Here is a 461,373-nt window from a genome sequence, read left to right as displayed (position 1 = left end):
ATCCTTAGCCAGAAACTGCAAGTTCCGCTCAGGGTAATCCACCATGACACGAAGATTTCTAACGTACTTTTTGACCATGATGGCAAAGGCTTATGCGTAATAGACCTGGATACCGTGATGCCAGGCTATTACATTAGCGATATTGGCGATATGATGCGCACCTATCTTTCTCCATTATCAGAAGAATCGGTTGAATTTGACCAGATCGAAATCAGAAAGGTCTTCTTTATGGCAATTTACAAAGGCTATATGTCTGAAATGGCCGATATATTGAGCCCTACGGAGAAAGAACTGTTTATTTATGCCGGCCAATTCATTATCTACATGCAAGCCGTTCGCTTTTTAACCGATTACCTCAACAACGATGTTTATTATGGTGCACGTTATGAAACCCATAACCTCGATCGCGCCAAAAACCAGATCAAGTTGCTAGAAGAATATACGCAAAACAGTAAGGAACTTCATTCGATGATAGAACAGATCAGCGATTTGACCAATATCTCTTAAAATATCAAACGTTTGCGCCAAAAAACAGCCTAAAATCTGTCTTTAGACGATCTTTTAAAACACAAAAAAACTCTCCCAAAAATTTACCAAATGAAAAAAGGCACCGAATTCGGTGCCTTTTTCTTTTTCATAAGTAGAGGTAGGGTATTAAAAACCGCTGTCGTCGAGAGCGAAAGTATTTTTCCTGTCGGCCCATTTGCCTTTGGTAAAATCTGGGAACTTTTGAGGAGCGTTTCCTTCTTTCAATGATTTGGTAGATAATGGGGTGATTACGCTCATGGTTACCGAATCGTAAACATCAATAGGTGTTTGTTTCTTTAGTTTTACTGCTTGTACAAAGCCGTTAAACACAAACCAGTCCATTCCACCATGGCCGGCACCTACAGCTTCTTTTTCGTATTTTTTCCATAGCGGATGGTCGTATTTTTCTAACCATGGTTGTGCAGGCTCCCAAACATCGTTTTTCTTGGCCTGTTCTTCAATGTAGATCGATTTGTTTACATCCATCCAGATCCCTTCTGTACCCTGTACCCTAAAACCTAGGGAATAAGGTCTTGGCAAGTGGGTATCATGACTGAGCAATACGGTTTCGCCATTGGCGCAATTGATCAATGTAGTGGTAACATCACCATTTTTATAATTGATTTTCGAATTCGGGTGGCCCGGCGAAAGATCGTTTACATAAGAAGCCAAACCACGAGCTTTAGAGCTGAAAGAAACCAAGTTGGTAAAGCGGTTGCCCCTATTGATATTAGAGTATTGCATAATTGGACCTACGCCGTGGGTTGGATATAAATCGCCATCAACATCAATATTGAACTGGGTTCTCCACTGGGCTTCACTCAAGGCTTTTGGGCCAAATTCTACTCCATTGCCATAATAGCCTTTGCCATCGTTAAAAAGCACATTGCGCAAGTTGTGTTGGTAGCCACCTTCGTAATGTACAATTTCGCCAAACAGATTTTGTCTAACCATATTCAGTACGGCCATCACATCTCTTCTGTAGCAAACATTTTCTAAGGTCATGTAAGGCATACCGGTTTTCTCAGAGGTATTTACAATATCCCAATGGTCTTGAACGGTTAATCCGGCAATTACCTCGCAGCCTACATATTTACCGGCTTTCATGGCATCAACTGCTTGGTCTCTGTGAAACTGCCAAGGTGTGGCAATGATCACAGCGTCGATGTCTTTTCTTTCCAATAGCTTTTTGTAGGCATCTAAGCCACCGGTATACTCTACCGCAGCAGGTCTTCCTTTTTTGGCAATAAACGACCTGCAGCCTTTTAGAGAGCTTTCTTGAGTATCGCAAATAGCTACAATTTCTACGTCGTCGCGAAGACAGCCTTCTGAGATGTGGCTCATGCCTCTTGCTCCTACCCCGATATAGCCTAACCTTACCTTGCCATTATCGGCAGCGAACAATCGCCCTGTAGGTAAGATGCTAAAAGCGGCGGCTCCAGCCATTGCGCTATTCTTAATAAAATCTCTACGTTCCATTTGTTTTCTGTTTTTTGGGTTGATATTTATCTATTGTGTTTAGTTTGTTCAATTTATGTCGGCTCCACCGCCTTTTTTGGGTGCCTTGTTCTCTAAAAACTCCCATTCGATGAGGTGTGCCACCTGATGCTCCTTCTTTACGATCTCATCAAACCGCTTAGCCAGTTCAGGATGCTGTGCAAGCAGATCGGTCGTTTCGTTTCTATCGTCTTTCAGGTTAAAAATCATCCATGGATTTTTCAGGTTTTTGCGCAGGTTTAGCTTTACGCCTTTCCAATCGCCCATTCTAATCGCCAACTGACCGCCATTTTCAGGATATTCCCAATAAATGTATTCACGCTTGGCTTGTTCCTTGTTTTTGCCCAACAGGGTTGGCAACAGCGAAATTCCATCGGTAGCATTGGTTTTGGTTCCGGTTAGCTCTGCCAAGGTAGCCATGAGGTCAAATTGGGCCGAAACATAATCGCTGGTGCTATTTGCAGGAATTTTCCCTGGCCAGCGGGCGATAAAAGGCTCTCTGATCCCTCCTTCAAATACAAACATTTTTGTACCCCTCAAGCTATCCACACTGTTAAAAAAATCCTTATTTACCCCACCATTAAAAGTGGTTCCATTATCACTCGAAAACATGATGATGGTATTTTCATCCAGCCCCAGTTTTTTTACCTGGTCCATGATGATACCTATCTGGTCATCCAAATAGGTAATCATGGCCGCATAGGTAGAATATGGGTATTGGGTAGATGCATATCCTTGCTGACCGTAATAAGGTTGTTCCTTAAACTGGCCAATGTATCGCTTTACATATTCATCAGGTGCCTGCAAAGACACATGCGGAATGGTATAAGGCATATACAAGAAAAACGGCTTGGTTTTGTGTCCGTTAATAAACTCGACCGCTTTTTGGGTCATTAACGCCGGGGCATATTCCTTGCCTTTAAAATAATCGAAATCCTTAGCAGTTGCCTTTGTCGAATCCAAACGTTGGTGAACGTTCATATATGGATTATCTAAAGGCGCTTTCTGGTCGTTTTCCCACAAATGTGAAGGATAAAAATTATGGGCCTGCTTCTGGTCTAAGTAACCATAATAGTAATCAAAACCTTGTTTAAGCGGCGAACCTGTGGTATTGTTCATGCCCAAGCCCCATTTGCCAGTTAACGCGGTAGCATAACCTGCCTGTTTGAGCATTTTTGGAATGGTAAAAGTTCCTTCAGGCAATGGCATCTGCCCTGCTTCTAAACTATCAGGAAAACCGCCCATCTCATAATTACCCCTGATGTAGGAATGTCCGCCGTGTTTGCCGGTTAAGAGCATGCATCGTGCAGGAGCACAAACCGGTGTGCTGGTATAATGCTGCGTAAAACGCATCCCTTCTTTGGCCATTTGATCAAGATGAGGTGTTTTTATTTTTTGCTGGCCATAGGCCCCGATCTCAGCATAACCCAAATCATCTGCATAGATGTAAATGATGTTAGGCAGCCGACCTGATTTAACCTGTTTGCTTTGCTTTTGGGCAAACAAAGTTAGCGTGGGCACAAGAAGGATAGCAAGAAATAAAGTCTTTAGACTAATTGATCTCATCCAGTTTTAAATTCGGTTATTCGGTATTCCAATATTACTGATTTTCAATTGTTTAAAGGAACGCAACATTACACAAACGTTTGATTATGGCTTCTAAATCCTTATAGCCCTTTAAAAAGCGTTTTAGAAAAATAGAGTTTATAGTCTTTGATCCGCCCGTTTGGACCATCCTGCCTTGGCAAAAGCTTTAAGGTGCCAATGGTATACTCCTTGCCCAGGTCTATCACTATCTGATGTGGTGGTTTTGGCGATTTGTCCTGCCATTGGGTATGCCAAATGCTGGTAAACTGTAAATCGAAAACATTTACGGCACTGCCATCGTCGCCGCTTAACTCTTCGCTATCAGCAAATACCACCTTCCAATTGGTTCGTGGAATTTCTTGTCCCTTGGCATCGAGCAATACAATTTCGGCCACTGAAGTATAAGGCTGGCCTCTTTGCTCGGTTAGGGCTTCTAAACAAAAATAGCGGGCGCTAACAGGTTTAAAATTTACGTTCTGCCATTTCGCGTTGTTTTCAAAAGTACCAGTGGCAACAGCCTGTTGTGCTGCTGGTATCCATTGCTGATTGGCTTTTCGATGTACTTGCTGCTGGCTTTCGTTTACCTGGTCTAAAATCGGATGGTCTAAAAAGGAAAGTGATGGTTTTGCCAAGCCAACCAAATCAAAAATAACGACTTCGTTCTGTCCTTTCTTTAACCAGCTGGCTGGCACCAACATGGTTTGCGTTGGACCAATGTTCCAAAAGCGGCCTAGGCAATTTCCGTTTATCCAAACCAGCCCCTTGTTCCATTTGCTTACATCTAAATAAGTATCGAGTAGGTTATTTGCGGTAAAAATGCCCTTATAGAAAATAGCACCAGCTGGTTTTTGTGCCTTAAAAGGCTCGTACTTTAATGGGATGTTATTTTCTCCCAGCCTGATCGGATAGTTCTTCCACGATTTTAATACCGTTTTTTTATTGTTTTCTGTTAAAACAACCGCTCCGTGAATTCCCTTACGATCGTGCATGGCATAGCCATAATTTACCCTTCCAGTGGCTTCTACCAAAACCTTTAGCACAGACATTTTAGCACGTGCGGGAATTTCGATGCTAAATTTGTTTTTGCGCCTGTCTAAAGTTCCAATCAATTTATCATTGACATAGACCAAGGCATAATCATGGATATCCTTAAAGCTTAGCAACGCTTTTGCACCCGCTTTGAGATTAGTTTGATAAAGCACTGCTCCAAAATCTTGGTTCAGGTCTTCCATTAATAAAGTTGTATCGCTGTTTACTGCTTTGGGCAGGTTTTTATTTAAAGCCGCAATGGCCGTAAATTTTACAGGTGCCAGTTGCTGAAAGCGATGGGTTGCCGGTATGGCAGGCAGCGTCTCTCCTTCTTGGAGATATTTGCCGAACAGCTCTCTAATGGCATAGAATTTCTCTGTAGGATTACCTGCTTCATCTATCGGTGCATCATAATCGTAGCTGCTGGTTTGTGGCAGGTATGGTGGCGCATTGGCTCCGCTGTAAGTACCGAAAGTTGTACCGCCATGAGCCATATAAATACTAAATGAAGCTTTTTGATCGAGCATGTATTTGAGCTCATCTACAATTCTTTTGGTATCGCCTTTATGGTGTGGCCTGCCCCAGCTATCGAACCAGCCCGGGTAATATTCGCCACACATCAAAGGACCTGTTGGCTGAATGGCTCTTAAGGCTTTAAAATTGGCTGCCGGATCGCTTCCAAAGTTCACCACCGCGAAAAGTCCTTCGGGATGATCGTTTTTGAGTTGCGAAGGTCCATCGCAATGGAACAAAGGTACACTGAAGCCCGCTTCTTGCAGGTAAGATTTAATGGTATTCATATAAACCTTGTCGCTGCCATAGCTGCCGTATTCATTTTCTACCTGTACCATGATGATATTACCACCTTTGCTAATTTGCAGAGGTGCCAATTCTTTACCTACGGCTTTGATATATTTTTTTGCCCTCTCCAAAAAATAAGGGTGCTGGGTACGCAATTGAATGGTCTTGTCTTTGAGCAACCACCAAGGGAAACCGCCAAATTCCCATTCGGCACAAGAATAGGGTCCTGGTCTTAAAATAACGTATAAGCCTTCTTCTTTGGCCAATCTGCAAAACTCAGCAGCATCGCTTTGCCCCTGCCAGGTAAACTGATCGGGCTGTTTCTCATGGATATTCCAAAAAAGATAAGCACAAACCGTGTTTAGGCCCATGGCCTTTGCCATTTGTAGGCGGTTGCGCCATTCGGTTTTAGGAATACGGGCAAAATGCATTTCGCCACAGCGGATCACATACGGTTTGCCATTCAGTTCAAAGGCTTCGGTGCCAATGGCGAAAGTTTGGTTTTTAGCTTGTCCCACTGCATTCATTGCCATCACAACAAGCAATAAGGAGAATAAAAGTCTTTTGATGTTTAGCATCAGTTGATTTTGGTTTGGTTAGGTTTCTTTCTTCAATAATACCCATTTACGCTAAGTTTAGCCCGGCTTAACATTACACAAACGTTTGATTGATGCCCATTTTTTAATGATTTCTTAACCTCAAACAAAAAGAAACCACCTTACAAATCAATTGGAAGGTGGTTTCTTTAATTAAAACGATTTGATTAATCCTTCAGGAAGGAAATTTCTTTATGGGAAAACGATGCTTCCCAATCTTGCCAATTTAAATTGCTTTATTTTGTTTTGAACTTTACATATAAAGGTTTTAAAGGATAGCCCTTGGCCGATTTAAAGCCTCTTCCTGTAATTACGAAATCGTATTCGGTACCTGCCTTTAAATCAAGGTTGATGATAATACTGCTTCCATCGTCGGCAAATTTGCCCATACTTGTAATCGGATAATGATCATCGCCTAGCTTACCCCCATCTATGGAATAGCGTTTGGTACTCATCAATTCTGAAAAAACAACTGTCATTTGTTTTACATTGGGGTCTACATTCTGGTCGCCATTGGCAAAAGGCTCCAACCTCAATACATAAGGTTGCTTGGCTTCAAAAGCCTTCAATAGTTCCTCTACATTAAAACCTTCGGCATAGTATTTAGATTTTTCTAAGAAAGTGCTTAAAACCTTAGGGTCGCTGTAGTTAAGCGCTATGATTTCTTTAATGGCTTTTTTCTTGTCGCTAGCTTGGTTATAATAACTTTTACAGATGGAATAGCCCATAAAATAACCTAAATCGGCCACTTTTACGCCGGCACCATTGTACAGCCAATTCCCAACAGCAGTGGTAAACATCTCTTCTTTAAACTGTTTTTTCAACTCGCTTTCATTTGCGACACCATAAACCGCATAATTGGCACTTAAAGGCTTATTCGTTACCAATTCGGTGATAAAATCGCAGGCTCCTTCCCTAATGCTTTGTCCCAAAAGGCTTCCCGAATAACCAGTCTGTTGGGTATGCACATATTCATGAACATTTAATCGAACCAAATTTGCATCGGTATTTGCCTGAAACACCCCGCGCAACCAGTTGTCTGGAAATTCGGATGCATCTGTCTGAGGATTTCCAGTGGCTATTTCGGCTCCTACCAACACCATTCCATTGCTTACGGTACCACCCGAACGCAAACCACCTATAGTAAAATACATTTTGGCATCTTTAAGTTCTGGATAGAGCTTCTTGAATTGGTTAATGCTTTTTTCGATTTCCTTTTCTTTGTTTTTAATGGTGAGGGTATTTGGACGAATGGAATTCCAAAACTTGGGATATTTGCGAATGAGCGATACATATAATGGCGCATCGTAATCTCTCGCCTTCATAAAGGCTTTTAGCCCTTGGGAGGCTTTATCAACGTAGAGCGTTTGGATATAATCAAGCTGTTTAACACTGTCGGTAGTGGTTCTTGCGTTATCAAAGGCTTTCCAAAAATTGTCAATATCAGTGGTAAATACTTTTTGCTGGCTTTGAGCCTTTGCCAGCTGCCCCCAAATAAGGGCGATTAAGATCATTAAAATAGATTTGTAGATTTTCATTAAAGTCTGTCTTTTTCCAAAAGACACGCCTACCTACCCAATTGTTGCATCTGGTTTTGTCTAAAATAAAAAATTTTATCCTCCGTTTTTCTTCAGCCATTCCAGCCTGCGCTGATCTGGCAAATGCTTAACGGTAAAATTTTCAAATTTTGCTTCAAAGCCATTTCCATCAGGACTGGCGGCCATCAAACCCACCATTACCGGATGATTGTCTTTTAAAGGCGCATTGCGCAACATGGTATAGGTTTTATCGTCTAACGAATAATAAATTTCAACCGCATCAAGCCTTCTGATCGCCTTGATCCAAATAAATGGTGGCACTTTATCTAAGGTAGTTACACTCCAATCGCTGGTGGTATGCGTAACTACGGCACTTACGTTAAACTTGCCATCTACAAACTCGACACCCGTTTTAATGTAATTTTCGTGATCGGTACGGATCATCAGTCCCATTTGGTCAAACCTGGCTTTATAGGCACCGGTTAGTTTTACCTTGGTTTCGAATTCGCCCCCATAGTTGGCATAATAGAATGGCGCATCGTCAACAGTAAAGCCATAATGCGAAATACGCCAGTAATCACTTTGAGGCGTTACCTGCATGGTAAGCACATTATTTTTAACTTCCCACTTGCTGGGCTCGTTAAACCATTGCATCTTCTCCAAACTTTGGGCATTAACTTGTTGCAAAGCAACAATAGAAAGGGCTGTAATCAGTAGTTTTTTCATTTCCGTGTTTTAGGGTTTGGCCACTAAAATAATGAAATGCTGGCAATGTACGCAACCATAATCAGCCCTATTCGCCTATTTCTTTGGCTTTTGCTTTTGCGGATCTGTTGGCCTTGTGCGGTTGCCATGACCATCTGTTTGGGTAGAACTGCCATAAGCAGTTGGCCTGGCTCCTGTTGGATGTTCATTTTCGTGAGAACGGTTTAATGCATCGGGCACTTGTTCTTCTTGCTGTGGTAGTTTTTTCTTTTGCTTTTCCATCGCTGAGGCCAACATGCCTTTATGCATGCCAGCTTCTTAACAAGGAATTAAACGGGGAAAATGTTTTAGGTTTTTAAAACGAACTAACAAGAAACTGCCTGAGCCAATTCTTTGATCCGGTTTGCGTTAATGCTGGTAAAATCAGCCACTGTTAAATCGGTTAGTGGAGCCAACTCTGCGTCGGTATGTGTGGTAGTTACGCCAATTACACGCATCCCTGCACTTTTAGCCGACTGGATACCCGAAAAAGAATCTTCAAAAACGATACAGTTATTTACATCTACTCCTAAACGTTCGGCTGTTTTAAGGTAAACCTCTGGGTGTGGTTTTGAATTTTGTACTTGTGAAGCGTCGGTAATCAAGGTGAAATATGGCGTAACCGCTGCCATTTCCAACACTACCTTTACATTTTCCATTGGCGATGAAGTAGCAATGGCAATCTTAATTCCAGCCTTCAACAAATCTTCTACAAAGGTCTTAAAACCTGCTACAATGGCTCCCTCTGATCTGTATTTTTCTAAAACACCAGCACCTACTTTTTGCAGATAAGCGCCTAATTGTTCTTCATTTAAGCCCTGTTCAAATACCAATTGCAAAGTATCTCTTCCCAACCGGCCAAATACATAATGGTTCAGCTGTTCGTCGGTTAATGCAATTTGATGCGATTCGAAAAAAGTTCTCCAGGTAGCCGTAATCAGTGGGTTACTGTCTACAATAACGCCGTCCATATCAAAGATAACGGCAATTTGAGGATTGTTATTCATGTGTGTTTAATTTTAAGATTGCAATAATTTGCAATATTTACATACAAAAATAGCATAATACAGCAGAAATATTGCAATTTATTTGCAATTATTTTTACTAATATTGCATTACTATGCAAAGTTTAAGCAAAGAAGAGCGCCAACAGGTTATTTTAGAGCAGGTTTCTGATGCCCGTAAGGCAGACATGAAATCGTTGAGCCAAAGGCTTTCGGTATCTACCGATACCATTAGAAGGGATATTAAGGAATTGGCTGATCAAGGATTGTTAAAGGCTACGCGTGGAGGTGCCATTGCACACTCTCCTATCCCTGTCCATTTTCGCGATCGCGAAAAATATGATGTCAGTGGCAAGCAGCAGATTGCCTTAAAGGCGATTTCTCAGCTCAAAGACGGCCAGGTTGTGCTCTTTGATGGAGGTACCTCTACCTTGGCTATTGCCATGAACCTGCCCAAAGAGCTTCAAATTACCGTAATTACTAATAGTTTTCCGGTAGTGAATGTCCTGGAAGACCATCCGAATGTGGAGGTTATTTTTGCTGGTGGTCGTTTAATTAAACCTGGCTTTAATACTTCTGGACCTGAAACTATGCAGGCTTTTGAAAGCATCAGAGCCGACATCTGCTTCTTATCCATTTACAGTATCCATGCCGAAGTAGGAATTACCAGTCGCCAGTATGAAGATTCCTTGATGAAAAAAACAATGGTCAAAACCTCTAGAAAAGTGATTGGCTTGGCTACTCTAAATAAAATGAATACCGCAGAAGCATTTTTCATCTGCCCGGTTACCGATTTGGATATGCTCATTACCGATGCCACCGATCTGCAGGAAGAACTTACTTTAAGTTTCAAGAAAAAAGGGATTGAGTTGCTTTAGTTATTGGTTGTTAGTTGTTAGTTTTTAGTTGTTAGTTGCTGGTTGTCGGTTGTTAGTTTTTAGTTGTTGGTTGTTAGTTGAACAACTAATCTGCAATTGACTGAGCTATTTTATGTGACAAACCAGCTATTGATTGCCAATTCTTCGTTTTTCGTCTTCGCTACTTTCTTCAATTTTCTTGTTGCTAAATTTCTTACCTACACTAAAATTATAATTAAGCGTTAAACTGAACGTTCGCGTTGGTCTCTTTTGATAGAAATCGATCCGTGTGCCTGCATATTCGGTAACATTTTTTTCTCTGAACGTATTGAATACATCTGAAGCATAAAGACGGGCCTGCAGGTTTTTTTTCAAGAACCGCCTAGTTAGGCCAACATCAGTTATAAAGAGGTAGGCAAAATGGGTATTTGCCGCAACATAAGGCGATCGATAATCAAATGAAGCGTCTACATCAAATACATTTTTGAAAACAAATGTATGTTGCGACCGTGCAAACATGGCCGTTTGCCTGATTTTAAAGTCATTGAGCCGATAAGAAAGATCATAAACCGAAAAGCCATTATTTGTAGACCAAAATGAATTTATTTTGAGGGGTACATTTAGCGAAAAGCCATATTCATAGCTGTTGTTAAAATTTCGGGTTTGGTATTCGATGGTTTTATTTGCTACCGGATTGGCCAATTGGGCAATCTTATCTGTGGTGAGCGAATAATATACATCAGCAAAAATTCCTTTTACAAAAGTTGTTCCCAGCTCTACCTTGTGCGTGTATTCGGGCATAAGATCAGGGTTGCCCAGCTGTGTGAGGTAATCATCAAACTGAACCCGATAAGGATTAAGGTCGGCAAAAGAAGGGCGTTGCAGCCTGCGGGAGTAATTGAGAAAAATTGAAGTACCTTTTTCTTCGTTCAATTGCCTCATGATAAACAGGGAAGGAAAAAAACTGAGGTAATTCCTTTTAAACTCTTCATTGGCTGTGATCGAATTCCCATTCATTTGAGTTTGTTCGGCCCTTAAACCCAATTTGATACTGGTTTTGCCCATCTTGTGCACTATCGAAGCATAACCCATAGAAAGGTATTCCTTATAGATGAACCGATTGCTCAAGCCGGTGTTAACCACCCAATTTCCAGCAATGTAGTCTTCGTTGAGCACTTCATTATCTCTTTTGGTGGCTACAAATTTCAATCCGGTTTTAAACTCCCAATTCTTGGTAAACATTTTGGTGAAATCTGTTTGCACACTATACAAATTGGTCGTATTTGGGGTATTGTTTCGAAAAGTAGAGTTTTTCTCTGGAACCGTATAAACCGAAACAAAATCGTTAAGCTCGGTTTTGGTGCTATAAATATAATCGCCAATTACTTTTAGCGAAGAGCCTAAAGTATCGAGTTTTAAGGAATAATTGATGGTTGTATTGTTTTGTTGCGGCTTCCTGTACCATTCAGACCTGGCCGCCCCGGTTAAAGGCTGGTTGCTGTTACTTACATCGATATTGGTATCAAAATACTGGTTCAACTTGCTATTGCCTTGCATATTTTGTATGCTGATAAACTGGTCTTTTGATAGATCGTAACTTGCGCCTACACGATAAAAAAACCTGTTATTGTTATTGTATCTATTGGTAAAACTTTCATAACGACTCTGGTCTGCATAGCTGATTTTTGTGCTTGCTATATAATCGCTTTCATCCTTACCGGCAGAAACATTACCAAAAAGATATAGGCTTTTTACCTTATAGTTGAGTGTTGCGTTGCCACTGTAAGCGCCTCGCTCCACTTGCTGCCTGTATTGCGAAGAAACGGAACCTAATAATCCATCTTGCCTCGATCTCTTTAAAATTATATGGACAATACCTCCAGATCCCTCTGCTTCGAACTCTGATGGCGGGTTAGAAATGATCTCGATCTTGCTGATATCCTCAGAACGTAAGGTACGCAGGTAATCGGCCAAATCGCTTTGCGACATGCGCTGCACCACATCGTTGATCATTACCATAACAGACTGGTTGCCTCTTAATTTGATCGCGCCATCGGCGCTTACCCACAAACCCGGGGATTTCTGCAAAACCTCTAAAGCATTATTCCCTAAAGCAAGTACGCTCCCTTCTACATTTACCACAAAACGATCGGCTTTTCTTTCAATCAAAGGACGGTTTCCTGTTACGTTTACCGTAGCCAATGTTTTTGCTTCCTGCTTCATGGCAATGCGTTTCAGCGCCGATGTATCCGGATAAACAAAGCCGAGCACTAAATTCTCATAGCCCAAAGAAGAGGCTTTCAGTTCATACTGAACGTTATTTTCGAAAGCATAAGCCAATTGAAAATAGCCATTTTCATTGCTCGTGCTTCCAGCAACATAGGTTTTGTCTTTTAGCAGGCCAATTGACGCAAAAGTTACCGGTTTGTTGTGCTGATCCATCAACCTGCCAGAAATAGAGACCTCTGATTTTTGATCGGCTGATTTTAAGGTTTTGCTGCCAATAACGATCAGGTTTTCGGCGATTTGTTTGTAAAAGAGTTTTTTATCTATGAGGATTTCATCCAATATGGCAGCCACTGTTTTTTGGTTCGCATCGATGCTAACGAAAATAGAATCGGCCACTACATCATCACTGTACACGATATTATACCGACTGGCATCTTGTATCTGTTGCAGTACTTTTTTAATGGGCTGAGCCTGTGCCTTGATCGAAATGCGTTTGTTTTGAGCCACTGCCACAACCGATGCGAGCATTGCCATACAGGTAATGGCTATTATTTTGTAGTTCATCGGCTTATTTGATTACAACTTTCTGTTCGGTAATCTGATAATTAAAAGGGTATGAAAGCCTTAGGGCCTCCAAGGCATCTTTCAATGGTTCATCGGTGAATGAACCACTAAACCTTTTGTTTTTGAGCTGCTCGTTCTGGATTTCGATTTTCACCTTGTACCTGATTTCCATTTGCAATACCAAGTCTTTCAGTTTTTCTTTTTTGAAGACCAGCGAATCTTGTGTCCACTTGATGACGGCATTTTCCGTAACCGGATTCATGGCTAGCATTTTGGCATGGCCAACATCGGCTCCAGCCGTAAAAACCAGTTTGTGGTTGGGCCTCAGCAAAATGCTTTTTGATTGACCACTGTCGGTTACTTCTATCAGCCCCCTAATTAAGGCCACTTCTAATTTCTTTGCAGGTTCAACTGCTTTTACATTAAAAGCCGTTCCTTTCACCTTGATATTGATATGACCTACTTCTACCGTCAAGGGTACTGCAGCATTTTTAACTACATCAAAAAAGGCCTCCCCTTTTAGTATGATTTTTCGCTGTGTTTGGCCAAAATCAGAATTATAGCTGATGGATGATTGTTGGTTGAGCCAAACCTGGGTGCCATCGGCAAGGGTAACGAATAATTTCTGGTTGCCCGACTGCAGCGTAAGTAATTGCGCTCCGGGTGTTTTTTGGTAGAAACCTCTTATAGCGAAACCGGCAATGAACAAGAGCAATACCGCAGCTGCATATTTGAGCAGGTTACGGCCATTAAAATGATTAATCTTTAGTTTTTTTGTAAGCTGTGGCTCACGCTCCTGAACGGCTATGGTTGCCCATACCTTTTCGAGCTGATGAGCTACATCCATAGTTTGATGTGGCCTGGCTTTAAAATATTGTGTCAACTCCTCTTCCAGCTGCTTAAATTCCGGATTCGCATTTGTTGCTTCCTCCAATTGCTGTTCTTCGGCAGGCGAAATAGCGGCAGTAAGTTTACGGGTCAATAATTTTAAAAAGATTTCTCTTTCCATGATTCTATCGTTAATTACATAAAGGACAACGGCAAATGCTCAACTACCTATCCTGACTAAAATAAAATGGAAAATATAGGATTGGATAGCTTGTTTTTGGGAACAGCGGTCGGGTTATAGCCCAAATAGCTTGTCAACTCATCAGCTATAGCTCTAATTGCCTTGTATACCTGGCCTTCTACCGTTCGCACAGAAAGATTTAAGATTTCGGCCACTTCCCTGCATTTCAAGCCATCTTGTTTAACCATGGCAAAAATCAATTGGCGTTGTGCAGGAAGGTTGGCTATCGCCTGATCTAATTTGGCTTGCAACTGCTTGTTTTCGAGCATGGTTTCTGGCGAATGCTGTACTGGAGTTTCAAATTCATGAGATGGGCGTTCATCGAGGTTCACCAGTTCGGCCCTACCAGATTTCCGCAAAGCGTTTAGGCAGGCGTTTTTTACCGACACATACAAATAGACTTTAGGATTCGCAATTTGATCAAGGCTCGATCGCTTGAGCCAAAGCTTAACAAACAGTTCGGAAACAATTTCTTCGGCTACTTCCTCTTGTTTGACATAAGATGATGAAAACTTGCACAGCAGTTCGTAACTAGCCCTAAACAATTCATCAAAGGCCTTTTTATCGCCTAAAGCAATTGCCTCGAATAAACCTTTTAACTCTTTTGCTCCTTCAGCCATGGGCGAATATAATCCAGTATTTTGCAAGCACTTTCTGATAGGACACCAAAAAGCAGATGATTACTTACCCAAAGATAGAATTTAATTTAAAGGCAATCTGAAAGCCAAATCGGTCCGTTATTTTTGGGACAGCTTTTTATCGTATGCCTTCTGCAAATCAGCCAGTGTTTCATCATAGCCTTTGCGGTCTATGAAGGCTTTAGGATTGTAGGCATCTCCTGGTTTATGCTTTGTATGTAAGTCGAACTGGCTCGCATGTGAAGAAAGCCAGATATCAAAAGTCTGTTTTTTGAGCGAATTTAATGTATAGGCATAATCTTTGGCAATTGTAGGATAAGTATGCACTTCTGAGAACTTTTTATCGGTTACAATGCTCGGCATATTCGCAATAAGTACGCGATAGGTTTTGGTTTTGTCTTTAACATTGAACAAATAGCTGCATGAACCTTTGGTATGCCCAGGATGATGCAACAAAGTGAGTTCCATATTGCCTAATGTTATTTTATCGTTATTATGCAACAATTTATCGGCTTTAACAGGCGCAAAAGTAACTTCACCATTGCCGAGCGCATAATCAGATTTACCACCATCGATCAACACTGGAGCATCTTTTTCATCTACCATCAATTTGGCACCTGTAATTTTCTTAATTGTCGCCATGGCTCCCATGTGATCGTAATGCGCCTGGGTAGTAAGCAGGATCTTAATATCTGAAAATTTAAAGCCCAGCGCCTCCACATTTGCCTTGATTTGTTGGGCCGATGAAGCTAAACCCGTATTGATCAAAATATGTCCTTTTGGCGTTGTAACCAGGTAGCAGGCCAAGTCGTAAGTACCTACATAATAGAGATTGCCTACAATTTGAAAAGGTTTGTAGGGCTTAGCCCAATCGGGATCGGTGCCCGTAGGCTCTTTTACTTGTTGAGCAGTTACAGTAAGGCCGGCAAATAACAAGCCAATGGCCAATAGGGCGATTTTGAAAGGATTCTTTAACATATGTAGGAATAATAACGAAGATAAATATTTTTTAGTCCATGGCTGATAGTCAATAGCTCATAGTTTAGTTGCCTATTTACTTGCAATATGCTTTTCCGGTAATTCCTAATTGAAATCAATCGAAATTGGTACCGTATACATTACCCTTACCGGTTTTCCTTCCTGCATGCCAGGCTCCCATTTAGGCATAGATTTCAAAACCCTTACGCCTTCTGCATCCAATAATGGGTGCACTGATTCTTTAATTGTTGCCTCCACAATACTGCCGTCTTTTTCAACAACAAAACTTAGCACTATCTTTCCATTTATGCGTTGCTTTAATTCTCTCGGGTATTTAAAACGCTTCGAAATGTATGCGTACATCTTTTCTATTCCTCCCGGAAATACAGGTGGTTTTTCCAGGTATACATTTGTATCTATTTCTCCGTCTTCAGTCCAACGTTTTGTAGATTTAATCTGATTATTTTCGTAGATCGACTCCGTTTTTTTGTTTCCGTTTTCATGATACCACACAAAAACTCCGTTTTTAACTTCTGGTTTTAGAGAAGAAAATACACCACTCATCTGGATCCTACCCGAATTAAAATAGTCTTCAACAGTGTAGGCTTTACCTTCTTCAACTTTTTTGGCTATGCGATAGAAAGAGCTTTTATCTTTTGTGCTTGCTTTCCAATTCGAATCGAAAAAAGTGGTATCAATTTTTTGTCCATAAACAACTGTGCTAGCAAAGACAAATAGAACAAAAGAGAAAGTTAATTTAGAATTCATGGGCTAAATATAGAGAATTGCAACGTTTTTAACTAGCTGAGAAATAATTCCAAAGTAGATTAATCGAGTTGATACAGATTACTTGGTATGGTTTAAGATATACTGGATCGCAGCATCAGTGGTTCCCGATTTAACCAGGTGATCAGGCATTACCGGATGGCTCTTTTGCGAATTGCAATCAGCGCCTAAATCAAATGTAGTGGTAAGCTGTATTTGGATTTTGCTGTTGGGCAGATCGAACTTATAGGTTTCGCCAAAATCGTTGGTATTTTCACCTGTAGGCTCGCCAATAATGGTAGCCATGTGGTATTGCTTTACAGCATCAGCCAATTGCATGGCACTCGAAAATGTAGCCGGACCTGTAATCAGATAGATCTTTCCATCAAACAAAAGGTCGTTGCCAACAAACATAGGCTCTTGAGGCCCACACTTTCGCTGGTCAATAATAGTTCCATTCGGCTGCTTAAGGTACAGGTTTCCAGTATCGCCACGCTTAATCAAGTAATCTTTGTACCGTTGGCTTACTCGCCAATACCTGCCTCCAGAAAGCGAATAAGGCTTGGTATTGAAATAACTGATGAGCAGATGTGCGATGATGGCGTTACCTCCACTATTATTGCGCAGGTCGATAGCTACCGTTTTGATCTTGCTGGCTTTCATCGTTGTAAAGCAGGAATCGAAAAATTTAGCGTAACGCTGATAGTCATCGCCCATGGATATGAGGCTGATATAACCAATTTTATTATTGAGAATTTTAAAACCGTAATCGGTGCCTGCAATTTGCGGAAAAGCTTTGGCGAGGCTTTCTTTTAAAATTACACCTTCTTTCAAAATCGCGTTTTTTGTTTGGCCTTTTTCGGAATAAGTGATTTTAAACGGGGGCAATATGCCTGCATAATAGAGTGAATTGCTTAAAAGCCGTGCCGACATTTCTTTTTTAAATGCCGGAAGTCCGCCATAAAAGCCTTGGGCCTTGCGGTAAAATTGATCCATGCTTTTGCCATTTACAGAAAGAACGATTGCCCCTGCCGGAATGCCAAAATTATTTTCGCCTGCAAGCAATTGCCCTTTTTGATTTGCGGTTAGCGCCAAGGGGAAATAAATGGGTTTTCTAAAATCTGATTGAAATGGAGGCTGTACAACCGCAGGCATGGTATGGCCGTCGTTCAGTGCTGCCGTTAGCTCGGCAACCTTGAGCACAAATGCCTTTATGCTGATGCTGTCTTTAATGCTTTGCTTTAAACTGTCTACTTTATACGCATAAGATTTTTGCGAAATGTACAAATAGGGATTATAATGCACTTCCTGTAATACCTTATTGTATTCATCGATATCAGCTAGGGCTTGAGAATGGGTTAGCACTTGCGCATGGCTGAACAACACGCTCAAAATAGCGGCAACGCAAAGTAGGATTCTTTTCATAAATCAAAGACGGAAAAAAGGGAGAATTGGTTGCAATTTATCCATTATTTTATTCCCCCATCAAACAAAGCAAGCGTTAAATTTGTATGATGGTATCGGCTATTTATTTCTGGCTTATCCTAAATTAACGAATGAAGACATCCCTAATCTTTTTTACCTGGCTGCTTCTGGCTACAAGTGCTTCAGCCCAAAATACCGACAAAGTAATGAGTTATAAAAAATACACAGGCCGTTATGGTGGCAATTCGGGCATCTGCCTTTTTGATGATGGGAAGTTTTTAATGTATGGCTATGCGACTGCTGTATTTGGCCATTATGAATTAGAAAAAGAGCTCCTCCTTTTCTATCCTGATCAACCAGAACTATTTCAGGTATTTGCCCATCAAAACAATAGCATTGGCGATAGTACACGGATAAATTTCAAAGGATTTGAAAAGGAAGGCAAAGCTTTTGTACAGTTTGGCGAAGACAAAGTGCAAAGGGTTTTTAATGAGGATGCCAACTGTTTTTCTCAACCCTTTGTTGATGAGATGCCTGGCAAAGCGACAAGCTTCACCCTCTCGTTGTTGCTGGATGAATATCCTTTCATCCATAGCAAATTAGAAAACTCTTGGCGCTATAGAAATGGAAAGGGTTACAACGATTTTATCTTGGTTTGCAATGCGCCACAACGTGAGTATGAAGATTTTAAAGGAATAATTGCAAGCACTGCGGATGGCGAAGTATTAAAACTCTCCAACTATGGCGGAGACGAAGGGTATGCGAAGCACCCAACAACAGCAGCAGACAAGCAGTGGCAAGAAGTGCTGCAGTGGAAACAAGAATATGACCAATCAAAGGGAGAAGAGCAGAATGTGGCTTTTGCCAATAAACACTACAAGGTTTTTTCTGAATCTCATGCTGCAGCTTATCAATATGATGAAGCCTCAAATCTATATATCGATAAGGCCAATACCGATAACGACGAATACTACAAGCAAAACCAATACAACGACGACAGGCGTCTTCGAAAATATGTAAAGCTCCAGCCCGAAACAAAACAGCACGTTGCCGAGGTAAAGAGCACTAACAACAAAAGCATCTTTTTCACCGTTTGTGGTGAAGGTTCTGAGCGTTCTTACAAATACAATGGTTATACCAAATATGAGGAGCCAGAAATGTCTCCGCCAGTAAAAACAAAGCCAGTAAAGATCCCTCCCACTAAAAAAGGTAACGAATGAACCAATTCAACGACTTAAAAATTACAAAAAGGTTTTTCTTGAATGCAAACCCTATTCGCTAATCATGGTCAATACTTCTGGATTAACTTTTTTGGGATTTGGCAACAGATACAAGGCAATGCCCAGCAACACCAAAAAACCAATATCGATATACATGCCCACACGGTAGCTTTCTATTTTGTTGGCCAGGCTCGGAGACGAGTCGAAGAGGAAAAAGTAGATACCTCCAATCAGAGCAATACCAATTGCCGAAGCCACCTGCTGGGTAGTGGCATAAACACCAGATGCTGCACCTGCAAAATGGACAGGAACACTCCTTAAAGCAAAATTGAGCAGGGAAGGCAATACCAACCCCATGCCAAAACCCTGAATAATCAGCAAGGCATCTATTGGCATCGTTCCGATATTTTTCTGTAAAAGTATCGCCTGCACCGCCATCATTACGAGCATTACTACCACGCCTACCTGTAACGCCTTTTTACCAAAACGGATGACCAAACGGATAGAAAGCAGGGATGAAGTGGTAAAACCAAAGCCAAAAAAGATAAAGCACAAACCCGCCTCCATAGCCGAAAAACGAAGCGTTTCCTGAAAGTGTAGCGTAGTAATGAACAGGTAAGAGGTGTGAAAAATAAAGTAACAGGCTACAGCCATAATGCCAATGTTAAAGTCTTTGAGCGCAAACAAAGAAACATTAATGAGTGGCGCCTGGCGAAGTTTTGTCTTCTCTTTTTGATCCTTGATAAAAAGATAGAACAACACTACCGAAAAGCCCAACAGCAAGATGCACCAAATAGGCCAGCCCTTTTCCCTGCCCTGCACCAAGGGATAAATAAAAGCGATAAGTCCCAGGGTAAGTAAAAACGTTCCTTTTCCATCAAACTTTTCTTCTTTGTTCGATTCGGTTTCTGGGAGATATTTTTTGACCGCCCAAAGCGCTAGAATACAAATGGGAATATTGATGAGGAAAATCAATCGCCAGCCGGCAACGAAAAAATGGCCTGACGAAAAATACCCTCCTAAAAACTGTCCGAGCGTTGCGGCAATACCCAAGGTCATTCCAAAAAAGCCAATGGCCTTGGTCCGTTCGTGCTGGTCTTTAAAAAGCACCTGGATATAGGAAATGGTTTGTGGCACCATAAAGGAAGCACTGATGCCCTGTAGAAAACGAAAAATGTTCAGTTGGTCGGGCGTTTGCGAAAGCCCACATAAAAAGGAGGTAATTCCAAAAGCAAGCATGCTCCAAAAGAACACTTTCTTTTTGCCAAAATAATCGCCTGCCCTGCCCCCGGTAATCATAAAAGAGGCATAGCCCAGCAAATAGCCGGCAATGACCAATTGTACCTGCGAATCGCTTGCCTTAATGGAATGTTTAATGGTAGGAATGGCCACATTAACGATAAATACATCGATTACGGAAAGCAATGGAGCACTTAATACAATGGCCAATGAGAGCCATCTCTTGTTTGGTTTGTTCATTTGAGTTCGGTTAATACCTTATTTGTAGATTTAAAAATAGACCAATCGGTCTTTTATTAAGCAAAAAAAATTAGCTGAGGTAGGTTTCAAATTCATTTTTGATGGCTTCCATCACGATATCCATTTGCTCTTCGCTTTCCATAACCCGCCTGCACAAAATGGCTCCTTCGATCATTGCAAAAACCTTGATGCTAAACTGCTTGGGATCAAGATTAACTTGGATTTCACCACTTGTAATTCCATTGGTCAACACTTCAAAAATCCTTTGTTGCGAAGCCAGGATTGCTTTTTTAACCTGTGCCCTCATTTGGGGGTTCGTATCATCGGCTTCTACCCCAAAATTCAACATCGGACAACCGCCTTCAATCCTTTTTTTGCCTTTATAGGCATCCAGCAATTTATAGAATTTGTCTTTAGCCGTTTTACCTTGATTTACGGCTTCATCTAAAGGTTGGGCAAGCGTTTTACACAAGTAGGAAAAAGACTCGAAGCATATTTCGTCTTTGCTTTCAAAATTTCCATAAATGCCTCCTTTGGCCAGTTTAGTGGCACTCATGATATCATTGAGCGAAGTACCAGCCATCCCCTTTTTATTAAAGATGGGTGCCGATTGCTCTACAATAAACCTTCTTGTGCGCTCTGCCTTGCTCATGTTTCAAATTTGATGGGCAAAAATAAACCATTCGGTCTATTTTATCAAACAAACAGCATACATCTTTTGGCTTTGAAGTAATCTGAAGCCAAGATTAATATATAAATAACTATAAATCAACACATTAAACAAAATCATTTTTTAGTCAATTTCCTTCCATCAGCCAGTGCCTAGGCAATTCCGAGCAGCATTGGGGTCATTTCGACTACCTTAGACTGTGACAAAACCCGAAATTTATATGGAGTTCATTACCTGCCTTTTAGCCAATGTTTCTGATGTTCTTTTAGCAAGGCCCTGCTTTTGCGTTTTACTGCATCGGGCAAGCGCTTCCAATTGTCATCATAGGTTAGCCGGTAAACGTTTCCTGTATCTTCTACGGGATAGTAGGCTGTTGCCTTCGATTTGATAAAGCTCTTCCCTTTGGCTGGAACCAGTGGAGCGGTATAAACAAGCTGTTTAAATTCTTTGTCGTCGTTGCCATCGGCAATATCAAAATAGCTGAGGTAAAATTCGGGCCTGCCATCCTTGTCTTCATCGCTCACTGAACAAAGCGGATATTCAAACCTGGGATAAAAGACTTCGTTCCCAAAATCCTTAAATACGGCTTTCTCTACGGTACCTCCATGGTCTTGCAATAATACAAATGCATAGAGTTCGTAAGCAGTAAGTGTAACATAAGCCGTATCTACCGCAGCTTTCATATCGCTATGCTTGGGGGTTCCTGCTGCATACGCCCACTTCTTGCTTTTAGCATTATAGGTTTCCTGCACACTACGGCCGTCTTTGTAATGCGTAAAACGCGTTTGACTACCTATCTTTTTGGTAAATACAAATTCGTAATGGCCTCGATCGGTTTCACAATGAATAATGAGTTCTGTTGCACCATACTTGTCGTCTCCATAATTGTAATCGAGATCAGTCTGTTGTTCGTATTTTTTGGCCTGCGCCGGAAGATAACGGCTTATTTTAAGCGCTTGAGTTTGTGCCTGGCTCATCAATGAGCTCAATAAAAAGACCAACAACAACGTAAAAAACAATTTCTTCATCTTCGAGCTAAGCTAACCATACAAATCATGCAATATTAGCCGATAAAACTGTTAAAAAAATACCCGAAAACAAGGATATGCAAGATCGAATTTAATGCGATGAATAGCCTTTAAATCCATCCAAGCGATAGAAATTTAAAAGGCCTGGATCTATTTTCAAATCTGGTCGAAAAAGAATTATTCCCTTTATAAAATGAGCGATCAAGGAATCGCCATTAGTTACTACCAAATCGGTATTTATATCAATACTTCTAGTTTTTACTTTTTTTGATTCTTGATCAAGCAAGTATACGCACATGTATGAAGCCCCCTCGTCAGGCATAACCAGAAATACATCATACTTCTCATTTTCAGGCTTTGACAACATGTTGTATTTGACAGTTTGCATAATGTCTTGATTGCAATAATGGTGAATCCCTTCGCTATCAACAGTTACAAGATTTATTTTTCTCCTCTTTTTCTGCTTAAAATGATTAGTCCACACTACTATGAAAAGCCATGTAACCAAAATTGCCAATACAGAAATGAATATTTTATATTCTATTTTGATTCGGTCCGAATCAATTACCAATACTGCCATTAGTATGGTTGCAACTGGCGTGGCAATTGAGAAAAACATTCCAAAAGCTTTAATGGCTAAGGTTAAACCCTTAGTCGTTTTTGAATAAAGCGTTGGAAATTGATTGGTGTCTGATAACATTTAATCTAATACATTTTTAAGTTTTGTTGCTTGACAATAGTTGCAAAGGAACCTCTTTGTAAAATTACAATAAATAAGCAGCATGAACACTCCTATCCTTATCAACGAATTTAAAAAATACTTTAGCATTGGCAGTCAAAAAATGGTTGGTTTCAGGTATATGTATCAAAATAGTATCGAGCTATTTTTGTCAATATACTGAACAATGAGAAAACATCAGCCCCTTAAATGAGAGCTCAAACACGCATTACCGCCGAAGATGAAAAAGCCATCCGCTATTGGCTCAAAATTTATCAAAAAGAAACCGTTCTGTGTACCCTAGCTTTGGCCTTGGTATTGCCTTTAATCTTTATTCCCATTTCGGTAACGTTGCCCCTAGCTGCGCTGGCAATTATAGTACTCATTTTGGGCACAATACTAGCAGGATGTGCCTGGAAGTTGATAAAGGCATTAAAATACAACCGTAAGCTCAAAACTGTTTTGAATGAGGGTTTTATTGAGACTGTTGCTGGCCAGTTGCGAGACTTGCAGCTAAAGCAGCACAACGAGTTGCAATACCAAATTGACAACGAAATCATAGCAGTAACCGCACAGGAAAGTTTTACCTGGAAGTTGCGCATGCTGAGCGTCCAAAACCTGCAAAATATACCGGTAAGGCTCCATATCCTTCCCCTCTCAGCCACAAAAGATATCCTCTTGTATGCGGTTTATACAAACGCCCAACCTATAAACAGTAGCTTAGAACCCTTTACTGTAGAGGAAGAAGAAGAACATAAAAGGAACTCCAGAGTAATGTGGGGTGTATGGATAGGCATTGCTTTGCTGGCGCTTGTGATGGCATTTATCTCGCTTCCTTACGAAGAATGGGCTTCATTATTGATCATATGGGCTATACTCTTTTTGATCATGAGCTTTGCCATCTATTTTGTAAATAACATGAATTACAAAGGCACCCACAAAGCGATAACCACAGGTACGGTGAGCGAGATCATTGTCATCCATCATAAAGATAGGTTACTTGGTCCAACCTACACCCGCAGCTGGTACCGGTTAGGCAACGAAATGGTTCTGGGCAGGGATGTTTTGCCTGGAGGGAAAGCAAAAGATGAGATCTTACCTGGCGACAAGGTGAGTTTTGAGCATTGGGCTAATAAAAAGGGCGAACGTGGGGCATTCATCAGTATAAGCAAAATCGGCTTTAATCAAGAACTGGAAATAGAGAATTAATTGAGAAACAAAGAAACTCTTCATTTTAATCAGCTGTTGCAAAATGTACCGATTAGCCTGGCAGACGAACAGGTGATCTACTGGTGGAGAAGAAAATATACCAAATCGATGGCGCTTTGGATTGCTTTGTTGATCTTACTCATGGCCTGTTTGGCATGGCTATTTAGCGCTGTGGACAAAGAAGAAATATTGCTGGTTTACTTACTGGCAATAGTCTGTTTTATGCCTATTGCACTCATTCTTAGCTGGAAACTAGTTGCCACTCTGAAACAGTTGAGAAGGATCAACCGTGGGCTGTCTGTTGCTGCCAAACGAGTAATTACCGGTACACTAGAGGCTTTAACCTTGAACATACAAGAAGATATACTTTCATATACGGTAAATGGATATACAACAAAAATCAACGCACCTGAACCATTAAATAGAGCTAACCAGTGCCAGTACTTGTCTCAAGCACCGATACAATTAGAAGTATTTCCGCTTAGCCTACAAAGCAACATCCTGCTGGGCATAACTTACGCGGATACCCCCAAGGCTACCAAGATGACGGATCTGGTTAATAGCATGGAGAAACAGCCCTTTATAACGCCTACAAGCAGTATCAACCTGTTGCTTAAAATCTGGCTTTTTCCTTCGTTTGGTTTAATCGCAATTTGTTTGTTAGCAGTTGAAGGGAATAGACAAACCATATTGTTCATGCTCATTCCTGTTATAGCATTCGCTGTTTATTTTGTGGCGTCGTTCAGGCTATTTAACCGCAACATACAAAACGCCGAACAGAAAATCTCAATTACTGGCATCATTACCGAAGTGTTTATTTCGAGACTTGACGGAGGAGAAGGCCCGACTCATCAAATGTATTGGTATCGAGTGGGTACGCAAATCCTATCGGGAAATGTTGACGATGATCGTTTTGCGCCTGGAGATAAGGTTCGCCTGGTTTACCTGGTCGATAAAAAAGGCGAATTGGGCGAATTGCTCAGTGCAGAGAAAATAGGTTCTTAGGCGCTTACATATCACGGAAAGCAGGTATTTTTTGACTTTGTTTAGAGTGGTAGTTTTACATATGGAATATTATATGTTGGATTTGACTTCTCTAGTTTTTACAATTGATGAAATGTGACAGCCTATGTTGCAACATAAAGGGGCAAAAAAAGTTTTTTGCAGTGTTGTTTCTTGTTGTTGCACTCTTGTTATCAGTAACAGGTCGTCTAAAAGCCCAGTCTGTTGAGGACTCGTTGCGAAAGGCGCTGGCCACAAAAGACCTGCCCTTTGCTCAACGGATGGATGCCATGGACCGGCTTGGACAGGCCCTATTTTTTAACAAAAGCTGGAACGAAGGCATCCAGCAATACCGCAAGTCATTGGATATGTCGGCAAAGCTAAAAGACGGCCAATACCGGGCACATACGTTTGGGATGCTGGCCATGTCATATTACATTATGAGTGATAGCCTGGCTTCAAAAAAATGTTTAGACAGTGCTTTTTATTATGTAAAGCGGACCAAAAGCAACCGGATGAAAGGCTTCGTCTACTATTGTAAAGGTTGGCTCGAAGCGCGTACGCATCAGGAAACCGCCGCCATCAAGACCTTTCAACAGGTATTGGATATCTATGAAAAAGAGCCGGATAAATTGCTTCGCCAAGAGCCTATCTACTCGGAACTGGCCAGTGTCTACTTCAATTGGTACGATTTGGTTAACGTTGAAAAGTATACTCGGCTTTCACTTAACGCTTCCAACAAGCTTGGCAAGTTAGACAAGATTATTGCTGCAAATCAGGGCAGAGGTGCCTATTTCATTAATGTATATCGGAGCGAAAATGCTGATCAGAAGAATTTAGATTCAGCCCTTTATTACATGCGTCGCTCGATGAATATAGCTCAGGCCAATAGAACTAAATTGATCATACCCAGCGATATTCCATTTTCGGCTATTGGCATCTCCAATATATTCCTCGAATATTTTCCGCGAACAAAGCAATACCAAGATAGTATTGATTATTATAATAAAATAGCGCTGGAAGAAGGAAAGCTTACCAAACAGTTTGCTGTAGAATCTGGTGTTTATATGGCAATGGGCAATATGGCTTTTGAAAGCAAAGATTATGACAAGGCCATCAGCTACATTAATAAAGCGCTTGCTACCAGTGCGAAAGATCTGCTATACGACAAATTCAATACTTCAGAATCTTATTTAGGGCTGGCTGTTGCCTACGAAGGCAAAGGAGATATGGCTCTTGCCTTGAGCAATTACAAAGAACACCTCAAGCTGTACAAAGAATTATTCAATACAGAAAAAATGAATGCGGCCAAACGGCTGGAGATGCAATATGAAATAGCCAAAAAGGAAAAGACATTGCTCGAAATACAATACCTGGCAGAACTCAAGGATAAAGACCTCATCAGGGCCAGGTTGGAATCTGGACAAAAAAGCCAGGCTTTGTTGGCTGCTCAGTACGCGGCTATGCTAAAAGACAAGGCACTCACGTTTGCCAAATATGAAACTGGCTTAAAGGATGTGGCCTTAACCACCGCCCGCTACAAAACTGCCCAGCGAGAACAAGAGCTAAAAGCCCTAAATCAAAGCGCAACCTACAACAATAAGCTAAAAAAGATTTATGCCACGATGGCTTTTGTCTGTTTTCTGGCAGTCATTTTTCTTTTATATGCTTATCAGCAACGCTCTAAGACACTGGTACAAAAGCAGAAATTATATGCATTGGAGCTGGAAAAGGTAAAGCAGGGACATCGCATTTCTATGTTATCGGCAATGCTCGATGGACAAGAGCAAGAGCGTACCCGCCTTGCCCGCGACCTGCACGATGGACTGGGTGGCCTGTTATCGGGTGTAAAAATCGGCTTATCTGGGCTAAAGCCCTTAACCACAGCTTCGCCTCAGCAAACCATTGTAACGAATACCTTAAATCATTTGGATAGCGCAATAGACGAGTTAAGAAGAATAGCCAAAAGCATGATGCCTGAAGTGCTGTTGCTTTACGGATTGGGCGAGGCAATTAAAGAATATTGTAACAGCCTAAAAAAAACAGGCCTGCCCATCAGCTGTCAAGTTTACAATTACAAAAACGACATGAACCACAGTCGCCAGGTTACCTTGTATCGAATTATACAGGAATTGGTAAACAATGCCGCAAAGCATGCCAAAGCCCAACAGATCCTGGTACAGCTGCAACAAAGTGGCGATCGCTTGTTTCTTACGGTGGAAGATGATGGGCAGGGCTTTGACAAGGCGCTGATGAACGATTTGAGAGGTGCAGGACTTGCGAACATCCAAGCGCGTGTAGAAATGCTAAATGGCAAAATCGGACTGGAAACCGCAAACGGAACAGGCACCACTTTTACAATTGAATGTTTAATCAATTAAACGAATCTCATGATCAAAATAATTATTATAGACGATCATCCGATCATTTCTGACGGACTGAAAAACCTGCTTTCTACCCAAGATGACATGCAGGTGATTGCCCGCTACGATAACGGAGAGGCAGGCTTGGCAGGCATTAGCAAACTAAAGCCAGACGTGATATTATTGGATATTAACCTTCCTGATCTAAGTGGCATAGAGATATGCAGGTTGACCAGAAAAACAAATAGCAAAGTTCGTATTATTGCCTTGAGCATGTATAATGAACGTGCCGTAATCAGAAGTGTGATGCAAGGTGGTGCCAATGGCTATGTGCTTAAAAATTCTGTAGGCGAAGAGATTATTTTAGCCATTCAGGCCACGCTAAAAGGACATAAATACCTTTGTGCCAAGGCAAAAGAAATTATGTATAGCCACCAAAAAGGCGATCTTGTAGAAATACCACGTATTACACGGAGGGAAAAAGAAATATTAGAATTGATAGGCGACGGAATAACCACCACCCAAATCGCAAGCCAATTAGCCATAAGCCCTTATACGGTAGAAAGCCATCGTAAAAACCTGATTGAAAAATTTGAGGTAACCAGTATGGCCGCAGTAATCAGTTTGGCCACAAAATATGGATTGATCGTCTGAAAACAATAAATGCCTTCGTAAAAACAGAGCTTTAATTTAGGCTAAAAGGATAAAGAAGCCAAGAACGACCAATATCCCCTCTACAATCCAAATGGTTTGGAGACTTTTGATGGCAAACCTAAAAATTACATCCAATATCAATGTAACTACAAACAAAAGTCCTGTTAATAAGGGAACATAGCCCCCATACCTGCCCTTGGGTAGATTTGCTATATCTTGTAAATAATAAATTGTAGCTATTAGTGATATCAGGCTGATAATGGTAAAAAGAGTAATTCTAAATTTCATATTTCTATATTATTTTAGGCTGGCATTAAGCCGAAATAAAGAAGGAGAAAGGCAATAACAACGAATACTGTTTCTACAATCCAGATGGTTTGGAGGCTTTTGAAAGTAAACCTAAAAATGAGATCCAGGCAAAATGTAATCAAGCACACCAAGCCAGCGCCATATACCCAAAATCCTTCATAATTATTAATAGGGTAGTTAATTTTGAGTTTAAGCCAATAATAAGTTGCAATTGCAAAGCTGATGATCGAAATAATGGTAAAAAGTGTAACCCTAAATTTCATTTTTTTCATTTCAATAGGACCTTTGCTTATTGGTAAACCCTAACAGCTACCGGTTTTTTGCTTTTCTGCTTGCCTTTACGGGATTTTTTTGTCGGTTGCTGCTCAATAGGGACGCAGGCAAATGGCTTTTGATACAGCTCTGCCCTAGCCATTACAACGAGTTTGCCCTTATAGGCCACCGTTAAGTTGTCTGCTCCAAAATAGGCCACCTGAAACTGCTCATATTCTGGAATAAGAATTTGCGTTCCGTAACCCACCCATTTGTATTTCTTTCGCAGTTGGGTTTCATCATACACAAACACTGTTCCATTGGGGTCGATGCTTTTCCAATACGCTGCTTCTACACTATCCTTATCAAAACTTAAGGCCATAAACCTGTTTTCGCCAATATTTACAGCATAGCTTCTTCCAATTATTACACCTAAGGGCACAGGTTGTTTTTGACTTACAAATTTTATCCCCTTGTTTTTAGTACCAATTAAAGTATCTCCCTTTATTTGCAGTGTACTCCATTCCTGTTCAGCAATGGGCAACCCTTCTATCAAAATCGTGTTTTTGTGTCTTTGCCATTTAAAGTACTGCTGGTCAGAATACCTTAGCGTTGTAAAATATTGTTCGCCTTTATTTTCAGTTCCTATCGTATAAGTAGCTTCGCACACGCTATCTGCCTTAAAAAGAAGGACATGAACTGTCATTTCGTTAAAACCACCATCAATAGTTTTACCCGACAAACCTTCTGTCTCCATTCGATACAGATTGCCCAATTGAGCCTTTAATTTGATTGGCGACATTGCAAATAGGATAATGTAAAAAAGAACCCCGTGTTTCTTCGTGAATAAACCAGACCATTGCATCTCACAAAATTACCATGGAATGTGTTCAAAAAACTCCCTGCTTTCAGGGATAAATAATCGACCTCTGGCTTTTATTTTTGTTCGATAGCCTGCTGCATCCTTTAAGAAACAAATGAGAAACTGATCCTTTAGCGCAATGAACAATAATAAATTTTTGATTCCTTTTTTCTCGCTCCTGCTTATAGCCCAACTAATGTATGGCCAGACTTACAAAGGCCTTGTAGAAAATTTTTACAGTGCCTTGGGCAAACAGGATTTTGGCAGTGCCTATACCTTGTGCACCGGACCTAAATGGGGCACCTTAGCACAGTTTGCTAGTCCAGAAAGATATGGTGGCATTCATCAGGTCACCTTGTCATCGGTTGTTTATAAAAAGCCGTCCGATTCTAAAAACATGGAAGCGAAAGTAGATGTATTCGTAAAAGACTCGGTAAACGGCGATGGCAGGTATATACAACACTTTACCTTGGTACAGAAAGGAAACAAATGGCTGATCCAACGCATTAGCCTCTTACAAACCGACAGGGCAACAAATGGCTGGAACCTCAAACCGATAGACTTGCCTGGCCTCAACAAGACAACAATAAACCAATTTTTAAAGCCGATATACGATACCGTAAACACAGAACAGAATAAAAAGAAATACGGACATCCAACGCGCATTGTCAACAATCCCCGGTTTTTCCAAACGCCTAGTGGCATATATGCAGTTGTGCTGGTAGAGAACCCAAAGCCTTATGGAGAAGGCGCTATGAGTATCGGCTGGTGTGATGCCTTTGTTTTTGAACAAGAGAACCAGCAATGGCGTCTTAGCGATTTTAAGCTGCACGCTGGTGGCGGTGGCATGTATGGCAATGCTGGCGGGTTTAAAAGCCTGCTCCAGGCTGGCAAGGATGTGGTGGCCTTGGCCATTGCAGGCGGACAGATGCACATGGGCGATTTGATGGAATACGATGACCTTATTGCAATAGAAGCCGGTAAATTATACCCCCTCACCTCTATTGTTATGCTTCATCGCTATGGCGAGTTTGGGTCTGATTATGAAAAGGATGTTAAAATATGCAACCAGAGAGACTATAATTTCATCAAATCGGAAAAGAAGAATTACGACCTGCAAATTACCCTGAACAGCTGCCTCATTCCTGATCAAACAAAAGTAATCCGGAGAACCATTATTCCCTGGGTTAACCAAAAGTATGATCTGCCTGAAGCATTAACATACGAACCCGAAGGAAATTAACTAACTATAAACCTCTGAATAAAAAAGCAGCTCTTTTCAGAACTGCTCAAAAGCAAACGAGGTATTTCTATTATTGGGCAGCGTCCGCGTAAGTATTGGCTATTCTTATTTTTTTTACAAAATGTGTCACCTGCGAAGCATCTCCTCCGTAAACACCCCATTTAGGATCGCAGTAATCTACATCAAGGGTTCTGCAATAGAGTCTTTGGCTACCATTAGATAAAGTTTGTTTAACGCCATTATACCAGAACTCAATATAACCTACAGCAGGGTTTCGGGATACTTTCATGCGGATCACAAATTTAAGCCAGGTGTTCACCGACAGCGTGGTAGACCAAGGCACTGTGGCTACATGGTTATCGTCGAAATGTTGGAGCTCCAGGTTTCCGTTTTTGGTTCTGAGCATTAAGGGATGGTTTTGTAGCGATCCGGCAGTTGGGTAAGATTTCCATTGAAATATAGCCTCTGTTTTTAAGCTCGTTGGCATATAGATTTTACTGGTCCAGCCAATGTATATTTCATCTCCATCCTGGGCTTCGTAGTTTTCGGCGCCATGCCCCTCCGTTCGATGGCTGTTTGCAGGCTTCAAAAATTTCCAGGTGAGCGTGCCCGTTTCATCGTTTACTGTGGTTACCGTTCCTGTACCTTCAATGTTGATGTCTTTCCAAACATTGGCCGATCCATTGGAGGCATCGCCGTTGAAGAGTACTGACATGATCCCCACCCCTCCTGATGATGTGTTTTGAGTTTGTTGAATGGCTTTAAGCTCATTGGCCGAGATTTCGGCTGTGGTCTGTTTTTTGCAGCCATACTGCATTACAGTTGCGCAGGCAAGCGCTAACATTACTGGTTTAATTGTTTTCATGATGTGATATCTGGTTAGTAACACTAAATTTACACACCAAGCACAAATCGCTCTTCTGCCTTATAGGCCAAATCATCAACTAGATTAGCGCTAAATAAATTATCGCAATTCTGGCAGCTAACGGAAACGTTAACCGCCTAAAACAAAAAAGCAGCTTTTTTCAGAACTGCTTTAATAATGATTATCGATGCCTAAATGTGTGCGTCAGTTTCTATGGGTATAGCTTTCCACCCTTCATTAGAAGCAACTTTGCGTGCATATTCAGAAAAATCAGTAGCTTCTCTGCCTAATGCCTGTTTAACGCCGTCGGTCACGTTTGCATTTCTGCCATCCAGTACCTCTGTAAATAAATAGGTGATCAATAAGACCACTTCAGCCGGAACGCCATAATGGGTAAGCGCCTCCGCATAGTCGCGCATGGCTATTTGCTCAAAATGAATAGGTCTTCCGGCAGCAGCAGCTATTTCTGCAACAGCTTCTTTAAAGGTTAATAAGCGCGGACCGGCAACTTCATAAATTTTGCCTACATGCCCCTCTTGAGTAAGTGCGGCTACAGCCACATCGGCAATATCATCGGCATCAACAAAAGGTTCACCAATGTCGCCGGCAGGCAATGCTACATAGCCCGCCAATACTTGTTCTAAGAAATTGCCCTCGCTAAAATTTTGGTTAAACCAGCTGGCGCGGACGATGGTCCAATCGACACCAGCACTCATTACTGCCTCTTCGCATAATTGGGCTTCTACTTCTCCGCGACCAGATAACAAAACCAGTTTCTTAACGCCATTTTTAACTGCTAAGGACGCAAAATCCCTGATGGTTTCTACAGCACCGGGCACGGCCAGATCTGGCTGAAAAGCGATATAAACGGCATGAATATCTTGCACAGCTCCTGTCCATGTGGCAGGATCGTCCCAATCGAATTTTGGATTGGCCGTGCGTGAACCCGAACGGTACGGATGTTGCAATTTTTCAAGTCTGTCTATTACACGGCTACCAGTTTTGCCTGTTGCACCCAGTACCAGGATGGTGTTTTCGTTTTTTAAATTTTCCATGATGGTCATCTTTAATTTTTATCAAAATTATAAGTGACGGAAATCTAAAAATAGAACAAAACCGCCAAAAAGGTGTCTCCTGTTTTAAAGAGCATAATTGTTTTGGTGGCCAAATAATTGATGAAATTACTATACGGCTTTAGGTTTGATTTCTGGAAAGTTTTCGACCACTTCGTTCGACTGCTTTTTAAATTCGAGTGGCGAATAACCGGTAAATTCTTTAAACACACGAATGAAATGCGATTGATCAGCATAGTTATTTTGGTAGGCAATGTCTGCTAGTTTCTCGTAGTCGCTTTTGCGCAACTGGTCCATCGACTCCTGAAAACGCAAGATACGTGCATACAACTTAGGTGAGATACCTACGGATTCTTTGAATTTACGTTCCAGGCTTCTTTCAGACATCCGTACCTTTTGCTGAAGTTCTTTTATAGACAAAGCGCCTTTCGATGCCGTCAACTGTGAAATGGCATATTTGGTCAACTCGTCAGGGTGACGGTTATGACTTTGTTGCTGATCAAATAAATAGAACGACAAAATTTTGACCTGTTCATCAATGTCTGCAGCACTTAAAAGTTGCTCTGGCAAATCTGTCTTCTTGCCTACCAGTGTCAAGTCTACACAAGAATTAGTCAATTCATCGGCATCCATTCCGAATAAGGATTTCAATGCATGGGGCTGGAAACAAATGCCAATTGCGCCCAACTTGCCATTGGATGAAAAGCTGGCGGGCACCACACTTTGTCCATAAAGAAAGATGTTAGGCAATTTTTTCTCCTTGTTCATGCAAAATACGTCTTTTTCAGATCGTACCATGATTACGCCCGGACAGCCGTCAGGTATAGCATTAAAGGTATGCTCAGCATCGGCACTGCCCTTGCTTTCTAGCGCCCAAAAGTATTTAATAAATGGGGCAAGCTTTTCGGGTGGCGCAAATGTTTGAAAATCCATATCTGCCTAAATTTAGGCAATTAGTTAAAGTATACAAAAAACATGGGCTAAAACAAAAAAAGCAGTCCTTTCCAGAACTGCTTAAATATGAAGTTGCCTTCCTTTTGAAGCTAGCAATTGTTAGCCCTGATGCTCAGGCATACCGTTAGGGTTCATCCATACAAATTCCCAGTGGTGGCCATCCAAGTCATCAAAGCTGTGTTGATACATGAAGCCGTAATCGCTGGCTTCGTTAGGCACCGTAGCACCTGCTGCTACCGCTTTGTCTACCATTTCGTTAACAGCCTCTTTGCTGTCGGCAGATAAGGCAATAGAACACTCTATCGCTTTGTGGGCGTCTACGATTTCTTTTTTGGTAAAAGTTTGAAAGAAAGCTTTTGTCAGCAGCATCACGTAAATGGTATCGCTGATGACCATACAAGTTGCTTTTTCGTCGGTAAATTGTGGGTTAAAAGTATAACCAAGCTTGGTGAAAAATTCTACAGACTTGTTGAGGTCCTTAACCGATAGGTTTACAAAAATTTGAGTTGCCATATTGTTTTCTGATTTAGTTTATTCAAAGGTACGGCAACGCCATGCACCTGCAAACGCACAAGAACGACAAGTTAGGGGGCTAAATGCGACGGATTTTGCATAGCATAAAGTTCAATGCCTGCCCACGCATAATCTCATTGAAACGTATGCCTATATGGATCTATTTAGCCTGCTCGATTTCCTTCAAACTATTCATCTTTTTGTAGGCTAAGAATCCTTTGATGTCTTCGAAATGCTCACGAACGCGTTTATTACCAAATTCAAATACTTTTGTTACCAGTCCATCCAAGAAATCCCGGTCATGCGATACCAAAATCAAGGTACCGTCAAAATCTTTCAGGGCATCTTTAATAATGTCTTTGGTTTTCATGTCCAAATGGTTAGTTGGCTCATCCAAGATCAACACATTTACAGGTTCCAACAGCAATTTAATCATTGCCAAACGCGTTTTCTCACCACCAGAAAGCACCTTAACCTTTTTAGTAGTATCATCGCCACTGAACATAAATGCACCCAAAAGGTCCTTGATTTTTATCGTGCCATCGCTTAATGGAATCTGATCAATGGTTTCGAATACTGTTAAGTTCTCATCGAGCAATGCCGCCTGATTTTGGGCAAAATATCCGATTTTGGCATTGTGTCCTACTTTTAAGCTTCCCTCAAAATCTAGCTCACCCATGATGGCTTTGATCATCGTCGACTTGCCTTCACCGTTTTTACCTACAAAAGCTATTTTTTCTCCCCGTTCGATCACCATAGAAGCTTTTTCGAAAACTACATGGTCGCCATAGGTTTTGGTCAGCTCTTCTACCATTACCGGATATTGGCCGGAACGTGGCGATGGCGGAAATTTCAAACGCAATGCTGAGGTATCCACTTCATCGATCTCAATAACTTCAAGCTTTTCTAACATTTTTACCCGCGACTGCACCTGTAGGGTTTTAGAATAGGTTCCCCTAAATCGGTCTATAAACTCCTGGTTATCGGCAATAAAACGTTGTTGTTCCTCATAGGCTTTCAATTGGTGTACACGACGATCGGCCCGCAGCTGCAGATAATGGCTGTATTTGGCTTTGTAGTCGTATATCCTACCCATGGTCACTTCAATGGTACGATTGGTGATGTTATCTACAAAGGCACGGTCGTGCGAGATAACCATCACCGCTTTTGCCGAATTGATCAGGAAATCTTCCAGCCATTGAATGCTTTCGATATCCATATGGTTGGTAGGCTCATCCAATAAGATGAGGTCGGGTTTCTTTAATAAGATCTTAGCCAACTCGATGCGCATGCGCCATCCACCCGAAAATTCAGACGTTTGGCGGGTAAAGTCTTTGCGCTCGAACCCCAAGCCCTTTAACACTTTCTCTACCTCTGCATCATAATTGGTCTCTTCAATTGAATAAAACTTTTCGCTCAGTTCCGATACGCGTTCGATGAGCTTCATATAATCGTCACTCTCGTAATCGGTACGGATAGTAAGTTGCTCATTCAGCTCGTCGAGTTCCTTTTGCATTTGGTTTACCTCTTCAAATGCCTTCATCGTTTCTTCAAAAACGGTAACCTTATCTTTTGTAAGCAAATGTTGTGGCAAATAGGCAATTACGGCTTCTTTTGGACCAGTTACATTGCCAGAAGTAGGTTTGGCTACATCAGCAATAATTTTTAAAATGGTCGACTTGCCTGCACCATTTTTACCCATAAGGGCGATTTTATCGTTCTCGTTTATCGAAAAGGTGACGTCGCTAAAAAGGGTGGTTCCGCCAAATGAAACGGAGATGTTATTTACATTAATCACGAAGTGGGAATATTAAATTATCGGCAAAGATAAAGGAAAGCGACTGAATTATAGCGAGCGAAGTCACATCTTAATTCATTTTATTGCTAAAATTCCCAATAGCTAAAAAAACTTTCCCAAAATTAACTTAAGTGAATTTTCCTCATTTTATTTCTACAGAAATTCGTACAAAAACAATAAAATAAAAAACATGGGACTATCTAATTTGGGAATCTTCCACACCGCTATTGGCATCATTGCCATCATTGCTGCACTTGTATCTTTTGTACGTTATGGCAAAATCGATTTGACACAACAAACGGGAAAAATATATTTCTACGGCACAGTTATCACCTCGCTCACTGCATTAGGGCTTTCTAAACATGGCGGGTTTAATGCCGGACATATTTTTTCGGTATTCATCCTGGTTTTAACACTAATCGCGTTTTTTCTTTTTTATAGAAAAAAGGAGAGCAAAAGGGCCCGCTATTTTGAAAATTTCCTGCTGTCTTTCAGTTTCTTTCTTTCACTGATTCCTACCGTTAACGAGACATTTACGCGTGTTCCGCTGGGTCATCCCTTGGCCAAAGGCCCTACTGATCCACTGATCGCCAAAACACTGTTGCTACTTTTAGTACTGTTTGTAGCTGGTTCGGCCTATCAGTTCATCAAACAACGAAAAACCAATATTCATCTGTAAACAATTTTTGCAGCAGAAGTTTCGGGATTCAAATCACATTTTGCAAATTTATATGGGCTAGCATTGCGATTTGGAACATTAAAAATGAAAAAAGATACATCAGGATTTTTGCAACACATATTAACTCCTTTTGCAGGACTGACAGAAGAAGATATTTCTGTCAGTCTTCCTTTTTGGCGGAAGCGCGAAATACCCAAGGGAGGTTTTTACAACATGCAGAATATTGTATGCAAAGACCTGGGCATTGTAGTAAAAGGCATTTTCAGGGTGTATTATTATGATTCGGATACCGCTGAAGAAAAAAACATGTTTTTCTTTTCTGAAGAGCAGTTTATCGTTTCTTTTCGCAGTTTTCTTTACCAATATCCTTGTGTCTATTACATCGAGGCATTGGAAGATGCGGAAGTGATCTATCTTTCCTACCAAGACCTGCAGCACTTGTACCAGAACTATAAGCCCTGGGAGCGTTTTGGAAGAATTTTGGCCGAACACTTTTTTCATCAGTCGCAGGGGCGGACAGAATACATGTTGCTTTTCAACAACGAAAAACGTTACCTCCACCTGCTCGAAGAGCATCCGAAAATTGTAGAAAGAATAGCGGGCTTTCATATTGCTTCTTACCTGGGTGTAAAAAGTCAATCGCTAAGCAGGATCAAGAAGCGCATACAGGATCAACAATCAAGCAAAGATCTATAAGCTTTAAAATCAAACACGCTACCGTCCGCACATCGTCAATGCGCTTTTATTTGCTAAAAGGCTCAAATTTGAGCAGGCGAATAATCACTTTAGCCTAAAAAGATGGCTCCTCTCCCTACAAAGCCAGGTTATCCAATCTTTCATAGCCTTTTATCAAAAGCCTGACCTAAACAAACTCAACTGATATGCTTTTTTAGTTAAAATCTGCATCTGTTTTCGAGTTCGCCTATAGGATATTTTTGTGCTCTTAATCTTAGGGTTTAGGGTTTGCTGATTTTCTTCATGCAAAGCTCAATCCAATAAAGGTTACACAAAATAATGACTCAAAAATTTTCCGATATGCAAAAAAACAAATCTATCCTCATGCATTTTGAAAGTGAGCATGATTTACTTCACGGAATTGATGTATTGCAGCAACATAAAATTTCCATCAGCGAAGTTTATTCTTCAAAATTCATAGCTGGGCTCGACAAAAAATTAAGAATAAAAGAAATCAAGACAGGCATAGCCATATTAAAATTTGGCTGTTTGGGCGGAGCCACAGCCACCACCTTGTTATACTACCTATTTCAACATGACCTCACCCAGCATTTGAATAAAGAAAATATTATAGGGCTTATGTTAAACCTGATTATGATGGCCCTCACCTTTTTTGTGACCCTGCAATTGTTCCCAACTAAGCCTCCCAAGTTAGTCAGGCTTAAGCCTCGGGATCAGCGCTTTCTCGTGGTGATCAAATCAACCCATGTTACTCCAGACGAAACCATCAGCAATCTTTTAAAATATACAGCAGCAGTTGAGCTGAGCTCTTCCATAAAAGACATGATCGCCTCTTAGGGCTTTCAAAAAAACACTATCCAATATTCATCCAATACAATAATTCACAATGACAACACCCCCTAATTTTGACCAACAGTATATATTCAAAGGAAAAGCGAGAACCTTGAGCCTAGTGATGATTGCCGTTGGAATAATTGGTATACTTTATGGTTTTACAACAGGCAGTGGAGAACGCACCTTTGCAAACTTATTGCTTATGGCCTATTATTTTGCCGGCATATGCATTTTTGCAGTGTGTTTTTGTGCCATGCAATATGTTGCCCAGGCAGGCTGGTCGGCATCTATCCTAAAGATACCGCACGTTTTTGCCAAATTGCTCCCCATTGCAGCAATTATACTGCTTATTGTCATCAGTGCAGGCATTCTTCTTACCCATACAGGCCTGAACGAAGAAGGGAAAGAATCGGTTTTGCCTTACCTGTATAAAGTTTGGTCGGCCTATGGCGCCACAACCGTTGGTAGCGAACATTATGATGCTTTAATTGCCGGAAAGTCAACATTCTTGAACATCCCTTTCTTTTTTATAAGGCTGGTATCCTACCTGGCTGCCTATAGTTTTATGGGCTGGCTATTTGTAAAATATTCTACAAATGAGGATCAGGTTGGAGGGCTGGCAAACCATAGGAAAAGTTTTAAACTGGCCTGTATATTTTTGGTGGTTGTTGGGTTTACCATTCCTTTATTTGCTTTCGACACCGTAATGTCTTTAGAGGCACATTGGTTCTCCACCCTTTTTGGATGGTATAACTTTATCGGTTTTTTTGTGACCGGCATAGTTGCAATTACGCTCACTGTTATCCACCTCTACGAAACAGGTTACCTCAAGTGGGTAAACGAAAGCCACCTGCAGACTTTAGGCATTCAAATATTTGGTTTCTCTATATTCTGGGCTTATTTATGGTTCGAGCAGTTTCTCCTCATCTATTATTCCAACATCCCTGAAGAATCGGTTTATTTTTACAAAAGACTGGAACCACAGTTTAATAACTGGTTCTGGCTTAATATGACGCTCAACTTCATTGTGCCGCTATTTGTGCTCATGTCGCGGGATGCAAAAAGAAAAATCAAAACCTTAAAGATTACCTGTATCATCCTTGTTGTTGGCCATTGGTTGGATTATTGGATCATGATTATACCAGGAACAACCGGTGCACAGACCCAGCACTGGTATTCGGAAATCGGCCTTATTGAAATAAGTGCTTTCTTGGGATTTCTGGGGCTTTTTATTTACCTAACACGCTATACGCTGAGCAGGTTCAAGGCATTGGCACCCAAAAACCACCCAATGCTACAAGAGAGTCTGGAGCACCAGGCTGGTTAAAAAAACAGAAAAAACATTTTAAATCATATCAAATCAAAATGCCATGTTAGCACTTGCTTTTATTTTCACTTTATATTCTATCATCAGCTGTTTTCAGCTGGCAGCAGGAATACTTGCCACCTGCATTGGCAGGAGTTTTTGGAAATGGTTCTGGATCTCCCTTTTGTTGCCTATACTATCGCTTGTTATACTTTTATGGATGTGGGATGATGAAAAAGTAAAAGAAATAGGCACTTCCTGGTAACTTAAGGTTCAATCAGCCTCAAGCAAAGCGAACCATCCAAAAGCCTGATACCGACATCTTTTATCACCTAGTTTTTTGGCAGGAAATTATTACCGATATTAGGGAAATTGAGCTGAGCCATAAATTATTTTAATGGCAAATTTGTTCAGCAAATATGCCCGATAATTTAAGTGTACGATGAAACAGGAACAAGGTAGATTTAGGTATCAAGAAATTGCCAAAAAAATTGAAGCAATTGTGGTTAATTTAAATCTAAAAGCAGGTGATCGCCTACCTTCCGTACGCAAGATATGCAAGGAATTAAATGTAAGTGCCACCACTGTTTTTCATGCCTACACGATCTTGGAGAGTAAAGGCCTCATCGGTTCAAGAGCAAGGTCTGGTTTCTTTGTAAACAGTGTACCACATCAGCATTCAGTAGCCAGATCAGCAGAAAAATATATTCCCCTACCCAACCAGGTAAGTTTAAATAACCTGATAGGCAATATGCAACGGAACATAAGAGCCTCAGGATTGATAAACTTTTCCATTGTGGCTCCGGCAAATGAACAATTGCCCATTGCTGCGATGAGTAAATGTATACGCGAAGCACTCAAAGATATTAACGGGCAAAGTTTCCAATACCCATTAATTGAAGGACACCCGAAGCTGGCAGAGCAAATCGCAAGAAGGACCTTTGATTGGGATGTTCCTCTTTCTATGGATGATATTTTGGTAACGAATGGCTGTATTGAGGCGATAAACCTTTGTTTGGATACAGTTGCCCAACCTGGAGATATCATTATCGTTGAATCGCCTGCTCCATATGGCATTCTCCAAAGTTTGGAAAGCAGAAAATTACTTGCCCTCGAAGTACCTTCTACGCCGGATAACGGCATAGATCTGGAGCAGTTGGAAATGGCTGTTTCGGCACATAAAGTAGCTGCCTGTGTAATCACTACAGTTTGTGGCGTACCAATTGGAGGTTCGATGCCCAAAGAAAACATTATCAAACTATTGGCGATATTAGCCAAATCAGATATCCCCCTAATTGAGGATGATGCACTTGGCGATTTAACCTTTGCCCATCCAAGGCCATTACCAGCAAAAGCCTACGATAAAGAAAACCGGGTGCTGTACTGTGCATCCTTCTCAAAATCGCTTGGAGCTGGATTTAGGATTGGCTGGGTTTCAGGAGGGCTTTTTCACGAAGAAGTAAAACGTTTAAAATACACTGCCAATTTTTTTACGAACAGTATACTGCAAGATGCAATCGGCAGGTTTCTCGAAAGTGGTCAATACAATGGGCATTTGAAGAAAATGAAAATCGCCATCCAGAAAAACCTGTCCCGCTACTTGCATTCTATCTATAAATATTTTCCTGCCGGAATCAATATCTCCAATCCAAAAGGAGGGTTTAGTCTATGGATTGAACTTCCGGCAAACATGGATGGAATGGAGCTCACCAAGCGCGCTTTGAAGGAAGGAATTGGAATATTTCCGGGACAACTCTTCTCTACTTCCCAGCATTACGACAATTACATCAGAATAAACTATTGCCCTATTTGGAATACCAAGATCGATCTCTATTTAAACAAACTTGCATCGCTTATCAAAAATTACGGATAACGGATTGAATTCTCCATATTTTAAATCGGCTCTATAGTTGGCAACTGTTTTACTGGCTCATGGCTATGCTTACTGCATAACTATCCTCCAATAACCTGTAACGGGTTATCAATCCATCTGTAAATGTGAGCTGTATGCAAAAAATCGAATCAACAATTTTGCCGGTGGCGAGCATTTTGCTCGAAAATTCTCCAGTAATAATGGAAACATCCTCATCTGTTACCATATGATCAACCTTTGTAGAAATGGGTTCGACATTTTGCCATAGCAATTGAAAAAAACTTTTTATCTCCTCGCGATTGTTTCTTCGGCCCGTCCATGGAGCCACCATTTCATTTCCAGGAATGTACCAATCTATCTCTTCGGCAAAAAGTGCAGCCAATTTTGTTAAGTCCCTTTGGGTTAAGCAGCTAAAAAAATGTTGTACCAGTTGCTGTGTATCTGTTGTTGCCATTATATCAAGTATTTAATGAAGTAAAGATAGAATTGCTATTTTTGATAAAATTGACATTTTGCGACAAAAGAACATTCATCGGATCCACCTTAATACCTTTATCGATTACGCTTTGATGAGGGGACTTAGTACCGCAGATTTGCTATCAGTCCTAAAAAATCCGGAGAGCGATACAGTTACCGAGCATGAATTTTGGCAAGTTTTAAGCCTTATTCAAGCTAAACTGCCTGATGCCTTGTTAGGGATTTACGCCGGACGGGCAATGAGCGTTAAAGCTTTAGGGTTGATATACCAGCTCTCTATGCAATGCACTACCATAGGCGAGGCATTGTTTTACCTGCAAACCTATACCGAAGCCACTTTACCGGTAGTTGCGCTCGATATTAGGGAAAATTCTGGCCAAATTTATATCATTTTATCTTCGACAGAAGAAAGACCAACTGCTTACGGCTTGCTGTGTGAGGCCTTGCTAACGATCATGGAGAAAGAATTGAAATTGATGAATAAAGGGCCAGTTAAGGTAGCCTGTACCTCCCCTAACTATAAGATAAATTATCCAGCTAATTGGAGCCAGGGAAATAGCTATAGTTTAACGGCTAGCGACATTACATTGGCAGCATCGCTGCATCGGCAATTAAATTGGAACCTCGCCACGCTTGTGCCTAGCTATTTAAAATTGATCGAAAATATGCAGCAGGAGCACTATAATTTCGTTTCGCAAGTAAAAGCTATGGCCTTACACATGTCTACCCCTAAGTTGCCGACATTGTTGCAATTAGCTGCTAATTTTAATCTAACGCCCAGAAGCTTTCAACGGAAACTGGCAAGCTCGAAAAGCTCATACCGAAAAATCGTAGATGAATTGAATCGCGATCTATCTTTCTTCTTATCGCAACACAAAAGCTATAAAGTAAATGATATTGCAGCTATACTCGGGTACTCCGAATCGGCTGCGTACATCCGCGCAAAAAAGCGCTGGCAAAGCAATAGCTTGAGATGAGAGGCTTTTAAACCAAGATCTAATACTGGATAATATAAAATAAAAAGGTCCTAGTAAACTAAGACCTTTAAAACTTGTCAGTAAGCAAGTAATTCGAACCAATCAGTCGGTTATTTTTAAAGACTGGATCAGTCCATCAGCAAATTTGAACTGGAAGTTCAATCGTATCGGGCTGCCCTCAAATGCTCCAGAAATCCTGGCACTGAGCTTACCCATATCGTTAGAATCTGCATATTCAATGGGTTCCATAACGGCACGGTACTTTTCACTTGTTTCTTCTTTCCATGCTTTGATCTCGTTTCTTCCCTGATGGTTCTTGCCTTCATCGAAGACAACGGCATCTGGTGTAAAACAAGCTACATAGGCATCGCTATCATTGGCATTTTGTGCCTCTACAAAGTTTGCAATAAGGTCTGGTAAATTCATTGTTTTTGTTTTTATGTTATAAATTAAATAGTTGGAATGGTTCCCCCATCGATTACATATTCAGTTCCCGTTAAATAGCCGGCTCGTGGAGAAACCAAAAAGCCTACGAGTTCTGCCACCTCATCCGGTTCGGCTGGCCTGCCAAAAGGTATGCCACCTAAGGCATCCATCACGCTTTGGGTGGCCTGTTCAACTGTACCGTTTGAGCTTGCGGCAATCCTTTCCATCATCCGTATTGAAGCATTGGTCATGATCCATCCAGGCGAAACCGTTAGCACACGGACACCTTTGGGTGAAACCTCGTTGGAAAGGCTTTTGCTATAGTTGATCAATCCCGCTTTTGCCGCAGCATAAGGCAAGGTAGAGTCGTACAAAGGCAGTTTGCCCTGTATACTGGCGATGTGGATGATGACGCCATTTCCCCGGTCGATCATTTGTGGCAGAAAGCCCCTATCTAAACGGACAGGTGCAAGCAAGTTTGCATTGATGGTAGCTTCCCATTGCTCGTCTGTCAGCACTGCAAATCCACCACCAGGGGTTTCTGAGCTGCCCATATTGTTCACCAGAATGTCAAGTCTACCAAATTTCTGCAAAATCTCCTCAACCACTTTATTTGTTCCGCTTGGCGTACTAAGATCGGCTGCAATAAAATGTAGCTCATGGTCAGGCTCTTCTGGCCTATTCCTTGCACTGATGATCACTGTTGCTCCTGCCCTAAGCAATCGCTCTGCTATCGCTTTACCCGCACCTTTGGTGCCACCAGTCACCAGCGCTATTTTACCTAACAATTCGTTATCGAAATTAAATACTTTCATCATATCATTTATTTAGGGCAAATTTCAAGCATACAGACAAGCCCCGCAAGTACGGAGGAACGAATCAGATAGGGATAAATTTATCCCCTATTTGCCGTTTTGTTCCATAGCCTTACATTTGTACCATGTACGAAAGGAAAATACCAGTGAACCTGAATTGCGGACTAGATCTAATTGGCGAGGTATTGTACGGCAAATGGAAGATCCGCCTATTGTGGTTTATCAACAATGGACACCAGCGCCCAAGCGAGCTGCAGCGCAAGATTCCGGAAGCATCCAGAAGGATTCTGAATGTGCAACTAAATGAACTCGAAGCCCACGAACTGATTACTAAGGTGATTTATCCCGTATTGCCACCAAAAGTCGAGTACAGCCTGACCGAATTTGGCAAAACCTTGATTCCAATTATTGGTGCCTTGGGCAAGTGGGGCGATGAAAACGAACAACAGCTCAGAGAGGTGATCAACAAAAGAATTAAAGCAAGCTCTACTCAAGAAATTCAATAGATTAAAAAGTCTTAAGCACAGCGTTGCTTGTGTGGCAGTTAGATAAGGCTCCTATGAATAGGGATTTTGCAATGATTTAGAATGATAGGTTGCTATAAACGGTTCTGTTCTGCGGTCTTCTCCCTAGCTCCTTTTACCTTCATCCCCACATTGCCGAGATTATAGCGCAAGGTGAGGCGGATATGCTGGGTGTCGCCAAAGTAGGTAAAATAATTATTTTGATCGGCATAGACTGAACTTACCTTAAATTTTTCGCCCCTGTATAGGTCTGATAGTAGGACAGAAAATTCCATTCGTTCCCTGAAGATCTTTTTGCGTACACCGGCGCCCAGGCTACTCGTTCCGCTCAACTGGGCAGGCCCCTGCAATCCTCCTCCGTTCATGCTATAGCTAAGGGTTCCCATGAAACCCGATTTGCTATCGATGGTAAATTGGCTCGCCATGCTGCCGGTAAGGATAAAACGGCTTTGCTTCAAGATACGTCCATCACTTAGCCCAAAGCTGCTTTCCATGTAACCAGGCCCTGCCTGCAGCTCAATGCTCCACCAAGGGGCAGGCTGTAAACTAGAGCTTAAATCCAGTCCGTAGAAGCTGTTGCCTGGTACATTGGTTACTTTTTGGATAAGCATGTTACCCGTATTGTCCTGATAGGGCAACTGTATGGTCGGGTTTCTTTCGTCAATGTAATAAGCCTCTACCCTAAACGCGCTTTTGTAGCGATAAGAAAAGCTATACTGATTAGTTAGGGCAGGCTTCAATCTGGCATCACCAATCAAGTAAGAATTAGGGCTGAAATAAATACGTGATGGGTTAAGGTAACCATAAGGAGGTCTTGCAATCCTTTTGCCATAAGATAGACCCAAGGCATGGTTTTCCTTAATCCGGTATTCGGCAAACAAGGTTGGAAAAAGGTTAAGGTAGTCCTGCTGGTTTGCTTCCCTTGGGCTTTCAGACTGGCTGGTTATGGTGGTATATTCTCCCCTTAGCCCTGCCTTCAAGCTCCAGCGGCCAAGTTCCCTACTCAGGCTGAAGTAACCAGCGATAACAGCTTCCCCATAGTTAAAGGCATTGTCTATATCTAGGTTAATGGCCTCTAGCCGATGCGTTGCCCTCACATGGCCATAGCGAATTCCGGCCTCGGTATTGAACAAGGTACCTTGGTGAGCGTAATCCAATTGAGAAGCCACTAAACGGATATGCTGGTCGGTGTTGGTCTGAAAATCCTCGTTTCGTGGATTGATCATGTAATATGTCGTGGCAATATCTTGCTCGGCACGGTTACGGTAATTGGTATAATCGACAGACCACGTTATTTTTTGGCCTTGGTTAAGCTGTCGGTGCCAGTTTATGCTGTAATTGCTGTTATGGTTTGGTGTGAGGCGACTATTTTCGGTATTGAAATAGTGCAATAAGCTTCGGTTGCCATCATATACATAGGTTGGCACGCTGTAGAGCGCATGGTTATCCCTCGCCACGTAGCCGTCTGCGCTTATGCCAATTTGGTTCAGGCTATCGGCATAATCTAACCCAATGCGATAGGTATGTTCGGCATCGCGGTAATTCTTCCGCTTTAATATGTCTTCCCAGGTCTGTTGCTGCAGGGCATAGCGTGTAACTTCGTTGATTTCGTTAAAGTAAATTCCCCTGCCAAAAGTATAGCTGCCAGAGGCTGAAAACCTACCTGCATGATAGTACTGACTGGTACTCAGGTTGCCACGACCGTATTTTCCCTGTTGGTAACTGCCTGAAAGCAATCCTTTGTAGCCGGGCTGAGTATTTTTTCTTAACTTGATATTGATTACCGAACCGCCAGAAGCCTCGTACCTTGCCGGTGGATTGGTGATCACCTCCACCGAGGTAACCTCGTTGCCATTCAGGCCTTCCAGGTAAACCTTTAGTTCCTCTGCAGATAGGAGCAGTTTCTTATCGTTGATGGTCACCAAAATGCCCTTGCTCCCCCGTACAGAAAGCTGGTCGCCACCCGACTGTACGCCCGGGGCATGCTTCACGATCTCCCAGGCACTGGCAGAAGAGAGTGCAGTATTTTCAACATTGAACTCCACGCGGTCAAGCTTGCGCACGACAGCTGGTCTTTTTCCCTTAATGACAATGCCTTGTAAATTATTTACTTCTCCCTGCAGCTTAATTTCCGTCAGGGAAAGATCAGCATCGAGTACGATTGTCTGGCCATGGGAAAGGAAGCCCAATGCAGTAATTTTCAGGTGATAACTGCCCTTGGCAAGTCCGGAGAAGGCAAAAGAGCCGTCTTCGGCAGCAAGTCCTTGGAAAGACTGCAAGGTGTCGGCACGGTTTTGCAACAAGATATTGGCATAAGGAACATTTACCTTGCCCGAAAGCTTGAGTAATTGGCCATGGGATAAAAATGGCAGCAACAGAAAGAAGAAAATGGCTTTATACATCGGTTATTGTATTGGTTCACCGCAAAGATTGGCTCTGTTTCCCCAACTTTTTGTTAATGCTTGGTTAATGCAATGTTAATGGTCATCACAGATCGCATTATTGATCCAAATCGGCTTATCTTTATAGGGTGAAACGAAAGATAACATACCTGGTTTGGGGTTGCGCAATTGCCATAGTGGCACTTACCACCATACAGGGCTATTTCATCTACAATACTTATATACTCAAGAAACGCGATGCCCAGACCCTGGTAAGGGATGCGCTGATACGCATGGAAGAAGAGATGAACATCGATTCGCTCCGCACGGCCTGGTTTACCACTGTCGAGGGTATGATACAGGCTGGCCGGTACAAAGATGCGGAAAAGCTGGTCACCGAAGGATCACCTCTGCTCAGTTCACGGGTAAACAGCTATATCTCCAGCAATGCTGTCTTATCACGATTTGATGTAGCTTACCGGGTGGTGATCAGACAGGTAACCATTGAAGACGTCCATCTGAGGCCTAGACAGTTTACCAACTTCACTTGGTTTGGCACCCCGCAGGCGCCACAAATGCAACTGGTCATACACGACCTTAGCATGGACAGCGAATCGGCTAATGCCATGGTGAGGAACTTCAAGACCCGATCGCAGTTCAGCATCGGTAAAACGAGTGGTAGCATCCTATGGGAAATGGCTACATTGCTGATCTTCTCTGCCATTCTGCTGGGTACGGTCATACTTCTGTTCTATTTCTCCATCCGAAGCTTGGTAACGCAAAAAAAAATAGCCGATATGCAGAACGACTTCATCAACAATATAACTCATGAGTTCAACACCCCGCTGGCCGCCCTGGGCATTGGCATCCGCACACTGTCTGAGCAGAACCAACCTGGTGCAAACACGATTACGGATCATACCGTTGCAGTGATATCACGCCAGTACTATAGGCTCAAAAAACTTACCGAACAGGTGATGCAACATACAATTAGCTCCCAGCAACTGGTCTTAAGTAAGGAAGAAACGATCTTAGGTGTGCTATTGGCAAATATCATAGATGACTTTCAACTGGCCTTTCCAGATACCGAGATAACCCTATGCGCTGAGGCAGGAGACCTCACCTTGGCCGTAGACCGTTTTCAACTGACAACGGCAGTGATAAACTTGTTGGAAAATGCCGTAAAATATGGTGGCACGCAAATTACCTGCAGGCTGTTCCAGCAAACCGGCACCTATAAAATTGCCATAACCGACAATGGGCAGGGAATTGCGGACAGGGAGCTGCAACGCATCTTCGAAAAATTCTACCGCATCGAAAAGGGCGATATCCACAATGTAAAAGGATTGGGACTGGGCCTGTACTATAGCAACCGGGTAGCAGCCGCGCACAATGGCCGAATAGAGGTAGAAAGCACCGTTGGCAAAGGAAGCACCTTTACCCTTATCATTCCATTGCAATGAAACGTATACTTTTAGCAGAAGACGATCTAGATTTCGGGAGTATCCTTAGTCAGTACCTCCAACTTGCTGGCTTTGAGGTAATTTGGAAGAGCAATGGGGCGCTGGCCCTGGAACACTTGAGGCAACATACCACCGACATCTGTGTACTGGATGTCATGATGCCATTGATGGATGGCTTTTCCCTAGCCGAACAACTCATTCGCCTGTCGCCCGAAACACCCTTTATCTTCCTTACGGCAAGGAACCAAAAGCAAGACCGGCTAAAAGGCCTGGGCCTTGGGGCCGATGATTATGTGGTAAAGCCCTTTGAGGTGGAGGAATTGGTGCTCCGTATCAGGAACATCCTCAAAAGAAGCGAACAGGCTGAGGCCCTACCACCCCAGCGCATGGCCATTGGCACCTATAATTTTGAACCTGCCACCCTCCTGCTCTTTCACGCCTCCACCAGCGTTCGGCTAACTGAAAAGGAAACAGCACTCCTCTATTTTTTCCTTAAGAATAAGGGGCGACTGGTCAAACGCGAGGAAGTGCTCTTGCACATTTGGAAAAGCGACGATTATTTCTCGGGCAGGAGCCTTGACGTTTTTGTGAGCCGTTTGCGCAAGTACCTTTCAAAAGACTCCAGCATCATACTGGAAACGGTAAGGGGAACAGGGTTCGAATTCAATTTTTGAGCAATGGACCTAAATTGGCAGTACCTAATTCAAACTGTTTTTGATCGAAATTGGAACCTCAATGAATAGACGAATATCAATTACTTCGTCTTTTTAAATTTTTCGTTCCTGGAACCAAGATGATATTCGAATTCAACAACTTTACCCGTTTCATCTTTTATAAAGGTAATCCCAACAGGGAATTCTCTCGAAAAGAAATCGTTTTCGGCACCGGCGTACAATTCAAATCCGTCCCAACCAGGCTCCGAATAAAGAAACCGCCCATTCGTTAAGCTAATTTTGATATAAAATTTATCATCGGCCTTACGCTTATATTCACCTACATAGGTTTCTAAGATAGTTTGTGGAACAGTAATGATCTTAGGCCTTTGTAGTGGATTGTAAAAACCTTTCCATCCATAAACAGTTGCCACACTATTTATTATTTCTTCCGTAATAGCTCCATTATCGCTATTTACCATCACAACTACGCCATTGCCACCTTCCATACTGCCATAATATTGACTGACAAATCCTTCATCAGCCCCAGTATGTTGGAAAAAGGTTTGCTCGCCTCTTTTAACAATGAATACACCCAAGGCTGCAGATTTGTCAACATATGGAGTAAGCCTTAATTTGGTCATTTCTTGTGAAAGCACTTTGTTAGATTTCCCCTGCAAGGCCCACTGCGTTTCTATGATATAATGAGCCAAATCTGTTGGATTCGTCCACAATCCTGCAGCGGCTTGTTCCGGATAAATATGATATTTCCCTTTTACTTCTTTTCCATCATTGTAATATCCAGATGCCAAAAGTTTTTGTTTATCCCCTGGCGGAGGCTGGGTATAAGAACTATTTTTCATGCCCATGGGCTTCAATACATTTTTCCACATAAATTCATCATAAGGTTTTTTGGCGATGTCTTGTACGATCAGTTGAGCAATCGTAGTTCCTCCACCTGAGTATTGATATTTCAATCCAGGCTCAAATGCGGAACGGACAGCAGGTGTATTGGCTGGTTTTTCGCCATTCAGTATTTGTACCAGTGTAGGAATGGTGTCTCCTTTTTCATACCCAGGAAAACCATGCACGGTTAAACATGCCGTATGGCTAAGCAGGTTTGCAAGGGTTATTTTTTTGCCTTTAGCTAATGAATCGTAAGGAAACTTCCATGTTGTTAGGTAATCATTGACATCAGTATAGAGATTTAGTCTCTTATCCTGCACCATTTTTAAAATACCCACACCATTTAGGGATTTGCTGATTGAACCTGCCTGAAACAAGGTACCTGTGGTAACACGACGTTGCTCAACACTATCAGCCCAACCATAGCCTCTTGCCCATTCTATTTTATAGTCTTTAATGACAGCAATAGTGACACCATTGACATGATAAAAATTCATTCTTTCCTTCAGAGTTTGGTTAGGCTCACCTTCAATGCGGACTGGAAGACCGAGGTTATTTTCTACTGCTTTTATTTTCAATTCGATTTCTTGGGCATATTTCTTGTCTTGAGCGTAGAGCCTCATGAATAATCCTTGACAAAGGAAAATCAGGAACAAAATGTATAGGGATTTCATCATCAGTTTAATTTATTTAGATAAACATTTTAAAAAGTTTGCTATTGATCGGAAACAAACTTATGCTATATGCGGGTTGGTACAGTATAAAAAGCTGTAAATAAAAATGTAAACATTGTAAATAATTGATATTACGTTCGTTTATCCCGTAAACTGATGCGGCTTTCAGCATAACTAGCAGTGGCGACTTTGTTATTTGCCGCCTTGCAAATCCTTCCAAACATTCACTTGTAGCAACCTGAGAATTACTTATTGCTAGTATTAGAGTGATTTATCTTGTCTTGAAATAGATTCTTCGTTTCGCTCTGAATGACAAAAATAAAAAAAGGCCTTTAAGATATCTTAAAGGGCTTACGGGTCATCTATGGTACAAATTTCAAGTAAGTTCATATCAGATTTAAAGGCTTTTGCAGAGTTGGATATTAGGATAAAAGAGTTCAATTTGTTGACAGGAACAAAGAAAATGGTTCAAAAATCTAACCAGGAAATAGACAAAAAAGCACCTTGCAAAAAAGAAGAAAATCGTCCAGAAGACACAAAAAATGATAGAATCAACGGAAATGCTCGAACACTGTGTTTCCATTTCATAGAGGCATTTTTCAGAAAATATAATTTGTATAATTGGGATAACTGATACTCAACCTAGAACTCTGTATTTATATTCCATTTAGGCGGGTACCAATAATCAATTTTATCTGCTGTCTTTTTATAAATCTGTTTTATTCGTTTTCGATCAGACAAGCCCATAATTTCTGGATGAGCAACTCGAGAGTATTTATCCGTCTCACAAAATAAATTCTGGCAGTCAATTAATTGCAAAGATCGGCCGCCTAAATTTCTAAAATTCAAGTCAAGTCGTTCAAATTCCTTTTCTTGATTATCAGTAACCCAACGTATGATGTCAGCCTCTGAATAATCACCATAACTAATAAAACATTTTCTAATGCCATCTTTGGCGCCAGGGCCAGGCATCACAAAATCCATCTCGCTGAAATTAGTCAGTTCACTATAGTTAATATCTATTGCATATTGATAAGCTAAAAAATTACCTATAGTTGGTAAGTCTCTTAACAGAGAATATAAACTTTCTAACGTTTTACAATTCTGAATACTTTCTAAAAATCTAGGTTTTAATATGTATCGTTCTATTAATTTTAGATGGTTTTCGTGCTTAAAATCATAGCCGAAAATACTTTTACCAGAGGTCATAATATAAGCACCAGAATAAATAGCTTCTTTTGCTTTTCTTGCTTCGCTTAAAATAGCCCTATATCTGCTAAAATTAAATGTTTCAACTCGAATATCTCCTATCTCTTCTTCCAGTAATTGCCAAGTACTTATTTTATTGAATATTTTGAAGAGGATAATTCTAAAAAGAATGTCTTGTGGAGAGTAATCGCCTTTTCTATAGATAACATCTTTAATTAGATATTGACTAACTCTATCAGATGCTCTATAAGCATTCGTGAACTTGTGCCTTAGAAATATTGGATCATTAGTTAAAACTTCTTGTTTTGAAATCTTATTAAAAAAGATATTTTGACGTTCAGTTGTAAATTTCCAGTAAGTATCAAAAACTACACTTGGCTTCGGTTGCGATTTTTTCTTAAGTATCAACGGTATATAGAAATTTATTCAAATGTAGGAATTTAGTTTTTCCCCAAATACGTAAGTTTTCTATTTTTAATACTTACCAATACTCTGCCACCTCCATTTTTTCTTAACTCATCATAAACTTTATATGAGTTTATGATGGCAGTTTCCCATTGCTTTTGTGTGCAATTTTCTACCTCAATACCACTCACCAACTTTTGAACTGTTTTTAAAACTTCAGTATCGACACTATTGCTGTACTTAAATAATTGATGATCCATGCCGTAACTATAAATATAAAGACTAATTAACTCTTCAGTAATAGCTGCCCTTGCCCCATCTTCTATTTCGTCTGTATCACTATCACTTTTTCTTTTATTCTTCATTAGTTTTCTTACAACTGGAGACCAGCCTAAAAAAGCTACATATCCAAAATGAAAAATATCATGAAACCTATACCCATCATCTTGATGTGAATTATCGGAGATAATATCTCCGAGTTGCTCGCCCGTTGTATTATTGGTAATTTTAACCTTTTCTTTTTCTCCTTCATTGATCACATCGAATTGGATTTCGAATTCTCTAGGAAAACGCTCACTTTCTGGATATTGTTCATCATAGATAATGAAATTCTCAGATTGATCAATATCAAATCTATCCTTAATCTTTAAGAGATTTCCCGATGCTATTTCCTCAAGCTTCAAGCCATTTTCAGTAGCTATTGTAGCTATATACCATAACAAATCTCCAAGTTCTTCTTTAAGCTTTTTATTATAACTAGTATAAGCTTTTCCATCTCTTAAACTTTTTTTTAGCTCTGTAATAACAGAGCCTGCCTCACCTATTAGCCCTAAAAAAGGAACTAATTTATTAGCTTCCTTTCCCTGAATATATTCTTGGATGGTTTTTTTTGCTTCTTCTTGATATGATGAGAATTCCATAATTGTAATATTGTTAATTTTTAATAGCCTTTAGCCCCTTCATTAATAAAAAGACTATCTCATGAATATTTTTACTAGAAAATAAGATTTCATTTTCTTCAACACTAAGTTTATTGAGTTCTGAAAGTTTATTTAAATCATATTTTTGAAATTCTGCTTTCAAATTTTCAAAGTCAGAATACTCGCATTTATCTTTTACAAATTCTTGGAAGCTATTCAGAAAGTCGTTATTATATTGACTTTCATTTGTAAGCTCAGTAACATTTTCGCCTTTTATTAAATTAATTAAGTGTAACGTTGCTCCTCCAAATCCTCCTACCAAATAAATAGGTTTGTTTTCTCTAAGAGACCATAATGCTTCTTCCATAACTCCTGGTATGTAACCTAAATAATTTTTGATTTTACCACCAAGTAACACTCTAGCTGTACAATCTTTAGCCATTTTAATTCTCATTTCTTTAAAACATTCAGAATAAATTTGCCTATGTATAATATTAGTCGTAGGATCGTACTTAATATTATAATCTATTATTAAACTTTTGGGATCTTCTACTTCATTTATTTCAATATTTTTTGACAAAAAATGTATTCTAGCATCTCGTGTTAATTGTTTTGTATTTGGAAAAACAAAATAATTAACAAATCCTGAAGTATCATCATTCATTCTTTTGTATTGATTAGATAATTCTGAAAATAGATTTGTGAACCCATTATGTCTTAAATCTCCACCATATAATGCCTTTCCATCGTTAGCAATGACATACCTAGCGATTTCAATAGTAATATCATTCAAATGCTGAATAGTAAACCCTAGTTTTTCCAAATCTTCATTCTCGGACACAGAAATCGCAATAGATTTTCCATATAAAAATTTATTCTTATGTTGTTTTGATACAATCTCTTCTATTACGCCTGGTTGTACGCCTGAAACATTTATTTCTCCCATTTTAGTAACAGTTTAAATTTGTTGGTGTTGTAAAATCTATATTATCATCTAATTCATTTAAAATTTCTAATTCTTCAATTCCAAGAGGTGGATCTGGATAGAGAACTATTAATTTTTTAGTATTAATATGAAGGCTTTTTATATGTACATAGTTAAATAATTCTGGAGGAGATGATATACTGAAGATGATGTATTTATTATTGTCAACTAATTTCGAATATTGTTCAAGTAGTAATAACTGATACCTATTGTTCAATACTTGATATAATGTCAAATTAACTATTTTATAAAATGAGATAAGTTCATCTTCTAATAATACTGTCGTAGGCATATTTCCGAGGTATGGGAAAGCTCTTTTCTCTCCAGTTCTTATATTATGCACCACAACAATAGGTGATTTTGATTTCTTAGCAAGTAACACTTCACGTCGACACCATTCTCTATTTGAATACTCATCAGTTTGGAACACTACTAAAGCTGATTTAGGTATTTCTTGCTCAAATTGAGCATCGAATTCATAGCCATTAGCAATATCTACAGTATCAAAGAAGACATCAAGCTTTAAATTATTCTCAATAAACCTTTTAAATTTAACGGCCAAATCTTCACCATCTTTCTTTGCGTGGCTCAAGAATAATTTTACTGGTGAGCCGATTCTTTGACTATTATTATCTTCTTGTTTATCATGAAAATTCCAAATTAAGCGACTTAAATCATGTAGAAGTTCTGTTTTAATTTTATTTAAAGATTTCTCTTGATCTGAAGATTTATTAATGTTAAGGTTTTCTCCAAAATATTTAATAGCATCCGTAAATTGAAGTTTATCCAAACCACAATTGATAGAATATGCATATTCAAAAAGTTTAATTGGAAAAATCCTATTATTATCATCAGCTTTCTCAACAATTTGCCTAGTATATGATTTGAAATCATCATCTAGAAAATATTCTTCATCTATCAATAGAACAATCGCATTTTTTTCAGCCTCATTAAAATCAATATCCAATGGTTGTCCATCTTCGAGTTTAATAAATCTAAAATAAACAGGGATATTGAGTCCTCTAGACAACGGGTTACTATAATCTCTACAAAATGTTGAATATAAATTTTCAGCAATTGTTTTTCCAAATCCAAAATTTGGATGCCAAACTATATATATATTTAATGGATATTTAATTCTATTCATTTGTGTTTTTTGTCATTTGTGTTCTCGAGTTATCTCTATCTTCGTAATTAGTATTTCTTTTTTCAAAAGCAAGTTCTAAATATTGTTGCATTTTTGTTCTATCATCTGTCCAATCTCTTATTATGGCATAACCTGATTTAAGATTATCTGACAATCTATTGGGCAACAAATTGTAATGATAATTACCTGTTCCATAATCAGGATGATTTGGTAGTTTTAATCCTAAGATACCCGCACACTTATCCCCGACTTTAGGATTTAAAGCTCCAGATATTTCCCAATCAATATGCTTTCTATGTTTGGTATTTATGCCTATTAAAACAACTAAAACAGTTGTGTCTGATAGATAACCTTTCTGAATTAAATGCTTTATATATCCATCAGAATTATCTGAATCTATGTCACCATCTTCTACAGATTTGTGAATAATTAAATCACCGAATAAATTCTTAAATTTCTCCTTGTAATCTTGATCCTCGTAGTGGTAGTAGCTTATGAATGTCTTTCTTTGAGTAATATTTTTAGGCACTTTCTTCCAACTAAAGATGCTTCCATCATACGAAAACTCTCCAAGATTATTCCATCTACCTTTCTCATTACTCTCTATAGAACAAAATGTTTTACCTTTCGAGACCTGTTCTATCATCCAGCTTCTACCTCTTTCAAAGTTGTAACCTAAAGAATTTCCTAAATCTTCACAATAAATAATATTATCAATTAAGCCATTTTCATTTAAAGATAATTTACTAACACAATAATCTGCCCATTTCATAATCAGTAATTTTCAGCGATTAAACTATCCATAACATTTGATAGTGGGTTATTATAACTACTATGATCACTCAGCATCTTGGTTTCCAAAAGCATTTCCTTTTTCAACTCAGACACCCTCCCTATGAAGTTGTTTAGGTCATAGATATCACGAATAGTGGTAGCAGTTTTCGCATAATCGGGTAATGCTCCTTTGGAAATCCCCTTTAAGCACAATACAAAAAGTTCAGTCTTATCATATCCGTAACCAATCTCAAAAGGCACCCAAGTTGAATACATTGTATTTGGAGAAATCAGAACAAGCATATGAGAGCTATTATTTATACCTTCTTTAATAGAGTTTGTAACTGCTTTAGCATTGTTTGATTGACGATGAATTCTTAAATCACCATCATACTCATCAAAGTAAACATCAATTCCAGCATTTTTTAAATAGTCAGCTATTTTTTTAGCTTCATCTTTATCCTTTTGCTGATGGGAGATGAATACACATTTTATACCTAAAGCAACTAATTTAGCTCTAGATTCATATTTTGTAGAAGAATAATATCTATTTACTGCCATTTATTAAAACATTCTTTGTTGTCCATACTCTTTCCAATTAAGTGGCAAACCAGCTAGATGTAAATCAACTTTACCCATTATCTCTCGTATAAATTTTTCAGCTAAATCTTCATTACGGACAGTTATATAATCTCTATGCTTTTTACCTGGACATAGCTCTAAATACTCATCTGAAATTTTTATGTTATTATCTCCGAGGTAAATAAAGTCGTTTGATATTAAAACATATTCACCGCTCAAATCTTGTTTCAGGTTTCCTTCATTTAGTTGCCCATCATTTAAGCTATGGTGCGAATCCAATTGTGACCATACGCCGTTTACTTCATGGTAAATATTATCTCCATGGATTTGTTTTAGACTTCCATTTAAAATAGGCTTCTTATAGCTAAATCTCTCATCATCCCAATACTCTTGAAAAGTTATTTTTTCAGTCACTTTCATTAGAAAAATCAAATGATTTAGTAGCTTATTTTTTACTGCACCCGTTCCAATAATCCAATCTCCAACGACAGCCTTCTTTCGTATATGAGGTTTACAGCAGGCTAATGAACAGTATTCGCCAAATGGATTTGGGGCAAAGCCATAATCACGAATGATTTTATAGGCGTATACATTCATGATTGACACTCAATTCTTTTAACATTATTTACCGGCTTTCTTGGAGCACCACTTGAGTTGCACCATCCTACATCTTTACCTTCTATAGCGTCTATTATTTTATCCGAATTCCAACCAACTAAGCCATCACCAAATTTTTCTAAATTTTCAGGCACATCGGAATCCTTACCTCCATGCATAAAAACCCCAACTACTCTTTTTCCAAGTTTAGCTGCTTGTTCAATTTCCCAATTCACCCATTTTCTTGAATGAGTTTCTGATCCGATTAATACAAATACCGTTCCTGCCCAACGCATTTTCATTCTTAGAAGTCTTTTTAAAGTTTGTTCAGGTATTTGTTTTTTGTCTAATCGTTCTTGATTTTTAGGATTAACTCTTATGGAACTATTCCTAATACTATAATCTTTCCCAGCTAAAAGTTTAGTAAAATCTGTTACCGATTTATCATCTTTATGATGATGACTAATAAATACATTCTTCGTTTCGGACATAACACCCCTTCTTAATATTTGGTTAGTAATAGCCAATGCAAGCATCAGCGTTAATCAAAATCAACACTAGCAGACAGAATCATTTGGGAGGATTAAGAGACATTACTCGAAACATTTGAAAGAATCAAAAACATTTCTACCTTTGCGGCGTTTTAAAACCAAATGATAGCTATCCAGCTATTGTTACTATATTAGGTAGGTCCGCAGCGGTCGCCAAACTTTTTGCGGACTTTACCTTTGTCATTCCAATCAAAATCGTGCCATTACACCACATTCTTTTGCTGAATATCTTTTGGGGAAAACAGATTTTCATCGGGGTATGATTTTTGCTATGTATATTAAAAAGTAATTAACAATTAATTTTACAACTATTTAGAGTAAAAATTTCCCCATTTTTCTACGGTATTTTTATATACATTTAATCACACATTTAACTAAAAAGTTAATTTTTCAACTGACACTTAAAATTCACTCATAAACAAACACCTGCCAAAATGCCACTTTATGCAGTTAACTTGTTTACAAATGGCAGTTGATTGACACAAGATAATCTAATTAACAAGCAAATACTTACGGAAAACCGTAACTGCACATCAATTATCATATCATCATTTTTTAATATAATTCAAACAAATCAATAAGAAATGAACCTATAATTATGTGAGGGGTAAGTAAAGGTGAGCAAATTCGTCAAGTTCACTCATTTTCAAACAGGAAGAACGGCTTCTTCACCACTCCAAAATAAATAACATCCATATTGTAATTATGAAAAGATCAGTAACCCCAGAAATGGTTTTGCAAAATTTTGAAAAATATGGCCACGACATAGATTTAGAAACAGCTGAGAAGGTTTTAGAGCTTATGTATGACCTATCTGAACTTCCTGTAAAAACAGAAATTGAAATGGCAGCAAGGAATATTAGGTGTTCGAAAAGTACCACAAAGGAGGACAATGGAGCTCGAACACAAAAAAAAACATATAACATACTCAATTACAGAATCTTATATAAAAATCAGTTTTAATACAAAATATGGCACTAATTATCGAATACCATAAAAAGCTGGTTATAAGCATAAAAAAGGCCAAAATCGCTAAGATTTTGACCTTTTGAAAATTTCGGGGTGGAATATGGGGCTCGAACCCACGACCCTCGGTACCACAAACCGATGCTCTAACCAACTGAGCTAAAACCACCATGTTTTTTCAGAGCTACAAAAGTACAATTTTATTACTTCCTGTCAAATATTTTTGAAAAATACTGCAAATTTTGTTTTAAAAAGCTAATTGGCAATGTTTTAGTTTTTAGTTATCAGTTGCCGGTTATCAGTTACCAGTTGCTAGTTATCAGTTGCCAGTTATCAGTTGTTAGTTGCCGGTTATCAGTTCTCAGTTCGCGCCTAGAACTTTCCAACGTTACAACTTTCCAACCTTTCAACAATCACAATAGAACAATCGAATTTATGAAGTAGCGAGTATCAAGTATCATGACAGTTTGCGGATTCAATTGGCGCCTAGAACTTTCCAACATTGCAACCTTCCAACAATACAACAATTCAACAATCGAACTTACGCGCTAAAATAGGCCTTCATCTCCTCATTGATCTCCTTACGCATATCGGCAAGCCTGATTGCGTATTGATGCAGCTGTTTTTCTTCTTCGGTTTTGGGTACCCACTCTGGCACAGGCACCGTTTTGCCTTCATCATCGATAGCCGCAAATACAATGATGCAATGCGTAGCCTTAGTTTCGGCCTTGGTTTTAGGATTAATGGCGTTGATATCTACACTAATGTGCATGCTGGTTCTGCCCGTATAAATGATCTTGGCGTTCACCTCTACAATTTCGCCGATTAAAATAGGGTTTACAAAACGGATCCCGCCCACATAAACCGTTACGCAATATTTGCTGCTCCAATTCACGGCACAAGTATAGGCCGCCTGGTCAATCCACTTCATTACGGCTCCGCCATGTACCTTGCCTCCAAAATTTACATCGCCGGGTTCGGTTAAAAACCGAAATGTTACTGCATTTTTCTCCATAGCATGATTTAGTTCTTTTGTTTTACCAACATTTCAAGGGCAAGCCCAAACAATTCCTATATTTGAACACGAATTTATTGGCCAAAGCAACCTTGAATAGCACTAATTTAGCGCAATTAAATGGGTTTTAGGAAAATAGCTCCAAAATAAAAGCTTAACATATTTAATGATAGAAATTTACACAGACGGTGCAGCAAGCGGCAATCCAGGTCCCGGAGGTTATGGCGTAATCTTACGTTCGGGTGCCCATTACAAAGAACTGAGTGGCGGTTTTAGAATGACCACCAACAACCGAATGGAACTGCTGGCCGTTATTGTAGGTTTAAAAGCCCTTAAAAGCCCGGGGCAACAAGTCAGGATCTTTTCCGATTCTAAGTATGTAGTCGATTCGGTAGAAAAAGGCTGGGTATTTGGCTGGGTAAAAAAAGGCTTCCAGGGCAAAAAGAACAAAGACCTTTGGATACAGTACCTTGCCCTGCACAAACTTCATCAAGTTAAGTTTACCTGGATTAAAGGCCACAACGAACACCCCGAAAACGAACGTTGCGACCGTTTGGCCGTAGCCGCCTCGCAAAACAAAAGCGAATTGGCTATCGATGCCTTTTTTGAAGCCGAACGCAACAATACTTCGCTACTTTAAAATTATTGTTTAATTTCAATGCCAAATTAAGCACTCGCTATGTTTGGCTACTGGAGCAACTATTACTACACCCCCGTTATTTTACAAGTATTGGCAATTATCCATGCCCTTAAAACAGGTAGAAACAATTGGCTTTTTCTCTTGATATGTTTACCCGGGATCGGTACGGCCATTTATTTTTTTATGGAGATAATGCCCGAAATTACCAATGGTAACTTTTCTAAAGGCTTTAAAAAATACTTCTTTCCCAACCAAGAGGTTAACGAATGGCAAAGAAAAGTACAGATTGCCGACAGTATTACCAATAAATTAGGCCTTTCAAACGCCTATGCCAATCAAAAACAATATGACAAAGCCATTGCGCTTTCCTTAAGCTGCCTGCAGGGCCACTACAGCGATGATCCGGCTATTTTGTTGCAGTTGGCAAGGCAATACTTTTATAGTGGCCAATACAAGGAAAGCTTGGCGTATTTTGATCAGCTCCATGCCAAAAACAAGGCCAGAATTAGCATCGTAGAAGATGAACTCCTATATGTACGTGCCCAAGAAGGCATAGGCCAAACCGAACTGCCCGATGAAGGTTACCGTCGGGTGATCCGTATCCACCACTCTTTGGAAGCACGCTATTATTATGGGTTGTTCCTAAAAAAACAGGACCAGAAAGCAGCGGCCCGCGAACAGTTTCAAGCCGTGAGAAGCGAAATCAAGCTCCTGCCAAGATACCTGCGCAAAAGAAATGCAGGCTGGTTAAGGCGATCGATCAGGGAATTATTAGCCTTAAAATAAGCCACAAAAAAAGCCGTGTCCAAATAGAACACGGCTTTTTATATTTTAATAGACTTACTTGATAGCAACAGGAACCGAAATCTTATCCCAATCTAAAGAAAAGCCATTTTTAGTCACTTTATATTCCAATCTTTCTTGCGTAGCAGGCAAAGCTTTGGTTTTCACATTTACCCTTAACTGGTCTTGTGCTTCCTGATATTTAAAAGCACCCCATTGTTTGGCCTCTTTGTTAAAAATAGCTGTCCAGGTACCGCTTTCTTTAGGAATTAAAAAGAAACTGTATTTTCCGGCAGGCAAGGTTTTGCCTTCTACCTTAATGTCTTTGTCGGTTTCGAATGTGGTGGCATCATTTGCACCTGCACGCCAAACTTTGTCGTAAGCTTCTAATCCGCCCCAAATTTTACGGCCCTTAACCGATGGGCTGCTGTAATTGATGGTAATGGTAGCATCTTTGATTTTGCCTGTAGCCGTAGCCTTCGGACTAGCCACTGGTTTTGCATCTTGCGCCATAACGTTTGCCGAAATGAAAACTGCAAGAAGAACTGGAATTGATTTAAGTATTGATTTCATAATTACACAATGTTTTGATTACGAATTTAATGTTTTAAAATAGAATTGCTCCAAAGCAAACCTGCTAATTCACCTTTCTCAGTCAATGCCCCCTATTACCCCCAATTGCTCGAGTTTGGCACTAGCATTTTGACTTGCAAGCGGCTTTACCGGCGAATGTTCGGCCATAAGGGCTTCGGCCATTTGCACCATTTTGGCCGACCCGATAAAGATAGCCGTACGCTGGTGCAGTTCGGTAGGTTCGATATCGAGAATACGGTTTAGTCCGTCAGAAGCAATACCTCCCGCCTGTTCGATAATGAAAGCCATTGGATTGCACTCGTACAACAGCCTTAATTTGCCATTGGGCGATGCTGCCGTAGTTGGATAGATATAAATACCACCCTTGATCAGGTTACGGTGGATATCGGCTACCATCGAACCGATGTAACGCGAAGTATAGGGCCTGCGTGTAGCCAAATCTTCTACCTGTGCATACTTGAGGTATTTTTTAACTCCATCCGGAAAGTGTACATAGTTACCTTCGTTGATTGAATAGATCACGCCATCTTCTGGCATTTTCATGTTCGGGTGCGACAAACAGAACTCGCCAATGGAAGGATCCAAGGTAAACCCGTTTACGCCTTTGCCCGTGGTATAAACCATCATGGTGGAAGAGCCATAAATTACATAGCCGGCAGCCACCTGCTCGGTTCCCTTTTGCAATACATCGCTAATGGTGGCATCGCCTTCGGTTGATTTCCTGCGGTAAACCGAGAAGATCGTTCCAACGGCCACATTGCAATCAATATTAGAAGAACCATCCAACGGATCGATGCAGATAATGTATTTGGCATTTTTAGAGACCGGCGAATCGATGGGCACAAATTCATCTTCCTCTTCTGTAGCTACGATACAACATTCGCCCCCAGAGGTTAAAGCCGATATAAACTGCTCATTTGCATATACATCCAGCTTTTTTTGTCCCTCTCCCTGGATGTTCATCGTACCCGCATCACCTAGAATATCTACCAAACCCGCTTTGTTCACTTCGCGGTTCACGATTTTTGCGGCAATGCCGATGTCTCTCAACAATCTTGAAAGTTCACCCTTGGCGTATGGGAAGTCAGCCTGTTTTTCAATTATAAATTGACCTAATGTTTTTATACCGGACATATTTAGCTTAGTGTATTATTTACGTTATCTCACTCCTAATTCTATGGCCTCTAAGGTATGGATTTTTTCTGCTGAAATACAAAAACGAATCAAAGTTCTTACCTTATGCCAACCGTGTTTTCCGGCCGCACCTGGATTTATATGCAAACATTTGATTTTTTCGTCGTAAATAACTTTTAAAATATGAGAGTGCCCGCAAATGAAGAGCATTGGAGGCTTAGTGTAAATTTCTGGCTTTACAAATGAAGAATAACGATTAGGATAGCCCCCGATGTGGGTCATCCAAACATCCACCTCTTCGCACTTAAAGCGCAGGTGCTCTGGGTATTCGCTCCTGATGGCCGCATCGTCGATATTTCCGTAAACGCCACGCAGTGGCTTAAACGCAGCCAAAGGCTCGGCCACACCCGGACCAAAATCGCCGGCATGCCAAATCTCGTCGCAATCTGCAAAATACTTGAATATGGCATCGTCTAGGTAGCCGTGGGTATCGGAAAGCAGGCCTATTTTTTTCATCCTTCGAAGTTAAGGAAAGTTTTTCACCACCTTAGATATAGCTTACCACACAGCAAATATTCGTCATTGCGAGGAGCAACAACAAAGCAATTCAGCTCGAGAAAGATTGCTTCTTCACTACGCTCATCGCAATGACGATTTTCTCCTAATATCCTAAAAAGAAATCCCTTAACAATTCCTGATAAGCCTTGGTATACACCTTTTCCGATTCGTAAATATAGAAATGCTCGTCTTCCACCTCTTCTTTTGCCCTGCCTAGGCAAACAATACGCCTAAACGCTGTTTTTTGTGCATCAGAATGCAAATGGAACTGTTTATTGAGAAACAAACCATGTGCTTTGGCTTTTTCTACCAGTAGTTCCGCTTGCTTAATGGGCAGAATAAACCAAAAATTCCCGCTGCCGCTCAACAACGAAGCCACCTTGGCAATCAATTGATCAAAAAACACTTCATCGGTATGCCGGGCCAGGCCTTTCTTTTCGGCAGCATTTTTTAAATCGTTTACAAAATAAGGCGGATTGGATACGATTAAATCAAATTGTTCCGTATTGTTATATTGTTCAATTGCAATAGCGCTCACATGAAGGCGCTCTTTAAAAACCGAGTTTTCGAAATTACGTTGTGCGGTGGAGGCGGCTACTTCGTCAATTTCTACCGCATGTACTTGGGCTTGCCCAAATCGTTGTGCCAACATCATCGCAATTACACCTGTTCCCGTACCAATATCCAAAATACGTACCGGACGATTGCTTTCGGCCAATGCTGCCAGCAACACCCCGTCGGTATTGATCTTCATGGCACAACCGCTTTGGTCTACCTCAAATTGTTTGAATTTGAATATGCTCATCTAAAGTTCGTTTTATTTGTCATTCCGACGACAGGAGGAATCTATTAAAAGTAAATCTGTGCAAGACAGATTCTTCGCTATGCTCAGAATGACAATACATTGGAGAAAATCATCGCTCATAAATCTCCAAAGGCAAACCATCAGGATCAGTAAAAAAAGTAAACTTCTTGCCTGTAAATTCATCTATTCTAATCGCTTCGGTCACCACGCCTTTGGCATTCAAAATATCTGCTGCTTTTTGCACATCATCTACTTCAAAAGCCAAATGCCTCAAACCTGCAGCTTCTGGCCTCGAAGGTCGAGCTGGGGGATTTTCAAACGAAAACAATTCGATCTGGTAAAGTCCGTTCACGGCCAAATCCAGCTTATACGATTTTCTTTCTTCGCGATAAACTTCGGCCAATACTTCAAAGCCCAACTTATTGACATAAAAATCCTTTGAGCGTTCGTAAGCCGTACTAATGATGGCGATATGATGGATTCGATTAAACATAAAAGCAACTATTAAATTTTGAATATCTTTTGCAATGCCACAAAGATTGAAATAAATATAAACCACCTTGTTATTTATTAGCGTATTTAGTTTTATTTTTATGATACCTAAAAACATGCCTGCTATGAATACAGCCAAACAAACAATACTAGTGGCCGCAGCAATTTTAATTTTTGCGTTGCAAAGCTGCAAGACAAATGCAGACAAAGCCGATGCATTTTACAAAGATGACAATGTACCAGAGGCCATCAAACATTACGAGCTGGCTATTGCCGAGGGAGATACCACGGCGATTAATAAGCTGGCGCTACTGTACGCTAACGAGCATCAGCCCGAAAAAGCTAAAGTTTATTACATCAAGTCATTCAATAATGGCAACTCACTCGCCGCCCAATATCTTTCTAACATGAGTTTAAAAGACGAGAAATACGATGACGTGATAAAATACGCTAAACCTTTAGCAGACAAAGGAAGCAAAGAAATGGCTTATGCCTTGGGGTCTGCCTACCTTAAGTTAAAGCAATACGATAATGCCATAAAATACCTAGGCATGGATGCCGAAAGCGTCTACATTAAAGATCCGCTAGGTCAGGCTTACTACGAAAAGAAAGACTATGCAAATGCTGAAAAGTGTTGGAAATCAGCCGTAGATGACCATAAATCAGGCGCAATCAATTCCTATCATAAACTATTGAATCTATATAAAGAACAAGGCAGGCAAAAAGACTACGATACCTATGAGGGCAGATATTAGTTTAGGCACAAATTAAACTAAATACCATTACTTTTTTCGTATAAAAAGACCTAAATTTGCGGCATCAACAACAAAGCATGATTCATTTCTTTTTAAGTCAATCCGACACGATTTTTGTTTTACAAACAGCACAATCGCTCCCCTCAACTGATGTTCCGAAATTAGAATGGCTCTTTGGCGACGCCAAATTACAGCAAGACACCGTACTTAACGGCACTTTTGTTGGTCCACGCGCAGCCATGATTACGCCTTGGAGCACCAACGCAGTTGAGATTACCCAGAACATGGGCATAGAGGGCATCATCAGGATTGAAGAATTTAAAAAGGTAGTGGCTGATTTTAGCGATTACGATCCCATGCTTTCCCAAAAATACGATCAACTGGGCCAGGAGATCTACACCATTAACATCCAGCCTGAACCCATCTTAGAAATTACCGATATTGCCGCCTACAACAAGCAAGAAGGACTTTCTTTAAGCGATGAGGAAGTTGACTATTTAAATTCTCTTTCGCAAAAATTGGGCAGGGCCCTAACCGATTCTGAAGTATTCGGTTTCTCGCAGGTCAACTCGGAGCATTGCCGCCATAAAATATTTAACGGAAAGTTTGTTATTGATGGTGTTGAACAACCCACTTCATTATTTAAACTGATCCGTAAAACTTCTGAAGAAAATCCAAACGACATCGTTTCGGCCTATAAAGACAACGTTGCTTTTATCAAAGGTCCGGTGGTACAGCAGTTTGCACCTAAACGTGCCGACGAGCCTGATTACTACGCCACCAGCGATTTCGAATCTGTTATATCCCTAAAAGCCGAAACCCACAACTTCCCTACTACCGTTGAACCATTTAATGGCGCGGCGACAGGTTCTGGAGGTGAAATCAGGGACAGGCTGGCTGGCGGACAAGGTTCATTGCCTTTGGCAGGAACCGCGGTTTACATGACTGCCCTTTCTCGATTGGAAGAAAATCGCCCATGGGAAAAAGCGGTTGAAGAAAGACAATGGCTTTACCAAACTCCAATGGACATCCTGATCAAAGCTTCTAACGGAGCCAGCGATTTTGGAAACAAATTTGGCCAACCCCTAATCACTGGTTCTGTACTTACTTTCGAGCATGAAGAAGATGCCCGCAAGTTAGGTTTCGACAAAGTAATTATGCTGGCTGGTGGTATTGGCTATGGCAAGGCCAGTCAGGCACAAAAACAAAAACCATCTACTGGCGATAACATCGTTATTTTAGGCGGCGAGAATTATAGAATTGGAATGGGAGGTGCAGCCGTATCTTCGGCTGATACAGGCGCACATGGAAGCGGCATCGAATTGAATGCCATCCAACGTTCTAATCCGGAAATGCAAAAAAGAGCGGCCAATGCCGTTCGTGCAATGGTAGAAAGCGATGACAACCTGATCATTTCTATCCATGACCATGGCGCAGGCGGACACTTGAACTGCTTATCGGAACTGGTAGAAGAAACCGGCGGAAAAATAGACCTGGATAAATTGCCTGTTGGCGATCCTACCCTATCGGCCAAAGAGATCATCGGCAACGAATCTCAGGAAAGAATGGGTTTGGTGATCAGCGAAGAACATACCGAAACTTTACAAAAAATTGCAGATCGCGAACGTTCGCCTATGTACACCGTAGGGAAAGTAACCGGCGATCATCGTTTCACTTTCCAATCGGTCAGTACTGGCATCAAACCAATGGACTTGGAATTGGCAGACATGTTCGGCAGCTCGCCAAAAATGATCATGGACGATCAGAAAGTAGACAGAAAATATAGCGCTGTTGCTTATGAGGATTCACAAATCACCACTTATTTAGAACAGGTATTACAATTAGAAGCGGTAGCCTCAAAAGATTGGCTTACCAATAAAGTAGACAGGTGTGTGGGTGGTCGTGTAGCCAAACAACAATGCGCAGGCCCCTTGCAATTGCCTTTGAACAACTGTGGCGTAATGGCACTCGATTTTCAAGGCAAGGAAGGCATTGCCACTTCTGTAGGTCATGCACCACTTTCGGCCTTGATCAATGCGGGAGCAGGAAGCAGGAATGCCATCGGCGAATCGCTTTCGAATATCGTTTGGGCGCCACTTAAAGATGGCTTAAAAAGCGTTTCGCTTTCGGCTAACTGGATGTGGGCTTGCAAAAACGAAGGCGAAGATGCCCGTTTATACGAAGCCGTAAAAGCCTGTTCAGACTTTGCCATCGAATTGCAGATCAATATCCCAACAGGAAAAGATTCGCTTTCGATGAAACAGAAATACAAAGATGGCGATGTTATTGCACCTGGAACCGTAATTATTTCGGCAGCGGGCAATTGTAACGACATCACCAAAGTTGTTGAGCCTGTATTGCAAAAAGATGGCGGTTCGATTTATTACATCAACCTTTCTAACGATACTTATCATTTGGGAGGCTCGTCTTTTGCACAGATTTTGAATAAAATCGGCACCTCGACACCAGATGTTAAGGATGCGGCACAATTTACAAACGCATTTAATACCATCCAGCAATTAATCAAGGAAAACAAAATCCAAGCTGGACACGATATTGGCAGTGGCGGTTTAATTACTACCTTGCTAGAACTTTGTTTTGCTGATAGAGACTTGGGTGCAACCATTGATTTGACAGCCCTGGGCGAGCAAAACAGCGCCAAAGTACTTTTTGCAGAAAATATCGGCTTGGTATTTCAGGCAACGGCAGATGCAGAAGCAGTGTTAAATGCCAATGGCGTTACTTACCATAAAATTGGCGAAGTAAGCAACGAGGCTAAATTGAATCTCGTGAATCATGGTGCCAACTTCAGCTTCGATATTGATCATCTGCGCGATGTTTGGTTCAAAACCTCTTATCTTTTAGACCAAAAACAAAGCGGTTCGAAAAAAGCAAAAGAGCGTTTTGACAATTATAAAAACCAGCCTTTAAAATACACCTTCCCTACACAGTTCACAGGCAAAAAACCTGTAATTGATGCGAGCAAGCCACGCCCTAAAGCAGCCATTATTCGTGAGAAAGGAAGTAATTCTGAACGCGAACTGGCCAATGCGATGTATTTGGCGGGTTTTGACGTGAAAGATGTGCACATGACCGATCTGATTTCTGGAAGGGAAACTTTAGAAGACATCCAATTTATTGGTGCAGTTGGAGGCTTCTCCAATTCAGATGTGCTGGGTTCGGCAAAAGGATGGGCCGGCGCTTTCATGTACAACGAAAAAGCAAGGGTAGCCTTAACCAATTTCTTTAATAGAGAAGATACGCTTTCGGTGGGTGTGTGCAATGGTTGCCAGCTTTTCATCGAACTGGGCCTGATTAACAGCAACCACAGCGAAAAGCCAAAAATGCTGCACAACGAAAGCCATAAGCACGAAAGTGTTTTCACCTCTTTAACCGTACAAGAAAACAACTCGGTGATGCTTTCTTCACTGGCTGGCACTACTTTGGGTGTATGGGTATCGCATGGCGAAGGCCGTTTCCAATTGCCTTACGAAGAATCTAAATACCGTATTGTTTCTAAATATGGCTACGAAAGCTATCCGGCAAGTCCGAACGGCTCCGATTACAATACCGCTATGCTTTGCGACGAAACTGGCCGCCATTTGGTAATGATGCCTCACATTGAGCGCTCATTGTTCCAATGGCACTGGGCAAACTATCCAAAAGGACGCAACGATGAAGTATCGCCATGGATGGAAGCTTTTGTGAATGCCAGAACATGGATTGAACAACAAGGTAAGTAAGCCATTTAAATGGCTTACTCTTTTCTTACAGACTTTTTAGGTTATAAAAACTTAGCTTGTTTTGTTAGGAGGATTTTTTTACGATGTTGTACTCATTGTATGCCATTACAATATTAAAGCCCAAGAACAATAGGGCTTCGGAGCTTATATTTAGTTTTTCGACGTCAATTCCCATAACGGCCGATCCAAACAAAGTAATAATAACCAGTAGCGCAGCAACAAAAAGACCTGCAAAGCCAGAGTTGAATATTTTAGATACCCGCAACAAATTTTGCTTGCGCAACATTTCTGGATCTTTGATCAATTGATAGATGTTGACCATAATAAATACGCCAATCAGAAAGAAAGCACCGTTCATAAAAATATCACTCTTATTAAAGTTTGGGATATAGATGTACTTCTTTAAAATAAAATAGGCAATAACCCCAATACAGAGGAAACATTTTACAGTCTTCCAAAATATTGGCGTAGACAGGCACTTCTTTAATAACGGTTTTTTTTGACCATCTATTCGAGTTGCCAGGCCAAGCAGTTTTTCAGAAATCGGCAAAAAAGGATTAAGAACACTGATGATGATCAGCAATATCGAACTGGTAAACTGAAAAAACACATCGGCTATCAAAATACCCAAGCGTTCTTCGGTTAGCATATTATTTTTAGAAAAGGTAAAAGTAGAAAATATAATCAAAATGATAAGCGACAGGTAATAGATTACCGGAAAATAGTTTACGATCGCAACTGGCCTGTCTGGACTATCACTAGTTGTCATTACATTCTCTGCGTGTTCTTTTAAATTATCGGCCTTCGTTTTTACCATCAGCGCTATGGCCACCACAAAAATGCCGATAAACAATATTGCTCCAATTACACCCACCACCTCCATGCTCATAAAAGACAGTATAAAAACAAGCACAATACAAATCGTGGCTACGGGCTTATATTTCACATTTGGCTTAAACCGTTTCCATATGCCCGTTACGAAAAGTGCAAGAAAAGCACCAATCGGCAAAGCGGCAAGCAAACCTGGTATAATTATAGACAGCATTATCTATTGACAAAATTCGATTTACGATTCGATGACCAATATTATCAAAAAGCATCCATAAAATGTTTAAATTTCCGTCAAATAAAATCTCGATAAAACCATTTCCTCATTTTTAAACAGCTCCTCAAAATTATCTCCAAAAGAGGTAGCTTTTTTATTGGCCTATAAAATCATACAGCTCACATTCCCACCTGGAATATCAAAAATTGCGATATTACCTCAAAAAACGATATTATTTTAGCAAATATTTGTATGTTTGAGTAGGTTCAACATCAGTAAATGACAAGTAGCCTTGAACCAAACAACGCCAAGCCCTGCCAGGCTGCCGGCACTAATCAGATATAAATTTTAGCATTTTTTTTGCGCCAATTGTATATAGAACAAGTATGTGCGGGATAACAGGATTTATCGATCATACCGGAACCTTAACCGAGGATCATTTAAAAAAGGCATCTGCTTCCATCTCGCATCGCGGAGGAAACGGCAGCGGCTTTATAATTGATTCGAAGGCGCATTATACCTTGGCCATTGCCAACGAGCGTTTAGCGACCATAGACCTGAGTCCGAGGAGCCAACAGCCACTGACCTCTACCTGTGGCAATTACAGCATTACTTTTAACGGTACCATTTACAACTACCTGGAACTGAGAGAAGCCTTGATCAAATATGGCATTGCTTTTTCTACCCTCACCGATACCGAAGTTATCCTAGAAAGCTATAAACGATGGGGCTACAAGGCCTTCGAAAAACTGGATGGCTCCTTTGCCTTTGCCCTGCTCGACAGGAAACAAAACCAATTGTTGCTGGCCAAAGACGAGATAGGCGCCAAACCGCTGTATTATTTTAAGCAGAAAGGCTGTTATGCTTTTGCCTCTGAAATAAGGGCATTGCTTCATTATCCCTTAATTGAAAAAGCCATTAACCCTCACGCAGTGGCCACGTATTTTAGGTATGGCTATTTTATTGGCGAAGAAACGATTTACCAAAATATCTATAAATTTAAAAAAGGCATCCTCACTACAATTGACCTTCATAGTGGAAATAGTTACGATAGTCCTTTAACCATGCGTAAAGCGCCTCAGGCAACAAACGAAGAGCAAAACGAAGAAGAAATCCTGGCAAAGATTGAAGAATTGCTCACCGAATCGATCCTGAAAAGAAATGTCGCCGATGTACCTATAGGGATATTGCTCAGCGGTGGCTACGATAGTGCGACTACCGCAGCTATTTTGCAGAAAAACCAAACCAAGAGGATAAAAACCTATACACTTGGCTTTAAAGACGAAAAACTGGACGAGGTGCCCCAAGCCCGAAAAATTGCCGAGCACCTGAAAACCAATCACCATGAATTATACCTTGATAAAATCCAGGCAGGCGAAATTGTAAAACAGCTGCCCGAAGTTTTTGACGAACCCATCGGCGATAGCGGAGCCATTCCCTTGATCTTCATTGCCTCACAAATCAATAAGGAATACAGGGTTTTGCTGAGTGCTGAGGGTGGCGATGAGCTTTTTGGAGGGTATAGAACCTATTCGAGGGCCTTGCAATTTGAGGCACTTCAAAAGAGACGGGTTCCAAAACTGGCCAAACGCTTCATACTGGGGATGCTCAAAAAAACACGTCCGCAACTAAAAGAAGTAATAGAAGCCGAAAACCTCTTGGCCAAATACCTCGAAATTAACGCCTGCTTTACCCATCACCAGATCAACCTGTTGCTCAACACCACAAAAGAGCCCAGCAAAGGCATAGAAAGAAAAGCGCAAAACATCAAAGACCTGTTAATTTACGATCTGCACAACTACCTGCCCAACAATATCCTTTTTAAAAGCGATAGGTGTTTTGCGCATTACGGAATTGACAACCGCGACGCCCTGCTCAAAACAGATTTGGTAGAATACCTTTCTACCCTTGATTCTAAATGGTTCATTAAAGATGGGGAGCAAAAGTACCTGCTCAAAAAAATCACCAATAAACATATCCCGGCAACCTATATGAAAAAGCCTCAAAAGGGCTTTGGCATCCCCTTGGCGGGTTGGCTGAAGACTACTTTTAAGCCATTGCTAGAAAATTACCTATCGGCCGAAAAGCTAAATAGCCATGGCTTGTTCAATTTGAAGGAGGTACAGAAAATCAAAGCTAATTTCTACAACAACAGCTCTGCCTATAATGCCCAAAAGGTTTGGTTGCTTTTGCAGTTCCAGATGTGGCATGAAAGATGGATGGCTTAAAATAGTAGTGCCCTACGTACAATAGGATACATAAAATATTGACCTAATCAACGCCCCTTCTTCCATGGCTTGTGTCTCACAAGCCATTTCAAACATTACAATAAATTATGCTCTAAGTGACATATGCTAAGGATAAATATTTATATAATTTAACACCCCGGCCTGCGACCACCCCTCTAAAAGAGGGGAATTGAATACCACCCACCCACGGCTTGTGTCTCACGAGCCATTCCAAACATTGCCCCCTCCATGGACCGTGTCTCACGGACCATTACAAATACATTTAAAGCATTGCGATAAATCAGTGTACTATGTGCAATAGGCTACAGATAAAATATTCATCTAATTTAACACCCCGGTCTGCGACCACCCCTCTAAAAGAGGGGAATTGAACACCTTCTACCCATGGCTTGTGTCTCACGAGCCATTCCAAACATTGCCCCCTCCATGGACCATGTCTCACGGACCACTACAAATACATTTAAAGCATTGCAATAAACCAGTGTTACACCTGCAATGGATAAATATTCATCTAATCAACACCCTGGTCTGCGACCACCCCTCTAAAAGAGGGGAATTTAATATGTCCTACCCCATGGCTTGTGTCTCACAAGCCATTCCTACACACCATCGGCTACAGGTAAAAAATAGCCAAAAAAAGGCGATGAAACTTTCATCGCCTTTAGAGAGTATGGGAGCGTACCTTATTTATTGGATAGTATAATTGATCGGCATGTTATAGCGTACCCTAACCGCCTGGTTATTTTGTCTGCCAGCTTTCCATTTCGGAGATTTTTTAATCACCCGCATCGCTTCTTCATCGCAACCACCACCAATGCCTTTTACCAAGTTCACATTGCTAATGGAACCATCTGTTTCTATCACAAAACTCACATATACTTTTCCTTGGACATTGGCTTCTTGTGCCATATAAGGATACCTGAGATTTTTTTGAATGAATTTGGCCCAAGCAGTCATCCCTCCAGGGAATTCAGGATACTCCTGTATATCAATAATTTCATGTACTCTATTATCAACAGCCCCTTCTGTTGCTGTGCCACCGCCTCCACCAGTATTGGTGCTGGGTTCAACGGCATTTACCTTTCCTGGTTCTCCTTGTTGCGTAGTACTTGCGATTACAGCCTCTTGCACCTGCGCAGTTGTTGGTGGTTCTACAATAGGTTCTTCAACAAGACTAATGTTAGTGGTTAGCTTAACAGATTTAACAGGTGCCGGATCTTTGATCGGTTCGCTTTTAGCTGGCTCTTCTTTTTTAGGCTCCTCTTTCTTCATTTCGTGAATAGGTTTTTCCGCCAGAGCTACCGGAACCTCTCTTTCCACTATCACTGGATCCTTCTTACTCATTTTAGCATAAATCATAGGTCCTACAAATAATAGCGCAAACAAAGGTGCCACAATCATGAAAGCCTTAAACAAGATACTCGACGATTGCATCCTCAATGCATAAGCACCGTAATTTTTGTTTCTGTTGCTGAATACGAGAGCGAGCCACTCGCTTCCGTACAAATTTGATGAATTGTTGAACATAGCTTTTAGGTTTTTTAACTATGATGTTAGTTGATATTAAATTCCATAAAGCTTTTGAAAATATTTTTTTTTGAGCCTATCCTAGCGCTTGTGAAGTTGGGTAGACGAGACCTTCAAAGTTTCAAAACTTCGTAAGTCTATCCAATTCTCGAAAATACTTATCCACATCAAATCCCAGTATTTTTGAGAAATTTTGAAGAAAAAAATCAGATTTTTATAAAAATTAACATTTTTTTACATTCAAAAATTAAAATTCATTGAAAAAATAGATTAAAAAATATATTTTTGAACAAAATTTTAAACTAATCCATGAAAAGTCTAAGAACTATTGCTCTAAAAGAGGCGCAAAACAGAGTTTCGCCTGAAGTTAAGGCCCCTTCTACTAAAATTTCTGAATTTTTCGGTTCAAATGTTTTTGACAAGAAAAAAATGAAGGACTACTTGTCTAAAGAAGTTTTCGAAAAACTAATGGCAACCATTGGTCAGGGAGAACTAATTAACCAGGAAGATGCTAACCAGATTGCGTCGGCAATGAAAACTTGGGCCATGGGCAAAGGTGCTACGCACTATACACACTGGTTTCAGCCATTAACAGGCTCAACTGCCGAAAAACATGATTCGTTTTTTGAGCCAAGCAGCGATGGTGCAATCGAGAAATTTGCAGGCAGCGCCTTGGTACAACAAGAGCCAGATGCTTCAAGCTTCCCGAACGGCGGTATCCGCAATACTTTCGAGGCACGTGGCTATACCGCATGGGATCCTTCTTCTCCTGCATTCATTATGGAAAGCAAAGCAGGCAAAACCCTTTGTATTCCAACCGTATTCGTTTCTTATACTGGCGAGGCTTTAGATTACAAGGCACCGTTGTTAAAAGCATTGGCAGCTATGGATAAAGCAGCTGTTGATGTTTGCCAATATTTCGATAAAAGCATTACCAAAGTAAATGCCTCATTGGGTATTGAGCAAGAATATTTCTTGGTTGACTTGGCACTTTACAATGCACGTCCAGACCTAGTGTTAACCGGCCGTACTTTATTCGGACACATGTCTGCAAAAGGCCAACAATTAGAAGACCACTATTTCGGTTCTATTCCTGAGCGCGTTTATGCTTACATGGTAGATTTCGAAAACGAAGCCCTTAAATTAGGTATCCCTCTTAAAACCCGTCACAATGAGGTGGCTCCTTCACAATTTGAGTGTGCTCCTATCTACGAAGAAATCAACTTGGCTATCGACCATAACCAATTGTTAATGGATTTGATGGACAAAGTTGCCCTTAGACATAACTTTAAAGTGTTATTGCACGAAAAACCTTATGCAGGCATCAATGGTTCGGGCAAGCACAACAACTGGTCGCTCATTACCGATACCGGCAAAAACCTATTGGCTCCGGGCAAAACGCCTAAAAACAATTTGATGTTCTTGACTTTCTTCGTTAATACCATTAAAGCTGTTCATGAGCATGCAGATTTGTTGAGAGCAAGTATCACTTCGGTAAGCAACGATCACCGCTTAGGCGCAAACGAAGCTCCACCTGCAATCATTTCTATCTTCTTGGGTCAACAATTGGATGAGATTTTGGAAGAAATCGAGCACTCGCGCATCAGCAAAAAAACCAAAGAAGATAATGGCTTATGGTTAGGCATTCCTAAAATTCCTCAAATCTCTTTAGACAATACAGACCGTAACCGTACTTCTCCTTTTGCTTTCACCGGCAACAAGTTCGAGTTGAGAGCGGTAGGTTCATCGGCTAACTCTTCTGCCCCAATGACCGTGCTGAACGCAATCGTTGCAGATCAGCTGACCAAATTCAAGATCGACGTTGATAAATTAATCAAAAAAGGCGATAAAAAAGACGTTGCCTTGTTAACTGTGATCAAAAGATACATCAAAGAATCAAAAGATATCCGTTTCGAAGGCAATGGCTATAGCCAAGAGTGGGCTGATGAAGCTGCCAAACGCGGATTGTCAAACATCAAAACTACACCAAAAGCTTTAGATGCTTATGTAAGCGACAAATCAACAGATTTATTCGTAAAAACCAACATCTTCAGCAAACGCGAATTGCATGCCCGTCATGAGATTTTGCTAGAAAGCTTCTACAAAAAACTACAAATCGAGGCCAGAGTAATGGGCGAAGTAACCAACAGCCAGATTTTGCCTGCAGCTATCGCTTACCAAAATACGTTGATCGAAAATGCCAGAGGCCTAAAAGAGCTAGGCTTAAGCAAAGAAGCCATTGCTACGCCATTGGCTATCATCAACAAACTTTCTGAGCACATCGGCATTGTTAAAAACAGTATTGATACCATGCTAGAAGAGCGTAAGAAAACCAATACTATCGAAGATACACGCGATAAGGCTATCGGTTATGACGAGAAAGTTAAAGTTTACTTTGACACTATCCGTTACCATACCGACAAATTAGAGCAAATTGTTGACGACAGCGTTTGGCCATTGCCAAAATTCAGAGAATTACTCTTTTTAAAATAGAATTTTCTTCCATTAAGGTTAAAGCGTCCCGAATATCGGGACGCTTTTTTTATATCATCATCGTCATGCCCGGCATGATGCGATATCGATCTCGAGGTAGATCCTTCACTGCGTTCTGGATGACAAAATCTTGGATTGCCACTTTAAACTTTCAACCTTTAACTTTCACCCCCCACTTTGAGCTTTCAACCTTCCACTTTCAACTTTTAACTTTTTCACTTTCCACTTTGAACTTCACTAGACTCTCACCTCAAAATCCTATCTTTGCAGCAACATGAGTGACAATAGGTACAACCAACGTGGCGTTTCGGCCTCAAAAGAAGATGTGCACAATGCCATCAAAAATATCGACAAAGGAATTTTCCCCCAGGCTTTCTGTAAAATCATTCCAGATATTTTAGGAAACGACGACAGCTACTGCAATATCATGCATGCGGATGGTGCGGGAACCAAATCTTCCCTAGCTTATACCTATTGGAAAGAAACCGGCGACATTTCTGTTTGGAAAGGCATTGCACAGGATGCAATCATCATGAATTTGGATGATTTGATCTGCGTAGGCGCTACTGACAATATTCTTTTATCTTCAACTATTGGTCGCAACAAAAACCTCATTCCAGGCGAAGTAATTGCAGCGATTATCAACGGAACAGAAGAAATTTTGGCCGAATTGCGCGAATTGGGCATTTCGATCTACTCAACTGGTGGCGAAACTGCCGATGTAGGCGATTTGGTAAGGACAATTATTGTTGATTCGACGGTGACTTGCCGCTTAAAGCGCGAAGATGTGATCAGTAACCACAACATTCAAGCTGGCGATGTAATTATTGGTTTGGCTTCTTATGGCCAGGCTAGCTACGAAAGCGAATATAACGGCGGTATGGGCTCTAATGGATTGACTTCTGCTCGTCATGATGTTTTCGAGAAATCAATAGCCAGCAGCTACCCTGAAAGCTTTGACCCTGCCGTACCAATGGATTTGGTATTTTCTGGTGGCAAAAAATTAACTGATACAATCGAAATAGACGCTTCGGCAAACCTCAGCATCACAGTAGGAAAATTGGTACTCTCTCCTACCCGTACCTATGCACCAGTGCTTAAAAAGGTGTTAGATAAATATAGAAAAGACATCCACGGCTTGGTACATTGCAGCGGTGGTGCACAAACCAAGGTATTGCATTTCATCAATAACGACGTGCACGTAATCAAAGATAACTTGTTTCCAGTGCCACCTTTATTTAAATTGATCCAGGAACAATCGGGCACCGACTGGAAAGAAATGTATAAGGTATTCAACATGGGCCATCGCATGGAGATTTATGCGCCTGCTGCCATTGCCGAAGACCTGATTGCCATTTCAAAAAGCTTTAACATCGATGCGCAAATTATTGGTCGCGTAGAAAAAGGCGAGCAAAAACAGGTAACCCTAACCAGTGAAAAGGGGACTTTCGTATATAACTAAACATTAACTGCTATAACAAAAAGGCTTCGAAGATTCGAGGCCTTTTCTGTTTCTTTATAAAAAAGTTAATTTATATATGGTCGGTGAGGACACCGACCATTAGACGAGTGCTAAAGGTGGGTGTCTACACCCGCCTCTTTAGTCTATGGCTTACCCAATTTTTGCCTTGAACAAATCAACCGTTCTTTGCCAGGCTAATTTAGCCGCGGCCTCGTTGTATCTTGTTGGCGAAGTATCGTTATTAAAGGCATGATTTACGCCATCATAAATATAAAGCTTATAATCGATGTGATTAGCTTTTAACGCCTCTTCATAAGCCGGAATGCCTGCATTGATCCTTTCATCCAACCCACCATAATGCAACATGACGCTGGCCTTTATTTTAGGCACATCTTCCGCCTTAGCCTGTGCGCCATAGTAGGCAACCGCTGCCTGTAGCTTCGGATCGTTAACGGCCAGTTTATTGGCCATTCCTCCGCCCCAGCAAAAGCCTACACAAGCTGTTTTGCCATTGCCATCTTTATGTTTTCTTAGGTACTCCAGTCCTTTTAGGTAATTCTGCAAATTCTTTTCAGGATCAAGTTTACCAATCAGTTCCCTGCCTTTCTCTTCATCTGCAGGTGTGCCTCCAAAAGGCGAAAGCGCATCTACGCCCAAAGCCAGAAAGCCTTCGGCAGCCATGCGCTTGGTTACTTCTATAATATGTGGATTCAAGCCCCTATTCTCATGGATTACGACTACCGCGCCCAGCTTTTCTTTGCCTTTAGGCTTGGCCAGCACTGCTTTCACATCGCCATCGGCACCCGCGTAAGTTACATTTTCTACGCTGATGTCGTCGCTATGAAATGTAGCAGCGCTTGCATAGTTATTTTCAAGCAGAGGTAAGATACTAGCGGCCAAAGCTGTGCTTCCAGTTAAAATGGCCAGCTTTTTCATGAACTCTTTTCTGCTTAACTGGCTGTGGGTGTACGAATCGTACAGGTTGATTATTTTCTGATCCATGGATTAAGGTTTATCTTACTCTAAAATACTGATTATCGGATCAAATTTTACTTATGAGGCAAAAATCACAGCTCACAAGTACTGGAAGAATTTAGACAAGGTGTATGAATGCAAGTTCAAATTGCAATATGTACCAAACTGCATAGAGTTGTGCTTAAAACAAAAAAAGCCGGTTTCCTTTTTAGGAACCGGCTTTTCTTTTAATTTTAGCGAACGCTAAATGGTTCTCATTCCGTATTCTGATAGTGTAATTGTGTATTCTGCAAGTGTAGCATTTGATGCATCTTGTGCAACAACAATTATACTTGTGCCTCTTGTACTAGAAACTGCTCCATTACTTACAGCTAAAAGACCTGTACCTACCTTGTCTAAGGTAAAAGTATATTTTAAACCCCAAACAATATTACTTGCATTGCCATAGGCACCAATTGCGGTTACTACAGGAGCTCCAGCTACAGGAGTAGCTGTGGCAGTTAACGATACATTATTTGCAGTGTAAAGTACAGTTCTAACCGAACTACTCACTGATGTATTGCCTGTTTTAGTATTTGTTAGGTAATACACAGTTAATTTAGGAATTACTTTGCTAGGAAATAATTTTTCGCCAACAATGTAATTTAATGTAACAACGCTGCTTGCAGTTGTACCAGTAGCCGATAATCCGGCTGTTTTTGCAATTTCAATAGTCGTAGCTCCGGTACCAGAAACTTCTACTTCTTCTAGTGGTGATTTCTTACAAGAAGCAATCGACACAGCTAACATTGCTAAAAGTGCAAATTTTGTAATTAAATTTTTCATATAAATATTTTTTTAACCCTAAACAAGAAGAACTCATGTTTCTTGTTTAGGGTATGAGCTATTAGTTGAAATTGTAACGTAAACCAAACTGTGCATAGAATGTAGATGAGATGGTTTGAGAAGTACCAAAAGTACTTCTAACAATATCACCATTTGCACTGTTTAATTTAAATGTTGGTTTTGTAACAGCGTTAATCGAGCTTACGTTTTGAGGAACCAAAATTGCCGCATTGTTTACGAAGTTAACATTACCCCAATTTTTGTTCAATAGGTTACCTACGTTAAAGATATCAACTGAGAATTGGATCGAGTTTTTAGTTTTGCCAAAATCCCTGAAGATCTCTTGGGTTAATCTAAAATCTACTTGATTTCTCCAAGGCGAACTTGCACCATTACGAGTGGCATACTGACCTTTGTGCTCTCTTAAATATTTATCTTGCTCGATATAAGCAAAGAAAATATCGCTTTGCTCTTGCGCAGTATAAGGTCTTGCATAACCAGTAGTACCACCACCAGCAGGAATGTTAACAAAAGTAATTTCAGATGGATCTCTAGGAATGTAGATCAAGTCGTTGGTTTGTCCATCACGGTTAAAGTCGGCAGAATAGGTATAAGAAAATCTACCTTGTTGAGAACCTTCATAAAACAATGAAACCGAAGTTGCCAAGTTTTTGAAGTATTCTTTCCTGAAAGATACAGAAGCAATGATACGATCTGGGTTTAAGTTACTTGAATAACTCAAAGTAGGAACATTTGGATTGCTTGAAGTTTGAGGGATCGACCACAAGTTCAACAATTGGTCACCTGAACCATCACCGAAATTACGTTGATCAGAACGGGTGTAAGCAACCATTAACGATAGGCCTTTGCTAAATTGTTTGCTCAATTGTGCAGTAGCCATCCAGTTGTAGCCACCTTTGGCGTTACCCATTTTAACAACGTTTACAAATGATGTACCTGTTGCAGATGGAACACCTGCAGAAGTTGTATTTACCGCTTGTCTGTCGGTAACAGAGCTAGCAAAGAAAGGTCTGTTATCTGGGTAACCAGGAATATTTAAAGCAGTAGGATCTTTCAAGTTCACGTTCGTTGCAACCGCTGAATAAAGATCTTTACCATAGATAGCTTCGATGGTACCTACGATACCCCAAGGCAATTTGGCATCAACAGCTAAACTTGATTTCCAAGTTTGAGGAAAACGCAAATCTTTAGACATTGCGCTGATGGTACCTGGAATAGTAGTACCAGCTGCTCCTTTTGGAGAAGTTAAGTTTGGTGCAATGTTAGGGCTAAAGAATGGTACAGCATTGCCTGTGTAAGTTTGAGTATATTGCAATAAACCAGCATCACCAGATTGTGAAACGATCCATACAAAAGGAACACGGCCAGTGAAGATACCAGTACCACCTCTTACTTGTAATGAGCGATCACCATTTACATCCCAGTTAAAACCGAAACGTGGCGAGTAGGTGATTTTGTTATCCGGCAATTCGCCTGTGTTAACTTTTACGCCATTAGCAAAAGTTTGAGCCGCTACCAAAGGATGCGTTCTGATGGCATCTGTACTTGGGTATCTTGCTTGCTCAACTCTTAAACCTGCAGTTAATTTCAAACGATCGGTAACTGTAAACTCATCTTGCAAATAAGCAGAGTACTGAGCAAATTTAAAGCTAGGGAATGCCTGAGAACCATCAGGAGTTAATGGATAGGTAACTGAATATTGTAATGGTCTTGCGTTATTCACGAAATCATCCCAAGATTTGAAAGTATAGAAACCTGTACCAAAACGTTGGAAACCGTTTTTAGTGGTACTGAATTCTGCCTGCAGACCTAAAGTTAAATTGTGTTTACCTAAAGCAATACCTAAATCATCGCTATAAGTATAGGTCTTCACATCTCTCAAGTTGCCAAAAGTAAAGGCCTCGTAACCAAAAGTAGTTAACACGTTACCAGCACTTGTAGCTGTTTGGGTGTTATCTAAGATATCAACCAAAGGAAATGGTGTACTATCAGAAGTTCTAGGGTCATTTTGGTGCGAATAAGCTGCACGCAAAGTATTGGTAAATCTGCTTCCGAACTGAGAGTTCAACTCGGCAGTTGCCGAATAAAGGTTAGCCGCTTGGTAATAGTTTGAATTCGCAAAAGGCAAGCCTGCAGTTTGGGCGTTACCAGATCTCACGTTACCATAACCCAAGTTACCTGTAACCGCCGAACCAGAAACAGAAGTACTGGCAGGGCTAGGCGATTGGCTTTCTACTTGGTTGTAACGTACACTGAAGTGATGGCCTTTGGCAATGTTCCAATCTAAACGAGCAAAGAACTTGTTGTTATCGCTAATGTTCTCATAGTTCTGATAAGGTCCCGTTTTATAACCATACTTCGCATCTAAGAAAGCACTCACAGTCTCCATGAAATCAGCTGTAGTTCTGGTAATGGTCGAAATAGAACCATAAGGAAGTGATGGAGTAGCTGCAATTCTGGTTGATCCGGGAGCTTTTGTTTTTTTGATCTCGCCGTTTACAAAGAAGAATAATTTGTCTTTGATAATCGGACCACCAAAGCTTGCGCCATAGTTCTTCTCGTCTAAGTTCTGCAAATTAGCAATGTGATAATCACCAATGTTACGACCTTGCTGATCATCGCCACGCATGGTGTAGAAGATGTTACCAGAGAAGTTGTTCGTACCCGAACGAGTTACCGCATTTACAGCAGCACCAGTAAAACCTGTCTGACGAACATCATAAGGCGTTACGTTGATAGAGATCTGCTCTAACGCGTCGATAGAAATTGGTGAACCACCAGCAGGAATGTTTGCACCAATACCAAATTGGTTGTTGTAGTTGGCACCGTCAACCGTAAAGTTGTTTGAACGGTAGTTACCACCACCAATGCTTGTGCTATTTGCCTGTGGCGTTAAACGCGTAATATCGTTCACACTACGGGTAATAGTTGGCAAAGCTTGGATTTGCTGTCTGCTCACTACGGTATTTGCACCGCTTTTGTTCGAATTCAAAATAGGGTTGCTTCCAGTACCTACAATGTTTACTGTAGATAAAGTGTTGCTATTGTCTGAAAGTGTTACGTTCAGTACAAAAGGCTCACCTAATTTAATGGTTACATCTTCGAATTTTTCTGGCTTATAGCCTACAAAGCTTACTTCGATGGTGTAAGGACCACCTACACGCATGCCTCCAATGGTGTAACGGCCATCGGCATTGGTAATTACGCCATATACCGTACCGGTAGGCGTGTGTGTAGCTTTAATGCTAGCACCAGGCAAAGTTTCTTTAGAATCTCTGATGGTACCGGTCATTGAAGATGTGGTAATCTGCGCATTGGCAACAACGCTCAAACCCACAAAAGCAAAGACAATTACTACAAATTTTAATAGTAAAGATTTCTTCATACTCTTTTTATTTTTTCGTTTTGTTAATGATATGTTAAAATATCGCCACAAATGTAAATATTAATTTTTGAGCGATTCACAATTCCAATGTTAAATTATTATTAATTATCCCAAAACTTATCAACACTTAACATCGGGCTAATTATCTTTAACTTACAGTTTTTCAGCATTTTGGAGCCCAACAACTTTTGTGTTTGTTTTTAACGACGTACACCAAGCTTCTGCAAATTGTCAAAAGCTCGTGGCAACTGAGTTGCTAACCTTATTTTAACCAACATTTTTTTTAATTTTGACACATTATTTTAAGTTAATTCCTTTATTAAAAGATATGAACTACGATGTAATTGTTATCGGCAGCGGTCCAGGTGGATATGTAACTGCAATAAGAGCGTCGCAATTGGGTCTAAAAACTGCAATTGTAGAACGCGAATCATTAGGCGGTATTTGCCTTAACTGGGGCTGTATCCCCACCAAAGCCTTGATTAAAAGTGCGCAAGTATTCGAATATATCAACCATGCTGCCGATTACGGAATTGAAGCAGCCGAGCCGAAAGCTGATTTTGCAGCTATCGTTAAACGCAGCCGTGGCGTAGCCGATGGCATGAGCAAAGGCATCCAGTTCTTGATGAAAAAGAACAAGATAGATGTGATTATGGGCACCGGAAAAGTAAAGCCTGGCCAAAAAGTAGAAATAAAAGGCAACGACGGAACGCAACAAGAATTAACAGCAAAACATATCATCATTGCTACGGGCGGCCGTTCGAGAGAATTGCCAAACCTGAAGCAAGATGGCAAGAAAGTAATCGGTTACCGCCAGGCAATGGTTTTGCCAGAACAGCCAAAATCGATGGTAGTAGTAGGCTCTGGCGCTATTGGCGTTGAATTTGCCTATTTTTATGCCACGCTTGGAACCAAGGTAACCATTGTAGAGTTTATGGAAAACATCGTTCCTGTAGAGGACGAAGAAGTTTCGAAACAATTGTTGCGCAGCCTTAAAAAATCGGGCATCGAGATCATGACTTCTTCTAGCGTAGAATCTGTTGATACCAGCGGTGCAGGTTGCAAAGTACAGGTAAAAACAGCTACAGGCATGCAAACTTTAGAGTGCGATATCGTACTTTCTGCTGCAGGCGTGGTAGCTAACATCGAAAATATTGGTTTGGAAGAAACCGGCATCAAAACCGAAAAAGGCAAAGTGGTGGTAGACGAGTTCTACAATACCTCTGTTAAAGGCTATTATGCCATTGGCGATATCGTTGGCGGACAAGCATTGGCCCACGTGGCATCGGCCGAAGGCATTACCTGCGTGGAGAAAATTGCTGGATTGCATGTAGAACCAATCGACTATAACAACATTCCGGGCTGTACCTACTGCTCGCCAGAAATTGCTTCTGTTGGTTATACCGAAAAAGCAGCCAAAGCAGCAGGTTATGAATTGAAAATCGGCAAATTCCCATTCTCTGTATCGGGCAAGGCGAGCGCAGCCGGAGCAAAAGACGGTTTTGTTAAATTGATTTTCGATGCAAAATACGGTGAATTGCTAGGTGCCCACATGATTGGTGCCAATGTTACCGAAATGATTGCCGAGATCGTAGTTGCGCGCAAGCTGGAAACTACCGGTCACGAAATGATCAAATCAGTACACCCGCACCCAACCATGAGCGAAGCCATTATGGAAGCCGCAGCAGCTGCCTACGGAGAAGTGATCCACTTATAAGGCAAAAGCTAAAATACTGAAGGCCTAAGGCTTTGAAGCAAAAATATAAGCCTGTCGAATTTACTCGACAGGTTTTTTTTGTTTTTACTCCACAGTAGTTCAAACCTTCTACCTTCAACCATAAACCTTCCACCTTGTTTTTTGTTTATTTTAGGTCAGTTTATGGCTAAAAACCATTGCTTAATCTCTAAACCTTTTACCTTTATCGCATGAAACTCTATACCATCAATACCGGCTTTTTTAAATTAGACGGAGGCGCCATGTTTGGCGTGGTTCCGAAAACGATCTGGCAAAAGAGCAATCCCGCAGATGCCAACAACATGTGCGACTGGGCCATGCGCTGTTTGTTAATCGAAGATGGAAGCCGCTTGATTTTGGTAGACAATGGCATAGGAAACAAGCAAGACGAAAAGTTTTTTGGCCATTACTATTTGCATGGCGACGATACCATTGACAAGTCTTTGGCCCAGCATGGATTTCATAGAGACGATATTACCGATGTATTTTTGACGCACCTTCACTTCGATCACTGTGGCGGTTCTATTGAAAGGGTCGGCGATAAATTGGTACCCGCCTTTAAAAATGCTGTTTATTGGTCTAACCAGCAACATTGGGACTGGGCAGTACATCCAAACGCCAGGGAAAAGGCTTCTTTCCTGAAAGAAAACATCCTTCCTATACAAGAAAGCGGACAATTGAGGTTTATTCCTACCCAAGATGGCGTAGTTTTTCATGAAGACATCAAAATCCGATTTGCCTATGGCCATACCGATGCCATGATGCTGCCTCAGCTGAGCTATAAAGAAAAAACCATCGTGTACATGGCAGATTTGTTGCCTTCGGTTGGCCACCTGCCTTTGCCCTATGTAATGGCCTATGACATGTTTCCGATGCAGACCTTAAAAGAAAAAGCTGCGTTCTTAGAAGAGGCAGCCAATAATGAATACATTCTTTACTTGGAGCACGATCCTGTTAACGAATGTTGCACCGTTCAGCAAACTGAAAAAGGGATAAGGGTAAAAGACACCTTTAAACTCACGGCAATCTAATATTTTAACTGCGCTCGAACTTTTTCAAACATTTAGATGTTTAAACATTCATGAAAAAACTCCTCAGCTGCTTATGGGTAGCCTGTCTTTTTTTTGCCTGCAATTCAGACGAATATAGTCCCAATCAAGTATTTAATAGACGTACCGCTACCGAAACCAATGCCAAACAAATTGCATTGTTGCCTAAAAAACCTGCAGGCTCCCCTATCCGCATCGCTTTTTCTGGCGACACTCAGCGGAGCTACAAGGAAAGCGAGCTTTTCGTCAACCTGGTTAACCAGCGCAACGACATCGATTTTGTCATTTTAAATGGCGATATCTCAGATTTTGGTCTATTGCTCGAGTTTGATGGCATACACGATATCTACTCCAAGCTTAAAGTGCCTTTCATTAGCGTAATTGGCAATCACGATTTAGTGGCCAACGGTCGGGCGGTATACACCAGGATGTTCGGTCCGCTCAATTTCACCTTTAATTATGCAGGCGTCAAATTTGTTTGCCATGACACCAATGGCCGCGAGTACGATTTTGACGGCAGCACCCCAAACCTCATCTGGCTGAAGGACAACTTAAAATTAGACAACGGCATTACCCATACGGTAGCTGTTTCGCATGTACCTCCCATCGATGGAGATTTCGACCCCAAGCTGGCCCAGGCCTACATGAACCTATTCAATCAAACACCTGGCCTAATAGGATCATTGCACTCGCACCAGCACCATGAATTGCAAACCTATTATGACCACGGCACAGGCATACCTTTTATCATTACAGACGCTATCGTTAAACGCGCCTATACCATCATCGACATCAAGAATGGACAGATCACAGCACAACAGGTTAATTTCTAGCCTAATTATCATGCTCTTCCTGGCTTTGCCAGTAGCCAGCAAGGCACAAAACTCTTTTTGGAAAGGTTTGATACCCGATCAGGCCAACCTGCAATATGCCGGAAGCATTGGTTTTTTGAGCGCAGGCGTCGGCTACAATTTTTTCAAGGAGAAAACCGCATTGAGTTTTCATGTTGGCTATGTGCCCGAAAGCCTTGGAGGCGAGCTCACTATCTTGGCTATTAAGTTTGAATACAAGCCTTGGACCATCCCTATCAAAAATAGCAAGATCATTATCCACCCTTTTAATCCGGTTATTTTTCCTTCTTATACCTTAGGCCAAAATTTTGATTTCGAATTCGAGCGGCCGCAATACAGGAAAGGCTATTACTTTTGGTCGTCGGCCCTGCGTTTACACATTGGCGCCGGCACAGAGGTTAAACTGTTGACCAAACCCAATTCCAAAATCAAATATATAAGTGTTTACGCCGAAGCCAACACCAACGATTTATACCTGTTAAGCTGGTACCAAAACCGAACCAATGCGCCATTCTATAAAATATTTAAATTGGGCTACGGTATACGCGCCTATTTCTAAAACCAAATGATCAGACCAGCTACCAAGGCAGATGTACAAGCCATTGCCAAATTGACAGTGCTCGCCATGGAAGATTTGGCCAAGCAGTTTTGCGCAACCAGCGATGTCGATGAAGCCATAAGCTTATTTGAACAATTTGTGGCTATACCAAGCAATCAGTACAGCTACAGCAATGCTTTGGTTTACCTCATAGATAATCAAATTGCAGGTTCTATTTCAGGTTATGATGGTGGCCAGCTTGAAAACCTGCGCAAGCCCTTCTTTACTTATCTCCAAGAAAAATACCATCCAAACGGCTTTCAGATGGAACTGGAAAGCGAGGCCGGCGAATTTTATATAGATACACTAAGTGTGAATCCGAGCTATCAGGGCAAAGGAATTGGAAAAAGCCTCATTAAAGCCATCCTAACACAGGCAAAAACAATGGGGCATTCGAAAGTAGGCTTATTGGTCGATGTTGAAAATCCCAATGCGGAGAGACTATACAAAAAATTGGGCTTTGTAGCCGATGGCCAAAAATTGCTATTGGGCAAAATACACCGCCACTTGATTTATGTGCTTTAAACCTCTTCTTCCCTGAACTCCAGGATATCGCCAGGCTGGCAATTCAGCGATCTGCAGATTGATTCTAACGTTTCCAGCCTCACCGCCTTCGCCTTTCCCGTCTTTAAAATGGAAAGGTTAGACATGGTAATGCCCACCCTTTCGCTCAGTTCGGTTAGCGACATTTTGCGCTTGGCTAACATTACATCAAGATTTACAATAATCGGCATTTAAACTGTCGGTTGATTTCTGGCTGGACAAAGATGGCAATTCTAAGCACTCTGGCCAATAATTTAAAAGATTAAACATTAAAAACAGCCAACAATTAGATGGTTAGTTCTTGTTCTTTTTTTAATTGTACCGAATAGCCTAGCACGAGTAAAAATATCCATGCCATCACAATGGCAATGATCAGGTCGGCATGTGGCTGCAATTTCAGGCCTCCGTGAGTGAAGTAACCCAGTTGTTCAGCCAAATTTGCATCAGTTGCTTTTGGCATTACGAAGCGCCTAATTATTTCTATGAAAACCAATTTAGTGACCAAGAGTGCAAACAATGATGTAAAAATCTTACGCAATTGCTTAAGGCCCTCTTCAGAAACCAAATTGATAAAAGCTCCCTTTCTGGTGTAAATCAGCCTAAAAAGATGAAAAGCCACCAACGCATAAAGCAAAGTGACCACCAATTGTTTAAGTGCGTCATTAAATACCAGCGAACGCGCGGAATGATGGGCAAAAGCCGGGTAGAGCTTAATGATCGATTCGATAATGAATATAGCTACCGCTACGGTCCATACGCCTATCGCCATCTTTTGCATTTTTTTTGCCTGTGTATTCATATTTTAAATTTTAAATAGGACAATCAGATCCACTTTTAATTTTTAAAAACTTAGCTAAGTGTTGTCTTGTTGTCATCTTTGACAGTGTGCTTTAAACTTTCGAATATTTTTGAAATACTTAAATAAAAATATTGCATTACAAATAGAAATAATATTTATTAAAAATCAAAATGTTTTTATTGTAAATCAATAAATATTTGTTCTGTAAAGGCAAAAAGTCAAATTTACTGACATTTATAAATTGGAATGATTTTTGTAGTCAAGTAATTGTTAAAAAATGTGACGTAAAGCCTAACATTTTCAGCATTTTACCCTTTCGTTCTGTATAAATTTTTGTATTTTTGCAGCTTCGATACTATATTTTCAGAGGACTAAAACACATAAATGAGACAACTCAAAATAACCCAATCCATTACCAACCGCGAAAGTCAATCATTAGACAAATACTTGCACGAGATTGGAAAAGTAGATTTAATTACCGCAGAAGAAGAAGTAATATTAGCACGTAAGATTCGCGAAGGCGATCAGGCCGCTTTAGAGCGTTTGACCAAAACCAACTTGCGTTTTGTTGTATCGGTAGCTAAACAGTATCAAAACCAAGGCCTAACCCTAGGCGATTTAATTAACGAAGGCAACCTGGGCCTGATCAAAGCCGCCAAGCGTTTTGACGAGACCAAAGGTTTTAAATTCATTTCTTACGCCGTTTGGTGGATCCGTCAATCGATTTTGCAGGCAATTGCCGAGCAGAGCCGTATTGTACGTTTGCCATTAAATCAAGTAGGTTCATTAAGCAAAATCAGCAAAGCCTTCTCTAAGTTAGAGCAGGAATATGAGCGTGAGCCATCGCCTGAAGAATTGGCAGATATTCTAGAAACAACCGTTGATAAGATTTCTGACACTTTGAGCAACTCTGGCCGTCACGTATCAATGGATGCACCTTTTGTGCAGGGCGAAGAAAATACATTGCTTGATGTATTGGAAAACCATGAGCCAAATACAGACAGCAACTTGATCAACGAGTCGCTTTCCGAAGAGATCAAACGTTCATTGTCTACCCTAACCGAGCGTGAGCGCGAAATCATTGTACTTTTCTTTGGCTTAAGCACTAATCACCCGCTTTCATTGGAAGAAATTGGCGAAAAGTTCAATTTAACTCGCGAGCGTGTTCGTCAGATCAAAGACAAAGCCTTGCAACGCTTACGTCATACCTCAAGAAGCAAGATTTTAAAATCATACTTGGGATAAGCTAAATCCTGAAGGATAACGAATTAATAGAAAAAGATTGGGTACTCGCTCGATCTTTTTTACTTTTGTGCCTTTCTAACCAAATCAAATTTCTTGTATGTTAAACAAATATCAATCAGAGTTTCAAAACTGGATTGAAAAGGAGAAAAAAGCGCTCGAGCTGATCAGTGCGGTGGGACACCTATGGTTTGACCGGTCTATTGAACTTGTCCTTTTTCGTAAACCTTTATTCGATGTAGGAAGCAGCGAAATATTGGCTTATCACCAATACGCTAAAGAAGTAAGTGGAAAAGACATTTCTATTTACGAAACCCTAGAACTGGCCAGCACCATTTCCAAATGCAACATTGCGCCTTCAAGGATTGACGTGGGCCGTTTGGCCGCCGAATGGCTTGACGAAAGCAATGGACACTCTTCTATGCACGATTTCATCATCAGCAAACTGGGCAACCACATCGGCAAAGACAAAATCAGTCTAAAACCGAAAGACGTGGTATTATATGGCTTTGGCCGTATTGGCCGCATTGCAGCCCGCGAGTTGATTGTACAGGCTGGAAAAGGCGAACAATTGCGTTTAAGGGCTATTGTTACCCGTAGCTATAGCGACGAGGAACTGATTAAAAGAGCGGAATTGTTGCGTACCGATTCGATACACGGTCCTTTCAACGGTACCATCATCGAGGATTTTGAAAACAAGGCGCTGATTGTAAACGGACAAACCATTTACATCATTGCTGCCAAAACACCCGAAGAAATCGACTATACCGCCTATGGTATTGAAAATGCTTTATTGATCGACAATACCGGGGTTTTCCGCGATCGCGATGGCTTGGGCAGGCATTTGAATGCTAAAGGCATCACCAAGGTATTGCTAACCGCTCCGGCAAAAGGCGATATCCCGAATATTGTAACTGGCATTAACGATGCCGACTTCAATTACGAAACCGAAACTATTTTTTCTAATGCATCATGTACCACCAATGCCATTGTACCAGTTCTAAAAGTAATCGACAGTGCATTTGGGATTGAAAAAGGCCACATTGAAACGGTGCACTCTTACACCAACGACCAGAACCTTTTAGATAACTACCACAAGAAATACCGCCGTGGACGTTCTGCCGCGCTCAATTTGGTGATTACCGAAACTGGGGCCGATAAGGCCGTAGCCAAGGTTATTCCGCATTTGGGTGGCAAATTAACAGGCAATGCCGTGCGTGTACCTACGCCAAATGTTTCGCTGGCCATCTTAAATCTTTCTTTAGACAAAACAACCTCTAAAGAAGAAGTAGAAAGCGTATTGAAACAAGCTTCTCTTTTTGGCGACCTGTCTGAACAGTTGGAGTATTCCATTTCAAACGAATTGGTAAGCACCGACTTGATCGGCAACAGCCATGCTTCCATTGTTGATGGTCCGGCTACGATTATTGCCCGCGACAATAAATCAATCGTATTGTATGCCTGGTACGACAATGAATACGGCTATACACGTCAGGTGATCCGTTTGGCCAAAAAACTGGCTGGCGTAGTGAGGCTTACTTATTACTAATTAAAACAGGGAATAAAGAATAGGGAATAGAATGTGGGAAATAGAGAAAGTAGTTCTGTTTTTCATTGAAATTCCCTATTTTTCTTTTTTTACAAGAGCAGAGAATAAGGAATAATACCCGCTTAACATTATTCTATTTCCCCACACCTATTCCTTTTAAGAAAATGAAACTTCCTATATTTCAGGTCGATGCTTTTACCGACCATCTTTTTGGTGGCAATCCAGCCGCTGTAGTACCCTTAAAGGAGTGGCTTTCGCCACCAGAAATGCAAAAAATAGCTGCAGAAAACAACCTGGCCGAAACTGCATTCTTTGTTCCTCAAGGCGAAAATTTTGAGTTGCGCTGGTTTACACCCGAACTGGAGATAGATTTATGTGGACACGCCACCTTGGCTACCGCACACATTCTTTTTACCGAATTGGGCCATCGCCAATCGCACATTCATTTTCATACCTTAAAGGCAGGCACGTTAACTGTAACGAGAGAGGGCAATTTATACACTTTAGATTTCCCTTCAAGACCAGTAATCGATTGCGAAATACCTGATGGTTTATTGGCGGCCATGGGTGGCCAAACGCCGATCGAAGTTTGGAAGTCGAGGGATTATTTATTGGTTTATGAAAGCGAAGCGGTTGTCTTGGCGCTCAAACCTGATTTTGTGGCCCTTAGCAAGATTGACATGATGGGCGTAATAGCCACGGCAAAAGGCGATCACAGCGATTTTGTTTCCAGGTTCTTTATTCCGGCAGCAGGCGTTAACGAAGATCCCGTTACGGGTTCTGCACATTGCAACCTCATTCCCTATTGGGCAGCGAAACTGGGCAAAACAGCACTCCATGCCTATCAGGTATCGGCCAGAAGAGGCGAATTATGGTGCAGCCTAAAAGGCGATCGAGTGCACATGGCTGGCAAGGCGGTTACTTATCTTAAAGGCGAAATCTATATTTAATCGGCTCGTTGGCTGATTAGTTGATTAGTAGATTTCATTCGAGATAGATCCTTAGCTATGCTCTGGATGACAAAGGAATGGAGTTTGTCAACTCAGCACTTATCGATTTGGCTTTCTACACCAAGCCATAGACTATCGACTACAGACTATTGACTAAGGACTTCAGACTAAAAAATCCCTTCCCCTGTAACTAATTGCTCTTCAAATTGTCTATTAGGTATATAAATTCCTTAGGTTATGGATGCGATACTCACTTGGACAAAAGGGCTTTTCGAAAGCAACTACCAGATTTTTAGCAATGGGCAGATTAAAAACAGTTTGCTTTTTAACACCTGGAGAAACGAAGCACAGGGCATAGGTACCGACCAAAATTATTATTTCAGGACGTCGGGCTTTCTGCATCCCACTACCAGCATCCTCAACCAGCAAATGGAATTGATAGGCACCATTACCTACAGTTCGTTCCAAACAAAGGCCACTTTGCAAATGAAATCGGGTGAGCAATTCATGTGGAATTTTACCAATGGCTGGTATTCTAGGTGGACGATCAGCAATTTTCAGGACAAACAGATCTCATTTGACTCGAACAGCAGCAGCGGTGTAATCAGCACCAATACTGACGACGAAGTACTGTTACTTGCCGGTTTGTTTATCAGGGAATATCATTCGAGGCTGCTTATTTTTATCATCCTGCTTATTTTTATCCCTATCTTTCTGCATTAAAAATGGCTAACGCCCCCGCTTACCACTAATTTCATGGCATCGGCTGCGCTCATGTTTAAAGGCTTGATTTTTTCCTTGCTTACAATGTAAACCTGTCCGGCAAAAGAATACGAAAAAGGAAAATAGACAATTACATCCTCAGGCAAATCAAGCTTGCTTAAATCGTTTTGCGTTAAAAAGCCTATTCGTTTCATGCCACCTTCCGATTCTACCAGCACCGGGTGATTGAACTTTTTCTCATCGCCAACAAAAGCCTCCGTCAGGTCTTTGATAGAGCTAAAAATAAAATTGATCAAAGGCAAACGGTTCAGCATGCGCTGAAACCAATTGTACATAGGCTCGGTTACGAAATTGGTTACGAAAATACCAGCCACTAAAATGATGGCAATCACCAAGGCCAAGCCCAAGCCTGGAATATTTCGGTTGGCGCCCGTTGCCGGGTTAATGCCCAGAAAGTTATTCAGGTTTAACCAGCTATCTACGGTGGTTACGGCCCAAATTACAATAAAAATGCTGAGTGCAATGGGTACAACAACTAACAAACCTTTAATAAGGTAGTTCAATATGGCTTTTCCAATCCTGTTCATGACGCAAAGTTACTCATAAAAATAAACTCGCTTTACGCGTTGCGAGATATTGGTCAGGATTTCGTAGGGAATCGTGCCAATTTGGTTCGCCAGTTCTACAATACTATGCATTTCGTTAAATACAATTACTTCTTCGCCTGTTTTCACATCCAGTCCGGTAATATCCAACATACACATGTCCATGCAAATCGAGCCTATGGTAGGCACCAGTTTCCCTTGAATAAGCATTTGACCTACCCCATTGCCAAATTTGCGTGTATAGCCATCGGCATAGCCAATTTTAACGGTTGCAATCCTTCCTCCGTTAGGCATCACCCCTCTCCTGCTATAGCCTACGGTTTCTCCGGCTTGCAGCTCCTTTACCTGAGTAACGGTAGTTTTGAGTACAGCTACCGTTTGCAGGCCCCTATTGTCTTTTAAGGCACTATCGAAGCCATAGAGACCAATCCCTAGGCGAACCATATCAAAATGGGCAGCAGGCCAACGCGTAATTCCAGAAGTATTTAGTGCATGCCTGATGGGCCTATAGCTGATACCTGTTGCCAGTTCTTCATAAAGCGAATGGTAAGCTTCCAACTGCTTTTCGGTAAAACCATCGTGTTGCGCATCATCGGTGGCTACCAAATGGGTAAAGGCAGAAACGACATGAAGCTGTGCATTATCCTTTAACAACATGATCAACTCAGGCAAATCGGCATTTTCAAAACCCAAACGATGCATGCCCGTATCGAGTTTGATGTGAATGGGAAATGACGCCACAGCTGCCGGCAGAAAATGCATAAAGCTCTTTAAAACGCTCAGGTTATAAATTTCCGGTTCCAATTGATGCTTAAGCATGGCTTCGAATGCCGAAGGTTCTGGACTCATCACCATAATTGGCAAACTGATTCCCGCCTTGCGCAAAGCGATCCCCTCGTCTGCATAAGCTACTGCCAAATAATCCACTTTGTGATACTGCAAAAGATTGGCAATTTCGAAACTTCCGCTGCCATAAGAAAAAGCTTTTACCATCGCCATGGTTTTGATGCCTGGCTTAAGCTTTGAACGATAAAACTGCAGGTTGCCCAGCATAGCATTCAAGTTAATCTCGAGCACGGTATCATGTATTTTCTGTGTAAGCAGTTTACTGATGCGTTCAAAGCCGAACTTACGGGCGCCCTTAACCAAAATGGTTTCATTGGAAAAACTGAGGGTGGGAAATTGTGCTATAAAATCCTGTGTACTTTCAAAAAATGAGGCTTCCAGCTTAAATTGGTCGGCAAATGCCGAAATATTTGGACCAATCCCTATTAACCTATTCAGTCCTTTTTGTGCTAACAAAGCCGCTATTTCCGTATACAATACTTCATTGCTTTTGCCACTTTCATAAATATCCGACAGAATGAGTGTTTTTTTGGGATGTTGGTTCTGTTGGTTCAAAAAATCGAGTGCTATGGCCAATGATGAGCTGTCGGCACTATAAGAGTCATCTATCACCGAACAATTTTCTATACCATTGATCAGCGCCAGGCGCATACTTACCGATGTAAGTTTTTCCAAACGCAGATCGGCCTCTTGTGGGGTATAGCCCAAAGCCAGCAAAGTAGCCCAGCAAATGATGCCATTTTCTACCGAAGCCCTATCGCTAAAGGGAATAAGGCATTCAATTTCTTTGTTTTGGTAAACTGCCCTGATGTAATTCTTGCCTTCTATCGGTTCGATAAACGATACCTGCAGATCGGCAGTTTGCGATGTACTCCACGAAAACTTGGTTTTCCCAGGCAAATCCTGCTCCTTTATCCCGGCAGTATAGGCCGGCGAATACACCAATAGCTCTACATCTTTAAAAAGCAGCAACTTCTCCTTGAGCTTCTCTGTACTGTTTTCAAAGCCTTCAGCATGCGCTTCGCCAATATTGGTCAACACGCCTACCGTTGGTGCAATGATATTGGCCAACACTTCCATTTCGCCTTTTTTGGATATCCCTGCTTCAAATATGCCCAGATCATGGGTTTCATTGAGTTGCCAAACCGACAAGGGCACACCAATTTGAGAGTTGAAGCTTTTCGGGCTCCGAACAATGTTAAAATCAGGCGCCAGCAACTGATACAGCCATTCTTTAACAATGGTTTTTCCATTGCTTCCGGTTACGCCGATTACTTTGAGTTCGTTTGATTTCCTGTGCGCGATGACCAGCTGCTGCATGGCCTTAAGCACATCGGCTACCTGCAAAAAATTGGCATTGGGGTAAGCTGCATAATCAACAGGATCGGACACTACAAAATTACGCAGACCGTTTTGGTAGGCATTCGCTATAAATTGATGGCCATCTCGCTGGGCCTTTAGCGCAAAAAACAAAGAAGCTTCTGGATCAATCAGCGTACGGCTATCGGTTAGCAATTGGGTAATCAATGTATCCGGTGCCGAAAGATGTGCCTGGGCGCCTAAAATCTGGGCAATATATGCGATAGAATATTGTTCTTGACTCATTGTAGAAGAAAAATACAGGATTGCTGTTATTTTTTACGAATTTCAACATTTAATTATGAAAAGCCCTAAAGAAAAGCCATTGATTTTGGATAAAAAAACAGCATTGGCCAAAGCCGAAAGCTGGTGCGCCTATCAGGAGCGCTCGCAACAGGAAGTGCGCAACAAGCTTTACGATTGGGAGCTTAAGCCAAGCGAGGTAGAAGAAGTAATTGGGGAACTGATTGTAAATAATTTTTTAAACGAAGAAAGGTTTGCCCTAGCCTACGCTTCGGGCAAGGCGAATATCAAAAAATGGGGCAAACTCAAAATCAGGCAGGGACTGAAACTGAAAAAGGTTCCAGACAAACTGATCCAAAAAGCGTTGAATAGCATTGATGGCGACAAATATTTTGAAGATTTATGCCAAGCCGTGCTCAAAAAAGAAAAAACGCTGAACGAAAAAGATCCCTTCAAAAAGAAATATAAGCTGTTAAACTACCTTATGGGCAAAGGCTATGAAAAAGATTTAATTTTTCTTGCACTGAAAGCCAATAACTTAAGTGACTAAGCCGATTTTTTATTAAAAAAATGTTGACGGGAATATAAATCTGTTTATATTTGCAAACCCAAACGGAGAAACGCACTGTAAAAAAGGCCAACTTCGGGGAAATATCGGATGATATTTATACCATGCGAAAGTAGCTCAGTTGGTAGAGCACGACCTTGCCAAGGTCGGGGTCGCGAGTTCGAATCTCGTCTTTCGCTCTAAATGCCTTCCTAACCGGAGGCATTTAACATTAAATAGCTAACCCAGCTTGCTCAGATGGTGGAACTGGTAGACACGCAGGACTTAAAATCCTGTGCCCTCAACAGGCGTGCGGGTTCGATTCCCGCTCTGAGTACGGAAGATGTAACTATCTGATTATCAGACAGTTACAAAATAAATTAGGGGTATGAACCTAAAAACATAAAAGCCTGTAAGTCAGAAACTTACAGGCTTTTTCTTTAAAAAAACAGCTCATAAAACACAAATTTTCAAGCGTCTTTTCGGCCTATTTTTTCCAACTATCTGCTGGAATTTGTCCAGTTAATCAATTAAAGAAATTTATTGATTTCGAACATAAAGAGTTCGCTTTGTCTAGAGAGGTATGTCCTAAAATCTGCATTGCAGTCTAGATTTCCATTGTGTCCAGTTCCAAATTTTTAATCTGGTCGTCTTTTTCCAGTTTCTTTACAATGTTGACATTTAATCCAAACCTTATAAGGTCTATCAGTTTCAAATCATTAGTGCCATAAATATGATTAAAAAATAGTCATCCGGTAATAATTGGGAGGCATATAAATACACTATCAGCTTATTAAGCTTGTAGCTTATGAAATAGGAACACGCTTAATATTTGTTTCATCATTCTTTGGTCTGATCGTTAAAATTAGCTTCAGGTTTAATCTATTTGCAGTATGACATGGCGAATACTGATACCTTGCCGAGCATGCTTTCACTAATTCTATATTTGCGTTTCAGGTTGCCATAAAATTCATCGTCGAGCCTATTTATCATGGCCATATGTTCTTCGCCATAATCTGGATACCTGGCATCGGCCTTGTGGATATTGTCAAGTTCGTTTTTCTTTATCATATCAGAAAAGGTGCAGAGGTCCAGTCCTCTTTTGCCTAAATATCCTTTCAATTTCTCCAACTCGATTTCATCCTTAGTTTTTACCTTGTCCGCTATATTGTTTAATGCCTCAATCTTGAAATTATTGAAAGTGATTTCTGGTTGCGCATATCCAGGCCGCTTTATGAGCATTGCTATCCAATTGGATTTATCTTCAAAGGCATCTTTGGAAGTAAACAGATATACTCCCAATACCGTAGCAACATCATAGCTTTCAAAAATCTTTTTGCCACGGCTGAGATCAAATACATCCAGCAATACCTCTTTTAAGGCATTTCGTGTATAGATACTATCCTTATACGCAACGTATTCCAAAAGTTGCGCTTTGCCACTTGTTTCTGATTTCACCTCTTCTATTATTTCAAAGTTCTCCCGTTTTTGCTTGTTTATCAATATATCTCTTTTAGCTGTATTGGCCTTCTTTTGATTTGAATTTTGGCATCCAATGAGAAGAGAGATCAAAAGGGAAAACACGATAGTTTTTTTCATAAATAGGAGTTTGCCATTGATTTAATTGTTTATCTATTTTTTTGGATTTTACGAATATAAAGTGAGAAATGGGAAAATGGTTACGGCAAACCGTAATCACTGAGAGATCACCATGAAGTAAAGGGATCATGACTAATTTCATAACAAACTCTTCTTGAAAACGGTAGTTTGATCCCATTTCGGAACCCGATATTTATCCTGGTTAACTCGCTGGAAAGATGTTGGAAAAAAGCTTCGGGCTAAGGTTCTATTTAAAACAGTCCAAAAGCCCCAATAAAAGGCTCCGCTTCGTGTATCTAAGGATTACAGTTGATGGGAAGGCAAAGGAGCTGTCCATAAAAAGAAAATGGGACCCTGACAGGTGGAACCAGGAAAAGTGCCGGGCCTCCGGAGCGCAGGAAGATGCAGTTAGTCTGAATTCGTTCATTGAATCCGTGAGGGCCAAAATCTACCAGACAAAGAAAACATTTTTTGACAGCAACAGGGAACTGACTTCAGAAAGCCTGGTAAATGTGTTGTTGGGGATTGAGCCGGAAAGCCGGATGGTACTGGACATTTTCGGGAAGCACATCGAATCGATCCGGGCAATGATTGGCACGACCCATAAGGCAAGGACGGTCCAGAGGTACCAAACTACATACAAACATCTTTTAAGCTTTATCGAATCCAGATTCCCTGGCACCGACTTTGAGCTTAGGCTGGTAAGCCATGACTTTGTATTGGACTTTTACAATTGGCTGAGAAAGGAAAATTCCTGTTCCTACAATTCGGCTGTCAAATACCTGAGCCTCTTCAAGCGGATTATTCTTATCTGCAGGAAAAGGGGTTGGCTAAAAGCCGACCCTTTTGCCGACATAAAGACCTCCCCAAAGGAAATCCAGGTATCCCCATTAAAGGCGAACGAGCTCAGGCTGATAAGGGACAGCGAGCTGCTTTGCACACGCCTCTCTCCCGTGCGCGACATCTTTGTTTTCTGCTGCGACACTGGGCTTGCGTATACCGACGTCAAAAACCTTCGGCGCCAAGACATTTTCTTGGGTATTGATGGTAAAAAATGGATTTCCTTTAATCGGGAAAAGACCGGTTCGCCCTGCCAGATACCCCTGTTGAAAACGGCACTTCGGATCCTGAACAATTATGGGCACCATCCCAAGTGCATGGCGAGCGGGCTGGCATTGCCTGTCCTATCCAATCAGCGGATGAACAAATACCTAAAGGAGATTGCATTGCTCTGCGGAATCACGCGAAGGATCACCTTCCATACCGCCCGCCACACGTTCGCTACGACTGTCACGCTAAGCAATGGAGTACCTATAGAAACAGTATCCAAAATGTTGGGACACAAATCAATTAGGCAGACCCAACACTATGCAAAGGTTATCGAAACCAAAGTTTCGCAGGATATGGAGGATTTAAAGAACAGGTTGAGCGAAGCAATGCCGAATGGAAAAGCCTTTAATCCGTTTTAAACGAACCAATCTGCTGACATTATTATATGGCTCAATAACTGTTACTATGCATTTACTGATATCTTCTATAGTCCCCCATCGAAACTGCTGATCAATTCAATCTGCCGTTTCATAAGCTCCTAATAAAAGAGAATGCCTTAGTGCAGTTTTACTACAGCCAGATCTTTTTGTGGAGGGCCACAGATGACCCGGCCATGCAAATCGAACCGGCCGCCATGGCATGGACAGTCCCAGCTTCGCTCTGCCGGATTAAAACCGACTATGCAACCAGCATGCGTGCATATCGGGTTCAGGGCTTTGATTTTGCCTGTAGGTGTTTTGTAGATTGCCAGTTTCTCGCCTTCAAAATCAACTACTTTGCCTTCGCCCCGTTTTATTTCCTTCAATGTTCCTATGGCTTCAGAGGAAAGCCGATCCGCCAAAAAGTGGTAGGCGACGTCTGCGTTTTCCTTTACAAATTCGCTGAATCCGGCAATCGGCTTAATTCGGCCCGGACTGAACAGTTTGGCATATTCGTTTTCCTTTTCCAAGATCAAATCGGCAATGATCTTAGCCGAAAGCGTTCCAAAAACCATTCCGTTGCCGTTGAAGCCGGTAGCAATATAGGTTTGCCCATCGCCCATCGGCATTTTGCCGATGTAGGGAAGGCCGTCAACCGGCACATAGTATTGGGCTGACCAGCGATAGGGAATTGACCTGACCTTAAAATATTGACGTGCATATTTTTCCAGGTTTGCAAATGCCGCCTCAGGATCTCCATGCCCAGTTTTATGGTCTTCGCCACCCAGAACGAGTATTTTCTCTCCTTCTACGACATGCGTCCTGAAGTAATGGTAAGGCTCCTGCATATCATAGGAAAGGCAATCTGGATAAGCCTCTTCTGCGGCGAGCCTAATGCCCAAAACATAGCTCCGGTAAGGAGCGCACCTGAAACTGAGCAGGTTGATGCCAGGCGGAATATGTGTGGCATATACCAGGTTTTTGGCCTGCAGCCTGGAGTTGCCGGTGGCAATTTCATAGGTCCCATCCTCAAACCTGGCATCGTTTACAAAGGTATTTTCGGCGATAACGCCACCCAGCCTGACAAATTCCTGTGCCAATTTCAAGATGTATTTTACGGGATGGAACTGTGCCTGGTCTTTAAACACCAACGCATGCTGGAAATTGATGGGCAATCCGTTTTCTTCGGTTTCGGTTACATCAACGCCGGCATTTTTCGACGATTCGAGGATCTTGGCCAGTTGCTTTGTTTCTTCATCGGTTTGGGAAAACAGAAACCCGTTCCTGGTTTCAAGGTCGCAGTCTATCTTGTAGGTTTTTACGAAACCGCTGATCATCGCCATGGCTTCCCTGCCGGCCTTGGCAACCAGTTTCGAGGCTCCCATTCCAAAATCGCTTTCTATTTCCGGGTAGGTTGCATCAAAAAAAGTATTGAGATGGGCACTGGTTCCACTGGTCGTCCCAAAGCCGATCTGATGGCCTTCCGCCAGCAGGCATTGCCTGCCGGCCTTCTGCAGCAGAAGTGCCGTGGTTATTCCCGTAATGCCGCCACCAACGACAACTACGTCATAAACCATTTCCTTTGACGGCATTTGCCCAGCTGTTTCCCGCCGGACAAGCTGCCAAATACTGGTCGTCCTGCTGTCCCTTTTGATTTTCTGGCTGTATGATTTCTTTTTCATATCGAAAGGCTTGAACAATTGGAAAACATTGTCGCCTTTCAAATAGTTTGCACAACTGCCCGATATAGTATAGCTTATTTGAGTACCCCTATTTTGAGTTTTTTTTTGCTTGGGAGCCCTAACATCGGCAAACCATTAACGCACATCGGGTGTTAGTCTAAAATCTTACCAAATTTCAATGAAAAATGAAAACAACAAAACAAACACCGCAAATGCCCAACGGGCACCTGCACGAACTCTTTATAGACGAACTTAGAGATATCCTGGGTGCAGAAAAGCAATTGTTAAAAGGGCTAAAAAAAATGGCAGATGCCGCAGTTGGCGAAGAGCTTAAAAAAGCCTTTAAAACCCATTATGGTCAGACAGAAGGCCAAATCGAAAGGCTGAAGCAGGTTTTCGATTCGCTGGGACTGGCCGCCCGCGGAAAAAAATGCAAAGCCATGGAAGGCTTGCTTGAAGAAGCCGACGAGATTATCGAGAGCTTCGGAGGCGACCCGGCCCTTGACGCGGCATTGATAACAGCCGCGCAAAAGGTGGAGCACTATGAAATAGCCAGCTATGGCTGCCTGGTTACCTTTGCCAGGCTCATGGAGCACGACGATGCCGGGCAATTGTTGCAGAGTACCCTCGACGAGGAAAAACAAACCGATGTCCTGCTCACAGAAATCGCAATGGCGGGAGCAAACGAGGTGACAGCCTAAAGAAATGGTTATCAAAAAAAGCCGGGCAAAGCCCGGCTTTTTTTGCAGGAAAAATTATGCAGGTTTAACCAATGCTGACCAGGTATTTCTTTAACAGCAGCGCAACGCGGCCGACAGCCTTTATTATAATCTGCTCGGGCGAGCCGCTAAATACCTTCCGGTCTTCAAAGATCTTGTTTTCGCCAAGCATTGCGCATACAAACACCGTACCCACAGGCTTCTCTTCGGTTTCGCTGCCCCCCGGGCTTACCAGGCCGGTTACTCCAATATAAATATCGGCAGGTATGAGAAGCATCAGCCCGGAAGCAATTGCATAGGTTACCTCTGCCGACTCCGGTGTATATTGTTCAATAAGTTTTGCAGACACTTTCAAAATGCTTTCCTTTAACAGCGCATCGTAGCATACGAAAGCGCCCTTGAGAAACCTGCCGGAGTCCTTTGCAAGGCTGAATTCCATAGCCATCCTTCCGGCGGTTGCACTTTCTGCAAATGCCAAAGAAAGGCCCTTTTCGGCAAGCAATGTTCCGCATTCTTCAATTAATCTCCTGTTCATACAAATCAACGCTAGATGCCAACCTAACATTAAAGCCAGCTCTTTGTTTGCCCCATGGGAGTTTTTAGGCTGCAATGGATTTTCCAAACATTTTCACGTAAAAACTGGTTATCAATTCAAAGCCCGTTGCCATGGACGGGCAAACGTTACAAGACACCAAAAACAGATGGAATGGCTAGAATACATATGGGGAACCGGAAATACGCTGAGCGTCGTCCAGATGTCGGTCAGGGCACTGGCCGCCGTTCCGATTGCCTGGCTGCTGCTGCGCATTTCCGGCCGGCGATCCTTTGGCTTCCGGACGCCGCTGGATAACACCATCGCCATCCTGCTGGGCGCGATGCTGGCAAGGGGCGTTGTGGGAGCCTCGCCGTTCGTTCCGGTCACCGTAGCCAGTCTGTCCATCGTGCTGCTCCACCGCGGGGCGGCTATATTGGCCGTGCGAAGCGAAAGGTTTGGACAGATGGTCAACGGCAAAAAGATCGTTCTTTACAGGGAAGGCCATTTTCTGCGAGCGAATATGCGCCGTGCATTGGTCAGTGAAGAAGACATTCTCCAAGGCATCAGGCAACTGGCCCTTTTAGACAGCCTGGAACAGGTTGATACTGTCTATCTGGAACGCGATGGGCAGCTCAGCGTCATCAAAAAATACAAAATAAGCTAAAGCTATGGATATCATTGTAGAAACGCCGAGCGAAAGTACAGCCAAATATGATTTCAACCCGGGAAAGGGAAGATTTGAGCTGGGAAAAATGTTGCCCGTAGGCCTGGCCTTCCCCTACGACTTCGGCTACATTCCCGGAACAAAAGGCGAAGACGGAGATCCTTTGGATGCGCTGGTTATCAGCGAAATCCAGACTTTCCCTGGTTGTCTGCTGGAATGCAGGCTGATCGGCGGCATCAAAGCGGAACAGACCGGCAGAGACGGCAAAAAAGTACGCAACGACCGTTTTCTTGCCGTACCCGAAGCATCGGTCCAATATGCAAAAACCAAATCTATGGGCCAGCTGTCGACGAAGACCAAAAAACAGCTTTTGGAATTCTTTGAAAACTACAATCGGCAGGAGGGCCGAAACTTCAAGCTCCTGCAGTGGCTCACCGCAAAACAGGCGCAGTCCATCGTCGATACTGCGCTGGGCCATCCGTCCGATCCGTCCTTTCTGGTTCAGCTGTTCCTGCCGCTCGCCAATGGTGCAGGAAAGCCTTATCCAGAAAGCCATTTCAATAAGCTTAAAGAAACGCTGGCTAAAAAATTCGGAGGCGTAAGCACATATGGACAGTCTCCCGTTTCGGGAACATGGAAAAACGGTAAGGGGCGACAGGAAAAAGACTGCCTACAAGTGTTTGAGGTAATGGCCGGCGAAATAGACAAGCCATATTGGACAGGACTGCGAAAGTCCCTGGAAAAAAGCTTCGGGCAACAGTCCATCCTTATAAGGCGCTTGTCTATGGAGCTGCTCTGAGTGTGATAAGAAGATGAATTTTATTTTTCTTCTTTTGGCTTGGGTACTACCGAAGGCGTCCATTCCTTTTCCTTGCATCGGGAGCAGCTTCCAAAACGGCCATGCCTTCCGAATTCGTGTGTATAGCCGCAGCTGGTGCAGCTGTACCAGCCTTCATCGGCCACCCTTTCGTCCGCATTGCTGAACCTTGATTCGGGCAGGTGCTCTTCAGGCATTATACCTAGTCCTGGCCTGATATGCCCCTTGCTGTAGCACCAGACGGAGATCATCCCGGAAGTTTCAAAAAATGCATGTTTGACTTCGCCCAGATGCTCGATGTCTTTGCCTCTAAGAAAACGGAAGAGGTCTTCGTGGCTAAGGCTGTTACGGTCAAGCGACTCGGTAATGATCAGCCCTTCTTTAACCAGGCAATCCGGTCGCCCTTCCATAAATGCTTCCAGTTTTTTGTTCCGGTTGATGATCCATTCGGTCCCGATCTGCAGAAGGGCTACGGTTGTGATCACGACCATTCCATGAATGATTGGAATATCAATTCCCATCATCGGATCGCCTACCGCAGAACCGAAGCAGATGATAATGGCCAGTTCCAGCGTAGAGAGCTGGCCCATGCTCCTTTTTCCCAAAAATCGAAGAAGCAAAATAGTATAGGTATACATTGTCGCGGTTCTGAAGACAATCTCCAGCAAAAAAACATAGGGCAGGTCGCCAAAGAACATGTGGTGAAAGTCGAATATATTTTTGTCCATTTGCAAATGTTAGGGATATCTAGGTTTTGTCTTCCATATAAAGTTCTATTTCCGTGCCGATGCGGTCGGCCAATTGGTCGCTCCAGTCAATTTCCACCCGTTCTCCCGGCTGTCCGCGTTCGTACCGCGGAAAAAGTCCATGGGCTATTTCTTCATCGGGTACCCGTTCCCAATGGCCGCACTCCCTGCGTACCGCTCCGAATATGCTCCCATAATAAATAACCAAAAAATAGCCATCCTCTTCCACTATCGTCAATACGATATCCTCGCTGCCATATTTTGTCCTGATGTCAAATGTTTCCATAGCCGATTGTTGTTTCTTAATTACATCTTAAGCTTCCAGGCGATCGATATCTCTTCGTTTCCCGCAACGCGATATTCAATATGTCCGCCGGCGAGCCTTGTCCCCTTAATTTTGTGTTTTCCCCTACCTGTTACAACAAAGGCCGGCAGCGCCACCCTGGCCGATTTGACCATTGCCAAACGACACTCTAGCCTCCCGTCGCCCTTTAGTTTAAACCTGATCGACCCCCTACCTATTTTTACTCCATCAAACGGGTAGTCTACATACACCATAAAATCTGATTTGGGTATCCTGATGAAATGCCGCGGCAGAATTCCAAAGGCGTTGCCAGCACCATAAACCTCTTGTCCGACAGTTCCGGAAGAGCACCAGCCATCTTGTAGGTCTTCGAGCGCAATCCACAGTTTTGTATCTACTTCTCCGGTCTTGGGCTTTTTTTCCAGCATGTCCGCAGGAAGCATGGGTGGGTAATAGTATGCTGCCCGGTTTACCAGGTAGCGGATGTACTCTGAAACCAGCAGGCGCACCGAGGGCAGGATATCCAGGCCTTCAGCATTGAATAGGTAATCGTGCAGGGCACAAAACACCTCCTGTTCCTCATAAACAGCTGTATATGGTGCGTCGTTTAAGGGGTAGAGCGCAAAAAAGGAAGGAAAGTATTTGCCGTTGCCATAGTTGCAGTCCCACAGCTTTGCGTTTCGGAAAATGCCTGCCAGACAGGAATAGCTCAGGTCCAGATATCTTGCCTTGCCGGTTATCCTGTGGAGCCTGAGCAGGGCACCAGCGGCAAAGGCCGTATTGTTTGCCTGATAAAAAATACCGAATCCGAGCCCTTGAAGCTTTTTCGCTGCCTTTTCGGCTTCCCTAAGGTAGCCCGCCTTGCCGCTCAGTTCATAGGCCTGCAACAGGATGTGGATGTAAGTGCCCGGCACGTCTTTTTCTCCACCCTTCCCGGGGGCGGTTTCGGCTTTTATGGTTTCGAGCGTATCCATTTTATAGAACACCGGCCACTGATACTTGAAATGCCTTGCCACTTTAATGGCATATTTCAGCGACGAAAAAAACAGATTTTTTGCCTGTTGGTCGCCTTTCAGTGCCAGGCGCGAGAGATTGAGCAAAGGGTGGTGGAGGTACCAGGAATCCATGACGTTGGGCTTTTTTTGCTCCTCTTCTCCTTTTAGATGATTTTCTGCCGCCGGAAGCCATCGTACGATGGTGCCTAGCTTTTCATCATAGAACGAAGGCAGGCCCTCCCTAATCGTTGATATTGCACCGAGCGTATTGCCGCTCCACTCGGCATAATCGGTCAGCGGAAGCATAACTGCCAGCTGCACCATGATTTCGGGCGGGGTGGCGTAGTCGCTTACATAGGCGTTGAAATATTTATGCCCCCCCACCTGAGACCAGCATCCCGGACTTTCCAACAGGTCTTTCAGGCCCTTTCGCAAAATGGCAGGCCAGTCTTGGTAATGGGTCTCCGGCCTGGGCAGCAGCAAATAGACATGCGCCAATAGGTCTAGATAACCCGAAGCCACCTGTTCCACATCCTTCGCCGTTTCCGGATCGAAGGCTACAAAAGCGTCTGCGATGACCACCTTCTTGCCACCGATCAACGGTTCCGTTCCAGCCGGCAGGGCAAAGCCGAGTTCTGGCCAGCACCCGCCTACCGAACCCGAACTACTGGCCTTGCCTTGCTCGCAATACTCGCCCAAAGCCGTAAGGTTCTGCATATAAAGTACTTTCCCCTCAAAAGGCGCCTCAAAATAGAGAAAGCCGGACCTTCCTCCCTCCTGTTGCGCATAAATCTGTCTGGGGGCATCGGAGAGGCATCCGTCTGCTGCAATAGCCAGGATATCGCGTGGCCAAAAGGGCATAAAAAGATCTTTATCCGGGAAAAGCGTTGTTGTATAACGGATCATGGGCATGCTCCCAGCCACGATACTGAAGGATGCCATAATTTTACCTCCGGCAAAAGACATGGTAAATTCCGCACCGTTTGTATTTTCTTTGATTTGCAGCATCTCCAGTCTCCCCGCCGGCGCGAGCGCGAGCCTGAACCAAAGCTTATCTCCGTTTCCGCGCGCAGCCGAAGCCCAAAGCGAACCAGAAACAAGGCATATGGCAAACCTGTATCCGGCACATTCCGCACCGAACAGGGGGAAAAGTTCTTTTGCCAGTTCTGAACTGGCAGCAATTGCCCAGGGAGATGACGGCATGGTATTGAGGTTAGGGTTTTGCAGCTGATTCAGTTTTTGCTCATGCCATGTAACACGGGGCCCGAGGCATTTGTTTTTTGCAATGCCGCAAATTTCAGAGATAATGGTTTTAACGGCGCTACAAAAGCCGAGGCTGGAAAATGAATCCATAAAAGCGCCTTTTCTTGGCATGAGGGGCATTCCCATATAGATTGCTCTGCCTCCGGTACGCTTTAGCCATGGCAAATGCGATGAAAAATATTTCTTTAAATGATAATCTTCCCTATATTTATGGCCATGGCAACAGATGGCAAACGTGTCCTGGTTTTTGACGACGACGAGGACCTTTTGATTATTTTTCGTTTTTTTTTCGAAGAGCACGGCTGGGAAGTCCACACCTCGGAAACCAGCGACAATGCGGCAACAAAAGCAAAAGCTGCACGCCCGTCGGTTATACTGATGGACAATTGGATACCTTCTATCGGTGGGATCGAGGCAACCAGGTTACTTAAGGCAGATGAAGAGCTCAGGGCAATACCCGTAATCTATATTTCGGCCAACAATGACGTCGAGGCGCTCGCCGATAAAGCAGGCGCAGATGGCTATATGGCAAAGCCGTTCGACTTCGATGCGCTTGTCGAACTCGCCGATAACCTGGCAAAACAATAGATCGGCCAATTTGTTAATATGTTGTAGGCCGAAAACCAACAGATTTTACTCAAACCTACTTTTAGCATATCCAGATGGAAACCAATAGGAGCCATGGGAAGGAGTTCCCGTTTTTGCACGGAGGGGGAACAACATCCGAACACATCAGATCGCTGGACTGGACAGCTACTCCACTTGGTCCAGCCGATGCCTGGCCTTCCGCGCTTAGGCAATCGATCGCTACCTTATTATCCAGCCCCCTACCTTCTCTAATTTGCTGGGGCAAAGACCTTACCCTGCTTTGCAACGATGCTTTTGCACAAATCGTCACGAAGTCTCTTCTGGATTTCCTCGGACAGAAGGCGGAAAAGGCTTTTGCCCATAGCTGGGAAGCCATTAGCCCTGCACTTATCCGGTCCCTGTCTGGAAAAGCAGGATTGCTCCCCAGCCAAAACATGCCTTTTGGTACGGGAAACAGATATTTTGACATCAGTTGCAGCCCCGTTTGCGACGAATTGGCGAATGTGAGAGGTGTCTACGTAGTCTTTATAGAGGTAACCGAAAAAATCCGTCTTGCAGACAGCCTAAGGGATAGCAGGCAGAGTATCCGTAATTCCATAAGCAGCGCGCCAATAGGAATCTGTGTACTGAAAGGGGATTCCCTCACCATAGAGGAAGTAAACGACAGGTTCCTGAAGATCATGGGCAAAGCACGCGAAGAAATGGAACACCAACCTTTTTCTGATGCCATGGGTCCAACCAAGGGGAACTATGTTCAGGCAGCAGCAAATGTGCTAAAAACCGGCAAGGCCATGCATTCAAAGGAACAGCAGCTCTCGGTTCGCAAAAAAAACATCGAAGGCAGCATTTATGCCGACCTGTTCTTTGAGCCCGTAACCGATGCAAGCGGCACAACAGTTGCCGTCACCATGTTTGCGGCAGACGTAACAGATCGCGTACTCGCCGGCAGCTCTCTGCAGAGCATCAACGACGATATGGTTGCCGTGAACGAGGAGCTTATTTCCTCCAACGAAGAGCTACAGGCTGTCAACGAAGAATTCGCTGCGTCCCAGGCACAGCTTGAAGAATCTCTGGAAACCATTTCCGAACGCGAGCAGCAGATCTTGGCTATCGTTGAAAGCGCGCCCTTCCCGATCGCAGTCTATACCGGAAGAGAAATGCTGATCACCCATGCCAACCGGTCGATCACAGAGGTTTGGGGAAAGGGGCCCGACGTCATAGGAAAAAGCTATTTCCAACTCCTGCCAGAGCTGGAAGACCAGGACATCTATTCGCAGCTGGATGGCGTTTATCTTACGGGCAAGCCGTTCCATGCAAGGAACCGGCGCATCACATTGAACATGAACGGAGAGCTAAAGGACTTCTATTTCAACTATAGCTTCACTCCGCTTTTCGACAAATCGGGGAAGGTATACGGCGTGATGAATACCGCAGCGGACGTTTCCGATCTGGTAACGGCCAAACAAAGGGCAGAATACAGCGAGGAAAACTTTCGTAGCATGATTGCGCAGGCTCCGGTAGCAATGAGCCTTCTCAAAGGCCCGGATTTTATTGTAGAGATGGTTAACGGAGCAATGCTGGATATCTGGGGGAAGGCCAAAGATGGCGTGCTGGACAGGCCTGTTTTCGATGCGCTTCCAGATGCCAGGGAACAGGGCCTAGAACATGTAATGGCCGAGGTCTACAGAACGGGAGAGCCGTTCTTTGCCTACGAGCAACCCGTATCGCTGATCCGCCACGGCAAGTCCGACACCGTTTTTCAGAACTTTGTCTACCAGCCCTACCGCGACGGCAAGGGAAATATACAGGGAGTGCTTGCCATATCGCTGGATGTGACCGAGCAGGTAAAGGCAAGGCTGGAGGTCCAAAAGGCCTATGACCAGGTTGCCCTGTCTAAAAAGGCCGCCCAATTGGGAACCTTCGATATGGACCTGAGGAAGGGCACAATGATCTGGGACGACAGGTGCCGAGAGCTTTTTGGCATTTCCCATAGCCATGAGGTCAGCTACGAAAAGGACTTTGTTACAGGTCTTCACCCCGACGATCGAAGTAGGGTTACCGAAACGATCGATAGGCTGTTCGACAAAAGCCAAAGCGACGGCGAATACGATATCGAATATAGGACGGTTGGTGTAGAAGATGGCCAGGTACGCTGGGTCCGTGCAAAGGGAAAGGTCTATTTCGAGGGGGAAACACCGGTTCGCTTCATAGGATCAGTAATCGATGTCACCCGACAGAAGCTGGACGAAATACGTTTGGCCGAATATGCCGAAAAACAGGCCCGATTGGCCTCGATCGTGAGCTCTTCAGACGACATCATCGTCAGTAAGACACTTGAAGGCATTATTACCAGCTGGAACAGCGCTGCCGAGCGCACCTTTGGCTACAGCGAAGCAGAAGCCGTCGGGCGCCATATTACCCTGATCATTCCTCCCGACCGCATGCAGGAAGAGCAATATATCATGTCCAGCATCCGAAAGGGTGCAAAGGTGGACCACTTCGAAACCGTAAGGATAGGCAAGGATGGCCGCAACATACACCTGTCCATTACCGTATCTCCCATAATAGATGATAACGGCACCATCATCGGAGCCTCCAAGATAGCAAGGGATATCGGCACCAGGGTAGCCTCGCAGCAAGCCTCAAAAAGATATACCGAACGTCTGGAGATTATGAACATGGTCATCGGGGCCGTGTCCGAGGAACTGGACCTCAACAAGATCCTGCAGAAGGTAACGGACGCCACGACAGAGCTTACCGGAGCGAAATTCGGCGCCTTTTTCTATAACAGGACCGATAATCTCGGTGAATCCTATATGCTGTTTACGCTTTCAGGGGCCCCACGCGAGGCATTCGAAAAATTCGGGATGCCTCGAAATACGGCAGTCTTCCACCCTACGTTTTCAGGGGAAGGCATCGTACGTTCCGACGATATTACCAAGGATCCGAGGTACGGCCGCAACGATCCCCACTTCGGCATGCCGAAGGGCCATCTGCCCGTGGTAAGCTATTTGGCGGTACCCGTAACGTCAAGGTCGGGCGAGGTAATAGGCGGGCTGTTCTTTGGCCATCCCGATCCTTCAAGGTTCACGGCAGAGCACGAAACACTGGTTTCTTCTATTGCCGCCCAGGCGGCCATCAGCCTTGACAATGCAAAGCTTTTTGAAGAAGTAAAGGCCTTGAATGACAAGAAAGACGAATTTATAGGCCTTGCCAGCCACGAGCTGAAGACTCCTCTGTCAAGCATTAGCGGCTACCTGCAGATCATCAACCGGCTTTCTGTAGATATCCAGCTGAAAAAATACCTCGAAAAGGCATCCCAACAGGTTTCAAGGCTTACCTCTCTGGTCAACGACCTGCTTGACGTGTCTAAGATAGAAGCCGGAAAGCTTAGGCTTGCCGCGGAAAGGTTCGATCTTGTACCTGTCATAGAGGAGGCAGTAGAACTGATCAGGCAAGGTGCACCGAAATACCAAATTTCCTTCTCTTCCAATACCCAGCCATGCATGACCGATGGGGATGCCCAACGGATAGAACAAGTCGTCATCAACCTGCTTTCCAATGCCATCAAGTATTCCCCGGGCGCAGACCGTGTCGAAGTTGCTTTGCAGAGGCAACCTGACAAGGCAATAGTCAGCATCCGGGATTTTGGATTGGGCATACCCGAAGACAAGCTGGCGAACATCTTTACACGCTTTTACAGGATCGATGAGGCTGCTCCGAATATTTCCGGACTTGGGATAGGCCTTTATCTTTCCCACGAGATCATCACCAGGCATTCTGGCGAAATCTGGGCAGAAAGCAAGCTGGGACACGGAAGCACCTTTTTCTTCTCACTTCCCCTTCCTGCAGATACTCTCCGGAGCGAGACCTAAGCCAGTTCCGAACTGGGCAGAGCCAAGGCACAAATCATGATTAATTATATGCCAAAACTTGAAAAACCAAAGTCACTGACGCCGCCCTTTTAAAAACAATCTAATTGCTATGGTCTTATAATCAAACTATTCAAAATTGGCCGGATGAGGTCATTCAAATTGGCTTGTCCAATCTGTATTTGTTCATTCTTTTTGTGGAGCTGCATGCTCCCGATCGTAGATCCTGTCCTGTTTGACACAGGCAAATATCCTTGTGATCAGCTTGAACCTTACCGCATTGATGACGCTCATCTTGTGCTTGCCTTCCCCGATCTTTCTCAGATAGTACTCCCTTATATCGGGAGCATACCTGTAGGCCGACAAGGCACAGATATGTATAAGGCTCTTGAGTTTTTTGTTGGCTATGCTAGAGACCCTCGCCCTCATCTTTACCGAACTGCCAGATCTATGTGAAAATGGTGCAACGCCCACATAGCAGGCAAACTTTCTTGGATCGCTGATTTCCCGGAACTCGTTTGTTGATATCAGAATGAACAGTGCCGTTACAGGACCCACGCCAGTGACAGAGGTTACTAGTTCCATGAGGTGGCTGACTCTTTCATCGGATTTCCAGACACGTTCGATGTGGAGCTCCAGTTCCCTGATGTCGGTTTTCATCGCCTCTGTCGTCCTGGAGCATAACCTAATGTTTTCTTCCGAAGCCCTGCTTTCCAAAAAGCCTTTTTCTTCTTTTAGGGGTGCCCCGATTGCCGATTGAAGGCTCACCAGCCGGCCTCTCAGGGACAAAAGCCTTGCCAGCTTCCCAAGGACGGGCCGCTTGGGATTCCATAGCCTCAGTTCATCCCTGTGTTTTACCAGATAGCGCGCTATGCGGATTGAGTCGGCCTTGTCCGTTTTGCCCCTTAGGATTCCAAGCGTGCGCCTGATGTGCAGCGGGTTGTGGAGCAGGAATTGGGACTTCGTCCTTTGCAGGCAGGAAACCAGATGGTTGCAGTAGATGCCCGTCTGTTCCATTCCGTAGACTGAATTCGAACTGGTAAAACCATGTTCCTTCCTGCATTCCCGGATAAAGCCCAGTATGTCATCCGGACTGTTAACGATGGTGTGATGCGAAACCAACCTGCTCCTTTTCATTATGGCAATGTCGAGTTCATTTCGCGAGACGTCTATGCCGATAAAGAAATCAAACCTCCAGTCTTTTGATCTAGCCATTTTAAACGCGCTTAAGACCTCCCTTGCAGCCAGTGACTCGTACCCATCCTTAGGTCTTTAGCCTTGGCGGACTCCAGTTCTCACTGGCTGCATCCAATGCATCGAGAAAAGGCCGCAAGGCTCGCACCCAATATAGGGAATTCCCTTGGACCTCTCACTAGTTCCCCTGCCGCCTACTTGATAACAGCAGATTGAGAGGCTATTGTAAAACATATATCAAATTTAAAAATAACCAGATAGATTTCAATGCGCCTTTTGGCAACGAATATTTTTGACTGTACAGACACCACAGGCCATTTTATCCTGTCCCAAGCTAAAACAACATGGTCGCACTGTTTATTGAAGGGAATTGGCTCAACTGTAGAATGGAATAAAATAACCTTATACACCTGCCCTTTATCTTCATCCGGCTAAACAGTCACGCCCATAAAACCACTCCAGTGTTGCTGTTTTGAGATTCCGGACATGATCTATCTATTTCCGCGTCAATTTTTCCCTTAAGCGCGGGTTTCATCTCTTTCATTACACCTAATTCGCTTTCGAGAGACATCTCTCCAAATTTTTTATTACCGTCAGTTATTGTAAAGCTATCCTTCAGATAGGCTTCTATTATCTTGTCGCTCTTTGCCTGCCTCATGCAGCATAGCTGCCACCAACTTTGTTCAATGCTGTTGCCCCTGCCTCAAGTAGTCTTTGTTTATGAAGCCCTTATCATTCAAACGTACAAATTTCGCTTCATCCGAAGCAAGCCCTTTCTTAATCATATTTAATGCGCCTCCGTTGATAGGCTTGACTTTGTTTCCCTCAGGATCAAAAAATACTATCGGATTATTTAGACAGAAACCATAATGACTAGTGTTAGGATACTTTTCAGACATTTGTGGGGGTTATTCCAAAAGTGGCCACTTTTGGATCGAAACCAAAGTTTTGGGGGATATGGAGGATTTAAAGAACAGGTTGAGCGAAGCAATGCCGAATGGAAAAGCCTTTTATCCGTTTTAAACGAACCGTTTCAAATGCAGAACAGTCCTGTTCTTCTGTGGTTTCTTTGTGCTGTGTAACAAAAAATTAAATAACTTTGTATCGATAAAAGGATTGTAGTACTTCGAATCGATGGTTTTAAGTATTGCGGGTTTTAATTTAGAACGTAGTAATTGATCCTATTTTGTTTAGTTTTTTCAGTCGTGCGTCATTCGTGCGTCCTTGCGAAAAAATACAGGAAAAACAGTCATATCTGAGCGCAAACGCATAAAGTTAGACCACCGCTCTGAGTACGAAATTCGTAACTAACTAAAATCAAGTAGTTACAACAGTAAAAAGGATTAGAACCTTAAATGAACAAAAGCCTGTAAGCAATTAACTTACAGGCTTTTGTATTATAAATACAACCGCTTCTCTCCGATTCTCATTGTAAAATCTCGTTCAAATCACTTAAATTATTAATTGATTTTTAGAATTTAGACTTAGCTTGTGAAGCGTGTCCTAACAGCAGAATTAGTATAGTCTTTACGCCTAGACTCCTAAAAAATGAGCTATCAATTTGAACTTTAACGTGAAAAGGTTACTTTAGAAAGCCCAATGAATTCTGCAGCCGCTAAGGACTTAAACCAACTTTAATGAGTAATGAACGTTTCGAATGTGAGATTTTAAGAGCCAGCAGGACTAGGCTATTGCAATTGATGGAAACAATTGATAACGAGCTATTATTTAAAATTCCAGAGGGTTTTAACAATAATATAATTTGGCAAATTGGTCATTGTATTACTTCCCAACAGCGGCATATGTATATGCGTAGCGGATTACCAATGTATATATCTCAACAATTTATGGAGTCCTTCAAAATAGGATCGTCTCCAGGTTCTTGGAAAATTACTCCAGATGTTAATGAGGTGAAGCATTTGTTGATTGATACTGTTAACCGCCTTGAATTAGATCTGGAGTCCAGCTTATTTGTCAACTATGAGCCCTTTGAGTTACCCATGGGATTTCAAGTGAAAAATCATGTCCAGGCACTACAAGCCGCTAACTATCACGAAGCGGAGCATAGTGGAAAGATTTTCATGTATTTAAAGCTGTTAGTCAAAGAAGTGCATTTGGAGCAGTGAGTATCTAAAATCAATAAAAAGTATAAGTTAACTTTAGTGCGTTACGGTCTTCAAAATAATGAGCAGCCTTTGCTGTAGCGGATTTTCGTTGTATCGCTACCAGAAAGCCTTTTTTGTCATAGGTCATGATCAATTCGCTCACCTTTTGCCCACTCCATATATCTTCCATCAACATCAGGTTCTTGCTTTTGTTATAGCTGTACTTTTCGTTTCTTGGCTTAGCCGCAGTAGGTACATCGGCTTTTTCTACCAGTAGCCCTTCTTTGTATTGATACATTTCTGAAGGCGTTTTGGCTTCGGCACAGTCGCTATGGTAAAACAAAGCAACCGGAACTCCGTTTAAATAATAATAAGTAATTTTCTGCGCGCAGGTATCTGTTTCTCCATATTGCTTTTTAAAATCGTAGTATGCTGTCCGCTCTTCTGCCTCAAACTTGTCTTTTGTATAATAGCGGTAACGCCAGGAAGAAAAATTATTTTCGGCGATCATTTTGTTCAACAGGTTTTCGTCTAGCAAATCACCTTGTATTATCGTTTTATCAACGCCCGGCACAGGTACACCTTGCCAATCGTTGTTTTGTGGCCTGTTTGGCATTTGAGCATTTAGCGTAAAGGTTCTGATCCTATCAATCCTATTCTTTTCATCATATTGGTAACAGTCGATACGTACAATGCCATCATGATAATCAATCTTGGCTTTTTTATCTATCAAACCCTTTGCATTGTAGTAATTTCTTGTATAAAAGGCTGTATCTGCTTTTTCCTTATTGTGGCGTATGAAGGTAGTGCCAGTTACCAAGCCATCGGTATTAAAATCATAAAAATAGCTCATGGTTACCTCGGCATCATCTTTAAACACAATACTTTTCACCTTTTTTTCCTTTATAAAAGCCGGATTGAATGGAAAAACGGTTTTTGTAAAATATCCTTCTTCTGCAAATGGGCTAACCGTATAAAAAGGTGGCACCTGAGCTTTACCTGCAAGCATGCCATTACAAAGCAAAAGGCAAATGAGAAAAAGGATAAGTTTATATTTTGAATGCATCATCTCATGGGTTATTAAAGGGTAGATTTTATTTTTCTATCAATACACAAGCCAATTCTTTGCTTATGAATTAGTATATCTCTAACTTATTACTCCCTTTCACCCTATGCAATTCCAATCCATATTGTTTTCTTTTCCCTTCCTCATCCTTCGAGTATAAAGGCGTAACTCCATTTGATGTAATTAGGCCAACCAGTTTCCCATTGGGGTGGATAAACAATTTATAGTCGGTTAAAGGTTGCATATAGCCTTTAGAAGACGAGATGCGCTTTTCTAAGGATTCTAAATAATCCTTTCGTTTCTTCTCGTCCATATACACTGAAACCATTTCCCTTTCACGAGATTTTTTGTACAATTGGAGATAGGATTCATAATTTCCCTGATTAATTATGCTATGAACATTTTGATAATATTTAAGCACTTCAGACAACAGTTTAGCAGGATCTTCTTTAGTTAAGTTTAACGAATTTGTAAACCCTTCCAGCTCATAGGGTACATCGGCATCAAATGTCCATGTATAAACCAATGAGTCTACAGGTTTATCAATAGCTGGAAAGCTACATCTTTTCACATTTTTAACCGGCGCAGCTGAAGCATTTTCTGTATATACAATATCAATAAAATAGTCTTTTACGTCTTTAGGCAATATTTTTGAATTAGGATTCAAAGGCTTTACAATAAGCACTATATTTTGAACCCCAGATTTTGATATATATGGATTTAAATACTCGTTCCCGCTGATCACTCCATCCTTTCTATTGCTAACCATTCTTACGCCATTAAAAATTATATCGAAGCGACCGCTAAAATCATAAGTTGCGAAATAAGTTTTTTTTATTTTTTCCGTATAGTCATAACCCTTTTGTTCCTGCTTAGCTTCATTACGGCTACTTATAAAGAACGGTATAATCAATACGATATATAATATTTTTTTCATCAAAATCGGAGAATATTATGGGTAAATAAAATAGACATTTATAATTTTATCAAAATACAGTCAACTGTCAGGTCTTAAATTAACAATAACTGAAATCTGTACTTCTAGAATCACCAAAACGACCTTCATTCACCCTTTAATTCATTTTTATCATATTTCTTAGCATTTGTTTTTGGCTAGCCAAAATACTTTATAATTAATCAAATTCAGAAACAATGGTTTTAAAATATTACTCACCTTAGGAATTTATTCTATTTCAAACAATTCGATCCGCATCTGCCACTAAGCCAACGCGCAATAGCAGGCATGTGAAAGTTTTATTCCATCACACAACATGTTAGCCAGCATCAACCCGCTGGTTCAGCTTTTCCCATCAAATCGGCACTTGGAATAGCGATTACACATTCTTCAGTTACAATGTATTAATAATATCTTTTTCGACTCTCGTTCGACTCTTCTTCGGGAAAATTGCGTTTAAAGGGCAGTTATCCGAACAACTCTCGAAGAAGACTCGAAGAACTCAGCTAAAAGACAGACATTCCCGGACATTTTCGGAAATTTCCGGACATCCTCATTGAAAAGCATTTTTAGAAAAACATTCATACAAATATGTTTTATTGAATTAGTTATATTTGATTGCCTAGGCAATACTAATGGTTAGGCTTGCCATCAAAAAATCTAAAAACAATGAGATTTATCCCTATACTTATTTTAATGCTTCTGGCAGTCAGCAACATTAGAGGTACCTCGCAAATTGCATCGTCAAACCAAAGTACGTCCAATAAGAATGGAATTATTACAGGTGCCGACCAGACCGAAAAATATTTGTCTTACCTCAAAGGAAAAAGAATTGGCCTAGTGGCAAACCAAAGCTCTATTATCGGCAAGAAAAGCAGTGTAGACAGCTTATTGAGCCTTGGAATTAAAATTGTAAAAGTATTCGGACCAGAGCATGGTTTTAGAGGAAATGCCAGTAATGGAGCTGTAGTGGGCAATGAGAATGATGCCAAAACCGGTCTTCCAATCATCTCCCTATATGGCAAGAATGAGAAACCAACAAAAGAGCAACTGGCTGATGTTGACCTCATGGTTTTTGATATCCAGGATGTGGGCTGCCGCTACTATACCAATATCAATACGTTAGAATACGTGATGGAAGCCTGTGCAGCAAACAACAAGGAACTGCTCATTCTCGACCGGCCTAATCCTAACGCCTATGTAATAGATGGACCGGTAATGACCGATGATAAATTTAAATCGGCCATTGGGATACATTATACGCCTATGACCCATGGCATGACGATAGGAGAATTTGCACAATACCTTAATGGCGAAGGCTATCTTAAGGAGCGATGCAAAATAAAGATCATTAAAGTTGCCAATTACAGTCATGACCTGCCTTACGTACTACCGGTAAATCCCTCGCCGAACCTAAATACACAACAAGCTGTGCTGCTTTTCCCGAGCTTATGTATGTTTGAAGGAACAGCCATCAACGAAGGCCGGGGAACTTATATGCCATTTACGATTTTGGGAGCGCCCGCATTGAAGGGCAAGTATTCATTTTCCTACAAACCAGTAAGTATTCCTGGAATGAGCGAACGGCCAAATCAAAAAGACTCTGTTTGTTATGGGCTCGACCTCCGAAACTATGACATCGGCAACTTACGGAAGAGCCGTCAGCTTAATTTATCATGGGTAATTGAACTCTACAAAGCCTATCCAGACAAAGCCCATTTCTTTGGTCAAGAAAGAGCCAATACAGGTGTTTCTCCCTTTGATTTACGTATTGGTACAGATCAACTGAGGAAGCAACTCATAGCCGGAGTATCTGAGGCCGAGATCAGAAAAAGCTGGGAACCGGGCTTACAAAAGTTTAAGGCTATCCGCGCAAAATATCTTTTATATCCCGATTAATGAATTGGTAATTTGCTAAACAGAACTGCTCTCAACCGTTAATCTGCTTGGCCTTCCCCCATTTATAGGGTTTAGCAAGAGCGTTCTTGGTCTTTACATTTCAAAAGAAGACCGCACTATCATCAAGATCAGGTCTTTTCATGTTGTTCTACAATTAGTTTCACCAAAATATTTCTCAATTGTTCATTTTGCAGCTTTAGCTCAATCAGGTCCATCGCGATCTGTTTATATTGTGCCAGCCATGTTTCAAATACATCTCTTTCTATCTGCCGCTCCTCACAAATTTCATTTATCGACCTGCCTTTATAGTATTGTTCAATACTATAGACGATCACCTTTACCGAATTTTCTACAGTATCCATGCGCTTTGTCTTCTTTTAATTGCTAATATTATCGCCATGCCAATAGGATGTAAAAATTACTCCTAATGATACTGTTCCCAATGAACATGGCCAGTATCTTCTACCATTGTATCTTGTTTTGTTGTACTTATATCTATCTTGTTTAAAGCGCTACTGCTAACTTAGCCTTCTGTCGTTTTATTGTTGTTGAGCAGCCAGTTCTTCAGGCTAAAATCGACAATCATATTCCGCAGATTTGAATTTTCTAGCTTGAGTTCCATCAATTCAAAGGTAATCTGCTTATAATCCAACAGCCAAACATCAAACTCTTCCCTTTCAATGTTGTTTTCCTCAAGAATGAGTTCAATTTCTTTTCCGCTATAGTAGTCTTCTATAGCGCTAACAATACTTTTTACTGAATTTTCCTTCATGTCTATTGTTCTCCCATTTTTAAAATCATATCAGCCCAAAAGTTGAGCGCTATATTTCATAAATGGTCGTGCAAGAGGGCCAGACAAATCATCCCCTAAATGTTAGCCCTCTATAAGAAAGCACGACCAAGACCACATTATTAGTATTTCACTATTTTAAATTCTGTTCTTCTGTTGGCCTGGTGCTCGGCTACCGAGCAGACTACCCCATTGGCGCACCTGTTGGTCAGCTGGCTTTCGCCGTAACCCTTGGCTGTTATCCTGTTCTTGCCAATGCCCCTGTCAATAATGTACTGGACGGCCGAATTTGCCCTGCTCTGCGACAGCCACTGGTTGTACTGGTCGTTGCCCCTGCTGTCGGTATGCGATCCCAGCTCGATCCAGATCGTCGGATTCTCCTGCATGAGCTTCACCAGCTTGTCGAGCTCCCTAGTGGCATCTGGCCTGATGTTCGACTTGTCGAAGTCGTAGTAGATGTTCTCGATCCTGATGGCTTTGTTGATCACGATCGGCTCCAGCTGCAGGTCCTGCCTCAGTTCTGTAGAAACGGTCAGGTTCTGGGTACTAACGGTGGCACCATCGCTACGGAAGTCTGTTTTTTCTCCAGTTAGGCTGTAGTCAGCTGCTTTTTCAAGATTAAATTTATACCTGCCATCAGCCTCTGTCTGCACTTTTATTATTCCGCCACCAACTTTTGCCAAACTAATGATGGTATTGCCCAATGGCTCGCCTGTTTGTTTGTTATAAGCCACCCCAGTCAATTTAAATAGAATCGGTTCTTGACCTTTAAAACTGTAGATATCATCATCGCCCAGGCCTTCTACCCTATTTGAAGACAGGTAGCCAGTGGTAGCATCACTTAAATTGTAGGCAAAATCATCTTGTGGCGAATTGATCGGATAGCCCATGTTTACAGGCTTACCTAATTTATCCGATATACGTAGCGCTTTGAATACATCGAGTCCGCCCTATGGCAGCTGTCATCAGCATTGTCGGGATCATTAAGAATGCAGCTCTTCCCGCCAAACACATCCGCTTGCTCGAGGTTTTGGAAGCATCGAGCGTTAATTCATTGGAGATGATCACCGACCTGCTCAACATCAATGCCAACAAAGAAGGGCTTGTAAAAGAACCTATAGAATTACATGTTCTTTTACACGATTGTGTTGAGCTTTTAAAGTTCAGGGCAAAAGAAAAAGGACAAGCCATAGAGCTTAAAACGCAAGAGGTAATCGTATTGGCGAATAGGGAAAAAATATGGCGGGCTGTTAATAACCTGATCATCAATGCAATAAAGTTTAGCCATGTGGGAAGCAAAACTGTGGTTGGAATGGAAAAACGACAACATAGCGTTGTCATCAGTGTTCGAGATCATGGCATTGGCATCCCTCCAGAGCTAAAGGACAATATTTTCGAGCTGTTCTCTGAAGCCAAGAGATTGGGCACTTCGCAAGAACATTCATTTGGCATGGGTTTGGCCATATCAAAGCAGATTGTTGAAGCCCATGATGGAAAAATATGGTTTGAAAGCGAAATGGAAAAAGGGAGTACCTTTTTTATTGAATTGCCTTTAAGCTGAGCAAAATCAACAGTACTGAAGGAAAACAATCTTCCGTACTGTTGAATAATATTTTGATAATAAGGGCCTTAAATTACCTTATTTGTAGTTGGCAATTTGGCTTGCCGCAGTTTCGAGAGGATTTTCAAAGGGCTTAATTTGGCTTATTTTCGAATTTAAGACCCAATTCTCTTCCCAAGTTTTTACATCAAATGATTTACCGGTTTTCTTTGCTTCCAATAAATGCCTCATTCTTTCGCGGTAGAAATCGCGCACCAGCCCGCTCCATACTCTACATGAATAATCATTTACCGGAGGGCCCCAAACAGTGACAATCCTGCGTGCACTTTGCTCGTATAGCTGTTTTAGTTTTTGATCATTGGTATGTGCCGAAGCAAAGCCAACCCATCTTTCCAATCTGTTTAAGGGATGGGATTCCAGCAACCGATCTAATGTGGCGAGTATATCGAGTCCTTGCTTTCCGTATTTGTCGCCATTAAAGGCATCTTTCTTTTCAAAAGCTTTTGCCGCTTTATTAAAATAGCCTTCGGCCTTTAAGCCCAATACCAATGCAGCACGTTCAATCGCATCGGCCTGGTAGTTTTTAGATTGGCCCAATTCTTTGCGGCAGCTTAAAAACAGTTCGACAGATTTAAAAAAATCATCAGTTTTATTCATGTTGCCTATTTGAAATTTCCCCAACTGCCAGTTAAAGCTAGGGTGATCTATCAAATAACTATAGCTGCTCTTTCTCAACAAATCCCACGATTTTTTTATAGAATCGGGATATGCCCCATATCTGTTAATGGAAAAATCCTTAATCCAATCATCAAGATTGACAGAATCTTTTGACCATGCAACATCTGTTAATAGTTCATAAATCACACTGTTGTTTTCCAAGCCTTCGCCCGAAATAGAAAAACCAATGAGGTTATTCTTTTTGGCAGATGCCAGCGTTTTGGCGGCGCCTGTTGCATACAGATCCAATTTGCCGGTATAAGCTGTTTTCCCGCCCATGTTGGGTACAAATCCGTAAACCCATTGCTTGCCACTAAAAGCATTTAAAAATTCCCAACTGTTGGCATAATCATTTGCATAGTCTAAAATCAAGATCTTATCATCGGGCACCTTGCTAAATAAGGCTTTTACATTTTCAGGAGGCCATTGTTTCCGTTGGTAACCAAACATCCAGCCTTGGATAACCCATATTGCGTCTTTGTTGCTTTGCTCAATGGCATCGAAAGTGAACTTGCCGTAATCGGCCAATAATTCTGTTGGGGTTTGTTCAGATTTGGGGAGTTCCAGCTCATTAAAGCTATCTACTAAAAAATACTTGGCCGGACCAAACTCTTTTTGCCATTCTTCCATGTACAGCTTCGTAATTTTCTTAAACAATGGATCTTTAGGCATCAGCATTACGGGCCTTTTAGATGGTGCAAAACCTGAATTCCACAAGGTGTTATGCAGTTTTAAATCAGGATAGATCCGTTTAATCGCCTTTGGCACAAACCCTGCAAAAGACTGAACGATAGGCTCCATATCCAATTCCTTCATCCTCTTTAAAATCTGATGCTGCAAGGCGATTTGATCTTTGTGCCACGCTTGTGGCAAAGTACCCCCCACACCTTGGATATTGCCCATCCTTTGCCAAGGCAATAAGGCCGGGGCCACATAAAAACTATCAATTTCGGCTTGCGTAAGTCCCAGTCTTTTCCATACCCTGGCGGCAATAGCTTCGGTGGCAATTGGCGCCATCAGCATATTAAAACCATGCAACGCCTGCCAGTCTAGTTCCTGTTCCCAACGTTCCCAGCCCCAAAAGGGCGTAGTATAGCCTGATGTAACCACATTATAAGCCTGCCGAATCTTAAATGGCGAAATAACCTTTATAACTGGTGCATCAGGCAGTTGAGCAGGCACATTGAAATTGTTGCCTGCCCAATCTTCCATGCCCAAATGGTTATTTTTTAGGTAATCGTAAACGCCTCTGGTTAAGGCATTTGCCGAAGTGGCTTTAACAGCAAGCTGACCGTTTTTAGCTTGGTATTCATAATAGTCGTTTTGCCCGTCCTTATTTAATAATTCAAGCCTTATGTGTTGCGCTTTATTACCCAGTGCTCGTGTGAGTACCTGTTTCGCTGCATTTGTGCCCGAAGTTTGTGCATGGATTGGTCCCTGCACAATTAAAGCCAGGAGTAGTAAAATTATTCTTTTATGCATTTTAAATACCGACGAAAGGTAAGATTGCTTTTTCTTCATAAGGTGATTATAGATGTTTCTATTTTGTATAACTCGTAATCTCAATTGTCCAGGTACGTGTTTTACCATTGGCAGCCGTTACCACATATTGACGTGGAACAGTCATATCTGTAGGATCTCCCAATTTAGGAGCTCCGCCAGTTGGCGAAACCGTAGCCGCAGTAGAGATATCAAAATACATCCAAAGATTGGTTTGTACAACTTTATCACGCTCTGCACTGGTAAATGTTCCGTTGGCGGCCGGTACCACTACTGTCAGATTGATTTTGCTACTCGCTTCATCTACATTCTTGGTAACCGTAAGTCTTTGGTAACCAACTACCGGCTGGCCATTGTAAACGGCTGAGGTATTATAGCGATATTCCAGATAAACATTATCTATATTGGTACCATCAAATAGCGGATATTCGGGAAGGTCTTTTTTAAGACAGCCTGTCAACATGATTATCAATGTAAGTAGACAGGTACTGGCAAGAATTTGAATTTGTCTTTTCATGATTTAATTTATTAAGGATTACCAACCTGGATTTTGTGGGCCAAATTTTGGATTTTGATCTATATAACCTTGTGCAATGGGGAACAAGTACCTTCTGGTTTCGAACACCCTTACATTGTTGGAAGAGAAAAACGGACCCTGAACAATAGAGTAATATTTTCTGTCTTTACTGATATCCATTACCCTTGGCGCTTCCGCTAGTTCGGGAATTACAGCGCCCGATGGACGGCCATAATTGGCATCGCCACCGTAACGGCCCCAACGCAAAAGGCTCCAGTAATAGTCGTTCTCTAGCACCAGGTCTACCCTACGCTCTCTTTTGTAATCTTTCCAAGCCTCGGCTGATGAACCTGCCATAGATGCAGGTAACTTTCCGTGTATGGTTCTGGTTTTATTAAGGGTGGCCACAGCGTTGCCAATATCTCCCTTTAACAAATAGGCTTCGGCCAAGTTTAAATATACCCTGCCTAATCGTGTAATTACATAATGATAATCTGTTGCTACGTCAACGGTTAAATTTGGCGATACATTGGTATAAACTCCTTTGTTCCAATACATATTGCTAATACTTTCGTAATAGGCAATGCTGTTGAAATTAATTTTCATCCAACGGGTGGCATTGCCATTGATACAGGTAGTTAAGGTTTCTCCGTTCATTTTGGTAGAGTCGCTCACAATAGACGAATGCCACCTGGCATCGCGATTGGTGTTGTTCAGTGTCCAAATGGTTTCGGTACTGCCTGCTTTGATCATGCCGTGTTTGACAGAGGTTTCGCCACCAGCAACAGGAATTTTAGTTGTAGGTATGGCCGCTGTTTCATCTATGGCGGCTATATATTGCGAAGTCTGATTCCAAGGCAAGGCTTTCGTAGGATCGGCTTTGTCAATTACCAAATAATCGTCGGCAATATTTTGGGTTGGTCCGTGTTGTACCCAGCAAAATAATTTGTTCACGGCGGTACTTTGCAGCAAAGGGCTTCCGCCAGAAGCTGCAATCCTCCCATTATCCAGCAATGGCACATACAATTGCATAGGCGTATTCCCAACAACAGTATTTACAGCCTTTCTATATACTCCCATGATTGTTTCGGCAGACCTTGATTTTTCATTGGTAAACATTTGACCGTAATCAGGCTCTAAAGTATAGCCTGCATTAATTACCAATTGCGCATTATCAATTATTTTTTGCAGCAAAGGATTGCTTGCGCTCACATTGGCGGCATTGGGATAATTCTCATAAGCCAGGGCCTGTAAACACACTTCGGTTAAAAAAGCAGCCGCGGTATATTTGTTCGCTCTATCTATAATTTTAGTAGCGGGCAAGCCTGCAACCGCATCTTCCAGGTCTTTAATAATTAATTTATAAGATTCTGTGGGGTTGGGCGTACTCGAAAGCAACAGCTCATCTTCTGGTGTTAATACTTTATCTATCCAAACAATGCGGCCGGTACTTCTGGCAATATTAAAGTAAGATAGGGCCCTTAAAAATTTGCCCTCTGCTATCAGTGGCCCTTTATCTGCTGATGCAATACCTGCTGATGCCGCTACTTTTTCGATAATCTGGTTACATCTTCTTACAGCTGCCCAATTGTTAAATCCCAAATCTGTATTACGATCTACTCGTTCTGTAAATACCTGTTGGCTCCCATTGTAAATATCGTCAAAGCCTAAAGTATTAACGGTTCGTGGATCTGTTTGAGGACCATTCTGAAAACTGCCCATTATAGTAGCGTAGGTAGAAAATATAAAGGTTTCGGCGTTGGCCTTGTTTGCCCATACCACATCCTCGGTAACAAGATCGTATCGGGTTCCTTCTTCCAATGTTTTTTTGCAGGATACCAGCATCGTAAATGCCAGTGCTACTGTTACAACTATTTTATATTTTTTCATTTTATATCAATTTAAGAGAATTAAAACCCAACATTAAGACCAAAAGCAATTGTACGCTGAATAGGATAACCGCTGTAATTAGAATCAGATTCGGGATCGATAAAATAATCCTGGCTTTTTGAGCTGCTGAGCAGATTTGTACCCGATAAAAACAGACGGCACTGCTGTAACGGAAATTTTTTCAACAATGTTTTTTTAAAATCATAGCCAAGCTGAAGGTATTTTAAGCGAATAAAGCGGGATTTAATTACCCAAAAGTCGCTTACCCTGTCATTATTCTGTCCATTTACCCCACTGGCTGAAACCTGGCGAGGGAACAGTGCATCTGTATTGTCAGGGCGCCAATAGTCTCGTTGAATGTCATAAGCTAGAAATGCGTTAGGATTGAGTCCTTGAAGTAGGGCTCCCATATAGCGGTCTCTATTTCCTGATCCCATAACTACGCCGCTCAAGAAAAAACCTTTATAATCAAGATCGAAGGTGAAACCATAGTTGATCCTTGGCATAGAATTGTTGCCTATTGACCTATAATCGGAAGCATCTATTTTACCATCACCATTTACATCAGCATATTTCAAATCGCCAGCTACGGTATTGATGGAAGCAATACGACGAGCTCCAGTTAATAGATCAGCATTGTTCTGATAAAATCCTAAACTGTGATAACCCTGTGCTTGCAGTGGGTTTGATGTAGTCCCTGATACGCGGGTATATGGATTTTTTAGGGCTGTTTCGTTTTCACCTGGACTTCTTTCTGTTAGTGTATTGAAGTAGGTAAAGTTTACGCCCAATTTATAGTTGAACTCTCCAAACTTATCGTTCCAAACTGTTTTAAACTCCATGCCTTCTCTTCTCGTTGCCCCTTCTTTAAAATTAATCTGTGGCAAGCCAATGCCAAGTGTGCCAGCAAATCGCGGATCGGAAACTGTGTAGCCTGTTGTTCTTTTATAAAAGTAACCAACAGTAACGTTGAGACGCTGCCTTAGCGATGCAATATCCAAACCAAAATTCCTTTCATTGTCTGTAAACCAGGTATAATTGGTACTTGGTAAAATGCCAGGTTCTGATGTACCTTGCACAGGTATGTCATTGATAACATAAACATCAGTATTTACACCATAACCCGGTATATAAAATTTGGTTGAATTACCGGGCAAATTACCTACCTGCCCAACTGATGCCCTAATTTTTAAGTAATCGATAATGTGCTTGTCTTTTAATTTTTGCATGAATTTTTCTTCAGAAATGATATAGCCTGCAGAGGCAGAGTAAAAATTGCCCCATTGTTTCCCCCTTGGAAAAACATCATTACCATCACGCCTAATTGTGCCATCTACAAAATATTTAGCTAAATAATTATAAGATAAGCGCCCTACATAACCAGCACGGTTGGCGGTTCCCTCACCCCCATCTAAAAACTGATTTACTGTTGGCCCTGCTACAAATTGGTCAAACGAAATCTGATAATTGACTCTTCTTCCTATCAAATTAGATGAGATAGATTGAGCCTGCTCTGCTACGCCGGTGAAATCGATGGTATGGTTGCCAAAAACTCTGTTATAGGTAATAAAGCCCTGTATGTTCCAGGTTCTGTTTGTTGAAGTACCAACCTCTAGTGATGGGGTAGAGAAATACTTAGGTGTTGTACTTCCCAAGTCATAATAAGGACCAGGTTCTGCCCAAATCTTTTGGTTATAATTACCCATATTATAACTACCTGTTGTCTTAAAGCCAAGTCCCTTTAAAAAATGGGCTTTATAATCTAAGGTAAGAATGCCATTAAAAACACGCGTATTTCCCTTATTGTATCCGGCAGAAAAATCTGCCCTAGGATCGCCCATTACGGGCAAGCCAAATTCGTTGCCTGAAGGGAGTGAAGCGGGTGATCTTTGCACGTGATCAAAAATGGTTCCATAAGGAGTAGTGGGCGAATGGTTTGCCTCTACATAACCATCGATACCTGTTAACACCTTTAAATTTATTTTTTCGAAATTGCTCTCGGTGTTCAGTCGGTAAGTGACACGCTTGTTATCATATCCCCTGTCGCTTCTCAGCATGGCTCCCTGGTCATAATAGGAAGCGGATGCATAATAGGTTAATGCTTTTGTGCCTGAAGAAACAGACAGGTCATGGCGACTTTCAGGCGTAAAATCTCTTAGCGCTAGTTTAAACCAATCTGAATTACCATAGAGGTATGGCTGGCTTTGGTTTCTGTACAATTCCAATATGGCGTCGCTGGTAGGTGGCGTACGCCCTTCTGCGATGTAAACATCATTTTGGGCCTTCTTCGTATCATAAGAGCTCATCGCTTTCGGCAAGAGCGTAGGCTGTGAGTAAACGGTGTTAAACGAATAATTGATATTTGTTTTTCCCTGTGCGCCTTTTTTTGTGGTCACAAGAATAATTCCGTTGGCTCCTTGTTGCCCGTACAGCGCAGTGGCGCCTACATCCATTAGTACCGAATAAGAATCGATATCGTTGGGGTTCAGGTTTTCAAAATCTGACTGGCTCCTGATTTGATTATCAATTACAAATAATGGAGGTGCTCCGCCACGTATTGATATTTGGCTTTTGGCACCAGGTATACCCGAACTGCTGGTTACAATGGTACCTGCTATACGTCCGGCAACAGCATCATTGATCGATTGTACGGGCAAAGGCGCAACATTGGTCATATCCAAGGTATTAACCGTACTGTTCAGCTTTCTTTTGGTACTGGTACCATAGCCGATCACTACAACCTCGTCTAATTTGTTGCGTGTTGCTTTCAATACAACCGTCATCGTGCTTTCGGCTGTTTTTTCAATCGTTTCGTAGCCGACAATAGAAAAAATCAAGATTGAATTTTCCGGCACTTTTAGCGTAAACTTACCTTCGGCATCTGTTGACACGCCAATTCCTTTAACGCCTTTAACTGACACGGATGTGCCTGGTAATGCATTCCCTGTTGTATCGGTAACCGTACCTTTTACAACAATATCTGCATTTGCTATTTGGCTATTAGCGCCTCCTTTAACAGGCCATACTTTATGTGCTTTGATTACTGCTGCTTGTGCATCAACAGTAATGGCTATTAACATGGTTAATAGCACAAGTTTTGCAAGGCTTTTAACCCAAATCCTTGTTTTGGTTAAGTAATAATTCGTCATATTTCATAGGTAGTTAGGGTAAATGACTGAAGAAACCGTCGTCGTCTTCAGGGCTTTGATTAATTGGTTCAGACTATCGATATGCTGTTAATATGTTAACTAAGCTAATTAAGGGCGCTACTCCATCAAATGAAAAGGCGTTAAAGCGGCTTGTAAACTCCACGAAAGGCTCAAAAACTCGGATGAAAAAAAAACGAACATTTTGTTCTGTTAAAAAATGTCACATCTCATTTATACCATACTTTACTTTGGGCAACGAGAATTGTAAATGAAATTGAATTGTTTAGTTGTAGATGATGAAAATGTATTTCAATAATTTACAGTTCAAAATTCCCTATCTTTCGGCATGCATCATCAAGAATTTGAACCTCCTGAAGAGCTACGGGATAGCATTAAATGCTTTTGGTACAACAGCAAAGACTTTGGCGCAGTGCCATCGAGTTTTGAAGTAGTGCCGGATGGCTATGCCGAGATTATTTTTTATTTTGGAAGCCTCTTCCATGCCCAAAATGGAGACCTGCAACCCTTGCCATCACCATTCCTGATAGGCCTACTCAACCAGCCCCTTCGTTTTCATAGCAAAAATAGGTTGCAAATTATTGCGGTTAGGTGTTTCCCTTGGACTGTATTTGATTTGCTCGGACTACCAGCCGGCAAAGATAGCGTACAGGTATTCGAACATCCCATCGCCCAACTACAGCCTCCATTGGAGAAGTGTATCCACAACGGCCAAATAGAGGAAGCATTGGCACTGATCAGGCAATATTTCTTGAAGGCCCGATCGCAGATTGCAATAGACAGCATGTTATTCAAAGCGGGACTAGCCATGAGCAAAGCAAAAGGGAACATGCCCGTAAGCCAAGTCGCGGAAGCGGCGCATGCAACCATTCGTACGTTGGAAAGGAATTTCAAGCAATCTTCTGGCCATACAGTCAAAGATGTTTCCGGTCTGATGCGCTTTGAACAGGTCAGAAACCGACTGTGGCACGAACCGGCCTGCAACATTGCCAGCTTGGCTTATCAACTGGGCTATACCGATCAATCTCATTTAAGCAGGGAATTTAAACGCTACAGTGGCACTACGCCAGCGGCATTCGCCCGAAAAGCAAAGAAAAGACAAGAGGCGGCGAGCAATGATTTTGTCGCATTTGTACAAGCCTAAGCCCCTCGCCTTTCTGAATTTTGTGGTTCAATTATTACATATGAACACTACACAAAACCATCCTTTCTATGATGTGATCATTTCTGGCGCTGGACCTGTAGGCTTATTCCTTTCCTGCGAACTGGCCTTGGCCAAATGTTCGGTGCTCCTGCTCGAGAAGGCCGAAAATCCGCATTCAGCGTTGAAACAGCTTCCTTTCGGGATCCGTGGCCTCTCAGCTCCTACTATTGAAGCGCTTTACCGTCGGGGCTTGTTTCTCGAGCTTGAACTACATAAACGTCTTAAAAATCCACACATGACCACCATTCCTGAAAAAGGTAAACAAGCAGGTCATTTTGCCGGCATCCCATTTTACGAAAGCAATATCGACACCTCTCAGTGGAAATATCGATTGTCAAGTTCAACCGAAACCAGCTTAATATCTGAAATGGCAGAGTTGGAAACGATACTAACCCGTCGCGCAATTGCCTTGGGTGTAAACATCAAATACGGATCGGCCCTTGACAGCTTCCACCAAAGCGATAAGGGTGTTACTGTTCTAACCGGCGACCAGACCTTTGAAGGCAAATGGCTGGTGGGCTGTGACGGGAGCCGTAGTGCTGTCCGCAAGATTGGTGGTTTCGAATTTGCTGGTACGGAGCCCGAATTTACCGGTTATACGGTTCAGGTTGCTATTGCCGATCCCGAGAAGCTCAAACCAGGCCGAAACCTTACTCCAAAAGGCATGTATCTACAATCTCAACCAGGTTACCTAGCCATCCAAGACTTTGATGGCGGTGCATTTCACGACTCTAAAAAGCCAATTACGCTTGAGCACGTACAGGAAGTGTTACGTCGCGTTTCAGATACCGATGTAACGATCAATGCCTTGCAAGTTGCTACCACTTGGACCGACCGGGCACGGCAGGCCACAGCATATCGCAACGGAAAGATATTTTTAGCAGGAGATGCCGCACATATCCATTCGCCATTGGGAGGTCAGGGGCTCAATCTTGGCCTTGGCGATGCCATGAACCTGGGTTGGAAGCTCGCTGCAATTATCCAAGGCAAAGCACCAGCGTCTTTGCTGGATAGTTATCATACCGAACGCCATCCTCTTGGCGTGCAAGTGCTAGATTGGTCAAGGGCACAGGTAGCCATTATGAACCCTAGTGCAGAAGCCCGCGCATTGAATGCTGTTTTTAGAGACCTTATGGATACCCATGATGGAGCCACCTATATTGCCGGACGGATTTGGGGCATCCATACACATTATGATCTCGGTGGCAAGCATCCGCTAATGGGCTACAGCGTTCCCAATTTTGAGTTTGAAGACGGCACTAAAATTGGCGAATTGATGCACGATGGACAGGGACTCATCCTTGATTTTACCATGAATTCTTCGCTTCAAACTTTAGCCGGTAGCTATAGCGACAGCATCAAGTATGTTTCAGGCCAAGCGAAAGATCAGCTAGGCTTAAACGCCATATTGATACGTCCTGATGGCATCGTTTGCTGGGCTATGGATGGCGAGCCTGATTTTAACGAACTTCAAGAAGCGATAGATCTCTGGCTCGTCAAAGCTAAATAAGAACAAGTTTCCATTCATCAATTGACTTTGCCTGGCCGTTTTGCTTGTTTAACTGGCGGAGACGATGGTGCCAATACATAATAGAGGAACCGGCAAATTCCTATGCTATTCCTGAGATCTGATAAAGTTGTCGAGGTTTTCTTCCTTGTCCAAACCGAATTTTTGTTTGATCCTGTAACGTGCCATGCGAATACTCTTCGGTTCAATACCTAAACGAGCCGAAACCTCCTTGTTAGACAATCCCATGAGGATATAGGCGCAATATTTCAAGTCTAAACGGGTAAGTGTGTGGCTGGCTTTCTGTTGCAAACGCTCAAAAAAAGCCGGATTGGTTTCAAAAAAGTCTGTTTTGTGCTCTTCGAAATCCTTGTCCATCCTTTTCTGTTGGTTAACAATGCGTTTAATTTGCTGGTCAACAGAGAGGTGGCTTTCATTATTCACTTTGCCGGATAAGAGTGCTAACAGCTCGTTTTTCTCTTCAATTTGGAGTGTTCCCGCCAAGAGTTCTTTTTGCAAGCGTTCTTGTCGCTCCTTGAGCAAAACCTGCTCAGTTTGCAGTTGTATGGCCTCTACTTCTTTAAGTTGCGCCTTTAATTCAGCCTCTCGTTTTTCCTTGTCTACCAGCTCCTGTTTCCTTATCGATGCCTTTAGCTTGTAATTATAAGACCGAAGCAGAAAAAGCAATGCCACTATACCGGTTAGCGCCAATACGATGTAAAAAACATTTCTTTTCTTCACAAAGCTTGCTTCTTGTTGAAGGTAGGCAATTTCCTGTTCTTTCTTTTCTGACTGGTACTGGGCCTCTACCCTTTGGATACTATTGACCTTCTCTTCGTCAAAGGCCTCTTTGTTGAGTTGGATATACTGTTTCAGGTAATTCAATGCGGCTCCCTTATCGCCTCGTTTTTCGGCAATATTTGCCAGCCCCTGAAACATTCGGGCCCTGGTGAGGGGCATTTTGATGGCACTGCCTTCAACTGCAGCCAAGCCTGTGAGCAATAACTTCTCCGCTTCGTCATAATTTCCATCGCGCAAGGCATATTCGCTCCGCAAGCCATAGCAGTTCAAGAGCACTTCCATTAACTTGGTTCTTGATGAAATTTCGATGGCTATATTCACATACTTTTCGGCACTATCGCGATAAGCCACCGGGAAATACTGAAAATAGGCATAGGCAGTGTTGAGGGCAACAGCGGCTGTATTGCTTCGTACCAATAGACGTCCCGATTGTTTTTCGGAAAGCGGAAACGATTTTTTAAAAATATGTAAAGCCGAATCGAGCAGGCTTCGATTGGACGGAGCAAGTTTAAAACGGTCAAAATAAGCCTGACCAACCGTAAAATAGGCATTGTTCAACAAATCTATCTGCTTACTTTTTAGCGCAGTTGAATAGCAGGAATCAGCATATTTTTTCTGTTTAGCCGGGTCGTTTCCATAGCCATAAAAACTGGCGAGGTAATGGTATACCGTACTCTCGTAATCATAGGCCCGCTCTCCTTTAAAATAATCGAGTGCTTTGAGCAACTTGCCTATAGATTTATCATTTTCGTTATTTACCAGGTCTAGCCAGCCACTTCGCAACCATACAAAACCAATGGTTACCCGGTCTTTTGTTTGTCCCGCATAATAAATGGCGCTATCTCTGCTTTCGTAGGCGTGCTTCAGCTCCTTTTTCCATACATACAGATGAGCAAGCGTAGCAAAAGCCATTGCCTTTCCCCGTCCATCCTGCATACTTTTTCCAAGTTCCAAGGCCTCATTGGCCTGCTTGAATGCAAGTGGCAAATTCATTTCAAAGTTTGCCCTGGCCATTTTGCAGAGTGCGTTTACCTGTTCTGGTTTGTTGAGTTTGCCTTGTTTTAACAAATTGTCGAGCGAATCGAGATAAATATGTTGCGCTTCGGCACCTTTAAAAAAAACCAACAGGAAAAATGCGATAGACAATAGTGATTTCAGTGGTAGCTGCATGATTCAAAAATAGAAAAAAGAAATGCTTTCAAAAAACAGAAATTACCTTAAATAATTGAAATAAAAGCATTTAAGCATTTTTTGTAGATGCATTGTAGACGTCTCGACTACAGCCCGTAGTCGCAGCGTAGTTTCTGTTTTCTTGGTTGAGGAGCAATGTGGGGGTAATTTTGTGTTGTTCAATCGAATTAAACCATGATCAATATTTTGAGCGAACAGCAATCAAAGTTTCACCATAAAATACAAACTCATGAAAAACAAGACCATGGCTATTGTTGCCTACATCACCATTATCGGTTGGGTAATTTCTTACCTTGAATTTAAAAAATCTCCTGATAAAAGCAGGTTGGTTAACTATCATTTGGGACAAGCTTTAGGCATATTTATACTCAGCATTGTGCTCAGCATCATATGTGGCGTTGTTTTAGCCATCATCCCTGGATTGGCAATTATCTTCTCTCTGGCCATGCTGATTCCCTTGATCTTTTTGTTGTTGGGCATTATTGCGGCCAATAACGAAGTAGAAAAACCAGTGCCATTGGTAGGAAAGCTATTTGAAGGCAAATTCAATTTTGCTTCTTAAAAACTGTTTATCTAATTCATTTCTAAAACAAAAGAACCATGAAAACCAGGTATTTTTATCCATTGCTCTTTTTAGTACTGCTATTTGCACAATTTCATGCTGTGGCTCAAGAAGAAGAGACAAAGCGACAAATCGAGTTAAAGCTTACTGATCCGGCTACTCAAAAAAGTCAGACCTACTTGCTCAACAGCATCAATTATATGCTGAGCAATCCATATGATGTGCAAAGCGAGACTAAGGTGATGAGTGAGGGAAATTGTAGCCTCAGCTTCGATTTAACCAAAGACGTAGACCCATTCATATTAAAATGGATTTCGGGCGAGATAAAAGATGCAAAGGGCGAAATTAATATTATTCCAGTAAGCAGCACCAAAAAGCCGAGAAGCTTTGTCTTTACCGGAGGCGCCGTGGCAGGCTCTTCGGAGAGCTTTATGAGTTACGACATCAATTCTTCTACGCAGTTCAGCATCACCGTTAAAACACTTTCGGTAGATGGCATTACCATTTTCAAATCTACCGGAAACTAATGCAAAACCTATGATCATTTTTGTTAGAGAGATTAAACAGCCCATCTTTGAAGAAAAGCTGAACAATAGCGCAATTCTCGATGGTTTTCCAAGATCGCAACTCAGTTTTGTAGTTTATCAGTTGCACAGCAGTACGATTTTTGGCGATGCAACATACAACAAAGTAAGCAGTGCCTTTTTTGATGAAACTGATGGTCGGGAAATTTTACGCAGGCATTGGACGCCTGAGATGGTAGCACACGCCCGAATGCGTGAAAGTACGGTGTCACGTGAGCCCAAAAAAGTACGCTATAGCATTTTCGGGAAAGCCATTATGGTCTTGTTGCTCCTCTGCATTATAGCCACTGGTTATTTTATTGGTAAACGCATGGCTACGGTAAAAAAGGAAAATACAGCAAAAGCTTCATTTAATGCCACACCAACAACAGGCGATCAATACTATGGCTATTTAACGGAGTTCAGTTCCAATGGCCTTGCGGCAAGGATGGGATGGACATGGCTTAAAATCGTAAAAGAGGAAAGCGGATCTTACCTTGTTGCTGTAGATAAAGCCATTTCACAAAGCCTTTCTTCGGACACCAATCCAGGCACATTTGATGAAGAGCAAACCTACAAAGTAGTATTAAAACCGGGCGACAAACCAATTTTCTCCTCCCCAGATAAAAGCTTCAACTTTTCCGCCATGCGAAAACACTAAAACGAGCTATTAACTTTTAAAAAGAAAAATCATGAAAACAATAAAAATCTTCCTGCTATTTACGCTAGCCATACTTGCTTTTAGCAGTTGTAAAAAAGACAAAGCACCTGAAAAAACCACCCAGGAAAAGATATTAGGCAAGTGGACTTACATTTCACAAATCACCGAAACAACCAATCCTCCAAACCCACCCGAAACAGATACCGAAGCGGGCAAAGCTGGTGATTACTTGGATTTTCGGAACGACGGCAAATTTTACTATGTCATGAACGGATCTAAAGAAAGAGTTGAAGCATATAGCATTAAAAGCGATACAGAACTGTTGATTGATGGAGAGACGTTTACCATATTCGAACTCAATGACCGTAAATTCTCATTTGGCCAATCGGAGAAAGACGGTAATGAAACTTATAAGATAACCATCAACTTAAGTCGATAATCAAATTAATACAAAATGATAAAAACACTAAAATCCCTGATCTTATTTTCAGTGGCAATCTGCTTAATCGCAGGATGCAAAAAGGACAAGCCAAAAACGCCACAAGAAATGGTGCTGGGCAAATGGAACATCGTTTCATGGACAACCGAAACCACAAGACCTGCTAAACCCGTTGAAACAGAAAACATACCTGTAGCAAAAGGCGATTATTTTGATTTCCGTAACGATGGCAAATTTACCTATCAAATTGATGGGGAAATTGAAGAGGAAGCCTATTCCGTTGTCAACGAAACAACCATCAATATTAACGAAGATCCTTTTACCATTAAGGAACTTAACAAGAAAAAGTTTGTTTTTGAGCAGATTGAACAAAGCTCAACAAGAACCACAAAAATGACGATTACCTTGAGCAAGTAAGGATTGTTTCTTCAAAAGTATCAAAGCCATTCATTACGGATGGCTTTTTTTGTAAAACCTGAGCATATTTTAATTTATTTCAAAACTGTAGATGTTTTGTAGGATAGACAAGCTTGCATAAGAGCCACATGATGCAGAGTTTTGCCCTAGATAATCCCAGAAACCTATGAAACCTACCCCATTTACTTCCCCTTCAAAAACCATCAGATTTATTGTTTTGGCATTCGCTGGTATCAGTCTGATCGCCTGTCAGTTTTTTGGCAATACGCCTGAAGAATATTTTGATCGGGCCGCCTTAAATTCGAATGCCATATCACGCTTTGGCGGCGATTATTTCAATACTTATCTCAAGTACATTAAAGGAGGCAATGCTCAAGGCCTTTACAATACCTGTGAGAAATATATCAAAAACTATTCAATAACAACCGCAGAAAATTCCCTAAAAAAAGTAAAAGAGCTTTATCCCACCAAGGAAACCAAACCGATGATTGAGGCTTCGATAGACTTATACACTTTTGTGTTGCAACATTATAAGGACGAACACCTCAAAATAGCACGAATGATAGACCAAAAACAGCCTGAAGAAACCATCAGCAATGCCATTATTGCCTTCGACGAAAAATACTATGCTACTTTTTTAACCAAGTACAATAAGCTGTGGGATTTGGCCAAAGTATATGCAGCCGATAACAGCATTAAATTGACTACATCGCCTTTTTAACTGATGTACAAATTGGGCGGAAAATGGTTGATCTTGGGCTTTATGACCATTCTTGGTATTTTAATTGCACACAAAGCTTATTTGACGTGGAGCAGAACCAAAGCTTATATAAAATGCTAGTTTATTGTCTCTTTTCACAATTAATGATTTTATACTGATAATTGTTTGCGTTTGATTTTTATAACTTTGTTTCATGAGCCAGCATGAAACAATAAACGACTTCTACAAACGCATCCTCAAAAATTCTTGCCTAAACCTGGCTGATCTGAATACCCGAATTGGTCATGTAAACATTTTTTCGAGAGACAATTGCGCCACGATTTCTCCTTATAGCCGTCGTGATTACTATAAAGTATCATTGATCATTGGCACAGGCACTTTGCATTACGCAGATAAGTGGATCTACATCAATAAACCTGCCTTGTTGTTCTCCAACCCTATCGTCCCTTATTCTTGGGAAGCCGAATCGGTGCAGCAGGAAGGCTGGTTCTGCCTCTTTACCGATGCTTTTATTGAGCCTGGCGAACGTAAGGGAACCTTACAGGAATCGCCTTTGTTTAGCCTTGGTGCCAATCCTGTTTACTTTTTAGATGAGCCGGCCTTGAAAGAAGTGTCTGAAATATTCATCAAAATGCAGGCCGAGATCCAATCAAATTATCCGCATAAATACAGCGTAATCAAGAACTACCTGCATTTGCTCATCCACCAGGCCATGAAGCTTTCGCCAACCGAGGAGTTCAAAAAACAAATCAATGCTTCTACCCGAATCTGTGGCTTGTTTTTAGAATTACTCGAGCGCCAATTCCCAATTGACACACCCGAGACTTCCCTTCAGATTAAAACCGCGCAGGATTTTGCCAATAGCCTTTCGGTACACGTGAACCATTTAAACCGTTCGGTAAAAGAGATTTCGGGCAAAACCACTACCGAGCATATTGCCACGCGCATTACACAGGAGGCCAAAGCCTTATTGCAGCATACCGACTGGAACATCTCCGAAATTGGCTATAGCCTAGGCTTTCAGGAACCTGCCTACTTTACCAACTTCTTTAAAAAGAATACAGGCATTACCCCAAATACAGTTCGTCTACAAATGGCTTAACCAGCTGTTTGATTTTTATAAGTATTGGTTTGATAACTATAATTGAAGAGTTTTTTTCGCCTGTAGCTTTGTATAACAAAAATTTACTATGGCAATCTTATCTAAAAAACTACTACCCCAAAACAAAAAGATAGCAACCTTTATTTCTTTCTTGCTTATTCCGCTTTCTGGATTAATTACCGATATGTACCTCCCTTCTATGCCACACATGGCTGTAGAATTGCACCAATCAGAAAATGCCATACAATTAACCTTGGCCTTGTTTCTTGTGAGCTATGGCCTTGCCCAATTTATTACCGGCAGCCTGGTTGATAGTTATGGCCGTTATAAACCCACTTTAATTGCACTGGTTATATTTATTGCCAGCAATTTTGTGATCGTTTTAACCAAACAAATAGAGGTGATTTACGCCATGCGCATTGTACAAGGTATTACCACAGGTTTTATTGTGGTAGCCAAAAGAGCCTATTTTGTTGATGTTTACGAGGGCGAAGAAAGAAAAAAATACCTGAGTTCCTTGTCTATTGTTTGGTCATCTGCACCTGTTATTGCTCCTTTTATTGGTGGCTATCTGCAGCAATATTTCAATTGGCAGGCCAATTTTTATGTATTGGCCGTTTACGGAATCATCGTTTTAGTATTGGAAGCCATTTTTTCTGGCGAAACCGTACCTCAATACCGTCCTTTCCGTCTCCCATCCATGATTAAAGACTATAAAACCATGCTCAGTACGCCTCTTTTTCTATACGGCATCTTTGTAATTGGCCTTTGTTATGGCACAACCATGGTTTTTGGCTTATCAGGTTCTTTTATCATCGAACATCAGTTTAATTACTCACCCGTGGTAGCTGGCTACGCCGCCTTAATGATGGGCCTCGCCTGGATGGCTGGTGGTTTTATTGGCAAGGCGCTTATCGAAAAACCCTTCATTCCTAAGATACGCGTAGCTAACATTTTGCAGCTCATCTTTATCGGAGGCATGCTGATCAGTGCACAATGGCTGAATAACATTTATACTTTGATCTTTTTTGCCTTTTTGATCCATGTTTGCGTAGGCTTCATCTTCAATAATTACTTCGCCTACTGCTTGGGCAGGTTTCCACAAATGGCAGGCGTAGCCAGTGGATTGAGTGGTGGCGCCAACTTCATCATCACTTCGGTTTGCAGCTATACGGTGGTTGGCATTTTGCATCCGCAATCTCAGTTAGATTTAAGCTATGGCTACTTATTTATAGGCCTCATTGCTTTTTTCCTGCTCCAATTTTTGATCAAACCAGCAACAAGAACCAAAACAGCAATGGCTTAAAACATTTTCATTATACCCCAACTTATATTAATTAAAATTCACTTTGTTATGAAATATAGAAATCTTGGAAAAACAAATGAGCAACTATCGGCCATTGGCCTAGGTTGTATGGGCATGAGCTTTGCCTATGGTCCTGCCGACGATACCGAAAGCATAGCCACTTTGCACAAAGCCTTAGATTTAGGCATCAACTTTTGGGATACCGCCGATGTTTACGGCAACGGAATCAATGAAGAGCTCCTGTCGAAAGTGTTGGTGCCCAACCGCGACAAGGTTTTCATCGCTACCAAATTTGGCTTCAGGTTTAAAGAAGATGCAGGTACGGCTAATGCCGTAGGCACCTATTTTGATGGCTCGCCAAAATGGATGAAACAAGCAGTTGAAGCCAGTTTAAAAAGACTAAAAATCGACACCATAGACCTTTATTACGCACACCGGGTGGATGTTAACGTTCCTATTGAGGAAACTGTTGGCGCCATGGCCGAATTGGTAAAAGAAGGCAAAGTAAAATACCTGGGACTGAGCGAAGCTTCTCCGGCATCTATACGCAAGGCACATGCCGTACACCCTATTTCGGCATTGCAAAGCGAATATTCTTTGCTCACCAGAAATGTAGAAGGCGAAATTTTGGCCACTGTTAGGGAATTGGGCATTAGCTTGGTACCTTACTCGCCATTGGCAAGAGGATTGGTTTCTAACACCTTAGACTTAAATGCACTGCCAGAAGGCGATTTTAGGAAAACTCTACCCCGCAGCCAGGGAGAAGCCGCCGAAAACAATGCCAAGCTCGTGGCAGATTTTGCCCTGCTAGCTAAAGACAAAAATTGTACGCCTTCACAACTGGCTTTGGCTTGGGTATTGGCACAGGGTGATGATATTATCCCTATTCCGGGCACCAAAAGAAGAAAATACCTCGAAGAAAATGCAGGTGCCGTTGAGGTACAGCTATCAAGTGCAGATTTAAGCGCAATAGAAGCCGTATTGAACAAGTATCCAAATGTGGGTGCCCGTTATGCAGAAGGTGCCATGAAATTGGTAAATAATTAATCTTCTTTCAGTTTTATATCTTAAAGCAAGCAAAAGGTAAGATCTAATTGATCTTACCTTTTTAATTGTTTAACTAGCGAAGAACTTAAACGATCAGTTCTCCTTTACCGCAGACCTATTCTTTTCTTCGTCGGCTCCCTTGCTTTGTTGCGTACTTTTTTGGTACTCCAAAAGCTGTAGCTCAGGTTCAGTCTAACCGTGCGGGTTTCGTACTGGTTATGCGAGAATTGGATTTAGTTATGGCAAAAATCCCTACTCCCATTTCATGAACGTTTCAACAAAGTTAACTTGAACGTTTCAGCAAAGCCTTGGCTTAAAATCGTGCAGATCTTTGTGGTATCAAAAGAAAATAAGATGAAAACAATAGAAAACATTTATATCAACGGCGCCTTTGTAAAACCTCATGGCACCGATACCTTCGATTTGATCAACCCTTCAAATCGCGAATTGATTGGCCGTGTAGTTTTAGGCGACGAAGTGGACACCCAAAATGCCATTAACGCTGCTCAAGAGGCTTTTAAGACCTTCTCTAAAACCACTAAAGAAGAGCGTATCAGCTACTTGCAAAAAATGCACGATGCTGTAGCCAAAAGAAAAGAAGAACTGATCCAGGTAATGGTAAAAGAATATGGCGGTAGCTTACAGTTTTGCACCATGAGTACACAATTTGCCTTAGACGGCATATTGGCAAACATTGAAGTGCTTAAACAAATGGACTTTGTAAAAACCGTTGGCCAATCGAAAGTGCGTTTAGAATCTATTGGTGTTGTGGGCATCATTACACCTTGGAATGCCAGCAATGGCTTCATTTGCAGCAAACTTTCTACAGCCATTGCAGCTGGCTGTACCGCAGTAATCAAGCCCAGCGAAATGAGCGCCCTGCAAACGCAAATTATTACCGAATGTTTGCATGAAGCAGGTTTACCAGCAGGCGTGTTCAACATTGTAAATGGCCTTGGCCAGGTTGTAGGTGCAGAAATCACCCGTAATACCGGCATTGCCAAAATTTCATTTACCGGCTCTACTCTAGTGGGAAAAACCATTGCCAAAGGTGCGGTAGATACCATGAAAAGGGTTACATTAGAATTGGGTGGCAAATCGCCAAATCTAATCCTTGATGATGCTGATTTTGCCACAGCTATCCCGATGGCAATTAGTGCCTCGTACATGAACAGTGGTCAGGCCTGCGTAGCCGGAACCCGCTTATTGGTGCCCGAAAATCGTTTGGATGAAGTTAAAACCCTGGTCAAAGAAAGTATATCTAAAGTGAAAGTTGGCCAACCAAGCGAAGCTGATACCACTATTGGACCAATGGTAAGCCAAAAACAATATGACCGTGTGCAATCATATATCCAACTGGGCATTGATGAAGGTGCCGAGCTTTTGGTTGGTGGCTTAAATCAACCTGAAGGCTTGGAAGCCGGAAATTTTGTAAAACCAACCGTATTTGTCAATGTAAACAACAAAATGCGTATTGCCCAAGAAGAAATCTTCGGTCCTGTACTTTCTATTCTTACCTACAAAACCGAAGATGAGGCCATCGCCATTGCCAACGATACCAATTATGGACTGCAGGCTTACGTAAGTTCGAGCGATGAAGAAAGGGCCAATCGTGTTGCCGCACAAATCAATGCCGGCCGTGTACTGATCAACTGTCTTAAACATGATCCGATGGCACCTTTTGGTGGCTTTAAGCAGTCGGGCTTGGGTCGTGAGCTAGGTGTTTATGGTTTGGAAGCTTATTTAGAACCTAAAACCATCATCCAATAATCAAACGCAGTCTTGTTGTGACAAATCAATTACAGCAAGACTTGCTTTATTTCTTTAGAGTTTATTAGCTTTAATCACCCATGAGCCATACAACAGAACGTCTTCCCATTCAATACTCCTGCTATTTTCACCGTAGCCGATCTGGAGAACAGTTTATTCCAGAGCACATTTTGTGCTATTTGGTATCGGGAAGCGTAGAAATGATCGATATCGACCATAGTCAGCACTTTAAGGAAGGCGACTTGTATTTCTGTAGCCGCAACCATTTGGCCAAATATGCCAAACAGCCTCCAGAGAATGGCGAATACCGTTCCATTTCTATTTATTTCGATCAAGATAGCCTGCGTAATTTTAGCGTGGAATATAGCCAGAAAGCAAACAAGCCTGTACAAACGCCAGCATTTATTGGTTTGGGGCACTTGCCTATTTTGGCCAATTACATGGAAACGCTAAAAACCTATGAATCGTTGTTTAACGCAAACGAAAACAGGGCTTTGGTAGCGGTTAAGCAAAAAGAAGCGCTATTGCTCTTGTTGCAATTAAAGCCAGAGCTGAAAAATATCCTATTCGATTTTTCTGAACCCGGCAAAATAGACCTAGAGGCATTCATGATCAAGAATTTTCATTTCAATGTAGATTTGAACAGGTTTGCCTACCTTACGGGAAGAAGCTTATCGACCTTTAAACGGGATTTCGAAAAGATCTTTCACCTTACGCCAAGCAAGTGGCTCATCCAACGCCGTTTAAAAGAAGCCCATTATTTGATTAAGGAATTAGGCAAGGCTCCAACCGATATTTATGTTGATTTAGGTTTTGAAGACCTCTCCCACTTTTCCTTTGCCTTTAAAAAACAGTATGGGATTGCGCCTTCATTGGTATAGTTAGCTATCACAAATCATCACCTTTGACGCGGACATAAAGCATAGCCACAGGTTAACAGCTTATGCATAAGATTTGGTCAAGAACAGGTTTCCTGCATGCTTGCTAAAACTAAATCTGTTAATCTGTGGCTTTTGTTATTGTTTAAAATCAGAAATTCACTAGGCTTTGTCCATCGTAATTAGATGGTGGCGTAATTCCAAGAAACCTCAAAATAGTTGGGGCAACCGAATAAAGATAAGGCGCACCATGGTAATCTGTTGTTTGACGATAAAATAGAGGTGCTGTTAATGCGCTCCAGGTTACCGTTGTGCCGTTTTTAACAGCAATGCCGATGTTACCCGTTACTACGTTGCCATTGTAAACTGTTCCAGAACCGTCATTTCCTTTGGTATAAAGCAATAAATCGGCACTGTTGGGATGGCTGGCCGTAATTGATGTAAAACTATAACTGCTAATGGTTGCTGGTGCCAAAGCCGATTTAAAAATCCTAACTTCAGCTATATTGCCGGTAAAATAAGGATTGTAATTGCTGGTGCCGTCTTGACCAAGCTTAAAGGTTACACCACTTTGCATATCTCCAACTGCCGAAATATTCCCTTCTGCAACTTGAATTCCACCATCGTAAAGTATGGCCTTTTGCGTGCTTCGGTTAACCACTACAGCAACTTGATGCCAATTTTGGTCACTAAGGTCTACCCCATCAATATCCAATCGATGTGTTCCATCTCCAAAATTAGCCCTGATTTTTCCATTCCTATTGGAAATGATAATGCCCTTGTTATAGCCACTTGCCCAGTTTTTATTTCCAATAATCACAGGATCGCTTGTTTGCGAAGTTGCACGGGCCCTAAACTCGATCGTAAAGCTTCCACTTGCCGAAAGATCAAGATTACTTAGACTAGGCAACTGGGCATAAACATTTTGCTTAAAATCTACAGTTGTGATTGAATTAGGTTGAGTTTCTATAGTTGTACTAGGCAGGGTATTTATCAATTGAGGGCTGATAGCCGAGTTGTTGAGTATGATGAAAGCATTCTGTTCCAAATAGCTTGAACCGCCATGGCTTAAATCTCCCCCATGATCTGTAGCCACTACAATGAGCCAATCTTCATTGTTATAGGTAGGCCTTGATTTTACGGCAGCCAAAATCCTACCCACCCTTGCATCAACCGCTTTTACCGAATCCATATACATTTGGGTAGTTGTTCGGTAATTACTGGCGTGGCCGGCATGGTCCACATCGTCGAAATGGCAAAAAGAAACATCTGCATTGTTGGTCGTAAGCTCGGTAATGATCTTTTGTTCGGTTGCATTATCAGAAGCGTTATTTACCTTGAGACTAACATCCGGAGTAGCTACAATAAAATCGTTAATAGACGACCAAGTAACCACAGAGACTGTTCTCAGATTGGGAAGACTTGTTTTAATTGGTTTAAAAAAAGAAGGATAGTTTACAAAATCTGACCCCGAAAAACTGTTATCGGCAGCTTTATGCTTGGCTACGCCTACCCCAGTAAACAAAGCCGACCAGCCATTTGCCGACCATGTAGGGATTTGTGCGAGGGCATTTGTGCTTGTCCACGATTGATCCATCAGGGTTTTAAGGTTTGGGGCGTTAGTTGCGGTAATGGCCTTCCAAACACAGCCATCAATACCTATAAACAATACTTTTTTCGGCTTTGCCAAAAGGTTTTTTACCGTACCTAATTTGTCATTGGCCGAAACGGCAAGCTCTTTTTCTTCTCTTTTACAGGCCATTGCCAAAATAGCAGTAGCGATTAACAAAAGACGAGTGGTTCTCTTTAAGATTTTCATAGGTTTTTAGGTTTGAATAGAGATTAACTAAAATGCACTAACTCATAATTTACAAGTACTTTACTATGTTTATAAATACTAAACTAATAAATTATTATTTTTTGTTAAATAGATTTTAATATTTACTTAAAACTAAAAGGAATAAAGAGCCCCTATTAATCAAAAAAGCTCCTTATCGGAGCTTTTTCTTTTATTTTACAACTTGTATATTATCCGACTGATCATCGTCTAAAACATAGGCATAAGGATCTATCGCAACCGCTTTAGGCTTTTTATTAACGATGAGATTAATGTCTGTTTGGGGTTTAACAAAATGATATTTCTTCAAATAAAGAGGTTTAGTCTCATCGGTCCAATCTTCATTCAGCTGTTCAAAAACTGCCAAATCGAGCTCGATATTTGGATTAAGCGAATACTTGGCTCCCTTTTCTTTTGGCACTATAGTTACCCTTACTTTCAGGCTATATTTTCCATTTGGAAGCGCTTGGCTCTCTAATACATCGAGCTTCATTCTATAAACTACAATATCGTTGATGCTTTCAGCTATAAACTGTTGCTGTTCCGGTTTTGCGGTTTGATACAGTTCGCTGAACAAATCTTGTGCTCCAGCCCTCTTATTCGGATAGCTATGCTTGGCCAAGAACTGCTTCAAGGCACCATTCATTTTGTCTTCGCCCAACATTTCTTTCAAGGCATACATGATCAGCCCACCTTTTTGGTAATAGATATAAGGCTGGTCGTAAGATTTAGCCAAAGCCTTTTCTTCATCATCGGTACTGCTGTACACAAAATAAAGGTTATTATCGAATTTGAGGTATTTGCGGAGGTTCATCAATCCGTAGCGCCTGCCTACCAAAACCGCTTCGGTGTACTTGGCCAATGATTCGGTAAGCATAGCACTACCTGGTTGTGGTAAGGGATCAAGTTGGTTGGCCCACCACATGTGTGCTACTTCGTGCGCAGCAATGGCATAACTATGCTGGATCATGCTTTCCTTGTAATTGGTTACAAAGCTTAGTCTTTCGGCACTAAATACTACGCCCGGATAAGCAGTTGCCGCTCCTTTATACTGCGGTATTTCGGCCAAGTTCAGTTGTTTAAACTGGTAAGGACTAAAATTGTCGTTGCCGAAATCCAATGCGTCTTTCATACCCTGCATCATATCAGCCAAATTATATTCGTGTCCTTTGAGGTAATAGAGCTTCAATTCAACACCTTTCCACAATTCCTTTTTTACTTCGTATCTGGCCGAACTCAACGCGAACATAAAATCAATTGGTTTTGGGGTTTTATAGTGGAAGTAGTTACGTCCGTTTTTGGTCCAGCTTCGTTGCAATTCGCCAACCGTAACCACTTGCTGATCGCCAGCGGTAGAAACAATCGTTTCCAGGTTAATCAGGTGGTAGGCACTGTCTGTCGAATTGCCAACAATGCGAGGTACCAGCCCTGCTTTTTCCCTGGCGCGTTTATCCTCAATCTCCAATCCCGAATCATAGCCAAAATGAGGCACATATTTTTCGAGTTCAATATAAGATCCGTTTTCAACCACCGAATTCTCTTTGTTAAATGGGCTAAAGCCTGATGTAAACACGGTAAAAGAGAAATCGAGCTTAATGCTATCTCCTACTTTCAAAGGTTCGGCCAGCGTAATGAACCGTTGTTTAAACTCCTCATCAACTGTAGAATTGGCTTTAACATCCACTTTTGCCTCAAAAGCACTTACCTCTTGATCAATGTCTATCCAAATTTGGTTAATGGTTTTTTGACTTTCGTTTTTGAGCACGTAACTGCCCTGCACCTGGTATTTAGCCTCATCAGTCAGCAAATCGACATTTACTTTGATCGATTTCACGTTTGGTTGAGGCAAGGTATCCATTGCCTTGTATTTCTTTTCGTAGCTTACCCGCCAATCGAGCATAGCCTTTTTGTTTTTATAGCCTCCAATCACATTAGTTTGCTCGTAAATATAGCTTCCACTGGTTAGGAAGATTACGATGGCGCAACCGAACAACAATTTATGGCCCATGATGTAGCTGCCCACACGTTTAAAACGTTGCAAAAGGTTTAAATTAAGCTGGTTTTGCCACATAGCGATGGTCAGACCTGCCAATAAAAGGCTCAAACCAAACCAATAACCCATATACCAGTTGAAAGCTTTGGCATAATGGCCAAATCCGTTAAAATCTGAAAATTCCATGTCCGGAACGCCGGCAAAACGGAACAGGTAATGTTCTAAGCCAAATCGCTGTGCCATAACAAATACTGCGGTTACGATCAGGCCCAACACCATACCTACATATTTATTGGCGCTCAGGTTTTGTGCAAAAACAATGAGTACTACAAACAAGCAGAGTGGAACCGCATTATAATAATACAGCGATAGGTAAGTTAATGGCTCGAGGTTAAAATAGCCGTGGGTAAGTTGCAAGGCAATGCCGATTACAATATTAACCGTAGTCAATGCCCACACTAAAACCATCAGCGACAAAGTTTTGGCGCCCCATATCGAGACATTTTTCACAGGCGTACCATAAATTAACGCATGGATATTGCTAGTGCGCTCGCTGCCCAATAATTCGGCTGCAAAAAATATCACCAAAATCAAAGAAAAACGCATCGATCTCAACTGCTCTACAATAAGTCCGGTTGTAGGATATGCCGAAGTGCCGTACTGCCCGCTAAAGATGTTTTCTTTGAGCTCGATCGTGTAAATGAAAATCCATAACAAGAGCAGCACCATAAACGAAATATGCTTAAACAGAGAGGCCGTTTCCAGTTTAAATTGGGAGGTAAACACCTTCCAATTGTAGCCAAAACCCTGAGGGTTTGTTTTGAAATTTCTAAAAGGAATAAGAACAAACTTTCTCTTTGCTGTTTTTTGTTGCTTGGTTTTAACCGATGAGCCCAACCTGAAATTAAAAAGCTTATAGCTTAAGAAAAGCAATATGAAGGTAAAGCCGAGCCATAATAAGCGATTGAGGAGAAAAAGGCCTTCGATCGGAAACAGTTGCATATTCCGCTGCAGGTCTGTCCAGGTTTTCACCTCCGAAAAGAATGCAGCCAAGCCAAAAGGGTCAGTCAAAATGGGAACAGCCAACGAATCGGTCGTTTTATAGGCAGAGGTAGCCAACAAAGGCGAATTGCCTAAAATAGATGCTACCATGTATAAAATGTACAGCAACACACCCGATGCATAAATGGCCCTGGTGTTTTTGGTCAACATTGCCGTACAGAAAATAATCCCCGCAGCAAACAATATATTGGGCAAGCCGAAAACAAATAAGGGTTGCAAACAATAACTTAGCTTGAATGGGCCTAACTGATCGGGAGTTAATATATTGGCTCCTAGCAACATACCCAGCAAAGCTAAAACAAGTACAAAGAAAGTAGCGGTAACCAAACCAGCAAACCTCACCAAAAAATAAGGCATCTTTTTTACCGAAGTGGTAAATACAACGCTATCCATTTTGTGCACATTGTCTCTTAACACCACATTGGCACAAAACAAAGTACTGGCAAAAACAGTTAGCAACGACAAAAAGCTAATGGCCGAAGTAAGGGTATAAGGCGAGTTTTTGTACACGTCGCTGCTTCCAAAACTGCCTTTAATAATCACCATACCCAATACAAAAAACAGTACTGCGGTAATTTTAAAGGAAATTTGACTAAAATGGTATTTCAGTTCAAATTTGAAGAGCTTGCCGATCATAACGATGCCTCCTCCTGTACTTGTTTGGCATCGAACAAGGCCGAAAAATAAACTTCTTCCAAACCAGGATAGAAAGGCTCAAAGCCATCTCCGGGATTGTGATCGGCCAATATATGCAATTGGATTTTACCGGCCAGCCTGCGGGTAGAAATTACGTTTAATGCCGAATGATATTCGCTCAACGCTTCTTTAGAAACGGTTTTGCGCCAGATCTTGCCTTTCAGGCCTTCGGTTAAGACCGATGGTTTTCCTTTTAGGATCACCTTGCCGCCAGCCAAAACAGCCATCTCAGGACAAAGGTCGTGTACATCTTCCACGATGTGGGTAGAAAGCAAAATTACTTTTTGTTCGCCTATTTCGCTCAACAGGTCGTGAAAACGGTTGCGCTCCAAGGGATCCAGTCCTGCTGTAGGTTCATCTACAATAATCAACTGCGGATTGCCCAACAAGGCTTGTGCCACGCCAAAACGCTGACGCATACCACCTGAATAGCTGCTTACCGAACGTTTGCGCACATCGTAAAGATTGGTTTGCTGCAAGAGCGACATCACCTGTTCCTTTCTTTCGTTTTTGTTCAGCAATCCTTTTAAAATGGCCAAATGATCTAGCAGGTCTACTGCCGAAATTCGTGGATATACGCCAAAATCCTGAGGCAGATAGCCTAACTGGCTGCGCATTGTTTGCGAGTCTTTGAAGATGTCTTGTCCGTCGAAATAAACTTGTCCGCTATCTGGCAATTGCAAAGTGGCGAGCGTACGCATCAGCGACGATTTGCCAGCGCCATTCGGGCCAAGCAATCCAAACATGCCATTGGCAATACTGAGCGAAACATCGTCTAATGCCTTTACGCCGTTGCCATAGCTTTTACTAAGGTTTTGAATATGAAGTCTTTCCATGTTGTTTCTGAATTAAGATGCCACAAAGAAAGCATGCCCTTTTCGCATGGTTAAATTTTAATGACGAAGGCGAAGAAAATGATGACGAACGCTCGGAGATCGTCACCCTGAACCTCCATTCAGGGTTTCTTCATTGAAATGCCAGATCGGTGCCCGGCATGACGCATCATTTGTATCCTTTCATCACCAAAAACCTTACTTTCATCATTTAGATTTTAGGATCTATACAATTTGCCGTTCTTTAGCTACTTTTAAAGCAATGAATAAATTATCGGTTCGGTTAAATGCAGTTTTCAAACACCAGGAGTTCTTTATTTTTATAGGACTTTGGCTTTGGATAGCTATTTTCTTCCTACTGGATAAGGGCACACCTGTTTGGGGCAATTATTTCAACTATTTGTCGCTTACTTTTCCGATCATGCTGCCTTGTTTCATTTTCTCCTGGCTGAAGCCCAATCTGTCGATCAACAACAGCCGAAAAAAATACTTGCGCTATTGGCTGTTCTGCTTTTTGATCTGCGTTCCGGCAATCACGGCGCTATGTAGTTTGCTGTTTCCTACTACCTATATTGGCCTATTTACGCTTACAGCTGGCTTTTGTCTGGCTTTGGAGCTGTTGCTGAGCATCAATAACTATTACCAGAATAGGATCAGGCATATCAAATGGATCAAAAAAATAGGGTTGGAAAACGCCGTGTTTATCAGCATAGTGCTTTTTGCATTGACCATTTCTATCATGGCGGTATCAAGCATGGGCAACCCCAGGTATGAGCAGAAAAACAACTTATTGGTAGGTTTGGAGTTCGATTTTTTTAAGGTTATCCTTCATTTCAGAACCTTTCTAAGCTTTTTCGCGCAATTTTTAGTGATGTATTTGTCAGGCTACCTCTTTTTTTACATCAACAATCGCTTTCTGGTTGCCAAAATTTTAAAGCAAAAGGGATTGATCAGCTACATCTTAAGCCTGCTCGCTACCGTAGCGATTTTGTATCCTTTTATTGCGCAGCTTTTATTGTTCTTGCCTATTAACAAGATTTTTGGTCGCGATATTTTCTCTGCCAACCCATTCGACTTAGAAAATGCCTTTAGTGTGATCGGCATTATGGTGTTGAGCCTGCCAATTGTACTTTCCCTGCAGTGGGGCAAGCAGAATAACCAAATCATGTCATTGGAAAAAGAGAAATCGCAGGCCGAGCTCGATTTGCTCAAACAGCAGCTTAATCCCCATTTTTTCTTCAATACGCTTAATAACCTGTATGCATTGAGTTTGCAGAAATCTGAAAAAACATCTGAGAGCATTTTACAACTGGCCGAACTGATGCGCTACACCATTTACAAAGGACAGGAAAAACAGGTGAGTTTGGCTGAGGAGCTCAGGTACATGGAAGATTATATCCAATTGCAACAAATCAGGCTGAGAAAAACCTTGGATCTAGATTTTGAAGTGCAAATAAGCGATGATCAATTAACCATTGCCCCTTTGCTGCTCATTATTTTGATAGAAAACGCCTTTAAACACGGTATTGAGCCTGCTGAAGAAAGTGCATTTTTAAAACTGAAATTGGATTGCCAAGGTAAGGAGCTCTATTTCAGCTGCGAAAATTCTTTTGAACGCTACGAGCCTGGAAAACCCACCGGTATCGGACTCGAGAACCTCCAAAAACGCCTAGAATTGCTCTATCCTAAGGAACACCGTTTGATTATAAGTTCAGATAATTTTATTTTTAAAGCAGAGTTACACCTCCATTTGTCATGAGTTTGCGTTGCCTAATTATCGATGATGAGCCTTTGGCCCACGACATTATCCTCACCTATTTGGAAGATATTCCCTTTATTGAGGTCGCGGGCCAGTTTTACAGGGCTACAGAAGCTCTTGATTTTTTAAGCAACAACGAAATCGACCTTATTTTTTTGGATATCCGCATGCCTAAGCTCAACGGCTTGGATTTTATCAGAACCTTGAACCATAAGCCCATCATCATCATTACTTCTGCCTACGAAGAATATGCATTGGAAAGCTTTGATCTTGATGTTTGCGATTACCTGCGCAAGCCTTTTAGGTTCGATAGGTTGCTCAAGGCGGCCAATAGGGCCTTGGAAATCCATAACCTCAAAAAACAGGCTTCAAAAGCTATAACAACAGCTCCAATTGCCCCTGATTCCGAAAATACGCAACTTACCATTAAGGCCGACAAGAAAACCATCTTGTTGCAAATAGACGAAATACAGTACTTGGAAAGTTTGGGCAATTATGTAAAGGTTTGGCGTGAAAACGGCTTTCTGTTAACACCGAGAACCATGAGCAGCTTCGAAGAGCAGTTGCCTGCTTCTAGCTTTGTCCGTATCCACAAATCGTACATCTTGAATAAAAAATTTGTGCACTACATAGAAGGAAATACGATTTACCTTAAAAACAAGCAGGAATTGCCTATTGGCAAAAATTTTAGACCAATTATCAAGCAATTGCTTGACATGGAAGAATAATAGATTTTAGTGCAAGACTATAAACAAATAACAAAGCCCGAAGTTCACACTCCAGGCTTGGCCATATATTTCATGGGTAGGTAGGGTTTATAAAGAAGTCAATGTGCGCTGAGCGAACATTTTGTTGACCATTGTTTTAGCTGTTGCCACATTAATGTCGCCAGCAATAGTGATAAATAAATCGGCGTTTTTGATACGAGTTGCCTGTGGACTAAAGAAATTATCGGCAACATATTGTAGGGTCTGCTCAAAATCGGCAATATTGCTTCCTACATTGGCTTCAGTACTGGTTAATTCTACATGAGGCACAACATCCTTAGCTGTAGCTGCATTCTTATTAAATTCAATGCTTTTCTGATTGAGGAAGCTCTGGAAAAGCTGTACGTCTTTTTCAACAGGTGTATTTTGGCTTTCGATCGTTAAACGAGCATATACTTTGCCTAATCCCTCATTTTGCGCCACAATTAGGGTAGCTCCATTTTTAAGCTTGATGCGAACTGGCTCCTTCATTTTTTGTGCGAAGGCAACATGAGTTGCCAATGATAAAAGCAAAACGATAATGATGTTTCTGAATAATTTCATGTCTTATTTTTTAATGAATAATTTTAATAGATTAATTACAACGACACAAAATTACCTTGAAGCAATGGTCTTGGAAACAGACTCGGGGTAGAAAGGCACAAAAGCTCGACGAATAAGGACAAACTCCCTTTGAAACAAAAACATTACACAAAAAGCTGTTTCATACGATCCTATGAATAATTAGCCCTAAATAGCGCTTAAAGAAAAATAAGAATCATTGCCTTTACATACGCTTAGCAGAGTGGAATCAAAGCATATTTAGAAATTTCCTTTTAGTTAAAGCCTGACCTGATGAAAACAATTGGAGTTAAACTACGTTGATCAGCGATTAATCGCTCCTAGCAAATCCTTTTTATACAAAGGGCCTATCGGGATAAAAGATTGATTACTAAGGATCAGCTTATTATCCACAATACGTTGCACATGGTTTTTGTTAACAATATACGAACGATGGGCCTGTAAAAAATGATCAGGATTAAGCTGTTCCAATATGCCTTTTAGGGTTTGGTAAACCAGATAGGACTTATCTTGCGTAAAAAGCTTCACGTAATCTTTGCTCCCCTCTATGTAAATGATATCCTGTTGCTTAAGGTTAAGCAGGCTATGGCCATCTTTAATCAGCAGGTGATTGACAGGGGCCTCTTCCGTTGGTGCATTCAACAACCCAGTCTTGTTTACCGCTTTCATGAAACGCTCATACGAAAATGGTTTTAACAAATAATCAACAGCATCGAGTTCATAACTCTCAAAAGCATACTGTTTATAAGCTGTGGTAAAAATAGTCTTGGGTTTTACTCTTAAGGCTTTTAAAAAATGTAAGCCATTAACCAAGGGCATTTCGATATCTAAAAAAAGCAGATCCACTTGGTGCTTGCTCAGGTACTCGAAAGCCTCTACCGCATTTCTAAAAGAAGCCAAGTGTTGCAAACTGGGTGTTTGACCAATGTAATGTTCCAATACCTGATGCGCCATTGGCTCGTCGTCTATTACTATGCAGTTCATTTTCGATTCAAAATTACAGTTGCCTTATATTGGTCGTTCTCTTCTTCAAATAACAGTTGGTGCTGCTGAGGATAGTAAAGTTCCAGTCTTTTTTTAATATTCACCAAACCAATCCCTCCAGGCTTTTTTGCGCCAAAACCAGGCACATTCTGCAACTTGTCGTTTTGAATGGTAAACTTGATTGCTGTAGCTGTTACTTGCAAATCGGCTTTTACACCAGCATGGTCTTCCAGTTTATGCCGGCCGTGCTTAAAGCTGTTTTCTACCAAGGGCAAGAACAGCAAAGGCGGAATTTTAATCGTTTCATCTACTGCTGGTGCCTCGAAGAAAATATTAGCTTTTGGAAATTTCTGTTGTTCCAATTCAAAATAGCCTTTCAAAAAGTCTATTTCCTCTTGCAGGCTTACCTCTTCCTTATCGCAATCGTACAAAATATACTGCATCATTTGCGAAAGCAACAATATAAAGCGCGGCGTTTCTTTTGATCCCACCAAACTCAAACCATATAAACTGTTGAGCGTATTGAATAAGAAATGAGGTTGCAATTGGGTTTTGAGCATATTCAACTGCAAATGCAGGTTGTCGGTTTCAGACTGGTGGCGTTTAATTTCGTTTTGGTAAGAGAACCTGGATAGGCCAATACAAAAGAAGGCGATCAAATCTGTCAGCAACATATTCCAATCCCAGTGCATATAGGCATGGCTTAGAAACTTATTCACTTCCATGCCTTTTGTAGCCTGATCAAAAATCCACGAAAGGCCAAAGTTGTAATACGGAATTAGAAATGCGAAAAAAGCTACAGTAATCAACAATAACCATAGGTATCCACGGCGCTGCAAAAAATACGGCACAAGCCAACGATAATAAGGGATAACCAACAAAGTTGAACAAATGCTGTACAGGCAAATCTGCAGGTAAGGAAAATCGTTGTTGGGGATATGAGGTAGTCTCACGCTTTCCAGATAGACCGAATATTTATAGACGGCAACATAGAGCAGCCAAATGATCAGCTCGAAAAAAAGAGGAAAGGTGAATACTGGCTTCTTCATGATGGGACTAAATTCGCAATATTAATTGATTATTGCCGGCTTGTTTTCGACGAAGACCTGTTTTTGCACGACTAAAAGAACCTGCCGACATTTAATAGGGCCAGGCTAATGCTTGGTCGAATAATGAATAGCAGAACTGCTTTTTGTGTGTTGATTTGCTTCATCAAAGAACAACGACATGAAAACAACACTTCAACTTCTTATCGCATTTGCGACCTTATCTTTCAACGCTTCGGCACAAAAATCGGCTCCTGTACAAGAACTTAAGCTCGCAAACAGGCAGGTATTTATAAAAGACGCCAAATCCTTAATCGAGAAAATGGGCGATAAAAGAATAGTAGCATTAGGCGAAGGCACCCATGGAACCGCCGAATTTTACAAAGTACGCTACTGGATTACCCGCGAGCTGATCGAGAAAAAAGGCTTTACCCATATTGCCTTTGAAAATGACTTAAGCGATGGCCTGTTATTGAACCAAGAGCTTAGCAGCAACACAGATTTGAATGCCTTGATGAAAAAACGATTACTGAGCATTTGGCAGAACGAAGAAACCAAAGAACTGCTGGCTTGGGTAAAAAGCTATAACCAAACCCACAAAAAAAGAGTAATTGTTGATGGCATCGACTATGTTTATATGAATGTAGATGTAGAAGCCCTGCAAAAAGCATTGGCCAATCAGTCTGCCTTATTAGCTGGCGTGGCACAACTAAAAGCACCTGCTGCTTTTCAAGATGCTACTTGGGAAGCCATGAATGTTAAAGACAGCAAAATAGATTTTGCTGCCATGAGCAAAAGCAGCTACAAAGGTTATTTAACAGCCGATAGCCTCGACAAAAAAATTGAAGAATCAACGCTACCTGCACAAATAAAAGCGGAAAGCCGTCTGATCATTTCAAACATTAAACAAGGTTTTGCGCCGTTCTATTACGAAGCCGTTAAAAAAGAAGAACCAAGTCGCGATGTAAACATGGCCCATAATGTGGCCGAAATTTTAAAGGGAACAACCGATAAAATGGTAATTTGGGCGCATAATGGCCATGTTGCCAAAATGGGCATTTACGACAATGTTGTTGGCGGCATGGGCGGAGAAATTGCCAAATTGTTCCCCAACCAATATTTTGTAATGGGTACCGGAACGGCTAGCGGTACTTTTGCAGCCACCGAACAATCGCGAGATACGTATACCAACCCGATGAAAGCCTATCCTTTAGAAAAAACAGTGGCCGACTCTTGGGAAACCCAATTTGTAGGCTTGGGCAAACCAGCTTTCTACATTTATCCTGATCAATACAACAGCAAGAGCGAAGTTAAACCGATGCGTTTTATTGGCTACGCACCCAAAAGCGGTCCTAGCAGCAACGATAAAACCAATATCAGCAATCACTTTGATGCCTTTTTGTTCATCAGCAATTCAAATGCAGCTACGCCATTAAAATAATAGGCTCAAATCTTGCCTCAGCAAGTCGTTAAGGTAAATTTGTGATTACACCTCGACTGGAATAAGGGAATTGCCACTTAGGCATTCCCTTTTTTCTTATCTTGAACTCATGAAATCGGTTCTCTCCATTATATTGCTTTTCTTTGGCCTATCGGCAGTTGCCCAGCAGGATTCACTCATTCTTTTAAAGCCTGCACAGGTTTTTGATGGCGAGAACCTCCACGCCAATTGGGTAGTGCTGGTTAAAGGCAAACAAATCGAGGCAGTTGGTCCCATGACTTTTAAACTGCCTGCCTATACCAAAATTGTAGAAATGCCAGGCGCTACTTTGCTGCCGGGTTTTATCGAAGGGCATTCGCATTTGTTTCTCCACCCCTATAATGAAGTAAGCTGGAATGATCAAGTGCTCAAAGAAAGCCGTGCCGAAAGAACTGCAAGAGCTGTTAAGCATGCGGAAGCCACCCTAATGGCTGGTTTTACTACCGTGCGTGACTTAGGCACCGAAGGTTCGCAATTTGACGATGTGGGCTTGAAACAGGCTATAGAAAAAGGAATTATTAACGGACCAAGGATGATTATTGCCACCAAGGCTATTGTGGCTAGAGGAAGCTATGGTCCTAATTATAAAAATGCCGATTTGGATTTGCCACAAGGCGCTGCAGAAGTTGCCGGCAACGATGAAATGGCCAAAGAGGTTTACCTGCAGATTAGTAAGGGTGCCGATTTGATCAAGCTCTACGCCGATTACCGCTGGGGATTAGATGGCAAGCCTGCACCAACTTTTAACATCGATGAAATTACCACGGCAAGCGCTATCACCAAAAGCAGTGGCAGGCTTACCGTTGCACATGCATCAACCAAAGAAGGAATGCGAAGGGCGATTATGGGTGGTGTAGCTACCATTGAGCATGGCGATAATGGCGATGATGAAATATTTAAGCTGATGAAAGAAAAAGGAGTAGCCCTATGCCCTACCTTGGCTGCAGGCGATGCCGTTTCGCAATACGATGGCTGGAAAAAGGGGATAGATCCCGAACCCGAACGCATTAAAAACAAAAAGAAAAGTTTTGAATCGGCCCTTCGCAATGGCGTTACCATTTTGATGGGTGGCGATGTAGGCGTTTTCACACATGGCACCAATGCCCGCGAAATGGAATTGATGGTGGCCTATGGCATGAAACCTATCGACGTTTTGCGTTCGGCAACATCTGTTAATGCCAAAGTTTTTGGTTACAGCGAAAAGATCGGGAGCCTGCGCAAAGGCTTAATGGCCGACATCATTGCGGTACAAGGCGACCCAACAACCGATATCCAAAAAACCAAGCAAGTGCTGTTTGTAATGAAAGACGGGAAAATCTTTAAACAATAGTTGGTTTTCAATTGGCTTTGCCGATTAGTAATTGAGCAATAAGCTAATTCTCAAATCAGCCAACATTAGCGCTCCACTCCAGCCATTGCCTAATCAGTCCTACCCTTTGTTTAAGGTAAGCCGGGCCAAAGAAAATGCTCGACCAATCATCGAAGTTTTCATATTGAAAGCCGAGGTAAAACACCCAAAAGCCGAAGCCAAAATAAGGAATAGCTGCTAATTCCCCATCGCTTAAAGGCCTTACTGTTCGATAGGCCTCCACAAATGTTCCAAACGATTTTTCGGCCTGTGCTTTCGTCATCTTGTTATGGTAGCACTCAAAAAAATAATGGATCTTAAAAGAGGCGACATCATTAATCAAATGTCCTTTGCCAGCAAAGTCGAAATCGAAAAAGGTGAGCTGGCCGTTTTCCTGAAAGTGAAAATTCTTGGGCAGGAAATCATAGTGGCAATAGCCATAGCTGAAGTTAGTCAGGTCCAGTTGCTCTATTTTGGGAATCACCTCTTCTGCCATTTGAACCAGTTCGACATATTCCTGTTCCATACCTTCAAAAGCAGGTTCAAGCAATTGTAGAGGTTGCTTAATCATGGTAGCTATGGTATAGGCTTTTCTTGGATTTTCAAGTTCAATAACCGAAGTCAGCTGATGGATTTTAGCCATCTCCACACCCAAGGTTTCTAGTTGCTGCTGGTTAAGATCGTATACAGGTTTGCCCAAGGCATAGCTTAGCAAAATCCCATAGCGTGTACCTTCTGCGGCCTTGAAAGATTGGATTTGTGCTCCATCCAAAGCTTTAATCGGATAAGAAACACTGGCTCCGCTCTCCTTTAACCTGTTGAGCAGTTCTACTTCTGCCTTAATTTCATCCAATTTTCGATGCGCATCGCGGTAGATCTTAAAAATGTACTTTTCATTTTCATTCTCCAACAAATAGGTATCGCTCACATTGTGCACAAGCAAACGACATTTCATTTGGGAGAAGCCGTATTGCTGTTCTAAGAAATCTTTTAAGGCGCGAGAAGAAAGCGTTGAATACTGGGTGGGGAAAATATCCATGATGGCACAAATATAGCCAATATTTACTTTTTGAAAGTCTGCTTCAGTTCGGCAATAAAACCATCGGCAAAGCTTGTGGCATCTTTGTAATTCGCTACAAAAGTACGCACTTCGCCTACCCTAGTCTTATCTTTGATCAGCACATATTTTAAAGTAAGCTGAGTCTCTTTCAGTTCGTAGGTTCCAGAAATTCGATAGGCTCCAGGATAGTCTTTGGCTTCGGTAAACACAAAATCGGCCGTTTTGCCCTTGGTGGTATTTTCCCTAAGCGCTGCATTGATTTTCTCAGACAGGTTCAATTTATCAAACAGCTCTATTGGATCCTGCAATCCAACCGCTACAAAAACAGGCTTGGGTTCGGCCAAAATAATGGCTTTCTTGGCTTCTTCGTCTACTTTCCCAATGTCAAAGCTTTGCTGGTTATCTGGACTTCGGTATAAAGGCTTTTGAATGCCACCAATGCCTTCGGCCAATTTGGGCACTTCATCAACGGCATATTGCAAGAGTTTTTGGATATCTACATATTCCTCCGCTCCATCAATCCGTAAAGAAGCTCCACGCATGGCCTTTAACAGCGAATAAGTCAACAAACCTTGGCCATAAATTGAAGATTCGTAACTTACCGCATCCGAAGCTGAACCCGATAAAATATAAAATCCGGTACGGTCTTGCATACGGTCTAAAGCCCTCACCTGACTAGAAGGAACATCTCTCGCTGCTGCCAACATGGTTTCGGTCGCTTTGCCCGATGCACAGGCATCGAGAATGAGCATCTTTTTACGGGCAGTAACCTGATTAAGCAATTGGGTAAGCTCGGCGCTCGATACTGCAGTCGTATTTCTGATAGCCGGATCGGCCAAATAAACAGCATCAGCACCTGCCGCCTCCTTGGTGAGGTAATAAAAATCGCCATCGGCCCCGCCAAAATTCACACCATGGCCTGAAAGGTAAACTACCAAAATATCGGTAGGTTTCATTTTTTTCGCCAATTCTTGCAGGGCTGTTATCAGGTTCTTTTTGGTAGGCTGCTTTGATTCCGTAGCTTCTGAATTAAACAGATTAACTTCTACTTCGCCAAGGCCAAACAGTTTTTGCGCCGACAGTTTTAAAGCTCCCGCGAAATCGGCTGCGTCTTTGCCTGCATAACGCAGGTCTATCTGGTTGCCGCTATAATCTGATGTACCAAATACCAAGGCAAACAAACGAGGTTTTTCGGTACTTTTTTGAACTGATGTATTTTTCACAACAGTGCCTTTGCGCTTTGCTAAATTAAGATTAATCGTATCTGGAGCCGTACTCAGCCAATTGGCACCATTCCAAGCCACCACTTTCACCTGCACTTGGTCTTCATTTAAAAATCGTTGACTAAAATGGTTCAAGTCGACAGTAATTTGGAGTTCTGAGAGGTTTTTATCGGCATTGCCTTTGGGTCTTGCATCAGCAATTACTTCGGCGTTATTCAGGTACACCGCCACTTTGCCTAGGCCACCACGCTGATTTTTCAGCCGAATACTTAACAAATTCTGATTAGAGATGCTGCATTTTAATTGAGGCGCCAATTCAATTTGGTCTAAGGCAGGTACCACACGTAAAGGCTCTTTGTTATAGCCCAATTGGATCTGCAATAAACCAGGCTGATAATAGCGATGTTTCAGCTGCTCCAGTTCAATGATTTTCCAAGGCATGGTGCTATCCTCACTGTCGTTTACCACATAATACATCAGCTTCATGGCTTGTTGCGAAGCATCGAAAAGATTGTCTTTGCCTAATGTAGCCCACTCTTTTTCATTCAAAATCACAAATGTGCTGATTTCCTTGGCCTGTTTAAAATCCCAAATTTTTATCGAATTATCATAAGAAGTAGAATAAAGCCTGCTATAATCTTCATTAAATTCGAGGCCCACAATCCAGCTTTGATGACCGACCAATACTTTTTCTGTGGCCAAGGTAACCGGATTGAGGAAATAGATCACGCCATCGTCTGGACTGGCAATAATTTGCCTGAGTTTGGGCTCATAAGCCAGGTATTGAAAATTGCCACTGGGCCTTAAGCGCCTTTCCTTGATCATTTGATTGGTTTCCTTATTAAACAGACGGATTACTCCACCGTTGATACCCGTTACGTAAATGCTATCGCTCAGTTTGGCCAGCTTAGCAATGCTATATTTTGAGTTGATCTGTTGTTTGAGCATTCCCTTATCCAGGTCATAAAAATAGATGACCTTGCCACCATCCTTATTGGCGATAAAGGCCAGGGTGTGTTCATCATGCCACAACATATCGAAAGCGCTAGGCTCAAAACCAATATCAAGCACTTTATAAAGGCTGTAATCACTCGTTCGATAAATGTTGATCTTGTTATTGCTTAAAGGAATAGCAAGATATTGATGATTACTATTCAGGAAAATCTTGACGGCATTCGCTGCATCGGGTTCTGGAATGGTTTTAATGACCTTGTTCGTTTCCTTATCCCAAACCATCCATTTCTCATAGCTCGACAGCAACAAATGTTTACCCAAATTGGCCAGGTAATAAATATGCGAAGTATCCCTAAACAAAGAAGTAATCTGATTGCTCTTGAGGTCCCATTTCTTCAAAACATTATCTTCTCCGCCCAGGTACAATTGATTATTGATGAGGATAGGATTTCCCTGATAGGCCGTTTGCTTGGCGTTTAAGCGCTCTATTTTTTCTGTTTGGAGATCCAAACTGTAAACGCTCAGGTTAAAGCCAGTAATGAATGCGATTGTATTGGGTTTGCCTGGATATTGCTGCAAAACAACATTTCCCTGCAGCACATTCGACACAAAGATGTCTGTTTTGATTTTCTTCAGGATCTGTTGTTGTTCCATGTCATAGACCAGAAATACAGCTTTTCGATCCGCATTTCTGCACACGATAGCTACCGTTTTCGTATTTAGTGTCAAGATATCCAAAGGCAAACCCTCGCTCAACGGTTTTTTAAATACACCTTTTGCCTCAAAAACATCGTACTTCCTAATCTCGGCAGGCTTTTCGGTTACATAGTAGATGTATTTTTCATCCAGCGACAGCGATGCCGAGCGAAATAGCGCCGAACTTAAATAGGTGCTTCCCTCCGTCTCTCCATTTGCCACATTTACGAATTCGATATTATGCAGGGTATCGGTTTTGGAAGTATCTGGCGAGATGCTCATGAAATACTTTCCGGTAGCCGAAAAACCTACTTTGGTAATGGGGTATTCATGGTATTGATAGCGATAAACCGTATCCATTTTTTTGAGGTCCCATTTGGCGACGGTACCATCCCAATCGGCACTAACCATATATTTTCCATCTCTGCTAATGTCTATCGACATGACGTTTCTGGTATGAGCTACGGTATCTCTTTTTAGGATTTTTCCGGAGTTGAGGTCCCAAAAAACGATGTCTCCATATTGATCGCCACTAACTACCGTACGGTTATCTGGTGTGATAGCGATGGCCTGTACGTAATCGCGATGGCCCCAAAAAGTAAATACTTCGCGCTTGCTTTTCAAGTCGAAGATTTTAACGGACCTGTCCATAGCTGCCGAAACCAGGTATTGTCCATTAGGTGTAATGGAAAAGGCCGAAATCCAAGAGTTTTGTCCGGAGGGAATGGTAAGCACAGGTTTTTGTGCCAAGGCGAATTCGAAAAACATTACCAACGCTACAAATAGGAACAGAAATTTCCTCATGACCAGTGCTTTACTCTTGCTTAATTTTCGAGAAAATTAAAGATTTAGCTAGCGCGATAAAATACTTAAAACTAGGTATTTATTCGTTAATCTCTTTTGCGGATTATTGCCTAAACAACAATTAACCGATTATGAAAATGAAATCTCTATTGCTTTTAGCCCTATGTCTGATTGTAGGCAGTGCTTTTGCACAAAATGCGACTAAAGTAACCATCAAGAACGAAACCTATTACCTAACCAAGGAAATCGGCTACCCAATTGTAGGCACTTACAAATACAATAGCAGCACCGGCGAACCCATAGTACAGCTTAATGCAGATGGAACCGGCCTTTTTCAGCTTCACGAGGCACAGCCCACCAAAATGGTTTGGGGCATTGAATCTGATGCGCAGGGCAAAGCCAAAAAAGTAGAAGGTCCTGCCGGAGCGAAGTATCGCCTGTGGTATCAAATCAAGGAAAAGAACAAGGGCAAAGGCTGGGAATCAGGTGTGGTAGATTCGTGGGATGTAGTAGAATTGGCCGTTTCTTTTACGGGTAAGAAAATTTACATCTTGGGCGAACGTGTAAAGGATTTTTAGTCTAGTTGAGGGGCTATGGTTGATGGTCGATGGTACATGGTTGATAGTTTATAGTCCATAGTCTTAAGTCCATAGTCAAGGGTGTTTAGGATTTTTTCAAAGCTGTCCGGCATGAATCAAGAAGGATGTTGTCATCCAGACCGCAGGGAAGGATCTATTCTCGAGATAGATTCCTCATTACACTCGGAATGACAAAATTTGGCCTAACAGCGTTTATAACAAAAAAAGACCTGCTGATGCAGGCCTTTTTTGTTTATCTATTATGCGTCAGGGTTTGTTTCGAATGAGTACTGGATCAAGCCCAACATAACGCATTTATTTACTGTTTCCAGCCGCCACCTAAGGCTTTATACAGATTCACTACGGCTTGTAGTTTTTGCAACTTATCATTCACACTGCTTAACTGCGCAGCCAATAAGCTTTGCTCAGAAGTTAGTACATCAGTATAATTGGTTGTTGAACTGTAACGCAACAATTCCTGTGTAAAATCAACTGCTTTGGTTAAAGAAGCGATTTGCTTAGCACGGGTACCTTCTTTTTCTGTTGCCGTTTGATAAGCATACAAGGCATTCGAAACTTCTTGTCCGGCAGTTAACAAACTCTGCTGAAAACCAAAGAATGCAATCTGTTGCTGTGCCTGTGCCGTTTTTAAACGGGCTTTGTTTTGGCCTTTGGCAAAAATTGGCTGTGTTAAGCCGCCAACCAGGTTATAGAAAATAGAATGGCTAAAGAAATCTTTCAATTGTAAACTCGATAAACCTCCAGAAGCTGTTAAGGTTAAAGCCGGGTAAAAATAGGTTTTAGCTACATTGGTGTTTTCGAAAGCCGAGCGCAAGCCAAACTCTGCAGCCTGTACATCTGGACGGTTTTGCAACAATTGGGCAGAAATACCGGTTTGCAAATCGCTATAAGGCACTTGCTTATCCAAGTTGGTACGCGTAATCTCGCCTGGTGCTTTTCCCAATAAGGTGCTCAATGCATTTTCGGCCTCTCTAATGCTTCTTTTCAAATCGGGAATAGTTACTTGAGCCGCATATAAATTGGCTTCGCTTTGCACTACCGCAGCCCCGTTAACGATTGCACCTTCTTTTAAATCTTTCATGGTGTTTACGCTCTTCTCTCTCACCTTAACCGTTTGCTCGGTAATGGCCAATTGCTGGTCTAAAGCCAATAAATTGTAATAAGCATTGGCAATATTGGCAATCAATTGGGTCTGTACGGCACGTTTAGCCGCATCGCTTTGCAATAAAGCGGCATAGGCCGAACGTTTGGCACTGCTCAATTTGCCCCAGATATCGGCTTCCCAGCTGGTGCTCAATTGTGCACGATAGGTTTGGGTTTCCAAATCGATGTTAATGCCCGGAGGAAAGTTCAATGCAGCCCTCGACTGTCTGGCATCGGTTACCGAAACATCGCCCTGCAAACTTGGCAATAAGGCCATTCTGTTTTGCAACAAGGTAGCTTCGGCCACTTTGATACGCTCGATAGCCTGTTTTAAATCAAGGTTTTCTTTTAAGCCCTGCTCAATCAATGCCTGCAGTTCTGTATCGGCAAACAAGGTTTTCCATGGCAGATTGGCTATGGTGGTGGTATCTGTACCTGATTGGTTGCGGTACAGGTTATCGCTGATCACCTCCGGACGCGTGTACTTTTTAGTCACACAGGCATTCAGGCTCAATACAATGATACCTATGGTTAATAACGAATATTTATTTCTAATGTTCATCTGTTTGTATTTTTAATTTTGAATGATTGAATTTTGAATGAAAGAATGGTCAAACCTTATCCCCTACCTTTTCGCTAACCAAGCCATTCTCTCATTCAATAATTTTCTAATTCAATATTCTATTAATGTTCACGGGTATCAACTTCTGGAAACTCCAGGGCTGCTTGTTCCGCATCATAGCCTTCGGCAAAAGGCGATTTACTACTTACTTTCTCTTGCAGGGTTTGGAAAACGATAAACAATGCCGGGATCACGAAAACACCGAAAAGGGTACCGATCAACATCCCGCCTACTGCACCTGTACCAATAGATTTGTTACCCGCAGCACCTACACCTGTAGAAACCATCAATGGCAATAAACCCAAGATAAAGGCAAAGGAAGTCATCAAAATCGGACGCAAACGCGCTGTTGCCCCATCAATGGCCGCATTGACGATACTCATGCCTTTACGGCGCCTATCTACTGCATATTCTACAATCAAGATGGCGTTTTTGGCCAATAGACCTACCAACATGATGAGGGTAATTTGGGTATAGATGTTATTGTCTACACCTAAAATCTTATCGAAGATAAATACTCCCGCCAAACCAATCGGCAAGGAAATCAATACAGCCAAAGGCAAGATATAACTTTCATATTGTGCCGAAAGCAGGAAGTAAACAAAGATCACACAAAGCAAAAAGATAAAAATAGTTTGGCTGCCACTGCTCATTTCTTCGCGGGAAAGACCCGAGAACTCATAGCCATAACCCGCTGGCAAGTGTATCGCCGCTTCTTCTTGTACTGCCTTCAAGGCATCACCCGAGCTAAAGCCAGGTTTTGGGTTACCTGTAATCGCCATAGAGGTATATAAGTTGAACCTAGAAATGGCCTGTGGACCATAAACTTTCTCCAAGTTGATAAACTCGCTAACTGGCGCCATTGTACCGTTAGAAGTACGCACATAAATACTGGTTAAGCTCTGCTGGTTTGCACGATACTGTGCATCGGCCTGGTACATTACCCTAAACTGTTTACCAAATTTATTAAAGTTGGATGCATAAACCCCACCATAATAACCTTGCAACACATTTAAGACATCGCTCACATTTAAACCTGCCTGTTTCACTTTCGCCACATTTACATCAATTTGGTATTGAGGGAAATTAGGGTTAAATGAAGTAGCTGCGTACTGGATTTCAGGGCGTTTATTTAATGCTGCCAAAAATCCGTTTCCTATGGTATTGAATTTATTGATGTCGCCACCTGTTTTATCTTGCAGCTGAAACTCAAATCCTCCACCGGTACCAAAACCTTGGATGGTTGGTGGCGCAAAGAAAATAACCTTTGCTCCTTTTATGCCGGCTGTTTTGGCAAATAGTTCGCCAATGATGGCCTGAACATCTCGCTTACGCTTATCCCAAGGGGCAAGCCTGGCAATAACCATCCCGTAAGAACTACCAGAACCGCTAATTAAGCTTCGGCCAACAACCCTAAATGTTGCTTCTACTTCAGGTATTTTACTTACGGCATCATTGATCTGTACAATAATTTTATCGGTTTCTTCCTGTGAGGTTGAAGGTGGCAAGGAAATATCAGAAAAAACAGTTCCCAAATCCTCGCTCGGCACAAAGCCTTTTGGCGTGGTGTTCATTGTCCAGATTAATATTCCAGCAAATATGACGATGCCTAAACCTGCAATCCATTTTTTTCTGGCCAAAAACCCAACCGATTTTTTGTATCGGTTTGTCATTAAATCGAATGAGGTATTAAATGCAGCGTAAAAGCGCTGTATAAAATTTTTCGATTTTTCGTGTTCCTCTTTATGTGGCTTTAAGAATATTGCGCACAAAGCAGGACTTAAGGTTAAGGCATTAATGGCCGATAAAATAATTGAAATCGCTAGCGTTAAACCAAATTGCTTGTAGAATACACCGGATGAACCTTGGATAAAACTCACTGGAACGAATACCGCTGCCATTACCAAGGTAATTGATATAATCGCACCGCTGATATCGTCCATGGCATCTATTGTAGCTTGTTTGGCCGATTTATAACCATGGTCTAACTTGGCATGGACGGCCTCTACCACCACAATGGCATCATCTACCACAATACCGATGGCCAATACCAAAGCGAAAAGGGTTAGCAAGTTGATGGTAAAGCCAAATAAACTCAAGAAGAAAAAGGTACCAATAATAGCTACCGGCACACTAATTGCCGGAATTAAGGTAGAACGGAAATCCTGTAAGAAGATAAACACTACAAGGAACACCAAAATAAAAGCCTCTACCAAAGTATGGAGTACCTTTTCTATGGAAGCATCCAAGAAGTTGTTTACATTCACAACTGTTTCATAATGAACTCCTTTTGGAAAAGTCAGGGAGGCTTTATCTAATGTTTTAATTGAATTTTCAATTACTTCTTTAGCGTTTGAGCCTGCTGTTTGACTAATGGCGATACCCAAGGCTGGTTTGCCATTAAATTTCACATAACTGGCATAACTTTGGGCACCAAGTTCTATTCTTGCGATATCTTTTAAACGAAGCACCTGACCATTGGCAGCCGTTCTGATAATGATATTGCTAAACTCGGTTTCATTTTTTAAACGACCGGTATATTTTAAAGTATATTGGAACGATTGTTTTCCCTGTTCACCAAACTGGCCTGGGGCAGCTTCGATATTCTGATCTGCTAGTGCCACACTGATATCATTTGGCACCAAACCATAACTCGCCATTACATCAGGCTTAAGCCAAATACGCATGGTATAATCTAAGGTACCAAATGCAGTGGCATCACCTACTCCATTAATCCTTTTGATTTCGGGAATAATATTGATGTTCGCATAATTTTGCAAAAACTTTTGATCATACGATGGATCATCACTGTAAATGGCAAAAATAAGGAGGTTACTTGCTTGTCTTTTTGCAGTAATTACACCAGAACGCGTTACCTCTGCAGGCAATAGGCTCGTAGCCCTTGCCACCCTATTCTGTACGTTTACTGCCGCCAAATCTGGATTTGTTCCCAGTTTAAAGTTTACGGTAATGGTGGCTGTACCATCGTTACTCGCAGTAGAGGTCATGTAGGTCATGTTCTCTACCCCGTTTATTTGTTCTTCAAGTGGAACAACCACACTGCTCATTACCACATCGGCATTTGCACCTTGGTACGAAGCCGAAACCTGAACGGTTGGAGGTGCAATTTCTGGATATTGGGAAATTGGCAGGGTAACCAAACCCAAAATACCCAGTATGACGATGATGATGGATATAACCGTTGATAATACCGGTCTCTCTATAAATTTTTTAAACATAAATTCTAATTCTTCTGGACGAAACCAGTATTTAAATGAATCCTATTTTTTAATATCGGCTAATACCGAGTCGGCTTTTTGTTCTTCTGGCTTAATGGCCATGCCATCTTTGAGCGATTGGAAACCTTCCAATACTACTTTGTCGCCTGCTTTTAAGCCTTTGGTAACCACGTAGAAATTGCCTTTTGCCAATTCCATCACTTGGATCTCGGTACTTACCACTTTAGCCGAATCGCCCAAAACATATACAAATTTCTTTCCTTGCAAATCGGTAGTCGATTTTTGAGGGATCAGGATTACGTTTTGCAGGTGTTGCGGAATGCGTACCGATGCACTGGCACCGCTTTTAAGCAAAGCCACCGGATTAGGGAAAGTTGCCCTTAAACTGGCAGAACCTGTACTCGTGTTGATTTGTCCGTTAATAGATTCTATTTTACCATTCTGTGCATAAATGCTGCCATCGGCCAATACCAGGCTTACAGCCGGAATGTTCTTCATTTGCTCGGCCAAGGTTTTGCCTTTGTAGGTATTAGAAAAATCCAATAACTGCTTTTCGTTAAGCGAGAAGTAAGCATAAACCCTCGACGTATTTGAAACTGTAGTTAGTGGCTGTGCACTTGTACTGCTTACCAAAGTACCCGTTTTGTAAGGAATACTGCCTACCACGCCGTCAACCGGACTGGTAATTGAAGTATAGCCTAAATTGGTTCTCGCATTTACCAAATCGGCCTTTGCTTGTGCTAATGCAGCTTTTCTGCTTTGTAAAGTCAGCTGGGCCGATTCAAGTTCGTATTTGCTGATGATATCCTTATCAACCAAAGGTTTGGTTTTGTTTACCTGTAGCTGTGCGGCACTTACGTTAGCTTCGGCATTGCTGATGGCAGCTGTAGCCGTTCTCACCTGTTGCTCGTATTGCGGCGCATTGATGGTGAAAAGCAATTGCCCCTTCTTCACTACAGCACCTTCGTCAACATAGATCTTTTCAATAAATCCGTCAACTTTTGGCCTGATGTCTATATCCTGGATACCTTCTATGGTAGCCGGGTAATCTTGATCTAGGGTAGTAGCCTGGGTGCTCACGGCAAAAACCGGATAAGGCTGTGGCTGACTGGCTGCTGCCGCTGCTTTTGCCGCCTTATCGTCTTTACCACCGCATGAAGCAAGTACGGATCCTAGAAATAAAATAAGCGATAATCGAATTGTTGTTTTCATATTAATATGGGGTTTGCTTTTGTGTTTCATGTTGATTTTTATTGATAAACCATTTCGAAAATGAGCTTTTTACGCTCTTTCATTAGTTCAAGGTATGCTGCATCATTGATGCTATAAAGTGATTTGTTTAAGCTTTTATTAATTAAAGGGTAAGCCATTAAGGCGAACAAATTCATGCAAAAATGGCGAGGATCCATCCGTTTGATCTTGCCTTTGTCCATTTCTGCACTTATCTCTTTTAAAAAGGCCGATACCCTGGTCTTCTTCTCTTCAGGAACCTGCCGATCGTTACGGTTCAGGTCTGTAATAATATACATCTCGCGGTAGGGATACTGCATGGCCTGATCCATAAATACGTTGATCAGTTTTTCGAGCTTGTCCTTAAACTCCAATTGCGAAGCAAATACGCCATCCATCTCTTTCGACATTTCCAAACGTGCCTCGGTAGCTACCTGTTCGAATAAGATATCCCTTGTTCTAAAATAGTAGTTTAATAGTGTCCGGTTAACGCCGGCCGCATCTGCAATATCCTGTGTAGTAGCATGTAACTTTCCCTCAGAAAAAAAAATCCGCTTGGCGGTATCTTTAATATGCTGTTCTGTTCCCGTATCTCTCTGCCCCATTTACAATTTGTTTAACATTTTTGTTAAACAAATGTAGACATCTATTTTAACCTGCATAATCCCTATCAAAAAAGTAGCTGATTTATGACAAATGGTTGATAATATCGGAAGGCTTGAAGTTTGCAGTTTTCAGTTTGCAGTTGGCAGCCTGCAATTCCCAATGGGCTAATCTGGAAAAGGATTTAATCGACCGATTTGTCATGCAGAGCATAGCGAAGCATCCGTAAATAAGACTTGTTCCTAATAGATTCCTCGTGCCTCGGAATGACAAAAGCCAGTGTCAAGTTAGCAGTTTTCGGTTTTCAGTTTACAATTTCTAATGGACCAATGAACTAATCAGCTAATCAGCCATTTGACACTTGAAATATTTTTTTCAAAAGACATAGGGGTAAAATCAATTTGGGTTGTATTACTATAAAAACAGTATTAACACACAGCAAAACATTAGATCATGATACCAGCACTTTTATTTTGGTTGTTCAAAAAATATGCACGACCAGCATTTAACCAATTTTATCTCCAGCTCAGCAATGGCAATCTGTTAAGGCTTACCAAAAAGAAAACCATCCTTTTGTTATTGATCGGCACTGGCTTATTTGCAAAGGCCGAAGAAAAGATGACAACCTATCAGATCAAGCGCAACGGCACCGTAATCGGGCAAATGCAGCTGCAACAGAAAAATAATGGTGCCGAAACATTTTTAAAGATGAGTTCGAATGTCAAAACCCGTTTCATTTTCGAAATCAATGTACAAACCACAGACGAATCGCTTTTTAAGAATGGGCAGCTCCAATACTCTAGCGTTTACCGCAAAGTAAATGGCAAGGAAAAAGAAAACCGCCAAACCAAGCTATTTCAACAACAATATCAGCTTTTGGCAGGCAACAAGAGCACTTTGCTCAATTCGAATATCAATTATAACATGATGTTGCTTTATTGTCAAGAGCCCACCAATATTTCGCAGGTGTATTCAGATAATTTCCAAAAGATGCTGGCCATTAAAAAAATCGGTGCAAATAACTACAGAATAGATCTTCCCGATGGCAATTACAACACCTATTACTTCAAAAATGGTGTTTGCAAAACAGTAGAAGTTCATCATTCCTTGTACACTATCACTATGGAACTGGTTTAAAAAGAGATGACAGAATGAATAAAGGATTGAATGATAGAATAAATAAACGACCTCAATCCATTCAATCATTCAAAACTCAATCATTCAAAATTTAAAAAATGGAAACGAAAATATTTGTAAGTGGTGCTTCTGGTTTTATTGGCCGAAAATTATGCTTTGATTTAGCAGAAAAAGGCTTTAAGGTTCATGCCTTGTGTAGAAATACCGCTCATCCCTATCTGCTTCAACACAAAAACATCAGCTTCTTTGAAGGAGATATTCTCGATATCAAAAGCTTGGAAGTAGCTATGACTGGATGCGAACAGGTGTACCATACGGCCGCAATGGCCAAAATGTGGTGCAAAAACAAAGAAGATTTTTACACCGTGAATGTGATCGGCACCAAAAACGTAATGCAAACTGCCCTTAATCAAGGTGTAAAAAGAGTGGTTTATACCTCAACCTGTGGGGTATGGGGGCCCACCTTGCGCCATCCCATGGTAGAAAGCGATCCGCGGATCATGGGTTTTCCCATCGACTATGAACGCACCAAATATTTAGCCGAGCTTGAGGTCAATAATTTCGTAAAGAACGGATTGGATGTGGTTACGGTTAATCCATCGCGGGTATTTGGCGAAGGCCCAGTTACGGATAGCAATACGGTAAGCAAAATGGTCCGTGGCTATTTAAAGGGCAAATGGCGTATCATTCCCGGTAACGGCGACAATGTAGCCAATTATGCTTTTTTAGATGATGTAGTAGATGGCCATATGGCCGCCATGCAAAACGGCGAAACCGGTCAGCGCTATATTTTGGGAGGCGAAGACATTAGTTTTAACCAGTTTTTTGCCATTTTGGGCGCAATTTCCGGACATCACCAAAAAATGTTTAGGGTGCCCCAAAAAATCATCAAATTTTATAGCCATATCGAAAGGCTGAAAACTGCTTTAACCGGTTTAACACCTGTGTTCTTGCCCGAATTTGCCGATAGACTACGCTACGACCAGAAATACAGCAGCAATAAAGCCATCAATCAATTCGATTACCACATTACCCCTTTTGCCGAAGCCTTAACAAGAACCGTTCATTACTTACAAAAACACGCATCATGAAATCATTAACCGCTATAGTTACTGGAGCCAGCGAAGGGTTAGGCAAATCTTTCGCCTTTGAGCTCGCCCATAGGGATATCAATCTTGTTTTGGTTTCATTACCTAAATCGGGCTTGCCTGAACTGGCTAATTTTATCCGCATCAATTTCAATATTCAGGTTACCGAATTTGAACTCGACCTTACCCAAACCGAAAACTGTGAAATTATATTCAACTCTCTGCGAAAAGAAAGAATCACGGCCGATTTGCTCATCAACAATGCAGGCTTGGGCAACTGGTCGTGGTTTGAAGAAAAACAGATCGATTTCTACAAAAAACAGATCGACTTGAACATTACCAGTACGGTGTTACTTACGCGCCTTTTTTTAGATCAGATCGATAAGCAACAACCTTCGTATATCTTAAATGTAGGCAGTTTGGGTGGCCGCTTTATGGTACCGAGAAAATTGGTTTATGGGGCTACCAAATCGTTTATCAGTTATTTTACCCGTTGCCTGCAACTGGAACAGGCCAATACGATGGTTAGGGTAAGCCTGTTAAGTCCAGGGGGGATAAACACCAAGCCAGAGTTATTGGTATTGAACCATTCGCTAAAAGGAATTTCCAAGGCTACCATTTTAGAACCTGAGCAAGTGGCCAAAACCGCCATTGATGGACTGCTCAGGGGAAAGAAAGAGATCATTCCGGGACAGATCAACAGGATTTTGGTGGCCTTCGATGTATTGCTGCCCAGCTTTATCAAAGAATTCATCATTAAAAGAAAATTAACGGCAACCGTGGGACAACCGGCTAATTAAACCTTTAAAAAACTTTATTAAAAGCTTATCTTCGATCGGAATAGCTATAATTTGGAAAGTAACGACAATCATTTAATCGACCTCATCAAAGCCGGAAGCCAAACGGCATTTGATACTGCTTACCTCAATTATTTTAAGCAGTTGCAGCGTTATGCCTATACTTTTACCAAAGACAACGACGAAGCCGAAGAAATTATACAAAATGTGTTTTGCCGGATATGGGAAAAAAGGACACAGCTCGATACCAACGGGCAATTAAAGTCTTTCCTGTACCGAGCCGTACATAACGAATGTTTAAATTATTTAAAGCACCAAAACGTGAAGCTGTCTTTTAGCAATTACCAACAGGAAAATGCCAGCGTGGCGAGCGATCCGGCAAAAGAAATGGCGGCCCTTGAGCTCGAAAAACAGCTTCACCTGGCCATTAACGAACTGCCTGGCCAATGCCGTACCATTTTTCAGTTGAGCAGAATAGAACAGCTCAAATACCAGCAGATAGCCGATCAATTGAACCTCTCTATTAAAACCGTTGAAAACCAAATGGGAAAAGCACTGAAAACATTGCGCTTAAAACTGGTTGATTTTCTGCCCATTTTATTAATTTATTTAACTAAAGGCCTATGACCCCGAATGCTACTATAGATGATGATTTACTGGTAAAATACTTGCTGGACGAGGCCACTACGGTCGAACGGAAGGAAGTAGAACTTTGGCTAGCAGCCGATGCCAGTCACCAAAAGTACTTGGATGATTTTAGACTGATCATTGAAAAAAGCCAAATGGCAAATGCTGCTGAGGAAAAAGACTATGAAGCCTTAGATCGTTTGCACGCCCGTATGGAAAGAGAAAGATTAGTGGTACCTACCCGATCTTTATTCACCCGCACAAGAGCCATTGCAGCGGTTTTGATTATAGTAGTAGCTTCGTGGCTGGCTTATACGCTACTCAATCAAAATAAGTCGATCGATTTACAGAGCCAAGGCAATGTATTGACCCAAAACCTTCCTGACGGTTCAACCGTGATATTAAACAAGCAGTCGTCTTTTTCTTATCCCGCAAAATTTAACGGACAAACCAGAACCGTAAAATTGGATGGCGAAGCCTTTTTCAAGGTAGAGGCCAACAAGGCCAAACCTTTTATTATTGAAGCCAATGGCGTTACCGTAGAAGTAGTAGGTACTTCGTTTAACGTTAAAAGCAGCAAAGGCCAAACCCTGGTAGTTGTAGAAACCGGAATTGTAAAAGTGAAGAGGCATGAAAAAAGCATCACCCTTTTGCCCGGCGAAAAGGTTAATGTGGCTGACAACAGCAATGTATTGACTAAAGAGACGAATAAAGGCAAGCTCTACAATTATTACTACAGCAACGAATTGGTATGCGACCAAACTCCTTTGCATGAACTGGTAACGGTGCTCAACGAAAAATTTGAGGCGAACATTGTAATCAGCAACCCAAAACTGGAAGATTTGCCAATAAGTACTACCTTTAGCAATAATTCGCTCAACGAAATTTTAACGGTAATCCATGAAACTTTTAAAGTTAACGTTGAGCATAAAGGCAACCAGATTCTATTGAAGTAACATGAAGTTATGGCTTAAGTGCTTTGCGCTCTTTATCTCCATTTTGTTTCTTGGAAACAATGATGTCGATGCGCAAAACTTGGGCAAACCTATCTCCATTCGCGTTAAAGGACAAAAACTCAAAGATGTTCTCACTCTTTTGGAAGAGCAGGGAAAATTCAAATTCTCTTATAATAGCAATATCCTGCCCTTAGATAGCCTGGTTGATTTCGATTCGAGCAACCTTAATGTTAAAGAGAGTCTCAACCTCTTGCTCAAAAACCAATACGAATACCGAGAAACGCCCAATTTTGTCATCATCCGCTATGCGCCTTTAGAGATGAACATGGTGGTGCAGGAATCGAACGGTAGCCAAGAACAATACTTGATTAAGGGAAGAATAGTAGATAAACAAAATGGCAAGCCCGTTGCCAGTGCCAGTGTATACGAAAAAAACCTGCTTCAATCTACCTTGAGCGATAAAGACGGTCAATTTAGCCTGAGGTTAAAAAATGTACGTACCACCATTATCCTCACCACGAGCAAAGAAGGCTATAAAGATATTTCCTCTTATTTTCTGCCCGAAGTAGTCATTTTTAAGGACCCTAAAAAAAGCCAAAGCACTTATACCGGCGAAGATTTGCCAAAAGTTGAAAACACCTTTTTGGGGAGGACCTTCATTACCAGAAAACAACGTACGCAAACCCGTAACATTGGTGGATTTATTGCCAATGCACCTGCACAGATTTCATTGGGGCCAGGCTTGGGTACACACGGCTCCCTAAGCGGACAGGTGGTCAACAAATTCTCTCTCAATGTAACTGGCGATTACAATGCGGGCATTGACGGAGCAGAAATTGGCTTTTTCTATAATATCGATAAAAAAGACGCACGTTATTTCCAGTTTGGTGGCGTATTTAATTTAGTTGGAGGCTCATTTACCGGTTTACAAATCAGTGGCTTTCATAATGATGTGCTTCAAAATTTTAAGGGTCTTCAGGTTTCGGTTGGCTACAACCACGTACTGGGCAAATTTAACGGCTGGCAGATTGGTGGCTTGTTTAATCAGGTTTATAGCGATTTTAAAGGCATACAAATTTCTGTAGGCTACAATCAAAATAAACAATCGATGCAAGGCTTACAGATTGGGGGTTTATTTAACCGTGTAGCAGGCAATTTCACTGGACTGCAAATTGGATCTGGCTATAACCGCAACAACCAACAATTGAATGGGGTACAAATTGGAGTCATTAACAGCGCCCGAAAGGTAAAGGGGCTACAGTTAGGTTTTGTTAATTTCGCCGATACTTCTGCTGGCTATAGTGTTGGCCTGCTCAACATCATCCGCAAGGGCTATCACAAATTGAGCATCAGCAGCAACGAAAGCATCGATTTGAATGTGGCCTTAAAAACAGGAACTTCCAAGTTTTATACACAGTTGCTTTATGGACAAAATTTGAGTTCCAATAGAAAATTAATTGCGATTGGTTTTGGCTTAGGCAAGGAAATCCAATTGGGCAAACAGTTTTCGTTGAGCCCCGAATTGAGCACCAGATACATTTACCAAGGCGATTGGAAATATACCAACCTCTTAAACAGAGCCGATATTAACCTCAATTACCGCTTCAATTCTTGGCTGGCCATTAGTGCCGGACCAGCATTTAACGTTTACTATTCGGAACAACGGATGCCTTTTGAGGGCTACGATTGGCTCAAACCTCCCAAAGCGGGAAAAAACCTGCGCAGCTGGGCTGGATGGAATTTCGGGCTAATCCTATTTTAAAGAATTGGTCCCGCATGGCAAGCGGTAAAAAACTATCCCATCTTTCAGGCACCCATCCGTTTGTCGCTTAACAATTACAGATTCGCCATTAAGGTTTTTACAGATGGCCTTTTCTTGTAATCGGCATCAAAATGAACGTATTTGATTTTTCCATCTTTGCCAATAATATAAGTTGCAGGCACAGGAAGCACATAATCTGTTTGGCCATTGGCCATTGCTACATCCAATCCACCCTTTTTATACTTATCGGCTAAACCTGGTTCCATTACATAATTTACCTGATAGGCTTTCATAATATCGTAATTGCGATCGCTGATGATGCTAAAGGATGCTTTTGTTTTGGCTACTGTTTTCTCTACTCCCGCTGCAGTTTCTGGCGAAACACCAACCACATACGCCCCTTTACTGGTTAGCAATTGTAAACTGTCTTGTAAATCTTTAATGTGCTTATTGCAGAACGGGCACCATTGGCCACGGTAAAAAAACAGCACTACAGATTGATGGCTTTTTAAGATTTGTTTCAAGTCTGCCAATTTACCGGTATTGTCTTTTGCGCTAAACTGTGGCGCCTGCTCTCCTACTTTTAATGGTTTTTGGGCAAATACAGCCGTTGTAGCTAATAAAATCAATGCGATTAATAAGTTTCTTTTCATGTTATTCATCTTTTAGTTTATTTGTAATCAAAATTTTGAGGTCGTCTTTAAATTTCGGATCCAGTTCTTTGCTTCTAATGGCCGATTGCTTAAAGACACTTGTCATTAACAATTGTATGTTTTTACTTTGTTTTTCGTAAATCCTGCACCATGAGCAGGAAGCCAAATGTATTTTCAGCATGACCAGTTCTTTAAATACAAGCGGCGTAAATTGTTGCTTTTCTATTAAAAGAGTAGCTTTTTTACAATCGGATACTATTTTTTCCATTAATCCCATCTTATAACCAATGTTTTTGCAGGCAGGCTCTGAGGTTAAGCTTGCTTCGGTGAACAATTACCCAAAAATTTGTCGCCGTAATACCCAGGTTCGAACAAATCAGTTCAGAAGAGCTGTCTTCAAGATATTTTAAGCTAAAAACAGCTAACCATAGCGCAGGCAGTTTTTCCATGCATTTTTTAAGAATTTGATCTAATTCTTTATTTTCTAATGGATTTCCATCATCAATGCCTATGCCCAATGGCTTGGTTTTCCAATGCCCTGTCTCATCAAAAAACTCATCACCACTCAACTCTTCTGGCCGACGTTTTTTCTTGCGAAAAGTATCGGCAATTTTATGTTTGAGAATAGCCGTTAACCAAGTCAATTCTGTACTTTGGCCTTTAAAACCAGCTCTTGCCTGTAGGCCAGCCAAAAAAGTCTCTTGCACTAAATCCTTTGCCAATTCTTCTTCAAAAACATTTTTTAAAGCAAAGGCATACAACTGATCTGCATATTGCTCTACCCACAACGCGGGATTAGCTATCGTTTTTTCCATTTAATAAATGTGCACTAAGGCCATGAGCTACCATCATTACTCGTTTAGTAGCCAAGACAAAGCATTCCTTACAAGAATTTACAAAAAAAATAGCAATTGCTGTATTTGATGGCTAAATAGAAAAGCAAAGCTGGCATTTCATCTCATTGTCAGTCCTGCTTTTCACTTCAAGTCCTCGCCTCTGGGCTTTTCGTTTCAATCAGGTTTAGGGGAACAACGGTTTATTGGGACATGTTCTTTGCACTAACCTTGGTAAAATAGCCCAGATTGAAGCGGCATCCTTTTTTAGCTTTTCAGCTAAAAAGATATAGCGAAAAGCTGGATTGCCTTAAATCGCTACTTGGACACTGCGCTACACCAACCTAGCTTGCAGTCATCCATTTCTAAAGGAAGAGCATATTAAACTTATTGGCGAAGAACACCAACCTAGAACTGTAAACTGAGAGCTGTAAACTGAGAATTGTAAACTGTAAACTGATAGCCGGCTTTATTTATAAATCAACTGATAAATCTGGCCTTTGTTACCTGTTAGCAATACCAAACTGCCCTTTTTAGATTTTTGCAAGGCGTTAAAGTTTTGGGTAGAGATATTCCTCCAAGTTTTGCCCCCGTCAGTTGATACGTCAGTGCCTGAAGAGCCTGTAGCAAAGCAAAGCTGCTCGTTTATGTACTCTACCGCAGAGCGATAGCCCAACACCGGCTTTTCTGGTTTAGACCAGCTTTTTCCACCATTTTTGGTGAGGAGCACATTATTTGTATTTTCTTTATCCTTAAGGTAGTTTCCGCCTACTGCAATACCTTTTCTATCGTTAAAAAAAGCAATGGAAAATGGCCCAGTGCTGTTTTCACCCTGTATAATTGGGCATTTGTAAACTTTCCAGCGATGGCCATAGTTAGGCGAATAATAGATATTGGAGGTTGAGCCACCTGTGGCTATCCACACTTTTCCATCGGCAGCAGTCCTGATGGTCGTGCCACTTGCGGCAAAGCCTGCCTCGCCCACTTTCAGCTCTTTTTTTAATTTGGTCGAAATATCCTGCCATGTCAAGCCACCATCAACGGTTTTGAGCAATTGCATTTTGTTTTGGATGGGATCACCAAAGATGATTCCCTGTTGCGCATCCCAAAAACCCATTCCATCTAAAAATATGGCCGAATCTGTGTTTTTATAAACCTGGCGCCAGGTTTTGCCACCATCAATGGTAGAAAGCACATAAGCTGGCGAACCTGCATTTACGATAATGGCCTTGAGCTTATCAAAAGCTTCGATGTCTCTAAAATCGAGTTTCTCATAACCCTTTGGCTGGGTCCACTCCCATGTTTTGCCGCCATCAAGCGTTTTGCCCACATAGCCATTGCTGCCACTTACCCAAGCAATCGAATCGGTAACGATGGAAAGGCCGCGCATACTGGTGTTTTTGCCAGCTGCCAATTGTTTCAAAGTGTAGTTTTGAGCAAAGCCAACAACAGGGCACAGCAAAAAAATGTACAGGAGTTTTTTAAACATGATAGGGTTTTGAGGCGTTTAGGGCTTATTTTACTCTTTTCCAGCTTTCAGATCTGCCAATTAGCGAAATGCCGATATAGCCTCTGATATTGAGCTGTCCGTTTTCTTTGAAGGTCAAGTTACAGCTATAGGTTTTGCCTGTTTTAGGGTCGTAAATGGTACCATCGGTCCATTTTTTATCTTCAAAAACAAAATCCTTTAAAATTTCCAAACCTAATAAAGGCTTGGTTCTGAGATTGGCATTAGGGTTTTTGACATCTGTTTTGGGTTTGCCGTTTGCATCATTGGGTTCTTTGATCCAGGCCAGTTTGCCAAAATATTTTTCTCCCTTTTTATAGATTTCTATTTGGCCTTCGCCAGAAGGGTTTACCCATTTGCCTAAAATATCATCGTTTTTTTGGGCAAAAACGGTAAGTGTGCAGAGCGTCAGTATAAACAAAAAGGATAGTTTCTTAACCATAACATGCATTTTAGCTATGCTAATTTAGCGATTAGGAATGGAAAATAAAACTTTGGAGGCCTTAACCCATCCGAATTTTACATTCAGGTTTCTTTTAAATAGTTGCTAAAAAAGCAGAAAACCCAAATAAGACTACCACAAATCAGCGTCTGGTAAAGGGTGTGGCCAAGGGCTGAAAATCGTCGGGAAGCACACTGCCTTCGAAACCGTTTGCCTGAAGAAGATTGATAATGGAATTGGGACAAACCATTCCATTTTGGCATTTAATGCGAAGAATCAGGTCGCAATCTTCTAAATCGAAGTTGGCCTGATACTCGCTAAAATCCTGATGTATCTGATCGACAATGTTTTTGGCATCGCCGCTACTGGTTACGTTTGTTTTAAAAACTTCTACCATAATATTGCCTCATCTGCAAGGCTATTGTTTAATCATTTTGTGGTAACTGATGTAAGAGCAGAGCAATACCGCAAATACAACTAGTGGGCTGAACGACATTCCTGTTGGCCCATCAATAGCCAAGTGACCAATTAAAGCCGAAAGGTATTTGATTCCGCAGCCTACATAAGCCCATTCTTTAATTCTTTTGCCAATGAAGGGGAGGATCAAAATCAAGCCGCCAATAAAGTGGCCGATACCGATTTCCATGGCTAGCCATGTTGGGATACCCAAATGTCTGGTGCCTTCAACTGCCTCCGGACTGTTCATAAAAAATATGCCTGGCAGGATAAATAGGGCTAATAATCCCGTAGAAACCCAATACGTAATTTTTACTGCTTTGCTCGTTTTTTTCGTTTGATTTTCCATTGTTATATAGTTGTTTTTTTAATGGTTATGAAGCTATCATGAGCCTATTCATTACGGTTTTTGAGTGATATGCTCATGATGGTTCCATGATCTTATTTTTGATTGTAATCGTAATTTACCATCCATTGAACACCAAATTGATCGGTCAGCATTCCATAGTAGGCATTCCAGAACATTTTTTGCAAAGGCATTCGCACATTGCCTCCTTCGGCTAAGCCATTGAATAGTTGCTCGGCTTCTGCTTCGCTATCGGCTTGGATAGAAATAGACATATTGGTTCCTGGTTTTACCTGCTCCATGTTGCCTGGCACGTCGGTACCCATTAAAATACTTGATTTCCCGATTGGAAGCGCTACATGCATAATGCCTTCCTGCTCTTCTTTTGTCATTCCTTCGCAACCTGGAGTATCTTTAAAGCGCATTAGGGCTAAGAATTCGCCACCAAATACTGATTTGTAAAAATTGAATACTTCTTCGGTATTGCCGTTAAAGTTCAAGTAGGTGTTTAATGTTGCCATCTTTTTTAAGTTTTTTTGTTACTGCTAAGTTAGGCTGTTGTTTTATCCCCCACGCTTGCCAAACAAGTCAATATGAAGGGGGATTTAAGACAGTTGGCCAATGGTTAATGGTTAATAGCTAATGGTCTATGGTTAATAGTCCATAGTTAATAGTTAATGGGCTGTTGATTATCGGCTTAATTAGCCAATTGCTGATAAGCCTTGTGCAATTGATTGGTGTGCCTTAAGGTGTGTCCGATCACAAAGTGGATGGCTTCTAATCGGGTGATCTGGCCAAGGCCGGGCAATTCGAAAGAAGTACAGGTCAAGTCCAAATCCAAATCGGCCACTGCTTTTGTAAGCGTTTCGCCAATGTTTTTTGTTTTAGCCAAATGTGGATCTTTTTCGTAATCCTTTATTTCAGGTCGTACAAAATCCGGTGCGTCCATTTTATTTTCAAGGTTTTCCATAATGCCCCTAAGCATAGCTACGTTTTGATCCGCAGGTCTTTCGGCATCTTTTGTTGGTCCGTAAAGCATTTCGGCAAATCCGCCATTGGCTAAAGTAAGGTGCTGCACAATTTGTCCTGGTGTCCAGCTTCCTTCAAAAGGAATGGCATTATACTGTTTGTTGTCAAATTGTTGAACGGCTTTTGTCCAATTGGTAAAAGCTTGGCTCAATTCGTTTTGTAGGGTGGTTTGAGTTGTCATGATCTTAAAATTTACATGTATTTCATTGCTGGATAATCAAGCAGGCGGCGCCATAAGGCAATTTGGCCAATGCAATTTGCTTCGCGATAGGTATTAAACGTAATCATATCGTATAATGGGAAGCTCATGTTCATTTCCGGAAAATCAAGGATTTTGTCGAGCTCTACTTCACTGGCCTGCATCATTTTTTCCCTTAAGATTGGCGAGATGTGTGCCCAGTCTTTTTTATACGATTCAAGCGATGGATATTGCACATCATCCTGAATGCCTTTGTTGTGCTTGAAAAATTCGTGGCTTTGCGATTTCGCTTCTACACCGAACCAATTGGCCAATTCAAAACGGCCTTCGAGCATACTGCCGGCAAGCCAGGCTACATGGTTGGCTTTAGTGGCCAAGCGATCGTGAGCATCGGCATCTGAAATACCATCTAACACGCTGTTAAAATAGGTACTGTGCATGTCGTACAATACAACAATGGCGAACATGCGGTTACTTTGTGGTTGAGTTTCCATAATCTATTTTTTGTTTAGGCTAAGTTACCGTATCCCTTATTGGTAATTGATTGCTAAAAAAGTCAACCTTAGGGGGTATATGAGACAAAATAGCTATCTTAGTTCTCCAACAATTCTTCCTTTTATGCGAAAAATCGGTGTTTTATTAAGCAAAAACTATAAATTATTGAGTATTGCCGCCATCTTGGAGGTTTTTGAAACCGTTAACAAGTTTTATGAAACAGATGGTCTGCCCCTGCCTTTTCAGATTCATGTTTTAACATCTGAAGAAACCTTGTCTACCCAAAAAGAAGCGTTTGGCTATACCTTGCAAAGTATAAAGGATGCCGAAACAATGGAAATTATCCTTATTCCAGCTTTTACCTCCGATGATATGGCACAAACCCTACAGGCCAATTACACATGCATCCCCCATCTCATTAAACAGTATAATGACGGCGCCTGTGTAGGCACTTTCTGTACAGGAGCATTTTTATTGGGTGCCAGCGGTTTGCTGAACGGAAAAATTGCCACTACGCACGTTGATGCAAGCAATGGCTTTGCGCTGGCATTTCCATCGGTAAAACTAAAGGCCGATAAAACCGTAACGCAAGATGGCCGATTGTACACCAGTGGCGGCGCTACTTCTTCGTTCCATTTGCTGTTGCACCTGGTTCATGAATACTGTGGAAAGGAAATGGCTGTGAAGATTGCCAAGGTTTTTGCCATAGATATGGACAGGGACAAACAGTCTTATTTTAGCACTTTTCAGCCTTCTAAAGACCATAATGACGATTTGGTGGCTTCGGCGCAAGAGAAGATAGAAAGCAATTACCACGATGCAGCTACCATTGAAGAGCTGATTAAGGATATTCCATCAAGCCGACGCAATATAGTAAGGCGATTTAAACAGATTACAGGCATTACTCCTATCGAATACCTGCAGCAAACCCGTATCGAAGCGGCCAAAAAGCTATTGGTCAAAACCGGCCAGCAGATGTCGGAGATTATTTTCAATTCGGGCTATAGCGATCCCAAGGCCTTTAGAAAAGTGTTTAAGAAAAGCGTAGGGATGACCCCGTCGCAGTACCGGGAGAAGTTTCAGGTGAGGTAAATCGTTCCTTTCCTCCCCCTGCCCCCTCCAAAGGGGGATAGCATAGTGCTTAAATATTACTTCGTTCATCGCCTGTCTGCTATAGGCAGGCAATGACGATTTATTATTTTCCTCCCCCTGCCCCCTCCAAAGGGGGATAGCATGGTGCTTAAAAGATTACTTCGTTCCTCGCAATAACTATTTATTATTATTCTCCCCCTAACTCTCCAAAGGGGGATAGCATGATGCCTAAAGCTAATAGATGACCGGCAAAGCAAAACAGAACCTGCTGCCTTCGCCAATGGCGCTTTCAACCCAAATTTTGCCTTGTTCAGCCTCGATAAAATCTTTGGAAATGGCCAAACCCAAGCCTGAGCCAGATTTGTTTTGTCCATCGGTTGGCACCTGGTAATAGCGATCGAACAATTTCTTTTGGTATTTTTCTTCTATCCCCTTGCCAAAATCCCTTACAGAAAACTCGATAAAGCCATTTTGTTCGCTCACCTGTACCTGTACCTTAGCTTTTGCCGAACTGTACCTTAAGGCATTCGACAAGAAGTTAACCAGCACCCAAGCCGTTTTCTGTACATCGGCATTTACGGCTGGCAATGCTTCGGGCACATTCAGTTCTAAATGAATTTCTTTTTGCGTAGCCTGAAAATTTACCGCATCAACGGCTAAGTTCACAATATCGGCAGGTTTGGTGCGTACAAAGTTGAGTTGCAGGTTTCCTGTTTCTACCTGGGCCAGGTCGAGGAGCTCGCTGGTTATTTTCAACAAACGTTCGCTGTCTTCTTTAATGTGTTTCACCAGTTCGCTTTGCTCTTCATTCATGGTGCCCACCCTTTCATCATTAAGTAGTTTTAAACTCATCTTGATAGACGAAAGCGGCGTTTTCAGCTCATGCGAAACCGTTGCAATGAAATTGGTTTTGGCTTCATCAAGCTCTTTAAACTGGGTGATGTTTTTAAGTACATAAACTTTTCCTACGGATTTGCCAACGGCGATTAACGCAGTATCGTTTGGCTCGTCAAAATTAGGAATGGTGATTTCCCTTTGTTCGAGCATAAAATAGGATTCCTTTTCATCGGCGTATATTTTTAAGGGTTCCTTGCCATTTTTATCGGCTAAAATCCTTTTGAGCAGCTCATTTTTTTGCGCCAATTCTTCGGCGCTTTTACCTATCACCTGAGCCGAATCCAAATTTACCAACTGACCGGCTACCCTATTAAGGAACAAGATTTCCTGCTTTTCGTTTAAGCCGATAATGGCATCCTGCATTTGCTCTATAATGGTTTCTATCCTTTGTTTTTCCGACTTGATGATGGCTACATTGCTGTTATCCCAATTTTTCAGTTCTACAGCCATTTTGTTAAAAGCCAAAGCCAGTTCGCTAAATTCATCATGTCCTTTAAAATTGAGATGTTGCTTGTAGTTTTTGCGACTGATCTCTCTAATCCCCTCCAAAAGTTCGCGTAATGGATTGGCAATGAAGCCTGGAAAGTTGACGATGAAACTGAAAAGAATGATAAAGGTAACCGAGGCGGTAATGCCCAAAAAAAGCGTAGCTCTTTCGGTGGCCTGTTGTGCCTTTTCATTTTTTCTGACAATGGCATTCATATTCAGCTCGTCGATGTTACGCAGCTGCAAGTGGATTTGGCTCATGGCTTCACGCTGTTGCACAAAGATTACATTCGGTTGCTTTAACCGATCAAAAGCAAGCCTCAGGGCCGAAACCGCGGCTTTTTCGCCAGCCTCTGTAACATTCGCTTCTTCCAGCTGCAAAGCCTTTTCGATTTGTGAAGCATTGGCGCTATTGATCGTTCCGTTTTGCGCATCGAGTGCGGTCCGGATATCGTTTACATAAACCAGCGATTTATAATTATCTTTCAAAATAATCTTTGAACGCGATGCAATTTCGTTGATATGGTAAAGGGAAATGGCTCCGAAGCTGATTACAATCAGGAACAAAAAACCAAATCCAAGTCGAAGTTTTGTTTTTATCTTCATCACTTTAAATTTAAATTCATTTAAGACAAAATAACCAGGTCTGTATCTTTTTCGGCCATGGCTTTTAACAATTGGTTAAACAGGCTGGTGCGCCAGATCAATTGGAACAGGTTAAAATGTGGCTTCCCGATACAAATAGTGGTCACTTCTCGTTCTGCTGCCAACTGGATAATGGTTTTTGTAATTTCATCACTTTTTATTCGGATCACTTCGGCACCTAATTCGGTTGCCAACTTGAAATTGTTCAATAAATATCGCTGTTTATCCAATTTGATTCGATCGGCCTGCTCATTATTACTTTGCACGTACAAAACCAGCCAGGGCGAGTGGTAATAGGAAGCCAGTCGGGCGGTTTTTCTAATCACTACCTTTGCCGTATCGGGGTTGGAAGAAATGCAGGCCAAAAAACGTTCTTGGCGCAATTTGACCTGCTTAGGGACTTCTCTGTTTACCTTTCTTTCTACCTGATGGGCTACTTCTTTCAAGGCCAATTCTCGCAGCTGGAGGATTTTCTCAGACTGAAAAAAGTTATTTAAAGCTTGTGCAATCTTGTTTTCCTGATAAATTTTGCCCTCTTTTAAACGAGTCAGCAACTCATCTGCCGTTAAATCGATATTTACAATTTCATCGGCCAATTCCAAGATCTTATCAGGAATTCTCTCGGTAACCGGTATGCCTGTAATTTGTTCTATTTCTTCGTTTATGCTTTCTAAATGCTGGATGTTGACCGCCGATATCACACTGATACCCGCTTCTAAAATATCATAAACATCTTGCCAGCGCTTGGTATTTTTGCTACCCTCGGCATTGGTATGTGCCAGTTCATCTACAATCACCACTTCTGGATGCAAATTGAGAATGGCCTGCATATCCATTTCTTCTATCTCTTTGGCTTTATAGAAGATTTTTTTACGTGGAATAATCGGCAAACCATCCAACAAGGCATGGGTCTCTTTTCTCAAATGTGTTTCGATGTAGCCAATGCGTACATCTACCCCACTCGCCAACAAGGCATGGGCCTCTTGCAGCATCCGATAGGTTTTGCCTACACCAGCACTCATGCCCATATAGATTTTGAGCTTGCCTCGACGGTTTTTCTTAACCAGTGCTATAAATTCGTTTACCTTGTTTTCCATCTTTTTAGTATCAAGTAGCGAGTATCAGGTATCAAGAATGCAAGTATTATTCATTATTGGATGTTTATTAAAACGATACCGCAATACTTGCCGTTAAAGCCGCATCTTGGTTAACTGTACTGCTGTTGCGTGTAAAAATTTTGTCTTTGCTATCGTAAACCTTGCCTTCTAAACGTACCACTGCATTGCTGATGGGCGCATAATCTAAATTTAACGAATAGCCCATGGTTTTGAAACCATTAGGTGTTCCAGTGGCAATAAATACTCCGTTTTTGTCTTTGTAATATTCTGCCCTGCCTGCAATTGCCCATTTTGGATCAAACTTGTATTGAGCAATCAACACTGGCGAAAGCACTTCGCTTTTGGCCGATTGTCCTTTTGTTTTTTGCTGCGTGCCATAATCAAAGCCTGCGGTTAACCCAAATTGTTCGCTCAATTGGGCAATCGCATAAAAGTTATGGTAAATGCGATGTACACGAGTGGCATTTTGCCCTTCAGAACCGATGTAGTTGCTGTAGTTTAAAGTCAATTTGCTACTTGGTTTATAAGTCAGCTGTACACCACCTGCTGGTTTGCTGTTGCCATCTTGGCGATTGATCCTTTGCCAACCATTTAAATAAAGTAAAGTTGCGGCGAACTGGCCATCAGCTGTGCTGTAACTTAGCTTGGCACCCGACTCATAATAAGGTGTGTTTTCTGAGGCGATGTTTCTGGTGAGCACCCAGCAATCTTTAGAAATAGCACTTTCAAAACCAATGTGCGATGCAAAAATACCGGCATCAATCCACAAGTTTGCACTTTTGCTCAATTTTACACCGGCATTGGCTTCGTATATATTTTTCAGCACGCCAGGCTCTGCCGCTAAATTGGCATTAGTATAGGTACCTGCCATCAAAGCTACATTGGCCCTTATTTGATCGTTATCGTAATTAGCTTTAATAAAAGCCAAGTTCAGGTTTACTTCGTTGTGCCTGTTGTGCGAGTATACAAAGCCAGGACGGTTGTTATTAGTTGGTTTATTGAAATCGTAACCGTAATAGGTTTCTAAATAGCCCGAAAATTTAACTTTCGGAGCATCTTGAGCTTTAACTGATACTGCTACGGCTAATACGGCAATTGTTGAGATGAGTTTTTTCATTTGTTATATTGTTTTATTCTATTTTTTGTTCTCTAGTGTCGTCATCCTGCACGCCATACAGGGTCACTCTCGAGTGAGATGCCGGATCGCGTCCAGCATGACGACATTCATAATTATTTCAATTGATCCAAGGCTAGGTTCAGTTCGAGTACGTTAACCTTACGCGGTCCAAAAAGGCCTAAAAAAGGTTGCTCGGTATGTTTAACTACCAATTCAGCAACTCTTCTTTCGTCTATTTTACGGTAGTTTGCTATTCTTCTGATCTGCATGATCGCGCCTTGCTCAGAGATATTCGGATCGAGGCCACTGCCAGATGCGGTCACCATTTCTGCAGGTATGGCATTTTTGTTCAAACCAGGACTGTATTTCAACAAAGTATCTATCCTCGATTGCACTTCTTTGAGGTAATCGGGATTGCTTGGACCTTTGTTCGAGCCAGCTGAACCTGCAGCATTATAGCCAACTGCCGACGGACGGCCCCAGAAATACTCGGGTTTGGTAAACGATTGGCCCAACAAAACGTAGCCTACAACTTTGCCATTTCTGGTTATTTTTTCACCGCCACCTTGGCCTTTACTCAATTTGCCAGCGATAGCAATACCAAGGGGATAAAGCACACATAACAATACTAAAAGCACTAAGGTTAAGCGGATGGATTGAATTAAACTTTTCATCGTGATATAATTTTATGTAAATGAATTTCTGATTGTGATTAAACGAGGAGACCTACTACCAAATCGATAATTTTGATACCGATAAATGGTGCTACTATACCACCAATACCATAAATAAACAGGTTTCGGCGAAGCAGTGCGGTAGCTCCAATTGGTTTATAAGCCACCCCTTTTAAAGCCAACGGAATTAAAATAGGAATGATAATGGCATTGAAAATTACGGCCGAAAGAATGGCACTTTCTGGACTGTGCAAGCCCATGATGTTGAGGCTTTGCAGAGCAGGAATTGAAGCAATAAACAAGGCCGGAACAATGGCAAAATACTTGGCCACATCATTAGCGATAGAAAAAGTGGTGAGCGTTCCTCTGGTGATGAGCAGCTGTTTGCCTATTTCAACTATCTCGATCAATTTGGTAGGGTCGTTATCCAAATCAACCATGTTGCCCGCTTCTTTGGCGGCTTGTGTACCGCTGTTCATGGCCACGCCTACATCGGCCTGTGCCAAAGCGGGTGCATCATTCGTACCATCGCCCATCATAGCTACCAGTTTGCCCAACTGCTGTTCTTCTTTAATGTAGTTCATTTTATCCTCGGGCTTTGCCTCGGCAATAAAATCGTCTACCCCAGCTTTTTCGGCTATATATTTGGCTGTTAAAGGATTATCGCCCGTTACCATTACGGTTTTAACGCCCATTTTACGCAAGCGTTCAAAACGTTCGCTGATGCCTGGTTTAATGATATCCTGCAATTCGATTACGCCTAATGCTTTTTCGTTAAGGGCTACCACCAAAGGCGTTCCCCCATTGGTAGCAATGGTTTTTACCTGTGCTTCAATATCTGATGGAAATTGGTTTCCAGCTTGTTGAACCAAATTGCGGATCGAATCGAATGCGCCTTTACGAATGCGGCGACCATCTGCTGTGTCCATGCCGCTAGATCTAGTTTCGGCTGTAAACTTGATAAATACAGCGCCCTCTGGAGTAGTTTCGATAATCTTGTTGTCGGCTTTAGCCAGTTCAATGATCGATTTGCCTTCTGGAGTTTCATCTGCCAAGGAGCTCAATACACAGGCTTCTACAAATTGAGCCAGGGCAACACCTTCGGTAGGATAAAAATTGGTGGCTTTACGGTTACCGATGGTGATGGTTCCGGTTTTATCCAATAACAGCACATCAATATCACCGGCAGTTTCTACTGCCTTACCCGATTTGGTAATCACATTGGCTCTTAAAGCCCTATCCATTCCAGCAATGCCGATGGCAGACAACAAACCTCCGATGGTTGTTGGAATCAAGCAAACAAAGAGCGAAATCAATGCGGCAATGGTGATTGGCGTATTGGCATAATCGGCAAATGGTTTTAGCGTTACGCATACGATGATGAACACCAGGGTAAAACTGGCTAATAAAATGGTTAAGGCAATCTCATTAGGAGTCTTCTGTCTGCTGGCACCTTCTACCAAGGCAATCATCTTGTCTAAAAAGCTTTCGCCAGGTTGGGTACTTACCCTAACTTTAATTTGATCTGAAAGTACCTTTGTACCACCAGTAACCGACGATTTATCACCACCAGCTTCCCTAATTACAGGTGCCGATTCTCCGGTGATTGCCGATTCGTCGATGGTAGCGATCCCTTCGATAATCTCGCCATCGGTTGGAATGATGTCACCTGTTTCGCAAGTAAAAACCTCGCCTTTTTTTAAGGAATTAGAAGAACGGATTTCATAATTTCCATTAGCTAAAACCACTTTGGCAGGTGTTTCTTCACGGGTTTTGCGCAAGCTATCGGCCTGAGCCTTGCCCCTTGCCTCGGCAATAGCCTCGGCAAAATTGGCAAACAGTACGGTAAGCAACAGAATAAGGAAGATAAAAAAGTTATAAAGCGCACTGCCCTGACCTGCATGGCTGATCGAATAAACGGTCACATAAGCCATTACGGCGGTACCGATTTCTACCGTAAACATTACGGGATTACGAACCATTAAGCGCGGATCGAGTTTAATGAACGACTGTTTCAGTGCATTTTTCACTAAAGCAGGCTCGAATAATTTATTGTTGGATTTCATTTTATTTTAATTTTTCTCAAGAGAGAGAGTTTCTTTTCTTGGTTAATGGTCCATGGTCGATGGCTAATAGCTTGACTGACTATGGACTGTTGACTATGGACTATCAACTAGCCTAGCGCATGGTAAAATACTCTGCCAACGGACCTAAAGCCAGTGCCGGGAAATACGACAATGCATTGAGTACGAGGATCACAGCGAAAGTCATCAAGCTAAAGGTGAGCGTATCTGTTTTTAAGGTTCCGGCAGATTCTGGAATATGTTTCTTTCTGGCCAATAAACCTGCAATAGCCACTGGACCGATAATCGGCAAGAAACGACCTAAGAAAATTACCAGTCCGGTTGAAATGTTCCAGAAAGCATTATTATCGCCCAAGCCTTCGAAGCCTGAACCATTGTTGGCGTTAGATGAAGTCATCTCATAAAGCATCTCCGAAAAACCATGGAAACTTGGGTTATTCAACCAGTTTTTAGGCTGTACGGTCCAGGCGGCCTCTCCGAAATTGGTAAATACATAAGAGGCAATGGCTGTTCCGGCCAAAATCAGGAATGGGCTGAGTAAAGTAATAATCGCTGCGATTTTCACTTCTCGCGCTTCAACTTTATGGCCCATAAACTCTGGCGTTCTGCCTACCATTAAACCTGAAATAAATACGGCGATGATGAGGTAGATAAAATAGTTGAGGATACCTACACCGCAACCACCATAAAAGCCATTGATCATCATGGCCAACAATTGCCACAATCCGGTTAAAGGCATCGTACTGTCATGCATTCCGTTTACCGATCCGGTAGAAATAACGGTAGTTAGCGTGCTCCAATAAGCAGTTGCTGCCGGACCGATGCGCACCTCTTTACCTTCCATGGCCCCTGTAGCCTGCGAAATGCCCATTTTTGCGATCGCTGGATTGCCACCTAATTCAGAAGTTAGGGATGGGATCATGAGCAACAGCATACCTATGGTCATTACTCCAAAAATCATCCAGCCTAGTTTTCTTCTCCTAATAAAATAGCCAAAACAGATCACCATGGCGATTGGAATAATAGTTTGGGCCATCATTTCTGTCATATTGGTCAAGTAATTTGGATTTTCAAACGGATGTGCCGAGTTGACACCAAAATAGCCACCGCCATTGGTACCTAAATGTTTAATAGCGATGAGCTGCGCAGCAGGACCTCTTGAAACATTAACGGTATCGCCCTGCACAGAAATGAATTGGTCTTTGCCTTCATAACTGGCTGGTGTGCCGTTAAAAGTTAAAATCAAGGCTACTACAATGCTCAATGGCAATAATAAACGGGTAATTGATTTCACAAAAAACTCCCAAAAATTGCCCAATTGCTGTGTGGTTTTATCTCTAAATGCTTTGAAGAGCACTACCGCAGCGGCAATACCTGTGGCCGCGCTCACAAACTGTAAGAACATGAGCACAAATTGCTGGGTAAGGTAACTCACGCCAGTTTCGCCCGAGTAGTGTTGCAGGTTACAGTTGGCTACAAAGCTGATAATGGTATTAAAAGCCAGATCGGGGGTCATGCCCGGATTGGCGTCTGGATTAAAAGGAAGCTTATCTTGGTAAAGCAGTACGAAGAAACCGTAAAAAAGCCATACGGTATTGATCAGCAATAATACTTTAAGGTGCTGTTTCCAGTTCATTTGTTCTTTGGGGTTAATACCCGAAAGTTTGTAGATACCAGCTTCGATAGGCTTCAAGAAGTCGGTCCATACTTTTTCTCCGGCAAACATTTTGGCCAAGTATTTTCCCAAAGGAACGGCTACAACCAAGGTGAGCAGGAAAGTGGCGATGATGCCAAGGATTTCAGTGTTCATAACGTTAAAATTTTTCTGGTTTGATAAGTACGTAAACCATGTACAGGAATACGGCTACTGATGTAATAAATAGTGCAATCATGGGATTAAATGTTTTCGAACCAATCGATGGATTTGTAAACGATCCAGCAAGAGACAACGAGGGTGAGGAATAAGACTAGAGTCATCATGTTTATTAATTTTTAAGCTTTATACCAATCGCTGTTCCATCAGAAACACAAAACACACAAATAACTGACTTACAATACTTTAATTAAAAATTTTAAATTTAACCTATAAAAAAACCCTTCCATTTTGGAAGGGTTTTTATCAAAATGGGAATTGGTCTTGCTAGTTATGTTCGGCACTAAACAGCGCTTTCTCCTCTTTTGGAACTCGCAGATAGGCTTTAATGGATTCGAGCAATTCGATGTAAATGGCGATTCCCTGTTCTATCTCTGCCAAAAAGATAAATTCGTTGGCCATATGCGAGCGCGCCGAATCTCCAGGCCCCATTTTAACCGAAGGCATTTCTAGCCAACCCTGGTCAGAACTCGTTGGCGAAACATAAGTTTTTCGGCCAATGGCGATGCCTGTTTTAACCAAAGGATGCAACAAATCTATAGCAGATGGAGTGAGCACATTAGGCCTGATCTTGAACTCACAAAAAGTATGGTTTAAGATTACATTGATGATTTCTTTGGCCGTATAACTATGGTCGAAGCGGATATCGACGGTAAAAGTGCATTCGCCTGGAACAATGTTGTGCTGCATACCCGCATTGATTTGGGTAACCGTCATTTTAACTGGGTTTGGAAGGTCAGATTCGATAGGAAATACGTAGCTGGCAAACCATTCGATGTCTTTAACTGCCTTGTAAATGGCATTGATGCCTTCTTCTCTGGCGGCATGACCTGATTTTCCCGTGGCTACACAATCGAGCACCATCGATCCTTTTTCGGCAATAGCCATTTGCATCAGCGTAGGTTCCCCCACAATGGCAAAGGCAATAGGCATCAGGTCATCAAGGATAGATTTGATGCCCTTCTCTCCCGAGTTTTCTTCTTCGGCAGTTGCCGTCAAACAGAGGTTAAAAGGCAAGCCTTTTTGTTCATAGAAGTACAGAAAGGTGCTGATCAAAGCCACCAAGGCCCCGCCAGCGTCATTGCTGCCCAAACCGTAAATCCGACCATCTCTAATGGCGGGCTCAAAAGGATCTACATGGTATTGTTCGTTCGGTTTTACGGTATCGTGATGCGAGTTTAACAGGATAGTAGGTTTGCTGCTGTCGAAATGCTTGTTGTAACACCAGATATTATTGTGCTTTCTGATAACAGGGACAAGATGTGCGTTTAAAAAAGTTTCGATATGGGTGGCTGTTAGTTTTTCTTCGCCACTAAATGAGGGGGTTGAGATCAGTTTTTCAAGCAAAGGAATTGCTTGTTTATACAAAAAATCGGCATTCATTTTCTTAGATTTTACAGGTTAGTTTTTTAGGGATATGGAGATCGTTGGCTACAGAAAGATTATTTTCCGCTAGTTTTGGATCGAAAAGCATGGCGGTGCACAAGCAGTTGCATCGGTGTTTACGCTCCAGAATATCGTAGTTGACACAGCTTTTGCAACCTTCCCAAAACTGTGCATCCTTAGCAATGCCATCAAAAGCAACGGGTTTAAAGCCGAGTTCGCTGTTCATGTGCATAATAGCGGTTCCGGATGTAATGCTGAAGATTTTGGCATCGGGATAAAGCCACCTCGACAATTTGAAGATCCGATCTTTAATGGTTTTGGCTATTCCCGAGTTACGGAATGCCGGGGCAACGATGAGGCCCGAGTTGGAAACAAAGGCACCTTCGTCCCAAGCCTCAATGTAGGCAAAGCCAGCCCAAAGGCCAGTTTCTGTTAATGCGATTACGGCTTTGCCATCGCGCATTTTTTGTGCAACGGTTAAGGGCGAGCGCTTGGCGATGCCTGAGCCTCTGGCTATGGCAGATCTTTCCGTTTCTTCTACAATTTCACTAACGTATCGTATATCCTGGGTAGTAGCAATACGTACAAAAATTAGTTGGTTTTCCATTTTTATCAATTAATAAAACGGCCAATTCAATTGCTGTGCCTAATATTTGGGCTTTGAGAAAAGCTTGGGATATTGCCCAGAAACCAATTAAAAAATCTTTTGGCTGAGGTAACGGGCATAAAAAAACCCTTCCAAAATGAAAGGGTTTTTATTGAAATGGGAGTCTGTCTCAGGAATCTCTTATTGAAAAATCGTCATCCCGGACTTGATCCGGGATCTCTTTCTTTGCAGAAAGAGAGATGGTTTTCCGCCTCCTAGCCGGCGGGGAAAGTCCTTTTGTCTTGAAACAAAAGTGACCAAAAATTCAGGCTGTTGCATGTTCATTGCGCTAGCCGTGCTGATCTTTAACAGCGCAATATGGAGACGCGGTACTATTGTGCTATATGATTGTTAGTGCTTTTTGCTTCGGCCATCTTGCTTGTGCAACGTAAAGCGAAAAGCTTTGCAAAAAGCCTGCCTGCGGCAAGCAGGCAGGAAAAACCATCAATTGGAATGTTGTGCCTGCTTTTCTATAAAAATTTATGGCTATTTAAACGATCCCTCGTGGTTAAGCAACTTGAAATAATCATCGAGCTTGCCGCCAATTGAGCGTTCGAAAGAAGCCTTTAGATCTTCTGGCTGTGGGTGCTTGTTTTTCCATTTCGCAAAATAATCCTGAAAAGCCTTATCCATTTTTTCTTTGCCAATACTAGATTCTAACAGATATAGCCAAATAGCCGTTTTAAAATAAGACACCAGTCCATAATCATCAGAGGTTTTGAAATCTGCTGCCGGTGTTTCTATGGCCGGGTTCATCGGGATATTTGAAAGGGCATTGTAAATAGCTGCCTGAAATTTATCTGTAGGCAAGGCTCTTACGTTATCTGGGATTTTATCACCAAAAATAGAGTTGTACTTGTATTTTTCGGCTTCGTACCTAAATTGGAAATAGGTATTGAGGCCTTCGTCCTGCCAAGTATGCATCCGCTCGTTGCTGCCCAACATGCTCATGAACCAGTTATGGCCAACCTCATGTGCAATTACGCCATCAAGGGTTTCTTTTTTGGCATCCGGACTGGTAATGAGCGTAATGGTTGGGTACTCCATCCCGCCACTCGAATTGTTTTTTGGCCCTTCTATAGCCTGCACTACCGGATATTCGTACTCTCCTACCGATTTGCTGTAAAACTTAACCGCATCTTTCACATAATCGATGCTGTTTACCCAAAGCGAATTTTTCTTGTTATGGTAATAGCTGAATACATCTACCACCTTGCCCGAAACCAGTTTGGCGGTATCGTATTGAATAACGAGGTCTTTATCTGCAAACCAAGCAAAATCTGGAACATTGTCCATTTTGTAGCTAAGTTTTTTGGTGCCTTTCTTTTCTCCATAAAGCACAGGTTTGTTGCCACGTTCCAAAGTGTTTTTTGATCCAATGGTTTTATAGGCCTGCAATTCGTCGGCATTTTGCAAAACACCTGTTGCACCCACAATAAAATCAGCCGGCAAGGTGATATTTACATTGTAGTTGCCATATTCGCTGTAAAACTCGCCCATATCTAAATAAGGGAACTCATGCCAACCATTTTTGTCAAATACTGCTGGCTTCGGATACCATTGCGTAACCATAAACTGGCCATCAGCATAACCTGATCTTGAAAAATAAGAGGGCAGCAATACTTTAAAATCGGTGCTAATGCTGATCGAATCTCCAGGTTTTAAAGGTGATGGCAAATTCAATTTAACAACATCTATGTACTGCGGATTAGGATGTGCCTCTGTTTTGGCTTCTGTGCCATTCACCTTAAAATTGAGGCCATCGATGCTTCCATAGGTGTATTTATCGAGTTTCTTTTTTCGCGACTCGTCATTCTTGATTTGCTGAAACATGGCCGTTGTTTCATTTTTATAGGCATTAGGATAGATATGAAACCATATAAATTCCAATGTAGATGGCGAATTGTTTTTATAAACGATGGTTTCTGAACCTGTGAGGGTTTTGGTAGCCGGATTTAGGCTGACATCAATATTGTAATTGACTTGTTGCTGCCAATAGGCATCCTGTGCAAAAACGACAATTGAAAATAGGGAGCATAAAAGCGTTAAACTGATTTTAATCATATGTTTTTTAAGGTTAAGTAGACGAAGAGCAATTTAATCAACAATTTTATACTCTTCTATTTTTCTGTACAAGGTGGTTAGTCCGATATTCAATAAACGTGCGGTTTCGGTTTTATTGCCTTTGGTGTGGGCAAGTACCTTTTGGATATGTAGTTTTTCTACGCTCTGCAAATCGAAGGCATTGGCTATTGGGCCATCTGCAAAAAACTCATAAGGCAATTGGCTGGTTGCCAAAGTATCTCCGTTGGCCAAAATAACCAAGCGCTCCATTACGTTTTTAAGCTCCCGCACATTGCCTTTCCAACTGTGTTTGGTCAAGGCATCGATCAGTTTGTCGTCCATTTTTAAGGCTGGACGATTGACTTTGTTCGCAAACTCCTTAAGGTAAAATGCAGCCAGCATAGGAATGTCGGCCTTTCGCTCTCTCAAGGCTGGCAAGGGAATAATAAAAACCGAAAGACGGTAGTAAAGATCGAGCCTGAAATGTCCGGCTTCGGCCTGCTCTTTCAAGTTGCGGTTGGTGGCGGCCAAAATGCGTACGTTTACCTTATTTGTGGTGGTGGCTCCTATTTTGATAAACGACTGGTTTTCGAGTACGCGCAAGAGCTTGGCCTGCAGATCGAGGTTCATCTCGCCAATTTCATCTAAAAACAAGGTACCGCCGTTAGCTTCTTCCAACAGTCCTTTTTTGTCTTTATTGGCTCCAGTAAAGGCACCAGCCTTGTAGCCAAACAATTCGCTTTCGAGCAATTCGGCACTAAAACCGCTACAATTCAAAGCTACAAAGGGTTTGTTTTTGCGTTGGCTTTCGTAGTGGATGGCTTGGGCAAATACCTCTTTTCCGGTCCCGGTTTCACCCAGCAAAAGCACCGTGGTATCGGTTACGGCAACTCTTTCGGCCAGGCTGATAGCTTCTTTAATGGCCTTGGAATTACCCAATATGGTCTTAAAGCTGTATTTGTTGCTTACTTTGTCTTCTAACTCATATACACGCAGCTGCAGTTCGGCTTTCGCTATGGCTTTATACACCAGCGGGATGATCTTATCGTTATCGTCGCCTTTGGTGAGGTAATCAAAAGCACCGTTCTTAATGGCCAGTACCCCATCGGCAATGGTGCCATATGCGGTAAGGTTGATCACTTCTACAAAAGATTTTAGCGATTTGATTTTTTTAACGAGTTCAACACCGTTGGCATCGGGCAATTTCACATCGCTTACCACTACTAAAACTTCTTGCTGCGCGAGTACTTTGAGGCCTTCGCTTGCATTTTGCGCCTGTAAAACGGTAAATCCCTCAAGCTCCAGAATTCTAGCCAAAAGGCTGCGAATCTTGATTTCATCGTCGATGATGAGTACGGTTGACCCCATATATTCTAATTATAAAGCAATATTAGGGATTATTGTTCATAGTCGGAAGCCTGAGGTCAATAGACTATAGTCCATAGTTGATAGTTGATAGTCCATGGTCTATAGTCTATAGTCCATAGTTGATAGTCCATGGTCCATAGACTTGGTCTTTTTCTTTTGGCTTTCAACTTTGAACTTTACACTTTAAACCCAACTAATCATCATCGTCTTTCTTTTTCTTCTCCAGAATAACAAATGCGCTCCTTTTAGGTGCCGGCATTACCGAATCCTCGCCTTTAACCGATTTCCAAACTACTTCGTTCAAATCTAAGTCGGGAACCGAATCTTCTTTGGCAAAATTAAAAAACTCTGAGCGTCGGCTGCTTTCATTTACCGCCACATTACGGGTTTCCAAGCTAATTAATGGTTGGATCAGTTTATAAGGGGTGAGGTCTGGCTTATTGGTAAAACATTCGAACAAAGGCATAGCAGCCGCATCATATTGGCTCATCGGCGGCAGGCCTAAAATCAGTTCCATGGTTCTTAAAAAACCAGAGGTCGAATACATGGTGTGGATTACAGCATTTCTTTTTACATAAGGGCCTACCACATAAGCTGGCGAACGGTGTGCATCCACATGGTCTGGACCATTTTGGGCATCATCTTCAAGGATAAATACAACGGATTCCTTCCAGATCGGACTGTGAGATAAATGCTCTAAAATACGTCCTACGGCCAAATCATTGTCGGCAACCGCTGCCTGTGGCGATATTTTTCCTTTTTTCTGTCCACTGGTATGGTCGTTAGAAATACGCAAGGTACTGAATTGCGGTACTGCACCGGCCACCAATAGCGAATCGAAATCATGCTCCCAGGCATCGGCACGAACCTGATCTGGGATATCCATATCAAAACCTGGAGATTTTGGACTCATATGCCCCTGTAGCGATTTAATATTTGCTTTGCCATATTCGCCAAACTCGCCGTAGCTTCTGTAGCTAATTCCAGCTCTTTGACAATAGTCCCAAATGAAGCCATTTTTTGGATAGGTAACCGGACGGCCACCTTCATAATTGGTTGTGCCGCCACGACTGCCATAACTGGTCGGCCATGTTTTTTCAACCACATCTGTGGCATAGGCGGCCATGCTCCAATTGTGTCCATCGGCACTCACTTCTGCATCTACATAAAAGTTGTCGAGCAACACAAAATTCTCGGCAAAGGCATGCTGATTTGGCGTTACCTTTCTTCCAAAAAGCGTAAGCGACGAATCTCCATTTCCCTTTGGCAAATCGCCTAATACCTGATCATAAGTCCTATTTTCTTTGATGATATAGAATACGTGTTTAATTGGCGATTTTTCGCCCTGTTTACGTGGAATGGGATTGCCTTCCTCTCCTGGAGCCTGTTGTTCTTTTTGAGCGGTGAACGGCGTATTTGCATATACTTGTTTCGTATAGGTTTTAAGGTCTTCTGGCTTCGGTGTTTCAATAAACGATAATGATCCCTTAAACAAGCCTGCGATGTATTGCAACCTGTTGTTAGCCGTGCTGCCCATTTGGTAGCCGCTATTGTCAGCTTTCGAAATGGGTTGAGGTCCCTGCGGATTGGCCATAGAAGTATTTCCCTTACCATTAGACACCAATATTTTGCTGCCCAAAACCTTAACGCTGGTTGGGTACCAACCTACTGGAATAAAGCCTTGGCTTTGGCTATTGCCTGGTTTGGCTACATCAAACACAGCCAAGCAATTGTTGTCGGCATTGGCAATATAAAGTGTTTTTTCATTGGTACTTAAAGCCAGCCCGTTGGTGGTAGAACCCGTTAATTGGGTGGCATACAGGGTTGTTGCAATGGTTTCTATTACCTTATTGGTAGTTGTGTTAACCACTGAAACCGTATTGTCATTTGCATTGGCCACAAATAAATAATTTCCTTTCTTACTGAGCAACAATTCATTGGGGTGATCGCCAACTTTGATCAATTGCGCAATATTTTCTGTTTTCAAGTCAATTACCGCAACAGCTTTTCCTCCCCAAAGCGAAGCATAGAGTTTGCTTTCGTCGGGCGCAAGCACACAGCTATAGGCGATAGCAGGTAGCTGTACCTTTTTGAGTATTTTCTTTTCGCTTGGATTGATGATGTACAAACAACTATCTTCTTTGGTAACAGTATATAGCTTATCGTTGGCTTTGTTTACTGCAATACCTGCCGGACTGATTTTTCCTTTTGGCCAAATCGGACCAAGCTTGATGGTATCGCTTTTGGCCAGTTTATTGTCGGCAATGTTGAAATCCAATATCCAGTTATCGTTGCCTCCAGAAACATAAAGGTGTTGTTCGTTTTTGCTGAATGCCAAACCATACCAAGCTTTGGTCAACACTTTTTCATCAATGATCTTTTCTGTTTTAGGATCGATCAGCTGCAGCGATTGGGTGCTTTGGCCATTATTGGTAACTGCCAGAAACTTGCCCGACGGGCTGAGCTGAATGTTCAAAGGCAAATCGCCTAAATCTAAAGAATGGCCTGCAGGACTGATTTTCCAACCGTTTGGCAAGAGAATCTGCTTGCTGTTTTCTACTTTTCCTGGCCATTGTGCAAAGGCATTGGCAGTTAAGCAAAGTATAAAAGCAGAAAGGATATATATTTTTTTCATGTTAAACAATTGTATATAAATTTACTATTTATGCAGGTTAAAATTAACCAATGCCCTAAGCGTATAGCCATTGCTGAGCGAACCGATTTCCCTGATGGCTTCTGATGGAATTACATTGCTCCTGGTTGCATAAAAAACTGGTCCGCCAGAAAGCGAAAAAGAAAATTTAGAGTGGTTGGGCACTAAACTCATTGCCGGACCAACCATCAGCTTGGCTCCACCCTCCGCTTCGTCTTTTTCCCAAAAGCCTTCTAAATCCTGTCCTAAAGCTTCAAAGCCTAAGTAAAAATTCTTACCGATGCGGTGCTGATAGCCCAAACTCGAAATAAAATCAAGTTTATCCCTGGTTTTTTCAAATGCCTTTTCAAAACGCAGGTTAGCAGCCAATCGCCAATTCGGCTGATCAAATGAGGCTGCAATGCGGCTCAATGCTGATTTTACGTTAGACCAATCTCTGCTCAAACCCAAGCCTGCACCTAACCTAAACCCTGAAAGTTGTTTTCCACCTATTAAATCGCGGATTACTTCTGCCTGCTCGGCCGAAGTTACGCCACCATGATTACCAAAACCCACAGCTACCGTGGCATATAAGGTGAATCGGCTCCCTAAATATCCTTTTACGCCAAACTGCTGTCCTAAGCCATCGTAGCCAAATTGGCCACTTGTTCTTTCGGCATAGCTGCCAGAATAATGAATATTCCAGCTTGCGTTTTCAGCCGTTAATGTATTTACAGAAAACAGAAAGGGTTGGGCTAATTCTTCGCCAGAAGTAGAAAATGTAGGTTTTACATCGGTTTTTTCTTGTGCATTTGCGTGGGCAAGTCCTAAACTTAAGACAAGAATGGGCAATAAACGTTTCATTTGGAAAATAAGGTTGAATTAAAATTTTGTTTCGTTTAATAATGGACTTTGACTGGCGTTTACCTGATAGGTGTACACCTTGTCATTATCGTCAACTTCTACTATGCGGTAGCCTTTGTAGGCAGTACCCCAATTGCCACCGATGTGTGCATCGAAGAAATGAGGCAGCTTGTCTGTATAAAAAACCGAATCGAGGCTATGGTCGTGGCCATGGAATACCGCTTTTACATTCGGGTAACTGTGCAAGAGGTTTATTGTATCGGCACATTCTACAAAAGGGCTTTCGGGCACCCAAAAATGTGGCGGGATGTGCAACACCACAAATACTGTTTTTAGGCTTTTGAGTTTATCCAGCTCCTGTTTTAAGAAATTATTGTTCGGGCAAAGGTATTCGCCTTTGGTATTAGAGGTATTGGCCAAGACCAAACCAACATTGTTCTTTTGGATAGTGAAATTATCTTCGTAACCGAAAACCGATTTCCATAATTTGGTATCGGCATGGTCATGATTGCCGGGCAATGCGTAAAAAGGAACTTTTAGCTGATCATAATGCTCTTTTTTGACCACGGCCAACAAATCAGGCCTATCATGCACCAAATCGCCATTGATCACCACAAAATCTAAAGGGTTTTGGGCATGGGATTCATTGAGCCAGCGTACAATATTATCGTGATTTTTTTTGTATTCGGTATCTGGCTGGCCATAATGGCCATCTGAAGCAATGGCAAAGCGCAACCTTACGTTTCTGGCCGATTTGCTTAATGATGATTGTGGCACACTGGCCAGGGCAGAAATTGATGGGGAAATCCCAGCAAGAATTGCAGTGGCCATACTGCTTTTCAAAAATGACCTTCTGTTCGACATGAAAAATGCTTTAATAGAAAAGCAATATTAGTCTACAGGCATTGCGCAAAGGTATAAATGACGTTACCTTTTGGTTAAGTTTTCGTCATGCAAACGTTACGAAAATAAAAACCAACTAATTACTATGGCTGCTCATTTAACAATGGCAATTGCCATTCCATCGTACTCTTTGGCCCCTACCGTTTGCATAATAGTAGCGGTAACTTTTGGATTATTGGCCAACACCTGGTTAAAACGCTGTACGCCTTTCACCCTTTCATCATCGGTATTTTCATCCAATACTTTGCCTTCTCGAATTACATTGTCGCAAATGATCACCGTTCCGGGATGCGAAAGTTGCAGCGCCAGTTCAAAATATTCGGCATAAGGTGGCTTATCTGCATCGATAAAAACAAAATCGAAAGCTTCTTCACCTTGGGCAATGAGTTGTTGTAATATATCCATGGCTTTGCCCACACGCAAATCTATTTTATTCGAAAGCCCGGCCTTTGCAATATTCTGGCTGGCAATATTGGCATGATGGGGATCAAATTCTACCGTAATTATTTGACCATCGGCCGGAATTGCCCTTGCCATCCAAATGGTACTGTAGGCGCCCAAAGTACCCAGCTCCAGCACACGCTTTGCTTTGCACATGAGCAGCATCAGTTGCAGAAACTTGCCCTGTGTTGACGTTACGCTGATTTGAGGCATGGAAGCATCATCTAAAGACTGTATGGTTTCTTGAAGAACGCTGTCTTCTGCTGCTACCAGGTTGCTGATGTACTGGTCTACTTTTTCGAATAATTGCTGATCCATGCTTGTTTATTGTTTCGATTGGTTAACTATTGAATTGGTTATTTGGGCAACTACAGAATTGGTTAATTGTTTCACCTTGAACTTTTCACTTTAAACTTTTCACTTTGAACTTTTCACTTTGAACTCCAAACTTTGAACTCCAAACTTTGAACTCCAAACTCCAAACTTTCTCCCTAAGGCTTCCACCCCACCACCTTGGCCAATTTGTTGCTCTTCAAAAACTGGTAGACCTTAATGTTTTCCCATACGATGATTTTGCCGTTTACATTTTTGATCGCCCTTATCTCCCCATCCTGCGAAACCACAAAACCCAAGCTCTCGGGATGTTTCAAACAATAGGAGAACATCGATTGGTGACGCGTTCCAAAATGCGATGGCGCTATTTTAACCAGTTTATTTGCCGGCTTGGAAGCATTGCTGATGTACACAAAATCAGGATGTCCCTTTTCTGAAATCACAGCTCCGAAGCCATGCACTACCATTTGTGGAGAAAGCAGTACCAATCCATCTACGCAAGTTAAAGAGGATACAAAGCGTACGGCACCGCTTAGTTCGTTAAAACTGTCTTCGATATCTATTTCGCTCAAATCGTATTCTTCATGGAGCTCGATTGGCATATCTTCGCCTCTTCTTTTGAGCGATTTGATTACTTTTTCTAAAGCCTCATTGTCCATTACCGTACTCAAAATATTCATTACAGCTGTCTGGATACGGTTATATTCCAATTTGTATTTGATATTAAGGTCGGTACTGGGTTTAAAATCTTTGGTAATCAAGATGGCCCCGCCATGGTGATAGTTCTTGATTTTGAGCAAAATCCTACTGATCGACTGTATGACATACTCGAAAATAAAATCGTTAAAAACTTCCACATCCGTATCGTCCAGTTTTTCTTTCATGGCCTTTTCCAGCTCTTTTCTGGTATAGGCCGAACTGCTCACAATAAAATCGGAAACCGGTCCGTACTCGAACACATTCGGATAATGCCTTACCAAATAATTCTGGTTCAGGGCCGCCAATGGCTGATACTCGTGCATCACGTTCAAAATACCGATTCCAGTGATCATCGTTTGGATCATGCCGGGATACAAAGGCTCATTATCGCGTTCGTAGTTTAGAAAATTCTGGTAATGAACGGCCTGGTCTATCATGCCATGGATAAATAGCTGTTCATTTTCATCATAATAAACCGAGAGGCTCGAACTCCATGGGTCTGCAGCCTTCGAAAGCTTAACCAAGTTCTTTACGCTCAGCTCCATCGGTGCACTAAATGGAAAAAACTTCCAATCGTCGTTGTGGCTTACTGTTTTATTGGCCGAAAGGTGATCGTACAGCGTAATGGTTACCTTGATAAATTGGCCTTCCTCGGTTTGCAAGCTGGTATAGTACAAGGTATTGAACAGTTGTTCCAATATCCTTTTCGAGGGCTTTTTATTGGTTTTAGAGCGCGCAAGCTCCCTAAACACAAAATTGGCCAAATCATTTGGGGTGTAATTTTTAGACATTTCCGTAAGATCAATATCGGGCTTATACAAACTTAACTGAAAATAAATAAAAAAAGACCGCCCTTTTTGGCAGCCCTTTAAATTTTGACATAAAACCGTGAAGTCTGAATTACAAAACAGGTACAGTTGGCCAGTCAACAGGAATATCTGTTGCAGCGTGCAAATAATTGGTAATGGTTTTATCGCCGATGACTAAAATTACGTCTACCAAATTTCCTTCGGTATAACCGGCTTCATAAAAATTGGCTAAGGCTTCGGCTGTTGCATGACCTTTATTTTCAGCTAGGCTTTTTACTACTTTTGCCAAAGCATCTAATTTGGCATCAAAAGTAATTGCGGCTTTGCGGATTTCGATGATCTGTTCATCAGTAAAGCCTTGCAATTTGCCTAATGCAGTGTGGGCGCTTAAACAGTATACACAGTTGTTGACTTGGCTGGTTACCAAATTCACTACTTCTTTCTCTTTGGCACGTAAAGAAGATTTGCCATTGGCAAAGGCAAGGTAATTTCCTAAGGCGTGGTCAGAATTTGCAAATACGGCATATAGGTTTGGAACGTGGCCTACCATTTTGGTCAAATTATCGAAGATGGCTTGGTTTTCTGTTGTTACTTGGTCTCTGGTTGGGATGGTGAAAGTTTTCATTGTTGCTATTTTTTGTTGATCAATTTATTTTGATATCCCAAAGGTCAGGTTAATAGCGAGGCCGAACAATGGAAGGATTTCCCGAGGAGTAGTTGTAATTTCCCGAGTTGCATTTTTTGCGGATGGTTAATAGTCGATAGTCAATAGCCAAGGTTCGTCATTGCGAGAAACGTTAGTAACGAAGCAATCTATTAGAAGAAATTGCTACAAATAGCATGGATATTTTACCACATAGGCACATAGCGTCCAAGTAGTCGTCATTGCGAGAAACGTTAGTGACGAAGCAATCTATTAGAAGAAATTGCTACAAATAGCATAGATATTTACCACATAGGCACATAGCGTCCAAGTAGTCTTCATTGCTAGAAACCCTTAGATCAGGTTCCACGTGTTATTAGAAAGAAGCGAAACCTGTTAATCTGTGGCTTATTGGAAAAACAAGGGAACCATCCATCGGCAATTGCAGTCCTTCTTTTCGCTTTACTCCATTGCATTTCGTGCACGCTCCAATAAGGTTTAATGAGTAGAGGCAGTATATTATTGGGTCATCAGCTCATTGGTTCATTAGCTGAATAGTCATATTAGATTGCTACAAACTTCAGACACGATATCGAGGGCCAGGGTGACGAATCGTTTATCCCTTGTTCCTCAACTCTGTTGGCGAAAGCGAGGTATGTTTCTTAAAGAATTTGCTAAAATGGCCGGCATCCTCAAAACCTATTTCATTGGCTATTTCCTTGGCAGATTTATCGGTATAATGCAACAGCCGCTTGGCTTCGAGCAATACCCGTTCTTGGATCACTCCCAACGGCGACTGGTGATTATAGAGTGCAAACAGATTAGACAGTGTTTTCGGCGATTTATTCAATTTATCTGCATAAAACTTAACCTGATGGCTATCGCGGTAATGGTTTTCTACCAAAAGGTTAAATTTTCTGATCGTATCTAATTTATCGTCGTTCAAATTGCCGTCTAAATATTGTTGCTTGGCCAAACGGGTAGCAATAATGATGAGGCGCTTGAGCAATACCTGTAGCATCTCGCCCTGCACCTGGTCGGCAGTTTCAAATTCTTCCTTAAAAACGCTCAACAACAGTTCTACACGTTTTTGTTCAGCTTCGTTTAAGGCTACAAACATTCGCTGCGAAGTGTTAAAGAACAAAAAACCAACGCAGCTTACCTCCTTGTCGTGATCTACAATACAGTAAAAATCGCGGTTAAACTGCCAGGCTACAATAGCTGCCGGATCACTAAAGCTGAAAGTTTCGTTTACCATTAGGCAAAGAATGCTGTTTGCCGGAAAATCGTAGCCTACCTTATCTACGGTAATTTGCTGCATAGCTCCCCTGTTCCAGGCGATAGTTAAAAGCTTGTCTTTCCTGTCGCGTCCGAAAAATACCCTGTCAAAAGTCGGTTCTTCAATAATGAGTCTGAATTCGGAACTGGCCTGGCTGTTTTGGTATTGAAAGATCATGGAACAGGATAACAATTTTTCTGCAATATATCACCTAAAATCAGATCTTACAACAAGTGTACAAATAATGAAATGCCTGTGGCAATGCCTTAACTTAGTTCAGGTGTTTCATGATATGGCTTGCCGATTATTAGCCTGGCGAAATGGAAAATGCCCAACAGCAATGCGGCTGGTTTGGGCTGCACAAGCTCAAAGATAGCGCTGAACCGAGAGTCAGGACTTTTTTTTGATTTCTTTTGAGCGAAGACTGTATCTGCCGTTAAACATAAAGCAACTGCAAAAGAGATTTTTTTATCATTTAAACAACTGAGTGATTGAGGTTTCGACCAACAAGACATTCCAAAAAATAATTAGCGGCAACCTTCAGGCAAAATTTGACGTATAAACAAATTTTACCCCACACTTAAAAATCTATTTTTTTTCAATAAAAAGAGCTACAACCTTTGGTTTTAAGAAGCTAAATGCCTTACATTTGCGCTCAATTTATAATCAGTTTAAATAAAAACAAATGAACTTAGCGTACTCAGTTCGCCTGCACACCAAAGCTGTTCAAAGCTGGGCCAACTGCAAAACATCAATCAGACTAGCCGTCATCCTTATCGTTGCCTTATTTTGGGGTCAATTACAGTCAGCAACCGCACAAACCAAATCAGAAACTGGAGATATTTCAGGACTGATCACCACCAATGATGGGAGTTTGGCACAAGGCGTAACCGTAAAACTGAAAGAAAAAGACAAGGTTACCACCACCAACTCGGCAGGTGGTTTCGAATTCAAAAACATTCCCTTTGGCAAATACACCGTAGCAATTGCCATGATGGGCTACGAAAGCACCAGCAAGGAAGTTGAAATCAGCGTAGCCAACCCCATTGGAAAAATAGATTTCAAACTCAATTCTTCGAGCCAAAACCTGGAAGAAGTTGTGATCCAAACCGGAGGAAACCGCTTTGCCAAAAAGGAAAGCGATGATGTAGCTAAGATGCCTCTAAAAAACATCGAAAATTCACAGGTTTATACCGTTGTAAGCAAAGAGCTGATGAAAGAGCAAATTGTAACCGATTACAACAGTGCTTTTAAAAATGTTCCGGGAGCAGGTGTAGCCGAAATCCGTAACCAAGGCCGAACCACTTCCATGTCGAGGGGCTTCCCTACTCCGCAAGTGGTGCGTAATGGTGTGGGCAGTTTTACTTATTCTACCGTCGACCCAGTGAACTTGGAACGTGTTGAGGTAATCAAAGGCCCTTCTGCAACCTTATTTGGCAGTACCTTATCTTCATTTGGGGGTTTGTTTAACCGCGTAACCAAAAAGCCTTTCGAAACCTTTAAAGGCGAATTGTCTTACTCGGCTGCCAGTTACGACCTTAACCGTTTAACTTTAGACGTAAACACGCCATTAAACGAAAGCAAAACTGCTTTGCTCAGGGTTAATTCAGCACTGCATAGCGAAAGAAGCTTTCAGGATGCCGGTTTCAGCAAAAACTACATCATTGCACCAAGTTTTTCGTATGCCATTAACGATAGGTTGACTTTATTGGTCGATGTAGAGCTAAGCGCCTACAAAGCCACTTCGCCCACTCGTTTTACGCCTGCTGCAAGCGGAAAAGCCAGAAGTGTTGCAGACCTGCAAATGCCTTACAAACTGTCGTTTGCCAATAACACCGTCAATTATACTACCCAACAATACAATATTTTTACTCAGCTGAAATATAAAATATCAGATGCCTGGACTTCACAAACTGTGATTTCGAGAACGAGGTCTTCATCCGAAGGTTATGTGGTTGCTTTAACGGGACTAACAGATTCTACGCTCAGACAACAAGTAACTTATCAGGATTCCCCTTTTTACGGAACGGATATCCAACAGAACTTTATCGGTGAGTTTAAAATCGGCAATATGAGAAACCGGATTGTAGCCGGATTGGATTATTACAACCTGCGTGCCGTTAGGAACGATGCGATTGTAAACATGCCTGCCCTCAATTTTAGAAAGCCGGGAGATGCTTATAATAACTTTAACCTGCAAAGAGTGCAGCCTTTATTTGCTAACCCTGCTATTCCTATTACCAATATCATATCCAGCGATGAGGAAACCTACAGCGCTTATGTTTCTGATGTATTTAACGTCACAGAACGTTTATTGGTAATGGCCGGTCTACGTGTGGACAGATACATTAACAACGGTACTTTCACCCCAAGCACCAACCTTACCACTGGCAACTATAAGCAAACTGCATTTTCGCCCAAATTTGGCTTGGTTTACCAATTGCTGAAAGACAAATTATCGGTTTTCGGAAACTACATGAATGGTTTTAGCAACGTGGGTGGCTCTGATTTTAATGGAAACACCTTTAAGCCTCAGCAAGCCAATCAGTTTGAAGGCGGAATAAAAGTCGACATGTCGAAAATTACGGCTACTTTAAGCTATTACGATATGCGCGTAACCAATGTTATCTATCAAGATCCTAACCCTGAACATGCTAATTTCTCTGTACAAGACGGTACACAGTTGAGCAGAGGCATCGAGGCTGAAATCATTGCCAACCCTTTTCCAGGCTTGAACATTGTGGCCGGCTATACTTACAACAATAGCAAGTATACCAAGAACAGATCAAACATGTTAGGACTGAGACCAGCAACAGCAGGATCGCCAACTTATGCCAACCTTTGGGCCAGCTACAGATTGGTAAAAGGCGAACTTCAAGGATTGGGCATTGGTTTTGGTGGTATTTACGGTAGCGAATCGTTTCAAACCAACACGACTACCTTTGCATTTACCATTCCTTCGTACCTGGTATTGGATGCTTCTTTATTTTACGACAGACCTAAATTCAGGATCGGTTTGAAAGTAGACAACCTGACCAACGAGAAATACTATTCGTTTAGGCTTGCTGCACAAAATCCGACCAGGATAACGGGCAATGTAACCTTGAAATTCTGATCGCAACAGCACCATGGCTAAGAAAACTAAAAACAATAAAAAAATCTTCAGACAAATACACCTTTGGCTCGGACTTGCATCCGGGCTAATTGTGTTTATCATTAGCATAACTGGTTGCATTTATGTTTTTGAGGAAGAAATACGAGAGGCGACCGAGCACGACCGTTTATTTGTGACCGCAGCGCAAAAGCCTTTTGTGGGGATGGCCCAAATTGTGACCAGTTTACAGCAACTGGCTCCAAAGGAAAAAATAACGGCAATCAGGATTACCGAATCAGTCCCGAATGCAACCGTAGAAGTAGCGACCAAAAACCAAACCTATTTTTTTAACCCCTACAATGCCAAACTGGTTTATAAAGGCAAAGCCGATTGGTTGGATACCGTAGAAGAGATCCATACCAGTTTGTTGATGGGCGAAACCGGCAAGTTCATCCAGCGTTGGGCCGTAGTCATTTTTGGCATCATGCTCATCACTGGAATTATTATCTGGTTTCCGAACCAAATTCGTCTGATTCGTCAATCGCTCACCATTAAGTGGGGCGCTTCTTTTAAACGTGTAAATTATGACCTGCATCAGGTGTTGGGTTTTTATGCGTCTTGGTTTTTGATCATCAGCGTGCTTACAGGATGTTTTTTCGCTTTTAAGGAGGTGAAGAATATGGTAAGCTTTGTGACAGGCGACAAACTGACCGACGGCAAAAAAATGAAGGACCAAGTGGCTCCTGCAACCGAAACACAAGCTTTGCGCTACGAACATATCTACAGCAAAGCGCTTGTGCAATATCCGGGTGTGGTATCGAGCAATTTAACGGTTCGCAAAACCGGAGAATTGCGTCTGAGACTGATCTACCCTTATAAATGGTACCGCAAAAGCAACACTTTCTTTTATGAAGAGAAAAGCGGATTGCTGCTGAGACAAAAACTATACAAGGATTTTAACAAAGCCGATCTGATTGAGGCGACCAACCGCGAGTTGCATATTGGCGCACTTTTTGGCCTGCCAGGAAAGATCATCGCTTTTTTGGTGAGCTTAATCGCTGCCAGCTTGCCTGTAACAGGCTTTATCATCTGGCTGAACAAAAAGAAGAAGAGCAAAAAGAAAAAACATACCACTCCAGCCCTAGCCTAAACAATTTATTTGTTAGATTTTTTAATTTAGCAGCAGAACAAGTAACCTATTGATCAATGCAAGAAATTAAGTGGGGCATTATTGGCTGTGGCGATGTTACCGAAGTAAAGAGTGGTCCGGCATTTAACAAAGTAGCCAATTCATCGCTCGTGGCCGTGATGCGAAGAGACGCTGCAAAAGCGGCCGATTATGCCCAGCGTCATGGCGTGCCCAAATGGTACAATGATGCCTCGCAACTGATCAATGATCCAGCAATCAATGCCATTTATGTGGCTACTCCGCCTTTACAACATGAGGAATATACCATCCAGGCATTAAAAGCGGGCAAACAGGTGTATGTAGAGAAGCCAATGGCCTTAAATGCCGCAGCAGCCAAACGCATGGTGGAAGCTAGCCAGCAATATGGCGCCAAACTGAGTGTAGCCCATTACCGCAGAGCGCAGCCGATGTTTTTGAAGATCAAATCGTTATTGGCCGAAAATGCCATTGGCGATATTCGTTTGGTAGATTTGCGGATGTTGCAGCCTCAGCAAAGTGCCATCATTGCCAACTCGGAAGAGAACTGGCGCATGGATCCAACTATTGCTGGCGGTGGTCTTTTTCACGATCTTGCCCCTCACCAAATCGATTTGATGCTGTATTACTTTGGAGCAATTAAGCGCTTCGATGGCATTTCACTCAACCAAACAGGCCAAAGCCCAGTTGATGATTTGGTAACAGGGCATATTTTATTTGAAAATGGTGTGGTTTTTAACGGCACTTGGTGCTTTTCGGTAGCTCAGGGCCAACAAGTAGACGAATGCCAGATTTATGGCAGTAAGGGCAAAATCAGCTTCCCGATGTTTGGTCATCAAGTTAAACTTACGGTTAACGGAACAGAAGAAACATTAGACTTTCAGCCACTGCAACATGTAGAACAACCCATGATTGAGCAAGTTGTTGCTTACTTTTTAAATCAGGGCAATAACCCATGTAGCGGAGAAGAAGCGGTTAAAACCATGGAGCTCTTGGATGGCTTTACCACAAAGCAATAGCATTTACGAGATATTTTGCAGGTATCGCAGTACTTCGTCGCGCTTGCGGCTGGATACTGGTATTTTTTCATGATTTTCTAACTCCAAGTAGCCTTCTCTGTAATATTTCTTTACATATTTAAAATTAACCAGGTACGATTGGTGACAACGGATAAAGCCTAAGGGAATCAAGATGTTTTCGTATTCCTTCAGACCTTTCGATACCAGGATTTCACGTTTATCTTTTAGGAAAAAAGTGGTATAGCCTTTATCGCTTTGGCAATATACAATATCTTCAATCTCTACAATTTCAATATACTCGAGGCTTTTTAAGGCAATCCGTTTGGTGCTTACATTTCCTTTTAGGTAGTGGTTGAGGGCAATTTCAAGCTGTTGCTTATTGAAATGTTCTTGTTCGTTGTGGCGATGGCATTTAGCCAATACGGTTTCTAACGCTGTCTCGTCTAATGGCTTTAACAAATAGCCAAATGCGCCTAAATTAAGTGCCTGTACGGCATATTGGTCGTAAGCCGTTAAAAAAACAACCTGAAAGTCTTCTATTCCGATTTGGTTAAACAAACTAAAGCTATCGCCGTCTTTAAGCCTGATATCGGCCAAAACCAGATCTGGTTTTAATGCAGGGATCTCTATGGCTGCTTTGGCCACTTCAGCCGAATGTCCAATTACCTGCAAGTAATCAAACCGTTGTACCACCTGCAGAATATGCTGCAGAATGTTCGCTTCATCTTCGAGAATATAAAGTTTCATAACTGTTAATCTTTAATCAATGGGATTGCTATTTGTACCAAAACGCCTTTCGACCCCTCGCTTCTTTTGGCTGCTACCTCAAATTTTGCCTCTTGTCCCTTCGATTTGAAGAGTACATCGAGCCGTTCTTTTTGGATCACCTGCGCCAGTGATTGCTTTTGTGGACCGTTAGCTTCCTTTTGGCCAAGTCCACGGCCATTATCATCTATTGTGATATGCAGTTCCTTATTTTCAGCCTTGAAATTAATGGTTAAAATGCCTTTGTAAGAGATATTCCTGAAACCATGTTCTATCGCATTCTCCACAAAGGGCTGTATCAGCATCGGCGGTATCAGGGTTTGCTCCAGGTTTAAGTTCTCGTCAACATTAACCTGGTAGTCGAAGAGGCCGGTAAAACGCATTTGCTGCAACTGTAGGTAGTTCTCCAAAGTAGCGATTTCTTCATCGAGATCGATAAATTCCTTACGGCTTTGTTCCAGGATGCTCCGCAGCAATTTAGAGAATGCACCAAGGTAAAGCAAAACGCCCTTGGTATCACCAGCCGACATCAAACCTTGCAAATTGGCAATAGAATTAAAAATAAAATGTGGGTTTAATTGCGTTTGCAACAATTTTTGTTCTATTTCTAAACGCTTGTTTTCCGATTGCAGCAATTTGTTTTTTGCCTTTAATTGTTGCTGCTTGTAAATGAAGTATAAAAAATAAAGTAGGCCCAGAAAAACCAGTACCGATAAACCAAGGCTCCACCGCTGCTGCCTAATGATTTTTTCGCTGAGCTCGTTCCTATTGTTCAACTCGATGATGTTCCGGTCTTTCTTTTCCGTTTCGTATTTCTCTTCCAATTCGGCAATCTTTACCGCCTCTATTTCTTTAATGTCCCTAATTTCGATCGCGTGTGCAGAATCAATCGCCACCAAAGCCTGCTCATAATTTCCCTTCAATTTGTAGGCTTCGGCCAAGCCCACGTACAAAGAGCTTTTATGTTTTCCCGGTAGTTTTTTTCTATAAAATGCTATGCCTTCTTTGGCATAATAAATGGCCGAGTCTGGCCGATTGTTCCTTAAAAAGCTCGCCGACAAATTATTATAGGCTATATGGTTAAGGTTATTGGTTCTTTTAAGGTAATTGAAATACACCCGGCTACATTCGAGTACTTTATCGTATCGGCCCTGCTTATCATAAATCTGTGATTCATTATCATAGGTTCTGGCAATAGCAATGCTATCGCCAATTTTAAAGGCCAGGTTTCTTGCCTTGGTATTGCTGGATAACATCATGGGGTAATCGCCCATCTTGGCAGCCAACAGAAAAGAAATATCGTAAAACCGTTGCTTGGTTACCCGATGCAATTTATAAGGATGGCTTTCGTAATACTTTTTGGCATATTCTAAAGATTTATTAAAGTTGTTGTTGAGGTAATAGGCCTTGGCTATCAAATCATAGTAGCGATAGGTCAGCTTGCTGTGCAAACTTTCTGCAACCTGCATTTCTAAAAGCATCTTGTCCATTAAGGTAGACCTTATTACAGCATCGTTTCCAGATTGCTGGTCGAGTATGCTGTTACGTTTGAGTATATCGACCTCATCATTGGGCTTTTTGCTTTTCATTTGATTAAACTCGACCAAAGCAAGATCGCGTTGCTTTTCATAGTTGTATTTTTTGGCCTTGAAATAATGAAAAAAGGGATTGGAATTACTATCTGTCTGCTGTTTCAATAAATTGTATTCACGGAAGGTCGCCTTTTTTAGTTCATCGGAAGAAAGTGTATCTAGCGAAATTAGATGCGAGAGGTAATCTTTTTGGGGATCAACCTTTTCGGGACTGGCCTGCTTCTCTTTTTGGCTGTTGGTGCAAGAAGCCAAGAATAACAATACAAAAAACGAATAGCTAGCAAAAGTAGTTTTTAAGCGCATGTAGAAAAAGATAGCTGAAACAACAAAAATAGCACCGTTTTTTAAGACCAGCACTATTAAAAATAATTTCTAAAAATATCGCTTTATGCTCTTTTTGCTGATAGTGGATCAATATTCGGCCGGTTTTCATTGATATCCGCTAACATCGCCCAAATATTTGCACATCTTATTCAACAAATGCCAATAGCCACCTAATCAATCGCTCCAAAAAACGGCAAATACAGATATTTCTTTAAAGGCTACGAATATCGGTAAGGAATGGCCAAATATGGATTGGCCATTGTTGAAGCAGTTATTTAGCCTGAGTTTAGCATCAGAATGAACGCTCTTATTAGAACCATCCTCCATTTCTAACTGATAAAATTTTGATTATTTACTTAAAAACAAAATCATGAAACATTTACTCATTGCATTCATTTGCTTATTTGTAGGAGCTAGCACATTTGCCAGCGACCTTAAACCTAAAAAAGACGAACCAACAGTAACCAGAGCCGAAATCAAAAAAGCCGGGAACAAAATAGAAGTTAAAACCACCAAAACCGAAAATGCCCGCCGCAGACAAATGGGCTTCGGATTTCACGATGGATGCGGACAGATTATGATCGTATATGTATCTGCCGGCAATAGCGTTTCTGATGTTTCGATGTGCAATACTGCTGCAGCCTATGCAGAAGCCCACATGAACATGGCAACAGGTTGTTTCTTCTAAGCCATCAATATTTACTTATTAAAACAAAAAATCATGAAACATTTACTCATTGCATTCATTTGCTTATTTATAGCCGTTGGCGCTTCTGCCAATGACTTAACTCCAAAAAAAGCATTCCTTGCAACAACCAAGACAATAGCCAAAAAAGGCGACAACAAAAGCAAAATCAACATCTCTCTCAGCAAGATAAAAGAAAGCAACTTCTTCAGAAGACAAATGTGCTTTACTTTTACCGATTTGTGCGGACAAACCATGCAGGTTTGGGTTTCTGGACCAAGCAGTGCTTCAAACTACGATTTGTGGCATACAGCTTTAGAATATTCGCAAAGCCAATTAAGCTGGGGCTGTTACTAACAGCCAAATAGAATCTGGAGGATGGTTCATTTTTAAATTCACTTAGCAAGTCATTTATATGCGTTATTATTTTAAGTTTTCTGCTGCCGTTTTATTGCTTTTTGTTTTTTATGCTTTCCGCACTAAAACCAGCCAAATGCCCGAAGGAAATTTAGGTATTGCGATTTTTCATTTTTCTCATATCGCTGATACCACCAACCCTGCCCGTGTTTGGAACGAGGATTTTCTATTGGCATTCGATGCCGAGCAAAGTCTTTATACGAGCTACACCAAGATCAGCCAGGATTCGATGCAACAGGCCAAACTTGAACAGGCCATCAAATCGGGAAGCAATAATGTAAACATGGGTCTTTTCATGCGCACCACCACAGATAACATCTACGTTTATGAAAAAGAAAAGAATCTATATGTGAACAAGAATTTCAACAGGAACAGTTACCTGATCAAAGAGGCTTTACAGGCCATTGATTGGAAAATAGGAACCGAAACCAAAACCCTATTAGGCTACACCTGCCAAAAGGCCACGGGGATTTGCAAAGGCAGGGCTTATACCGCATGGTTTACTACCGATATTCCATCAAGTGCGGGGCCATGGAAACTGCAAGGCCTGCCTGGATTGATTTTAGAGGCCTACGATCTTAAAGAACGCATCAAATTTACCTGCACAAAGGTAAACCTAGGCAGTGCATTGCCTCAAGCGCTATCCCTCAAACTGCCTGCAACGGCGATTGCAACTACATCCAACGAATATAGCCGTATGGAAAAGGCCTATCAAGAAGGCTTAGATATAGGTACCAGCAGTGGCGAAGACATACAGATAGATAAGGCTACGTTAAATGGCAATACGGCAAGTCCTGTACGCAAGAAATTCGCTGTAAACTATCCGCTCGAATTGAGCAATTAAACCTTTTGCTTTGGGTACCAAGCGCCTGTTCGTATTTATTAAATTGCTTTTTGCAGTGCTTTCGCTGTCGGCCCAAGAAAAAGCCAGTGTGCAAGGCTTGGTAAAAGACAGTATCGGAAATCCGGTTGTGGCGGCCTCTATAACTGTGATTACAGTTAATGGTGCCGGAATTGCCTTCGCAAAAACAGATGAAAAGGGAGGTTTTAGCTGCACGTATCAAAGCAATGGCGAACAACTATCCATTAAGGTAAATGCTTTGGGCTACAAATCCCAGAGTATGCCTATTGAAGCAAGCTCTGCTCCTTTAATCGTCATCCTCAAAAAAACAGTGACGCAGTTACAGGAAGTGGTTATCAAATCAGACAATAAGATTTCCCTTTCTAGCGACACTTTAAAATACAACGTAAAGGCATTTAAAGATCAAAATGATCGAGTAATTGCCGATCTGATCAACAGGTTGCCAGGCATACAAGTAGACGATAAAGGCGGTATCAGCTATAACGGCAAGCGTATTGCCAATGTGTATATCGATGGCGACAACCTATTGGACGGCAATTACAGGTTAGCCACCAATAAGGTTCCAGTAGGCTCGGTTGAGCAGGTACAGGTAATTGAGCGCGACCAGCCCATTAAAGCACTGAATGGCTATGTAACCACGAACAATGTTTCGCTTAACCTTAAACTAACCGACAGCGCACGTACGACCATTACTACCAATGGCTACGCTGGCTTGGGCAATAAGGCCTATACTGGAGAGTTGAACAACCTTATTTTTCAGAAGAAAATCAAGAGCATCAACAGCCTTAAAGCCAACAATATTGGCGAGAACCTGCAAGGCGAAAACGAAAACATCAGCGCCTCTTTTAACAATGATGATATCGCACTAAAAACGCCTCTGCCCTATCTTTCGATGGCCAGCGAAGTATTGCCCACGCTCGATGAGAAATACTACCTCATGAACCATGATTTTTCTGGAAATATCAATACCCTATTCAAATCCAAGTCTGACTGGTCTTGGCGATTGAATGCAGCTTCTATTCAACTCAAAAAAGACTTCAACTACCGTAATTCGGTTAATTATCTATTGGCAAATGCCGACACCATCCGCTACGAGGAAATACAGGATCACAGCGAAAGGCTCAACCATTGGAAATTACAGGCGCAGGTAGAAAAGAACAGTTCATCGGTGTATTTAAAATCCATTACCAAATTAGATTTACCCAAGTGGAACAGGGTTGGAAATACCGTGCAAAACACACAGGCTTTTGATCAAAAACAACCGACAGATTACCTATCGTTAAGTAACGAAACGCAATTGGTAAAAGCCTTGGGTATTAACCACATCCTCCAATACAACTCTATTGTCCAGTATTACAAAACCAATGAAAACCTGATCATCTCGCCTGGGATCCAGAAAAACATAATTAATGACAGTTTGAGCTATCTCCAATTGCAGCAACAGGCACGTACCTGCAACATTTTCATCAACCAGAGTGTTAGCTATAAGGCAAAAATCAACCGACTTGTACTATCTATTTCCTCAGGTGCCTTTTTTGAACATAACCAGCTAAACAGCCATTTATTTAAAACAGACAGCACAGCTGCCGTTAACGAGGCGGGACCGAATTTCATAAACGACCTTAAGTTTGATCAACTCTCGGTTTTTGCCAAGGCTTCGGCCATTTACCTCATTCCCAAAGGATCGATACTGGTAGAAGCCAGCCCAACCTATAGCATGATTGATTACAGCTCTCCAAACGCAGCGCCCCATCAAAACAACTATTTTTTAGCTAATCCACTTGTCGAATTCCGTAAAAACTTGGGCAATTATAGCGAGTTCAACTTTAGGTATACCCAAAGAACCACTTTTGGAAGAATCAATGATATTTATTCGGGCACGATCTTGATCAATTACAGGCAGCTCAATTACAATGAAACGCCTTTGCCTAAAACAGATGTAAACTCCTTTAGTCTGAGGTATTCCTATCGAAAGCCTCTGCAACTGTTCTTTTACAACATTTCTTTCAATTACGACAGAACTGAGCAGAACTTTATCAATTCTTACCTCGTTACTAACGGCATTACCAGATCGACGGCGATCAATTTTGCAAACACAGCCGATAACTATACGCTCAATACCGGCTTTTCGAAATACCTGTTTTTTATGGCTACCCAAATTTCGGCCTATGGCAGCCTGAACCTTCAACAGGGCAATGTTTTTTACAACAACGAAATTTCGCCCTTTAAGGCTTATCGCTTTAATGCATCGCTTACGGCACGAAAAAAACTATTTACAAAAATCACCTTGAGTTTAAGCGGAGAATTTAGCAGGGGCATAAACTTGCAGCAAACATTAAGCAGTACGACGATTCGCAACACAAATTGGCTTCAAAAAATCAAAGCTACGTACCAGCATCAAATCAGTAACGAGCTGTCTTATGCTATTGCCTATCATTTTACTGCTTATCGACAATCGCTGCAACCTGTCATCAAAAACAACTTCTTAGACTTTAATGTCAAATTTGCGCCGGCCCAGTGGAAAAGCTATTTCGAATTGCAAGGCACTAACTTGCTCAACCAAGACCTGTATCAGCAGCTTAACACTAGCGCCAATCAATTATCGGTTTTTGAAATGCCTTTGAGGCGAAGAACCTTGCTGGTTAAGTATGTGTTTTCTTTTTAAGTTTAATTAACAGTTTAGCAATCAACAACTCTCTAACCTACCAACTATCCGTTCTGAACGGACCCAAAGGCAAGCCTTCTACATTGTATAAATTGCCAGCTAATGTATCTTTAAAGGCGTAACGCACGGCTACAGGAACTTTTACGCTGTCGCTTTTCACTACTACTGTTTTGCCGCTAATCACCGCATCGGCAGGATAAAAAACCTTGTCTTCTCCCGCTACTTCAAAAGAAATCACTTTTTGGTCGTAACTGGTTAAGCCAAGAGGGGCATTATCAAAGGTAACGGTTGCTTTATTATCGGTTACTTTTAATGATTTATAAGTTGGCCCCATAAATGCTATCCCCGTTTTGCCGTAGGCATTGGCCAACGCCCAATATACCAAACGTCTACTGATGATGGTTTTGTTTGGTGGATGGATGGTAGTTTGGCTCCCTACATCTACACTTACCACCATACCCGAATTGGGAATCAATGACATGGCCTTGGTTTGTGCCTCGTACAATAAGGCAACATCTTCTTTATGGTCTTTGTATAAGTTTGGCGCAATTTGTACGTAGTAAAATGGCCAATTGCCAATGCCCCAAAGCGTACGCCATTCTTTTACCATGGCTGCCATCTTTTTATCGTAGGTAAGCGGATTAACACGGTTATTTTCGCCTTGATACCACAATGCACCTTTAATCTGAAAGCCCACAATTGGACTCAACATTCCATTGAACAATACCGCTGGATCATTTTTAATGATTTTAGCCGTATCTGGCGGATTCTTAAAATCGTTAAATCCCGTTAGGCTATTCTTGGTCATCCAGGCTTCTATATCAGTACCCCCAAAGGCCGATTGGATAATACCTACCGGAACCTTCAGCTTCTGTTGCAGCAAGCGCGCAAACTGATAACCTACGGCACTAAATTCTTTTGCTGTTGCTATACTGCTTGGTTCCCATTTGGCATTGAGCTCATTAACTGGTGTACGGCTCATGTTTCTTGGGATGCGAAACAACCTGATATTGGGTTCATCTGCATCAAGCAGGATATCGTTTGAGTTTAATATCGGTTGGTTGGGAAAGCCTTTTACAGGCATTTCCATGTTCGATTGGCCCGAACACAGCCAAACTTCACCAATTAATATATCGCTTAGGGTGAGCTTGGCGCCATCGTTAAAACTCAATGAATACGGACCGCCCGCTGCCGGCGTAGCGATGTTGGTTTTCCAATTGCCATTGGCATCGGCTTTTGCAGTATAGGTCTTGTTGTTCCAAGAAGAAATGATGACAACATTGCTGTTTGCCTTGGCTTTGCCCCAAACCCTTACGTTTTCTTTTTGTTGCAAAACCATTCCATTTCCAAAAATGGCCGGCAATACAACGGTGGCGTGCACATTTACAATTGCACCTAAAATAACGGCTAGTACGATCAATAATCTGTTCATGTTTATTTAACTGTTGTTTTTTATTCTTACTGCAAATAGGCTCCAAGTGGCAATTAACATAATCGCTGCTGCAACCTGATAAATAATGGCTAAATCTATTTGGGCATCTTTAAGTGCGCCACCTACATAAACCATCAATCCGCCCACAATAGTACTCAAAAAATTGAGCAGGCCATAACCTGTGGCAATATAACGTCCATCAGCAACCTGACGCAAGATCGGCATCAAGTTGGCATCATTAAAGCCCCTCGCCAAGCCAAATACCAACATGGCCATAATGGCGATGCTGAATATACTGGTAGACGCCATGAGGAACAAGAACGGAGCACCTAGACTAAAGCCTATGATAAGCATGTACAAACGGCCTTTTTTATTTTTGCGTGTCCATCTATCAGCCAAAATACCGCCCACAATTACCCCGATAAAAGAACCGATCTGGATATAACCCGTAGCCGATATTCCCGCTTCGCCCAAATTTAATTTAAAATGGTCTTTTAAGAAAGTAGGCAACCAACCATATACCAACCAATTAACCATGCCCAATATGGCGAAGTAAAATAGCAAAATGTAAAAAGAAAATTCTCCGAAAAGCATTTTTAAGGCACCCAAAGGCGTAACTTTTTCATCACTTGGAGCTAAGGTTTCTCCTTCTGTATTTTCAGTTGGTTTTTCTTTATGATCTTTAAGCACATAGAGCAATACGAAAGAGTAAAGAATGCCAAATGCGCCAAAAACATGAAAACCGAAGCGCCAACCCCATAAGGTAGCAATATAGCCACCCAAACCGCCCAGCGCCAAGCCAGCATACAAACCGCTCATGTGCAAGCCTGTGGCGAGCGAGCGTGTACGGCCTTTATGGTAATCGGTAATGAGGGCCAGGGCAGCTGGAATATAGCAGGCCTCGCTCACGCCCATCAGCAAGCGGGTGAGCAACATTTCTTGAAAAGAAGTAGCATAACCTGTCCACAGCGTTACCACCGACCAGATCATTACACTAAAAACGATTACTTTTTTTCTGCTGTACTTATCGGCAATGAAACCACCAAAGGGGCTTAAAATACCGTAAGACCATAAAAAAACCGCCGTAAGCAGACCAAATTGCGCATCTGTTAAAGAGAAATCGGCCACAATCGGGTCGCGCATAGAGGTAATCAGTATGCGGTCGAGGTAATTGAGAAAAGCAACGATCCATAACAGGGCTACAATGAGCCAGGAGTAACGGGAAGCAACGGGTAATGATTTATTCATCTATTTGTTTTTTATGGATCAATGCTTTTGTGGTTTGGCCATTAACACATTTGGTGTTCGGGTTGCTGGCCTTACTTCGCCACCTGGCAATACCACATTGCCGTTCCAAATGGTTAAGGTAGTTGTTACTGGTGCCCAAATGCTGCGATTTGGATGAGCAATGGCATCTTCCTTTTTATCGGTATATACTTCGCCTGCATTTATCCATGCATCTGTTTTGGTGCTATAACTTAAAATCTGCTTAGAAAATCCGGGATGTTTTTCTTTTAAGGTAGCTGCATTTGGCGCTTCCACTCCATCATCTCCACCAAAAATCAACAACCGGTGTTCGCTCCCAAATGCCGGTGTTGGCGCCGCGGCTACCGAATGAGGCAAGTCCTTAATTTTCTTCCAACCTCTCGCAGGTGAATATTTGTAGGCATCAGTAAGGTATTTTCTTTGGCCATCTATCAGTTCTACCCCACTAAAAAGGTAAACCGAGCCATCTAAAGCACCCGCCACACTTAACATGCGGCTAGGGCCTGGCCAAGCTTCCAATATTTTCCATTCTTTGCGTTCGGAGCTTAAATCCAAGGCCCAGAAATTACTGGAAGCTGTTTTCGAATCCGGGGCAACGATCCCGCCCATCACATAAATAACATCCCCCAACAATACACCACAGGTATTGGCTATGGGTTGAGGCAAGGGTGGCAATTGCTCGGTTTGGATGTTTCCATTTTGATAGCTTAACATCAACACATCGCTCAAATGCCCTTTTTCATTGCTTCCTCCCAAAATGATCATTGATTTTTTCCAGTTAATCGATACGCCATAGCCCAATCTTTGGGGCAATTTGCCTGCTTCTTTCCATTGTCCGTTTGGTTTTTCGAGTACAAAGATCCGATCAGACCAGGCCTTTGTAGCGCCCGTCCATGGTGCACCGCCATCTGGAAAATTGGCGCCACCAGCCACAATCAGCGCATCGTTGGCTACGCCGGCAAAGGAACCAGCAAAACCAATCTGGTCTGGGATGGGCGACAGTGTTTCCCATTTGAGGGTCACAGCATGTTCTTGCGCCAAGCTTTTATTCAAGGTTGTTAGCATAAAAAGTAGAAATAGGAAGATGGCTATTCTGTTCATTATAAGTTTTTAAGTGCGGTTACTTCTGCTTGGGTCAGGGCTTTTTTGTAGATGATCAAATCGTCTATCAAACCATTAAATTGGTTGCTATAACCTGCCGTGCCCTCTTGCATGCCCACTTTAAATCCGTTATTGTTCGATGTAACTTTAATGCCGGTGGCCGTAGCCTGCTTAATTTTAACGCCATCAATATACATAACGGTAGTTGTGCCCTGGCGCGTGGTTACAATATGATGCCACACCCCATCATTGGTAGTTGCTACAGAACCATCAGCTGCCGTTGTTAAATTGATGGTGGAGCCGCCGGTTGCATCTTCGGTAGAAAAAGAAGTCAAATTGGTAGCTGTGCCTAATATACGCACCCAGGTCTGGTTATCGCCACTGCCTTTTGAACCGCTTTCCTGCCAAATCATCCCCCTCACCTGAGTAGAAGTCTTCATCCAAAAAGAAACCGAGTAATCGCCAGTCCCAAAATTCATGGCCTCGTTATCTGGTACTACAAAGCCTCCAGAACCATTGAATACACCGGTACGGCCATCAGCGGCATTGCGATCTGCTCCAAACGTAACCGTACCTACTGCTGTTGAGGCTAATTTTGAAGGTCCTGCATCATTAATGCTTCCATTTAGCGGATAGAATGCAGTTAGCGAAGTGCCCGGAACCACCAGAATATAGGCATTTTTTTCGATGGTAGATGATTTTGCAGTGTTGGAAGCCACTAATTTTACTTTATATCGGCCTGCTGTAGGATAGCTTACCGTAGGATTTTGACTGGTCGAACTGCTTACTGAAGCTCCTTCAAAAGTCCAGCTCCAAGCCGTTGCAGTACCAATTGATTTATCGGTAAAACTGATCGAACCACCTGTATACGTTGCCGTTTGGTCGCTCTCGAAGTTTGCCTCCACCGAAGTAATATCCAGCACAGAAATCAGATTAGTTTTCGTCACCGTATGTGAGCCTTTCGGATTGGTAGCCACCAAAGTTACCGTGTATACACCTGGAACCGAAAATTTGATTACTGGATTTTGCACCGTAGAAGTAAGTACCGTTGTGCCAGATTTAAACTCCCAGGCCCATTGCGTAGGCATTCCCAAACTTTTATCGGTAAAGGTCACACTTTCCTCTTGTTTAATTGCAGTAGCGCTGGCTTCGAAATCGGCTGCCACATCTCTATAGCTTACGGTAATAAAGCCCGTTTTCTTTTCAATTGCCGAAGTTTTATTGTTTTTGATCTCTAAGCTAACCGCATAGGTACCAGGCACATTATAAGTTACGCTAGGACCAGACAAATTTGATTTTGCAGGAGTACCGCCCTCAAACTCCCAGCTCCAGGTAGAAGGCTGTCCCTCAGATTCATCAGTAAAAACTATGCTTTCTCCTGCCAAAACCTCTTTGGTAGAAGCCGTAAAATTAGGCTTCAGCGTATCAGACAAATCGTCTTTTTTACAGCTCAGCACAAATAGCAACAAAGCCATTAGGGGTAAAAGTTTAAATTTCATATGCTAAAATTTTATACAATGACTGCATTATTTACTACGTTAAAAAAATCGATCGCATCTAGCGAAGCCTTAAACTGGGCTTCATCTGCCTCACTTAAGGGTACAAGTGGCAATCGGCATTTGCCCAGTTCCAATCCTTCCATTTTCATAATGGCCCTCTGCGCAGGAATAGGCGGATATTTTACCAAACAACGTACCATATTCACCGAATTCATTTGCATCGCTGCCGCTGCTTCGGCCTTGCCCTCTTGGTACAATTGCATTACTTTGAGGTACAATGGCGCCGCGAAAGTATAGGTACTTCCAATGGCACCTTTTGCGCCTACGGCCAATGCCGGCAACAACATTTCATCGTAACCAAACAAGATATCGAACTTGCCGTTTTTGTAGTTGAGACAAGCCTGGTACTCGTGCAGGGTTGAAGCCGTATATTTGATGCCCGCCAAAGTTGGGATGGCTTGTTCTGCTTGTTCCAGAAAATCGATCATATCCATCGCTACACCGGTTAACGTAGGAATATTGTAATAATAGAAAGGGGTATTTGGCGCTGCCGAAGCAATTTCTGCCATGCTTTCTACCAGGTTTTTCACCCCATTGGGCTTGAAATAGAATGCAGCTACCGAAGAGATGGCATCAGCACCAATCTTTTCTGCATGCGCAGCCAGTTTTCTGCACTCGGCAATAGAACTGTGCCCCACGTGAACCAATACCAAAATGCGTTTATTGGCTGCCTTTACATAGGCTTCGGCAATATCCATTCGCTCTTGGATGGTTAAATTCGGTCCTTCTCCATTGGTGCCACAAATGAATACGCCCGACAAACCGTCGTGGATCATTTTATCTACTATCGCGGGAATGAGCTCTAAATTGATGCTCCCGTCTTCTTTATATGCCGCAAATGTTGCCGCAATTAAGCCTGTTATTTTGTTCATGTTTGATATCCTTATTAGCGCAGATCTTTGATTTTTACGGCTTGAAAGACCAGATCTGCCTGACTGCTTTCGTATAATACGCCAATGGTTTCGTTGTCGATGGTGGTAAGACAAGAGTAGCCCCTGCCCTTCCATTCGTCCATCATGATTTTCTTTTGCCAAGTTTTGCCATCATCGTTGCTCGTTTTGAGCGTAATGTAATCCCTAGCTATTTTAGAATCCGGGTTACAAAAAACCAGAATCGATTTTTTTGCTCCGTTTTCGGTATAATCATGTCTGATGATACTGGCCATACAAGTTGGTTCCTGCAGGGCCTTGTGGGAAGTTGGATGGATGTTCCAACTTTGGCCCAAGTTATTGGTTACCGCAATTGCCCGCCCATTATTACTGCTGGTATCTGTTCGGTTCGAATTGGCACGCATGTTTAGCATTACCGTTCCATCAGAAAGTTCTACAGCCATGTTTTCGGTAGTCGATTCTGTGGTAGCTGCCACGCTGGTATGCCAAGTTGCGCCATGGTCTTTGCTGTAGGTGATGTTTGAAAAAGCCTTACCAGTGGCATCTCTTCCCTGAGTAGGAAATACCAAAGTGCCGTCTTTTAAGGTAATGCCTTTGCCTGGTGCAGGAGCCCATAGCCACCATTCTTCCTTTTTACACATTTTGGTGAGGTTTACAGGTTGGCTCCAGGTTTTGCCGTTATCGGTGCTTTTGGTGATCATAAATTGTGAAGTCTGTTTCACATCGAAACCAGGTTGCGAGCCTTTGTCGCGCCATTGGTGGTTCCAATCAGTACTTTGTTCGTTCAATCCTTCCAGCCATTTGCCGTCTTTGTTGATCACCCCATACATCCATAAACCTGCTACGAAAATGGTTCCGGTTTGCTGATCTACCAATACACAGGCATCAGACACGCCATTGAATTTTTGTGGCAAACCACCCCAAGCGCCCATATCCAACACCACCTGCATCGGTAGCCAGGTTTTGCCTTTATCTAAACTTCTTGATAAACCAATATCAATATCGCCTTGCAAATCGCCCCCCTTGGTTCGTCTAGCGTCGTAAGTAGCCAATAAAGTACCATCCTTGGCTGTTGCCAAACCCGGAATGCGATGGGTGTGTACATTTTCCTGGTTATGCTGACGAACCGCTACACCCACGTATTGGTTAACTGCTTTTTTTGGTGCATCAACTTTGCTCTTCTTGCCATCAATTACAGCTGCGCCTACAGTCAAATTTAAGGTGTGTTGCAAATCAGCATTGGGCTTCAGCTTTAGGGTAAGCCAAAAATAGTTTTGCCCTGGTTTGAGCTTCAGGTTGCCATTGAGCTGGGTTTCCTTAGCTTTTGCTGCTTCACTTGCAAAAAGAACCGCTTTCTGCAGTTTGGCATCGGTAATTTGTGCTGAATCCTGACCAAGCGCGTACAACTGCACATTTTCAATATCGTTGGCATTGGCTGGAATGTTTACGGTTAATCCGCTTAAAGCCTGTTCTGCAGTTGCCACAATGGTTAATTTGAGCACAGGATTAATCTCCTTGCCAATCAACAATGGCAATTGGTATTTCTGTTGGGTAATTTGCTGTGCCTTTGCCCCAAAAAAGAAGAGGCTCAAGCACAACAAACCAAAATAGCTAATCTTATTCATCATCATTTTATTTAACATCGGCTGCGTTTATATTTTTAAAGGCAATTCCATCGGTATATTTAGTTGCACCAGCTTCGTAGAGAATACCTATTTCATTGGGTTCGATCATTACCAGATCAGAATAACCAGAATTGCTGATGTAAACAGAATAGGTTTTGGGCCAGCTTTCGCCGTTATCGGTGCTCATTTTCAGGGTCATATTGGTTCGGGTAATACTCGATGGATTAGAAAAGAATAAAGTATGCTGTCCGTTAATGACCGACGAGATCAAGCTTCCCTGGCAAACCGGATCTACCAACGATACGGCGTTAACAGGTGTGCTCCAAGTCAGGCCGCCATCAGCACTTACACTTTTCAACCGCACATTGTTGTTATTGGAAACACGCATGTTGAGCATCAGTTTCCCATCTGACAGTTCGGCAATGGTACTTTCGTTAGGATTAACCGAAATCGGTGGCGTAACTCCGCCCAGCTTCCAGGTGGCACCATTGTCATCAGAATAAATCACATGCGAATAGCCTTTTTTGCCTGGTGCTTTTTCGATGTTATCGCAAGGCACAACTAAGCGTCCTTTGTAGGTGCCCTGACTAATTTGGATGCCATGGCAAGGACCAGTAGCGTACCAACCCCAGGTTGCCAGTTTTACATCAGTGGTAATTTCTTTGGGTGCATCCCAAGTTACACCATCATCAACCGAGGCAGTTTTATAAACTCTTCTGGTGTCTTTGCTGGTTCCCGCATTAATGGTCGAAATATCATCGGTTCCTAAATTCCAAGTCATGAGCAAGTGGATTTTTCCAGTGGTTTGGTCTACTACCGGAGCAGGGTTGCCACAGGTATTTTCGCCATCGCTCCAAATAATGCTCATGGCACTCCAGGTTTTGCCCTTGTCTGTCGATCGTTTGACTACCATATCAATATCACCCTCATCGCCACAGCTGTTTTTTCTGGCTTCGGCAAAGGCCAACAAAGTGCCCTGCTTGGTTTTGATAATGGCAGGAATGCGGAAACAAGAGTAGCCTCCTTCATTGGCTTTATAAATATGCGTATAGCTGGCGTTTCCTGCAACAGGTGCCGGTACGGTTTTAGGTTCTGCTATCGGCGGACTTTCTTTGCCACAGCCACTTAATAGGCCTAAAGCCAGAATGGATAAGCTCAAAAAAGATCCAAATTTCATTGCTGTTTTATTGTTAGTTGGCATAACCTTCAGTCTGTTTTAAGTTAGGATTGATAAATATTTGTGTATTTGGGATCGGCGAGAACAATGGAATAGTCTTACCCAAAAGATTTGGCACCTCATTGTAAATGTTAATGGTACCGCCAAAGTGAAATCTTACCAGATCTGGCCAGCGTTTCAACTCGAGCCAAAATTCTCGGGCACGTTCATTTAAAAGTTCTCTTTCGAAGGTTGGTTTGTCTAAAGGACCGGTGTAAACTCCAATTCCTGCCCTCACGCGAACCTTGTCGAGCTCTGTTTTAGCTTCCGGAACGCGATTTAGAGCCGCTAAGGCTTCTGCCTTGAACAAAATCATCTCCGCAGCGCGATACAATACGATTTCATTTTCAAAATAGCGGTCGTCTGGATAAGCCGTACCCCTAAATTTATTATCGAAAACCCCAGTGATGTTATTTGCCGCATCTACAGAAGCAATAAACGAATTGGCTTTGCGCACATCGTTATTGGCAAAGATGCTTTGGATTTTAGCACTTGGCGCATATACGCTACGTGCCCCATTTTTTGAAAAAGGCAGCAAAGCTACATTGGTTGCCGAGGCTACAAAAATATCCCTAGGCTTTAATCGGCTTCCGTATTGGTCAGATTTTTCATCTCTCAAAAAATAAAGCGAATAGATAATTTCAGCATTCTTTCTGTTATCGGTTGCGTGGATTTTGCTAAAATCAGGCAATAAGGAAACACCCGAACCCAAAGCCAAATCTGCAGCGGCGATGGCACCTTCCAAATCTTGGGTCGTACCATTCAGTACTTTGTTTTTCCATAGCAAGGCATCTGCTTTTAAAGCATAAGTTGCCGGTTTAGAAATCTTGTTTTTGTTGACAAAGCCACCTTCTGGAAATTTCTTGATGGCTTCTTCGATATCAGACAGGATCAAGGCCATTACCTCATTGGCCGGCGCACGTGCAGGCAATTCTCTATCTGCACTTTCTGTAGGTTGCAGTACAATAGGCACATCGCCCCAAATCCTGATCAACGAAAAATAAGTATGCGCCCTGATAAAATAGGCCTGCGCAATGGCCCTGTTAATGTTAGCAGCTGTACCCGTAGTTATGGTTGGCGCATATTTAATCACCAGGTTGCAGTGGTGGATGAGGTTATAAAAATTGATCCAGTTAGGTGCATTGGTACTGGTTAGGTTTTGGGCCCAAGCCGTACTTGTTGCACCTTCAAGGCCTAATACAAACACATCACTTCTGTCTTCGAAATACAGGGTTGTATTTAAAAGATTCCTAAAATCGGCATTCATGCCCGTTAAATAACCCGTCACATCGCCTTCCGATTTCCAATAAGATTCGTTGGTAATACTTGATACGGGAGGCGCATCTAATATTTTTTTACAACCTGAAAAAATAATCAAGCTACAAATAAGCGTATAGGTATAGAATTGCTTTCTCATTATATTTTTAATTTATATCATTGATTAAAAGGTAACAGTTGCGCCAAAATTGAACTGACGTGGACGCGGGTAGGAACCTTGGTCGTTTCCAGTGTATATTTCAGGCATTAAACCATCGTATTTAGTAATGTAACCCAAGTTGTAGACGCCTGCATTTAAATTGATGCCTGCAATACGTGCTTTTCTGAGGAAGGCAGCTCTTAAATTATAGCTGAATGATACTTCCCTGAAAGCCAAGAAATCTCCTTTAGAATGGTAAGCCGAATTTGCGGTTACATAACCCGATGAGGAAGCCAATCCATTGCCATTGCGCAAATGGTTCCTGTAGTTGTAGTCGGCATCACTTTGTACAGTGTATTTCGGGATGGTGGCAATATCTCCCTGGTTTCTCCAAATCTGATCGCCCATTACATCGCTCAAAGTCATGTTGTTGTTTCTGGCACTGGCCAAAGACCTGCCCCTGAATGAATTGTCAATCACATGGCCTACTGCAAAATCGGCCACTACGCGCATCGAGAGGTTTTTCCAGCTAAAAGTATTCACGATACCTCCGGTTTTGTCTGGCCTGATGTAGCCCATGAAAACCATATCTCTGCTATCGATAATGCCATTGCCATCTACATCTTCCCAAATGGCATCGCCACCTTTTTTAACCCTGTTATTGGCTTCTACGTCTTTTGGCGCATTGGCGGCCGCCGCATCTGTTGCATAAACTCCAATCTGGTGATAAGCCCAACGGCCACCATATCTTTCGCCCTCTGCAGTACCGCCTACTTTTACGTAATCGTTCAGGTTTTTGTCGAATACGATGTTTCCACCTATCCTATTTTTGATTTCGCCGTTATCTGGCAGATCAATTACGATAGATTTATTAAATGACAAGGTAAAATTGATATCCCATGAAAAGTTTTTGGTTTTAACGGCGCGGGTAGCTAGCTCAAAATCGAAACCTGCCGACTGGATGGTGCCATAGTTACTGGTAATCGAGCTGAAACCAGAAGTGGCATCTAGGGGCTTGCTAAAAATCCTGTCGGAAGTTCTTTTTCTGTAATAATCTACTAAAAGCGTTACCCTATCATTGAACAAACCGATATCCGTACCTACATCAAAAGAAGTAGTCGTTTCCCAAATCAGGTCTTTGTTAGCCAATTTTGTATTTAAGATACCCACTTCGCCCAGGTAATTGTTGCCTATGCTGTATTGGCCTTGGGTGTCGAAAATTGATAATTCATTCTGCCCAGCCTGGCCCCAGCTCGAGCGGAGCTTGAAAGTAGAGACGTATTTTTTAATCGGTTCGAAGAATTTTTCGTTGTGCACGTTCCATCCGGCAGAAACACCCGGAAACAAAGCCCATTTATTGTCTTCAGAGAATTTAGAAGAACCATCTTCCCTTAAACTGGCTGAGAATAAATATTTACGGTCGTAATCATAATTTACGCGACCAAAGAAACTCATTACAATATCAGAACTGATATCTGAACTGCTTCTTTGGGTCAGCAAGGACGTGGCATTTACCGTTCTGATGTTATCGGTTGGTGCACCATAACCCGATGCAGTTACTCCATAATTATAATTGTTGATGTAACTGGTACCCAACACCGAGTTGGTGTGGTGCTTGCCGAAGTCTTTCACATAATTTAATACCCCATCAACCTGTGCCTGCCTGATAAACGTATGCTCGGCGGCCGCATTTCTGTTGATATTCACCTCGTTATAGGCCTCGAAAGAATTGGTTAGGCCTTCGGTGGTGAACCAATAAACTGCAGGTTTAAAGGTTAAGCCCGGAATAATTTTCCAAGTGGCGCCCAAATTAAAGGTAGAGCGGTAAACCTTATTGTCGTTATATTGATCTCTGTAATAAATCTCGTGGTTCCTGTTTCGGAACGAAGTTACCCCCTCTCCCGGAGCCGGCAAACCATTTTCGTAGGTTAAACGGTAGGTAAAAGGCATGGTTACCGATCTGGAAAGCACATTTTGGATGTTGCCGATGCCATTGCTTTGGCGCAACAGGTAATTGATATTGGTATTCAATTCCCACTCATCGCTCAGCTTATAGGTAGCATTGAGCAAGAAATTATAGTTTTTGTAATCGGTGCCTGCTACAATACCGGTTTGTTTGAGGTGACCCAAACTCACATAATAGGTAGATTTTTCTGTACCACCGCTTACGTTAAAATCGTATTCGTTTCTTATGCCATCCTGAAAAGTTTCATTCTGGTAATCGGTTTCCTTAAAAATCAGTTTTTTGTTGGTTACTGGATCGGTCATGGTGGTCCAGCCTTGGTTATCGATTAAATCCCTCACATAGTCATTGCCATAATTAAGGATATAGGTATCTAAAAACTCTAAGGTGTTTTTGCTGTTCCTCGGATTGCCTGTAGACATCCCATAGGTACCACCAGTTAGGAAAAGATTAGGATTGCTGGTATTGAATTTCTGCGTATTTAAACGGCTTACGTAAATATAATCGGCTGCGCTAGTAAAATCATAATCTTTGCCTTGGCGCTCCAAGCCAGAAGTGTACCTGAAATTAATGCTCGGCTTAGCGTTGAGCTTGCCCGATTTGGTTTTGATAATGATTACCCCGTTTGCCGCCCTGGCTCCATAAATAGCGGTGGAGGCTGCATCTTTTAATACCTGCATCGATTCAATATCGTCTGAATTGATATCGCTGATGTTTCTCATGCTGCCTACAATCCCATCGACAATAAAAAGCGGAGAATCTCCTTCTGGCGAAGTAGAAGCACCACCCCTGATAAATATTTGTGGATTAGCGCCCGGCTGTCCGCTAGATACCTGCAATGAAAGTCCGGCTACTTTACCCTGCAGCTGGTTTAATGGATTGGCCGCAGGTGCATTTTCAAATTCCTTGGCACCAACGCGGGTAATGGAATTGGTAACGGTTGATCGCGACTGCTCGCCATAACCTACTACCACCACTTCGGTAAGGCTATTTACATCTTCGTCTAAAACTACTTCTAAATTGGTTTGGCCGTTTACCTCTACTTCTTTGTTTTTGGTGCCAACATAAGAAAAAATCAAGGTTCCTTTGCCTTCAGGTACATTAATGGCGAATTTACCATTTACGTCGGTTATGCTGACTACGTTGGTTCCCTTCAGCTTAACGCCAACACCCGGAACAGTTTCTTTGTCTTTACCAGATTTTACGACACCAGAAACTAAGACAGTATTTTGTGCCAGGGATTGGAGCACAAAAAGACAAAATATGGCCATTAGCCAAATGGATTTTTTCTTGTTCATAACAGTTTTTATATTTTGGTATTTAGTCTTTATGTAGGACATATCAAATGTGTGAAGTATTTTTTATAAATCCAAACAAATTTGATGTAACAAATTAATTATTAGCTAAAAAGCACATTAAAAAAGCCCTTAATGATTGATTAAGGGCTTTTATTTAATTAAAAGATAAAACTAAATTTACTTTAGCCTATTGAAATGTGGTTGCAAATGCGCCTGCATTCCCTTTCTAAAATCTTCTACTGTTCCGGTTTTTAAGATCTCTACCAAGTCTAAATGCGTAACTGCGCCACGGGTTGGCTTCTGCTCGAGAGTAACTACATAATCGAATATGGGCAGCAGCATGATCTGGAATCTTTTGAGTGTATCATTGCCAGACATTTCATATAATTTGCCATGAAAAGCAATTTCGTTTTTAATGCGGAAGGAGTTATCGTGGTTTACTTCTTTTTTGGCAATATTTTCCAATTCCTGAATATCCTTATCGGTTTTTCTAATGTACAGCAAATCGGCGATGCCCATTTCTAGTACCAAACGCAGTTCGAAGATATCCTGTAAGGTATTCTGGTCGATAATCAGGGGATCGAGTACACGCTCGAAAGTGCCCAAAATATCCGGACGAGCCAGCACCATGCCCCTCTTCTTCTTGGTTTCGATCATGCCTAACATGCGCAAGCGACTTAAGGCTTCCCTCAGCACATTCCTGCTCACATCTAAGGCTTCGGCCAGTTCCAGTTCTTTGGGCAATGCATCGCCTGGCCTAAAAGACTTCTTCTTTAAATACTCCCTCAACCTCACTTCTACCACATCGGCCATGGTGTTCGACACAATTGGCGCCAGATCTTTACTTAAATCGCTTATATCCATAAAATCTAATATCGCTCAAAAATGAGATATTTTTTAATTATTATGTAGTACAAATAAAATTTTATGACAATAAGTAAAAATATTGGTCACTCTTTGCTCACAGTCAACAGTCGTTAGTCCATAGTCCACAGTCTCCAATTTTTGTTCTCAACCTCCAGCCTTCAACCTTTAACCTTCCACCTTTAGCCTTTGATCTCTAATCAAGGATTGCGTATATTTAGGAAAAGATATTTTGCGCCTGAAAACTATCAATCGAGCACTAAAACTGCCAACCTAATGGAAACCATATACCTTAAAAAATCATGGAAAGGTTTGCCTTTACAGCTGATCAATACTTTTGTTTTCCTCATCCCGATCTATTTTATCACTGGATATGATCTTCCTTTCATTGTGCTCATATTGCTGATCCTATATATATTGTTTGTGCTATACATTTCGATTTACGTGATTGTCTTTTCAAGATTGGAAAACTACCTAACCATTTCCGATAAGGGCCTTGAATTCGAAGACAAAACGTTCTTTGAATGGGATGAGATTAAGTCCTATCGTATCACAGAAGAAAAGGAAGAATACCAATCTGAAGAAGCAGGGCGCGGTTATACCATTAACAAAAAGCTCCATCTCAGTCTTAAAAATGGGAAATCGGCGCAACTCTCTATTAGTCATCTCGCCTTAAAGCCAAATCAAATCATCGAACTATTAGATGAAACCAGGCTGACGGTTAATAGGCTGTAGTTGATGGTTAATAGTATATAGTTATTAGTCTATAATCGTTAGCTATCACTTTTAACTTTCAACTTTTAACCTTCAACTTTTAACCTTCAACTTTCCACTTCTAACCCAGCCCTTCCAAAAACGAAATATAATCCGAAGCGCTTTTTTCAATTCTTTCGGCGGTACTATGGTGTTCTATTCCGTAAAAAGCAAAGAACGATTGATAACTCGCTTTCACGTAATCAAAAGTAAGTTCAAAAGGAGCGGTAAGCTGTTGCAGGGTATATTTGCATCGTCCTGATGCCTGATAAGCTTCCTCATCGATGCCAACAGAAATGCTTAATGCTATTTTCTTGTTCTGCAGCTTAAATCCACTGTCCTTTCCATAAGCCCAGCCATCAGTTAATACTTCATCCAGCCATTTCTTAAAAAAGGGTGGACAATTGAACCAGTAAAAAGGAAATTGGAAGACGATTCGGTCATGGGCAGTCAATAATTCTTGTTCTTTTGCTACAGCTATTTGTCCATTTGGATACACGGCATGCAAGTCGTGTATGGTGTATTGTTGTGGATATTTTTTTAATTCTTCGATCCATCTTTTGTTTACTACCGAGTTTTCGAGATGGGGATGGATAACAATGATCAGTGTTTTCATATCTTATTGATTTAATGGCACAAAGATGGACCAGCTCCCTGCACCAAACAATAAGGGGTCGATTAATCATCAGGTGATAAATTAATCACCAGTAGAAGTAAGATCGGTTTACTTACTTTTGTAGGTCTAAAAAGAAATTATGTATCAGCGAAAAATTCCGATTGATTATAACTGTGGCCTCACGGTGGCTATGGAGGTAGTAGGTTCTAAATGGAAATTTTGTTTGTTGGATGAAATTTCAAAAGGCATCAAGCGTCCGCGAGACCTGGTTAATGCGGTGAACGGAATCACCAAAAGGGTATTGCAAAATCAGCTCAGGGAACTTGAACTGCACGGACTTCTAGAAAAAACAATCTACCATGAAGTTCCCTTGAGAGTTGAATACCGATTAACCCAATCGGGAAAGTCGCTGCTGCCCCTAGCTGTAGCCCTTGATCAATGGGGATTGGGCTTTGCACCTCAACTCAAAGCCATTATGGAAGCCGAAGCCTTGGTGTAGGTAATTTATAATCAGTAGTTATGCCTAAATCAGCTTGTTGCTAACGGCATAAGCCAGGGCCTGCACCATTGTTTTAACCGCAAGGCGGTCAAAAATCTTTCGTCTGTGGTATTTAACGGTATCCATGGCGACGTGCAGGCGATCGGCAATTTGGTTAATCGTAAGCCCCTGCGCATAGAGTTGCAAAACCTGCAATTCTCGCTCGCTTAATTGTTGCTTGTCTTGGCTAACCCAAATTTTTCGCTCGAGATCCAATTGCCATTTTGTTGAGGAGCCTTCTTTGTGAATTTCTACATTTCCGGCACGCTGGTTGTGAGAAATCGATACGGCACACATGGCCTTCCACATTTTGCCCTCTTCGGTTAAAAAAAGCGGCGTAAGTTTATGGTTGATGAGCACGCTTTTGGACTTGCTGGTCCCCAAATGAAAGTCGTAAGTAATGCTATATAGCTTCCTCTCTTCTACAGGTACTTTTTCTAAAAAATCAAACCCCAAATCGTTAATTAGCGTAAGCAACTCTAAATCTTGTTCTGGAACACACCGAAAATAAAAATCATAACCCAATTGCGCAACTTCTTCTGCCGTAAAGCCCACCAGAAAAATAGGATTCGGAGATACATAATCAAACTTCATCTCCTTGTAGTCGATGATGTAAATGCTTTCGTAGGTTAACCTGGAAAATGCTTTTACCGCTTCGAGGTAATTATTCAATTGCGCCATATCCTGTTTGCCAACTGCACCTATCACATTCTTGGTTAGTAATCCAGATTTGTCCATTCGTAAAGCTTGTGGGATTTTTTTCAAATTACACAAAAGTGTAAATATTATGCGATATCTTTTTTTGATTTTTGGAGAATATCCTAGGCAATAGGCCTACTGCTTCAATCATATGAACAATAAAGAAACAACAACAACGGATCAAGGCGGAGAAAAGATCGCCAAGCTCCAAAAAACATATAAAGGCATGGTCATAGGTGTCATCTCACTTACCTTGATTTGGATTGCTCTTATTGTTTTTATGCTCATCACCAAGAAGGGAAAGCCAGCGGTTTTTATACCAGTAGCCATCGCTACATTGATACCACTCTACCTATCGATAAAAAATATCCGTGACCAAGCTAAAAAATAGCTCAGATTGCTAATCATTTAACAAGTGAACCAAAACTGCCTCAATTGCGGAAGTGACATTAAGGCCTTTGCCTATTGCCCTGATTGTGGGCAAAAAACGTCGACCCATCGCTATTCGTTCAAACATTTCCTGGCACACGACGTCATCCATGGGGTTTGGCATGTTGATAAAGGATTGCTTTATACCATAAAGGAGCTGCTTATACGTCCGGGACACAGTGTGAGGGAGTATGTTCAGGGAAAGCGCATGAAACATTTCAATGTGATCTCTACGCTTTTGCTGGCATTGGCAGCCAGTCTGTTTGTTACGAAGTACTCGACTGTAGACATGGCCGAAATAACTGATCCTTCGCAAACCAAAGGTTATATACATGTAGCACGCAACTACTATAAATTTATTATCATTTCAGCTATTCCTTTATATGCTCTTGCTGGTTTCTGTCTGTTTCGTAGAAGCAGGCAGAATTACAGCGAATATTTGGTAGCCTATACCTACATGGTGGCCGAACTCCTGCTGCTGGGCATGATATTTCCATTGATTACCTTAGTTTACACCAATCGCGAAGTTTTATATTATGTAAAGGTAATTACGCCGATTTTAAGTTTCATTTACCTCTATTGGTTCCATTATCAATATTTCTCGGCCTTTGGCTACACCAAAACGCAATTGGTTTTGCGAAGCATGCTTGCCCTTATCGTACTGAGCATTATAAATGCATTGATTAATCTAGCGGTGAACCAGATCGGATTGTGGCTACATGTTTAGACAAAGCTATTAGGGCTTGCTACCCTGGACTAAGCACTTCAATAGTCGTATCATTTACTCGAATTGCAATTTGGGATGTCTGTTTATTAAAGCAAATCTGTGGCGATTTTTCTATGTTTCCAATAATCGATGAAGTTTGGATACCCGAATCGATTTCTTCTAATTTACTTTCAATTTCGCCAGTTTGAAGATTTATAATCTTAGGGTACTTAAACATGTCCCAAGCTTGCTGTTCATTTATAGCAAATAAGTTTCCGAATTCGCCCTTAACTTTTACCGGTGATATAATTTCATTTTTAATAAAGTTCCAAATTGCAAGATGCTTTTGTGGTAATATCGGCGGCATTTCATCATCGAAAGGCTCTTCATCGGTTGAAGCAATAAGGATGCGCTCATTGTCTATAAAACTAGCAGAATTGATTTCCGTTCCAAACTTTGGAGATAAGAAAGCCTTGTCAAGCAACAGAGGATTTCTCAAACATGCTGCAATGTCGAATAATTCAACCGTGTCAATAGGATGCCATGCCCATCCACATACCATTAAATACTTGTTGTCTGGACTAACTGAAAGTCTGGAGTGAAAAATATCTGATGGTTCTCGTCCTGGAATGTTTGAAACAATTTCACCTGTTTCTACATTTTCAAAGTCAAGCCGACAATAATCAATTGGGCAATGAATTAAATACGTTACATTGTCAACAGTCATAAATGCTACAGGAAATTCATAAGTCTCGGCATGATAATAAGTTCTATTGATCTCTCTTATGATTTCACCATTTTTTAACAAAAGTCCTTTTGTTCCGAGGCGCTTATAAATGAAGGCGTATTGCCCGCATTGAGAGGTAATGGAAGCATCAAAACTAAAAGGGTAATTGTATTTTCCAATTTGCTTTTGTTGCCCATCAACGGCATACAATTTTCCCGCCGAAACCCAATCTATGATGCTACCATCAAGCCAATCAATGGTTTGCAAATAATTAGTTTTGATTGTTTGTCTTATCATTATAATAGCTGTAAAATATCACGACCTACATTCTCATAGTCGTTGATTGTTATTATAGCAAATCAAAGTTAAAGAAAAACGCATAAAAAAGCCCTGGCAATCACCAAGACCCCGTATCTATTAAGAGGATTAAAGCATTTCTTATCGCTTTTTAGATACCATACTTAAACATAATTACCTCTGAATAGCCCTAATTTTGATATCTTGGAATACTAGAGCTTCATTTGCAATGTTAAAAAGAATGTTCTGCTGTCTGAAGGAATGATTCCAGGCCCTGGATAGCCATCAGCTCTTCGGGTAAAATATTTTTCGTTAAGCAGGTTATTGATACTTCCAGATAAGGTAAACCATTTCCAATTGTAACTGGTTGAAAAATCTACGACCTGATAAGCCGGAACTGCCCCATCTACCGCTGTTGGGGTAATTTCTGTATTAGTGGCATCAGAATATTGTTTAGCTACATTTGAATACTGTAAACTAGAATTGAATTTCTTATTCCCGAACGATAAGCCTGTTCTGAACAACACCGGTGGTACAAATTCTACTTTGTTGCCGTTTTTAATTTCCGCCCGTTTCGAATTGATGTATTGCGCATCTATCAGCGAAAAATTGGTATATAAGACCAGCTTATATTTGCTTTCGCCTTTACTAAACGCTTTAAGTAAATCAGCTTCTATTAAACTTTCGAAACCTAAATTGCGGCTATCCGATACATTGGTACGCAAACGATAAATCATATTTGAAGGATCTGTAGTAAATATAGAGCCTATCCTATCATTATATTTTAGGAAAAACAAACTCAAGTCGTAATAAAGCCAATCTTGCAGGTTACCTCTTACTCCCCCGTCCAAGGTATATCCCGTTTCGTCTTTCAGTAACGAATCCACTCTTGCATTTTGGTTCTGCACACGTAAATCGGTAAAATTTATGGATTTGTAGTTTTGTGAGATATTTGCGTATAATTCAATGGCTTCATCAGGTTTATAAGAAGCGCCAATACCAAAAAGCACAAATGAACGAGGACTATTTTTATGGTCGATCTTTTTCAAATCCGGCACACCAATTTGGCGTTGAATGTAATAACCATCAGAGCCTGTTGCTATGTACTCAAACCTAGCACCTGGCGTTATGCTTAACTTGTTATTAATTTGAAAAATATTTTCTGCAAAGACCGCGTAGTTAGTACCAGGAAAGCGGAAATCTGACTTGTTGGCCTCTCCATTTATAAAATTAAAATCGGCGCCAGAACCTGTATCTGCATCACCTTGTTTCTTAGCTGTTCTTCCTCGGTATGCTCTTGCACCTATAAGCAAACTGTTGTTCCGTTCGCCTTTTAGCAATGCATATTGATGTAAAACCCTTAATTCGGAACCATAATTATTGTACTGATCTGCCATTAAATCTCTTGGTGTGCCTACCCCTGGGTCGGGTCTGTTTATATAACTTAAGATGCCTAGTGCCTCTCTGCTGGCCCGCAAATGATAGTTCCTCCAATTTAGTTTGGTATGAGGAGCTAACTGATAATCGAGACTGAGGTTAAATAAATCCCATTTTACTTTAAACCAGTTCCTGTCTCGCACCGAAACCGAAGGGTCTATGTCGAATTGCTCATCGGTTAAACCACCAGGCTGTTGGGCCAAGTAATCCATATGGGTATATTCGGCAGTAATCTTCAATTTATCGGTAAAGGCGTAGTCTAAGTGCGCGTAGCCTGTATTTTGGTTAAAATGACCGTTTGGTCGCCAGCTATCCCCTTTTTTATATTGATAAAAGGCATAATAATTTAATTTTTTAACCTGGCCACCAATGCTATTAAAGGAATTAAAAAAGCCAAATGAACCGACTGTTTGCCTAGTGAGGAATTCAAATTCCTTGTCTACAGGACCTTTTTTCATCTTAAAATTAATCATTCCGCCAAACTGCGTTCCGTACTGTAAACTTGCAGCACCACGTACAATTTCAATCCTATCTAAAGCTTCAGTAGGTGGCGTGTAATAGCTTTCGGGGTAGCCAAGCGCATCGGCACTAATATCGTAGCCGTTTTGGCGCGTGTTAAAATTTGAAACCCGACTTGGATTAAGGCCTCGTCCACCAATGCCCAGTTGTAGCCCACCGCCGTCATATTCCCAAATATTTAGTCCTGCAATGCGCGCGTATACCTGACGAGCGTTGTTGGTAGCTAGATTTGCATTTATGTTTTTCAGGTTGATTACTTCAGTTTTTTTACCGGCATAAATCGCCGTACCTTCTACCTGCATGAGTTTATCTGCTGCCTTGTCGTTTACTTTAGTAATGTCAACCTCGTTCAGCTGCAGGGCAATTTCTTCTTCAAGCATGATGTCGATATCAATATTTTTATCCGTTATGGATACATTTTTGACTATGCTTTTAGCGCCCAGGTATGAAAAGGAAAGGCTATATTTTCCGGCAGGTAAACCGATAAAACTATATTTCCCTTCTGCATTGCTGATCACAGTTTTATCTAGAGGTTTTAAAACTATCGTCGCACCCTGTAAAATTTCATTTTTATAAAAGATTTTTCCCGATAGTTCAAATTGTTGGGCTTTAGCAAAAAAAGATAAGAGGCAAAGAATAAAAATGCCGGTTGCTTTCATAAAATCAATATTTTGTGTTAAATGGCAAGATCCACTTGTAATGTTTAAAACTTAATTGTTGGTTGGATAAATCAACTTTGCTATCAATAAATTGTGCCGATTTTCTACCATTCAGGGTCACGTATACATCAGCGAACACCTGTGGCTTTTTTATCCCTTTGGTTTTGTAATAGTTGGCTAAAAAATGAGCATAACTCAATATCATATCTGGTTGTGTGCTCATCATTTTTTCTTGTTGGGCAGTAAGAAATTTTGTGTTATCCACTTCATAAGTCTTGCCTGCAATTTCATCATGGACAAAAAACGTTGCCATTCCAACTTTTTCCATTAACATTACACGCCATGAAAACCGATATCCTTCTTCGTTCCAAAATAGATTATCTGGATATAAAATATATCGAAAGGGCACTACAAGCTGCAACAGAAAAAAGACGCCCAAAAGGTATAAAATTGGTTTTTGATAAGTAGAACGATAGGCATAGTGTAGATCGCTATCAAATCCCTTAAAAAAGCGTATGAGTTTTAAATGGAAATCGCCACTAAAAAATATTAGCGTACAGGCCAGCATAATGTACGGGAACATACCTATTGCCGGAAAAAATATAGCCGTAGCGATATGGAATACCAATACCACAAAATAGGCCCAGACACGAGTTTTTCTTTTAAGGAGAAAGAAAACGATAAACAAATCGTAAACTGCGCCAAACCAGCTGAAAAAATAAGCCACCCATTCTTTGTACATTAAATTACCAATAATGGGTAAATGGCTTTTTGTAGGCAACCAAATTTTCATGGGCTGGGCCTGCAACATCCAGTCGAAATTGAGTTTGGCAAGTCCCGCAAAAATATATACAAGGGCCAATTGGAACCTAATGGCCCCTATGCACCATCGGGGTACTTCGCTTAGCTGCCACGAAGGATTTAGCTTTACATCTAAAGAAAAGTATTTTCCAGCAGGAAGCCAGATCATTAAAAAACTGACCACACTAATAAAATAGTAGTGGTTGAGGTAATAAGTTACATCAATAAGCTCAACGTAGGTAAATGCAATAAAAAAGGCAATGATGGCCCAACGATAGCAGAAACCTATAGCAATGCACAAGGCTGCTATCGCCATAACCATAAATAGCAAATGCATGCCAACATTGCCTAACGGCTTTACCCAGTCAAATCCCATAAAAGTAAAATGGAATGATGGTTTTACGTACTGCATGCCTATCCAGCCTTTAGCCCAAAAACGAATGGTGCTAAATAACATTATCGCCCCAAAAAGTATCCTAAAATTGGCTAGGGGCGTAATAGAAACAGGGCTTTGTATATATTTTGAGGCTTTATTAATCGCCGTCATTATCTACATAAGAAATTTGTACCCCTAGTTTAGAAGTAGCATCGGTTTTAATTAGCCTTAGCAGCAACTGGATCTCTTTGTTGGCATCGTCAATAGCGGGTTTGTTGTTGGCAAGTGCCGTTGATAATGGAGCTGGAATAGCTTTTAATTTACTTAGCACTACATTGAACTGCGTTGTTATATCGCTTGTTAATTGGGTATGGCCAAGTGCAACCAATAAGTCTGAAATTCCTTTGCCACTGTTATTGCCAGAAAACATTTTTTTAAGGCTTTCTACATTTTCTATGGCCAAATCAAGCGATATGGCCGAATAATATCCTTCGCAAAGCTGAGGAAATTGCACGCCACCAGATTGTGTACCATAAGGCCAACCAATTCTAGGGCCTTTTAGCATATCCATTTCATAAGAAAACTGGTTAAGCAAATAACTTATTGGGCTACCGGTATTACTTTTTGTATTGCCAATAAACTCGGCACGGTACGTGGTTTTCCAGGCAGATAAGGTATTGTCTAACAAACTCTTTATCCTTTCCGTTAAGGCGTTAACATATCTTTTGCGGTTGGCACTGTTGGCATCGCCAAATTTAGCTACGGCATTATCAGAGAAAAACAAATAGTCTAAGGCTGGAAAACCTTGCTGATGTATGGTTGAGTAGCTTGCCAAGTTCCAATTGCCGCTCGCTATATTCTCTTCCATGATTTCTAAATCGCTTTTTTCATTTATCTTTTTCATGGTATTGGCAGGCAAAGTATTAATGAAGCCAATAAGAGAATTGATTTGTGATGGGCCAAACTCAAGCACCGAAATACGTTCCACCTGTAAATAGGTATCCTTAAAAACCGTTTTTAAGGCAGTTTGGTTAGCAATAGTTGGCGTAGTTAAAAAAGTATTGACTGCGGTTTGCAACTGTGCGAATTTTTGTTGCGTTTGCTCGTATGCAGGTATAATCAAATTATCAGCATAATTAGTAAGCATAGCTGTTTTATCGAAGCCGTTTGCATTACCATCATTGTTGGGTTTATCTTTTTTAGAACACGAAATGTAAAAAAGGATAATTAAAAGAGATAAAAAAGCTGTTTTTATTTTGGCACCGTTATTCATGTTGATACAATTATTATAAATGGAAAATACCCCCTGCGATTTTGCACCATAGGGAGTATTTTTTAATCTTGTTGAGTTGGGCTTACAAGTTTGGAAGGCTATATGTTGTTTTCAAAATTGCTTGCGCTTCTTTTAACTTGTTGTAACCTGGTTCATTTAATAGCGTATAGAAACTGGTATTAATAATTTCGGTTAGTTTAGTATAATTTGCGGCGGTAAGCTTGCTGTTTGCAGGGCGATATTTTAAGCTGGCAATAAATCCCCATCCCTCTGATAATGCGTGCAACTTAGCTCCAGGAAATGCACCTATGCCAACTTCTGGACTAGTGGTTGGTGTGGTTACGTAAGCATATGCAGCATTAGCAGCTAACTGCTCCCATTTTTCTAAAATAATGCTAATTTGCTCATTGCGTACTTTAACATCTTTTGCACCTATAGCTGCACGGCCTTTTAAAAAGGCATTAAAAATAGTTTTACCAGCTTCAATGTTTACTCCTCTTTCGGTCAAATAGCCTCCCCATGCCAATGGTCTTTCGGCTAAAGGAAGTGTATTAGGATAAGTTTTAGTCGGATCATAATTTGTGGGAACTCCCAAATAACCGAAAGCCTCATCGAAATGTTGTTTTTGTAATTCGATGCTGGCATCAGTTTTAACCGCCGCTAACAAATCAGCAGCTTGTTTAAACAACAGACTACCCATTAAACCTTTAGCAATACCTTGCTGATATTCAAAGCCTTTGGCATCAACCGCCACTTTTCCAGTAGCTGTACGGCTAACATAGCCCGCAGTACCATCGCTGCCTACGGTTGCAGGAGACTTACTTGCATTAACCAAATTATCTACAATAGTTTTGAATGTCGCCCCATCAGTAATTTTGCCAGCTATATTTACGCCAGATGTATTTAATGTAGCGTCAGCAAATGGATTGTTGGTGTTATTCCATAAATCGTTGGCTTTTGTAGCATCCAAAGTTGCAGTACCAGCACTACCAGTAGTTGTATAGCCAGTTAATTCTACCCACATTCTAACACGTGCGGTTGATGAGGCATATTTAGCATCGCTAAAATTATAAGTTGCAGGTACATCATAAGGTTGGATAACTTCTTCTTGAACTTTATCTTTTTTACAAGCACCTAAAAAGGCAGCACCTAAAATTAAACTAAGGGTAAGGTTTTTAATTTTCATTTTTTAATTTATTTTATGATATTTGATAGAGCTATTTATATTAAGTCTAAATACAGACTGCACCGCAAAGATTAAGAACGTTTCTAAAGAAATTCTTAAGAAAGACCTTTAAATAAAAAATTAAGCTAATTATTGTATGAAACTCTTATTCGTAGAGGATGAAAATATATTGTTGGAAGAAATGGTCGATTACTTTTCTTCCAATGGCTGGGTTTGCGAGCAGGCGAAGAGTTTTGATGAAGCTGCCATGAAGATCAGCACCTATACCTATGATAACGTTATCCTTGATATTGGGCTTCCAGATGGAAACGGTATCGATCTGATTACAGAGATTAAAATCAAAAGGAATGACACGGGAATTCTCATTTTATCTGCTAAAAATTCACTGTCAGATAAGGTTGCCGGATTGAATTTAGGGGCCGATGATTATTTAACGAAGCCATTTTACCTTGAGGAGCTCAGTGCCAGAATAAATGCGCTGCATAGAAGGAAAGCATTCAATGGCGAAAACCATCTCCTATTTGATGAATTTGTGGTGGATGTGAATGCCAAATTGTTGCTTCATAAAGGAACCCCGGTAAATGTAACTAATAAAGAATACCAATTATTAATGTATTTTCTGGTCAACAAAAACAGGGTGCTGAGCAAAGCATCTATTGCAGAACACATTTGGGGCGATAATTTTGACGAAGCCGATAATTTTGATGCAATTTATGTCCATATGGTTAACCTGCGCAAAAAACTGATCAAAGCCAATGGCAAAGATTACATTAAAACTGTTTGGGGAATGGGCTACAAGTTTTCGGAATAATGAAACTTCTCACAAAGATGAGCCTGAACTATGTATGGCTAACAATTTCTGTCCTTATAGTTAGCGGCTCATTACTTTTTCTTTTCATCTATACAGAAGTCTCTATGGAGATAGAGGAGCAATTAGAGCTTCAAAACGAAATGATCTCGGCAGAGATAAAGGCTGGTAGATCCGTAAATTTCCCTCTTGCAAAAATAACCGAAGATAAATTTGAAAACTCGGCTTTTAAAACTGTTTTTAAGGATACCCTGCTCTACGATAAAATCCAAAAGAAAGAAGAGGGCTATTACCTGCTTCGCGAACGAAAATTAATTAACGGAAAGTTTTACATCCTCCAGGTAATGACAACTCATATCGGCTGGGATGGATATTATCGCACAATTATCATCATTTTTGCATTTATCGCCATTATGCTGGTTGTCATCGGTTCTTTGATCAACTATTTCATGAATAGAAAAATCTGGGCGCCATTCATTACTAATCTTGCGCAACTGAAGCGCTATTCGGTTAGTGCCGGAAAAGAGCTGCAACTGGAAAGTTCCAAAATTTCGGAATTTACCGAACTTAACAAGGTAGCCAGCGAACTCACCAAGAAAGCAAAAACAGAATACGAGACATTAAAAGAGTTTACAGAAAACGCATCCCACGAAATACAAACACCGCTATCTATTATCCAAAGCAGGTTGGAACGCATTAGCCAAGAGCAGCTGACCCAAACATCGTCATCTTACATCCAAGATATCAAAAATGCAGTAATCAGGCTGAGCAAAGTCAATAAAGGATTATTGCTTCTATCTAAATTGGATAATAAATCTTTTCCAGATGAACAGATGGTCGAAGTTAGCTCATCCATCAAACAACATATCGGTCAATTGGAAGACCTCTATGATTTCAGGCGGCTTACCTTAACCACAGAACTGACTAAAAAGGAAATACTGATCAGCCCATTTTTACTAGATACGCTGATTACCAACATGCTCTCAAACCAGATTAACCATACTGGAGAAGCTATGCAGGCCCATATTGTACTGAAAGACAAGGAGCTTTCCTTTTCCAACAGCGGGAGCCCTTTAAATTTCGATGTAGCCAGAATGTTTACCAGATTTGGAAAGAAACTGTCAGGCAATGAGGGCAACGGACTTGGTCTGCCCATTGTAAAGCAGATCTGCGTAATTTACGGATGGGATATCAATTATACCTATCACGATAACCAGCATTGTTTTAAAATTTCGTTCACTTAGCTATTAAGCACTGTCTTCGAATCACCTTCTTAGTAGATAGGTCCTCTCCGCTTTCTTACTTGAATAGATAGTGAATTGAAAATCCTAGGTGCCCATCGCGGAGCGCTGGCAATAGGATAAGGTTATCATTTTTTACCCGCAATATAGTTTTCTTTAGATACGGATAGACCAAATAGGACAATTTAGTTGCCAATATTCCATAGCCAGCACCCATTATTACATCGCTAAACCAATGCACATGGTGGTACAAACGTAGTACACCCGTTGCGGTGGCCGTGCCATATCCGACAATACTGAACCATACTGATTTTTTGCCGTATTCCTGGTTCATAAATTCAGCTGCCACAAATGCCATTGCCGTGTGCGACGAAGGGAAAGAGCTTATACCTGAGCCGTCTGGTCTAACGCGATAAATATTATTTTTTGTAAGAGCAACTGCAGAACTGGTTAGTGCCATCGACATTACCAACATTACTGAACGGTCGATAAAATTATGATTTGCCTTTACCCCAACCAAGTCAAGTCCGTAAACTGCGGCGATTGGGCCGTATCTCAGGTAATCATCGGCAGAACCAGAGTATCCATGCTGGCCGATTGCAGAATTGTTAATATAGCGATCAAATTGCCTTAGGTTGCTGTTTCCCAGCGAAAGTGCACCATAGGCCAGCAATCCCGTTGGAACTATAGCCTTTTTCAAAAAATTCGGTCTTCCAATCTCAATCTTTTGACTGTCAACCGCAACGGTATCGGATTGCGCATTTGCATAAAAGGCATTTCCGGCCAGTAAAATTCCCAGCAAAACTTTCCTAAGGTAGATTCCCATTCTTCGCCCTAATCCTTTAACTGGCACCAAACTAGGATGGAAATCTGTAGGAATTCTGTTTACCTAATAGTTAAAGCTTAACTGTATGGGAAGAATACTTTGGAACAAAAAATTGACAGCTAAAAGGAATGGCTTTGTGATATAATACCGTTAGAGTTTATTATTATTTAAATAAACCATCAGCGCTTCCCTATAGTTACTGCCTACCGGGATTTCAGCGTTGTTTATGAATACACATTTTCCGTTATACTGGCTTATTTTAGCTAAAGGAACAATATAGGATTTGTGAATCCTCATGAAATCATAAGGATTTAATATGGCTTCGATTGATTTCAGTGTTTTTAAAACCAGACCATAATTATTGCCAGTAACTATTTTAGCATAGTCTTTTAGACCCTCAATATAATCTATGTCTTTTATTAGAATCTTGATAAATTCATCGCCTTCTTTAATAAAAAAAGAAGGTTCTAATTTTTTTTCACTACTCTTTACGTTCAGTTTTTCAAAGCGATTAATGGTTTTTGCGAAACGTTCAAAAGATATAGGCTTTAAAAGGTAATCAATAACCTCAAGGTCAAAACTTTCAACTGCATATTCACTATAAGAAGTCGTCATAACAAACATAACACTGCCTTTTGAAAGCTTAACAAGCTCAATACCTGATATCTCTGGCATCGCAATATCCGTAAAAGCAATATCTATTTGATGGCCCTCCTTTAAATAATTAAAGGCCTCAACCGAATCTGTAAATGTCTTAACTACCTCAAAATTGGTGAACTTAGCTAAATGATGAGTGATCACATCAATAGCCAAATGTTCATCATCAATTATTATGGCTTTATATAAGTTCATTTAGCTTAAGGTTATTTTTAGTTGTGCTCTATACTTGTTATTTGCATTGCTTATTTCAAAGCTTGAATTTTTGGGATACAACAAGTGCAAACGTTGCTTTAAGTTGCTAAGCCCTTTCCCTTTTCGGCTACTTTCTTGGAAATGTTGTTTCGCAAAAACACTGTTTTCAACACAAAACCAAAGTTCGTTTTTTTTCAATTCTAATGCTATATTAACAAAAGCATTCTTGGCATTGGTGTAAAACCCATGCTTAAAAGCATTTTCAACAAGTGCAATCAGAAGGAACGGCTCTATTAACTTATCACCATCTATATTTCCATTCGTAATTAGTTGAATGGATACGTCTTCTCCAAATCGCATTTTTTCAATATCAATATACCCCTTAATGAAATCTAGTTCCCTTGTCAATGGCACTTTGCTAGGATGGGTCTCGTCGGTCAAATAACGCATCATACTTGATAATTTCAATACATATCCAGCAGCTTCATTGCTATTTTTTAGGCATAAGCTATAAAGGGAGTTGAATGCATTAAACAAAAAATGGGGGTGCATTTGGTTTCGCAACAGTTGCTCCTTAGCATCGTTAAGTTCACGTTCTAGTTGATCATATTGATTAATTGCATCTAATTTATTTACACCATACAGGAAAAAATAAAATAATAATGTTTTTCCTAGGAAATTGGTAAAATATTCAAACGTCTGATCAAGGGTATTAAGATTGTGGATTCTAAAATCTTTTAATAATGCCAATACTGCAAGCACAAAGACAGAAAACATAACAAATGCTATTCTTTGCCAAATGCTTCTTGATTTAAAAACATAATAGTATAGCGTAAAAACTATAACGGCACCTGTGAAATTTTCTATCGCATCGCTGGTCATAAAAAACAACCAATCGTCTGGCAAAGTATTAATGGCTTTATAAATAAGCTGAATAAATAGGATCGCTATAAAAACAAAACCGATAAAAAGTTTAATTCCTTTTATTGTATGATTAGAAAGCTTCACCATATTGTCTATTGTTAAAAATCTGCCATGTAAATATAGATAAATGCGATTTAGTTAAATCTAGCTACAGCTAGTGATTATCTATTGCCAGGCCATGTTTGTCGATAACATTTTTGAGCGTGTGCAAATAGAGATAAGTTTAATGGATTAAATCAATAAAAATATGAAAACCTACTTTATCCTATTTGCTTTATGTTTCATTTCCTTGTTTGGCTTTGGCCAAAAATTACAACTTGAAAAAGCATCGCCTTTTACAGCGGTAAAATGGGAGAACCACTTGCCGATTGTACAGTTCAACAACAAATGGTACACTTTAGAAAAACTGGATATATATACCACTAAGCAACTACTAGATTTTTGCAAACAGAAATTTGGTGATAAATGGCAAAAGCGTTTTTCAGAAGATCTAATTGAGGTATTAAAGGAAATGGGTTCCCCTCCTGATGAAAAGGTAAGGCTTCTCCTTTCTAACGCCATGCAACAAAAAAATGTGATAGGAACCTATACGCTGGAAAACAGACAGAAAGTTTTGGCTTATGCCAAAACCAATAAAAGGGAGCAAAAAACATTAACTATCCAACAAGCAATTGAAGATGTCTCAGAATTCCAACAGTTGCTTGAAGCACAATCCTCCTACATACATTTAGCAAATTATAACTATAAAAGTGCCATAGATTCACTTAAAGCGATTGTCGAAAACTCAACAAATGAAGTACATGTCGATTATCTAGTGTACGAATTGGCAAAAATAATGGCCGAAATTGGAGATCGTCATTCCAGCGTGAAGAACGAATCATTTGAAAAGGACAACTATTCAACATATTCACTACAATTGCCCTTTTCAATAGCTCCACTAAACGAAAAAGCGATAGCAGTTAAAAGCGATGGAAAAGATGGCGTTTACAAATATTATAATACTGATTTTCCTTTTGTAAAATCAATAAATGACCTCTCTGTCCATTCATTGATTGATTCATTCGTATACAAGTCTAAAAAAGCCCCAAAAGAAGCAAAGTTTACAAGGGGTATTGCCGAAATACAACAACTTGGAAAGCTCTATTTTATTAATAACCTAAAATTACCAAAGCAATTTAAAATTACTTTTACCAATGGTAAAACAGATACGACCGAGTGTATTCAGTTACAAAATGAACCATTGCTTTACCAGTCCAAATTAGAGCGAAACACGCTTTTAAAATCCGCAGCTATCAAAAAAGGGATCTTTAAAAGTATTTCCACCTTATTGAAGGGGAACATTGGTTTAATAACATTACCAGAAATGTACAGTTTCGATGAAGTAAGAGGTTTAGAGCAGTTTATGGAATCAACGCTTACTTCTTTTTACAATACTAAGGCACTTATTATAGACTTGCGGTTTAATCCAGGTGGAAGTAGAGATTTAATTCAAAAATTTGCTCCCTATCTTATTCCAAAATCAAATTCCCCTTGGGTTGCAAATATTGCTTATTTACGTACTGATGAGCGAAACGCTCTTCATAATTCTATGTCTGACCGACTACTGTATCCCTATTCTTCAAACAAATTCAATGATTTAGATAGAAAATCTATAGCTGTGTTTTCTAGAAATTTTGTAAAAGAAAAAGAATCTGACACCACCAAATTCAGTAATCCTCATTATATGGTTTTAAAAAATGGGAATAAACACTACACAAAACCGATTTATATTTTGGTTAATGAGCATAGTTTTAGTGCTGCTACCGTTTTTGCAAGTGCTTTTAAAGGCTTGCCAAATGTTAAGATAGTGGGAGTTACCACAGATGGTTCTAGCGGCAACTCAACAAAGATGAACTTAAGACATTCAAATATCCAGCTTAGCCTTTCTACGATGTTATCATTTCAAAGAAATGGAAAAACACTAGACGGGAATGGTACAAAACCAGATATCTATATTCCAGAAGATGAAGAGCAGATTTTAAAAGGTACCGATGTTCAATTGAAAAGATTAATCGATATAATCAATGGCAGATAAAAAACTGGACTTTGAATAACTCAAAGTCCAGTTGTACCCGGAAGCAGATTCGAACTGCCACGCCGTTGCCAGCGCCACCCCCTCAAGATGGTGCGTCTACCAATTTCGCCACCCGGGTATGATGCTGCAAATATAATGGAATGCTCGAATTTTTAAAGAGCTGAACTGAAATTAATCAAAAGAGATTGCTTCATCCGATGAAAAATCGGATTCGCAATGACGATCCACTGTTAACTTCCAACTGAAAACTGTTAACTGAATTTATTCTATTTCAAGTACTAACCCATCGTAAGCTAAGCGAATATGCGCTGGCAATTCCTTTTCAATAGCCGCATGCTTGCCCAAATTGTGGCTCATGTGCGTAAGGTAAGTCATCTCTGCTCCTACTTTATTGGCAAAAGCAATAGCCTCTTCTAAGGTAAAGTGCGAAATATGCTGTTCTTTCTGTAGTGCATTAATCACCAAATATCGACTGCCCTTTATTTTTTCAAATGATTCTTCCGAAATGGTTTTGGCATCGGTGATATAGGTAAAATCGTGGATTCGATAGCCTAAAATAGGCAACCTAAAATGCATCACTTCTATGGGCGTAATTGTAGTTGCACCAACCTGAAAAGGTTCTTGAGCTACAGTATGCAGATTGATTTGGGGCAGGCCAAAATATTTGGTGTCTTCAAAAATATAGGAAAATTCACGTTTTAAAGCATCTTGCACCCTTGTGGTCGCATAAATATCTATTCGCTTGTGCAACAAATAATTAAACGGCCTGATGTCATCTAATCCGGCCACATGGTCTTTATGCTCGTGGGTAAACAAAATGGCGTCAAGGTCTTTTACACCTGCCCTGAGCATTTGGTACCTGAAATCCGGACCGCTATCTATCACAATGGTCTTGTCACCGGTTTCTACCAATACCGAAACCCTTAATCGCTTATCTCTATGATCTGTAGATTGGCAAACCTCGCAGCCACAACCAATTACCGGAATGCCTTGAGATGTACCCGTACCTAAAAATGTAATTTTCAAAATTTAAACCGCTTGTGAAATTTAGCTATAGGCTAAGCTCAGTATCTCTGGCTTATTTACCAAATATTTGGACCAATTTTTATCCATCGATTCGTCATCTTCTCCGCCTCCACCAATATTACTAAAAATCGGGCAAAACTAAAACAAGAAATAGCCCGTTCCACAAACAGATACAGGCTATATTCTAAAACAAAACGGAAAAATTACTTAAAAATCGATTTTAAGGCTACACCTGTCCATGATTTTGGAAGGTCTTTGCAGCCAAAGATATGTGCGATGACCAAAGCTGTATTCTTATTGCTGTTGGGGTCTGTAATAAGCCCCAGTTTTTTGATCTGCGGACCGGTTATTGCCCAAGGCACCTGCATTTCGTTCATGCTTGTACCGCCATGGCCATTGCCAATGCCTCCATGATCGGTCATTAAAATAAAATGGGTACTTGTATATAATTTTTCTGCTTTGAGCTTATCCAATAAGCCTCCAATAGCCACATCGGCATCTTCTACTGCTTTGATATACTCGGGCGACATCCATTTATACTTATGCCCGGCATGGTCTGTACTCACATTATATAGAAAAACCAAGGTTGGCTCTTTTTGATGTTTCACCACAAAATCGAAGGCCTTTTGATAGTTTGAAGCATAACCATCATTTTCTTCGAAAGAAACCTCATCCAAATATTTTTTATTGATCGAATTGATCAGCTCTGCCCAGTTATAATAATAGCCAATTTTAGTATTGGGATCTTTGTCTTTCAGCACCTTAAATATGGAAGGGTAATAACCATCCTGATCGGTATCTATGGCTTGTAATTCATGCTTTTGAACTGTCCAGGCATTACTGGTTACGCCATGCTCTTCAGGGCCAGATCCGGTGAGATGGCTCGTCCAATTGGGCAGGGTTACCGAAGGCATTACAGGTCTGGTGGTTAACGAAAGTACACCATCTGCTACCATTTTATCGATATTTGGGTGTTTGATGGCCTTAAATCCTTCGGCACTAAAACCATCGAGACCAATAACTACTACTCTTTTCTGGGCTAAAGCACTGAGGCCCAACAACACGAATGCGGTTAAGAAAGCATAAAATTTATTTTTCATATGAGGAGGATTAGAGGTTTAAAAGTAGGCTTTCTTGTGTAGACATACTAAACAAATCTGAACCTTTTCATAAACAATTTTGCCTAAATCACCCACAAAAAAAAGGTTTAGACCTTAGTCCAAACCCTTTTAACATGTATCCCGATAACTATCGGATCAGTTCAATTATCTTAAGTCTACCACTTCAACGCCAGGATATTTCTTGGCATCGAAAGCAAAAGTGGTTTCAGGCACTTTTACGTTTGGCGAGAATGTTTTAACGTTATAAGTATAAGTATTTCCGTTTTTCTCGAAAATAACTACGTTGGTGATTTGTTTCGATGCTTTATCAATGCTCAAACGGATTTTGAATACGTTTTTCTTGGCATCAATTGGCGATAGATCGATCATTTGAAAAACCTTGCCAGCTGCTTTGGTTTCGCCAGTGTAGATATATTTAAAGCCTTTCTCATAAATGGTAAAGATTTTGGCCGGATTGATGGCATCGCCACTGTTGTCTACATTCGAAATTTGAACCTCTTTATCGTTCTTAAGGTAAGTCCATTGGCTTTTGCCATCGCTAATCAAATCTTGATTGGTCATGGCTACCTTGTATTTATTGGCATTTGCCTTCACATAAAGCGTACCTTGCTGCGTTTCTTTAACTTTAGCCTGTGCATTGTTAAGGGTAAAGGTAAAATCGGTTTTTACCACATCGTAAGAACGATATTTCTTACTTACGGCAGCTAAGATTTCCTTTGCCTTAGGGTCTGTTTGCGCATTGGCTGTAAAACCGAATACACCTATTGTAATTAATGCTAATACTATCTTTTTCATAATCTTCTTTTAAAATCCGCTAGCAACACTCATTTACTGGCTAACGAAAAATCCATCTGTTATTTGTTATTCAAGTTATTCAAGAACTGTTCCAAAGCATATTGGTCTGGCAATAAAACTTCTCTTGCCTTGCTGCCTTCGAATGGACCAACCACCCCGGCCGCTTCCAGTTGATCGATAATACGACCTGCCCTGTTGTAGCCCAATTTCATTTTGCGCTGAATGAGCGAAGTAGAGCCTTGCTGATGGGTTACAATCAACTGTGCGGCCTCTTCAAACAAAGGATCTCTATCATCTGGATCGAAATCGGCCTTAGCAGATTCGGCATTTTCGTCGATGTATTCTGGCAATTGATAAGCTTCTGGATAGCCCCTTTGGTTGCCGATAAATTCTGAAATACGATCAACCTCTGGTGTATCTACAAACGCACACTGTAGCCTAATCAAGTCATTTCCTGTAGATAAAAGCATATCTCCTCGACCAATCAGCTGGTCGGCACCGCCACTATCCAAAATCGTTCTCGAATCGATTTTAGACAATACCCTAAATGCCAGCCTGGCAGGGAAATTGGCTTTGATCGTACCCGTAATAATGTTTACAGATGGCCTTTGCGTAGCCAGCACCAGGTGGATGCCCACTGCACGGGCCAATTGCGCCAAACGGGCAATAGGTGTTTCTACTTCCTTACCTGCCGTCATCATCAAATCGGCGAACTCATCCACAATCAGTACGATGTAAGGCAAAAAGCGATGCGAGTTATTCGGGTTCAGCTTACGCTTAACGAACTTCTCATTATATTCCTTTAAATTCCTCACCTGCGCGTCTTTCAACAAATCATAACGCTGATCCATCTCTACGCAAAGCGAGTTGAGGGTATTGATTACTTTTTTGGTATCGGTAATGATCGCATCGGCTTCTCCTGGCAACTTGGCCAAGAAATGGCGCTCAATTTTGTTAAACAAGGTTAACTCTACCTTTTTAGGATCGACCAATACAAATTTTAACTGAGCAGGATGCTTGGTATAAAGCAACGATACCAAAATGGCATTGATCCCTACCGATTTACCCTGACCGGTTGCCCCTGCCACCAACAAGTGAGGCATCTTAGACAAATCGGCGATATAAACCTCGTTAGAAATGGTTTTACCCAAGGCAATCGGCAAATCCATGGTAGTTTGCTGAAACTTTTCTGTAGCCAAGATACTGCGCATCGATACCATTTCGGGATGCATATTCGGCACCTCGATACCAATGGTACCTTTTCCTGGCATTGGGGCAATGATACGGATACCCAGGGCCGCCAAACTTAAGGCGATGTCATCTTCCAGGTTCTTGATTTTAGAAATCCTTACACCGGGTGCAGGAATAATCTCATACAAGGTTACCGTTGGACCAATTGTAGCCTTAATCTTGTCAATTTCGATGTTGTAGTGATTTAAGGTCTCTACAATTTTATTTTTATTGGCCTCCAACTCATCTGCATTTACAGAAATTTTGTTCGAACCATAATTTTCCAATAAATCTAAATGCGGTTTTTTATAGGAAGCCAAATCCAACGTCGGATCATAAGTTCCAAATTGTTCTACCAGTTCTTCCGCCTTGGTTTCTTCCTCTGTTTTTTCTATTGTAAAGCTAGGTTCGCTGTGCGGTGCCACTTCAATTGGAGGCGCAACTACAGGAGCAACGGGCGGCGTAACTGTTGGACTCAGCATCACGTTGGTTGGCAAAGGCAATGGTGTTTCTTCGGGAGCTTCTTCTTCCTTAGGCTCGAAACGGCTAGGCGTTAACACGATGTTCTGTTCTCTTTTTGGCTGATTTGGGGTTTTGTAGCGATCGTTGAGGCTAAATTCTACAGGCTCAGACTTGTCTTCGTTTACCAATTCGATATGCTCTGGCACATCTGGAACAAATCCATCATCGGTTTTTCGTGTCGGTATTTTGAAATCGATGTTATAAGCGATGATTAGAATAGTTAAGCCTAAAAATATAATCAGCCCCCCTACTCCAGCCTGGCCAATTTGGGCTACCAATAATTTATTGGTCCAGTAACCAAATTCGCCTTCCAAGAAATGTGGCGTACGAGTCAAGAATGAATGTCCGAATGCCAAGGTTAAAGAAGTAAACAGCAAAAAGAAAAAGCCATAGCCCAATACTTTCTCTACTGCAAAGATCTTCACTTTGAACAACAGGCGATAGCCGATTACGAAAAACACAAAGACAAACAAGAAAGAAGCTACCCCAAACCATTCGTAAATGAATTGATGAGACAGCAAGGCTCCAACTTTGCCTAGCCAGTTTTGCACTACCGGATCGTCTACGCCGCTTTGCTTCAGCTCTTCAACCGATTTAAGCAGGTTGCCCCAGCCACCATTCGCATCAATTACATAGCTCTGGTCTTCTTGCCAAGTAAACAGGTAAGAAGTAAAGGCAACCAAAAAATAGATGGAAATGATGACAAAGAAAAGGCCTACAATTTTTACCGCCCGACCGTTTTGCAGGTCAAACTTGGGTAAAATATCGACTTTGGCACGGGGCGCTCTGCTGGTCGTTTGCTTCTGTCCATCTTTTGATGGTTCAGCACCTTGCTTAAATGAATTGGTCTTAAATTGATTTCCCCTTACCGACATCTTTCGTTAATAAATATAATCAACAAATATAAAACATATAGTGGTTTTGCCATGTACAAAACCACTACGATTTAAACAAAATATTTAGAACTGGCAAAAGCATTATTAATTTATTTTGATTGCCATGATAACGGGCTTCTGGCACAGATAGTACAAATCATTTACTGAAATTGATTTTAAAGCTTGGCCGAAACGACAGGCCGATTTTCCTCAAAAAAAAACTACCATCTGTCTGGATGGTAGTTTTTTAGTTTACTTATCTTATTCTAAATATCGCTTTCATCGCAATTGTAAACCTGCAGGCATCCCATGTACAGCGAGCAATAAGCAGGACCGGTAACGCTGCCTGCACAATCACAGCCACATTTTGACAAATCTGGAGGAGTAGTGCCACCACCGGCACCGCCTAGAATAGCTCTTTGCTCACTTCTGCTCAACTCTTGAGCATTTTTGATTTTTAACGTGTTTTTTAACATATGATTTTTATTTTAGGTTGTTAACAACAAGATACCCAAATATTACCACTATCAGTTAAACTATTGTGGCAAAGATGTTTATCGCACATTTCCATTTAACCAAAACCTGCCATTTCTTGATGTTAACGAAGTTTCGACAAAAACGAAGTAAAAAAATTGAACACAATTAAACTTTTTTAAAAAACAATCGTCTTACTTACAAACTGAATAAATTCGTTTAAATAGTTTTGTTTTAGGTTAATCCTGCTTGGTCACTCTGAGCAGGATTTTTTTATACAATTTTATAGCGTAATCCTAAGCATTTAGCCTGTTTTGTATAGATCTCATTTTATTTTTGTTAATTTAAGGCCTTGGTTTCAAAAAAATTAAAATGGATATTACGCATCTCGAAACTTTGATCGAAAACGACCAGTTGGCAGCAATCATTGATCTGCTAAGCCAAAAGCCACAATTGGCGGTTCAAAATACTTCGCATCAGATTTCGCCTATTTTATTAGCCTGTTATTACAAAAAACCTCAAATCGCCCAAGCCATTGCCGAATTTGTGCCCGAACTGAACCTGTTCGACGCCTGTGCAATCGGAAAATTTGAAGATGTAACCTTATTGGTCTTTAAAAACCCAGATAGCATTAACGAATTTGCGGCTGATGGTTTTACGCCCTTAGGCTTGGCCTGTTACTTTGGACACGAAGAAATTGCCAGTTTTTTGGTATTAAAAGGCGCTGAGGTGAATGTACCCAGCAAAAACGGGTTCAATGTATTTCCTATCCACTCGGCAGTTGCAGCCAACAATTTTAGCATTACCAAAATGCTGCTCGAGGCCGGTGCCTACCCTAACGTATGCCAAAAATCTGGTGCAGCACCCTTACATACCGCAGCCCAGTTGGGCAATATCGAGTTGATTATTGTATTGCTCGAACATGGAGCTGAAGTGACCCTGCGCATGGAAGGAGGCAAACTACCAGCCGATTTAGCGGCAGAAAAAGGTTTTCATGAAATTGCCGAAATCTTGAGGGATGATGATTAGTTGCCAGTTGTTAGTTGCCAGTTGCCAGTTGTCAGTTGTTAGTTGTTAGTTGTTAGTCTTGAGTTTGCAGTATATCGCTATTGCAAGGAACGACGCAATCAGCAAATAGAAGACGAAAAGACGGTTTTGAGTTGCAATCCCATCATCAACAATGAACCACAGTCTTTTGTAAAATAAACCTTATTGAAGCGGGCACGGAATGAAATGGAGTAAAGCGGAAAAAAGGGCTACAATGACCGATGGGCACTAACAGTGTTTTCCTTAAGAGATAGTTGGCAGTTTTCCACCGGCAGTTCACCAATGGCTAATGAACTAATGAACCAATAAACTTTAAGACTCCCACACCCTCAAGCGTACTTTTTTCATGTAGTTCCTGATATCGAGCACGATGGCAGCGAGGATATAAAATAAGATTGGAAAGCCAACGGCCAGAAAAGACGAATAGATAAAGAATAGGCGTACTTTGGCCGTGCTCATATTCAGTTTGTTGGCCAAATAGGCCGAAACCCCAAAACTCTGTTTTTCGAAAAAGGTAACTACACGCTGAAACATGGCTATTTCTTTAATATTTTAATACCGATACCACAATTTAAGCATTTTTTTTCATTGCAATAAGTTTTTTTTAATTGCAACAAAGCCTGTGAGTTGAAAGCGCTCTGTACTTCTAGGCCAGCTTCACGGTACATTTCTATAACGGCATTTTGTTCGGCAGGTGTATGTTCCAACAAAGAAAAAGCCCGGGTAATCAAATAAGATTGATCCATCGCCTTGCCATGGGCGAATAAGAAAAGCGAAATGGTATTGATAAAAATATTATCCAAAGAAGATTTGCCGAGCTGCAGGCTTACCTTATCTGCTTGTTTATTAAAATGATAATGCGTGCTCCAATAGGGATTTACTGGCAGGTTCTCAAATAACTTTCGGATTGAGGAATGGTTTTTTATAGCGAGTATTTTCGAGAACAAGTGATTGGCACTTACAATGAGTGCGGCAAATTGTGCGAGCCTGAGCGTTGGAAAATTCTGGGGCCTCATCCGCATAAATTTCCAAAGGGAAATATCAATGGGTGCTAAGCCGTATTTCTTTTTCAAAAACAGGTATTCTCTTTTCAGTTTTTGAGGGTATTCTTCTTCGAATGTCTGATTTAAAAAGCCGGCCTGGCCAAATATCAGGGCTTCTATTTGTAAAGGCTGGTCTTTATGCTTCGCAAACAAGTGCTGAGGCAAGGACTGAGCCAATAGTTCCATGGGGATGGCATTGATGTTAAAGCCAAAGTTCTTGGCCATGAGCCTGTAAAAGGCCTCATCCCAATTGCCTTTTAGCTTGGCTACTTCTGCGTTTATACTGGTCGATTTATGTTCTAGCCGTTCAACCAGGATCCTAGACAAAAAACCATTGATTAAAAATTCATCTACCGTTGCGATTTGCTTTTCGCAGGGAAAACGGTTTACCGAGCCAATCAGCACCTGATAGTTTTCCAGCAACTTCATCGAAAAAAGCCCCTTAAGCTTTAATACGGGAAGCAAAGTGCCATCTCGCCTATAAATGGGTTCGTCATCTTCATAAACTACATGCAGGATTACGTTTTCATAGGCATCGTCCAGTTGGTGCTGGTGAACAAGCCAATCAGATGATTTGATATGAACCTCAACATGGCCTACCCAAATTGTGTTGCCGATTTGAATTTTCGCCCTGCTAAAATCTGGACCGGCATTTTTATTCAAAGTTCCAGTCTCCACCACCCATAGGTTTTCGCCGGTGGCCAGTTGCAGCTGCTGGCTACCATATAACCTGAATTGCCAAATAAAATGCAGAAATTCTTCGGGTAGTTTCATACTGAAATTTAAGCATTAACCTAAAGAAAAACAGTTATTTAAGAAAATTTAACTATTAGCAAAAAGAGCTTCCGCAAAGAATAATTACTTCTTCAAATGAGCAAATAAATTGCATTTTAAGAAAATCTGATTAGGCTGCGACTTCTTTTTTTTTGTAATTGGTGATCACTACTCCCGCGATGATCAATACCGTGGCAATGAGCAGATCGAAAGTGATGATCTCATCTAAAATGAGCCAACCCAAAAACAGGGCTATTACCGTATTGAAATAAGAAAGGATCGAAACTTCTGTTGCCGTTACCTTTTTTAAGGCATAATTATAGGCTAAATAACCCAGCACAGAGCCAAATACCCCCAAATAAAACACTGCACCAACGCTTCTCATCGTCCACAGGGCCGGTTTGATTTCCTCAGAAAAGATAAAAGCGAGTACAATCTGGATCAATGCCGAGAACACAAACTGATAAAAAAGGTCTAAAAAGATATTGGAGCTTTTGTGCGTATATTTTTTGGTATAAATGGTACCCGATGCCCAGCCTAAAATAGCTATAGCCAAACACAGCACCCCTGTTTTATAGTTTGGGTCGAGCAAATCGCCCAGTCCATCCCTAAAAATAAAGGCAACGCCTAAAAAGCCAATGGTTACGCCAATGAAGCCCTTTAAGCTAGGTTTTTGCAAACCGATGAGCACGCTTCCCAAAAAAACCACAATTGGCGATAGTGCATTGAGCAAAGAGGCTAGCCCACTGGGTACGCTCTGTTCGGCCACGGTGGTCAAACCATTGGCTATTACAATCATCAGTATAGATAAAAGCAGCTGTCTCCTTAGCGCAGGCCAGCCGATCCATTTCAATTCGTTCTTGCGCAACAAGATTACCAATAAAATGAGGGAAGCTATGGTTTGGCGCATAGCAGTTACAAACCAAGGCGGTATGGTTTCTACGGCAATGCGAATGCCCAAATAAGTGGTTCCCCAAATAATGGCTACTGCTAATAAGGCAATAACGAGCTTGAGGTCGGTTTTTGAACTCATATCAATTGTGCAGCCTGTAAAAGCTGTTCCATTTCTTGTTGCAGGGCCAAGGCTTCTGCTCTCGCAGCTTCAGCAAAATCTTCGCCATTGCTGGCATAAATGATGCTCCTAGCTGCGTTAACCAACAAGCCACATTGTTTGTTGAGGCCATATTTGCAAACTGCGGCCAAATCTCCGCCTTGCACGCCAACACCAGGCACCAGCAAGAAATTGTCTGGAGCCAACTGGCGAACATTTTCAAATTCTTCGGGTTTGGTGGCCCCTACCACATACATCAGCTGATCACTATTGGCCCAAGTAGCCGAAGTTTTGATGACTTGCTCATAAAGCAAATGATCGTTGCTTTGTTTAGTCTGAAAATCCTGGCTCCCGCTATTAGAGGTTAAAGCCAACAAAATAACCCATTTATCAGGATGATTGAGAAACGGCGAAACCGAATCCTTGCCCATGTAAGGTGCTACGGTAATCGAATCGAAGCTCATTCCAGAACTTTGTTCGTTAAAAAAGGCTTCGGCATACATCGCCGAGGTATTGCCAATATCGCCACGCTTCGCATCGGCAATGGTAAATTGGTCTTTTGGAAAATGCTGCCAAGTCTTCACCAAGGTTTCCCAGCCTTTTACGCCCCTGCTTTCATAAAATGCAGTATTGGGTTTATAGGCTACACAAAGGTCGTGGGTGGCATCAATCAACTGTTTATTAAATTCCAGAATGGGATCTTCATACTTTAATAAGTGTTTCGGTAATTTTTCCAGTACCGGATCTAAACCGATGCACAAAAAAGATTTCTTTAGTTGGATTTGTTCAAAAAGTTGCTGTTTGTTCATTTTAACGGGGAAATACGGTGCAAATATGCCAATTTTTTGGGGCATTTTGAGGCTCAGTTGTTTACAATTCCGAAACTATTTATTAACAATTTTAAATTTTTGTTGCAGATTAACTTTCAAATACATACAATTGTGCCATAATTCCAGAAAGTTGATCTGAATATCTCAGAAAAACCTCAATCAAATTATTTTCCAATAAATGTTTCAAAGGCATTTTTCCGTTTATTCTTTTGACAAAAACCCTATTTAAAATTTCTCGACAAACACACATAAATGTTTAATAAAACAGAATTAACTGAAAAGCTAACTGCTGAATTACGTGAGTTAGCGAAAAATGAAGGCATTCAAGGTGCAGATGAACTGCGCAAGAACGACCTCATCGAACAAATCTTACAAAACCAGGCTAATAAAACTACTGCAAGCGAGCCTACGGCTGCCGCAACAGTTAAAGAGGCCAAGCCCAAAGCTGTAAAAGAAAAAGAAAACAAAGAAGCCAGCACCGAAAAGCCAGCACGCAAAAGAGCTCGTATTCCTGCCAAAGGCGAAGAGCCGGCACAGCCTGAGCGCGAAGCCATCACTTTGTTTGACGAACCTCTCCCACCAAGACAAGAAGAAGAACAAATTGTTCAGGCCTCCAACGAGCCAATTATCGTAGAAGATCCGGAGCGTTTGGAAACCATTGCCGAAAAGCTTCAAAAACAGGCCAAACAAGGCAAAAGAGAACGCATTCCAAGAGAAGAGGTAAACAAAGCCAGCAAAGAGGCAAAGTCACAACAGCCAACTAGCGAAGAAAAAGCGCCAAAAGAGGACAATCGCCCTCAGAAAGGCCAAAACAATCCTAACCAGAACAACAATAAACAACAACAAAACGAAACCAGCTATTCGAACCTCGATTTCGACAACACCATTACCAACGAAGGTGTTTTAGAGATCATGCCAGATGGTTACGGTTTCTTGAGGTCTGCCGATTACAACTACCTGTCTTCTCCTGATGACATTTATGTATCGCAATCACAGATCAAATTGTTCGGCCTTAAAACAGGCGATACCGTAAACGGAAGCATCCGTCCGCCAAAAGAAGGCGAAAAATATTTCCCTTTGGTTAAAGTAATCTCGATTAATGGCCGCGTGCCTGCAGATGTACGCGATCGTGTACCTTTTGATTACCTTACGCCGCTTTTCCCAACAGAAAAACTCAACTTATTTACCGATAGCAGCAACTATTCGACCCGCATTATGGATCTTTTTACCCCAATTGGTAAAGGTCAGCGTGGTTTGATCGTAGCACAGCCGAAAACAGGTAAAACCAATTTGTTAAAAGAGGTAGCTAACGCCATCGCCAAAAACCATCCAGAAGTTTATTTGATCATTTTATTGATCGATGAGCGTCCGGAAGAGGTTACAGACATGGCACGCAGCGTAAGAGCCGAAGTAATTGCTTCTACTTTTGACGAGCCTGCAGAGCGCCACGTTAAAATTGCCAACATCGTATTAGAAAAAGCCAAGCGTTTGGTAGAATGTGGCCATGATGTGGTAATTTTATTAGACTCGATTACCCGTTTGGCAAGGGCCTACAATACCACTGCTCCTGCATCGGGCAAAATCCTATCGGGTGGTGTTGATGCCAATGCCTTGCACAAGCCAAAACGTTTCTTCGGTGCGGCACGTAACATTGAAAAAGGTGGTTCATTAACCATTTTGGCTACTGCATTAACTGATACCGGCTCTAAAATGGACGAGGTAATTTTCGAAGAATTTAAAGGTACCGGTAACATGGAACTTCAATTAGACCGTAAATTGTCTAACAAACGTATTTTCCCTGCTATCGATATTACTGCTTCGAGTACACGTAGAGACGATCTGTTGCTAGATAGAGAAAGCCTGCAAAGAATTTGGATCTTGCGCAACCACTTGGCCGACATGAACAGCCAGGAAGCAATGGAGCTGGTACAGGCCCAAATCAAAGGAACAAAATCTAACGAAGAATTTTTAATGGCCATGAATGGCTAGTTAGAGAGGTATTAAGGCATGAGGTAGAAGGCGGAGGATTAAACATCTCTTCTAACTTCTACCTTATACCCTAAACCTTAAGCCATCTACCTTCAGCCTCAACCCCTTCAACCTCACCATGAAAAGACATATCCCTAACGCCATTACCTGTGCCAATCTTTTTTCTGGATGCATAGGCATTGTCTTTGCTTTTAATGGTGATCTCTTTACCGCAGCCTATTTCGTATTGTTATCAGGAGTTTTTGATTTCTTTGACGGCATGGTGGCAAGATTGCTCAATGTTAAATCAGCCATCGGAAAAGAATTGGATTCGTTGGCAGATATGGTAAGTTTTGGCTTTTTGCCTGGGGTAGTGATGTTTCAGCTGTTAAAGGCAAGCGATTTTAGCTCGGACTATCTTCCTTATTTAGGTTTTCTCATTACGGTATTTTCGGCCCTGCGTTTGGCCAAGTTTAACATAGATGAAAGACAAACCGAAGAATTTATAGGGCTCAACACGCCTATGAACACCTTGTTCATCGTATCCTTGCCTTTTATCGCCATAGATTATCCAACGGTTATCGGATCGAGTATCCTACTATTGGCCATCACCGCTATGACCAGCTTTTTGTTGGTGAGTGAAATCAAGATTTTTTCATTAAAATTTAAGCAGCTGACCTGGGCGAAGAACAAGTTCAAGTTTATCTTCCTGATCCTTTCGGCTATATTGATTGCCTTTTTAAAGTTTGCGGCCGTACCTTTTGTATTGGTTATTTACATCGCACTTTCTATTTTTCATTTCAGAAGCGCTGCAGTAAAAGAGAATTGAATTTAAAGTTCTTTTTCTAGGATTGCTTTGGCCTCATCCAATTGCCCATAGAGCACCTCATTGATGAAATCCCTAGCTTGTACAAAAGCCACTTTCACTCCTGGAATATCGATCAGTTCGCGTGCATTGCGCTCGATGTCTTGCATATGGTCTCTCACGTCTTCCCTACCCACATAGTAAAAAGTAGGTTTCATTTTATGGGCACACTCTGATGCTCTTTTCCAATCTTCGGCTTCTACAGCTTTTTCTAGCTCAGCCAAATAAACCGGCGTTTGCTTTTTGAAAGCATCGAGCATTTCTATAATAAATTCGGCACTATCTCCAGACATTTCCCTTAGGTACGAAAGGTCTAAAGGCTCATTGTTCTTATTCGGATTAATCATTTTTTCAAAGCTAAGAAATTATCTTTACCGACAAAGAATCTCCCAGCTCGGCGAGTATTTCAGTTAAGGTTTTGTGCAACACAGGGTGGATAAAATCTGGCGCAATTTCTGTCAAGGGTTGCACCACAAATCTCCGGTTCTGCATTTCCGGATGCGGAATCTGCAGTTCATTTGCGATTTGGACAATCTCTTTGTCGTAAAAAATGATATCGATATCAATCAATCTCGAGCCCCATTTTTCGTGTCGTACCCTGCCCAAAGCCAGTTCTATTTCCAGTACCTGATGCAGCAGCTCCAAAGGGCTCAAAGTGGTGGCTACAGCCAGTGCCGTATTTAAAAATCCAGGCTGATCCGTCTTTCCCCAGGCCTCGGTTTCGTAAATAGATGATTGTGCGACAACCTCACCTACCTGCTTGGCTATTAACGCTTTGGCTTCAGTTAGATATAATTGCCTATCACCCAAATTGCTGCCCAGTAACAAATACGCTTTTCTTATATCTAAACTCATATTTCCAATTGCATAATTTTAAATCGCGACTGCAAATTTACTATAAGATGCGAATTGGTTTTATATCTTTACGAATTAATATTTTACACTGTTTATGAAAGATTTTTTCAAGTACGTTTTTGCCACTGTTGTCGGAATTGTCATCTCTACCGTGATCTTGGTTCTTATTTTTACAGCGGTGATTGTCGGCACCATCAGTTCTATCGGCGAAGAGAAAACCGTTGAAGTGAAAAGCAATTCGGTTCTTTATATAGACCTGGATCAGGCCATTACAGAACGTACACCTAACAACGCCCTTGCCGGCTTGCCAATTATTGGTGGCGATGAAGAAAGAGGAATTGGCTTTTACGATTTGATCAAAGCTTTAAAGGCGGCTAAAACCGACGATAAAATAGACTGTATCTATATCAATGTAAGTGCACCAAATGCAGGCATGGCAACCATGCTCGAAGTGAGAAATGCACTGATTGATTTTAAGGAAAGTAAAAAACCAATCATTGCCTATAGCGAGGTATATAGCCAAGGCGCCTACTATTTGGCTTCCGCAGCAGACAAAGTATATCTTAACCCGCAAGGTGCCTTAGAATTTAAGGGCTTTAGCAGCGAACTTACCTTTTTTAAAGGTGCACTCGATAAGTTGGGCATCGAAGCACAGATTATCCGTGTAGGGAATTACAAGAGCGCTGTAGAGCCGTTTATCAATACTAAAATGAGCGATTATAACCGTCAGCAGGTGAGCGCTTATGTAAATGGACTTTACCAGACCTTTTTGAAAGGCATTTCGCAAAACAGAAAAATCAGCACCGATAGCTTGGCAATTTTGGCCAACGACTATAAAATACAGCAGCCTAAAGATGCTTTAGCCTATAAAATGATTGATGGCTTGCGTTACAAAGATGAAGTGCTCGATGAGTTGAAAACCATTACCGGTAAAAATAAAAAAGAGACCATCACTTCTATTAACCTCAATAAATATGCACAAAGCCTGCCTTCAGAATCAACAGGTGGTAAAGACCAGGTAGCAGTTATTTATGCCAATGGCGATATTGTAGGTGGCGAAGGTTTAGAAGGGCAAATCGGCTCTGAACGCATCTCGAGAGCCATTAGAAAAGCGCGTTTAGATGATGACATTAAAGCCATCGTATTGCGTGTAAATTCTGGTGGTGGCAGTGCTTTAGCTTCAGATGTAATTTGGCGCGAAATTGTGCTAAGCAAAAAAACAAAACCGGTTATAGCATCTTTTGGCGACGTAGCCGCTTCTGGTGGTTATTACATTGGATGTGCCGCCGACAGCATTTTTGTACAGCCGAATACCATTACAGGCTCTATCGGTGTGTTCGGGATTATTCCTAACTTTCAAAACCTCCTTAACAATAAACTTGGAATTACTTTCGACGGAGTGAAGACCGGCCAATATGCCGATATCATGAGCACCAATCGTCCTTTAACTCCGGGCGAGCGTTTCATTATCCAAAATGATGTGAACCATGTTTACGATAGTTTTATTACTCGTGTAGCCGATGGCCGCAAAAAAACAAAGGCACAGATAGACAGCATTGGCGGAGGCCATGTTTGGATCGGTACCGATGCAGTTAAAAACGGATTGGCCGATCGCTTGGGCAGTTTTAACGACGCCATCAAAGCCGCTGCCAAAAAAGCCAAGCTAAAGGATTATGCCGTAGTAGAATATCCTGAAAGAATCGATCCGTGGAAATCGTTTTTGGGCAATGCCAAAGACAATGCCAGTATTTATTTCACCAAAAGAGAATTGGGCGAAAACTACCAGCTTTATAAACAAATGCAGAAAGCAGTTACAAGCTCAGGCATTCAGACCAGAATGGATTACGAAATCAAGATCAGATAATCTCCTTTTCTAACCTAAGAGCAATGAAATCTATGCGTTGTTCCTATTGGATTAATTTCCAGTCGGGATAATAAGTCAGATAGGTTTCGTTGCTTTTTTTGTTAACCGGATGCACGGTAACCGCCGTACATTTGTTTTTCACCAGTTCGAAGGCAATCCCTTGCTGCACTTCATCATAGATAACCAGCGTATCCTTTGTTTTTTTGTTAAGGTAGCTGTTCAGTTTTTGTAAAGCCGGATAAGACTTTTGGAGCATTGCAAAGCTAGAGCCTATGCCTAAACCATTTTGGACCTTATATTTTGGCGATGCCGTACGAATTTGTTGCACGTCTTTAGCTTGCATGGTACTGTCGCGATAAGTGGTGTACACCGCATATGTTTCAGTTGATTTGTCAGACTCGTCATACCAAATTCCCCAAGCCTTACCCATGGCTGCGTCGCCGGCATCGGGCTTGCCCAACACTTGAGCCAATGTTGTTGCATCCTGCCCCAAGTAAATCTTCCCGATCTGCTTGCCTGCTACAATCAAAGTGCTGTTATCGGCAACAGCCGGCTTGGCTTCATTTGCATTTGCCTGTAGTTTTACCTGCTTATTCTGGCAGGCGCCTACCGTTAAGGCTACCAAAATCAATACTATATTTAATTTTTTCATACCCTATTAACAAATAACTGCTTCATTTGTGCTTTATCACACAAAAGCTTTTTACTTTCCCTTTTTACTTTCTACTTTTACACCGATGGAGAACAAACCCATAGCCAGAACCCTCAGACTACTCTCCCAATTGATGGAGCTACATGAGGAAAACCCTTTTAAGATCAAATCTGTAGCCAACGCGGCCTTTAAGATCGATAAACTTCCTTTTGCCATAGCCCAAAAGCCTTTTGAAGAGCTAGACAAAATAGATGGCATAGGCAAAAGCATAGCCAGCAAAGTAATCGAACTATTAGAAACGGGCACGTTAAAAGAGCTTGAAGCCTTATTGGCGCAAACGCCTCCCGGCATTGTAGAAATGTTGGGCATTAAGGGAATTGGTCCAAAAAAAATTGGCATTATTTGGCATGATCTCCATATCGAGAATATTGGCGAGCTTTATTATGCCTGTAACGAAAATCGCTTGATCGAAGCCAAAGGTTTTGGCTTAAAAACCCAAGAGGAGATCAAAAGGATAATCGAGTTCAAGATGGCGGCCAATGGCAAGTTCCTTTATGCACAGGTAGAAGGAATTGTTAACCAGTTATTAGCCGATCTGGCAGTTTGGCTAAACAAGGTTGATCAGCATGCCTTATTGGGCGTAGTTGGCGATTATAGGCGCAATTGCGAAATTATCGAAGAGGCCGTGTTTATACTTGGTTCTAATTTAATTGCTGAAGATCAATTGGCTACTTTCAAGGGCTTGGCATTTGAAGTTATAAGCAATACCGTGTTTTCGGCTACTACAGAAACAGGTTTGCACATCCGTTTGGAAATTGTAGCCCAAGAAGATTTTTACCTCAACTACTTTAAGCTTACAGGCAACGAAAACCATGTAAAAGCCGTGCTGGAATTAGCCGGAGATGGTCCCTTTGCCAGTGAAAATGCAATTTATGCCAAAGCAGGACTGGATTTTATCGAACCCGAGCTCAGAGAAGACTTGGATGAAATCGAATTGGCAAAAAAACACCAATTGCCTCAGCTTATCGAATATAAAGACCTTAAAGGCACTTTGCATAACCACTCTGATTGGAGCGATGGCGTGCATACCTTAGAAGAAATGGCTGTTTATTGCAAGGAGAATTTGGGCCTATCCTATTTGGGTATTTGCGACCATTCCAAATCTGCCTTTTATGCCAAAGGTTTAAGCGAGGAACGCGTATTTGCGCAACACCGCCAAATAGATGAACTGAACCAGAAATTGGCTCCATTCAAAATATTTAAAGGCATAGAAAGCGATATTTTAAACGATGGTTCTTTAGATTACAGCGACGATATACTTAAAACCTTCGATTTTGTTGTAGCCTCGGTACACAGCAATTTGCGCATGGACCAAGACAAGGCAACGGCAAGGCTGATCAAAGCAATAGAAAATCCATACACCACCATTTTGGGGCATCCAACCGGAAGGCTCCTATTGAGCAGAAAAGGCTATGAAATCGACTTTAAAAAAGTAATCGATGCCTGTGCGGCCAATAAAGTAGCGATTGAGATCAATGCCAATCCACTCCGCTTGGATCTTGACTGGCGTTGGCATCGCTATGCACTGGAAAAAGGCGTATTGTTGTGTATCAATCCAGATGCCCACCGCAGAGAAGGGTTCCACGATATGCATTACGGCACTTTGGTGGCGCGCAAAGGCGGGCTATCTGCCAGCTCTTGCCTCAATGCGTTCACGCTAGAACAAATCACAAGCTATTTTGAACAAAATGAACCGAAATAGGGTTATATAAATTTATAACTTTATCCGGTTCACTAAAAACAACACCAGGAAATCCTTCTAATGTCTGAAAAATATATTTTTTGCATGAAATGGGGCAAACTTTATGGCCCTGAATACGTGAACAGATTATACGCTATGGTGAACAGAAACCTTAGCTATCCTTTTAAGATGGTTTGTTTTACGGATGATGAAACAGGCATTATCCCTGAAGTTCAGTGCTTTCCAATTCCAGCGATGGAATTGCCTGGAGGCCTGCCTGAAAGGATGTGGAAAAAACTCTCTACCCTAAAAGAAGACTTATATGGATTAAAGGGCACTGCTCTTTTTTTAGATCTTGATATTGTGATCGTAGCGCCAATTGATTGCTTTTTTGATTACAAAGGCGAATTCCTCATTATTAAGGATTACAAAAAACAATGGCGCATTACCGGAAACTCATCTGTTTATCGTTTTGAAATTGGTGAACACGGCTATGTTTTTGATGATTTTCTTCAAAACTTCGACGAAATCAGGAAACGACACCGCAATGAACAGGAATACCTTACGCAGGCCATTTACGACAAAGGGAAATTGGATTATTGGCCAAAAGAATGGTGCCCGAGCTACAAGTACGATTGCGTATCAAGGTTTCCCTTGGCTTTTTGGGTAAAGCCACACATCCCGAAAGGGGCAAAAATTATTATTTTTCATGGCGAGATCAATCCGCACAAAGCCATTAAGGGTGGCCGAGGCAAATGGTACCGTTATGTGAAACCAGCGCCTTGGGTGGCTGATTATTGGAGATAAACATTTTAGGAATAATTTCTGTTGTAATTGTTCGTTTAATCATTTAAAGTTTAAAATGGGAAAACAGCTACTTTTAATAAGGCATGCCAAATCTGATTGGGGAAATGCGGGTTTACGGGATTTTGACAGGCCCTTAAATGGCAGGGGGAAAAGCAATGCGCCAGAAATGGCCGAAAGATTGGTAAAGCAGCAGATCGTGCCAGAATTAATTGTAAGCAGTCCAGCATTAAGGGCCTTTACTACGGCCAAATACTTCGCTGCAGCCTGGCATATTCCTGTAGAGAACATCCAGCAGGAACCCAATATTTACGAAGCCCATGTCAAATCGCTTTTGAAAGTAATCAACCAATTCGACGATCAATATCAACAAATTGCCCTATTCGGACATAACCCAGGTTTGACAGACCTAGCGAACTACTTGTGCAATGGTCACATTGTAAACATGCCTACGGCTTCTGTTATCAGCATTCAATTTCCTTTTGATAGCTGGAAAATGATCAGCAGCAATACTGGAAACGTATTGTTGTTTGATTATCCGAAAAATTTAGAGGATTAGTTTACTGGCTGGTTAGCCATTGGTGAATTGCTAGCTGGAGGTTATAATCTTCAGTTTATAGATCCTTCGCTTCGCTCTGGATGACAAATTTTGTTCTAGGTCTAGGATGACACAGGGAAAAGAAATTTATCAAACAGATTGCTTCGCGAGCTCGCAATGACGATTTGCCGTCAGTTGAATTACTCGTTGAAGGTTATCGTCTTCATTCCTCCCCTTTGTCATTCCGACGACAGGAGGAATCCAAATTCAGAAGTTTTCTTTGTAGATCCTTCGCTTCGCTCTGGATGACAAATTTTGTTCTAGGTCTAGGATGATGCAGGGAAAAGGATTTATCAAAACAGATTGCTTCGCGAGCTCGCAATGACGATTTGTCGTCAGTTGAACTGCCAACTGAAAACTGTTACCTGAAAACTGTTCACTTCAAACCCAAATGGAGCGTGCAGCGAAGAATCCATTGCTGTTAACAGACTCCTCCTGCCTCCAAATAAAAGGGCTTACCTTAGAATTTAAGGTGCTTAACGGTTAAACCGCCATTGATTAATTGTTTAAGCGAATCAATTCCTATTCTCAGGTGTGTTTCTACATAATTTGCAGTTACCGAGCTATCGCTTTCTGAGGTTTTTACACCTTCTGGGATCATTGGTTGATCTGAAACCAACAATAATGCTCCCGTTGGGATCTTATTGGCGAAACCAGTGGTAAAAATGGTGGCAGTTTCCATATCAACAGCCATTGCCCTTAAACTTTTCAGGTACTTTTTAAACTCTTTGTCGTGCTCCCATACCCTACGGTTGGTCGTATAGCAGGTTCCTGTCCAATAATCTCTTGAGTGATCTCTAATGGTGGTAGAAATTGCTTTCTGCAAGGCAAAGGATGGCAACGCAGGCACTTCGGCAGGCAGGTAATCATTAGAAGTACCTTCACCTCTGATGGCTGCGATAGGCAAAATCAAATCGCCCAATTGGTTCTTCTTTTTTAAGCCACCACACTTGCCTAAAAACAATACCGCTTTTGGCATAATGGCAGTTAAAAGATCCATCATGGTAGCTGCCAATGGACTGCCCATACCAAAGTTGATGATGGTAATTCCATTTGCCGTTACGCTTTGCATAGGCTTGTCTAAGCCCATAATCGGCGCATTGTCATTCCACTCCGAAAACATGCTGAGGTACTTGCTAAAGTTGGTTAATAGAATGTACTGGCCAAATTCTTCTAAAGGTCTTCCTGTGTAGCGTGGCAACCAGTTCTTTACAATATCCTCTTTTGATTTTAAACCAGATTTCACAGGAGTTTCTACTTCTTTTACTTTTTTCGCTTTCTTTACGATTGCTTCATCTTTTTTTACGTCTTTTTCTTCATTCATTTTTTTGTACTCCTTTCTTTAAATTTAAAAAATATCATCAACACTTTTGCAGTAATCGATGATTCTATTTATCATCATCGCTCAAGTTCAACCTGACGATGATTTTTTGGGTTAAAAAAAATCCCGAAAGGATCGGGATTAATTTTTTTATGCTGCTTTAAGCTTTTTGAAGTCTGCCTTTTCGAATTTCTCTATGGCATAATCCAAGGTAATGTGCAGTTCTTTCATGCTTTCGTCTGATGGCGTGTCGTACATCGCATCGAGCATGATGGCCTCGCAAATGGAACGCAATCCCCTTGCGCCCAACTTGTATTCCATGGCCTTGCCTACAATAAAATCAAGCACATCTTCGTCAAAAACCAAATTCACGTTTTCATAATCGAACAATTTGGTGTATTGCTTGATCAAAGAGTTTTTTGGCTCGGTTAAGATATTGCGCAACGCTTCGATATCCAAGGGATTAAGATGGGTAAGTACCGGTACACGTCCAATTAGCTCTGGGATGAGGCCAAAAGCCTTTAAATCTTGAGGTGTAATATATTTGTACAGATTCTTCAAATCCAGTTCCTGATCATCTTTCTTCACTTTGTAGCCCACAGCCTGCGTACGCAAACGGTTGGCAATTTTACGTTCGATCCCATCAAAGGCACCACCGCAAATAAACAGGATGTTGTTGGTATTTACAGGGATCATTTTTTGGTCTGGATGCTTTCTGCCTCCCTGTGGCGGTACATTTACGATGGTACCTTCCAAAATTTTCAACAAAGCCTGTTGTACGCCTTCGCCTGATACATCCCTGGTAATCGAAGGGTTATCGCTTTTGCGCGCTACTTTATCTACTTCATCAATGTAAACTATGCCCCTTTCTGCCGAAGCTACGTCATAATCTGCAGCCTGCAACAAACGGGTTAAGATACTTTCAACGTCTTCGCCTACGTAACCTGCTTCCGTTAATACCGTTGCATCAACAATACAGAAAGGTACGTGAAGGATTTTCGCAATGGTTTTGGCCAACAAGGTCTTTCCCGTTCCGGTTTCGCCTACCAGCATGATGTTTGATTTCTCGATCTCTACTTCATCCTTCTCCAACTTTTGGCTCAAACGCTTGTAATGGTTATAAACGGCCACAGAAAGTACTTTTTTGGCATCATCCTGACCAATTACATATTGATCGATGTGTGCTTTGATTTCAGCTGGTTTCAACAGCTTAAACGATTCGTCGAAACCTTTATTTTTTCTGCTACCCAGTTCTTGAGCCAGTAAAACATTGGCCTGCGTTACACATTTGTCGCATATGTATGCGTCCATCCCCTCTATCAGCATTAAAGTTTCCTGCTTGGGAGAGTTACAGAAGGAGCAACGTGAGTCTTTATTTTGCTTAGCCATTTTTATCAGTTTACAATTGGAAGTTCCCGGATCTCAGTTTTTAAACTGCTAGCTGAAAACTGCCAACTGATTTAATTTTACTTAGTTGTGCCTAATACTTCATCAATCATACCAAAACCTTTGGCTTCATCGGCTTTCATCCAGTAATCGCGGTCAGAGGCTTTCTCCACCCACTCATAAGTTTGGCCAGAATGTGTTGAAATGATATCGTAAAGTTCTTTTTTCAATTTTAACATTTCCCTTAGGTTGATCTCCATATCTGAAGCTACGCCTTGCGCGCCTCCTGATGGCTGGTGGATCATCACTCTCGAATGATTTAACGCTGCACGTTTGCCTTTAGCGCCCGCTACCAACAATACGGCTCCCATTGAGGCTGCCATACCGGTACAAATAGTTGCCACATCTGGTGTGATGTATTGCATCGTATCGTAGATGCCTAAACCTGCATATACCGAACCACCAGGTGAGTTGATATAAATCTGGATATCACGATTGGCATCGGTTGATTGCAGGAACAATAGCTGTGCCTGGATGATATTTGCATTTTGGTCATAGATGGCATCTCCCAAAAAGATAATGCGGTCCATCATCAAACGCGAGAACACGTCCATTTGGGCTACATTTAACTGGCGCTCTTCAATAATGTAAGGCGTCATCGATTTTGGCGAGTTATTGGTAGAGGCAATAAACCTGTCTACGTTTAAACCGTTAATTCTATGGTGCTTAACTGCGTATTTTCTGAATTCTTCTTTATCTATTTTCATGTTATTTGCGTTTGGCGTTTGGCGTAAAGCGTTTAGGGACAGCTCGACTCTCAAACTGGATTTATAATTTTAATAAATATTTCCTGAGGTTGGTTAATTTCCGTGCCAATTTATCTAATTCTTCCAGATAATAGGTTAATTGAATGTCGGAAATTAATTTTCTTCTTTCTAATACCACTAAAATATTTGCGTTCTCAAATGTAGAACGATGTGCAATGTTCAGATAATGAGCAAATTCCTTATTAGAAACTGAGCCAGAGCCTTCTGCTATGTTATTAGATATGCTAAGAGCAGCCCCATTGAGCTGCTCTGCAAATCTATATCTTTTATCTGCTGACAATTGGTCAGCTATATCAAGCAATTGGTCGGTAAGTTCTATCGACAACTGCCAAACCTCGAGCGATTGGAATTTAGATTGTGCCATTGTTAAATATAAACAATCGAACAATAAAACGCTTACCGCTTCAACGCCCAGCGCTTAACGCCTATTTCAACTCGGTAAACTTGTTATAAGCTATTTCTTTTTCGTTTAAAGTAGCTACCGATTTGATGTAGTCGAATACCTTCAATGCTTTTACCTCGTCGAAAATACGGTTTGCATTTTCTTTTTCTTGCAAGAAATTGGCAGTATACTGTGCCAATTGATCTTCTGGCAATGCTTGCGGGCTATACATTTTGAACTGTGCATCTAAACGTTCTTTTGCCAATTCAAAAACATCTTTGTACTCGATTTTGATATCGTTGTCTTTAATGATTTTGTTTTCGATCAAAGTCCATTTCAGGTTCTTTGCAAAATCTGCATAACCTTGCTCCAATTCCTCGTCAGATAGTTTCTCGTTGGTGGCTTTTAACCATTTGCGTAAAAACTCGTCTGGCAATTGCATTTTCGTTTGTTCAGTCAACTGGCCGTAGATATCGTTCTGTAATTTACGATCTGCATCCTGTTTGAACATGCTCTCTACTTCTTCGGTAATTTTAGCTTTAAATCCAGCTTCGTCACTTACTACACCTGCACCAAATATTTTATCAAAGAACTCTTGATTCAAATCTGCTTCTTCAAGGCGGTTAACATTTTTAACCGATACCTTAAATTTCGATTTCAATTCTTTGGCATCTTCTTCACTAATGTTCAACAATTTGGCAATTACCGCTTCGTTGTTGTCGAAAGTTTTTTGGATGTCAATTTCCACTACATCGTCTTTCTTTAGACCTGTTAAAGATTTTAAGATCTTTTTGTCGGTAACCAAGTCTAAGCGGATAGAACCCGTGCTGGTAATGCCACCTTCAAAAACCGAACCATCAGGAGAAAGTTGTGCCAATTCTGCATAAAGTACATCTCCTTCTGCCGAAACTTCAGGGTTTGACATTTTGCCATAGCTTTTGCGGATGTTTTTGATACGCGCAGCTAATGTTTCTTCGTCGGCCTTAACCTTGTAATGTGTAAATTTATCTTTAGAGGTTACTTCAACATCAACTGCTGGAGCCAAACCTAATTCATATTTGAATTCGAAAGTATCTGTATTGTCCCATTTGAATTCGGTATCGTCCATTACTGGCAATGGCTGACCCAAAACTTCAACTTGGTTATCGGTAAGGTGCTTAGAGATGTTCTCGTTTAGCATATTGTTGATTTCTTCAACCAAAATGCTTTTGCCATACATTCTTTTGATGTGGCCAACCGGAACCATTCCTTTGCGGAAACCTGGCAGGTTTGCTTTTTTAGCTTGCTCTTTAAGGGCTTTTTCTACTCTTGGACTGTAATCTTCAGGTGCAATGGTAATTTTTACTACTGCATTTAAATCGTCAACTTTTTCCTGTGCGATGTTCATTCTATTCTAGATCTGAGTAATGAGACATGAGATTTGAGACTTACCGCCTTTCTGGCCCACATCGGTTTATGTTTATTTCTTTACCAATTACCTTTTAAAAATAAGACCGTTTCAGTATTACTCGAAACGGTCTTATCTTTTGGTGCGGAAGAAGGGACTCGAACCCCCACGCCGTGAAGCGCCAGATCCTAAGTCTGGTGCGGCTACCAATTACGCCACTTCCGCAGTTAGGATTTATTTTGGATTGCAAAGATAGCGTTTTCAATTAATTTTCAAAAAAGAATTGATTTTATTTTGAAAAAAAATACCAATAAAAAAACAAGGAACGCTTTTGTCCCTTGTTTCAAAAAGCTTAACTCAAAGTGAATTAATCGGTTAGCTGAAAAGCATTCTTTACGGCTAAGTAATCATTTACATTCACTGTAGCTGTTGGGTTTGCGCCTTTTGGTAAAATTACATAGCGAAATTGATTAGTGCCAGACGGTACACCTGTTGGGATGACATCGCAAATGACCCTGATTTTGCCTAATGAAATGCTGTGCTGAAACCGATATTGTGTAGCTGCTCCACCTAAATTGTAATAGATACTGGGCAATAACTTTACCTGATTTGTCCCATCGGGATCGGCTACAAATTTGGCATAAACGAGAACGGTACCTTTATCTATAATTTCTTGCGTTACATCTGGCGCATCCATATCAAAATAAAAAGTGCTTTTGCCCGCTCCTACTGAAGTTGTGGATACTGTCCATGTTGTGGCAGTTTTCCAAGCTGAGGAAACAGTTCCAGCACCATCATTTTCTTTCTTTTCTTTTTTACAGGAAACTAAGAAAAAGCCGATGAGCAATAACAAGAACAGCATCAGCCAGAAGGCATTAAATTTTACGTCTGTAGTTTTCATAACTTTTATTAATAGATGAATAAACGATGAATTAGATCCAAAGTAAACGCATCATTAGCAAGCTATTTTTAACAGTTAGCGAAGCGCCTGTTTTACTGATTAAAGCTATTGGTTTAGTGAGCGAGTTCGCGCTAGGCAATTAGCGTACAGCGAGTTTTTGCTGAAAATTGAACAGGTATTGCACGGCCTTGATCAGCCTGCTGCCATACCAGGAAAACATTTCGCCATCAACCAGCAACACTTTAGCTTGGGGAAGTGCGGCCTGCAGCTCTTGGATATGTTTTTCTTTAAATGGATAAGGCTCTGAGGAAAGAAAAACCAATTGGCAGTTTAGCGCTTGCAGTTCTTCCAATGTTAACGAGGGGTAGCGGCTTTGGCTGATTGCGTTATTTAAACCGATCCTTCTTAAAATATCATCGATAAACGTATCTCTACCAGCAAACATATAAGGATCTTTCCAGATCAAGTAGGCCACACTTTGGTTAATGCCTTTACTTAAGGCCAGGGTTTGCAGATCGGTAAAGCCAGCATTGATCAAATGGTTAAGGTAGGCCGCTTCAGGCTCCCGATTAACCAGTTCCCCTATTTGCTGGATCGTTGCCATGGCATCGTCGAGGTTGTAGATATCGCTCATCCAAACCGGGAATTCCTGCATGAGCAATTCTATTTCTGCCTGTGTGTTTTCTTCTTTGTTGCCAATGATCAGATCGGGTTGCAGGCGCCTGATTTCGTCAATCCTGAGCTTTTTAGTACCCCCGACCTTTGCCCTTGCTGCGAATTTTTCTATTGGGTGAATGCAGAACTTCGTTACGCCGATTACTTCCTCGTCAAGCCCCAGTTCGAACAAGAGCTCAGTTTGAGAAGGCACAATAGAAATAATCCTTTTGGGCGGATAATTGATATTGATTTCGTTGCCTAACTGATCTACAAAAGTTCTTTGCATGGCACAAAGTTAACTTATTAGTTCGTTGGTTCAATGATTCATTAGCTCATTTTGTCACCTAGCATCTTGTCATGCTAAACACTGATGCAGCATCCAGTTCAAGAGAGATCCCGGATCAAGTCCGGGATGACGATTCAAGGAATCTACTCATACTTCAGTGCATCAATTGGTTTTGATCTTACCGCTTTAATACTCTGGAAACTTACTGTAATTATGGTAATCAGTACAATCAGGATATTAACCAGAATAAAAACCAAGTAAGGCATATCAATTCGATAGGCAAAGCCGGCGAACCATTTCTTCATGTAGATATAAGCCAAGATATCAGCCAATAAGCTAGCTATCAGCACCAGTTTTACAAAATCTTTGTTCAGCAATTGCAGCAAAGAGCTGGTAGATGCACCAAGAATCCGTCTTACTGCAATTTCTTTGAGCCTTATTTTTGCCGTATAGGCTGCAAAGCCGATCAATCCGAAAACAGAAACCAAAAAAGTAATCGTACCGAAAGAGAAGATAATTTTCTCGCTTACTTCGTAGCTGCTGTTCATCTTTGCAAAAACATCATCTGCAAAAACAAGGTTAAGCGCAGCTCCAAGTTCTATTTCTTTCCAAACCTCCTTTAGGTCTGAAGTGGTTTGCTTTACATCTTGCGTACTTAAACGTATAATTACATTTGTACGCCAATACAATGGATAGTTGCTCACCAAATAAATAGTTGGCATAATCGGTTGATCAAAGCCGTAGGCCTGAATATCTTTTACCACGCCAATTACATTAAATTTTTCAGGTCCATTGCCACCATCAATAGCTACTTGGCTGTTTACCTTGGCCAGTCCTAATTTTTGGAAAGCTGTCTCGTTTACAATCACGCTTTGCACCGAATCGGTGGCCAGCAATTGGTAAGAAAAGTCTCTGCCTTGGACTAATTTGGCACCTAATACTGCTAAATAATTGGGATCTACATGCCTGGATTCAGTACTTAAAGTAGTATTTCCATAACTCACATTATCTTCAGAACCAGAATCGTTCATAGGCTGCTCTGTTGCCCTGGTTACATCTTCTACTCCTTTTACGGCCAACAACCTGTTTTTAATCGACTCAAAATTTGCCGGATTCAATACCCTATTTGTGTATTTGGCAACTCTAAAAGACAGCAGCTGACTAGACTTCAGCCCTAAATCTTTTTGCTTCATAAAATTGAGCTGGGCATAGATCACCCCAAAACTTATAACGAGCGCAATGGCAATGGTAAACTGAAAAACTACAAGTACTCTTCTCAGGTTTCCGATATGTGTGGCTGTATTAAAGTTGCCTTTTAATACTTTTATCGGAAGAAAACCAGCCAAGACAAATGCAGGATAGGCACCTGCCAAAAACATAATCACCACCAATATGATCAATGCCTGTCCCAGAATCAACCAAACATCGAAAGACTTAAACAGCTCTAAATTATCTGAGAGGATCTGATTGATTTGTGGCAGCAACAGTTCTGCGAAGATGAGTGCCAACAAAAAGGAGATGGAACACTGGATTGCGGTTTCTGTAAAAAATTGTTTGATCAGAGTCCACTTAAAGGCGCCCAATACTTTTTTAACGCCCACTTCTTTGGCTCTTGCCTGTGCCATCACCAGCGCCAGATTTGTATAATTAATGCAGGAGATGATGATCAAAAACGAAGCGAGGGCAAAGAGGATATAAATGGTGGTCTGTTTGGCATTGGTTGAGTAAAAATTACTGAGGTTAAGGTTAGAAATTGGCTCTGTGATGAGTTTTATAGCGGTAATCCCTTCTTTTTCCTTCAGGATTTTTAAAGCTTCCTGCTGAGATGGCCTAAAACCAGCATCGCTATTTTGAGCAATGTATTTGGCGAATTCAACAATATAGGCCTCATTTATTTTTTTTAAGGCCTGCTCTTGGTTTGCATTTTCTTTTAGCCTGAATAAGGTTGTAAATGGGGTTGAAAGTAACTGGTTGCCATAGTCTTTAAAATTTTCCTGATACAAGAGGTCTAAGCCAAAAACCGAAGCCTGTCTTCTATCGTCCCATACGGCCTTTACCACCAATCTTCCTGGAGGAAAATTCAAGCCTCTATTTTCGATCACAACTTGGTTGATTGGATCCATATTTCCAAAAAGCTTTTTAGCAGCAGTGGCACTGATCGCAATCGCATCTTTGTCTGTATAAATATCCTCCATTCGCCCTTGGATGGCTTTCAAGGGATATAAGCTGAAGAAACTGCTATCTATAGACGCCGACGGCAACAATTCACTCATTGTCTTTCCGTCTTTTTCAAATTTTACATCTAATTTCCTGCCTGTAAGACTTCCTATAGAAACAACTTCGGCCTCGCTAATTTGTTCTCTGATTACTTTAGAGAGTAAGCCTTTGATCTTGGTCCCTTTATTCTCCGCACCGTTTTTTGTAAAATCGGCAGCAACGATATAGGTTCTTTTTAAGGCAGGATCCCACTTGTCGTAACTTGTTTCTTTGGCGATATAAAGCAGGATGATCACGAAACCCGCCAAGCCCGCCGCCAAACCAAAAATATTAATGGCCGTATAGGTTTTGTTTTTCCAAAGGTTCCTGAGTGCAATCTTGAGGTTAATTTTAAACATTTTTTAGGTGGTTAGTTAGGAAATAGATAACTGAGAATAGGAAATGGGTGACAGCCACCGATTTTCAATTTTATACATTACTTTTTCACTTTCAACTTTTTACTTTCAACTTTTTACCTTTTACTTTCAACTTTCACTATTCGTACTTCAATGCATCTACCGGATTGTTTACCGCAGCTTTACGCGCCTGTACGCTGATGGTAAGCACAGCGATAACAACTGACGACAAGGTAGCGATGATAAATGGCCAAATTGGCATGTCTATCCGATAGGCAAATCCCGATAGCCAGTTATTGGTAAAAATATAGGCAATCGGCCAGCTGATCATATTGGCGGCCAGCACCAAAATCATAAAAGAACGGTTCAGCATGTTTACGATCTGTAGATCTGAAGCTCCCAAAATCTTGCGGATGGCAATCTCTCTGGTGCGGCGCTTGGCCATGAAAGCAGATAAGGCAAACAGACCCAATAAAGAAAGTACTACCGAAATGACACTGAACAAAACCACCAATTGCATGAGGCGACGGCTAGACTCCAGTTCTTTCTGAAAAGCATCTTCTACCGAACTATACTGCATTGGATAATCTGGATAAAGTTTTTTCCATTCTACCTCGATGGCTTTGATAGCACTTTGATAACTATCAGTATTAAATCTAACCAACAAGTTGTTCGTGTTTGAACTGCCGCCTAATTGGGTTACTTTGTAAATGGTAGGCAATACGGCCTTGTCAAAACTCTCGTTGTTATAATCTTTGATTACACCTACTATTTGGAAAACATGCTGATCTTCGCCCTTGCCGCTTTTGTAATTTGTACCCACTACATTTTTGCCCAACAACTTGGCAGCCGTCTCGTTCAGTACTGCAGTATTTACGGTATCTTGTTTGTATTCGCGAGAGAAAATCCTTCCACTTACCACCTGTACTCCCAATGCAGGCAGGGCATCCATGGTTACCGTAACCGTATTCATATCGAACTGCTGGTTGTTGTAATTGATTTCGTTGGGTACGTTAAAAGAATTGCCCATTACCTGGGTAGTTGTAGCCACGTATTGCACACCAGGGATTTTCTTTATCCTTTCTGCCAAGTTATCATCGTAGTTGGCGGCTATATTAACCAGCTTGCTTTTGTCAAAACCCAGGTCTTTATTGGCGATGTAGCTGGTTTGCTGCTGCATTACGCCAATACCGATAATAAAAGTAACCGCAATGATAAACTGAAGGACCACCAGCCCGTTTCTTAAGGCCAAACCTTTAAATCCAGTCTCATAATTACCCTTAAGTACCTTTACCGGATTATATTTTGAAAGGATCCAAGCCGGATAAAAACCAGCCAATAAGGTAATAAACACAAACAAACCCAACAATTGAAGTATCAGGCTAAACAATTGTTTGCTGTGCCAAAAGCTCAGCTCTACTTCAAAATGGTTGCTGAAAGCAGGCAACAACACCTCTACCAGAATTACGCAAATAAATAAAGCGCTAAGGGTCTGTATACCTGATTCGATAAGAAATTGAGTGACCAATTGTTTTTTGTAGGCACCCAATACTTTCTTTACCCCTACTTCTTTGGCCCGTTGCACGGATTGTGCGGTGGCGAGGTTAACAAAATTGATGACAGAAACCAGCAGCAAGAAAATAGAAAGTGCCACGATAGGTTTTATTTTGCTAAACCAGGTTGCCCCCAACGCAGGATTGGCATGTACCTCCTGAACAGGAACGGCCTTTAGTCCTGGTGTTTTGCCATCTTTATAATATTCTGCATAGTCCTTTTTACGTTGCACCAAACTGGCTTTCTTAAAATCTACATATACTTTTTGCAAGGTTTTGTTTAAAGAAACGGTGTCCAGTTCTTGATCGGCTACTGCATAGATCTGGCAGTAATTAGAGCTTCCCGGGTTATCGGGATCTTTTTCTCTATTTCCGCTGTGGATAATGGCATTAAAAGGAACGCTCTGGGCTGTTGCCGGATCGGCCACTACACCAGTAACCGTAAATGAAGTACCCGGGTCTCCGCGCCAGATCACTACTTTTAAAGTCTTACCGAGTACCTTGTCTGTTCCAAACAACTGTTTGGCAACGCTTTGCTTGATGACAACCGTATTGGGCTTATTGATTGCCGTTTTTTCGTCGCCATAAATAAACTGATAAGGAAATACCTTAAAGAACAACGAATCTGCATCCCTAAAGCCCTTTTGCAAAACGGGATCGTTCTGATCAATTTTTATGGAATAGAAGCCACTGCCCCAATTGTTGCTGATTTTGGTTACATATTTGAACTGGGGCACTTTTTCAGTCAACAGGTTACCAATGCGCGAATCGCCGATATCCTGCCAATGCTGCTTGTTGTCTGGCGTGAAAAAATCGTGTTTCTCTCTAATTTGATAAACTTTTTGAAGTTGAGAATCCCATTTATCATAATTATTCTCATGGTTAATGAAAAGCAGCAACAATACAAAAGCAGTAAGGCCAATGGCTAGCCCCCCGATATTGATTGCTGCATAAACCTTGTTTTTAAAAAGGTTTCTGAGTGCGATTTTTAAGTTAATTCTAAACATATGATTGATTGGTTTGGTTTATTGGTTATTAGTTCATTGGGATGGTTAGGGGATTAACTTATTGCTTAATTGCTTAATTATTGAACTGCAAACTGCCAACTGGTAATTGCAAACTTACTCGACAACAACAGCCACATCTTCTTTAATTACGCCATCTTCAATGTTCAGTATGCGATTGCCGTACTGTGCATTTTTCTCCGAATGCGTAACCTGTAGGATCGTAATTTTCTCTTCTTCGTTCAGTTTTTTAAACAAGTCCATAATCTGCTCTGCCTGTGCCGACTGCAAATTTCCAGTTGGTTCATCGGCCAGAATAATAGAAGGCTGAGCTACCAAGGCACGGGCAATGCCCACCAATTGTTGCTGTCCACCCGAAAGCTGATTAGGGAACAGGTCTTTTTTGGCTACCATGTTAAAGCGATCCAAAATATCGGCAATGCGACTTTTACGTTCTCCGCTCGATATTTTTTTATACAATAGTGGCGCTTCGATATTTTCGGCAACCGTCATTTCGTCAATCAGGTGGTAGGCCTGAAACACAAAGCCGATATGGTTCCTGTACAGTTCGATCCTCTTGCGTTCGTTCAACGAAGTCACATCTTCGCCCATAAAATGATATTCGCCATAGGTTGGTTCTTCGAGCATGCCCAAAATATTAAGCAAAGTCGATTTTCCCGCTCCCGAAGGCCCCATAATGGATACAAATTCACCTGCTTTGATACTGGTGGTTACATGGCGGAGGATGTAACTTTTTACACCTTTGTTGGCATAGTATTTTTCTATATTTTTTAATTCGATCATCTTTTTAGGGTATATTATTGAAATTAATGTTGTATTATTTAATTGTTGTAACGTTTTAAAGTTGGAAAATTGAAAGGTTATATTGTTTAATCATTGGCATCCAGTCTTGCTACTTGATACCTGATACTTGATACATAATTGTTAACAGAAAACTTATCAAAGGAGATTGCTTCATTCCTCGCAATGACGATTCCATTTCACATCTTCCATTTCCCATCTGCCCCCCTACTCATATTTAAGTGCGTCGATGGTATTTGCCATGGCGGCCCTGTACGATCTTATGCTCACGGTAACCAAGGTAATCACCATAGAAATGAGCATTGCCCAAATAAATGGCCAGATACCCAAATCAATCCGGTAGGCAAAGCCCGAAAGCCAGTTTGACACGAAGAGGTAAGCCAATGGCCATGCCACTAAATTGGCGATAAAAACCATCCATAAAAAGGAACCGTTCAGCATTTTGACCAGTTCGCCTGTTGAAGCACCTAATACTTTTCTGATAGCTAGTTCGCGTGTACGCTGCGAGGCTACAAAAGAAATAAGGCCAAACAAACCAATAAATGAAATAAAAATAATGATGCCAGCAAACAGCTTGAATAAAAGCCCCAAAGTCTGTTCTGCTTCGTAATAGTTATTCACGTTATCGCTCACAAACTCGGCATAATAGACATTCTCAGGAAAAGTAGTGTTCCACAGTTGCTCCAATTGTTTCATGGCGGGCATCAACGAATTGTTATCCAGTTTAACTGCCGCGGTATAATAGCGCCTAGCTTCTGGATAGATGATTAGCGGAGAAATATTCTGTTGCAGCGATTGGTCGTTAAAGTCTTTTACCACACCAACTATTGGTGCCTTTCGGCCATTTTGATCAATGATTTTTCCCAAAGCTAGCTGTGGATCTGCGATGTTTACCTTTTTAACAAAGGTTTCGTTGACCACATAACCATTGGCAGTATCGCTTTTAAAGAATATTTTTCCGGCCACAAGCTCTAAACCAAAGAGCTTAAAGTAATTCTCGTCAGATGGAGCAAGCCTTACTTCAAAGTCTTTATTTTCTCTACCGTTAAAATTAAAACTGGTTGTTGTTAAATTGCTCGACATTGGCGCCATTGAACAGTAACTGATCATTTCTACACCCGGAATTTTCAGCGCTCTTTCCTTAAATGTATTTTGCTTAGCGCTGTTATCTTTGCCTCCAGGTACATTAACCATGGCAATAGCCTGCGTATCGAAGCCTAACGATTTCTTTCGTACATACTGCATCTGGTCCATGATAACCAAAGTACCAATAATGAGCACTACCGTAATGGCAAATTGAATCACCACCAAAATTTTTCTCAGGCTCAAGCCACTTGTATTAACGGCTACCTTGTTTTTAATAGCGAGTGCAGGATTGAAACCCGAAATGATCATAGCTGGATAAAAGCCGGCCAAGAAACTTACGACAAGAACCAATCCACCCATAAACACAAAGATCAAAGGATTTTCGAACAAGCTAAACTGTACCCTGTTGTTGAGTATTTTTTCCATCAATGGTAAAGACAGCTCGGAAATGACGCATGCGATCAATAAGGCGATGATGGAAATGGCCAAAGTTTCGGTCAAAAACTGAAAAATAAGCTGTTTTCTATCGCTGCCCATTACCTTGCGTACGCCAACCTCTTTTGAACGGTTAATTGATTGCGCCGTAGCCAGGTTGATAAAATTGATACAGGCGGTAATCAACAAAAAGGCCCCGATAATGGCCAAGCCATAGAGCTCTTTTTTAGTAATGGTGTTATTGCCAAAGCTGCCGTAGCGGTCGCTAAAATGTATATCATTTAAGGGCTGAAGACTATTGCTCTGATCACCAGGCAATTGATGGCCTTTATTGTATTTATTATTAAATTTAGCCAAAGAGGCTTGCAAATCAGCCGAGGTAGTCCCTTTGCTCAGCAGTACATAACATTCGTTGCTCGAGCTTACCGAATCCCAATCTTTATTGTCCTTATCAAAAAAGGTTTCAAAGCTCAATACAATCTTTATAGGGAAACTGCTGTTTTTAGGCATGTCTTTAAATATGCCTATCACCCTTAACAAAGTGCCATTGATCGAAATGTTTTGATTGGCGGCCTGGTCGGTACCGCCAAAGTATTTTTTGGCTTCGCTTTCTGCCAAAGCTACGGTATTCGGTTCGGCCAATCCGTTCTTCTGGCTGCCATACAACCATGTTACATTAACAATATCGAAAAATTCTGGCTGGGCATAATAGATGGCCCTATCTTCTTTTATTTTCTCTTTGCCATTTTGATCCTTAACAATCACCACTCCACCATTGCGAGCAATGGCTCCTACCTTTTCAGTTCCGGCAATATCGTTTTTCGCCGCACCAATTACAGGAATGGGTACTCCTTTGGAATAATCATCAAAACTATTGTACTTCCAATTGGTCACAAACCTATAAATACGATCTCTGTTTCCTAAATCCTTGTCGAAACTGAGCTGAAAGCTGATATAGATAAAAATTAAGATGCAACAAGCCATGCCGATAGACAAACCCAAAACATTGATAAGCGTGTAGCTTTTGTTTTTCCAGAGGTTTCGGAGCGCGATTTTAAGGTTTAAACGGAACATAGCTGCAGGTTAAATTTAAGTTACTCTCCTCTTGCCAATTTTATACCAAGTACAAATATAAATTCAAATAGCTGAAAATCAATTATTTAAACACCTAAACAAATCCTACAATGTTCGTTTTCGGACAGTTACATGTACGTAAGCGGACGGCTCTAGAAAAGAGTTCATTGGTCATTTGTCATTAGTCATTAGTCATTGGCTGATTAGCTTATTGTCGAATTGGTTAACTGTTAAATCGGTAACCGGCAACTAAAAACTGAAAACTAGTAACTGACAACTAATAACTAGCAACTGACAACTGAACTACTCGTACTTCAACGCATCAACCGGATTGGTTTTTGCAGCCCGATAGGCTTGCCAGCTTACCGTTAAAAAAGCAATGAGCAAAGTACAGCCTGCCGCCAAGGCAAACAACCACCAAGTAATCGTTGTACGGTAATCAAAATTGGTCAACCATGAATCCATTGCAAAATATGCTATCGGCAAACCAATTACAAGAGCCAAAACAACAGTCCTTATAAAACTGACCGACAACAATTTAACTATACTTACTACAGATGCACCCAAGACCTTGCGAACGCCTATTTCTTTGGTTCGTTGTTCGGCACTAAATGCTGACAGGCCAAACAAACCCATGCACGAAATGAAGATAGAAAGGCCACCAAACAAATTAGACAGCAAAGCGAGCGTTCTTTCTTCCTGAAATTTTTCCTGCATCAGAACACTTAAAAATCGAATATCTACCGGGAAGTCGGGGTTAATGTCTTTGGTAATCTTACTGATGGTCTCCATATGATCCTTAATACTTCCATCGGCATTTAAACGCATCGTAATTACATCCGTATTATCTTGACTAAACGCAATAATCATGGGCTTTTCGGTTTTAGATGGAGCTCCCCAAATGATATCCTCAAAAACGCCAATCACGTGTCGCTTTATACCTTGAAAAACAACATTTTCGCCAATCGGATTTTTTAGACCCATTCGGTTTACAGCGGTTTTGCTTAACAATACAGCCGTGGTATCTGAGGCAAATTCCTTTTTAAACTCCCTGCCTTCCAAAAGTTTCGCCCCATTGGTTTTGATAAAATCGTAGGTGGTATAAATCTGATTAAAAGATACTTTAAGATCGCTTTGCGACATCCCTTTCCACTCCAAACCGCTGCTATTAGAATTCTGTGAAGAGATGCTCCCTGAAGATTTACAAACCGCCAAAACAGCACCCGATTTTAACAACCGCTCTTTAAAAAGATCGAATTTTGGATAAAGATTCCCCTCATGTGGCATTTCGATCAATGCATTGGCGTTATAGCCCATTGGCTTGTTCTTTACATATTGCAATTGTTTGTAGATAATCAGCGTAGCAATAATCAAGACTACTGCAAAGCTGAACTGAATCACCACCAATACCTGCCTCAAACTCAACGAAAAACTATTTTTCAGCGATACGGATTTTTTTAGAGTCTTAACCGGACTAAAAGACGACAGGAAGAATGCTGGATAGCTACCCGCCAATAAACCAGTTAGCAGAATCACCGCAAGTACAACAAGCCAGTTTGTCGGGTTTGAATAAACCATTTCTAGTTTAATATCCAATAGGCTATTAAATTTCGGCAAGGAGAGCTCAACAAGTATAACGGCAATAATTACGCTCACCGTTGTGAGGATAAGCGACTCCATTAAAAACTGCAGGATGAGCGATTTTCTGGATGCCCCGATCGTTTTTTTGATCCCAACTTCTTTTGCTCTTTTTTGCGATCTCGCCGTAGCCAGATTCATAAAGTTGATACAAGCAATAATTAAAATACCGAAGGCCAATGAAATAAAAATCCTAACCTTTACTATGGCTCCTCCCTCAGGTTTGCCATTTGCAAAATTGCCCGAAAGGCGAAGTTTTGTTAACGGATAGGCAAAGGGTTCTGCCTCTGTAACTTTGCTTTCGGCATGTTTTTTAATGATATTCTTTATTTTCTGATTGAAAAGATTGATATCAGCATCTTGCTTTAAGGTAAGCAAGGTATAGAAAGAATAATTATACCAGTTGGGTTCTATTGCCCATTGGTTTAGGTTTTCAAATAGCTTCCAAGGCACCAGGCATTCAAAACCATAAGTTGTATTTGGAGGGAGATCTTTGATTACTGCGGTTACTTTCAGGTCTGCCTGATTTTCGAAACGCAAAGTATTGTTCAACACATCGCTACTGCCAAACAATCGTTTTGCCGTACTTTCGGTTAAGATAATAGAATTTGGATCGCTTAATGCTTTCGCTGGACTACCACTTATGTATTGGTAATCGAAAATCTTTAAAATTTCAGGGTCGGCATAACGTCCATTAAACTTGAATGTGTTTTTCCCGTTTGCCAATAACCTTTTGCTTGGCCAAAGTATTCTGCTTACATGCGCTACCTCTGGCATTTCATTCTTTAATGCTGCCGCTAAGGTATTGGCAGTCTGATCGCCTGTAGCAGCAATATTTTTATCAGCACCATAAAAATTAACCATCACCTGGTAAATATTGGATGCGTTTTTATACTGCTTATCATAATTCCACTCATATGAAACGTATAGCATCAGCATTAAACAAGAAGCTAGACCAATAGCCAAACCGCTTATATTTATCAAGGAAACCGTTTTGTTCCTTAATAAATTCCTCAACGCAATTTTAAAATTTAGTCTAAACATCTTGAGATTTGTTATTTTATTTATCAATCATTAGTTATCGATAGAGGTTGCTTCACAATGACGATATATCGGTAACTAAAAACTGAAAACTAGCAACTGACAACTAATAACTAGCAACTGCCAACTGAACTACTCGTACTTCAACGCATCTATTGTATTCGCTCTTGCCGCTTTGTACGACCTGATGCTTACCGTAATCAAGGTAATGAGCATAGAAATCAGCATGGCTAATACAAAAGGCCAAATGCTCAAGTCTACCCTGTAGGTAAAGCCGTTTAGCCATTTCGATACAAATAAATAAGCCAAAGGCCAAGCCGCTAAATTGGCGATAAACACCATAAGCAGGAAAGAGCCATTCAGCATTTTTACCAATTCGAAAGTAGAGGCGCCCAATACTTTTCTAATCGCTACTTCTTTGGTACGTTGTGTTGCTACAAAAGAAATGAGGCCAAACAAACCAATAAATGAGATAAAAATAATTACGCTGGCAAACACCTTGAACAAAATACCCATGATTTTTTCGCTTTGGTAATAATTATTGATCTCTGAATCTAAAAACTCCGAACCATAAACATATTCCGGATAAACTGCATTCCATGTTTTTTCTACGTCTTTCATGGTTTGCATGATCAGTTTACTATCCATCCTTACCGCCAAAGTAGTATAAGTCCTTTTATGGCTCATGATGGCAATTGGCGAAATGGCATCGCGAAGCGTTCTATTATTAAAATCTTTTACTACGCCTACAATTGGCCCTTTGAAGTTATTGCTAACCCTCAATATCTTGCCTATGGCTTCATTAGGGTTGAGCACATTGAGTTTCTTCAGCAAGGTTTCGTTTACCACAAATTCCCTTATGGTGTCGCTTTTAGCCAGTGCCCTACCTGCAACCAGGTTTAAGCCAAAAGTCTTGAAATAATTCTCGTCTCCCATTTTAGTGTTGAGCTGAAAATCGGCATCTTTTGAACTGTTGTAGGCAAAGCTAGTTTCATTATTGTTGCTCGATGTTGGTGCGGCGCTGCAAAGAGTCATGCTTTTTACCCCAGGAATCTGCTGCATACGTTGCTTTAAATTTTCATAACGCTGAACGGCTACGCTATCACTTGGCACGTCAACCAATGCAATGGCCGAAGGGTTAAATCCTATTGGCCTTTCTCTGATGTATTGCATCTGTTTGATGATGACCAGCGTACCGATGATCAGGATTACGGTAATTGCAAACTGAACCACCACCAATACTTTTCGAAGGCCCAAACCGCCTGTATTTGCCTTTATCTTGTTTTTGATGGCCAATGCCGGACTAAATCCAGACATCACCAAAGCCGGATAAAAACCAGATAAGCAAGCCACCACAACAGTGAGCAAAGCCATAAATACAAAGATCATCGGGTCTTGCAGGATACTGAACGAAACTTTAACCCCAAACAGGTTTTGCATGCTTGGCAATGCCGCCTCTGTCAATACGCAAGCGATAAGCAAAGCCAAAACAGAGATGGCAAATGTTTCGGTCAGAAATTGGGCAATCAGTTGTTTGCGCATGCTGCCCATTACTTTACGAACGCCAATTTCTTTAGACCTGCTTACCGATTGTGCGGTAGCCAGATTGATGAAATTGATACAGGCCGTCAACATTAAAAAAGCTCCAATTACCATTAAGCCGTATAGTTCTTTCATTGGCATAATGCTGCCTGCAAAATTGCCAAAACGGTCGTCGTAGTGAATTTGACTTAAGGGCTGAAAAACATGACCTTCTTTACCTGGCCCTCTTTCAGTATAGTATTTGTCAATAAATTTGGTTAAAGGAGCATCTAGATTTTTGATAGCTATTCCCTTTTTTAGCAGCACATAGCATTCTGAACTGGAAGAAGAAGAGCTCCAGCGTTCCATATCCTTATTTTTATAGTTTTTATAAGACAGAACTATGGTTAATGGGATAGAGTTGTTTTGTGGCACATCATCTATTACGCCCACAACTTTATAATCCTCCTTATTTTGGTAGTTGAATGATTTGCCAATTGCATTTTGCCAGTCCCCGAAAAACTTGGTCGCCATTTCTTTAGAGAGGACGGTCGTATTTGGATCTTTCAGTGCTGCTGCACTTCCGGCAAGCCATTTAAAATCAAATATGCTGAACAAATCAGGCTCTACATAAAATACGTCTTCTGCAGTTTTTAGCTTTTCCTTTCCGTTTACATCGCTTACCTTAATAATGCCACCACTCCCTTGAATGGCCGATACCTTATCCAAGTATTGTGAAAAATCATTCCTCATCGCTGGCGCCAAAGGCCTCGGAACGCCTTGCGATTCAAACTCATTGCCATCGGCATAGGTCCATTTGGAAACAACGCGATAAATCCGATCTCCGTTTTTATAGCCCTTGTCATAGCTCATCTGGTAATTGATGAAAATAAAGATGAGGATACAACTGGCCATCCCGATAGAAAGGCCCAAAATATTAATGAGCGTATAGCCTTTGTTCTTCCAAAGGTTTCTTAAGGCGATCTTTAAATTGAGTTTGAACATAGCTTTTGTATTAACTAAGTAGTTTGTTTGGTTTATTATAATTTTGGTTCACTAGTCATTGACTAATCAGCCATTTGACTTTCCACTTTAAACTTTAAACTTTTTACTTTAAACTTTTCCTATTCGTATTTCAAAGCATCTATTGTATTTGCTCTTGCAGCTTTGTATGACCTGATGCTTACCGTGATCAAGGTAATGAGCATAGATATGAGCATGGCTAACGCAAAAGGCCAAATACTAAGGTCAATTCTATAGACAAAGCCTTTGAGCCAATTCGAAACAAAGAGATAAGCCAAAGGCCAAGCCACCAAATTGGCGATAAAAACCATTAACAGGAATGAACCGTTCAACATTTTTACCAACTCAAAGGTCGAAGCTCCCAATACCCTTCTAATGGCCACTTCTTTAGTGCGCTGGGTCGCTACAAAAGAAATCAATCCGAAAAGACCGATAAAAGAAATAAAAATAATAACGCTGGCAAATACTTTAAACAAAGTACCCATAATCACTTCGCCTTCATAGTAGCTGTCAATCTGATCGTCCATAAAAGAAGAGCCGTATACATATTCTGGCAATACTTCGTTCCAAGTTTTTTCTATGGCCTTCATGCTTTGCATAATTAACTTAGTGTCCATTTTTACGGCCAAAGTACTATAAGAGGTTTTACGGCTCATGATTGCGATTGGCGATATGTCCTCTCGTAGGCTAGAATTGTTAAAATTTTTAACTACGCCAACTATAGGCCCCGCATACCTACGGCTACCGCCTATGGTTATTATTTTGCCCAGCGCCTGGCTTGGTTCCTTTACATTTAATTTTTTAAGCAACGTTTCGTTTACTACATACTCTTTAATCGTATCGCTTTTGGCCAATGGCCTGCCTGCAATCATTTTAAGTCCAAATGTTTTAAAATAGGCATCGTCTGCCACTTTTGTATTTATCTGAAAGTCAGAATTTTTTGAACTATTATAAGAAAAATTGGTTTCGTTATTGTTGCCAGACGAAGGCGCGGCACTACAGAAACTTACATGTTGCACACCCGGAATCTGCTGTATCCGTGCACTTAGGTTATCATATCTTTGTATGCTCACACTATCGCTTGGCACATCAACTAAGGCAATAGCCGAAGGATTAAAACCAATCGGCTGTTCTCGTACATATTGCATTTGCTTGAGTACTACCAGTGTACCAATAATGAGCACCACGGTAATGGCAAACTGTACCACCACCAATACTTTTCGAAGGCCTAAACCGCCTGTATTTGCCTTGATCTTGTTTTTGATAGCCAATGCCGGACTAAAACCAGACATGATCATTGCTGGATAGAATCCAGATAAACAAGAAACAACAATCGTAAGCGCAATCATGAAAACGAAAATAATCGGGTGATCAAGCAAACTAAACGAGATTTTCTCTTTGAACAGGTTTTGCATCCCCGGCAAAGCAGCCTCGGTGAGTACGCAGGCAATCAGCAAGGCAATAATAGTGATGGCAAAAGTCTCCGTTAAAAATTGAGTGATTAATTGTTTGCGCCTACTGCCCATTACTTTTCTTACGCCTATTTCTTTTGATCTGCTTACCGATTGTGCGGTTGCCAGGTTGATGAAGTTGATACAGGCGGTGAGCATTAAAAAGGCCCCGATAATCATCAGCCCATAAAGTTGTTTCATTGGCATTATATTGCCCGAAAAATTTCCAAATCGATCGTTGTAATGGATATTGCTCAAAGCTTGAAATGCATGGCCTTCTTTGCCTGGTCCATTTTCTGTATAGTATTTTTTGATGAATTTATCGAGTGGCGCATCCAAACTTTTTATATCAAAACCCTTTTTTAGCAGCACATAACATTCAGAAGAAGAGGAACAAGATCCCCAACGCTCCAAATCTTGACTTTTATAATTTTTATAAGATAAAATGATCTTCAAGGGAATGGAATTGTTTTCGGGGATATCGTCAATTACGCCGCTTACTTTATAAGTATCTGTATTTTGGTAATTTACACTACGACCAACCGCATTTTTCCAGTCGCCAAAAAAACGAATGGCCATTTCTTTTGAAAGCACCATGGTATTTGGTGCAGCCAGTGATTCAGGATTTCCAGACAACCACTTGTAATCGAAGATATCAAAGAAATCAGGCTCAATATAGAATACATTTTCAGTAGTTTTCAACTTTTCTACGCCGTTTGCATTATTGACTTTAATGATCCCCCCACCCCTTTGGATGGCCGAAACCTTGTCCAACTGTTGGGAAAAATCATTGCGCATGGCCGGTGCCAGTGGCCTGGGCACACCCTGTGAATAAAAGTCGTTGCCGTCGGCATATTTCCAGCTAGAAACTACCCGATAAATCCTATCCTCATTTTTAAAACCCTGATCAAAACTCATTTGATAACGAACAAAAATGAAAATCAAAATACAACTGGCCATCCCGATAGAAAGGCCCAAAATATTGATGAGCGTATAGCCTTTGTTTTTCCAAAGGTTTCTTAAGGCGATCTTTAAATTGAGTTTGAACATAGCTTTGATGTATTAACTAAGTAGTTTGTCTGGTTTATTATAATTTTGGTTTACTAGTCATTGACTCATCAGCCATTTGACTTTCCACTTTAAACTTTGAACTTTAAACTTTTTACTTTAAACTTTAAACTTTCCTTATTCGTACTTCAAAGCATCGATTGGGTTAGACTTGGCTACTTTTATCGATTGTACGCTTACCGTAAGTATGGCGATCAACAAACAGAGCAAAATAGCCAGGGCAAAAGGCAAGATCGAAATGCCGACCCTGAATTCGTAGCTCGAAAGCCATTTGGTTACAATGATATAAGCCAATGGAAAAGCAATCAGGTTGGCGATGACTACCAGTTTTACAAAATCTTTGTTCAGCAGGGTAAGAATATCGGTGGTATTGGCACCCAACACTTTTCTGATGCTGATCTCTCTTTTTCGCTGCTCGGCCATGAAAAGCGCCAAGCCTAATAAGCCTAAACAAGAAATAAAAATAGCAAAGCCTCCAAACCAGTTCGCTAAAGTGCCCAACAGCTTTTCGTTGTTGAATTTTTGTTCGAAATTATCGTCTATAAAGATCCTATCAACCGGAAAATCAGGGTTTACCGACTTTACAACCTCATCTACCTGGGCTATGGAGGCACTGATGCTCTGCTTAGGGTTTAAACGGATCAATATTCTATTATAGTCTCTGGCATCATGATACATCATCATTGGCCTTACACTTTGGTATGGGGTTTCGTTCGTAAAATCTTTGATTACCCCTATTACGGTGAAACGATCTTCGTCATAGCTAATCGTAGCGCCCAATCCATCTTTTAGTTTCATTGCCTTAACCGCAGCTTCATTGATTATAATATTTTTGCCACTGCTATCACTCACATTAAACTCTCTGCCCGATATCAATTGAGAACCAATGGTTTTTACAAAATCCAAATCTGCCGATCGCGTATTAAACAATATTTTTTCGTTGGGATTTTTTCCAGGCCACTGTAGACCAAAGGTATTATTGCCACCATCGTTTAAACTGGTGCTAAAAGTGCTTACATGGGTAGCTGCTCCTGAGCTGAGGAGTTGTTGCTTTAACAAATCAAGTTTGCTTCTTTCGGTGAGCTTTCCTTGGACAGGGATTTCGATCAGACCTGCCCTTTGAAATCCAACAGGCCTATCTTTAACAAACCTTAGCTGTTGATATACCACAGCTGTGCAGATGATTAAACAGGCTGCAAAAGTAAACTGAAATACCACTAATACTTTTCGGATAGACACCGAGGCCTTGCCCGGCATGGTAAAGCCCTTAAGTACTTTAACGGGTTCGAAAGACGATAAATAGAATGCCGGATAACTTCCTGCTAATAGGCCAGTAATCAAGGTTAAGCCTACCAAAGCTGTCCAAAACCTCCAATCGGAATAATCAATAACCAAATGAATGTTGAGCAGGCCATTAAAATAAGGCAAACTGATTTCAATCAGCACAAAGGCAACCGCCATCCCCATTACAGCCAGCAGTGTCGATTCGAGCATAAACTGGTTGATCAGTGATTTTCTAGATGAACCAATTGCTTTGCGTACCCCTACTTCCTTGCTCCGTTTTTCTGAACGTGCAGTAGAGAGGTTCATAAAATTAACACAGGCAATGAGCAAGATACAGAAAGCTAAAATAAAGAACAACTTGATCTGGTCTATGCGTCCGCCTACCGATTTGCCGTTTTCGAATTTATCGTACAAATGCCATTTGGTAATGGGGTGCAACAAAGCAGTGCTTAAATTTCCTTCTTTTATATTGCGCGCATATATTCCTTTAATTTGCGCATTGGCTTTGTCAAACAAGGCATTATCTTGTAACTGCACCACGGTTAAGCAATGGTTGCTTCCCCAATTGTTGTTTTTGGCCCATGGATTAAGTTTCAGGTACATGTCCCAGGTCAAGAGATAGTCGAAACGGATACTGCTGTTGTACGGAATGTCTGCAATTACAGCATCGACCTTTAATACTTCGTCATTATTGAGTTTTAGGGTTTTATTGATCGGATCTTCATTGCCAAATAAGCTTTTGGCTAGGGTTTCGGTTAAAATAATGGAGTTGATATCAGTGAGTGCTTTTTCAGGAGAGCCTTGCAAAAATTTGTAATCAAATATTTTCAAAAACTGTTTATCGGCAAAGAGCATGCTTTTTTTGAATTGTTTCTTTTCAAAACCAACCAGGTGTTCTTGTGGATAGCTAGAGTGCGAAGCAAGAGCAACACCGGGGATGGTTGCTTCTACTTCCCTGGCCATTACGCCAGGTGTCCATGCCCAGCTAAATGTTTCAGCATCGGTTTTAAAATTGTTGTATACCACATAGGTTTTATCACTATTGGGTGATTGCCTGTCAAAGCTCCACTCGTAAGCTACATAGATGAGCAATAGCATGCAACTGGCCAAGCCGATGGCTAAGCCACCAACATTTATTAAAGTATAGCCTTTATTTTTCCAAAGGTTACGAAGAGCAATTCTGAGATTGAGCTGAAACATATCTTATTTTTTTACAACTAGCTTATGCCAATTTTTATACCAAGCAAAAATTAAAATTCAAAAACCTAATAATCAAATAGTTATACAAATTAAAATTTAAAAATTGTTCATTATCGGACAATCGGTTGTACGCTTATGAACGAACACCTACGAAGTTCTGAAAACTTCGCAAGTGTATTCGGTTCGTTGATCATTAAAGGGTTAGCTGATTACTAGGATTGTTAAACTGTAAATTACCCAGCATTTTGAGCATCCCCACACACAAGCAAGGACTATTAGCCGCTTGATTAATTACTATTTCGCTGAATTCATTAACTGAAAACTAACAACCGGCAACTAACAGCTGGCAACTAACAACTGATTACTCGTACTTCAAGGCATCAACCGGGTTAGCTTTTACACTTTTAGCAGCCTGCAAGCTTACAGTTAATATGGCCAAAACAATGGTAATTAAAGCACTGAGCACAAATGGAAGCACTGGTATATCGACCCTGTAAGCAAAGGTTTCGAGCCATTTTTTGGTGAGCAGGTAAGCCAAAGGCCATGCTACCAGGTTGGCAATAACTACGATGATGAAAAACGAACTGTTTAAAAGCTTTAAAATCTGCAGATCTGAGGCGCCCAAAATTTTACGCACGGCAATTTCTTTCATCCTTCCGGCAGTAATGTATTTGGCAAAGGCAAACAAGCCCAATACCGCAATAAAGATGGTTAAGATAGCAGCTGCAAAAAATACAGACTGCAACTGTTCTTGCTTTTTAAACAGCCTGCCATAAAGCTCATCGAGGAAATTGTAACGAAAATTGTCGCCATCTCTTTTGTTAATATTTGACCATTTGGCTTTTAATGTAGCTAAAGCAGTGGCCATTTGGCTTTCTTCAATTTTAATCATAATTTCCAATTTCGGATTGGCGCAAGCATCTTTCATGGTGTAAATGGTTGGCTCTACGATCTTTTCAAATCCTTCAGATTTGAAATCTTTAATTACACCTACAATCTTATATTCGGTATCACAACCTCTAATGGTTTTCCCTATCGGATTAGTCAACCCGTATTTGGCCACTGCACTTTCGTTCAAAATCGCTGAATTAGCCGTGTCGGTTTTAAAATTTCTTGAAAATGTACGTCCTTCCTTTATTTTGATGTCGAGTGTTTCAAAGTAATCGAATCCTACGTTTAACATGCCGATGCTTTCTTTTTTGCCCTCAGCGGTGTAGCTATTGACACCTGTTTTAGAACCATCTGGGATTCCATTGGCCACCGTAACCGATTTGACCCCTGGAATTTGCATAATTTGATCGCGTACGGGTTCAAAAACAGCGGCATCATTAAAAATCATCATATTTTTAATGTGTACTACCTGATCCGGTTTAAAACCTACATCCTGGGTACGCATGTATTTCAATTGCGAATTGATGATTAGCAAGCCGATGATAAAAATAACAGCAATGCTAAACTGGAGTACCAACAATCCATTTTTGAGCCAATAGTTTTGTCTGCTGGTCTGAAAGTTGCCTTTGAGCACCAAAGCCGGTCTAAAACCTGAGAGCACCATTGCAGGATAGACACCAGCAATTAAGGTAAGTACCAGCAGTATGATCGGCAATTGCCAAAACAAGGCACTGCCACGCTCCCAAATGGCCAAGTTCACTTCAAATAGGTTATTGAATTTAGGCAATGCAAGCTCGGCCAAAATCAAGGCCAAAACTGTGGCTACCAAACACTGCATCAAAATTTCGATCAGAAATTGGAAGGTAAGGTGCGTACGAAAAGCACCCATCACTTTCTTTACGCCTACTTCTTTTGCCCTTTTTGTAGCTTGGGCAATGCTCAAATTGGTAAAATTGATACAGGCAATAATGAGCATTAAAAAGCCCAATACCGAAAGCGCTATCAATACCTTGTAATTGGAATCGGTACCTGCAGTTGGCCTAAGGTGGAGATTTTTCAGAGGGTCTAAAAAAATGTGTGCCGCATTGATGTATTTCCAGTCCGGATCCTTATCGTCTTTGGCCAAATTGGCCCTGTACATTTTTTCTATTTTTTGGGCCAAGGCATCTACATCTGTACCTGGCTTTACTTGGATATAGGTAAAGTAATTGTTGTTACCATAGTTTTCTCCTATTCCGATCTCATTGGTAATCGAAACTCCATCGAAACTAATATTCGAATGTGGATTGGCAAATACGGCACCGCTTATTTTACCCGTTTGATTCTCACTCTTATTACCCAAAAACACCATTTCTGGCTTTTGGTCTTTTTTGGCCGGAAACAAAGCGGCCATGTTAGCTTCGTTGAGGTAAAACATAAACTCGCCTCCTTTTGGCTCTTGCAGTCCCTGGACAGGCTTAATATTTAATAGCTTAGCCGCTTCATACTCTACAAACAAAAACTTTTGGACAAATACCGTACTATGATCGCTAGAAACGGCTAGCTCAAATCCACCAGGCTTCACTTTACCCGCAGCTGCTACTTCAGGAAAATTATCTTTAATCTCTTTGCTTAGTGGTGGCGGTGTGAAATTGGTAGTAAAAGAAGGCGTCTTCCTGCCCACCAAATAGATATTTTCGTAATTCGGATTATCCTTGTCAAAGCTCGTCTCGTAAGTGGCGTAAATCATGATGAGCATAAAAGCCGACAGGGCAATAGCCAAGCCTCCTACATTGATAGCAGTGATGCTTCTATTTTTCCAAAGGTTACGGAGCGCGATTTTAAGGTTAAGCCTGAACATCTTACTTAGGGTTAATTGTTTAATTGTTGTATTACTTAATCGGTTAACTGTAAACTCAATTGCTAGATGGTTGTATTGTTAAACTGATAACTGATAACTAAAAACTGTCAACTGATAACTGATAACTGACAACTACTCGTACTTAAGCGCTTGTACCGGGTTTGCCTTGGCCGATTTAAAGGCCTGAAAACTAATGGTAACCAGAGCGACAAGCAAGGTTCCGAAAGCTGCAATAGGCACCAGCCACCAGTTAAATTCGGTATGGAATTCAAACTTGTTCAGCCATTTGTTCATGGCATAATAACTGATCGGCACTGCGATTACGATGGCTACCACAATCATTTTCACAAACGACACCGATAACAGCTGCATCAAATTAGCTACCGAAGCACCCAATACCTTGCGCACGCCAAACTCTTTGGTACGTTGCTCGGCACTGTAGGCTACCAATCCGAAAAGGCCCAAACAGGATACGAAAATGGCCAGTCCGCCAAACAGGTTCGATAAAATGCCTAAGGTCTTCTCGGCATTATATTTTTCGGCATATAAAGCATTCAAGAAGTTAATTTCTACCGGATAAGCCGGATTAATCCTTTTGGTGATTTGCGTAATGGTATTGATGTTCTGTTCTAACGTATTGGCATCATTCAAACGCATGGTAATGGTACCTTTACGTCTCGGATCGAAGAAAACGACCATCGGGTTGTTAGATTTATAAGGCGAATCCCATACATAATCATCAAAAACGCCAATAATATTAAATTTATCACCAAATACGGTTACTGTTTTTCCTACCGGATTTGTATAGCCAAAAGTCTTAACGGCCGAAGCACTCACCATTACCCCAACAGAATCGGAAGCAAATTTTTCGGAGAAATCCCTTCCTTCCAATAGCTTAATGCCATTGGTTTTGATGAAATCGTAAGTAGTGGCCACCTGGTTAAACAGCTGTGTGTTTTCAGCTTTGGTCATCCCCTCCCATCTAATGTCCATAAAGTTTGAGCCACGATGCGATAAGCTCACCGACGATTGGAACATGGATGTAACTGCACCAGACTTTAACAATTCACTTCGCAACACCTCATATTGCGGTCTCAACTGGCCGTCTTGGGGCATTTCTACTAAAGCGTTGATATTGAAACCAACAGGCCTATTTTTTACATATTGGATCTGACGATAAATAACCAAAGTAGAGATAATCAGGATAATGGCAAAACAGAACTGCCCCACCACCAACACCTGCCTTAAGCTGATGGCGAAGAAGCCCCCCCCTCCAATTTTTCTCTTCAAGGTTTGGATCGGGTTGAATGCCGACAAATAAAAAGCAGGATAGCTTCCAGCAATTAATCCGGTGGCGAATACAATTCCCAAAATGCCAACCCAGCTGTTGCCGTTAAAATAACCGATATTCAATTTGATGTTGAGCAAATGGTTAAAAGTTGGCAAGAACATTTCTAACAGTGCAATGGCTAAAATTACCGCTATAAAAGCCAGCACCATCGATTCGGTAAGAAATTGAGTAATGAGCGACCAACGATTGGCGCCGATGGTTTTTTTAATGCCTACTTCTTTTGCTCTTTTTTCTGATTTGGCCGTGGCCATATTCATGAAATTGATACAGGCGATGAGCAAAATACCAAAAGCCAAGCCGGTAAACAGCCAAATCTGTTCGATGGCGCCACCTATACTTTTGCCACTTTCGAACTTGCCATAAAGGTGAAGCTTGCTTAACGGAAATAAAGCCTGTGTTTGAAAATCAACAGCTGTATTCTTTTTAATTACCGCTTTGATTTTTTTATTTACCAAATCCAGATTGGCATTTTCTTTCAGCATCACCAATGTCAGAAAACTATAATTATTCCAATTCAAGTCTTTGGCACTTTGATCTATACTTTCGTAAAGCGACCAAGGCATCAAATAATCAAACTTGTTGGAGCTGTTATCTGGCTGGTCTTTGATTACGGCCGTTACATTTAAATCATATTTATCCTGAAAACGGACGGTTTTGTTCAATACATCAGTAGTACCGAATAAGATATTTGCAGTAGTTTCGGTCAATACAACAGAATTAGGATTGTTTAAAGCCGTTTTCGGATTGCCGTTGATAAATTCGAAGTCGTAGAAATGAAAGATATCTGGCTCTGCAAATTTAGACTTGCGTTTAAAGGAGTTGGTTCCATTTGCAATGAGGACTTTACCACCATAATCTAGTCTCGCCACGTATTTTACCTCGGGTACATCTTGTTTAATGGCTGGTCCAAATGCCGTGGTAGATCCTTCAAAAGTTCCAGAAATGGTTTCGCCCTCTCCGGCAATATTGGTCATGGTGGTGTACACATTAGCCGAATTTTTTGATTGCTTATCAAAATTCCACTCGTAGGTTACATAGAGCAACAACATTAAACAAGCTGCCAAACCAATGGCAAGGCCAATTACGTTGATGAAAGAAGCCGTTTTGTTCTTCCATAAATTACGCAAAGCGATTTTAAGGTTTAATCTAAACATCTTATTTTGAGTTTATTGGTTCATCAGTTCATTCATGTCATTAGTTCATCCATCGAATCGTCATCCGGGATCTCACTCGAGACCTATTCATACTTCAGCGCATCAACCGGTTTGGCATTTGCGGTTTTATAGGCCTGCAGGCTTACGGTTATAATGGTGATGAGCACAGAAATAGAGGTGGCAATTACAAACGGCCAAATGGTAATATTGGTACGATAGGCAAAACCTGCCAGCCAATTGCTCGACAAGATATAGGCCACCGGAATAGCAATCAGGTTTGCGATTACAATCAGCACCAAAAAGCTCTTGTTCAGCATTTGCAGAATGTCTTTGGTTTCGGCACCAAGCACTTTTCTTACGCCAATTTCCTTTGTTCTTTCTTGAACCGTAAAAGAGGCCAAAGCAAATAAGCCTAGTATGGCAATCGACAAAGTAACGTAGGTGAAAATATTAAACAGCTTATCCAATCTTACATATTGTTCATATACCTTGGCAAAACTCTGGTCGAGCCAGCTATACTGAAAAGGATAAGCTTCTACAGTTTCCCAAACTTCCTTAATTTCATTTAAAGTTTGTTGTGCATTTGCCCCATTGATCTTTAAGATCACATTATCGGCGCCATTGGTATGTGGGCCCTCTATTACAAAAGCTGTAGGTTCTGCACTGGTTTCCATGCCTTTCTGAACATGGTCTTTCACCACGCCAACAATGGTTCTATTGTCTATCCAAGTATGCCCAACTTCTTTTTGCAACTGGTATTTTTTAACTGCTGATTCGTTGACTACAATGGCAGTGCTATCTGTTGCAAACTGGGTAGAAAATGTCCGGCCCATACGCGCGGCCATGCCCATTACCTCAAAATAATCGTAGTCTACTGTAACCATACTCAGGTTCTGGATGCTTTTGCCATTCACTTCACGGCCAACTACCTGCATGGATTTTACCCCTGGATAATAATTCACCCTGCTCACAGCGGTCACGCCATCTATTTTAGTCAGTCGTTGTTTAACCTGTGCAAAATTCTGTCTGGTTTTCCAATCTCTAATCTTAAATACAATAACATGGTCTTTATTAAAACCTACGTCTTTGTTTTTGATGTAGTTTACCTGTTGCTTTATAATAATCAGCGAAACCATAAATACAGTGGCTACTACAAACTGGGCCATAATTAAAGATTTACGCATCCACAAGCTGCCCATGCCTCTCGAAAGGTTTCCTTTGAGCACTTTAACAGGCTCATAGTTTGACAAGAAAAATGCAGCATAGCCGCCAGCCAATAAAATAACCAGCACCATTACCGAACCCAGCTGAATAATCAGCTCTGCTGGATGGGCATAGCCGAACAACGTAAGGTTCATATCCATCAGGTTGTTGAGCACCGGAAGGCAAACTTCTATCAATGCAAACGAAAGCAATAAGGCCAATACGCATTGAATGGCGGTATCCGTTAGGAAATAGCTGATCAAACTGCTTCGCTTTGCACCCAAAACCTTGCGCACACCTGTTTCTTTGGCTCGCTTAACCGATTGCGCAATAGAAAGATTGGTAAAATTGATACAGGCGATGACCAACAACAAACCCGAAAACAGCAAGAGCAGCGTTACCGTTTTGGCATTGCCCCTTTTTGCCGGATCTTGTGCACTTGTGGCTTTCAAATAGATATTTTTAACCGGAGTAACGTATATTTTAGCCGTTTTTAGCCATTCCTGCTTTTTAAGGATCGGCAGTTTTTTAAAGGCTTTGTTGATTTTGTCTTGGAAGAACGTTCCATCCACTCCCTTCTTCAGGAAGAGATAAGTATAGAAATTTCCGTTGCCCCAACCATCGCCGGCAGAAGATTTCTTTATAAAACCATCAAAATCCATGTGCTCTGGTGTATTAGGCTCTTGGTAAACTCCACTCACGGTATAACGTTTATTGTTATTGATGGTTAGGGTTTGTCCAACAGGATTGGTTTTGCCAAAAAACTTTTCACTGGTTTTGCTGCTCAGTACAATCTGATCGGAAGTCATCAACGATTTTGGTGCTTCTCCGTAAATAAATTTATAAGGAAACAGGTTAAACCAGGTACTGTCTACTCCCATAATATGGTCGATGTAGGCTTCGTTTTTATCTTTGGCTACGAGGCGCTGACCAATGTCCCACACATAAAAACGGGCATAATCCTGGATCTCGGGCAATGCTTCTTTTAAGGCCGGGGCCAATTCGGCTGGACTCGACGAGTATTCTTCTTCGTCAGGTGCCCATCTTATCGAAATGCGATAGATATCATCGGCATTTGGGTTCCAGGTATCATAGCTTTTTTCATGATTAGAGAATAACAAAATCATGATAAAACCTGTTAGCCCGACAGAAAGCCCAAAAATATTGAGCAAAGTATAACCCTTATTTTTCCAAAGGTTACGCAAGGCGATTTTAAGATTTAATCGAAACATTTTATGTTGGTTTATTTGTGTGTCAAATAGGTTATTGTTGTATTATTAAATTGCAAATGATCTATTCGTATTTCAGCGCGTTTACAGGATTGGCTGTAGCCAGTCTGTAAGATTGAAGACTTACTATTAAAACCGTTAAAAAAAGTGTGACTATTCCAGATAAGGCAAATGGCAAAATCGGCATATCGATCCTAAAGGCAAAGGTGTTCAACCAGTTTTTGAGCACCAGGTACGCAATTGGCCAAGCGATTAGGTTTGCCAATACGACCAATCTTACAAAACTTTTGTTGAGCAGGCCCAAAATATCGATAATTGATGCGCCTAATACCTTTCTCACATTGATTTCCTTGTTTCTGCGTTGAATGGTGAATGCAGCAATGGCGAATATTCCCATCAAGGCCAACACTATGGTTACCAGCGAAAGAAATCCGATAATGCTTCTGAGCTGGATCTGTTTCTCTAAGAGTTTTTTAAATGACTGGTCGAGCAATGTATATTGAATAGGGAAATTTGGTTCCAATTTTGTCCAGGCACCTTCTATTTGCGCAAGAGTTTGTGCAAAATTTCCAGAAGAAACGTTTATCAATACGTACTTGAGCGCGTTTCCATTCGCATATTGAAAAACAATGGGCTGAAAGTCTTTTTCTGGACTGTAATAATTAAAGTCCTTTACCAAACCAATCACATTTACATCCCTACCATGAAATTGCATAACCTTGCCCACTGGATTTTGGAGACCAAATGTTTTGGCGGCCGTTTCGGTTAATATGATAGAATTTAGGGTATCGGTTAAATTAGCGGCATCGAATCCTCTTCCATCCAGCATTTTGATTCCCATTGTATTGAAGTAATCAACATCAATTGCCATGAAATTTGCGTTGTACGATTTTCCATTGCTCGCATAGGTATTTCCGCCCATGTCTTCTCCCGGAATATGATCTGCTCTAGTCACGCTATTTATACCTGGAATATTCCGCAACGTGTTTTTAACCGATCTGAAATGCGCATCAGTAAGATCCTGCATAGCTATGGCTACTACCTGTTTCGGTTTATAGCCTAAATCTTTTTCTTGCATGTAGTTGAGCTGACGATTGATTACCCAGATCCCAGAAATAAAGAGAACTGCTATGGCAAATTGAAGCACGATCAATCCATTTCTGATCATATAGCCTCTATTGCTATTGCCAAAGTTTCCTTTCAGCACTTTCGCAGGCACCACCTTACTAATGAGCAATGCCGGATAGGCACCTATCAATAGCGTCAAGATCAACAACAGCAATGCCAACTGGCCGATAATAGCCGTAAAGTCTGAAATATTTCCCAACGAAATCGATGCGCCAACCGTTTGATTAAACATTGGCAGAAAAAGTTCTACCATTGCCAGCCCCATGGCTAGACTTAACAAACATTGCATTGCAGTTTCTAAAATCAGCTGTGCGCCAATCTGTAGTTTCTGTGCACCTAATACCTTACGTACACCTGTTTCTTTGGCACGTCTGGTTGCAATGGTAATGGATAAATTAGTAAAGTTAACAGCTGCAATAACCAAAACCAATACGGCCAGCACCAGCATAAGATACATATACCGACCTATGCCATTTCCCTGAAACTCATATTCGACATTGGTCTTAGTTAAATGAATGTCTTTAATAGGTTGCAGATACAGCTTATTGGAACGGATATAGTCGGAAAAATTAGCCTTTTCCTCATTGGGTACCTTAGCCAGTTCTGCGCTTAACAATTCTGTTCTGGCTGTGTTTAACAATTGCTCCGATTGCGCGACATCGCCATGCGGGTTAAGCTTTACATAAGTATAATAATTGTTGGTGTAAAAATCTTCGCTTGCACTTTTCTTAAACCTCCTGATCATGCTGAAACGAAAATGTGATGGAAACCGGGCTTCGTCTACAACTGCGGTTACCACACAAGGCAGTTCATTGTCGAGCATTATTGTTTCGCCAACCGGGTTCACACCCGCTCCAAAAAGCGTTTCGCTCATGGTTTTGCTCAAAAGCAAGGTTTGAGGTTTATTAAAAGCAGTTTCAGAATCACCATACACAAGGGGATAATTAAATACTTTTAAGAAGTTGCTATCTGCCAGCAATACATCTTTGGCATATAAGCTCTTTTGTTTGGTTTTTAACAATAAATCGCCGAACCAGTAAGATTGTATCCTTGTAGCAGCGGCAACAGCAGGTATTTTTTCCTTGCTTACCGTTGCCATGTTTCCAGTACTCAAAGCAACATTTTCGGTAGCATCTTTATTATTTACACGATAAATATGTTCGTAATCAGTGTTCCAAGTATCGTATCTCTTCTCATAATTGACATATATCATGGTTAAAACAAAAATGGCCAAAGCAATAGCCAAGCCACTTATACTGATAAACGCATAACCTTTATTCTTCCAAAGGTTGCGCAAGGCAATTTTAAGGTTTAATCGAAACATTTTATCTTGGTTTATTTGTGTGTCAAATAGCTTATTGGTTCATTTATCAAATCATCAGGCTGGATCTGGTCCTGCAAGACGTGTTTTTTTCATTTATTCATATTTCAAAGCATCAACCGGATTAGCCTTGGCAACTTTTATTGATTGTGTACTGATGGTAATAATGGCAATGATTAGCGACAATAGGATTGCTATTCCAAAAGGCAGAACGGAAATATCCACCCTAAAATCAAAAGTCGACAACCACTTATTGACAATGATGTAAGCCAATGGAAAAGCAATTACATTGGCAATCAGTACCAGCTTTATAAAATCTTTATTAAGCAGAGCGAGCACACTATAGTTGCTTGCACCAAGTACTTTACGGATGCTGATTTCCTTTTTACGCTGTTCAGCCATGTACAGGGTGAGACCAAGGAGCCCTAAACAAGAAATAAAAACTGCAAATCCGCCAAACCAATTGGCTAAAGAGCCTAACAACTGTTCGTTGGCTAGTTTTTCTTTGAATTTCTCGTCTAAAAATACCCTGTCTACTGGAAAATCAGGATTTAAGCTCTTTATTGTAGCATCTATTTTGGCCAGCGAACTACTGATATTTTGTGTTTCATTTAATCGGATCAGCACCACTCCAGCAGCAAACTTGTCAATCGGCCGAAAAATTATCGGAGCAACTTTGCGGTAGGCAGATGCACTCACAAAATCTTTCATTACGCCAACCACATGAAGCTCGTCTTTCCAAAGCTTGACCGTTGTACCGATCGGGTTTTTCAATCCCATTGCTTTTGCCGCCGCCTCATTTAATATTACGCTGTTGCTATCGGCGTACTGGGCTGAAAATTCACGGCCCGATACCATTTCTGTTCCAATGGTTTTTGCAAAGTCATAACCTGCACCTCGGTAGATAAATCTTACCTGTTCGTCTGGGTTTTTCTGTGGCCAACTTACTTCGGTTGTATTCCACCCATCAGAATTGATATCTGTACTCAAAAAAGTAACATTGCTTACTGCACTCGTTTCCAGCAATTGGCTTTTAAGCAGTTCCAGTTTCTTAAGATCCTCCAAATTTCCTTCAACGGCCAATTGTATCAGGTTCCCCTTATTATAACCAATTGGCCTATCTTTAATATAGTTGAGTTGCTGATAAATTACCGTGGCACAAACAATAAGGCATGCCACAAAAACAAACTGAAAAACCACCAGTACTTTGCGCACGGAGAATGAGTTTCCAACCTTAAATTGGGCACCTTTCAGCACCTTAATAGGCTCAAATGATGAGAGATATAATGCGGGATAGCTGCCAGCCAGCAAACCTGTAAGCACCATTAAGGATAAAATACCAATCCAAAACCTCCAATTTTGATATTCGATAACCAAACTTGTGCCTAATAAGCCATTAAAATAAGGAAGGCATACCTCCAGCAGTACAAATGCAACAATGGTCCCCAGCAAAGAAAGCAATACGCTCTCTAATATGAACTGGCCAACCAGCGATTTTCTATCTGACCCGATCGCCTTACGGATACCGACTTCCTTCGCCCGTTTTTCAGACTTGGCAGTCGACAAATTCATAAAGTTTACACAGGCGATCAGTAAAATACAAAAGGCAAGGATCAGAAAAATCCTTAGCTGGGTAATTTTGCCACCTACAGATTTTCCATTCTCAAATTCGCTGTACAAATGCCATTTTGCCAAAGGATGCAAAAATGCTTCCTTGTTAATATCCCTTGTATTGCGTTCATAAATTCCCTTGATTGCAGCATTTGCTTTATCAAAAAGGTTGGCATTTTGCAACTGTACCAGCGTTAGGCAAATGTTATCTCCCCAAGCTGGTTCTTTTAGTTTCGGTTCTATCTTTTCCGCAAGTGTCCATGGCACCAGGTAATCAAACCTAATACTGTTGTTAAGAGGCAAATCTTCAATAACTGCTTCAACTTTTAAGGGTTCACGATTATAGAATTTTACAGTCTTATTGATGGCGCTTTCGTTTCCAAATAAGTTTTTTGCCAGAGTTTTGGTTAAGATAATAGTATTTGCTTCTTGTAAAACCCTATTTGGGTTTCCCTCTATAAATTTGTAGTCTAATATTTTAATGAAGTTTGGATCTGCAAAAACCGCTTGTTTTTTAAATCTCTGATCTCCATAACTAATCAATATCTCGCTTGGATATGTAGCAAGCGATGCATTGGCAACCCCAGGTATTTGTGCCTTAATTGCTGCGGCCATCACATTGGGCGATGAACCTCCGCTTAAAACCCCTCCATTTTCCTTAAAGTTGGTATAAACCACATAAGTTTTATCATAATTTGCAAATTGCTTGTCATAACCCCACTCATAGTACACATAAAGCAGCAATACCATGCAGCTCGCCAAACCAATAGCCAAGCCACCAACGTTAATGAAGGTAAAGCCCTTATTTCTCCATAAATTTCGCAACGCGATTTTAAGGTTTAATCGAAACATGGTTTTGGTTTTATGGGTTCATTTGTTTGTTGTGTCGTTATGGGCTTATTAATCTGCTAGTATTCAATTGAAGGCTTATCGAAAGAGATTGCTTCTCCTGATAAAATTCCGATAGCTATCGGAACGGGATCGCAATGACAATGCACCCAAAACTGAAAACTGATAATTGATAACTGAAAACTGAAAACTAGATCAACTCTTCCGTTCTGCCCTTATTGATTTTCTCCGAAATCACATGTCCATCTTTAAGGTTGATGATACGGTTAGAAAAACTGGCATCGTGGCTAGAGTGGGTTACCATTACAATGGTTGTTCCCGTTTCGTTCAGTTCGCAAAGCAATTCCATTACTTCGTTACCGTGTGTACTATCCAAGTTACCCGTTGGCTCATCGGCCAAAACCAATTTAGGCTTGGTGACCAAAGCCCTGGCTACGGCTACACGTTGCTGCTGACCACCAGAAAGCTGTTGCGGAAAGTGGCCACTACGGTTTACGATGTTCATACGGCCAATGATTTCATTTACCATTTTCTTGCGTTCGCCAGCTGGTACCTTGTTGTAGATCAAAGGCAATTCGATGTTTTCGAATACGGTCAATTCATCAATCAGGTTAAAGTTCTGGAACACAAAGCCCATGTTTCTTTTCCTGAAGTTTGAACGCTCCCTATCGTTTAAAGTCAACAGTTCGGTATCGATAAATTTATAGCTTCCGCTTTCAGGCTTGTCTAAAAGGCCCATTACGTTAAGCAAAGTTGATTTGCCACAGCCTGATGGCCCCATAATAGAAACAAATTCACCTTCTGCCACGCTCAGGTTGATCCCATTTAAAGCGGTAGTTTCAATTTCTTCGGTTTTGTAAACTTTTTCTAGATTTTCGATCTTAATCATAGTTCTATTTTTTTCGGTTTAATATTTTTAAAAGGTTGGTGCTCCGATCAACGCACCTGATACAGAGCTAACCCAACCTAAATTTTCAATTTATTTTAAAGTCAGTATTACTGTTTTGTCATCGCCTTTTTTTAGTTCTACTTCAAACTCCTTTTCGCCTATGTTTTTGTGGTAAAGCTTAAAAGTATACAAGCCAGGCTCCGCCTTGATGTCTTGGGTTTCTTTGCTTAGAGGCAGGTTGATCATCATTTGGTTTTTCTGTGTAAGCGAAAGTTTTGTTAACTGTGCCACATCGCCATCAATCGTAAAAGCCAAATGCGAATTGCCAACGGTCTTCTTGTTCGTGCTTTTCGCCTCGATTTCCATTGTATAGTATTTTCCATTTCTAGCTTCTCTCCATTTGGAGGTAGAATTAGATTGCTCTTGTGCCGAAACAGCGCCTATGCTCAGGGCAAAAATTGCCGTTATTATTAATTTTTTCATCTGTATCCCTATTTACTAATTTCAATTACATCGTATTGGTTAAACTGGTCGTATGACGAGGTGATCACCTCTTCGCCCTTTTGCAATCCTCCCAATACCTCATAGTACAAGTAGTTTTTGCGGCCAATTTTCACATTTCTCTTGATGGCTTTGCCATTGTTTACCACAAACACCCAACTGCCTCCGGTGCTTTGGAAAAACTGTCCCTGAGATAACAAAAGCGATTTGCTGTTATCCGAAAGCGTTAATTTCACCTGCATAGACAAACCTCTTCTCAATTCATCTGGTGCTTTGCCTTCAAATACCAGCTCTACTTGGAATTGGCCAGCCGTAATCTCTGGAATTACCTTTTTTACAGTCAGTTTAAACGTTTTGCCATTAAATTCGCACTGTGCAGTCTGTCCTTCCTTTACGCGGTTAACATAGTATTCATCCACGCCAGCCTGTAGCTTATAGCCTTGCAATACATCGATTTTTCCAATCATTTCGTTAGAGGTATATGATTTTCCAATCACCGGATCGTAAGATGACAGTTTTCCAGAAACGGGCGCTTTAATGGTCATGTTTTCGATATTCTTGCGGATCATTTCTAAACTTTCGTTCATTTGGCCCATCGACTGGTCTATTTGAGCCAATTGCATTTTACGGCTTTGGTTTTCCTGCAAAATTGCTTGTTTTACAATTTTGCGCTTGCCTTGGTAATATTCATAATCTTGGCTCGATTTATTAAATTCCTGCAACGTGATTACTTTTTTGGCAAACAACGAACTGTCTAATTTATATTGTCTGGTTGCCGTTCTCAGGTTGTTTTCTACATCAAGCAGGTCTTGGTTAAGCACCCTTTGGTTCTGCTCTAAATCCAACCTCGATTTGCGCAACTGGTTAATCTGTTCTGTAGCAGCTGTTTGGCTCGAAGTGTAGCCTAACATGGCATTGGAGTTGGCAATTCGCAGCAAAGGTGTTCCCTTAACAACCGATGCACCATTTTCGGTAAAGATTTCGGCTACTGTACCCCCTTCTGATGAACTTACAATTACGGAGGTTAAAGGCACTACGCTGGCATTGAGCAATACCACGTCTTCAAAATCGCCGTATTGTACTTTGCTAACGGTTACTTTATCAGGATCAGCTTTATAAACTTTATTGAGCGATAGACTGTAACCATAGGCTACTAATCCTAAAAATATTACCGTACCTACTATAATCAGGATGGTTTTCTTATTAAATCTCTTTTTCTTTATGACTTTGTCCATTTGGAATATTGTGTTAATGCACTGGCAATTGCCAAGTTTGTGCCAAGCAGAAAATATTTTTTAATTAACTGATTTACAGATAATTATTTTTTATTCCAAAAAATAATTGTTCGATATCGGACAGTAGCTGTACACCATCGAACAGTTTCGATTAAATTTGCCTTACACCATCTCTATATGCTTTCGAGATATAAGGTTTAATCCTACAAATTTAAACTGATGACAGACGCGAATATCCTGATTATTGACGACGACGACGACATTCTACTGAGTGCGAGGTTGTTTTTGAAGCAACACTTCAATCAAGTGCTTACCTGTAAATCGCCAAGAGAAATTAATGTACTGCTGAGCAAAAACGAGGTAGATATTATCTTATTGGATATGAACTACCAAAAAGGAGCCAGTGATGGTCGAGAGGGCCTTTATTGGCTAGAACACATCCTTTCTATCGATAAGGATTATGTAGTTATCCTCATGACGGCTTTTGGCAATGTGGAACTAGCGGTACAAGCCATTAAAAAGGGTGCTACCGATTTTATCCTCAAGCCATGGGAAAACGAAAAGCTTTTTGCTACGCTTTCAGCAGCTTCTCGCTTAAGGCAATCGAACAAGAAAGTTAAGAAACTGGAGAAAATCCATACTTCGATGCAAAGCGATATGGCCCGTAAGTTTGAGCATATTGTTGGCAATAACGAGGGCGTGCAACAATTACAGAAAACACTGAGTAAGGTAGCTCCTACCGATGCCAATGTGCTTATTTTAGGTGAAAACGGCACCGGGAAACAGGTATTTGCCTACGAACTGCACAAGAATTCGCTTAGGCACAAACAGCTCTTCATGCATGTTGATTTGGGCTCTTTGAATGAAAATCTATTTGAAAGCGAACTGTTCGGCTATGCCAAAGGCGCCTTTACCGATGCCAAAGAAGATAAGCCCGGACGTTTTGAAATGGCCGATGGAGGCACGATTTTCTTGGATGAAATCGGCAACCTTTCCTTGCCTCTACAGGCCAAATTGCTGAGCGTACTGCAAAATCGCACCGTGATCAGACTAGGTGAAAGCAAAGAGCGAAAAATCGATGTTCGATTGATCAGTGCCACCAATATGCCTTTAGATGAAATGGTGCATAAAGGGACTTTCAGACAGGATTTATTGTTCCGCATCAATACGGTAGAATTAGTATTGCCACCATTGCGCCAGCGCGGACACGACATCGTACTTTTGGCCCAACATTTTTTACAGATCTTTAGTAACAAATATCATAAAGCCTTAAAAAACCTGACACCGAAAGCCGAAAATACATTGCTGGGTTACGGCTGGCCAGGAAATGTACGTGAGCTGCAACATGTAATGGAAAGAGCCGTAATTATGGCCGATGGGTTTGAAATTACCGAACACGACCTGCAACTGTCTCCACAAAAATTTGGCAATCAGCCTACTTTACAAAATGACATGCCTTTAGACGAAATGGAAAAAATGATGGTGAACAAGGCGATTGAAAAGCACAAAGGAAATATTTCGAGGGCCGCAGCAGAACTGGGCCTTACCCGTGCAGCATTATACCGGAGAATTGAAAAATTCGGATTGTAAAGTTGAAGACTTTAAGTTGAGAGTTAAAAGTTGAGGGTTAAAAGTTTTAAGCTTAACTACCTCTTGCCAGATTTGCCATGATTGCGCTTTTTGAATATAAAAACAGAACAACGCTTAATGCCAAAATCCCATACTTATATAAATATATTATCCATTTTTCTTTTAACTTTCCACTTTTAACTATAGATGTTTTACCAAAGATTTACCTTCCGTTTAATTAGCAGGCTGTTACTGATCAATGTATTGGGCCTGCTCTTGGTATATCTGATACGTAATACCCAATTATGGTTTACCATTACGGGCATCAGCCTGATTTTATTGGGAGCTATTATTTCTCTTTACGTTTACATCAACCAAATCAGGGAAGATATTAAGCGTTTTATTTTGGCGGTAAAAACAAGAGACCATACGCTTAATTTTAGAAACAAGGTAACCAAAGGCAGCTTTCCAGAGCTCTACGAATCCTTTAATGAGATCATCCAAATCCATAAAGACATTCAGTTGGAGCAAGATGCGATATTCCAGTTGATCAAAACCATTTTAGAACAGGTTCCGGTTGGCGTAATTGTTGTAAAAAAGGCAAAAAGCGAAGCCGAGAAATCAGAAATTTCCTTTTTCAATTTAGCGGCCAGCAATTTGCTCAATGTACCTGCCTATAGCTATTGGCATAGGTTTCAGGAACACTTGCCTATTTTTGCCCACGAAATCGACAAGATTGATACGGGTGGCAAACGCTTTCTGGAACTCAAAATACAAGACAAGTTTATCCAGCTTTCTATAGAGGTTATTCCGCTTAATCTTTATGGTTCCGACCATATGATCATTTCTTTCCAAAACATTAAGGATGAAATCGAACAAAAGGAAACCGAAGCCTGGAACCGCTTAATTGGGGTAATCTCCCATGAAATTTTAAATTCCATTACGCCTATCAGCTCCCTGTCTGATACCGTAAACCAAATGATCAGCAATAAATCGAGTTTAAATACCGAGGACCTGGAAGACCTTAAACCAGCCCTTCAAACCATTAAAAGGCGTTCTGAAGGTTTATTGGATTTCGTAAAAGACTACAGGCTGATTGCCGAACTGCCTACTCCAAACGCAGAACTGCATAGCGTAGGCGAAATTCTGCAACACGTAAAAGTACTGATGCAACCTATGGTAAGCGCCAAGCACATTAAATTGCAGGTGTTGCAGACTTCCTCTAAAATATCTATCCAAGTCGATTTTAAATTGGTAGAACAAGCGCTTATTAACCTGATTACCAATAGCGTGTATGCCTTGGAAGATTCTGAAAAGCCTGTGATTGAAGTTACCTATCGCTTGGCCCACAACAAGGTGTACCTGGATGTAACCGATAATGGAAAGGGCATTGATCCTGATAGTATTGATAAGATTTTTGTGCCTTTTTACACTACCCGTAAAAATGGCTCGGGCATTGGCCTCACCATTACCCGTAATATCATGAAAATGCATCGTGGCAGCTTAGAGGTAGATTCAATACCAAACGAAAGAACTACTTTCTCGCTGGTTTTCAATTATTCTTAGTAAGCTACTGGGCTCTTGTTGGTGTTCTTCGTCAATAAGTTATTTTTTACTACTGAAAATACTCTTCTGCCTCCTAGCCAGCGGGGGTTAATTCCTTTTGTCTTGAAACAAAAGGAACCAAAAATTCAAGGCTTCAAACCTTTGTTGCAAATCCCAAACTTCCTCTCTGATGGCGCAAGGCCAAGCCGTGCGATTGTTAAAGCTTAATTAATGCGGGTGCAACACTTTTGCGCCCCTGCTGGCTTGTGCTAAATCAAAGGAACTGCAAAGCTCCAGTTTGTCTTTGCTTCCAAAGCTTTGCAGGCCGTACGGCGAAGCAACACCGTTTTGTGCCCTACACTTTTTTCTGCTACAGGGCACTGCCTTAGCTACCGTTCATAAACGATTTGCATTAATAGTACGCCTCCCGCTGGCCAGTGCCTGCAAAACGGTAAAAGCGCAACACTTACATTGATTTTGCATTACCGAGCCTTCAGCGAAGCGGTTCTGCGTTGTTCATCCACTGATGTTTGTTATACGCAAGACAGCAGAACAAAGCGATCTGCTTTGCTGTTGAGCGTAAGCCTAGAGCAAAAGGCACCTCTGGATGAGGGCAAGAAATACATTCTTTCGTCTTCTAGCCAGCGGGGCTAGTCGTTTTTCGCACCACAGTAAATGTTTTTTAATTGTGCTCAATATTGTTGTCACAATTTCTCCTTGATGAGAAATTAACCAAGTAATTGAGCTTGCGAACCCACGAATACCATCGAAATCATAATCACCTATAAATTATCATCGAATTTGATCTCACAAAAAAAATGATAACTTGTGGATAGAAATATTTAAAAGCATTAAGCATCTTGTCGTCGCTTTTGCCTAATAAAATTTAAATGATACCGAATGAAAAGTAAAATTTGTTTATTCTCTCTATTAATGTTCCTTAGTATAAGTTTGCTGTATGCACAGTCGGCCAAGTTTGTATGGGGCGAAAAGGAAAAATTAAAAAAATTAAAAAATCTGCAGGATAGCGCCCAATGGGACAAAGAAATGCTACAGGGCGATTTAAAACAGGTAAGACCGAAACTGGAGCAAGACGGCATGAATTTCGGAATATTTCCAGCAACCAAGTACAAGCAAGGTTTAGGTGCCGGAACAGGTTCAGAGCGCAATTATTTTGGCAAAACACTTTATTGGAACTATTTTTTTGGCGAAAAAAACGTAGTGAATCAAGAATACCTTCAGGATAAAAAGAGCGAGGTATTTTTCACTATCGTTATTTTAACAGACACGTTGAATTTTTCTAACGAGAAGTATAATATGTCTTATAACGTCGTTTCAAGAAACTATCCTGATAAATTGGGCAACGGGATACTCAAAACAAAAAACAATTCTATCGAATATACTGCCTTCCTTACCGGCGATAGAAAGCAATTTGCATTGGTAAACTTAAGGTTGTTTGATTTGGACCAAGGAAGATTGATTTTAATTGCGCCACAAAAAGATGGCTCCCTTCGCTCCATGCAAATTCAAATGCCCTTAACCGAATTTGAAAACATTAATGAGTATATAAAATCGGTATTAAAAGAGAATGATGTAAAAAAGTTCTTCTTGGATAGTGGGAATATATAAGCGCCTAATGGTGCGCATTACTCACAGATCGACTGCATGTTTTTTTGGCAAGCAAAGAAAAATTCATCTTCCATTTTACATCTTCCACTTTCAACTATTGAGATACTTGCTCTTTTTGAAAGCAATGCCTTTTCTGATGAGAATAGCATGGTAAAAACTTGGGATATCATGCGCCCAATTTCGCAAGATCAAGATGATCAGGATTACATCCAGCTGAGAAGCCAATCCCAAGATGATACAAGTTTTGAATATCCAACCGTTATGGGCAAAGCCCAACAACGCCGTAAAAGTAGCCAATAAAGTTAGGCCCCACATTTTAGAAAGAAAGGCATGCGTACAGGTTTCCCTGCCAAATTTGATAAAGCTCAACAGGTAGCAAAGCCCTTCCATGGCCAAAACCGATATCACTCCAATCTTGTTCTCTTCTATCAGTTCGGGATAGATCATATAACAGCTCAGGGCAATGCACAGCCAAAACACCAAATCAACCTGACTGTCTATTCTTCGCATCTTCTCTGTAGAAATTTGCTGTTTCCGGGCAATGATCCCATCAAAAATATCTGAAAATAGGCCTACATACATCAGGCCCAAAATGAGGTAAGCGCTTTGTTCTTTTAAGAAATAGGCCAAAGCCACTACCGTTGGTGCCAGCAACAACCTAAGTAAAATCAATGCGTAGGGTACGTTCATCAATATGATCTTTTTTACAAGCTACAAAAAAGCCTCCAAATCCAGATGTAATCGGGACGGGAGGCTTTGTCAATTTATGAATACAATGCTTTTAAATTACGGTTCCGTTGGCAATTGATGCGCCTTTTTTGATCACTACAATGCCGTCTTTCACTACGTAAAGGCCATAATCGCCCTCGGCTAAATGAGCACCACCATTGATGCGCACATCATTGCCAATTCTGCAGTTTTTATCAACAATAGCATTATTGATATAGCAACGATCGCCAATGCCCAATAATGGCTTACCTGCAATAGTAGCTTCCTGTATTTCTTCCAAGGTTTGGTAATGATCGCTGCCCATAATATAAGAATTGGCAATGGTTGTTCCTTTTCCAATCCTCGATCGGATACCCAAAACGGCCCTTTCTACCCTACTGGCCTGAATAATGCAGCCTTCGGCCACAATTGTTTTCTCGAGTGTTGTACCCGATACTTTTGATGGTGGCAACATGCGCGCACGCGTAAAAATGGTGTGTGCGCTATCAAACATGTTAAACTGAGGCAATTCATCTGTGAGGCCCAAGTTGGCTTCGAAGAAAGAAGAGATATTACCAATATCTGTCCAATAACCTTCATATTGATAGCTTAACACGTGGTTGCTGGTTAAGGCACGTGGAATAATCTCTTTGCCGAAATCTTTTTCCTCAGGATTTTCATTCAGCATTTTAATCAGCAAATCGCGATTGAAGATGTAAATACCCATTGAGGCCAGGTAATTTCTACCTACGCTCTTCATCTCGTCGCTGGTTTCTGAAGTCCAATCTGGCAATAGCTCTGCCTTTGGCTTTTCAATAAACGACGTGATGAAGCTTTCCTCATCGGTTTTTAGGATACCAAATTCGGTTGCCTCTTTGGCATGTACCGGAATGGTAGCAATAGAAATTTCGGCGCCTTTATCAATATGGGCCTTTAACATTTCCCTAAAATCCATCTGGTACAACTGATCGCCCGAAAGAATAAGGATATAGTCGAATTCGTGGTTTACAATATGGTGCATACATTGCCTAACGGCATCGGCAGTTCCCTGAAACCAGGTTGGATTGTCTGGGGTTTGTTCTGCGGCCAAAATATCGACAAAAGCCTTAGAAAAATGGCTAAAGTGATAGGTATTTTTAATATGCTTGTTTAGAGATGCCGAGTTAAACTGCGTGAGCACGAACATACGGTGGATGCCCGAGTTCATACAGTTAGAAATTGGAATATCAACAAGGCGGTATTTACCACCTATCGGCACTGCCGGTTTGGAGCGGGTCTGCGTTAATGGCGACAATCTCGAACCTTGGCCCCCGCCAAGGATTACTCCCAATACTTTATCGGTCATATCTATTTATGTTTACATTTGGTACAAGTCTATATATTCTTGCGCTGCCCTATCCCACGAATGGTCTATAGACATGATATATTTCCGTATATCTTTTACTTTCTTTTGGTCTAAAAACAGTTCATAAGCCCTTCCAATGGCATGGCCTACGTCCCAAACGCTGGTTTGGTCATGGCAAATGCCGAATCCGCCATCGCCTATATCAATAACCGTATCTTTTAATCCGCCAATGCGCCTTACAATAGGGATGGTACCGTAGCGCAATGCATACATCTGGTTCAGGCCACAGGGTTCAACCCGCGAAGGCATCAACAGAAAATCAGCTCCTGCATAAATCTGGTGAGATAATACCTCGTTATAGCCAATATAGGCATTGTAACTGCCTTTGAAATGGTCTTTCAATTCGTTTAATCGATCTTCCACATGGGGATCGCCCGAACCTAGCACCAAAATATTGATTTCTCGATTGCTTTGCTGCAGCGCATTGTAAAAAATGTCTGGCAACAGATCAGCTCCCTTTTCACCAACCAAACGTCCGATAAAAGTATATAGCGGTTTCTCCTTATCGAGGTTAAAAACAGTACAAAGGGCCTCTTTGTTTGCCTTTTTTCCGTTATCTACGGTTCGTAACGAAAATGTTTTGCTCAGCATCGGATCTTTATTCGGATCCCATACCTCATTATCGATGCCATTTAAGATACCAACCGATTTTCCACGCTCCTGCGCCAACAGGCTTTCCAAGCCATTGGCATTGTAACGGATCTCTTCTAAGTAACTAGGCGATACGGTAGTTACGCGCCAAGCACATTTAATAGCCGAAGCCAGCGGATTGATGGAATTACCCCAATCTAACTTGCTCGAATTGCGCAGATCGTATGCCGGTAAATAATAGAGTTTTTCCCAGCCAAACTGGCCCTGGTATTGTCCATTATGAATAGTAAGTACGGTTGGGATATAACTCAAGTGACGATATTGGTGACAATTGCCCAGCATAAAAGGAATCAATCCGGTATGGTGGTCATGGCAATGGATTACATCTGGTCGATGCTGCCATTGGGCGATCCAATCTAAAGCCGCAATCTGAAAAGCCAAAAAGCGCTCCGTATCATCATCATAGCCATACACTTTTTCGCGATCGAGCAACCCCCCGATATGTACCAGAAAGAGATCAAAACCCAGTTTATTGGTCTTTTCCCTAAAAATACGAGCCTGGTAATTGTTGGAGCCTAAACGTACCCAACCATCATAAACCACTTCAAATTCGTTTTGCTGAAGAAACTTATTATGATAGGCTGGCATTACCACTTTTGCCACATGACCAAGCTTGTTTTGATACTTTGGCAGAGCGCCTACTACATCGCCCAGTCCGCCAACTTTTGCAACAGGATAGCATTCGGCACTAAAGTGTATAATTTCCATAAATGTGGCATTGAAAAATCTTAGTCAAAATAGGCAATAGATTGAGTATTGCAAACATTTCGGATAAAATAATTTCAATATTGTTGTTTAAGGAAAATTTATTTCAACAAAAGAAAAGGCTGAGTTTTACCTCAGCCCTAACAACCAAACAAAAAATAAATATGAATTTACCTAAGCTCTTAATAGCCTTCTTCTACGAGCGTGGCATAAAAGTCTTTTATTGCATTAAACTGCGGATGCAATGATACTACATTGCCAAAAATGAGAAGCGCCGGCGAACTGATTTTCTTTTCTTCTATCAGTTCTTCAATTGTATCTACAATTCCTACTACTACGTTTTCTTGAGCAGAAGAACCATTTTCTATAACGGCTACCGGCAATTCGGTTTTGCCTTCGGCCTTGAATATGCCTGCAATTTCTCTAATTTTTTCGATGCCCATCAACACAACAATGGTTGCATTGGATTTGGCGGCTACATACAAATCTGGCGAAATCTCACCCCCAGAATTGGTTCCGGTTACCACCCAAAAGCTTTCGCTGAGCTTGCTGTACACCATCGGGATTTTTTGCAGGCCAGGTACGCCCAAGGCACTCGAAATGCCGGGAATAATTTCTGTAGGAATGCTATAAGATTCGGCCACATCAATTTCTTCATAGCCACGGGCAAATACAAAAGGATCTCCACTTTTCAAACGCACCACATGCCCGTAATTTAAAGCATAATCGATCATCAGTTTGTTTACCAAATCCTGAGAAAATGATTCGTCGTCAGAACGCTTACCTACATAAACCTTAATGGCATTTGCAGGTGCATAGTTTAGCAAGGCTTCGTTAACCAAGGCATCGTATAAAACTACATCGGCAGTTTTTAATGCTTTTACACCTTTTAAAGTTAACAAATCAGGGTCGCCGGGACCTGCACCTACTAAGGTGATTTTAGGTTCGATTGTGGTTCTCTCTAGCTGACTAAGTATCATTTTTTCTTTTGGTTTGATGTTCGACAAGACAAAGCTACAGAAAATCTATAGAATTAGTAGTATTTATTTTAAAATATTTATAAAATATTGATTTACAATAAATTACATTATTATATTTTATGTATCGTCATGCTGGACTTGATCAGCATCTGCCTCAAGAAAGACCCTGGATCGATGTCCAGGGTGACGGCATCGCGGGATCGCTTACCAAGTTTTAAGAAAATCGCAAGTGTGCTCAATGCATAACGCCAAACGCTTTTCGCTCAACGCCCTACTTACAATCTTTCGGTTCGAATGTAAACTTCCCAGCTTCGAAATTAATTGGCTTGTCTTTTACAAAATATGACCTGCCCATAGTGGTTTCTATTTGGCCGATGCCCATGATCAGTTTTCCATCCTTTTTCAAGAAGGCCAGCGGATTGGTATAGGTACCCACGCTGTCGGTTCCTACTTTGAAGCTGTAATCGACAAACAAAGTATCACCTTTTAATACACCGGTAAAAAAGCCGTCGTTTTTAGGCTTTTCGGCATAATTAATCACTAGCGTTCCACTTAACTTACCCGATTCAAAGGTTTTAAGCTTCATATTGGCTGATTCGCTTTCAAAATTGGCAACATAGCAGGCTTCGCTGATTTCCTTATCTTTTCCTTGGCTAGCATTTTCTTTTGGGTTGTTGTTTTGGCCACAGCCGGCTACGAAAGCACTAACTGCAAGGGCGAGAAATAAAATGTTCTTCTTCATGGTTTTGAGTTGAGGTGTTTTTCTTCTTTTAAATAGGATGAAGACTTCAGTTCTTTTCCATAAGGTAACCAATAAAATCCAGAAAAAGTTTACTTGGTTGGAGTCCTCGCCAACAAGAAGATATATGTTGGACTACAAATCCAAAACTATTTAGGTCGAGATGGCACATCCCGACCAGCATAAAGAAAGTTACTTTGAACTTGAGATGCCGGATTGGGGTCCGGCATGACATTTTTTTTTAGTTATTCTACTGCAGCGCGGAACATTAAGGCGCCAACGGTTAAATTTGTCCGGCTATCAATCAGAATGGCCGAGCCGTTATTACGGTTCTCATCATACAAATCGAAAGCTAAAGCGGCCGCTGTTTTCAATATCACCCTGCCAATATCATTTAGCGCAAAAGAAGAGGCACTATGTTTTTCTAGGGTATTGATATCTACCTTATAAATGAGTTCTGAAATCTTGCAACGGGTTAATGTACTGTTATGTTGAATGAGATAGGTTAGTTCGGTATCTAAGGCGCGGGTATCCATCCAGCACAAATCGGCCTCAATTAATTTTGACTCGTGGGGTACGGCCGAAGAATTGACGATTGTATCTCCCCTGCTCATGTCTACATTGTCTTTTAAGTGGATCGTTACCGATTGGCCAGCCAAGGCTTCCTGCAGTTCATTTTCAAAAAACTCGATTTTGCTAATGGTCGATCTTGTTCCAGAAGGCAATACCGTTACGCTGTCGTTCAATTTAAAACTGCCACTCAATACCCTGCCTGCATAACCGCGGTAATCGTGTAACTGATCGGTTTGTGGCCTGATTACCCACTGTACCGGCATGCGTGCCGATTCTTGTTTGGCTTGCTCTTCAGTGTCTACCTCTTCTAAAACCTCAATCAGGCTCTTCCCTTCGTACCAGGTCATCTGGCTCGATTGATGCACAATGTTATCGCCCTTTAAAGCACTAACCGGTAAATAGGTAATGTGTTTCAGGTTCAACTGTGTTGCCAGTGCCTTGTATTTGGTTACAATGGCATTGAATACGGTTTCGCTGTAGCCTACCATGTCCATTTTGTTGATCGCCACTATTACCTCCTTAATGCCAAGCAAGGAAACCAAATAGGTATGCCTAATGGTTTGTTCTACTACGCCATTGCGGGCATCGATTAAAATAATGGCCAGATCTGCCGTTGAGGCACCTGTAACCATGTTCCTGGTGTATTGGATGTGTCCGGGCGTATCGGCAATAATGAATTTCCGTTTTTCGGTCTGGAAATATTTGTAGGCTACATCAATGGTAATGCCCTGCTCTCTTTCTGCCCTCAATCCGTCTGTTAAAATGGCAAGGTCGATGGTGCCGTCGTCGTTTTTGCGATTGGCGTTTTGCAAAGCCTCCAACTGATCGGCCAAAATAGAATTGGTATCGTAAAGCAAACGTCCGATGAGGGTACTTTTACCATCATCAACACTGCCTGCTGTAAAGAATTTTAATATGTTCATATTTTTAGTATTGCGATGGGCGTATTGCGTATTGCGATTTTGCAAAAATGCCTATCTAGTAATCAGTATTGCGATCGGCGTATTGCGTATTGCGATTTTGTAACAATGCCTATCTAGTAATCAGTATTGCAATCGGCATATTGCGTATTGCGATTTTGCAAAATGCCTATCTAGTAATCAGTATTGCGATCGGCGTATTGTGATAAGCCAATCTAAATGTTCAAAGCCTAAAAGTTATAAACCAAAGCCATAGACTATTAACTATGGACTATCGACTAAAAATACCCACCCTTTTTTCGGTCTTCCATGGCCGCTTCCGAAACTTTATCGTCCATGCGGGCACCTCTTTCGCTTACCTTCGAATTGCCGATTTCTGCAATGATATCGTCGATATGGTCTGCTCCCGATTCTACCGCAGCGGTACAGGTCATATCGCCTACGGTACGGAAACGAACCTGTTTGTTCACGATCACGTCTTCTTCATCTAGGTTAAGAAATGGAGTAGCGCCCATCAGCTGACCATTTCTCACTACGCAATCGCGTTGGTGCGCAAAATAAATGCTAGGCAAAGCGATATTCTCTCTACGGATATAGTTCCATACATCCAGCTCTGTCCAATTGCTGATCGGGAATACCCTTACGTTTTCGCCCTTGTGGATCTTTCCATTATAAATATTCCATAGCTCCGGACGCTGTCTTTTCGGATCCCATTGGCCAAACTCGTCTCTTACCGAGAAAATACGTTCTTTGGCACGAGCTTTTTCTTCGTCTCTGCGTGCGCCACCAATACAGGCATCGAAACCGTGTGCTTGAATGGTATCTAACAAGGTAACCGTTTGTAAGGCATTTCTGCTCGCATTCTTGCCGGTTTGTTCTACCACCTTGCCTTCATCGATAGATTGCTGCACAGAACCCACGATCAGTTTTTCGCCAATTCGGGCAACCATTTCATCGCGGTACTGAATGGTTTCTATAAAATTATGGCCAGTATCGATATGTACCAATGGAAAAGGAAATTTGCCTGGCCTAAAGGCTTTTTCGGCCAAACGTACAAGGGTGATCGAATCTTTCCCCCCAGAAAAGAGCAAGGCCGGCTTCTCAAACTGGCCTGCCACTTCACGCAAAATGTGAATGGCTTCGGCCTCCAACTCATCTAAATAATCTAAATTATACCTACTCATGTTTTTGTTTGTATTGTTTTTTATATTGGTAGATTTTGTTTTATTGTTTTAATGTTAAAAGGTTTGAAAGTTGAAATGTGCTAATGTTTAGCTTACTAAATTGCTTAACTGAAAACTGGCAATTATGATCTTCTCTACATTTTCTATCTCACATCTTCCATTTCACAGCTTTATCTAGCCCACATTCCCACTCATATTCCATGGTTTGTGTCCCACAAACCATTATTCTTCTTTTATTCTTTTCCCTCAAGATCAGATTGTTTGTATGCTCGCAATACGCTTTTAGGACGCAGCGTGCAGGCCACATTCCTTTTTCGATTGGTCTTCCCACCACCACCTGCCGGCCCTAAAATCTTCGCCGGCCCTTACCGCACGTGTACAGGGCATGCAGCCTATGCTTGGAAAGCCCTTATCATGTAATGTATTGTACACAATGTGGTGCTGTTTGATGTACGTTTTCACTTCTTCCAGCGACCAATTGAATATCGGGTGGAATTTAACCAACTGGTTGCCTTCGTCCCATTCAATATTGTCCATGTTTTCCCGGTTTGCACTTTGCTCGGCGCGAATTCCGGTAATCCAGATTTCGTTTCCAGCCAAGGCCCTTTTAAGTGGTTCTATTTTACGGATGTAGCAACACTCTTTCCTGTTCTCTACCGATTCGTAAAAGCTGTTTGGTCCTCTGGTATTCACCATATCTTGCAACAATTCATTTTGCGGATAATACGCATGAATTGGCTTGCGATAGATTTCCAAAGTCCTGTTCCATACATAATAGGTTTCTGGAAATAAGCGACCTGTTTCTAAGGTAAAAACCTTAATGGGCAGATTATTCGCAAAAATCAAATGGGTAACCACCTGATCCTCCCAGCCAAAACTGGTAGAAAACACAATTTTCCCTGGAAACAGATCGGCCAATAGGCTTAATTGCGCTACCGGTTCCAAACCAATCAGTTGTTTTTTTAGCTCTATTAAATCCATCCTCACTAAATCAACTTTAAAATAAACGATACTACGCTGCGCAAGCTCACGGCCATTACGATGATGCCCACGGCCACCATAATTGTTTTGGCCGAAATACGGTTAGAAACCTTAGCTGCAATGGGCGATGCCAGTGCACTGCCAATAATCAGCCCTACAACGGCTTCCCAATATTTGCCACCCAACATGGTGAAAAAAGTAAGCGAACTTAGCGTAGCGATAAAAAAGCGGCTGATTTTTACCGTTCCCAAAGAGAACAAAGGGTGCCTGCCACCAGCAATTAAACTAGAAAGTACGATAGAGCCCCATCCACCACCAAATGCGGCATCGATAAAACCTCCAAAAAAGCCTAAAATTCCGATTTTTTTGATTTTATGTTCGGCCTTTTTCCTTTTGATATTAAAGGCTTTCATTAAAATTACTCCGCCCAATATCAGGGTATAAACCGCTACTACCGGCTTGGTATATTTGCTGTAATGCTCTAAAGACGATAATAGATAAGCCCCTAAAACGGCGCCCACTACTGCGGGAATAATCAATATTTTAAACAATTTCCAGTTTACGTTGCCCATACGGTAATGCATCCAGCCGGCGATGCCATTACTTAGCACTTCAGAAATATGGATGGCCATACTGGCCGATGCCGGTGGCAAACCCATGGTTAAAGAAAACGAGGCCGAGGTTACGCCATAAGACATGCCGATGGCGCCATCTACCATGGCAAATACAAATCCGGCTCCCAAAAACCAGTAAAACAGCGGATCGATATTGATCAGGAAATGCTGAAAAGCCGGTTCGGTATTCCACAAGGTTAATCCGGCAGTACCAATGAGCAATACAATGGTCACCCAAATCATCCATTTGATATTGGCTTCCATAAAGCTTTTGCGGGGCTTCACCAAAATCTCGGTTACCTTATTGAGCTTTTTTACCTTTTTTGCAAAATCGCCATTTAGCGTTTGGCGCAAGGCATTCATGTTGATCAGCGTTTCTTCCAGCTCGTTAGGCAAGCTCTCATTAAGAATTTCCTTCAGGCGTTTGGCAATGGTAGGCGATTTGCCATTGGTTGAAATCGCAATTTTCAAATCACCCTTTTTGGCAATAGAACCCAAATAAAAATCGCAAAGCGATGGTTGGTCAGCCACATTGATCAACAAGCCCTTTTGGTGCGTTGCTGCCCTGATCTGCTGGTTCAGCTCGTAATTGTTGGTGGCTGCAAAAACAATATCCACATTTTCCAAGTCGGCCACTTCAAAAGACTTCCTTTTAATGGTTAGGTAAGGATGTTTGCTTTGAAGTGCTTCGATGGCTGGCGAAACCTCTTCGGCCACCACGGTTACCTGTGCCTGCTGGCTATTGCCGATAATGGCATTTAATTTTTCCAGGCCTACATTTCCTCCCCCAATTAATAATGTACGCAACTGGTTCAGTTTTACAAAAACCGGAAACAGCTGATTGCCCTTTTCTTGAGCTACGGCATTATCTTCTTGAAGGTTAGGCAATGTCTGCATAAGATTGGATCAATGTTTTAAATGCCGGATGTAAAGAAACTACTTCGCCGAAAACCAATAAGGCTGGTGCTTCGATCTTTGCGTTCTTTACGATATCTACAATCGTATCTACCTTGCCCACCACAAATTTTTCGTCGGCAGCAGAGCCATTTTGAATTACTGCTACGGGTAATTGGTCTTTGCCTGCTGTCGCAAAAACGGCAACGATCTTGGCCAATTTCTTTAAGCCCATTAAAATGACCACGGTTGCATTCGACTGGGCTGCCTGATAGATATCGGCAGAAATTGCGCCCGAAGTAGTAGTACCTGTAATGACCCAAAAACTCTCGCTCAAACCACGGTGGGTCACCGGAATTTGTTGCAAGCCAGGTACACCAATCGAACTCGAAATACCTGGAATAACAGTTACCGGAATGTTGTAAGAATCGGCGAAGTCCAATTCTTCATAGCCCCTGCCAAAAACAAAGGGATCCCCTCCTTTAAGGCGTACCACATGACCATAGTTCAAAGCGTAATCAACCATCAGTTGATTAATGGCATCTTGTTCATAAGAATGTTCTCCAGAACGCTTGCCTACATATATTTTGATGGCCGTTGCAGGTGCATAGGTAAGCAAAGCTTCGTTGATCAAGGCATCATACAATACAATATCTGCAGTTTGCAAGGCTTTTACCCCTTTTAAAGTCAACAAGTCTGGGTCGCCCGGACCTGCACCTAAAAGGGTTATTTTCGGTTCTTTATCTAGTTTTGGATTGTTCATGCTGTAAAGCTCCTTTTGGCTTTAATGAGTGTTAGAAATTGTTGAGCAGTAGCCAAATAGTTTTCGGCAAAAACTTGGCTAGGCTCATTTTTATTGATTTGCAGGGCTGTTTCCTGAAAGCTTGGTTCAAAACTGAACTCGCCAGTACTCACAAATTGTGTATCGAATTCTTTAATTACTCCAATTTGTGTACTGCTGTTAATGCCTTTGTCCAATAACAGCGACTTGGCCGCACCCACCAAAACGCTATAGGTATGGTAAATCGAATCGGCATAAGCCCCATTGGCCAAGGCACGTTCGGCCCAAGCCAGTTTTTCTTCGGCTTCTACCAATAATGTAGCCACCAAATCAATCACTACGCCGGCACATTCGCCAACGCCGATAGCTGTTTCGAAGGTTTCTTCGTGGCCCCAGTCTACAAAATCTGTTGTCTGCAGTTCGTTCAAATCTGCCAATGGCTTTAAGAGCTGGTAGAAATAATCCTTGCCTTTTCTGTCATAATAGCTATGGAAACTTTCTCCGTTCCCGTCTGCCTTAAAATCGTTAAGCAGTACATGCAATACCTGATCCGCCCTTTTAGAAGGCACTTTGATTATACGTTCGGCTACACGACCCACGCCATTGCCTACGGTGCCACCACCCAGCATTACCTGTACGGCTGGCACCACTTTGCCCGCTGCTTTAAGCGAACTTCCGTGAAAGCCAATTTCGGCCAAGCCATGCTGACCGCAAGAATTCATGCAGCCACTGATCTTGATTTTGATATTTTTCTCGTAAATAAATTCAGGGAAATCGTGCAGGATCACATGCTCCAATACTTTGGCCAAAGTCATACTGTTCGAGATACCAAGGTTACAAGTATCTGTACCAGGGCAGGTCGTGATATCGGCCAAACTATCAAAGCCGAGTTCGGCTAAGCCGAGTTCATGTAAATTGCTATAAAGTATGGGCAAGGATTCTTTGCGTACAAATTTGAGCAACAGGCCTTGGTTTTGCGTCACACGGACTTCATCGGCAACATATGGCCTAATCGCTGCTACAAAGGCCCTGGCCTGATCGGTTTTCATATCGCCAATCTGCACTTTCACATAAACCGCATAAAAACCCTGCTGTTTTTGTTCTACTACATTGGTATCTAGCCATTGCTGGTAACGAAGCTGATCTGCGATTTCAATTGCAGGAAGATCTTGTGCCAAGGGTGGTTCAGGCTGTTCTACCACGGTACGATCAACCTTAAAGCTCTTTACTTTATTGGCCAAACGCTCTTCCTCTACCAAGCGCAAAACCTCTTCCAATCCTAATTTTTGAACCAGGTATTTTAATCGGGCCTTGTTTCTGTTGGTACGTTCGCCATAGCGATCAAAAACGCGCAAAACCGATTCGGTAAAAGGAATAAGCTGGTCTTCATGCAAAAACTCGTGTACGGCACTGGCCAAAAATGGCTGTGCTCCCAAGCCACCGGCAAACATTACTTTAAATCCTCTTTCTCCAGCCTCGTTTATTTTGGGAATAAAACCCAAATCGTGGATATAGCTGTAGGCCGTATCTTTATCGCTCGAAGAAAACGAAATCTTGATTTTCCGGCCCATTTCCTGGCAAATCGGGTTGCGCAAGAAATAGCTGAATACGGCATGCGCATAAGGCGAAACATCAAAAGGTTCTTCAGGATCGATCCCTGCATTTGGCGATGAGGTTACGTTCCTTACCGTATTGCCACAGGCTTCGCGCAAAGTAATGTCATCCTGTTCAAGTTTGGCCCACAGTTCTGGCGTGCGGTCGAGACTCACATAATGGATCTGTATATCCTGACGGGTGGTAAAATGCAGGTTGCTGCTCGCATATTCGTCAGCAATATCGCTGATCCGCAACAGTTGTTTAAAGCTGAGCTTTCCGAAAGGCAATTTAATGCGGATCATTTGTACGCCTTGCTGGCGCTGTCCGTAGATGCCACGGGCCAAACGCAAGCTCCTAAAACGCTCATCATGGATTTTGCCTGCACGAAAATCATAGATCTTTTTTTCTAGATCGATGATGTCTTGTTCAACAATCGGGTTTTCTAATTCTGTTCTAAAGCTCTGCATTCGATGTTTTTCTAGGTATTATGGTATTCATTATCCACTCCTTGCCCCCTCTTGAAAGGCCAAAACAGGAGTCTTAATTCTAGCAAATATATAAAGTATATAGATTTAGTAGTAATTTATTTTGAATTTTTCTAAAAAAATCATGTTCATCGTTGGTCGGGATGTCTCATCTCGACCCCAATAACTGTGATTTGTAATACCCACATTACAGTTTAACGAGGTCGTGGTTTTAAATTATTGGCAGGAGCGCCAACAATGGAATATTTGAAACAGATCCTTCACTGCGTTCTGGATGACAAAATCGCCGAGAGAGATTGCTTCATTACTTCGTTCTTCGCAATGACGATGCTTGGAAAATAAAAACGGTTGACTTTTTATCTTATCAGACATTTAAGCTCGTCAAAAAACTATGTGCCTATGTGGTGAACATTGAACCCCCGATTCTTTGTGAGACCTTCATGGCCTGTGGTTAAACTGAGATATCTTTATTTGAAAAACAATGTCAATGCTTATCGGCAATCGCGGCCCTTCTTTCCGCTTTACTCCATTGTATTTCGTGTTCGCTCCAATAAGGTTTAAAGAATAAAGGCAGTAGTTCTTTGCGAAGCAACATGCCTCATCAAGCTGGTCGGGATGTGTCATCTCGACCCTAATAACTGTGGATTTGCAATCCACACTGTAGCCTTATGAGGTTGTATTCTAAAATTATTGGCTCGGGCGCCCAACAATAGAATGGTTGAACAGATACTTCACTGCATTCTGGATGACAAAATCGCCTAGAGAGATTGCTTCATCACTTCGTTCTTCGCAATGACGATACTTGGAAAATGAAACAGGTGACTTTTTATCCTATAGACATTTAAGCTCATCGAAAAACTATGTGCCTATGTGGTGAATAGCTATTCTCTGTGGTTAACAGATCCTTCAATGCGTTCTGGATGACAAAGCTTCTAAAGAGATTGCTTCATCACTTCGTTCTTCGCAATGACGATGCTTGGAAAATGAAAACGGGTGAATTTTTATCTTATCAGACATTTAAGCTCAGCTAAAAACTATGTATCTATGTGGTGAATAGCTATTCTCTGTGGTTAACAGATCCTTCACTGCGTTCTGGATGACAAAACTTCTAAAGAGATGTTCATCACTTCGTTCTTCGCAATGACGATTCGCTAGGCTTTCATTCTTTGCGAGGTAAGTGTTAATTGAAAACTGCCAACTAGAGGATATTTAACTCGTTGGCGTCCCGCCAACAAACGGTTTATTCGAGGTTGAGCAAAGGCATTTTTTCTTTTTCGATGATCTGGGCAATGCTGGTTTCGCTCAATACTTTCAGCGTTGCATCGCGAACATCGATAAATACCTTGCGGATGCCGCAGGTTACTTCGTCATGGCATTCATCGCATTTGTGGTAAAACTTGAGACTGGCACAAGGAACCATGGCAATAGGGCCATCGGTAATGCGTAAAATGTCTACCAAATAGATATCGGCAGGGTTTTTATTCAGGCTGTAGCCACCACCAGCGCCTTTTTTGCTGTACAGGTAGCCTGCGTTGCGCAGGTCTAGCAAGATCTGCTCTAAAAATTTTTTCGGAATATGCTCTTCTTCCGCAATGCGTGCAATCTGCATCGGCGGTTCATTGATGTTTTTTCCCAAAACTACCAATGCTTTTATGGCATACTTTGTTTTTTTAGAAAGCATAGAAACAAAGCTAATAAAAGATTTAGAAATGCAAGCTATTTACACCAGCTCAAGACATTTTTTCTACCTTTTCGTATTGTAAAACATAGTTTCGGTATAAATGGCTGAGGTAAAAGGTTCTTTCTAAGAGGATTAAAATCAATACCGGAATAAAAATCAAGGCAAAAAGATCAAATTTCCAGAATACATAGGCCACCAGCATCATTAGCCTCAGGCATTCCAGGTAATAGATCCATTTGCGTTGTTCAAGCAAAGCACCGCAATTGACCAAGGTAATCAGCACAAAACCCAAAACGAATAATTTATCGTCAAAACCCAGCCAGGCAAAGCAAGCCGTAGTAAAAGTCAGGAGCAGAATAGATACTACCAATTGAAAATTAAGGTACTTTTTAAACTTGAAGCGATAATGGTCATCGGCTTTATGCTGCAAAAAGCGTTTTTCTAAAACAAGTCTAATGTCTTGGTCCAGTCTAGCCGGGTGACCGAACCAGATCGCTAACTTATTTTTAAGTCCACGCTCCCTTTTGGCGGCTTCGTCGAGTTCTAAATAATAGTGAAAATGCTGCCACAAAAAACTATAGCTTTTAATGGGATGCGTCAATCCGTATTTAGGTGCTTCTTCTTCCTTTTGAAAAGTGCCGAAGAGCTTATCCCAAAACACAAACACATCGCCATAGTTTTTATCAAGGTACTTATCATCGCTGGCATGGTGAACGCCGTGTAGGGATGGCGTAATCAATATATGTTCGAGCCAGCTCAATTTGCCTATCAGTTGCGTGTGCGTAAAAAAGGAATAGGCGCCGTGAACGGTTAATATCATCATTACCAAAGCAGGATGAAATCCCGCAAAAGGCAAAATGCACCAAAACACATTCCTGATCAATGCCTGAAAAGTAGTAATCCGGGCCGATACGCTCAGGTTAAATTCTTCGCTTTGGTGGTGAACAATGTGTGCGGCCCATAAAAAGTTAACCTGATGGCCCAGGCGATGGTACCAATACCAGACCAAATCGGTTGCCAAAATGAGCAATATCCATACCCACCAGGTATTGGGGATATTGAACAAGGCATAATTTTTATAAACATGCTGAAACAAATCGTAAAAACTGCCTGCAATAAACAGGTTAAGCAGGCGCTCGGCAATGCCAATGCTTACATTAGATACCGAGCTTTCATATTTGAACAGGTGCTTTTTCTTCAGCCTTACAGCTAGTTGGTACTCGAGGTAGAGGAAAAGGAAGAAAGCTGGAATGGCAAAAGCCAGGTAATTAATTGGCATAGCTACTGGCTAGGAAATTACTCAAATGCAGGTTAAAAAGTTCAGGTTGCTCCATCATCGGTGCATGGCCACAATCGTTAATGTAATGCAAAGTTGCCTGTGGCAACAGTTGTTTAAACTGCTCGGCAACAGCTGGCGGGGTAATCACGTCTTGCAGTCCCCAAAGCAATAAGGTAGGCACCTTGATCTGAGGCAATTCGTTTTTTAAATTTTGCTTCTGGGCATCTCTGGCCAAGCCAATAATAGAAATGGCTTTCGATTTTTGCTGCACGATTTCGAAGATATGATTTACCAAAGCCTCGTCTACCACTTCCTTCCTATCAAAAACATCTTCTATTTTGCCCTTGATGTAACTATAGTCTTTTACCCTTGGAAAGCTGCCTCCAAAAGTATTTTCGTAAAGACCAGAACTACCGGTCAGCACCAGTTTTGATACCTTACTGGGATGCTTCAGCGTGTACAGCAATGCAATATGCCCTCCTAAAGAGTTGCCAATGAGTACGGGCTGAAAAATCTGGTTTTGAACGATATAGTTTTCGAGAAACTGTACCAAACGATCTAGGTTATTGCCAAACAGGCCGTTGAACAAAGGCAATTCTGGCGCAAATACCTCGTGCTTAAATTCAAAACGTTCCTTTACATGCTTCCAATTGCTCAACTGGCCTAATAAACCGTGGAGCAATATAATGGGCCGGCCTTTAGCCAGGCTTCCTGTAGCATTTACATTTGAAGTAGAAGTGAATGATAACTGCATGGGTTTCTTTTTAACTCACCCAAAAGTAACAATAATTTCAATAAATACTACTAAATCTATAGATTTAATATATTATAAAAATATCAAACCTGTTTCAAACAGATTGGGTTCATTTAAAGTTATTTATTGATCATATTGAAATATTAATCTTTAATTCAAAATCAAACCCTAATATTTGGGAAATTAACCTTTCGATCAAATGAAATTTTTAGCCTATACAAAAACCCTTATCCATCATTCCTATGCTTTTTAATTTCCGTTCCAAGAAAAAAATTAAACAGCTCTCTCTCCTTGTTCTTCTCTTTCTAAACCTATCCAGTTACGCGCAAAGCGGCTGCATTATCGTGTTCAGCGCTACAAGCTCTGACACTCGGCTTTATACCAAAGCTTTAGGTACGTTTACCACCTGCAATGGCTACAGCAATGTAGAACAGTTTGATCCGGGCGTCTACACCAATTTCAGCCCTAACTGTACGGTAACCCCAAACCCCTTAAGCTTGGTGATCAGCAGCAATTTCAGAAACTGTATTATCAATTCCAGCTGTGGCGTTAAATCAAGCTTTGTGATAGACAATTGCCCATTAGACAGTTATTCTTTTATTTTGATGATCCTTATGGCGAGTTTGGGTTATTATTTTATTTCGAGAAAATACAGATTTGGCATCAGCGATTCTAAATTTTAATAAACCTGCAAATCGTTATTAAATGGACTATTATTTAACAACTGACTAGGCCAATAGGATTTATTTGCTGTAGAAAGCAATATCTCGACACTAATTAAAGCGTTCAGGTTTAAAAGCATCAACCGATACCGATAAACGTTGCTGTGTTGCCAATTCGGCCACTAATTTGCCTGTGGCTGGACCTAAACTCAGTCCCATCATGCCGTGCCCACCTGCAATGATCAGGTTTTTGAGTTTTTGGCTATAGCCGATATAAGGCAAGCCATCGGGCGAACAAGGTCTAAAGCCATACCAAATCTTATCCAATTGAGGCATTGGAACCTGATGGTCTCTATAATATTGCGGAATGGCATCTACGATCCCCTGTACTCTTTTTTGATTAATTCGTGCATTAATTGGCGCAATTTCCATGGTTCCGCCAAACCTAACCTGATTATTCATTGGGGTTACGGCTACCCTGGCTTCGAGCAACAGAGAAGGATGATGAATTTTCTTTTCTTGCGGATCGACCATAAAAGAATAGCCCTTGCCTGGCATCACTGGAATATTGAGCTTGGCAAGTTTAGCCAATTCGGGCAACCAAGCACCTCCGGTCATCACTACCAAATCTGAAATAAAAATCCCTTTTTCGGTCTTTAACGATTTAATTTCGCCATTATTTACTTCGATCCCTTCAACTTTGCAATTGCTTATAATTTTTACATCCTTATTTTGCAGGTAGCTGATGAGTTGCTGCACCAAAGCATTTGGATATAAATGTCCATCGCAACGGTAATGCACCGCTCCCAATACATTTAATTCGGTATCAGGCTCTAAATCTTGTGTCTGTTGCGCATTGAGTATACCCACATCCAAGCCCAGTTCTTGTGCCTGTTTTGCCATGTGGATTTCTTCATTACCCGTTTCATAATTCTTGTACAGCATCAGAATTCCTTTTTTCTCGAGCCCGAAATCGAGTTCGGATTCTTTAGCCAGGTCATCATATAGCTGTTTGCTCAGCAGATGCAGGTCGCGAAGCGGTACGGCTGAGCGTTCTACATGTTGCAGATTGGCATGTTTCCAAAATTTTATTCCCCAAGAAAGCAATGCCGGATTGAGCGAAGGCTTTACATAAAAAGGGCTTTTGCTGTCGAACATCCATTTAATCCCCTGACTGATCATTCCCGGCGCGGCCAGAGGCACAAAGTGGCTGGGCACAATCATGCCTGCATTGCCCGAAGAACAATTGTTCAGCAAATCGCCCTGATCAATCAATGTTGGTTGATAACCTTGTTTAAGCAGGTAATAGGCCGAACAGAGGCCGATAATGCCGGCACCGATAATTGTTACTGTAGGTTTTTCTTGAGACGAATTCATTTAATGTATGATGGGAAAGGGAATATGGAAGATGTAGGGTTTGTTGATTGAAAAGTTGAAAGGTTATATTATTAAATTGCTATATTATTAAATTCTACCGAGAGAGATTGCTTCGTTCCTTGCAATGACGATTATCATTACTCCAGTCTTGCCACTCGATACTTACTACTCGATACTTGATACTTGATTCTTAACCCCTAAATCACCTGAAATCCGTGTGCATAAGGGTCATCATCGTCGATAAAAATGGTATTATAGCCAGTAACCTTGGCCCAGCCTTCGATGCCTGGTACAATAGCGGGTTTACCAGCAATGGTGGTTTCCTCCTCTATGGTGCCAATAAATTGTGAGCCGATGATACTTTCGTGAACAAATTGATCCCCTTTTTTAAGCTTCCCTTTGGCAAACCACTGTGCCATTCGAGCCGATGTTCCAGTACCACAAGGTGAACGATCAATGGCTTTATCTCCATAAAAAACGGCGTTTCTAGCGCTAGCTTCGGGCGAAATTGTCGCACCAGTCCACAAGAAATGACTTAAACCATTGATATTTTCATCTTCTGGATGGACAAAAGTGTATTTTTCGTTCATCTGTTTTCTGCAGGCCCTGCTCCAACTGATCAACTGATCGGCCGTATGGTTCTCGATGCCTTTAAAATTGGCTTGAGGATCAACAATCGCATAGAAATTCCCGCCATAAGCTACATCCACGGTTATTTTACCCAAATCAGGGCAATCTACTTCCAAAGCCTCAGCAGCTAAATAAGATTTGATGTTAATGAGCTTAACCGATTTTACCTTGCCTGCTTCTTGTACATATTCTACCAAAACCAATCCTGCTGGAGTTTCTAATCTCAGTCTTCCGGGCACTTTCGGAATAACCAAGCCTTCTTCTATGGCAATGGTAACTGTACCAATGGTGCCGTGGCCACACATGGGCAAACAGCCACTGGTTTCAATGTACAACACGCCGATATCGTTTGCAGGATCAATCGGCGGATAAAGAATGCTGCCACTCATCATATCATGCCCACGAGGCTCGAACATCAGTCCTTTTCTAATCCAATCGTATTCTTTTAAAAAATGCAAGCGACGCTCCATCATACTGTTGCCCAATAGTATCGGACCCCCACCTGCTACTACCCGCACCGGATTGCCACAGGTATGCGCATCTATACAGCTGAATGTTTTTTTCATTAAAATTAAATTGGATTTTGGCTTAATTCATTGTTTACGGTTCGCCAAATCTGCAAAGGGTTATCGTTTTTGAGTTCGGCTGGCAAAAATTCATCATCCCAGTTCTGGAAACAAACCGGACGGGCAAAGCGCTTGATGCCATCAGCCCCTACCGAAGTAAATCTGCTATCGGTACTGGCAGGAAAAGGGCCGCCATGCTGCATAGCCAAGCTTACTTCTACCCCAGTTGGTACGTTATTAATGATAAAACGACCGCAGATCTCCTGTACATAATCCAATAATTCCCTATGTTGCCTCAGGTCTTTTGGCGTCGCCATTAAAGTAGCTGTTAGTTGTCCTTCTAGTTTTTTGGCAATTTCGAGCATCTCTGCTTCATTTTGGCATTGAATAATCAAAGAATAAGGGCCAAATACTTCTTCATGCAGTACCGGATTATTCAAAAACGTAGCGCCTGTTGTGGTGGCAATACTAATCAACCCTTCCCCATCGGCGATATTCTGTTCTGTTTGGGTCAACAATTGAACGCCTTTTTGTGCCAATGCCTTGGCCAATTTATCGCTATAGTTTTTGGCAATGCCTTGATGCAGCATCTTGCTTGGCGCCACATTTTTGATTTCTTTTCTGAGTTGCTGCACAAAACGGTCTAAACCATCGCCATCAACGGCAATTAACAAACCCGGATTGGTACAAAACTGACCCATACCCAAGGTAATGGAACCAGCACATTGCTTGGCCAGCGATTCGGTTTCTGTAGCCAATTTTTCGGGCAACAAGAAAATAGGATTGACGCTTCCCATTTCGGCAAAAACCGGAATTGGACTTTTACGTTGATTGGCCCAATCAAACAATGCTTTTCCGCCACTATAAGAACCTGTAAAACCAATAGCCTTCACCGCTGGATGCTTGGCCAAATATTCGCCAGTTTCAAAGCCTGCGCCATATACATGGTAGAAGATCCCTTCTGGCATTTTACATTTTTGAACGGCTTGATCAATAGCCTTGGCCACCAAAGTAGAAGTTTTGGCATGTGCTGGATGGGCTTTTACAATCACAGGACAACCTGCAGCAAACGCACAAGCGGTATCTCCGCCAGCCGTAGAATAGGCAAAAGGAAAGTTACTCGCTCCAAAAACGACCACTGTGCCCAAGGGAACCAGCATTTTTCTCAAATCGGGTTTTGGTGGCGTACGCTCTGGCAAAGCCGTATCAATGCTGGCCTCCAACCAATTGCCTCGCTCTGCAGCATCGGCATAGCTGTTCAACTGAAAAATGGTACGCGTTCTTTCGTTCATTAAACGCGCAGCTGGCAAATTGGTTTCTGCACTGGCAGTTTCAATCAGTTCTTCGCCTAACAGCTCGATTTCTTTGGCAATGGCACGCATAAAATCCGCCCTTTGCTTAAGCGAATAGGTTTTGTATTGATGGTAAGCTTTAACCGAATTGGCCAACAGCCCATCGAGCATGGCTATACTGGTATCTTGATACATATTTCTTGTTTTTTACTTTAAACTAAGTTAAAGAACTGCTACTTCTAAATCCAAATATGCGGGCAATTTTGGTCGGGCTACAAGACCTTCGTTAATTACCTGCTCTACATAGGCACGTTCCTGGCCTTTTAAAACCAAACGTGGCGCTCTCACATGTTCAGAACCTATTCCAGTAGCTTGTGCGGCCAGTTTAATGTATTGAACCAATTTAGCATGGATGTCTAATTCCAATATCGGCAAAAACCAACGGTAAATCTCCAAGGCTTCTGCATAACGATTATTTTTTACCAAACGATAAATGGCCACGGTTTCTGCCGGAAAGGCATCTACCAATCCCGCTACCCAACCATGCGCGCCCAAGGCCAAACATTCGAAGGCCAAAGGATCAACGCCACATAAGATCTTGAAACGATCACCAAAACGATTGATCATTCGGGTTACGTTTGAAACGTCTCGTGTGCTTTCCTTTACCGCTTGGATGTTCTCGAATTTCTCTAATTCTTCGAACATTTCTACAGAAACCTTAATGCCATAATCAACCGGGTTGTTATAAATCATGATAGACAATGCCGTTGCACTGGCTACGCTTTTAAAATAAGTCAGTGTTTCTTCGTCATCGGCCTTATAGCGTAATGGTGGCAACAACATCAAGCCATCTGCTCCAATTTGTTCTGCCTGTTGCGCCATGGCTACGGCATCCTTGGTTACCTGCTCTGCAATGTTCAAGATCACCGGCACTTTGCCATTGATGCTTTTTACACAATAAGCCAATAGCTCGAGCTTTTCAGCGCTGCTTAATGTGCTGGCTTCGCCTAAAGAACCACAAATGATAATGCCATCAACTCCAGCGGCAAGCTGTGCATCGAGGTTTTTCTGAAACAAAGGATAATCTATTTCATCGTTTTCTTTAAAAGGGGTTAAAAGTGCAGGATAAACACCTTGCCAAGCTACGTTTTTCATCAGTTTATAATTTCGGTTTAAATTTGATTGTGGAAGTTGCTGTTACGCCTGCAACTTCTTCATTCAAAAGTAGGAAGCAATACCCTACAATTATTAACCGGTTTTGATGAAGGATTGACGAATTTTAACCTAAAAAATCAATTAGAATTTAAAATAGAGATAATTTCAATTCAAATTCTGTAACAACCGACTAAAATAGGCTTTTGGAGCCTGGCCTTTTACCGACCTGAATACACGGTTAAAATTAGTGATATTGTTAAAGCCGCAAGAATAGGCTACCGTGGCGATGTTTTCGAATTGGCTGCTCGTTAATTTCTTGCAAGCTTCGTTAATTCGAAGCTCGTTTAAAAAGGTAATAAAGGTTTGACGGGTGTGTTTTTTAAAGTATCTGCAAAATGCCTGTGGCGTCAAGTGCGCTTCGGCTGCCACCTCTTCCAGACTGATGTTTCGCTGGTAATTCTGCATCAAAAAGTTAAAGATATGGCCAATTCTTAGTCCCTCACTTTCTGAAAAGCTTGATAATATGGAGGTAGACAATGGTTCCAACTGTCCGCTCCATTGTTGCAGAGACTGAAACAAGTTAAAGAACCTGACCATAATCTCTATATTTCCAGCATGTTGAACAACCTTCATCTGTTCGATGATACTCGCTTGATGGGCAACGGGAACCTTAAATCCATTTTGATGTTGCTGTAAAAACGTAGCCAGCCACTGCATTTCGGGCAGAGCTAAAATAGGTGCCAATTTCCCCTTTGGATCAAAGAAAATCATTAATGATTGGATCTTCAACCCGCTTTCTTCCTCAAAATACTCTGGATTGCTTTTTAACAAATGCGGCTGGTTCGCACCCAAGAGATATACGTCGTCTTTTTTAAACGCATACATGTTGTTGGCCACCATCAGGGTTCCCTCTCCCTGCTTGATCCAAATGAGTTGCGCTTCTCTATGGCGGTGCAGGTAAGGATAAAAATGGGGCATATCGTCTTCCTGTACAATTACCGTACGATCATGCGCCACAGGAATGGTAAACTGGAGGACTTTCATCTGCAATCAAAAATCAATATTACCTCAAAAAATCTAAAAAATCATATTTAAAGGTTAAAATTTGTCGAATAATTGAAAGCAGTATGTCAAAAATCCGCTGATAAATGCCATAAACTCTTTTTTTAATTTCAATTCAATTCTTTTTCGTTTAGATTTGCGCATGACATATCCTGAAAAACTGAATGCAATCCGCCAGCAGATGAAGGCCGACGGTGTTGACGCCTACATTATTCCATCGGCAGACCCGCACATTAGCGAATACCTGCCAGATCATTACAAATGTATTTCTTTTACTACCGGCTTTAAAGGTTCGGTAAGTACGGTTGTCATTACCCATGATTTTGCTGGTTTATGGGCAGATTTCAGGTATTTTGAGCAAGCCGAAGAACAATTGCAGGGAAGTGGCTTTGAGTTAGTGAAGTTGAAGGTACAACATGCCCCAGAATACATCCAGTGGCTGGGCAGCACCCTAAAACAAGGGGCTACGATTGCTTTTGACGAGAAGCTCGTTTCTATTTTGCTGGGCGAATTGCTGCAGCAGCAACTGGCCTACAAGGGAATCCGTTTTGAAAATAAGGATTACCTGAACCCAATTTGGGAAAACAGGCCCGCACTGCCTAAAGAACCAGCCTTTTTAATTGGCGAAGAATATACAGGCCAATCGATAGCCGATAAACTAGCTTTGGTGAGGGCTAGCTTAAAACAAAACCATGCCGACAGCCATTTGATTTCTTCCTTAGATGATTTGGCTTGGCTGTTCAACCTTCGTGGCGCTGATGTAAGTTACAATCCGGTGGTTTTGGGTTTTGCGCTGATCACACCTAGCCAAGCCACTTTATATATACAGCATGATAAATTAAATGCAAGCGATAAAGCTACGTTAAGTGCAAATGGCGTGGAGTTATTAGGCTATGATACCATTGCGAAAGACCTGCAGTTTTTACCTGCTGATAGCACTATTTTGATCGATCCAAAGCGTAATTGCTTTGCTTTGTATAAGCTGATCCCGAAATCGGTTAAGCGTGTATTGGAAACCAATCCTTCAACGCACCTCAAAGCAATGAAAAACGAGGTTGAAGTAGAAAATACACGTAAGGTAATGCGCAGAGATGGCGTTGCGATAACCCAATTCTTAAAATGGGTTAAAGAAAACGTAGGCAAAATCGAAATGACCGAACTTTCGGCCGCTGCTCAGCTAAGCTCATTCAGGGCTGCACAGGAAGGATTTATTGGTGAAAGTTTCAATACCATTTCAGCTTACAAAGCGCATGGCGCTTTGCCGCATTATGCTTCAACCGAAGCAAGCAATGTAGCCATTAAGGCCGAAGGCTTGTTCTTGGTAGATTCAGGTGGCCAATACCGTTATGGCACTACCGATATTACCCGCGTTATCCCGATGGGCAATATTACTGATGAAGAAAGCACAGACTATACCTTGGTACTGAAAGCGATGATTGAAGGTTGCAAAACACGTTTCCCTAAAGGCACTTGTGGCTACCAGATTGATGCAATTACCCGGAGGCCAATGTGGGATTATGCATTGAACTATGGGCATGGTACCGGCCATGGTGTAGGCTACTTTTTAAACGTGCATGAAGGTCCGCAGGTATTTAATGCCACGGCAACAGCCATTCCTGTTGAACTAGGGATGATCACCTCGATAGAACCAGGGATTTACCGTCCGGGCAAACATGGGATCCGCATCGAGAATTTAGTGCTGACCATCAAAGACCAAACCAACGAGTTTAATGAGTTCTATGCTTTTGAAGCATTAACCTTGGCTCCTATTGATACTACGATTGTAAAGAAAGAACTGTTAGAACAAGGCCATATTGATTGGCTTAATGCTTACCATGAAAGGGTTTACGATTCTTTAAGTCCTTTGTTGAACGAAGAAGAAAGGGAATTTTTGAAGGAGATGACAAAGAAGATATAAGTATACTATTTTACAATAGTTCTCATCAATTCAGCGAGAGTTGTAGAAAAAGGCATGGAAGATTCCCTGCCTTTTTTATATCCATTTAGCTGTGAAATGTCCCAAACAAGGTTTTTAAATTCACTATCCGTATTTTTTTCAATCGTATAAACTAAATAAAAGTCTGTACTTGGATTTGGATACGATCTTTGCAACATATCTGCTTTCGAAAAAATCTTTGGCCCCTCTTCTTTTAATCTCAATAGCATACCCGTTTTTAGCTGACTAGGACCATGAAGCAAGAGATATTTGGCACCAGTTTCAATCGCGCTCAACCTTATACTTCCCCTATTGTCATCAATTCGAATATTGTAAAGGTCATTTTCAAATATCCAATCTTTCTGCTTTTCTTGAAAAAAACCTACCAAAACCGAAGTTTCCTCAGGCAACAACCCTCTATTTATTCCATAAGTCTCTGGCAGAGCTTCTAATAATTCATCATTTGGCTTATGCAGATAAGTTTTATAGGCTGTAAAGGCTATTTTTTCGCGTTGGGTTGTTCTATTTAAAAAATGCCTAATTACTTCGCTTAAAAATTCTTTCAAAGCCAATGTCCCATCGTATCTTTTGTCTGGCCTAATTGCAAATGCGCCTAAACCAGGCAAGACCTCATGAAATCCACTTCTACGATAGGGCTCTGTTTCGTTCCCGGGATATAGTACATAAGCTCCCCCCGTTCTTTTTATTGCATCTTTATAAGCATGCATTTTTAGCAAATCTTCTCTTTTAAAGCTTTTGTTTTTATCATTGAATTCATGACCTTCCTCTAAAGAGTCATCACCAATAAGCTGAGAAAGGGTTTCGACTCTGTATTTTGCATCAAAGTGAACATGAACGATCGATTCTTCTTCTTCCGCTTTCGCTTGGCTTATGGTAGCAGGCCAAATTGAAAGCGTATAATCCGGACGCATGCTTTTAGTCCAGCTTCCGGCATGTTGATATACGTCTCCGCTTGTAAATGATCTGTTAAAACTAAATTCAACATTTAGGTTTCTAATATCATTTTTAAAAACACCTTTAACTGCAATATGATTTCCATGTTTTAATTGTAACCCTAAATTATCATTTGTAGATTTAATTAGCTCTTTTAATTCATTAGGCTCAATATTAAACAACTCTTTAACCAAATCAAGAAGTTTAAAGAACAGCCAATATTCGTAAAGGGTTGCCACATCACGTTTTCCTGCAGCATATACATCATCCCCACCCTTCCAAATTAGCTTTGCGGCAAGCTCAAACATTAACCAAGCTTTTAATACTTCTCTGTAGCCTTCTTTTCTCTGTAATATTGGACTATTAAGCGGAATAGAATTCATGTTCGATACCTCTTTAAAAACACTGTGATTAAGCAGTTGTTCCAATTTGTCTACAAGAAAAGTTGCTTCCGATCTCAATCTCGAATTAGGAGTAGCATTAAGCACTATTTTGCCTAATAAATCTAGAAAGGATTCAAGTGCATACTTTACGAATCTATTTTCTGAAGTATCTATTGACTCTTTCTGGTTTAAGCCAATGATCTTTTGAGGAACTGAATGAATTATATTTTTTTCTGACAACCTATGACTATTAGACAAGTTTATCCTGTTTGATGAACCAGCCAGTTGCCTTATACTTTTATGATCTAATCTCTTACAGCTCCTAATGTCTTTCTCTGCTTCGGTTGCTATCCATTTTGCAACAGGATTTATTAAAATTTTATGGATCGCCTCATTAAATTCATCTGAATCTAAAACCGATTTTATAAAAGCAAAACGTTGATAAATCGTTTTCCAATCTTGAACAAAATCAGCAGTTATATTCTGACTTACAGGTGACGAGTGCATGAATACTAGATCAACACACTGCTCGGTGATGTCTTCTAACATTGTCCGATAATCTTCCCTATACGCTGTTTTTACAGACTGAACCTCTAATTTAAGTACACCTACTATTTGCTGAGCGTAACAAATATCTACAACAAGTGTACCTACGTAAATATTTGGCACTATTCGGCCACAATTTGGATGATGTTTTGAATTCTTAATTAAAGGATTATTCGATAATTCATACCCTTTTGGCAAAAGATACTCATAAGCTTGGCCTTCCTTTATTTGAATTCTTGCCTCCCCGTTTTCAAATGCTTCCTCCTGTCCAATTGCGATAATAGATTGCATTTCGTTCTCACTCCATAAACTAAATTTTATAGCTGATTTATTTTGCAGTTCTATATCAAAATCTAAATGGGATAGCATTCTATATTAAGCTTCGGCATAACTGGTAAACCCGTTATCCATTAAATTAAGATACATCCTTACGATCTTTTCTAATGAGATAGGAAATTTGGCGATTTCATTATAATTAATATCATTTTTCGAGTTCAATACATCAAGGATATTATTACCTTCAAGCAAACATAAGGAACCTAAATTCTCCAAAACTGGCGCTATTTTTTTTCGTGAACCGTGAACCTTAGGAAGTAATTTTTGCATAATCGCCAAATCCATAATACTATTCAATTCACGGTCATTATCTAAGTGTTGCAAAACCGAACCTAAACGAAGTATTTCGCTTGCACTACGATAACCGAACTCAGCCCCTACCTTTTTCAGTTCCTTAAAGAACTGGAGTAATTGCTTAACAAGCATGTCTTTGTTGATTACGTCAAGAGGGGTCGACTGTGAAATCGTTACAAAAGACTCAGCCATTCCAGACCCATTGCCCAATAAATCGCCTAATTCAATTTTTGTTGCTTCGCCTAAGAATCTTCTCATTTCTTCATCTGTTACTCTAAATTCGATAACATTTGCTCTATCTAGTACTTTTGGGCTAAACATGTAGGTAGTCTCATCAATATTTACAGTCCCAACGATATATAGATTTTTTGGAAGCTTAATTTTTTGAGGTACTGGCTTAATCTCTTTATTAGAATGCAAATCAATCCACGAGTCCGACTCCATTGCACTTAAAAAATCCGCAAAGTATCTTTCAACGTGGCTCAGGTTCATTTCATCCAAGATCAGAAAATAAGGCTTTTGTGAGTTTTCTGGTTTATTGGCTTCAAGAATAAGGCTTAAAGCTCCGTTTTGGGGCATTACGTAGCCTTCATTGTCTAAAGCATTAGGAAATCCAAGCAAGGGCTCTCTATTTGTCCAATCTGCACCGACAGAAACTATACTGTACTGACTTTCATTTTCACAAAGCCAAGCAGCAAACGAATGTGCCAGTTTGGTTTTTCCAGATCCTGATAAACCTGTCAGAATAACAAAGGGTTTGGTTAATAATGCAGATGCAAAACGAGCCACCAATTCTTCACTAAATTGAAGTCCAATTTCTTCGGTAGCCTTATGAAAATGTTCATAATTAAAGTCAACAAGAAGAACTTCAGATGCTTCCTTAGGCTTTTCCTCATGAATTTTGCTTTCCTTTAATAAAGGTATTAATTCTGGATGATCAGATAACAGGTAGGTTAAATCAGCAACATATGATTGACTAACATTTACTAGACCTGAAAGATGTAATATTGGAGAAACATAATAATCAGTTCGATCTATTGTTTTACTTCCAAACCACCAAGAATAGTCAGATAGAAATTTCTTGAAAAAGTCTCTATCTAGAGTTTCTCTCAAAACGTCATTTATTCTTAAAAGAAAAAAATCGGATATAATTGACTTTTCCTTTATTTCTGCTAATACTTTCTTGTCATTAGTAGATATGAATACTCTTTCTGCTATTTGTTTATATTTCTTAAGCTCTATTAAAAAATCTACAAAATAACTAGCAACGATAAACCATTGGTTTGGGAATATTATTGAAAGATTTTTGGGCGTCTTAATGACACATGTAAATTTATTGTAAAATACCTTATTGGCAGAAGATTTTGAAAACTCCTCTTTAAATTTCTCACTTAATATTATTTCCTGATTAAAATATTTGTCAAAAGCTTCTTTTGATCCTAATCCTATTTTGTTTAAGTCTTTTAAATTCATAAAAGTTGCTTTTTTATTTCTTGAGCAATGGTTTTAACGACTGGTACCGATACACTATTTCCAAATTGTTTATAGGCTTGCACATCTGAAACAATGATACTGAAACCATCATCAATTGGATAACCTTGTAACAAACCTGCTTCTTTTGGCGTTAGTTTTCTAGGATTCATGCCATTTTGCTCGATAAGTATTTCACTTCCATCCTTATAATATCTCGCTGAAATTGTATTAGTATATGCGCTTTCTTCATTAAATAAGGAGAAACCAAAACCATTTCCTTTTTCTTTATGTTCAGCCAATCTTCGTAAATGACCGGCATATAAGCGATCAGATATAGTATATTTATCCGCCACTTTAAATTCTAACACATCCCCAACCTTAACAGGTTTAGCCATCTTCTCTAAATTTTCTTTTTCAAAGATCGCATGATTATGTCTATCTAAGCCAAAAGGAAATTTGAATTCAGAAGTATCTTCTTCATCCTTTAGCCATGCCACTATAAATATTCTCTGTCTATTTTGAGGTACTCCAAAATTTCTTGAACTCAAAACTTCAGAACGAACGTTGTATCCAAGGTCATCTAGTACTTGTAAAATCTTCTTAAATGTTTTACCCTTATCGTGGCTTTTAAGTCCCTTTACATTTTCTAAAAAAAGTACTTTTGGCGGACATCCCTTATCTATTTTATGTTTAACTATATCAGCTATATTAAAAAACAAAGTCCCTCTGATATCATCAAAACCTTTTCTTAATCCTGCATTTGAGAATGCCTGACACGGAAAACCTGCACATAGCACATCAAAATCAGGAATTAAATCCACATTTGCATCATTTATATCAGAATTAAAATTATTTTCTTGAAATAATTCTGGTGATATTTCTTTAAAATTATGTTCATAAGTAATTCTAGCATATTTATCCCATTCACTAGCAAATACACACTTCCCTCCAATATTATGCATAGCCAAGTGAAACCCACCTATACCTGCAAATAAATCTATAAACTTAAAATCTTTTGCTTTTTTTCCTTTAGTTACTTTTTTCTGTGTGCTCATTAAATATCATCCATTCTGCCCAATACTACTCTTTAAATACATATCTAAAAACTGCTAGACAAATCGCATTAAAAATATAAATTTTTTAATTGATAGAGCTGAAAAACTTACTTCAAAATATCTTAAAACATCATATTATATGTTTCTCAAAACTCTTCAATTTCCCCAAACTGTGGAATCCACATCGAGTAAATAATTCCCCATATTTCCCCGTTTATTTAAATTGAAAACTCGTTGGGGAATTATCATAAAAAGATATTTTGAGCAATTTTTTAACCCTACATGTATGTTTAAACATGAATAGAAGCCCTAGCTGAAAATCCCATGACAAACTAGCTTAAGGTCTTATTTGCGCTGGCCTATAAGTTGTCTATTGGGTGTTACAACACGTAACATCCCCAGTCATGAAATTTTTAAAATACTTAGCCATCATTACTCTTTTTGCTTCTCTAAGCCAAACTGCTTCAGCTACTGTTATCAGTGCATATGGTTGTAGAATTGGCGATGCTGTATATGGAGACAAAATGGGCACTACAAATTGGTATGGTACAAATTATGATGTTTACAACAGAAACGGCACAAAATATAATGTTGATTACAATCCAGGCCAGCAATGTGACTGGGTTGAAGATTACAACATTTCTAGTGCAGGTGGCCAATGCTGGGTTAATACTTTCGTAAACCCAAACAATAATGACACTGGTGTTGGTGGTTATGGTACATATGTTCATTACACTGTAAATACCTGTACTCCAATGAACCTTCCCCTAGACGATTACACTTGGGCAATCTTGCTAGTAGTTGGTGGTCTTGGTGCTTTCTACATCAGCAAAAAAGGCTTATTGGCAGCTTAATCTATTCTGGCGCTTACGTGTTTTCTGAATTTGGCTTATCTTTAGGAGCACTAGCCTAATGAGATGCCCAACTTTCAACAACTTCTTTTTACTCCCCCATTAACTTATACTACTAATCGTAAAAGGATATTTGATTCTTTGTTTAGCTTGAATGAGTTTTTACCCCAAGCTTTCGATTTTGCCTACACCATGTGCTTTACCAATGAAGGTCACCACAGAAATACAAGATCTGGAGGCGAAACCCAACGGAGCCAAGGCGAGCTTTTTATTAATACCCTGCAAGGGAAACTAGCTGAATTTGGCATCTACCAACAATTTAAGACCCATGGAATAGACCTTCCGTTACCAGACCTCCACGTTTTCGGCAAAGGAGTTTGGGACGATGGCGATTTTGAATGTTACGGAAAGAAACTCAGCATTAAATCGGGCGCTCATTTTGCCAATCTCATGCTCTTGGAAACCAAAGATTGGGATGAAGAAGGCAATTACATTCCCGATGGTTCAAGCTACGATTTCTTCATTTTATGCCGTATTAAGCCCGATGGAAAAACACTGCTGGGCAAAACTTTAAACAAGGAGAAGGTCGACTACGAAACCTTAAAAAAGCTCGTTTTTGCTGAGAATTGGCAATTCGACATTGCTGGTTGTATTGGAAAGGGCGAGTTGCAACAATTGATCAAAGATGGCTTTATCCTGCCCCAAAAAGCGCTACTCAATGGCAAAATACCTATGGACGCCAGCAACTATTATGTGCAAAGTGGCGATATGCATACTTTTGAGCAGTTGCTTAAAAAACTGAACTCGACTAAGCAATAGTTGCTTTTTTCTTTCCTTTAGCTTTTTGACCTGTTGCATCTGGAGAACCTTGCACTAATGCCTGCTTAATATTGGCCGCAATCCTGGCGATAACGGGTACGGTTACCGAATTACCTGCTTGTTTGTACAATTGTGCTTCTGAAATGGCGGGCAACTTAAAATCTTCGGAAAAACCCTGAAACCTGAAACATTCTTTTGGGGTCAGCTTCCTTATCCCTTCGTCTGTTAAAATGATAGGCACATTGTGTCCACCCATGCCCATGTTGGCGGTTAAAGTAGGGCAAACGTTCTGTTTGTTCTCACGTACATAATGCCTGCGCCATTGATAAACCGTAGCTTTCGACCTGATATTTTGCGCTAACTCGTTATGGATCATTTTATCTGGTCCGTAATAGTATTTAGGAGCGATCTCTCCAGAAATGATCAAATCTCTGATTTTAACCGTTAAAGGCAAGGGTTCTGGAAACTGGAAATATTTTCCATAAATATCTTCGCCCTGCTCGTTGTTTTTAAACGCTACAATATAAATCCGCTCTCTATTCTGAGGAATATTTCCAAAGTCTTTAGAATTGAGCACTTTGGTAAACACGGTATAATTTAGGGCTCGAAGTGTTTCTATAATTACCTTAAAAGTATTGCCCTTATCGTGCGAAGTGAGGTTTTTTACGTTTTCGAGTAATAAAACCTTAGGTGCCAGTTCTTCGGCATATTGAATAATCCTAAAAAAGTGATTGCCACGCTGGTCTTCAAAGCCTTTGCGGTAGCCTGCAATAGAAAATGGCTGACAAGGAAAACCACCTGCCAATACATCTATAGGATCAAGTGTTTTAGGATCAAGTTCAAATACATCGCCTTCATGGAGCTTATGCTTAAAATTTTCGCGATAGGTGATACAGGCATACTTATCAAATTCATTGGCCCATGCCAACTCCATTCCTGCATCTATAAATCCTTGACAAATGCCACCAACGCCTGCGTAAAGGCTACCTACCTTAAATTTCTTGCTCATATTGTTCGGGGGAACCAATCAGGTCGATTGGCAATCGCCTAAATTAAAATTTTAATTTCAATCTTTTTCAACATTTTGTCTGAAAGAAGCAATCTTCATTATTCATTGCTCGGAACCCGCCCTGTTTGCTCTGCTTCAATATACAGCATGATCTGGTTTACGCAGGCTTTTAGGTTTTGTTTGACTTCATGCTCCCAAAAACGCATCACATTGTAGCCCATCAGGTTAAGGTTTTCATTGGCAAATTTATCGCGTTGCATGTTCCTCTCTATCTTGGGGATCCAAAAACCAAGGTTGCTTTTGGGCTTTCGCTTTGCCCATTCGTAGCCATGCCAAAAATCGCCATCTACAAAAATGGCCAATCGGTATTTGTCTATCACAATATCGGGCTTACCTGGCAAATCATTTCGGTGCAAACGGAAACGAATGTTGGCTGCCCACAAGGCCTTTCTGAGTAAAAGCTCGGGAACACTGTGCTTGCCCCTAATTTTAGACATGGTTTTACTCCGTTGCTTTGTGGTATAAAATCCTGCGCTTTCCTCAAATTTGGGCACCTTAATCACATCTTCTTCTGGTATTGGATAAGGTTTATGTTTCATTGCCGATCGTTTGCACTACAAAGTAAACGAAAGTATTTGGAAATTGTTTGGCTTGGCAGTTTTGAGTTTTGAGTTGCCAGTTAGCAGTTGCTGGTCCATAGTCCATAAATCGTCATTGCGAGGAACAAAGCAATCTCTTTCGATAAATTCTCTTTTATACTCCCCAATGATCGTTATACTGGACTTGATCCAGAGTCAAATTCAGGATGACGCTTCTAAAGAAAAACTAACGCTTATCATAATTCAAAAGCCACCTCACGCCAAACCGATCGGTTACCGAGCCGAATACCGCTCCCCAAAAATTAGCTTCCAAGGGTTGCGTAGCTTCGCCTCCTATGGCCAGTTGTTGATAGTACTCTTCCAATTCCTGCTCTGATTGGCAATTGAGCATGAGCGATACCGCATTGCCCGAAGTTAAACCTTCATTAGCAACCATATCCGTTGCCATGAGCACCAAATTATCTTTCCGCAAGGTAGCCTGGATAATATAAGACTTCATATTGGCGGGCAGCGGGTCGCTTAAGGGGCTTTCTCCGACGGTCTGAAAATCTAATTCGCCTCCCAAACAGCTTTGATAAAAGGTCATGGCCTGCCTGCAGTTGCCATTAAAAGTTAAATATGAATAAAGCTGTGCCATCTGCCAAACCTCTTAATTAGATCTCAAACGCAGTTTAATACTGCTATTTACCCCACAAAATTAGCGGGTATAGCCTTGTTTCGAATAGTGCAGAAAAGACAATTGCAGGGGTTGTTTGCGACAAAGTGTTGCACTATATTTGTTTCGGCAAAACCAATATCCCCCAATGAAGCACATCTCTATACTTGTACCCGAAACTGCTGTAATAGAAGCTATTGCAGACCCCAGGTATTTATTTACCACGGTAAACGAATTTCTAACCGCATCAGGGAAGGCTCCATTGTTCAATGTGCAATTGGTGGGCATGAAGAAGGAGATGAGGCTGAACAACAATCTTTTCTCGGTACATACCGATGCCTTAATCGGCGAACTTCCCAAAACAGACTTGATCTTTATTCCGGCATTAAGCGGCGATATGGCTAGAGCAGTAGAAATGAACAAGGAACTGCAACCTTGGATTGTAGAGCAATACCACAAAGGTGCAGAAGTGGTTTCTTTGTGTCTAGGTGCATTTCTATTGGCTTCTACAGGATTACTCGATGGCAAAAAATGTTCTACCCATTGGCATCTATCAACAGATTTCAGGGCAATGTTTCCCGCTGTAGAACTGGTGGATGGCAGTATCATTACTGAAGAAAAAGGCATTTACTCGAGTGGAGGCGCCAATTCTTACTGGAACCTCTTGCTTTACCTGGTAGAAAAATATACCGATAGGGATACTGCGATTTTGGCTTCTAAATATTTTGCCATAGATATTGACCGGGAAAGCCAATTGGCTTTCATGATGTTTCAAGGTCAGAAAAAACACAATGACGAGGAAATTAAAAAGGCACAGGAATTTATCGACGAAAACTACCAGGACAAATTAACGGTAGATCAACTGGCCGATATGGTAGCGCTGGGCAGAAGAAGCTTTGAACGCCGTTTTAAAAAAGCCACCAATAATACGGTGATCGAATACATACAACGAGTAAAAATCGAGGCAGCTAAACGCAGTTTTGAATCGAGCAGGAAAAACATTACCGAAGTGATGTTTGATGTGGGCTATACAGATACCAAGGCCTTTAGGGATGTTTTTAAGAAGATTACCGGCCTTACACCTATCGACTACCGCAACAAGTACCATAAAAAAGTGTTGGTTTCTTGAGGGAAGGGGGAGTTTAAAGTTGAGAGTTCAAAGTTCAAAGTTGAAAGTTGAAGGTTCAAAGTTGAAGGTTGAGGGTTCAAAGTTGAAAGTTCAAGGTTCAAGGTTGAAAAGTTCAAGTGGAAGGTTGAGGGTTGAAGGCAGAAGGTTGAATCTATTTTAAGGCACTATAAACAACAAAGCCCGACTTGCGTCGGGCTTTGTGGCTGTTTCTAATTGTCTCATTTTAAATTATCCCCTGATAATTTGTCAATGACGATAAGAATTAATGCCACGAATGCAATTGCTATAACTGCGATGGCAAGAATCTTCATCTTGTTAGCTTTCATCCTTAATAAACGCTCTTAGATCCAATTATGACAGCTAAATTAACAAACGCCCGAGCTCAACCAGGCGCTGCTAATATCTTCTATTGTATTAATATTTCAAAATTTTAAATTCGGTACGGCGATTGGCTTGGTGTTCAGCCTCTGTACATTTTACGCCGTTACTGCATTTATTAAGCAATTGGGTTTCTCCGTAACCTTTTGCCACCATTCTGTCTCTGGCTATGCCCCTGCTTACTAAATAATTCACTACAGATCTTGCCCTGCGTTGCGATAAGTCTAGGTTGTAGCTATCTACGCCCCTGCTATCGGTATGCGATCCTAATTCGATCACCAACGTTGGATTATCTCTCATGGTGCGCACCAATTCGTCGAGAATTTTTGCAGCATCAGGCCTGATGTTATCCTTGTCAAAATTATAATGGATGTTTTGTAATGCGATGGCTTTGCCTACCTCATACAATGGTTCCAGTTGCAATTTTACATCAAAAGTTTGAGATTTTGTAACACTTTTAGTAGAAATAGTTGTAGAATCTGCATAAAATTTCTCTTTCTGTGCCAATAACTGGTAATCTTTACCCTGCTCTAGGTCGAACAAGAAGGTACCTTGTTCGGTGCTGCTTTGGCGGGCCACCACTTGGCGACCCGCACTAAATAACGTAACTGCAGCAGCTGGGATGATCTCTCCAGACTTTTTATTAACCACATTTCCTTTTAGGACCAAAATCACTTTTGGCTGCTCTCCCCTGTGGCTAAAGCTATAAATATCGTCTCTACCTGCACCACCTTTACGGTTGGATGAAAGGTAGCCTGTTGTTAAATCGTCGCTATTGCTAATGGTTAGGTAAGCAAAATCATCAGCAGGCGAGTTTAACGGGTATTTGAGGTTTTGAGGCTTTGACCAGTTCTCTTTACTGCCTTTGGCACTAAAAATATCCAATCCACCCATGCCCGGCCAGCCTGTACTTGAGAAATACAAGGTACCATCCGCAGCAATCGTAGGAAACATCTCTTCCTTTGCAGTATTGATGCTCGGACCTGCATTTTTAGGTTGCCCCCATGTTTTGTCGTCTTGCAGTTCAGCATACCAGATGTCTGTTCCTCCTAGCCCACCCGGCATGTTAGATACAAAGTACAAGGTTTTTTCATCCGGACTTAAAGCCGCATGTCCAACCGAATATTTCTCTACATTGTTGTAAGCAAAAGGCTGTTCAACCCATTTTCCGGCCAATTGTTTAAAGAAATACAGCTCTAGGTTATTGGTGTTGTACTTGTTCTTGCCAATGGTACTTACTTCTAAAGTTTTGCCGGTTGTAGTTCTGGTTACGTAAAGTACCGAACCTAATTTATTGGTTACCACCGGACCAATATGGTATTCGCCTTTGTTATAGATGATCGAATCAATGGTTGCGCCTGATAGGTCGTTCTCCTCGTTTTTGTTGGCTGTAAAAATGCGCAGATAAGGGCGACCGGTACGGCCATATAGGTCTTTTAAAGATTTACGGCTAGGTTCTCCAGTAAAAAATACGCCTTTTTGATAGGGAAATACGGAGAACTCAGAAAGCGGCGTGTTTACACCTGCCTGGTTTTTGATCTGATGTGTGGTAGGGTTTGCCAACCATACTACTGCCGAATCGCAACCTGCAATATCTACGCTTACACGCGCCTGATCGCCGGTGGTGCTTGCATATTGTTGCAATACCTTTTTGGCTTCTGCATATTTAAGGTTCGATTTTAAGGCTTCGCCATACAACATCAGGTTCTCAGGCTTGCTTTCGGGAACCGCTACTACCCTTGCGTACCAATTCTCGGCAGCTTCATAGTCTTTCAGTTTCACATAGCAATCTGCCAGGTTCTCCAAGTCTTCCAGCTTAGGTTTTTTCACATCTACCAGCTTTTGAAAAAGTCCGGCAGCCTGAAAATATTGATATTCATTATATAACTTCTTAGCTCGATCGCGAAGGTTGAACTGTTCTTGCGCAAATGAAGCATTTAAACTGGCTCCCCAGGCAATCAAAGTGGCAATGATGATATATTTCTTCTTCATAATTCTATTTATACGGAATAACATCCTTTAAAAAAACCTTGGACTTAGCAAACGATTAAGCGATCTAGGGAAGGTAATGCCCAAAGTCAGCTCGTGCGAACCCGATTGTACCGAGCTCAGCTTGTTCAGCATGTAATCATAAGAATAGCCAATCCTCAAACGGTTGCTCACATTAAACTGCACTACGCCCGAAATCGAGTTTACATTGGTTAGCGAAATGTTCTTGCTGTAATCTTTGTTCCATAGGTTTAAGCCGGTACGGTACGAACCGCCTAACCAAACCCTATCGTTAAAAATGAACATCGCACTTAAATCTAAACTGGTTGGCCCTTTAAAATCCTCCTTGATTAAAATGCTTGGCCTCAGCCTCACATTATCAGACAGGTTATTTAGCATCCCTGCAATAATATACATGTGGCGTTTACGCTTCAAGTTATCGGTTGTTCCGGCATCCCACCTAAATATGCTGTTGGAATTATCGCCAGAAAGCAAGTCCATTACAGAAGCACCTACATAGAAGTTCTCGTTGTAATAGTACACGCCAAAACGTGCATCGGGAATGTAGCTGTTGATCTGTCCGCTTGGTAAATTAGGGTCGTTGGCATCTACCGGATTTAGTTTGGTGCCATCAAGGGAATAATTGGTTACTCCCAAAGCCAAACCAAAACTCAAGCGTTCGGTGTCTTCGGCATTTAGCCTTAAACGATAGGCAAAATTGGCATAAGCCGATGCCGACGATTGTGCACCAAGTTTATCGGCCGAAAGCTGCAAACCCACGCCCATTCTTTTGGTTACCGGATCTACCACTCCATCTATCGAAACCTGTCCGGTATTTGGCGCTCCGTTTAGGCCTGTCCATTGCGTACGCAAGGCCATTTGGCCAAACCATTCTTCCTTATAACCCGCATAGGCCGGGTTTACGCTCAATGCATTGAAAATGTATTGGGTAAACTGGATATTTTGCTGCGCCCTTGCAGGTGTTAAACCCGCAAGGATGAAGCTTAAGCCAATGATTGTTGTTTTGATATAATGCTTTTTCATAATTTCTACTCTTGAATACCTCATGATAAAATTTCTGATTAACGTTTAATTAAAACCCATCCTTTTATCGTACTGCTGGTATTGCCCTTAATCAGCCTGATGGTATAGTAATAAGTACCTTCGTTCAAGCCTTCGCCACTCCAGTTGTTTTGGTAGTTTTTGCTCACGTAAACCTGGTTGCCCCAACGGTTGTAGAATTCTACTTCGGCCCTGTCATAGCTTGGCAAGCCAACGATCACGAAGAAGTCGTTTTTGCCATCGCCATCTGGCGTAATTACGTTCGGGATAAAGAAGCCTTCAACAGCTACCTCAACATTGGCTACATTGGTCCAGTTGCCGTATGCATCTCTTACGCGGTAAGTGAAGCTGTCTTTTCCGGTAAAGCCACTATTTGGCGTATAAGTAATGGTACCATCTAAATTCACCCTAATGGTTCCGTTTTTAGGCTGGCTCATCACCTCTATCTTGGTTGGGTCTAGCTCGGCTCCATCTTTTACGTCGTTTTTGAGTACCGGAATAACTACAGGCTTGTTGAACTGAGTTTTATCGGCATCATCAACCGCTTTCGGATTGCTGGCTACTACCGTGATGTTTGCTACCGCCGGATTTGAAATTTGTCCGTTGGTATCTGTTACGGTATAAGTAAAGTCATCCGCACCTACATAACCTGCGTTTGGCGTATAGGTTACTGTACCGTCAGGATTAATGGTTACCGTACCATGTTTAGGTGGCACCGTAATGACGATGCTTGCCGGAACAATTGGCGTACTGCCTGCCACATCGTTGGTTTCGATTGAAATCTTAATCGGATCGTTCTGACGGGTAGTTGCATTATCGTTGTTAGCTACCGGTGGTTTAGCCAATGTGGTTACTGTTGGCGTATCGTTGCCAGCTGTTGTACCCGATTGGTCGCTTACCGATTTGTTAGCCGGATCTGTTGCATTAATCACCGCTTGGTTGGTTACATTGCCTTTTGCAATATCAGCAACAGTAATTACATAGGTTCTTACTACCGTAGTTGATGCGCCTGGAGCCAATGTACCGGCTACATTAATTACACCCGCACCTAATAGCGGATCGGTCAAGGCAATATTGCCCAAGGTTACGTTACCGGTATTGGTAATGGTAAATGTATATTCAATTGAGTTATTCAGTACAAATGCACCCCCTACTCCAGTTCCAGCATTGGTTACCTTTTTTACCAAGGCAATTGCGCCTGTTTGTACAATTGGTGTAACGGTACATGTTGGACATGCCGGTGTTGGTGGCGTAAGCGGATAGTTAGGATCTGCTGGTGCCACTGGTGTAGGATCAGTTGAAGTAACGGTAACGGTATTGTTTCTTGGATCGGTTGCCGAAGCGCTTGCCAAGTTGAATACGCCACGGTTATCCAAATCTGCCTGCGTTAATACATGGTAAGCTGTAAATGTACTGTTATCGCTTGCACCTACAGCCAATGAAGCCAATGGTCCACCCACTACGGTTGCATTGTTATCGCTTACGGTAACATTGGTTAAGGTTACGTTACCCGTGTTGGTTACCACAAAGGTATAATTGATACGATCGCCTACATTCACCTTGCCATCGCCATTGGTATCGTTGTATACTCCATCCTTAGTTAAGGTCATGTTGCCTGTTTGCGTAATTGGAGTTACGGTACAGGTTGGACAAGCTGGTGTTGGAGGCGTTACCGGATAACCTGGATCACCTGGATTTACTGGGGTCGGATCGTTCGAAGTAACCGTTACATCGTTATTACGTGGATCTTTGCCTTTAGCTGTCGCTGTGTTGAACACCCCACCATTATCAAAATCGGCCTGTGTCAATACATGGTAAGCTGTAAAGGTGCTGTTATCGCTTGCGCCTGCTGCCAACGAAGCAATTGGTCCGCCAACTACCGTAGCATTGTTATCGCTTACGGTTACGTTGGTTAAGGTTACGTTACCGGTATTGGTTACTACAAAAGTGTAGTTGATACGGTCGCCGATGTTTACTTTGCCATCGCCATTGGTATCGTTATATGCACCCTCTTTTGTCAAGGTCATGCTACCAGTTTGCGTAATCGGAGTTACGGTACAGGTTGGGCAAGCCGGTGTTGGAGGCGTAACTGGGTAGCCTGGATCGCCAGGATTTAAAGGAGTCGGATCGTTTGATGTGGTTGTTACATCATTGTTGCGCGGATCCTTGCCTTTAGCTGTCGCTGTATTAAACACGCCACCGTTATCAATATCGGCCTGCGTTAATACATGATAAGCCGTAAAGGTACTGTTATCGCTAGCTCCAGGTGCCAATGTGGCAATTGGTCCGCCAGCTACAGTTGCATTGTTATCGCTTACGGTTACGTTGGTTAAGGTTACGTTACCGGTATTGGTCACTATAAAAGTATAGTTGATCCTATCGCCGATGTTCACTTTGCCATCTGCATTGGTATCATCATAAGTACCCTCTTTGGTCAAGCTCATGGTACCAGTTTGCGTAATCGGAGTTACGGTACAAGTTGGACAAGCCGGTGTTGGAGGCGTTACCGGATAACCTGGATCGCCTGGATTTAATGGAGTTGGATCGTTTGATGTGGTTGTTACATCGTTATTACGTGGATCCTTGCCCTTAGCTGTTGCAGTATTAAACACACCACCGTTATCAAAATCGGCCTGTGTCAATACGTGATAAGCGGTAAAGGTACTGTTATCGCTCGTGCCTGCTGCCAATGAGGCAATCGGTCCGCCAGCAACAGTTGCATTGTTATCGCTTACCGTTACGTTGGTTAAGGTTACATTGCCCGTGTTGGTCACTACAAAAGTGTAGTTGATCCTATCGCCGATGTTCACTTTGCCATCGCCGTTGGTATCATCGTAGGCACCTTCTTTGGCCAATGTCATGCTGCCTGTTTGCGTAATCGGAGTTACGGTACAGGTTGGACAAGCCGGTGTTGGAGGCGTTACCGGATAGTTAGGGTCGCCTGGCGCAACTGGAGTCGGATCGTTTGATGTAGTTGTTACATCAGTGTTTCTTGGATCTTTTCCTTTGGCAGTTGCCAGGTTAAATACGCCACCGTTGTCGATATCAGCCTGTGTCAATACATGGTAAGCCGTGAAAGTACTGTTATCACTTGCGCCTACAGCCAAGGAAGCAATCGGTCCGCCAGCTACAGTTGCATTGTTATCGGTAACAGTTACGTTGGTTAAGGTTACGTTGCCGGTATTGGTCACTACGAAGGCATAATTGATTCTATCGCCTACGTTCACTTTGCCATCTGCATTGATATCATCGTAAGTACCCTCTTTAGCCAAGCTCATGCTGCCAGTCTGTACAATTGGAGTAACCGTACAGGTCGGACAAGCCGGTGTTGGAGGTGTTACCGGATAACCTGGATCGCCCGGGTTCAATGGAGTTGGATCATTTGAAGTCGTGGTGATATCGTTATCGCGTGGATCCTTGCCTTTGGCAGTTGCGGTATTAAATACCCCACCGTTATCGATATCAGCCTGTGTCAATACGTGGAAGGCAGTAAATGTGCTGTTATCGCTTGCGCCTACTGCCAACGAAACGATTGGTCCGCCAGCAACGGTTGCATTGTTATCGGTTACCGTTACGTTGGTTAAAGTTACGTTGCCGGTATTGGTTACTACGAAAGTATAGTTGATGCGGTCGCCTACATTTACCTTGCCATCGCCATTGGCATCGTTGTATACGCCTTCCTTAGCTAAGCTCATGCTACCTGTTTGCGTAATCGGAGTTACGGTACAGGTTGGGCAAGCCGGTGTTGGAGGCGTTACCGGATAACCTGGATCGCTAGGATTCAAAGGACTAGGGTCATTTGAAGTGGTGGTGATGTCGTTATTTTTAGGGTCTTTTGCTTTAGCCGTGGCCAAGTTGAACACCCCACCGTTGTCAAAATCGGCCTGCGTCAATACGTGGAAGGCAGTAAAGGTGTTGTTATCGCTCGCACCTACTGCCAATGAGGCAATTGGGCCGCCAGCAACGGTTGCATTGTTATCGGTTACCGTTACGTTGGTTAAAGTTACGTTGCCGGTATTCGTCACTACAAAAGTGTAGTTGATTCTATCGCCAATGTTCACTTTGCCATCGCCGTTGGTATCGTTATAGGCACCTTCTTTGGCCAATGTCATACTGCCAGTTTGTACAATTGGCGTAACGGTACAGGTTGGACAAGCCGGTGTTGGAGGCGTTACCGGATAGTTAGGGTCGCCTGGCGCAACTGGGGTCGGATCGTTAGATGTAGTTGTTACATCATTGTTTCTTGGATCTTTTCCTTTAACTGTAGCCAAGTTAAACACGCCACCGTTGTCGATATCAGCCTGCGTTAATACATGGTAAGCCGTAAAAGTGCTGTTATCGCTTGCACCTACTGGCAGTGAAGCAATCGGTCCGCCAGCAACAGTTGCGTTGTTGTCTGTTAAAGCAACATTGGTTAAGGTTACGTTGCCCGTATTGGTCACTACGAAGGCATAATTGATTCTATCGCCTATGTTCACTTTACCATCTGCATTGGTATCATCGTAAGTACCTTCTTTGGCCAAGCTCATGCTACCGGTCTGTACGATTGGGGTAATGGTACAAGTTGGACAAGCTGGTGTTGGAGGCGTAATCGGGGTATTTGGATCAGCTGGCGCTAATGGCGTAGGGTCATTAGAAGTAGTGGTGATATCGTTATCACGTGGATCTTTTGCTTTAGCCGTTGCCAAGTTATAAACTCCACCATTATCGATATCTGCCTGTGTCAATACGTGATAAGCAGTAAACGTACTGTTATCAATCGCCCCTGCCGCCAAGGTGGCAATTGGTCCACCAACTACAGTTGCATTGTTATCGCTTATGGTAACATTGGTCAGGGTTACGTTGCCCGTGTTGGTTACCGTGAAGGCATAATTGATACGATCGCCTACGTTCACTTTGCCATCGCCATTGGTATCGCTATAAGTTCCATCCTTAGCCAAGCTCATGCTGCCTGTTTGTACAATTGGCGTAACGGTACAGGTTGGACAAGCTGGTGTTGGAGGCGTTACCGGATAGTCTGGATCGCCCGGATTTAACGGCGTTGGATCGTTTGATGTCGTCGTTACATCATTGTTTCTAGGGTCTTTACCAGCAGCTGTTGCCAAGTTGAACACACCGCCATTATCTAGATCGGCCTGTGTTAACACATAATAGGCTGTAAAAGCACTGTTGTTGCTTGCACCTGGTGCCAAAGTAATTGGTCCACCAGCTACGGTTGCATTGATATCGCTTACCGTAACATTGGTCAAGGTTACGTTGCCGGTATTGGTTACCACGAAAGTATAGTTAATGCGGTCGCCCACGTTTACCTTGCCATCGCCATTAAAGTCGAAATAAAGTCCTTCTTTAGCCAAAGTCATGCTACCTGTTTGCACTACCGGGGTAATGGTACAAGTTGGGCAAACTGGTGTTGGAGGCGTTACCGGATAACCTGGATCACTTGGATTTAATGGAGTTGGGTCATTCGATGTGGTCGTTACATCGTTATTACGTGGATCTTTGCCCTTAGCTGTTGCCAAGTTAAACACGCCACCATTATCAATATCGGCCTGCGTTAATACGTGGAAAGCAGTAATGGTATTGTTGTTGCTTGTGCCTGGTGCCAGTGAAGCAATCGGTCCGCCAGCAACGGTTGCGTTGTTATCGGTTACGATAACGTTGGTTAAGGTTACGTTGCCCGTATTGGTTACTACAAAAGTATAATTAATTCTATCGCCGATGTTCACTTTGCCATCGCCATTGGTATCATTATATACGCCTTCCTTGGCCAATGTCATGTTGCCAATTTGCACAATTGGGGTAACGGTGCAGGTTGGACAAGCTGGTGTTGGAGGCGTTACCGGATAGCCTGGATCGCCAGGATTTAATGGAGTTGGGTCATTCGATGTGGTCGTTACATCGTTGTTGCGCGGATCTTTGCCCTTAGCCGTGGCCAAGTTGAATACGCCACCGTTATCGATGTCGGCTTGTGTGATGACATGATATCCTGTAAATGTATTGTTGTTGCTTGCGCCTACTGCTAATGAGGCAATCGGTCCGCCAGCTATGGTTGCATTGTTATCCGTTACAGTTACGTTAGTTAATGTTACGTTGCCTGTATTGGTTACCACGAAGGTATAGTTGATACGGTCGCCCACATTGATCTTGCCGTCCGCATTGAAATCGCTGTATGCGCCTTCCTTAGTCAAGCTCATGCTTCCTGCTTGCGTAATCGGTGTTACGGTACAGGTTGGACAAGCAGGTGTTGGAGGCGTTACCGGATAGCCTGGATCGCCAGGATTTAACGGAGTTGGATCGTTTGATGTAGTCGTTACATCATTGTTTCTAGGATCTTTTCCTTTAGCCGTAGCCAAGTTGAACACGCCACCATTATCAAAATCGGCTTGTGTCAATACATGGAAGGCTGTAAACGTACTGTTGTTGCTTGCGCCTGGCGCCAATGAAGCGATCGGTCCGCCAGCTACGGTTGCATTGTTATCGGTTACGGTAACGTTGGTTAAAGTTACGTTGCCGGTATTGGTTACTACGAAAGTGTAATTAATTCTATCGCCAATGTTCACTTTGCCATCGCCATTGGTGTCATTATATACGCCTTCTTTGGCTAGGCTAATGCTGCCAGTTTGTACAATTGGGGTAATGGTACAAGTTGGACAGGCAGGTGTTGGCGGTGTAATTGGGTAATTCGGATCTCCAGGCGCCAACGGTGTTGGGTCTGTAGATGTACCTGTTACATTATTGTTTTTAGGGTCTTTACCTGCAGCTGTAGCGGAATTATAAACCCCACTGTTGTCTAAATCTGCTTGTGTTAATACATGATAGCCAGTAAATGTGCTATTGTTGCTCGCACCTGCTGCCAATGAGGCAATTGGGCCACCAGTTACCGTCGCATTGATATCGTTAAGGGTAATATTGGTTACTGTTGCTGTACCCGCGTTGGTTACTGCGAAGGTATAGTTGATGCGGTCGCCCACATTTACTTTGCCATCGCCATTGAAATCGAAATAGGCACCATCTTTAGCTACAGTAATAGCCGCTTTGTAAACCGTAATGTTTACCGTAATTGGGTCAGAATCTACCCCATCTGGTGTTCTTAAAATATAAGTATAGCTATCAGCACCTACATAATCGTGCTCAGGATCATAGGTAATGGTTCCATCAGGATTTACGGTAATCGTTCCGTGACCTGGATCGGTACCTTTTACTACCGTTGTTCCGATGCCACTGGCACCGTCGTTAGTAGTTATTGTTGTAGTTACTGCGGTGTTTACAGGTGTAATATCAGTATCTGTAGCACCTACCGGCTTAATAACAATATCGAAAGTTTGCGGAAGCGAAGTATCCACACCTCCATTTGCAGTACCTCCGTTATCATGGATGTTGACGGTTACAGTTGCCTTGCCATATTGATTAGGCGCTGGCGTATAAGTTAAATTGCCAGCAGCATCAATAGCTGGTTGCGTAACAAATAAAGCATTATTGTTATTGCTGGTTATAAAATTAAGCGTTTGGCCACTTTCATTAGCCGGACCTTTGCTTAAATCGCTTGCCCAACCGGTTACAGTTTTCACTACAGCTATTGCACTAATGTTGGTCGACTGGTTTGCACCTTTGGTAAATGCAGGCGCGTCGTTAACTGGCGTAACCGTAATATTTAATGTACTCGAAGCCGTACCTGAATGGCCATCGCTAATGGTATAAGTAATTTCGGCAACCGAACCATTAAAATCGGCTACAGGTACAAAAGTATATGAGCCACCGGCATCGATAGTGATCGTTCCTTGTCCAGGTATCAAAATTGGTGTTCCTACAGTCTGGTCGCCAGTGATACCTGCAATAGTATACTTGGTTACGGCTAGTATGTCCCCATCTATATCGCTATCGTTAGTTATTAAGCCTGATCCAACTACGGTCAATGTGCCATCTTCTAATATTGTTTTGGCATCTGGATTGGCTATAGGCGCATCGTTAACCGGATTAACCGTTAGGTTCAACGTGCTTTTTGTTGTTGTGGTACCATCGGTAATGGTATAGCTGATTTCTGAAACCGTACCGTTAAAGTTGGCTTCAGGTACAAAAGTATAGCTGCCATTTGCATTTAGCGTAATCGTTCCTTGTCCAGGAATAAGAAATGGTGTACCTACAGCTTGGTCTCCTATAATTCCATCTACAGTAAACTTGCTTACCGAGATGGCGTCACCATCTACATCGCTGTCATTTTTTAATACGCCATTAGCTGCGTCCACTGTAAGCGTTACGTCCTCGTTAGTCGAATTCGTATCTGGATTAGCCACCGGCGGATCGTTAACCGGATTAACGGTTAAGGTTAAAGTACTTGTTGCCGTTGCTGTACCATCGGTAACCGTATAGGTAATTACCGGCACCGCACCATTAAAGTTGGCTACCGGCACAAAAGTATAACCGCCATCGGCATTGATGGTAATCGTTCCTTTTCCTGCAATCAGTACAGGCGTACCTACAGCCTGATCGCCTGCTAGGCCTGCAATGGTATATTTAGTTACGCTTAAAGCGCTATTTTCAACATCTGTATCATTAGTCAAAATTCCATTCGCAGCGTTCACCGTTAAGGTTACATCTTCGTTGGTCGAATTGACATCTGGAAGCGCGGATGGCGGATCGTTAACTGGATTAACCGTTAAGGTTAAGGTGCTTGTGGCAGTTACCGTGCCATCGCTGATGGTATAAGTAATTACCGGCACTGCGCCGTTAAAGTTGGCTACCGGCACAAAAGTATAACTGCCATCGGCATTGATGGTAATTGTTCCTTTTCCTGCAATCACTACAGGTATTCCTACAGCTTGGTCGCCTCCAATACCTGCAATTGTATATTTGGTTACGCTTAACGGATCGCTATCTGCGTCGGTATCATTAACTAATATTCCATTAGCAGCGCTTACCATTAAGGTTACGTCTTCATTGGTCGAATTTGTATCCGGATTAGCTAGCGGAGCTACGTTAGTAGGAATAACATTTAAAGTCAGCGTACTGGTTGCAGTAGCTGCGCCATCGGTAATGGTATAAGTAATTACATCAACTGCTCCCGTAAAATTAGTTAGGGGAACAAAAGTGTAGCTTCCATTGGCACGAACAGTAATTGTTCCTTTACCAGGGATCAGGAATGAGCTTCCTATAGCATGATCAATTCCACCAATGGTATATTTGGTTACGGTTAAAGCATCACCATCTACATCAGTATCATTTAGCAGAATATCACCCGCAGCATTATCTGCTACGGTTAAGGTGGTATTCATATTGGTGCTATTCACCTCAGGATTAGCTATAGGTGCCGAATTTGAAATAACTACACCTGTAGCCGATTTAATGTTATTACAGCCTCCCCCACTTGGATTACCATTACACTCCGTATCCACATTTCCCGAGAAAGTTGGTGTGCTTTCATCGGTCGCATCTGGATCGGCAATATCTGCAGGCCTCAAAATGGTTGCCCTAGTATTAATGGTTGTATTTTTTAGTGTTGCGCCAACTGTACCCGTAATTACATAGGTACCTTGAGAACCATTGGTCATGCTCAATGTAGACGTGAATTTTGTAGGTGTAACTTGTGGAAAAGTTACTCCCACAGTACCTGTATTCGGCGTTAAGGCAGCCGAATTGATGGTAAAACCAGCTGGATACTCGAAACCAAAAGTGGCACCGGTTACATCGCTTACGCTTTGGGCATTAGCTAAGTTCTTAATTACAATGGTATAGGTGATAGTATTGCCTACCTGTTGCGTAGTAACCGAAGGCGTGATGCTGGTTACTTCTAAATCTGCCTGATAAATGGTAGCGCTAATGGTTTGCGTAACCTCATTACCCTCCACAAAAGAGTAGGTATCGATAGCCCTGTTGTTTCCCCAGTCTGAAATTCCAGCCCCGCTATTTTCGTTATATTTGCCAAATTTATGTCCGTTTGAATTACTCGAAACACCATTTACGCCAAAGGTTGGCTTAGTTGGTGAAGAAGGTGTTGAACTAGCACTATTTCCTGTGCTATTTACGTCACTATCATCCCAATAAACCACATCCTTACCTGCAACGACAGTATAATTGCCGTCGGTAGTAAGCTGTTCTATTACGATACCCTTAGGGTTGAGCTCCACATCGATAAACGGAAAATGGACCTCTGCACCAAACAGTTGTACTTTAATACTATTCAGAACTGTTCCTGGCGGCGTAGCCAAACCTGCTGTAATCGGATCGGCTACAGAAGCACCTGCTTTTCCGTCCCAAAAAACTTGGTTGGCTCCAGCTACGCAGTTCCCAATTATTACCCTATCGATAAAATTACCATTGCCTGGGATTGTTATTTTATAGGAACCTGCCAAATTGGAAGTAAAATTGACGTAAGCTCCCTTAGAACTCACATAGGTAGCCGAACCCTCTACCCCCATAAACGAGATATTGGATACTGTAGGAAATTGAGGGCTAGCCGCCTTTACCCAAGTTGACACTCCTTTTGCAATGGAATTTTCGGGTAAATCGTTTGCAGGTTTTGCATAAAACAACTTATGCGTAATATTGAGCGCATCATCTGTTTCGTTTGGATTCTTGACATTGGGGTTAGTTGAAGTATTCAAACTTTTACGCGTAGAATTTCCAGTACCATTGGTTCCTGTAGTATAACCCCTATTGTTTGCAAAAAAAGTAAAACCTACTCCAACTTGTCCGTTTCCGCTTACTTGATAAGCAAATCCATCTTTTGTGAGCACATATAGCTTTCCATAAAATCCACCTGCAGCTGCCGTAAAATTGCCAATTACATGGGCATTAAGAACATTTGCATACGCTCTTCCTGATATAAATGGAAATGCAGATAAATCAGTTTGACTGGCGGCTGCACCTCTTACAGTTACATCCCAAGCTAAAATTAATGGTTGATCATTAGGCTGGTGTGAAGTATTTGTAGCAGTCCAACTAGTGTTCGCACCCACATCTGGCACGTCTGGCGTTCCATTAAAACCAGCATTTGGAGAAACAAAATCTATCTCAAAAATACCATCAGCGCCAGTTGTATTCTGTATCACAAAGGGTGTATAACCACCTGAAGCCGGTAATGCTCCCGCTAATTCCTGCGCCCTATTGCTAATACGCCCAACACTTGTGCTGTTGCCCGATGAACTGTTAAAGTTAGTTCTCGCCGCATTAGGCACGGTATTAGGATTAAACACGTGGATCGTTCCACCTCCTACGCCTTGGGCACTTGAACCCATAAAGATATACTCGTTATTCTTTACGAAAACCTTCATAGTGCCAAGACTTTGAAATGGCCAACTCGCTATAGAACTAGTATTATTTAACGAACTTAAAAGTAATGCTCTTTTACCACTAGCACCTAAAGGGTAGAGATCCTTTGACCCATCTGCAAAAACATTCGTTGAACAGAAAGTAGCCAGCAGGAAAATAATTGAATAGAGAATTCGTTTGTAAAGTTGTATCATATTCAAACAGCGTTGTTTTATATCTATTGTAAACTCGGCCGCAAATATGTAAGCCTAAAAGCACAAAAAAAGAGTCATCCGTGCGGCGTGGACGTCATGCCGCACGGATGACACATGATACATTTCACCCCTCCCAGAGGCTTAAAACAAGCTTTAAGAACAAAATATGGAGCTTTTGATTTTACACAAGCTAATGTTTGCCTCAATTATGGTTTCATGCTTGTATCAGGTGGTTGGATAGCCGATCGACTAAGGAGAATTGCCAAGATAGCCTGATGGAATAAAGAAATTTTATTGTCATTTTTAGTTGACCGCAACAATATAATTTCGAATGAGGTGTAATTGAACCACCTCATCGATGTAACGAGCAGCTAAAAACCAGAAACAATAAATAGGACAAAAGATTGTTCTCCATCTGGCAAGAAAAATCCAATAAAAGGGAAGAAAAGATAATTAGCTTTTAAGCCGATCCCTGTACTCTGAAGGTGTGCAGCCCTTGATTTGCTTGAACTGCCTGTTAAAAGAAACCTTGGCATTAAAGCCGCTTTTCTCGGCCAGCTCCTCTAAATTCATATTCAGCTGTTGATCTTCCAATAGCCTGCAGGCGTAATTTACCCTGCAACCATTGATAAACTGATAAAAGGTTTGTTTCAGCTGCATATTGAATACTTGTGTTAAGTGATGGTTTGGAATTTTTAAATGCTGGGCCAAACTACTCAACGATAAAGAAGCATCCAAAAAGAGTTTTTCATCTTCAACTATGGCAATCAGTTTTTCCCGATAGGCAAACAACTGCTCTTCCGTAAGTGGCGAACGCTCGTATTTGATGCTTTCCTGCTCCCCTGCCCCGATTGCCACCGCTTTGCCCAATCTTCCGGCATGTTTTAGCATCCGGTTTACGGTATAGTTAAAAATCATGAGGATAAAAATCAGCATGCACGAATACACAACCATCCTCAACAAATAAACTGCATTTTGATTCCCAGCTACCCGTCCCGAAAAAGACAACACGATAATAATGGTAGCCAAAAACAGCAAGAATACCCTTCCAAAAACAAACATGAGAAGCTTGTCTCTAAAATGGGCAAACATTTTCCGGCTCGAAAACACCGAATACAAAGTATAGCTTAAAAAAGACAGCGGACCAATACGGTAAAGCTGCCTGTATATATTTCGATGCATTTCTTCGTTATTCTCCAGGATATTGAAAAGCAAAGCCAAAAAGAGCAAAGAGAAAACTATAAAGGGAGTTGCATGCAACAACACTTTCCAAAGTGGCAATACCCTGTCTCTAAGCGCTACAATCCCAAAGTATAAAATGGGACCATACATGAGAATAAAGGGAGCAATCCGGTCTTTCCAAGGTTCCTGTGCATAGAAAACATCTACGCAAAAAGCATAAAAACTGTTCAGAAAAACGTAGAAGATCGTCCACAGCAGTACCCTGTTAAAAAGATTTTTGTTGAGCGAGCGGTAGGCCAGGTAAAAGGTAACGGCAGCCACCAAGCTTACACTAAACAAAACCAAAGGTATTAAGGGAAACGGCAATACAATAAGCAAGCGCATCGGCATCATAAAAAAGAGCGAAAAAATCTTAAGCGCTTTGTCTCTCCAGTTGCAACAGGTATTCTGAAGGCGTAAAACCGGTACGTTCCTTAAAATACTTATTGAAAGAGGTTTTAGAATTGAAGCCACAAGAATAGGCCAGCGATTCTATTTTCAACCTTCCCTGGTTGCCATTCAATAATTCTATGGCATATAATATCCTATAATCGGCTACGAAGTTATGGAAGCTGCGTTCAAAATAAACATTAAACAGCTGAGAGAAATAATGTTTGGGGATGCCCAATTCTCTCGACAGCAAATCAAGCGACAAGCTCGGTTCCAGGTAAGCTTGGGTATCTTCAAAATATTCGACGATTTGCTCTTTATACATGCTGGCCTGTTCATTGGCCAAAGCCGAATGTTTATAGCTCCTCAACTGCGAATCACTTTCATGCACTGTCAATTCTGCCCTAGTCACTTTCTTATCGCCCATTAACCAATACCAGCTAATGGCAATGTTTATAAATAGCAACAGTCCGTAAGCAAAGTAGCGGTAATCAAAACCCATATCTATTTTGGCAATGCCCCAGCCAATGAGCATCAGGCTAATTAAAATAGAGATCAAAATATAAAGGGCGCTAACGGTAACTAACAAAATATCGGCATCAGGTTTGTTCTTGCTGCTTCCCTGCCAAATTTTGGTCAGGATGTGGATGCTATAGGGAATAAGCGATAAAATAATTGCACCATACGAATTTTGGTAACAGATGAATGCAAGGTTCTCCCATGGATTAGTCATATCAGTAGTGAGCGCTACAATCAAATAAAACATGCTGAAAGCAAAGAAAGGAACCAGGTGCAAACAATCTTTTACATTAATTCTCAAAGGTTTGTTCACCATCGAGCGATAGGCGCAATACAACAAAGGACCAAACAGGAGCCAGCTTGGGTTCCACATGTTTTCGGCAGCTTTGACCTCACCATCAACCCAGTCGAATTTGTAAATAATATTGAAAATGCCGAGTACAAAAATGGAGGTGGTAATTAAACGAAAGTCGTTCCCCCACCGGTTTAGGCGGAGAACCCACTTAGGGTAAGTAAGATTGAGCATAATATTAAGGATGTAAGGCAAAAATACAATTTCGAATTAATTAAAATCTATTTTTTTGGCCCAAGGCGCTCAATTTGACAACGAATTAGCAAAAAACAGGTAAAAACACCTATGTTTTATCCATATTCTAACTTTATTGTTACTTAATTTCAGCAATAGTTTCATTTAGAGCAAGATGGCTACAAAATCTGCGAACGCAAACAATAAGCGATGTAGCTTGTTTTGATAAAAAAGAAAAGATGAGATCGATTTGGAAAGGTGCCATTGGTTTTGGCTTAGTCAATATTCCTGTTAAACTGTATTCTGGTGTGCAAAACAGCAATCTCGATTTGGATATGCTTGATGAACGCGATCACGCCAAGATCAGGTTTCACCGGGTAAACGAGGATACCCATAAAGAAGTGCCCTATGAAAAAATTGTGCGTGGCTATTTTTTAAAAGACCGCTACATCATTTTAGATGAACACGATTTTGAAGAAGCCGCACCAGAAAAAAACAAAGTGATCGAACTCGAAAACTTTGTCGATCTTCAAGACATCAGTCCGGTTTATTACGAAACTTCCTATTATACCGAACCCGAAAAACAAGGCACCAAAGCCTATGCCCTTTTGTTGAAGGCCTTAGAAAAATCGAAAAAGGCTGGCATTGCCCGTTTTGTACTTCGAAATACTGAAAATCTCTGTGTCATCCATCCAATGGATGGTGTAATTGTGGTCACCAAAATGAGGTTCCAGGAAGAAATCAGAGACATGAAGGACATCAAGAAAGTAGACGGTAGCAAAATCACCAAAAAAGAAATGGACGTAGGCCTGGCACTGATCAAACAATACAGTTCCAATTTCGACATCAGTGCCTTTAAAGATGAATACAGTGCAGAGCTGCTCAAAATCATCAAAGCCAAGGCCAAAGGCAAACGCGTGGTCGTTAAGAAAATGAAACCGCAAAAAGCAACAAGCGATAACCTCTATGATCAATTGATGAAAAGCCTAGGCAGTAAAAAAAGGGCTTAAGATACGCGATTAGGGCCTGGCATTTTCATCGCTACACGCCACACGCATTACTCAATACGCATTACTCAATACGCAATACCCTATTCCCCCTTGTTAAGGTCCTTGATTATTTTCTTCAAATCGATCCCCTTGCCCAATACCGGCTTAAAGATATCGCCCATGGCCTCTACCCTTTCTACCGCATTAAAAATGGTAAAATCTTTCATTTTCAAGCCTTTCTTCACCTCGTCCCAATGCAAAGGCATAGAAACCGTAGCCCCAGGCTTGGGCCTTACTGAATAAGGGGCTGCAATGGTAGCCTGCGCCCTGTTTTGCAGAAAATCCAGGTACATTTTTCCTTTCCGATCTGCCACGGTGCGTTCCAAACTGGTATAGGCAGGTATTTCGCGGTGTACCAGGTTTACAATAATGCGTGCAAATTCTTTCGATTGCTCATAAGTATATTTTGCACCCAAAGGGATATAAATATGCAAACCTGTTGAGCCACTTGTTTTGCAATAGCTGGGCACTTTCATCTCATCGAGCACTTGCTTGGTTACCTGAGCTGCTTCGATTACCTGATCGAAGGAATTTTTGTCGGGGTCCAAATCGATGATGCACCAGGTAGGGTGATCTGGCTTTTTAGTCGTGCTGTTCCAGGGATTCATCTCTATGCAACCCAATCCGGCCATGTACAACAGCGTAGCCTCATTATTGCCCAATAAAAAGTGCTTGTCTTCATCGCTTCCATCGGTATGGTACAAATAGGTATCCATCCAATCAGGCACTTTGCCTGTCACGTCTTTCTGGTAAAAGCTGTGTCCGGTAATCCCATTCGGAAAACGGTTTAATGATTGTGGTCGATCTTTCAAATAAGGCAAGAGGTAAGGTGCTATCTGATAATAATAATTAACGAGCTCTCTTTTGCTGATCTTTTCAACGGGCCAGTACAGCTTTTTTAGGTTTGTAAACTGCAGTTCATGCTTGCCTATTTTTTTCGACTGCGTCTGCTCTGTCGGGTTGAGCAATGTTTTTCTTTTATGCTCCTTCACCGGTTTAAGGTAAGTGTCTTTCACTTCCTTATCCAATATTTTTTCGATTTGTTCTTCCTTTTCCAACTTTACCTCCTTCGCTTTTTTATCTTCACGCATACCCTCAAACGAAGGGTGGCGCATTACACCATCGCTGGTCATTTCGGCAAAACTTACTTCACAGATCAACTCGGGCTTAAGCCAGGTTGCAGTAGCATGAGGCGGATTTGGCCTAAAGCGACTGGGCTTGTTTACATCGGGTTCGGTACTAAATGGTGGTTTTTCTACCACTAAAGGTTCAAACTGCCTCAACATTTCCTTTTGGGTTTTGATATTAAAACCCGTGCCTATTTTACCGGTATAAACAAATTTTCCCTTTTCAAAAACACCTACCAACAAGGCACTAAAAGGCTTGCCGGTATCCTCGTTCTTGGTATAGCCACCAATTACCACCTCTTGTCGCCGGTTGGCCTTAATTTTTAGCCAATTGGTGGTTCTATGGTTAAGTTCATACAAGCTGTCTTTTCGCTTGGCCATGATTCCTTCGAGCCCAATCTTTTTGGCCGCCTCTAAAAATTCATTGCCCGAAGTTTCAAATGCCTTGCTAAACTCGATAATCGTATTTGCGGGCACCAATTGTTGCAATATTTCCCTTCGTTCGTACAAGGGCAAGCCTTTTAGGTCGTAGCCATCATACCATAAAACATCAAATACATAATAGCGCAACTCTCCATCGGCCTCGCTCCGCCAGTTTTGCAACGCGCCAAAATTGGCTATGCCATTTTCATTCACCACCACAATCTCTCCATCAATTACGGCATTAATTCCCCATTCTTTTAAGGCATCGTAAACCGGGTAAAATTTTTCGTTAAAAGATTTATTGTTTCTCGATTTCAGTTCCAGTTCTTTTTTGTTCATAAAGGCCAAAGCCCGATAACCGTCCCACTTAATTTCATAAAGCCAATCTCCGCTGTCAACAGGTTTGTCAACCAAAGTGGCCAGCATCGGCTTTACCGATTTATAAAACGGTGTTCGCTCCGCATCCTTCGGCTTTGCCACTTTTGATTTTGTCGGAGCAGCCTGAGGCGCTGCCTTTACTTTCTTGCTCACTTCTTTAATGGGATCTTTGGCAGACGATTTGGTCTTTTTGCCATAAATATTGGTGCTGGTTTTTTCTATCTGCTCCACTGTTTTTTTGGAAACAACAGATTTGTCTTTTTTCAAAATATCATCGGTACTGGCGTATTTATCTTCGAGCTTCATTAAAAGCCAGGCATTTTCGTCTTTGCCATAGGTTTTAACCAAGGCGTATTCGCCTTTTAGTTTTTTGCCTTTCAACCTGAATTTTATTTTTTTGGCATGCAGCTCATGCAAAAGCTCCTTTTCTTGTTTTTTAACATCCGCACCTTCCAGCTCTACGGGTTCGTAGGTGCCTTCGTCCCAAACAATTACGGTGCCACCGCCATATTCGCCTTTCGGAATAATGCCTTCAAAATTACGGTAGTCATAAGGATGGTCTTCTACCATCATGGCCAATCGCTTAACGGCAGGATCGGTTGATGGTCCTTTGGGCACCGCCCAGCTTTTGAGTACGCCATCCATCTCTAAACGGAAATCATAATGCAGGTGCGACGCGGCGTGCTTTTGGATCACAAATCGCAACTCTTTGCCACTACCCTTGCCTCCTTTAGGTTCGGTAGTTTTTGAAAAAGAGCGTTTCTTTTTATAGGCTACTAAACTCATGGTCATCGGTTTTAATCTCTTGTGTAACAATTGTTTTTTTAAAATGTTTAGGCAAGCTGAGCAATAAAAATTAGGCAAAACTTTTTGAGAACCAACCTGTTCTCTTTAAAAATCCCAAGCATGAAAGATGGGCGTTGAACCACTGAAGGGAGCTTGAGGAAAACAAAGCAATAAAGGCTATTGAAAAACATAAACAGATGAAGAAACAAAAGAAACAAGAACCGCCAAAGAAACCCGACACCAAATACGATGTGCCGCCTTTTCCCAAACAAAAGCAAAGCCCGCCTGGAAAAGAGCAGGCCATGAAACCTTTGGCCGACCACGGTGAAGAAAGCTACAAAGGATCGGGTAAGTTAACAGGTAAAAAAGCCATTATTACAGGTGGCGATTCGGGTATTGGAAAAGCAATTGCCATTGCCTTTGCGCGCGAAGGTGCCGATGTACTGATCAGCTATTTGAGTGATGAGGAAACCAAGGATGCACAAGATTCGGCCAACTATGTAGAACAGGCCGGCCAAAAAGCAGTGCTGGTTAAAGGTGATATCAGAAAGGAAAGCCATTGCAAAAAAATTGTAGAAAAGGCTGTTAAAGAATTTGGGCAAATTGATATCCTGGTTAATAATGCAGCCTTTCAAATGGCTAGAGAAAGCTTAGCTGATATCCCAACCGAAGAATGGATAAAAACATTCGAAACGAATATCCACGCCATGTTTTATTTGAGCAAAGCAGCCGAACCTTACATGAAAAAGGGCAGCAATATCATCAATACCACCTCGGTAAATGCCTATAACCCCACTCCTGTACTATTGCCCTATGCGGCAACCAAGGGAGCCATTCAGAACTTTACAGCCAATTTGAGCCAGATCTTGCTCACTGCAGGCAAAGGCATTCGGGTAAATGCAGTGGCGCCTGGTCCTATCTGGACCCCGCTCATCCCCTCCACCATGCCCGACCCAGAAAAATTTGGCATGGATACGCCCATGGGCAGACCCGGGCAGCCGGTTGAAGTAGCCCCGGCTTATGTGTTTTTGGCATCAGATGAGGCCAGTTATATTTCTGGTGCCACTATCCCGGTAACAGGTGGAAGAATTACGATTTAAATTAAAATTACAGTCATGGAAAAAGATAAAAAACAAACCAGTACAAAAAAAGTGCACGATGCCAAGGGCAAAGCCAGTTTTGACCAAAATGGAAAAGGCGACGCACCTAAATACGGACAAGCCGGCGATACGCCAAACGAATCGGGAAAAGGAATGGATAAAGTAGCAAAAGAAAAAAAGAAGGCTTAGCCCATGGGAAATTGTCTCAATTACTCAATGGTTAGTTATTCTTCAAATAAGATCCCGGATCAAGTCCGGGATGACGATTTGTTGAGTGAACCATCAAGCATAGCCTAAAGGACTTAAAAAAATGCCTTCTTCAGTTATCCAGCATTTCAATTACGACGAAAAATCGCATACCCTCAAAATCATTTTTGTAACGGGCATGGAATACCATTATAAAAACGTGCCCGAAAAAGTTTTCCAAATGCTAAAGATTGCGGGTTCTAAAGGCCGTTATTTTAACTATTACATCAAGGATAAGTTCAAGTTTAAAAAAGTAAACGATTAGTTATGCCAGAGGGACCATCCATAGTTATTTTAAAGGAACTTATAGAGGAGTTACATTTAAAGGGCAAAGCTGTAATTGAGGTTGGTGGCAATACCAAACTGGATAAGGATCGCTTAATCGGCCAAAAAATAGTCGATTTTAAGAGCTGGGGCAAGCATTTTTTAATCTGTTTCAAAGACCTCACGCTCAGGGTTCATTTTATGCTTTTCGGCACCTACCGTATCAACGAAAGAAAAGAAAGCCAGCCACGGATCAGCCTTGTTTTTAATCGAGATGAGCTCAACTTCTATACCTGCTCGCTTCAGTTCATCGAGGGCGATCTTGACGAGGTTTACGATTGGAAAGCCGACGTAATGAGCGATGAATGGGACGCCAAACTGGCATTGAAAAAGGCCCAGGAAAAAGGCGATACGCTGGTATGCGACCTGCTTTTAGACCAGCATATTTTTGCTGGCGTTGGCAATATCATTAAAAACGAGGTGCTTTACCGCATTGGTGTACATCCCTTAAATACCGTTAAGACCTTGCCCTTGACCAAACTAAAGGCTTTGGTTAAGGAGGCGAGAAATTATAGTTTCGATTTTTTAAAATGGAAAAAGGCATTTGTACTCAAAAAGCATTGGCTGGCACATACCAAGAAAGAATGTCCAAAAGGGCATCCAATCCATAAAGAATACCTGGGCAAAACCAATCGCCGAACTTTCTACTGCACCAAATGCCAGAAATTATACACTCCACCCGCTACTAACCTAAAGCACAAATGACAATCCCTAAAAAATATTCCTTTTGGTATAGGAATGGCCTTACGCTCGTTTTTATCACCCTGTTTATGATCGCTTTGTGGGCACAGGCCCTTACTGGTTTTAACGTTCACAACGAAGACCTGAAGGAAGCCGGACAGGCAAAATTGAATTTCGGCACTTACTTATGTTCAGGCCATTTCATTGCCGCTACTTTCGAGAATTTTGAAAGCGAATTCCTCCAAATGGCCTTGTATGTAATGCTAACCATCAAGCTAAGGCAAGTCGGCTCAGCAGAGTCGAAATCGCTTTCAGACAAAGAGGAAGTTGACAGAGCGCCTAAGAAAGGGAAGGACGCCCCATGGCCCGTTAGAAAAGGTGGCCTGATTTTAAAATTATACCAAAATTCGCTTTCTAGCTGCTTTCTACTTTTGTTTTTGGTGAGCTGGTATTTCCATTTTTATGGCAGCTGGCAAGAAAACAACATCGAGCAAAGCCTAAAGGGATTACCTAAGCAGTCGATGTTCGATTATTTGTTCGCCGCACGGTTCTGGTTCGAATCTTTCCAAAATTGGCAGAGCGAATTTCTATCTGTAGCCAGCATTGTGTTCTTAACCATCTACTTGCGCCAAAAAGGATCGCCAGAGTCAAAGCCGGTAGATGCGCCACACCTTGAAACCGGCAAATAGGCACAAACATTCCATGGTCCGGATTGTTATTTAACCACCTAACTCACAAATTATGCTAAGTCCGATGAACAACCTTCCCCCCTATGTATTTGGCGTTAAAGCCAAGGGCGAAGTGACAGCCGATGACCTTAAGGGAGTTTTGTTGCCAGGTTTAGAAGCCTTAACCAAGCAATACCAAGAAATCTATTACATTCTGGTGCTCGAAACCGATGTAGAAAATTTTACGGCCGGTGCTTGGATACAAGATATGATTGCCGGGATCAAGCACTTTACGCAATGGAAAAAAATTGCCATTGTAACCGATCAGAAAGCAGTCGAAAAATTCACAGATTTTTTTAGTTACCTTACCCCTGGCGAAGCCAAAGGATTTAACTTGGCAGCGTTAGAAACGGCCATTGCCTGGGTGAGCTTAAAACAATAACCTATGGGAAAGATCAGAAACTTAATTGCAGGCTTTACCGGAGCCATCGCCTTAAACATTTTACATGAGGCCATCAGGAAACAGGGCGATAATGTGCCCCATATCCATTTATTAGGCGAAGATGCACTAAGCAAAGGCTTAACCGCCATTGGCGAGCCTATTGAAAACGAAGAGGATCTGTATCAGGCTACCTTGGTTACCGATGTGATCAGCAATGGACTTTATTATAGCCTGATTGGTTCGGGCAAATCGAAATACATTTGGCCAAAAGCTTTAGGGCTTGGCTTAAGTGCAGGCATTGGGGCCATTAACCTGCCCGGAAAACTTGGCTTAAACGATGAGCCTGTGGCCAGTAACAATCAGGTAAAGGCGCTTACCATCGGCTATTATGTTTTTGGGGCCTTGGTTACTGCGCTCACCCTTAAAATGCTCAAATAGTTAACCTACTTCATCACCGCATCTACCTCAACAATTAAATATCATACGCATGATGAGACTCCCTATTCAACGTAAACACGTTAAAGTTTATCCCGATCCTAAAAGAGTAATTGCAAGGTTTTTTTTTAATGGCGACGAAAGAGGCAGAGATGTGATTAACAAAATTATGACCTTAAGCGATGAGCAGGTTTTTACCATTATATCGCCATTGCTGCAAGAATACTCCAAACGACATCGCAACATTACCAAATTGTTGCTGAGGCATTGCAAAAAGCTGAAGCCCTTGTTCGAAAAAATGGAAATCGATTACCGGGAACTGCCAGAGCACCGGCGCTTGCTAATCGGTTCTTATTTTACCCACGAATATTCAATCGAATCGGCGGCCTTCTTTAATCCTTCCATCATTGAAGATCCTGACCAGAGCGATTTGGAAGAAGGAGAGAAAAGACTGATCATCAGCTTTAGGGCCGTTGGCGAAGGGCACATTTCGTCGATTGTCTTTAGGCGTGCGCTCATCGATAGGCACAACAACATTACCGTCATCCCCGTAGGCAATTACATCGATGAAGCAGAAATCATCAGGAATGCCACCTACAATAAAAAACTCTTTTTAGACAAGGGGCTTATTTCTCTTATCGATAAAGAGGTTTTGGCAGAGCTGAATACCAAGCTGGCTGATCAATTTGATTATGCTACCCTTAAACAGGTAATTGCCGAAACGCAAGACAAAGAGCCAGATCCAGCCAGAGATGTAGAATTGGAAAAAGTACTGTGGCTATCGGATTCTTATTACGAAATCATTTTCTCTATGGATACCGATATTTCCGATCGGGTAATTTTCCCTATTTCGGAGTTTGAACGCAAAGGCATTGAGGATGCCCGATTTACCAAATTCATCAGTGACGATGGTTCCATTACCTATTACGCCACTTATACGGCCTACGACGGACAGATTATCATCCCTAAACTGCTCAAAACAAAAGACTTTTACGATTTCGCCATTGGACCTTTGTTTGGTGCAGGTGCCCAAAATAAAAACCTGGCGCTTTTCCCGCGTAAAATTAATGGCAAATATGCCATGCTATCGCGCATTGATGGGGTAAACAATTACATCATGTACTCCAACAAAATCAATGTTTGGGAAAACCCGATCAAATTGCAGGAGCCTAAATATAGCTGGGAATTTGTACAGGTAGGCAACTGTGGTTCGCCGATAGAAACCGAAGATGGTTGGCTGGTTATTACCCATGCCGTTGGACCGATGCGCCGCTATTGCCTTAGTGCCTGCTTACTCGACCTGGAAGATCCAACTGTAGAAATTGGCCGTTTGTCTGAGCCATTGCTCATTCCAAATCCAGATGAACGCGAGGGCTACGTGCCTAATGTGGTATATTCTTGTGGCGGCATCATTAACAATGGCGAATTGATTATTCCTTATGGCTTATCTGATTATTCATCATCATTTGCCTCGGTTGATTTGAAGAGCTTGCTGGATCGCCTAAAAACATCTCCGGCTATTTAATGGATTAAGCATTTGTGAAGCCAGACACCTGGTTTGACCCAGCGTGAGCGCCACCTCGTGTACTATTCTCCCACTGTCTGTTATCTATCTGGTTGGTGGAGACACCAACCAGTAAAACCGTCTATTGGCTGGTGTCTCACCTGCCAAATAAAAATTCATCTATAACTTCATGACCCGGCCAATTCATATCGTCTACCTGGTTGATGGGGACACCAACCAGTAAAATCAGCCAGACGCCTGATTTATCGCAACCATGCATGCTAGTCTCCCTGGTTGGTGTCTCCACCAACCAGTAATACCGTCTATCGGCTGGTGTCTCACCTGCCAAATAAAGCTCATCTACAATTTTTACGGCCCCTCTAATTGATAAAACTTGTATAGTCCCCCTGGTTGGTGTCTCCACCAACCAGAAAATAGCCAAATAAAAAAGCCGTCATTTTTAAAATGGCGGCTTTGGCTTTTTACAGCCTTGCTAACAATAATAGGGTTGATTGTTATTCTCTTTATTTCAGCAGCAAAGTCTCTTTTCTTTTAACCAAATTAAGATCGTGATCAAATTTAAAGGCTTGCGCCACTACTAAATGCGATACTAGGTAGGCTAATGTACTTTCTGCCCCTTGGTTCCTGTTTACGCTACCCGGATGCAAGCCGTCGGCGCAGCCTTTGGTCTCCGAATCGTAAAGCGGAATACGTAAAGAATTTTCTCCCAGAAACCACATGTAGCACGAGTACATCTTTTTAAGATAGTCGTTGTCTTTCGTAACCACATAAGCTTGGCAGTACATCAGTACCATGGCCATCAATTCAATGGCCTGCTGGTCATACAAGGGTATATCTTTCTTCCCTTTGGCATGCCATCCGTTATTTCCAATAGGATTAATGGTACTCAAGTTAAAGGTCAATTTTTCCAGGTACAGCAATGATTCCAAAGCAATCTGCTTCACCTCGGCATTTCCGGTTATTTCTGCCACATGCAGCAAGGCCAAAGGAAATAAGGCATTGTCATAGGTCATATGGTCTTCAAACCAATGCCAATCTTCATCTTTGGTATCCTTATAAGCCTTGATCAGCTTTTCTGATAGAGCATTAACTTCCACCAGGATGCGTTCATCATAAGGATGGGCTTTGAGGTAATGGCTTAAGCCGATAATGGAATTACACATCCCCCTTAAATGCACCAGTTCTTTGAGGTGTGGGATAGCTTTAAAGAAAAGTTCCTGCCCAAGCTCTACAAAAGACCGGTTAGGCGCCGCGTTGATTAAATAGCCTAAGGCCCAAATCGTACGGCCAAAAGAATCGTCTGAGCCACGCTCATCCAAATATTGGCGACTAAAACTCATGAAATTCCTGAAATCTCCATTTTCCAGCTGCATATCGTGGATGTAGCTCAAATAAATCGGCATCAGGTCTAATGCTTCCTTACTTCCGGTTTCTTGGTAAGCCATTAAGGCCATCAGCAAGGCACGGGCATTATCATCTAAACAGTAGCCTTCCCTCCGATTGGGAATTCCATATTTGGCATGCTGAAAAATTCCGGTATCGTCGGTAAGTCGTTTAACATAATCAAGGCTAAATTCTGGCATTAATCCAGGATCAATAATCTGACGGAGAATCTTATCACTATAATCAGGGTGTTTCACGGCTTTTTCTATTAATTGAATATAAGATTGACCAATTTTTGGCCAACGCAACTGTAAGCCATACTGATAGGCCTTGCTTTTTAAAGCCTGTAGCTGTGAAGGGTTTTCGAGCAATCGATTAACTAAATGGGCTAAATTGGCATGGTCTTTAAAGTTGAACAATTCGCCACGACCATCGGCCAACAATTCTTGTGCATGCCAATAAGGGGTAGAAACTACCGCCGCACCGGCACCAACGGCATAAGAAAGCGTGCCACTGGTAATTTGGGCTTCGTTAAAATAAGGTGTAATGTATACCTCGGCAGCCGAAAGATAATTGATTAGTTCTTCTTCCTCTACAAAACGGTTTAAAAAGACCAAATGATCGGCTACGCCCAATTCTTCGGCCAAGTTCTTAAGGTAATCACGATACTCTTCGCCCGAATGCTTTAAAATACCTGGATGCGTATTGCCCAATATCACATAAGCCACATCTGGATTTTTGGCTACAATTTGTGGCAAGGCTTTTACCACGGTTTCCAGCCCCTTGTTGCGGCTAATCAGGCCAAAAGTAAGCAACAGGCGTTTGCCTTTTAGTTGAGGCAGACTTTTAATAGGGTTTGGCAACGGAGCTTCCAAATCTGGCACTCCATGTTCTATAAACTGGATTTTTTCTTTGGGAATCTGGTAAATCTGAATGAGAAAATCGATGGCCTTTTTGCTCATCACCACAATTTTGGTAGAACGTTTGGCTATTTCCCTAATAATCGATTTTTGGAGAAAAGTAGGCGAATTTAAAACGGTATGCAGAATGGAAACCAATGGTTTCTCTAATTGATTGATAAAAGGCAGTACATAAAGCCCGCTTTCTCCTCCGTAAATCCCAAACTCGTGCTGCAGGATACAAGCATCAGCATCGCTGTTGTTGATAAATTGGGCAGCGGCTGCATAATCTTCCTGCAGGTTCTGTCTGATTACAAACTTCACCTCTTTGGGATATGCGTATTCGTTCACATCGTCTGATTGGTTCAATGCTACCACTAAACTTGATTGTGCAAAGGTTTGGTCGCTCAAATTGGCATTGATGGCCTTGATCAAGTTCTGGTTAAAAGTGGCTAAACCGCATTCTCTGGGAGGATAGGTTGAAATGTATGCTATTTTCATATTCGAAATAAAATAATTAGGGTATTGATCAATTATTATCAAAAATTAATTGCTGGAGCGCATCATTTTGATGGAGATACTACAACAACAAGCAACCAAACAGCATTGTTTTGGGCGAAAAGGTATAAAACGTCTCTTTTTTGGAGTAGAGAAGCCCTTGTTTTAAAGGCAGTTAAATGATAAATAAAAATAATGTTTGCAAATCAATATTGCCCTTGCTATATTTGCATCCCGCTAAACAGCAATGCCCAGATGGCGGAATTGGTAGACGCGCTGGTCTCAAACACCTGTGGGAAACCGTGCCGGTTCGACTCCGGCTCTGGGTACGCTTAAAAGCCTTCGAGAAATCGGAGGCTTTTTTGTTAATATTAACATCTTCTTCGACTCTTGTCCGACTCTTCTTCGGGAAAAGTGCGTTTAAAGGGCAGTTTTCCGAACAACTCTCGAAGGAGACTCGAAGAACCCAGCCAAAAAACAGACATTTTCAGACATTTTCGGAAATTTCCGGACATTGTCACCTAGGTTCTTGTTCTGGACAATGGCACCATTTACATTCGTTCAATATTAGGTTGCGATAGAATGAAAAACAGATTTTAAACTTTTGCCAGGAATTTAACTTCGAACAAAGTGTGTTCAATGATTGTCTACATTTCCCCAAGGGCAAAAATGTCAATGCCCTAAAATAAAAGTCTTATTTTCCGTATACAAAAACCTATTAAAATTATAATGATCTTATTATTTATTCGAGAACAAATACATCACCACTGAACATTTAGACTTTTTCTATCAACAGATGTCAACAGCCAGATGGCAATGAAAATGATATGTTGAGGTAGGCAGTAATTTTATAGTTCAAAAAATTTACTTTTACAATCCGAACAGTTCAACATGCCTAAACCATCTCTTATTGCAATCGGTCTAAAGTCTCTCAAGAATAAAACACTTTGGACAGATTTAATAGGAAGTCCTAGCTTGTTTGCCTTAGAGAGCAGGATTTTTCATTCAATTTGTATCGCACTGGTTATTTTAGATGCCGTCTACATTCCCTACAACCTATATGCGGGCTTATATGTGGGCTCTTTTTCAGCTTTGGTATTCGGCGTGCTGTTTGTTTATCAATACTATCGTTCGCGATTTAAAGCCCAAACGCATAGCACCACCTTGTTTGCCTTGGCGGGCCTGGTTATTTTTGGTGTTAATTATTTTACCAATTCGGGCATCGATGGCTCTACAGATTTGATCTGGCCAGCCTATTTGCTCTTGGTGCTGGCCATTTCTCCCTATTAGCAACATTTGAGGTGGCTGTTGATTTATTTGGTAAGTTTCATTCTTATCCACTTTCTCGAATTCCGCTATCCCGATTGGGTACAGCATCCTTTTGTAGCAGGCCAAGGGCAATTCATTGATCGTGTTACCGCATTCCCGATCCCGGTTTTCGTCGTCTACATCATCATTAGGTTCATCAGGAGAAGCTACGATACCGAAAGACAGGTGGCCCTAGAGAAAACCTTGGCGGTAGAAAACAGCAAAGCCCAGATTTTGGTCCAAAACGAACAATTGGAAAAGAGCAACAGCGAAAAGAACAAGCTGATGTCTATCATCTCCCACGACCTGCGCTCGCCCCTCATCAACATTCAAAACTACCTGCAATTGCTGAACGAAAGCCAAGTCGACGACATCAATCTGCCAATATTGGAAAGATCTTTAATGCAATCGACCAACGGTGCCGTACAAATGCTATCCAACTTTTTGCATTGGTCAAAATCGCAAATGGATGGCGTAAGCGCCAATTTAACCACTATAAACCTTGGTTTGGCTTTACGGGGCACCATTGAAATGGAAAATGTAAACGCTACTAAAAAAGACATTGCCCTAAATGTAAGCATCTCCCCTACGCTCCAGGTTTTTGCCGATGCAGACATGCTGCAACTGGTGGTGCGCAATTTGATAAGCAATGCCATAAAGTTTACGCCAAACGGCGGAAAAATAGAAGTCAGTGCCAAACCATTGCTTAATGAATGCCAGATTACCATCAGCGACAATGGAAATGGCATTGCAGCAGAAAAACAAGAAAAAATCTTCTCCATCAAGGCCGAATCTACCTATGGCACCAATAACGAAAAGGGCATTGGCTTGGGTTTGATGCTGTGCAAAGAATTTATCGAGCACCAAGGCGGAAGAATAGATTTTGAAAGCACGGTAGGCCAAGGTTCCAGCTTTTTCCTATTTGTGCAGCTAGCTCCAAAAGCCGTAGCTCTCTACTAGTTCAAATCAACGAACAAGACAGACAAACAACTGAAAAACAGCTAATTAATCATTTTAAGTAGATGCGTTGTAGACGCTTTTCTGGCAACAGGTAGTCGCTAGGTAGTCGCTGTTTTCTTGGCTCCTGCTCCTGATGGACTTAATTTTGTGTATCCCTATTTAATTGAGCACATTAATCCTTATACCCATGAAAACACTAAAAATGATGAGCCTATTGGTTGCAGTTCTATTTGCTTTTACTGCCTGTAAAAAAGACAAAGCACCAGAAAAAACACCAACAGAACAGACCAAGGAAAAGATATTGGGCAAATGGAATTTCGAATCAGGGACAATCGTTACTACAAACCCGCCCAATCCCGAAAAAACAGAAAATCTTACCGGCAGGCCAGGCATGTATTTTGAATTTCGCGCAGATGGGATTTCGAAGAACAACCTGGAAGGAGAAACAGAAGAGCCCTATGCATTAAAAAGCAGTACCACTATTCAGATAGGAGATTATACCTATACCATTAAAGAGCTTACTGCCACTAGGCTTGTATTGGAGTCGCTACAGCGCAATGACACCACAACGGTAAGGTTTACCATAATTCTCAACAGGCAATAAGCTTTGCTGATGAATGCAATAACCAATTTAACCCATGAAAACAATAAAACTAAGCATACTTTTTCTGTCAGCTACAATTATGATGACAGTTGCCTGCAAAAAAGATAAAATGCCAGTGGAGAGCATCCGCGAAAAAATATTGGGCCGATGGAATTTCCTATCCATAGAATATAAATCAGATACTCAGCTCTATCCCACAACCAGTTATGCCAAACCTGGCGACTATATCTACTTTGACAACGACGGAAAACTAACCTATGTATTATATGGGAATATAAAAAGTATGAACTATAACATCGATGAAGACGGGATTACGTTTGACGGGAATAACTATAACATAGAAAAACTAACCGATGTCAAACTAGTACTCAGCTATGAGACGATATACAATGGAGACACCGAAACCTATACCTATACATTTAATAAATAGTCTTTAAAACATTTAAAACAATGCCATGAAAAACTTAATCGCAACACTATTTTTCGCAGTTTTCTTTTGCTCCTTTATCAGTTGCAAAAAAGACAAAGCGCCTGAAAAAACACCGACCGAAATGAACAAGGAAAAAATAATTGGCAAATGGAACCTGATTTCATACGACTTCGAGATAACCGAACCCTCAAAGCCTGTTCAAAAGGGCACTGAAAAAGCCAGAACGGGCGATTATTTCGATTTTCGTGCCGACGGAAAGGTTTATTCGGTAATAGAGGGCCAAAAAGAACAAAGCAGTACCTATACCATTACGAATAACCAATTGACAATTGGTGGCGGAGAAGTCTACACCATCAAGGAACTAACCGATCACAAATTGGCTTTCGAAGAAATAAGGACAAGCTCAACCAGAACCATTAAACAGACACTTAATTTAAGCAGATAAGCAATAAACCTTTAAAATACAAACCCATGAAAAAACTAATATTACCTATGCTGACAGTAGCTTTTGCACTTTTCATGACCAGTTGCAAAAAAGACAAAAAAGAACCCGACAACAGCCAAGCCATGGTAGCCAAGCTACAGGGCAATTGGGAAGCTACAAAAATTACCGAAAAGATATACGAAGTACAAAGCAACAAGCTGGTTTCTGAAACCACGCAACCCTACCCTGCCAACGAAAGAACCATAGCGTATCAAGACAATAAAATCCTATACTATCGCAAGGGAGTGTTGAGAAATACCTACACCTATGCCATAATTGGCAACGAAATACGCATGAGGGAGGGCAACCAAGGTACTTACTTTCAATTGAAGTTTTATTCAGATACGCAACATTCTCATACCGAAGAATATACTTATACAAGCAACAAAGTGGAGATGAAAGAAGTAACGGAAACCTATTACAACAAAAAATAATCGTTTAAAGAAATTAACTCCTAAAAATAATGAAAAAATATATCCTGCTCTTATTGGTGGCTGCTGTCACGATTGGAGGCTGTAAAAAAGATAAATCAACCCTTGCAGAAACTAATACACGGCTGTTTCAGGGCAAATGGAAAGTTACCCATGTCAAAAATACCAGTTTAAAAAATGGGCAGGTGGTAGAAACCCAAGAAGAAGCCGAAGGCCTTTTGATATTCGATTTTGCAGGCAATAAGCTGAAACTAAATGAAAACGGCAAAACAACGGTCGATTACCTCTTTACCGTAGAAGGCGACGAGCTGATGATCAGAAATAATAGCGAAGCTTCATTTTTCAAGTATAAGTTTAGCTCAGGCACCCAATTGGAGCTCTCTCAAAGTGAAACCGTAACCCAGAATAGCATTACCTACGAAAACAAGCAAACCTATGTAATGAGCAAAATGTAGAGCCTCTAATTAGAAAATACCTTAGCAGTTAATTATTGATCTAATGGAAAAACGATGAAGACACCAGAAATCCTACCCTTTGAACTGCCAAAAAATGGTGAAGATATTTTCCAAATCGGCGATTTTTCTTTTGAGATTTTACAAGAAGAATCGAAATGGGAAATACCTGCTTTAAGCAAAGTAGTAGATACGCATATTGTAGCCAAAACCAGCGAAGTAAAACGAGCCATAAAAGCCAAGTTGATTGATGATGATATAGAAGAAGACGAGCTAAAAGTGCATATTGATTTTCCCGGTATCGGAGTTTATAAAAATGGCGTGCCTGATGGAATTTTCGAAATTAAAGAAGACAAATGCGAACCTACCTATACTTATGTGCGCAAAGAGGGATTTGAATATCGCCTTGATTTTTTTGGCACCGTTACCTTTAAAGACAACTGGGTGGCCTACAATGGTTACTTAAAACCTCCTTATGACGACAAGCCTTGTTTTCCGGTAAAAATATACAAGCAATTTGATGCCACAGCGCTCGATTGGAGCAACTATAAATTTACTGCTTATGAAGAAACATTGCAGGCACCGCCAGAAATTGTACGCTACCTCTATTTAACCAATCCGGATGTTGAAGAATTGCCGGATAGGCTGTTCGACTTTAGCAAGCTTAAAGAGCTTGTGATTGCCTGTCAATATCCCCTGCAGGCATTGCCCTTAAAGTCGCTATCCGATAAAATCGGCAGTCTGCAGCAACTGGAGCAGCTTTCTATTAATGGTACACAATTCGAAACACTCCCCGAAAGCATAGGCCAACTCAAAAACCTGACTCGGTTTTACATGAACAATGGGCAATTAAAAACCATACCAGCTAGCCTGTTTAAATTAACCAAATTGGAACATTTGATGCTCTCTAGCCATCAGCTGGAAACCTTGCCCCAACAGGTGCAGCTACCGGTACTGAAGTCTTTGGATGTTTCGAACAATAAGCTTAAAACCCTATCCGAAGGCTTGCTGCAACAGGGAAATTTAAATTCCATCGACCTGGAGAAAAACCCATGGGAAAGCCTGCCCGCCGAAATCAATAAGATCAAAAACGTAAAACTATCCATCGATGATAAAAAAAGACTGATGGATTTCAATTACAAAGGCGCCGATGGAAAAGGCATTGGTCAATGGAACGATACCCTCTTCTTTGCCAAAGGCGATAACGAGTTAGCTGCCCAAATTACTGCGGTATTTAAAGAAAATAATATTGATACTTATCAAAAGGCACTGTCGGCACTGGTTAAAAAAAGCATCGCTTTTAAACTAGGCGATGAAGAAGATTATAGCCGCATTGGCAATCATCGTTTTGGGGGCATGCCCGATTTACCTGCCGAGATGGATTATCCAAAATTTATGGATAAAACCCGCGATGGCGAGCAACAATACCACTACGAATTTATTGCACAGGTAAATTGCGGGGAAGTTTCTGCCCTGCAGGATTACCTGCCCCGCAAAGGCATGTTGTTCTTTTTCCTAGAAACCATCCACAACATTTATGACCGGTCTGCCCACAATCCCTGCAAAGTGATTTATATAGCCGATACCGCATCGCTACAAAGCGGGAGCCGATTCGAGTTCAGCACCGAGGACTATTTTGAGATGTACGATCCCACTTATCAGGCCAACAAGGCTGATGCTGTAAAAGAAATCTCCTTTCCCTCATTTTATGCCAGCTATACAAATCGGTATCTATTTAAGGGCGATGCCGAACCTTTAAAAGATGAAGAAGGCTTTGAAAATGGATTATTTGAGGAACTGACCGAAACGGGCGCAGGCAACAGAGCATACCAGCACAGTATAAATGCCTATGGTTTTACGCAACACGAATCGCCCGAGTTGCAGGCCTCATTAAAGCTCAAGGGAAATCCAGAAGATTGGATCATCCTGCTGAAGGTAAGTTCATCTGGCGATTTCCAATGGGGCGACGCCGGCGATCTCTTTTTTATCATCCATAAAAGCGATCTGACCAAAGGCGATTTCGGCAATGTTTTTGTAACGTTGGAAAGCAGTTAGCAAACAGATTTTACGGAATGGTGAATAATTCTTAAAAGCAAAGAACGAACTGCATATGACAACAAACGAGATTAAATTGGTGCTTTTTGCAGACTACTTTCAATTTTATATACAAGATGAAAAAGCAGTTGGCGATTTGAGTGACAAATGGACAAACGAAGCCGTTGACCTGCTTTTGGCAACAGGCGATGGAACAATTGGAATTGGGACCGCACGAAACATGAATGTTCCGGTAGCGCTAAAAACATTTGCCAACGAACCTCCGTTTTTGAATGATGATGAACAAGTGATCGACCAAATAAACGAGTGCGACATCGAAGTGAGTTCGGGTAAAATTGTAATTGCAGGATGTACAGACTATTTCCCAGCTGCGAAAAGAATTGAACTTAAAAATGGGGTTTACAGGGCACGCCTCTATTATGGAAACCTCGACAAAATAAGTGAAGATGGACTTGATGGAGAAGATTTTTATGAAATCCATTTATGGAAGACGGATCAAAAAGATGGCATAAAAGTAATTAAGAATAGACAAGCTAATACATAATTATCATGACACCAGAAGCATATAAAAAACAGTTCACGGCTGAGGATACGCCCGGATGGCAAGCGATAGACGATCAATTGGAAAAAATATATGGAGATGCCCCAACCCGCCATTATGGCCCACTTTGCGGAATTCACTTTGCAGCCGGAGGAACAGACCCCATTGATGGCGCCAGCATTTACGACAGCAACCACCAATCATTCCACAGGCATATCGTAAGCTATGGCATGAGCGAACTGTATTATGACGAAGAGAAAGCTGGTGGCGAATTCAGCAAATGGGGCTTTGAGTTTACATTCAGGCTGGCTCCTTTTAAAGAAGATGCCAACGATCCCACCTGGGCCATACAGGTCATGAACAATTTAGCGAGGTATGTATTTTCAAGTGGCAAATGGTTCGAAGAAAATCATTTCATCCCCGCCAACGGACCAATAAGATTAAATACGGAAACGGAAATAACCGGTTTTGTTTTCGCCTTAGATCCCGAATTGGGCAAAATCGAAACACCCCATGGCGAAGTAAGCTTTCTGCAGCTGGTAGGGATCACCAATACAGAAGTAGAAATGCTGAAACAAAGTCCAAGTATAGCAGCTGTAGAAAATTTAATAGCCAACCTGCGAAAGGATAATCCCCTATTGATAACAGACCTGAGCAGAAAATAAAAAAGCATTAAGGATATCCATAAAACATTAGATAGCAGCAGCTTTACAGCACATAAAAATCCATATCATGGCGCATCAATCGGCAAATAAACAATACGATAGCAATTGGGCGTTGCTGCCCGGCATTGGGCTGGGCAAAGCGGCATTTGAAATGACCCGGCTAGAGGTAAATGCGTTTAAAGATGTTCTGGGGGAAATTACTGGCGAAAGCAATTCATTGGCACAAAAAGAACAGTTACTGGCTACTTATCATATGCTTAACGACTTTTTTACCGAAGAGGATCTAAAAACGGTAATGGAAGCTTTAGATGAAACAGGCGCACAACGCGGGTTTATAGAAACAGAATACAGGTCGACAGGCTTAACACTGGAATACGAGGATGGTAAACTAACGGAATTTTTTGCCGATGACAGGGCTAAACAACTTCATTTTGAAGGTACTCCTATTTTTTCGAACCCGCTAAGTTTAATAGAACAAATGGCTGCTGCCCTGCAGGAAAACCCTTTAATTAAAGATGATGAACTTGTGTTTCAAGAAAACAATATCTACCTGTTTTCTTTTATCCGAAAAGATTTTACAGCAGGCGATGCAAAAAATAGAACCATGGTTTGGAGAAAACATCCCAGGCCTTTAGGCACAAGTTTATCGGATTATCAAACGTTGAAAATTATATAGCCAATAAAATAACAAAATTTCAATCGGTACTACTGATACTAAACAAGTAGCTATGTCAAGTCTTTTATGAGAAAAGAAAGCGTTTATAAAATATTGGATCGCCACATTGAATTTGAATGGTACAACCTGTTCTTTAGTTCCTTGCATGAAAACGGAAAGGTAAGCTTGGATCGAATCAATGCCGTAGACCTTAACACTTCGCCCCATTCGTTGATTATCGACAATAGCGAGGTTATTTTCTTCAATCATAACGACACTCAATCGTTAGCAGAATTTGCCTCAAGAAACGATATTCCTTTCTCTACGCATATTGATACATGGGCGATATTAACCAGAGACTACCTCGACACTGAACTGAGCTTAGAAACAATTAGTGACCAAAACAAACAATTAAGGGCTGTTGGAATAGACGAGAACGAATTTAAGGCCATCAGCAAAGAATTGGAACCTACACTGTTTGGAACCTTGGAATGGACTTATTTGGGTTTGTGGGATGTGCTGACCATGAAACAATTGAGAACGCCATTTTATCGCTTTTCTGGAAAGAATTATTACTGGAAAGCAATGGCAATAGCCCTTAAAGGAAGCAAATACGAAACAAAGCCCAATCATTGACCCATGAAAATCCTACTTGTTATTTTATTCGGCTCATTAGCCTTAATTGCGTCTGCACAAAATGCAGCTGAGCAGGTAGAAAAAATCAGGAAAGCATTTGAGCTGATCAACGCTTCTAAACTAGATGCAACATCTTACAGCTATAGCAACAAATGCGGCGTGCTCAAGGCAAGCTTAAAAATCTACAGCAAGAACGGCGAGATCAAAAAAATAAGTGATATCGGGGTTGGAGACGACGATAAGGCCGCTGCCTCATGGAACTATCAATACTATTTTCAAAATGGCATATTGATTTTCTCCTATCAAACCAAGCGCTACTTAGACAATGAAAAGAATCAGGAAGTAAAGGAAGAAAACAGGCAATATTTTGTGGGCAATCGTTTAATTAAGCAAATCGAAAATCAAAAGACCACTTTTCCCAAAAACAGTACAATTAACCAAAGCGACATCAGGTACCAGCTCAAACTCGTCAAAAAAAGAGCCGATATCGATAAGTTATATAAATGTCTCCATTAATCTAAAAACAATGAAACAGGTTATGCTATCCCTATTGGTCATTTTGGTTTTATCAAGTTGCAATAGTCCAGAAAGCAAAAAAGCTGATCAAGGCGATCGGACTGCATTGGTACCAGAACCTGATAAAGACCTGAGGGAAGCTTATGAAAAGCAGGCAACAAAGCACCAAACATTTAATCAAACCATTTCCAATATTCCGCAGGCTCTAAGCGCATTCATTCCGAAAGGCTATTCGGCAATTAACGAGGCAAAGGGGGATGTTAATTTGGACGGAATAACAGACAGGATTTTGGTACTGAAAAGAAACGATGAGGGTACCACTTCAAATTATACCGAAAACAAACCTGCCAAACGCCCCTTATTGATTCTACTGGGCAAAGCCGATGGCGCCTACAAACTGGCCTTACGTAACGACAATGCGGTTTATTGCATTGACTGCGGTGGAATTGGTGGCGACCCTTTTATGACTATTTCCATAAAAAACAATTCCTTTTCTATTGAACATGGCGTTGCCGGAGGCGAGCATTGGGAAAGGGTGAGTATATTCAAATATGATAAAGCAAAGCAAACTTGGTTTTTGAACGAAGAGCGCTACGTCACGTATAAATTAAACACAAACAACGATCCAAATGCAGAGGCATTAATAATGGATATCAAAAGAACAACAACAACCAAAGATTTTGGCATTGTACCATTTAATGCATTCGACCTTTATAAGCAAGAGGAGGAATAGAATTATGAAAAAATCAATATGCATCATGTTTATAGCCATATTGTTCTTAACGATCCAGGCCTGTAAAACCGATGCAAATCAAAAGGAAGTCCAGCAAACAATTAATGCCTTTTTCAAAAACTATAAGGGCGATTTTAGAAAGATCAACCGCAATTTAATCAGCCAAGATCTTGCGGCACTGCTAGACAAAGCCATCGCCAAAGAGAAGTTGGAAGCAAGCAAAGTGGCTAATAGCGATTCGCCAACCGACAAGCCCTTAATGATAGAAAGCGATATTTTTACCAGTTTGTATGAAGGACAGGATCAATTTAAAATCGGAATGATTAAATTAGATGGAGAAAAGGCAACAGTTAGCCTAACTTTTGGCAACTCCAAATTCAAGGAAAGCTGGAAAGACAAGGTTATTTTAATCAAACAAGAAGGCTGGCGCATCGACAATGTTATTTTTAAAGGCAATCTTGAATTGGCCAGTACCAAAGCCGTATTGAACGATTTCATGACGAAGAAGCAATAAAATTTAAATTTATGATGGACAAGAAAGTAGTTGCGTTACTCAAGAAAGTTTATTTTTACGAAAATGGATTTTACAATCCCGAACTGAAAAGGCACGAACATCGAATCCCAGCCACGCTTAGCCAGGCAGACTTGGCCTTATTGGAGAGCAAGAACCTTAAACCCAATAATTTTGAAACCTTTGACCACGACAAGGCCTTAGACCGTCTATTACAGCTCCGAGCTAATAAAAAACTGACCCTAGATTTTGCCACCTCTCTATTTTTAAAAGGGCTGAGCGGAGATATGCCAAGAGCAAGGCAAACCTTAATGAGTTTCGTATACCTCAAAAACCTGAATCCACATTCTTTTGTGGGTGAAAAAACCTGTGAGATTTGCGGATTGCCCAAACTGGAAAGCGAAGACAAAACACACAGTCTGTATACTTATTATTTAGGCCATTCGTGGAATGAACAACCGCTCCATTTTTTAATTGAACTAGAAGAGGCTATAACTTTTGATAAACCCGAAATCACCAAAGCCGATCAGGACAAATTAGCTGATTTACTAGCCTTTATCGCAAAAGCCGAACCAACGGAAACACCAGGACAGCTAGAAAAAAGAATGGCTCTCCATAAAATTTTGGAGCAAACCGATAAATATAAACGCTATGGAATTTTGCAGACTTTAGCCGAATGTGGCATTTTGCCCAACTCCTTGATCAAGCCTAAATACGATGCGTTTGCAACCCAACAAGAGCTATGGAAAGCGAGCGAAAAGCTCACCACTTCACATCGGTCGGATATCGTTTTGCCTTTGGCCGGCTGGAAGGGCGCAAACGGGGTAGACCTGAAACGTTATGAAGAGATTTTCGGCAGGTAGCGCAATTCTTTGAGAATGTGCTATGGCGTATGCAATTCGTTTTTTACCTGAGCTGGCACCAGCGTTGATTTATCTAGGGGCAACTCCACATAAAAAGTGGTACCCACCCCTACTTTGCTCTCGAACCAGATTTTGCCATTGTGCGCCCTGATGATCTGCTTGGCAATGGCTAAACCCAAGCCAAAAGTCTGTTCGCCCGCTGTGCCCAATCTTGTATCGTCGCTATAAATATCAAATACGCTTTCTTTCAAATCCTCTGGAATTCCAATCCCATTATCTTTTACAGCAATTAAGGCGCTAGAAGCAGTTCGGGTAAGACTGATTTCAATCATCGAGTGATCGTGACTGAATTTAATGGCATTGCCGATGAGGTTGCTGATGACCCTCCATATTTTTACCGCATTTACCGAGAGAATAAGCGAAGTGCCATGAAGCAGGATCTGTTGGTTTTTTAAGTCTGCTTTGAGCTTAAGCTGATCAATACAATAATTGAGGATACTGTAAAGGTCTTCTGGCTCTTTGTTGAGCTCTTCGGCAATCGCTGCAGGCTGTAACAGTTCTCCAACAAGATTCAAACAGTCTTCGGCCGATTGCTTCATCAATCCGGCCAATTGCCTTCCCTCCTCATTGAGTGTATTTTTCTCCAACATCATCGAAATGATCATATCAATTGCACCTATAGGGCTCCGAAGATCATGTGCCACCAGCTTCATCAACTGTGCATTGTCTTCCTGGCTTTGTTCCAAAATGGAAAGTGTTTTCTCCAATTGTTCATTTTGCTTCAGAACACGCTTATTGAGCAAAGTGAGATTGGCCACATTGGCCCTCGAACGCTTAAGACTGAGCCATACCATGAGCAAGATAACTACTGCCATAACCAAAATAATCGCAGAAGCGGCCAAGTACACTGTTTTTAAGTGTTGGTCTCGTTTGGCCAAGGCCAAAAAATGTTGCTGTTCGGCATGCCTAAACGCCGCATCCATATCGGTACTTTTCAGTTCGCTGGTTACCGCCGAGATCGAATCTTTGATTGCATTGTATTTCAGCATTAAACGGTAAGCTTGATTGGTATCGCCAATACTTTCGAAATAACGGCTTTTGAGGTGATGGAGCGAGTTGCGCAAGTTCAAACTGGCATCGTTGTCTCCCTCTCTTAAAGCCAAATCGGTATCTAAAGCTGCAATGGTGCCTTTTACGGCTTCGATCCGATTGGTGCGCAGGTACAAATCGGCCAGCTTGGCTTTTGCAGTTTGGGCATCCTCTACTGCGTATCCAGGCCTATCATTAATGCTTATGCTCAGGTTAAGGTACTTCTCGGCATTGGCATAATCTTTCATTTTGGTGTATAGGCCACCCAAATTCCCGTAAAAAACCCCTTTTGCCGTTTCGATGTATTGTTTTCTTGTTGGATAAGCGGGTTCTATTCTTTTGATAAAGGCCAAGCCCTGCAAATAATAATGCAGGGAACTATCTAATTGATTTGCCCTTTCAAAACAGAGGGCAATACTGTTATAGGTCGATTGTGGGGTAATAAACTGGTTATCGAATTTTGTGCTGTCTGGGCAATGATTAATTTCTTTTAATGCCTGCTTAAAATAAGGCACGGCTTTGAGGTAATGCTGCTGAACAAACCGCACCAACCCAAGTCTTGCCGAAAAATCGGAGAGCTGGCAACTGTCTAAATTTTCTTTAGCAAACAAATGGCCCTGGTAATAGCTCTCAAAAGCCTTATCGTACCTGCGCTGGGCCCTAAGCACATCGCCCCTGGCAAAAAGCGTTTGCGCATATTCGGTTTCGTATTGGCCTTCCCTATTTTTAAGCATGGTAAACATGCTGTCAACATATTGCTCTGCCTTAAATGGCTTTACATCATAATTAAGGTAAAAGTTGTTATAAAAATTATATTTCCGCCATAAATCTATGGGCCCAGGATTTGGCAAAGCAGCATAAATAGAATCGAGGTAAGCAATAGAACGGTTGATTTTTCCACTGTTGAGCAATCCGTTGGCCACATCCAAAACGCTATCTGTTTTTGCGGTTTGGTTCTGCTCTGGCGCTACGCTTCTTTTGCACGAGGCAGTTAAAAAAACACCAATAAGGGCAAAGCCGAACAAAAACTGCCTAAAGGATGGATATAAATGATACACTCGCGGGATGATTTTTTGCCTCTATTTCTAAGATAAGCAAAATTGAAACAATGTTACTGGCACTTTCTGTTTTTTTCTATTCATTTTATTCATAAGCCGTTAACCGTTGCGAAACCTATAAAAACCTTTTATTCCTATCGCTAAATCTTTTCGGTATACTCAAATCGTTTTTTATAATTATATTAGTAATTGGCTATTTTAGCCAGCTACCTATGATGATATTTATGATGTTAAATATTAAAGTCTTCTTAACGCGGTTGAATTTAGAATGTAGGGGATGATGAATAACACAATAGAAGAAAAGACTTTATTGCAAGAAAGTGCAGCGGGAAACAGAAAGGCATTTGCTCTGTTGTACAGGCTCTACCTTAGAGACTTGTGCAGATTTAACTACTTGTTCTTGAAATGCAAGGATACAAGCAAGGAAATTGCGCAAGATGCTTTTGTAAAAGTATGGGAAAACAGGGCGTCCTTAACAACCGTTATTTCTTTTAGGCCTTATATTTATCGAATTAATCGAAATATGGCTTTAAATTACATCCGAAGGACGCAGCTGCAACAAAATATCTTTCTAAAGGTGCAACAGCATAAACGTGATGAGGTTCAATTGAACGAAGAAGAAATCGATTTTAAATATTACATCAATATTGCCCAAAGCGCTATAGAATTATTGCCAGAAAAGAGAAAGGCAATTTTTATCATGCGCACCCAAGAAGAGCTGTCGCTTGATGAAATTGCAGCCAAACTCAGCATTTCTAAATCAGCCGTAAAAAAACAGCTCTACTCGGCAATGGATTTTGTAAGAGCCTATCTTCAAAAATACGGCGAAATAACCATGGGAATGTGGATTATCTTAATAGGGATGAACAACTAAACTATAGCGTTTAAAAAAAATCAAAATTAGAGGTGGTCTTTTAAGGCTTTCGTTTGTCTTAAAGATATGAACGACCTGAACTTTCATAATTTCTTAGTCAAATATGCCGCGGATTTACATACCGAAGAAGAGCATGTACGGTTTATCTCCTTGATTGAAATCTTGGAAGACTCTCAGGTTGAGCAGATCATGCTCGAGTATGAAAGCATAAAGAAAAACAAAAGCCAATCGCCTGAGACTGACTTGGCCTTATTCAACAGGTTAGAAAAGAAATTAGATGCTGCTGATGCTGTGCATCATCCAAATCAGAAAGTGCTCCGTAGCAGGAGCTGGGGTCTTAAAGTTGGACTAATGACTGCAGCCGCCCTTGTAGTTGTTTTGTTCTCCCTGTTTCTTTTTAAGCTGGACAAGCCAAGCGTTAAGCCATCAAAAGAAGCAAAAGTCAACAATGATTTCCTTCCCGGCAGCAATAAAGCTGTTTTAACCTTGGCCAATGGCACCAAAATAACTTTATCTGATTTGGGGAATGGCCAAATCGCATTGCAAAGCGGCATAAAAATCATAAAAAAGCCAAACGGCATGATCGTTTATGAAGTTCCGCCTTCTACTTCTAGCGAAATTGCCTATAATACCATTTCCACCCCTAGAGGCGGACAATACCAGATCAATTTAGCTGATGGCACCAGTGTTTGGCTAAATGCCTCCTCTTCGCTAACCTTTCCGGTGAGCTTTAAAGCCATGGCCTCTCGAAATGTAGTGCTAACAGGCGAAGCCTATTTCGAAGTTGCAAAAGATAAGACCAAGGCATTTACCGTAGTTGCTAAAGGACAAAAAATAGAAGTTTTAGGCACTCATTTCAATGTAAATGCGTATGCCGACGAGCCAGATATGCGTACCACCTTGCTAGAAGGTGCTATTAAATTAACCCGAGAAGAAAACCATGTCTCCACAATCCTAAAACCTGGACAACAGTCGATTATCGATCCTTCAACAAGCAATATTTTGGTAAAAGAAGTAGATCCTGAGGAAGCCATTGCTTGGAAAAATGGATTATTTCACTTCAGGAAAGCGAGCATCGAAACAGTAATGAGGCAACTCTCCAGGTGGTACGATATTGATGTGGACTATCAAGGCAAAATACCTGAAAAACAATTATCAGGCGAAATAGATCGAAATGTAAAGGCCTCGCAGGTATTAGACATCTTAAATTATGCCGATATAAAATATAAGATCAAAGACCGAAAAATCATCATCATTCCCTAAGCAAATAACCTAATCATAAACCTAAACCTATAGCTATGAAAAACATCCAAAAAGAATAAGCTTCTTCAATAAGGCATTTAAAAACCGTGCTCCAATTGGCCTTGGAACACGGATAAAGCCTGGGCCAACCCCACCCCTAAGGGGACGAGTTAATCACTTAAGTATCAACCCAAACCTCATAAAAGTATGAAAATTAATGCTTTTACCAAAGTTATGGACAGGCCTCTGCTTGTTCAAAAAATGCTATTGATTATGAAGCTAACTACCCTTCTAATGATCATAACCCTCCTCCACGCAAATGGAGCAGTGTTCTCGCAAAAAATTAGTTTAAATGAAAAAAATGCTCCTTTTGAAAAGGTGCTGCGATCAATTAAAAAACAATCTGGTTATGTATTCTTTTACGATGAAAAAGAGCTGAACAAAGTAGTTATTTCTGTTTCCCTTAAAGATGCTACCATTGATGAGGCGCTAAAGGCATGCTTCAAAGATTTGCCCATAACATTTAATATTGTGTCGAACACAGTAGTATTAAAAAGCGTAGCTCCAAACATTAGCCAAGATTACAAAGACGTAACGATTAAAGGTCGAGTCGTGGATGAAAAGGGAGTGCCTTTAGTTGGCGCAACTGTGAAGGTTAAAGGTTCGCAGACCTCTGTTGTAACGAACGAAAATGGCGACTTCACTATAAAAATACCGAATTACGGCGATGTTTTAACCATTTCTTATGTAGGTTTTGAGCCTATAGAGCTAAAGATACTAGATGACAAGCCACAAAACATAACACTCAAACCTTCAAATATCGGCTTATCAGAATTTGTTGTGGTGGGCTATGGTACCCAAAAGAAAATCAACTTAACGGGAGCCATTGCATCTGTTGACAGCAAAACACTAGAAAGCAGACCCTTAACCAACCTCGGACAGGGTTTGCAGGGTTTAATACCGAATTTGAACATCTCAGTTGGAAACGGTAAACCTGGCACCGGTGCAGGATTTAATGTGCGTGGCATTACCTCTCTCAATGCAGCTAGTCCCTTGGTTTTGGTAGACGGTGTACAAATGGATCCCAACCAAATTAATCCTAGCGATGTAGAAAGTGTAACGGTTTTAAAAGACGCATCGGCTTCGGCAATCTATGGGGTAAGAGCAGCTTATGGCGTGGTATTGATCACCACCAAAAAAGGGAAGAAAAACACGCCTGTACAGATCAACTATTCTTTCGACTACACTTTAACCCGTCCAACAAAACTTCCAAAAACGATGAATTCTGTTGATTACATCAATGCTTTTATGGAAGCCAACAAAACGGGTGCGTTATCAAGTGGCGAAACAGCCGATGCTCCATTTACAGATACGGACTTACAAAAAGCCCAAGCCTATATCAATAACCCCATCCCTCAAAATGCGGTTTACATAGATCCTGGTAATCCTCGTTTTTACCGTTATGTTGGAAATACCGATTGGGTAAAAGCACTTTATCCTGGCTATGCGCCACAAATGCAGCACAATATTTCGATTAGCGGTGGCGATGAAAAAACCACCTACATTGCATCTGCTGGCTACTTTAACCAAGAGGGCATACTTAAACCTGCCAAACAGGATTTTAACAGGTACAATGCCAACATCAGGGTAAATTCAGATGTAAAATCCTGGCTAACCCTCAGTATGCGGGTTTTGTTAAACCGGATAGACGACAATAGCCCGGCCGCTACAGATATTGGAGGCATTGAAACACTTTCGTCCGATTTGCGACCTTTGATGCCCATCTATCACCCTGATGGAAATTTTTCGGGACAGGGAGGCTTTACCAATAATTTGGCCATATTAAAATACAACGGTCGAACGATTACAAAATCTAATGACCTTTGGCTTACGGGCGGTTTTGAGCTAAGGCCACTTAAAAACGTGAAGGTTTTTGGCGATTACACCTGGAATTCTTACACCTGGAATAGCAGCCAAAATACCAAGTCATTTAACGAATATGGAGCCAATGGTATTTTGTTAGGCCCATATCCTTGGACGGCAACGCCTCGGGTTTACGAATCGAATTCGAACGATCGTTATGTTGCGCTCAATTCTTATGCTACCTACGAAAACACTTTCGCCGGCAAACATTATGTGAAGGCTATGCTGGGTTACAACCAAGAGCTGAAACAAACTAAAGGATTTAATGCCAACGTTAAAGGTTTAATCAACCAAGACATCCCGGCCATCAATTTGAACAGCGATGCCAAGCCAAATGTAGGGGGCAGTGTGAATGAATGGGCCGTTTCTGGAACATTTTTCAGGGTAAACTATGCTTTTAACGATAAATATCTGTTAGAAGTGAATGGCCGTTATGATGGCACTTCTCGCTTTGCCAGAGACCATCGTTACACTTTTCAGCCTTCTGTATCTGCAGGTTGGAGAATTTCGCAAGAACGTTTTTTTGAACCCGTAAAATCTGTACTTAACGAATTAAAGATACGTGGCTCTTACGGCAGATTGGGCAACCAACAATTGAGCAACAGCTACCCTTATATTGCTACAATGAATGCGGGGATAGGTGCTTATATTTTTGGCAACCAACAGCAAACCTCAGTATCGCCTCCAGGTCTAGTGAGCGTTGATTTTACCTGGGAAAAAGTTACCTCTAGAAATATTGGTATTGATTTTGGGTTGTTTAACAATCGCCTAACCGGATCGTTTGATTACTATATACGCGATACCAAGGATATGGTGCTTCCGGGCACTCCAGTTCCATCAGTTTTGGGTACCGCCGTACCTAGTAAAAACGCAGCAGATTTAAGAAACAAAGGATTTGAAATGAGCTTGGGCTGGGCTGACAAGGTTGGCAAAGACTGGTCTTACAACGTTGTGCTTGGTCTTTCAGATTACAAGGCTGAAATTACAAAATACCAAAATCCAAATGGTGTCTTTAGCAATCCTTATGTTGGGCAAATGTCTGGCGAAATATGGGGCTTTGAAACGGATGGTTTCTATGCTACAGACGCAGATGCGGCCAAGGTAAACAATAGCGACATTTGGGGTGGAAAATGGTTAGCTGGAGACATTAAGTATCGAGATTTAAATGGCGATGGAAAAATAACACGTGGCAACCAAACCTTATCAAATCCTGGCGATTTAAAAATAATTGGAAACAGTACACCTCGATACCAGTTTGGTTTAAATGCCAGCGTTCAGTACAAAAACTTCGATTTAACTGTATTTATGCAAGGGGTTGGCAAAAGAGATGTGATGTTGGGAGGCAATTTCTTTTGGGGTTTTACCAATCAATACGGTGTTCCAACCGAAGCACATATTGGCCAATATTGGACACCAGAAAATACAGATGCCTATTTCCCAAGGATAAGATTTAGCGGTGGTGGCAACTACCAAACGCAAAGCAAATACCTGCAAAATGCGGCTTATTTAAGAATGAAGCAAATGACTTTGGGCTTTACTTTACCTCAATCGTTATTGAGCAAAGCGAAAATTAATAGGGTTAGGGTTTATGTAACTGGTCAAAACTTATTCGAGTTCACAAACATGTTTAAAAACTTTGATCCAGAACAGACTGAGCGCAGGGAATATGCTTTAAACAGAGCAGTATCTTTTGGCGTTCAAGTAGGCCTTTAATTCAGTTATCATTTACAACAATTAAAACAAAGTACTCATGAAAAGGTATGATATCATATATAGAGTCATTGCAATTCTAATTGTAATTGGATCGACTTCTTGCAAGAGGGAAGATTTTTTGGATCGTTTTCCAAAAGACAGGTTTAGCGAACAAACCTATTTTAAAAGCGAAACTGATTTAAAGCTTTACGCAAATCAATTTTACAGTTCTTTACCGGTAGAGTTTTCAAGCAACGACAATGCTTCAGACAATATGGTTCCCAACAATATAGATACTTTCTTAGGTGGAACTTATGTTGTGCCGGCAACTGGCGGCGGCTGGAGCTGGGGCTCCATTAGGGCCTGCAATTTCTTTTTGAAAAGAAACATTTCTGAAACCGTTCCCGAAAACATTAGAAAAAAGTACAACGCTGAGGTACGATTTTTTAGGGCCTTGATCTATTGGCAGCTGGTAGTTAGGTTTGGTGCAGTTCCTATCTACGAAACAGACCTGAACGAAGTTTCACCAGAGCTTTATGCGCCCCAGAATACCCATAAAGAGACAATGGATTTTGTATTAAAGGACTTGGATTTTGCCATTGCCAATTTGGGCGATCCCACTACAGAAAACAGGGTTCATAAATTTGCTGCTTTGGCGCTAAAGTCAAGAATTTGCCTTTGGGAAGGCACATTCAGAAAATACCACAGCCTTGGCGATGAACAGGTATTTTTACAAGCGGCTGCCGATGCATCGCTTCAGCTGATGAATACAGGTGGCTATATCTTGTACACTACGGGTAATCCTAATACAGATTATAGAAATCTATTTCTGCAAGATGATTTAACAAAAAACAAAGAGGCGATTTTAGCCAACATTTACATTACCAACATCTCTACTACCAATTATTCGCGAACTGGAGGCGGTGGGTTCAGCAAAGATTTTGTTCGTTCTTACCTCTGCAAGGATGGATTGCCAACGGCCATTTCTCCACTATATGCCGGAGAAGATACGCCAGAAAACGAAGTGAAAAACCGTGATCCGCGCTATGCACAAACTATCGCTACACCTGGTTACGTTTTAACACAGAACCCAGATGGAACTCAAATCATCTTAGAAAGGCCAGCTATTGGCACAGCCTCTACCTCTACAGGTTACCAATTAATAAAGGGAAAATCTCCAGATCCAGCCTTAACTAATGCGAATCAGGACAATATTGACAGGTTTATTTTTAGGTATGCCGAAGTATTGCTCAACTATGCCGAAGCCAAGGCCGAACTTGGTCAACTCGATCAGGGAGTGATCGATGCAACTATCAATAAATTAAGAACAAGGGTTGGTATGCCAAACATGGTATTGGCAACTTTGGTTGCAGACCCAAATACCATATTCCCAAGTCTGCCTTTGCCTATCCAGGAAATTAGAAGGGAACGTAGGGTAGAATTAGCGGGCGATGGTTTCAGGTTCAATGATTTATTGCGTTGGAAAGCAGGTAAACTAATTGAAAACCCTGCCACTATTTTAGGGATGAAATTAACTCCGGCCTACAAAGCAACCTACCCTCCTGCCCAAGTTGCTAATATTCCCTTAGATGCCAATGGCTACGTTAGGGTATATGCCAATATCAACAATATGGTTTGGAATGATAAAATGTACTTATATCCTTTGCCACTTGATCAGTTAACCCTTAATAAAAACCTGAAACAAAATCCAGGTTGGCAGTAACTTAGGATACAACAAAAAAGCCTTCGATGAAAATCGAGGGCTTTTTGTTTGGTAGGACAAGAAAAACCCCGAAACAAAGTTCGGGGTATAAAATTTTGAGATAGGCTATGGGAAAGACTATGGACTCTTCACTACGGACTAAAAACTAATCTTTAGCCAGCCAGCAACTAGCCGCGCCAATTAAAGCGGCCTGCTCATTCAGTTCTGTAACATATATCGGCAAGGCTTCGCGGTGTTTTTTCAATTGCTTAACCACTTGTGGCAAGAAACGATCGGCAGCATTAGCAATATTGCCACCAATCACCAAAGCATCGGCTTGGGCCTTTGCTTGAAACTCATCGATAAAATTGGCTAGGTTAATGGCAAACTCATCAAATACCTCGCGCACATTAGACGAAGTTTCGTAAAACTTGGCCATTTCCTTCACATCAATTACGTTAATGCCAGTCAGTTCATAATAGTGTCGCAAAAACCATCGGGTAGAAAGGTAATCTTCTGCATAGCTATCTAAAAATGGCGAACGCCAAAGATCGGCATCGCTTGCTTTGCCTTTTTCATAAACTGCTGTGCCCAATCCTGTACCCAGGGTTAAGCCAATTACCTTGTCAAAGCCCTGTGCTACACCGGCAAAGGTTTCTCCGGCCAAAAAACAAGCCGCATCATTTTGCATCAAAATATCGCCAGCAGGAATATTCAATTGCTCGGCCAACATTTCTTTCACATTTAGTCCATAAAAGGACTCGTATTTAGTGGTATCCTTCATATAGGAAATACCTGTTTGGTAATCGAAAGGACCAGGCATGGCGATACCAATTTTACTGGCTTCAAAGCCTCCCTGTCCCAAGGTTTCGCCAATTACATCGACCCAATCGGCCAATATCTGTGCATGCCCTGCCCTCGAATTGATTTTTCTTCTGACGTAGGTGTTGTCTAAGATACTTCTGTTTTCCATATCCAGCATAGCCGCGGTTATATGAGAACCGCCTATGTCTATGCCCATTACATATTTATTCATTTGGTAAGTAGATTGATTTCATTTTTATTGTCATTATAAGCCTAGGCTATTAAATAAGCAATGAAGGTAGGAAAAGCCGCTATAATAAATCATCCCTAATTGTTTTACAGCCCTCCTACCTTGCATTGCCATCTCTTTGTTACAATTACCGTACGGGCAACTGCTGGTCTTTTACATTCCACCCATATACCCTTAAGGCCAATGGCAAAGTGCCTTGATCTGGGAATTCTACGGCTATCATTTTCTTTTCGCCGGGCAAAATACTCAGGTAATTATCAGAAAAGAAAGCTGGTAAAATACGCAGTCCGGTATTTGCATTTTCCAGGGCAATGCGATTAAAAAACGCAATTGGTCCATTGGACGGATTTTCGAGCATTACCTCAAGCTTGCCCTTGCCTACGGTTTGAACTGTTACCTTCAAATTGGCAGTTTTCATGTCTTGTAAGCCACTGTAAGTTCCATCCTTTCCCGCCAACCAATATAAATTTTCGCTCAATATCTTTTGATCCGGCCCCAACAACCTCAACACTACAAAAGCGCCTTCTTTATAGTTGCCCTTTTTAAGCGGATCGTTAATCGGAAATATCTTTTTAGCCATTGATGGACCAATTTCCGAAAAAAGCTGATTGCTAAACTGCAATTTTCCGGCAATATCATATACGTTGGCCTGCACCATCAGGTTGCGTTCCAGTTTAAAGCCGTTGTTCACCACGTGGATCATGCTATCCAAAGGATTCATCATGATGTGGAGTGGCTCGCTTCCCTTTCTTAAGCCATACAAACAGGCATTTACATCTAAATAATAGTCGTACATCTGTCCACGAAGCGATGTCCAAGGGTTTTGGGTTTTCCAAATAATGCTTCCCGTGTACCAATCCCACATTCGGCTCGAAAAACCTTCCATCAATGCCCGGTACTGGTCATAATTGACCAATTGGGCCTTCATGGCAAAATCTGCAGCGTCTTTTGCTTTCCCATAGGGATTGATATGCTGGTAGTAGGGAATATAACGATGGTAACTCCACACCGAATCTGCCGAGCCGTCATTTTGCGGGGCGACAAGGTTCTTGGCAGGGATAAAACGCTGCAGCGAAGCGTAATCGCCAACGCCTACCGAACCTACTTCCGAGTTATAAGGATAGGTCTTATGTCCCCAAAAGGTACGCACATCTTGAATATTATAAGGACCGTCGCCATTGCCTCCAATCGAATTGTACGACATGCTATCGGTATTCGAATAGTCGAAGAAATAACGTGTACCATCCAATTCTGGCAATATTTTGTTTTTAAGGGGTTCTAGAATATCATCTGGTGGCGTAATTTCATTGCCTCCGCACCAAAAAGCCAAAGAAGGATGGTTCCTGATCAGTTTAATCTGGTCGGCCGCAGCTTCCAACACCAAACTATGGTTATCTGGATATTGACGACGGGTCCATTGGTCTTCTTTCTTTAGCGGATCAACCCAACGGCCGTTGCAATCGCCACTAAACCAAAAATCCTGAAATACCAACAAGCCATATTTATCGCAGGCTTTGTAAAACTCTGGTCGTTCGGTAAGTGCCCCACCCCAAATGCGGATCAGGTTAAGGTTCATGTCTTTGTGGAAACGAATTTCGGCATCGTAACGGGCATCAGAAAAACGCAACATGGCATCAGAAATGATCCAATTGCCACCTTTGATAAAAATCTTCTGGCCATTTACCTGGGCTTCCATGCTTTGTGTGCGTTCATTCCAAACATTACCGATTTGGCGTACCCCGAACTGTGTGGATTCTTCATCCAATATTTTTCCGGCAGCATTTACAAACTGGAAATTAATTTGGTAGAGGTATTGTTCGCCATAGCCATTTGGCCACCAAAGCTTAGGTTGTACCAAGCTAAAATCAGGCAATTTTACTTCTCTTTTTTCTCCAGGTTTTAAGGTTACCGCCGTACGGATCAGTTTGCCTTCCAAACTGTACTGCAAAAATCCTTGTACTACTTTTGTGGTCGGATTGCTGATTTCTGAAGAAGTTCGGATTACCGCAGGAGCCTGAGCGCCTGTAGCCATGCGCTTGCCTTGCACCAAAGTAACGATATGCGGGTTTTCCAAGTTGATGCTTGTTGTTTTTTCGATGTTTACCTTATCCCAAATACCGGTATTACGGTCTCGGATAGGCTGTATCCAGTCCCAACCTGCCGTGTATTGCGTAGTAAGCCCTTTGGCAATGGTACCATCTCCGCCTTGTCCACCATTCGGATCGCCGGGAAAATCTGGCGGATAAACCAATACGGCCAAACGGTTATCGCCACTGGCTGCCAATAGTTTGGTAATGTTGTATTGCTGACGCAAATGCATGCCCTCATGGATTTTTGCATTTACTTTTTTGCCATTTAAAAAGATCTCGGTTTTATAGTTTACCCCCCTAAATTGCAGCCAAATCTGCTCATCGCCTTTTGCAACTTGATGAAACGATTTAACAAACCAATAGGTATAATAGGCGTTGCCGGTATGATAAATATCCTTGATCAGCTTGTTGTTCATGCCATAAAATGGATCGGGCACTTTGTTGTTGTTGAGCAAAGTAGTAAGCACCGTACCCGGCACGGTAGCAGGCATCCAGTCGTTGATAGCGAAGTTTGTTTTCGAGATATCCTCGCCGTTGGCCTTTACCTCGCCAATATTGGCACAGCGCCAGCCCGAATTAAGCTCGTACCGCTGCTGGGCCATAAGGGGCAATGCCAATAAGGAGTATATTAAAAATAGGAAGATGTTTTTCATTGCTTATTTATTGAGGTGAGATGATGCCCTATCTGCAGCGCTTACGCCAAATGTTGACGAAGGCGTACTGCCCATGTAAATTTGCAGGTTACCGCCTGCAACAATGGTTTTGTGTAAAATATAGACCTTGGTATAAGGTTTGCCGTTAAGTGTAATCTTTTGAATGTACTTATTGCTTGCACTGTTGTTCATTACTTTGATGTTGAATTTCTTATTGCCTGCTAAACTAATACTGGCTTGGTTAAGCAAGGGCGAACCAAAAACATAAGCACCATTTGTTGGGTTAACCGGATAAAAGCCCATGGCCGAAAATACATACCATGCCGACATTTGTCCCACATCTTCGTTGCCACATAAGCCATCTGGCTTAGCCGTAAAGAACTCTTTGTCTATTTTTCTAATGAGGTCGGCGGTTTTCCAAGGCTGCCCAACATAGCTGTACAAATAAGGGATATGGTGACCAGGCTCATTGCCTTGCGCATAGTTGCCGATCAGTCCAGAGATATCTGGTGAGCTGTCCTTGCTAAATTGAAAAGGGGTACTGAATAGCGAATCCAGCTTGGTTACAAATGATTTTTCGCTTCCAAAGAGCTTCACCAAGCCTTCTACATCATGTGGTACCAACCAAATGTATTGCCAGGCATTGCCTTCGGTATAGTCGTCTTCGCGATGTTTAGAAGCAAATGGACTAAAGGGCGTCCGCCAATTGCCATTGGCCAACTTGCCACGCATAAACTGTGTTTGCGGATCGAAATACAAGGCATAAAGCCCTGCCCTCTTGGTAAAATAGGCATAGTCTTCCTTCTTGTTCAAAGCCAAGGCCATTTGTGCAATGCAATAATCGTCAATGGCATATTCCATGGCTTTGGCCACCGATTCGTTTACTTTATCGGCAGGAATGTATTTAAGTTCCTGAATGTATTCAATGCCCTCCGTTTTTTGCATAGCCGATTGCTTTACTGCCTCATAAGCCAAATTCACATCAAAACCACGATAGCCTTTTAAATAGGCATCTACAATAACAGGTACCGCATGATAGCCGATCATGGTATTGGTTTCGCTGCCCATCAAATGCCAAACCGGCAATTTGCCTTGTTGTTTGTAAATGGCCAACATAGTATTGACTACATCGGCCACTTTATTTTGGTGTAAAATGGTAAACAAAGGCTGGGCCGCACGGTAGGTATCCCAAAGAGAAAAGGTGGTTAGGTTATTGAAATTGGCATTTTTGTACACTTTCTTATCGGTGCCGAGGTAATCTTTGTTTACATCGTTAAATAAGGAAGGTGCCACCATGGTATGGTAAAGCGCGGTATAAAAAATCTTTTTGGTATTGGTTGATGCTTCAATCTGCACTTTTTGCAGTTCTTTTTCCCATTTGGCATCGGCTTGTTTAACCGTGGCTTTAAAATCCCAGCCTGGCAATTCGGTTTTAAGGTTGAGTATGGCATTCGTGGTACTTACCGGCGAAAGCGCCACTTTAACCTGCAATATGTTTTGTGGAAGTGCAACAAAGTCTATAACAGCTTTTAATTGTTTTCCCTTTACGTTTGTATTTTTTTGAAGATCGTTATTGTCGTAAATCTTCAGGCTTTTGATAGGTTGAGAAAGCTTGATCACAAAATACAACCTTTGATCGCTAGACCAGCCTTTAGAATTTCTGTAGCCTACAATGGTATAGGTATCTATTTGTTGCAGGCTCGAAGCTACGGGAGCGTCCCAGCCAATGCCTTCCACCAAATCGAGCATTAAATGCGGATTTTCACTTTTCGGCTCGAAGGTATATTGATGAAAACCTACGCGTTCGGTTGCCGTCAGCTCTGCTTTGATGGCATACCTGTCTAACCAAACACTATAATAACCTGCCTTGGCCACTTCCTTGTCATGCGAAAAAGTAGAGGCATAGCCTTGCTCCAAATTGTCTTTTTTGCCTTTTTCGAGGATCACTTTTCCGGTAGCCGGCATGATCGAAATATCGCCCAAATCGCCAATTCCGGTACCGCTTAAATGGGTGTGTGCAAAGCCGGTAATGTTGGTACTGCTGTAATTATAGCCGCTGCACCAATCCCAACCTTCAAAAATGTTGTTTGGACCCAGTTGCACGGCTCCATAAGGGACGTTGGCACCGACAAAAACGTGTCCATGCTTGGCCGAACCGATCATCGGATCGACGTATTGGGTTAAGCGCTTGGCATTTTGTGCATAGGAAACTTGTGCAAGTGCAATTAAGAGTACTACACAGGCAATTTGGTTAATCGTTTTAGTAAACGATCTACTGATCATTGATAAGATTAGATTATTTTTCACAGGCAATATTTTTGGTTGATCAAATCTACCGATTAATGAATTATTAATCGGCAGATTGAACATAAAATTTATTTCTCAACAGTTAATTTTTTAAGGCTTTTTATCCCACCAAAGCTTAGTACCACCATTATCCGGACCTCCAAGCAAGGCAACAGCTTTCACTACTTCGGCATTGTTGCTCTTGTACTCGTCAGAAGAAAAAGGCACCCTCCTAATTTGCTTTTGGGTATCTATCAGTCCTCCGCTCAGGTTATTAACCACCGGAAATATTTTCGGATAACCTGTGCGCCTAAATTCGCTCCAAGCTTCCTGTCCATCAGGGAAAATAGCAATCCATTTTTGGGTAATGATTTTTTCCATTTTTACTTCATCGCTAGCGGCATTGTCCCACTTAACGGTTGTTTTGCTTAACAGAGGCGAGCCAGCAGCCACATCGTTCGCTGTATTATTTGCTGGATCTTTATAAGCAGCTTGTGTGCCCGTATTGTTGGCAATATAGGCATCTACCCCACTTGCGCCAGATTGTTCGAACGACAATTTGATTCCCTGCTCGTAAAACGATTGTGCAGTTCCGCCCATATCCCAGCCCCATAAAGCACCTTCGGCACGCAAAAACGCAACTTCGGCCGCACACATGTATTGTACAGGCGTACTTTCTTTTAATGTAGTAGAAGATGCTTTCAAATAGCCTTCTGGTTTATCGCCAGATATGGTAATTCCGTTCCTAATGCCCCTGTAATCGCCGGGAGTTATTCTCGAAACCTGAAAATATTTGGTCAGGCGGTTATCGTTATAGCCTTTTAAAATAGATTCGATTGATGCATTCATGCGGGTATCGTCATAAGCCTGATCTGCTACCCATAAACCATTGGAAGTAGCTATACCTTTGCCTGCAATAACCAAAGCATTATCTGCATTTGTGGTTAGCACCCCATAACTATTTTTTACAGCCTCTTCTGCCTTGGTTTGGGCCAAGCTTTTGTTGGCATACACAATGCGGATAGCCAAGCGTAATTTCAGCGAGTTTGCAAATCTGATCCATTGCTTATAATCGCCATTGTACACGAGGTCAAATTTGCTTAGCGTATTGTCTGCCGGGTTTTTAACTACATAATCGCTCAATACTTTGATGGCATCGTCCAATTCCTTAAAAAATGCGGTGTAAATGGTTTGCTGGTCATCATAAGGTGTGGTTAAGGTGTTGACCCCAAATTTGGTATAAGGAATAGGTCCGTAGATATCGGTAACCCTGTGCATGCCTTCTACTTTGATGATATCGGCTACCGCCCCTACCTGTGGTGCGTTGGCCGCGCGATTTTTGATCTCTTTCCAGCTGCCCATGATACCACTATAAGCGATCTGAAATGCGTGTATGTTCCAATTTTTGGCGACAAAATCATAGGTTGTGGTATTTGGCCCACCAAAACCGCCCGGAGTAGCAAAATAGCCAGAATAGGTATCGGCAGTTAGGTTCTGTTGCACTTGGTATTTCCAGTTATCTTGTGGCTTGCAGTAAAAAACATTCACCTGCATAGCCGGAATAAATGATCCGGCACCTAGGTTGTCCTTTAATAAATCGGCATCCGTCAATCCATTGGGATTGGTATTGTATTCATCGTAATTCTTGGTACAAGCGCTAAATAATGTTACAAGACACACCACAAAAAATGGGGCTAACTTGAAGGTTTTATTTAAATATTTCATAGCTCTTAATATTATAAAGTAAATTTTAAACTAAATCCGATGCTCCTTAAACTTGGCACTGAAAAATCTTCAAAACCTTGAAAACTATTGCCAGTTAAGGTAATTACCTCAGGATCGAATGGTGCTTTATTTTTGATCATCCATAGGTTCCTGCCAATTACCGATAATTGAAGCTGTTGGATCTTATTGTTGAATACTTTACCAGGGATGGTGTAGCCAAATGACAATTCGCGCAAACGGATATTGGTAGCACTATACACATAAGGTGCATAATCTGATGAAATCCTGCCGTAATAATCTTTGGTGATATCGGCGCCATTAAATTTTACGCCTCCGTTGTCGCGCGACAAGGCTGTTCTCTGCGACATGCCGAATTGATCCAATACCTTTTCGGTATTCGAAACCACACTGCCTCCAAAACGTCCGTCTAACAAAAAGCTCAAACTAAAATTTTTATAATTGAAGCTATTGTTAAAGCTCAACAGGTATTTGGGATTAACATTGCCAACCACGATTAGGTTATTGGAATATTGTGGCAAGCCACTGGCATCCAATGTAATGTTTCCACTCGCATCGCGCACATAATCCTTTACTTGAATGTCTCCATAAGAACTTCCCTCCAATATCACAGAACTACCTGCCAAGCTTAAGCTTGTTACATGCACCGGCTGGCCTGTAGCTGGATCAATGGTATTCAAAAGCTCGATGACCTTATTACGGTTAAAAGAGAAATTAACCGTAGGTGTCCATTTGAATTCGCCAAATTCTGCATTGTAACTTAAAGAACTTTCCAAACCTTGGTTCCTTACCTGGCCCGCATTGTAATCGATATAGGTGTATCCGGTAGAAGGCGCTGCTGGCAAGCGGAAAAACTGGTTAAAAGTATTGGTTCTATAATAGGTAGCCATTAAATTCAGCTTATTATTCAAGAATTTTAGGTCTGCACCTACCTCAAAAGATTTTGATCGCTCCGACTTCAAGGCATTACCCAAAGATTTACCCGTATTCAGCGAAATACCGCCGCTGGTAACAGGATAAGTTGGATTGCCTGCATAAGCATATTGTGGCGGAATGGCGTTGCCACCTTCTGCATACGACAGCCTTAACTTGGCAAAAGAAATGGCTTCAGGCAGTTTAACCATATCGCTCACGATGGCACTTAAACCTACAGAAGGGTAGAAAAATGATTTTGGCAAAGACGAATTCCAGTCGTTACGAGCCGTTACGTCTAAGAACAAATAGTTTTTGTAACCCAACGTTCCCGTAAAAAATGCCGCCTGGTTCTGCTCTCTATAAAATGGTCTCGGATCTGAGCCATAAGGAGCAGGATTGACATTCAGCTTGCTTGGATCTATATTGTACAAGCTAAAGAAATTAGGCACCTTGAATGGATCCAATGGGCCACCAATATCTGTGGTTTGGATCTTTGTATTTAAAATACTGGCGCCCAGGGTTGCATTTAGGCTAAACTGATCAAAGGTTTTATTGAAGTTCAACAATAAATCGGCATAAGTTTGACTATTTAAAGCATTTCTTTCGTTGTACTTACCATTATTGCTGTTGTCTGTTAGTACCGGAATTGTGGTTGCATAGAGCTTGGTTGTGCCAAAATCGGTAGTTCGATCTATTTTTGCCCTACCTTGCAAATTGAGATAACTGGTAAAGTTATACTTCGCCGTAACCGAGCCTAATATCCTGTTGCGTTCTGTATTGAACAGGTTTCTGTTGGCTATCCAATAAGGATTTTGCAGGGCGATACCACTAGGATCGTAAGGCCAGTTTTGAACGTTGATGTTTCTTGTCGGATTAAATACTTCAAAATTCTTGTATTGATTAAAATCTGCCGATGCACTTGGAAATAAATATACTCCGGTTAAAGGGTTATAATATTGGCCTTGTCCCGGCATGTTTTGCGATTTCTGATAGGTATAGGCAATGTTCGCATCTAAGCTCAACTTATCGCCAAAAAACGAAGCGGTATTTCGGTAAGAAAAATTATACCTGTCTAACTTATTATTGGGAATGATACCCTCGGCGTTGGTTGCCGCAGCCGAAAAATAAGACTGGCTTTTTTCTGTTCCGCCAGAGATAGACAAAGCGTTGGTATAGGTTTTTCCCGTATTAAAAAAATCGTTCGGATCATAGCCACTTGAACCAGCTGCTTTAGCGCCCCAACCATTAAACCCATTAGCTGCAGCGCCATAGGTAGTTTGTACCTCTGGCAATACAAATGGCCTATCGAAGGTTACACTTGAGTTAAAATTGATAGACGCTTTTCCTGATTTACCTTTTTTAGTGGTGATTAAGATTACCCCATTGGCAGCCGCACCGCCATATAAAGCAGCAGCCGAGGCACCACTTAATACGCTGATCTCTTCAATATCGTCGGGGTTGATGTTAGAAATACCATCGCCACTGTCGGAAAGCTGAAAGCCGTCGCTCACATTTGAGCTATTTAAGCTCGGCAAGGGCACCCCATCTACTACGTAAAGGGCATTGTTATTTCCATTAATGGATTTGTTGCCACGCAACACTGCTTTTGTTGAGCCACCTGGTGCTGAAGAGTGTGTTAAGGTTAAGCCTGCAACTTTGCCCGTTAGGCTGTTTACAAAACTTGGATCTTTCACATCGTTTACGGCTTTGCTTCCCAGTGTTTGAACGTTATAGGTTAAGGCTCTGGTTGATTTTTTAATCCCCAGCGCCGTAATCACTACTTCGCCCAACTCGGCAGTACTTGAGGCAAGTGCAACCTCAATGGTATTTGTATTGGCATCTACCTGGATGGTACTGGTGGTATAGCCTACTGAAATTACTTCAATAACCAAAGCACCCGAAGGCACATTGAGTTTAAATTTGCCATCTGCATCGGCAGATGTGCCGTTGGTGGTGCCTTTAACCCTAACAGAAGCACCTACAATAGGGCTTTTGTCTTTTTGATCGGTAATGGTACCCGTAAGGATCCTGTTTTGAGCCATTAAGCTTGAAGTGCATATCAAGGCAAAAAACAATAATAAAAGCTTTATTTTCATAGTTCACAAAATTTGGTTAGCTAATTAAACAGTTTTCTTAAGGTTCGAGTAAAGTCGGATTAACAGCAAGGCTATTCAAAACGGCTTATCCCTGACCTTAAATTTGAAATACAAAACATGGCCGATTTTTGAAAATTGAGTTCATACTTGGTTTCCTTTCAAATAAAACGTTTTAGTAATTTGGATAAAAATTAACGCGCCAGAGAAATATCCAGCTAGCCGATTAAAATTCTTTCAACAACTAAAGCATTTGGCATACACGGGTTTTGGTTGCATGAGCTCCCGAGTCGTAAATTGAACAATCAATAGCCTCGAATGGCTATCGAAGACAAGTTTGGTTTTGTTTTTCATGGTTTAAATTTGGTAAGTAATCGAACTTCTTTTAAGAGAATGATCAAGCGCAATACATATGACATAGGAGTTCGGGCTCTTGCCAAAACGCTTGGGCTCAGGCGCAATGCAGCATACACATTGGGCGGAACCTAGTTTGTAAAATTCTACATAGGCAAATGTTATAAAACGTTTTAGTAACGATGACATTTTTTGAGCGCCAAGTAAATATAACATAAATATTACGATTAAAAATGAATTTTAGATGAAGATTAATTTGCCCTTATGCAAACCTCGCCTGGCCAGTCTTGCTGCGCACAACAGCAGACCAACCAAGGCTCAGCAGCGCTTATTAACAACAATGAAAACTTAATATTTCATGAACTATCCAAGCCATTTATTTTTTCTTTCCAGCAATAGCAAACCGTAAGCCTACTTCAAATGCATTGCCTAAAGAGCCTCCATTAAAGCTATTGCTGCTCGAGGTATAGGATGCAGCGATTTGTAGCGCATCTAATGCCTTAAAGCCTACTCCACCTGTAAAGCTTTCATTAGAATGGTACATGCCGTATACATTAAACAGGTTTTGCATGAAATCGGCATTTACACCTGCATCTATCAGATTTTTAAGTCCCTTGAAGCTACGAAAGGCTACTTTGGGCTCGAGGTTAATGGCATTGCGATCGCCACCTCCTATATTAAAGCGATAGGAAGCAGCTGCAAAGAAAGTGGCCAGGTTTAGCGAACTTCTTTCCTGATCGCCCAATGTAGACACCAAATTGGGTGCTGTAGCCTGCACAGTTAAGCCATCGCGGAGGTAGGCAATACCAAAATCAGCCTCAAACTGCATTTTTCGATCGCTGTAATTGTACAGCAACTCATCCGCAGCATCGCCGGTAATATCAATGGTATTGAAACGCTCTACCACCCCACCAGCCGAAAGGCCGAATTGTATTTTTTGTTTGTCATCAAGCTTGAGCTGATAGCCATAACTGGCCATGAATTTAGTGGTGCTTAGCGGGCCAAGCTTATCGGCCAGTACATTTATACCCAAACCCATGGCATTGTCAAAAGCATAATCAGCAGTAAGGTAAAGGGTTTTTGGCCCGTTATCTATCCCTGTCGATTCGCGTTTAAAAGCGGCGTTTACATTTAACTGATTGGCGTTGGTTCCCAACATGGCTGGGTTAAACAAGTACTGGTTCTGAAAATAGCCGGTACCAAAATTAGCGGTCTGTGCCTTTGTGCTGCTCATACTGCCCAGGCAAATGCCGAGCAATAACACACTTTGAATTATTTTCCTTTTCATCGGTTATTTTGTTTAACGATCATTAATACCCCTGTTTTCGGTTTGCTGCCATCATTGGTTTCCACAATGTAATAGTAGCCTCCCTGTGGCAATGCGCTGCCGTTATAGGTTCCATCCCAATCGTTGTTGTAATTTTTCTTGTTGAGTACGGTTTGTCCTTGTCTATCGACCACCTTTACCTGGTTATTTTCATATTTCTGGATACCGTAGATGATCCAGGTATCGTTTTTGCCGTCGGCATTTGGTGTGAGCACGTTAGAGACCACCAGTGAATCTTGCGGAACGATGGTAATACTTGCCGTTGTTTTACAGCCTGATGCGGTGGTGGCATTTACCGTGTAGGTGGTTGGCTTGTTTGGCCTCACCCTTAATTTAATGCCATTTGTAGCGCCTTCTATGCCTTCGGCTTTATCCCATTCAAAAGTGGTATTGGAAGGATAATCTGTATTTACGGTTAGGTTAACCAAAGTATATCTTGGCACATTGGTAATTGCCTTATCTGCCGTAATGTTGATTTTAAAAGGCACAAAATAGATCTTCACCTTAAAGAGCGCACTATCTGCCCCAAAATTCAAGGTTCCCCCATCGTCTTTTATGGTAAGCACAATAGTAGCCGAATCACCTACTTTAGCCACATTGGTGGTTTTGAAACCGTAGTAGGCTGTACCATCAATTACTTCTGGCTGGAAAGTCAAATCGCTTACTGTTAAGTCTTCGCTGCTAATACCCGTTACTTTTAACTTTTGTACATTTTCAAACCCAGGGCCTCCAGTTAAACCATTAATGCTGAATTTATAGGTGCCCACTGCAGTACATATTTTTCTGTAAATAATTGGTGCCGACGAAGGTGGGGTATTAATGCCTCCGGTAGTTACGCTCAATACATTCGAATATGGCGAGAAATTGGCATCTCTTTGGGCCCTGATGCGGTAGTAAAAAACTGTAGCCGGCCATACCGTTGCATCGGTGTAGCTTGTGGTGTTGGCAGCCAAGGTTTTAATGGCCGTAAAAGTGGTGTTATCCCTCGATCTTTCTAATACATAACCCGTCTCGTCAATTGCCCGGTCTGTCCAGGTTAAGCTGATGGTAGTTTCTCCAGCAGTTTTTAAGGTCAGGTCTTTAGGACTTAAAGGTTTTTTATCGCTCAGTGTAGTGCCTTGTGCTACGTTAGACCAGCCAGAAATTGCTGTTGGGGTAGTTCCAATGGCACTGATGCGGTAATAATAGGTGAAACCTTCGTATAAATTGGCATCGGTATAGTTTTTCGCAGTACCTTCCAAAGTATCAATTGGTTTATAATAAAGACCATCTTCCGATCGCTGCAAAATAAACTGGGTAGCTGGTTTGGCAGTGCTTTGAGTCCAAGCCAAATCGATCGAATTGGCTTTGAAATTTGAAGCGGTTAAGCTGCCTGGCACATCTGGTGCATTAGGATCGATACCCATAATCTGCCACTCTGAGATTTGGAAGCGAACGCCATCGGTGGCGCCATTATTGGCCGTAAATACAATGCGATAAAACTTAAAGGCAACTGTGCCCGGCGTTGGAATGTCGAAATTATAAATCGTATTTCTATCCGCCACCGCACCCAATTGATTGGTTTTGGTGTCTAAAACTGTCCAAGCCAGCTTATCGTTCGAACCTTCGAAGCGCCAATTTTTCGGATCACGTCCGGGGGCATCTCCTGCCGTGCCCAGCCTATAGCCTGTAACGATGTAGGCGCCTTTGGGTTCATAAGTTGCCGAAAGATCGCCACTGGCCTGTACGTTAAAAACCAGCCATTTGGTGGCAATGTTGTTGTCGATTAATTTAGGCGAACCTTCGCTAGCACCTACTCCACCAGAGTTTTCGGCACTTGCGGTTAATTTTCCTCCATCGTCGGTTATATCTGCAGGCATTGAAGTAACGCCATTAGTGGTAATTTTTATGACTGCCGAATAAGGCGATTTAGAAACATAATTATAAGCCCTCACCCTGTACCAATAAGAAGTATTTGAACTTAGCGATTCTTCATTATAGCTCAAAATACCCTTATCTACCTTGCCCATCAGTATAAAATTGGTTCCATCGGTCGATTTCTCCAATTCAAATCCGCCAGCAGTAGCAAAAGAAAATACCCAGGATAAGCTAGCTTGTGTACCAGTTGGTGAAATTACTTTTAGGACAGGTGCTGCGGTAAGTACATCGCTTACGGTAGTAACTTTTACCACATTCGAATAGGGTGATGGTGCTACTGCATTCACCCCCCTTACCCTGTACCAGAAATCGGAGGCTTGTGTGAGTGTAGAATCTGCATAGGTGCTGATCGATTTATCTACGGTTTTTAACAAGGTAAAGTCTGCGCCGTTATTCGATCTTTCTATTTGAAATTGTCCAGCAGTATAAATGGTCAATCCAGCCCAGGATAAATTAGCCACTGTTCCAATGTTGCCTGCCGCGGCGGTTAATGTTGGCGCTTTTGCCAAAACATCGTTGCCAGAAGTAACCACTGCCACATTAGATAAGGGCGAAGTAGATTTATAGTTCACTCCTTTTATCCTGTACCAATAATTGGTGCTGCGCAAGGCTGTGGTATCGGTAAAGGTTTGGATGGCTTTATCCAAGGTTTGAAACAAAGTATAATTGCTGCCATCTGTCGATTTTTCGAGGATAAATTGCCCAGCGGTATAAATATTCAGTCCGCTCCAGTTCAATACAATTTCACGGCTTAAGTTACCCGGTGTAGCGGTGAGTACAGGTGCATTTTTCAACACATCGTCAACCGTGGTTACTTTTACCACAGTAGAATAAGGCTGGGGAACCTGGTTAATGATGGCCCTCACCCTGTACCAGTAGTCTGTTGCCGCTGTCCGCTTATCATCTGTAAAAGAAATGGCGGTTGCGGTAGTGCCAGTATAAGCCAAGGTAAAATCGGTGCCATTTAGCGAGCGTTCCAATTCATAGCTGCCTTGGTTGCGGATTGATTTGGTCCATGATACATTTACCACATCGCCGGTTAGGCCTGGCGTTGCCGTTAAAGTACTTACTACAGGGCCATCGCCATAAGCCTCAATTTCCCTAATGTCTAGCGAGTTTCTGGCAATATTAGCGAATACCATTTTATAGTACTTGTAGCTCGTTGCGTTGGTAAAAGTAGCGCTAATGGTAGTGGCGCTGGCCGATACGGTTCGGGTGTCTATCTGTGTCCAAGTACTGTTGTTTTGAGAGCCAGACAAGGTAATGGTTGTTGCATTTTGACTGGTGTAATAATAATTAACGAAATACTCTGCTACCTTTTCTGGTGTGTTGCAGGTGATCAACAATTCGACGCTTTTCGAAGCAGGGTTACTAAATTCGACATCAGTACCTGTGTTGCCGTCGTTGATATCGGCAATTTTGCCGTATACTATCGGTGTGGAACCTGTAATGGTTACATTTCCTGCCCTAAAGATATTGGCTTGCGCCAGCAACAGTTGTGCTGGCAGCAAGAACAATATGAATAGCGCTAACCTTATGAGTTTTTTGTTCATCTCAAATAAGTTTAAAAAATTAAAATCGTTTAAATGGTCTGCTTATGGAGCTACCATGTTCACATCGTCACTTTCTGTTCTGATGGCGCAACCTGTTATTTCATGCACATCCTGATTCTTCAAGCCCTTTACATAAGGCCTTAACAAATCGACAGAATTGGTAACAAAAGCGTTGAAATCAAACAGCATTACGCCCCTATAGCCTTGAGTCATTAAATCTTTACAGGTTGCTTCAGCATTGCCGAAGCCTTGAAAGGAAGGCGAAAAAGGCTTGGCACTGGCAATTAATTTCCCAATAGGAAAACCTGCACTACCTGCACTTGGAATTTGTGGATAGAATGCTGAAGAACCAGCATCGGCATAATCGCCCATGCGCTTGCCATTGTAAGCCGTTGATGAGGCACCACCAAAAATATAGCAGTGTACAAATTTATCGGGCAACAGGCGTTTCACTTCCGAAACCACCATAGCGAACGACTGGTTATTGGCCCATGCTGGCGTTTCGGAATATTCGTCATCAAAATCGATCGCATCTAAACCCAATCGGCGAACCTCAATAGCTACATGCTGTGCAAAGGCAGTGGCTTCTTCCAGGTTCCTGAAATTCATAAAGCCGGCATTGTCGTGGTTACCTAAAATGGTCATCCCTACTTTTACGCCCTTGCTTTGCACATAGCGGATATAGCCATTGTTAATTAAGCCTTGCACCTGCCTGTTATAAGTAATTTTAGCTTTTCCGGTTGCGGCATCTAAATTGATGTTCGGCGCAAAAATCCAAGCCAAGTCGATTACAGGTTTGTTGTCTTCGCCCAAAAAACAGGTTACGTTTTTAAAAGAGCGGTTATTAACCTCTACATAGGCAATGAGCAGGTTCTTTTTCGTCAATAAAGAATTAGGATCTACTTGTCCGGTTACTTTAGACAATGAGTCAACAATCCTGATCGAATCTGCCTTTTGTTTGGCAATCTGCTCAATTCTGGCAATTGTCCATCCCTGCAATTCGGTATCCTTATCACTTTTAATGTCGGGATACTTTTGTTCGGTTTTTACTTTTTTGCAGGCGCCAATTACGATGGCCAGGCCTAACAATAAAAAGAATATCTTTTTCATAAGTTTAATTTTGAATGGTTGAGATTTGAATGATTGAATAGGTAGTTTACCTTAACCTTTCATTCTCTAATTCTATCATTGGTTCATTTTATCATTTACTTAAGGTTTATCCCACCAAACTCTTTTGGTCAGATCGAGGTCGTTGCCCCCTAGGCGAGACACGGCATCATTGTAATTAGTGGTATTGTATGAAGCCTCTCTATTCGGATAATTCAATCGGCGAGGAATTACGCCGTTGGTACGGTTGCCTGGATAATTGACAGGCGTGAGTACCGGATAGCCGCTGCGCCTATAATTTGCCCAAGTTTCAGGGAAATCGAACAGGGTAGCTACCCAATATTGCGAATTGATCATCTCTAATGATTTTTCCAGCGACGATTCGTCTAAAGGATGTGCATCCACAAAAGTTTGCACTTCGGAACCCATCGTTAACATCCCATTTAACTGCTCTAATGACCTCATGGCCGCCGTGACCCCGTTTTTGTAATGGTCTTTAGTTGCCGTAGCACCTACATCCCATCCCCTGGCCTTAGCCTCTGCCAACAGCAATTCTGTTTCGGCATAGGTGAGAATGAAAGTTGGAAAAGTCGGCACCGCAAAAACGGCACTCAATGGACGTGCATAATTACCCAAAGGAGATGCATTGGCACCTGTACCCGTTGCACCCGGATAGCCTGGTGCGGTTTCTATACTCCGCACGCCGTTTACATCGTAACCATTAGGCATGCCTTGTGGCACTTCGAATATTTTTCCGGTAGGTGCTGGGTTAATCTTGGTATAACCAAAAGCTTTTTTGCTCAAATCGTTATTGTTGATCAAGCCAGTATCTGCTTTTTCGGTCAGTACATATAACCTTGGGTCGTTGTTGTTTTTCAGGTAGTCTATAAATGTTTTGGCCCACCTGATCTGTCCAAAAGTAGCCGCATCGCCAAACCAAGAATTTGCAGATTTGTTCTTGCGTTCTTCGGCTGTGCCATTAAATCTTAAAATGGCATTGTCGGCAAAATCGGCAAAGGTCTTGTCCTTGGTTTTTTCTGCATACAGCCTGGCCGTACCTTGATCTATTTTACTGAGGCGCATGGCTACGCGCAACATCAGCGAATAGGTAAACTTGCGCCATTTGTCAATGTCGCCATCGTAATAAAGATCGCCTGTAATTTTAGGCTTGGTTTTGTCCAATTTTTGGCCAACATCGTCTAAAGTGGCCAACATGTCTTTGTAAATGTCCTCTTGCTTATCGTATTTCGGATACAAGGTTCCATTTTTTTGAAAGTATGGGATATCACCGTACACATCGGTTACCCTTTGCAGGGCCATTACCCGCATTACCCTGGCTATCTGAATTAGATTGTAGTATTTTTCAGGGTCTTTTGCGCTGGCCAAATTGATCGATTCGGCAAAGAGGCCAGCTTGGGTTTGTCCGTCGCTAAAAAAGCGATCGTTGTACGAAAACAGCTGCGAACTGTATTTATCGCCGGCGCTGTAAGAGGTTTGGGTAATGGTGCTAGCCAAAACCTGCACCATTGGCGCCAGTTCATACAACTGGTGTTCGGTGATATTTCCATAGCTTAATTGACCCGAGGTTAATAAATAATTAGGGTCGGTATTGTTTTCATTGGCTTTTGTAGGGTCGCGGTTTAATTCGTCAAAATCTTTTGTGCATCCAAAAACAAAGAGGATGGCTACAAGCGATAGGTAAAAAGTTATCTTCTTCATGTTATCTGTTTTAACTTTTATCTTTTTAAACTATTTGAGCTTCACATTTAGGCTTAATCCGTAGTTACGGGTTTGGGGCAAACCTGCGCCCTCTAAACCTGCATTGCCAGTAAGCGATGAAAATGTATCCTCAGGATCGAAATTTTTGGTATGCTTCATCAGTGTAAGCAGGTTACGTGCGGCAAAGCCGATGCTCACCGAACGGAATGGCGTTTTACTGATCAGGCTTGCGGGCAAACTGTAGTTGAGGGTAATTTGGCGAAGCTTGATGAAACTGCCATCGAACACGGTTACTGCCGGAATGTTCTTCACCAAACCCTGATAGTAATCCTGTGCGCCCACCAATGTCTCGTTAGGCTGTCCGTTTTCGGTAACGCCCTTGGCTATAATGCCGGTTTCCCTGCCTACCAAAGTGTTTTTGTTCAGTCCGTAGTAAACGCTCAAGAAATCTGTTGCCGAAAGCACTTTGTTGCCAAAACGGTAATCGATCAAGAAAGAAAGGTTAAAATCCTTATAGGTAAAGCTATTGTTTAAGCCACCATAGTATTTAGGCAAACCAGATCCCATTGGGGTGAAAGGTCCTCTCACCGGAATACCGTCTACCCCGATAATGATATTGCCATTGGCATCGTACTTATAATCGTTGGCCATAATCTGTGCCAAAGGCAAACCCACTACACCATAAATACCTGCCCCATTGGCATAAGGACCAACAGTTGGCCTATATTGGCCTTCACCAGAATTTTGGATTTGGGTGGTCAGTCCATCAATCTTTAAGAGCTTGTTTTTGATGCTGGTAAAATTGAAGGATACGTCCCAGCTAAATTTGCTGCTGCGAACGGCGGTTCCGTTCAAGGTCAACTCCAAACCCCTGTTTTGGGTAGAGCCCAAAGGGATGTAAGTTGATAAGTAGCCTCCAGAAGCCACGCTGATCTGTTGAGACACCAACTCGTTCGAAGTTTTACGGGCAAAATAAGAAAGCATCAAGCCTAAGCGGCCGTTCAAGCCTTTTAATTCTAGACCAGTTTCAAATTCGCGCATCGAATAAGGGTTCAAGTCTTCTGGCAAAATTTCGGTAGCCATGTTTGCATAGGTCTTGCCACCGATATCGCCTGCAGCAATGCTATAGTATTTTGCATTTTTAAAAGGCTGTGCCTCGCCACTGGTTTTGGCATAGGCTACCCTCACCTTACCAAAGCTGAGATTAGGCACAGTAACCAGGTTGGTAAAGATGAAGCTTCCACTTACCGACGGTGTAAAAATACCTTTGGTCGTAGTACTAAACTTATCATAGCGACCTGTATTGCTTATGGTGAGGTAATTTTTATAGTTGAAATCCAACGTATAGTAAGCCGAATTGGTCTGTAGCCTATTAGGTGAAGGGTAAATAGAATTTAATGTAGTTAAGTTAGATGGCGTATAGAAATATGGGATTTTCCATTGAGAACCAGATACACCCACTTTCTCGAAATTGAATTTGCGGATATTACCTCCAATGGCCGCATCGAGTGTCAAATCGGTGATGAGCTTTTTCGAATAGCCAGCCAATACATCGAGGTTAAGCTCGGTAGTTTGGGCCTTCGAAAGTTCTTCTAGCTGTCCGTTTGGATTATAGCCAATACCGGTTGGTTCGATGCGAAGCGCATTATCGGTAATATGGTCATAACCCAATCTGGTTTGCAGGTACAGCTCTTTGGTAAAATCATAACGCAACGAAGTTGAAGAAATGATCCGGTCTCTTTTGGAGTTGGTAATCACATTCTCTACCACGAACCAGGGATTTGGAATATAGCCTCCATTGCCCATGTGGTTTTCATTGCCAGTAATCGGATCGTAAATCACCTTTAAATAATCAGGACTTACGTTGGCCGGCAATAAGCCCATGGTAAAGTTGGGGTTACGGCTCATATCGCCCAGGTTTGGCCTTAGTTTTACTTCTTCGTGCACATAATTAATCATCGCAGTTAATTTCAATTTGCTAATGATCTCTTGGTTGAGGTTGAGGTTGCCAGAATATCTTTTTAACCCACTGTTTGGTATAACCGATTGGTTGTTGGTTTGCGAAAGTGATAACCTGAAGTTTCCTTTTTCATTGGCTCCCAACAGGGCAACCGTGTTAGAAAACACCGGGGCATTTCTGTAAAACTTATTCAATTGGTCTTCAACCGGCGCATAAGGGTGCATTTTTCCATCTTGACCGATAGTCAATGTGCCATCCATCCGGGCTCCCCAACTGTTAAGGCTTGCGGTAACCAAATCACTTGCAGTTGATGGACGATTGCCGTTGAGCCCTTGTCCGTACACCTTTTGGTAATCGGTATTGTCAATAATGCTGTTAATGCTATAGTTTCCGCTATACTCTACGCCGAAGCCTTTTTGGCCTTTGCCACTTTTGGTAGTAATTTGGATAACGCCATTGGCAGCTCTTGTACCGTACAGTGCTGATGCAGCCGAACCATTGAGCACTACGACATCTTCAATGTCATCAGGGTTAATGCTCGAGATTCCATCGCCCAAATCCTGCCCGCCATATACGCCAGGCGAACCTTTTTGGGTATTGTCCATCGGTACGCCATCAATTACAAATAAAGGGCCTGTGGTAGACGAGAAGTTGGAAACGCCCCTAATGAGCAGCCTGGCCGACGAACCTGGGCCGCTGCTTACCCCGCTTACGTTCAAACCTGCAACCCGGCCGGTTAAACTGTTCGCTACGTTGGCTTCTTTGGCTTCGTTAAGCAGGTTTCCCTTTACGCTGGTCATGGCGTAGCCTAATTTGCGCTGGTCTTTGGAAATACCCAATGCAGTTACTACTACTGTTGACAGCAGGTTTTTTTCTTCCCGCAACACGATAGTTAATGTTGTGGCTGTACCTATCGTTACTTCTTGTTTAATGTAGCCCATAAAAGAGAACACCAATACTTCGCCTACATTAGCATCGATGGTAAAAGCGCCTTTTTCATCAGTGCCTACTATTTTGCCCGTAGTTTTGTTCAGTACAGAAACACTGGGCATGGCCAAGCCCGCCGTATCTTTTACCATCCCCGTAATTTTAATAAAGCTTGCTGTTTTTAAGGGTATGGGTGGTGCGGCCGACTGAGCTGGCGGCGTAACGATAATTACGGTATTGTCTTGTATTTTATAAGATAATGGCTGATTGGCAAAACAGGCATTCAATACCTCTTGAAGAGAGGCATTATTGCATTTGATGCTTACCGGTTTTGCATTTTTAAGGCTGTATACGTTATACAGGAAATCTGTACCTGTTTGTTTTTTAATTTTGGAAAGGATCGTAATCAGCGGTGTGTTTTTCTCGTTCAATGAGATTTGTGCCTGAGTAGCTGCACTTACCCTGAGTAAAAATACGGTCAGTATAATCGTAATTAATTTCATGAGCCGAGCGATTTTTTTTACAACACAATTGAAGTCCCCGTTTCGAATGGGATAGAATTTCATATATTTGGTCTTAGTTTGTTTGTTGATTTAATTTGTTTCGCAACATTTAAAAGATATGATCCAAACTAATGGCCAGGGGGAGGTCGAAGCACCTCTGGCTTTTTTATTGGTCTATCTTTATGAAGAGGTAGCATCAATCCATAACGATAACCCTCCTTCCTTCAATTTTAAAATGTACAGTATTGGTAAATGCGATGGTATTTAACAGTTTTTGGATATCGTCATACCTAGAGATCGTACCGGCAAAAACTTTTTCTTTCATATCGCCTTTGTATACAATTTCTACATCGTACCAGCGGGCCACTTTGCGCATAATGCTTTCGATAGGTTCATCAACAAAGGTGAAGCTTCCGTTTTTCCAGGCTATTTCGGCTTCGGCATCCACGGCAATTACATTCAATTGGCTCGGACTTAGCACAGCTTGTTCCCCTGGTTTGAGCACCTGCTTGCCCTTGTTCAAAGCATTTACGCGAACTGCACCTTCGAGCAAGGTGGTTTTGATATTACTTTCGTCAGCATAGGCATTTACATTGAAATGGGTGCCCATTACTTCTACTTCCTGTCCGTTAGACATTACCTTAAATGGATGCGTCTTGTCTTTGGCTACTTCAAAATAGGCTTCGCCATTCAGCTCTACCCTACGTTCTTTTGCACCGATGAAATTTAATGGATATTTGAGTTTAGTGGCTGCATTGAGCCAAACTTTGGTACCATCGGGCAGATGGATTTGATATTGCCCTCCTTTTGGAGTTTCTATGGTATTATAAAGCGATGCCCCTTTTAAATGTTCCTGTCCTCTGATTTCGTAGATCAACTGACCGTCGGCGGTTTTAATAATTTGGATGCCTGCTTCCTTGGCCAAGGTACCATTATCAGCACTGGTTAAATTAATTTTAGTACCGTTGGTTAAAGTCAAAAATGCCTTGTTGCTGCCCGGACTAATAGCCAATTGTGCAGTTTGTTGCTTAGCTTGTTGTTCGATCGATTTAACAGGCGCAAAATAAAACCAGAGACTAGTTGACACAGCCAGTAGTACCACTGCCGCAGCTGTATAGCGATAAATATGAAATCGTGGCTTTAATGGGATGGGTTGATTTTCTTCTTGGCTGCTTATTTTTTCTTTGAGGTTTACAAATACTTCCTCAACCATTGAGTCGAGTTGGGCATTGGCCTCGTATTGTTGGTGCAGCTGCGCTTTAATGCTCTCCTTTAAGCCCTCTTCATCTTTACCTTCGGCGAAATGCTTTAACAGGTATTCCAATTCTTGGACACTGCATTGGTTATTCGTAAACTTGATAAAGAGCTGTTCTAGCGAATCCATAAATATTTGGTTATAATGGTAATACGTTTGAGTAAGAATCAACAACTAGTCGAATCTTAAAAAATCAAGAAACAAAAGATAAGCAACTGATAATCAGCAAGAAAATTATTTCAGATAAGCAACAAAAGAAACAGCAACTAAGCTTACAGCAAGGTCGCTGTGGTTGTATAAGAACTCTTTAACTACTTTTGATGACTTTACGATATGGTTGTTAACCGTTGAGATGGAAATACCTAGCCTTTCGCTGATTTCCCTATGGCTTAAGCCTTCTATTTTACACAATTGATATACTTGTTTACTCTGTGGCGATAAGGTTTCGATGGCTTGGCTTAAACAGGCATTCTTTTCTTTAAAGCTCAACAGTTCTTCGGTATGGCTATAGCCTTCAATGGTATTGGCAATCAGTTCTTGGGTTAGTCTTTTATCCAAGGCCACTCTCCGCAGGTAATCATATACCATATTTTTGGCAATGGTAAACAAGAAAGACTTAAAGGATTTTTCTACATCAATTTGCGCTCTTTTTTCCCAGATTTTCAAAAACAGGTCTTGAAGCAATTCTTTTGCAACTTCTTGGTCTTTAACCATGTGCAGGATATTGCTGAGCAACATTTTGCTGTACAAACCATAAAGCGAGCTAAAGGCGTTGCTGCTTCCCTCTTTTAATTGCAAAAGAAGCAAAGTATTATCATCCCCTGTTTTTAGCGGTGAGCTCATAAAGAAGCCGTTAATCAGATAAAATGTATAGTTATAGGGATGATATAAATATGTAGGCTAAAGTAACAAAAAAATTAACTAATATTTAAAATGAAATAAACACTTCGTAGCTTACAGTATCCAGTTAACAGTTTTCACTTAACCGTTTAATAAAATAAAAGCCCCCCAATTCAATCGGGAGGCTTTTAACCAAAGTTGTACCTGCGCGGTACCCGCGTTTGTCTTATTGGTTCAAAGATTCATTTTGCATTTAACAGCATACCACAAACTGAAAACTGTCAACTGAATACTGATAACTGATAACTGAACTAAGGCAATTTTTCTATCAATGCAATCGAAATGCCGTTGAAACAGTCGTCGGCACAGTTGTTCTCCACATAGCCACAGGCAGAAATCATACCGTTGTTTTTGGTTTCGAGCGAGGTTTTGGCCTCTTTTCTTTTCAACAACCAATCGGTTTTCGCCTTTTCGTAAACCTCATCTAAAGTCATGGTTTTTGCACCACTGGCATGTGTATTTAGCGTGGCTCCCTCTTCCGTCCATTCTTCATGGATCACCAATTGTGTTGAAGGCGGATTTCCCAAGCTTTTAGAAACATAGGAGCGTTTAACTACTTTTCCATTTTTCACGGTAATGATGGTTTCTGTAGAATAGCCTGTCCAAGAGGAAGTATTTACCTGGTATTTATAGGAATTATTGGAGGAAGACTTAAATTGGGTCCAGGCTTTAAAGCTTCGCTCAAAATCGTTTTCGTAAGCAATGTCGCTTTTCTTGCAAGCGGTAAATAATGTGCCCAATAGCAAGAACACAAACAGGTAATGGTTTCTTTTCATGAATCGTTTAGGTTTTCGTTTAGATTACTACCTATACGCATGATTTGTTGTTTTCGCTACAACGATTTGAAATTTTTAGACCAATAGCAATAAGCTAGTGTTTAATAGGCAAATAACGCAGGTCTTTTTGAAACAGTCTTACACTAATTCCGTCATCCTTTGTGCTCAGCAGCTTTTCATTGATGTCGTTCATCATAAAATTCATGCTCTGGTCTGAAAGCACCCAGTTCATCGGCACATCACGTTCGTTGGATTTTAAAGGTTCGTCGATAATTACTCCTTCATGATGCCTTAAAAAATAATTGAGCTGCGCAATGGCCGTAAAGCTCCGGCCAATGCGGGTACCGTACAGGCCTATCAGAATTTCGGACAGTTCGTTGCCGACACGGATATTCTTTGTTGCAGTATTATCGTTGTTGCTAAAACGCAGATAGATCACAATCGGCACCATACCTTTCACCATGTCAGGTTTTTTATAAAGCTGCTGCAACAGTTCGAGTGTGGAAGCCGCTCCAGTATTTTCTACATAACCCCCATCAAGATAATGAAGCCTGCCATTAACGGTATCGATTTGTGCACCAGGCGAAAACAAGGGGAAACGCGTACTAAAGTTAATAGCGGTGGCATAAGAAACCTGCTTTACTTTATTCTGCAATAGATCGCGCTTTTCGCGATACAACATGCTATCTGGCCTGGCATTCGCAATCCAGCATTGGTAACCCGATTCTATTTCGGTGGTATTGATGATCAAAACAGGCTTTTTCAACTGTTTTTTGCCATCGATGAAATTCTCGCTAAACCTGTTCTTTTCCTCTCCCTGTAAAGTACTTTGATAGGCTTTCTCCCAGGTCTGTTCCAATGCAATTGCCCGATCAAATCTTTTAATGTGCCATGGAATAAATAAATTCAGGAATTCGCCAAAGAACATTTTTCCTACGATGGGCGATAAGCAATCGTATTTAAAAAAGCGAACGGCTTCCTGCAATTGCGCGCTTTTATCGGCCCTATTCACTGTTTCGAATGTTTTTGCATTATAATAGCTTAGTCCCAATGCGCCTCCCGAAACTCCCGACATCGCAAATATCGACTTTTTAAAATCGATGTTTTTAAACGCTGGTTTTTCCAAATGATGTTGCAAACGGGTAAGAAAAATACCTGTAAAAGCGCCGGTACGCAGGGCGCCACCTTCGGCACAGATAAACACAACCGGATATTTTGTATTGCCGGCGTGAACAGAATCCATCTCTTTTTTATACTGGCTAAACCAGGCATTAAATTGTTCGGTTACTTCATTACGGGGCTCATTTAATGTTTGCTTCATATCAACCGGGTGGTCTTTATTTACAAAAGACACCACGACTATTAAAACAATTAACAGCCACCTTACCCGAATAAAGCTTTGGCGTAAAACACCATAATCGAGAAACAAAAGCCCCGAATAGATGCCCGAATAACAGGCAAAAGCAATGCAGATTAATGCCGGAGCCCCTACAATTCCAAAAAAAGAATAACTGGCTGGCACTACAGAAAATACAATCATCAATACCATGGCTGTACTAACCATAATTGCCAGTTGCTGGTGAAGCACCTTAAAGAAAGAATTCGGTATGCGATAGCGCCATTTATAAGAATCTCCCTGATCTGTCACAATCAGTTCTTTATTAATTACTTGAAAGGCAGCCGGTAGTACCCGAATGCTGTGCATCACCTCTTTATTTTGAGGGATTTTCGCCCTTTTATCTTCATCCGCATCTACAATATGATCGGCAAATGCCTCGAGGTCTTTTCTAAACTCTCCCTTAAAATTAGAAGGCTTGAGCAACGAAAACACAAATTCGTTGTAAATTCCATATAGTCTATTTACCCAATCGTATTCCGATTTTGGCAAGGAACGCGCACCCAACTTGGTACGAATAGGCAATATGATTTTGTCTCCATTCTTCTTTCTTTTGAAATAAAAAAAGCTTAGCAGCCTGAAAATAACATATACACAAATTGCGAACAAAATGAAATTAATAGACTTTACGCCCATTTTTGCAGCCGCAGCTGCACTGTAGCACCAGCATAAAGCCATCAAGATCATGATAGATGGCCAGAAAAGGCAAAAACCAGCCAGTACCCTTTGAGACAGCTTGCGCCAGTATACCCTTGCATCGCGAAGGCTTTTGCCAGAATTATCGGTAATGGCAATGGCGTAGCGCACGCTGAGCTCAGAAAACATGCTCCACAATGCGATACCAATCAGGAGAAAAAACAACTGGCTATAATCTCCCGAATCCATCTTTTCTACCACTAAAAGCAAGGTATCTCTGCCCTGTGGCAACAGCAGGTAAATGGCTCCAGATAAAAAGGCAGGCACCAGCACAAAGCCGGTATTGCGGGCTACATGCAAAAAATCTTCAATGGCAGACCTGAAATCAAGCTTTTCTTCCAAGCCTTTAATTTCCAGCCTGATGTCTGAAATAGCCGTTACTACAGGTCCGAAAATAAGGGTGAGCAATTTAATCATCATGATGAGGAGCCTTAAAAATTAAGCTAAACCACATTAGGCCATAGAAATTTAGAGCGCTATCGAGCTGATGAAGTTGAGCGTAATTGTTGATTTAAAGCTAATTAAAAAATACAGAAGAAGCTAGCATGATAAAAATTTGAACATCAATATTTTGATTAACAAGGCGAATTTTTAAAAAAAAACCTGGTGTTAGTTATTTCTTGCCGATGCTTTATATTTTAGCTAATTTCATTATTTCAACCATGTTTCCAGAATTTAATACTTCCAATTTTAAAGACATCTGCGATGCAGTAGCCGCCCAAGATGAGGAGCTGGCACAAATCATCAGCGAACACCATTACCCGCCAGTTTGGAACCGGCCTAATACCTTCGAATCCCTGGTTCATATTATTCTGGAACAACAGGTATCCTTGGCATCGGCTTTAGCCACGTTGAACAAGCTCCGAGAAAAAATTATAGAAATTACGCCTGCAAAAGTATTGGCCTTGAGCGATGAGGAATTGAGGGCTTGTTACTTCAGTCGCCAAAAAACAATGTATGTCAGGCATTTGGCACTGGCCTTAATCAATGGAGAAGTAAATTTAAATGCTTTAGCGAAATTACCCGACGAAGAAGTGCGCCAGCAGTTATTGACCCTTAAAGGCATTGGCCATTGGACCATAGACATTTACCTCATCTTTGTACTGAAACGAACCGATATTTTTCCTATCGGCGATTTGGCAGCCGTAAATGCGCTAAAAAGGATTAAAAAACTAAACAAGGATGCCACTCGGGAGGATTTGTTGGATCTTTCACTCAATTGGCAACCTTATCGCAGTATTGCAACCATGTTGTTATGGCATTACTATCTTTCGAACGCAAGAACCAAAGCACTCAGTGCGCAATAAATCCTGGGCTTAATACACTTTAACCACGCGGCCAGTAATGATTCCAAAAATTGAGCTTTCATAAGCCTTGGCTACTTTCCAGCCATCAACCGGAATAAAACCTGGAAAACTGTCGTGGTAGCCTTCAGATTCTGTAAGTACATTTGGACTAATGCAATTGATCCTTATCCCGCGCGGCAATTCATAGGCTGCAGCTTTTACAAAAGCTTCTACTGCACCATTAACCAGCGAGGCCGCCGTACCACCCAATATCGGTTCTTCGGATAAAATACCTGAAATTAAGGTAAAAGAGCCACCATCAGCGATATAAGGCAAGGCTGCTCTTACAATATTCACCTGCCCCATGAGCTTGTTATTTACAGAAAAGGCAAGGTCTTCATCTGTTAGCTGATCTACGGTTTTGAAAACAACCGAGCCAGAGGCATTGGCTACAGCATCAAAATTTCCTATGCTTTTGAACAGTTCGTCCAAGCTCTTTTTATCTTGGATATCGGCTTTGAAACTCCCCGATGTTCTGGATACTTCAATCGCCTCATGGCCCTTCTCTTGTATTCTTTTTACCACTTGTTGCCCGATGGTGCCATTGGCGCCTATCACTACTATTCTTAATTTCTGCTTAGTGCTCATCTCGTTTTGTTTTAGTTTATAAAGTTCAGCAAATTTTATCCAAACCATGTTCAGATTTGTGTCAGTTATGCGCACTAGGCTTCATATATTCTACATCAAACAAACGTTTGCGTTAATCATCTTATTTCTATTTCCTATATATTTGGTTTGAACCTTATTAAAAAATAAACCTAACAGAAACATCCTCTAATGAAGAAGTTAATTTTTAGTGCATTGCTGTGGCTTGCATCTTCCTATTGTTTTGCGCAAACCGAGATGAAACAGCTCATCGAAGAACAGTTCAATTTTGCCAAGCAGCAATACAAAATCATGGATGCGAATATTCCGCAAGGATTAACCCCGCAAAGCTACGATGCCGAAAAAAAGAAATTTATTGGACAGGGCGTCAAATGGTGGTGTAGCGGTTTCTATAGTGGCTCGCTTTGGTATATTTACGAGCAGACCAAAGACGAAGAAATCAGGAAAGATGCAGAAAAGGCACTTAAAATATTAGAGCCGAACCAAACTTTTACTGGTAACCACGATTTAGGCTTTATGATGTATTGCAGTTTCGGCAATGCCTACCGCCTTACCAAAAACCCAGCCTATAAGGCCATTATAGAGCGTTCTTCGCAATCGCTGGCCACACGTTTCCGTCCATCTATCGGCGCCATTCAAAGCTGGGATAAAAACAAATATTGGGAATGTCCGGTAATTATAGACAACATGATGAACCTGGAAATGCTGAGCTGGACCAGTGATAATGGAGGAGATCCAAAATACAAGGAGATCGCCATTAAGCATGCCAATACTAGCTTAAAAAATCATTTCAGACCAGATTTTAGCTCTTTCCATGTGATAGATTATAACTTGAACAATGGCAAAGTGCTTAAAAAAGCAACTTGGCAAGGTGCAGCCAACTGTTCTGCTTGGGCACGCGGACAAGGTTGGGCCCTGTATGGCTATACGATGATGTATCGCTTCACCAAAAATCCAGCTTATTTGAAACAGGCAAATGGCATTGCCCATTTTATCCTCAACCACCCTAACCTGCCAGCCGATAAAATTCCATACTGGGATTTTGATGCGGGCCTTATTCCTTATGCCAAACGCGATGCTTCGGCAGGCGCTCTGATCGCATCGGCACTGCTCGAGCTTGGCCAGTACAATGCCAAAGACAAAAAAGAATTCCAAAATGCAGCCGAAACGATGTTGCGTTCGCTATCAAGCGATGCCTACCGTGCCAAACTGGGCGAAAATGGAGGTTTTTTATTGATGCACAGCACCGGAGCATTGCCTTTAAACAGCGAAATAGATGTGCCTTTGGTTTACGCCGATTACTACTTTTTGGAAGCATTGGCCAGGTATAAAAAATGGTACTTATAAAATTGACAAGATGAAAAAGAATATAATTGGTCTGTTTTTGCTCTTTCTTGCTGTGCAGGCTTGGGCTCAGAAAGGAAAACCAAAAGAAAGCACCGGTGCACAAGACCGTGCCTTTTGGGTAAAGAGCCTTTATAAAATTTCGTATCCCGTTATCCATAATTTGGCCAATGGCACTTTAAAAGCCAATATGCCTTTAGAAAAAGGCAATAATTACAACCTCAACCTTAAAGCGGTAACTTATACCGAGGCATTGGGCCGTACCCTGGCTGGCATTGCGCCTTGGCTCGAACTGCCCGATGATGATACCGAAGAAGGAAAATTAAGGAAAGCTTTTAGAACCGAAACCTTAACGGCACTTAAAAATGCGGTAGATCCACAAAATCCAGATTATTTAAACTTCAGAACAGAATCGCAACCTATTGTAGATGCCGCTTATGTAGCCCAGGCTTTTTTAAGGGCGCCCAAAATGCTATGGCAACAGTTGGATGAAACTACCAAGAAAAGGTATGTAGAAGAATTTAAATCGTTGAGAACAAGAACTGGAGCCTACAACAACTGGCTATTGTTTGCGGCTATTACCGAAGGCTTTTTATGGAATATTGGCGAACAATACGATCCGGCAAGGCTCCGTTTTGGCATTAACAAACTGAACGAATGGTATGAAGGCGATGGCTGGTACAGCGATGGTTCTTCTTTTAGCATGGATTATTACAATTCATTTGTCATCCACCCGATGATGGTCGATTTGCTGAAAAGTATGGTAGAAAAGAAAAGGGCAAAACCGGAAGATTATAACCGTGCCGTAGAGCGGATGGTACGATATGCCAGTTTCTTGGAAAGAAGCATTGCCCCTGATGGTACTTTCCCAGCTTTTGGCCGATCTATCACCTACCGTACCGCAGCTTTTCAGGTATTGGCGCAAACCGCATTGATGGAAAAACTGCCCGAAGAAGTAAAGCCGAGCCAAGTGAGGTGCGCGCTAACAAAAGTATTTCACTTGATGTACGAAGGCAATCAAAATTTTGACGCAGCCGGTTGGCTGGTATTGGGTTTTAATGGACATCAGCCCGAAGTGGCCGATGTATATACCTCTACCGGAAGCCTGTACATGGCTACTTTGGGCTTTTTAGCTCTGGGTCTGCCTGCCGACAATAAATTTTGGACAGATCCGCCAGCACCTTGGACTTCGCAAAAGGCATGGTCTGGACAAACCATTTCAAGGGATCACAGAATTGAAAATTAAAATAGCGCCTTCCAATCAGGAAGGCTTTTTAATTAAATAAAGCCCTGTGCTGTGGCCATTTTAATCAGTTCGGCCATATTTTTGGCCTTAAATTTTTGCAAAAGGCTTTTGCGGTGACTTTCTATGGTAAACTTGCTTAAAAAAAGTACCGCCGCTATTTCAGGAGTAGTAATGCCCGAAGCTATTAATTGAAGCACTTCCTTTTCTCGGGTGGTGAGTTTAGGCAGGTCTCGAAAACCATTGAGTTCGGGTTTTGCAATGATTTCCTTTACGGCTAAACTAAACGTAATTTGTCCGGCTAGAGCTTCATTAATGCAAGCAACCAACTCTTCAATAGTCGAATTTTTAAGCAGGTAGCCACTGGCTCCATTTTGCAGCATTTTCATAATAGCACCGCGTTCTTCATGGTTGCTCAGTGCCAATACCTTGGTAGAAGGCGATATATTTTTAATCTGCTGGCACAAGTCCATTCCGTTGCTGTCTGGCAAAAAAATATCGAGCAACACCACTTCTACCGAGTTTTGCTTCAAGAATTCAATAAATTCCAGGCCTCTAGTAAAGCACCCAACTACTTTAAGCTCATCGCGCCTGCCTAAAAGCGAAGCAAGACCTTCGATTACAATTGGGTGGTCATCTACAATGGCCAATAACTTTTTAAGCTGTAACATTCAATTCTATGTTTATGATTGTTCCTTTTTGCTTATTGGCTGATAAAATCTCCAACTTTCCGTTTAAATAGGCTACCCTATTTCTGATATTAAACAAGCCCATTCCTTGCTTAGATGTTAAATGGTTGCTATCAAAACCTTTGCCATCGTCTTCTATGGTAATCAAAAACAACGAGCCATCTTGCGAACATTGCAACAACACGTTTTTGGCATGGGCATGCTTCACTACATTGGTCAAAAGTTCTTGAACAATCCGGTAAATGGCAATCTGCTCTTGGATAAGCAGGGTATCCTTGATGCCAAAGCATTGAAAATCTATGGTTAGGTTTTCTGCCGGGATCGACTCGCATAAATCTTTTATCGAAGTTTCAAGTCCCAACTTCAACAGCATTTCTGGCACCATGTTATGGGCAATCCTACGCAATTCTTTGATCGAACCATCTAATTGATCTACAATTTGGGGTAGGCTTTTTCCAAGGTGAGCTTCTTGATCGCTTGCAAAATCAGACAGGTTCATTTTTACATTGGCAAGCATGCCGCCAAGGCCATCGTGCAGATCGCGTGCTACCCGATTGCGCTCCTCTTCCTGTCCATTCAAAACCGCCTGCGCAATTTTCATCTGTTGTTGCTGGGCAACATCTTTAAGCTCCTGCTGATAATTTAATTCTTTTTGAATGGCTAGTTTCTTTGCATTTTGGTAAAAGAACAAGCCCAAAACTGCAACAATAAAAAGAAACAAGCTTATGGAAATCAAGAACCATCGCATCAAACGATCGTTATTAGCCGCTAGCTTTGCCTTTTCGTTAGCGGCATTAAGTTCTCCAATCTTTTTCTGGTTTTCGGCATTTTTCAAACTGATTTTTAAACCATTCATTTCATCTTCAAAGCGCTTTTTGCTGATACTATCGTACAACGTGGCATATTTTCTTTGCCAATCATTCGCTTGTTTGGTATCGCCTAGTTTCGCATAGGTTTGGCCAAGTTCATAATAACAGATTTGGCGATTTCTAACAGAAGTCAATGCACTATTTGCCAGTACTTTCAATAGGGTATTCTTGGCCAAATTATAATTACCCATACCCTTGTATACTTCGTACTGTTGCCGAAGAAATGCAAACTGATAAAAACTGCTTTTTGCTTGAACAGCGCTCTTCAAACCTTTTTCCAGGTCATTCAAAGCATTTTTATAGGATTTATCATGAAAAAGGTAAAGACCCTCCAAGTAAAGAAACTCTATTTCATTTTGGGTATTAGGCACAATCAAAGGCTTAACCTGATCGATCAGCTTTTTTGCTTTATCAAATTGCTCCAAATAAAATAGATTGGTAGCGGCATCAATATAAATCTGATTGTCGTTCGGCTGTCGGGGTACTTGCTTTAAGATGGCAAGAGCTTTATCAAAATAAGGCTGGGCCTTACTATAGTCATATTGTCTTGCAAAAGCCATCCCGGTTGTCCCATAAAGCCCAGCTAAAGCATTTTTATCCTCGCTTTTAATGATTAAGGACATAGCCTTATTCATATAGGCATTGAGTGCCGTTTTAATATCTTGTGCTTTTTCGCGTTGCACTCCATAAGCAAGCCATGCCCTGCCCCTAAACAAATTAGCTTCCTTAGTTTTAAAAGGGTTAAGCAGGGAATCGGATTTTAGAAAAAACTTCTCTGCTTTTGATTGGTTGAGGCTCGAGAAAACATGTCCGGCATAATAATTATACAAGGCTAACAGGTATTTATTCTTACCTGAAAATTTATAGCCCTGCTCTAAGTATTGTTTTGACTTTGTTGCGTCCGTATACGACCAATCTTCGGCTAGTAGATAGCTTGTTCTTGCTTTTATGCTATCTGTTGCTCTCTGCTTCAACACTCCAGTTAGGCTATCTCTATAATTTTTTGCGGTATTTTGTTGCGCCCCGCACCATAGTGGGAAGGTTAAAATAAGGCTCAAACTATATAAAATTTGTTTCATAGGTTTTTGCAAATCTTAAGCATAATCAAGTTAACATAAAAATATTATTATAAAAATCACTGTAAACAGTTATAAAACTATCCGCATTTTACAGTGAGTTGAAAATCGCTTTTTGCTAGGATTGCCTCGATTGACCAGTAGGCCTAATTTTGGATTCGATGAACAGGGATACCGAAAACTGGATTAAAAGAGTAGGTCTAAATTAAAACAAAATACCATGAAAAAGCTAAGCTTAGTAATATGCTTAATAGCAATTAGCGCTTTAATATTTAGCAGCTGTAAGAAAAAAGGCGATAGTCCTGATGGCGGAACTGACCTTAACAAGGTTTACAAAGTAAAGTTTGTAGGTACGGTAAGTGCTGGTTCTACAATTACAACTGCCGTGATAACTTGGGCTACAACCTCAACGCCAGCTACTTCGTTATCTACAACCAATTGGACAAAAGAGGTGAGTTTAACAGAAAGAGAATTGAGAGCATTCGTAGACAATCCTACCAAAAACATCAGCTTTGGGATAAGTGGAAATGCAAAAGACGCAAATGCAACTGCAACGGTAGAAATTTATGTAAACGATAAATTGACAAAAACCGGGACTTCAAAGGGGAGCATAAATGCGCAAGCCACTTATATTTTTGACTAAAAGCATTCTCTTCTAAAAAACAATTATATCAGGGTAGGTCCTAGCAAAAGCTAGGGCCTTTTTTGTTAGGTTCTAATGATATCTGCATCTGGTGGCACATGTCCTAGTAACCTGCACATGCTCATCACCTGGCCTTTGTGATGAAACTCATGGGTAAGCACATGGGTAAAAACCATCAATGCATTTGCTTCCACAGGCACGCTGTCTGAACTTACACCAGAGATCGATTGTTCGATATGCTCACCAAAAACTTGAAGAAAATCCTGCAATAATGTGTCTATTTCTTCAAATAGCTGTTCCAAATCTTTTACTGAGTGAATATCGCTATCGGCATAAAAAGGCCTGTTCAACTTTAAGGAAAAATTAGCCAACCAAAAAAGGTAGGTATTGGCCACATGCACCATCATCCAGGCAATGGTTTTGTCACTAAATACACTTAGCGGTTTAAATATATCTTCACCAAGCTCATTTGCTAAAAACCGGAGCACCACGGCCCTCGATTCTTTAACCAAGCGGTATTGGTATCGCAACTGTTCCATTTAATTTGGTCTGATTGTTTATCTTTAAATCTTAAGAACAGTTCACCACATAAAAAGTTTCTGCCATGACCTTTGCCGAAAAAGCAATCAATTTTAACCTAAACATCAGCTATACCGGTAAGCCCTTGCCTAAGGGCATCAGGATGATGAATCCATTTCAAGAGTTTGAACAAACCATCGGCATTATGGAAACTTTTTACCATAAATATTATAACGATACCCAACAAAGACACTTGATTTTGGGCATTAACCCCAGCAGGTTAGGTGCAGGACTAACGGGCATCCCTTTTACCGATCCGAAAAGATTGGCAAGCGAACTTCACATCGAATATAACGGCCGAACTGCCCATGAACCTTCATCGGTATTTATGTATGAGATGATCAATGCCTATGGAGGCCCAACCGCCTTTTATAAGGATTTTTACATCAATTCTCCCTGCCCCTTGGGCTTTACATCTGTTAGCGAGGAGGGCAAAGAAAAAAATTATAATTACTACGACAGCAAGGAATTGCTCGATGCCGTAGGTGATTATACAGTTGAAATTTTACACCAGCTCATCTCTTTGGGCATCAATACCGACTTGTGTTTTTGCTTGGGAACAGGAAAAAACGAACATTACCTGAGCAAGCTTAACCAGAAACACCGGTTTTTTAAAAAATTGGTCGCCTTGGAACATCCGAGGTTTATCATGCAGTATAAATACCCGAGCAAGCAACAGTATATAGACAAATATTTAACCGAATTGAGTGCCATTCACGAAGAATTATGAACATCAAAACCAAGAGAATATACGATGCACCAGGTCAAAATGATGGCATTCGTGTCTTAGTGGATAGGCTGTGGCCTAGAGGCATCAAGAAAGAAAGTGCCCATATTGAACTTTGGCTTAAAGAGGTAGCGCCTTCAGACCAATTAAGAAAGTGGTTCCACCATGAAGAAAGCAATTGGAAAACATTTGTAGAGCGCTATCGGGAGGAGCTTAAAAATGCCGAGGCCTTGCAGCAATTAATGGCGCTTGCCAAAGCACATGACACCCTTACCTTGCTTTATGGCGCTAAAGACGAAGAGCATAACCAAGCCATCGTACTTAAGCAACTGTTAGAGGAGGGAAAATAACAAAGGCCCCCAACATCCATCGAGGGCCTTGTTTTTAAGACTTTAACCTATTGTTGTGTGTGTTAAAATCCCGGGAGAGCTATTAAGGATGATTCTGTTTTCTTTTTAAATAAAGGCAAGCAAATTGATATTCTCTTTTTTTCTTCTGTATAATTCTTTGATCATTTCGCTTTCCTGCATTCTTACCGCCCAAGCTGGCCTCAGTTCAAAATGAGGAACTTGGGTCATATTGCTTTTATCGCCAGTTGCACAGGTTAGCCCGATAGACTCGCCTATTTGAGCTACTTTTGCATATAAAGGAGACTGATCTTTAAAAATCAATTCACCGGTAGTGTTTTTTTCGAAAATTCCGATATCAAAGGCGAGGCCGAAATTGCAATTAGAGAAGTTGCTTTGCGCATCCATAAAAATATGTCGGGCAAGCTGATGTTTTTTTATCTTTTGTTGCAGTGGCGCTTCGCTTGGCTTTTCAATTAAACGCAAACAAATACCCTGATCTGCCGCCATATGGATCAATTCTTTTGCGAAAGGAGCCATTTCCTTCGGCATATGCTCCAAAATGGTTTTGTTATGAAAATCTTCGGTTTCAGGCTTGGCCTCCTCGTACTTTTCTATACGATTTTGAATCGCTGTGCCAAAGATTGCCTGATAAGCCAAGGCCAGTGTTTTTGCAGTTGACTTTCCAGTTGCCCTTACTTTTAGTTTTTGCTGTACGGCCTTTATCAATAATGTTTCATCGGTATCGATAGGCAGTTTTTCAAACAATAGGTCGTAAATACCAATCCAAGTTTTTGGGCCAACAATGCCATCTACCTTAAGGCCAGCACTGCGCTGTATTGCTTTAATTTTGTCTGAATTGTTCATTTGGTTGATCATTTAACAATATGTAATTGCTTGCTTTTTGCAAACCTCGTTTTTGAACCTGGTTAAGAGGCTAAAGCTTGGAGCAGCATTGCAATGCTAAGTGACCGTTTTTTTGATAAGAATTTTAGCGTGGTTTTGCCTAAAAGATCGATTGGGTAGATTTACTGAACATACAGGTATTTTTACCTAAGGGGGGATCAGTTGTCAGTTCTCAGTTGCTAGTTGTTAGTTGTTAGTTGTTAGTTCTCAGTTGATAGTACAATTAACAGTCTAACAATTAACTAACTCGAAAAATCTTCTAAATCGATTAGGCGATGCTTAAGGGCATAGAGTACTAGGCCGGCTGTGTTGCGGCTGCCTGTTTTGAGCAATAAGTTATTGCGGTGTCCTTCTACCGTACGGTTGCTTAAGAAAAGTTTTTCTGCAATTTCGCTGCTGCTGAGCTGCTTGCAAATGAGCTGAAGCACTTCTGTTTCCCTACTGGTTATTTTATTTTCCTGATCTAAATTTACGGTCTGTGCTTTTCTAACTACGCCTTTACGCATAATTTCGAGCATGGGCATGGTAAAATAAAAATCGTTCTTATAAACTTCCCTTATGGCCAATTCTACTTCTTCAGGCTCTGCATTTTTGGCCAGGTAACCATTGGCACCGGCTTGTATCGTAGCTAGAATGAAGTTTTCTGCCTCGTGTACGGTTAAAATCACCACCCTGATGTCTGAATATTTCTCTTTTAAAATCTTTAATGTTTCCAAACCGTTTAGTTCGGGCATAGAAAGATCAAGCACAATAATGTCTGGTTTAATTTCGGCTTTTTCGCAAAGTTCTAAGAGCTCTCTGCCATTTTCTGCTTCAAAAAGCATGGTCATTTGAGCAAAAGAACCTATTAAAGCGGCCATCCCTTTCCTAAAAAGTGTTTGATCATCAGCTATTGCAACATTAATATTCATAACGGGAGATTTTCAAGGCCTGAAAGTAGAAAAAAATGCCGTCAAAAACCTTATTTTTTTTAATTTCGGGGAAATTAAATTATTTAAAGCTCAGTTAAATTATGAAATCTCAAATTAACACCCCAACCATTCCCCTGCGCGATGCTCAAGCGAGAATTGAACGCTACAGAGCACAGATGTCTGCCTATGTTCCTGAAGAAAACATGCCAAGAGCAATCCTCATCCCTATTGACGATCTTTTAGCAATTATCAAACAGTATGAAACTGTTGACGACCTAGGAAATATTACCAATACATTAAGGGGTGTTCGTGCGTATTTTGCCGTAAAAGCCTCCGACCAGGCTTTGCCAGACGACATTACTGCCCTTATTGTACCAGTTGACCTGAAAGGAAACGACATTGTGTTGAATCCTGAAAGATTAGGTGGCACAGACGACACAGAGATCTATGATTTTACCAAACCTTGTCCTACAGAGTGCGACATTAACAGCCCATTGTACGACCTTCCATGATCTCATTCAAGTACCTGTTTTATACCATTATAGTTCCCGGAAGCATCCTCATACCCTTGTTGGTATTTGTGCCACGGTATAAAATTGCAAAAACCGAAGAACGAGTACTCTTTTTTTACCTGATAACAGCGGGTCTAATCAATTTGGCGGGTATCATTTTAAGCATGTATGGCAAAAACAACTTGCCCTTGCTGCATTTGTACACCATCATGGAAGCCGTGTTTTTATTGGGTTATTTTAGATTGATCTTTAAAGAATCTTTGATCAAAAAAGCCATTGGCTTGATCATGATCCTTTTTCCGATCCTCTGTATACTCAATTTTAGTTTTTTGCAAAGCATTTTCACTTTTAACACTTATACCAGGCCATTAGAAGCAATATTGATTACCTTTTTCTGTATGCTGTATTTGTATCAAAGCGGATTTGCCGATAATTGGATAAAACAGCCTACGAGCTGGTTTAACGCGGGGATTTTAATATATTTCCCCGCTGCTTTTATCATTTTTATGCTTTCCAATTACATGATGGCCAGTAAAAACACAGCCATGAACAACATTGTTTGGAACGTTCATGCGGCCTTGGTACTGCTCATGTATATAGTTTGGGCAAGAGGCTTTAGGTTGGCTGGCCATGGGCGATAACCTTTACATCCTCATTTTTTATAGCGTTATAGCCGTTTTGGTGATGATTGCTTTTTTTTTGGTGCTGTACATACGCAATCAAAATGTAGTGTGGCAACAGCGCAAGCAGTTTCAGGAAACCGAAATACAGCAGCAAAAGCAATTGCTCAATGCAGTAATCGAATCGCAGGAATCCGAACGCAAGCGCATCGGACAAGACCTGCACGATGAAATTGGCGGCACCTTGTCGGCCATGAAGCTCATGTTGGGCGCCTTAAAGCAACAAGGTTTGGTGAGCGAAGACAATATCCTGCCCATTAAGGAACTGATCGATAAAATGATCAAGGATGTTCGCCACATTTCACACGACTTATCCCCTCCCGGATTGGCGATGTTTGGTTTATACACCACCATCGAAGCCTTTGTTTCGCTCATTAACAATACCGGCAAAATAGAAATCGAGATCGAACATGATCCTTATATTGAAGAACGACTGCTTGCCGAAAGAACAGAATTAGCCTTGTTTAGGGTAATTACGCAACTGATAGCCAATTCGCTTAAACACGCCGAAGCCAACCAAATCATCCTCTCTTTTAAACCTAGCGCTACGGCCATAGAAATTGGATACACCGATAATGGCAAAGGCTTTGATGTAGCCATTCTGAAAGAAAGAAAAGGCATTGGTATGCAAAACATCGTAAGTAGGCTCCAAATGGTAGATGCCACTTACCAGATGGAGACCAGCCCGGGTAAAGGCTTTAAAATAACCATCAACTGTCCGCTCGACAAAGAAACGTTAGCAGTTTAAGTCTGTAATTTTTGGCTTACTTTAATTGTTATCCAAGGTTCTAGGCTGCAATCGGGTTTGCTTTGCAGGGCTTATGGTCTCGTGTAAACAGCATTCAAACTTATTTTAGCCAATTTTAGACGAAAATTAGCGCATCTTCTCGGCTTTTAATTTTTTGTTATAAATTAGATCAATAGCTGCATAACCAGCGTTACATCTCACCCAAAAATGAAAAATTCTATCCTCATTGCCTTGATGATTTTATTCGTCAAGCCCTTATTTGCCAAAGATTATGAGCTGAGCTCGCCGTCGGGCAACAACAAAATCACCATCACTTGCGATAAGCAAATTTCCTTTATGGTACTGAACAAAGGGAGCCAGATTATATCGGCAACCCAGCTGGTGCTCGATATTAAGGATTTAGGCTTGCTTGGTCTCAACCCCAAAGTAACCAAAGAAGTAAGAACCAAGGCCAACAGCCTTATCAACGTAGATGTTCCTGTGAAGTTCAAAACCATTACCGACGAGTACAACCAGCTTGAATTGATATGTAAAGGAAATTACAGCATCATATTTAGGGCTTACAACAATGGGGTTGCCTACAGATTTGTAACTACGCTCAAAAATGAAAAGGTATGGGTCAATAACGAAAATATTTCATTTCAGGTAAGCGATGCCGAAAATGCCATTTGGCCCTACGAAGGATCTAAGCACGCCAACTTGTTTCTTTCACATTTCGAATACCTGTTCAAGCCCCAAAAATATACGGCCATCGACAGCATAAAAGTAGGTTTGCCAACTTATTTTACAGCCAAAAACGGAGCTAAAGTTGTTTTTTCTGAGGCCGATTTATTCGATTATCCCAACCTTTTTATCCAGAAAAAAGACAACATCAAGGGTGTTTTTCCGCATGTGATTCTGGAACAGCAAAAAGTTGGCGACCGTGGCATCAAAATCATAAAGGAAGCCGATTATATCGCCGAAACCAATGGCAACAGAAATTATCCATGGCGCGTTTGGATGATCAACGATAACGATGCGGGCTTACTCACCAACACACTCGTTTATCAATTGGCCACTCCTTCAAAAATTAAGGATGCCAGCTGGATCAAACCGGGCAAGGTTGCTTGGGACTGGTGGAACGACAATAATATTTACGGCGTCGATTTCAAATCGGGCATTAACAACGAAACTTACAAATACTACATCGATTTTGCCTCTAAATACGGCCTTGAATATATCATGCTAGATGAAGGATGGACCAAAACCACTCAAGATATCCTGCACGCCAACCCAAACATCGACATTCCCGAATTGGTTGCTTATGGCAAAAAGAAAAATGTAGACGTACTGCTCTGGGTACTCTGGAACCCCTTGGACGAAAAAATGAACGAGGCACTCGACTTGTATAAAAGCTGGGGTGTAAAAGGCATTAAGGTCGATTTTATGGCCAGGGCCGAACAATACACGGTCAATTTTTACACGCGTACCGCCGAGGCCTGTGCCAAAAGAAACTTAATGGTCGATTTTCATGGTGCCTACAAACCAACGGGCCTGCACCGCACCTATCCTAACGTCATCTCCTACGAAGGCGTGCATGGCTTAGAAAACAATAAATGGGAAGCCACGATTACACCAGAGCATGATGCCTTGCTGCCGTTTACACGAATGATGGCCGGTCCGATGGATTATACCCCAGGAGCCATGCGCAATGCCATAAAAGCAAACTTCAATGCCGTGTATAGTCAGCCCATGAGCATGGGCACCAGGGCGCATCAAACTGCTTTGTATGTGTTATTCGAAAGTCCGCTACAAATGTTGGCCGACAATCCTTCCAATTACCAGCAAGATGAAAAGTATACGCGTTACCTGGCACAATTTCCATCAATTTGGGACGACACCAAAGTACTTTATGCCGATGCAGGAAAAGCGGTGATTATGGCCCGCAAGCTAGGCAACAAATGGTATGTAGGTGGTATTACCAATTGGGATGCCTTTAGCAAAGACATTAAACTTGATTTTCTGGGTACTGGAAAGTTCAACGTGGAGTTGCTCGAAGACGGCATCAATGCAGCTAAAATGGCCGAAGATTACAAAATCAGCAATAAACAAGCCGATGCAGCCACTATTCTTCCGATTAAAATGGCAAAAGGAGGCGGTTTCACTGCTATTTTAACGCCAAGCAATTAAAAAATTCAAACAACTGTGCCAAAAGCCTTCGAATAATCGGAGGCTTTTTTTATGGATTGGCTAGCTTCTCCTTAGAAAAAAAGCGATGTGTTTTAAGCGTATCAACATTTGCCCGAACCCAAAACCTATAACCCAGTAAATCAATAGATTAAGAAGTTTTCTATTTGCGGCACAAACGTATCAAAATAATCATAACTTATTAATTATCAATAAGTTATATCAAATTTTATTTGGATTTATCCGCATTGCGCTGTTATCTTTAGGATAAGGTAACCAGATATATTCAAAAGTATGAGCAACAGTCTACGCGTTAGCATGTTAGGGAAAATCTATAGATTTTTTTCTCAGATTTCCATTTCCGCAATCATTGGGACCATCCCTTTGCCCCTGCTCCCGTTTACGGCAATTAACCAACCGTATATACATCTCAATTCCTATTTATTTTCACGAAACAGATAAGCAAACTCAGCAGCAAAGGCTTGTCTAGGACAGGAACTTGCACCTAAAAAACTAACCAAATTGTAACCAAAAACTAAAACTACGATGAACAAAAATTTAAATCTGTTAAAACTGACGGGACTAGCTGTGCTTTTACTGTCGATAAGCTTTGGCGCATGCCAAAAAGACAATGAGGGCAATAAGGAAGAAGCTGAAGTACCGAACCTAGAAGTAGAAGCCGCAAAATCGGCAATTGTTGCGGCAGCCTATCCCAGCAATATCAATACCGGATTTACCCATGCCGATGGCACCTACACTTATGCCGAGGCGAGTGCAGATATGGGCTCGGCCAACCTCACCGGCTGGAACGAAAGCCGTGCATGGATTTCTGGAAACTGGGCCCGTGCCACCTTGGCACCCAATTCTGTATCAAATGGTTTAATTGCAGGTGCAGACCTTTCTGATGGCTCTGCTTATGAAGCCACTTGGAAAGTACGTTTCCATAGTACTTTTGACTGGAGCCGAGGCGGAAAAGTAGGTTTCGGTTTTTTGATAGGCGAAGGCAATACAGGCTGTGATATCGCAACCGATGGCAATGGCGGCAGCTTGCGCCTCATGTGGTACAATAGTGGAAGCAGGGTTTATTTTCAGCCTTATGTTTACCACAGAGATATGGCTGGGCCTTGTGGCGACACTTTTGGCAAAACCTATCCTACCAGCGGCAGCTTGGTAAAAGGCCAAACTTATACCGTGCATATGTACGTAAAAAGCAATACAGGTTCTACCAAAAACGGTTGGGTACAGGTTAAAATCGATGGCAATACCGTGCTAGACCAATCTATCCGTTGGACAACTAATGATACGCAAAGACTGATCAAAAGACTGTCGTTCCACAACTTTAGGGGCGGAAAAGACGTAGCTGTTTGGGGTTCGAGCCAAACCAGTTACATCTATTTTGATGATTTAGTAGTGAATAAAATCAGTAACTAATAAATAGTTTAGCCACAGGTTGCGGCTGTTTCGCGCTGTACGGATCACAAGGCGCTGTACCCAATACGCTGTACTCTGCACCGCAACCTGTGGCTTTATCGCTTATTTTGCAAACTTGGGATTTGCTTTAAAGGTGCCAAATTGCCAAAGCCTAAAAAATAAAGACAGCTAGGCACATTAAAAAAGACACAAAAATTAGAATAGCAATTGAGTTTTGGCCAGCATGAGCGGTATATTTGTTTACCTCATCAATAAAAAATGTCAAAACCAACCATACATCCCTCCAGCTTTGCTTTCTTAAACGAGCTCAAGAAGAACAACGACAGAGATTGGTTCCAAGCCAACAAGGAAACCTACTTGAAAGAGCTGGCCTTGATCGAAAACTTTGCCGATGCATTACTTGCCGAATTGAATTTGAACGATGTGATCGAAACGCCTTCAGGCAAAAAGAGCTTGTATCGGATTTATCGTGATACCCGCTTCTCGACCGACAAAACACCATACAAAACACATTGGAGCGGCAGTTTTAAACGCGCTACTAAATATCGCCGTGGGGGCTACTATTTTCATATAGAACCAGGCAACAGCCGCATTGCCGGCGGTTTTTGGGGTCCGGTTCCCGACGACCTGAAACGGGTTAGAGCGGATATCGATTTTGACGATGCTCCATTGAGGAAGATCCTGAGCGATCCAACATTTGTGAATACTTTTGGAGAATTACGTGGCGAACAATTAAAAACCGCACCTAAAGGTTACGATTCAGATCATCCAGCTATTGATTTATTGCGCCATAAGCAATTCCTTTTAGGCAGAAAATTCACCGACAAAGAGGTTTTAAGTGATGATTTTCTGCAACAAGCCGCCCTTACTTTTAGAAATATGCGCCCATTTTTCGATTATATGAGCGATGTATTAACCACAGACAGCGATGGTTTGCAGCTTTAATCTTTAGTTCCGATTTGTACAATTAAAAAAGGAGGCTTTGCCTTAGTTTTACCAAATAACCTTAAATTTAAGCTATGGAATTTAAGTACTTCGCCCCTTCCGATCGCTTAAAGCCTTTCATTAAGCATTATTACAGCTTCAAATCTGATTTGGATATCGAATTTGAAGATACCGTATTTCCAAGCGGAGATATGGAAGTGATTTTCAACCTGGGCAATGGCATTTGGGAAGCGAACGTAGCGGATCGTTTCGTAAAAAATCCAGAAATTGAGCTTTGGGGGCAAATTACCAAGCCCCTAGCCATCAAATCAAAAGGCAGGCACCACATGCTGGGCATCAAGTTCTTTACCCATTCGCTGGCCTATTTTTTTAATGAGGAGATTGGACTGTTTAACAACCAGGTTTCTAATTTTGGAGATATCATCGGAACGAGTGTTAAAAACCTGCATGCACGACTGCAGGAAACCGTCAACTTACCAGATCAAATTACCCTACTTGAAAACTTTTTGCTCAGCAAACTGATTGCAAACGAGCGAAAATCATTTGGAATCAATAAGGTTGCCCACATTCTTTCGAGCATCAAGACCAATATCAGCATTAGCAACATCAACGAAATTGCCTCCAAACATGGCATTACGTCACGTTACCTGCATCAGCTCATTTATCAGCATACGGGTTTGTCGCCAAAATCATTTGATAAGATCAATCGCTTTCAGCGAAGCCTTAAGTTCATCTCCAAAAATGAACAGCCACTTACATCAATCGCCTATGAATGTGGCTATTTTGACCAATCGCACTTCATCAGGGATTTTAAATCTTTTACCGGCTTCACCCCTTCGGCCTACCTGGCCAATATCACGCCCGTAAATCAATTATTGCAACTTTAAAGCGCACTTCCGTTTTATACAATTTTCAGAATTCCCGCTGCTATAGCTTTGTTTAAAATTAATTGTTAAACACAAAAAGATTATAGTTATGAATTCTTACGAAACATTTGTGCGTTTGCACCAAAACGAAGCTCCATTTTTATTAGGAAATATCTGGGATGTACAAAGCGCTAAAGTATTCGAAGCCAATGGCTATCAGGCGATAGGTGTATCTAGTCAGGCGGTATCCAATGCCTTTGGCTACGAAGATGGAGAAAACCTTCCTTTCAAGCTCCTGCTCCAATTGGCTAAGCGCGTAACGGCCAACACTAAAATTCCTTTTTCTGTTGATTTGGAAGGAGGCTACAGCCGTACGATTGATGGCATCATCGAGCACATTTCGCAACTGCATGACGCCGGGGTGGTTGGTATTAACCTCGAAGACACTGTAATGGGCGCCTCACGCCAGTTTCAATCGGTTACCAACTTTCAAAAAGTCATTGCCCAGATTGCCACATACCTCAGCCAAAACAACCTGAAAATGTTCCTGAATATCAGGACCGATGCTTTTCTTTTGGGCAAGGCTGATGCGCTGGCCGAAACAATCAATCGGATTAAAGGGTACGAAAGCACAGGAGCAGATGGTATTTTTGTGCCTTGCATTACCCAAAGCGATGACATTAAAACGGTTACTGCCGCTACAAAACTGCCCATTAACGTAATGTGCATGCCAACGCTACCCAATTTTGCGGAGCTCCAGGCATTGGGCGTAAAGAGAATTAGCATGGGTCCTTTTCTTTTCAATAAAGCTTATGCCCATGCTGGCGATTTGGCAAAAACCATTAATACCGATCAAAATTTCAATTCTCTTTTCTAAAATCAATTTATTCAATTATTTATCCTTAAAACTTAAAAAAATGAACCTACCAAAATGTGCAACCGAAGCACACGCAACCTTAGCAGCAGCTTTTAACACTGGCGATGTAGCCACCGTAATGAACATGTACGATGTAAATGGCATTATTGTTCCCGAACCTGGAAGTATAGTATCTGGCAGAGAAAAATTCGAAGAAGCCATTAAGTCTATCTTGGCCATCAAGGGAACCATGGAAATCAAAACTGTTTACTGCATCCAAACTGGCAACATTGCCGTAGGAAGATCAGAATGGAGCATTACCGATGGCGATGAGGTAAAAATCAGTGCAAAAGGTATCGAAGTAATGCAACAGCAGGCTGATGGAACCTGGAAAATTGTTATCGACCATGCTTTTGGCGCAGCCATCGATTTAGTTGCCTAAGGAGTTACTGTCTTGTTTTTAAGCCCCTGGTCATTGCCATTGATCAGGGGTTTTTCTTTACTAGGCATTTTTTTTAAAATAAATTTGCGCAATCAAATGATTGCATATATATTTGCAACCATATAGTTGCACAACATGATTACAAGAAGAGACGTTTTTCAGGCCATTGCCGATCCTACCCGCAGGGAGATTATCCACAGAATAGCACAGGCTCCCCTCTCGCTCAACGAGGTAGCTGAAACTTTCGACATCAGTCGGCAGGCGGTTTCCAAGCATATCCAGATCTTAACTGAGTGTGGATTGGTTACCATGCGGCAACAAGGTCGAGAACGTTTTTGCGAAGCCCAACTGGGCAAATTAAACGAAGTGGCCAGCTGGGTAGAACAGTATAAGAAACATTGGGTTGGCCGTTTTGAGGCTTTGGATAATTATTTGATCGAATTAAAAGAAAACCAACAAGAAAATGGAACAAAATAACACAAAAGAAAAAGAGCTGTTAATTACACACCTCTTTGATGCGCCGCGTGAGCTGGTATTTAAAGCCTGGACAGACCCCAAACTATTGGTCAATTGGTATGCGCCTGATGGTTGTACCATCGAATTTAAGGCGATCAATGCCGTACAAGGTGGCGATTTTCATTCCTGCGTGCACGATCCCGTACATGGAGATTGCTGGATTAAGGGAAATTACAATGAAGTGAATCATCCAGAAAAACTGGTTTTTTCTATGGTGCTTACAGACGAAAAGGGCAGCTCGGTTGAAGCGCTTAGTGCAGGCAAGCCAGAAGATTGGCCCAAAGAAATATTAACTACGGTTACTTTCGAAGCGATTGGCAACCAGACCAAACTAACCTTGCATCAGGCAGTTGCAGAAGCACAGGCAAAAGAAACCGGGGCTTACCAAAGCTGGATTAAAATGTTTAAAAAATTGGAGGGTGTAGTGAGTTTAGCGTAAGGCGCAAGGCTTTAACCGCAAAGAAAGGGAGAAGTATGCCAAGCTTCTTTTCTTTGTGGTTAGGAAACATCTTCCCTATTCCATTTTACCTTTTACCTTCCACCTCTTATCTTCGGCCTTGTAATTAAACCGAGAGTTTCATCATCAAATCCAGCTGTATCTCATCGCCGAGCTTAAATTCGTGGGTATCAAATTGAACAAAACCTATTTTCTGATAAAATTGAATGGCTTTTCCATTATGTTCCCAAACACCCAGCCATACATAAGCCTTGCCTTCAAGCTTGGCAATTTCAATGGCTTTATTGATGAGAAAAAGACCTAACTTCTGTCCCTGAAAAGATTGTTTGACATAAATGCGTTCCACTTCCATCGCATCTGCATCTTTCACATCGCTTTGGGCATCGTTAAAATTCAGCTTAAGATAGCCTGCAGTTTCCGAGTCGATCTTTAGCAAATAGAATGCGGAATCCAAACATTCGAGCTCTTTTTGAAGCTTGGCCACAGTGAGGTTATTGGCTACATATTGGGCCATGCTTTCGGCCGAATTGGTTGGCGCAAAAGTTTCTACAAAGGTTTGAGTACTGATGGCCAACAATTCATCAACTGCGGCAACATCAATCTTTACAAATTCGATATTTGGTGCCATTATTGCGCTTGTGGTTCTTCGTTTTTTAGGTTTTTATCTACAAAGAATGGAGCAAACGGCAACAAAGAAGCTAAAAAAATCAATACGGCTTTGCCAAACTTCCACTTGGTTTCCTGCCAAGCCATTACCAAACAGGCTACATAAGCCACAAACAAAAGCCCATGGGCCCAGCCTGTATATTTAACCGCCAAAGGCAGGTCTGCAAAATATTTCAGAGGCATGGCAATGAATAAGAGCAAGAGATAGGAAATTCCTTCGGCAACGGCTACTTTTCTAAAAATATGTAAAGAGGTCATATCTGAGGTGTTTGTTCCAAAAGTAACCATTCAAGCTACACCAAACGGTTTGATTTTCCTTTTTGACAATCCTTTAACCGTTAAAAATCAAAATTATCCAAGTATTTATAGCCAGAGCCGGTATTGAGCAACAGTACATTTTCCTGTGGACTAACCTGCCCCGTTTTCAACAGTCGCTTTAAGGCGGCCAATAAAGCCGCTCCTTCTGGCGCCACCAATAATCCTTCTGCACGTGCCATTTCCTTTACACTGGCTGTAATTTCATCTTCACTAACAGCCAAAGCGGTACCTTTAGATTGGGCCAAAACATCGAGCATCATGCGCTCTGCAAATGGACGTGGCACGGCCAGGCCATTAGCTACGGTAGCCCGGCCCTGGTAATTTGCCGAACTTCCCTGCAAACCTGTAAACGTTGCCACCAAAGGCTGACAATTGGTTGCCTGTACGGCAATCATCCGTGTTGGAATAGCTTTGATCCAACCCATGCTTAACATTTCCTGAAATGCCTTCCATATACCAATCAATCCAGTTCCTCCACCTGCCGGATATAAAATCACATCGGGCAAAGTCCAGTCGAGTTGCTCAGCCAGTTCATAGCCCAAGGTTTTCTTGCCTTCCAATCGGTAAGGCTCTTTCATGGTAGAAATATCAAAATAAGCATGCTCTTTTTTAAGGGAGGCTACTTTTTGTGCACAATCATTAATCAGGCCATCTACCAAAATCAGTTCTGCTCCAAAGGCCAGGCATTCTTTTTTGAAAGCTTCTGGCGTATGCCTAGGCATCACTACCGTTGCTTTAATTCCAGCCTTTGCACAATAGGCGCTGAGCGCTCCGCCAGCATTTCCGGCTGTAGGAACGATGCAAGCCTCCACGCCCAGCTCTTTAGCCTTTGACACCGCCATACTTAAACCACGGGCTTTAAATGAACCTGTAGGGTTAAGCGATTCGTCTTTAAGCAACAAACTATCCATCCCTAAGCTATTGCTCAAGTTAGAGAGCTGTAAAATAGGTGTAAAGCCCTCGCCTAAGCTCACCCTATTTTGCTTCGAACGCAATGGCAATACGCTGGCGTAGCGCCACATCGATCGTTCTTCAAAATCGATCAGGTGTTGGGGCAAACTTGTACCTAATTCAAAATCGACTGTTATCGGCGATTGGCCACAAAGGGCGCAAAAGGTCTGTAGCTGCTTTTTATCATAAACGGCGTGGCAAGAACTGCATTTCAACTGATAGGAATAAGTTGCGGTAATTGGTCCTGCCAAGAAAGTATTCGTTTTCATAGCGCTAAAATAGCGTCAAAGAAAATCGATAGCCAATACCGTTTTTGGATGATGTATAACTAAAAGTTATAGTGTGTTTTAGCAAATTTGATGAAGGCCTTGTTCATGCCATTATTCTCATCGCCTAAACGCTGGATAAAATAAAAATGCCTTTCGATGCTGAGGCCATCAATGTGCAATTGCAGCAGTTCCCCCCTTTCTAATTCCTTAGCTACCGCTTTTAAGGGAAGGAAACCTAAACTATCATCTGCCAAGATAAAATTCTTTAAGGCTTCGGTTCCGCCCAGGCGCATGCATACGTTTAGATCGCTCGTTTTTAGCCCATGTTCGGCCAATGCCTGACCAATAGCTACCAAAGTGCCCGAACCACGTTCGCGCAAAGAAAGCGGGATATTTTGAAGTTCGCTCAGGCTGTAATGTTGTTGCTTGGCCAGGTAGCTTTTGCTAGCGCAAACGGCAATTACCTTTTCTGCCAAGAAATATTGGCTATTTACATTGGCCATCTTATCCTTGCCCTCTACAATGGCCAAATCAATTTCATGATTGAGCAAGGCTGTCATTACATTTTCAGAATTTCGGTTCAGCAAACTGATCTTAACCCCTTCATTTTGCTTTCTAAAAGCCGAAAGCACTGCCGGAATCAGATATAAAGCGATAGTAGTACTGGCACCCAGTTTTAATTCGCCTTTTAGTAGTTGTTGATTGTAGGCGCTGCCGATCTCAAATTCGATCTGCTGCGCCAAAGAAACGGCTGTTTGCAAATGTTGCTGCAGTATTTTGCCGGCTAAGGTAAGCGTAACTGCACCTTTCTTGCGTTCGAACAAAGGGGTTTTATAATGTTCCTCCAGGTTATGGATATGCTTACTGATGGCTGGCTGGCTGATAAAAAGCACTTCACTAGCCTTCGTAAAGCTCAAGTGCTTGGCCACTTCAATAAAAACCTGGTGATTAAAAGACAGCATCTGTTCAAAATTATCGATTAAATCATAAAGCCGAACAAATGCCAGGTAAAATTTTACTAGCTAAACTTGGCTAGGCTCTCTGCTAAACGTTGCAGGTATTTGTTTCGATAGTAAAGATCTTTGATAGCCTTGAGCGTCACCTCTTCTTCGCCCTGCTGCTGATCAAAAGCTAATGTTAGAGTCTCCAGTTCTTGATTAAGCTCCTCCGCTATTTTTGCAATTTCGCTTTTAACCTCTTCCAATTTTTGAGGATCAGGTTCAAATTCCAGCTCCATGAGTGCTTCGTTCACCTCCATCATTTCCATTAGGAAGCTTTGCGGAAGCACATAATTCTCTCCTTCTTGCAATAGGCCTTTTAGGCTCAACACATAATGTAGCCTTTTCTGCGGATCTTTTAATACCTGAAAAGCCTTGTTGTTCAGCGTAGAAAGTTCTAAAACCTCTTCTTGCTTTGCCTCGTCTTCGTTGATATAAAAATCAGGATGGTATTTTTTGCTGAGTTCATAGAATTTCTGCCTCACCAATTGCAGGTTTGGATTAAAGCTCACTGGCAACTCATAAAACTCGAAGTAGTTCATCGTTAGAGGTTGAAGACGGAAGGTTAAAGGCCAAAGGTTTAAAGTAATCTCCTCAAACCTTTAGCTCAAAGACTTATTTATTTACCAAATAGTTTGAGGATGTCATTACCGAAGGCAAAAACCATCAAACTTAGCAAGATTACAAAACCTACGATTTGGGCACGTTCCATAAATTTATCGCTTAGCGGCTTGCCTTTAATCATTTCAATAATCAAGAATACCACGTGACCACCGTCTAAGGCTGGAATTGGCAATAAGTTCATAAAAGCCAATGCAATAGAAATCAAGCCTGTTAAGCCCCAGAATTTCTCCCAGTCGAACTCAGAGCCGTAAACCTGTGCAATACCAATCGGGCTGCTGATGTTACGGGCACTCACTTTGCCTGTGATCATTTTCCAAATGCCTTTTGCATTATCAGAGAAAGTAGACCATGCTTTATTGGTACCAACTGAAAACGACTCTAAAAAGCTATAATCTACATGCTTTTCAGGCAAGTCGAAAACTGCAAATCCAATTCCGATAGTGCCGTCTTTGGCAACTTTAGGATTAAAATCTATGATTTTTCCTTTTCTTGATACTTTAACTGCAATTGTTTTGCCAACCGATGCCTTGACTTCTGTGATCACCTGATCTCTGAGTGGAAGCGTCTTGCCGTTGACCGTTATAATGCTATCGCCAGTTCTAATTCCGGCATCGTATGCAGCAGTAGAATATTGTACTTGTTTATATTTGCCAAAAAGATTTTTGATTTTATCGATAAGACCTTTTGGATCCACCTTATTATCAGATGGTTTAAATACAAGATTGATGTTTTTTACCGTAAACCTCGGTGCTACAAATTCTTTTATTCCATACTCGCTGATGCTATCCAATACGGTTTCTGGCACTTTATAGTCCATGGCTTTGCCGTTTCTGGCGATGGTAAGCTTAGGGCTACCCAAAAGTACCTTCGAGCTCATCAATTCTTCGAAACGGATTACTTTTTGTCCATTGATCGCCAAAATCTTGTCGCCATTTTGTAGTCCTAAACTTTTGCCGATAACTCCTGGCGATATGCCATTTGTCAACTGATCGTTAGGGGTATAGCTTTCGCCGTATTTAAAGGTCATCATCCAGAAAATGAAGATACCTACAATGATGTTAACGATAATACCACCCAGCATCACGATTAAACGCTGCCAGGCCGGTTTTGAACGGAATTCCCAAGGCTGGGGAGGCAAAGCCAATTGTTCGGTATCCATAGACTCGTCTATCATACCTGCAATCTTTACATAGCCGCCCAACGGCAACCATCCAATTCCATATTCTGTTTCGCCTACTTTGAAGCTTACCAGCTTCACTCCCCAAGCATCGAAGAAAAGGTAAAATTTCTCTACTTTTATTCCAAAGGCACGCGCCGCCAAAAAATGTCCTAACTCGTGTAAGATTACTAGTATTGATAAACCCAGCAAAAGCTGGCCCGCCATAATCAGTCCATTCATATCGTATTTAGTATGTTTTTGTTTTTAGATTGGTTAAATTTTGTTTTGTTACGAGTTCGCCGGCAAATATACGTGTCTGCTTGTCGGTTTCTAAATAATTATTGAGCGTTGGGTGCTCGATAAAATAGATGCCTTGCATACAGGCTTCAATTACATCGCTCATTTCCAAAAAACCGATATTGTCTTTCAAAAATGCATCTACCACTACCTCATTGGCCGCATTGATGATGCAAGGCATATTGCCGCCTTTTTCCATTGCCTGATAAGCCAGGGCGAGGTTTCTGAAAGTTTGGGTATCAGCCTGGGCAAAGCTCAGCTCTGGATAGTTCAAAAAGCTGAAGCGCTCAAAATTACTGGCCATGCGATTTGGATAGGCCAATGCGTAATGAATAGGCAGTTTCATATCTGGAACGCCCATTTGAGCCTTGATAGAACCATCGGTAAATTGCACCAACGAATGGATAATAGATTGTGGGTGCACCACTACTTCGATTTGCTCACCTGTTAAACCAAACAGCCATTTGGCTTCAATAGCTTCTAGGCCTTTGTTCATTAACGAAGCCGAATCGATGGTGATTTTGGCCCCCATCACCCAATTAGGATGCTTTAAGGCCTGTTTTTTGGTTACATGCGCTAAAAAAGAAGAGTCTTTCCCTCTGAAAGGTCCACCAGAAGCCGTCAACATGATTTTTTCGATGGCATTGTTTTCTTCGCCCACCAAGCATTGAAAAATGGCTGAGTGTTCCGAATCAACGGGGATAATTTTTACGCCAATTTCTTTGGCCAATTGCATGACAAGTTCGCCGGCAACGACCAAGGTTTCCTTATTGGCCAAACCAATATCCTTTTTGGCCTGAATAGCGGCAATAGTAGGCTTAAGACCAACCGAACCCATAATGGCGGTTAATACCATTTCGGTTTGGGGCAGTTGAACCGCAGCCAGCAAGGCTTCTTCGCCACAAAGAACTTTGGTGTGAGGCAAGGCATTTTTAACGGTTTGGTAATGATCTTCACAGGTAATCACTACCAGTTCTGGCTTAAATTCCAATGCCTGCTCAATTAATAAATTGGCATTGTTCTGGGCAGTAAGGGCATTTACGCGGTAATGTTCAGGGTTAGCCCGAACCACCTCTAAAGCTTGCGTACCCACAGAACCAGTGCTGCCTAATATCGATATATTCTTCAATTCATTCCTTTTTAATTTGTCATTCTGCGCATCGCGAAGATCGTAGATCCTTTCTTCGTCAGGATGACATTACTGCTTAATATACTGCGAAAGCTCTTCCGCAATCTTCCTGTCATTGCTTAAACGTGGCACCTTGTTCTGCCCCCCGAGTTTGCCAGCCGCACGCATGTAGTTTACAAACGCGTCTTTCTGCAAGGTACGGATAATCAAAGGCTGCAGGATTTTTCCTTCAATGAGGTCAAAATAGTAAATATTCTTCTCTTGCAAAGCCTTATCTACTTTTGTGGCAAAGGCCTGCAGGTCTTTAGGCGCTGCACCAAACTCCACAAACCACTCATGGTAAGGCAATTGCCCTTCTGGAGCAGTCACTTGTGGCGCCACTGTAAATTCTGTGATCTCTACTCCCTCTTGGTTAGCTACCGAAAGCAGCGCATGTTCTACTTCTTCGCCTATCACGTGCTCACCAAAGGCAGATATGAAATGCTTAATGCGGCCCGTCACCAAAATCTTATAAGGATTTTTTGAAACAAACTTTACGGTATCGCCAATGCTATAGCCCCATAAGCCTGCATTTGTATTTAAAATCAGGGCATAATTTTGATCCAGCTCTACCTCGGCTAAACTTAAACGCGTTGGATTGTCATTGTAATATTCGTCTACCGGAACAAACTCATAAAAAATACCCGCATTGGCCAATAGCAAAAGACCTTTTTCCTCTTGTTTATCCTGATAGGCAATAAAACCTTCAGAAGCCGGATAGGTTTCTATAGAATCAATCTTTTTACCGATACTGGCCTCTATTTTGGCGCGGTAAGGTTCATAATTGACACCACCGTAAACAAAAAGGCTAAAATTCTTAAAAACATCCTTGATTTTCTTTCCGCCTGATTGATCTTTTAAGCGATCAAAATACATCTGCACCCATGGCGGAATGCCCGAAATAAGGGTCATATCCTCGTTGGTGGTTTCCTTAACGATTGCATCAACTTTTTCTTCCCAATCTTCAATGCAATTGGTTTCGTAAGATGGCAACCTGTTCTTTTGCAGGTAAGCTGGCACCAAATGGGCCACGATACCCGACAAACGTCCTACCTTAACACCATGCTTTTCAGTCAAAACCGGACTCCCCTGCAGGAAAATCATTTTGCCGTTTACAAAATCGGCTTTGCCTGTTTCGTGGATATAAGTCAATAAAGCATTGCGAGCCGCTTTGATATGTTCAGGCATCGATTCTTTAGAAATCGGAATGTACTTTACCCCTGAGGTTGTACCCGAAGTCTTGGCGAAATAGGCAGGCTTTCCTTTCCATAGAATATCTTTTTCGCCAGCTACCACCCTATCTACATAAGGTCTTAATGCTTCGTAATCGCGAATAGGAACCTTGGCTTTGAAATCGTTATAGTTTTTAATGGAAGCAAAATCGTGGTCTTGACCAAAAACGGTAGCTGAGGCCTTTTGGATCAAGCTATGGAAAACGGCATCCTGAGCTTTAACGGCATCTTTCTTCCACTTATTTATGCCTTTAACTACCCATGCCGCAAATGGCTTACTTAATGTTGCCTTTAATCCCATTTTTTCAGTTCTCGGTTTTCAGTTTTCAGTTGCCAGTTGTCAGTTGCTAGTTATTAGTTGCCAGTTGTTAGTTGCTAGTAGGCAGTTTGGATTAAACAATGTTATGGATGATATCAGGATGTTCATCTCCTTTGTATTCGCTCATGATTTTGCGATAAGCTACCGCGAAAAATGCCGTAGTAAAAGGAACGATAACAAACGAACTAAATACCACTACAATTAACGAAATGTATTGATTAATATCGTAATCGAAGAAGAAATTGATCAAACGGAAGCCCGTCATCACCACTACATAAAAGAAGCCAAAAACAATGGCCTGTACAATAACCAATCCCAACAAAATAAACAACAGCTTAATGAAATTGCCCTTGGTTGTAGCCAAGCTCAACTTGATGGATTCGAATGGCGGAGAATGTTTGTCGATGATAAAAAACGGAAAGAAAATGATGCGGATAAACGTAAAAAATATACTCAACATGGCAATGACTACTGCTATGTTAACGATGATTTTTCCCGTTTCTGCATAGCCATCGATAATACCCTGACTAACGGCGAATTTTAAGATCAAATCTAAAATGTACAAAACTGGCATTAACAGAATGCCCACAAAGAAAATACTGATGCCAAAATAAATGGTCCCTAACAAAAAGCGGCTGATCTCTCTTCTGGTTGGCAACGTATCAATAATCTTGATATCGGCGTTTTCATCGTCGAGCAGGCGGAAAATGTACTTGATCATGCAAAGTTCCACCACGCAATAGCTCATGATAAAAATGAGCAGCATTACGATCCTGATGCCAATATGCAGTTCGCCCATAAAAAAGGCCATAAAGGTTGAGGTAGATGCGGTAATGAAAATGAGGAAGCAAAGCGTAGCAATAGAAAAATAATTGT

376 protein-coding genes and 6 tRNA genes (2 of these 382 cut by a window edge) are annotated in these 461,373 nt (G+C 41.5%); 149 read left to right on the top strand and 233 right to left on the bottom strand.

Features of this window, described 5'->3' with window-relative positions:
- On the top strand, positions 1–507 hold the end of the coding sequence (locus AC570H_RS04255; protein WP_497352042.1) for a phosphotransferase enzyme family protein. 567 nt of this gene lie to the left of the window's left edge; only the last 507 of its 1,074 coding nucleotides appear in the window; its start codon lies beyond the left edge, outside the window; the stop codon is at positions 505–507.
- A gap of 147 nt (positions 508–654) precedes the next feature.
- Here AC570H_RS04255 and AC570H_RS04250 read toward each other — a convergent pair whose 3' ends face one another.
- The 7 genes from AC570H_RS04250 to AC570H_RS04220 all read right to left on the bottom strand — a co-directional run bounded on the left by AC570H_RS04250 (position 655) and on the right by AC570H_RS04220 (position 9,327).
- Positions 655–2,007, bottom strand: coding sequence for a Gfo/Idh/MocA family protein (locus AC570H_RS04250; protein ID WP_497352040.1), 1,353 nt, complete (start codon positions 2,005–2,007; stop codon positions 655–657).
- Between the two features lie 48 nt (positions 2,008–2,055).
- Positions 2,056–3,591, bottom strand: a complete 1,536-nt coding sequence (locus AC570H_RS04245) for an arylsulfatase (protein ID WP_497352038.1) — start codon at positions 3,589–3,591, stop codon at positions 2,056–2,058.
- 101 nt (positions 3,592–3,692) lie between these two features.
- Positions 3,693–6,020 carry a beta-galactosidase gene (locus tag AC570H_RS04240; RefSeq protein ID WP_497352036.1) on the bottom strand — a complete coding sequence of 776 codons (2,328 nt, stop codon included), beginning with the start codon at positions 6,018–6,020 and terminating at the stop codon, positions 3,693–3,695.
- Between the two features lie 254 nt (positions 6,021–6,274).
- A complete protein-coding gene (locus AC570H_RS04235) occupies positions 6,275–7,576 on the bottom strand; it encodes a hypothetical protein (protein WP_497352034.1) in 1,302 nt (433 codons plus the stop codon).
- Positions 7,577–7,651: 75 nt separating this feature from the next.
- Positions 7,652–8,302, bottom strand: coding sequence for a DUF1349 domain-containing protein (locus AC570H_RS04230; RefSeq protein ID WP_497352032.1), 651 nt, complete (start codon positions 8,300–8,302; stop codon positions 7,652–7,654).
- Between the two features lie 75 nt (positions 8,303–8,377).
- Entirely contained in the window at positions 8,378–8,590 is a 213-nt protein-coding gene (locus AC570H_RS04225; RefSeq protein ID WP_497352030.1) for a hypothetical protein, read from the bottom strand.
- Between the two features lie 56 nt (positions 8,591–8,646).
- Positions 8,647–9,327, bottom strand: coding sequence for an HAD family hydrolase (locus tag AC570H_RS04220; protein ID WP_497352028.1), 681 nt, complete (start codon positions 9,325–9,327; stop codon positions 8,647–8,649).
- Between the two features lie 113 nt (positions 9,328–9,440).
- Between AC570H_RS04220 and AC570H_RS04215 the strand changes: the two genes are divergently transcribed.
- Entirely contained in the window at positions 9,441–10,202 is a 762-nt protein-coding gene (locus tag AC570H_RS04215) for a DeoR/GlpR family DNA-binding transcription regulator (protein WP_497352026.1), read from the top strand.
- A 126-nt stretch (positions 10,203–10,328) separates the two neighbouring features.
- Here AC570H_RS04215 and AC570H_RS04210 read toward each other — a convergent pair whose 3' ends face one another.
- The 6 genes from AC570H_RS04210 to AC570H_RS04185 form a co-directional block, all read right to left on the bottom strand.
- Positions 10,329–12,974 carry an outer membrane beta-barrel protein gene (locus AC570H_RS04210; protein WP_497352024.1) on the bottom strand — a complete coding sequence of 882 codons (2,646 nt, stop codon included), beginning with the start codon at positions 12,972–12,974 and terminating at the stop codon, positions 10,329–10,331.
- Between the two features lie 4 nt (positions 12,975–12,978).
- Positions 12,979–13,983, bottom strand: coding sequence for a FecR family protein (locus tag AC570H_RS04205; RefSeq protein WP_497352022.1), 1,005 nt, complete (start codon positions 13,981–13,983; stop codon positions 12,979–12,981).
- A 56-nt stretch (positions 13,984–14,039) separates the two neighbouring features.
- Positions 14,040–14,663: an RNA polymerase sigma-70 factor gene (locus AC570H_RS04200; RefSeq protein ID WP_497352020.1), complete on the bottom strand. Its 624-nt coding sequence runs from the start codon at positions 14,661–14,663 to the stop codon at positions 14,040–14,042.
- A gap of 117 nt (positions 14,664–14,780) precedes the next feature.
- Entirely contained in the window at positions 14,781–15,659 is an 879-nt protein-coding gene (gene bla / locus AC570H_RS04195; RefSeq protein WP_497352018.1) for a subclass B3 metallo-beta-lactamase, read from the bottom strand.
- Between the two features lie 105 nt (positions 15,660–15,764).
- Positions 15,765–16,427: a TonB family protein gene (locus AC570H_RS04190; RefSeq protein WP_497352016.1), complete on the bottom strand. Its 663-nt coding sequence runs from the start codon at positions 16,425–16,427 to the stop codon at positions 15,765–15,767.
- A 78-nt stretch (positions 16,428–16,505) separates the two neighbouring features.
- Entirely contained in the window at positions 16,506–17,849 is a 1,344-nt protein-coding gene (locus tag AC570H_RS04185; protein ID WP_497352014.1) for a S41 family peptidase, read from the bottom strand.
- Positions 17,850–17,980: 131 nt separating this feature from the next.
- Between AC570H_RS04185 and AC570H_RS04180 the strand changes: the two genes are divergently transcribed.
- Positions 17,981–19,069 (top strand): preprotein translocase subunit SecD, encoded by a 1,089-nt coding sequence (locus AC570H_RS04180; protein WP_497352012.1) that lies wholly within the window; start codon positions 17,981–17,983, stop codon positions 19,067–19,069.
- 51 nt (positions 19,070–19,120) lie between these two features.
- On the opposite strand, the gene AC570H_RS04175 is transcribed toward AC570H_RS04180, so the two are convergent.
- The 4 genes from AC570H_RS04175 to AC570H_RS04160 form a co-directional block, all read right to left on the bottom strand.
- Complete coding sequence (locus AC570H_RS04175) at positions 19,121–20,548, bottom strand: MFS transporter (protein ID WP_497352010.1); 1,428 nt, start codon at positions 20,546–20,548, stop codon at positions 19,121–19,123.
- A 70-nt stretch (positions 20,549–20,618) separates the two neighbouring features.
- Positions 20,619–21,200 carry a TetR/AcrR family transcriptional regulator gene (locus AC570H_RS04170; protein WP_497352008.1) on the bottom strand — a complete coding sequence of 194 codons (582 nt, stop codon included), beginning with the start codon at positions 21,198–21,200 and terminating at the stop codon, positions 20,619–20,621.
- Positions 21,201–21,448: 248 nt separating this feature from the next.
- On the bottom strand, positions 21,449–22,246 hold the full coding sequence (locus AC570H_RS04165; RefSeq protein ID WP_497352006.1) for a hypothetical protein: 798 nt from the start codon (positions 22,244–22,246) through the stop codon (positions 21,449–21,451).
- A 91-nt stretch (positions 22,247–22,337) separates the two neighbouring features.
- Positions 22,338–22,946, bottom strand: a complete 609-nt coding sequence (locus tag AC570H_RS04160) for a hypothetical protein (RefSeq protein WP_497352004.1) — start codon at positions 22,944–22,946, stop codon at positions 22,338–22,340.
- Positions 22,947–23,174: 228 nt separating this feature from the next.
- Here AC570H_RS04160 and AC570H_RS04155 point away from each other — a divergent pair, with 228 nt between their 5' ends.
- The 4 genes from AC570H_RS04155 (at position 23,175) to AC570H_RS04140 (ending at position 28,192) form a co-directional block, all read left to right on the top strand.
- Positions 23,175–24,173 (top strand): hypothetical protein, encoded by a 999-nt coding sequence (locus tag AC570H_RS04155; protein WP_497352002.1) that lies wholly within the window; start codon positions 23,175–23,177, stop codon positions 24,171–24,173.
- On the top strand, positions 24,174–25,178 hold the full coding sequence (locus AC570H_RS04150; protein ID WP_497352001.1) for a hypothetical protein: 1,005 nt from the start codon (positions 24,174–24,176) through the stop codon (positions 25,176–25,178).
- 185 nt (positions 25,179–25,363) lie between these two features.
- A complete protein-coding gene (locus tag AC570H_RS04145) occupies positions 25,364–27,556 on the top strand; it encodes an ATP-binding protein (RefSeq protein ID WP_497351999.1) in 2,193 nt (730 codons plus the stop codon).
- Between the two features lie 9 nt (positions 27,557–27,565).
- Positions 27,566–28,192: a response regulator gene (locus AC570H_RS04140; RefSeq protein ID WP_497351997.1), complete on the top strand. Its 627-nt coding sequence runs from the start codon at positions 27,566–27,568 to the stop codon at positions 28,190–28,192.
- A 36-nt stretch (positions 28,193–28,228) separates the two neighbouring features.
- Here AC570H_RS04140 and AC570H_RS04135 read toward each other — a convergent pair whose 3' ends face one another.
- Genes AC570H_RS04135 through AC570H_RS04125 form a run of 3 tightly spaced genes read right to left on the bottom strand, consistent with a single transcriptional unit; the run spans position 28,229 to position 29,555 of the window.
- The gene (locus AC570H_RS04135; RefSeq protein ID WP_497351995.1) at positions 28,229–28,480 is read right to left on the bottom strand and encodes a hypothetical protein; all 252 of its coding nucleotides are present in this window, start codon (positions 28,478–28,480) and stop codon (positions 28,229–28,231) included.
- A 14-nt stretch (positions 28,481–28,494) separates the two neighbouring features.
- Positions 28,495–28,773 (bottom strand): hypothetical protein, encoded by a 279-nt coding sequence (locus AC570H_RS04130; RefSeq protein ID WP_497351994.1) that lies wholly within the window; start codon positions 28,771–28,773, stop codon positions 28,495–28,497.
- Between the two features lie 17 nt (positions 28,774–28,790).
- Entirely contained in the window at positions 28,791–29,555 is a 765-nt protein-coding gene (locus AC570H_RS04125; RefSeq protein ID WP_497351992.1) for a hypothetical protein, read from the bottom strand.
- A gap of 199 nt (positions 29,556–29,754) precedes the next feature.
- Here AC570H_RS04125 and AC570H_RS04120 point away from each other — a divergent pair, with 199 nt between their 5' ends.
- Positions 29,755–30,858, top strand: coding sequence for a hypothetical protein (locus AC570H_RS04120; protein WP_497351990.1), 1,104 nt, complete (start codon positions 29,755–29,757; stop codon positions 30,856–30,858).
- A 70-nt stretch (positions 30,859–30,928) separates the two neighbouring features.
- Here the strand turns inward: AC570H_RS04120 and AC570H_RS04115 are convergent, their stop codons facing one another.
- The 5 genes from AC570H_RS04115 to AC570H_RS04095 form a co-directional block, all read right to left on the bottom strand.
- The gene (locus AC570H_RS04115; RefSeq protein WP_497351988.1) at positions 30,929–31,723 is read right to left on the bottom strand and encodes a heparin lyase I family protein; all 795 of its coding nucleotides are present in this window, start codon (positions 31,721–31,723) and stop codon (positions 30,929–30,931) included.
- Between the two features lie 191 nt (positions 31,724–31,914).
- A complete protein-coding gene (locus tag AC570H_RS04110; protein WP_497351986.1) occupies positions 31,915–32,778 on the bottom strand; it encodes an SDR family oxidoreductase in 864 nt (287 codons plus the stop codon).
- Between the two features lie 129 nt (positions 32,779–32,907).
- Positions 32,908–33,729 (bottom strand): DUF6597 domain-containing transcriptional factor, encoded by an 822-nt coding sequence (locus tag AC570H_RS04105; RefSeq protein WP_497351984.1) that lies wholly within the window; start codon positions 33,727–33,729, stop codon positions 32,908–32,910.
- Positions 33,730–33,849: 120 nt separating this feature from the next.
- On the bottom strand, positions 33,850–34,263 hold the full coding sequence (locus AC570H_RS04100) for a VOC family protein (protein ID WP_497351982.1): 414 nt from the start codon (positions 34,261–34,263) through the stop codon (positions 33,850–33,852).
- Between the two features lie 160 nt (positions 34,264–34,423).
- A complete protein-coding gene (locus AC570H_RS04095) occupies positions 34,424–36,061 on the bottom strand; it encodes an ABC-F family ATP-binding cassette domain-containing protein (protein ID WP_497351980.1) in 1,638 nt (545 codons plus the stop codon).
- Positions 36,062–36,251: 190 nt separating this feature from the next.
- On the opposite strand from AC570H_RS04095, the gene AC570H_RS04090 reads away from it, so the two are divergent.
- The 6 genes from AC570H_RS04090 to AC570H_RS04065 all read left to right on the top strand — a co-directional run bounded on the left by AC570H_RS04090 (position 36,252) and on the right by AC570H_RS04065 (position 41,449).
- Complete coding sequence (locus tag AC570H_RS04090; protein WP_497351978.1) at positions 36,252–36,740, top strand: hypothetical protein; 489 nt, start codon at positions 36,252–36,254, stop codon at positions 36,738–36,740.
- A gap of 84 nt (positions 36,741–36,824) precedes the next feature.
- Entirely contained in the window at positions 36,825–37,436 is a 612-nt protein-coding gene (locus AC570H_RS04085; RefSeq protein ID WP_497351976.1) for a Crp/Fnr family transcriptional regulator, read from the top strand.
- A 339-nt stretch (positions 37,437–37,775) separates the two neighbouring features.
- Positions 37,776–38,273 carry a quinol:electron acceptor oxidoreductase subunit ActD gene (locus tag AC570H_RS04080; RefSeq protein ID WP_497351975.1) on the top strand — a complete coding sequence of 166 codons (498 nt, stop codon included), beginning with the start codon at positions 37,776–37,778 and terminating at the stop codon, positions 38,271–38,273.
- Between the two features lie 49 nt (positions 38,274–38,322).
- Positions 38,323–39,597 (top strand): quinol:cytochrome C oxidoreductase, encoded by a 1,275-nt coding sequence (locus AC570H_RS04075; protein ID WP_497351973.1) that lies wholly within the window; start codon positions 38,323–38,325, stop codon positions 39,595–39,597.
- Between the two features lie 43 nt (positions 39,598–39,640).
- Positions 39,641–39,841: a hypothetical protein gene (locus AC570H_RS04070; protein WP_497351971.1), complete on the top strand. Its 201-nt coding sequence runs from the start codon at positions 39,641–39,643 to the stop codon at positions 39,839–39,841.
- Positions 39,842–40,018: 177 nt separating this feature from the next.
- Positions 40,019–41,449 (top strand): aminotransferase-like domain-containing protein, encoded by a 1,431-nt coding sequence (locus AC570H_RS04065; RefSeq protein ID WP_497351969.1) that lies wholly within the window; start codon positions 40,019–40,021, stop codon positions 41,447–41,449.
- 49 nt (positions 41,450–41,498) lie between these two features.
- Here AC570H_RS04065 and AC570H_RS04060 read toward each other — a convergent pair whose 3' ends face one another.
- Positions 41,499–41,903 (bottom strand): nuclear transport factor 2 family protein, encoded by a 405-nt coding sequence (locus tag AC570H_RS04060; protein WP_497351967.1) that lies wholly within the window; start codon positions 41,901–41,903, stop codon positions 41,499–41,501.
- 58 nt (positions 41,904–41,961) lie between these two features.
- On the opposite strand from AC570H_RS04060, the gene AC570H_RS04055 reads away from it, so the two are divergent.
- On the top strand, positions 41,962–42,903 hold the full coding sequence (locus AC570H_RS04055) for an AraC family transcriptional regulator ligand-binding domain-containing protein (RefSeq protein ID WP_497351965.1): 942 nt from the start codon (positions 41,962–41,964) through the stop codon (positions 42,901–42,903).
- Between the two features lie 102 nt (positions 42,904–43,005).
- On the opposite strand, the gene AC570H_RS04050 is transcribed toward AC570H_RS04055, so the two are convergent.
- Complete coding sequence (locus AC570H_RS04050) at positions 43,006–43,329, bottom strand: YybH family protein (RefSeq protein ID WP_497351964.1); 324 nt, start codon at positions 43,327–43,329, stop codon at positions 43,006–43,008.
- Positions 43,330–43,352: 23 nt separating this feature from the next.
- Positions 43,353–44,147, bottom strand: coding sequence for an SDR family oxidoreductase (locus AC570H_RS04045; protein ID WP_497351962.1), 795 nt, complete (start codon positions 44,145–44,147; stop codon positions 43,353–43,355).
- Positions 44,148–44,269: 122 nt separating this feature from the next.
- Between AC570H_RS04045 and AC570H_RS04040 the strand changes: the two genes are divergently transcribed.
- Complete coding sequence (locus tag AC570H_RS04040; RefSeq protein ID WP_497351960.1) at positions 44,270–44,650, top strand: winged helix-turn-helix transcriptional regulator; 381 nt, start codon at positions 44,270–44,272, stop codon at positions 44,648–44,650.
- A gap of 92 nt (positions 44,651–44,742) precedes the next feature.
- On the opposite strand, the gene AC570H_RS04035 is transcribed toward AC570H_RS04040, so the two are convergent.
- Complete coding sequence (locus tag AC570H_RS04035) at positions 44,743–47,070, bottom strand: outer membrane beta-barrel protein (RefSeq protein ID WP_497351958.1); 2,328 nt, start codon at positions 47,068–47,070, stop codon at positions 44,743–44,745.
- A gap of 128 nt (positions 47,071–47,198) precedes the next feature.
- On the opposite strand from AC570H_RS04035, the gene AC570H_RS04030 reads away from it, so the two are divergent.
- Complete coding sequence (locus tag AC570H_RS04030) at positions 47,199–48,512, top strand: sensor histidine kinase (protein WP_497351956.1); 1,314 nt, start codon at positions 47,199–47,201, stop codon at positions 48,510–48,512.
- Positions 48,509–49,186, top strand: a complete 678-nt coding sequence (locus tag AC570H_RS04025; RefSeq protein WP_497351954.1) for a response regulator transcription factor — start codon at positions 48,509–48,511, stop codon at positions 49,184–49,186. Before AC570H_RS04030 ends, AC570H_RS04025 begins: the two co-directional genes overlap by 4 nt.
- An 80-nt stretch (positions 49,187–49,266) precedes the next feature.
- On the opposite strand, the gene AC570H_RS04020 is transcribed toward AC570H_RS04025, so the two are convergent.
- Positions 49,267–50,748: a serine hydrolase domain-containing protein gene (locus AC570H_RS04020; protein WP_497351952.1), complete on the bottom strand. Its 1,482-nt coding sequence runs from the start codon at positions 50,746–50,748 to the stop codon at positions 49,267–49,269.
- 361 nt (positions 50,749–51,109) lie between these two features.
- Between AC570H_RS04020 and AC570H_RS04015 the strand changes: the two genes are divergently transcribed.
- Entirely contained in the window at positions 51,110–51,379 is a 270-nt protein-coding gene (locus AC570H_RS04015) for a hypothetical protein (protein WP_497351951.1), read from the top strand.
- An 8-nt stretch (positions 51,380–51,387) separates the two neighbouring features.
- Here AC570H_RS04015 and AC570H_RS04010 read toward each other — a convergent pair whose 3' ends face one another.
- The 8 genes from AC570H_RS04010 to AC570H_RS03975 are packed head-to-tail and all read right to left on the bottom strand — an operon-like array spanning position 51,388 to position 57,855.
- Complete coding sequence (locus AC570H_RS04010) at positions 51,388–52,362, bottom strand: nucleotide kinase domain-containing protein (RefSeq protein WP_497351949.1); 975 nt, start codon at positions 52,360–52,362, stop codon at positions 51,388–51,390.
- Positions 52,363–52,394: 32 nt separating this feature from the next.
- Complete coding sequence (locus tag AC570H_RS04005; RefSeq protein ID WP_497351947.1) at positions 52,395–53,279, bottom strand: nucleoside triphosphate pyrophosphohydrolase family protein; 885 nt, start codon at positions 53,277–53,279, stop codon at positions 52,395–52,397.
- Positions 53,280–53,292: 13 nt separating this feature from the next.
- Positions 53,293–54,225, bottom strand: coding sequence for a hypothetical protein (locus AC570H_RS04000; protein ID WP_497351945.1), 933 nt, complete (start codon positions 54,223–54,225; stop codon positions 53,293–53,295).
- A gap of 1 nt (position 54,226) precedes the next feature.
- Positions 54,227–55,411, bottom strand: coding sequence for a toll/interleukin-1 receptor domain-containing protein (locus AC570H_RS03995; protein ID WP_497351943.1), 1,185 nt, complete (start codon positions 55,409–55,411; stop codon positions 54,227–54,229).
- Positions 55,404–56,183, bottom strand: coding sequence for a TIR domain-containing protein (locus tag AC570H_RS03990; protein WP_497351941.1), 780 nt, complete (start codon positions 56,181–56,183; stop codon positions 55,404–55,406). Before AC570H_RS03990 ends, AC570H_RS03995 begins: the two co-directional genes overlap by 8 nt.
- A gap of 2 nt (positions 56,184–56,185) precedes the next feature.
- Complete coding sequence (locus AC570H_RS03985) at positions 56,186–56,746, bottom strand: toll/interleukin-1 receptor domain-containing protein (protein WP_497351939.1); 561 nt, start codon at positions 56,744–56,746, stop codon at positions 56,186–56,188.
- A 3-nt stretch (positions 56,747–56,749) separates the two neighbouring features.
- Complete coding sequence (locus tag AC570H_RS03980) at positions 56,750–57,364, bottom strand: Nmad2 family putative nucleotide modification protein (RefSeq protein WP_497351937.1); 615 nt, start codon at positions 57,362–57,364, stop codon at positions 56,750–56,752.
- Entirely contained in the window at positions 57,361–57,855 is a 495-nt protein-coding gene (locus AC570H_RS03975) for a TIR domain-containing protein (RefSeq protein ID WP_497351935.1), read from the bottom strand. The genes AC570H_RS03980 and AC570H_RS03975 overlap by 4 nt, the downstream gene beginning before the upstream one ends.
- Positions 57,856–58,620: 765 nt before the next feature.
- Here AC570H_RS03975 and AC570H_RS03970 point away from each other — a divergent pair.
- Entirely contained in the window at positions 58,621–58,878 is a 258-nt protein-coding gene (locus AC570H_RS03970; protein ID WP_497351933.1) for a hypothetical protein, read from the top strand.
- Positions 58,879–58,975: 97 nt separating this feature from the next.
- Here AC570H_RS03970 and AC570H_RS03965 read toward each other — a convergent pair.
- Both AC570H_RS03965 and AC570H_RS03960 read right to left on the bottom strand, forming a co-directional pair.
- A tRNA-His gene (locus AC570H_RS03965) sits at positions 58,976–59,051 on the bottom strand.
- A gap of 371 nt (positions 59,052–59,422) precedes the next feature.
- Positions 59,423–59,896: an acyl-CoA thioesterase gene (locus AC570H_RS03960; protein WP_497351931.1), complete on the bottom strand. Its 474-nt coding sequence runs from the start codon at positions 59,894–59,896 to the stop codon at positions 59,423–59,425.
- A gap of 166 nt (positions 59,897–60,062) precedes the next feature.
- Between AC570H_RS03960 and rnhA the strand changes: the two genes are divergently transcribed.
- The gene (rnhA, locus tag AC570H_RS03955; RefSeq protein WP_497351929.1) at positions 60,063–60,536 is read left to right on the top strand and encodes a ribonuclease HI; all 474 of its coding nucleotides are present in this window, start codon (positions 60,063–60,065) and stop codon (positions 60,534–60,536) included.
- Positions 60,537–60,575: 39 nt separating this feature from the next.
- Positions 60,576–61,322: a hypothetical protein gene (locus AC570H_RS03950; protein ID WP_497351927.1), complete on the top strand. Its 747-nt coding sequence runs from the start codon at positions 60,576–60,578 to the stop codon at positions 61,320–61,322.
- Positions 61,323–61,376: 54 nt separating this feature from the next.
- Here AC570H_RS03950 and AC570H_RS03945 read toward each other — a convergent pair whose 3' ends face one another.
- From AC570H_RS03945 to gloA2, 5 genes are all read right to left on the bottom strand, one after another.
- Entirely contained in the window at positions 61,377–61,892 is a 516-nt protein-coding gene (locus AC570H_RS03945; protein ID WP_497351925.1) for a DUF2911 domain-containing protein, read from the bottom strand.
- A 78-nt stretch (positions 61,893–61,970) separates the two neighbouring features.
- Positions 61,971–63,047, bottom strand: coding sequence for a class 1 fructose-bisphosphatase (fbp, locus tag AC570H_RS03940; RefSeq protein WP_497351923.1), 1,077 nt, complete (start codon positions 63,045–63,047; stop codon positions 61,971–61,973).
- A gap of 24 nt (positions 63,048–63,071) precedes the next feature.
- Positions 63,072–63,563 carry a metallophosphoesterase family protein gene (locus tag AC570H_RS03935; protein WP_497351921.1) on the bottom strand — a complete coding sequence of 164 codons (492 nt, stop codon included), beginning with the start codon at positions 63,561–63,563 and terminating at the stop codon, positions 63,072–63,074.
- A gap of 145 nt (positions 63,564–63,708) precedes the next feature.
- Positions 63,709–64,410: a tRNA1(Val) (adenine(37)-N6)-methyltransferase gene (locus AC570H_RS03930; protein WP_497351919.1), complete on the bottom strand. Its 702-nt coding sequence runs from the start codon at positions 64,408–64,410 to the stop codon at positions 63,709–63,711.
- A gap of 109 nt (positions 64,411–64,519) precedes the next feature.
- Positions 64,520–64,903: an SMU1112c/YaeR family gloxylase I-like metalloprotein gene (gene gloA2 / locus AC570H_RS03925; RefSeq protein WP_497351917.1), complete on the bottom strand. Its 384-nt coding sequence runs from the start codon at positions 64,901–64,903 to the stop codon at positions 64,520–64,522.
- Positions 64,904–65,027: 124 nt separating this feature from the next.
- Here gloA2 and AC570H_RS03920 point away from each other — a divergent pair, with 124 nt between their 5' ends.
- Both AC570H_RS03920 and purL read left to right on the top strand, forming a co-directional pair.
- Positions 65,028–65,657, top strand: a complete 630-nt coding sequence (locus AC570H_RS03920) for a tetratricopeptide repeat protein (protein WP_497351915.1) — start codon at positions 65,028–65,030, stop codon at positions 65,655–65,657.
- Positions 65,658–65,734: 77 nt separating this feature from the next.
- Positions 65,735–69,400, top strand: coding sequence for a phosphoribosylformylglycinamidine synthase (gene purL / locus AC570H_RS03915; RefSeq protein ID WP_497351913.1), 3,666 nt, complete (start codon positions 65,735–65,737; stop codon positions 69,398–69,400).
- A 64-nt stretch (positions 69,401–69,464) separates the two neighbouring features.
- Here the strand turns inward: purL and AC570H_RS03910 are convergent, their stop codons facing one another.
- Positions 69,465–70,445 carry a hypothetical protein gene (locus AC570H_RS03910; protein ID WP_497351911.1) on the bottom strand — a complete coding sequence of 327 codons (981 nt, stop codon included), beginning with the start codon at positions 70,443–70,445 and terminating at the stop codon, positions 69,465–69,467.
- Positions 70,446–70,831: 386 nt separating this feature from the next.
- On the opposite strand from AC570H_RS03910, the gene asnB reads away from it, so the two are divergent.
- A complete protein-coding gene (gene asnB / locus AC570H_RS03905; protein ID WP_497351909.1) occupies positions 70,832–72,673 on the top strand; it encodes an asparagine synthase (glutamine-hydrolyzing) in 1,842 nt (613 codons plus the stop codon).
- Between the two features lie 708 nt (positions 72,674–73,381).
- Here asnB and AC570H_RS03900 read toward each other — a convergent pair.
- Positions 73,382–74,221, bottom strand: a complete 840-nt coding sequence (locus tag AC570H_RS03900; RefSeq protein ID WP_497351907.1) for an energy transducer TonB — start codon at positions 74,219–74,221, stop codon at positions 73,382–73,384.
- A 309-nt stretch (positions 74,222–74,530) separates the two neighbouring features.
- Here AC570H_RS03900 and AC570H_RS03895 point away from each other — a divergent pair, with 309 nt between their 5' ends.
- The gene (locus AC570H_RS03895; protein WP_497351905.1) at positions 74,531–76,714 is read left to right on the top strand and encodes a glutamine synthetase III family protein; all 2,184 of its coding nucleotides are present in this window, start codon (positions 74,531–74,533) and stop codon (positions 76,712–76,714) included.
- A gap of 274 nt (positions 76,715–76,988) precedes the next feature.
- On the top strand, positions 76,989–78,176 hold the full coding sequence (locus AC570H_RS03890; RefSeq protein WP_497351903.1) for an AIR synthase related protein: 1,188 nt from the start codon (positions 76,989–76,991) through the stop codon (positions 78,174–78,176).
- A 150-nt stretch (positions 78,177–78,326) separates the two neighbouring features.
- Here the strand turns inward: AC570H_RS03890 and AC570H_RS03885 are convergent, their stop codons facing one another.
- From AC570H_RS03885 to AC570H_RS03875, 3 genes are all read right to left on the bottom strand, one after another.
- A complete protein-coding gene (locus AC570H_RS03885) occupies positions 78,327–79,178 on the bottom strand; it encodes a dienelactone hydrolase family protein (protein WP_497351901.1) in 852 nt (283 codons plus the stop codon).
- A gap of 216 nt (positions 79,179–79,394) precedes the next feature.
- Positions 79,395–79,976, bottom strand: coding sequence for a hypothetical protein (locus tag AC570H_RS03880; protein ID WP_497351899.1), 582 nt, complete (start codon positions 79,974–79,976; stop codon positions 79,395–79,397).
- A 61-nt stretch (positions 79,977–80,037) separates the two neighbouring features.
- Complete coding sequence (locus AC570H_RS03875) at positions 80,038–83,382, bottom strand: TonB-dependent receptor (RefSeq protein ID WP_497351897.1); 3,345 nt, start codon at positions 83,380–83,382, stop codon at positions 80,038–80,040.
- A gap of 328 nt (positions 83,383–83,710) precedes the next feature.
- Here AC570H_RS03875 and lpdA point away from each other — a divergent pair, with 328 nt between their 5' ends.
- The 5 genes from lpdA to AC570H_RS03850 all read left to right on the top strand — a co-directional run bounded on the left by lpdA (position 83,711) and on the right by AC570H_RS03850 (position 88,140).
- Positions 83,711–85,099, top strand: coding sequence for a dihydrolipoyl dehydrogenase (gene lpdA, locus AC570H_RS03870; protein ID WP_497351895.1), 1,389 nt, complete (start codon positions 83,711–83,713; stop codon positions 85,097–85,099).
- A 209-nt stretch (positions 85,100–85,308) separates the two neighbouring features.
- Entirely contained in the window at positions 85,309–86,148 is an 840-nt protein-coding gene (locus AC570H_RS03865; protein WP_497351893.1) for an MBL fold metallo-hydrolase, read from the top strand.
- Positions 86,149–86,198: 50 nt separating this feature from the next.
- A complete protein-coding gene (locus AC570H_RS03860) occupies positions 86,199–86,999 on the top strand; it encodes a metallophosphoesterase family protein (RefSeq protein ID WP_497351891.1) in 801 nt (266 codons plus the stop codon).
- Positions 86,965–87,576 (top strand): hypothetical protein, encoded by a 612-nt coding sequence (locus AC570H_RS03855; protein ID WP_497354916.1) that lies wholly within the window; start codon positions 86,965–86,967, stop codon positions 87,574–87,576. Before AC570H_RS03860 ends, AC570H_RS03855 begins: the two co-directional genes overlap by 35 nt.
- 6 nt (positions 87,577–87,582) lie before the next feature.
- Positions 87,583–88,140, top strand: coding sequence for a GNAT family N-acetyltransferase (locus tag AC570H_RS03850; protein WP_497351889.1), 558 nt, complete (start codon positions 87,583–87,585; stop codon positions 88,138–88,140).
- On the opposite strand, the gene AC570H_RS03845 is transcribed toward AC570H_RS03850, so the two are convergent.
- Positions 88,137–88,349: a helix-turn-helix domain-containing protein gene (locus AC570H_RS03845; protein ID WP_497351887.1), complete on the bottom strand. Its 213-nt coding sequence runs from the start codon at positions 88,347–88,349 to the stop codon at positions 88,137–88,139. The genes AC570H_RS03850 and AC570H_RS03845 overlap by 4 nt on opposite strands.
- A gap of 95 nt (positions 88,350–88,444) precedes the next feature.
- A complete protein-coding gene (locus tag AC570H_RS03840) occupies positions 88,445–88,957 on the bottom strand; it encodes a hypothetical protein (RefSeq protein WP_497351885.1) in 513 nt (170 codons plus the stop codon).
- Between the two features lie 384 nt (positions 88,958–89,341).
- On the opposite strand from AC570H_RS03840, the gene AC570H_RS03835 reads away from it, so the two are divergent.
- The 4 genes from AC570H_RS03835 to AC570H_RS03820 all read left to right on the top strand — a co-directional run bounded on the left by AC570H_RS03835 (position 89,342) and on the right by AC570H_RS03820 (position 93,421).
- Positions 89,342–90,202, top strand: a complete 861-nt coding sequence (locus AC570H_RS03835; protein WP_055130013.1) for a sigma-70 family RNA polymerase sigma factor — start codon at positions 89,342–89,344, stop codon at positions 90,200–90,202.
- Between the two features lie 97 nt (positions 90,203–90,299).
- Positions 90,300–91,748, top strand: a complete 1,449-nt coding sequence (locus AC570H_RS03830; protein ID WP_497351883.1) for a glyceraldehyde-3-phosphate dehydrogenase — start codon at positions 90,300–90,302, stop codon at positions 91,746–91,748.
- A gap of 164 nt (positions 91,749–91,912) precedes the next feature.
- On the top strand, positions 91,913–92,698 hold the full coding sequence (locus AC570H_RS03825) for a PhzF family phenazine biosynthesis protein (RefSeq protein ID WP_497351881.1): 786 nt from the start codon (positions 91,913–91,915) through the stop codon (positions 92,696–92,698).
- A gap of 237 nt (positions 92,699–92,935) precedes the next feature.
- Positions 92,936–93,421, top strand: coding sequence for a hypothetical protein (locus tag AC570H_RS03820; protein ID WP_497351879.1), 486 nt, complete (start codon positions 92,936–92,938; stop codon positions 93,419–93,421).
- Here the strand turns inward: AC570H_RS03820 and AC570H_RS03815 are convergent.
- Both AC570H_RS03815 and AC570H_RS03810 read right to left on the bottom strand, forming a co-directional pair.
- Positions 93,418–94,008: a DUF502 domain-containing protein gene (locus tag AC570H_RS03815; protein WP_497351877.1), complete on the bottom strand. Its 591-nt coding sequence runs from the start codon at positions 94,006–94,008 to the stop codon at positions 93,418–93,420. The genes AC570H_RS03820 and AC570H_RS03815 overlap by 4 nt on opposite strands.
- 9 nt (positions 94,009–94,017) lie before the next feature.
- Positions 94,018–96,477 carry a bifunctional UDP-N-acetylmuramoyl-tripeptide:D-alanyl-D-alanine ligase/alanine racemase gene (locus tag AC570H_RS03810; RefSeq protein ID WP_497351875.1) on the bottom strand — a complete coding sequence of 820 codons (2,460 nt, stop codon included), beginning with the start codon at positions 96,475–96,477 and terminating at the stop codon, positions 94,018–94,020.
- 55 nt (positions 96,478–96,532) lie between these two features.
- On the opposite strand from AC570H_RS03810, the gene AC570H_RS03805 reads away from it, so the two are divergent.
- The 3 genes from AC570H_RS03805 to AC570H_RS03795 all read left to right on the top strand — a co-directional run bounded on the left by AC570H_RS03805 (position 96,533) and on the right by AC570H_RS03795 (position 97,358).
- Positions 96,533–97,024: a regulatory protein RecX gene (locus tag AC570H_RS03805; protein ID WP_497351873.1), complete on the top strand. Its 492-nt coding sequence runs from the start codon at positions 96,533–96,535 to the stop codon at positions 97,022–97,024.
- Between the two features lie 124 nt (positions 97,025–97,148).
- Positions 97,149–97,221: transfer RNA gene (locus AC570H_RS03800), tRNA-Gly, on the top strand.
- Positions 97,222–97,273: 52 nt separating this feature from the next.
- A tRNA-Leu gene (locus AC570H_RS03795) sits at positions 97,274–97,358 on the top strand.
- Positions 97,359–97,903: 545 nt separating this feature from the next.
- Here AC570H_RS03795 and AC570H_RS03790 read toward each other — a convergent pair.
- Together AC570H_RS03790 and AC570H_RS03785 are read right to left on the bottom strand one after the other, a co-directional pair.
- Entirely contained in the window at positions 97,904–98,524 is a 621-nt protein-coding gene (locus AC570H_RS03790; RefSeq protein ID WP_497351871.1) for a hypothetical protein, read from the bottom strand.
- A gap of 10 nt (positions 98,525–98,534) precedes the next feature.
- Positions 98,535–98,798, bottom strand: coding sequence for a hypothetical protein (locus AC570H_RS03785; RefSeq protein WP_497351869.1), 264 nt, complete (start codon positions 98,796–98,798; stop codon positions 98,535–98,537).
- A gap of 40 nt (positions 98,799–98,838) precedes the next feature.
- Between AC570H_RS03785 and AC570H_RS03780 the strand changes: the two genes are divergently transcribed.
- On the top strand, positions 98,839–100,089 hold the full coding sequence (locus AC570H_RS03780) for a site-specific integrase (protein ID WP_497351867.1): 1,251 nt from the start codon (positions 98,839–98,841) through the stop codon (positions 100,087–100,089).
- A 137-nt stretch (positions 100,090–100,226) separates the two neighbouring features.
- On the opposite strand, the gene AC570H_RS03775 is transcribed toward AC570H_RS03780, so the two are convergent.
- Complete coding sequence (locus tag AC570H_RS03775; protein ID WP_497351865.1) at positions 100,227–101,771, bottom strand: FAD-dependent oxidoreductase; 1,545 nt, start codon at positions 101,769–101,771, stop codon at positions 100,227–100,229.
- A gap of 185 nt (positions 101,772–101,956) precedes the next feature.
- On the opposite strand from AC570H_RS03775, the gene AC570H_RS03770 reads away from it, so the two are divergent.
- The gene (locus AC570H_RS03770; RefSeq protein ID WP_497351863.1) at positions 101,957–102,472 is read left to right on the top strand and encodes a ferritin-like domain-containing protein; all 516 of its coding nucleotides are present in this window, start codon (positions 101,957–101,959) and stop codon (positions 102,470–102,472) included.
- Between the two features lie 64 nt (positions 102,473–102,536).
- Here AC570H_RS03770 and AC570H_RS03765 read toward each other — a convergent pair whose 3' ends face one another.
- Entirely contained in the window at positions 102,537–103,112 is a 576-nt protein-coding gene (locus tag AC570H_RS03765) for a CinA family protein (protein WP_497351861.1), read from the bottom strand.
- A 79-nt stretch (positions 103,113–103,191) separates the two neighbouring features.
- On the opposite strand from AC570H_RS03765, the gene AC570H_RS03760 reads away from it, so the two are divergent.
- Together AC570H_RS03760 and AC570H_RS03755 are read left to right on the top strand one after the other, a co-directional pair.
- Positions 103,192–103,689 (top strand): DUF421 domain-containing protein, encoded by a 498-nt coding sequence (locus AC570H_RS03760; protein ID WP_497351859.1) that lies wholly within the window; start codon positions 103,192–103,194, stop codon positions 103,687–103,689.
- 4 nt (positions 103,690–103,693) lie between these two features.
- Positions 103,694–104,488 (top strand): inorganic diphosphatase, encoded by a 795-nt coding sequence (locus tag AC570H_RS03755; protein WP_497351857.1) that lies wholly within the window; start codon positions 103,694–103,696, stop codon positions 104,486–104,488.
- Between the two features lie 20 nt (positions 104,489–104,508).
- Here the strand turns inward: AC570H_RS03755 and AC570H_RS03750 are convergent, their stop codons facing one another.
- From AC570H_RS03750 to AC570H_RS03740, 3 genes are read right to left on the bottom strand one after another with little or no spacing between them, the layout of a single operon-like run.
- Positions 104,509–105,234 carry a DUF421 domain-containing protein gene (locus AC570H_RS03750; RefSeq protein WP_497351855.1) on the bottom strand — a complete coding sequence of 242 codons (726 nt, stop codon included), beginning with the start codon at positions 105,232–105,234 and terminating at the stop codon, positions 104,509–104,511.
- A gap of 19 nt (positions 105,235–105,253) precedes the next feature.
- The gene (locus AC570H_RS03745; protein ID WP_497351853.1) at positions 105,254–105,538 is read right to left on the bottom strand and encodes a hypothetical protein; all 285 of its coding nucleotides are present in this window, start codon (positions 105,536–105,538) and stop codon (positions 105,254–105,256) included.
- A gap of 20 nt (positions 105,539–105,558) precedes the next feature.
- Positions 105,559–107,925 carry a hypothetical protein gene (locus AC570H_RS03740; protein WP_497351852.1) on the bottom strand — a complete coding sequence of 789 codons (2,367 nt, stop codon included), beginning with the start codon at positions 107,923–107,925 and terminating at the stop codon, positions 105,559–105,561.
- Positions 107,926–108,030: 105 nt separating this feature from the next.
- Between AC570H_RS03740 and AC570H_RS03735 the strand changes: the two genes are divergently transcribed.
- Together AC570H_RS03735 and AC570H_RS03730 are read left to right on the top strand one after the other, a co-directional pair.
- The gene (locus AC570H_RS03735; protein WP_497351850.1) at positions 108,031–108,402 is read left to right on the top strand and encodes a response regulator; all 372 of its coding nucleotides are present in this window, start codon (positions 108,031–108,033) and stop codon (positions 108,400–108,402) included.
- Positions 108,403–108,476: 74 nt separating this feature from the next.
- A complete protein-coding gene (locus AC570H_RS03730; RefSeq protein ID WP_497351848.1) occupies positions 108,477–112,277 on the top strand; it encodes a PAS domain S-box protein in 3,801 nt (1,266 codons plus the stop codon).
- Between the two features lie 183 nt (positions 112,278–112,460).
- On the opposite strand, the gene AC570H_RS03725 is transcribed toward AC570H_RS03730, so the two are convergent.
- A complete protein-coding gene (locus tag AC570H_RS03725; RefSeq protein ID WP_497351846.1) occupies positions 112,461–113,489 on the bottom strand; it encodes an IS110 family RNA-guided transposase in 1,029 nt (342 codons plus the stop codon).
- Between the two features lie 1,616 nt (positions 113,490–115,105).
- Here AC570H_RS03725 and AC570H_RS03720 point away from each other — a divergent pair.
- Positions 115,106–115,594 (top strand): DinB family protein, encoded by a 489-nt coding sequence (locus tag AC570H_RS03720; protein WP_497351844.1) that lies wholly within the window; start codon positions 115,106–115,108, stop codon positions 115,592–115,594.
- A 10-nt stretch (positions 115,595–115,604) separates the two neighbouring features.
- Here the strand turns inward: AC570H_RS03720 and AC570H_RS03715 are convergent, their stop codons facing one another.
- Together AC570H_RS03715 and AC570H_RS03710 are read right to left on the bottom strand one after the other, a co-directional pair.
- Positions 115,605–116,642 (bottom strand): hypothetical protein, encoded by a 1,038-nt coding sequence (locus AC570H_RS03715; protein WP_497351842.1) that lies wholly within the window; start codon positions 116,640–116,642, stop codon positions 115,605–115,607.
- Positions 116,643–116,709: 67 nt separating this feature from the next.
- The gene (locus AC570H_RS03710) at positions 116,710–117,576 is read right to left on the bottom strand and encodes a hypothetical protein (RefSeq protein ID WP_497351840.1); all 867 of its coding nucleotides are present in this window, start codon (positions 117,574–117,576) and stop codon (positions 116,710–116,712) included.
- A gap of 714 nt (positions 117,577–118,290) precedes the next feature.
- On the opposite strand from AC570H_RS03710, the gene AC570H_RS03705 reads away from it, so the two are divergent.
- On the top strand, positions 118,291–119,493 hold the full coding sequence (locus AC570H_RS03705) for an exo-beta-N-acetylmuramidase NamZ family protein (RefSeq protein ID WP_497351838.1): 1,203 nt from the start codon (positions 118,291–118,293) through the stop codon (positions 119,491–119,493).
- A 128-nt stretch (positions 119,494–119,621) separates the two neighbouring features.
- Here AC570H_RS03705 and AC570H_RS03700 read toward each other — a convergent pair whose 3' ends face one another.
- The 3 genes from AC570H_RS03700 to AC570H_RS03690 form a co-directional block, all read right to left on the bottom strand.
- A complete protein-coding gene (locus AC570H_RS03700; protein WP_497351836.1) occupies positions 119,622–119,855 on the bottom strand; it encodes a hypothetical protein in 234 nt (77 codons plus the stop codon).
- Between the two features lie 161 nt (positions 119,856–120,016).
- Positions 120,017–120,265: a hypothetical protein gene (locus AC570H_RS03695; protein WP_497351834.1), complete on the bottom strand. Its 249-nt coding sequence runs from the start codon at positions 120,263–120,265 to the stop codon at positions 120,017–120,019.
- Positions 120,266–120,405: 140 nt separating this feature from the next.
- Positions 120,406–121,173, bottom strand: a complete 768-nt coding sequence (locus tag AC570H_RS03690; protein ID WP_497351832.1) for an OmpA family protein — start codon at positions 121,171–121,173, stop codon at positions 120,406–120,408.
- Between the two features lie 62 nt (positions 121,174–121,235).
- Here AC570H_RS03690 and AC570H_RS03685 point away from each other — a divergent pair, with 62 nt between their 5' ends.
- Positions 121,236–121,844, top strand: a complete 609-nt coding sequence (locus AC570H_RS03685) for a sensor histidine kinase (RefSeq protein ID WP_497351830.1) — start codon at positions 121,236–121,238, stop codon at positions 121,842–121,844.
- A gap of 78 nt (positions 121,845–121,922) precedes the next feature.
- On the opposite strand, the gene AC570H_RS03680 is transcribed toward AC570H_RS03685, so the two are convergent.
- Genes AC570H_RS03680 through AC570H_RS03665 form a run of 4 tightly spaced genes read right to left on the bottom strand, consistent with a single transcriptional unit; the run spans position 121,923 to position 129,548 of the window.
- Entirely contained in the window at positions 121,923–124,082 is a 2,160-nt protein-coding gene (locus tag AC570H_RS03680) for an alpha-N-acetylglucosaminidase (protein ID WP_497351828.1), read from the bottom strand.
- A 19-nt stretch (positions 124,083–124,101) separates the two neighbouring features.
- On the bottom strand, positions 124,102–124,578 hold the full coding sequence (locus AC570H_RS03675; RefSeq protein ID WP_497351826.1) for a DUF5018-related domain-containing protein: 477 nt from the start codon (positions 124,576–124,578) through the stop codon (positions 124,102–124,104).
- Between the two features lie 18 nt (positions 124,579–124,596).
- Complete coding sequence (locus AC570H_RS03670; protein ID WP_497351824.1) at positions 124,597–126,468, bottom strand: RagB/SusD family nutrient uptake outer membrane protein; 1,872 nt, start codon at positions 126,466–126,468, stop codon at positions 124,597–124,599.
- 20 nt (positions 126,469–126,488) lie between these two features.
- The gene (locus AC570H_RS03665) at positions 126,489–129,548 is read right to left on the bottom strand and encodes a SusC/RagA family TonB-linked outer membrane protein (RefSeq protein ID WP_497351822.1); all 3,060 of its coding nucleotides are present in this window, start codon (positions 129,546–129,548) and stop codon (positions 126,489–126,491) included.
- A gap of 415 nt (positions 129,549–129,963) precedes the next feature.
- Here AC570H_RS03665 and AC570H_RS03660 point away from each other — a divergent pair, with 415 nt between their 5' ends.
- Positions 129,964–130,779, top strand: a complete 816-nt coding sequence (locus AC570H_RS03660; RefSeq protein ID WP_497351820.1) for a helix-turn-helix domain-containing protein — start codon at positions 129,964–129,966, stop codon at positions 130,777–130,779.
- Positions 130,780–130,819: 40 nt separating this feature from the next.
- Positions 130,820–132,349, top strand: a complete 1,530-nt coding sequence (locus AC570H_RS03655; RefSeq protein WP_497351818.1) for an FAD-dependent monooxygenase — start codon at positions 130,820–130,822, stop codon at positions 132,347–132,349.
- 105 nt (positions 132,350–132,454) lie between these two features.
- Here the strand turns inward: AC570H_RS03655 and AC570H_RS03650 are convergent, their stop codons facing one another.
- Positions 132,455–134,317, bottom strand: a complete 1,863-nt coding sequence (locus AC570H_RS03650; protein ID WP_497351816.1) for a LuxR family transcriptional regulator — start codon at positions 134,315–134,317, stop codon at positions 132,455–132,457.
- A 250-nt stretch (positions 134,318–134,567) separates the two neighbouring features.
- Here AC570H_RS03650 and AC570H_RS03645 point away from each other — a divergent pair, with 250 nt between their 5' ends.
- The 11 genes from AC570H_RS03645 (at position 134,568) to AC570H_RS03595 (ending at position 143,807) form a co-directional block, all read left to right on the top strand.
- Positions 134,568–134,900, top strand: a complete 333-nt coding sequence (locus AC570H_RS03645; RefSeq protein WP_497351814.1) for a magnetosome magnetite crystal formation protein family — start codon at positions 134,568–134,570, stop codon at positions 134,898–134,900.
- A 38-nt stretch (positions 134,901–134,938) separates the two neighbouring features.
- A complete protein-coding gene (tssD, locus tag AC570H_RS03640; protein ID WP_497351812.1) occupies positions 134,939–135,427 on the top strand; it encodes a type VI secretion system tube protein TssD in 489 nt (162 codons plus the stop codon).
- 10 nt (positions 135,428–135,437) lie between these two features.
- Positions 135,438–136,124 (top strand): hypothetical protein, encoded by a 687-nt coding sequence (locus AC570H_RS03635; protein WP_497351810.1) that lies wholly within the window; start codon positions 135,438–135,440, stop codon positions 136,122–136,124.
- A 31-nt stretch (positions 136,125–136,155) separates the two neighbouring features.
- Positions 136,156–136,563, top strand: a complete 408-nt coding sequence (locus AC570H_RS03630) for a hypothetical protein (protein ID WP_497351808.1) — start codon at positions 136,156–136,158, stop codon at positions 136,561–136,563.
- A gap of 15 nt (positions 136,564–136,578) precedes the next feature.
- Entirely contained in the window at positions 136,579–136,980 is a 402-nt protein-coding gene (locus tag AC570H_RS03625) for a lipocalin family protein (RefSeq protein ID WP_497351806.1), read from the top strand.
- A 166-nt stretch (positions 136,981–137,146) separates the two neighbouring features.
- The gene (locus AC570H_RS03620) at positions 137,147–137,701 is read left to right on the top strand and encodes a hypothetical protein (RefSeq protein ID WP_497351804.1); all 555 of its coding nucleotides are present in this window, start codon (positions 137,147–137,149) and stop codon (positions 137,699–137,701) included.
- Between the two features lie 193 nt (positions 137,702–137,894).
- Positions 137,895–138,803, top strand: a complete 909-nt coding sequence (locus AC570H_RS03615; protein ID WP_497351802.1) for a helix-turn-helix domain-containing protein — start codon at positions 137,895–137,897, stop codon at positions 138,801–138,803.
- 88 nt (positions 138,804–138,891) lie between these two features.
- The gene (locus tag AC570H_RS03610) at positions 138,892–140,109 is read left to right on the top strand and encodes a multidrug effflux MFS transporter (protein WP_497351800.1); all 1,218 of its coding nucleotides are present in this window, start codon (positions 138,892–138,894) and stop codon (positions 140,107–140,109) included.
- A gap of 48 nt (positions 140,110–140,157) precedes the next feature.
- On the top strand, positions 140,158–141,156 hold the full coding sequence (locus tag AC570H_RS03605) for an aldo/keto reductase (RefSeq protein WP_497351798.1): 999 nt from the start codon (positions 140,158–140,160) through the stop codon (positions 141,154–141,156).
- Between the two features lie 354 nt (positions 141,157–141,510).
- Positions 141,511–142,926 carry an aldehyde dehydrogenase family protein gene (locus AC570H_RS03600; protein ID WP_497351796.1) on the top strand — a complete coding sequence of 472 codons (1,416 nt, stop codon included), beginning with the start codon at positions 141,511–141,513 and terminating at the stop codon, positions 142,924–142,926.
- Between the two features lie 80 nt (positions 142,927–143,006).
- Positions 143,007–143,807 carry a helix-turn-helix domain-containing protein gene (locus AC570H_RS03595; protein WP_497351794.1) on the top strand — a complete coding sequence of 267 codons (801 nt, stop codon included), beginning with the start codon at positions 143,007–143,009 and terminating at the stop codon, positions 143,805–143,807.
- 148 nt (positions 143,808–143,955) lie between these two features.
- Here AC570H_RS03595 and AC570H_RS03590 read toward each other — a convergent pair whose 3' ends face one another.
- From AC570H_RS03590 to AC570H_RS03580, 3 genes are all read right to left on the bottom strand, one after another.
- On the bottom strand, positions 143,956–145,623 hold the full coding sequence (locus tag AC570H_RS03590) for an alkaline phosphatase family protein (RefSeq protein WP_497351792.1): 1,668 nt from the start codon (positions 145,621–145,623) through the stop codon (positions 143,956–143,958).
- 190 nt (positions 145,624–145,813) lie between these two features.
- Positions 145,814–149,332: a M1 family aminopeptidase gene (locus AC570H_RS03585; RefSeq protein ID WP_497351790.1), complete on the bottom strand. Its 3,519-nt coding sequence runs from the start codon at positions 149,330–149,332 to the stop codon at positions 145,814–145,816.
- Positions 149,329–150,228, bottom strand: a complete 900-nt coding sequence (locus AC570H_RS03580) for an ABC transporter ATP-binding protein (RefSeq protein ID WP_497351788.1) — start codon at positions 150,226–150,228, stop codon at positions 149,329–149,331. The genes AC570H_RS03585 and AC570H_RS03580 overlap by 4 nt, the downstream gene beginning before the upstream one ends.
- A gap of 259 nt (positions 150,229–150,487) precedes the next feature.
- Between AC570H_RS03580 and AC570H_RS03575 the strand changes: the two genes are divergently transcribed.
- Both AC570H_RS03575 and AC570H_RS03570 read left to right on the top strand, forming a co-directional pair.
- Complete coding sequence (locus AC570H_RS03575) at positions 150,488–151,984, top strand: sensor histidine kinase (protein ID WP_497351786.1); 1,497 nt, start codon at positions 150,488–150,490, stop codon at positions 151,982–151,984.
- Positions 151,981–152,712, top strand: coding sequence for a LytR/AlgR family response regulator transcription factor (locus tag AC570H_RS03570; protein ID WP_497351784.1), 732 nt, complete (start codon positions 151,981–151,983; stop codon positions 152,710–152,712). Before AC570H_RS03575 ends, AC570H_RS03570 begins: the two co-directional genes overlap by 4 nt.
- Before the next feature lie 87 nt (positions 152,713–152,799).
- Here AC570H_RS03570 and AC570H_RS03565 read toward each other — a convergent pair whose 3' ends face one another.
- From AC570H_RS03565 to AC570H_RS03555, 3 genes are all read right to left on the bottom strand, one after another.
- Complete coding sequence (locus AC570H_RS03565; RefSeq protein WP_497351782.1) at positions 152,800–153,294, bottom strand: hypothetical protein; 495 nt, start codon at positions 153,292–153,294, stop codon at positions 152,800–152,802.
- Positions 153,295–153,615: 321 nt separating this feature from the next.
- Positions 153,616–154,296 carry a LytR/AlgR family response regulator transcription factor gene (locus tag AC570H_RS03560; protein WP_497351780.1) on the bottom strand — a complete coding sequence of 227 codons (681 nt, stop codon included), beginning with the start codon at positions 154,294–154,296 and terminating at the stop codon, positions 153,616–153,618.
- On the bottom strand, positions 154,293–155,345 hold the full coding sequence (locus AC570H_RS03555) for a sensor histidine kinase (RefSeq protein ID WP_497351778.1): 1,053 nt from the start codon (positions 155,343–155,345) through the stop codon (positions 154,293–154,295). The genes AC570H_RS03560 and AC570H_RS03555 overlap by 4 nt, the downstream gene beginning before the upstream one ends.
- 178 nt (positions 155,346–155,523) lie before the next feature.
- Between AC570H_RS03555 and AC570H_RS03550 the strand changes: the two genes are divergently transcribed.
- Together AC570H_RS03550 and AC570H_RS03545 are read left to right on the top strand one after the other, a co-directional pair.
- Positions 155,524–156,783 carry an erythromycin esterase family protein gene (locus tag AC570H_RS03550; protein ID WP_497351776.1) on the top strand — a complete coding sequence of 420 codons (1,260 nt, stop codon included), beginning with the start codon at positions 155,524–155,526 and terminating at the stop codon, positions 156,781–156,783.
- A 109-nt stretch (positions 156,784–156,892) separates the two neighbouring features.
- A complete protein-coding gene (locus tag AC570H_RS03545) occupies positions 156,893–158,152 on the top strand; it encodes a metal-dependent hydrolase family protein (RefSeq protein ID WP_497351774.1) in 1,260 nt (419 codons plus the stop codon).
- A gap of 55 nt (positions 158,153–158,207) precedes the next feature.
- Here the strand turns inward: AC570H_RS03545 and AC570H_RS03540 are convergent, their stop codons facing one another.
- Positions 158,208–159,209: a phosphotransferase enzyme family protein gene (locus tag AC570H_RS03540; protein WP_497351772.1), complete on the bottom strand. Its 1,002-nt coding sequence runs from the start codon at positions 159,207–159,209 to the stop codon at positions 158,208–158,210.
- 23 nt (positions 159,210–159,232) lie between these two features.
- The gene (locus tag AC570H_RS03535; protein WP_497351771.1) at positions 159,233–162,907 is read right to left on the bottom strand and encodes a caspase family protein; all 3,675 of its coding nucleotides are present in this window, start codon (positions 162,905–162,907) and stop codon (positions 159,233–159,235) included.
- A 137-nt stretch (positions 162,908–163,044) separates the two neighbouring features.
- Between AC570H_RS03535 and AC570H_RS03530 the strand changes: the two genes are divergently transcribed.
- The gene (locus AC570H_RS03530) at positions 163,045–163,485 is read left to right on the top strand and encodes a hypothetical protein (RefSeq protein ID WP_497351769.1); all 441 of its coding nucleotides are present in this window, start codon (positions 163,045–163,047) and stop codon (positions 163,483–163,485) included.
- 319 nt (positions 163,486–163,804) lie between these two features.
- On the opposite strand, the gene AC570H_RS03525 is transcribed toward AC570H_RS03530, so the two are convergent.
- The 4 genes from AC570H_RS03525 to AC570H_RS03510 all read right to left on the bottom strand — a co-directional run bounded on the left by AC570H_RS03525 (position 163,805) and on the right by AC570H_RS03510 (position 170,345).
- Positions 163,805–165,211: an efflux transporter outer membrane subunit gene (locus tag AC570H_RS03525; protein ID WP_497351767.1), complete on the bottom strand. Its 1,407-nt coding sequence runs from the start codon at positions 165,209–165,211 to the stop codon at positions 163,805–163,807.
- Between the two features lie 122 nt (positions 165,212–165,333).
- Positions 165,334–168,510 carry an efflux RND transporter permease subunit gene (locus AC570H_RS03520; RefSeq protein WP_497351765.1) on the bottom strand — a complete coding sequence of 1,059 codons (3,177 nt, stop codon included), beginning with the start codon at positions 168,508–168,510 and terminating at the stop codon, positions 165,334–165,336.
- 42 nt (positions 168,511–168,552) lie between these two features.
- Positions 168,553–169,722 (bottom strand): efflux RND transporter periplasmic adaptor subunit, encoded by a 1,170-nt coding sequence (locus tag AC570H_RS03515; protein WP_497351763.1) that lies wholly within the window; start codon positions 169,720–169,722, stop codon positions 168,553–168,555.
- Between the two features lie 38 nt (positions 169,723–169,760).
- Positions 169,761–170,345 (bottom strand): TetR/AcrR family transcriptional regulator, encoded by a 585-nt coding sequence (locus tag AC570H_RS03510; RefSeq protein WP_497351761.1) that lies wholly within the window; start codon positions 170,343–170,345, stop codon positions 169,761–169,763.
- Between the two features lie 451 nt (positions 170,346–170,796).
- Here AC570H_RS03510 and AC570H_RS03505 point away from each other — a divergent pair, with 451 nt between their 5' ends.
- The 6 genes from AC570H_RS03505 (at position 170,797) to AC570H_RS03480 (ending at position 176,710) form a co-directional block, all read left to right on the top strand.
- Positions 170,797–171,480 carry a DUF6134 family protein gene (locus AC570H_RS03505; RefSeq protein WP_497351759.1) on the top strand — a complete coding sequence of 228 codons (684 nt, stop codon included), beginning with the start codon at positions 170,797–170,799 and terminating at the stop codon, positions 171,478–171,480.
- A gap of 98 nt (positions 171,481–171,578) precedes the next feature.
- Positions 171,579–172,571, top strand: a complete 993-nt coding sequence (locus AC570H_RS03500; protein ID WP_497351757.1) for an NAD-dependent epimerase/dehydratase family protein — start codon at positions 171,579–171,581, stop codon at positions 172,569–172,571.
- Positions 172,568–173,368 carry an SDR family NAD(P)-dependent oxidoreductase gene (locus AC570H_RS03495; RefSeq protein WP_497351755.1) on the top strand — a complete coding sequence of 267 codons (801 nt, stop codon included), beginning with the start codon at positions 172,568–172,570 and terminating at the stop codon, positions 173,366–173,368. The genes AC570H_RS03500 and AC570H_RS03495 overlap by 4 nt, the downstream gene beginning before the upstream one ends.
- Before the next feature lie 51 nt (positions 173,369–173,419).
- On the top strand, positions 173,420–173,992 hold the full coding sequence (locus tag AC570H_RS03490; protein ID WP_497351753.1) for an RNA polymerase sigma-70 factor: 573 nt from the start codon (positions 173,420–173,422) through the stop codon (positions 173,990–173,992).
- Positions 173,989–174,948: a FecR domain-containing protein gene (locus AC570H_RS03485; RefSeq protein ID WP_497351751.1), complete on the top strand. Its 960-nt coding sequence runs from the start codon at positions 173,989–173,991 to the stop codon at positions 174,946–174,948. Before AC570H_RS03490 ends, AC570H_RS03485 begins: the two co-directional genes overlap by 4 nt.
- Before the next feature lies 1 nt (position 174,949).
- Positions 174,950–176,710, top strand: coding sequence for an LA_2272 family surface repeat-containing protein (locus AC570H_RS03480; protein ID WP_497351749.1), 1,761 nt, complete (start codon positions 174,950–174,952; stop codon positions 176,708–176,710).
- 74 nt (positions 176,711–176,784) lie between these two features.
- Here AC570H_RS03480 and AC570H_RS03475 read toward each other — a convergent pair whose 3' ends face one another.
- From AC570H_RS03475 to AC570H_RS03430, 10 genes are all read right to left on the bottom strand, one after another.
- The gene (locus AC570H_RS03475; RefSeq protein WP_497351747.1) at positions 176,785–177,363 is read right to left on the bottom strand and encodes a peroxiredoxin family protein; all 579 of its coding nucleotides are present in this window, start codon (positions 177,361–177,363) and stop codon (positions 176,785–176,787) included.
- 1 nt (position 177,364) lies between these two features.
- Complete coding sequence (locus tag AC570H_RS03470; RefSeq protein ID WP_497351745.1) at positions 177,365–177,631, bottom strand: hypothetical protein; 267 nt, start codon at positions 177,629–177,631, stop codon at positions 177,365–177,367.
- A 10-nt stretch (positions 177,632–177,641) separates the two neighbouring features.
- A complete protein-coding gene (locus tag AC570H_RS03465) occupies positions 177,642–178,178 on the bottom strand; it encodes a sigma-70 family RNA polymerase sigma factor (RefSeq protein ID WP_497351743.1) in 537 nt (178 codons plus the stop codon).
- Positions 178,179–178,665: 487 nt separating this feature from the next.
- Positions 178,666–179,685: a WD40/YVTN/BNR-like repeat-containing protein gene (locus tag AC570H_RS03460; protein WP_497351741.1), complete on the bottom strand. Its 1,020-nt coding sequence runs from the start codon at positions 179,683–179,685 to the stop codon at positions 178,666–178,668.
- A gap of 25 nt (positions 179,686–179,710) precedes the next feature.
- On the bottom strand, positions 179,711–180,145 hold the full coding sequence (locus AC570H_RS03455; protein WP_497351739.1) for a DUF2147 domain-containing protein: 435 nt from the start codon (positions 180,143–180,145) through the stop codon (positions 179,711–179,713).
- A gap of 142 nt (positions 180,146–180,287) precedes the next feature.
- On the bottom strand, positions 180,288–180,542 hold the full coding sequence (locus AC570H_RS03450; protein WP_497351737.1) for a hypothetical protein: 255 nt from the start codon (positions 180,540–180,542) through the stop codon (positions 180,288–180,290).
- 21 nt (positions 180,543–180,563) lie between these two features.
- On the bottom strand, positions 180,564–180,950 hold the full coding sequence (locus AC570H_RS03445) for a DoxX family protein (RefSeq protein WP_497351735.1): 387 nt from the start codon (positions 180,948–180,950) through the stop codon (positions 180,564–180,566).
- A gap of 92 nt (positions 180,951–181,042) precedes the next feature.
- Positions 181,043–181,468: a VOC family protein gene (locus tag AC570H_RS03440; protein ID WP_497351733.1), complete on the bottom strand. Its 426-nt coding sequence runs from the start codon at positions 181,466–181,468 to the stop codon at positions 181,043–181,045.
- Between the two features lie 176 nt (positions 181,469–181,644).
- On the bottom strand, positions 181,645–182,157 hold the full coding sequence (locus AC570H_RS03435) for a DinB family protein (protein ID WP_497351732.1): 513 nt from the start codon (positions 182,155–182,157) through the stop codon (positions 181,645–181,647).
- Positions 182,158–182,168: 11 nt separating this feature from the next.
- Positions 182,169–182,669 carry a DinB family protein gene (locus AC570H_RS03430; protein WP_497351730.1) on the bottom strand — a complete coding sequence of 167 codons (501 nt, stop codon included), beginning with the start codon at positions 182,667–182,669 and terminating at the stop codon, positions 182,169–182,171.
- 124 nt (positions 182,670–182,793) lie between these two features.
- Between AC570H_RS03430 and AC570H_RS03425 the strand changes: the two genes are divergently transcribed.
- On the top strand, positions 182,794–183,762 hold the full coding sequence (locus tag AC570H_RS03425; protein WP_497351728.1) for a GlxA family transcriptional regulator: 969 nt from the start codon (positions 182,794–182,796) through the stop codon (positions 183,760–183,762).
- A gap of 234 nt (positions 183,763–183,996) precedes the next feature.
- On the opposite strand, the gene AC570H_RS03420 is transcribed toward AC570H_RS03425, so the two are convergent.
- The 18 genes from AC570H_RS03420 to AC570H_RS03335 all read right to left on the bottom strand — a co-directional run bounded on the left by AC570H_RS03420 (position 183,997) and on the right by AC570H_RS03335 (position 206,900).
- Positions 183,997–185,751 (bottom strand): HAMP domain-containing sensor histidine kinase, encoded by a 1,755-nt coding sequence (locus AC570H_RS03420; protein ID WP_497351726.1) that lies wholly within the window; start codon positions 185,749–185,751, stop codon positions 183,997–183,999.
- A gap of 20 nt (positions 185,752–185,771) precedes the next feature.
- On the bottom strand, positions 185,772–186,887 hold the full coding sequence (locus AC570H_RS03415) for a sensor protein KdpD (RefSeq protein WP_497351724.1): 1,116 nt from the start codon (positions 186,885–186,887) through the stop codon (positions 185,772–185,774).
- 67 nt (positions 186,888–186,954) lie between these two features.
- Positions 186,955–188,025 (bottom strand): porin, encoded by a 1,071-nt coding sequence (locus AC570H_RS03410; RefSeq protein WP_497351722.1) that lies wholly within the window; start codon positions 188,023–188,025, stop codon positions 186,955–186,957.
- A gap of 113 nt (positions 188,026–188,138) precedes the next feature.
- Entirely contained in the window at positions 188,139–188,699 is a 561-nt protein-coding gene (locus tag AC570H_RS03405; protein ID WP_497351720.1) for a K(+)-transporting ATPase subunit C, read from the bottom strand.
- Between the two features lie 38 nt (positions 188,700–188,737).
- Entirely contained in the window at positions 188,738–190,765 is a 2,028-nt protein-coding gene (kdpB, locus tag AC570H_RS03400; protein WP_497351718.1) for a potassium-transporting ATPase subunit KdpB, read from the bottom strand.
- Between the two features lie 112 nt (positions 190,766–190,877).
- Positions 190,878–192,593: a potassium-transporting ATPase subunit KdpA gene (gene kdpA, locus AC570H_RS03395; RefSeq protein WP_497351716.1), complete on the bottom strand. Its 1,716-nt coding sequence runs from the start codon at positions 192,591–192,593 to the stop codon at positions 190,878–190,880.
- Between the two features lie 4 nt (positions 192,594–192,597).
- A complete protein-coding gene (locus AC570H_RS03390) occupies positions 192,598–192,675 on the bottom strand; it encodes a potassium-transporting ATPase subunit F (RefSeq protein WP_497354897.1) in 78 nt (25 codons plus the stop codon).
- A gap of 248 nt (positions 192,676–192,923) precedes the next feature.
- Positions 192,924–194,039 (bottom strand): M20/M25/M40 family metallo-hydrolase, encoded by a 1,116-nt coding sequence (locus AC570H_RS03385; RefSeq protein ID WP_497351714.1) that lies wholly within the window; start codon positions 194,037–194,039, stop codon positions 192,924–192,926.
- A gap of 4 nt (positions 194,040–194,043) precedes the next feature.
- A complete protein-coding gene (locus AC570H_RS03380) occupies positions 194,044–194,649 on the bottom strand; it encodes a GNAT family N-acetyltransferase (RefSeq protein ID WP_497351712.1) in 606 nt (201 codons plus the stop codon).
- Between the two features lie 525 nt (positions 194,650–195,174).
- Positions 195,175–196,752 carry a M1 family metallopeptidase gene (locus tag AC570H_RS03375; RefSeq protein ID WP_497351710.1) on the bottom strand — a complete coding sequence of 526 codons (1,578 nt, stop codon included), beginning with the start codon at positions 196,750–196,752 and terminating at the stop codon, positions 195,175–195,177.
- 33 nt (positions 196,753–196,785) lie between these two features.
- Positions 196,786–198,120 carry a sigma-54-dependent transcriptional regulator gene (locus tag AC570H_RS03370; RefSeq protein ID WP_497351708.1) on the bottom strand — a complete coding sequence of 445 codons (1,335 nt, stop codon included), beginning with the start codon at positions 198,118–198,120 and terminating at the stop codon, positions 196,786–196,788.
- Positions 198,121–198,313: 193 nt separating this feature from the next.
- Positions 198,314–200,755 (bottom strand): bifunctional YncE family protein/alkaline phosphatase family protein, encoded by a 2,442-nt coding sequence (locus tag AC570H_RS03365; protein ID WP_497351706.1) that lies wholly within the window; start codon positions 200,753–200,755, stop codon positions 198,314–198,316.
- Between the two features lie 24 nt (positions 200,756–200,779).
- Positions 200,780–201,616: a hypothetical protein gene (locus AC570H_RS03360; protein ID WP_497351704.1), complete on the bottom strand. Its 837-nt coding sequence runs from the start codon at positions 201,614–201,616 to the stop codon at positions 200,780–200,782.
- 18 nt (positions 201,617–201,634) lie between these two features.
- Positions 201,635–202,480, bottom strand: coding sequence for a metallophosphoesterase family protein (locus AC570H_RS03355; RefSeq protein WP_497351702.1), 846 nt, complete (start codon positions 202,478–202,480; stop codon positions 201,635–201,637).
- A 132-nt stretch (positions 202,481–202,612) separates the two neighbouring features.
- Positions 202,613–203,278, bottom strand: coding sequence for an O-methyltransferase (locus tag AC570H_RS03350; RefSeq protein WP_497351700.1), 666 nt, complete (start codon positions 203,276–203,278; stop codon positions 202,613–202,615).
- A gap of 173 nt (positions 203,279–203,451) precedes the next feature.
- On the bottom strand, positions 203,452–204,783 hold the full coding sequence (locus AC570H_RS03345; protein WP_497351698.1) for a putative sensor domain DACNV-containing protein: 1,332 nt from the start codon (positions 204,781–204,783) through the stop codon (positions 203,452–203,454).
- A 109-nt stretch (positions 204,784–204,892) separates the two neighbouring features.
- The gene (locus AC570H_RS03340) at positions 204,893–205,426 is read right to left on the bottom strand and encodes a carboxymuconolactone decarboxylase family protein (protein ID WP_497351696.1); all 534 of its coding nucleotides are present in this window, start codon (positions 205,424–205,426) and stop codon (positions 204,893–204,895) included.
- A 634-nt stretch (positions 205,427–206,060) separates the two neighbouring features.
- Entirely contained in the window at positions 206,061–206,900 is an 840-nt protein-coding gene (locus tag AC570H_RS03335) for a helix-turn-helix domain-containing protein (protein WP_497351694.1), read from the bottom strand.
- A 508-nt stretch (positions 206,901–207,408) separates the two neighbouring features.
- Here AC570H_RS03335 and AC570H_RS03330 point away from each other — a divergent pair.
- Genes AC570H_RS03330 through AC570H_RS03320 form a run of 3 tightly spaced genes read left to right on the top strand, consistent with a single transcriptional unit; the run spans position 207,409 to position 212,001 of the window.
- On the top strand, positions 207,409–209,838 hold the full coding sequence (locus AC570H_RS03330) for a TonB-dependent siderophore receptor (protein ID WP_497351692.1): 2,430 nt from the start codon (positions 207,409–207,411) through the stop codon (positions 209,836–209,838).
- A 13-nt stretch (positions 209,839–209,851) separates the two neighbouring features.
- Complete coding sequence (locus AC570H_RS03325) at positions 209,852–210,967, top strand: PepSY-associated TM helix domain-containing protein (protein WP_497351690.1); 1,116 nt, start codon at positions 209,852–209,854, stop codon at positions 210,965–210,967.
- 56 nt (positions 210,968–211,023) lie between these two features.
- Positions 211,024–212,001, top strand: coding sequence for a Gfo/Idh/MocA family protein (locus tag AC570H_RS03320; RefSeq protein ID WP_497351688.1), 978 nt, complete (start codon positions 211,024–211,026; stop codon positions 211,999–212,001).
- A gap of 3 nt (positions 212,002–212,004) precedes the next feature.
- On the opposite strand, the gene AC570H_RS03315 is transcribed toward AC570H_RS03320, so the two are convergent.
- Together AC570H_RS03315 and AC570H_RS03310 are read right to left on the bottom strand one after the other, a co-directional pair.
- Positions 212,005–212,748 (bottom strand): LytR/AlgR family response regulator transcription factor, encoded by a 744-nt coding sequence (locus AC570H_RS03315; RefSeq protein ID WP_497351686.1) that lies wholly within the window; start codon positions 212,746–212,748, stop codon positions 212,005–212,007.
- A gap of 5 nt (positions 212,749–212,753) precedes the next feature.
- Complete coding sequence (locus tag AC570H_RS03310) at positions 212,754–214,661, bottom strand: sensor histidine kinase (protein ID WP_497351684.1); 1,908 nt, start codon at positions 214,659–214,661, stop codon at positions 212,754–212,756.
- A gap of 391 nt (positions 214,662–215,052) precedes the next feature.
- On the opposite strand from AC570H_RS03310, the gene AC570H_RS03305 reads away from it, so the two are divergent.
- The 4 genes from AC570H_RS03305 to AC570H_RS03290 are packed head-to-tail and all read left to right on the top strand — an operon-like array spanning position 215,053 to position 219,311.
- The gene (locus tag AC570H_RS03305; protein WP_497351682.1) at positions 215,053–215,370 is read left to right on the top strand and encodes a hypothetical protein; all 318 of its coding nucleotides are present in this window, start codon (positions 215,053–215,055) and stop codon (positions 215,368–215,370) included.
- A gap of 33 nt (positions 215,371–215,403) precedes the next feature.
- Positions 215,404–215,724: a hypothetical protein gene (locus AC570H_RS03300; protein WP_497351680.1), complete on the top strand. Its 321-nt coding sequence runs from the start codon at positions 215,404–215,406 to the stop codon at positions 215,722–215,724.
- Between the two features lie 58 nt (positions 215,725–215,782).
- Positions 215,783–216,628, top strand: a complete 846-nt coding sequence (locus AC570H_RS03295; RefSeq protein WP_497351678.1) for a GLPGLI family protein — start codon at positions 215,783–215,785, stop codon at positions 216,626–216,628.
- Positions 216,629–216,638: 10 nt separating this feature from the next.
- Positions 216,639–219,311, top strand: a complete 2,673-nt coding sequence (locus tag AC570H_RS03290; protein ID WP_497351676.1) for a hypothetical protein — start codon at positions 216,639–216,641, stop codon at positions 219,309–219,311.
- A gap of 37 nt (positions 219,312–219,348) precedes the next feature.
- On the opposite strand, the gene AC570H_RS03285 is transcribed toward AC570H_RS03290, so the two are convergent.
- From AC570H_RS03285 to AC570H_RS03240, 10 genes are all read right to left on the bottom strand, one after another.
- Positions 219,349–220,743 (bottom strand): sialate O-acetylesterase, encoded by a 1,395-nt coding sequence (locus AC570H_RS03285; protein ID WP_497351674.1) that lies wholly within the window; start codon positions 220,741–220,743, stop codon positions 219,349–219,351.
- A gap of 6 nt (positions 220,744–220,749) precedes the next feature.
- The gene (locus tag AC570H_RS03280; protein WP_497351672.1) at positions 220,750–221,991 is read right to left on the bottom strand and encodes an MFS transporter; all 1,242 of its coding nucleotides are present in this window, start codon (positions 221,989–221,991) and stop codon (positions 220,750–220,752) included.
- Between the two features lie 18 nt (positions 221,992–222,009).
- Entirely contained in the window at positions 222,010–223,110 is a 1,101-nt protein-coding gene (locus AC570H_RS03275) for a galactose oxidase (protein WP_497351670.1), read from the bottom strand.
- On the bottom strand, positions 223,110–224,609 hold the full coding sequence (locus tag AC570H_RS03270) for a LamG domain-containing protein (protein ID WP_497351668.1): 1,500 nt from the start codon (positions 224,607–224,609) through the stop codon (positions 223,110–223,112). The genes AC570H_RS03275 and AC570H_RS03270 overlap by 1 nt, the downstream gene beginning before the upstream one ends.
- A gap of 11 nt (positions 224,610–224,620) precedes the next feature.
- Entirely contained in the window at positions 224,621–225,541 is a 921-nt protein-coding gene (locus tag AC570H_RS03265) for a dihydrodipicolinate synthase family protein (protein WP_497351666.1), read from the bottom strand.
- Between the two features lie 14 nt (positions 225,542–225,555).
- Complete coding sequence (locus tag AC570H_RS03260) at positions 225,556–227,190, bottom strand: BNR-repeat neuraminidase N-terminal domain-containing protein (protein ID WP_497351665.1); 1,635 nt, start codon at positions 227,188–227,190, stop codon at positions 225,556–225,558.
- A gap of 1 nt (position 227,191) precedes the next feature.
- Complete coding sequence (locus tag AC570H_RS03255; protein WP_497351663.1) at positions 227,192–228,361, bottom strand: sialidase family protein; 1,170 nt, start codon at positions 228,359–228,361, stop codon at positions 227,192–227,194.
- Positions 228,362–228,374: 13 nt separating this feature from the next.
- Positions 228,375–229,817, bottom strand: a complete 1,443-nt coding sequence (locus tag AC570H_RS03250; RefSeq protein ID WP_497351661.1) for a RagB/SusD family nutrient uptake outer membrane protein — start codon at positions 229,815–229,817, stop codon at positions 228,375–228,377.
- Between the two features lie 24 nt (positions 229,818–229,841).
- A complete protein-coding gene (locus AC570H_RS03245) occupies positions 229,842–233,078 on the bottom strand; it encodes a SusC/RagA family TonB-linked outer membrane protein (RefSeq protein WP_497351659.1) in 3,237 nt (1,078 codons plus the stop codon).
- A 177-nt stretch (positions 233,079–233,255) separates the two neighbouring features.
- Entirely contained in the window at positions 233,256–233,942 is a 687-nt protein-coding gene (locus AC570H_RS03240) for a FadR/GntR family transcriptional regulator (protein WP_497351657.1), read from the bottom strand.
- A 276-nt stretch (positions 233,943–234,218) separates the two neighbouring features.
- On the opposite strand from AC570H_RS03240, the gene AC570H_RS03235 reads away from it, so the two are divergent.
- Entirely contained in the window at positions 234,219–234,677 is a 459-nt protein-coding gene (locus AC570H_RS03235; protein ID WP_497351655.1) for a hypothetical protein, read from the top strand.
- Between the two features lie 100 nt (positions 234,678–234,777).
- Here AC570H_RS03235 and AC570H_RS03230 read toward each other — a convergent pair whose 3' ends face one another.
- A complete protein-coding gene (locus tag AC570H_RS03230; protein ID WP_497351653.1) occupies positions 234,778–235,311 on the bottom strand; it encodes an NAD(P)H-dependent oxidoreductase in 534 nt (177 codons plus the stop codon).
- A gap of 139 nt (positions 235,312–235,450) precedes the next feature.
- On the opposite strand from AC570H_RS03230, the gene AC570H_RS03225 reads away from it, so the two are divergent.
- Positions 235,451–235,810: a winged helix-turn-helix transcriptional regulator gene (locus AC570H_RS03225; protein WP_497351651.1), complete on the top strand. Its 360-nt coding sequence runs from the start codon at positions 235,451–235,453 to the stop codon at positions 235,808–235,810.
- 24 nt (positions 235,811–235,834) lie between these two features.
- Here AC570H_RS03225 and AC570H_RS03220 read toward each other — a convergent pair whose 3' ends face one another.
- The gene (locus AC570H_RS03220; RefSeq protein ID WP_497351649.1) at positions 235,835–236,587 is read right to left on the bottom strand and encodes a response regulator transcription factor; all 753 of its coding nucleotides are present in this window, start codon (positions 236,585–236,587) and stop codon (positions 235,835–235,837) included.
- A gap of 112 nt (positions 236,588–236,699) precedes the next feature.
- Here AC570H_RS03220 and AC570H_RS03215 point away from each other — a divergent pair, with 112 nt between their 5' ends.
- Together AC570H_RS03215 and AC570H_RS03210 are read left to right on the top strand one after the other, a co-directional pair.
- Positions 236,700–236,939 (top strand): hypothetical protein, encoded by a 240-nt coding sequence (locus tag AC570H_RS03215; protein ID WP_497351647.1) that lies wholly within the window; start codon positions 236,700–236,702, stop codon positions 236,937–236,939.
- 24 nt (positions 236,940–236,963) lie between these two features.
- Entirely contained in the window at positions 236,964–237,704 is a 741-nt protein-coding gene (locus AC570H_RS03210; RefSeq protein ID WP_497351645.1) for a DUF3667 domain-containing protein, read from the top strand.
- A gap of 19 nt (positions 237,705–237,723) precedes the next feature.
- Here AC570H_RS03210 and AC570H_RS03205 read toward each other — a convergent pair whose 3' ends face one another.
- The 5 genes from AC570H_RS03205 to AC570H_RS03185 all read right to left on the bottom strand — a co-directional run bounded on the left by AC570H_RS03205 (position 237,724) and on the right by AC570H_RS03185 (position 244,958).
- Positions 237,724–238,707 (bottom strand): hypothetical protein, encoded by a 984-nt coding sequence (locus tag AC570H_RS03205; protein ID WP_497351643.1) that lies wholly within the window; start codon positions 238,705–238,707, stop codon positions 237,724–237,726.
- A gap of 212 nt (positions 238,708–238,919) precedes the next feature.
- Entirely contained in the window at positions 238,920–241,322 is a 2,403-nt protein-coding gene (locus AC570H_RS03200) for a TonB-dependent receptor domain-containing protein (protein WP_497351641.1), read from the bottom strand.
- Positions 241,323–241,326: 4 nt separating this feature from the next.
- Positions 241,327–242,670 carry an HTTM domain-containing protein gene (locus AC570H_RS03195; RefSeq protein WP_497351639.1) on the bottom strand — a complete coding sequence of 448 codons (1,344 nt, stop codon included), beginning with the start codon at positions 242,668–242,670 and terminating at the stop codon, positions 241,327–241,329.
- Complete coding sequence (locus AC570H_RS03190; protein WP_497351637.1) at positions 242,657–243,772, bottom strand: imelysin family protein; 1,116 nt, start codon at positions 243,770–243,772, stop codon at positions 242,657–242,659. Before AC570H_RS03190 ends, AC570H_RS03195 begins: the two co-directional genes overlap by 14 nt.
- 82 nt (positions 243,773–243,854) lie before the next feature.
- A complete protein-coding gene (locus AC570H_RS03185; protein WP_497351636.1) occupies positions 243,855–244,958 on the bottom strand; it encodes a DUF4856 domain-containing protein in 1,104 nt (367 codons plus the stop codon).
- A gap of 136 nt (positions 244,959–245,094) precedes the next feature.
- Here AC570H_RS03185 and AC570H_RS03180 point away from each other — a divergent pair, with 136 nt between their 5' ends.
- Positions 245,095–245,769 carry a response regulator transcription factor gene (locus AC570H_RS03180; protein ID WP_497351635.1) on the top strand — a complete coding sequence of 225 codons (675 nt, stop codon included), beginning with the start codon at positions 245,095–245,097 and terminating at the stop codon, positions 245,767–245,769.
- Complete coding sequence (locus AC570H_RS03175; protein WP_497351633.1) at positions 245,769–247,010, top strand: sensor histidine kinase; 1,242 nt, start codon at positions 245,769–245,771, stop codon at positions 247,008–247,010. The genes AC570H_RS03180 and AC570H_RS03175 overlap by 1 nt, the downstream gene beginning before the upstream one ends.
- A gap of 55 nt (positions 247,011–247,065) precedes the next feature.
- Here the strand turns inward: AC570H_RS03175 and AC570H_RS03170 are convergent, their stop codons facing one another.
- The 3 genes from AC570H_RS03170 to AC570H_RS03160 form a co-directional block, all read right to left on the bottom strand.
- Complete coding sequence (locus tag AC570H_RS03170) at positions 247,066–247,833, bottom strand: phosphatase PAP2 family protein (RefSeq protein ID WP_497351631.1); 768 nt, start codon at positions 247,831–247,833, stop codon at positions 247,066–247,068.
- Between the two features lie 150 nt (positions 247,834–247,983).
- Complete coding sequence (locus AC570H_RS03165) at positions 247,984–248,685, bottom strand: LytR/AlgR family response regulator transcription factor (protein WP_497351629.1); 702 nt, start codon at positions 248,683–248,685, stop codon at positions 247,984–247,986.
- Complete coding sequence (locus AC570H_RS03160; protein ID WP_497351627.1) at positions 248,686–249,696, bottom strand: sensor histidine kinase; 1,011 nt, start codon at positions 249,694–249,696, stop codon at positions 248,686–248,688.
- A gap of 160 nt (positions 249,697–249,856) precedes the next feature.
- On the opposite strand from AC570H_RS03160, the gene AC570H_RS03155 reads away from it, so the two are divergent.
- Positions 249,857–251,683 carry a S41 family peptidase gene (locus AC570H_RS03155; protein WP_497351625.1) on the top strand — a complete coding sequence of 609 codons (1,827 nt, stop codon included), beginning with the start codon at positions 249,857–249,859 and terminating at the stop codon, positions 251,681–251,683.
- A gap of 34 nt (positions 251,684–251,717) precedes the next feature.
- Here the strand turns inward: AC570H_RS03155 and AC570H_RS03150 are convergent.
- The 6 genes from AC570H_RS03150 to AC570H_RS03125 form a co-directional block, all read right to left on the bottom strand.
- Positions 251,718–251,801, bottom strand: a tRNA-Leu gene (locus AC570H_RS03150).
- Positions 251,802–251,944: 143 nt separating this feature from the next.
- On the bottom strand, positions 251,945–252,709 hold the full coding sequence (locus AC570H_RS03145; RefSeq protein ID WP_497351623.1) for an MBL fold metallo-hydrolase: 765 nt from the start codon (positions 252,707–252,709) through the stop codon (positions 251,945–251,947).
- Positions 252,710–252,912: 203 nt separating this feature from the next.
- Positions 252,913–253,809 carry an alkaline phosphatase family protein gene (locus tag AC570H_RS03140; protein WP_497351621.1) on the bottom strand — a complete coding sequence of 299 codons (897 nt, stop codon included), beginning with the start codon at positions 253,807–253,809 and terminating at the stop codon, positions 252,913–252,915.
- A 165-nt stretch (positions 253,810–253,974) separates the two neighbouring features.
- Entirely contained in the window at positions 253,975–254,625 is a 651-nt protein-coding gene (lolA1, locus tag AC570H_RS03135) for an outer membrane lipoprotein periplasmic chaperone LolA1 (RefSeq protein WP_497351619.1), read from the bottom strand.
- Positions 254,626–254,684: 59 nt separating this feature from the next.
- Positions 254,685–257,252 carry an FtsK/SpoIIIE family DNA translocase gene (locus tag AC570H_RS03130; RefSeq protein WP_497351617.1) on the bottom strand — a complete coding sequence of 856 codons (2,568 nt, stop codon included), beginning with the start codon at positions 257,250–257,252 and terminating at the stop codon, positions 254,685–254,687.
- Positions 257,253–257,518: 266 nt separating this feature from the next.
- On the bottom strand, positions 257,519–257,728 hold the full coding sequence (locus AC570H_RS03125) for a hypothetical protein (protein WP_497351615.1): 210 nt from the start codon (positions 257,726–257,728) through the stop codon (positions 257,519–257,521).
- A 370-nt stretch (positions 257,729–258,098) separates the two neighbouring features.
- On the opposite strand from AC570H_RS03125, the gene AC570H_RS03120 reads away from it, so the two are divergent.
- Positions 258,099–258,755, top strand: a complete 657-nt coding sequence (locus AC570H_RS03120; protein ID WP_497351613.1) for an ankyrin repeat domain-containing protein — start codon at positions 258,099–258,101, stop codon at positions 258,753–258,755.
- Positions 258,756–259,085: 330 nt separating this feature from the next.
- On the opposite strand, the gene AC570H_RS03115 is transcribed toward AC570H_RS03120, so the two are convergent.
- From AC570H_RS03115 to pyrF, 4 genes are all read right to left on the bottom strand, one after another.
- Positions 259,086–259,307, bottom strand: coding sequence for a PspC domain-containing protein (locus tag AC570H_RS03115; protein ID WP_497351611.1), 222 nt, complete (start codon positions 259,305–259,307; stop codon positions 259,086–259,088).
- Positions 259,308–259,309: 2 nt separating this feature from the next.
- Positions 259,310–260,590 (bottom strand): DUF2851 family protein, encoded by a 1,281-nt coding sequence (locus AC570H_RS03110; RefSeq protein ID WP_497351609.1) that lies wholly within the window; start codon positions 260,588–260,590, stop codon positions 259,310–259,312.
- Between the two features lie 130 nt (positions 260,591–260,720).
- A complete protein-coding gene (locus tag AC570H_RS03105) occupies positions 260,721–261,623 on the bottom strand; it encodes a DMT family transporter (RefSeq protein WP_497351607.1) in 903 nt (300 codons plus the stop codon).
- Positions 261,620–262,450, bottom strand: a complete 831-nt coding sequence (pyrF, locus tag AC570H_RS03100; protein ID WP_497351605.1) for an orotidine-5'-phosphate decarboxylase — start codon at positions 262,448–262,450, stop codon at positions 261,620–261,622. The genes AC570H_RS03105 and pyrF overlap by 4 nt, the downstream gene beginning before the upstream one ends.
- Positions 262,451–262,723: 273 nt before the next feature.
- Here pyrF and rho point away from each other — a divergent pair, with 273 nt between their 5' ends.
- Positions 262,724–264,460, top strand: coding sequence for a transcription termination factor Rho (gene rho, locus AC570H_RS03095; RefSeq protein ID WP_497351603.1), 1,737 nt, complete (start codon positions 262,724–262,726; stop codon positions 264,458–264,460).
- Between the two features lie 118 nt (positions 264,461–264,578).
- On the top strand, positions 264,579–265,268 hold the full coding sequence (pssA, locus tag AC570H_RS03090) for a CDP-diacylglycerol--serine O-phosphatidyltransferase (protein WP_497351601.1): 690 nt from the start codon (positions 264,579–264,581) through the stop codon (positions 265,266–265,268).
- Between the two features lie 2 nt (positions 265,269–265,270).
- On the opposite strand, the gene AC570H_RS03085 is transcribed toward pssA, so the two are convergent.
- Positions 265,271–265,651, bottom strand: coding sequence for an Hpt domain-containing protein (locus tag AC570H_RS03085; protein ID WP_497351599.1), 381 nt, complete (start codon positions 265,649–265,651; stop codon positions 265,271–265,273).
- Between the two features lie 10 nt (positions 265,652–265,661).
- Positions 265,662–266,159, bottom strand: coding sequence for a 2-amino-4-hydroxy-6-hydroxymethyldihydropteridine diphosphokinase (gene folK / locus AC570H_RS03080; protein ID WP_497351597.1), 498 nt, complete (start codon positions 266,157–266,159; stop codon positions 265,662–265,664).
- Between the two features lie 94 nt (positions 266,160–266,253).
- Between folK and sppA the strand changes: the two genes are divergently transcribed.
- Positions 266,254–268,023, top strand: a complete 1,770-nt coding sequence (sppA, locus tag AC570H_RS03075; RefSeq protein WP_497351595.1) for a signal peptide peptidase SppA — start codon at positions 266,254–266,256, stop codon at positions 268,021–268,023.
- Positions 268,024–268,066: 43 nt separating this feature from the next.
- On the opposite strand, the gene AC570H_RS03070 is transcribed toward sppA, so the two are convergent.
- Complete coding sequence (locus tag AC570H_RS03070; protein WP_497351593.1) at positions 268,067–268,675, bottom strand: hypothetical protein; 609 nt, start codon at positions 268,673–268,675, stop codon at positions 268,067–268,069.
- A gap of 85 nt (positions 268,676–268,760) precedes the next feature.
- Between AC570H_RS03070 and AC570H_RS03065 the strand changes: the two genes are divergently transcribed.
- The 3 genes from AC570H_RS03065 (at position 268,761) to AC570H_RS03055 (ending at position 271,779) form a co-directional block, all read left to right on the top strand.
- Entirely contained in the window at positions 268,761–270,437 is a 1,677-nt protein-coding gene (locus tag AC570H_RS03065; RefSeq protein ID WP_497351592.1) for a helix-hairpin-helix domain-containing protein, read from the top strand.
- An 84-nt stretch (positions 270,438–270,521) separates the two neighbouring features.
- The gene (locus AC570H_RS03060) at positions 270,522–271,223 is read left to right on the top strand and encodes a hypothetical protein (protein WP_497351590.1); all 702 of its coding nucleotides are present in this window, start codon (positions 270,522–270,524) and stop codon (positions 271,221–271,223) included.
- A gap of 55 nt (positions 271,224–271,278) precedes the next feature.
- A complete protein-coding gene (locus AC570H_RS03055; RefSeq protein WP_497351588.1) occupies positions 271,279–271,779 on the top strand; it encodes a SixA phosphatase family protein in 501 nt (166 codons plus the stop codon).
- A gap of 499 nt (positions 271,780–272,278) precedes the next feature.
- Here AC570H_RS03055 and AC570H_RS03050 read toward each other — a convergent pair whose 3' ends face one another.
- The 24 genes from AC570H_RS03050 to AC570H_RS02935 form a co-directional block, all read right to left on the bottom strand.
- Positions 272,279–273,142 (bottom strand): AMP nucleosidase, encoded by an 864-nt coding sequence (locus AC570H_RS03050; RefSeq protein ID WP_497351586.1) that lies wholly within the window; start codon positions 273,140–273,142, stop codon positions 272,279–272,281.
- A gap of 147 nt (positions 273,143–273,289) precedes the next feature.
- Positions 273,290–274,528, bottom strand: a complete 1,239-nt coding sequence (gene clpX / locus AC570H_RS03045) for an ATP-dependent Clp protease ATP-binding subunit ClpX (RefSeq protein ID WP_497351584.1) — start codon at positions 274,526–274,528, stop codon at positions 273,290–273,292.
- A 77-nt stretch (positions 274,529–274,605) separates the two neighbouring features.
- Positions 274,606–275,292 (bottom strand): ATP-dependent Clp endopeptidase proteolytic subunit ClpP, encoded by a 687-nt coding sequence (gene clpP / locus AC570H_RS03040; protein WP_497351582.1) that lies wholly within the window; start codon positions 275,290–275,292, stop codon positions 274,606–274,608.
- Positions 275,293–275,353: 61 nt separating this feature from the next.
- Positions 275,354–275,716: a four helix bundle protein gene (locus AC570H_RS03035; RefSeq protein ID WP_497351580.1), complete on the bottom strand. Its 363-nt coding sequence runs from the start codon at positions 275,714–275,716 to the stop codon at positions 275,354–275,356.
- 61 nt (positions 275,717–275,777) lie between these two features.
- Positions 275,778–277,121, bottom strand: coding sequence for a trigger factor (tig, locus tag AC570H_RS03030; RefSeq protein ID WP_497351578.1), 1,344 nt, complete (start codon positions 277,119–277,121; stop codon positions 275,778–275,780).
- 140 nt (positions 277,122–277,261) lie between these two features.
- Positions 277,262–277,346: transfer RNA gene (locus tag AC570H_RS03025), tRNA-Leu, on the bottom strand.
- 142 nt (positions 277,347–277,488) lie between these two features.
- Entirely contained in the window at positions 277,489–278,022 is a 534-nt protein-coding gene (locus AC570H_RS03020) for a hypothetical protein (protein ID WP_497351576.1), read from the bottom strand.
- 139 nt (positions 278,023–278,161) lie between these two features.
- Entirely contained in the window at positions 278,162–278,965 is an 804-nt protein-coding gene (locus tag AC570H_RS03015; RefSeq protein WP_497351574.1) for an ABC transporter substrate-binding protein, read from the bottom strand.
- Between the two features lie 143 nt (positions 278,966–279,108).
- Positions 279,109–281,580, bottom strand: a complete 2,472-nt coding sequence (locus AC570H_RS03010; protein ID WP_497351572.1) for an ABC transporter permease — start codon at positions 281,578–281,580, stop codon at positions 279,109–279,111.
- A 136-nt stretch (positions 281,581–281,716) separates the two neighbouring features.
- Positions 281,717–284,137, bottom strand: coding sequence for an ABC transporter permease (locus AC570H_RS03005; RefSeq protein WP_497351570.1), 2,421 nt, complete (start codon positions 284,135–284,137; stop codon positions 281,717–281,719).
- 114 nt (positions 284,138–284,251) lie between these two features.
- On the bottom strand, positions 284,252–284,938 hold the full coding sequence (locus AC570H_RS03000) for an ABC transporter ATP-binding protein (protein ID WP_497351568.1): 687 nt from the start codon (positions 284,936–284,938) through the stop codon (positions 284,252–284,254).
- 225 nt (positions 284,939–285,163) lie between these two features.
- On the bottom strand, positions 285,164–287,551 hold the full coding sequence (locus AC570H_RS02995) for an ABC transporter permease (protein ID WP_497351566.1): 2,388 nt from the start codon (positions 287,549–287,551) through the stop codon (positions 285,164–285,166).
- Positions 287,552–287,854: 303 nt separating this feature from the next.
- A complete protein-coding gene (locus AC570H_RS02990) occupies positions 287,855–290,173 on the bottom strand; it encodes an ABC transporter permease (RefSeq protein WP_497351564.1) in 2,319 nt (772 codons plus the stop codon).
- A 189-nt stretch (positions 290,174–290,362) separates the two neighbouring features.
- A complete protein-coding gene (locus tag AC570H_RS02985) occupies positions 290,363–292,756 on the bottom strand; it encodes an ABC transporter permease (RefSeq protein ID WP_497351562.1) in 2,394 nt (797 codons plus the stop codon).
- 119 nt (positions 292,757–292,875) lie between these two features.
- Complete coding sequence (locus tag AC570H_RS02980) at positions 292,876–295,275, bottom strand: ABC transporter permease (RefSeq protein WP_497351560.1); 2,400 nt, start codon at positions 295,273–295,275, stop codon at positions 292,876–292,878.
- A gap of 135 nt (positions 295,276–295,410) precedes the next feature.
- Entirely contained in the window at positions 295,411–297,777 is a 2,367-nt protein-coding gene (locus AC570H_RS02975; protein ID WP_497351558.1) for an ABC transporter permease, read from the bottom strand.
- A gap of 361 nt (positions 297,778–298,138) precedes the next feature.
- Positions 298,139–300,508 carry an ABC transporter permease gene (locus tag AC570H_RS02970; RefSeq protein ID WP_497351556.1) on the bottom strand — a complete coding sequence of 790 codons (2,370 nt, stop codon included), beginning with the start codon at positions 300,506–300,508 and terminating at the stop codon, positions 298,139–298,141.
- Between the two features lie 132 nt (positions 300,509–300,640).
- Positions 300,641–303,013: an ABC transporter permease gene (locus AC570H_RS02965; RefSeq protein WP_497351554.1), complete on the bottom strand. Its 2,373-nt coding sequence runs from the start codon at positions 303,011–303,013 to the stop codon at positions 300,641–300,643.
- A gap of 83 nt (positions 303,014–303,096) precedes the next feature.
- Positions 303,097–305,448, bottom strand: coding sequence for an ABC transporter permease (locus tag AC570H_RS02960; RefSeq protein WP_497351552.1), 2,352 nt, complete (start codon positions 305,446–305,448; stop codon positions 303,097–303,099).
- Between the two features lie 61 nt (positions 305,449–305,509).
- Positions 305,510–307,897 (bottom strand): ABC transporter permease, encoded by a 2,388-nt coding sequence (locus AC570H_RS02955; RefSeq protein WP_497351550.1) that lies wholly within the window; start codon positions 307,895–307,897, stop codon positions 305,510–305,512.
- A 93-nt stretch (positions 307,898–307,990) separates the two neighbouring features.
- Positions 307,991–310,357, bottom strand: coding sequence for an ABC transporter permease (locus tag AC570H_RS02950; RefSeq protein ID WP_497351548.1), 2,367 nt, complete (start codon positions 310,355–310,357; stop codon positions 307,991–307,993).
- 187 nt (positions 310,358–310,544) lie between these two features.
- Positions 310,545–311,243, bottom strand: coding sequence for an ABC transporter ATP-binding protein (locus AC570H_RS02945; RefSeq protein ID WP_497351546.1), 699 nt, complete (start codon positions 311,241–311,243; stop codon positions 310,545–310,547).
- Between the two features lie 90 nt (positions 311,244–311,333).
- Entirely contained in the window at positions 311,334–311,726 is a 393-nt protein-coding gene (locus AC570H_RS02940) for a hypothetical protein (protein WP_497351544.1), read from the bottom strand.
- Between the two features lie 8 nt (positions 311,727–311,734).
- The gene (locus tag AC570H_RS02935; RefSeq protein WP_497351542.1) at positions 311,735–312,979 is read right to left on the bottom strand and encodes an efflux RND transporter periplasmic adaptor subunit; all 1,245 of its coding nucleotides are present in this window, start codon (positions 312,977–312,979) and stop codon (positions 311,735–311,737) included.
- A gap of 219 nt (positions 312,980–313,198) precedes the next feature.
- Between AC570H_RS02935 and AC570H_RS02930 the strand changes: the two genes are divergently transcribed.
- From AC570H_RS02930 to AC570H_RS02920, 3 genes are all read left to right on the top strand, one after another.
- Positions 313,199–314,569, top strand: coding sequence for a sigma-54-dependent transcriptional regulator (locus tag AC570H_RS02930; protein WP_497351540.1), 1,371 nt, complete (start codon positions 313,199–313,201; stop codon positions 314,567–314,569).
- 186 nt (positions 314,570–314,755) lie between these two features.
- The gene (locus tag AC570H_RS02925; RefSeq protein ID WP_497351538.1) at positions 314,756–316,114 is read left to right on the top strand and encodes a sensor histidine kinase; all 1,359 of its coding nucleotides are present in this window, start codon (positions 314,756–314,758) and stop codon (positions 316,112–316,114) included.
- Positions 316,115–317,026: 912 nt separating this feature from the next.
- Complete coding sequence (locus AC570H_RS02920) at positions 317,027–317,722, top strand: hypothetical protein (RefSeq protein ID WP_497351536.1); 696 nt, start codon at positions 317,027–317,029, stop codon at positions 317,720–317,722.
- A 90-nt stretch (positions 317,723–317,812) separates the two neighbouring features.
- On the opposite strand, the gene AC570H_RS02915 is transcribed toward AC570H_RS02920, so the two are convergent.
- The 14 genes from AC570H_RS02915 to AC570H_RS02850 form a co-directional block, all read right to left on the bottom strand.
- The gene (locus AC570H_RS02915) at positions 317,813–318,412 is read right to left on the bottom strand and encodes a CDP-alcohol phosphatidyltransferase family protein (protein WP_497351534.1); all 600 of its coding nucleotides are present in this window, start codon (positions 318,410–318,412) and stop codon (positions 317,813–317,815) included.
- A 91-nt stretch (positions 318,413–318,503) separates the two neighbouring features.
- Positions 318,504–319,775 carry a glucose-1-phosphate adenylyltransferase gene (locus tag AC570H_RS02910; RefSeq protein WP_497351532.1) on the bottom strand — a complete coding sequence of 424 codons (1,272 nt, stop codon included), beginning with the start codon at positions 319,773–319,775 and terminating at the stop codon, positions 318,504–318,506.
- A 12-nt stretch (positions 319,776–319,787) separates the two neighbouring features.
- Positions 319,788–321,194, bottom strand: coding sequence for a glycogen synthase (locus AC570H_RS02905; protein ID WP_497351530.1), 1,407 nt, complete (start codon positions 321,192–321,194; stop codon positions 319,788–319,790).
- A 179-nt stretch (positions 321,195–321,373) separates the two neighbouring features.
- Entirely contained in the window at positions 321,374–322,171 is a 798-nt protein-coding gene (gene cobA, locus AC570H_RS02900) for a uroporphyrinogen-III C-methyltransferase (protein WP_497351528.1), read from the bottom strand.
- 271 nt (positions 322,172–322,442) lie between these two features.
- Entirely contained in the window at positions 322,443–322,913 is a 471-nt protein-coding gene (locus AC570H_RS02895) for a hypothetical protein (RefSeq protein ID WP_497351526.1), read from the bottom strand.
- A 242-nt stretch (positions 322,914–323,155) separates the two neighbouring features.
- The gene (locus AC570H_RS02890; RefSeq protein WP_497351525.1) at positions 323,156–324,406 is read right to left on the bottom strand and encodes a sulfate adenylyltransferase subunit 1; all 1,251 of its coding nucleotides are present in this window, start codon (positions 324,404–324,406) and stop codon (positions 323,156–323,158) included.
- 275 nt (positions 324,407–324,681) lie between these two features.
- Positions 324,682–325,611, bottom strand: a complete 930-nt coding sequence (gene cysD, locus AC570H_RS02885; RefSeq protein ID WP_497354895.1) for a sulfate adenylyltransferase subunit CysD — start codon at positions 325,609–325,611, stop codon at positions 324,682–324,684.
- Positions 325,612–325,869: 258 nt separating this feature from the next.
- Positions 325,870–326,568, bottom strand: coding sequence for a phosphoadenylyl-sulfate reductase (locus AC570H_RS02880; RefSeq protein ID WP_497351523.1), 699 nt, complete (start codon positions 326,566–326,568; stop codon positions 325,870–325,872).
- A 5-nt stretch (positions 326,569–326,573) separates the two neighbouring features.
- Complete coding sequence (locus AC570H_RS02875; RefSeq protein WP_497351521.1) at positions 326,574–328,079, bottom strand: TSUP family transporter; 1,506 nt, start codon at positions 328,077–328,079, stop codon at positions 326,574–326,576.
- The gene (gene cobA, locus AC570H_RS02870; RefSeq protein WP_497351519.1) at positions 328,063–328,839 is read right to left on the bottom strand and encodes a uroporphyrinogen-III C-methyltransferase; all 777 of its coding nucleotides are present in this window, start codon (positions 328,837–328,839) and stop codon (positions 328,063–328,065) included. Before cobA (AC570H_RS02870) ends, AC570H_RS02875 begins: the two co-directional genes overlap by 17 nt.
- Positions 328,836–330,920: a ferredoxin-like domain-containing protein gene (locus tag AC570H_RS02865; RefSeq protein ID WP_497351517.1), complete on the bottom strand. Its 2,085-nt coding sequence runs from the start codon at positions 330,918–330,920 to the stop codon at positions 328,836–328,838. The genes cobA (AC570H_RS02870) and AC570H_RS02865 overlap by 4 nt, the downstream gene beginning before the upstream one ends.
- A 1,258-nt stretch (positions 330,921–332,178) precedes the next feature.
- The gene (locus AC570H_RS02860; protein WP_497351515.1) at positions 332,179–332,619 is read right to left on the bottom strand and encodes an RrF2 family transcriptional regulator; all 441 of its coding nucleotides are present in this window, start codon (positions 332,617–332,619) and stop codon (positions 332,179–332,181) included.
- Between the two features lie 49 nt (positions 332,620–332,668).
- Entirely contained in the window at positions 332,669–333,898 is a 1,230-nt protein-coding gene (locus AC570H_RS02855; RefSeq protein WP_497351513.1) for a sterol desaturase family protein, read from the bottom strand.
- Entirely contained in the window at positions 333,888–334,652 is a 765-nt protein-coding gene (locus AC570H_RS02850; protein WP_497351511.1) for an alpha/beta fold hydrolase, read from the bottom strand. The genes AC570H_RS02855 and AC570H_RS02850 overlap by 11 nt, the downstream gene beginning before the upstream one ends.
- Before the next feature lie 344 nt (positions 334,653–334,996).
- On the opposite strand from AC570H_RS02850, the gene AC570H_RS02845 reads away from it, so the two are divergent.
- Positions 334,997–335,335 carry a hypothetical protein gene (locus tag AC570H_RS02845; RefSeq protein WP_497351509.1) on the top strand — a complete coding sequence of 113 codons (339 nt, stop codon included), beginning with the start codon at positions 334,997–334,999 and terminating at the stop codon, positions 335,333–335,335.
- A 90-nt stretch (positions 335,336–335,425) separates the two neighbouring features.
- On the opposite strand, the gene AC570H_RS02840 is transcribed toward AC570H_RS02845, so the two are convergent.
- From AC570H_RS02840 to AC570H_RS02820, 5 genes are all read right to left on the bottom strand, one after another.
- Positions 335,426–336,691 (bottom strand): NAD(P)/FAD-dependent oxidoreductase, encoded by a 1,266-nt coding sequence (locus AC570H_RS02840; protein WP_497351507.1) that lies wholly within the window; start codon positions 336,689–336,691, stop codon positions 335,426–335,428.
- A gap of 197 nt (positions 336,692–336,888) precedes the next feature.
- Positions 336,889–337,887, bottom strand: a complete 999-nt coding sequence (locus AC570H_RS02835) for a 4-hydroxyproline epimerase (protein WP_497351505.1) — start codon at positions 337,885–337,887, stop codon at positions 336,889–336,891.
- Between the two features lie 5 nt (positions 337,888–337,892).
- Positions 337,893–339,374 (bottom strand): aldehyde dehydrogenase (NADP(+)), encoded by a 1,482-nt coding sequence (locus AC570H_RS02830; protein WP_497351503.1) that lies wholly within the window; start codon positions 339,372–339,374, stop codon positions 337,893–337,895.
- A 27-nt stretch (positions 339,375–339,401) separates the two neighbouring features.
- Positions 339,402–340,334 (bottom strand): dihydrodipicolinate synthase family protein, encoded by a 933-nt coding sequence (locus AC570H_RS02825; protein ID WP_497351501.1) that lies wholly within the window; start codon positions 340,332–340,334, stop codon positions 339,402–339,404.
- Between the two features lie 165 nt (positions 340,335–340,499).
- A complete protein-coding gene (locus AC570H_RS02820; protein ID WP_497351499.1) occupies positions 340,500–341,378 on the bottom strand; it encodes an AraC family transcriptional regulator in 879 nt (292 codons plus the stop codon).
- 160 nt (positions 341,379–341,538) lie between these two features.
- Here AC570H_RS02820 and AC570H_RS02815 point away from each other — a divergent pair, with 160 nt between their 5' ends.
- The gene (locus AC570H_RS02815; protein WP_497351497.1) at positions 341,539–343,314 is read left to right on the top strand and encodes an aminopeptidase P family protein; all 1,776 of its coding nucleotides are present in this window, start codon (positions 341,539–341,541) and stop codon (positions 343,312–343,314) included.
- A 5-nt stretch (positions 343,315–343,319) separates the two neighbouring features.
- On the opposite strand, the gene AC570H_RS02810 is transcribed toward AC570H_RS02815, so the two are convergent.
- The 3 genes from AC570H_RS02810 to AC570H_RS02800 are packed head-to-tail and all read right to left on the bottom strand — an operon-like array spanning position 343,320 to position 348,373.
- Positions 343,320–345,584 carry a DUF2357 domain-containing protein gene (locus AC570H_RS02810; RefSeq protein ID WP_497351495.1) on the bottom strand — a complete coding sequence of 755 codons (2,265 nt, stop codon included), beginning with the start codon at positions 345,582–345,584 and terminating at the stop codon, positions 343,320–343,322.
- Positions 345,585–345,590: 6 nt separating this feature from the next.
- Positions 345,591–347,318 carry an McrB family protein gene (locus AC570H_RS02805; RefSeq protein ID WP_497351494.1) on the bottom strand — a complete coding sequence of 576 codons (1,728 nt, stop codon included), beginning with the start codon at positions 347,316–347,318 and terminating at the stop codon, positions 345,591–345,593.
- On the bottom strand, positions 347,315–348,373 hold the full coding sequence (locus AC570H_RS02800) for a DNA cytosine methyltransferase (protein ID WP_497351492.1): 1,059 nt from the start codon (positions 348,371–348,373) through the stop codon (positions 347,315–347,317). The genes AC570H_RS02805 and AC570H_RS02800 overlap by 4 nt, the downstream gene beginning before the upstream one ends.
- Positions 348,374–348,777: 404 nt before the next feature.
- On the opposite strand from AC570H_RS02800, the gene AC570H_RS02795 reads away from it, so the two are divergent.
- Both AC570H_RS02795 and AC570H_RS02790 read left to right on the top strand, forming a co-directional pair.
- Positions 348,778–349,227, top strand: coding sequence for a hypothetical protein (locus AC570H_RS02795; RefSeq protein WP_497351490.1), 450 nt, complete (start codon positions 348,778–348,780; stop codon positions 349,225–349,227).
- A gap of 147 nt (positions 349,228–349,374) precedes the next feature.
- On the top strand, positions 349,375–350,043 hold the full coding sequence (locus tag AC570H_RS02790; protein WP_497351489.1) for a hypothetical protein: 669 nt from the start codon (positions 349,375–349,377) through the stop codon (positions 350,041–350,043).
- On the opposite strand, the gene AC570H_RS02785 is transcribed toward AC570H_RS02790, so the two are convergent.
- The 3 genes from AC570H_RS02785 to AC570H_RS02775 all read right to left on the bottom strand — a co-directional run bounded on the left by AC570H_RS02785 (position 350,033) and on the right by AC570H_RS02775 (position 352,288).
- Entirely contained in the window at positions 350,033–351,052 is a 1,020-nt protein-coding gene (locus AC570H_RS02785) for a DNA cytosine methyltransferase (protein ID WP_497351487.1), read from the bottom strand. The two genes, AC570H_RS02790 and AC570H_RS02785, sit on opposite strands and share 11 nt — an antisense overlap.
- Before the next feature lie 98 nt (positions 351,053–351,150).
- Entirely contained in the window at positions 351,151–351,651 is a 501-nt protein-coding gene (locus AC570H_RS02780) for a very short patch repair endonuclease (protein WP_497351485.1), read from the bottom strand.
- A 226-nt stretch (positions 351,652–351,877) separates the two neighbouring features.
- Entirely contained in the window at positions 351,878–352,288 is a 411-nt protein-coding gene (locus AC570H_RS02775; RefSeq protein WP_497351483.1) for a VOC family protein, read from the bottom strand.
- 166 nt (positions 352,289–352,454) lie between these two features.
- Here AC570H_RS02775 and AC570H_RS02770 point away from each other — a divergent pair, with 166 nt between their 5' ends.
- On the top strand, positions 352,455–353,435 hold the full coding sequence (locus AC570H_RS02770) for a GlxA family transcriptional regulator (RefSeq protein ID WP_497351481.1): 981 nt from the start codon (positions 352,455–352,457) through the stop codon (positions 353,433–353,435).
- Between the two features lie 414 nt (positions 353,436–353,849).
- On the opposite strand, the gene AC570H_RS02765 is transcribed toward AC570H_RS02770, so the two are convergent.
- From AC570H_RS02765 to AC570H_RS02745, 5 genes are all read right to left on the bottom strand, one after another.
- Positions 353,850–355,805 carry an OmpA family protein gene (locus AC570H_RS02765; RefSeq protein WP_497351479.1) on the bottom strand — a complete coding sequence of 652 codons (1,956 nt, stop codon included), beginning with the start codon at positions 355,803–355,805 and terminating at the stop codon, positions 353,850–353,852.
- A 27-nt stretch (positions 355,806–355,832) separates the two neighbouring features.
- Entirely contained in the window at positions 355,833–356,870 is a 1,038-nt protein-coding gene (locus tag AC570H_RS02760) for a PorP/SprF family type IX secretion system membrane protein (protein WP_497351477.1), read from the bottom strand.
- A gap of 14 nt (positions 356,871–356,884) precedes the next feature.
- Positions 356,885–368,131 (bottom strand): CLIPPER-2 domain-containing protein, encoded by an 11,247-nt coding sequence (locus AC570H_RS02755; protein ID WP_497351475.1) that lies wholly within the window; start codon positions 368,129–368,131, stop codon positions 356,885–356,887.
- 645 nt (positions 368,132–368,776) lie between these two features.
- Complete coding sequence (locus tag AC570H_RS02750) at positions 368,777–369,889, bottom strand: AraC family transcriptional regulator (RefSeq protein ID WP_497351473.1); 1,113 nt, start codon at positions 369,887–369,889, stop codon at positions 368,777–368,779.
- A 28-nt stretch (positions 369,890–369,917) separates the two neighbouring features.
- Positions 369,918–370,979 carry a helix-turn-helix domain-containing protein gene (locus AC570H_RS02745; RefSeq protein WP_497351471.1) on the bottom strand — a complete coding sequence of 354 codons (1,062 nt, stop codon included), beginning with the start codon at positions 370,977–370,979 and terminating at the stop codon, positions 369,918–369,920.
- A 239-nt stretch (positions 370,980–371,218) separates the two neighbouring features.
- On the opposite strand from AC570H_RS02745, the gene ku reads away from it, so the two are divergent.
- Positions 371,219–371,989, top strand: coding sequence for a non-homologous end joining protein Ku (gene ku / locus AC570H_RS02740; protein WP_497351469.1), 771 nt, complete (start codon positions 371,219–371,221; stop codon positions 371,987–371,989).
- 80 nt (positions 371,990–372,069) lie between these two features.
- Here ku and ligD read toward each other — a convergent pair whose 3' ends face one another.
- The gene (gene ligD, locus AC570H_RS02735) at positions 372,070–374,742 is read right to left on the bottom strand and encodes a DNA ligase D (RefSeq protein WP_497351467.1); all 2,673 of its coding nucleotides are present in this window, start codon (positions 374,740–374,742) and stop codon (positions 372,070–372,072) included.
- Between the two features lie 197 nt (positions 374,743–374,939).
- Here ligD and AC570H_RS02730 point away from each other — a divergent pair, with 197 nt between their 5' ends.
- The 8 genes from AC570H_RS02730 to AC570H_RS02695 all read left to right on the top strand — a co-directional run bounded on the left by AC570H_RS02730 (position 374,940) and on the right by AC570H_RS02695 (position 380,163).
- Complete coding sequence (locus tag AC570H_RS02730) at positions 374,940–375,842, top strand: glucose 1-dehydrogenase (protein ID WP_497351465.1); 903 nt, start codon at positions 374,940–374,942, stop codon at positions 375,840–375,842.
- Positions 375,843–375,857: 15 nt separating this feature from the next.
- Positions 375,858–376,031: a hypothetical protein gene (locus tag AC570H_RS02725; protein WP_497351463.1), complete on the top strand. Its 174-nt coding sequence runs from the start codon at positions 375,858–375,860 to the stop codon at positions 376,029–376,031.
- Between the two features lie 121 nt (positions 376,032–376,152).
- A complete protein-coding gene (locus AC570H_RS02720; protein WP_497351461.1) occupies positions 376,153–376,353 on the top strand; it encodes a KTSC domain-containing protein in 201 nt (66 codons plus the stop codon).
- A gap of 2 nt (positions 376,354–376,355) precedes the next feature.
- Complete coding sequence (locus tag AC570H_RS02715; protein WP_497351459.1) at positions 376,356–377,117, top strand: DNA-formamidopyrimidine glycosylase family protein; 762 nt, start codon at positions 376,356–376,358, stop codon at positions 377,115–377,117.
- The gene (locus tag AC570H_RS02710; RefSeq protein WP_497351457.1) at positions 377,114–377,782 is read left to right on the top strand and encodes a DUF6766 family protein; all 669 of its coding nucleotides are present in this window, start codon (positions 377,114–377,116) and stop codon (positions 377,780–377,782) included. The genes AC570H_RS02715 and AC570H_RS02710 overlap by 4 nt, the downstream gene beginning before the upstream one ends.
- Positions 377,783–377,846: 64 nt before the next feature.
- The gene (locus AC570H_RS02705; RefSeq protein ID WP_497351455.1) at positions 377,847–378,203 is read left to right on the top strand and encodes a SpoIIAA family protein; all 357 of its coding nucleotides are present in this window, start codon (positions 377,847–377,849) and stop codon (positions 378,201–378,203) included.
- A gap of 3 nt (positions 378,204–378,206) precedes the next feature.
- Positions 378,207–378,641 (top strand): hypothetical protein, encoded by a 435-nt coding sequence (locus AC570H_RS02700; protein WP_497351453.1) that lies wholly within the window; start codon positions 378,207–378,209, stop codon positions 378,639–378,641.
- 52 nt (positions 378,642–378,693) lie between these two features.
- Complete coding sequence (locus tag AC570H_RS02695; protein WP_497354893.1) at positions 378,694–380,163, top strand: glycoside hydrolase family 130 protein; 1,470 nt, start codon at positions 378,694–378,696, stop codon at positions 380,161–380,163.
- 503 nt (positions 380,164–380,666) lie between these two features.
- Here the strand turns inward: AC570H_RS02695 and AC570H_RS02690 are convergent.
- Positions 380,667–382,946, bottom strand: coding sequence for a glycosyltransferase family 4 protein (locus AC570H_RS02690; RefSeq protein WP_497351451.1), 2,280 nt, complete (start codon positions 382,944–382,946; stop codon positions 380,667–380,669).
- Between the two features lie 246 nt (positions 382,947–383,192).
- Here AC570H_RS02690 and AC570H_RS02685 point away from each other — a divergent pair.
- The 17 genes from AC570H_RS02685 to AC570H_RS02605 all read left to right on the top strand — a co-directional run bounded on the left by AC570H_RS02685 (position 383,193) and on the right by AC570H_RS02605 (position 394,787).
- Positions 383,193–383,272, top strand: a tRNA-Leu gene (locus tag AC570H_RS02685).
- 562 nt (positions 383,273–383,834) lie between these two features.
- Positions 383,835–384,233, top strand: coding sequence for a hypothetical protein (locus AC570H_RS02680; protein ID WP_497351449.1), 399 nt, complete (start codon positions 383,835–383,837; stop codon positions 384,231–384,233).
- A gap of 6 nt (positions 384,234–384,239) precedes the next feature.
- A complete protein-coding gene (locus AC570H_RS02675; protein ID WP_497351447.1) occupies positions 384,240–385,211 on the top strand; it encodes a sensor histidine kinase in 972 nt (323 codons plus the stop codon).
- A gap of 187 nt (positions 385,212–385,398) precedes the next feature.
- Entirely contained in the window at positions 385,399–385,815 is a 417-nt protein-coding gene (locus AC570H_RS02670; protein ID WP_497351445.1) for a hypothetical protein, read from the top strand.
- Between the two features lie 34 nt (positions 385,816–385,849).
- Entirely contained in the window at positions 385,850–386,245 is a 396-nt protein-coding gene (locus tag AC570H_RS02665; protein WP_497351443.1) for a hypothetical protein, read from the top strand.
- A gap of 25 nt (positions 386,246–386,270) precedes the next feature.
- Complete coding sequence (locus AC570H_RS02660) at positions 386,271–386,690, top strand: lipocalin family protein (protein WP_497351441.1); 420 nt, start codon at positions 386,271–386,273, stop codon at positions 386,688–386,690.
- A 26-nt stretch (positions 386,691–386,716) separates the two neighbouring features.
- Positions 386,717–387,163: a hypothetical protein gene (locus AC570H_RS02655; protein ID WP_497351439.1), complete on the top strand. Its 447-nt coding sequence runs from the start codon at positions 386,717–386,719 to the stop codon at positions 387,161–387,163.
- 29 nt (positions 387,164–387,192) lie between these two features.
- Positions 387,193–387,615: a hypothetical protein gene (locus tag AC570H_RS02650; RefSeq protein ID WP_497351437.1), complete on the top strand. Its 423-nt coding sequence runs from the start codon at positions 387,193–387,195 to the stop codon at positions 387,613–387,615.
- A gap of 54 nt (positions 387,616–387,669) precedes the next feature.
- Positions 387,670–389,667: a DUF1963 domain-containing protein gene (locus AC570H_RS02645; protein WP_497351436.1), complete on the top strand. Its 1,998-nt coding sequence runs from the start codon at positions 387,670–387,672 to the stop codon at positions 389,665–389,667.
- A gap of 55 nt (positions 389,668–389,722) precedes the next feature.
- Entirely contained in the window at positions 389,723–390,211 is a 489-nt protein-coding gene (locus tag AC570H_RS02640) for a hypothetical protein (RefSeq protein ID WP_497351434.1), read from the top strand.
- A 5-nt stretch (positions 390,212–390,216) separates the two neighbouring features.
- Positions 390,217–390,873 (top strand): suppressor of fused domain protein, encoded by a 657-nt coding sequence (locus AC570H_RS02635; protein WP_497351432.1) that lies wholly within the window; start codon positions 390,217–390,219, stop codon positions 390,871–390,873.
- 67 nt (positions 390,874–390,940) lie between these two features.
- The gene (locus AC570H_RS02630) at positions 390,941–391,549 is read left to right on the top strand and encodes a hypothetical protein (RefSeq protein ID WP_497351430.1); all 609 of its coding nucleotides are present in this window, start codon (positions 390,941–390,943) and stop codon (positions 391,547–391,549) included.
- 66 nt (positions 391,550–391,615) lie between these two features.
- Positions 391,616–392,164, top strand: coding sequence for a hypothetical protein (locus AC570H_RS02625; protein ID WP_497351428.1), 549 nt, complete (start codon positions 391,616–391,618; stop codon positions 392,162–392,164).
- Positions 392,165–392,167: 3 nt separating this feature from the next.
- Positions 392,168–392,680, top strand: a complete 513-nt coding sequence (locus AC570H_RS02620; protein ID WP_497351426.1) for a hypothetical protein — start codon at positions 392,168–392,170, stop codon at positions 392,678–392,680.
- A 10-nt stretch (positions 392,681–392,690) separates the two neighbouring features.
- Positions 392,691–393,413, top strand: a complete 723-nt coding sequence (locus AC570H_RS02615) for a hypothetical protein (RefSeq protein WP_497351424.1) — start codon at positions 392,691–392,693, stop codon at positions 393,411–393,413.
- 4 nt (positions 393,414–393,417) lie between these two features.
- Positions 393,418–393,927, top strand: coding sequence for a YqhG/Tai3 family protein (locus tag AC570H_RS02610; RefSeq protein ID WP_497351422.1), 510 nt, complete (start codon positions 393,418–393,420; stop codon positions 393,925–393,927).
- An 11-nt stretch (positions 393,928–393,938) separates the two neighbouring features.
- Complete coding sequence (locus AC570H_RS02605) at positions 393,939–394,787, top strand: hypothetical protein (RefSeq protein WP_497351420.1); 849 nt, start codon at positions 393,939–393,941, stop codon at positions 394,785–394,787.
- A gap of 20 nt (positions 394,788–394,807) precedes the next feature.
- On the opposite strand, the gene AC570H_RS02600 is transcribed toward AC570H_RS02605, so the two are convergent.
- Positions 394,808–396,934 carry a tetratricopeptide repeat-containing sensor histidine kinase gene (locus AC570H_RS02600; protein ID WP_497351418.1) on the bottom strand — a complete coding sequence of 709 codons (2,127 nt, stop codon included), beginning with the start codon at positions 396,932–396,934 and terminating at the stop codon, positions 394,808–394,810.
- Between the two features lie 277 nt (positions 396,935–397,211).
- On the opposite strand from AC570H_RS02600, the gene AC570H_RS02595 reads away from it, so the two are divergent.
- The 4 genes from AC570H_RS02595 (at position 397,212) to AC570H_RS02580 (ending at position 404,388) form a co-directional block, all read left to right on the top strand.
- Positions 397,212–397,808: an RNA polymerase sigma factor gene (locus tag AC570H_RS02595; protein ID WP_497351416.1), complete on the top strand. Its 597-nt coding sequence runs from the start codon at positions 397,212–397,214 to the stop codon at positions 397,806–397,808.
- Positions 397,809–397,874: 66 nt separating this feature from the next.
- Positions 397,875–399,071 carry a FecR family protein gene (locus AC570H_RS02590; protein WP_497351414.1) on the top strand — a complete coding sequence of 399 codons (1,197 nt, stop codon included), beginning with the start codon at positions 397,875–397,877 and terminating at the stop codon, positions 399,069–399,071.
- A 273-nt stretch (positions 399,072–399,344) separates the two neighbouring features.
- The gene (locus AC570H_RS02585; protein WP_497351412.1) at positions 399,345–402,686 is read left to right on the top strand and encodes a TonB-dependent receptor; all 3,342 of its coding nucleotides are present in this window, start codon (positions 399,345–399,347) and stop codon (positions 402,684–402,686) included.
- A gap of 37 nt (positions 402,687–402,723) precedes the next feature.
- Positions 402,724–404,388 (top strand): RagB/SusD family nutrient uptake outer membrane protein, encoded by a 1,665-nt coding sequence (locus AC570H_RS02580; protein ID WP_497351410.1) that lies wholly within the window; start codon positions 402,724–402,726, stop codon positions 404,386–404,388.
- Positions 404,389–404,533: 145 nt separating this feature from the next.
- Here the strand turns inward: AC570H_RS02580 and AC570H_RS02575 are convergent, their stop codons facing one another.
- The 14 genes from AC570H_RS02575 to AC570H_RS02510 all read right to left on the bottom strand — a co-directional run bounded on the left by AC570H_RS02575 (position 404,534) and on the right by AC570H_RS02510 (position 432,011).
- Complete coding sequence (locus AC570H_RS02575; protein ID WP_497351408.1) at positions 404,534–405,403, bottom strand: ROK family protein; 870 nt, start codon at positions 405,401–405,403, stop codon at positions 404,534–404,536.
- Between the two features lie 145 nt (positions 405,404–405,548).
- Entirely contained in the window at positions 405,549–408,164 is a 2,616-nt protein-coding gene (locus AC570H_RS02570) for a glycoside hydrolase family 2 protein (RefSeq protein WP_497351406.1), read from the bottom strand.
- Between the two features lie 3 nt (positions 408,165–408,167).
- Positions 408,168–410,471, bottom strand: coding sequence for a GH92 family glycosyl hydrolase (locus AC570H_RS02565; RefSeq protein ID WP_497351404.1), 2,304 nt, complete (start codon positions 410,469–410,471; stop codon positions 408,168–408,170).
- A 90-nt stretch (positions 410,472–410,561) separates the two neighbouring features.
- Positions 410,562–412,175, bottom strand: coding sequence for a RagB/SusD family nutrient uptake outer membrane protein (locus tag AC570H_RS02560; RefSeq protein ID WP_497351402.1), 1,614 nt, complete (start codon positions 412,173–412,175; stop codon positions 410,562–410,564).
- Between the two features lie 11 nt (positions 412,176–412,186).
- The gene (locus AC570H_RS02555) at positions 412,187–415,204 is read right to left on the bottom strand and encodes a SusC/RagA family TonB-linked outer membrane protein (protein ID WP_497351400.1); all 3,018 of its coding nucleotides are present in this window, start codon (positions 415,202–415,204) and stop codon (positions 412,187–412,189) included.
- Positions 415,205–415,931: 727 nt separating this feature from the next.
- Complete coding sequence (locus tag AC570H_RS02550; protein WP_497351398.1) at positions 415,932–416,843, bottom strand: PorP/SprF family type IX secretion system membrane protein; 912 nt, start codon at positions 416,841–416,843, stop codon at positions 415,932–415,934.
- Entirely contained in the window at positions 416,840–420,352 is a 3,513-nt protein-coding gene (locus AC570H_RS02545; RefSeq protein WP_497351396.1) for a T9SS type B sorting domain-containing protein, read from the bottom strand. Before AC570H_RS02545 ends, AC570H_RS02550 begins: the two co-directional genes overlap by 4 nt.
- A gap of 42 nt (positions 420,353–420,394) precedes the next feature.
- Positions 420,395–421,462, bottom strand: a complete 1,068-nt coding sequence (locus AC570H_RS02540; protein ID WP_497351394.1) for a glycoside hydrolase family 18 protein — start codon at positions 421,460–421,462, stop codon at positions 420,395–420,397.
- A 99-nt stretch (positions 421,463–421,561) separates the two neighbouring features.
- Positions 421,562–423,178, bottom strand: a complete 1,617-nt coding sequence (locus tag AC570H_RS02535; RefSeq protein ID WP_497351392.1) for a SusD/RagB family nutrient-binding outer membrane lipoprotein — start codon at positions 423,176–423,178, stop codon at positions 421,562–421,564.
- 30 nt (positions 423,179–423,208) lie between these two features.
- Entirely contained in the window at positions 423,209–426,568 is a 3,360-nt protein-coding gene (locus tag AC570H_RS02530; protein WP_497351390.1) for a SusC/RagA family TonB-linked outer membrane protein, read from the bottom strand.
- Between the two features lie 196 nt (positions 426,569–426,764).
- Positions 426,765–427,952, bottom strand: a complete 1,188-nt coding sequence (locus AC570H_RS02525) for a FecR family protein (protein ID WP_497351388.1) — start codon at positions 427,950–427,952, stop codon at positions 426,765–426,767.
- A 105-nt stretch (positions 427,953–428,057) separates the two neighbouring features.
- Positions 428,058–428,666 carry an RNA polymerase sigma factor gene (locus AC570H_RS02520; protein WP_497351386.1) on the bottom strand — a complete coding sequence of 203 codons (609 nt, stop codon included), beginning with the start codon at positions 428,664–428,666 and terminating at the stop codon, positions 428,058–428,060.
- 308 nt (positions 428,667–428,974) lie between these two features.
- Positions 428,975–429,499 carry a hypothetical protein gene (locus tag AC570H_RS02515; protein ID WP_497351384.1) on the bottom strand — a complete coding sequence of 175 codons (525 nt, stop codon included), beginning with the start codon at positions 429,497–429,499 and terminating at the stop codon, positions 428,975–428,977.
- 94 nt (positions 429,500–429,593) lie between these two features.
- Entirely contained in the window at positions 429,594–432,011 is a 2,418-nt protein-coding gene (locus AC570H_RS02510; protein ID WP_497351382.1) for a patatin-like phospholipase family protein, read from the bottom strand.
- Positions 432,012–432,253: 242 nt separating this feature from the next.
- On the opposite strand from AC570H_RS02510, the gene AC570H_RS02505 reads away from it, so the two are divergent.
- Complete coding sequence (locus tag AC570H_RS02505; protein ID WP_497351380.1) at positions 432,254–432,898, top strand: DNA-3-methyladenine glycosylase family protein; 645 nt, start codon at positions 432,254–432,256, stop codon at positions 432,896–432,898.
- Positions 432,899–432,907: 9 nt separating this feature from the next.
- Here the strand turns inward: AC570H_RS02505 and AC570H_RS02500 are convergent, their stop codons facing one another.
- Positions 432,908–433,525 carry a short chain dehydrogenase gene (locus AC570H_RS02500; RefSeq protein ID WP_497351378.1) on the bottom strand — a complete coding sequence of 206 codons (618 nt, stop codon included), beginning with the start codon at positions 433,523–433,525 and terminating at the stop codon, positions 432,908–432,910.
- 189 nt (positions 433,526–433,714) lie between these two features.
- On the opposite strand from AC570H_RS02500, the gene AC570H_RS02495 reads away from it, so the two are divergent.
- A complete protein-coding gene (locus AC570H_RS02495; protein WP_497351376.1) occupies positions 433,715–434,890 on the top strand; it encodes a glycoside hydrolase family 88 protein in 1,176 nt (391 codons plus the stop codon).
- 10 nt (positions 434,891–434,900) lie between these two features.
- Positions 434,901–436,133, top strand: coding sequence for a DUF2264 domain-containing protein (locus tag AC570H_RS02490; RefSeq protein WP_497351374.1), 1,233 nt, complete (start codon positions 434,901–434,903; stop codon positions 436,131–436,133).
- Positions 436,134–436,165: 32 nt separating this feature from the next.
- Here the strand turns inward: AC570H_RS02490 and AC570H_RS02485 are convergent, their stop codons facing one another.
- Both AC570H_RS02485 and AC570H_RS02480 read right to left on the bottom strand, forming a co-directional pair.
- The gene (locus AC570H_RS02485) at positions 436,166–436,801 is read right to left on the bottom strand and encodes a response regulator (RefSeq protein ID WP_497351372.1); all 636 of its coding nucleotides are present in this window, start codon (positions 436,799–436,801) and stop codon (positions 436,166–436,168) included.
- Positions 436,788–438,767 carry a tetratricopeptide repeat-containing sensor histidine kinase gene (locus AC570H_RS02480; RefSeq protein ID WP_497351370.1) on the bottom strand — a complete coding sequence of 660 codons (1,980 nt, stop codon included), beginning with the start codon at positions 438,765–438,767 and terminating at the stop codon, positions 436,788–436,790. The genes AC570H_RS02485 and AC570H_RS02480 overlap by 14 nt, the downstream gene beginning before the upstream one ends.
- A gap of 217 nt (positions 438,768–438,984) precedes the next feature.
- Here AC570H_RS02480 and AC570H_RS02475 point away from each other — a divergent pair, with 217 nt between their 5' ends.
- Complete coding sequence (locus AC570H_RS02475; RefSeq protein WP_497351368.1) at positions 438,985–439,407, top strand: hypothetical protein; 423 nt, start codon at positions 438,985–438,987, stop codon at positions 439,405–439,407.
- Between the two features lie 65 nt (positions 439,408–439,472).
- Here AC570H_RS02475 and AC570H_RS02470 read toward each other — a convergent pair whose 3' ends face one another.
- Positions 439,473–439,946 carry a DinB family protein gene (locus tag AC570H_RS02470; protein ID WP_497351366.1) on the bottom strand — a complete coding sequence of 158 codons (474 nt, stop codon included), beginning with the start codon at positions 439,944–439,946 and terminating at the stop codon, positions 439,473–439,475.
- Positions 439,947–440,011: 65 nt separating this feature from the next.
- Between AC570H_RS02470 and AC570H_RS02465 the strand changes: the two genes are divergently transcribed.
- Both AC570H_RS02465 and AC570H_RS02460 read left to right on the top strand, forming a co-directional pair.
- On the top strand, positions 440,012–440,716 hold the full coding sequence (locus AC570H_RS02465) for an SMUG2 DNA glycosylase family protein (RefSeq protein WP_497351364.1): 705 nt from the start codon (positions 440,012–440,014) through the stop codon (positions 440,714–440,716).
- Positions 440,713–441,063: a DUF488 domain-containing protein gene (locus AC570H_RS02460; RefSeq protein WP_497351362.1), complete on the top strand. Its 351-nt coding sequence runs from the start codon at positions 440,713–440,715 to the stop codon at positions 441,061–441,063. Before AC570H_RS02465 ends, AC570H_RS02460 begins: the two co-directional genes overlap by 4 nt.
- Positions 441,064–441,168: 105 nt before the next feature.
- On the opposite strand, the gene AC570H_RS02455 is transcribed toward AC570H_RS02460, so the two are convergent.
- Both AC570H_RS02455 and AC570H_RS02450 read right to left on the bottom strand, forming a co-directional pair.
- Positions 441,169–441,927: a peptidoglycan-binding protein gene (locus tag AC570H_RS02455; protein WP_497351360.1), complete on the bottom strand. Its 759-nt coding sequence runs from the start codon at positions 441,925–441,927 to the stop codon at positions 441,169–441,171.
- A gap of 281 nt (positions 441,928–442,208) precedes the next feature.
- Positions 442,209–442,877, bottom strand: a complete 669-nt coding sequence (locus AC570H_RS02450; protein WP_497351358.1) for a response regulator — start codon at positions 442,875–442,877, stop codon at positions 442,209–442,211.
- 101 nt (positions 442,878–442,978) lie between these two features.
- Between AC570H_RS02450 and AC570H_RS02445 the strand changes: the two genes are divergently transcribed.
- The 11 genes from AC570H_RS02445 (at position 442,979) to AC570H_RS02395 (ending at position 452,478) form a co-directional block, all read left to right on the top strand.
- Positions 442,979–443,389 carry a hypothetical protein gene (locus tag AC570H_RS02445; RefSeq protein WP_497351356.1) on the top strand — a complete coding sequence of 137 codons (411 nt, stop codon included), beginning with the start codon at positions 442,979–442,981 and terminating at the stop codon, positions 443,387–443,389.
- A complete protein-coding gene (locus tag AC570H_RS02440) occupies positions 443,386–444,030 on the top strand; it encodes a hypothetical protein (RefSeq protein WP_497351354.1) in 645 nt (214 codons plus the stop codon). The genes AC570H_RS02445 and AC570H_RS02440 overlap by 4 nt, the downstream gene beginning before the upstream one ends.
- The gene (locus tag AC570H_RS02435; protein ID WP_497351352.1) at positions 444,020–444,817 is read left to right on the top strand and encodes a sensor histidine kinase; all 798 of its coding nucleotides are present in this window, start codon (positions 444,020–444,022) and stop codon (positions 444,815–444,817) included. The genes AC570H_RS02440 and AC570H_RS02435 overlap by 11 nt, the downstream gene beginning before the upstream one ends.
- Before the next feature lie 207 nt (positions 444,818–445,024).
- Complete coding sequence (locus AC570H_RS02430) at positions 445,025–446,986, top strand: glycoside hydrolase family 97 protein (protein ID WP_497351350.1); 1,962 nt, start codon at positions 445,025–445,027, stop codon at positions 446,984–446,986.
- Positions 446,987–447,529: 543 nt separating this feature from the next.
- The gene (locus tag AC570H_RS02425) at positions 447,530–448,414 is read left to right on the top strand and encodes a polysaccharide lyase (RefSeq protein WP_497351348.1); all 885 of its coding nucleotides are present in this window, start codon (positions 447,530–447,532) and stop codon (positions 448,412–448,414) included.
- 258 nt (positions 448,415–448,672) lie between these two features.
- Entirely contained in the window at positions 448,673–449,359 is a 687-nt protein-coding gene (locus tag AC570H_RS02420) for a DUF2461 domain-containing protein (protein ID WP_497351346.1), read from the top strand.
- Positions 449,360–449,433: 74 nt separating this feature from the next.
- Positions 449,434–450,246 carry a DUF6597 domain-containing transcriptional factor gene (locus AC570H_RS02415; protein ID WP_497351344.1) on the top strand — a complete coding sequence of 271 codons (813 nt, stop codon included), beginning with the start codon at positions 449,434–449,436 and terminating at the stop codon, positions 450,244–450,246.
- Positions 450,247–450,334: 88 nt separating this feature from the next.
- Complete coding sequence (locus AC570H_RS02410; protein ID WP_497351342.1) at positions 450,335–451,102, top strand: isocitrate lyase/PEP mutase family protein; 768 nt, start codon at positions 450,335–450,337, stop codon at positions 451,100–451,102.
- 40 nt (positions 451,103–451,142) lie between these two features.
- Positions 451,143–451,523, top strand: a complete 381-nt coding sequence (locus AC570H_RS02405) for a YybH family protein (protein ID WP_497351340.1) — start codon at positions 451,143–451,145, stop codon at positions 451,521–451,523.
- Positions 451,524–451,658: 135 nt separating this feature from the next.
- Positions 451,659–452,000, top strand: a complete 342-nt coding sequence (locus tag AC570H_RS02400) for an ArsR/SmtB family transcription factor (protein WP_497351338.1) — start codon at positions 451,659–451,661, stop codon at positions 451,998–452,000.
- A complete protein-coding gene (locus tag AC570H_RS02395; protein WP_497351336.1) occupies positions 451,987–452,478 on the top strand; it encodes an SRPBCC family protein in 492 nt (163 codons plus the stop codon). The genes AC570H_RS02400 and AC570H_RS02395 overlap by 14 nt, the downstream gene beginning before the upstream one ends.
- Before the next feature lie 124 nt (positions 452,479–452,602).
- Here AC570H_RS02395 and AC570H_RS02390 read toward each other — a convergent pair whose 3' ends face one another.
- From AC570H_RS02390 to AC570H_RS02350, 9 genes are all read right to left on the bottom strand, one after another.
- Positions 452,603–453,124 carry a GNAT family N-acetyltransferase gene (locus AC570H_RS02390; RefSeq protein ID WP_497351334.1) on the bottom strand — a complete coding sequence of 174 codons (522 nt, stop codon included), beginning with the start codon at positions 453,122–453,124 and terminating at the stop codon, positions 452,603–452,605.
- Complete coding sequence (locus AC570H_RS02385; RefSeq protein ID WP_497351332.1) at positions 453,124–453,420, bottom strand: DUF3817 domain-containing protein; 297 nt, start codon at positions 453,418–453,420, stop codon at positions 453,124–453,126. Before AC570H_RS02385 ends, AC570H_RS02390 begins: the two co-directional genes overlap by 1 nt.
- A gap of 80 nt (positions 453,421–453,500) precedes the next feature.
- Complete coding sequence (locus tag AC570H_RS02380) at positions 453,501–454,700, bottom strand: threonine synthase (RefSeq protein ID WP_497351330.1); 1,200 nt, start codon at positions 454,698–454,700, stop codon at positions 453,501–453,503.
- A gap of 59 nt (positions 454,701–454,759) precedes the next feature.
- Positions 454,760–455,662 carry a LysR substrate-binding domain-containing protein gene (locus AC570H_RS02375; protein ID WP_497351328.1) on the bottom strand — a complete coding sequence of 301 codons (903 nt, stop codon included), beginning with the start codon at positions 455,660–455,662 and terminating at the stop codon, positions 454,760–454,762.
- 56 nt (positions 455,663–455,718) lie between these two features.
- Positions 455,719–456,240: a Fe-S protein assembly co-chaperone HscB gene (gene hscB / locus AC570H_RS02370; protein ID WP_497351326.1), complete on the bottom strand. Its 522-nt coding sequence runs from the start codon at positions 456,238–456,240 to the stop codon at positions 455,719–455,721.
- A gap of 77 nt (positions 456,241–456,317) precedes the next feature.
- On the bottom strand, positions 456,318–457,721 hold the full coding sequence (gene rseP, locus AC570H_RS02365) for an RIP metalloprotease RseP (protein WP_497351324.1): 1,404 nt from the start codon (positions 457,719–457,721) through the stop codon (positions 456,318–456,320).
- 7 nt (positions 457,722–457,728) lie between these two features.
- Complete coding sequence (locus AC570H_RS02360) at positions 457,729–458,907, bottom strand: 1-deoxy-D-xylulose-5-phosphate reductoisomerase (RefSeq protein WP_497351322.1); 1,179 nt, start codon at positions 458,905–458,907, stop codon at positions 457,729–457,731.
- A gap of 69 nt (positions 458,908–458,976) precedes the next feature.
- Positions 458,977–460,479 carry a GH3 auxin-responsive promoter family protein gene (locus AC570H_RS02355; RefSeq protein WP_497351320.1) on the bottom strand — a complete coding sequence of 501 codons (1,503 nt, stop codon included), beginning with the start codon at positions 460,477–460,479 and terminating at the stop codon, positions 458,977–458,979.
- 91 nt (positions 460,480–460,570) lie between these two features.
- On the bottom strand, positions 460,571–461,373 hold the 3' portion of the coding sequence (locus AC570H_RS02350) for a DUF7847 domain-containing protein (RefSeq protein WP_497351318.1). The gene runs 73 nt beyond the window's last position; 803 of the gene's 876 nt are visible here — the last part of the coding sequence; its start codon lies off the right edge, out of view; the stop codon is at positions 460,571–460,573.

This window comes from Pedobacter sp. B4419 (assembly GCF_059693725.1).
This window is presented reverse-complemented; position numbering and strand designations above follow the sequence as displayed.

Coding starts and splice junctions, on each gene's coding strand:
- AC570H_RS04250 (WP_497352040.1), bottom strand. CDS start 2,007: ATGGAACGTAGAGATTTTATTAAGAATAGCGCAATGGCTGGAGCCGCC.
- AC570H_RS04245 (WP_497352038.1), bottom strand. CDS start 3,591: ATGAGATCAATTAGTCTAAAGACTTTATTTCTTGCTATCCTTCTTGTG.
- AC570H_RS04240 (WP_497352036.1), bottom strand. CDS start 6,020: ATGCTAAACATCAAAAGACTTTTATTCTCCTTATTGCTTGTTGTGATG.
- AC570H_RS04235 (WP_497352034.1), bottom strand. CDS start 7,576: ATGAAAATCTACAAATCTATTTTAATGATCTTAATCGCCCTTATTTGG.
- AC570H_RS04230 (WP_497352032.1), bottom strand. CDS start 8,302: ATGAAAAAACTACTGATTACAGCCCTTTCTATTGTTGCTTTGCAACAA.
- AC570H_RS04225 (WP_497352030.1), bottom strand. CDS start 8,590: ATGCATAAAGGCATGTTGGCCTCAGCGATGGAAAAGCAAAAGAAAAAA.
- AC570H_RS04220 (WP_497352028.1), bottom strand. CDS start 9,327: ATGAATAACAATCCTCAAATTGCCGTTATCTTTGATATGGACGGCGTT.
- AC570H_RS04215 (WP_497352026.1), top strand. CDS start 9,441: ATGCAAAGTTTAAGCAAAGAAGAGCGCCAACAGGTTATTTTAGAGCAG.
- AC570H_RS04210 (WP_497352024.1), bottom strand. CDS start 12,974: ATGAACTACAAAATAATAGCCATTACCTGTATGGCAATGCTCGCATCG.
- AC570H_RS04205 (WP_497352022.1), bottom strand. CDS start 13,983: ATGGAAAGAGAAATCTTTTTAAAATTATTGACCCGTAAACTTACTGCC.
- AC570H_RS04200 (WP_497352020.1), bottom strand. CDS start 14,663: ATGGCTGAAGGAGCAAAAGAGTTAAAAGGTTTATTCGAGGCAATTGCT.
- bla (WP_497352018.1), bottom strand. CDS start 15,659: ATGTTAAAGAATCCTTTCAAAATCGCCCTATTGGCCATTGGCTTGTTA.
- AC570H_RS04190 (WP_497352016.1), bottom strand. CDS start 16,427: ATGAATTCTAAATTAACTTTCTCTTTTGTTCTATTTGTCTTTGCTAGC.
- AC570H_RS04185 (WP_497352014.1), bottom strand. CDS start 17,849: ATGAAAAGAATCCTACTTTGCGTTGCCGCTATTTTGAGCGTGTTGTTC.
- AC570H_RS04180 (WP_497352012.1), top strand. CDS start 17,981: ATGAAGACATCCCTAATCTTTTTTACCTGGCTGCTTCTGGCTACAAGT.
- AC570H_RS04175 (WP_497352010.1), bottom strand. CDS start 20,548: ATGAACAAACCAAACAAGAGATGGCTCTCATTGGCCATTGTATTAAGT.
- AC570H_RS04170 (WP_497352008.1), bottom strand. CDS start 21,200: ATGAGCAAGGCAGAGCGCACAAGAAGGTTTATTGTAGAGCAATCGGCA.
- AC570H_RS04165 (WP_497352006.1), bottom strand. CDS start 22,246: ATGAAGAAATTGTTTTTTACGTTGTTGTTGGTCTTTTTATTGAGCTCA.
- AC570H_RS04160 (WP_497352004.1), bottom strand. CDS start 22,946: ATGTTATCAGACACCAATCAATTTCCAACGCTTTATTCAAAAACGACT.
- AC570H_RS04155 (WP_497352002.1), top strand. CDS start 23,175: ATGAGAGCTCAAACACGCATTACCGCCGAAGATGAAAAAGCCATCCGC.
- AC570H_RS04140 (WP_497351997.1), top strand. CDS start 27,566: ATGATCAAAATAATTATTATAGACGATCATCCGATCATTTCTGACGGA.
- AC570H_RS04135 (WP_497351995.1), bottom strand. CDS start 28,480: ATGAAATTTAGAATTACTCTTTTTACCATTATCAGCCTGATATCACTA.
- AC570H_RS04130 (WP_497351994.1), bottom strand. CDS start 28,773: ATGAAAAAAATGAAATTTAGGGTTACACTTTTTACCATTATTTCGATC.
- AC570H_RS04125 (WP_497351992.1), bottom strand. CDS start 29,555: ATGTCGCCAATCAAATTAAAGGCTCAATTGGGCAATCTGTATCGAATG.
- AC570H_RS04120 (WP_497351990.1), top strand. CDS start 29,755: ATGAACAATAATAAATTTTTGATTCCTTTTTTCTCGCTCCTGCTTATA.
- AC570H_RS04115 (WP_497351988.1), bottom strand. CDS start 31,723: ATGAAAACAATTAAACCAGTAATGTTAGCGCTTGCCTGCGCAACTGTA.
- AC570H_RS04110 (WP_497351986.1), bottom strand. CDS start 32,778: ATGGAAAATTTAAAAAACGAAAACACCATCCTGGTACTGGGTGCAACA.
- AC570H_RS04105 (WP_497351984.1), bottom strand. CDS start 33,729: ATGGATTTTCAAACATTTGCGCCACCCGAAAAGCTTGCCCCATTTATT.
- AC570H_RS04100 (WP_497351982.1), bottom strand. CDS start 34,263: ATGGCAACTCAAATTTTTGTAAACCTATCGGTTAAGGACCTCAACAAG.
- AC570H_RS04090 (WP_497351978.1), top strand. CDS start 36,252: ATGGGACTATCTAATTTGGGAATCTTCCACACCGCTATTGGCATCATT.
- AC570H_RS04085 (WP_497351976.1), top strand. CDS start 36,825: ATGAAAAAAGATACATCAGGATTTTTGCAACACATATTAACTCCTTTT.
- AC570H_RS04080 (WP_497351975.1), top strand. CDS start 37,776: ATGCAAAAAAACAAATCTATCCTCATGCATTTTGAAAGTGAGCATGAT.
- AC570H_RS04075 (WP_497351973.1), top strand. CDS start 38,323: ATGACAACACCCCCTAATTTTGACCAACAGTATATATTCAAAGGAAAA.
- AC570H_RS04070 (WP_497351971.1), top strand. CDS start 39,641: ATGTTAGCACTTGCTTTTATTTTCACTTTATATTCTATCATCAGCTGT.
- AC570H_RS04065 (WP_497351969.1), top strand. CDS start 40,019: ATGAAACAGGAACAAGGTAGATTTAGGTATCAAGAAATTGCCAAAAAA.
- AC570H_RS04060 (WP_497351967.1), bottom strand. CDS start 41,903: ATGGCAACAACAGATACACAGCAACTGGTACAACATTTTTTTAGCTGC.
- AC570H_RS04050 (WP_497351964.1), bottom strand. CDS start 43,329: ATGAATTTACCAGACCTTATTGCAAACTTTGTAGAGGCACAAAATGCC.
- AC570H_RS04045 (WP_497351962.1), bottom strand. CDS start 44,147: ATGATGAAAGTATTTAATTTCGATAACGAATTGTTAGGTAAAATAGCG.
- AC570H_RS04040 (WP_497351960.1), top strand. CDS start 44,270: ATGTACGAAAGGAAAATACCAGTGAACCTGAATTGCGGACTAGATCTA.
- AC570H_RS04035 (WP_497351958.1), bottom strand. CDS start 47,070: ATGTATAAAGCCATTTTCTTCTTTCTGTTGCTGCCATTTTTATCCCAT.
- AC570H_RS04025 (WP_497351954.1), top strand. CDS start 48,509: ATGAAACGTATACTTTTAGCAGAAGACGATCTAGATTTCGGGAGTATC.
- AC570H_RS04020 (WP_497351952.1), bottom strand. CDS start 50,748: ATGATGAAATCCCTATACATTTTGTTCCTGATTTTCCTTTGTCAAGGA.
- AC570H_RS04015 (WP_497351951.1), top strand. CDS start 51,110: ATGGTACAAATTTCAAGTAAGTTCATATCAGATTTAAAGGCTTTTGCA.
- AC570H_RS04005 (WP_497351947.1), bottom strand. CDS start 53,279: ATGGAATTCTCATCATATCAAGAAGAAGCAAAAAAAACCATCCAAGAA.
- AC570H_RS04000 (WP_497351945.1), bottom strand. CDS start 54,225: ATGGGAGAAATAAATGTTTCAGGCGTACAACCAGGCGTAATAGAAGAG.
- AC570H_RS03995 (WP_497351943.1), bottom strand. CDS start 55,411: ATGAATAGAATTAAATATCCATTAAATATATATATAGTTTGGCATCCA.
- AC570H_RS03990 (WP_497351941.1), bottom strand. CDS start 56,183: ATGAAATGGGCAGATTATTGTGTTAGTAAATTATCTTTAAATGAAAAT.
- AC570H_RS03985 (WP_497351939.1), bottom strand. CDS start 56,746: ATGGCAGTAAATAGATATTATTCTTCTACAAAATATGAATCTAGAGCT.
- AC570H_RS03980 (WP_497351937.1), bottom strand. CDS start 57,364: ATGAATGTATACGCCTATAAAATCATTCGTGATTATGGCTTTGCCCCA.
- AC570H_RS03975 (WP_497351935.1), bottom strand. CDS start 57,855: ATGTCCGAAACGAAGAATGTATTTATTAGTCATCATCATAAAGATGAT.
- AC570H_RS03970 (WP_497351933.1), top strand. CDS start 58,621: ATGAAAAGATCAGTAACCCCAGAAATGGTTTTGCAAAATTTTGAAAAA.
- AC570H_RS03960 (WP_497351931.1), bottom strand. CDS start 59,896: ATGGAGAAAAATGCAGTAACATTTCGGTTTTTAACCGAACCCGGCGAT.
- rnhA (WP_497351929.1), top strand. CDS start 60,063: ATGATAGAAATTTACACAGACGGTGCAGCAAGCGGCAATCCAGGTCCC.
- AC570H_RS03950 (WP_497351927.1), top strand. CDS start 60,576: ATGTTTGGCTACTGGAGCAACTATTACTACACCCCCGTTATTTTACAA.
- AC570H_RS03945 (WP_497351925.1), bottom strand. CDS start 61,892: ATGAAATCAATACTTAAATCAATTCCAGTTCTTCTTGCAGTTTTCATT.
- fbp (WP_497351923.1), bottom strand. CDS start 63,047: ATGTCCGGTATAAAAACATTAGGTCAATTTATAATTGAAAAACAGGCT.
- AC570H_RS03935 (WP_497351921.1), bottom strand. CDS start 63,563: ATGAAAAAAATAGGCCTGCTTTCCGATACCCACGGCTACCTAGACGAT.
- AC570H_RS03930 (WP_497351919.1), bottom strand. CDS start 64,410: ATGAGCATATTCAAATTCAAACAATTTGAGGTAGACCAAAGCGGTTGT.
- gloA2 (WP_497351917.1), bottom strand. CDS start 64,903: ATGTTTAATCGAATCCATCATATCGCCATCATTAGTACGGCTTACGAA.
- AC570H_RS03920 (WP_497351915.1), top strand. CDS start 65,028: ATGAATACAGCCAAACAAACAATACTAGTGGCCGCAGCAATTTTAATT.
- purL (WP_497351913.1), top strand. CDS start 65,735: ATGATTCATTTCTTTTTAAGTCAATCCGACACGATTTTTGTTTTACAA.
- AC570H_RS03910 (WP_497351911.1), bottom strand. CDS start 70,445: ATGCTGTCTATAATTATACCAGGTTTGCTTGCCGCTTTGCCGATTGGT.
- asnB (WP_497351909.1), top strand. CDS start 70,832: ATGTGCGGGATAACAGGATTTATCGATCATACCGGAACCTTAACCGAG.
- AC570H_RS03900 (WP_497351907.1), bottom strand. CDS start 74,221: ATGTTCAACAATTCATCAAATTTGTACGGAAGCGAGTGGCTCGCTCTC.
- AC570H_RS03895 (WP_497351905.1), top strand. CDS start 74,531: ATGAAAAGTCTAAGAACTATTGCTCTAAAAGAGGCGCAAAACAGAGTT.
- AC570H_RS03890 (WP_497351903.1), top strand. CDS start 76,989: ATGAGTGACAATAGGTACAACCAACGTGGCGTTTCGGCCTCAAAAGAA.
- AC570H_RS03885 (WP_497351901.1), bottom strand. CDS start 79,178: ATGGATCAGAAAATAATCAACCTGTACGATTCGTACACCCACAGCCAG.
- AC570H_RS03880 (WP_497351899.1), bottom strand. CDS start 79,976: ATGAAAAATTTAATTACAAAATTTGCACTTTTAGCAATGTTAGCTGTG.
- AC570H_RS03875 (WP_497351897.1), bottom strand. CDS start 83,382: ATGAAGAAATCTTTACTATTAAAATTTGTAGTAATTGTCTTTGCTTTT.
- lpdA (WP_497351895.1), top strand. CDS start 83,711: ATGAACTACGATGTAATTGTTATCGGCAGCGGTCCAGGTGGATATGTA.
- AC570H_RS03865 (WP_497351893.1), top strand. CDS start 85,309: ATGAAACTCTATACCATCAATACCGGCTTTTTTAAATTAGACGGAGGC.
- AC570H_RS03860 (WP_497351891.1), top strand. CDS start 86,199: ATGAAAAAACTCCTCAGCTGCTTATGGGTAGCCTGTCTTTTTTTTGCC.
- AC570H_RS03855 (WP_497354916.1), top strand. CDS start 86,965: ATGGACAGATCACAGCACAACAGGTTAATTTCTAGCCTAATTATCATG.
- AC570H_RS03850 (WP_497351889.1), top strand. CDS start 87,583: ATGATCAGACCAGCTACCAAGGCAGATGTACAAGCCATTGCCAAATTG.
- AC570H_RS03845 (WP_497351887.1), bottom strand. CDS start 88,349: ATGCCGATTATTGTAAATCTTGATGTAATGTTAGCCAAGCGCAAAATG.
- AC570H_RS03840 (WP_497351885.1), bottom strand. CDS start 88,957: ATGAATACACAGGCAAAAAAAATGCAAAAGATGGCGATAGGCGTATGG.
- AC570H_RS03835 (WP_055130013.1), top strand. CDS start 89,342: ATGAGACAACTCAAAATAACCCAATCCATTACCAACCGCGAAAGTCAA.
- AC570H_RS03830 (WP_497351883.1), top strand. CDS start 90,300: ATGTTAAACAAATATCAATCAGAGTTTCAAAACTGGATTGAAAAGGAG.
- AC570H_RS03825 (WP_497351881.1), top strand. CDS start 91,913: ATGAAACTTCCTATATTTCAGGTCGATGCTTTTACCGACCATCTTTTT.
- AC570H_RS03820 (WP_497351879.1), top strand. CDS start 92,936: ATGGATGCGATACTCACTTGGACAAAAGGGCTTTTCGAAAGCAACTAC.
- AC570H_RS03815 (WP_497351877.1), bottom strand. CDS start 94,008: ATGAACAGGATTGGAAAAGCCATATTGAACTACCTTATTAAAGGTTTG.
- AC570H_RS03810 (WP_497351875.1), bottom strand. CDS start 96,477: ATGAGTCAAGAACAATATTCTATCGCATATATTGCCCAGATTTTAGGC.
- AC570H_RS03805 (WP_497351873.1), top strand. CDS start 96,533: ATGAAAAGCCCTAAAGAAAAGCCATTGATTTTGGATAAAAAAACAGCA.
- AC570H_RS03785 (WP_497351869.1), bottom strand. CDS start 98,798: ATGGGATCAAACTACCGTTTTCAAGAAGAGTTTGTTATGAAATTAGTC.
- AC570H_RS03780 (WP_497351867.1), top strand. CDS start 98,839: ATGTTGGAAAAAAGCTTCGGGCTAAGGTTCTATTTAAAACAGTCCAAA.
- AC570H_RS03775 (WP_497351865.1), bottom strand. CDS start 101,771: ATGAAAAAGAAATCATACAGCCAGAAAATCAAAAGGGACAGCAGGACG.
- AC570H_RS03770 (WP_497351863.1), top strand. CDS start 101,957: ATGAAAACAACAAAACAAACACCGCAAATGCCCAACGGGCACCTGCAC.
- AC570H_RS03760 (WP_497351859.1), top strand. CDS start 103,192: ATGGAATGGCTAGAATACATATGGGGAACCGGAAATACGCTGAGCGTC.
- AC570H_RS03755 (WP_497351857.1), top strand. CDS start 103,694: ATGGATATCATTGTAGAAACGCCGAGCGAAAGTACAGCCAAATATGAT.
- AC570H_RS03750 (WP_497351855.1), bottom strand. CDS start 105,234: ATGGACAAAAATATATTCGACTTTCACCACATGTTCTTTGGCGACCTG.
- AC570H_RS03745 (WP_497351853.1), bottom strand. CDS start 105,538: ATGGAAACATTTGACATCAGGACAAAATATGGCAGCGAGGATATCGTA.
- AC570H_RS03740 (WP_497351852.1), bottom strand. CDS start 107,925: ATGCCAAGAAAAGGCGCTTTTATGGATTCATTTTCCAGCCTCGGCTTT.
- AC570H_RS03735 (WP_497351850.1), top strand. CDS start 108,031: ATGGCAACAGATGGCAAACGTGTCCTGGTTTTTGACGACGACGAGGAC.
- AC570H_RS03730 (WP_497351848.1), top strand. CDS start 108,477: ATGGAAACCAATAGGAGCCATGGGAAGGAGTTCCCGTTTTTGCACGGA.
- AC570H_RS03725 (WP_497351846.1), bottom strand. CDS start 113,489: ATGGCTAGATCAAAAGACTGGAGGTTTGATTTCTTTATCGGCATAGAC.
- AC570H_RS03720 (WP_497351844.1), top strand. CDS start 115,106: ATGAGTAATGAACGTTTCGAATGTGAGATTTTAAGAGCCAGCAGGACT.
- AC570H_RS03715 (WP_497351842.1), bottom strand. CDS start 116,642: ATGATGCATTCAAAATATAAACTTATCCTTTTTCTCATTTGCCTTTTG.
- AC570H_RS03710 (WP_497351840.1), bottom strand. CDS start 117,576: ATGAAAAAAATATTATATATCGTATTGATTATACCGTTCTTTATAAGT.
- AC570H_RS03705 (WP_497351838.1), top strand. CDS start 118,291: ATGCTTCTGGCAGTCAGCAACATTAGAGGTACCTCGCAAATTGCATCG.
- AC570H_RS03700 (WP_497351836.1), bottom strand. CDS start 119,855: ATGGATACTGTAGAAAATTCGGTAAAGGTGATCGTCTATAGTATTGAA.
- AC570H_RS03695 (WP_497351834.1), bottom strand. CDS start 120,265: ATGAAGGAAAATTCAGTAAAAAGTATTGTTAGCGCTATAGAAGACTAC.
- AC570H_RS03690 (WP_497351832.1), bottom strand. CDS start 121,173: ATGGGCTATCCGATCAATTCGCCACAAGATGATTTTGCCTACAATTTA.
- AC570H_RS03685 (WP_497351830.1), top strand. CDS start 121,236: ATGGCAGCTGTCATCAGCATTGTCGGGATCATTAAGAATGCAGCTCTT.
- AC570H_RS03680 (WP_497351828.1), bottom strand. CDS start 124,082: ATGAAGAAAAAGCAATCTTACCTTTCGTCGGTATTTAAAATGCATAAA.
- AC570H_RS03675 (WP_497351826.1), bottom strand. CDS start 124,578: ATGAAAAGACAAATTCAAATTCTTGCCAGTACCTGTCTACTTACATTG.
- AC570H_RS03670 (WP_497351824.1), bottom strand. CDS start 126,468: ATGAAAAAATATAAAATAGTTGTAACAGTAGCACTGGCATTTACGATG.
- AC570H_RS03665 (WP_497351822.1), bottom strand. CDS start 129,548: ATGTTAATAGCCATTACTGTTGATGCACAAGCAGCAGTAATCAAAGCA.
- AC570H_RS03660 (WP_497351820.1), top strand. CDS start 129,964: ATGCATCATCAAGAATTTGAACCTCCTGAAGAGCTACGGGATAGCATT.
- AC570H_RS03655 (WP_497351818.1), top strand. CDS start 130,820: ATGAACACTACACAAAACCATCCTTTCTATGATGTGATCATTTCTGGC.
- AC570H_RS03650 (WP_497351816.1), bottom strand. CDS start 134,317: ATGCAGCTACCACTGAAATCACTATTGTCTATCGCATTTTTCCTGTTG.
- AC570H_RS03645 (WP_497351814.1), top strand. CDS start 134,568: ATGAAAAACAAGACCATGGCTATTGTTGCCTACATCACCATTATCGGT.
- tssD (WP_497351812.1), top strand. CDS start 134,939: ATGAAAACCAGGTATTTTTATCCATTGCTCTTTTTAGTACTGCTATTT.
- AC570H_RS03635 (WP_497351810.1), top strand. CDS start 135,438: ATGATCATTTTTGTTAGAGAGATTAAACAGCCCATCTTTGAAGAAAAG.
- AC570H_RS03630 (WP_497351808.1), top strand. CDS start 136,156: ATGAAAACAATAAAAATCTTCCTGCTATTTACGCTAGCCATACTTGCT.
- AC570H_RS03625 (WP_497351806.1), top strand. CDS start 136,579: ATGATAAAAACACTAAAATCCCTGATCTTATTTTCAGTGGCAATCTGC.
- AC570H_RS03620 (WP_497351804.1), top strand. CDS start 137,147: ATGAAACCTACCCCATTTACTTCCCCTTCAAAAACCATCAGATTTATT.
- AC570H_RS03615 (WP_497351802.1), top strand. CDS start 137,895: ATGAGCCAGCATGAAACAATAAACGACTTCTACAAACGCATCCTCAAA.
- AC570H_RS03610 (WP_497351800.1), top strand. CDS start 138,892: ATGGCAATCTTATCTAAAAAACTACTACCCCAAAACAAAAAGATAGCA.
- AC570H_RS03605 (WP_497351798.1), top strand. CDS start 140,158: ATGAAATATAGAAATCTTGGAAAAACAAATGAGCAACTATCGGCCATT.
- AC570H_RS03600 (WP_497351796.1), top strand. CDS start 141,511: ATGAAAACAATAGAAAACATTTATATCAACGGCGCCTTTGTAAAACCT.
- AC570H_RS03595 (WP_497351794.1), top strand. CDS start 143,007: ATGAGCCATACAACAGAACGTCTTCCCATTCAATACTCCTGCTATTTT.
- AC570H_RS03590 (WP_497351792.1), bottom strand. CDS start 145,623: ATGAAAATCTTAAAGAGAACCACTCGTCTTTTGTTAATCGCTACTGCT.
- AC570H_RS03585 (WP_497351790.1), bottom strand. CDS start 149,332: ATGATCGGCAAGCTCTTCAAATTTGAACTGAAATACCATTTTAGTCAA.
- AC570H_RS03580 (WP_497351788.1), bottom strand. CDS start 150,228: ATGGAAAGACTTCATATTCAAAACCTTAGTAAAAGCTATGGCAACGGC.
- AC570H_RS03575 (WP_497351786.1), top strand. CDS start 150,488: ATGAATAAATTATCGGTTCGGTTAAATGCAGTTTTCAAACACCAGGAG.
- AC570H_RS03570 (WP_497351784.1), top strand. CDS start 151,981: ATGAGTTTGCGTTGCCTAATTATCGATGATGAGCCTTTGGCCCACGAC.
- AC570H_RS03565 (WP_497351782.1), bottom strand. CDS start 153,294: ATGAAATTATTCAGAAACATCATTATCGTTTTGCTTTTATCATTGGCA.
- AC570H_RS03560 (WP_497351780.1), bottom strand. CDS start 154,296: ATGAACTGCATAGTAATAGACGACGAGCCAATGGCGCATCAGGTATTG.
- AC570H_RS03555 (WP_497351778.1), bottom strand. CDS start 155,345: ATGAAGAAGCCAGTATTCACCTTTCCTCTTTTTTTCGAGCTGATCATT.
- AC570H_RS03550 (WP_497351776.1), top strand. CDS start 155,524: ATGAAAACAACACTTCAACTTCTTATCGCATTTGCGACCTTATCTTTC.
- AC570H_RS03545 (WP_497351774.1), top strand. CDS start 156,893: ATGAAATCGGTTCTCTCCATTATATTGCTTTTCTTTGGCCTATCGGCA.
- AC570H_RS03540 (WP_497351772.1), bottom strand. CDS start 159,209: ATGGATATTTTCCCCACCCAGTATTCAACGCTTTCTTCTCGCGCCTTA.
- AC570H_RS03535 (WP_497351771.1), bottom strand. CDS start 162,907: ATGAGGAAATTTCTGTTCCTATTTGTAGCGTTGGTAATGTTTTTCGAA.
- AC570H_RS03530 (WP_497351769.1), top strand. CDS start 163,045: ATGAAATCTCTATTGCTTTTAGCCCTATGTCTGATTGTAGGCAGTGCT.
- AC570H_RS03525 (WP_497351767.1), bottom strand. CDS start 165,211: ATGAACATTAGAAATAAATATTCGTTATTAACCATAGGTATCATTGTA.
- AC570H_RS03520 (WP_497351765.1), bottom strand. CDS start 168,510: ATGTTTAAAAAATTTATAGAGAGACCGGTATTATCAACGGTTATATCC.
- AC570H_RS03515 (WP_497351763.1), bottom strand. CDS start 169,722: ATGAAAACAACAATTCGATTATCGCTTATTTTATTTCTAGGATCCGTA.
- AC570H_RS03510 (WP_497351761.1), bottom strand. CDS start 170,345: ATGGGGCAGAGAGATACGGGAACAGAACAGCATATTAAAGATACCGCC.
- AC570H_RS03505 (WP_497351759.1), top strand. CDS start 170,797: ATGATACCAGCACTTTTATTTTGGTTGTTCAAAAAATATGCACGACCA.
- AC570H_RS03500 (WP_497351757.1), top strand. CDS start 171,579: ATGGAAACGAAAATATTTGTAAGTGGTGCTTCTGGTTTTATTGGCCGA.
- AC570H_RS03495 (WP_497351755.1), top strand. CDS start 172,568: ATGAAATCATTAACCGCTATAGTTACTGGAGCCAGCGAAGGGTTAGGC.
- AC570H_RS03485 (WP_497351751.1), top strand. CDS start 173,989: ATGACCCCGAATGCTACTATAGATGATGATTTACTGGTAAAATACTTG.
- AC570H_RS03480 (WP_497351749.1), top strand. CDS start 174,950: ATGAAGTTATGGCTTAAGTGCTTTGCGCTCTTTATCTCCATTTTGTTT.
- AC570H_RS03475 (WP_497351747.1), bottom strand. CDS start 177,363: ATGAAAAGAAACTTATTAATCGCATTGATTTTATTAGCTACAACGGCT.
- AC570H_RS03470 (WP_497351745.1), bottom strand. CDS start 177,631: ATGGAAAAAATAGTATCCGATTGTAAAAAAGCTACTCTTTTAATAGAA.
- AC570H_RS03465 (WP_497351743.1), bottom strand. CDS start 178,178: ATGGAAAAAACGATAGCTAATCCCGCGTTGTGGGTAGAGCAATATGCA.
- AC570H_RS03460 (WP_497351741.1), bottom strand. CDS start 179,685: ATGTTTAAAAAACTCCTGTACATTTTTTTGCTGTGCCCTGTTGTTGGC.
- AC570H_RS03455 (WP_497351739.1), bottom strand. CDS start 180,145: ATGGTTAAGAAACTATCCTTTTTGTTTATACTGACGCTCTGCACACTT.
- AC570H_RS03450 (WP_497351737.1), bottom strand. CDS start 180,542: ATGGTAGAAGTTTTTAAAACAAACGTAACCAGTAGCGGCGATGCCAAA.
- AC570H_RS03445 (WP_497351735.1), bottom strand. CDS start 180,950: ATGGAAAATCAAACGAAAAAAACGAGCAAAGCAGTAAAAATTACGTAT.
- AC570H_RS03440 (WP_497351733.1), bottom strand. CDS start 181,468: ATGGCAACATTAAACACCTACTTGAACTTTAACGGCAATACCGAAGAA.
- AC570H_RS03435 (WP_497351732.1), bottom strand. CDS start 182,157: ATGACAACTCAAACCACCCTACAAAACGAATTGAGCCAAGCTTTTACC.
- AC570H_RS03430 (WP_497351730.1), bottom strand. CDS start 182,669: ATGGAAACTCAACCACAAAGTAACCGCATGTTCGCCATTGTTGTATTG.
- AC570H_RS03425 (WP_497351728.1), top strand. CDS start 182,794: ATGCGAAAAATCGGTGTTTTATTAAGCAAAAACTATAAATTATTGAGT.
- AC570H_RS03420 (WP_497351726.1), bottom strand. CDS start 185,751: ATGAAGATAAAAACAAAACTTCGACTTGGATTTGGTTTTTTGTTCCTG.
- AC570H_RS03415 (WP_497351724.1), bottom strand. CDS start 186,887: ATGGAAAACAAGGTAAACGAATTTATAGCACTGGTTAAGAAAAACCGT.
- AC570H_RS03410 (WP_497351722.1), bottom strand. CDS start 188,025: ATGAAAAAACTCATCTCAACAATTGCCGTATTAGCCGTAGCAGTATCA.
- AC570H_RS03405 (WP_497351720.1), bottom strand. CDS start 188,699: ATGAAAAGTTTAATTCAATCCATCCGCTTAACCTTAGTGCTTTTAGTA.
- kdpB (WP_497351718.1), bottom strand. CDS start 190,765: ATGAAATCCAACAATAAATTATTCGAGCCTGCTTTAGTGAAAAATGCA.
- kdpA (WP_497351716.1), bottom strand. CDS start 192,593: ATGAACACTGAAATCCTTGGCATCATCGCCACTTTCCTGCTCACCTTG.
- AC570H_RS03390 (WP_497354897.1), bottom strand. CDS start 192,675: ATGATTGCACTATTTATTACATCAGTAGCCGTATTCCTGTACATGGTT.
- AC570H_RS03385 (WP_497351714.1), bottom strand. CDS start 194,039: ATGAATGCCGATTTTTTGTATAAACAAGCAATTCCTTTGCTTGAAAAA.
- AC570H_RS03380 (WP_497351712.1), bottom strand. CDS start 194,649: ATGGAAAACCAACTAATTTTTGTACGTATTGCTACTACCCAGGATATA.
- AC570H_RS03375 (WP_497351710.1), bottom strand. CDS start 196,752: ATGATTAAAATCAGTTTAACGCTTTTATGCTCCCTATTTTCAATTGTC.
- AC570H_RS03370 (WP_497351708.1), bottom strand. CDS start 198,120: ATGGGGTCAACCGTACTCATCATCGACGATGAAATCAAGATTCGCAGC.
- AC570H_RS03365 (WP_497351706.1), bottom strand. CDS start 200,755: ATGAAAAAAATATATATCCTTTCTGCTTTTATACTTTGCTTAACTGCC.
- AC570H_RS03360 (WP_497351704.1), bottom strand. CDS start 201,616: ATGAAACGTTTATTGCCCATTCTTGTCTTAAGTTTAGGACTTGCCCAC.
- AC570H_RS03355 (WP_497351702.1), bottom strand. CDS start 202,480: ATGTCGAACAGAAGGTCATTTTTGAAAAGCAGTATGGCCACTGCAATT.
- AC570H_RS03350 (WP_497351700.1), bottom strand. CDS start 203,278: ATGGATCAGCAATTATTCGAAAAAGTAGACCAGTACATCAGCAACCTG.
- AC570H_RS03345 (WP_497351698.1), bottom strand. CDS start 204,783: ATGTCTAAAAATTACACCCCAAATGATTTGGCCAATTTTGTGTTTAGG.
- AC570H_RS03340 (WP_497351696.1), bottom strand. CDS start 205,426: ATGAAAACTTTCACCATCCCAACCAGAGACCAAGTAACAACAGAAAAC.
- AC570H_RS03335 (WP_497351694.1), bottom strand. CDS start 206,900: ATGATCTTTCAATACCAAAACAGCCAGGCCAGTTCCGAATTCAGACTC.
- AC570H_RS03330 (WP_497351692.1), top strand. CDS start 207,409: ATGAACTTAGCGTACTCAGTTCGCCTGCACACCAAAGCTGTTCAAAGC.
- AC570H_RS03325 (WP_497351690.1), top strand. CDS start 209,852: ATGGCTAAGAAAACTAAAAACAATAAAAAAATCTTCAGACAAATACAC.
- AC570H_RS03320 (WP_497351688.1), top strand. CDS start 211,024: ATGCAAGAAATTAAGTGGGGCATTATTGGCTGTGGCGATGTTACCGAA.
- AC570H_RS03315 (WP_497351686.1), bottom strand. CDS start 212,748: ATGAAACTTTATATTCTCGAAGATGAAGCGAACATTCTGCAGCATATT.
- AC570H_RS03310 (WP_497351684.1), bottom strand. CDS start 214,661: ATGCGCTTAAAAACTACTTTTGCTAGCTATTCGTTTTTTGTATTGTTA.
- AC570H_RS03305 (WP_497351682.1), top strand. CDS start 215,053: ATGAAACATTTACTCATTGCATTCATTTGCTTATTTGTAGGAGCTAGC.
- AC570H_RS03300 (WP_497351680.1), top strand. CDS start 215,404: ATGAAACATTTACTCATTGCATTCATTTGCTTATTTATAGCCGTTGGC.
- AC570H_RS03295 (WP_497351678.1), top strand. CDS start 215,783: ATGCGTTATTATTTTAAGTTTTCTGCTGCCGTTTTATTGCTTTTTGTT.
- AC570H_RS03285 (WP_497351674.1), bottom strand. CDS start 220,743: ATGAACAGATTATTGATCGTACTAGCCGTTATTTTAGGTGCAATTGTA.
- AC570H_RS03280 (WP_497351672.1), bottom strand. CDS start 221,991: ATGAATAAATCATTACCCGTTGCTTCCCGTTACTCCTGGCTCATTGTA.
- AC570H_RS03275 (WP_497351670.1), bottom strand. CDS start 223,110: ATGAACAGAATAGCCATCTTCCTATTTCTACTTTTTATGCTAACAACC.
- AC570H_RS03270 (WP_497351668.1), bottom strand. CDS start 224,609: ATGAAATTTAAACTTTTACCCCTAATGGCTTTGTTGCTATTTGTGCTG.
- AC570H_RS03265 (WP_497351666.1), bottom strand. CDS start 225,541: ATGAACAAAATAACAGGCTTAATTGCGGCAACATTTGCGGCATATAAA.
- AC570H_RS03260 (WP_497351665.1), bottom strand. CDS start 227,190: ATGATGATGAATAAGATTAGCTATTTTGGTTTGTTGTGCTTGAGCCTC.
- AC570H_RS03255 (WP_497351663.1), bottom strand. CDS start 228,361: ATGAAATTTGGATCTTTTTTGAGCTTATCCATTCTGGCTTTAGGCCTA.
- AC570H_RS03250 (WP_497351661.1), bottom strand. CDS start 229,817: ATGAGAAAGCAATTCTATACCTATACGCTTATTTGTAGCTTGATTATT.
- AC570H_RS03245 (WP_497351659.1), bottom strand. CDS start 233,078: ATGAACAAGAAAAAATCCATTTGGCTAATGGCCATATTTTGTCTTTTT.
- AC570H_RS03240 (WP_497351657.1), bottom strand. CDS start 233,942: ATGGATATAAGCGATTTAAGTAAAGATCTGGCGCCAATTGTGTCGAAC.
- AC570H_RS03235 (WP_497351655.1), top strand. CDS start 234,219: ATGGAAACCATATACCTTAAAAAATCATGGAAAGGTTTGCCTTTACAG.
- AC570H_RS03230 (WP_497351653.1), bottom strand. CDS start 235,311: ATGAAAACACTGATCATTGTTATCCATCCCCATCTCGAAAACTCGGTA.
- AC570H_RS03225 (WP_497351651.1), top strand. CDS start 235,451: ATGTATCAGCGAAAAATTCCGATTGATTATAACTGTGGCCTCACGGTG.
- AC570H_RS03220 (WP_497351649.1), bottom strand. CDS start 236,587: ATGGACAAATCTGGATTACTAACCAAGAATGTGATAGGTGCAGTTGGC.
- AC570H_RS03215 (WP_497351647.1), top strand. CDS start 236,700: ATGAACAATAAAGAAACAACAACAACGGATCAAGGCGGAGAAAAGATC.
- AC570H_RS03205 (WP_497351643.1), bottom strand. CDS start 238,707: ATGATAAGACAAACAATCAAAACTAATTATTTGCAAACCATTGATTGG.
- AC570H_RS03200 (WP_497351641.1), bottom strand. CDS start 241,322: ATGAAAGCAACCGGCATTTTTATTCTTTGCCTCTTATCTTTTTTTGCT.
- AC570H_RS03195 (WP_497351639.1), bottom strand. CDS start 242,670: ATGACGGCGATTAATAAAGCCTCAAAATATATACAAAGCCCTGTTTCT.
- AC570H_RS03190 (WP_497351637.1), bottom strand. CDS start 243,772: ATGAATAACGGTGCCAAAATAAAAACAGCTTTTTTATCTCTTTTAATT.
- AC570H_RS03185 (WP_497351636.1), bottom strand. CDS start 244,958: ATGAAAATTAAAAACCTTACCCTTAGTTTAATTTTAGGTGCTGCCTTT.
- AC570H_RS03180 (WP_497351635.1), top strand. CDS start 245,095: ATGAAACTCTTATTCGTAGAGGATGAAAATATATTGTTGGAAGAAATG.
- AC570H_RS03175 (WP_497351633.1), top strand. CDS start 245,769: ATGAAACTTCTCACAAAGATGAGCCTGAACTATGTATGGCTAACAATT.
- AC570H_RS03170 (WP_497351631.1), bottom strand. CDS start 247,833: ATGGGAATCTACCTTAGGAAAGTTTTGCTGGGAATTTTACTGGCCGGA.
- AC570H_RS03165 (WP_497351629.1), bottom strand. CDS start 248,685: ATGAACTTATATAAAGCCATAATAATTGATGATGAACATTTGGCTATT.
- AC570H_RS03160 (WP_497351627.1), bottom strand. CDS start 249,696: ATGGTGAAGCTTTCTAATCATACAATAAAAGGAATTAAACTTTTTATC.
- AC570H_RS03155 (WP_497351625.1), top strand. CDS start 249,857: ATGAAAACCTACTTTATCCTATTTGCTTTATGTTTCATTTCCTTGTTT.
- AC570H_RS03140 (WP_497351621.1), bottom strand. CDS start 253,809: ATGAAAAATAAATTTTATGCTTTCTTAACCGCATTCGTGTTGTTGGGC.
- lolA1 (WP_497351619.1), bottom strand. CDS start 254,625: ATGAAAAAGATAGTATTAGCATTAATTACAATAGGTGTATTCGGTTTT.
- AC570H_RS03130 (WP_497351617.1), bottom strand. CDS start 257,252: ATGTCGGTAAGGGGAAATCAATTTAAGACCAATTCATTTAAGCAAGGT.
- AC570H_RS03125 (WP_497351615.1), bottom strand. CDS start 257,728: ATGTTAAAAAACACGTTAAAAATCAAAAATGCTCAAGAGTTGAGCAGA.
- AC570H_RS03120 (WP_497351613.1), top strand. CDS start 258,099: ATGGATATTACGCATCTCGAAACTTTGATCGAAAACGACCAGTTGGCA.
- AC570H_RS03115 (WP_497351611.1), bottom strand. CDS start 259,307: ATGTTTCAGCGTGTAGTTACCTTTTTCGAAAAACAGAGTTTTGGGGTT.
- AC570H_RS03110 (WP_497351609.1), bottom strand. CDS start 260,590: ATGAAACTACCCGAAGAATTTCTGCATTTTATTTGGCAATTCAGGTTA.
- AC570H_RS03105 (WP_497351607.1), bottom strand. CDS start 261,623: ATGAGTTCAAAAACCGACCTCAAGCTCGTTATTGCCTTATTAGCAGTA.
- pyrF (WP_497351605.1), bottom strand. CDS start 262,450: ATGAACAAACAGCAACTTTTTGAACAAATCCAACTAAAGAAATCTTTT.
- rho (WP_497351603.1), top strand. CDS start 262,724: ATGTTTAATAAAACAGAATTAACTGAAAAGCTAACTGCTGAATTACGT.
- pssA (WP_497351601.1), top strand. CDS start 264,579: ATGAAAAGACATATCCCTAACGCCATTACCTGTGCCAATCTTTTTTCT.
- AC570H_RS03085 (WP_497351599.1), bottom strand. CDS start 265,651: ATGATTAATCCGAATAAGAACAATGAGCCTTTAGACCTTTCGTACCTA.
- folK (WP_497351597.1), bottom strand. CDS start 266,159: ATGAGTTTAGATATAAGAAAAGCGTATTTGTTACTGGGCAGCAATTTG.
- sppA (WP_497351595.1), top strand. CDS start 266,254: ATGAAAGATTTTTTCAAGTACGTTTTTGCCACTGTTGTCGGAATTGTC.
- AC570H_RS03070 (WP_497351593.1), bottom strand. CDS start 268,675: ATGAAAAAATTAAATATAGTATTGATTTTGGTAGCCTTAACGGTAGGC.
- AC570H_RS03065 (WP_497351592.1), top strand. CDS start 268,761: ATGGAGAACAAACCCATAGCCAGAACCCTCAGACTACTCTCCCAATTG.
- AC570H_RS03060 (WP_497351590.1), top strand. CDS start 270,522: ATGAAATGGGGCAAACTTTATGGCCCTGAATACGTGAACAGATTATAC.
- AC570H_RS03055 (WP_497351588.1), top strand. CDS start 271,279: ATGGGAAAACAGCTACTTTTAATAAGGCATGCCAAATCTGATTGGGGA.
- AC570H_RS03050 (WP_497351586.1), bottom strand. CDS start 273,142: ATGAATGAAGAAAAAGACGTAAAAAAAGATGAAGCAATCGTAAAGAAA.
- clpX (WP_497351584.1), bottom strand. CDS start 274,528: ATGGCTAAGCAAAATAAAGACTCACGTTGCTCCTTCTGTAACTCTCCC.
- clpP (WP_497351582.1), bottom strand. CDS start 275,292: ATGAAAATAGATAAAGAAGAATTCAGAAAATACGCAGTTAAGCACCAT.
- AC570H_RS03035 (WP_497351580.1), bottom strand. CDS start 275,716: ATGGCACAATCTAAATTCCAATCGCTCGAGGTTTGGCAGTTGTCGATA.
- tig (WP_497351578.1), bottom strand. CDS start 277,121: ATGAACATCGCACAGGAAAAAGTTGACGATTTAAATGCAGTAGTAAAA.
- AC570H_RS03020 (WP_497351576.1), bottom strand. CDS start 278,022: ATGAAAACTACAGACGTAAAATTTAATGCCTTCTGGCTGATGCTGTTC.
- AC570H_RS03015 (WP_497351574.1), bottom strand. CDS start 278,965: ATGCAAAGAACTTTTGTAGATCAGTTAGGCAACGAAATCAATATCAAT.
- AC570H_RS03010 (WP_497351572.1), bottom strand. CDS start 281,580: ATGTTTAAAATTAACCTCAAGATTGCACTCAGGAACCTTTGGAAAAAC.
- AC570H_RS03005 (WP_497351570.1), bottom strand. CDS start 284,137: ATGTTTAGAATTAACTTAAAAATCGCACTCAGAAACCTTTTTAAAAAC.
- AC570H_RS03000 (WP_497351568.1), bottom strand. CDS start 284,938: ATGATCGAATTAAAAAATATAGAAAAATACTATGCCAACAAAGGTGTA.
- AC570H_RS02995 (WP_497351566.1), bottom strand. CDS start 287,551: ATGTTCCGTTTAAACCTTAAAATCGCGCTCCGAAACCTCTGGAAAAAC.
- AC570H_RS02985 (WP_497351562.1), bottom strand. CDS start 292,756: ATGTTCAAACTCAATTTAAAGATCGCCTTAAGAAACCTTTGGAAGAAC.
- AC570H_RS02980 (WP_497351560.1), bottom strand. CDS start 295,275: ATGTTCAAACTCAATTTAAAGATCGCCTTAAGAAACCTTTGGAAAAAC.
- AC570H_RS02975 (WP_497351558.1), bottom strand. CDS start 297,777: ATGTTTCAGCTCAATCTCAGAATTGCTCTTCGTAACCTTTGGAAAAAT.
- AC570H_RS02970 (WP_497351556.1), bottom strand. CDS start 300,508: ATGTTCAGGCTTAACCTTAAAATCGCGCTCCGTAACCTTTGGAAAAAT.
- AC570H_RS02965 (WP_497351554.1), bottom strand. CDS start 303,013: ATGTTTAGATTAAACCTTAAAATCGCTTTGCGTAATTTATGGAAGAAC.
- AC570H_RS02960 (WP_497351552.1), bottom strand. CDS start 305,448: ATGTTTCGATTAAATCTTAAAATCGCCTTGCGTAACCTTTGGAAAAAT.
- AC570H_RS02955 (WP_497351550.1), bottom strand. CDS start 307,897: ATGTTTCGATTAAACCTTAAAATTGCCTTGCGCAACCTTTGGAAGAAT.
- AC570H_RS02950 (WP_497351548.1), bottom strand. CDS start 310,357: ATGTTTCGATTAAACCTTAAAATCGCGTTGCGAAATTTATGGAGAAAT.
- AC570H_RS02945 (WP_497351546.1), bottom strand. CDS start 311,243: ATGATTAAGATCGAAAATCTAGAAAAAGTTTACAAAACCGAAGAAATT.
- AC570H_RS02940 (WP_497351544.1), bottom strand. CDS start 311,726: ATGAAAAAATTAATAATAACGGCAATTTTTGCCCTGAGCATAGGCGCT.
- AC570H_RS02935 (WP_497351542.1), bottom strand. CDS start 312,979: ATGGACAAAGTCATAAAGAAAAAGAGATTTAATAAGAAAACCATCCTG.
- AC570H_RS02930 (WP_497351540.1), top strand. CDS start 313,199: ATGACAGACGCGAATATCCTGATTATTGACGACGACGACGACATTCTA.
- AC570H_RS02925 (WP_497351538.1), top strand. CDS start 314,756: ATGTTTTACCAAAGATTTACCTTCCGTTTAATTAGCAGGCTGTTACTG.
- AC570H_RS02920 (WP_497351536.1), top strand. CDS start 317,027: ATGTTCCTTAGTATAAGTTTGCTGTATGCACAGTCGGCCAAGTTTGTA.
- AC570H_RS02915 (WP_497351534.1), bottom strand. CDS start 318,412: ATGAACGTACCCTACGCATTGATTTTACTTAGGTTGTTGCTGGCACCA.
- AC570H_RS02910 (WP_497351532.1), bottom strand. CDS start 319,775: ATGACCGATAAAGTATTGGGAGTAATCCTTGGCGGGGGCCAAGGTTCG.
- AC570H_RS02905 (WP_497351530.1), bottom strand. CDS start 321,194: ATGGAAATTATACACTTTAGTGCCGAATGCTATCCTGTTGCAAAAGTT.
- cobA (WP_497351528.1), bottom strand. CDS start 322,171: ATGATACTTAGTCAGCTAGAGAGAACCACAATCGAACCTAAAATCACC.
- AC570H_RS02895 (WP_497351526.1), bottom strand. CDS start 322,913: ATGAAGAAGAACATTTTATTTCTCGCCCTTGCAGTTAGTGCTTTCGTA.
- AC570H_RS02890 (WP_497351525.1), bottom strand. CDS start 324,406: ATGAACATATTAAAATTCTTTACAGCAGGCAGTGTTGATGATGGTAAA.
- AC570H_RS02880 (WP_497351523.1), bottom strand. CDS start 326,568: ATGGATTTAATAGAGCTAAAAAAACAACTGATTGGTTTGGAACCGGTA.
- AC570H_RS02875 (WP_497351521.1), bottom strand. CDS start 328,079: ATGCAGACATTGCCTAACCTTCAAGAAGATAATGCCGTAGCTCAAGAA.
- cobA (WP_497351519.1), bottom strand. CDS start 328,839: ATGAACAATCCAAAACTAGATAAAGAACCGAAAATAACCCTTTTAGGT.
- AC570H_RS02865 (WP_497351517.1), bottom strand. CDS start 330,920: ATGCAGAGCTTTAGAACAGAATTAGAAAACCCGATTGTTGAACAAGAC.
- AC570H_RS02860 (WP_497351515.1), bottom strand. CDS start 332,619: ATGCTTTCTAAAAAAACAAAGTATGCCATAAAAGCATTGGTAGTTTTG.
- AC570H_RS02855 (WP_497351513.1), bottom strand. CDS start 333,898: ATGCCAATTAATTACCTGGCTTTTGCCATTCCAGCTTTCTTCCTTTTC.
- AC570H_RS02850 (WP_497351511.1), bottom strand. CDS start 334,652: ATGCAGTTATCATTCACTTCTACTTCAAATGTAAATGCTACAGGAAGC.
- AC570H_RS02840 (WP_497351507.1), bottom strand. CDS start 336,691: ATGAATTCGTCTCAAGAAAAACCTACAGTAACAATTATCGGTGCCGGC.
- AC570H_RS02835 (WP_497351505.1), bottom strand. CDS start 337,887: ATGAAAAAAACATTCAGCTGTATAGATGCGCATACCTGTGGCAATCCG.
- AC570H_RS02830 (WP_497351503.1), bottom strand. CDS start 339,374: ATGTATCAAGATACCAGTATAGCCATGCTCGATGGGCTGTTGGCCAAT.
- AC570H_RS02825 (WP_497351501.1), bottom strand. CDS start 340,334: ATGAAAAACGTAGCTTGGCAAGGTGTTTATCCTGCACTTTTAACCCCT.
- AC570H_RS02820 (WP_497351499.1), bottom strand. CDS start 341,378: ATGAAAGTCCTCCAGTTTACCATTCCTGTGGCGCATGATCGTACGGTA.
- AC570H_RS02815 (WP_497351497.1), top strand. CDS start 341,539: ATGACATATCCTGAAAAACTGAATGCAATCCGCCAGCAGATGAAGGCC.
- AC570H_RS02810 (WP_497351495.1), bottom strand. CDS start 345,584: ATGCTATCCCATTTAGATTTTGATATAGAACTGCAAAATAAATCAGCT.
- AC570H_RS02805 (WP_497351494.1), bottom strand. CDS start 347,318: ATGAATTTAAAAGACTTAAACAAAATAGGATTAGGATCAAAAGAAGCT.
- AC570H_RS02800 (WP_497351492.1), bottom strand. CDS start 348,373: ATGAGCACACAGAAAAAAGTAACTAAAGGAAAAAAAGCAAAAGATTTT.
- AC570H_RS02795 (WP_497351490.1), top strand. CDS start 348,778: ATGAAATTTTTAAAATACTTAGCCATCATTACTCTTTTTGCTTCTCTA.
- AC570H_RS02785 (WP_497351487.1), bottom strand. CDS start 351,052: ATGAGCAAGAAATTTAAGGTAGGTAGCCTTTACGCAGGCGTTGGTGGC.
- AC570H_RS02780 (WP_497351485.1), bottom strand. CDS start 351,651: ATGAAACATAAACCTTATCCAATACCAGAAGAAGATGTGATTAAGGTG.
- AC570H_RS02775 (WP_497351483.1), bottom strand. CDS start 352,288: ATGGCACAGCTTTATTCATATTTAACTTTTAATGGCAACTGCAGGCAG.
- AC570H_RS02770 (WP_497351481.1), top strand. CDS start 352,455: ATGAAGCACATCTCTATACTTGTACCCGAAACTGCTGTAATAGAAGCT.
- AC570H_RS02765 (WP_497351479.1), bottom strand. CDS start 355,805: ATGAAGAAGAAATATATCATCATTGCCACTTTGATTGCCTGGGGAGCC.
- AC570H_RS02760 (WP_497351477.1), bottom strand. CDS start 356,870: ATGAGGTATTCAAGAGTAGAAATTATGAAAAAGCATTATATCAAAACA.
- AC570H_RS02755 (WP_497351475.1), bottom strand. CDS start 368,131: ATGAAGGTTTTCGTAAAGAATAACGAGTATATCTTTATGGGTTCAAGT.
- AC570H_RS02750 (WP_497351473.1), bottom strand. CDS start 369,889: ATGCGCTTGCTTATTGTATTGCCGTTTCCCTTAATACCTTTGGTTTTG.
- AC570H_RS02745 (WP_497351471.1), bottom strand. CDS start 370,979: ATGCTCAATCTTACTTACCCTAAGTGGGTTCTCCGCCTAAACCGGTGG.
- ku (WP_497351469.1), top strand. CDS start 371,219: ATGAGATCGATTTGGAAAGGTGCCATTGGTTTTGGCTTAGTCAATATT.
- ligD (WP_497351467.1), bottom strand. CDS start 374,742: ATGAGTTTAGTAGCCTATAAAAAGAAACGCTCTTTTTCAAAAACTACC.
- AC570H_RS02730 (WP_497351465.1), top strand. CDS start 374,940: ATGAAGAAACAAAAGAAACAAGAACCGCCAAAGAAACCCGACACCAAA.
- AC570H_RS02725 (WP_497351463.1), top strand. CDS start 375,858: ATGGAAAAAGATAAAAAACAAACCAGTACAAAAAAAGTGCACGATGCC.
- AC570H_RS02720 (WP_497351461.1), top strand. CDS start 376,153: ATGCCTTCTTCAGTTATCCAGCATTTCAATTACGACGAAAAATCGCAT.
- AC570H_RS02715 (WP_497351459.1), top strand. CDS start 376,356: ATGCCAGAGGGACCATCCATAGTTATTTTAAAGGAACTTATAGAGGAG.
- AC570H_RS02710 (WP_497351457.1), top strand. CDS start 377,114: ATGACAATCCCTAAAAAATATTCCTTTTGGTATAGGAATGGCCTTACG.
- AC570H_RS02705 (WP_497351455.1), top strand. CDS start 377,847: ATGAACAACCTTCCCCCCTATGTATTTGGCGTTAAAGCCAAGGGCGAA.
- AC570H_RS02700 (WP_497351453.1), top strand. CDS start 378,207: ATGGGAAAGATCAGAAACTTAATTGCAGGCTTTACCGGAGCCATCGCC.
- AC570H_RS02695 (WP_497354893.1), top strand. CDS start 378,694: ATGAGACTCCCTATTCAACGTAAACACGTTAAAGTTTATCCCGATCCT.
- AC570H_RS02690 (WP_497351451.1), bottom strand. CDS start 382,946: ATGAAAATAGCATACATTTCAACCTATCCTCCCAGAGAATGCGGTTTA.
- AC570H_RS02680 (WP_497351449.1), top strand. CDS start 383,835: ATGCCTAAACCATCTCTTATTGCAATCGGTCTAAAGTCTCTCAAGAAT.
- AC570H_RS02670 (WP_497351445.1), top strand. CDS start 385,399: ATGAAAACACTAAAAATGATGAGCCTATTGGTTGCAGTTCTATTTGCT.
- AC570H_RS02665 (WP_497351443.1), top strand. CDS start 385,850: ATGAAAACAATAAAACTAAGCATACTTTTTCTGTCAGCTACAATTATG.
- AC570H_RS02660 (WP_497351441.1), top strand. CDS start 386,271: ATGAAAAACTTAATCGCAACACTATTTTTCGCAGTTTTCTTTTGCTCC.
- AC570H_RS02655 (WP_497351439.1), top strand. CDS start 386,717: ATGAAAAAACTAATATTACCTATGCTGACAGTAGCTTTTGCACTTTTC.
- AC570H_RS02650 (WP_497351437.1), top strand. CDS start 387,193: ATGAAAAAATATATCCTGCTCTTATTGGTGGCTGCTGTCACGATTGGA.
- AC570H_RS02645 (WP_497351436.1), top strand. CDS start 387,670: ATGAAGACACCAGAAATCCTACCCTTTGAACTGCCAAAAAATGGTGAA.
- AC570H_RS02640 (WP_497351434.1), top strand. CDS start 389,723: ATGACAACAAACGAGATTAAATTGGTGCTTTTTGCAGACTACTTTCAA.
- AC570H_RS02635 (WP_497351432.1), top strand. CDS start 390,217: ATGACACCAGAAGCATATAAAAAACAGTTCACGGCTGAGGATACGCCC.
- AC570H_RS02630 (WP_497351430.1), top strand. CDS start 390,941: ATGGCGCATCAATCGGCAAATAAACAATACGATAGCAATTGGGCGTTG.
- AC570H_RS02625 (WP_497351428.1), top strand. CDS start 391,616: ATGAGAAAAGAAAGCGTTTATAAAATATTGGATCGCCACATTGAATTT.
- AC570H_RS02620 (WP_497351426.1), top strand. CDS start 392,168: ATGAAAATCCTACTTGTTATTTTATTCGGCTCATTAGCCTTAATTGCG.
- AC570H_RS02615 (WP_497351424.1), top strand. CDS start 392,691: ATGAAACAGGTTATGCTATCCCTATTGGTCATTTTGGTTTTATCAAGT.
- AC570H_RS02610 (WP_497351422.1), top strand. CDS start 393,418: ATGAAAAAATCAATATGCATCATGTTTATAGCCATATTGTTCTTAACG.
- AC570H_RS02605 (WP_497351420.1), top strand. CDS start 393,939: ATGATGGACAAGAAAGTAGTTGCGTTACTCAAGAAAGTTTATTTTTAC.
- AC570H_RS02595 (WP_497351416.1), top strand. CDS start 397,212: ATGATGAATAACACAATAGAAGAAAAGACTTTATTGCAAGAAAGTGCA.
- AC570H_RS02590 (WP_497351414.1), top strand. CDS start 397,875: ATGAACGACCTGAACTTTCATAATTTCTTAGTCAAATATGCCGCGGAT.
- AC570H_RS02585 (WP_497351412.1), top strand. CDS start 399,345: ATGATCATAACCCTCCTCCACGCAAATGGAGCAGTGTTCTCGCAAAAA.
- AC570H_RS02580 (WP_497351410.1), top strand. CDS start 402,724: ATGAAAAGGTATGATATCATATATAGAGTCATTGCAATTCTAATTGTA.
- AC570H_RS02575 (WP_497351408.1), bottom strand. CDS start 405,403: ATGAATAAATATGTAATGGGCATAGACATAGGCGGTTCTCATATAACC.
- AC570H_RS02570 (WP_497351406.1), bottom strand. CDS start 408,164: ATGAAAAACATCTTCCTATTTTTAATATACTCCTTATTGGCATTGCCC.
- AC570H_RS02560 (WP_497351402.1), bottom strand. CDS start 412,175: ATGAAATATTTAAATAAAACCTTCAAGTTAGCCCCATTTTTTGTGGTG.
- AC570H_RS02555 (WP_497351400.1), bottom strand. CDS start 415,204: ATGAAAATAAAGCTTTTATTATTGTTTTTTGCCTTGATATGCACTTCA.
- AC570H_RS02550 (WP_497351398.1), bottom strand. CDS start 416,843: ATGAAAAGGAAAATAATTCAAAGTGTGTTATTGCTCGGCATTTGCCTG.
- AC570H_RS02545 (WP_497351396.1), bottom strand. CDS start 420,352: ATGAACAAAAAACTCATAAGGTTAGCGCTATTCATATTGTTCTTGCTG.
- AC570H_RS02540 (WP_497351394.1), bottom strand. CDS start 421,462: ATGAAAAAGATATTCTTTTTATTGTTAGGCCTGGCCATCGTAATTGGC.
- AC570H_RS02535 (WP_497351392.1), bottom strand. CDS start 423,178: ATGAAGAAGATAACTTTTTACCTATCGCTTGTAGCCATCCTCTTTGTT.
- AC570H_RS02530 (WP_497351390.1), bottom strand. CDS start 426,568: ATGAAATTAATTACGATTATACTGACCGTATTTTTACTCAGGGTAAGT.
- AC570H_RS02525 (WP_497351388.1), bottom strand. CDS start 427,952: ATGGATTCGCTAGAACAGCTCTTTATCAAGTTTACGAATAACCAATGC.
- AC570H_RS02520 (WP_497351386.1), bottom strand. CDS start 428,666: ATGAGCTCACCGCTAAAAACAGGGGATGATAATACTTTGCTTCTTTTG.
- AC570H_RS02515 (WP_497351384.1), bottom strand. CDS start 429,499: ATGAAAAGAAACCATTACCTGTTTGTGTTCTTGCTATTGGGCACATTA.
- AC570H_RS02510 (WP_497351382.1), bottom strand. CDS start 432,011: ATGATGATTAAATTGCTCACCCTTATTTTCGGACCTGTAGTAACGGCT.
- AC570H_RS02505 (WP_497351380.1), top strand. CDS start 432,254: ATGTTTCCAGAATTTAATACTTCCAATTTTAAAGACATCTGCGATGCA.
- AC570H_RS02500 (WP_497351378.1), bottom strand. CDS start 433,525: ATGAGCACTAAGCAGAAATTAAGAATAGTAGTGATAGGCGCCAATGGC.
- AC570H_RS02495 (WP_497351376.1), top strand. CDS start 433,715: ATGAAGAAGTTAATTTTTAGTGCATTGCTGTGGCTTGCATCTTCCTAT.
- AC570H_RS02490 (WP_497351374.1), top strand. CDS start 434,901: ATGAAAAAGAATATAATTGGTCTGTTTTTGCTCTTTCTTGCTGTGCAG.
- AC570H_RS02485 (WP_497351372.1), bottom strand. CDS start 436,801: ATGTTACAGCTTAAAAAGTTATTGGCCATTGTAGATGACCACCCAATT.
- AC570H_RS02480 (WP_497351370.1), bottom strand. CDS start 438,767: ATGAAACAAATTTTATATAGTTTGAGCCTTATTTTAACCTTCCCACTA.
- AC570H_RS02475 (WP_497351368.1), top strand. CDS start 438,985: ATGAAAAAGCTAAGCTTAGTAATATGCTTAATAGCAATTAGCGCTTTA.
- AC570H_RS02470 (WP_497351366.1), bottom strand. CDS start 439,946: ATGGAACAGTTGCGATACCAATACCGCTTGGTTAAAGAATCGAGGGCC.
- AC570H_RS02465 (WP_497351364.1), top strand. CDS start 440,012: ATGACCTTTGCCGAAAAAGCAATCAATTTTAACCTAAACATCAGCTAT.
- AC570H_RS02460 (WP_497351362.1), top strand. CDS start 440,713: ATGAACATCAAAACCAAGAGAATATACGATGCACCAGGTCAAAATGAT.
- AC570H_RS02455 (WP_497351360.1), bottom strand. CDS start 441,927: ATGAACAATTCAGACAAAATTAAAGCAATACAGCGCAGTGCTGGCCTT.
- AC570H_RS02450 (WP_497351358.1), bottom strand. CDS start 442,877: ATGAATATTAATGTTGCAATAGCTGATGATCAAACACTTTTTAGGAAA.
- AC570H_RS02445 (WP_497351356.1), top strand. CDS start 442,979: ATGAAATCTCAAATTAACACCCCAACCATTCCCCTGCGCGATGCTCAA.
- AC570H_RS02440 (WP_497351354.1), top strand. CDS start 443,386: ATGATCTCATTCAAGTACCTGTTTTATACCATTATAGTTCCCGGAAGC.
- AC570H_RS02435 (WP_497351352.1), top strand. CDS start 444,020: ATGGGCGATAACCTTTACATCCTCATTTTTTATAGCGTTATAGCCGTT.
- AC570H_RS02430 (WP_497351350.1), top strand. CDS start 445,025: ATGAAAAATTCTATCCTCATTGCCTTGATGATTTTATTCGTCAAGCCC.
- AC570H_RS02425 (WP_497351348.1), top strand. CDS start 447,530: ATGAACAAAAATTTAAATCTGTTAAAACTGACGGGACTAGCTGTGCTT.
- AC570H_RS02420 (WP_497351346.1), top strand. CDS start 448,673: ATGTCAAAACCAACCATACATCCCTCCAGCTTTGCTTTCTTAAACGAG.
- AC570H_RS02415 (WP_497351344.1), top strand. CDS start 449,434: ATGGAATTTAAGTACTTCGCCCCTTCCGATCGCTTAAAGCCTTTCATT.
- AC570H_RS02410 (WP_497351342.1), top strand. CDS start 450,335: ATGAATTCTTACGAAACATTTGTGCGTTTGCACCAAAACGAAGCTCCA.
- AC570H_RS02405 (WP_497351340.1), top strand. CDS start 451,143: ATGAACCTACCAAAATGTGCAACCGAAGCACACGCAACCTTAGCAGCA.
- AC570H_RS02400 (WP_497351338.1), top strand. CDS start 451,659: ATGATTACAAGAAGAGACGTTTTTCAGGCCATTGCCGATCCTACCCGC.
- AC570H_RS02395 (WP_497351336.1), top strand. CDS start 451,987: ATGGAACAAAATAACACAAAAGAAAAAGAGCTGTTAATTACACACCTC.
- AC570H_RS02390 (WP_497351334.1), bottom strand. CDS start 453,124: ATGGCACCAAATATCGAATTTGTAAAGATTGATGTTGCCGCAGTTGAT.
- AC570H_RS02385 (WP_497351332.1), bottom strand. CDS start 453,420: ATGACCTCTTTACATATTTTTAGAAAAGTAGCCGTTGCCGAAGGAATT.
- AC570H_RS02380 (WP_497351330.1), bottom strand. CDS start 454,700: ATGAAAACGAATACTTTCTTGGCAGGACCAATTACCGCAACTTATTCC.
- AC570H_RS02375 (WP_497351328.1), bottom strand. CDS start 455,662: ATGCTGTCTTTTAATCACCAGGTTTTTATTGAAGTGGCCAAGCACTTG.
- hscB (WP_497351326.1), bottom strand. CDS start 456,240: ATGAACTACTTCGAGTTTTATGAGTTGCCAGTGAGCTTTAATCCAAAC.
- rseP (WP_497351324.1), bottom strand. CDS start 457,721: ATGAATGGACTGATTATGGCGGGCCAGCTTTTGCTGGGTTTATCAATA.
- AC570H_RS02355 (WP_497351320.1), bottom strand. CDS start 460,479: ATGGGATTAAAGGCAACATTAAGTAAGCCATTTGCGGCATGGGTAGTT.